Below are 461,373 nucleotides of genomic sequence, written 5' to 3' on the forward strand. Positions count from 1 at the left end.
TATTATTGATGGTGTACGTCTGCATATGGGTAAACGTTTTACGTTTAAGCATAATGACATTGAGAGTTTAGAGTTGAACTTGGAACGTGCCACTAAAATGGCAGAACAAACCGGTGGAGGAATTTTAGTTATTTCTGAAGGTGTTTTTGGAATGCGTGGTGAGCAAGGAAAATTAAAAGAAATTGTTGCTCTTAAGAAAAAGTTTACTTTCCGATTATTGGTTGATGATGCACATGGTTTCGGTACGTTAGGTAAGACTGGTGCTGGAGCAGGCGAGGAGCAAGGTGTTCAAGACGATATTGATGTATATTTTGCAACTTTTGCTAAATCAATGGCAAGTATTGGTGCTTTCTTAGCAGCAGATCAAGGTATTATTGATTATTTGAAGTATAATTTACGATCACAAATGTTCGCTAAATCATTACCAATGGTATATGTAAAAGGAGCATTAAAGCGATTAGATATGTTACGTACGCAACCAGAGCTTAAAGCGAAACTTTGGGAAAATGTAGATGCGTTACAAAACGGATTAAAGGAGAAAGGTTTTGATATTGGTTCAACTACTAGTTGTGTTACACCAGTTTACCTAAATGGTAGTATTCCTGAGGCAATGGCGTTAGTAAAAGATTTACGTGAAAATCATGGTATTTTTTGTTCTATCGTTGTTTACCCAGTTATACCTAAGGGATTAATTCTTTTACGTTTAATACCGACCGCTTCGCATACATTACAAGATGTAGAAGAGACGCTAACAGCTTTCTCTGCAATTCGTGAGCGTTTAGAAAATGGTACTTATAAAAGATTGTCTGCAGCAGTAGCTGCCGCAATGGGAGAATAATATCTCATTAATTTATATTAATAAAGCCCGAAATCATTTGATTTTGGGCTTTTTGCTTTTGTCTTTTTTTAGAGAGATTTTCTATAAGTTCTTCTACGTTTGTACACTACTGGGTCAAAATGTTTCCACATTTGCTTAATAGCCAAGTTTTCTTCAAGTTCGGGAGTTCTGTAGCACATGTCAATGCCTTTTTCATTAAATGTTTTATGGTATTCATTGAATATAACAGCGGTAACACCTTTATTTTGATATTCAGGGTCTATGCCTATCAAATAGAAAATAACATCTTTACTATTCTTTTTAGCTTTTAGTAAATGGAACAATCCAAAGGGGAATAACTTTCCTTTTGCTTTTTGCAATGCTTCTGAAAATGAAGGCATAACAATAGCAAAGGCAATTAGTTTATCATCTTTATCTTTCACAAACTTTATATATTCAGGATTTATAAAGCTGATATATTTTTTTTTGAAGTATGCTTTCTGTATTTCTGTAATTGGCACAAATGAAGAAAGCTTAGCATACGTTGCATTAAAAAGGTCGAACATTTCGTCTGCCATAGGCATCACCTCTTTGGTCTTGGTAAAATTGACTTCTTTAAGTCCGTAGCGTTTTTTTACTAAATCATTCAACCTGCTAAACAAAGCAGGATCGGCATTTTTTGCAGGAAATTTATTTTCCATGTATTCCTTCTCCTTTACAAAACCTAAATTCTCATAATGATCTTTATAGTAGGCGTGATTGTACCAGGTAATCATAGTGCCAATGTGATCAAAACCTTCTATTAAAACACCTACTTTGTCTAAATTAGAAAAGCCTACTGGGCCTTCCATATATTCTAGATTATGCTCTTTGCCAATTTGGGCTACTTTATCCAAAAGTGCTTTTGAAACTGCTGGGTCATCAACAAAATCGAACCAGCCGAAACGCATTTTTTTTACATTCTGTTGATTAATTTCTAGGTGATTGATCACTGCTGCTACACGACCAACTATTTTCTCACCGTCTTTAGCCAGAAAAAACCAAGCTTCGGCATCTTTAAAAACCGGATTTTTATCTTTATCAAAGCTTTCTAGCTCATCATTTATAATGGGTGGCACCCAATACTTGTTGTTTTTATATAGCGAAAACGGAAAGGTTACAAAGCGTTTTAAGTCTTGCTTTGTTTTAGCTTCATGTAGTGTGATCATTGAACTTCTTTAGAAGTGCCAATATTAGTGATATTAATCTACAATGTAAAGTGGTAAAGACTGAAAAATGAGATGCGTTGCAGCGAATTAGAAGTCTATCTCGCCACTATCCTTCTTTTTTTTCTTTTCGGCTTTCTTTAATTTTTTAAGTTGCTTTTTAGAAGGACCAAGGTCAATATCTTCGGCGCCGTTACCTTGCTCTTTATTCTCCTTCTTTTTCTTTTTCATTGCCTTCTTATCAATCGCTCCGCCATTTTGGTCAGCTTCTTGATCTTCAATGGGTTTAAGAGTGTCTTTATGAAAGTCCATTCTATATGAACCACCAAATCCGAAGAAAATACGGGATGGGGTGTTTTTTAAGCTAGCACCCATATTAAAGTCTAACTGTAGATTTTCTTTAAGTAAATGCGCTATACCACCACGAATCAATAAATCGGCGTAGCGATCGCTTTGTATGCCTTGGTGTTCAACGAACACACTCCATTTAGGGTTTCTAAAGGCGTGCGATAATGAAATGGTATAACTTAATTCTGGATCATCTGTAGTGATGCGGTCATATGCCGTATTAGTGATCAACACAAACCTAGGGGTAATTCTACTTTGGGTAGCAATCATACCTCGGTAAGATATTGTTGGTTCACCTATGTAAAAAGGATTATCGCAAAGTACAAAGTTAGCGCCACCGTAAAGTGATACCGCAGGTAAAAGGTTTTTTAATTGAAATTTATTATTTGCTCGCCAGCTATACAGATTAGGCTTATTTGCTTCAGGATTTTTAAAGGGATCATAAACAAGAAATTTCAATCCTAATCTATTTCTAGAGAAATCTCTTCGTTTGCCTAACAGGTCAAAATTAGAAAAGGTTATGTTTTGATCCTGAAAAGTGCCTTCGTAATTCAGTTCTAGTTTTTCGAATAGTAATCCGTATCGCAATGAAATATCTGTTCCCCAAATATCAGATTGGGTATTTAAAAGTGTATGGTCTCGTTGTTCGTAAAACAAACCCATTTCTGCTTGAACAACATTTTTACCTACGGCATAGGCACTGACGGATACGCCAGGTCTATTAGAATTTATTACATCTGTATATTGAGAGATGGCTACCAATGGTAGAAGAAAAAGTATGCTTAATACGTATTGATATGATTTAGAGTAGGCAAAAAGACTATTCATGAACACGATTTTATAATTATTTTAATAGTATGATTCTTTATATACAACGTGATAATTGTATTTTTGATATATCTTAAGTAAGAATAAATGGCTTTTTTAAAAACTATATTAATTATTCTTTTGGTGTACTACTTGCTAAAATTTTTGGCAAAGTTTTTTGCACCGAAAATATTAAACTACGCTGCCAAGAAAACAGAATCTCATTTTAGAGAAGCTTTTGATAATCAACGCCCTTCTAATCAAGAGGAAAAAGAAAGTGTAATTATCAATAAAAAACCATCTCGAAAAAAGAACGATTCTGAAAAAGTAGGTGAATACATTGATTTTGAAGAGCTAGACTAGTTATCTTTGTCAAAACACTACTTATTTAGCAAATGAAGCAAGGCTTAAAATTCTTTTTCATCCATTTTTTTGTTGTCGTATTTTTTATCATTGCTGCATTAGCATATTTCAGCCCGGTACTACAGGGTAAAGTAATGTACCAGCATGATATTGCCCAATATACGGGTATGGCAAAGGAGCAGAACGATTTTAGAAAATCTACTGACCAAGAACCATATTGGACCAATAGTGCTTTTGGTGGTATGCCAACGTATCAATTAGGAGCGAATTATCCACATAACTACATTAAAAAATTAGATAGGGTTATTCGTTTTTTACCAAGACCTGCAGATTACCTGTTCTTATATTTTATAGGTTTTTATATTCTATTATGCTGTTTGAAAGTTGACTATAGACTAGCAATTGTAGGGGCTTTGGCATTTGGTTTTTCTACATACCTTATTATTATATTGGGCGCAGGGCATAATGCAAAGGCTCATGCCGTCGCCTATTTACCTATTCTTTTAGCTGGTATTGTACTTGTTTTTAGAAAAAAATATCTTTGGGGTTTTGTTTTGACAGCCCTGGCAATGGCTCTTGAGATTACTGCGAACCATTATCAAATGACCTATTATTTTATGCTACTTATTCTCATTTTAGGGATAGTGTATTTGATATATGCCATAAGAGATAAGCAGTTAAAACACTTTTTTGCATCTGTTGGTATATTATTATTAGCTGTTACTTTAGGTATTGCTGCCAATGCCACAGGTTTAATGGCTACTAAAGAGTATGCCGATTGGAGTACACGGGGTAAAAGTGAATTGACTATAAACCCAGATGGTTCTCCAAAAGAAGATACTAATGGACTGAGCAAGGCTTATATTACCCAATGGAGTTATGGTATTACCGAATCTTTAAACTTATTTGTGCCAAGACTTTTTGGCGGTGCAAGTCAAGAGAATTTGGGCGAAAACTCAAAATCATATAATTATTTAATTGATAAGGGCTTGGCGCGTTCAAGTGCGTTAGATTTTGTTAGCGGTTTACCATTATACTGGGGCGAGCAGCCGGGTACATCAGGTCCTGCATATTTAGGTGCGGTTATATTTTTCCTATTTATTTTAGGATTGTTCTTGGTAAAAGGCAAACATAAATGGTGGCTTCTTTTTGGGTCACTTATGTCATTAGTGTTATCATGGGGTAAAAACTTTAGTGCATTAACTGATTTTATGATTGACTATTTTCCGCTATATGATAAATTTAGAGCGGTGTCATCTATTCAAATTGTACTAGAACTTTGTGTGCCTGTGTTGGCAATTTTAGCTTTAAATAAATTATTTAAGGACAAAGTTCCGCAAGCGGATAAAATGAAATCTTTAACCATTGCAACAGTAATTGTTTTGGGATTAGGCGTTGTTTTATTCATATTTAAAGGTGCTTTCCACTTTGTTGGTGTCAATGATGATAATCTTAGAATGACCGGCTTAGAAGAATTACCAGAGATGCTTCGCTTAGATCGTAAAAGTGTCTACACAAGCGATTTGTTGCGTTCTTTGGCTTTTGCACTTGGTACAGCATTATTGATTTGGTTGTATTTAAAAGAGAAATTGAAAATGAATCTTTTGATCATTGCCATTGGTGTATTAGTAGTTGTCGATTTGGTAGGGGTAGATTTAAGATATGTAAACAATGATAATTTTGTATCTAAACGTAAAATGTTAGAGCCTTTTCAAGAAACTACTGCTAACAAAATTATTGCTAAAGATGATGGAGTTTACCGTGTTTTTGATCAAACCGATGGCTTCGATTCTGCTAAAACCGCTTATTTTCATCAAAGTATAACTGGTTACCATGCAGCGAAACCCGCTGGTATGCAAGACTTATTTAATTTTCATGTGTATAATGGAAACTTGTCTGTGTTGAACATGATGAACATTAAATATGTGATCAGACAAGATCAAGATGGTAATTCTTTTCCTATAGAAAATCCGAATGCAAATGGTAATGCTTGGTTTGTTTCTCAATTACAACCCGTTGCCAATGCAGATGAAGAGATTATGGCTTTAGATAGTTTAGCTACTAAGAATGTGGCGGTTGTTAATTCTTCTAAGTTTTCTGACATTTATCCATTGACTTATCAAGTTGATTTTACAGCTTCAATCGCACTAATTGATTATGAGCCTAATCATTTAACGTATACTTCTAAAAACAGTAATGAAGGTGTAGCTGTATTTTCCGAGATGTATTATAAAAATGGGTGGAATGCATATATCGATGGAAAAGAAAGCGATTATTTTAAAGTTAATTATGTATTAAGAGCCTTAAAAATACCTTCAGGTGAGCATAAAATCGAGTTTAAATTTGAGCCGGAAGTAGTTGTAATAGGCAGTAAAATTACATTAGCGAGTACTATTCTATTAGGTCTTGTTATTGTTGGCGGATTCGGATTTTCTTTTTGGAGGTCTAAAAAAGAAGAAGAAGCATAATGAGAAAGGTGCTGGTCATTACTTATTATTGGCCACCTGCTGGCGGACCGGGAGTTCAACGTTGGTTAAAATTTGTAAAATACCTTAGAGATTTTGGTGTTGAACCGGTATTGTATATTCCTGAGAATCCTCATTACCCTTTGATAGATGAGTCTTTTGTGAACGATATTCCCAAAGATTTAATAATCTACAGACATAAAATTAAAGAGCCTTACCGAATTGCTTCATTATTTTCTAGTAAGAAAACTAAACGTATCAGTTCTGGTATTATTAAATCTAAAAATCAATCTGGGCTAGAAAAGATATTACTTTGGATTCGTGGGAATCTATTTATACCTGATGCCCGGAAATTTTGGGTGAAACCATCTGTTAGTTTTTTGAAAGGCGTTTTAGAAAAAGAGGGGATAGATACTATAATTACTACGGGCCCTCCACACAGTGTACATTTAATAGGTTATTATTTAAAACAAGCAAAATCATTAAAGTGGATTGCAGATTTTCGTGATCCATGGACAACCATAGGATACCATAAAAAGCTAAAACTAACTTCCGCTGCAGAGAAGAAACATAAAAAACTAGAGTCTGATGTCTTAAATACTGCAGATAAAATTATTGTTACCAGTACTACAACCAAGCAAGAGTTTCAGCAAATTACTAGTCAGCCAATTCAAGTAATTACAAACGGTTATGATGGTGATGTATCAACACAGGTAGAACTTGATACTAAATTTACTATATCCCATATCGGTTCATTGTTAAGTGGTAGAAACCCACTAAACCTGTGGAAGGTGTTATCTGAATTAATAACGGAAAATTCAAGTTTCAAAGAAGCGCTTAGTATACAGTTTATTGGTGTGGTAAGTGATGAAATTTTGTCCTCAATTGACGAAATGGGCTTGAAAGATTATATTGAAATTTTAGGTTATGTTTCTCATGAAAAAGCATTAACCTATCAAAAGTCATCTCAAGTTTTGTTATTGGTAGAAATAGATTCGCAAGAAACTGTCGGAATTATTCCTGGTAAGTTATTTGAGTATATGGCGGCTAAACGCCCTATAATAGGTGTAGGACCAAAAAATTGGGAAGTTGGTAAAATAGTAGAACAAACAGAAACGGGGTATATTTTTGAGCATTCTGATGACACTACTTTAAAAAACGTACTTTTAAATTGGTTTGAGCGGTTTCAAAATAACGATCTACAGATATCTTCTAATACTATTGAGAAATATAGTAGAAGAGAACTCACTCGAAAATTAGTTGAATATATTTAATGGGCATTGTACTAAAACAATCGTTGAACAATACTATTGTAACCTATGTGGGTTTTGCAATAGGTGCAATCAATACCTTGTTTTTGTACACGAATTTTATGCAACCCGATAACTACGGACTCATACAGGTAATCTTGTCAGTTTCTGCTGTTTTAATGCCTATTTTAGCATTTGGTGTACCGAACAGTTTAGTTAAATTTTACTCTGGTTTTAAAAGTGAAGAGAGCCAAAATTCGTTTTTGACCCTTATGTTGCTTCTTCCTTTAGCACTCATTATTCCTATTGCAGCGCTCAGTTATGTAACTAATGAAGCCATTGGAAATTTGCTTTCAAAACAGAACGATATCGTACGAGACTATGTGTGGCATATTTTTCTAATTGGTTTTGCAATGGCATATTTTGAAGTCTTTTATGCTTGGGCGCGTATAAAGATGAAATCTATGTTTGGCAATTTTATGAAAGAATTGTTTTGTAGAATAGGGCAAACTGCATTGTTGATTTTGCTATGGATGAAGATTATTGATATTGATTTTTTTATTAATGCATTGGTCGGGTTTTATCTAGTTCGAGCACTTATTATGAAATTTTACGCCTACAAAATTCGCAAGCCGTTATTGAATTTCACCTTACCCAAAAACTGGAAGACTATTGTAAATTATAGCGCCCTAATTATTCTTGGTGGCTCTACAGCTATTGTGCTGATGGAGGTCGATAAGGTGATGTTGAATAATTTTCTAGAACTTGAGAATGTGGCGTTTTATGCTGTTGCTGGATTTATTGCTTCAACCATTGCAGTGCCTTCGAGAGCGATGCATCAAATTACATATCCTTTAACGGCTAACTATTTAAATAATAATGATAAACCAGCATTAGCACAGTTATATAAAAAAAGTTCGTTGACGCTGTTTATTGTTTCTGGTATTTTGTTTCTATTGATTTTGCTTAATTTAAATGAGCTATATCAATTATTACCCGAAAAATATTCTGGCGGCTTCATGATTGTTTTTTGGGTTGGTCTTGCAAAAGTATATGATGCTCTTCTAGGGAATAATAATTCTATTCTGTTCAACTCTGATTACTACCGTTCTATATTGTTTTTTGGGGTTCTGTTGGCTTTTTTGGCTATTGCATTTAACCTTTGGTTAATACCAACTTACGGTATTGATGGCGCCGCTATTGCTAGTTTTAGTGCATTTTTCATCTATAATACCTTAAAAATCGGGTATGTAAAATCGAAATTTAAAATGATTCCGTTTACGAGAGAGACGCTTCAAGTGTTGTTATTATTGATAAGTATTGCAGCTATTTTTTCTATAGTTTCATTTCCCTTTCACCCAATTGTAAACATTATTTTAAAAAGTATATTGATGATTGTCTGCTATGTGGGTGCGCTATATCGTTTTAAAATATCTGAAGACGTATATGGCTTTCTAAGCAAGTTCTTAAAACGCTAATTACATTTGGCTTGCAGCTTGTCTATTTGGTTTCTGAATACCATATTGCTGTTTATATATTTTTACGATTATTAAAAATAGATTGATAATTAACGGACCAAAGATCAATCCAACAAATCCAAATAACGGTATACCAATTAAAACGCCTATTAAGGTAACCAACGGGTGAGTGCTATCTAATTTTTTAAGTACAAACAAACGAATAACGTTATCGGTCATGCCTACAACTAAGATACCGTAAAGTAGAATTCCCCAAGCTTGAAAATCATCTCCGCTCGTGAGACTCAATACAAACACCGGAAAAATGCCTATGAAAGTGCCTATAAACGGAATCATAGATCCAACGGTGACAATTACAAACCAAAATAAGGGGTTTTCTACCCCGAAAATGAAAAACCCAATTAACGCTATAATACCTTGAGCGATTGCTACCAATGGTATGGCTATGGCATTTGAACGTACAACGCTATCAATCTCTTTGCCTAAAGTAATAAGATTCTTGTTGCTTAAAGGAATGTATTCTAGAAGTGAATCTTTTAATTGTTTCGGACTTTTTAGCATGTAATAAAGCAGAAATAATAAAATACCGAGAGAAATTAATATATTGAACGTGCCGCTTGCAAAACCAGAAAGATTATCTGTTAACCAACCTGATGCTTGTTCTGGATCGATGGCAGAAGAAATATCATATTGAACATATTTCTCTAATTGAAATAATTGATGTTTAAAGGCTTTGGTAACTTGTTCAGATTTATCGGCGAAATCTCCCAATTGTGAACTAAGCATGAAACCAGCGCCGGTTAAAGGAATAAAGATACCTATGAATGCAGCTAAAATTAGAAGCATCGCCGCCCATGATTTTTTTAATCCTTTATTGATTAATTTGAGCATCCATTTTCTAAGTACAACATACAATGTCAACGCACCTAGTACACCTGAGATATAAGGCAGCATATATTTTATAATGAGTCCGCCTAGAAAAACTATCAATTCTAGTATTATAAGTTGTCTAAGAATTTTATGGTTGATTTTTTTCATAAAGGTATTTTCAAGAGAATTCTAGAATTGGACGAAAATTAGGTTTATATACTTAGGGAGATTAACTCACTTGGGTATATTAGTAGTCCAAAAATATATCATGTAGATTTCTGTGAAATAGTGATAAACCTCAATCCATTGTTGCATTTTTTGGAAAATAATTTCTGTTTCTTGTAACAATTTATTATTCATTTACACTTATAGAAAGTCTATAAACTTTATTCTATGAAAAATAGTAACCTTCTTCAAAAAATAGGAATAGTAATTATTATAGTTTCATGGTCAGTAAGACTTATTGGTAAATTTTTATATGCAGAAACCAACGAAATATTATCTGATGTTACTCTGGTAAGTTTAGTTGGAATTGGAATCTGGATTGTTGGATTTTTTAAAAAAGAAAACGATAAGAAAAAGAAAATTTTTAATGAAAATTCTTCGCTAGATTCTTAAATCCAAAAATTTGGCAATTGTACTTTTAAATTGGTTTAGGCAAATTGACAATGCACTGTAAATCAATTGTTACGTTGCACGATGTGATTAATTTGAAAAAAATATCACGATATTGAAAAAAGATGAAATTATGATTTCGGAATATTAGCATTACGCTGGTATTTGATTTTTTATATGATTAAGTATGGTTGGAGTAAATTGACTTTAGGTCAGTTTGGAGTCTACGACGCATCAATTTTAGAACAACCAATTAAAGATATTGATAGTTTTTATGTAGCATGGCATCTCTTTGGAAGAAGTGCATTTTTTAATATTTCAACTGGTGTTTTAGAAATTATAGGCGGATTATTACTGATTTTTAACAGAACTGTACTAATTGGAGCTTTATTAGTTTTATCAATTTTAACTCAAATTTTAATTATAGACATAGCCTTTACGACTGGTGTTCTAGGTTTAGCGCTTCCAATAAGAATTTGTGGAATGATTTTATCTGATTTGATAATTTTATTATATTATAAAGACAAAATTATAATTGCGTGGAAAAGTTTAACAACCGGAATTGGCACAAAATTTAAATTCAAATGGTGGGTATTTATTATTTTACCTATTATTGGTTTTTTAATGGACTTTATTTTTGCTATTCTTACTATGCCTATTAAGTTATTCCTAAATTGGATTTTGAAATAAACTAATGGAAGCAACCTTTTTAAGTATTAGGGTAAAGAGTGTTTAAACCACTGATAATAGTCTTTTTTCCAGGGCTCTAAATTTTTAAATTTCCGATTTTTTAGAAATAAAATAAATAGTAAAATTTATTAATTTGGCTTGTTTTTATCCGAATATGGTTTGCAACGGATTTCAGCCTTGCTATTTTCATATATGACCGTAATGCAATTAAAAGAAACCCACATTTCGAAGAAGAATACTACCCCTGTAAGGTTGCAAGAATATGGAGTAGGGGTATTTCAACAAATTTCTACCAAATCGGCTTTAAAAAAAGCGATAAAGAAAAATTTGCTATTAGTAGATGGTTCAATTGCTACAACGGCTACATTAATTGCAGGTGGTGAGGTGATTGAGTATCATCATCCATTAGAAAATGAAGCTAAAACGCGTTTACTATTAAAGCTAGAGGTTGTATACGAAGATGATTATATCGCAGTAATTAATAAACCAGCAGGAATTTTAGTAAGCGGTAACAACTTTAAAACTGTTGCTAATGCGCTTTACCAAAATTTAAAAATGAGTTCTGCTGAAGATGCTGTAAGTCCCCAACCTTGTCATCGATTAGATTATGCTACTACAGGTTTACTTTTGATAGGCAAAACGAGTACGTCTATAACGAAGTTAAACCGGTTATTTGAACGTAAAGAAATTGAGAAAATTTACTTTGCAGTAACTATGGGCGCTATGAAAGAGACTGACCATATTGATTTACCTATTGATGATAAACCGGCAAGTTCATCATATCAAGTATTAAAAAGTGTTATCTCTGAACGTTTTTCATTTTTGAATTTGGTTAAACTGAGTCCCCATACAGGTAGAAGACATCAACTAAGAAAACATTTATGACACTATCCCATTAACTGTGTAAGTTAAAAATAACAGGGGTTGGACTTTTATCTAAAGTCTGACCCTTTTTTCATAGATCGTCAGGAACTGATTTAGGATTATGCCCCAGTTCCTTACAGGCATCGACCACTTTTTGGTGGCCTCCCTTACCGCCAAATATACGGATTTCATCACGGCATCGTCCGTCGGGAAGGACAGCTTGTTCTTGGTGTACTTCCTGATCTTGCCGTTCAGGTTCTCGATAAGGTTGGTGGTATAGATTATTTTCCTGATCTCGATGGGGAACTCGAAGAACACGGTAAGCTCGTCCCAGTTGTCCCTCCAGCTTTTGACGGCATAGGAGTACTTCCCTTCCCATTTGTCCGCAAAGTCCTTTAGGGCGGCCTTCGCCGCAGCTTGTGTAGGTGCGTTGTAGATAAGTTTCATATCTGTTGTAAAGGCTTTTTTGTCCTTCCAGACAACGTACCTACAGGCATTCCTTATTTGATGCACCACACATATCTGGGTCTTGGATTCGGGGAACACGTTCTTGATGGTCTGGGTGAACCCGTTCAGATTATCGGTTGCGGTTATCAGGATGTCCTCGGTGCCACGGGCGCGTATATCGGTCAGTACGCTCATCCAAAAAGCGGCGGACTCGTTCTTGCCCAACCAAAGCCCAAGGACCTCTTTCTTACCGTCCCTGCGCAATCCTACCGCGATATAGACCGTTTTGTTGATGACCTTCGAGTTCTCGCGTACCTTGAACACGATCCCGTCCATCCAGACGATAAGGTATATCGGTTCCAATGGCCTGTTCTGCCAAGCGACGATGTCCCCGGAGATCTTGTCGGTTATCCTCGATATGGTGGATGTGGAGATATCGAAGTTGTAGACCTCCCGTATCTGCTCTTCGATATCGCTGTTGCTCATTCCCTTGGCATAGAGCGATACGATCACGTTCTCGATACCGTCGACCATATTACCGCGCTTGGGCACGATCATGGGGTTGAAACTGGCATCCCTGTCCCTTGGCACCGCGATCCTTGATTCCCCGAAGGAGGTACGGACTTTTTTGGTCGAATGGCCGTTACGTGTGTTCCCGTTCCTGGCCTTTCCATGTTTGTCATAATCGAGGTGGCCGTCAAGCTCGCCTTCCAGCATCTTCTCGATACCACGTTTTTGGAGTTCTTTCAGAAAACCGTTCAGCTCGTCACCGGTCTTGAACTGTTTTAAGAACTCATCGTTGAATAATTCCTCTTTCTTCATAATGGTGTGAAAATTTAAAGTTAAAAAAATAGCGGGGGCATGCCCCCGCTATTTTTTTATTTACACACTTTATGAGATAGTCCTACATTTATTATCTATTGGGAATCCTATTTTGGGGGATGCCACCTATTTTTTGGAGAAATTGCAATTAAAAGGGAAAGGTCTGTATTTACATGCGATTTCACTTCGGTTTCAACATCCTACTACAAATGAGGAAATGCATGTATTATCTCATCTGCCTAAAAAATTTAAGAAACTATTTCCTGATATCGCTTAGATATACCAATCAAAAAAGCGCCGCAGTGCATTTAATCACTACGGCGCTTTACAACTAACCAACCTAAAAACTTATTTTAATTTCTTCTACTGCTTCTTGAATCTGTACTTGTTCTAGAACTTGAACTTGAGCTTCTTGACGGAGCTTTGCTTACTGACCTAGAGCTTGAACTTCTGCTTACTGTACTTCTAGATGGACTCTGCGTCGCTTTTCTAGCAACAGTACTGCTTCGTTGAGTAGTAGTATTCGATGCAGTTCTAGTGTTCGAACTTCTATTAGCAGGTTTGTTATACGTAGTCGTACTTCTTTTTACAGTTGTACTTCTTGGTGTACTAGTTACTTCTCTTTTAGTAACTGTTCTACTTGGTGTGCTACGTACTGCCGAGTTATTACTTCTCTTTACCGTACTATTATTCGATGAACTTCTAATAGCTGTTCTATTTTGAGCAGTTCTACCACTATTGGTATTGCTACGTTTTACAGTAGTTGATCTATTTACAGTTGAGTTTCTGTTCGCTCTTGCTGTATTGTTAGACGCTAAACTTCTGTTGGTTCTTAAACCGTTATCTCTTCTTGCAACAGTTCTATTACTTCTGTAATCGTTATTTCGTGCTGCAACTCGTTTATCATTTCTGTAAATGGTAGATCTGTTATTTCTAACATTGTCATATCTATGTTGTCTACCGATATTTACATAAGCCTTTCTATAATTGTTTCTGTATGGGCTGTAGTAAGAATATCTTACCGGTGTATAATACCTTCTGTAAGGGGTAGTGTATACAAAACTAAAGCCAACTGCAGGTCTTACAAACCATTGGTGAAATGGACGGTATACATAATTTCTATTATATACATTGATATACCCTGTGTGGTAATCATAGAAACCGCGATTGTTATAAAACACATTCATATTACCTACGCTGCGCACTCTATTGTTTGAATAATTGATATTTACATCACCAATATCACTAACACGACCATAATAGTCATAATAGATAGGCACATTTTCTACTTGAATTACTGCACCATAATCATCGTATTGAGCAAACGGACTATAATCATAACCAGAGTTAAAGGTTACACCGTTTTTTCTTCCTGAAACTTGATTTTCAATGTAAAAATCAAATTCTCCATCTGGATAAACAGAAAATGTAATTCCGTTTTCTATAAAAATAAATGAGTTGTCGTATCGATAAGTATTGCTGTTGGCAACCTTATCTTCACTAATACCTGTAGCGAAAACACCTGTAGTGCTAAAAATCATCGCTGAAAAAAGGAGTATAAAGTTCTTCATAATATAAGGTTTAAATCTGCCCCTTAGGCAGTTGTTCTAAATGTAATTATTTACATTCTCTTAGTACATTACAAACAGCGTGCCAAAAAACAAAACCTTTGATTATACGATTGATAATCAAAGGTTTAAATATAAAACTGAAATTCTATTTTTGAGATTTTCTAATTTAATTTCTCTTTTAAATAGCTAGCGGTATACGATTTTTTATTTTTTGCAACCTCTTCTGGCGTGCCCTCTGCCAATAGTTGTCCGCCATTTTCACCACCACCTGGTCCGAGGTCAATGATGTAATCGGCACATTTTATAAGTTCGATATTATGCTCGATGACCACAATAGAATGTCCTTTTTTAATAAGGGCATTAAATGATTTCAATAATTTCTGAATATCGTGAAAGTGTAATCCGGTAGTTGGTTCATCAAAAATAAACAGTGCTTTGTCTTTTGTGCTTCCTTTAATTAAGAATGATGCCAATTTAATACGCTGCGCTTCACCACCAGATAGGGTAGAAGATGACTGACCTAAAGTTACGTACCCTAAACCTACATCTTGTAAAGGTTTTAATTTAGTAACAATTTTAGTCTGCTCTCCGGTTTCAAAAAACTGAATAGCATCGTCGATAGTCATATTAAGAACATCATCAATATTGGCATTATTGAAAGTAACTTCTAATATTTCTTTCTTAAATCTTTTGCCGCCGCAAGTTTCGCACTCTAAATGCACATCGGCCATAAACTGCATTTCTACCGTAATTTCACCTTCACCTTTACATTTCTCGCATCGACCACCATCGACATTAAAAGAAAAATGCTTGGCTTGGTAATTTCTGATTTTACTTAATTTTTGATTGGCATATAGATTTCTAATATCATCATATGCCTTTATATAGGTAACAGGGTTAGACCGTGACGACCTACCGATAGGGTTTTGATCAACAAACTCTACATGTTTTATATGATTGTATTTACCCTCTACCGATGTATGCTGACCAGCCTTTTCACCGTAGCCACCAGTTTCTTTTAATATAATAGGATAAAGTAATTTCTTTACCAATGTACTTTTACCACTACCGGATACTCCTGTAACCACTGTCAGCATATCTAGCGGAAATGTGACATTGATATTTTTAAGATTATGCTCACGTACTCCTTTAATAGTTATATAATTTTTAGAAGTTCTGCGTTCTTTCGGAACCTTTATCTCCATTGTACCATTTAAATACTGTGCGGTAAGAGATTTAGATTTCAGAATTTCACTTAAAGTACCTTGTGCAACAACCTCACCACCATGTGTACCAGCTTCAGGACCTATATCGATGACCATATCGGCAGCTTTCATAATGTCTTCATCATGTTCGACCACTATTACGGTATTTCCTAAATTTCGTAATGATATTAAAACTTCTATTAGGTTTTCGGTATCTCTTGGGTGTAAACCAATACTAGGTTCATCTAAAATGTACATAGAACCTACCAAGCTACTACCTAATGAGGTCGCTAGATTTATTCGCTGACTCTCGCCACCAGATAAAGTGTTCGATTTTCTATTTATGGTCAAGTAGTTTAGTCCTACTTTATTTAAAAAGCCTAATCTGGTATTTATTTCAACTAAAAGTCTCTTCGCAATTGTAGCATCATTTTCATTTAGTTGAAGTTCATTAAAGAAAACAATCAACTTTTCTATGGATAAACCTACTAATGATGAAATAGATGCTCCGCCAACTTTTACGTAATCGGTTTCTGGGCGTAGACGTTTTCCGTTACATACATTACATTTTGTTTTGCCTCTATATCTAGAGAGCATCACTCTGTTCTGTATCTTATAACTTTTCTCTTCTAACATTCCGAAGAACTTATGAAGACCTATAAAATGTGCATTACCGTCCCAAACCAATTGTCGTTGGGCCTCAGAAAGTTCAAACCAAGGCTTATGAATAGGAAAATCGAACTTGTAAGCGGAGTTTACCAATTGATCTCTGTAGAAACTCATACTTTCACCTCTCCATGCGAAAACGGCATTCTCAAATACAGATAATGCGGTATTAGGCACTACTAAATCTTCATCTATACCGATTACATCACCATAACCCTCACATTTAGGGCATGCTCCATAGGGGTTATTGAAACTAAATAGGTGAACATTAGGCTCAAGAAAGCTCATTCCGTCCAGCTCAAACTTATTGCTGAAAGGCGTTTGTTTACCGTCTGCCAATTCTTCAATAATACATTCGCCCTTACCTTCAAAGAAAGCAGTATCAACTGCATTCGCTAAACGATTATAAAAATCTTCATCCTCTTTTGTAATAATTCGATCGATAACCAAGTCAAATTTTTTACCAATATTTTCAGGTGCCTGGTCTATTCGCAGTACTTCATTTTTATACTTAATACGTGCATACCCTTGTTTAGAAAATAACTCTAAAGACTTTAAAGCATCTCGGTCATCACGAATGGTAATAGGGGCTAAGAGCAATAGTTTTGCACCTTCACCATACGTTTTTACATGATTTACGACATCGGTTACGGTATGTTTTTTTACTTCTTTACCTGAAATAGGAGAGAAGGTCTTACCGATACGGGCATATAATAATTTTATATAATCATAAATCTCGGTGGTCGTACCAACCGTAGATCTAGGGTTCGTAGAGTTTACTTTTTGCTCTATAGCAATTGCAGGCGCAATACCTTTAATATAATCGACCTTTGGTTTATCGAGTTTACCTAAGAACTGCCTTGCGTACGAAGAAAGACTTTCTACATATCGTCTTTGACCTTCTGCATATAAGGTGTCAAAAGCTAAACTAGATTTACCAGAACCAGATAAACCTGTAATTACAACAAGTTTATTTCGTGGAATTACAACATCTATATTTTTAAGGTTATGCAGTTTTGCACCTTTAATTATGATGTTTTCTTTCGGATTTACTTCGGAGAGTGTAGGCATACAAATATCTAAGGTTACAAAGATACGCTTTGACTTATTTCTGAACTAAAAAATGCCAGTTATCTAAAAATAGTAGAAGAAACTTTCACATTTTTATAAGAGTATTTATTTTTTTATATCTTTGGGATCTTATAAAAATTCAATTAGCCTATAACGCAACATTACTTTTAAAAGTTAGAATTTAACCACAAGACCCTTATTCATTAGAATTTGGGGCTGCATTTTAACCCTATAAGTAACGTTATGGTAGTACAAATTGAAGATTCACAATTAGTAAAGCAATACATTCAAGGAGATGAAAGAGCGATCGAAGCCCTAATCAATCGTCATAATTCTCGCTTAACAGGTTTTATCTACTCTAAAGTAGGTGACCGCGAACTTACCGAAGACATTTTTCAAGATACATTTATGAAAGTTATACGTACCCTTAAAAAAGGTGCCTATAATGAAGAAGGTAAATTTTTACCTTGGGTAATGCGAATTGCGCATAACTTGGTAATAGACCATTTTAGAAAGCACAATAGAATGCCAATGTATAATAGTAAAGAAAGCTATAATATATTTTCATTACTTGGTGATGATAAGCTGAATGCAGAAAAGCAATTGATCAAAGAACAAATTGATTCTGATTTGCTTCGTATGATCAAAGAGCTGCCAGAAGATCAACAAGAAGTTTTAGAGATGCGTATATATAAGGATATGAGCTTTAAAGAAATTTCTGATAATACAGGTGTGAGTATTAATACTGCTCTGGGCAGAATGCGCTACGCTTTAATTAACTTGAGAAAGCTGGTAGAGGCCAATAATATAGTTTTAACGAATTAATTGGTCGCAGGTCGAGTGGATCTACTATCTTCATACTTGTGTCGTTCTTTAGTTGAACCTAAACAACACCTAGCATGGAAAAATTATACACGAAAGACCAGAATAATACGAAATTAGTACAAGCAAAGCCAGAAACAATTCAGTTTTTGCTTTCTTATTCTAAATCTTTAAACATAACAGAAGTAGACGGATTGCAGTTTGAGAGTAATTTAAACTAAAACAATCTGTACATATATATAAACCCTTAAGCTTTGCTTAAGGGTTTTTCTGTTTTAAAAAGGCTTACTTCTGTTATTTACTATCGGTAACCACAGTTTTGCTTGTAAGGCAACCTACTTTTCTATACCATCTTATATATAGGTATAGTAATGCAGGGCTAATAAGTAAGGGCATTTATGTCATTTTAACCTTTCCTACAATTTGCCGCTGAACTTTCTGAAATACTATTTATTGTGTCGAAACATACTTTTTCGATGTTTCACATCAAAAAAGCGCAGTTTGACAACATACTTTTTCTCACAGCTCCCCTTTTCTCTAGTTTTATATCAGAAATAAGAAACAAACCAATTAACTAACAAGATTTACCCAATCTTAACCAATAAAGAAAATAACTCGTATGAAACTACAAATTGAAGACTCAGAATTAGTTAAAGATTATATCAACGGTAACGAAGGGGCCCTTGAAATTTTAATTAACAGACACAATCAACGTATTACTAGTTTTATCTATTCAAAGGTTTTAGATAGGGATATAACTGAAGATATCTTTCAAGATACTTTTATTAAGGTAATTAAAACTTTAAAAAGAGGTAAGTATAGTGAAGAAGGTAAATTTTTACCTTGGGTAATGAGAATTTCTCACAACCTTATTATCGATCACTTTAGAAGAAACAAAAGAATGCCAATGTTTGAAGGTAGCGATGACTTTAATATTTTCTCTGTAATAGGTGATGATAAGTTGAATGCTGAAAAACAATTAATAAAAAATCAAATCGATACTGATCTTAGACAATTAGTTGAAGAATTACCAGACGATCAAAAAGAAGTTCTTTTAATGCGTATCTATAAGGATATGAGTTTTAAAGAAATCTCTGAAAATACTGGGGTTAGCATTAACACTGCATTAGGTAGAATGCGTTATGCATTAATTAACCTTAGAAAAATCATAGAAAAAAACAATATTGTTCTTACCAATTAATTTGAGGTTGAATATAGAATAAACAATATTTCCAAATTTGCTGCGTTATTTTAATGTAACAACATAGGAAGTATGGAAAAAATTTACTCTAATTACCAAGAACAGACCGGATTTAACAAAGTTTGTCCGAAGACAATAAACTTCTTATTGAGCTATTCACAGGCTTTATTTGAGTTTGAATACGAAGATTTAGAATTCGAAACATTTTTGAATTAATAAAAAAGCCCGCTTTAGCGGGCTTTTTTATTTTTATAGTAGTCGTTTAGTACTGTTTTTCTACCAATAGTCTTTGTAATAATATCTTTTTCCATATCCCAGCCTCTTGCTGGTGAATATTCTCGACCATACCAGATTATTTGTAAATGAAGGTCGTTCCAAATTTCTTCAGGGAATAATCGCTTTGCATCTTTTTCAGTCTGAACCACATTTTTTCCGTTGGTAAAGCCCCATCTATATAGTAATCTATGAATATGTGTATCTACAGGAAATGCTGGTATACCAAAAGCTTGCGATACTACAACACTTGCAGTTTTATGCCCAACAGCCGGTAATTCTTCTAAATATTCTAATTCTTTTGGTACTTGCCCATTGTGTTTATCAATTAATATATGCGATAACCCATGTATACCCTTGGCTTTAATTGGCGATAGACCTACAGGTTTTATAATTTCCCGTATTTCTTCTACGCTTAATTTTATCATATCATACGGGTTGTCGGCTTTAGCGAATAGTAGGGGAGTAATTTTATTTACCCTTACATCTGTGCTTTGTGCCGACATTAATACTGCAATTAATAACGTGTACGGATCTTTGTGATCTAGCGGCACAGGAATTTCTGGGTATAGCTCTTGAAGTGTAGAAATTGTAAATGCTATTTTTTCGGCTTTCGTCATTAATTGTTTAATTTTGGTTGCAAATATTTAAACACAAATTTATAAAACTTCATGTATGAATACGTTAAAAGTTGGTGATAAAGTTCCTTCGTTTTCTGCTAAAGATCAAGATGGTAATACCATTTCTTTAAAAGACTATACAGGTAAAAAATTAATTGTTTTTTTCTACCCTAAAGCCAACACACCTGGTTGTACAGCCGAGGCTTGTAATTTAAGGGATAATTATAAAGAATTACAATCTGAAGGGTATGAACTTTTAGGTGTAAGTGCCGATTCTGAAAAAAGCCAGGCAAAATTTAAAGAGAAATATGACTTTCCATTTCCTTTATTGGCAGATGAAGATCATACCGTACTTAATGCTTTTGGTGTATGGGGATTAAAGAAATTTATGGGTCGTGAGTATGATGGCATCCATAGAAAAACTTTTGTAATAGATGGTGATGGGGTAGTGGTGAAAGTGATCGATAAGGTGAAGACCAAAGATCATGCAGCTCAATTATTAGACTAGAATTACGCTTCTTTAGAATAAAAAAACGCCCATTTAGAATGGGCGTTTTTAATATATAATAATTTGATAATCAATTATTTAAATTGGCTATTCTTCTTCTGGTTTTCTTGTAAATAATTGTTTTTTCTTAATGATTTCGGCAATACCTTCTGGTAGCATTTTTTCCCATCCTTCGTCATTGTTCATTAATTTCTTAAGAACATCTCTAGAGAAAATATGCATGACTTCTGGTTCGTAGTCTATAATGTCCATAACCTTACCGTTGTACTTAAAGAACTTGTATAGTTCTTTCATACGTGGGTGAACCTTAACATTATTACTTGTCATAATCTGACCAGTGTCTGGGTTCTTCATTGGGTATAGATACACCTGTAAATCTTTAAAGAATAATTTACCGAAAGCTTCTAGTATACCACCACTTAAGTGACGGTAATATTTTTCATCGAAAATATCTACCAGGTTATTAACACCCATGGTCAAGCCAATTCTGTTTTTGGTATAATTGTTAAAGTATTCTACCAATTTATAATATTCTTGAAACTTAGAAATCATTACTGAATGCCCTAGTGAGCATAGTAATTCTGCCCTGTCCATGAAATCTTGTTCATCAATTTCTCCTGATGCTTTTAAGTTCGAAAGTGTGATCTCGAATATTACAATAGTATTATTTTGATCAACACCTTTATCACGAATGAAAATGTCATACGACTTTTCAAACATATCTAAATTTACTTTGGTAACGGGTCTAAAACTACCACGTAACGCCAAAATATTCTTTTTGTAAAGTATAGCTGCAGGTAGTAAGTTGTTGCCATCAGGACCGAACATGACGGCATCTGTCATGTCATTTTTAATAAGTTGCAAACTCATTAAACGGTTATCGACCTCTTTGAAATTTGGTCCAGAGAAATTGATCATATCAATCTCTAAGGTGTCTTTATCTATATGGTCATATAGATATTTCAACATTTTTTTCGGTTTGTCATATTTATAGAAAGCTCCATAAATAAGGTTTACCCCAAGAATACCAAGTGTTTCTTGCTGCAATCTTGCCTCGTTCTGTTTAAAACGAATATGTAAGATTATTTCATCATATTCTTTCTGCTTTGGATCTAATTGATAACGAATACCTATCCAACCATGACCTTTGTAGCGTTTAGAGAAATCTATGGTCGCTACTGTATTCGCGTATGAAAAGAACAATCTGTCAGGGTGGTTTTCGCGACTAATACGCTCTTCCATCAATTGCATCTCATAGTCAAGCATGGTTTTTAATCGAGCTTGGGTTACATATCGCCCATCTGTCTCAATACCATAAATTGCATCACTAAAATCTTTGTCGTAAGCACTCATTGCTTTTGCAATAGTACCTGAGGCACCACCCGATCTAAAGAAATGACGTGCGGTCTCTTGTCCGGCGCCAATTTCTGCGAAGGTTCCGTATATATCCGGATTCAGATTTATACGAAGGGTTTTTGCTTTAATAGAGGGAATATTTTCAAAAACACTATCTCTTTTTAATACCGATGCCATTTTTTACCTGTTTAGCTTTGAACAAAGTTATAAAGAATGGTTGTTACAAAGGGCAATAGCCACAAAAAAATGGAATAACTTTCGGTTATTGTTTTTATTCCCTTTTAAATACAGTAATCTTATAATTTTCAATTGCCATTTTTATTAAAAAGGAATTAAATTTGTAGCACATGATTGACAATTTACGTGTTACATTTTTAGGAACTGGAACTTCTCAAGGTATTCCAATAATTGGTAGTACACACCCTGTATGTTTAAGTGATAACCCAAAGGATAAAAGACTACGGGTCTCTGTTTTACTTTCTTGGGATGATTATAACTTTGTTATTGATTGCGGACCAGATTTTCGCCAACAAATGATTACCCATAATGTTCGACATTTAGATGGAATCTTATATACCCATGAACATTCTGACCATACTGCAGGGCTTGATGATATACGTCCTTTTTTCTTTAGACAGGGTAATATTCCCATTTACGCACATAAAAGGGTGGTGGAGTCTTTAAAAACCCGTTTTGCGTATATATTTCAAGAAAAGAACAAGTACCCGGGCGCACCTACGGTCGATATCAATTTAATTAAGAATAACGAGTCATTTAAGATCGGTAATAGTGAGGTTACACCGATTAATGTCTTGCATAACGAACTTCAGGTCTTCGGCTTTAGGTTAGGAGATTTTACTTACTTGACCGATGTAAAATTTATTGAACCCAAAGAGATAGAAAAAATAAAAGGGTCTAAGGTGGTAGTGGTCAATGCACTCAGATTAGAGCCACATATTTCTCATTTCAATTTAGAAGAAGCTATAGCCTTTATTAATGAGGTAAACCCAGATAAAGCATATTTTACACATATAAGCCACTTGCTTGGTTTTCACGATGAAGTGGAAAAAAGGCTTCCGAAAAATGTACATTTGGCATACGATAATTTAACAATTACTATTTAACTATGAAGAGCAAAATATACCTTTACTTATTTCTATTTGTATCCTTAATCTGTTTATACCTAGTGGTAAGCAGTGGCAATATGACTAAAGCAAATGCCAAAACAATTACAAGACTAGAGAGTAAAGTTGAAAATTTGAAAGACTCGGTTCAGAAATCTTCTTTGAAGGTACTTGATATGCAGTATTTCTCTTTAGAGAACAATGACGATGCACTTGCTTATTTCGAACATTTAGATCTAAAAAATCCTGCAGCATACATTGCCGATAAATTATTGGAAACGAATGCCCAAAAAGGGGATAACCCATTAGTGCCTTATGAGGGAATGCAGAGCGAATTTAAGATCAATAAAATAAAAGTATTGAACCATAAATGGATACTTACCGACTTTTCTGATGGTAAATATTGGGGAGAATTATTGATCAAATATGAATTAAAAGATGACCTTGGAATAGATTTTACCTTGATAGATCACCTTTTATATACGCGTAGTAACTAGATTTTATCTGAAATCCATTTTTTCAGGGAGTAGAAGTTCTGCGGTGCAACACCATGCCCTGCAGGAAACTCTTCATATACATGTTTAATACCTAAAGATTGCAGTATTTCAGGGGATTTTCTTGCCCAATCTAACGGTATCACTTGGTCCATATCGCCATGAGAACAATAAAAATTAAGGTTCTCGAAATTATTATCTTTATAAGAATCAATCAGAATATCTTCATTAATATATCCGCTTAAAGCGATAATATTCTTCACTTTTTCAGGATATGACAATGCCACAGCATAACTAAGAATGGTGCCTTGACTGAATCCTAATAAATTTACATTGTTTTCATCCAAACCATACGTAGAACAGGCTTCATTAATGAAATTCTTGATTTTGTCACGAGATTCAATAGCTTGGTCATCATCGCTCCATTTTCCTTTGTCATCATCAAAATTAATGGCATACCAAGCATACCCATAAGGTTGCAAAATATAAGGCGCACGAACGGCGATAATACATAGTTCTTCTGGCAGTTCTGGTGCGAAAGAAAATAAATCTTCTTCATTGCTGCCGTAACCATGTAACATAAAAAGTACTGGTGGTTTTTTATCGGTTAGGCTAGAAGGTCTAATAATGTGTTCTAAAGATAGGGGGGCTGTTGTCATTATTTTATTTTATGAAAGTAAACCATTTTTGAAAGTAAGGTCCCAAAACGGGAACTTCTTGTTCTTTGTTTGCCAATAGGCCTAAAAAGGCATAAAACCAAAGTACAATATAGAATATGTATAGACCGTAAAAGCCATATTCATTACCCCATTGCGCGTTTAATATAGCAAAACCAATAAAGATAATGTGAAGTCCGAATGCCTGTCTTGTATGAAATCGGGCGAATTTGTCTTTTGGTTCAGAATTCATACTAATCGCAATTAGTGCTCCTACAATTGTAAGGTAGGCCACAATGGCGGTTGTTTTTCCGGGTATGTTAGAATTTTCTTCCATTACTTAAGCGTTTAAAACTATTTGGTTGTTCGCAATGGTACCTACTACTTTGCCTTTCATTTGTTCGTCAATTGCGATGGAGTTTTTACTGGAGCTAAAGATCTGATCTTCTGAAAATTTGTACTCATCATCTGTAGTAAAAAGCGAAAGATTTGCTGGTTGCCCAACCTTTAATTCTGGCTCGTTTATTCCAAAAAGTGACCTTCCTTTTGTAAGTAAGCCAATAGCACCTTCATGACCAAATAATTGGTTTAGCATACCGAATGTACTTTCTAGACCTATGCTTCCGAAATCTGCATTGTCAAACTCCACATGCTTCAATTCAATGTTCAAAGGTGTATGGTCAGAGGTTACAAAATCGATAGTGCCACTTTTTAATCCTTTCTGTAAAGCCTTGGTGTCGGCTGCCGTTCTCAACGGTGGCATTACTTTATATTGTGTATCAAAATCTTCAAGGGCAGTATCTGTAATAACAAGGTTGTGAGCAGCAACACTGCAGTAAACTTGTAATCCTTTCTTCTTGGCGTCAGCAATCAGTTTTACCGAGCTAGCCGTAGAAATAGTAGGTATAAACAATTTTCCGCCAGTGTATTCAAGTATAAATAAATCTCTTGCTATCTGTAATTCTTCCGCTAGGGCAGGTATTCCTTTTAAACCTAATTTGGTGCTTGAAATACCTTCATTAACGATGCCTTTACCAGATATGCTTTTGTCCATCGGAAAAGAAAATACCAATGCCTCAAAATTTTGAGCATACTGCAAGGCAATTTTTAAAAGGTTGGCATTTGACATTGGGTGCTTATAGTCATAAAACCCTAACGCACCTGCATTCTTCATATCATAAAGCTCTGCGAGTACTTCACCTTCACCTTTTACGGTTAGGTTGCCTAGAGGGTGCAAGCTCGTTAACTGATCCTTGGCGGCACTTTTTAAATAAACAATATCAGAAGATGAATCTGGTGTTGGGTGGCTACTGGTATTTAAAATGACATCTGTAAATCCGCTTTTGGCAGCCGTTAATAATCCATTTTCTATAGTCTCTCTTTCTTCATAACCAGGCTCGCCAAAACTAACGCCGCTATCGAACCATCCTAAAGAAACATGTAAATTTTTTATATCGATAACTTTTGTTTTACTGCTAGGCTCAATGTTGGTTTCAATAGCATCTATAACTCCGTTTTTAATAAGAATATCGCGCTTCTTTAAATGAAGGTTCTTTGTGTTCTCATTTACTATCGTAACTGATTTTAGAAGTATATTCATTGGGTTATAGTTGGTTCGTTACTAGTTTATTTTAAGAATCTTTGAAGTACCGTTTCAATGAAAACAAATGCCAATGCTAAAATAGCAAACCATTTCCAAAACTCGTTTATGGCATTGTTTTTTTGACTTTCTAAAAAGAAATTCGATAGTGATGTGTTGCTGTTGTTTTCGGGTAAAGGAGTGTATGTTAAAGCACTCTCTTTTCTATTGTTATTAAAGCTGATGTTTCTAATGATTTTCTCATTATGCATAATTTTATAGATGCCAGCCTCTTTCGGGTTCTCTATAAAATTAAGCTGTACTTTTTTTGGGAGTACACGCTGTTGCGGTATAAATTCATTTGTTTCGTTAGCAATTTTAATAATATCATCTTGCTGTAAGGTGGTCGGTAATTCTATTTCAACGTCAGTGCCAATAGTTGCATATAGTGGCGGTAGCTTTAAACTGTTCATACCCATATTGTAAAAGGCAGGAACTATTAAAGGTGAATTTTTGAAGTTTGAATTATCGCTACTTATTGCTGCCGTAAAGAAATACCCATTTTTATTCCCTATTAAAAAAGGCTCTTTATTCTGAAAAGAAAGCGCTGTCGGTGCTTTAGAGTTTATTTTAAAATACTTTTTTACGTTAGGAAATTGAAAATGGGAGACCTTCTTATCAAACACGTTTGTAAACAACGGATGTTCTATTTTTACTTCGGATATAGCAATTTCTTGGGGTATTCCGCTTAAAAATTTGCTATTGAAATATGCGGATGCTAATTCATTATAAGAAGCCAAATCCCCATCAACTGAAGGAATCAATACGAAACTGCCACCATTTTTACTCAAAGATTTAAGAGCGGTAACAAGTGAACTGGGTATTTTTTGAACCTCGTTCAATAGTACCAGATCTTGATTCTCTATAGTACTGTAGTTTAACCTTTCTAAAGTACTTGCGGTAAAATCGAAATCATCTTCGGTATAAATTCGAGATAAGAAATTTGCCGATGAGCTGCCAATTGCCAATACTTTAATTTTCGATTTCTGATCTATATTAAAGAAGAATTGGTTGTCATAATCCAAGCCGGTATCTGTAATGGTGACCTTGCCTAAAATAATAACATTGGCGTTAATCGTAAACCGGACTTCAGCCGTACCACTACCATTAAATTTTGCAGCCGTTTTGGCTATAAGTTTGTTGTCGTTGAATAATGAAACCGGTATAGTTTCATCATTAGCGTTGGTCGATAGTAGTGCAACCAATTCAATATTATCATTTGTACGTTCGGCAATAAAAACTGAATCAATGCTTGTATTCTTGATAGTTACTTTAGACGGTTTTATGTACTGAATATTGATGTTACTTGTTGAATCGACCTCGCTAAGGTCTCCCATTCGTTGTTGAAAATCTGAAATAACCACTAGGTTTTTTTGAGATGCGGCATTATCGTTGAAATAGGTATTTCCTTTTAAAATAATTTCGTTAATGCCCAGTTGGTCTACAGCCACGGTAAGATTCAATAATTCGTTCTGAATATCTTTGACCTCCACATCTTTAAAAACTTGCTTATTGGTGAAAAGGGTAAAACGCTGGTCGTTGGGTATATACTTTATGAAATCTTGTATCGTGTTTTTAAAGAGATTGCCGTTTTCAATTTGCCCGTTCATACTAAAAGAATCGTCTATGTAGAAAACAGTTTCTTTTTCTTGAAGTGCTGCATTATTGGCAATAAATGGCTGAGCAAATGCTATTACTAAAGCTGCTAATAATCCCATTCTAGTAAAAAGTAATAACCACTTTTTTAATGTGCTGCTTTTTCTAGATTCGGAAACTACTTGTTTTAAGAACTTTACGTTTGTAAACGGCGTTTTCTTAAATCGACGTAATTGAAAAAGGTGAATGATAATCGGAATGAGTAGTAGTAAAAGACCCCAAAGAAGTTCTGGATATTTAAATTGCATTCCTGATTTTGCTTATGCCAAAGATAATTATTTTGAAATTAGAAGCCTGTGAGATTGCAACTATTATTTTTATGAAGATTTGTTAGCAAAAGAAGAAATAATCTACAGCCGATTTTAGATTCAATTCCTCAAAAAAAGCAGTGATATTCATCTGATCATCATCATTGGCCACCGTAATCATACATTTTGGGTTTTCTATATTTTGAAGCACGCTGAAGTGTTCAAGTCGTACGCCATAAATATCTTTGCCTATTTTCTTTTCATTATCGCAAACCCAATGAAAAGGTATATTTTTTTCGATAAGAGAGTTGGCAATAGTTTTTCCTTTTTTACCAGCACCCCACAAAACTAAATTGTCAGTTAGTTTTAATTCTAATTTTATAAAGTAATACAGTTTTATATCTAAAAAGTAATTCTGTGCATAATGCTCGCTGGTTCGCGATGTTCTGTTGTCATAATCTCGCCAATAGTGTAGGGTAGTGGTGCAGGGTATACATTTTAATCCGTATGCATAGAAACGAAAAGCAAGGTCGTAATCTTCAGGATAGCGGTCTGGATTAAACGCTCCGCATTTGTCAAAGTCTTCTTTATGTACCATCCAACAGGGCGATGGTATTACACACTCTTTATATATTTCTTTAAAGTTTTCGCCAGTTGCAGTTAGTCTGTTGAGCCATTTCTCATAGCGATCATAACCATCGTTTACGCCTGCTTTAGAAAAATACTTCACCTTGCCAACGGCGAGAGTTCCTAGGCCTTCATTTACCAAAGAATCGACCATAAATTTAATACGGTCTTTAGTCATGTGGTCATCGGCATCCATACGAGAGATAAAATTACCAGAACTATTTGTGTACGCTTTTCTGAGAGCGGTTATAATGCCCGATTCATCATTAGAGAATATTTTAAATCTATCATCTTTGGCAGCAAATTGCTTTGCAATTTGCAAGCTATTGTCACTAGAATTATCATTTACGGCAATGACTTCCCAATTTTGATAGGTCTGATTTTGGATGGATTTCAGACATTCTTCAAAATAATATTCAACATTCTTAAAAGGAATTAATATGCTTACTAGCGGATTTATCATTGCGGCAAGGTAATAAATAACTGAATTTCAACCTTTTCATTTCGTTTGAAAAGTTTAGAAATAAATGAGTTGAAAAATAATTACGAAAAGGCTTTAATAGATAAGAAAACCTTTATATATTTGCACCCGCATTCAGGGAATACCTGATGAGGCACTCAGGAGAAATGGCAGAGTGGTCGAATGCGGCAGTCTTGAAAACTGTTGAGGGTCACACCTCCGGGGGTTCGAATCCCTCTTTCTCCGCGAAAAGTCCTTTAAAAGGAACCAAAAACCCTGTAAATCGTTGATTTACAGGGTTTTTATTTTTATTGATTTCATTTAATATCAAATAATATCATTCTAAAAGGGGCTAATTCGGTGGAGGTTGAGTAAATTCAAAAAGGTCCACCAGATATTCATAAATAATTGATAATAAGTTTCTTACAATTATTATGAATTGTGATATTTTGATTAAATTAAAGCAAATTTAAGCTCAAAATTATGTCACGTCCACTTTCCCTTCTATTTTTCATCAAAAAAAGTAAAGTAAATTCTGCAGGTAAGACCACGATCTTCCTGAGAATAACACTTGACAGCCGTCGGTCAGAATTTAGCGTCCACCGAAAAGTCCACCTTGACTTGTGGAACTCTCGAACCCAACTAGTGATGGGAAACTCTGCTGATGCTCAAGAAATCAATAGACATTTAAGCGATATAAAAAATAGAATTTATTCGATTCAGAGGAATTTTGAACAGGATAGAGCTTCTTATTCCGCTTCTGATATGCGCGATGTACTATTGGGCAAGGACAAAACAAAAAAAATGCTCCTAGAAATATTCCAGGAACATAATGATGAAGTTGAAAGTCTTATAGGCAAGGGTTTCTCCTCTGGTACAGCGGAACGCTATCGCACCTGTAAAAAACACGTCACGGAATATATTAGGAAGAAGTACAAGAAAAATGATATTCTGGTCCAAGATGTGGACCACAAGTTCATTACAGGCTTCGAATACTACCTTAAAACGACCCGTAAGTGTGCGCATAACTCCGCAATTAAATATATTACCAATTTTAAAAAAATAATTCGCATAGCTTATGCGAATGATTGGATCGATAAAGACCCTTTTGTAAATTGGAAGGGAAAGTTGAAAATTGTTGAGCGTGAATTTTTAACCGAAGGGGAGATTCAACGTATTATAGATTTAAAATCTAAGATAAAACGCTTAGATCAAGTACGAGACATCTTTGTCTTTTGTTGTTTCACAGGCCTAGCCTATGCAGATGTTAAGAAACTGACCAATGCCGATATCGTAATAGGTTCAGACGGCGAGAAATGGATTAAAACCAGACGGACCAAAACCGATACTGGAAGTAATATTCCTATTTTACCCATTGCCCTGGCTATCATTGAAAAATACGAAGATGATGAGCTTTTGAAAGAAAAAGATTTGGTTCTGCCCGTACTGAGCAATCAAAAAATGAATTCGTATATTAAAGAAATTGCAGATTGCTGTGGTATTGTGAAGAACTTGACTTTCCACTTAGCCAGGCACACCTTTGCAACAACGGTGACGCTTACAAACGGGGTTCCTATAGAATCCGTTAGTAAAATGCTCGGTCATACGAATTTGCGAACCACGCAACATTACGCCAAGATTTTGGATATGAAAGTAGGAAAAGACATGGCAGTTTTAAGAAATAAGTTTATGTGAATCTTTAAAGTGGGTCTTCAAAATTTCTTTCAACCCTACTCTGAAGTTTTTTTAGATAGCCAGAAATTGGCGTGGTCAATTCTTGTTTACCTTCGATACCCTTCTCTACAAACTTTTTAGCCTGCGCTTTCCAGTTTTTGATGTTTAGACCTTCTCTCAGTTTCCAATTTTTTGATTCATAGTAGGCATAGAATTTTCTACCTTCCGTTTCCTGCCAATTATTCTCTCTAAAAAAAATTAAAACAGCCTGTCCATTTTTTGGTCTTGCCATTTTATTTAAGTTTTCTTTTGTTTTATGTTTATAAGAAGGTACCAGATTTTGGCCAGGTTCCGGTACGCTGCTGGCCAAATTTTGACGTGGAAGTGTCCCAGAGGTTGTACCACTACTTGTCCCGAAAATGGGAAGCCTTACTCTTGAGCCCCTTGCCGGATGAAATGATGGAAAGTAGTTGAGATATCCCCAGTCATTTAAGTCCTTCAGGTAATTATGATAGGTCGTTTTCGATTTGAACTTTGCTCTTTCCATTATAAATGCCCTATTTATGGTCAAGGTCTCTTTAAAGTACTCCCTGTTCCATTTCTGGAAGAACGCCAGGTACAAGGTAATGTGCCCTTGTTTGACCCTATCGTCCTCGTTGAATTTTTCGAAGACGGCGTTCAGGTGGATGATGTAATTTACCTTTTCCATCAGTTCTCAGGGATTTCATTATCCCTATTCCTTTCTTGATACTGGACCTGTTTTTTTTCTTTGAAATACTTTTTCTCCACCATTAATGGTTTTTTGACCGGTTCGGTTTTTTCGAAGAGGGCATAGAGCATTGCCGCCGTAGGTTTGGTCTGGGATTTTTCGATATCCTTCAGTATCGCGATCATTCCGTTCATGCGTTTCTTTATCAGCAAAGAAATCCTGTTTTCCAAGGTCTCCATCCGCGGTCCTAAATTCTCTGTCGGTGAAATTCCGTTTTCTTCAAAAAAGTCCATCATCAGGAGCAGTGTCATGGACTGGGACTTGGATAACATTTTACTAAATTTTCTAAAATGACCGGCTACGGAACTTTTGATCTTTAGTGTTTCAAATTTTTCTTTTTCATATCCCTTATCCATAGTTTTTAGTAAAATTGATGCCTGTTCACGGCGGTTAACGATTGTTTTTACTAAAAAGCAGCGATAATCCAGAGATTTGAATAATTGAAGAAACGCTTTTAACTCCTGTAAACGTTAGGTTTATGGCAAAATCGAATGAACTTAACATCGCTTTAGCGTGTTACCCTCTTGCTATTCGATTCCTTCATTTCATTTCAGGATCTCCATACTTTTCAACTACTTTTGAAAAGCTATTTTATACGCTTGGGACATCAATATTTTTTAGTAGTAAACAGAAGTTATTCAATTTTAATTCATTGACAATTAGATATTTGCAATACTTTTCGAATTCATATTACATGTTTCGTATTGCCCTATTTTAACATTCATTTTCCGTTAAGATCAGCTACTTATTATATCTTGAGCGTTTTCCTTTTCTTTTGATATGGAATGCTATGTTCTCAGTTGGTTACCGCTATTATTTATAGCAAAATAGTACGGATTAACGCTCATTCCAGTTATGATCAGTTACTTCCCATAGCGCCATCGCCGTTACCTTTTCTGTGACCCTATCTAAAATTAGATTGGGTAAGAACTTATAAAAGTGAGCGTTCGAACGGTTATGCAGTTCGTCCCAACTCAAATTTTAAACCTTTGTGCAGAAAGTGGCAACGTGGTACTTGTTCTGGCGAAAGTAATCCTGAATTTTAGCTCGGTAAGGTAGCATCTTTTTCCAGCACAACGGAAAGAAGAAAATTGAATGACAGGCGTAATAAAAAGTTAAAATTCAGTATTGTGTTTAAGACCTTTTGTAGTGAAGCGCTTTCTCCTGCAATGGAGATTTTCGCGAAATGAAAGGGAATGTGCTGAATGGTTCTGTTTCCAATTGTCTAAATTATAATCTTAAATTTATAAAAGTTTAAATAAACCTGGGTTTAAATACACCTATTCAATTTTGTGGTAATACCTTTATTTAAACTATAGAGATTAAATGCAGTCCCGAAAAAGGTTCCTTTTACGAAACTATGGGGATCGGCGTCAAATTCCGATTAGCTTATAGACATATTTGAGAACGAGCAGTATAAAGAATATAGAGCATAAACTGCTCCATGTTATTTACTTTGTTAGTGACTGGCTTTATTCCTCCAATTTTTTAAGCGTATCAATTGCATTCTGATTTTCGGAATCTAATTCCAATGACTTCTTGTAGTTAATAATAGCATTTTCGAAATCTTGATTGTAAAAATAAGCTAGGGCTAAACTATCATATAAATTTGCTGACTTTGGGTAGATATGTAATCCCAATAAAAAAACATTAACACTTTGTTCCATCTTTGAAAGGTTAAGCGATAATCGCTGACCTTTTTTATTTAGCATCCATTCTTTAAGTTGTAGTTTTGGATGTTCCTTTATTGTTTTTTGATATAATGGGATTAAGTTTTGATAGTTCTGATTGAGTGCTATATCAAAGAAGTCCTTATAATCAAATTCTGATTCAAGTGATTTTTTCATTTTTTTTGTAAGCAGATTTTCAGGGAAGCCATTTTTATCAGGACTATTTTCAATGAATGCTTTTGCATTCTCCTCATTTTTCAAAGTGGCATTTAAAAACTGCAAGGTGTGTTGAGAAAGTAGTTTATAGGACGCCATAATTTCAGCATCACTTTTGTCTTGTCTTTTATCTCTATTGGCAAATAAAACACCAAAGGTGCTAAAATAAGAGTGTGATAGGTCATTAAATTTGTAACTATAGGCATTACTATATTTCAAAGAATCGTACAGTTGGTATTTATAATTCAATTCAGCAGGGATTTTATCACTAACAAGCACTTCTTCCGGAATCTCTTTTTGAGCAAAATGGATGTAGGGGATATTCAACCTATCCAAGTCAAAGTATGGTGATTTTTCTAATACAGGGTAATCGTATCTTTCAGCTCCATCTAAGCTCACTAATGCACTTATGTTATTGTTTTTCATAACCGTTATAGCATTTGATTGTCCGCTAAAACTAAAGCCCATAAGAGCTATTCTATTGAAGTCTATAGATTTGTATTTATGAATTTCTTTTAAAAGAAATTCTACATCTCTAGATTGTGTTTCCATTTCTTTTGTAGTTGCTCCTTCTAACCATCTTGAATCTGTTCCTCTTGAAGGACTCGATATCACTACGAAACCATTGCTTGCTAAATATTCGAATAATGCAAAATTTTCAATTGATGAGTTTTGATAGCTTGCTGCATAAACTATAACAGGAAATTTTCCATCCAAAAAATCGGTGTCAGAGAAGGCTGATACTTTTTCTGATAGATGTGCATTGTTTTTCGGTGTATTCCATAAGTAAGGAAACCAATCTAATAAAAACTCGGTTGGTAAGTTTTCCCATTCTTCCTCTTCCTTTAAAATCTCTAAATAATCCAAAACTGTTAAGTGCTTAGTAGTACTATTTTTAATTTCGGCTGGATACCAAATGCTAATAGGGATTGGTCTATTTATGTATTGATTATTAAAGTCTTGTTCAATTCGATAAAGTCTTGTGCTATCTATCATTGTATAATGTTTAAAACCTACATTATACGCTCCGTTTTTTAGGTTTATTTCTTTTAATGATGTCTGTCCTTTGACAAAACATACTTGGAAAAGAACTAAGGTTACTAAAATTATTGTTCTCATTGTTTTAGTATTGAATTTATAAACCAGTTCAAAATTTGTTGGAAACCGCATTATTCCGTTAAATAATCGTTGATTTCGATATAATCATAGTCGGGAGAATCCGTAAAAAATTGTCTTAATTGCCAAACGTGTCCTTGGCCATATATAAGGAGAACCCTTTCTTCCGATGAAAATTCCGTAAGGTCGTATGTGTTTGAAAAAATCCTTAAATTCCTTCTATACCATCTGGCAATTCCGTCTGCCCCTAAGTATAGATCACCAGCACCTTCTAAGACGCCATTAGTCAAATACTGCTGATGGGATTTTAGTGTACTATTGGGGTCATTTAAGAATCTAAAATGTTCACTTAATGTTTGGACAGTTTTTAAAGAATCCTCTACCTCCCATATTTTATCATAATCATATCTTCTTGACTTTTCATATTGACCTTTCGATTTCAAATATTCATCTTCGTCAAAACTATCCCAATCCAAATCAGCGCCAAACCAATCCGCCGATGCATCAGAGGTGTAAATTCTTTGGTGGCCTAGTTTTTTCGCCAATCTAAAACCTAGTTGATACACCTCATTGCTTTTATCCTCTATACTAAATTCACCTTTTAAATATTTTTGATATCGGTCGTTTGCGATGCTGTCCATTTTTATCCGATCCCATTCCAATAGGATTTTAGTTGGATTGTATTTTGCCAAATCGATTAATAACTTCTCTATTTCCTCCTGTTTTTCTTTAGAAAATATATCTACCTCGAACTTTTCTTTATAGCTGTCTAGGTTAGGGTTTGAAAAATGAAATACGCCTAGCACCATAGCTTTTGCTTTATGTTCACCAATAAACTCATTTGGATTCTCAATGTTTTCTGATATTTCCAAGCTTTCTTTTTCCTTTGGTTCTTTTTCGATTTGTTCTTTACAGGAACCCCAAATCAATAAAATTAGCATTAGGTATATCGGTTTTTTCATAACATTATTTGTATTGGTTACCATTTGTGTTAATCTTTTCGGGAGTTGATATTTATATTTCCGTAGTAGTTTACTAAAGTTATTTCTTTACCTCCTCCTCCTATGTTACGGCGCAGAAACTTTGATTTTTGGTTATTTTTATTGGAAGCATCTAGTTCTAGTTTGAAGTCGCCGTCATAATTACCAAAATAGTTGTCTATTAATAAAGTCGCTTTAGTATTTTTTGGAAAATACACCTCTGTATTTCCTTTATAGTTGCTGATAAAATGAATATCTGGTAATTGAATAGTATCAAAAACTACGACTATGTTTCCTTCATTGGTGCTGGCAACTACACTCTTTTTCAGTCCATTTAAGAGCAGGTTTGTAAAATATCCTTTTGCCTCAACTTCTCCGTTAATGCCTGATAATTCTATTACTGAACCAAAATATGTAGATAGATTAACAGAAAAGGATTTGGGGACTAACACTTCCAATTTTAGACCTTTAACCTGCCCAGGTGTTGATTCCCTTTTCAATATAGATACGTTATTGTTATCCTCTATTATTCGAAAATACGATTCCGCAGACCCATTTTTTCTTTTAAAACCCTTGCGATTATCTATTATTGTCAATTTAACTTCTTTACCTTCATATCCATCGACTTGAATAGCTGCATTATAGACATCGATTTTTAGTGTACCTGATCTATCCGGTTGGGTTAATTTAATTTCATAGTCTACTGTTTGTGCAGATAAAGAATTTATACCAAAGCTGAAAATCACAATTATTAAGCTTATAAGTGTTTTCATTACTTAAATAGTTAAGTTTTTAATTGAATTTCTAACCTCGGAATCAATCTTGGTGTTATTAAAGATTTTTATAATGTCCTCCTCTGTAATTTGTAATTTTAAATTTTGAATGACCCTTAATAATTCCATTTGGACCATAGGGGAATCTTGAGTTGTGAGCAGACGAATTAGTATTTCTTTGGTTTTTAAAGGCTCCTGGAAATCGTATAGAGCATTTACCGATGCAATTCTAACATTGGTATTTTCATCTTCGCTTATTGTTTTGGTTAAAACCGTGATGGTTTCATCCATATTTTCTGGATATAATTGCGCGGCTATCCGTATCCCTTTTAAACGATCGCTTGCTTTTGGCTGATTCATCAGCGTTACCATCATCATCGTCTTTAAAGAATTTATTTCAGTTCTTAACTCCGTTAATTGCATTTCATTTTCTATAGGTTGGTTTGAAAATTTTCCGACGCCAAAACCTATGAAAGCAAATAGAACAGATGCTGCTATTCCCATCCACTTTTTATTTAATAACAATCTTGATTTACGTTTCATGAAAGTATTCGAAATCTTGTTTTTCAAGGATTCATTAAGTTTGATCTCATGTAAACTATCGCTATAAAGAAATTCACATCTGTGTGGCTCTAATTCACCTAAGTCTTGATTTATTGCAAAAAATTCAGTTAGCTCCATTTCTTCCGATAAAGAAGACTTTCCAGAATAGTATCTGTCCAATAATTCTTTAATATGCTCTGATGTTTTCATTCCTCTCTTTTAAAATTTTTATGAACTTTTTGTCTTGCACGAGACAAGTTGACTTCTACGGTGTTTTTTCTTAAACCCATTATATCTGCAATTTCATCTACCTCATATCCTTCAACATTTCTTAGAAAAAAAATCGTTTGTTGTTGTTCGGGTAGTTTTTTAAGTTTCTGTTTCACATTTAGCAACTCTTCTTTAAGCTCCATCAAACGCAGCGGTGTCAATAAATCTTGGTTTAAGTTTATTTCAGGTAATAGTTGAATGGTCTTAATTCTTTTTTTTCTTGAATAGTCAATGCAAAGATTCCTAATAACTTTAAATGCAAAAGAATCAAGTCTATCATATTCGTGAATCTTTAACCTGTTTTGCCAAATTCTAATGAATGTTTCTTGAACTAAATCTTCGGCGTCTTCTTTATTGCCTATTCTCCAATAGGCAAACCTGAAAAGAGAATCAGTCAGATTTTCTGATAACTTTTTAAAAATGTTTATACTCATACTTTCAAAGTATTCATTGGTATTTTTAAAAGTGAATCTGCCTTTATTTTCATAGTGAAAATGTATCGTTACATCTTTAAACACGAAATGTACTCTTCAAACTTACAGTAGGTTCACTTTTTTTAAAGGGACTATTTAAAACAAACCTACTGTAGATATTACTAGTTAAATAATTTCCAAGTATTTGTAAGCCTTGTTGCGGTGTGTTAATATTTGCACTAAGTGGAGATTATCCCACTTTAGGATAAGGCTCTGGTTTTTAAGAATTTTGATTATTAGGGTCTGAAAGTTAAAGATTTATAAAATATTCAAATAAATGAATTACAACAAAATCAGAGTTTTTTTAATCACCGATAAAATTATCTTTACATAATGTTTAGAAAAATAAAGATAAAGGCGAGATTGAATATACGAGTTCACTAGCTGCTAGATTGAGGAAATAGCAGTCCCTTAAAACGGTCGTTTTACGGCACTATCGATATTCGCCTTAAACAAATCTTTATTCAGTTCCATTTGTCGTTCTATTTAATAGATCCGGAAATTCACGTTTTACGGAACTAAAAAAGTATAAACAAACGACCCGTTAATTGCACTAGATACCTGGGCTATATTAGTAAATTAAATCCGACACTGGAATGGCAAAGATAGAATTCTCTGGAAATCCTGAAGAGCTGGATAGGATAGGTTCCTTTCTTGTGAATCATCAGGTATAGTTCAAATTCGCCCAGGACTATTCGAAGCGCTCATTTGAGGACTCGCAAAGGTTCGAAACGATGATTACAAGATTCAAGAAACTAAAGGATATTAACGGATAATCTTGAATACCGCCTTATGATATCTATTAATATTGGTGTTAGTAGGTAAATTCAATGAACAGAATCTACAATCATGAATATACAGAAATACATCAATTGCGACTGTAAGGTTTACATCTTAGCTGTCGCCTACAATTGTTCAACTGCAAAAGATATGTCAGAAGGGAATTTTTGCAATGCGGTTGCGTTGTTCACTTTACCAAGAACTTAATAGCCCGATTATGATGATCTGCTTGTCTGTGAACTCTTCAATGCCAAGTTTAAGGTCTGATCCAAAAGAGTATACGATTCTATAGTTGAACTTAAAGAATAAATATCTCTTATTTGAATTCGATAAAGGATTGTATTCATTCTCAAATTAGGGCACAGTGTCTTCGAACAAAAAAACAAACTTCCATAATAGTGTTTGGGTCAGGAAGCCATGTCGTAATTCCTAACATTAGTAAACTACTATGCTAAAGTCGAAATAGAGGATGTTATTTCTGTAGAAATTTCTGGTTAATCAATTTCACATGCGCCTAATTTTTACAATTGTTAACAAAGATTTTGGTGATTTTAAATTTTTGTAGTTTTAGCCAGTAAGACCTATTGTCATTGCCTTTTGCCTATAATTTTCATTTTAGGTCATTTTATCTATATAAAACATACTCTCGAAACTACTGCAATAGTTGATTTCATCGATAAAAAGTAAAAAAATCTATAATCTCACCTATAAAATTGATCGTTTCTCATACAACAATCATCATTTCACAACATAAAATATATTAGCTTTTAGTCTTGATTTAAATTTGTGGTTATAACAAATGTTTTGTAGTCATTATCTGCAGAAATTGAAACGGAAACAGCATATTTGCACTAACCCATCCCCGATATGATTTCCGCCTTAAAATTTTGTTTCCTTACAAGTAAACAGATGCTTTTCTTTAAATAAAAAGCAAAGATATATCATCCAATAAAATCATTTTAAAATTTGAGCCGAGTATTTTTGTACAACAGGTTATATCAAAATTATACATATGAAGAACAAGACTTTTTCTATTAATAAACACTTTATAGCTTTTGTAATTTTATTTTTTTCAGTTGCAGGTTCTTTTGCCCAATTAAGTGATGTGCATTACCTGCCGCCATTAAAACAACATGCTAATAATTTGTCAATTATACAGCAGGCCTATTATTTATCTACACCTGAACCAGCTATAGCTGCGTTTGATGTTATGGTATATCAAGGTACAAACACTATACCCATTGCAACTTTAACGAATTTATCAAATACCAACGATATTGAGTATGCCCTTTCAGATGGGGACAATAATATTAGTTTGGTGACTAATACAAATACAGGGGTTGTACTTTCTAACAGCGGTTTGCGTTTTGAATCTGCTGGGGGAGAAGAGTTCTATGTAAATTATAGGGGCAGATCAGGAAGCCAGGCTGCTTCCCTAACCTCTAAAGGAACAAAAGCATTTGGAACCCTTTTTAAATGGGGAGGTCTGCCTTTAAGAGCAACTAGTGATGACCAGTCTGCAACCCTCGGAATAATGGCTACCGCAGACAATACTATCGTGACAATTACAGGGTTTAATCCAGCCTGCGAATTTAGGTTGCAAGATGATGTAGATGGTCTTACCTCAGATATAATAACTTTTATTTTGAATAAAGGTCAAAGCTTTGTGCTCGAGGCGGACAAAGATGAATCCCCTGCAAATATTGACGGCTGGTTGGGAGCTACCATTAGTGCTACTCAAGATATTGTAATAAGTAACGGATCTATGAATGCTGGCTTTGTAGGTGCCGGGCGAGATGCTGGACTAGATCAACCGGTCTCGGAAGAATTTTTGGGTAAAGAATACGTATTTATTAGGGGGAATGGAGTAGATGACCTTGAATTCCCAATAATAATAGGCACACAAAATAATACTGATATCTATGTTGGAGCTTCAACTACGCCAATAGCGACAATCAACAATGGTGAATTTTTTGAAATACCTGGAAGCAATTATTCAGGTACCTCAGTAGGCGCTAATATGTGGGTATCTACTTCCAAAGAAGTTTATGCTTACCAATCGCTTTCGGGCGACATTGCAGCCAATACTGGAGGCTTGAATTTTATACCGCCAATAAATTGTTTGTTGCCAAATACCTTGAACAATATACCTAATGTAAAAACTATTAACGGTAAAACAGACTATCAGGGAGGAATAACCATAATAGCTTCGAGCACAACTCCTGATGCTAATATTAGTGTAAACGATGATAATGGGGCTGTAAGCTTGCCTGCCTCCTCAACAGTAACAGGAACAACTGATTGGAAAAGCTTTTTTATTCCCAATTTAACAGGTAGTGTTTCGGTGCAGTCTTCGGGTCCAATAGCTGTAGGTTTTTTTGGATTTAGTGGAGCTGCAGGTTTCGCAGGTTATTTTTCAGGTTTTGACACGGTACCCACTGTCGATTTAGAAATTTCAGGGGCAGGTTGTTTAGGAGAAACAATAACCTCATTAGAAATTTTTGATTCCTACCAATGGTACCAAGGTGGTGTTTTACAGGTTGGGGAAACCGGCCAATCTTATACACCTACAACCATCGGAGATATTTTCCTTAAAGTATCAGATGGCGGTTGTTTCTACGACTCCAATATTATAAATATGTACTATTGCAACCCCGATGTTGTATTGAATAAAACTGCAGACAAATCTATAATAGCAGAAGGCGAAACGGTAACATTTACTATTAGTGTACAAAGCCTTGGAGTAAATCCTGTTACAAATTTAGTGATTAATGAGGTCTTGCCTTCAGGCTTATCTCTAATTAGTGCTTCACCAAGTTCAGGGAGTTGGAGTAGTCCCAATTGGACAATTGGCACTATGAATGCGGGTGACTTTAGGGAACTTATAGTAGTAGCTGTAGCAGATGATGTTGCTGCCCCTACTACTTCAATTGATGTAACAAATACCGTTACAAATTCGCAAGATCAAACAGACTTTAACCAGACGCCCGATTCCCCATTCGTCAATGTAACCATTGAAAATTTAGACGATGATGGAGATGGCGTAACGGACACACAAGAAATTATTGATGGTACTGACCCTTTAAATGAGTGTTCCTATCTAACAGCAAGTATTACTGAAACAGTAAGCTCAACAGCAGACTGTGATGGGGATGGAGTTCCTAATAACGTTGAAGCAACTGATGGTACTGATGGGCAAGACCCTTGTTCTTTTGTACTAGCTTCTGCTACTGTTGCACCAACTGCTGCATGGAACGCACTGGACTGTGATGGTGACGGTGTAACCAACGGTCAAGAAATTACAGATGGTACAGACCCAACTGATGAGTGTAGTTTAGTTGCTGCCAACCAAGATGCCACACCAAGTGCTGCATGGAACACACTGGACTGTGATGGTGACGGTGTAACCAACGGTCAAGAAATAACAGATGGTACAGACCCAACTGATGAGTGTAGTTTAGTTGCTGCCAACCAAGATGCAACACCAACTACTGCATGGAACGCACTGGACTGTGATGGTGACGGTGTAACCAATGGTCAAGAAATAACAGATGGTACTGACCCAACGGATGCGTGTAGTTTAGTTACTGCCAACCAAGATGCAACACCAACTGCTGCATGGAATGCACTGGACTGTGATGGTGACGGAGTAACGAATGGTCAAGAAATAACAGATGGTACAGACCCAAAGGATGAGTGTAGTTTAGTTGCTGTCAACCAAGATGCCACACCAACTGCTGCATGGAACATACTGGATTGTGATGGTGACGGAGTAACCAACGGTCAAGAAATAACAGATGGTACTGACCCAACGGATGCGTGTAGTTTAGTTACTGCCAACCAAGATGCCACACCAACTGCTGCATGGAACGCACTGGACTGTGATGGTGACGGTGTAACCAACGGTCAAGAAATAACAGATGGTACCGACCCAACAGATAGTTGTAGTATAATCGCTGCCAACCAAGATGCAACACCAACTGCTGCATGGAATGCACTGGACTGTGATGGTGATGGTGTAACCAACGGTCAGGAGATTACCGATGGTACAGATTTAAATGATGAGTGTAGCTTACTAGTTACAAACCAAGATACAACACCAAGTGCTGTATGGAATGCTTTAGACTGCGATGGTGATGGTAACGAGAATAGTAGAGATCCTAATCCTCTAGTGCCAGTAGCACAAAATGATGCTACAACAGCAGATGTAGGAATACCAAAAACAGGTAATGTTTTATTCAATGATGATTTTATACCAGGTGCTGGTATAATCTTAATTGATTTAGGAACTGGTACTGCCACGGGAACGATTTCAATTAACCAAGCAACTGGTGAAATAACGTATACGGCAACTGCAGCAGAAGATAACTCAACAGTTTCTATTGATTATCAGGTTTGTAATGGTACTATTTGCGCAACAGCAGCATTTGAGATTTCCATACCATCATGTGTAGATACAGATGGGGATAATATTTGTGATGCACTTGACACCTTTCCTTTAGATCCGTGTCAGCCAAGTACTGATTTAAATTGGACACCACAAGCGACTACCGATTGTGATGGCGATGGAGTCACGTACGAACAAGAAATAATAGATGGTACCGACCCAACGGATGAGTGTAGCTTAGTTGCTGCAAACCAAGATAGCACACCAACTGCTGTATGGTTAGCCTTGGATTGTGATGGCGATGGCGTAACCAATGGTCAAGAAATAATAAATGGTACCGACCCAACGGATGAGTGTAGCTTAGTTGCTGCCAACCAAGATAGCACACCAACTGCTACATGGTTAGCCTTGGATTGTGATGGCGATGGGGTAACCAACGGACAAGAAGTGATTGATGGTACGGATCCTCTTGATGATTGTTCCTATCTAACGGCAAGCATATCGGTAACAGTTACCTCTACAAGCGATTGTGACGGTGATGGAGTTCCTAATAACGTTGAAGCAACCGATGGTACGGATGGACAAGACCCTTGTTCCTTTGTACTGGTAAATGCAACAATAGCACCAGATGCTGCTTGGAACGCTGCCGACTGTGATGGCGATGGGGTAACCAACGGACAAGAAGTGACCGATGGTACGGATCCTCTTGATGATTGTTCCTATCTAACGGCAAGCATATCGGTAACAGTTACCTCTACAAGCGATTGTGACGGTGATGGAGTTCCTAATAACGTTGAAGCAACCGATGGTACGGACGGACAAGACCCTTGTTCCTTTGTACTGGCAAATGCAACAGTAGCTCCAGATGCTGCTTGGAACGCTGCTGATTGTGATGGCGATGGGGTAACCAACGGACAAGAAGTGACTGATGGCACCGACCCTTTAGATGATTGTTCCTATGTAACAGCAAACATATCGGAAATAGTTACCTCAACAAGTGATTGTGATGGTGATGGGGTACCGAATGATGTAGAAGCAACGGACGGCACGGACGGTCAAGAACCATGTTCCTTTGTACTGGCAAATGCAACAGTAGCACCAGATGCTGCTTGGAACGCTGCCGATTGTGATGGCGATGGGGTAACCAACGGACAAGAAGTGACCGATGGTACGGATCCTCTTGATGATTGTTCCTATCTAACGGCAAGCATATCGGTAACAGTTACCTCTACAAGCGATTGTGACGGTGATGGAGTTCCTAATAACGTTGAAGCAACCGATGGTACGGATGGACAAGACCCTTGTTCCTTTGTACTGGTAAATGCAACAATAGCACCAGATGCTGCTTGGAACGCTGCCGATTGTGATGGCGATGGGGTAACCAACGGACAAGAAGTGACCGATGGTACGGATCCTCTTGATGATTGTTCCTATCTAACGGCAAGCATATCGGTAACAGTTACCTCTACAAGCGATTGTGACGGTGATGGAGTTCCTAATAACGTTGAAGCAACCGATGGTACGGATGGACAAGACCCTTGTTCCTTTGTACTGGTAAATGCAACAATAGCACCAGATGCTGCTTGGAACGCTGCCGATTGTGATGGCGATGGGGTAACCAACGGACAAGAAGTGATTGATGGTACGGATCCTCTTGATGATTGTTCCTATCTAACGGCAAGCATATCGGTAACAGTTACCTCTACAAGCGATTGTGACGGTGATGGAGTTCCTAATAACGTTGAAGCAACCGATGGTACGGATGGACAAGACCCTTGTTCCTTTGTACTGGTAAATGCAACAATAGCACCAGATGCTGCTTGGAACGCTGCCGATTGTGATGGCGATGGGGTAACCAACGGACAAGAAGTGACCGATGGTACGGATCCAACGGATGAGTGTAGCTTAGTTACTGCAAACCAAGATGCCACACCAACTGCTGCATGGAACTCACTGGACTGTGATGGTGATGGAGTAACCAACGGTCAAGAAGTAACAGATGGTACTGACCCAACGGATGAGTGTAGTTTAATTGCTGCCAACCAAGATGCAACACCAACTGCTGCATGGAACGCACTGGACTGTGATGGTGATGGTGTAACCAATGGTCAGGAGATTACCGATGATACCGACCCAACAGATAGTTGTAGTATAATCGCTGCCAACCAAGATGTAATACCAACTGCCGTATGGAACGCACTGGACTGTGATGGTGATGGCGTAACCAACGGTCAAGAAATTTCTGATGGCACTGATCCATTGAACGATTGTGATTCAAGTGGAGGAGCTCCATTAGGAACTTCGGATTGTGATAACGATGGTTTGACAACCGATGAAGAAGCATCTTTAGGTACAGACCCGAATGACCCTGATTCCGATGGGGATGGTATTCTTGATGGTCAGGAAGTATTGGATGGTACAAATCCTTTAGATGATTGTGACCATGTAGATGGAACTGCTTTACCAGATAGTGATTGTGATGGAGATGGTCTGACGACATCTGAAGAGGATGCGATAGGAACAGATTCTTACAATGCGGACACCGATGGAGATACTATACCGGATGGTCAAGAGGTCGAGGACGGCACGGATCCATTAGATCCATGTCATTCCATAGGCGGAGTTCCAAGTCTAGATGCCGGTTGTAACGCAGAAGTAGTTGACTCTGGCATAGCGGTTTCCAATGAGGTCATAACACCTGACGGTGACGGTACGAACGATTTTTTCAGAATAGAAAATATCGAGTCATTCCCTAACAATACGGTACAGATCTATAACCGATGGGGAATAGTTGTTTACGAAATGTCAGGTTATGACAATGTTACAAATACCTTCCAAGGTGTATCTAACGGTAGGGCAACGATTAGTGAAGACTCAGAACTTCCTGTAGGCGTGTATTTCTATATCATCAAGTATAATAACAACGGAGATAACTTGGACAAGTCGGGTTACCTATACATCAACAGATAAAAAAATCCCTTTAAAAAAGATACGATGAACAAATATTTTCTAACCATTATAATTACCGTAGCGGGACTCTTTATGGGCCATGCGCAGCAAGACGCGCAGTACACGCAGTACATGTACAATACGATATCGGTGAACCCTGCGTATGCAGGTTCACGGGGAGTATTGAGCATAGCGGCCCTTCACCGTTCGCAGTGGGTGGGCCTTGACGGCGCACCTACGACGCAGACACTTAACTTCCATACACCGGTATCCGAACATGTAGGATTGGGACTATCGGTGGTGAACGACGAGATCGGTAACGGTACCAACCAGGATACGTATATAGATGCTGCGTTCAGTTATACGGTAAAGACCTCGGAGGAGGGGAAGCTGTCGTTCGGTCTAAAAGCCGGCGGACACCTGTTCAACGTGGACTTCACGAAACTGAGGAACTACGGGGCGGAGACGAACCTACCGAACATCGACAACAAGTTCTCGCCGAACTTCGGAGCAGGGATCTATTACCATACGGACCAGTTCTATGCGGGACTATCGGTACCTAACTTTTTACAGACCGAGCATTTCGACAGTTCGGATACGAACAGTTCCAGTTTGATCGCACAGGAGCGTATGAACTTCTATTTGATCACGGGCTACGTGTTCGATCTGAATAACAACGTAAAGTTCAAGCCTGCGGCACTTATAAAAGCTGTAAAGGGCGCACCGTTACAATTAGACCTAAGTGCGAACTTTTTGTTCAACGACAAGTTCTCTTTGGGAGCTGCGTATAGATGGGACGCGGCGATCAGCGCCCTGTTCGGTTTCCAGCTGAACGACCAGTTGATGTTGGGTCTGGCATATGATAAGGAAACGACCGATCTTGGAGCTACCAGGTTCAACGACGGGTCTTTCGAGATCATGCTTAGATATGAATTTTTGAACAAGTACAAACGAGTGATCACCCCAAGATTCTTTTAATAAAAAACGACATGAAAAAAACAGGATATATTTTTTGTGGCTTGGCGGTAATGGCTATGATGTCAAACGCACAGGACAAGAAGATACAGAAAGCGGATACAAAATTCACGGACTACGCCTATGCCTCGGCGATACAATCGTACGAAGAGTTGGTCAAGGACGGAAATACGGAGGAGGATATCTATAAGAACCTAGGGAACGCAAACTATTTGAACGCGAACTATGAAGAGGCATCTAGCTGGTACGGTAAACTGTTCGCATTGGAAGGAACGGATATCGACCCGGAGTATATGTACCGTTATGCACAGACCTTAAAATCTTTAGAAAACTATACGGAATCCGACACTTGGATGAACAAGTTCAAAGCGGCAAGATCTAACGATCAACGCGGATTACTATATAGCGATAACCAAGATTATCTGGAACAGATCGAGGAACGTTCGGGCAGGTACGAACTAAAGAACATAGGGCTGAACTCGAAGGTATCGGACTTTGCACCCTCTTTCTATGAAGAAGGACTGGTGTTTTCTACGGCAAGGGACAGCGGACTGTTAACGAAGAACATCCATAGATGGAACAACGGATCTTTCTTGAACCTGTACAAAGCGGAACAGGACGACCAAGGTAACTTTACCAATGTAGACAAGCTCAGTAAAAGATTGAACAAGAAGACCCATGAATCCTCGACTGCATTTACCAAGGACGGAAGTACGATGTACTTTACACGTAACAATTCCGATGAAGGCAAGTTCGAAAGGGACGAGGAAGGAGTCAGTAGACTAAAGATATACAGGGCTACCAAAGAAAACGGCGAATGGAAAAATATCGAAGAACTACCTTTCAACGGGGACAGCTACTCGGTGGCACACCCAACGCTGAACAGCGACGAGACGAAACTATACTTTGCCTCGGATATGCCGGGAACGAAAGGGGAATCGGATATCTACGTTGTGGATATCAACAAGGACGGTACTTTCAGTACACCACTGAACCTGGGAGAACGAATCAATACGGAGGCAAGGGAGACCTTCCCGTTCGTAACGGAATCCGATAAATTATATTTTTCATCGGACGGGCATCCGGGACTAGGGGGACTTGATGTCTTCGCGACCGACCTGAACAATGAAAAGGGAGAGATCTACAATGTAGGACGCCCCTTGAACGGCGAGGAAGACGACTTCTCATATATTATAAACGAAGAGACCAAGAAAGGCTTTTTCGCCTCGAACCGAAAAGGAGGACAGGGCAATGACGATATCTACAGTTTTGTAGAAATGACGCCGCTCGACTTCACCTGTCATACAAATATCATGGGAATCGTAAAGGATCAAAAAACCAATGCACTGTTAACGGATGCATCGGTAACGGTATACGACAAGGATAACAAGGTGGTATCGAGTTCAAGTACGAATGAAAACGGAGCATTCGAAATGGAAGGCAACTGCGCAGAAGGTAGTTATAAGGTAGTAGCCACCAAGACGGATTACGAGGAAGGCAACAAGACCTTCATGACCGTCAAAGCTGAAGACGCCATAGGCATAGAGATCGTACTGGCACAGGTAGACCCATCGGCACCGATAGGCACCGACCTTGCAAAATACCTGAACATAGAACCGATCTACTTCGATTTCGACAAGTACTTCATCAGAGAAGATGCAAGGATCAGTATCAACAAGGTACTGGCATACCTTAACGAATACCCGAACGTAAACGTACAGGTACGCTCGCATACGGATTCAAGGGCGAACGATGCGTACAACATGCGATTATCAGCTAACAGGGCAAAGGCAACTGCGGAATATTTGATAGCAGCGGGTATACCGAGCAACAGAATCTCGTACGAAGGTTACGGCGAAACGGAGCTTACCAATAACTGTAGCAACAATGTACCATGTAGCAAAGAGAACCATCAACTTAACAGACGATCGGAGTTTATTGTGGTAGAATAACCAATATAGACCAATACATATTGAAAAGGGAAGGAGCATAGCTCCTTCCCTTTTTTTTGATTGAGTAATGTATTAGCTATTTTAGAAATTCTCATTTATCTAAATGATCTAGTATATTTACTACCCTAGGAGATTATCATAATTTTGGAGTAAATTCGAATCTTCTATGGTTATATTTCATTGATCATTAAACTCTTTATTATCTAAATTCAACACGAATATTTAAAACAGATGGGGCTAGCCCAATCTGTTTTAGGCTCAATATTTATATTCGTCTTGGATGAAAAAATACAAGCAGTTTTGCCTTGTGCAAAGGTACTAAATTCAATCCCGATAAGATGTAGGATTGTCGCAGACAGCAATAGCTAATCATATCGGTGTTAACAAGAGGACTATAACTAGAGAGTTAAAACGCAACATACCCAAGCGTGGTCAGACAGCTGGGCGCTACATCAGCAAACACGAGCAGCGCAAGACTGACCATCGTCACTCTAACAAGGCAAAGTATATCCTGCTAACAGAATGTATGAAGATTCGGATTAAAGGTCTTATGGTATATGAGAAATGGAGTCCATAGCTAATCGCTAAGCGACTCTCAAAGGAATCCGAAACGTGCCGCTAGCCACGAGTCCATCTATAAATAAATCTGGATGGCAAAGCATAGCAATCACAGAGATCATTCAGACTATAAGAGTCTTTACAAATATTTGCGTCAAACAGGGCGAAGACAAAAATGTAATAATATAAAAGATCGACGTGGAGCAATCAAGGGTAGGATAGGTATAGACAAACGTCCCAAGGTTGTTGAAACACGTTCACAAATCGGTGACATAGAGGTTGATCTTATGTTGGGGAGTAATCATAAATCAGCACTTTTAGTGATGACAGATTGAATGATTCTGGTAACGATGATAGAAAAATTGAAGAGTAAGAACGCTGAAGAAGTTTGTGAAAAGATGAGTAAGAGGCTCACCAACTTCAGTTCATGCTGGATTAAAACAATCACTTTTGATAATGGTAAAGTGTTCGCTCATCATCATAAAATAGTCGAAAATTTGAAAGTAAAAACCTACTTTGCAAGTCCATACACCTCTCTGGACAAAGGAACAGTTGAAAATAGAATTGGTGTCATTAGAAGATTCTTCCCAAAGAAAACCGACTTAAAAAAAGTAACAACAAAAAGAATCAAATTACTTAATTACAATAACCAATTGAAGTCCTAAATAATAAGTGTGTTGAACTTATGGGTTGATCTCAGCTTATAATAGAAAGTATGAAAAAAATATATTAATCCGTTGCGCATTTTAAATCATGCAGATTTTAATGTTATTGATATTTCTATTGAAAATGAACCTGTTGAAATACTGAAGGATTGTTAGTGCTTTTATTTTAGACAGTATTCTGGTTTTGAACCCATTAAAAGATTTTACGTAATTACGCCTTATCATGAACTGATTTTAAAGTTGCGAGAACAGGGTCTCGATTCTCTTTCTTCTCTTCCTGAAGACATACGCTTGTTTCTTATATGCCTTCTGGTTATTTCTCATCGGGGTGTTCAGCTTGATGTTTCAGCTTTCAAATAAGTTTAGCTGTACTTTTGCCGACAGATACCCTCGGTCCCCGATCAAGGTACAGTCGTTTATCTGCATCTTGATATCTTTTAGATAGTTTATCTTGTGGACTGAAGCGGGACTTAGGTCGATAGCTTGAAAAACACCTTCCACCGAACAGACCGCATGAAGTTTATAGCCGTAATAATGAGGACTCTGTGCGGCGCAGTATCCTTTATCGGGTACGGCACATAAGTTCTCCTTACAGATTCTAGACCTCGAACTCCTGGAAAGTTTGCAAACTTCCATCGGCATACTGTCGACAACGAAATATTTCTCGAATCCATTAAAGTAAGAAGCCAGTTTCAATCTAATTCCATCTACATCGTCCGCCGACCTTCTTCTGTGCCTATTGTAAACACTTCGCTCTATTTTAGAGGATAGGATTTTGGGAAGCCTCCTGAACAGGTCGTTTTCACTATCTATACCCATAAACTCGGCCGTCAGCCTCAAGCAGACAAGTTCAAGGTAGATCAGCCTCGGTTGACAGCGCTGATAGGGTAAAAGACGCTCTTCTGATATTTCTCCTAAAACTTCCAAAATTCTTTTGAAATTTACATCTAAGTTGTTCATTATAAATGTTTTATTGCTAAAAAAATTACTGATTATCAGTAAGATGAACAATTTTTTCCCTTTAAATCAAAATGCACAACGGGTTTACTAACAAAAACCGTATAATGATATCAAAAATCAGATAATATAATTAATTATAAAATTGCTGCCACCAATGTCACATTTGTAAATATTTCACAGTTTTAAATAGCTGTCTATTATTTTTCATTATCTCGTCTATTATAAATAAAAAAATTAGTATAAAATATAACATTTGAACCAAACAAGAGATTATACGTTTGTAAGCTATAATTCTATATTATATAAAATATCCCTGAAGCTCTGAGAATCAATTAAAATTCACAACAGGGTCATTAAACTTTTTTAAACGGTGTATGCGACGCATATTTTCATTTGTACCATAATGTCTTGCGTTATGAAACTTTGCTTTGGTAAAAGCGAAGTTATTTACTTCAATCTTCTTTTATTTTTTTCTTTCTAAAAACTTTCTCTCAAAAGGTAATGGAACACTTATTATACGAGCCGACGGTAGGAGGGGAGTGTAATGTGTGTGGAATGGTATTAAACTTCAAATTTTATTCAACCACGAAATACCCTAATGAGTTACTTTTAAATTTTTTCTATGCGCTGGTAGTACGGCTAGCGCAGCAAAATCAGAAACGTGTTTAGATGTAATGTGTAATACATCCAAATATTCTAACTCTTAATCGTATTTGAAACTCAAGTTTTTCGTATGCCAAGCTAATCAAATAGTTTTACATGTAAAGTACTGTATTCAAGAGGAAATTTACCACTTTAAAACCAAGAAAAGATGCCCAAAAACAACCCTAAATTTAAAAATTTACTTTTAATTTCAGCACTTCTTCTACTTACTATTGCAGCATCACCATTATTCTATCAGCCCGGACTTACGAGTGTAGCTCCTGTAACCCCCTATTTGAATTATGCATTTCCAAGTCAGTTATCTTCAAATTTGGAATGGACAACCCATGATGTTACTGGAATAAATGGAATAATCTCTACCCGGAGAGTACCAAACACCAATAGCATGGCTTTGGTCAGAACCAACGGAAATATTAATTTTTATGATTTTGATACCAATCTACTTTCCGATAAAATTTGGAATATTGCACCTGATGGCGGGTTTACTTCCTCCAGTAGCCGTATTGGACTTAAAGGTTTAGCCTTTCATCCTGAATTTGGAAATCCTAATTCTGCGAATCGAAATTTTGTATACATCAGTTCTGTTACCAATGAGCATACCCGAAAAGTAAGCAGGTATTCGGTAAATGAAGAAACCAATCTTCTGGAAAGAGATTCTGAGCTTAAAATGATTGAACTTTTGGGTCCAGGAATTTCTTATCATTCTGTTGGTGAACTTGGTTTTGGCGGTGATGGTTTTCTTTATATACCATTTGGTGACGGTAGTGGAGGAGGTAGTGACGATGTTGTTCCAATGATTGAAAATTACGTACAGAATCTAGAAGGTAATCTGGTAGGTGGCGTTATGCGCATAGACGTAAACCAAGACCCGGTAAAAAGTCATCCACCAGTAAAAAAATTACCTCAAACCTTTGAAGGCGAAACATCAGGAAATGGCTATTACATACCCAATGACAACCCTTGGGTTTCACCAGAAGGGGTAAATATGGAAGAGTACTTTACCATTGGTCAAAGAAATCCATGGAAATTGGCAGTAGACCCATTAACAGGAGAAGTTTGGATAAGTGAGGTCGGTCCATGGAATGGGGAAGAAGTAAACCTTTTACAAAATGGTCATAATTACGGTTGGCCCTACAGAGTAGGTTCAACCGGCGAAGTAGTATGGGATCGTAGAGAACCTACAGAACCTATGCCTGATCCATTTATTGGCATCCTAACAGAACCGATATTTAGCCCAGAAAGAGATCAAGCTTCAAATTCATATTTAGGATCTGTTTATCGAGGAACCAAATGGCCTGAGTATTATGGCAAAGTTATGTTTGCTGATATTTCTAAGAAAAATGCGTGGATGGTTGGTTACAACAAAGAAACAGGCGAAACTGCTGTAGACAATTTACCAAATGTACCGGCTGCTTACACCCTTTTTGAAAGTCCGTTAGGCGATATCATGGGTATTACTACAGCAGGCAACATTTTTGTATTGGAACGTAGTGATTTAAATATTGAAGAATTTCCGCAATTACTTTCTCAAGTTGGTGCTTTTAGTTCACTTACGCCATTGACCGCTAACGAAACGCTAATTCCCTATACAGTTAATACCCCATTATGGTCAGACCGTGCAGCTAAAGAACGTTGGATTGTTTTACCAAACGATGGCGAATTCGATAGCGTTGAAGAACAAATCTCTTTTGAATCAGAAAATCCTTGGGAATTTCCTGAGGGTACCGTGTTTATAAAACATTTTAAACTTGCGTTAGATGAAAATAACCCATCCGAAACTAGACCTTTAGAAACGAGATTTATGATTGTCGGAGAAGAAGGTAGCACTTATGGTGTAACCTATAAGTGGCTACCAGATGGTAGTGATGCTGAACTTTTATTTAATGGTGACCAAGAAGACTTTCAAATTACTGCTATCAATGGCATAAATTATGTGCAAACCTGGCATTATCCAAGCTCTAGCGAATGTGTCAATTGTCATAATGCGAACGCAGGGCAAAGTTTAGGTATCAATACGCAACAGTTGAATGGAGATTATACCTACCCAAGCACGGGTATAACGGATAATCAATTGAACACCTTAAGTCATTTAAATATTTTTAGCACAGCACTTGACAATTCAGATGAGTATATAAAAAATGTACCTTTAGATGATGCTTTTGCATCAGATGAGCTAAAGGTGCGTTCTTATTTAGATGCCAATTGCGCTTACTGTCATATGCCGGGTGGCGTAGATGCTGCGTTCGATGCAAGAATTACGACACCGCTGGAAGCGCAGGGCCTTATTGATCAAATGGTCGCTAGTGCAGGTTCGCATAGCGAAAAAATTATTGTTCCAGGAGATTACCTTAAATCAGAACTATACCTCAGAGATAATAGTGTAGGGCCCGATGCGATGCCGCCTTTGGCAAAAACGATGGTAGATGAGGAATATATCAAGGTACTAATGTCGTGGGTTTATGGCTTGGCCGAAGAACCGGTTATCGGTGAAATCGGTACCGTCAACATTAATAATGAATATAGTACCGTGGTGCTTAATAAGCAGTATACGAACCCAGTTGTAATTGCAGGAGGAGCTTCTTACAATGGGGCACATCAACTAGCAGTTAGGGTAAACAATGTAACAGGTACAGGTTTTGATATTCGGTTAGATGAATGGTCTTGTTTAGATGAATGGCACGTTACGGAAACAGTACCTTATTTAGTAGTAGAAGCAGGCAGTTACCGTTTAAAAAACGGTAAAATGTTACAAGCTGGCAACATAGAATCCGATGCTGGTTATGAGGTTTTTACAGAAATAAATTTCCCATATACCTTTGATGAAACACCAGTTTCCTTTGCGCAAGTGGTAACAGAAAGAGAAAACGAAACTGTTGCCATGCGTATGAATGCAAATACGTTGGGCACTTCAACAATGCAAGTACTTGTAGACGAAAAAGATAAGGACTTGTCAGGCCATATATCAGAACGCATCAGTTGGTTAGCGATTGAACCAGGTGCTTTTTCAGAGCAACAAAAGTTTGAGGTATCAACAACGCTTCCGCAATTCAATGAGGTATGGAGAACTTTAGATTTCGAACAAGATTATTCGAACAACGAACCTATTTTTATTTCAAATATCGGATCATATTTTGGTCCCGATGCGGCTGCTGCGCGTTATAAAAATTTAAGTGGTGCTAGCGTTCAAATTTTAGTTGAAGAAGAAAAATGTGGTGATATAGAGCTTCTCCATACATATGCAGAAGCAATTAATTACATGGTATTCGAAGAAGCTGGTAATTTTTTTGGTGAAGAAATGGACTACCAGCCATTAATAGCAAATGGGTTAAACATTCTTTCAGAAAGTTTACCCTCAGAGGGGGTAACATTATTTCCAAACCCTGTAATAACTGGGGTACCAGTTATTCTTCAATTTTCTGCGGAACAAGAGGGTGCTGCAGAAATAAGAGTGGTACGTATTGATGGTCAATTAGTCCGACATGTATCCATTCTAATGAAGAAAGGAGTAAACAATTATGAACTTGAAACGAATAATTTATCTAGTGGCATATACGTTGTTGGGTTGAACCGTTTCAACCAAGCCGCACAATATAAGAGGTTGTTAGTTCAATAGATTACTTGCGTCGTTTTCAGTTACAAACATGACGAGAGGTTAACAAGGGCTAAGAAATTATCTCATGAGATTTTTAAATTGATTAAGTATCAATTTAAAAGCTGCGAGTTGATGCGGCTGCGATAATTTTTAGCTGTTGCGGCAATTTGACATAATGACAAATTATGAGTACAGACGCAAGGTTTGTTGTCAGGGTTGATGAATTTAGAAGTTTGGAATAATATTATTCTTTGTAGAAAATTTCCGGTAGCGTAAATTAGAAAGGTTGATGACCCTTTTGGTAATTCGCTTAAAAGCTACAAATGCGAGGGATATTTTACATAATAGAATTATGACTTACAGCTAAAGGATTGAACCTAAAATACTTATAGTACAATCTGTATCATAATTTGTCATTATGTCAAATAAGGGCTAAAAATTAATGATGCTAAACACTATTAAAAATATCATTAATGAGCTATTTTGGGTTGAAATCGTGTGACTATAAAGAACAAAGTAATTTATGAAATGCATAACATATGCTGTCCTTTAATCTCAAATCATTAAATTTAGAAGGAAGTTAAAAACAAGATGAATACGTTACTATCATTTATTGTCCTTTTTTTATTTTGGATAAATTACAGCTATACACAAATTAGCGTAGTCTCCATAACAAATGCCACTAGAGATGAAGGGGCTATATTAGTTCATCGGGTAACCCTTAGTGAAACTACTACGGAAGATATTGAATTATCCTTTTCGTTTAGGCATATATCCACCAATTTTGGAGGTAATAGTTCTGATATTGAATTTGCTGGTTTTCCTGATGGGGTTCATTTTCCCCAAACTACCGTAACTACCGGAACTACCATAGAACAACAAACCTTTATTATTGTGCCTGCTGGAATCAAGACTTTTACCTTTGAGGTCGGTAGCGTTCAAGATGATATAGAAGAAATTGACGAGCAGTATGAAGTTTCTTTCGACGGTATGGTCGCTACGGGGACCATTGGAGATGTTAATGACGCTAACATAACGAGTATATTATCAGTAGAAGATATAATTGAAATAGAAGGTGGCGCATTGATTCATGAGATAGTCTTAAGCAATGCTATAGCGAAGGAAATAACCTTCGAATTTTCTATATTAGATATTACAACGGATGCTACTGATTATAACGATGTTTTATTTAGCGATGGTATTACCTATAATGAATCAAATCAATTAGTCAGTATTCCCTTAATATCAGAAGGTATCGAGCGTTTTACAATAACTATCCCGTCCATCGATGATTTAATTATTGAAGAAGATGAATTCTACGAATTGATTTTAGATAATATCTCGGCAACTGGTACCATATTAGATAATGATACCACAACGATAACTTCGATAAACGACGCTACCGAAATAGAGGGATCGGATTTGGTGCACACTGTTCAATTGAGCAATACGAACCTTGAACAAAAAACATTTATGTTCGCCATTTTCGACAATACGACAAGTACTTCAGATTATGGTACTTTTCTATTTAACAATGGTGTCACTTTTAACGTTACTACTGGTCTCATTACCGTGCCACCTTCGATCAGTAGCTTCTTAGTGACTATTCCTTCTATAGATGATTTTTTTGATGAAGATGACGAAACGTATAATTTACAAATTGAAGATTTCTCTATTATAGGAACCATCATAGACAACGACACGTTTACTTTTCCAAAGTTTTTTACCCCGAATGCTGATGGGATTCATGATATGTGGCCATATGACCTTGTGGAAAACAACTATATATATGAGAATTCCGTGATATATATTTTTAGCAGATATGGTCAGCTGTTGGAACAATTAAGTCCATCCTCAAATGGGTGGGACGGGATGTTCAATAATGTTGAAATGCCGTCGGATGATTATTGGTTCAAAATTGTCTGGGAAGATGGAGAGATGCATACAGGACACTTTACCTTAAAACGATAAACATTTTGATTACCAAAACTTAGAGCATACTAAAAAAGAATAACTATTTATACTTAAAATTCAACTCCAATTTCCTCTATATTATTCAAACAGCATCATATTTTTTCAAACGATATTCTCCAAAAACAAAACGTAAATCATAGTAGTACAATTTGAATACAAAATTAATTGGTAACCCGTTGTGCATTTTAAATAATGCTTATTCATTATCACTAAGAGCCAAGATTAATTTCTAATGATGATGATGAATTAGTAGGAATATTACTTGATGGTATATTTTTATATGGAAGAAGAGACTATCCTTCTAATGATTATCCTACAGATTTAGATGCATCTGGAGGACATTTTGGACCAACAGTTCACAATGCTGATGGGGAATATCATTATCATATTATTAACGAAGAGTATTCGGCACCTTTATATGGGTATGATGAAGCTATTATTCTGTTTGCAGGTCCTTTTCAAGGATACTAAAATATTATAGAAAGTATGAAACCAATTCTTCTTTTATTGCTTATTATACTCACTATGTTAGGTTGCAAAGAAACTCAACCTAACAAAACAATTGAATTTGCTCTTGCAAGTGATACCCCTATTGTTATTGATATTATTGAAGTTTTAAAGGAAGAATTGGTTCTTAATGGGAATAAAGGCAAATGGTATCATAAAGAAAAGCCTTTTAATGGCTATTCTTTAAAGTATTACCCAAATGGAACCTTAGAAGAAAAATGGGGTTTTTATAATGGCAAACGAGAAGGTATCGCTAAACGTTGGGCCAAGAACGGAACCCTTCAAGTAGAATCGTATTATAAAAACAACCGTTTAAATGGCGTGTATAAAAGCTGGTGGCCTAATGGCGTTTTAGCTAAACAGGCCTATTATGAAAACGGTGCGCTACAAGGTGAAGAAAAACAATGGTTTTCCAGTGGACAACTCTCTAAAATAAGAAACCTTGTTGATGGAAAAGAACAAGGTATGCAAAAAGCTTGGTTGGCCAACGGAAAATTATATGTGAATTACGAAGCTAAAAACGGGCGGATCTTTGGTATGCGTCGTGCAAATTCTTGTTATACATTAGAAAATGAAGTTGTTGTTAGAAAAAATAAATTATAGAATTTTGATCCTTTTTTTAGTTTTAATTGCAACAAGTTGTAAAAGAGAAGTAAAGAAAGAACATACTAAAATTGTTGAAACTAGTAGAGTAGATTATTTACCGTATTTTAATGATGAATCGTTTACTCCTCATTGGTTAATACCAAACTCTAAAGAGGAAGAAAAGTTTCATAAAATTCCAGACTTTAACTTAACCAATCAGTTAGGAGAAAAAGTAACACATAAGACATTTGAGGATAAAATATATATCACAGATTTCTTTTTTACGTCTTGTCCGGGAATTTGTCCGAAAATGACAAAAAATATGTTAAAAATTCAAGAAGCGTTTAAAGATGATTCAGATGTATTGTTTTTGTCACATTCTGTAACACCAAGCATTGATTCTGTTTCTGTTCTTAAAAATTATGCCGAAAGTAACGGCGTAATAGATAATAAATGGCATTTGGTTACAGGGGATAAAAACGAAATTTATCATTTGGGTAGAAATCAATATTTTGTTGAAAACGATTTAGGTATTCCAAAAGACATCAATGATTTTCTGCATACAGAGAACTTTTTACTTATTGACAAAAACAAACATATTAGGGGTATTTATAATGGATTAAATAGGGCTTCTATTGCTCAATTAATAATTGATGTTAAAGCCTTAAAATTGGAGAAGACCAATTAAAGCTACTTAGGGTTTGCTGATTTTCGTTAGAAGTTCATTGTATAATTTTAGCGTTTATACATATTAGTGTTGTTAATTTTTGAAAGTGAAGTTCAAAATGAGAAATGTATTTGTTCTAAAATTACTGATGAACATGTTCTAAGCCTTTTTCTGTATTCATGTTTAAATATAATGTCATCCGCCAACAATTTCGGTTGTTATTTGTTTTTCTATTTTTCTCCAATCAAATTCGTTTAGCCAATAATCTGCTAATTCTTTTATGTATGATAGACTCGTTCCGTATTTCCAATCAGAATTTTCAATTTCATCTGGTCATCGAACTTTTTTGATTCTGTCGTTTAAATCATCAAGTTCAGATTGAGGAATGTTTACTTTGAATTTTTCTATCATATTTGTTTATCCGGTTATGTGGCTTATTATCAAATCTATATTTCAGTTTTATATATCACTACTGTATCTCCCTTTATGTGAATCAATGTTGGTAATCGTTATCAATTTTGACCTTTACATTAATTACTCCCATTCTGTTGATTTTCTCGCCCTGACTAGAAAGGACTGTCAAAGTGAACCACTAAAAACGGACTGAAGTTCAAATAAAGAATGAGAAGAACTACGGACAAATAAAAATGTTTTATCAGTGCGGCTGAGACTAAATCAATTGGGAGTTTAAAGGATTGGTTCATATTTGTGAACGAAAATTCTTATTTTAGAACAACCAAAATTTTTCAATCTCAACCTTTTAGTGGTTTTATCAATATGTTTATCAAAACATAACCCTACACTTCTTTTTTTTATAATACTTCTATTTATTCTTGTGTTTTGTGCTAATAGGGGAAAAACCATAAATAATCAGAATATATTTGGTGTCATGTCCCTTGGTTACGATTTTATGGAATTTTTGGAGGAAGTGGAGAAAAGGGACATTGCTGAAGTTTCTGACAGTATTAATATTAAATTCGGAAGTATTGGATTTGATCCCGTGAAGAATCTTCCATTAATCAAAGGGAATGATGCCCTTTCTATGCCCAAAAACACATTTATGTGGGTCAATTGAAAAAAGTAAGTATCTGTATATCTGCGCAAATTCCTGGATGAGCCGGTCAAAGTGAACCACGTGCGCCGGATGAAAGTGAGCATAGCAGATGACCCTAAGATTGGAAGAAATAAAAAACAGCATTATCGGTAATGACTGAAAGGATAATTTAGATAGCGAGGATTGAAAAAATTCAAGATTAAAAATGCAGATGAAGTATATGACAAAATGCACTGGAGATTTACCAATTTTAATAAGTCTTTGATTAAGGCAATCACATTTGATAACGTAAAAGAATTTGTTAATCATAAAATATTATGACTTAAACCTTAAAGCAAAAACTTACTTAAATAAGATCATATAAATCTCAAAACAATTATCATAAGAAACAAATCAGGTGTTTTTAGAAGGTTTTTCATACAGAAAATAGACTAAAGAACATTATAGACCAAAGAGTAAGTGAAGTTGAAAGGTAGCTAAATTACAGACCTATCAAAAAAATTATTATTATTGTAAGCAAATTGAAATAATAAATAATAAAATTGTTTTAATCAGCTTTTTTTAATTAATGTTGCTATAATCATTCTACACAGAAATAATTGTATTTTTACAACAAAGTTTTTGTAATTACTAACGGTAGTTTCGATATTTACATTTTAATTAATAATAGTTATATGAGTTTTAATTTAAAAATAGGAATAGTGTCTAAATGGATATTAATCTGCACGACACTATTTTTGTATATTGGCGTTTCCGCGCAAGCAGATTGCCCGACCATAGGTTCAGCTACTCAGGACTTCTGTGCTATAGATAATCCAACGGTTGCCGATCTCTCCCTTAGGGCAACTGATACAGGTAGTGGTATTCAGTGGTATAATGTTGTGGGGACAGCGTTATCCGATAGTTCGCCGCTTGAGGATAATACTATTTACTTTCTAGATAATGATAACAGTAGTTGTACCTCCAGAACACAAGTAACGGTTAATATCTTTGGCAACCCTCCTGGCAACGTGCCTTTTGAAGTTGGGAGATGCTCATCCTCGGAGAACACGTTGGCACAACTTACCGCTGATGGTACCAATATAGAATGGTATGACGCCGCAAATAACGGTAATTTTTTACCGCTATCTACACCTTTGGTAAACGGTACTACCTATTATGTACAGCAAACAGAGAATGGCTGTACAAGTATAAGGCTAGGTACCAGGATTAATATAACAGACCCAAACCCACCTACGGTAGATTTGGAACAATTTTTTTGTATCGACCCATCTAATACGGTAACGTATACGATTGCAGATTTAATGCCAAATGGTGCCGATATAAAATGGTATAATAGCCAAGCATCTACCGTAGCCCTACCTCCTTCGACCGTGCTCGTTGAAAACGCAACCTATTATGCTACCCAGACAACGAATACATGTGAAAGCACGAACAGGTCACCCTCTACAGTCCGTTTTGAGAACGTAGCGAATCCGGGGCAGAATGGTGTTATGGACATTTGCGACAGCGCTACAGTCACTATCAACCTTATAAATCAACTTGTGGGAGCACCCGATGCTGGAGGAATATGGTCCGGTCCTGCTAGTTTGACTATAACCGGAGGCGATCAAGGAACCTTCGATACTACGCAACTTGATTCAGGTGTCTATACGTTTACGTACACTATACCAGCTCAAAACGCTTGTCCTGCGGATAGTGCCACAGTAAGGATCAATGTGCAGGAAGAACCTGATGCAGGTGAGGACAATGTGTTGGAAATATGTACCAATGAACCTACCGTAAACCTATTTACTCTCTTGGGAGGCACCCCGGATACCGGTGGTACTTGGTCCCCTGCAATGACGAGCGGTACTGGGCTTTTTGACCCATCTGTAGACTCATCTGGAGTTTATACCTACACCGCAAATCCGACAGCTCCCTGTAGCATAGCCGATACTGCAACAATAACCGTTAGCGTAGAACAAGCACCTAATGCGGGAAATAATGCTGATTTGGACATTTGTGAACAGGGTACACCAGTAGATTTATTTACCTTGTTGGGGTCCAATGCTATGGCCGGAGGAACTTGGTCACCCGTTTTGACCAGCGGTACTGGATTTTTTGACCCAACGGTAGACAATGCAGGAAATTATACCTATTCCTTGCCCGCTTCCAGTACCTGTCTAGGTGATGACGCAATAGTTACAGTCACTATTGACCCTCAGTTAAGCGCAGGTACGGGAGGTAATATTCTATTTTGTACGAACGATAGTTCTTTGAACTTATTTACATTATTGACCAATGACCCGGATACAGGTGGAACTTGGTCCCCTTCCTTAGCAAGTGGTACCGGTGTTTTTAATCCATCGGTAGATAGTGCTGGAAGTTATACCTATACCGTTGGCAATGGTGGAACCTGCCCTTTAAACACCGCAACAATATCGGTAACGGTGGATACTGCGCCCAACGCTGGAAGCAACGCCACATTTAATTTCTGCGGGGACAGTCCTGAAACGGATTTATTTTCCCTACTGGGCCCAAACGCAGATACCGGCGGTACTTGGAACGGCCCTACCGCTCTTGGGAATGGCGATGCGGGAACGTTTGATCCTGCTACCAATGCTGCAGGACTATATGTATATACCGTTGGAGGTACAGGCGCCTGCGAGGACGTTAACACTATCGTAACGGTAACCGTAGCCGATCTCTTACCCACCATTGACATTAACGGAAATGAATTTTGTATCATGGACAATCCTACGGTATCCGATTTACTCGCTAGGATCATCCCAGAAAACAATGGCACCCTTACCGTATACGATTCCGAAATGGGAACGAATACGCTCGTAAATTCTGACGTATTGTTAGATGATACCTCTTATTTTATTAGTGAAACGGATACCACTTCAGGATGTGAAGGAACTCGACGACTAGAGATAGTCGTGAGCATCAATAATCCCGAAACCCCTACCTTATCTGATGCAGTGGGGGAGTTCTGCCTTATAAATTCTCCCATAATAAGCGATTTAAACGAATTTTTAATTGTGGGTACAAATGTGATTTGGGTAGATGCCCTAACTAATGTGGATTTTGTTGATTCGGATATTTTGATTACAGGGGATTACTATGCCGTCGAAGAAGATGTTTTTGGATGTAGAAGCATGCCGTCATCGACAATAGCTATTCAGATAAACGACAATCCTCCCCCCATCCTTATAACCGACGGTAATGAATTTTGTGGAGCGGATGACCCTACCATCGCAGATTTAGAAGTTAATCTTACAGTAGATGCTGGACTGGCAGTTGTATGGTACGATGCCCAAGAGAATGGAAATTTAATTGCTACAACGGAACTTCTTATTAACGGAGGTATATATTATGCCGCATCTTTCAACAGCGTTACCGGTTGTGAAAGCAATGTGAGAATAGAAATAATAACGGATCTTACCATTTGTGACCCGGAACTATATCCCTTATTGATACCGGATGGTTTTTCTCCAAATGGAGACGGTATTAACGACACGTTTTCCTTAATAGACGTTGAATTTATATATGAGGACTACACCATAGAAATCTATAACCGATATGGAAACTTGGTGTTTACGGGCAATAAGGATTCAGCTAATTGGGACGGTACGTCTAACCAGGCGAGTGCTATAGGTAGTAATCTGATGCCTAACGGGGTCTATTTTTATATTTTTAATTATAACAAAAACAACATAGCGCCCACACAGGGCCGGATATATCTAAATAGATAACTATCAGTTTCTATTATTCCACTAAAAAATGATTCCATGAAAAAGGTAGTTCTATTACTATGCATTCTATTCCTTAGCAGCTTTCATAGCAAGGCGCAGCAGGACCCGGAGTATACGCAATATATGTACAACATGAGTGTTATAAATCCAGCCTATGCGACCAACGATGTAGGGGTTGCAAACCTAGGGCTTCTTTACAGAACCCAGTGGGTAGGTGCAGTAGGCGCACCGAAAACGGCAACGGCTTTCATTCGAACACCGTTGAGCGAGCAGGTAGAAGCAGGTATTTCTATCATTCATGATGAGATTGGGGACGGTGCTTTGAACGAAGATAATATTTATGCGGATTTTGCTTATCTTGTACAACTAAATCGCTCTATGTTTTTATCGTTCGGTTTGAAGGCAGGAGTTACCTTGTTCGATACACGATTTAACGATTTTCAATTGAACAGTGGTGATTTCTCTTCGGATCCTGCGTTCTCGGAGAATATAAATGAAACCTTTCTCAATATAGGAACTGGTTTATTTCTATTCAATGACGATTTTTATGTGGGGCTGTCCGCACCAAATTTGTTAGGAAGTAAGCATATAGAGGAGCAAAACGGAATCAATGCCTTAGGAGCTGAAAATCTTCATATCTTTTTAACAGGGGGATATGTGTTCGAAATTAACCGTGGCCTAAAATTTAAACCGTCTTTTATGGTCAAACGCGTTAGTAATACGCCTTTATCGATGGATATTAACGCAAATTTTCTATTCAATGATACGCTAGAGGCCGGTCTATCCTATAGAGTCGACGATGCGGTAAGCGCAATGGTTAATGTTGCCATTACCCCAGATTTAAGGATTGGTTACGCATACGACTATACAACTAGCAATCTTGGTAATTTCAATTCTGGTACACATGAGTTTATGCTATTATACAATCTCCGCATTGCGGGAGCCAAAAGATTTACTTCACCCAGATTCTTCTAATTATGTTACAGAAAAAAATACTATTATATCTTTCATTTATCGTTTGCCTTTATGGACATTCACAAATAGCCAAGGCGGATAGAAAGTTCAAACAGGGAGACTTTTTACAAGCTTCCGAAAACTATGAGAAATCATTAGTAAAAGAAAAAACGAAAATTGTTTTAGAGCAATTATCCATTTGTTACTACAATACCTACAATTACGACAGAGGTATCGAGGTAATGAAAAGTTTAGTTCAAGGGGATTTTGATGAGGCGAACAAACAAATAGACGCCAAGTACAATTTTATGTACTATCAATTTTTATCCGCTACTGGAGACTATGAAAAGGCTATTGAACAACTAGTTGCATACGATAAAAAACTTGGTCAAAAACCGCGAGATGTTGACCAATCCAAGGATATGGTCGAGGCCTTCAGGTTAAAACAAGCGGATTTTAGAGTAGCCAAGGCGAATTTTAATTCCGATGCTTCCGATTATTCCGCAATAGCCTACCAGGATTCGATATATTTTTCATCTGACAGGAAAAGTAAAAATTCCAGCAAGGAATACAAATGGACACATAGGCCTTTTCTTGACCTATATGTAGTTACGAAGGATAGTACGGGTAAGAAATTTGGAGAACCTATTTTACTTTCAAAGAAAATAAATTCATCGCTTCACGAGAGTTCGTTGTGTATCACCAAGGACGGCACAACCATGTACTTTTCGAGAAGCAACCAGTTGAACGGAAAAAAGATATTCAATAAATTCGATAACAACCAGGTGCAATTGTACAGGTCTACCAAAGTAGACGGACAGTGGTCCGAGCCCAAAAAATTGCAGTTCTGTTCTGATGAATATAATTATCAACACCCTGCTTTAAGTCCGGATGGGAAATTACTGTACTACTCAACCGACGAACTAGGCTCATTAGGCAGTTTTGATATTTATAAGGTAGTGATTAACGAAGATGGAACCTTTGGTTCGCCTAAGAATTTAGGCAATAAAATAAATACGTTCAATAGAGAGCAATTTCCTTTCGTTTCGGAAAACGGAGATTTATTTTTTTCATCGAACGGACACTTGGGGTTGGGTCTTTTGGATATATATGTTTCAAAATTAGAGGATAACCAATTTTCAGAACCCTTGAACCTAGGGTCTCCTATAAATTCCAGATATGACGATTTTTCTCTTTCATACAATGCGCGAGATAGAGGATTTTTTAGTTCCAATAGGGACAATGTTACTGACGATATCTTTTCTTTTGAGCAAATAGGTGACTTGTTTGAACGGGAATACGTAAACACATTTAAGATTAAGGATTCTGTAAGTCAAAATCCGGTACCAAATGCCACTGTTACCCTAAGGGGACCTAAGGGAGACGTTCTCTATGAAAATATCTTGGATAGCATAGCGCAGTTCACGGTAAATCTATTACCTGGCGACTATGAAATCGCCGTTGAATCCCTTGGTTTTAAAACAAAGACGAGTAGTATAAAGATTGGTACTTCCAACTACGATGAGCATGTGATCTCTGTACTTAAGATATTTGATCCTTCCAGTATCGCTAAAAACGATTCGGATCAATCCAGAGCGATAATTAAAAGGCTTTTGGATGATGAGACAGAGCCAAAAATACGTAACAAAGATGGTAAATTGTATTTTGATATTCCTTATATATATTTCGACTTTGATAGGTGGCAAATTAGAAAGGACTCTAAAGAAGTCTTGAATAAATTAGTAGCGAAGCTTCAAAATTATCCCTCTTTAAAAATTAGGATTAACTCGTATACGGACAATAGGGGAACAGATAAGTACAATCAGCTCCTCTCAGAAAGACGGGCTCAATCTACAAAAGACTATTTGACCGAAATTGGTAAATTAGAGAGTAAAAGAATAAGTTTTAAAGGCAATGGAGAATCTAAGCCTTTGGTAGAATGTATTGACGACTGTACCGAAGCAATGCACCAAAAAAATAGAAGAAGTGAATTTGAACTGATCGAGTACTAGTCTTAAAATGATGTATGAAGTTTTTTAACTTTTAGAAAACCCTGATGTAAAGTCATTAGGGTTTTCTTTTTTGCCTTCACTTTGAGATTAGAATCGAGCATAATTTTTTAGAATTCAGGACATAGTATAGTAATACTTTAAATTTCTGTTTTGATCCAGAACGCGCATATAAAAATAGCGAAACTAATATAGAACGAAGATGAAGTACAATTCGCAAAGCCTGTCTAGTTGCTTTTATGTACCTGACTAAAGAATAGTGATTATTGCTTAAGTCTGATAAGCTATAGTTAATTTCGATTGTATATTAGATTTTAACGTTGAGAAACTACTGCTTATTCTGGAGGTTTGACGTTGCAATTATAACTTTATCTACTGGTATTGCGTACTTGTTCTATAAAAGGATTGAAGTGTCAAAGAAATTTGATAAAAATTTTTGCTTAAAAACACCATTTAATCTTTTAAACACTGGTAACGTTGCTCTAGTAATCTCAAAAGAAATTCCACTTTTATAAGTAAATTTTCATTTTTGAGGCAACGGGAGCTATGTTTAAAAAAAATAGTGAACTATCCAATTAAGTAAGTTCACCAGATTAATGGCTATGATAAAGAAAATAAGTATTATCTACTTATTTTCTTTATCTATAATTTGGCTTTTTCGAAATATCCCATAATGATATATTATTTTTATTGTAAACTAGTTGCTGTATTCCCTTACTGCTTTTACAACCCACAAAAACCTATTCTCGTTAAAGGTTTTAATAAAAAATAGTTACAGCCATGATTAAAAGAGTCTAGGTCGAATTTATCTTGCGTAGCGTTCATAATTGTACTGATCCGTTTATCGAAAAGACTATTAAATTTAAACCTTATTATCATTTGTATTTCCAAATCGACTATAGCAATGTGCACGACGACCTTTTTATAAAATCCCAAGGCATCACTTGTAACCGTAAAAGTTCCGAGAAATGAAAGATTTGGATTTTGGTTTATCATTTGCTCCGTAATTTTTAAATGTAACGGCGAGTTTCGATTATTACCACGTTAACTTGTATATATCATATTAACTAAAATTGTGGTTGTGAAATACAATTATCCCGAATAAAAAAGAAGGCTTAGTATAGAGTAATCGGTCTATTGGTCTCAAAATTAGTTATATTATGTACTTTATGCTTCTCGAATTAGCTTCTTAAATACCTATTTTTACTTTTATGGCAGAGCTAAGTGTTAATGGACAAATTTTATCTACTATGACTTTACATATAGTTTGGAGTATAAAATATAGGTGTACTGTTCTTGTTTATGACTTTCAAATTTTAAGTAGAACTGTTCTTATCGAAGTAGGTGTTGACTAAGGTATGCAAATTTGGAAAGGTGTGGTGAGCAAAGATTATGTGTATGTGTGTTTGGAGTACCGCCCCTCACAGGATGTAAGTACATTTGTTAAGAAATTGAAAGTCAGGAGTTCAGGAAAACTTTATCAAAATTTTCCTGAAATGAGGAAAAAATTGTGGAGGTTACTTTTGGGCAATAAGCTTTAGACGTTAAAATGCTGGAAATATACCGAATAAGATAGTAAACAAGTATTTGAAATATCATCGCAAGACAGGGAACTATACTGATAAGTTTATATTAGAGTAATCTTTGGTATTGCTAACTTTAATTGTCTATTAAAACCTGAGGAACTTTAGTCCATAGTGGTTTGGTTTTTTAACATACAATAAATTTGTAACTATTTGAAAATGTAATTTATATGGCAAGTTTTGCAGTGCCACCGGTAGTAAGTCTTTGCAAAGTTACTTAAAGTAGTAACCCCGATTTTTATTATAGGAATCCAATTGTTTTTGGAAAGTTGGATTATACTTTAAAGACTCGCGCCAGGCGGTACTTATTTTGCTTTAATTACTAAATTTAAGGTACCGGACAAATCAATTCATATTCAAGGATGAAATTACCTAAGCTATTGAGCTTAAATCTCTACAATAAGCTAAAAAGGAACAAAGACTATTTTAACCTAGTTTTGTCCCTCCAAGTCTAAAATATTTTTACTAGACACTATCTATACACCGAGAAATGCCCAATAAAGTCCCTTAAATCATTTCTGCCGTTTAATTTTATAATATACCAGTAATCTCCTGTTGGAAGATTTTCGTTATTGTAAGTACCGTCCCATTCTCCTTGACCAATAAACTCTGTCAGTTTTCTTCCGGATCTATCGAAGACCATTACGTACATTTTAGGGAATCCTCCGGTATTTTTGATGCTCCAAGTATCGTTCTGGCCATCTCCATTGGGTGTAAAGAAATTAGGGATTTCGATATCAATAAATTCCATTGGTATTATGAGCTCTGCCTCACAACCCTTGCCATCCACAACTTTTACGATATACTCACCGGATGTATTGACGAAGTATGATCCCTCTGTTTGCGGAACGTTATTAAAATAGTAGGTATAGTTGCCATCCCCACCATTCGCCTGCACGAAAATTTGATTGATTTCCCGAGTTTTGTTAATCAATACCAATTCTTCTTGTTCTTCGATAGTAAAACTCACCACTTCTAGACAACCCGATACCGAATCAAAAATGCTGATGGTATGTTCACCAGGTCTTAGATTCTTGAAATTAGGGCTCGTCTGGTAATCTGTGAAATCTGTATCATAAGGATCTACATCGTCTAAACCAAAGGCCAAATTTGTAGTATCTTGAGCCGGGTCATCTAAGACTGCCGTTGCATTGTACAATGGATAGCCATTGGTACATAAACTTTCTGAGGCAACCGTAGCGGACAGATTGGAACCAATTAGTACCTGTTGTATAAGGATGGTTTCACATCCGTTCGCATCCTTAATATTAACGATATAATCCCCGCTATCTAAGGTGTCCAAAATCAAAGTAGTACCGGTGAAAGTATCGAATCCGTCTGTAGGTTCGGTCAGGTTATACGAGTATGGGGTGGTACCACCGGTAATCAGTATTTCTATTAGCCCATTATTATCGCTGGAACACACCTCGTTTTCTACCCGTAACACTTCTGCTTTCAGAGCAGCTGTTGGACCTGTTATCTCGATATTCTCTATTCGTAATTCACATCCGTTTTTATCCTGTACAATGACAAAATAATCGTTCCCCGCCGGTAAGTTTTCAAACAGAGGGGTATCCACCGCCTTTGAGGGTTCTGAAGAAATAATATATGTAAAGGGTGCTTCCCCGTTGGTGACATTTATTTCTATGGTCCCCGTTTCTTCCCCGAAACAGTTTATACCACTAGCATTTCCTAAATCAGCTATCAACTCTGCCGGATCAACAATAGTCACAGCATCGGAATAGGTTTCACACTCCAAGCCACCAGTTGCAAAAATACGATATGTACCCGCTCCTAAGTTCTCAAAAACACCAGAGTCTTGAGGGGATCCAACTAGCGCACCATTTTTTTCCAATTGATATTGATATCCGCCCAACCCACCAGTGGCCTCAGCTACTAAAACGGCATCGGTTTCCCCAAAACAGTTAATCGTTGTATTTGTATCATCTACCATTACAACTAATGGATCTACGTTGCGTATGGTTCTGATTACTGAAATAGGAGATTCACAATGGTTTGGTACATCCCTTGTAATAAACTCATAGGTTCCAGCATCCAATTCATATACGTTTTGTACACCCCATCCTGTATCACTGCCAGCAGGCGATATGATACGATATTCAAAACTACCAGATCCACCTGTTGCATTTAGGGTTATTTCACCTTGCGACAAACATGTAGGTTCCGCGCTTATAAACCCATCAATTACTACTTTACCAGGATTTATTAGTTGAATAGTTGGGGTTACGTCGCTACACCCTAAATCATCCGATACAGTTACCGTATATTGCCCTTCTGAAAGGTTGTCAAAAGTATTGTTTACCTGTGCAGCAGTAGCTACGCCTATATCCAAATTATTTAACACATATTGGTAATGTGTACTACCTTGCCCACCTGCAGCAGTAACTGTTATACTACCGTCAGAGGTGTTAAAACAAGTAGGCTGTACTACCGTTGGGTTATTATCTATGATAATATTTGTTATGGTAGGGATTGTAATATTCTGTACCACATTATCACATCCATTACCATCTCTTAAAGTCACTTGATAGGTAACGCCAGATGCTAAACCTCCAAAAACATTATTTGCATCAAAAGCCTGTTCTACGGCACTCGTAGCCATATTTACCAATTGAAATTCATAAGTCCCCCAACCACCTATTGCCGTTGCAATTACTTCTGCATCATTGGCTGGGTTGCATTGTATATCCCTCGTTATTTCTAAGCTATCAAAAGCCAAGGTAAACGTCGGGGCTTGTATTGTAATAAAGTTAGACTTCCTTTCACAAGCTGTATCATTATCGGAAACTACAATATAATATATTCCACTTGGTAGCCCATTCACAGAAACTGCCGTTGTGCTGCTGCCTGTTTGAGAAGCAATATAAGGCGTTGTAGTATTCCCAGCTTCATAGACTTCATAGGAAAAATCTGTGGTAAAGCCACTGACCGTGAAGGTAAATTCACCATCGGAAGAAGACTCACAACTAATATCGTTCACTTTTGTTATGTTCGTAATATCTATATTATCAAATGTTAAAGCCGTATAGGATACTTGGGTGCTACACATAGTTACAGTATCATAGACTTCAAAAACATACGTATCCGGATTGCCTGCATCAATAGTAACCGTAGTACCCGAAATAGCTACTTGCGGGGATAAACCGGGTAACTGCGTTATAGTGAAAGGTCCTATCCCTGAGGTGGTGCTTACTTCAAAAATAGCATCGTCCTCACAGTTCATAGCCTGTGTTTCCGTAATTGTAGCTTCAACTTTTACAGCTGCATCCACCATAGCAGTTATAGGCAAAGTACTGATACAATTGTTGGCATCGATAATGTCAACAGTGACCGTTTGCGCAAGATTGGTAAACGGAATCTCAAATGTATTGCCATTGGTATAACTGCTGCCATTGAAACTATAGGCATATGGCGCTGTTCCTCCACTTGCCGTTGCCGTAACCGTAGCGATGCCCAAAGAATTGTCGGCGTTACATTCAAATGACGATGCCAATGCACTGCCCGAAACCACCATAGGTTCAGTAACTACTAAATCTGGAGTTATAATTTGTTCACAATTTTTAGATGACCTTACGCTAACGGTATAGGAACCTGCAATTAGATTTTCAAAAAGGTTAGAAGCGCTGTATGCACCACCGTTTAAGCTGTATTCGTAAACCACATCTGTATTTGCGGCACCAGCTGTTTGTTCAACAATAATACTACCCTCATTACCGCCGTTACAACTTACATGCTGTAGTACTCTAGCTTCAAAATTTGGTGTATCCGGAGCATCTAAAGTTGCACTGACAAATTGTACCGCACAACCTGATTGATTGTCCGTAACGGAAAAATCATAGGTAGTAGAATGTGCTAAACCTGTAAAAACCCCTGTTGTATTTATTTCGGCAGTATCCAATCTTTCAAAAGTATAATCCGTAGATCCCCCATATACCTCTATGGTGACTTCTCCGCTATTTGGCGGATCACAAAGCTCAACTTGGGTGATATTGGCCTTACTTACCATTTGAGGGTAGATAAAGATATTTTCGGTGTCTTCACAGCCATTACCATCTCTTACCGTTAAGGTATGGTTGCCTGGGCCTAAGATTGCCGTGGCACTGTTGGTCACATTACCATCCCAAATATATTGGTTGGTACCCGGTCCGTTAATAATAATAGCATTTACGGTATATAGCTCATTGCTAGAGGTACAACGGTCTGGCACATCTATACTGGTGATTTCAGGTTCACTATCTTTCGTGACTGTTACCGTTTGGCTCACAAAACATCCGCTAGCATCCCTTACATAAACCGTGTACACATTCTCAATACCATCATAAGCGGTAGGATTTAATTCAATACTATTGGCAGTACTATATCCTGCATCGGTGTTTGGATCAAAAGTAGTACCATTCTGTGGTACCACTGCATATTCATAGGTTCTCCAGGTATTATCTATATTATTACGGGCCTGAAAATAAGACTCATTATTCCATCCATTGGTTCCAACAAACGTTAATTGTGCCCCTGAAAAACAATTGGCAGGGATATTGCTTGTAATGTTTAAACCTAAAGCACTTCCAGGTCTATCTATAAATATGCGTTCAGCGGTAGTACAACCAGATCCATCGGTAATTGCAACAACATACCAGGCTCTACCTAGACCCGTTTCATCTATGGTAACGGGTGATCCTGCCCCTGAAACAGTACCACTGCGTATGATATTAGTAGGATTGCCTGCAACCGTAATTTCATAATCTATATCACTTGTTTGGTCATGATTGGTCACATTCATACGTATGGTACCTGTTGAACCAGTACTACAAGTTAAACTTTGTCGCTGTACCGTTAGGTCAAGACCAGGACTTGGTACTTCAATTTGCCCTAAAGTTCTCCAACGGTAACAACCCGTAGCTTCATCATAAATGATGACCCTATATTCTACACCAAACAACAAATCATGATGCGGTGCCCCAAAACGCATTACACGGTTACCTGTAATGGTATTATCATATTTTGGATGCTTATTGGTTGTATCGTCAAAGGGTTCGTAGGTGCCAAAATCATCAAAAACGCCATCGTCATCTGAATCTACCAGCGTACTTGGCCATATTCTATAGAGAAATGGTCCAACCAGCGCATTGGTGATTTCTAAGTCAAATATCGGAGAGCCATTGGTACAGCTTTGTACGACTGGGGTTCCATCGAGTTCAATTGCCGGTCCTGAATGGGTTACTGGCAATTCTGGTTGAGTTACCGTAAAATTTGCCGAGGTCCAGACACAACCCCGTGCATCTTCAACTTCTACATACAAAGTTCTTGCCCAAAACATGGTAATATCGTATGAAAAATTTCCACTAGCATCCTGGTTGGCAGCAGCAGCAGGATTAACATTGTTATAGGTACTAATAGTTCTGTTGTTGCTTAAATTAAGTCTAATCGAATATGGCGCTACGGCATCTACGGGATTAGTTACATATATTCTACCCCATTGCATGGCACCACCTACGGTAGCAGGGCATTCGATATCTTTGTCCGTTATGTCCAAGTTAAAACTTGGGGGGTCTCCCGCTCCAATAGTTATTGTTCCACTAATTTCACAACCTAAATTATCGCGAACTACATAATCATAATCCTGAGCATCTAAATTATTGAAAACAGGTAAATTTGCTGTAAAAGAAGTCCCACCGTCTAAGCTATATTCAAAAGGCCCCGTTCCACCTGTAACATCAAATTCTACAGCTCCAGAGCCTGGTTCGCCACAACTGGTATCGGTAATGATAGGGTTGACGGTTAAATTTGGCGCTACCGTAGTGGTCACCGGATCGGTAATTACCACACAATTTTTACTATCCGTGACTTTAAACTGATAGGTATCCGCCGTAGTAGCTGTGTAAGGCATTGTAGCAGGCCCATAAGTACCTCCACCATCCGTGCTAACTTCAAAGGTATAATCTGGGTCTGGGTATCCTTCCTGCGCCGTTACCGCTATAATGGCATCTGGTGATGCACCACATCCTAAAGGTTTTGTAATAGACGCTATAGCAAATAATTGCCCAGCAATTTTTGTATCGTCAACAAGCGTTTCGCAACCATTGCTCCCAATTACTTTAATCTGGTAGTCATCTGGTGTAAGACCGTTTAAGGTAAAGCTTGTACCTGTGACGTTTTGGGGAGATCCGTTATTTATTGTATAATAAAAGGGCGCTGTTCCGTCTGTAATATCAATTTTTAATTCCCCAGAACTAAGGGTAGAATAACAATAGTTAGACGAGGTGGCATCTACAACTGCGGTAGGACCACCATTGTCTTCTATACTAAAAGTTTGTGAATCGTCTACACAACCATTGATATCCTTTACAATTATCGTATGCACTCCAAGTTGGTCCAAACCACTGATAACACTACTGGTTTGTTCGGTTGTTTCAACAAGATCAGGTTGCCTTACCGAATAGGTATAATTTCCCCATCCGCCAGAAGCGTTTATACTTATTGATCCCGGAGAACCACAATTTATATTGGATATATTAGCTGCCATTGGCGTAGCAACTGTTAAAGCTGTTGTAGGTTCTTTTATTTCAAATATTTTCTCTACGGAACAACTTCCTGTGGCATCATTCACAATTAAGGTATAGCTACCAGCTGAAAAACCTGATACATTAATGGTATTGGTTGTAATCCCTGTTTGTCCAAGTCCTGTGGGTGTCCCTAAGTTATCATTAATTACAAAATCGTAAGCGGTATCAAAATCGTTGACCGTTACGTCTATGCTTCCATCGGGGGTTGTTGAACCAAAACAACTAACATTTTTTATAACCGTAGCATTTACCTCAAAATTAGAAGTCTCCGGTACCGTAAAATTACGTTTGATTTTACAACCATCGTCCGCGGTAACCTCAAAAGTATAGGTTCCCGAAGCAAGGTCAATAAAGGTATTATCTGGAGATGTAAGGTTTATAGGACTTACGATTTCATAGGTATAAGTTGCCGTAGTACTTGTACTGTTTACCGTGAGTAACAGATCCGATAGTCCTGCCGTGCAGTCTACATCGGTTACTGAGAATGAAATATCCGTAGGATTACTCCCGCCGTCTATGGTAGTTGTAGCGGTGGCCAAACAGTTGATAACGTCTTTAACCGTAATAATATATTCACCCGCACCAAGATTTGGAAAGTCATTATTTGACTGAAAAGTAACACCATCCAAACTATATAAAAATGGAGCAACACCGCCTGTGGTAACATTAGCCTCTAATTCTGCAAAACCTGTTGCACAGTCAATTTCCTGTGTAATGTTCGCCGCTACCGTGAAGGTAGGATTGGACGCAATAACTACATCGCCGTGAACAACATTGCAACTACTGCCAGCTTTTTCTTTTTTTATAACAACTGGATAAGTTGCAGCTGTTAGATTACTAAATACTTTTGAGGTTTGAAAAGTAGTACCCCCATCTATACTAAATGTTATTGAATACCCTTGTGAGTTGCTAATATCAATGATAATTGAGCCATCATCTACACCATTACAACTAACATCCGTGGGAGTAAGGGTATAGATAATTTCTGGTTCGTTTATGACATCTTTAGTAGTACCATCAATTTCACAACCATTGCTATCTTTAACGGTTACAGTATAGGTGCCAGCAGTTGCGATATCAATGGTAGTCTGGTCCCCAGCGTTAAAGGGTGTATAAGACACTCCTCCATCAATACTATATTCATATGGTGCATTTCCACCGTTTTCAGAAACCGTGATGATTCCTGGAGAACAATCAATATTCTTGCTTACCACTACATTGGGAAGTATTGCATTAAAATCGGATATTGTTATAGAAGAAGTCCATGAACAGCTAGAAACACTAGCCAAGGTCACTTCTATATCATAATTGCCCACATCAAGATTTTCAAAGATATAGCCGGCATCGCTTGTAGGACCGGAAGAATGAATAAGATTGCCTCCCTGATTTATGTTAAATATATAATTTGTTGAAGGATCAGCAACTGCTATAGCAATACTTCCTTTGGTTGTATTACAAGTTATCGGTGTTACCGTTGAGGTGGCATTAATGCTGTTATTGTTAACGGCGATATTTTTTACAGAAAATTCGCAACCCTCTGCATTATCTTTTCTTCTAATCAAAACATCATATACACCAGTGCTTGCAATAGAAAAAACGTTGTTATTTACCCAATTTATACCATTATTAATACTAAATTCATAGTCTGCTGGTATATTGTTTATGGTAATGCTACCTGGACCAGTACAGTCCAGATTGCTTACAACTGCGCTTGGATTAAGACCATTGGTATATACTTTGAAATAGTGGCGGTCTGAGTCACCATTGATGTATTGTATATTAACCCTATATTCCCCTTCAGTGTCAATGTTGAACTGAGTGCTACTAGATAGTTGGTCCCACTTACATCCAATCAAAGTGTTCGGACAACCGGGATCACTTTCGTCACAGCTACCCTCCTGAAGTTTGTACCATATTATTTGTTGGGCGTCAGCTATATTTAAGTTTAATGCTCTTTCGTCATTAGTGCCGCAAAGGTAGAATTCATGCAATGCAATACCATTGGTTCCACAATACCCTACCGCATCAGACAGTCCTACTAAAGGGTCATCGGCAAAGATAGATTCACTAACCATATTTGTATAGTTACTGCCTATCAATAAATTGGTTGTAGCATAGCCAAAAAGAGAGCATATTATCAGAGCAGAAAAAATTTTAAATTTTTTATTTTTACTATTTTTAACTTGCATGATATTTAGGTTTGGAAAATTTAATTCTGTTATCTTTTCAATTAAAAATTGTCATATTTAATCAGTAACTAGACAAAAGTATTGTAGGTGTTCATTAAAACCCAAATATTGTTGTGTATAGCTTGGTTTTTGTTGTAAAAAGAATAATCTAAATAATTAGTCGTAAAAACCTGCCTCTGTGCTGATTTTTGTATGAAGAAATAAGTTTACGTAAATTTTCTTCAATAGTATGTCTTGATTAAATACCATACGTAATTATTTAAATTAAAAAATTGTAAGATTGAATCGAAGATATTTATTAGTAAGTACAGCTACAATTACTGATTCCCTGGAAAAGATTTATTCCGAGGGTTACCACGTGCGTTCCTGTGTTGTATTGGGATATTTCATTAAGTATAATTTGATAGGAATATCCGAAATACAGATTTCCTTTTTTTAGGCCTAAAATAGGAGCAACATACAATGGGGCTATTAATTGATCGTTCAAAAAACGATAATTGAGCCCTATATAATAATAATCCTCAAAATCATAAAATCGGAATTTTAAGTTCAAGTCGGTTTCTGACCTACCGTCACTTTCGTAAAGTTTAAATAGAATAGAAGGTTCTATTTCTAAGGTACTCCTTGGTGTTTTTCTAAATCGATATCCGGAATACACATAATAATTTCTAAGATTACTGGGCTCAAATTCTGGATTAAAATTTGTTAAGTCCTTGGGCAGGATATTGGACACGTTAAGATTAAGATAAAAATTGCCTAACCTGTATAAAGCGCCAACTTCAAAGTTATGGTTACTTATCGAACGTTCGCCAGTAAGACCGAAATCTCCTGTTGTGTTCATATATTCGTTTACATCTAAGCGGAATTGATTAAAATTGTAAGAAACCCCTAGCGAAAGGAATTGTTCTGTTTCTTCATTCAAGGTCAAATGGTGCGCAAATGATACCCTTGCACCCTGCTGTGCGGTGTAGCCATTTTTATCGTTATATACAAATAGTCCTATACCTGAACGTTCACCTAAGCGCACATCTGCCGCCAATGATTGCGTATCCGGTGCATTTTTTACGCCCACCCATTGGGTTAGACCATTAAGCCTTATTTTTACATAATCTCCAATACCGGCGTAAGTAGGTGATAATACAAAAGGATTGTCCGACAAATACTGCGATAATTGAGGTGGATTTAGCTCTTGAGCCGCTGTTTGAAATATCAATGTACTGAATACTATCACAAATAATAAAATTCTCATTATATAATTCTTTCGTTGTTATAACCCACACCGTATTTATTTAAGCCGGTTTAGTGGGTAATTGAAGACCAAACTTATATTGCTATTTAAAATGTCACAATAAAATATTGGATTTTAAGTGTATTAAATTCAATTTATGTTTTCCCATAACGAATAAAACACATATCTAGTATAAGTCTCAATTAAAATGGAGGTATTTTGCTATACGATTGTCGCTAATGGAAAACAGTTATTTACTACAATAAGCTTAGTTTTACACCGTTTGGAAAAACTTGATTGTAATAAATTGATTAATTAAACAACTTCGATATTAGCTGCCTTGAAAAACAATGAAACTACTTAAATTTATAGTCCATTAAGGAATTAGAAACGAAGACCTCCACACTAAAAATACTTGGGAGGTAAGGACCTATTTTTTAAATGCGAGGGTATTGGCTCTTATGTTTTGGTTTGTAATCTTCTGAGTACCAAATTCCAATCAAAAGCTTGAAAAATTCCATAAATTAAAAAAGCTAGTAACTCACTTATAAGTAGAATTGTGGACATGAAATCATATTACTTTGAAAAACCCCCAATTTTAGGAACTTATTTCATTAAAAAAAGTAATCACCTGTTGGTTAGATTTCATTAGCAGAATTAACTATTTTTTTTTGAAACATAAGTGTCTAATCAACTCCTTTATAATTAATTTTAGTGGGAATGGGTGCGTCATCAAAGTAGGATATTTAACATAGTGTCAAAACATCATCCCATATCTCGAATCGATCACCATATTCTTGGACTTCCACTAATGTAGTGTGTGGTAACGGACTGAAAACTTTATCCCAAAACTTTATTTCATTAGCCCTAAAAAATATACTAGACCCTTTGATACCAAAAGTCCCTGTCCTCTCTGAAGAACTCATGATTTCATACGGGTTGTCATCATTGAGATCATAGATGTAGTCGGTATGCGATTACTTACCATCCGTTTCAAACCTAAAATTGCTTTCGTTGGTGAAGTTTCTAAAATCCAACTCATCACGACTATTAGGAATAGATTAGCTAAGTTACCAATTACCGATAAGTACGTCATTTAAATTAATGTCAAGTTCCGAATCCTTTTATTTACAAGAAAAAAACAGCATTATTAAAATTGTAATTCCAAGAAAAATTCTAAAGTTCATTCCACTCTTTGTTTTAAGATACGATGGGGCAATAAATATTGTTTCACACAATTGGATTTCACGGATAATGGTTTTAATAAATTTTTCATTTGATCAAAATATCAGAATTCCGTTAATATTTATAATATTCACCTTTATTAAACTAAATGTCAAGTCCTAATATTCCTTATTCTATAATGCTAGTTTTATGAAAATGTTTCAACTTTTTAATAGTCTAGAAATAATAGTTTTTTTAACATTGTTTTGTACTTCCAGTTTGGGTATATTTATCACGGTCTTAAGTTTAAACAAAGGATAAATATTGAAAGTGAATTAAAGAAATTGGATTATTCTATGTGCTGGAGTTTGGTTGTGCCTGTATTCAATATTCTGGTCGACTATTGCCTACGGTAATTTTGGTTTTCTAATTTCAATTATGATAATAGGGATAATTGTAACAATAATCTATAAATTCCAAAAGAAAAATATTAGCTCAAAGGATAAATAAAAGGGTGATTAATCTTCAAGAAAACACTTTGATTTTGGAAAAAGTCAAAAAAATTTAATTACGCATCTTTTACCATTTTTAGACGTCTTATAAAAAAATACAATGATCAAAAAATTCTTGTTGACGATAGTATTAGTAATAATTGTAAGTTGTTCGAACGATGATTCCAAATCTGATTGCTTTCCACAAGAAAACAGGGATGTAGTGACGACCATTACAAATGCTGAAGGCACAATAGATGGTGTTTCGTGTAATAAATTCATTATAGAACCAGATGATAAAGTTGAAAGCCGTCCTTTAGGTCTATAAGAGTGTTGTAATCCTTCTAGTTAATTTGAAATGGAGGGACTAAGAGTCATATTCTCTGGATATGTATACGAATCTTTTGTAACCGAGGATATTTGTGCTGATTTCTTTGAAATAACTGAAATAAGTATTAACCTGTAGCTAGTAGTTTAAGTGAAGGATTCTAAAAACGCATTGAATTTCACCAGGTACCATGTTACTAAAATAAAAAAGGGCCTGGATTTCTTCAGGCCCTTTCATAAGTAGATATGTTCTTGTTATATATTTTAGTTTAAAGCTTCTTGGGAAGAAACTGGAGCCTTTGTAGGAATTACGATTTAAGTATTCTGTAGGTCACTATTTTCCATATTTTAGTAACTTGAAGCAGCTACCACGATACATATAGAATATAGTATACTCTTATCCTTAAGGTTCATAATAATTTGTGTTTTGATTCTGGCTCAAATGTACTTTTGAAAGGGACGCGAAAAACCCGATTGTTGCCAAGTGAGGCTTTTGTGATGTCAAGACGAGTAAGGACACCATGTCATAATTTGAAAAGTATAATTAGAGGATGATAATGATACTAAAAAGAGCATCTATTAAGGACATTACCGAACTCAAAAAAATCTGCGTTGAAGCTTATTCTCGAAATTTTCATAATTATTGGAACGATGGTGGATTGGATTGGTATTTATAGAGAGAGAGTTCAATGAAGAAAGACTCAAGATAGATTTAGGAAATGGTTTTAGAGATTATTATTTTTACAGAAACAATGAGCAAGAGGTTGGATTTGTAAAATTGAAAAAGATTTCACTTTCTGGTTTACCTACATAAAAAGGGGTGGAAATTGAAAAAATATTTATGCTTCAAAGCTATAATGGAATGTGCATTTGCAAATTAGCGTTGAACGAAATCACAAAGAAAATAAAACACAGTGGTAATAGAATTCTCTTTTGATTTGCTAAGGCATTTTATGAGAAACAAGGTTGCAGGTCTTATAGCTAAACATCTCTTGACATTCCATACTATAAAGAAGAGCTAAAAAGAATGAATCGAATGTATATGGAATTATAGAAAACCAAAGTTCAAATAAAGGTTGAAAACAAAAGTTTGAAAGGTAAAAGACGTTTTGCAAAAGTAACTCAATATATTCTTGGCTCTAAGGAAGATGTTAAAAGCTAAAATGCCTTAGCAAATTTTTTGAAAAGAAATCCTTTCGTGTACATTGGTTAGAGCAAGATTGAAATCTTTCTTTGAAAATGGCTTTGATAAAAAACCAACACAGCCAAATTCCTTTGCGTGCCCAGCATAATTCTTTCTTGTAGATGTTGTAATTATGGGTAGTTTGGCACTAAACATCGAGAGAAAGGAAAAACCATTTATACATGGCATTTCAATATCAGTCATTAATGCTGTTGATTGATTTGTCTGTAAGTAAATCCATGCATCCAAAGAATCATCAAATGTAGTTACATTGGCCACATCAGGATGAGCTAGCGCTAATTTTTCCGCAATAGATAGCCATATTGCAGAATCATCCACAATCACAAGATTAAGTTTCATAAGGTTTTATTTAAATGTCAAACCTACTTAGTTTTTGCAAAAGGTCTAAATTTATAAGACCAACGAACAAAAATCGCCTATATGTGGTTGATTAGCTAAAATTAACTCAATAAAGAAGCATTTATTGTCTTAAAGAAATTTTAATCAAACGATGAGTTAGGACATCATGTGGTATTGTGTGGTGTCCAAGTTCAAAATAATAAAAGCTAAAAGCAAAAAAGGCTTGTCTATGGCAATATATCTTTGATTCTATAAAAAAATTACTCCGTTCAACTAAATCGACTCCAATTTAATGTTTTAGATGTACCCGTCGTAGGATTTGTTGTCAGTAACCTATAAATGGAAAGTAAGACCTGGTCGATGATGTTCATCAAAACACATTTAACATCTCAACGGGAGTTTGCGCAGCAACTCCATTTCGAATAAAAATAAATGATTTGTTTTGATTTATAGGACCCTAAGCGAAGGTTTTATAGCCGGTTCTTTTGTGGTAAACTAAATTTCCAAGAAAAGGAAAGTCGCCCAAAATGGCTGAAATGGCTCCGATGGACTTGCAACAAAAAAGTGGACAATTAGATAAGAGTCATGCGGCTATTTTTTGGTTAGACATTTCGTTTTCAAATTCTTCTATTGTTTTGTACCCCAAAGTGGAGTGTATTCTTCTTCTGTTATACCAGGTTTCGATCCATTGGAAGACCGACAGCTCCGCTTCGGTACTAAGTCCATAATCATGTTTGTAGACCCATTCAACCTTTAAGCTCTTAAAGAAGGATTCGGCCACTGCGTTGTCCCAACAATTTCCTTTTCTGCTCATACTTTGTTTTACCCATCCATTATAATTTTTCAAGATATTTGTAAAACTGTAACTAGCATATTGCGACCCCCTATCGGAATGGAATATGAGTTCTTTGGTAACGGGGTTTGATATGACCGCCATCTTCCAAGCTGGGATTATAGTATCATTAGTACTTAAAGTTCGGCTCATTGCCCATCCTACAACTTTTCGATGGAACAGATCTATAATAACCGTTAAATACATCCAGCCTTGTTTGGTTTGGATGTATGTGATATCAGAGACCCATACTTGATTTTCTCTATCGACTGTAAAGTCCTGATTTAATATATTGGGAGCTATTGGATAATTATGATTGGAATCTGTCGTAAACCTGAATTTACGTTTTCTTCTGGCAAATAGATTATTGGCCCTCATTATCCTGGCTATCCTAGGCCTTGAGACACGATATCCCTTTTTTGAGAGTTCCACTTTGATCCTGGGTGCCCCATAACTCCCGAAGCTATCTTTGAAAATATCACGGATAGCCAATGATATGGCCTCGTTCTCGTACCACATCTTCGATGGCCCCCTCACCAACCAATTATAATACCCGCTTTTACTTACATTGAACATTTTGCACATCCTCCCAACTGGAAATTTGAATTTATGGTGTTTTATGAACCTATATTTTTCCTGTCGCCCTAGGAGAAGATGGCTATTGCCTTTTTTAGGATATCGCGTTCAATCTCGGTATCCCTTAATTTTTTCTTCAACTCCGCAATCTCCTTCTGTTCATCGGTCAATTTTGGGTTTCCCTTTCCCGGAAAACTGTTTTTCCCATAAGCCTGGGATTCCCTTCGCCATCGGCTCAGTACCGAAGTGGGGATGTCCAGTTCCCTACATATCTCCACAACACTGCCACGGGCATAGCTTAGTTCCACGGCTTTTTCTTTAAACGCTACACTGTAATTCCTTTTTTCTCTTGACATGTTTTAAAGTTAATTTAAACAGCCAACACGCTCTTAACTTTGTGTCCAGTTAAATATAGTAAGTCCAACAGATGACCGGAATAGCCCGAAGGACTTAAAATAAGAATTGTCAAATAGTTTACGTGTCCATCGGTTAGACGTCTAAACGCTTTGGACATCTTACATTCTTAATTGATATGGATATCGGTGGAACGGGCAGGATGATTAAATTAATAATGGGATCGCTCTACAGATTTTCCCATTAAAAAAAAAAGCATATATTTATTCTATAAAAATAATAAAGACTACTATCTTGAACAGGACCGTACTTTCCCATTATATCTCTGAAGAGGTCGGTTTGACAAAAAATCAGGCCGACAGGGTACTGGAATCCATCATGGACAACATTACCATAGCGCTGAAAAATGGTAACAAGGTCACTTTGAAGGGTTTCGGCTCTTGGTCCGTGGTCCGCAGGGATGCCAGGGTCGGTATAAACCCTTCCACAGGTCAACGCATTTTCGTTTCCGCCACGAACGTGGTGAAGTTTGCCCCCAGCGATATCCTGAACCGGAACATGAAGGATGTCCTTTGAACGTAGACCTTCCCCGACCAGCTACCATGGTGCGTTCGTGAAAACGTACTTTTCGGACGTCCCGGGCAAGGGGAACGTACCATCATATCGTTGGCCCACATAGCGAAGCGTGCCACGGACCTGTATCCTGTTGGGGGGTTATTTCCCTGTCTCCGAATATAATTTTTTCATCATTCCATGTATACGATATGCGCAACGCACCTCGATGAGGAAAGCCGCCAACTGCACTAGCAACATCGTACTGCCGTCCGTCTCTGTAAGCCAAGTCAGCGCTACGGTTCCCGACATACAGATAAGTATGAGCAGTGCACATATCCTGGCATACCGCTCCGCTAGCAGGAGCTCCCTTGACCACTCGCCGATAATGTCATCGATATTTTTCATCGGACCGCCGTTATAAGATACCTTTTGCGGGAAAGGTAAGGCTCCCGTGCCTTCCCATCGTACCCGAAGCCCTTTTTCAGTTTTGCCGAGATAGCGTCCTTCAGGTCCCTACTGGTAACGGACTTGTGTAAAAAGGCGCTCGCGCCCGAACGCTCGGTCTCCGGTACAAAACCGGTATCGGAGGAGTTCATGACAACGTGGATATGCGACGGTACCGTTTTCATTATCTGGAAACCGTCCATGACCGATATTTCCACATCGGTGGGCAACAGGCAGACCAGGTCCTCGTTCTGGTACCGGATCGCAAGTCGGGCGTCCGTAAAACTAGAGACCAATTTTAGGTAGGGGTTCCGGGCGACCACTTTGCAATTGGCTATAAGCAGTAGTGGGGAATCATCGAGTACGACTGTTCTGATCTTCATACAAATAGGTTTTAAGGACGGGGTACTATTAAACAATGAACATTGGAATTTTCGGAAACGTATCCCTTTCGGTCGAACTGCAGAAAAAATGGGTAAAAGGGCGGTTGAAGCAAAGTTCGGGTGGTCAGGCCCTTCAATAATCGGGTCGCAATGGTATCAGGTGCCGGATAGTACCCTGAGGGAATAGTATGTTTTTTTACGGCCACTTGGTCATAGTTATTACCTTCATTTCGCGTATTGAATCAATTTTATTTTCTTGTCAACGTGTCCGACGAATAGGTCAGAGTGATAACAATGGTTCCAATCCATTCGATGCCACTGTATAAATTTCAAACATTAAAATTCAAATAAAGGATAAGTTAGGACACTAGGTCGTATTTCGTAAAAATGTATAAAAAGAATAATTTGCAAAATTGTTTTAATTATTAGGGAATGTTGACTACATCAGAAATTATTCTTAAATTAAATCACTATTAATAAAATTGGTTCATTTTGGTTAAATTAGAAAATCCATCACATTTACACAATAACAGGAGGCTTATGTTAAAAGCCTAATCGAACAAGGTTTCTATACCATCGATAGCGAATATGTGAAAGATATTATTGGAAAGAATCAGGAACTAAGAAAACGCATTGTAGATTTAAATGATGCTCTTATTGAAGGAATGGAAAGCGGCCCTTCTAATGCTACTATAGATAGTATCTGGGAAGAAGCTATAAATGAACATAATGCCGGACAATAGTTGCATACTTAGTGTTAAGGCAAAGAGCGATATTAAGTTTTTTGCCAAATTCACCATAAGGGAGTTTTGTACAACTCAATCTTCTAAATATGCGAAAGGTTTAAAGGATATTTTGGAAGAACTATCCAATAATTCAGATATGGGTAGAAGATATGTTGCCGTGAAAAACCAAATGCTTTTAAGGTATCGATACAAATGACACGTAGTTTTTTATTAATTAGATGCTAACTGCATTTTCATAGTTAGAGTGCTTGGCGGTAAGATGGACTTTCCTAAACACCTGAAGTAAAGTTCAAATAAAGGATCTAATTCAAAAAATGCCTTAACTTTTATTGTATGGAATATAATTTTCCCATTCCCATGGAGTATAGACATCTTTAATGGCAACTTCCAAAAGTTCCTTAAAAATACTTTCGGCATTATCGCTATTGGTCATAATCATAATTCCTTTTCCTGCTTGTGGAAACAGAATAGAATAGTGCTGAAAGCCATTACCGTGGCCTTCTTTTAAGACGCCTTTTCCATAAGGTGATTGCAGATAGCCCCAACCTAAACCATAGCTTAAGTTAAGGTGGTCGTACTTATCTGTCATTATATTGGAACCCTCGTTGAATTGAATAAGAGATTTCAATCTGATCTGGGGACTGAAAAGTTCCTTGTACGCAGTTTGTGAAATCAGTTGCTTTCTGAGCACGGCCTGTAAAAACTTCGTATAATCCGAGGCGGTTGTTTCCAAGGTGCTTCCACTACGTGGTTCGTTATCGATATCTTTTTTATATTTCTCGCTCTCCTTGTTATGGCCAAAGGCAAAGTCTTTATCAAAACGCGCTTTCCATTCGTATGCCGAGTTGTGCATTTTCAAAGGTTTGAATATTCGCTCATCCGCAAGCTCCTGCAAGCCCTTCCCTGTGAGTTTTTCTAAAACCACTTGCAGATATACAAAACCCTCACCGGAATAGCCGTATTGAGCACCTGGCTCCCCATGTACCTTTAATTTGTTATCCGGTTCGTCCCATCGCCAGTTGGCAAAACCCGTGGTATGTGAAAGGCACATTCTGGCCGTTATTTTGTGGTACAAGCTATCCTCTTTCAGAGTAGTAAAATCATCGTGCCAACGGGTCTTGGGTTCGTAATCGTAGATTTTCTTAGGTAGATAGGATTCTAGCGGAGTATCCAAATCGATTAGGCCCTCTTCCACCAATTTCAAAGCCACTACACTGAACAAAGCTTTGCTCAAAGAAGCACCATAAATATTGGTGGAATCGGTCAAGGGTAATTTTTTGGGATAATCCTTATAGCCAAACGTTTTTTGGTAAACTGGAGAGCTATCATTAAATACTGTTACGGCCATACCGCACATTTTGGCATCCACCATCAACTGGTTAATTTTAGAGGTAAGCGAATCATTTGAAATGGTTGTGCCGTCTAAACGTGTCACTATTTCAATACCCTGGGAGGAACAACTAAACGAAGCCATTCCCGCTAACAATAGCAAAATCGCTTTTGCCAGAGTGTTTGTTTTGGCCCTTAGAAATGGTATGAACAGAAGATAATAGCATTTGTGGGTTTTGACCGCATAGACGATATTACCCAAGACAAGCGATAGACATAGGGGAACAACAACTATGAAAAAAAGAAACCCCCATTTCTCGACCGTTAGCAAGGCCACAAAAGATAGTACATAAAGTATCAATGCTGTAATCTGAAAGTTAATGACTTTGACTCCGTGCCTGTCATAAATAGGATTGTCCTCTCTTTTGTGAATCCATAGAAATAGCGGAAAGAGTACGTTGCACAAGGGCAGGACAAAGCCAAGGATGGGCGTTGCGTGAAGCAACAGGAGCCATTTCTTTTGTAGGGACTCTTCCTTGGGGTTTTCAAGTGGCAGCAGGTCATTCATGTCAATGCCTAAGGCAGCTGCCAATAGCTTTATTGTCTGCAAATGAGGATGGACCTTACCCTTTTCAATGCGTTGGATAGTACGTACGGTTACCTCGGTTTTCTCGGATAGCTGCTGTTGTGAGTAGCCTTTTAATTTTCTTTGATAGATAAGGTGTTTTCCTATGGATTTGTTTTGCATCTATATAAGATTTTGTTGGTACAAAGCTACCGATATCCTTTTGCAATATATACGACATTTAGGTGTCACCTAAGTGTCATTCACCACGAAAAAATCGCTAACACATAAGAAACGGCTGATTTGAAACGAAACTTACCCCAGTTTTCCATACTCAGATATAATTAAAAATATGAAATGAGGGGGGTGGAAAAATAAATTTAAGGAATGAAAAAACGGTCGTTTTAAGGGACTGTTTTATCTGTATATTTATGAGGTTGAAAGTTCAAATAAAGGATAAATGAAATGACCGAAATAGACAAAATTGCATTTATTGAAATCCAAGGGCGCAAAATATTGAGAACGAAATCTAAATGCAAGTTCAAATATTACATACCAGGAGGAAAAAGAGAAAAGGGCGAGTCGGATGAACAAACTTTGGTTCGCGAAGTATCTGAAGAGCTTACAGTTAATATTATCCCTGATACTATTGAATATGTTGGAACATTTAGGGCGCAGTCTGATGGTGCCAAAGACGGCGTATTGGTTAAAATGACTTGTTATAAAGCACTGTTTAATGAAACGTTCCATCCTAATATGGAAATTGAAGAAATCAGGAGGTTGGATTCAAACGATACATATAGAATATCAGAGGTGTATAAACTGATATTTCGCCATCTAGTAAGTACTGTGGAGTTAAATTGAAGTTCAAATAAAGGATGATAGATAAAATTAAGTTACAAGGGAAATATGACAATGGTAAAACTGAAGTATTTTATAACGGATTAAAACTTTCTTTAGAAGAATCGCTTAAAATAAGTAAGCTTTCACCAACGGGGTTCAGCTAAGGTTATCTAGGATCTGGACCATCTCAATTGGCACTTGCTATATGCGTCAAACATTATGGTAAAACAAATGGTGGTGTTGTTTTAATTTATAAAAAATTTATGGCGTAAGTAATCGTAAACTGAAATCATTAGGAAGATTTTGATATTCTACTAAATTTTGATTTAATGATTTGTTGAATTACAAAAGTTAAATAAAAGGATAAGTTAGGACACCACGTAGCTAAACATAACCATCAAATTAAAGAATGGAAAACTTAAAGAAAGAACCAATTCGATTAAAAGAATAAGGCGAATCAGTTTTCGAGGATAAAACTAACTTTGAAAAGTGGTTAAAGACAAAGTCAAAAGCCTTGGGCGGGATAACCTCTGAATCACTTTTAAAGAGTTTAAAAGTCGTACATAAGGTTATGTAGGCTTTAGGAAGAATTGAACACGGTATCTTGGCGTAGAGTTTAAATAAAGATTGGGTTAGGAAAACGTGTCCTAATTTGTAAAGTTTAAATAAACGATTCTTAAAACGTATTGCATTTAACCAGGCACCAAGTTATAAAAACAAAAAAAGGGCTTGGATTTCTCCAAGCCTTTACTCAAGTAGGTAGATTCGTGTTATATGTTTTATTTCAAAGCTTCTTGGGTAGAAACTTGAGCTTGTGTATGTACTGCGATTTCGGTATTCTGTAGGTTGCTATTTTCCATATGATAGTAACTTAATGCAGCTATAACGAAACTTGTAAAATATAGTAAACTCTTAGTCTTAGGTTTCATAACAATTTGTGTTTTGATTCTGGCTCAAATGTACTTGTGAAAGGCACGCGAAAAACCCGAATGTTGTCAAGTGTGGCTTTTATGATGTCAAAATGATGAAAAGTGTTGAATAGCGTTTTTGTTCATCGGAATTATATACTTTTTATGGATAGTGTTGTTTTTGAGCTAGTTTTAAAGGGTTGTTAATTCATATTATAAATAAGAAATAATAGATTTGAAATTAGTACATTTATTAGATAATTAAGGGCTCCTTGTCATATTTTGTAAAGTTTAAATAAACGATGAAAAAACAACTCTTGATTTTCTGTACAGTATTTTTCTTAATTGCTTGTTACTCCGACGAGAAACCCTCAGTTCCTCAAACACTTTTAGGCAATTAGCAGCAAACTGCATCATTTGATGGAGGACCTCAAGAAAACGGGCTTTTGCAAATAGAAAATGTCAGAAGATATAATTTTGATTTTGATGGAATTATCACAAGTAATTTGTGCGATTGCGATTGAACATTTAGTTATGAAGATAACACTATTGAAGTTGACATCCCATGCTTTGGATTTACAAGGTATGATTATGAATTTATAGAGGGTAAATTGAAAGCTACTGAACAGGAGTTTAGCTGTAGTGAAGGATGCTATATATAATATGCAAAAATTATTTAGAAAATTTAATTTTGGCTTAATTGTTATAAATTTAATTATCAAAATTTTATCACTTTATCGAAAATCAGTTGCATTAAATACCTGAAAGTTGCATCCTCTTTTGGAACTCAAGATCAAAGTGTAAAAAACAGTAATTTGAAAAGTTCAAATAAACGATATGATATTTGTGTAGACGGACTTCGTATAAACGCAACCATTGTCGAAAGTAAACATCTTTAAAGTACATAAATAGACTAAAATCGCATGAAATATCCAATCAAAATTCTACTATTCATTACGCTATTTACGACTCCGTTAATTCTTCTAGGTCAGGATAATACCGTAAGCAAATATAGTTTGCAATTTAATTTAGGCGTATCAAGAACTTTACATTATAATCAACCACTAAGTTTAATTCAATGTATTGAAGGTTGCTTTCCAGAAGAACAAAAGCCAAGAATTTCACCAAATGTTAACTTTAGTATTTATCGTAATATAGATGATAAAAATAGTCTAAAACTTGGTTTTGGCTCCTCAAGTTATAGGTTTTGGGAAAGTGGCCAATCAAATGTTGGAGATGGTGTAACTTTCGTCCCCTTTGAATTAGTTCAAAGATGGAGCTTTTATGGTTTATCCTTAGGTTATAGATATGTTTTAAACTCAGAAAAAAAAGTTCGCCTTTTTGTAGAAAATGAATTTATCTATGAAATTCCAGTACAACATTATGAACTCCTTAAAAGTGGTATCGCCATAAAACCAAAAATCGGTGCGATGTTGAGTATTAACGATAGATGGAGTATTCTTGCCGAAGGGTTCTTTAAATCAGCACTAACAATATATAGTGATAAAAATTTCGGAGAAGACTATAGACCTTATGCTTACGGCATACAATTAGGAATTAATCTAAAAATTTAGAAACAACTTTGATTGACTAAGAATGAGTTAAAAGGTTAAGCTTTAAAGAACTTAGCTAAACCAAAGTCTAAATAAAGGATCATTTATGAAAATTAAAGAACTTATTTTGTTATTGAATCAGCTTCCGGAAGACAACGATATCTATTTTGAAAGTAATGATTCAGGGATTAAATTTAATGATATTAAAGTAAAGTAAAGAAAAGCACATTCTCCATTCTCAGTAAACGGAAAAGAAGTTAAGTTACATGTCTTAAAAGTCTAATAAAACGATGGGTTAGGACACCATCTCGTAATTCGACAGGTCAATTTATTTTTTTAGGAGTTCAGGTCTATGTGTTAAAACTTAAAAAAAGCTCCAATCTATAGAGAGGAGCCTTAAATAACAACACTATATGGAAATGAAAGAAATAGGGGTCGATCAGTATGCTTACGTGAATATAGACAACCTATGTTATCGGAGGAAAAGTATGTTGTGAAAACCGTCCCTTTTGTGGTCTATCGATGATATGTGCATTATAACGGGCAATTTTTGCCCTAAAAGTTTTAATGCCGATGTGTATATCATGCCGCCAAGGTTCGCTCCGTTGAAGCATGGAAGATTAGTTCTTGGTAAGGAAAAAAGCGGACCGATAAAGTTTACCTTCTCGGAGTATGTAATATATATAGATCAAGTTTCACTGAATATCCTTTTGGATATCGATGTATTCCATATTTTTGTAAGAGCGGTAATAGATCTTAATATGACCCATTTAGGTGTTTATCTTTCCAATATTTCCATGAGCAATGGGGAAATATCGCGCAGGACCGGTATATGGAAGTCCCGACTGAGCGATCTTCGCAATAAGGATTCCTCTAACCTGAAAGCCGAAGAACTATATTTGATATCCAAGGTACTGGATGTGGACCCCAAAGAAATCCTCGAGGAGATCTATGGACATTTGGAACTAAAATGACCGGAGCTACCTTTGACGTGGGCATTATTGTCGTCACCGGGCATATCGTAAATCCCTCGGGTAAGAAAGGGGGATATCGATATTTTACTACATATTCAGCGTGTTACACAACAATTATTGTTGGGTACGGTGCATCCGGTATACCTTTGCAATGTTGGTCGGGGTGGTTCCCGAATTTTTAAATTCATGAGATTTTTCAGGAGGTCCCGTTTTTTTTAAGGCGGGGCCTTTATCGTACGCCCCCTCTACCGACCGGGATGATTCTACCGATATCCGTCGCCCTATCGGTCCCGAGGATATGTTCGATAGAATTTATATTCGGGAAGATAGAACAACAAAACTATTACAAGGTCCGTTGTTCGTGGAACCGGTCAAACTATAAACTATATCCGATTGCTACAGTTCGTAAGAAAATATTTATAACCGATCCCATATCGAAATGGAAGGTCGAGATAAACGATCTAAGTATCGCCATCGAGGAAAGCGAGATCCTGCTGACCAAGAACGGTGACGATAAGTGGACCGCGATATTCGGGAACGTACTGGAACAACTCTATACGATCAGGGACGAACAGGAAATCGGGGACAGGGAAATTTGATATAGTGGCCGTCAGATACTGTGTGATAGCCAAAGTGTGGATAAACGGTTATTTCGATACTTGCCATTGGCGGTCCTTTAATTAAAGTTCCCTCAGTACCCCTAACTTCGGATATTAGAACTTTGTTGCGTTCGGCGGTTCGATGATCCCGCACCTATTAACGGATACGATGGCAGGGGCGCGATACTTGGAAGGATCTTCCGTATCCACTTTATACCGCACTACGACGGTACCATTATAATGGGCGACTTCATCGGGAACGTCGATGACAAGGATACCCTCCATAATTTCCGCATGTACACCATCCAACGGGAAACCGTCGAACACGACCATCGGAACCGGATCCTCAAGAAAATAAATGGGAACTTCCCGGTCTACCAGTACCGAACTGAACTCGCCTACCTCGATGGATATCCTTTGTCCATGGATAACGCCACAAAGTAGGACAAAAAAGAGCAAAGGATAGGTTCGGACAGATTCCGCGCTTCTTAAATTAAATATTAGGTGCCATTGAAATGTTGATTCCATTATTCCCTAACGTTTAGAAAAAGGGATTTATGCTGAATTTTCGACGAACGTTAACTAATATGTACTTTTTTCGACCAACCGTGTCCTGTCATATTGTTCCTTCAGGTTAAAAATGGGATTACAAAAATCTTTCCGTTAGAGAGCGGAAGTTCTTCACTAGGTAGTTATCAAAATCGACCAGCTCCGGGTAACAGCAAGTGAAGCACCGAAAAAAATCACTATTTTCCTTATTCTCAAAATATGCGGAACGAGAGGAATTATTTAAGTATTCTTATCTTTATGAAGGTTCTATCAAAAGATAAGATTTCAAATATGGAAATAGGTATTGAAACGAACAAAGGAAAATGGAAGGATATAAAATTCACGGAAAAATAATCGATGATGTCAAAACGAATTTTATTTATAGCTATTTTTGGAGTGATATCCTTGGGTAGCGAAACTGACCCGCTACCTTGTGAAGATGGATATACAGAAATATGAACATAAAATGGACCTGTTTGCATACCTGAAGGAGAGGTAAGATCTATTGTTATGTTAACACCTTAAGTCCGATCAAACGATAATAACAACTGAAAAATTACGTTACCATGCATTAATTTTTTTTAAAAAGTTTAAAAATGCAGGAAATGAAGCCAGGGATTTTGAAAGTTCTGCCTTAGCATATGTTAATATTGAGGAAGACTTTCAATACAAGGACAAAGTTAGTGGAGATACATTGGTTATGATTTTAGAAGACTTGAGTTATTTAAAATATAAACTAGGGACCAAAAGAAAACATTATATTAATCCGAAGGGTTTTAATTTTTAAAGTTCAAATAAAGGATTGATTAATGGTCTTAAGGGGGTCGGTCCATTGAACTCAATTTAATAATTAGACTTGGAGTAAACTGTTGATTCTTAAAGGACGGCTATCAATAAAAAAGAATATTACCGAAGTGACAATCATAATCGCATAAACGAAGTAGGTGTTCGTATCATACATTTTAATGATTTGGTTAGTATCCTCGATTAAGTTTTTGTTTTCAATTTGGGGAGTTTTCATAATTTCTGAGTTATGCATTTTTATATAGAACAACGTTGAAACCGATAATCCTGAAATTTCTTGTTTTTTTAATTTTTCTAAATAGTATAGTAGTTTATCGATGAATAGAATAGTTACAATTATTAGTATAATCAATGATACTGGCGATAATTACGCTTTTTTCGTGGAGAGAGAGGATTTATACTCATCGTTGAGTGGAGTCAAGGATATCGATGGTGACAACATGGAATTTGTTAAGATCAACGATAAGATTCAACTTAATGAAAATACTTTTATACTTAAAGACATCAATTTGAAATTGCAACCAGTCAAATTCAAAACGAGGCACATAGAAAAAAGAGAAGAATCAACACCATTGGACTTCAGAATAGAAATTATTGTAACAGTCGAGGATTTTCCTTTTAAGGTTTAATTAAAGGATGTAATCACCTAGACGATGCTCGCTCCACCGATTGAACAAATAAAAAAGACCTCCCGTTTCACCACATAATTCGGAACCTGTACAACAAAAATTATCCCGTATCCGGTAACAGGGATATTTTTAGATTTCATTTTCATATAATCAAATAAGCTTAGGTATATGGGGACCGGGGCTTTTTTTACGATACTCTCGATTTTTATTTTATCACTTACAGGTTTTCCTTTTCGCGACTGAACGTTCATTTACCTTTTACCGATTTTTCTTACACTTTACCAGGAAAAATGGTTTTAGCTTGACGTTAGCGCTATCTTTATTTTCCCAAAATCTAAAAACCTACAGTATGTACCCAAATGTAGTCGTCCTGGACGATTCGCCGCTCCAGGCAATGACCACCTCCAGATTTGTGGTGGCCCATTGCAATCTCAATTTACTGGCAACCTTCACCAATATAGACAAAGCGCTCGCCTTTATATCCTATAACAAGGTTGACATCCTTTTTACGGACGTTGAAATGCCTGGACTCAACGGTTTTCAGGTAATTACCAAGATTCCAGGTAACATCAAGATCATCATGAATTCCACGCGTCCAGAGTTCGCCATAGCAGCACTGGATTCCGGTGCAAATGCCTTTCTGCTAAAACCTATCGAACGTGAAGCGTTCGAAGGTGCCGCGAAGCAAGTTCTTGGTGTAACAGGGCCTGAACTTTGGATAGTCGGTAAAAGGACAAGGTCAAATGCCATAAGAAGCCAGGTTTGCTAGGGAACAATTCACCCAAAGTAAGTTTTAGGGATTTACTGGCGTATCTCGAAAAGGACATTGCACGTGCCGAACGCACCGGGAACAATATCTTGCGGGCCGCATTGGTAACTGGCGTGGTCTCCGTCGCAATATCCACAGGCGGTTCTATATATTCTTTATGTATACCGATACTCTTCATCGGTCTGTACTTCGTGAACCTTAATTACCTGAAAGGCCTATTAAAGCTTTACCGGAAGTGGGAGGAAAATGTTTGAGTTTGAGGATTGCTCGGAAAAAATTATTTTCATTAGATCGGATGCTCAGTATTTTTCCTCAAAGCGAAAAGTACGCTCATAGTTTTAAGTCTCATCGGATATTTTAATTTTTAGATAAACATGCTCAAAGACTGGAGACTTATCCGTGTGCCTCAATATGGTTTGGATCGGAAAAATGAAAAAGGACCGCACTAAGTACGTACCCTTGTTCTGGAAAAAATTCACTTTGAATAAATAACTCGAGGTAAATCAACAAATAACGCTGGATTTAAGGAAAGATTTGTTGTCAGTGGATATCAATGCGACATGTACGTAGCGGCCTATGTTGTCAAATAGGTCGGAAAATGAAAAATTTGGACTGTTTTTAATCAATAGAATTCCCCGAGGCTCTGCCTCGGGTGTCGCGTAAAGATATTCATATATTTGTGATTATGAGTGATCATGTTCACAAGAGTCATAACAAAAGCTTGCTTTTGTACCACTTTGTTTGTCCTATAAAGTATAGGAGAAAAGTTTTAAGTGATGCAGTTTCAATGACTTTCAAAGAGGTTTGTTTGCAGATAGAGGAACGTTATGAGATTCATTTTGTTGAAATAGGATTAGATGGCGATCATGTTCATTTTTTGATTCAAAGTATTCCGATGAATGCTCCAAAGAAAATAATCGGAGCGGTCAAAAGTATTACTGCAAAAGAAATTTTTCGACTTCATCCTGAGATGAAAAGGATGCTCTGGGGCGGGAAGTTTTGGACAAATGGTTACTATGTGAATACAGTAGGGCAATACGCAAATGAAGAAGTGATAAAGAAGTACCTTGAAAACCAAGGAAAGTCAAAATATACTGAGTTGCACAGAAATCAGCTCAAATTATTTTGATACCCCGACGGCTCTGCCTCGGGGTAGTTCGTTAAATACCAACCTATAACCCTACGTGTGGCAAGAATCGAGATTTTGGGTAGTCCGGATGAACAGGAGAGAATCGGGACCTTTTTCTAATATAAATATTTTGTCTTTAAAATGGTCAAATATTTTGCAAACCGCTCGTTGAAAGTACAAAAATTGTGTGAAGAGACAGATAAAAAATTTAATTAAGGGATTAGTCAGGACGCTATGTCGTAATTCGTAAAGTTTAATAAAACGATTATTAAACACAGTGCAGAGGAAGTTATATATTTTCTCGGACTGGTCAATACAATAAATACTTCTATTGGACTTCAATATGATCATTGGGGCCTTAAAAATAGTGTATATAGTGTACCTGTACCTCCAGCACCTCCTCCAAAATTAATTGCGATAGAACCATCACCCCTTAAATCACCGCCAGATGAAATGGAACGGGAAAATCTTTCCTCAGGCTCTAAACTTAGATTAAAACCGCCTTCAGTGGCATTGACCCTGGTAAATGATTTTATTGTCTTATCCGCGTTAAGGTAAAGCACATAGCCCCAACCCTCGTATTGTTGATTGGCCCCTGTGACCAAATCAGGTATTCCATCACCATCGATATCTCCAGGAGCACACATGGCATGACCAAAGTTTGCCCCAAAGGTACCATTAGGGTTGATGTCGGATACCAATTCGTCCGTAAAGCCGTTCATACCTTCCGCTATTTTTGTCTTGGAGACCACATTATGGGTAGAGCTGTCCAGAGAAAGAATCCAGATCGCCCCTTTTCCTGCGTCGGCCATAAAGGCGCCCACAGCCAATTCCTTCGTCCCATCGTTATCTATATCACCAAGCATTGTCACTTCACGACCACCGAATTGGTCGCCATCTTCTAGACCGGCCCCAAAACCGCCTTGCGTTGAGCTTATGGTGACCTTTTTGGTATTTTCAATTTGTGATGAACTGTCCAGAAATAGAATATCTATCGCGCCACGCTCCGTACCACCGTCATTTGACCCGGGTACACATGCGACCAAGTCTATTCTGCCATCGCCATCGATATCCCCGATTGCTGAAAGTCCGTTGGCAATTACGTTATCGTTCTTGACAAAATCCTTGACCGTGCCATCTACATTCAAATGAATAATGTACAACGCATTGTTCGGGGGTACAGGGGAGGATACGGCAATGTCCGGTATACCGTCAAGATCATAATCACCGATACCTGCCACACCATATCCAAAAAAGTTTCCGGCATTTAACTCACCCGTAAAACCACCTTCCAACATAGAGATCTTTTGGTTGGCTTGTACGGTACCATTGCTATTCATAAATAAAATATAGACCGCACCGGCATCCATTGCACCATCATCGTCCGAACGTGCCCCCACCACAAAATCAGTTACGCCATCTCCATTAACGTCCCCAATGTTGTCGTGGTCCCTTCCAAACCTATCTCCACCTTCTAGATCAGCGGAAAAACCACCTGAGCCCTCACTAATGGTTACAAAGCCTTCTGGTTGATATCCCAATCCCGATTGCGTTGCGGGAAGGATTTCATTTGAACCATCGTCATTACCACAACTATTAAACGTAAGTATCGCAAAAAGAACGTAAAGGCTTTTCATAATTGTTGTTGCTTTTCTTGTTAGACCCTTGTTCATTAAAATGGTTTAATCAGAAATTCTTTTTTTTTTAAAAATGATTAAGTTAGTAGGAGAAAACTAACATTTGGAATAAATCTGAAGTTCAGATAAACGATAAATAAAGGATTAATTATGAGTCAAACTTCAAACGTTGAAGTATACAATAGAGAAGATGAAACTAAAAGAAGAGTTGAGCATAATAGGGAAATTGATGCTATTGTAAAATTATCTCTGGTTGGAACGAGTTGTAACTGTGGTTCGAATAATTTAAAACAAATCAGAAAAGGCTCCTACATAGTCAGATGTATTAACTGTAATTCAAAATATAGACTAGGATTCAAAGTTTAAATTAAGGATGGTATGAAAACAGGAAAATATGTTAAAAGAATGCGTTTGCAGAAGAACCTATCACAAGAAAACTTGTGTAAATTAATTAATAAGCCTGTATCCCATATTTGCGAATGGGAGAATGACCTTTATACAATAAAGCTTAGTGTTTTTTTGGAAATAGCCACCGCTTTAAAGATTACAAATTTCAATAAGATATTAAAAAATTAAGTATAAATAAACGATAAGTTAGGACACTATGTCCGTAGTTCGAAAAGCTAATTAAAGGATAATTAAATTTATGCCTAAACGTTTGGGGCTAATTATAAAATATTTTATTATGAACAAAAATGATTTTAGTGGGTTGAAAGTTATGTATATAAATTGTACTCTTAAAAAATCTCCACAAGAAAGCCACACCAAAACCTTGATGGAAGTTTCCAAAGCTATTATGGCCAAGGAAAACGTCTATGTTGACGAAATCCGATTAGTCGACCATCAAATTGCAAGTGGTGTTTATCCCGATATGACCGAGCATGGTTGGGAAGTTGACGAATGGCCAGAACTATCAAAGAAGATTCTGGACGCGGATGTCCTTGTAGTGGGAACACCAATTTGGTTAGGCGAAAAATCGTCAGAAGCCCAAAAATTAATCGAAAGACTTTACGCTATGAGTAGTCAGACCAATGATAAAGGTCAATACGTCTATTATGGTAAAGTTGGTGGCTGCATCGTTACCGGTAATGAAGATGGTATCAAACATTGTGCGATGGGAATACTGTACTCGCTCCAACACATAGGTTATTCCATACCGCCCCAAGCAGATTGCGGATGGATCGGAAAAGTAGGCCCAGGACCAAGTTATGGGGATAAAGAATGGAAAGGAGAAAAACTGAATAATCCTGTGGGCTTTGATAGTGAATTCACGAATAGGAATACCACGTTTATGACCTATAATCTGCTTCATTTAGCATTAATGTTAAAAAACAATAGTGGTTATTCAAATTATGGCAACTCTCGAAAGGACTGGGATGATGGAGAGCGATGGGAGTTTGAAAACCCAGAATACCGCTAAAGCTACTAGCTACATCGTAGGCTCTAATCGAACTTTACAACAAATGAAAGTTTCGCGTATAAAAGTCGCCTATTTCTAAAAATTGGTCAATAGCAAAGTTCAAACAAATGATAAATCTTTAGCTTTTTTTATTCTATAGGTTATCCTTCGATTGGTAATTACAGTTCTTGATTTAACGTTGAGAATTGTCTCGTTGGAAATCACCTGTCCGCAGACATAATTATTATTGGTAACGATTGCGCGGTACAGATTACCGTTCTTAATAGAATCCGGGGAGATTACGGTCAATGCGTCCGTTGTAGTACCCGAGTATTCGGTACCATCGGTTATATCGCTAAAAGTAGAACCGTTATCCGTACTTAACTGCCATTGATACGTATCCGTATCGCTTGAGGTAAGGTCAAACATAGCATCGTCGGGTACGAACACATTTTGATCTGTTGGTTGTAATGTGATCAGAGGTGCGTTGCCCAATTCTTGAAATGTATATTCGGAAGAATTAGTGCTAATTGCCGGGGTGGTAGTATAGGCGTCCCCAGCTCCGTTAATTCTAGCGGCAGTTACCAATCCGTTGGCGTTTACTTCCATGTTCGTAATAACTCCGCCATAGGTACCATCATCATTACTGTCCGCGTAACTATCGGCATAAGCTTCGTTGGTATCGTTACAGCCGTCGTTGTCGGAGTCGATATCCAAATCATCGGTTATACCATCTTTATCGGTATCCAAACCTGCCGCCCAAATTATTGTATTGACCAAGAGATTTTCACCTGTGGAATTAAATCCTACTGTACTATTATTCAATGGAAGGACACTGCGCCTTCCCGGAGCGATACCCGCATCCATCGCATCACCAACCTCCCAAGCTATGAGTACCGCTTGCCCGTTTGGATGGTACCCTAATTTGGTACCTGAAACCACTTTGTTCACATAGAACCCTGCATCTCCAACATCTAGGTCGCCCAAGGATAGGCCTGCGGTAATTGGATGCGTATTATCCGTAATGTTGATGATGTTAGTAGTGTTATTAACCATAGCTCCCGTGGTACCCAGAATGTCGTCATAAAGCGCATTCTCACTTGTTACTATACCATTTGTCGTAGTTGCTAGATTTGCAATATTTGCCAATGCTGTACCACTATTTACATCTTCGTATATGAATGTCACCGAATAGTCATTGGCATTTCCGCCAAAATTGTCATCCACTACCGTTACCGTATACCCTAAGGCTATGAGTTTGTCTATTGTATTCTGTTCTTCGGTTTCTGGAGCGTTTTGCGTAACCCACAATACCGTCTTAGGTCGTTCTACGGTATCAAGAATACCATCATTATCATCATCTAGATCGGTTCTGTCGCCCACTCCGTCATTATCGCTATCAGTATCCTCATATAAGATGGCACTGTTCTCGATACGAACACAGAGATTGTCCGGATGGGTTACCACCAAGTTGTAAACATTCCGGTTCAAGCCTGTAATTTCTGAGATATTCAGGGTGCTTGTATTCGTGCCGCTGTAAACGCCCCCATTAGTAAGGTCAATACCGTTTACTTGCCATTGAAATTGAAGATTTATACTGTCATAGGTAGCAGGTGGTACCGAATAATTAGGCGAACCCGATATATAACTCTGTGTATATTCTGCCGTGGCGGTTGTTACCGTGAAATTGGTACCGCCCCCGTTCAATATATTTTGATCTATTAATGCGGTGGCGTCAACGGTGGCGCGAGTCGCAATTTGAAAGGTATAATCTGATGTAGTACTGCTAATCAGCGGATTCGTGTAACCGTCAGAACCACCGGTGACCGTTCCGTTTGTGGAATTATAACCCGTACCCTGAAGCTCTCCAGGTTTAGAGGAACTTTCCGTATATCCGGCTTCCGTAACGTCATTACAACCGTCTCCATCACTATCCGATTGGTTAAAATCCGGAACACCATCGCCATCGGTATCCGTAGATAGGTATGCAGTTGCCAAGGTGCCGCTGTCTGGATAGGTCTCAATATTGTCATATACACCATTAGTGCCTACTGTACCGTTAGTGGCATCTATGATACCGTCATTATTGGTATCAAGATTACCATTTCCGTTCTCTATGATATCATAAATACCGTCGTTGTCCGCATCCAAATCAAAATTGTTGAATATGCCGTCATTATCTGAATCTAAACAGGTGGGGGTTGAAACCACCCAGATTTCGACATCATCTATAAAGTTACCAGATCCTAAAGCCCCTGTAGACGTAGAGACCGCGTCAAAAATAAAATAGGTATTGGTCTGGCCAGCTGGGACTGTATAAGAACCGGTATATGAGCCCCAAGCCGTATTACCGTCACTCATCGTCTGTTGCACGGTCGCAGAGGTAAGGTCTGCACCGATACGAACGGTGGCGACATCAGTTCCCTCACGCCCCCGATGGTGTACGGACCATTGTACTTCAGACCCTGGGGTCAGGCACAATATCTGGTATAGTGCCGATGAAACCCTAGCGTTCAGTTCGGCGAACTGATTCCCTTCGAAAGAAGGCACGCCCCTAAAACCGGAGGACCATATTTCGATCAAGCCATCGGAAGCGGTCGTAGACCACCCTGGTACATTACTCTCGTTCGTTTGTATATAGCTTGCATTTGGAATCACAGGATTCTCAAAACCACCATTGGTTATAGGTTCCAAACAGATAGTTCCCGCACATTCATCTTCGTCCAGAACACCATCGTTGTCATCATCGTCATCACAGATATCACCAACGCCATCACCGTCATTATCTTCTTGCAAAGGGTTGGCCGTTGTAGGGCAGTTGTCCATACTATCCTCAATACCGTCACCATCGGCATCCGGACCTACCGTTGGACAAACGATAGAACTACAATTTCCGGTACAATCCCCTTCATTGGGCGGCGCAAATGAATTTAATGTTACCGAGGCATTCGGAGTTCCTGTATCGAAAGGAGAACTGTTTGAATTTGTAGTATCGTAAAAGTTTATTCCTCCTCCGTCATTACCAAACGAATTGTTTTGAACGGTATTACCTGTAAAATAATAGCTTCCACTACCAGTTACTGCATTATTATTAGTGAAATTAATACCAGAAACGATCCCGTCAGCACCTTGATTGAAAGCTGCGTTGTTCTGGAACAGACCAGAAGAACCACTAGAGCGCATAGATAAAAATATTACCGTTGTTATAGGTATTATTTCCATTGTTGTTGAACCCCTTATCAGCTACAAAGGTACAATAGTTGCGAACCGTAGAACCTGAATTAATGTTTATGAATTGCCTCGAGTACGCTAAACCGTAATTGTCGACTGTACCACTCGGGTTGAAATTGCCATTTATAGTTTCCAACTCATCGTTATTTGTAAACGTAGAACCGCTACCTGTTGCAAATTCTTGTGTCGCCGTTACTTTACCGTTGTTCGTGAACGTAGAATTATTGTTCAAATTAAAGTTATTGGTAAAGTTGATTTTTGCATTCAACCCATTGACCCAGGTGGTCGTACCGTTCAAATTCACCGAGGAATTGAAGTTGGCGACATTGTAATTTTCGATTCTAAAACCTGAATTTAGATTGATCCCATTGAAATTTAGAGTTCCACAGTTTATTAGAGTGCCTGATGGATTATTGAAATTTGAAGGGGAGAATGTAGCTCCGTTCGCTATATAGATTGTAGCACCTGACAAAAAATTATTAATATTACCAGAAAAAGTTCCACTGGTAATACATAAAGTTTCGCCTGAGTTTAAATTTCCTGTAAAAGTAGCTTGGGTATAGGTACAATTTATAGGGCTGCCGGGACATTGAGCTAAAATGTAATGGCTAGGCACAAAAAAAAAGGTGAGAAGACCAAATATAAAATTAAAAAAATTTTTTTTTCCATCAATGGCAGTATTCTAATATAGTTACTTGACTTACAGCAAAATAGTTGTGGAGTAACTTAAGTTAAATATATATAATCACTGGGTTAGAAAAAGAAATTGTTGTGAAAGGATTGAAAATATATGTGAGTAATATAAATTAACATATGAGGTTTCTATATGACAAATGTAAATACCATTAAAATTTAAAAAGTTCGGTCTATTTTAATTAGAGGTTGACACATAAAAATTTCAATTTTGTTGAGAAAGAAAAATTATTAAAGGGCTCAAGAAATATACCCAAACCCTTGATTACTAATTTTCTGTGACCTGTATGAAGTGGCAAGTCTAAATAAAGTGCTAAATATGACTCAATTATGAAGTAGTTAAGAAAATAATAGAGAAGTTGAATCCAATAGTAAAATTTGCTCTGGAAAATTACGCTTTTAAATATGGTTCTGTGCATATGAAGCAAATTAGAAGGGATTCATATATTGTAAAATGTAATTACCAATGCAGGTTAAGTATTTAAAGATTAAATAAAGGATGATTTATTGTCCTTGGTTACATAGTTTTCTATTAATTCTTAACTTGAACCTTATAACATATGTTATATATTTAATTTTTGGGCATAATGCTTGTAGATTAAAGAATAAAAATAAAACTGATAAAATCAGGAAATTAAACGGGTATTATGTTTAATTATAGAAAACTTGTATCTATGAATTTTAGCAGATTAATTGCGTATACTTCCAATTGGTATCATACGTTGTTATTAAGCATTATATTGGCAATAACGATTGTAGTCATTTTAATTTTTCTTCAACCATTTGATATATACGGAAACGAAATTGCGTACAAAAATATAAAGTTGATTGGTTATGGTATTTGTATAATCCTACCAATATTGCTTATTCATGTTTTAGAAGAGTTTTGGATTAAACTTACTCATGGAAAATGGTATATTTATCAAGAGATAATTATATTAAATTTAGGTTTTTTGTTAATTTCAATTACCTCATACATCTACAATGTTTTGGTAGTCAATAATAATCTAGAGTCGAGCAATATTTTTCAATGGGTAAAAAATTTTGGATTACCTTTTATTCCTGTTTTTATTCCCCTTTGGGTCTATGTCCGGTTTAGGTTTAGCAAAATTTCAATTAAACCAGTTGTTGATGAAAAGACCAAAGAAATTTTAATCACAGGGAATAACCAAAATGAAGTCATACGCTTTCTTGAGAAGGATTTTATATTGGCAAAATCACAAGCAAACTATATAGATATTTACTACGTACATTTAGATTTATTAAAAAAAGAAGTGATTCGATCGACTTTAGCAAGTCTTAAAAGTGAAATGAAATTTGCGGAGCAAGTACATAGATCTTACTTAGTTAATCCAACTCATATAGAACAGATATCAGGTAATTCTCGTAAAGGGTATATTACTGTAAATAAATTGGATGAATTGGTTCCAGTTGCACCAAAATACTTCTTAGGAATAAAAGAGTATCTTCAGAACCATCCCTGAAATTCATACTTATATCATAAGCTTCAAATTCATCCCAAAAGCTTCAATTTCATCACTTTAATTTTTTTAGACATCATCTGCTTTCGTTCTTTGCATCAATATAATCGCAATTGAATTGGAGGAATGAACAAAAAGTTAAAAATTTTATTTATGACAGCAGTCTTCATTATTGGACTTTTATTTTCTGCGTGGAAGGTCTTTAATTACTATTGGAGAACTCGAGGTACGTTAAATACGTTTTATAATTTTAGCGAACCAGATACTTTAAGCTATTCAAATCTTAGGTGGGAAGGTGACTCATTTGGATCTATTGAAACCGATATAAGTGCATTTTTTGTAAAGGTAAAATTAAATGGAATAGACGATTCTTTTTACATGCAATTTGATACAGGCACGTCTCAAAGTTTATTATATGGAAAAACCTTAAATGCTCTGAAGGTAAAATATCCCTCATTTGAATTTGTAAAGAGTCAGTCGGGTAGCTCTTGGTTAGAATCACCAAACTTAACACTGGGCGAGCTTAGTTTTGATGCGAAAAAAATACTCGTACTCGATGATTTTGGCAGTGATAAAATTGATTCTTCATTCATCAAAATTGGGACAATTGGTTTTGACGCTATTGTAGGGAGAAAGCTAATACTCGATTTTAAAAATAACCGACTGAGTATTACCAAGAAGGACATAAATAATTTAGGCTTTTTATTTGCTGAAGTTGAAGGAGCAAGCTTAGAACGTTTTCCGATATTAATCCCTGCTGAAGTTGACGGAAACAATGTGCAAATCTCCTATGATACAGGTTCTAGTATGTTTTCACTCGTTGTGGATAATAAAAAGCTACAAAATATAAAAAATGCAGAGGCGATAGATACATTATGCTGTACAACTAGCTGGGGAAAAGCCTATAATTTTTATAGAAGAAGATCAATTACGTCTATTAAGATTGGAAAGCTAGTAGAAGAAAAACCGTACATTTATTCTTCAAATTCTATGAATCAATATGCTATATTTCCAGACTGGTTAATGATGGGGCTAGCAGGGAACAAAATGTTTTTAGACCATGTAATTCTAATCGACACAGAAAATAATATTTTCGGAATAGGCGAATGATATAAACTATGCCCACTCAGTTCGTTATCATAGTTTAAATAAATGATGGTTTTATATTTTAAAGAAGATATGATATTGCTTTTTTAGAAATGTAGATTACCTATTAGAATGTCCTAAATGAGCTTATTTGCCGTTAATTTAAAGGCAGATAACCCAAAACACCCAAATTTTTGTTAAAAAGGGGCTAATTCGGTGGACCTTAAAATTAAGAGTTTGTTTATCGCCCGAAAACAGGCGATAATGTAGATTATGGATAGTTCCTCTTTCTCCGCTTAGAGCAAAGCTCAATATCTTTTTGATATTGAGCTTTTTCTTTTTACGGATGTCAAAAGCGAGCTTTTGTAAGGACGGAAAAATAAAAAAGTTCAAAATCTGCGAGAGCAGATTTGAGCTTTATTGTCAGGCTCGGAGATTGAGGGATGCACAGCGTGAATCCCTTGTTAGCAAGATTTAAAGTTAAAAGCAAGCTCTTGTATGGGCCGAAAAAGAAATAGCTCAAAATTTGCGAGAGCAGATTTGAGCTTTATTGTCAGGCTCAAAGCTTGAGGGCTGCACGGAGTGAATCCCTTGTTAATAGGATTTAAATATCCACGCTAGAGAATTATATCTGATTAAAGTGAGCGTTAGATTAATTCAACTCATGTTAAACCTATTCTTTCATTTTTAAATGGTGTTATTATACTTTTTTACAGTCACATCATACTTCATATATTTAAAAAATAGTGTCTAGTTATTTTAGAGTTTCAAGAAAAATTTGTTGGTCTTTCAAAAATAGAAATGAAGTTTAATCTTCATTTAAAACTTGGTAGAATGCTATCTTTACAACAGCTAGTTCTCCTTAAAGAAATAAACATTAAAGTACTCTTGCGCAAAAAAAAGCTGAATATTGTATGGTTAAAACGTGATTTACGTTCACAAGATCATGAACCTTTACTTCATACAGAAAGAGCAGGTATTCCATATATAATTATCTATCTATTTGAACCATCTCTAATTCACTACACAGATACCAGTTTAAGGCATTTACAATTTATTTATCAATCTATCTTAGATTTAAATATAACCTTAAAACCATATCAAAGAAGTGTTACCCTTTTTTATGGTGAAGTCGAGTCTATTCTTGATTACCTTAATGATATTTTTGAAATTAATTCACTTTTTAGTTATTGTGAAAGTGGCATAAAATTGTCATGGGATCGAGATAAAAAAGTAAAGGAAATTTGTAATACATACGGTATAAATTGGCAAGAATTTCAACGTGACGGTATTCTAAGAGGTATAAAAAATAGGGAGGATTGGAGTAAACAATGGCACTTGAAAATGCATCAGCCTATAATTAGGAATAAGTATTCGATATCTAATTTAGAGCCATTAAAACATCCCTTTTTATTGCTACAAGATTTTCAAACTAATTTAGAAAAAACCAACAGTAACTTACAACCTGATGGCGAACAGAATGCCTTACGATATTTAAAATCTTTTGCCGCCAAAAGGGGTAGTAATTATCAAAAACATATTTCAAAACCAACAGAAAGCAGAAAAGGGTGTAGTAGATTATCGCCATATTTAGCTTGGGGAAATATAAGTGTAAAACAAGTATTTCAATTTGTAGGTACCCACCCGAACGGAACAAAGAATAATCGAGCATTTTCAGCCATGTTAACCAGATTGTTTTGGCACTGCCACTTTATTCAAAAATTTGAGGTAGAATGTAGCTATGAAACAGCGTGTATCAATAAAGGGTGTGAATTATTAGTACATGAAAAAAATGATGCATTTATTAAAGCATGGAAGTTAGGGTTAACGGGTTACCCATTAGTTGATGCTTGTATGCGAGCTGTAGCGCAAACAGGATGGATTAATTTTAGAATGAGGGCAATGGTAGTTTCATTTTTAACACTCAATCTAGATCAAGATTGGAGAGATGGCACCTATCATTTGGCTAGGCAATTTTTAGACTATGAGCCTGGTATACATTATCCTCAATTTCAAATGCAGGCCGGTACAACTGGTATTAATACCGTTCGATTATATAACCCTGTAAAGAACTCTCAAGAACATGATACCGAAGGTGTTTTTATAAAAAAGTGGGTTCCGGAACTTGCTAGCGTTCCTGTAGTACACATTCATGAACCCTGGAAAATGACAGTTTTGGAACAGTCGTTCTGTGAAGTTATAATTGGTGAAGATTACCCATTACCAATTGTAGATTTACAAGAAAGTGCAAAGTTTGCAAGAGAAAAAATTTGGGAACACAAAAATCATCCTGCAGTTCAAAAAGAAAAATACCGTCTACTAAAAACTCATGTAAATAGTTCAAAGACTGGTTTAAGGTGAAAATAGTTAGTGTTGTCAGTCTTTTACCATAACTCAGTTTTAAATTTTTGATTATTTTTTTTTACGCTTATTAACTTCTAAATAAATAGGCATTCTATGAAAAGTATAACCGTCCAAAGTGTAGTTCTTGACCAATTTTTTTGAACCAGCGATAAGAGTACTTGATGGTCAAATTGATTATTGGTAATACGGTTGTGTAGTGGTACAAATTGTAACATTGTAATCACCCAAACAAAGATTATTAAAATCAATTTTAGTAACTGATAGGGTTCGGTTTCTGTAATACAATGGTATATCGATAGTGCTAATTGACTAACCATCAATGGACCAACGATATAGGCAATTAACCTAGTATATTTTTTATGCCATATGACTAGGTTCTTATGATTGTAAAACGTAAAACTCGGATAAATGATTAATTGCACTATCCAAATGAGTACTAGTAATCCGAAATCAATAAGTATCCCTAGTATATTAATTGACATTATAAATGCTTGATAATTTTTGAACTAAAAGGTTTCGTTATGGAATAAAAATAATCAATTAAGTTCCCTTCTTTGTTTATCAAATATTTTTGAAAATTCCACCTAACTGTAGAATTAGTTTTACCATTCAGTTCTTTATCAGTCAACCATTGATATAAAGGGTGCTGTTTGCTACCTTTTACATCTATTTTTTCAGTGAGTAAAAAATTCACGCCATAATTACGCTCACAAAAAGTTTTAATTTGAGAACTATCACCGGACTCTTGTCCTCCAAATTGATTACAGGGAACGCCTATAACCGTTAAGTTTTTATAAGTATCACTTAGTTTTTGTAAATCTTTATATTGATTGGTGAATCCACATTCTGAAGCCACATTCACAAATAGAATATAGTTGCCAATAAATTTAGAAAGGTCAATAGACTCACCCTCAAGTGAATTTATCTTTATGTCATAAATAGAAGTTTTGGTGCTTACAGATTTTTTGATGGGAGTCGTTTTTGCTTTTTCTATTTTTTTCATTGACTTAATTTTAAAATAAATTATCGGATACTAAGTGCCCGATTAGTTGTGCTGAGAATAGCTAGTATTTATGAATTTTAAAATAACAGTGTTTACTATTTTTGAATTACCAAACTAACATTGATAAACCTTTCTTGAACATTAACCAATCATTTAATGCAAAAATTTATCAATAAATAAGCTACTATTCTTTCTATACTTTTTAAACATTTTTTAAAAGCATATAACTTAATACCATTCTTTTAAGAATGGTATTAAGTTATAAAACTATAACCGTTCATCTGTTCAGTTTATGCTAATTGTTTAAGTAAACGCTTGTTCTCTGCACTTGCCACTATAGTTCTAAGTTCGAGTAAGCTTTTTTAATTTAAATAATTTTGTAATTCTGCAATCTTACTTGATGTATTAAATACACCACCATAAAAAGAAGTTACTGTCGCAGAGGTATCATCTTTAATTCCACGTGACGAAACGCATAAATGCTTTGCATCTATTATTACGGCTACATCTTCGGTTTCTAATATTTGTCTAAGCTCAGCAGCTATTTGATTTGTTAATCTCTCTTGTACCTGAGGTCTCTTGGCATAATATTGAACAATTCTATTAAGCTTTGAAAGTCCGATTACCTTACCAGAAGAAATATATGCGATATGGGCTTTACCTATAATCGGTACAAAGTGGTGCTCACAGTTCGAATAAAATGTTATATTTTTTTCTACCAGCATTTGATTGTACTGATATTTATTATCAAATAAGGCTACTTTAGGTTTATTAGCAGGGTTTAAACCTGAAAAGATTTCATCTATATACATTTTAGCAACACGATTAGGTGTTCCTTTCAATGAATCGTCTTCGAGATCTAGCCCCATAACATCCATTATTTGTGAGAATAAATCTGCTATTTTATCCTTTTTTTCTTCGTCAGATATTTTAAATGCATCTGATTTCATGGGAGTTTCAAGACCTGTGTAAATATGATCATCACCGATTTCTTCTTCCGAAAATCCATTTAATTTGTTTTCTTTAATAAGGGTATTCAACATAATTTCTTGGTGTTTCATATAGTTTAATCTTTAATTCTAAATTTGGTTCAATCTCAATTTTTAAAATATCGTAGATGACAATTGCAATATTTTCAACAGTCGGGTTGAGGGTTTTAAACTCTTTGGTGTCTAGATTTAGATTTTTATGGTCAAATCGTTTTAAAATTTTTTCTTCAATTAAATCAGATAAAATCTTGGTGTCTATTACGTAACCAGTATCCTCATTGCAGTAACCAATTACTTTTACCTCTAGTTCGTAGTTGTGCCCGTGAAAATTTGGATTATTACATTTTCCGAAGATTTCTTTGTTTTTCTCATCGCTCCAATTTGCATTGTGCAATCTGTGTGCTGCATTAAAATGTTCACATCTTACTATGGCTAGTTTATTCATGATTTAAAGAAAGTTTTTTAAAAATTTCGTTATTCAAAGGTATTTAATTTTGTTTAAGTAATTATGTTAAATATTAAACAAAATTCATAGATATAGAAAATACAAGGGTTGGTGAATGTTCGAAACGCATAATTTAGCACCGTCTTTGATGATTAAATTCATACTTTTTACTAATGGAATGAAAGAAAAACGCAGTAAATCCGTCTTTACATTTTGGGTGTAATTATAAGTTCTTAGGTTGAGTGATGCACGAAGTAACTTCTTCCTTTTCCGAATAAAAAGCTATAAAAAGTAAAAAGCCCTGTAAATAAACTATTTACAGGGCTTTTATTTTACAAGCTATTATTTATATCAGATAATAGTAGTATAGAATTGATTTTGAAAAAGTTTTTAAATCAAATACGGTAAAGCGAACATCTATCTATTCATAACTCTAGACAGGCTAGGGGCTAAATGTAGGATTTGTATAACAGTCTACTTTAAATATTTGTATTCCAAACCCTTTCATATCTTTTATTTAAATACAAATTATAATGCATTATCCATTATTTCCTGAACTACTTCTGGATTAAGTAAAGTACTTGTGTCACCTAAATTACTGGTGTCTTTATGAGCTATCTTGCGTAAAATACGACGCATGATTTTTCCGCTTCGTGTTTTAGGCAACCCATTTGTAAACTGAATTTTATCTAATTTTGCTATTGGTCCAATTTGCTCTGTAATTAACTGATTAATTTCTTTACGTAGATTATCATGATTTCTACTTTCACCTGTTTCTTTAAGTGTTACGTAACCATATAAAGCGTTTCCTTTAATATCATGAGGGAAACCTACAATGGCACTTTCTGCAACAGCAGGATGCTCATTAATTGCATCTTCAATTGGTGCTGTACCTAAGTTATGACCAGACACGATAATGACATCATCTACGCGACCTGTAATTCTGTAATAACCAACTTCGTCACGTAAAGCACCATCTCCTGTGAAGTACATATTTTCGTAAGCTGAAAAATAAGTGTCTTTATAGCGTTGGTGATTTCCCCAAATGGTTCTTGCGATACTTGGCCAGGGATATTTAATACACAAACGACCATCTACTTGGTTTCCTTTTATTTCTTTTCCTTGTTCATCCATTAATGCAGGCTGAATACCTATAAAAGGAAGCGTCGCATATGTTGGTTTTGTAGGGGTAGCAAATGCAATGGGCGTTATCATAATGCCTCCTGTTTCTGTTTGCCACCAAGTATCTACAATTGGTGATTTTTTCTTTCCGACATTATCATCGTACCAATGCCAGGCTTCTTCATTTATCGGCTCACCAACGGTGCCTAATACTTTTAAAGATGATAAATCATGTTTTTCTAAATGCTCTACACCTTCTTTTGCCAAGGCTCTAATAGCGGTAGGGGCTGTGTAAAATTGATTGACTTTATGTTTTTCAACAATTTCCCAAAAACGTCCAAAATCTGGATAGCTGGGGACACCTTCAAACATTACTGTTGTAGCACCATTACATAATGGACCATAGACAATATAACTATGCCCTGTAATCCAACCTATATCTGCTGTACACCAATACACATCTTGTTCTCTATACTGAAATACATTTTTAAAGGTATACGCGGTATAAACCATATAACCTGCGGTACTATGTACCATCCCTTTTGGTTTACCTGTGGATCCTGAAGTGTATAAAATGAATAATGGGTCTTCTGCATCCATGATTTCCGGTACACAGTCATGATACGCTTCGTCCAATAAAGGTTGTAGCCATTTATCACGACCATCCTTCATTTTAATTTCAGAATTGATACGTTTTGCAACCAAAACCGTATCTACACAATCACAATCTTCCAAGGCTTCATCTACAATTCCCTTTAGGTCGATAGTCTTTGCTCCTCTGTATGAACCGTCACTAGTAATAACTATTTTACAATCACTATCATTTATTCTAGTTGCCAATGCCGTTGAGGAAAATCCTGCAAATACGACAGAATGTATAGCTCCAATACGGGCACATGCTAAAACAGATATGGCCAATTCTGGAATCATTGGCAGGTAAATACACACTCTGTCTCCTTTTTTTATTCCACGTTCTTTTAAGACATTAGCAAATCTACATACTCTTTCATGCAACTCTCTGTAAGTTATATGAAGTGCTTTTTCGTCAGGATTATTAGGCTCAAAAATAATGGCAGTCTTATCTCCTCTGGTATATAAATGCCTGTCTATGCAGTTTTCGGTAATGTTTAATTTGGCTCCTTCAAACCATTTTACTTCTGGTTTTGAAAAATCCCAACTTAAAACGTTATCCCATTTTTTTCGCCACATAAAGTGTTCTTCAGCAATTTCTTCCCAAAAATTTTCAGGATTTCGGACAGATTTTCTATAGACCTGATAGTATTCTTCTAGATGTTTTATGTGATAATTACTCATGATTAGTTATTTTAATTATTTTTAAAAATCCCAATATTATGGGTTGTATAGACTAATTTTATTTCATTGATTATAGCAACATCATCAATGGTAGATGGTATATTATATTGCTGTTCGTCTGCGATGTTTCTTAATAATTTACGAAGAATTTTACCGCTTCGTGTTTTTGGTAAACGGGTAACGACTAATACATCTCTAAACGATGCTACCGCCCCAATTTCTTTTCTTACATCTTGTATGATTTCTTTTTGAATTACTTTTTCATCAGAAGCTTGATCAGATTTTAAAACGATTAATCCCAAAGGTTTTTGTCCTTTTAATTCGCAATGCACGCCAAAAACTGCGCATTCGGCTACAGCTTGGTGCGATGCCACAATTTCTTCCATCTCTGCTGTTGATAACCTGTGTCCGGCAACATTGATAATATCATCTACGCGACCGGTTATAAAAACATATCCATCTTCATCCTTGTACCCACCGTCCCCAGAAAAATAATATCCAGGAAAACGTTTTAAATAACCTGAATTAAAACGTTCTTGATTTCCCCATAGACTAGTTAATGTACCAGGTGGTAAAGGTAATTTTACAACAACATAGCCTTCGACATTTGCCGGCACTTCTTCGCCTTCTTCATTTAAGATTTGAATATCAAAACCACATACTGGAAAACTGGCAGAACCTGGTTTTACCTCTTGCAAAGCAACACCAACCATATTTGCAAGCATTGGCCAGCCGCTTTCGGTTTGCCACCAATGGTCAATGACCGGTACATTTAGTTTGCTTTCGGTCCATTTTAAAGTAGCCACATCACATCGTTCACCTGCTAAAAATTGATATTTTAAACAAGACATATCGTAACGCTTTAACATGTTACCGTTCGGGTCTTCTTTTTTTATCGCCCTAATTGCTGTTGGGGCAGTAAACATTACTTTTACGTTATGCTCGCTAATAACTCGCCAAAAAGTAGAAGCGTCGGGTGTTTTTATTGGTTTGCCTTCAAATAATATGGTTGTGTTTCGGTTTAATAAAGGACCGTATAGAATAAAGCTATGTCCTACCACCCAACCGACATCACTGGCCGCCCAAAATGTGTCTCCCTCTTCAAGGCCATAAACGTATTTCATAGAAAATTTCAAAGCCGTTGCATAACCACCTGTATCTCTAATAATTCCTTTTGGTGTTCCAGTAGTGCCAGACGTGTATAAAATATATGATGGATGGGTCGCTTTTAACGCAATTGCCTCAACTGAAGGCGATTTATCAACTAAGGTTTTATAGTCAATGTCATATGATTTCTCTTGTATTTCAACACCTAGTTTTCTGTCAAAAACAATTACGCTTTTTGGTTTGTTTTTCGCCTTTATAATTGCTTCATCTACAAAAGGTTTATAAGGAATATTACGATCTATTTCTATTCCATTAGATGCTGTTATTATAATTTTTGGTTTACAGTCGTCAATTCTAATAGCTAATTCATGAGGTGCAAAACCGCCAAAAACAACTGAATGAATTACACCAATTCTAACACAGGCTAGCATAGCATATAAGGCTTGAGGAATCATGGGCATGTATATGATACATGTATCTCCTTTTTTAAGGCCTAAACTTTGCAATCCTCCTGCTAGTTTTGAAACTTGATGATGTAATTGATTAAAGGTTACATTTTGTTTTGTATTGGTTACTGGAGAATCATAGATTATAGCATTTTGTTCTCCAAAACCATCTTTAATGTGCTTGTCAATACACAAATAACTCAAATTGAGTTCGCCGTTTTCAAACCATTGATCATAGTTGTATTTGTCTTTGGACAAAATGGTTCTTGGTGTTTTATACCACTCTAGCTCATCGGCTTGCAACTGCCAAAAACGTTCAGGATTATTAATGCTTTCATTATAAAATGCTGAATAATTCATGGCTTCGGGTTTTTAATATTGAATAGACCGAACCAATTGGGATTAAGAACCTTAAGTTTAATAAGAGACCAAGGTATAGCAATTAGGCATATACCAATTACAAGAGATTGTAATGGACTTATACCAGCTGCGCTTTCAAACTTTATTCTATAGAATAGCGTTAGTACAACATAGATAGTAATAACAATATCTGATGTACGAGGGTTAACTTGAAAATTCACGTCTTAAAATTTAATTAAACATCGTTTGTTTGCACACAAAACCAATATTTAAAAAGACTTATAAGACAACTTTTAAGCCATAAGTTCCAGAATTTCTGAAACTATTTTTTTAATAGAAAAGGGTTTTACTAAATATTTATCCGCTCCAAGTTTTAATCCCTTTTCAATATCTGAAGCTTTATTTTTAGCTGTTAGGAAAACTACTTTTGTAGCTTCTAAACTTTTTGAATCTTTAATATGTTTTAATGTTTGATAGCCGTCTACATTTGGCATCATAATATCTAATAACACAATGTCAGGAATATTATTTTTTAGAATCTCTAAAGCCTCACTTCCATCTCTCGCAATAAATACCTCAAAATCATTTTTTTTAAAGGCATATTCTAGGGACATTACGATATTTGGTTCGTCGTCCACAATTAAAATTTTCTTCATCATATAATCCTACACAATTTACTTAAACGGAAGCGTAAAAACAAATATAGCGCCTTTTTTTACTCCCTTTTTTGCCCATATTTTACCTTTATGCTTATCAACTATCTGCTTAGTAATCGCAAGGCCTAATCCACTTCCTTGCGGTTTTATAGTATTTTGGTTTTGTGATTGAAAAAATTTATCAAAAATATAATTATGGTCTTCCTCAGGAATTCCTTTTCCATTATCTGAAACAGAGAGTTCAATGGTATTATTACCTATCTTAAAATCTATAATAATCTCACCACTCTTTGGTTCACAGAATTTAATGGCATTAGAAATTAAATTGGTAAGTACTTGTAAAATAAGGTCTTCGTCAAATTTTACTTGAAATGAGTGCACATTCTTATTAATAATCTTGATTTCTTTTTTAACAGCAATCTGGGAAATACTTCCTATGGCTCTATTGATTGTTTTTTGAATGTCATGAGATTTTATATCGAGATGTAAACGACCAGTTTCAAGCTTTTCAAAATCAAGAATATTGTTTATTAAACGGCCTAAACGCTCTGAATCTTGAAGAATATTTTTTAAGAATTGCGTCTTGATATTTTTAGGCATGTCATCATCTTCGTCCATTAACAATTCTGTCGCTGCTCTAATGCCAGTAATTGGTGTTTTTAACTCGTGAGCGACCGTGTCTAAAAACTCATCTTTCTGTTTGTCTTTACTCACTAGCTCTTCATTAGCATTTTTTAACTTTGAAGATAATTGAGATAGTTCATTTGATTTTTCTAAAAGCACTTTATTACTTACAATATTCTCTTTTGATTCTTCTAAAATCTTTAATACTTCAACCAAACTAATCTCTTCTTCCTTAACAACGCCGGCTATCAATATTTTTGCTGACGCACTACCAATACTACCTGTTAACAGTTTTTCAGAAAAATTGATCAAACGCGCATCTGCCAATTGGGTATCTTTTGGTAATTTATATTTTGTAAAGAAAATATTTAACGCCCGTGTTGCTCTTTTGTCGCCTAAAAACCTAATCAATACATTTTTGATATCAGCAACATAGGCTTCACCTTTCCAGACCAATGCACTATCCTGTAGAGTTGAGAAATTTTTGCTATCTACGAACATTTCGGCATAGTTACGCTCTCTATAATTGCCTTTAGACAACAATGAGAACATTAAATAGCTTAACATATTAAAGGTCATACTCCAGAAAAAAGCATGAGCTGGCGGACTTAAAAAATCGATACCAAATAGGGCATATGGTTTTAAAGCTACATTACCTGCTAGCCCATACTGTATAAAATCATCGGTACCGGTATAAGCTTGTAATGTAAAAGGTAAGACCAAAGTATAAATAGCAATACCAAACCCAACTATAATACCTATTATAGCAGCTTTTGAAGAGCCTCTATTCCAGTATAAGCCTATAAAAAATGAAGGTGCTAATTGTGAAATTATTACAAATGAAATTAAACCTATTGAATACAACGACAATTCTTTTGAAAATGATACGTAAAAGAAATATGCCGATATAATTATGATAAAAATGGAAATTCTACGAATATTCTTTATGTATTTTGAATTTCGTTCTGGCTGATTTTTAATGAACTTATCTAGAAAACCATAAGGAATTATTAAGTTGTTACTTACCATTGTAGACAAGGCTAACGTAGAAACGATAACCATTGATATAACAGACGAAAACCCACCTAAAAAAACAAGTGTCGCTAAAAATGTATGACCTTCGGCTAAAGGAATTAATAATGTATAATATTCGGCATTTTCAGTATTTCCAAATGTTAGCCTTCCTGCCCAGGCAATGAAAATGACAAAGAAATTAAATAATAATAAGTACAATGGAAAAAGCCAAATTGCCTTTTTTAAATGTTTTTCTCTATTGTTTTCCAAGACAGACACCTGAAATTGTCTTGGCAATAAAAATATAGCCATAAAAGACAATGCAATCATAAAGAACCAATTGAATCCGTCTTCAACACCGCCAAGTGTGGTTAGTTGTTCAAAGTTCTCTGTTACCGAAATTTTATCGTAAAGATCTGTTGTGCCGTTAAATAGGAAAAAGGTTATGTACCCGCCGATCACTAGAAAGAATACTAATTTTAAAACGGACTCAAATGCTATAGAAGCGATGATACCTTTGTGTTTTTCTGAGGCATCTGTATTTTGGGTTCCAAAAAATGTTGCAAAAATAGCTAAGATCAAAGCCACATAAAAAGTAGAATCATTTAATATAATTGTTGAGCTATTACTAGTGTTATAAGACAATATTCCAAAAGTTTCAGACACAGCTTTTAACTGTAATGAAATGTATGGGATAGTACCAAAAAGGCAGACTATCGTTACTAAAGCTCCTAAAAACCGATTGTTTCCATAACGTAGTGAAATAAAATCTGCAATTGAAGAAATTTTATGTTGCTTAGAAATTCTTATAATTTTACGAAGAACGAGAATCCACAATGGCGCTGCTATAACAGGCCCTAAATAGATGGGCAAAAAGTCAATACCTGAATTTGCGGCAATGCCAATACTACCGTAATACGTCCAAGCCGAGCAATATACAGCTAAGGATAGTGTATATACATATGGGTTATTTACCCACTTGCTCTGATGTTTTTTTTCTCCTAGAAAAGCAATGTAAAACAACACTGCTAAATAAAGAATGATTATGGTAATTAAAGCGTAATTATTCATAATGTCTTTTTAAAACGATATATGAAATAATGATGGACACTAGCCAGATAGAAAATATAGAAAAGTAAAATGTTGGAACACCAAATACAGCTCCATTTAAGTTAAAGACAAGAATAAATGGGATATTAAAAATTAAAAATAAGGCTATTGATAAAACGATTAGTTTTTGTTCATGGCGTTTTTTCATTTAATTCTAGGTGTTGTTGATTACAAGATAATAAAAAAGCAACACTACCTTTAAAGTAGTGTTGCTTAAGGTGATAAAACTGTTTACTCTGAATAATATTTTTTTTTATTCATTGAAACAGACATTGCGAAAAAATATACTTTAATGCCCCGTTGCTTCACCAGCACCAGAAGGTATTCTTATATTTTCTACAATCTCTTGTACATTTTCAGGTGGGGCAGGAGTCATTCTTGAAATCACTACTGAAATCGCAAAGTTTACTATCATTGCCACAGTTCCAAATCCTTCTGGGGAAATACCAAACCACCAGCTTGAGCTTAAGCCTGATACGGCAGTTTTTCCTCCGTCAAAAATTCCAAATTTAAACTTTAACATATAAAACAACATTAATGACAATCCTACAATCATACCGGCAATAGCGCCTTCTTTGTTCATACGCTTGTCAAATATTCCCAATACAATGGCGGGAAAAAATGAAGCGGCGGCGAGACCAAAGGCGAGCGCGACGACGGCGGCGACAAATCCTGGTGGATTAATACCGAAGTAACCAGCAATTATTACTGCAACTGCAGCAGCTATTCTTGCAGCAGCAAGTTCACCTTTTTCGCTAATTTTTGGCATTAATATTTTCTTGAGTAAATCGTGAGATATTGATGAAGCAATTACTAATAATAGTCCTGCAGCAGTAGAGAGTGCAGCAGCTAAACCACCTGCTCCTACTAATGCTATAACCCAATTTGGTAATCTAGCAATTTCTGGATTTGCTAAAACCATAATATCACGGTCTATCGTTAACTCATTAGTTGCTTTGTCTGCATTATACTGTACAATGCCATCATTGTTTTTATCTTCAAATCCTAAAAGTCCCGTTTTTTCCCAGTTACCAAACCATTCAGGCATATCTGCATATTTTTGTTCACTTACCGTCTCAATAAGATTTACTCTTGCAAAAACAGCAACCGCAGGAACTGTTGTATATAAAATTGCAATAAACAATAGTGCCCAACCAGCAGACTTACGTGCATCTTTTACTTTAGGTACTGTAAAGAAACGAACAATTACATGCGGTAAACCTGCCGTACCAGCCATTAAGGCTAATGTAATAGCAAAGACATCCGTCATAGATTTACCACCGGAGGTATACTCACTAAAACCGAGTTGTGAATGCAAGCCGTCTAATTTATCTAATAAATAAACGCCGTCTTCTCCAGTTCCACCAAATCCTAGTTGTGGGATAGGGTTTCCTGTCATTTGGATTGAAATGAAAATAGCTGGCACCATAAATGCAAAAATTAATACACAATATTGCGCTACTTGAGTATATGTAATCCCTTTCATTCCACCTAAAACAGCATAGAATAGTACGATTGCCATACCAATATAAACACCATTGTCAATACTTACTTCTAGGTATCTGGAAAAAACAATTCCAACACCACGCATTTGACCAGCTACATATGTAAATGACACAATTAATGCTGCAATTACTGCAACAACACGTGCTACATTAGAATAATACCTGTCTCCAATAAAATCAGGAACAGTAAATTTTCCAAATTTCCTTAAATACGGTGCGAGTAGTAATGCCAATAGCACATATCCTCCTGTCCAACCCATTAAGTAAACAGAACCATCATATCCTCCGAAGGATACAATTCCCGCCAAGGATATAAATGATGCGGCAGACATCCAATCTGCGGCGGTTGCCATACCGTTAATAATTGGTGGTACACCACCACCGGCTACATAAAATTCTTTTGATGACCCTGCTCTAGCCCAAATCGCAATTCCTATGTAAAGTGCAAATGTTAGTCCTACTAGTATCCAGGTCCAAGTTAATATTCCCATAATATGTTTATTTTTTTAGTTAGTTTTTATTCGTCAAGACCATATTTTTTATCCAGTTTATTCATCAATCTTATATAGACGAATATTAGGACAACAAATACATAAATTGAACCTTGCTGTGCAAACCAGAACCCTAATTTGAACCCGCCTAGTTTAATAGTGTTTAATTCGTCAACGAATAAGATTCCAAAGACAAAGGATACTATAAACCAAATAGTTAATAAAATGGCTAAGTACCCAAGGTTTTCCTTCCAGTACGCCGTTGCGTTTTTTTGTTTATCAGACATAGTTTTTGTTTTTATAAGTAAATCATTGCTTGAAGTGAAATTGTATTCGAGTCTAAAGCGCCAAATTGTTGATTGTTATATTCTAAGGTTAATTTTGAATTATGCCCACTCATATAAGCATTAACACCAATACCCAATGTTGATCTGTTGTCATTGACGGCATCGTAGCTATGTGTTCCATAACTTATATATGGTTGATATCTTGTTTTAGTCAAATCGCCTTTAAAAACATAGCCTAAGTGCCCATAAAACATACTACCTGTACCATAGGCGCTAAAAAGGTAGTTTTTTCCATAGTCGCTATTTTGGTATACCGCATAAGCTGTAATAGCACTTCCGTCTTCACCTAATGGAGTGTCGTAAAATGCATCTACCGCAAAAATCGATACATCTTCACCCTCCAAATTAGGGGCTACTAAGGTTCCGGAATCTATTATAGAGCCTTTGGGGTGTAAAAAGAATCCGGCTCCAATATTAAATACCTTCTTTTCACCTAGGTAACTCCCTACTTTATAGGGTAAAAAGTTAGATTCTTGATCAAGAAAATTATAATCGAAATACCCTGCGTATGTTTTGCCTGCCTCTTTTGATCCCAAATTTGCTCTGCCATTATAAACGGCATCACCTCCAGAAACTGCTGTACGGCTATCCAAAGTAGAAACGGCAGCATCGTTTATGGCTAATCGGTATTGTAATTTATTGAACTTACCTTTTAAGAATACGCCTAAATGACGAGCAAATTGGTCTGATAAACCAATTGTAGCCCAAGATTGACGGTTGTTGTCCATCGTCATCATATTTAAGGTACTCTGGTTGTTTAATCTAGAAATACCATTAAAATAATGTAAACCGCCACCTACTACGTGGTCTTCGCCCAAATTATATTGACCCCAAACATCATGAAAAAAGAGTTGAGAGCCATCTCCTTTTCCAGTCGGACTCAAAGTGGAGCTTGTTAGACTATTTAATCCAAAGTGTGTTAAGATTAAAAAGTCTTTGTTGATTTGTGCAAACATTAAAATACGAGCACGTCTTAAATTAAAATTTAAATTGCTGTTTTCATTTCCGTTCGCATCAAACGATTCATCTGTATTGTAGTTGGCCTGAACTTGGGCCCAAGAAATAACACGAAGATATTTAGAGCCATCTTCGTTGAGTTTAAATTTAAGACCTCCTGTGTAGTCAGGAGAACCTTGTGCATACATAAATTGAAAGGAGACAAAAAAAAGTCCGATCAATATAGGAATTGGTTTTCTCATTTTTTAAAGAGTTAGTTAGTAATTAATTGGTTCTGTGTGCACTACTAATCTCCTAAAAACAATTTGTTAACAAAAAATAAATATAGTTTATTGTTAATTTGATATACTAATCTTTAAAACGCTCCCATTTTATAAGCATAAATTTATCTCCCAGTTCGGTTACAACTACTCCTGCTCCTTTAATATTGCTTGTGTCTTTAAAGTAATTAGCTAGTTCTGAAGCGTTTAATATTTTATATGTTGGGTGGTAGTTTGAGTTATATGGTCGCTTAATATTATATTTCTTGACCCAATTCATAATACTTACATGAGAAATACCTAGAATACGTTCAATCTCCCGGTAAGTCAGTCCCTCTAAATACAATTGGAGAGATTTGTTCACATAATAGTCGTCTATTTTCTTTCCTATTTTATTTACAGAGAAGAAGTAATTACATTTTTTGCATTTGTAACGCTGTCTTTCGTTAATAATTCCGCTCTTTATATAGTTGGTTGAGCCACAATTTGGACATGAATCTACATTCATATATATTTATTTAGCATAAATATACTAATTTAGCAATATAATTTAATTTCTAATCAACTAAATTCTTTTTTCGGTACTATAGTTTAAGCAGTTGTTAATCAAGGTATATACAAATGCTACTGCGTTTCTTTTAAAAAGAAGAGAAGCCTGTAATTAAAATATCAGGTAAAATTGTGCAAGGTGCAGAATATACTCTTTGACAATTAAATGACGACAAGCATTATTCTCATATTATGGTGCTGATAATGATATTGGAGTTGATCAGAAGGATGAAAGTAAGGTCTTTTGAGATTTTTCTGCGCTTACATAGTGATTAAGAATATCAAGGCACCGGAATCGGACACACCATTTTAGAACGTATTGTCACAAACCATTACGGTTAGGCTGTGACAAGTACCGTAGGCAAGGGAACTTCTAGTTTCCGCTAGATCTTTGAGCCAGAGCATTTTGTTTTGTAATTATATTGATTGTTTAATTTCCAAATCTGAAAGATTTGGCGCACTTAGCAAGTAGCCTGAAACCTTTAAATATAATACTTAGCTTATTTGCTATAGCACGTAGTAGCTACAGTTTTATATTTCGTTTTATTAAGTTGTCGATTCGTCTTTTATTTTCCTGTTGAAGTAATGAAGGGTATAAATTCATTAAAATATTTGGAATCATCATTGTCAGTCCATATGCAAAGCTTAGCGTAAAACTTTTATATATAGCGAAAATTGCTACAAAAATAAATGCGATTAAATGACTTATTTCAGAAAGAGTCATTTCATTTCGTATTTCAGTCAAATCAGCCTTTTTGTTTTCTAGCTTAATTTTCTGATTGAAAAATTTGAAAAAAGTGTTTTTTACAATCCACTTAAAGTATCCAATTCCGATAATTTTATTAGTAGCATTATTTTTAATAAAATTCAGATTTTCTAGTTTACTATAGAAATCGGTTTTCTTAAGAATTTCATTAACTATCATTCCGAATATCCAAGAGATAAATGATATTGATATTCCAAACGTAAACCCTAATATTATTTGCTTGGCTGTCATTTCTATATTATAGATAGGTGTAGGGTAAAAAGTTCTCTTGGTAATGTTGCAATTTTTGAAATTTTATTCCACTTGATAATCAAAGCGATTTAAAGTAATCTTTTACATCTTTTATATGTTTTTCTTTGGATGCGGCACTCAACCAACTTGCTTCAAAACCATTGATAGCCAGCTGCTCTATTTGTGATAAACTCAAATTTAGCGCTTTCGCAGTTTGGTAGTAGTTCTCATTCATATATCCGCCAAAATAGGCAGGGTCGTCGGAGTGTATTGTGGCCAAAATTCCCTTATCAAGCATTTTAGCAACGGGATGCTCTTCCATCTTCTGAATCACTTTTAAGGAAACATTGCTAGTAGGGCAGAGGGTAAGCGCAATTTTATCTTCTACCAATCTTTTCACTAATGCTTCGTCAGTTAAGCAACGGTTACCATGGTCTATACGCTCTACGTTTAAAATATCTAAAGCTTCCCAGATATAATCTGCCGGACCTTCTTCACCTGCATGTGCAACTAGTTTATACCCTTGTGCTGCAGATGCCTTAAATACTTTTTCAAATTTACTTGGAGGATTTCCCATTTCTGAGGAATCTAATCCAACGCCATCGATAATATCTTTAAACGGTAACGATTCTTCTAAGGTTTTAAAAGCGTCTTCTTCACTTAAATGACGCAAATAGCTCATTATAAGTTTATATGAAATATTTAATTCATTTTTTCCTTTTTCTAAAGCGCGGTGAATTCCTTTTATTACAACTTCAAAAGCTACACCTCTTTCGGTATGTGTTTGTGGGTCAAAAAACACCTCTACATGCTTTACGTTTTCGCTGTGCACCTTGGTTAGATATGCCCAAGTCAAATCAAAGAAATCTTGCTCATGTAACAGTACTTGTGCACCAGCATAATAGATGTCTAAAAACTCTTGAAGGTTATTGAATTTGTATGCTTCTTTAACCGATTCAATAGAATCGTATTGTAAAGTGATATTGTTTCTCTTTGCAATCTCGAACATTAATTCTGGTTCAAAACTCCCTTCTAAATGTAAATGAAGTTCCGTTTTTGGAATGCCTTGAATTATTTTTTTTAGTTCTGATGATTGCATATTATTGGTTTTTTAAAAAGGTAATCTTTTAATTATTGTAAATATTATAATGTCTAAATAAAGCGAATTCTAATAAGTTATATAACAGTAGGAAAAAGCAATTATCCTTACAAGACATATTTATTAAATATGTCTTCTAACTCTTTTTCTGGATCGGTACTGAGTCCGGATCGGGTAGTGGAGCTTTGTATGACTGTGCTTCTGCATGCTGTTAACCACCCAAACCTATCAGGTAAATCTAACTTTCCTATTGGTCCGCCAGCTTCTTTTCCTTCACAAATCAATTTCCAGGCTTTTAAATAATCATTCAGTATTTCATATTCTATTTCTGGAGAAAAGGCTTTTAATTTATCCTCATTAATCTGATATTTGATATCTAAAAATTTTGTCCGTTTGCAGAACAGAATCACTCCGACATTAAAGAACTCTTCTCGTTCTACTTTTGGTACAATCCTAACTATCGCAAATTTGAAGGTATGTCTATCTTGCATCTTCTGCTTCTTTTACTAAAACATCGATCATAGATAGCTTAGTGGTTATAAACTTAATGTAGGCTGCTCTTTTCTCATTCGCATTTAAAACATCAGATTCGCTCGTCAACCAATCTTCAGGAATATTATTAATAATCTCTGTTATTTTTTCTAGTGTGATGAATGTTTGAATTTCTGCAGCAGCTTCAGGTAGGGCAGTTGCTTGTTGTAAAAGCACATGATCTTTTATGAACGGAAATGTTCTGGTTAGGTGACTCTCCCAAGTCTCCCAATTATGATGAAAGTAGAAACTTGCCCCGTTATCTATCATCCATAATTCATTATGCCAGTATAATAGATTTGCATTTTTAGCGGTACGGTCTATATTGCTGATTAAACTATCTAGCACCACAATTTTTGATGCTGTCATGGCATCTGCCTTAGAAATTAAGGGGTCGAAAGTTATAGCACCAGATAAAAAGTGTAAACCGAGGTTAAGCCCTACGCTAAACTTCAATAAATCTTGAATTTCTTCGTCTGGTTCGGTCTGCCTAAATGAATCTTCTAAATTCATGAATACCAACTCGGGTACTTTTAAACCGATGGCACGCGCCAATTCGCCACCAATAAACTCAGAAATAAGCGATTTTTTACCTTGCCCAGAGCCTCTAAACTTCAATACATAGAGAAAATCATCGTCGGCTTTTACAATGGCAGGCATAGAGCCACCTTCGCGTAAGGGCTGTAAATATTGAACAACATCTACTGTTCTAATATCAAGTGTATTCATAATGCTAAGATAGTATTTGTGTTACAATCATTAGGCATACTGTATTAAATGACGTTGGCAATATTTTCTAAAAAGTAATGTGTAGAACCAACAATAATAGCAATGGCGATTATAATGATAAATCTAAACAGCGTTGCTTTGTTATTGCCTTGAAGTTTGTTTTTCAAGTAAAAAACATCGAACAAAATAAAAATAAAGGCAATGATACAACCAACTATCGCCCCGACATATAATAGTACAAAGTCATGAATTCCGTTTAAGAACTGAATTCCGCTATTGTCAGATTTTGGACCTGGACCTAAAACTATGCGCATATGTAGAAACCCTAAAAGAATGGCTACAATAGTCCAACCAAGATAATTTAGTATTCGTTTCATCATAATTACTATACTTAGAGTAATTCGTTTTTTTTATTACTCTACTTCATTTTCTAGCGGAGATATCATAATATGTGCTCTGTGCGTACCAGGATTCATAATCCATGGGTGATTTGGTGCAGACGGAGTTACTGGTAAGCCTATAGATGCTGATGATGCAAATGGAGTATATATCACATAACGAAGCCTTGCACCATCTACTTTTGATGTTTCTACATCATAAGCAGTATTGGGACCGTAGTAAATGTGTAATGTGGAACCGGGAGTAATTTTAATTTTACCTGATTTGACTTCTGCTTCTCGAATAGCAAAAATTTCATCGGCAGATTTGCCTTCGGAACGTAAAGTCCTACCTCTTGCCATAAAAGGGTCTAGGTCTTTATGGTAGCAAGCAGCGTTGAAACCCTCTTTCTTTGGGTCATCTGCAAGTACAATATATTCGCTATCACCTTCTTTTAGTGTCACGAACTCACCAGCCATATTATAGCCAATTACCTTACTTGTAGCCCTACTTTCTTCAGGCGCTGCCATTAATGCAGTAGCTATAAGGTCTTCATCTGTTTCAATGGTTTTTAATTGCTTTTCAATTTTAGCAACGGCTTCCGTAGATGTGTCTGCATCTGTGCTTTCTACAGATGTTGTTTTAGACTTGTCTGATGAATTACAAGAAACTAATAGTGCAGCGAAAAGGAATGACGCGATTAGATGTTTCATAATAGGTGGATTATTTTATATAATTCATTAGGAAGATACGAATTATAAAAGCCTTTTAGCTTATAGATTATAAGTTGTTAGAATAAGAATTCACGAAAAAAAATCTTGAATCGATTTAATATAAATCTTATTAAAAATAGCGACAAGTAGCAATTTAAAAATTATTTCAAATAGTCGAGAGTATTAACCATTTCAAATTTTGGACTCCGGCTTATAAATTCGCGAAGCATCGCGGTATGTGCAGAACCCATAATAATAAGAACCCTGTCATCAACTGTCATTTTTATGCGGTTGAGATTAGAAAATATTCTCATATTACGCTGATAGAAGAGTGCAGCTTGGTCAGCACCGACAAAATTATCATCTATACCAACATAAAAAAGCTTGTCTGCATTGGTATTTAAAGAATAGTCGAGCATAACTGGGTTATTTGTTAATTTTATTTTCTCAAGCAGCGACAGATTATCAAAGTTCTTATTTTTTGCTTCTAGTTCTGGGTGCTCTTTTAATGGAGTATTGGTGATCTCTAGATATGTTTTAGGATCTATGGCATTAGTTAGTTCTGGGCTATTTTCAATAAAATCTCCCACGCTATAATTATAGCCTATGTAATTATCAATACCATATACCTTTTCTAACGAGTTTATTCTAGCAACGTCATAACCGACCATGCTTAATTCACCATATTCAGTATCTAGCTTATCAGAATTTTCTAAGAATTTTTGATACCCTTTATTTATTTTATCATCAATGTCTGGGGTATACTCTAGGCAAATAATGGTGGGCTTAAACGCTGCAAGTAATTCAGATAGCTGTCGTACTTCTTCTTGCTCTTTTGAACTGTTCTCGTCGAAATCTACTTTATTTGCATCACTTGTTGTTCCAAAATGAAAAAAACCAACATTTAAGACTTGAATTTTTTCTGCATTTTTGAAATCTACCTCGTCATTGGTTTTAGCCAATTTTTTTGATGTTTCACTTCTACAGCTTAAGAAACATATTAAAAGGATAAAAAATAGTTTTTTCATGCGAAATTGATATGCCGGTTGGTATCTCAAAGTTATACTGTTGGCTTAAATTTATCCAATCAATTAAAAGAAGTTAGTAGTGCCGTGAAAAGGAATGTGTAGAGTAGGTGTTTTATAGTTTTTGGTATAGTTTAGATTTCGTTGGAAGTATAAGGGTTAAAAAAACCTGTTAAGAAGTGATAGCTAATTACTACTAGTATTACAAACAGTACTATTGAGATTATAGGTCTAGCGTATTTTTTCATATTGATTAATTATGGTTAGTAGTAATACTAAAAGTACTGAAATTTAAATCAACTTTCGATAGATTCTTTTAGATATACTACTTCAATTACGCTGCGTATATTTTCTTTTGGTACGTATAAATTGATATCTAAAATCATCATAGAACAAACTAGCTAATAAGATTAGTGCACCAACAATGAGAGCATTCAATTTTAAGTTGAGTTGTAGGTACAGAAATCCGCCAATTATTCCTCCGAGAAAGAAGAAGCAAATAATGTAAAGACGGAGTTTAATAGTAGATTTTAATTTTTCTCTATTAGGGTGCCTTTCCGGAAAAAATAATTGCGACAACTCAATTCCTAAATCTGTAAATAGTCCCGTTAAGTGCGTTGTTCTGACTACTGCATTTGAAATTCTTGTGACGAAAGAATTTTGGAGTCCCATAGCAAATAGAAGCGCACAGATAATTACATCTGGATAAGTGATTTTAAAAGCATCGCTATAAAGCGGGATGGCTATTAGTATTAGACATTCAATTATAGTTGGTAGTACAAAAACGTTTAGTCTTTTATTCTTTCTGAATTTTTCAATCAGATAACTAGAGAAGAACGATCCAAAAAGAAAAGAGAAAATATATAGAAAATAAACAGTGCCTTTCCAAAATTCTAAATTAGCCACGTCGTTCATAAACAGCGCAAAATGCCCTGTAACATTGGTAGTCAGCTGGTTGTATGCTAAAAACCCCGTTACATTTACAATACCTGCTACAAAAGATAAAATAGTGGCAATTTGCAGATTGTGCTTTAATTTTCTGCTTTTACCTTGATGTCTAAACATTCCGTTTATGATTAAATCGGTACTAAAAACGAGACTAATAGCAATAATTATTTTACTTCATTAAAAGCAGAGAACTTTTAAAGAGGAACTATACTAATCAGCAAGATTTCTATGAATACAAAGGTATTTAAATCGTTTAGTTTATTACTGTTGTTCTACTGTAAATCAACCAGAAGATTCCATTTTAACTAAAGTATTTTATCTCGTTTATGGCATAAAAAATATATTCTGAATGGTTACCTGAAAATGCAGCGTCATCAAATTTATTTAAACAAAAAATTGATAAAACTTAGATTTTTTAAAATTCAATTAAACCATTATCCATTTCATTTATTTGCCATAAAAATTGTGGAGGAGAGACCATTGTTTTTAGTCATTTTAGAATATCTATTTACAACCGATGATACTAAATCATTCCCAATCGGTAATTTCTAATCCGATACCTCCATTATTAAGTGTTACTATTTCGAGTTCCATTGAATTATATCTTTCAGGTAAACCGAAATCTTTAAAATCTTCGGGACTTTGTTCTTTAAATTCTTTTAACAACTCAACAGAATGATAAATGTTTATTATGCCTAAATCCTTGTCAAACGACCAGCTGTAATCTTTAAATGTTTCAGTGCCGCAAAAACCTGAAGTTATATCGTAGTTAACTCTGCATTTGCTTGACTCAAGAAAGGTGACTAGTATATTTAATTTTTCTTCTTGATTATTTGATGATTTCTCTTTTTTAAAAATGTATATATCATCTTCTAATTCATATTCATTAAGGTCAAGCGACCAAGTACCGTAGAAATCAAATTCGGTGTATGATTTATCTTGAGCATTTGCTGTTAAAGCAAGTACAAAATAGATCAAAGTTAAATACATCACTTTCTTCATACATCTTTAAATATCAAATATTGCTCCATTATTATAATATTCTACAAGAATATCACGGACGTTCGTAACCACTTTCTTGGCATTTTCTTTATTAAAACATAATGGTGGCTTTGTTTTAATTACATTATCGAACGGTCCGTCGGTGCTTACTAAAATATGTCTATTTCTTAGTTCATTTTTAATATGGCTTGCGAGTGCGGTATTTGGTGTTTTAGTGTTATCCTTTATGATGTCAAAACCTATAAATAGTCCAGAGCCACGTACGTCGCCAATGCAGCTATATTTTTTCATCAAATCTTTTAAAAGGGACAAGTAATAATCGCCGACAACTTTTGCATTTTCTTGTAGTTTTTCTTCTGCTATAACATCTAAAACAGCACTTGCAATTACGCAAGAAACTGGGTTGCCACCAAAAGAGCTGAAAAACTCTACACCTTTCTCAAAAGATGCTGCAATTTCTTGTGTGCAAACAACCGCACCCATGGGGTGACCGTTTGCTATGGGTTTCCCTAAAATGACCATATCAGGTATGACACCATGGGCTTCATATCCCCAGAAATGATCTCCTAACCTTCCAAAACCTGTTTGTACTTCATCACTAATACATACTCCGCCTTGTGCTCTAATAGCAGGGTACACCTCTTTTAAATATCCATCTGCTAGGGGAACTTGCCCTGCGCATCCTAAAATTGGTTCACTTATAAATGCAGATATAGTATGTTTACTTTGTGCTATTTGGGAAACTGCATCTTTACCGTATAGCGTTCCTGCATTTGCAATATCAGCTGCGTATTTACCTCTGTACGTATCTGGTAAGGTTGCTTTGATTATATGATTTTTTTGACCTTCCCCTTTAGGGTTATTAAACTTGTAGTCACTAATGTCTATGGCTATTTGAGTGTTGCCGTGGTAGCCAGATTCCATAACCATCATGGTATTACTTTTGGTATGATAATTTGCCATGCGTACCGCTAAATCACTCGCTGCGCTACCTGAATTCACAAAAAAAACTTTACTAAGATTGGGCGGAAAATGGTTTAATAATTTCTCTGCATAATCTGCCAATTCATCATAAATATAGCGTGTATTGGTATTTAGTTTCGCCATTTTTCGTTGGGCTGCTTCCACGACTTTTGGGTGCGAATGACCAACATGCGGAATGTTATTATAGGCATCTAAAAACTTATTTCCTTCTGCATCATACATATATTGAAATGCAGATTTAACCATATGTATAGGCTCCTTGTAGCTGGTAGATAAAATTGGACTTATGTATTCGTACCTTCTATTTAGAAGAATCGAAATTGATGCAGGTTTTTCAATAGGAAGATTAGCTGCTTTTCTAAATTCGTTTTCAGCATGTATAGGGTTTATTGCTAACCAACGATGTAACATTTTCCAGGCAGATTGCTCACTTACCGATGCGTAGCTGTTAGCTGGATTCACCTTTTTTGCATGTGCAGAATTACAGACACTGGTGCATAACCTAGCTGCTATTAGGTAATATAAAATACTTATTTCTTTAGCTTCTAACGGAAGCTTTTCATGGTAAGATTTTAGTAATACGACAGCCCACTCTAACGGATTCTCTTTACCATAACACGTATAGGTGATGGCAATTGCTAGTTCATTAATAAGAAAAGAATGAGCTATATCTCCGAAATCTATAATGCCGGTAACTTTGTTTTTTTGAACTAGAACATTCCATTCGTTAGCATCGTTATGTATGATTTGTTTTCTTAGTTCAGGAAAAAGCGGTCTTACATTTTCTTCAAATTGATTAAAAAAGTATCTGACAATATTTCTATTTGTGGCGTTTTTAATATCATCTATATACTTTCTATTTAAATCAAAATACTGAAGGTCCCATTCCCACTGTCTGCTCTGTATCGTGTAATTTTTAAACCCTTTTAGTTTCAGGTCTAATTCCGCTAGAAATGCACCTAGAGATTCAATTAATGGAATTGTGTGTGAGACATCACCTAAAAAATCACCCTCTAAAAACGATAGTATACGGCATATAGAAGGTTGCTCGTTTATAGAAAAAGTACCTAAATAAGAACCATTTATAAATGGAATCGGTTTTGGAACTTTATTTTTAAAATCCCTTTGTAGAAATAAGAGGGTATCATTCTCTGCTTCAACCATATCAAACAATACTTCTGAGTATTGATAGGTTTTATAAATATATGAGGAATCTGAAGTGGTAATGCGGTAATTTAAATTATCGTATCCGTCAAGTTGTTTACAATCAGTAACTTGAAGTCCGAATTCCTTTTCTAAAAAACTATTCACATCTGGCATATTATTAGATTGTAATTTAAAAAAAGACACTATTTGTAATATAGCTACATCATAAAAATATGTAAAAGTTTCGTGAGACATTACCTATGTCTAGGTATAAATTCTCATTTTGATAAATACATTTTATAATCTGGTTAAATTGCCGAACGCCTTCATCTTCACAACCATTTAAATCTTAAGGTAATTCTTTCTAAAACACAATAGTATTGATATAGATAAGACTATCAAACATTAAAATATGTTCACTCTGATCAACATTTGTTAAGGAATTTAATCAGTATGTTTTTTACATTCATTAGCGAGTCTTTTTGACCATTAAAACTAATCCTAATTTTTTTCCTTTTAGTAGACTTCAAAAGGGAGATAAGTAAATGTATTCTAATAATGTTGCTAAAATTAGTTTTGATGCAACATGCTAAGTTTATCTCTATTCTAAACGTTGTAAAAAGTAATTTCATTTATGAACAAATTCATACAACTATAGACTAAATACCTCCATAATAAAATCAGTGATTAAGCAAATCTTTAATGAATTATATAACCTATAAAAGGGAATTTCAGGGTGAATTATTCTGGTTTTCAAAGACCTAGAAAGACTATAGAAGATTGAATCTACACAGGGTTTGTTCTTAATACGCTGTTTTTGATTTATTTTGGCTACAATGCACCAAAACGGATTTTATTAAACTAGTATAATGAGTTCAGATTTAAAAAATATTATATTTAAAATATGAATAACAATATGAAACATCTAAAATCAATAACTGTAGGGCTGGCAGTTTTGTTAATGATAGCAGCCTGTAAAACCAATAGTGATACCGCTAAAAGCAGCACAAGCGTTAAAGAGGTGTCTTTGGGTATCTCTTCAGATTCATTGATTGCGGCTACCAAGCGATTGCATCAGCACGTAGACGAAGGTAAGCTGCCAGGTACTTTTATGCGAGTAATTAAAGATGGTACTGTAATTTATGATGATAAATACGGTCAGATCGATGTTGCCAATGGTAAACCTGTACAAGAAAATTCGCTCTATCGAATTTTTTCTATGACCAAACCCATTACCGCTGTAGCGATAATGTCACTTTATGACCAAGGAAAGCTACAGCTTGATGATAAAGTTTCGAAATACATTCCTGAATTTGCTCAAACGCAGGTGTATAAAGAGGTGGATGGAAAACATAGTACAGAGCCACAAAAAAATGAAATGACCATTCGTCATTTATTGACCCACACTTCGGGCATTCCATATGGATGGGAACGTAGTTATACAGATTCTATTTACGCTACCAAGCAATTTATGAGGCAAGATTGGACTATTGAAGATATGGCGAAAGATTTAGCCACAGTACCCTTAAAATATCAGCCAGGCACAACATATAACTATGGACTTGGCGTCGATATAGCAGGTTATATTGTTGAAGTAGTTTCGGGCCAAAAATTAGATGACTACTTTAATTCGGTAATCTTTGATCCCTTACAAATGGATAACACGGCATTTTATGTACCGAAAGAAAAAAAGGATAGAATGGTGGTAATTTACACTCACGATGAAGCTGGTAAAATAAAAACTCCCGATCAAAGTATGGCCTTTGAAGTGACCGAACCACCAAAATTATTACTAGGAGGCGCGGGCTTGTTTTCAACATTAGGGGATTATGAAAAATTTTGTAGAATGCTTTTGAACAAAGGTGAATTAAACGGTACACGTGTATTATCAGAAAAAGCGGTTCAGTTGATAATGACCAACCAATTCGGACCTGAAGTAGAAACGCAACCTGGTATGGGTCACGGACTCTCAGGTACAGTAAATTTAGAAACGGGCGAATATAGTTGGGGTGGTGCTGCAGAAACCAAATTCTGGATAGATCCTAGCAACAATCTTATTGTTATTGGCTACACTCAATTGATGGGCGGAAAAACCGATTATGCGACAGAATTTAAGGCTACTATTGATAATTCTTTGGGGAATTAAATAAAAATTTTAGCTATAGAAATCTGTGAAATATAAATTCATTTCAAACATTTGATATTGTAAAGTAGAATCTAAAAGAATGATGCTTTGATCGTTTTAAACGCTTTCAGTATCTAGACATTCTTGAAAAATTTTATAATCTATCAAGTATGTAGCGAGATTGTTTGGTTTTGCTTACCGGTAGTTATGAATGCGCAAATGTTTCGTTTAATATCTAAACCCGTATTGTATTAATTATTCTCGGTAAAATTTGCGATAAGTTGGAGTAGGTAATTTTTGTAGTCCGTCGGACGTTTGGCATGTCAAACTGACTTAAAATTTAGAGCGCTAAGTAACACTTCCGATAATCCCTATTTAATTTATATTAATTGTGTTTTTCTAATTGATTTGCTCTCATGTACAAAAAAAGAGGAAATGTAAACGCTATTGCTATTGCGAAAGTTAAGGGAACCAAAATCCACCAATATTTAATTTTAAGTTTAATGCTTTCTGATGTCATGAATACAAAAAAAGTTAATACTACGACTGATAAATCTGCACCAAAAGACTTGCCTGCAAAATTAACTTGAGCATCACTAAAGAATTTTGAGAACGTAGGGTTTTCTACAGATTGGAACCATTGAATATTATAATACCACGTATAACAAATTCCTAAAATTGATAATACGAGATAGAGGTGTTTAAGTTTCATACTTTTTGCTGTTTATTGTTTATTTTCTTTTTCGACTGGTATGTTTTAAAGCGGGTAAAAATTTATATTAGTTTTAAACAATATATTGATGCACCTAACTAGTGGTTTATAATCTAAAGATAGAGGCAATCTTTTAAGGTTGTATAATTTGATTTCTTTTTTAGCTTGGACGATGCATTTAAAAGTCTTGTTACTATAGGATTTACCTATTAAAATAACATTAACTCTATCGGCCAGTGAGTTTTATAATATTGGATTGTATACCGTAATTTAATGCTATTTATTTTTTGGAATAGTTTCCTTCGGTAAGTTCTGCCAAGACTTTGAGCTTGAAACTCTCACTATAGTGTTTTGTATCTATATTTCAGGACAGGTCAATATGTTTTATAACGATGTAGCTATGAATAGTAAGGGAGCAAACTAGCATTGTTTTCCGGAACGAATAAAGCTAAATTTTTTCGTTTTACCTGCCTGCAGTTTATTTGTGTCCAATCGAAAAACCAAAGATTTCGAGACCTAATAAAAATAAGCAAACCTTAGTGTGAAGATACCCCCAAAATTAGGACAGTAAATTAAGTTCAAAAAAAGAAACTTAAATTTACTGTAATGACACGAAGAAAATTCACATCAAAATTCAAGACTAAGGTAGTTTTAGAAGCTCTGAAAGAGCGAGATACTATTCAGGTTTTAGCTCAGAAGTTTGACATTAGCCCTCAACAGATTAATCTATGGAAACGAGAATTTGTTTCACAAGCGGAATCATTATTTGATAAGGTTAAAGCATCAAAGAAGAGCGAATTGGAACAAAAGGAAGACCACCTTTTAAAAGTTATTGGTCAACTTAAAGTGGAGAATGATTTTTTAAGCAAGGCCTTGCGATAAAACCTTTAAAAGAGCGTAGACAAATGATAAGCAAGGGTCATTCAAAACTTAGTATATCCAAACAATGCAATCTTTTATCGGTACACCGTTCAGGACTCTATTATAAACCTAAATCAGAGAGTAGTTTAAATTTAGAGCTTATGCGATTAATGGATGAGCATTACACACATTATTGTTTCAAAGGTGCCAAACGTATGCATACTTGGCTTACAATGGATAAAGGATTTAACGTTAACCATAAGCGAATAGAACGCTTGTATTACGATGTTATGGGGTTACGTGCAGTTATGCCAGGCAGGCAGACCTCAAAGAGAAACAAGGCTCATAAAACCTATCCATACCTACTCCGTAATTTGAAAGTAGAAAATCCTAATCAAGTATGGGCAACCGATATCACCTATATCCCCATGCAAAAAGGATTCATGTACTTGACGGCAATTATTGATTTGCATAGTAGGTATGTTTTAAATTGGTCTGTATCCAATACGATGGATGCACAATGGTGCGCTGATACATTACAGCAAGCAATTACACTTCATGGTAAGCCAGAAATCGTTAATACCGATCAAGGAAGTCAATATACTTCTGAAGTATTTGCAAGCACAGTGCTATCTAACGATATTAAATTGAGCATGGATGGAAAGGGAAGAGCTATTGACAATGTGTTCATAGAACGCCTGTGGAGAAGTGTTAAATACGAAAGTATTTATTTAAACCCACCCTGCTCTGGAGTCGATTTATTCAAACAATGTAAATGGTACTTTAACTACTATAATAATGAAAGAAGACATCAAGGAATAAAAAATCAAATACCTTTTAAAAGGTATTTGATTAAACAACTGAAAGCCGCGTAATTAATATAAATAGAACTTAAATTAGGCTATTTACTGTCCTAATAAGTGGGGTGTCATCAGTGTTTAAAGTCTAATCCCGAATTATTTATAAGTTGAGTTGAATTAGTGGTCTCTGTAATGATTAGTTTGTTTTGATGGCGTAATTACTGCGTTCACATTGGTTTGACTCAAAAACAGGTAAAAGTCTATAAATATCCCAGTTTAGTTAAGGTTCATTTTTTTTAATGATTAGCTAGGAGTGAAGTCTGTTTGTGTTCAAATTATAAAATAAATAGTTTAACCAATGATTTTTTTAAGGCTGTAATCTGTTTATTTTATGCCGTAGAACGTTAATATTTGCATTGTTTTATCAATTTGATTTTACCATGATTATAAATGCTGGTTTTCTTTTTCAAAAATTATTTTGGTAACGTTACTTTTTGACCTTTAGGTATGGGTGATTTATAGGCTTTTCCTTCTGTCTTCTTATCAAAATAAACTTTTGCTTCATCACGTAATTTTTTATCAGTAAGGAGGTCTATAGCCGTTAAGGCTAGAATTTTAGTTGCAGTTTGAGTACCTCTATAACCAGCTGATGATCCATGACTAGCACTACTTGCCCAGCTATGCCAAGGTACTCCAATCGGAGCGGTGGCTACGAAGAACCCTGCCGTTGGTGCAAGAAAGCTTACTTCTGCAACATCGGTTGAACCGCCACCTGGTGGCAATTTTTCCCAATCTTCGGTAATAGGCAGGACATCGGTAGCAAAACCTTTTTGATCCTTTAGAGTAGCTTCTTGCAATTTTTTTCCCCATGCTTGTTCTTCATCAGTAAAAATCGGAGCACCAACATACTCTATATTCTCTTGTAATCTATTTAAGATCGGTCCATTCACATTATAGGCATGAACTCCAGTAGTAAGTTTAACCTTGTGGGTAGTACCTGTCGCCAAGGCAGCTCCTTCGGCTATACTTAATATTCGTTGATAATGTTTTTCAACATTGCTGCGGCTTATATCTCTTACAAAATACCAAACCTTAGCATACTCGGGGACTACATTTGGTGCTTCCCCTCCATTTGGAATGACATAGTGAATTCTAGTTGTCGGGTATACATGTTCTCTCATCAGATTCACCCCATAATTCATCATTTCTACTGCATCCAAAGCACTTCTTCCATTCCATGGATCTACCGCTCCATGAGCAGATTGTCCAAAAAATTCTACTTCAAAATTGTTCATGGCCAAACTACTATAAAAGCCTGAAAAACCAGCACCTGTTTGGGTATGAGGATGCCATTCAAGAACTGCATCAAGGTTGTCAAATACCCCATCTTTAGCCATGTAAACTTTACCAGTTACTGTTTCTTCTGCAGGAGTTCCAAAAAGTTTTATAGTCCCTTTCATATTATTTTTAAGCATAACCCGTTTTGTTGCGACGGCTGCATTTACACTTGCTGAGCCAAACAAGTTATGCCCACAACCCTGACCACTGGTAAGTCCATCTTCACGAGGTGTTTTATAGGGTACAGAAGCATTTCCTATTCCTGGCAATGCATCGTATTCAGCAAGTATTCCTATTACTGGATCTCCAGTTCCGTAGGTAGCCACAAAAGCAGTAGGCATACCTGCTACACTTTTTTCTATATTAAACCCTTCTTTTTCTAATATTTTAATTAGAAAATCAACAGATTTATGCTCTTTCAAAGCGATTTCGGAGTAATCCCACAAAAACTGGCTTGTCTTGTTTATCTGATCCTCTAAACCTATTACTTCGGCCAACGCTTGCTCTTTTAATGAAGACTGTTGTTGAGCTGAAACCATTGCAGGTAAAAAAATGATGAGTATTTTAAGTATTGTTTTCATGCTTTAAATTCAATTCAACTATGATTTATATGCTTTTAATTGTCTCCCGTTAACGCAAACCTCTGGATTTCGCTTTACTTTTTATGTTTGAAAGCTAATTCTTAAAAATTTATTAGCTTAATAAATTATACTTAAAACTATTTTTAAATAACTAATCAATTATTAATTTTTGGCGTTGTATTAATTAGTGGTTTTGCGTTTTGATTGGCACGTTCAGAGTTGTTGTTCTAAATATCTTAATTAAGTTTAAATTAGAAATTAGCTTTTAAAACAATCCTTTATTTGAACTTTAGAATAAAAAAAATCATTAAAAAGAGCTACAGTAGATACCGTAACATTTCATTTTTAATGATTTTTAGATTGTTTCTTTTCAACATCTGTTCCTCCTAATTTTACCATCATCTGCATATGAATTTATCTATATTACTATAAATCTACACATGTAGAATACTTGGCTGAAACTTTGATTAAAAATAATTAGGGTAATGAAATTGAACTATCTACCATTCTTATTTAGACTTTTTCAATCTTTTTTCTTCTTTCTTTTCTTTAGCTGTTTTTGCTGGTTCTTTTTTAACATTTTTCTTAGCATCTTGACTTTTACTCATAACGTTTTTATTTAATAATTAGTAACCTATTTTTCAATTCTACTTATAACTTAGTCTTTGTGTAAACTTTATAATTTATTCTAAATCTCTTATCCAACGAATTCCATTTCGCGTTAATCTATAATCGCTAATTGATTTGGCTCTTGTTCTCATCCAAAGGGAATCTCCTTTAAATATGCCTTCATAAATATAAACTTTATTCTCTAAGGCTTTATAAGTTAATTCATATGGGGTTTGATCATCGCCATAAAAGTCGGTTAAATGTAATTTTTTAGTCAAGGTATCTGCGGTAAACTTGTAACGTTGGGTGGTATTATCTTCTTTTAAAATCATTAAGGTTTCGGGTAAATAAGATAAATCGTTTATCCTTATTTTATTCCATCGATTGCCATTTAATTTGTTCTTGGGTATTGTATCTCCATTCTTTATAAATAGTTCTATTTCATGTGAACTGGTAAAATTTTCATAGTGATTAATATGCTGTTGTTCTATTCTTTCTGTCATATCTAAGCTAAACGAGATGAAAACATATAGCAATAATGCGCCTTTAGTAATATTTCTAATTTTTTTACCTTTTCGCCCTTCAAAAAGAGGCATGTAGGTAGCTGCAGTCGTGGGGTTATTTCTTAAGAAAAAATCATATAATCGCCTTAAATCGTCCCGCATTAAAAACACGATCATAAGAAGTAAATGAATCGCAAACATCTTTACAATAACGTCGTAACCAATATCCATTAATACAACATTTGTCATTGCTATTAACAACCAAAAAGCACCTAAAGAAGTTGTTCTTCTAAATAACAGCAGCAAGCCGCCTACAACTTCTATCAGCCCTGCGGTAATACCATAGAATTTAGAATAACTCATAAATGCCCACACAAAATTCATTCCGTTATGTTCGCCGATCGGAGTTTCTAAACTGTCAATATCCATTGTGCCAAATTGGAGTAAGAACACTTTAGAAAGTCCATAAAGAATGAGTGTAAGGCCTATATGATATCTAAGTATGGTTTGTAAAAGTATGTTAAGTTTAATGTTGTACTCTTTTTTGATTTTAGAATCAATGATTACCCAAATTATGGCACCTATCATTGAAATAACTGCGATCAAAAGAAACCTGGTAAAGTCATATTTAGAGTCAAAACCGTTTAACAACATATCTGGGTTGTATTCCCAACCTAAAAACACTTCTCCAAATTTTATTGTAATTCCTTTCCAAAAAGAAAAATTATTCGGATCAATCTCTTTGATATATTCAAACCCGTAAGGATAGATATACAAGAGAAAATATAGAAATACAAATCTTAATATGAGCTTCTGTATTGTTGTCAATTGTTTTTGTTTAAAAGAACTAAATGTGTCTTATCTCTTATGCTCTATTTGAATTCTGATAGCGTTTTAAAGCTAAATGGTGCAGGGACAAACTAGCTTTTGCTTCGCGCCACACTAAAGCGGAATCTTTGTTATAGCCCGAATGTGCCTATTCAATACGTGGGGTTTTTTTTTCTGGTCGAAGATAAATCTCAAAGAATTATCTTATCTGTCGTTAAATTGTTTATCCGGCTATTCTAATCGTCGATCTTAGCTTGAGTAATATCGCTAAAAGTTGGCGGATTTTCAGTAAAGCTTCCAACCCCTTTTTTATTGACTTTAAAAAGCACATCTTTCGTGGTGGTGAATAATACTACTGTCAAAAAAGAAGTTTTAAGATGAGATTTTAAGATGATAAAAGCTTCATCTAAAGTAAGCTCTTCGGTTTGATCTTCGGTCTCTTTTGATCTGTAGCGTAATTTAAGCAAGACTTTAAAACCATCTTCAGAATAGATTGGTCTTACAAATATATTTCTCAAATTAGGCTTACCAATGGTCTTTGCCATGGTTAGTTTTGCAAAGTTACCTTCTTCTACACTTTCTGTTACTAGTTTCCAGAAAATAAGAAATACATCTTGATAGGGCATAAATTAAATATTGATGAATAAAATTTTAAATAACCAAATTAGTCAATTTTGTAGTCCTTTATAATAAGTAGAGAGGCAAATGTAAAAAAAGAGGTTGATCGAGAGAACAAAGGTTTGAATATGAGAAGGGAATTAGCGGCAAGGTTTAATGTATGAGGAAAGTTGCGTGTTTGCATTCGGGGATCTTACGGCGGAAAATCAGAGGCTAGCAAACGAGCAACGACCAAACGGTTTAACTAAAATAAGCAATGTTCTTTACACGGTGATGCCAACTGGCTTTATTTTATTATTTCAGTTAGATAAACGATTCCAAATATCCAGCCAATATAGAGTAGAGTATAAGTCAGCGAGTAAACTGCTGAAATTCCAATATCTCCTTTTGTGTCTTTTGATTTGTTGAAAACGAATTTTAATGCTCTAAAGAAAATCCAATATAGCATTGCTAAAATTATAAAAAGAGAAAACCAAAAAACCACTTCCAAAACAATGAGCAATACAACGAATAAGATTGACATTCCAATCCACAAGAGAATTGATAAAATCAGTCCACCAATTCCGTCTCCAACTTCTATGCTTGGAATATCGATATTTGGTGATGCACTACCTGTTAAATCTCCAGTTTTAAAATTCCGAAATTTAGGAAAATCGTCAATCAGTCTAATTCCTTTATACAGTCCGTAAGTCATAAATAGAAAAAGTGCAGTTGCTATAATTCCGAGAGACAAATATAGATTAGAAGTCAGATTTCGGTTAAAATTAATTTCAGTCAGGTAAACAGTCAGAATTGTAATTCCGATTACGAGTAATGAAACTATAAAAGCGGATTTTCCTTTTAAATAATTCTGTTTTATTTTCAATTCAGATGATTTTGGTCTGCTTGTTGGCAACGGTTGGGGCTCGTAGTGCGGAGGCAAGGAAACTTTTCGTTTCCGTCTGCCGACGTAGCTAAAGCTTATGGTTTTGCTTTTTCTTTTCTTGTCTAAAGCTAAATCCATAAGATTTAGCGACCTTATAAATATACACAGACCTTTCGATTTAGCCCTAAAGTCCGCATTACGTTTAGCATCGATGAAAAAGCAGCAAGTCGAGTATCTTTAAAGTTCTCTAAAACAATAAGATATGAACACTCAACAAACTGCTTGCCCGAAGTTATACATTGGTATCGATATTCACAAACGAAGTTGGAAAGTACATTGTGCAACAGATCTGTTCGCCGGTAAGTCTTTCAGTATGTCGCCCGACCCAAAGCAATTACATAGTTATGTTTCAAAACATTTCAAGAAGTATGAAGTTACCGTAGCTTATGAAGCTGGTTGTTGCGGTTACCACGCTCATCGTTGTTTTGAGGGTTACGGTTGGCGAAGTCTGGTAGTCAATCCAGCAGACATTCATAGAAAGGGCAAAGAGAAACATACCAAGACCGATAAGATAGATGCGCAGTTGATAGCGAGAGAGTTGAAGGATAACCGATTGCAGAGTATCATAGTGCCGGACAGGAAACGTGAAGAACTTCGTAGTCTGTTCAGACGCAGAAATGACCTTGTAAAGGATTTCAGAAGGGTCAAGAGCTATATAAAGATGCAATTGTTGTATTTCGGAATCAGGGAACCTGAAGAGTTCGACAATGACCATTGGAGCCATAAGTACAGAAATTGGTTGGATGATATCATTTTCGAGTACCCAACGGCGAAGGCCACATTAGAGAGTAGAATGCGTTTCTTCCGTTTTGTGGACCAAGAGCTTCGCGATGTGTCCACACAGCTAAGAAGGTACTGTAAAGTGAATTATAAGAAGGATTATCTATTACTGAGAAGTATACCTGGTATCGGAGGTATCGTGGCCTGTGGCATATTATGTGAACTGGGGGATTTAAGACGTTTCAACAACATTAAACATTTGGCAGGTTACGTAGGTCTGGCACCAAGTATGTATCAAAGCGGAAACAGTCAAAGGACAATGGGAATGACCCCACGTGCAAACCGCTTATTGAGAAGTTATTTTGTAGAGGCATCTTGGCAAGCGATACGTGCAGACCCCGTAATGCAGGCCTACTATCGTAAACATCAAGGCAAGAACGTAAAAAGTATCATTGTCAAAGTAGCTAGAAAGCTACTAAGTAGAACCTTGGCGGTAATTAAAACAGAAGTTCCATATACCATTGGGGTCATTGAATAATAAGTAGAAAAACTAACAAAATAAAAATCATAACAAAGCTCTAATATAGTAGTGAGAACCGTATCACAAAACAAAACCCGTGACCTGTACTATTTAGGATCACATTTTTAGCAAGTGACCGGTTTTATTATAATTTATAATCATACAGATGCCGGTGACGTTTCAAGTTTCGAACCGATCACACATAGGAGTACGAGCAAGTTATATTAAAAGAAAAAAAGGTGGTTTAAGGCAAAAAAGAAAATATTAATTAACTTTAAGAAACTGGACTAAGGCTTTTCATAGGAGGCTTTGTTGTAAAAGACACTATCCCATTAACTGTGTAAGTTAAAAATAACAGGGGTTGGACTTTTATCTAAAGTCTGACCCTTTTTTCATAGATCGTCAGGAACTGATTTAGGATTATGCCCCAGTTCCTTACAGGCATCGACCACTTTTTGGTGGCCTCCCTTACCGCCAAATATACGGATTTCATCACGGCATCGTCCGTCGGGAAGGACAGCTTGTTCTTGGTGTACTTCCTGATCTTGCCGTTCAGGTTCTCGATAAGGTTGGTGGTATAGATTATTTTCCTGATCTCGATGGGGAACTCGAAGAACACGGTAAGCTCGTCCCAGTTGTCCCTCCAGCTTTTGACGGCATAGGAGTACTTCCCTTCCCATTTGTCCGCAAAGTCCTTTAGGGCGGCCTTCGCCGCAGCTTGTGTAGGTGCGTTGTAGATAAGTTTCATATCTGTTGTAAAGGCTTTTTTGTCCTTCCAGACAACGTACCTACAGGCATTCCTTATTTGATGCACCACACATATCTGGGTCTTGGATTCGGGGAACACGTTCTTGATGGTCTGGGTGAACCCGTTCAGATTATCGGTTGCGGTTATCAGGATGTCCTCGGTGCCACGGGCGCGTATATCGGTCAGTACGCTCATCCAAAAAGCGGCGGACTCGTTCTTGCCCAACCAAAGCCCAAGGACCTCTTTCTTACCGTCCCTGCGCAATCCTACCGCGATATAGACCGTTTTGTTGATGACCTTCGAGTTCTCGCGTACCTTGAACACGATCCCGTCCATCCAGACGATAAGGTATATCGGTTCCAATGGCCTGTTCTGCCAAGCGACGATGTCCCCGGAGATCTTGTCGGTTATCCTCGATATGGTGGATGTGGAGATATCGAAGTTGTAGACCTCCCGTATCTGCTCTTCGATATCGCTGTTGCTCATTCCCTTGGCATAGAGCGATACGATCACGTTCTCGATACCGTCGACCATATTACCGCGCTTGGGCACGATCATGGGGTTGAAACTGGCATCCCTGTCCCTTGGCACCGCGATCCTTGATTCCCCGAAGGAGGTACGGACTTTTTTGGTCGAATGGCCGTTACGTGTGTTCCCGTTCCTGGCCTTTCCATGTTTGTCATAATCGAGGTGGCCGTCAAGCTCGCCTTCCAGCATCTTCTCGATACCACGTTTTTGGAGTTCTTTCAGAAAACCGTTCAGCTCGTCACCGGTCTTGAACTGTTTTAAGAACTCATCGTTGAATAATTCCTCTTTCTTCATAATGGTGTGAAAATTTAAAGTTAAAAAAATAGCGGGGGCATGCCCCCGCTATTTTTTTATTTACACACTTTATGAGATAGTCCTTTGTAAAACGTTTTTATTCATAAAGTTTGGGTTCCATAACCCCTCTTTTGAGCATATTTGTCATATTCATTTCAAAATGATTTGTAGTCATTTCGTTATAATATTCACGAAAAGTTGGCAAGTTAAATTCCTTTCTTAATTTTTCGACATTTAAGGAATCGATTAATCCATTTTTTGGTATTGCTTGCCCGTATGAATTATATGTTACTTGAGTTCCAAATCTTTGTTTTTCACCACTATTCACATTTACTCTGTCTTCAAGCAGAGCGTATTGCGATTTACTTGCATTATTTTTTAACATTTCTTTTTTTAATTCTCCTAGCATTTTCCTCTGAAATTGAATGTCATTGTCCGCATGTTGTATAGATATCCAAAAATCATGTGACGCCTCTTTTCCAATTTTATTATAACCTAAATAACCATATTCCTCATACAGTTTTTTTATTTTGCCTTGGTTCAGGAGTCGAACACTATCTTTTCGGATTTCGAAAATTTCCCAAGCTTTTTTGTTTCCATAATTTTCTATTAATTCTTTTGGTGGTAGCCCTGCATATTTCTGGTCAATTTCTTTTATAGAGTTTAATTCAGAAATAATTTCTTTCTTTTTAGACTCAGAAATTGAATTTGGTTTGCAATTGAATAAAATAAAACTGATTATAATAAGATAGCTTTTTTTCATAATTATTTCTATTTTTTAGTTTAAACGAAAAATCTAGATTTACGATATAAGTGAGTATTTTTTGCAACTTACTTTGTATCCAGTAGCTTTTCAATTTTTTCTGCAGTTTTTCTCAATTCATTTAGTGAATAACCTTCGCTAATGTGGTAAATTTTTCCATTTTGGTCTATGATATAACTTTTTGGAATAGATTTAACCTCAAACTTATTAGCGATTATTTTATCCTTGTCAATACCGGTATTGAATTCAATTCCCTTTTCTTTTAACCTCTCCATTTTACGTACAACCTTAGTTTCGTTTTCTCCTGAAGAAATAGGTAAAAAAATGAAATTTTTATTTTCAAAAGGCTTTAGTATTTCTATTGGGATTTTTTCAAACTCTTCTAAACAAGGCTTGCACCAAGTCGCCCAAAAATTTAATAGCACTACTTTGCCTTTTAAATCGGATAGTTTTATTATTTCTCCATTAATCATATTTACTGTAAAGTCTTTGGCTAGTTCATTTTCCGATATTTGACGGTTTTCTTGACTAAATATTATTGATGTAAATGATAAAAGCAAAATGATTAATTTTTCTTTCATTGGTTAAATTTTTCAGTTTTGTTTAATTTTTGGTAAATGTTTTACAACGTCTCTTGTATGGTGCGTTTGCTTCCCAAAGGGAGCATATGCATTATACAAACTGTTACCTGCTGGCTTTTTTCGTGATTAACTCTTGTACTTTTTCCCAATATGGGTCTATTCCACTTTCTAAATCTTCTATAGAGTATTCAATCCAATAATCGGGTATTTGATATTTTCCTTGTGATTTATTTGGTCTTTCGATATATGTTGTTGCTATTGAAATATCGGCTTTTGTTTTTGGTAATTTCATAGGTGTATATGTTGTTGCTCCAATTGGATTATTTCCTACGCTTGTTCCAATCACTTTACCAATTCCATTGTCCTGAAATAAAGTTGTCAGCATTGCTGCTGCGCTGCCCGTTCTATAGTTTGAAAGAATATAGATGTCTCCCCTGAAAATAGGATGATTTTCAGGAACAAAATAGTTTGATGTACTATCAGTAATTTCATTAAACAGGTTTAGATTTTTCTCTTTTAAAATCAGTTTGTTTTGAGGCACACCATTTGGGTGCTTTTCTTTCAAGCTCTGATATTCATCTGGGAAATAGCTTTTATATATTTCGGAAGTATATGCATATTCCGAAAATCCTTTTAGGTCTTTTTTATCGGTTAAAAAGTACATTAATTGGATTCCGAGCGTTAAATTTCCACCTGGGTTATTTCTTAAGTCAATAACTAGATTATGAATGTTATTGCTATTAAGGCTGTCTATGAGTTCCCAAACAAAATCTTTAAATACTGGATACTTTGGATTGTAGTAAGGTGCTATTCTTTTGGAAGGTTTTTCTTTTTTAAATTGTTTTTTCGCATAACTTCTTGCTATTGGTTGCAACCAAGGTTTTACATAACTTTCTATACCGTCCAAAATATCTATTTTGTCGTGACATTTGTTAAACTGTAGATACCCTAATTTTTTATCCTGATATATTTTATATAGATAAGTTTCATTTTGAAATTTGGTTATTTTATTTTCTTTAATTTTAATGGTATTGGCGACAATCTCTTTGTCTGTTGAAGTCGGTACAAGATTAACAACAGAATTATCTTCAAAAGTAATAGTTATGCTTTCTGTTTTTTGAGCGATGACGTTTATAGCCTTCAAATACTCAGGTTTATTGTAAAATTGTTTGTTTCTTATTTCATATTGTTGATTGATTTTATTTTCAGCGAAGGTAAAATCAATTAATTTTTTTTCAATTTCGTCAGTTGGTATTCCGTTGATATTTCTGATTCTTTTTCTAAGAAGCAAACTGTCTTTTTTGCGGTCGATACTTATTAAATACCAATTATCTTCAAAAATATGAATTACAAATGGGTAGACCTTTTCAAAATAGGATTTTAGATAAATTGTGGTGTGTTGATTTTTTAGATTGGACAGGTATTTTCTAGCTTGAACAATAAAATCGAGATTATCTATATCGCTTTTGGATAAGTTATCAAATGTTTGTTTCTCCTGAATGTTTCTATCCGTTTTTGGAAAAACACTATCGATTTCAGGAAAACCTTCGTTTAATATTCTGCTCAAATAAATAAAATCATATTGATATTTATTAATTCCATTTTGAGATATTTTTTCCTTTGGTGAATAGTTTTTAACTCCAGTATTTTGTAAAAAGACCCCACAGGAGTTGAATATTGTTCCAATTAATAATAAGATAATTATTTTTTTCATTTTTTTTCAGCTTGCAGGTAACAACTAAATATATAACATATGTTATATATCCTGCCAATATGAGATATATAGAACATATGTTATATATATCTTTTATATCAGCAATATACCAAATTACATTTGAAGAAAACTCTTACTAGTTTTAAACTGTATTAACAAGTCGTATTCACAAAACAAAAAAAAGCCCGTCTTTACAGACGAGCTTTTATAAACAAATTAAATTAAAAAAATAAACTACTCAAAAGACGTTTCCCCTTCGTTAGGGTTATATACATAGTTGAAGGTGTAATATGGTGTAGCATCTGTAAACGCATTTGGTGCTGCAGGGGCGTTTTCATAATAGCTAATAATCTCTACTTTGGCGTAATTGCCAGCTGTAGTTCTAAATACAAACACTTTACCTGGTATAGGTGTAATTAAATGAGTTGGGTCGCCTGCATAGTTGTACCAGCCATTATCACTACCTGTTGCTATTGCAAATGATGCGTCGGCATCTTGGTTAAAAGTGAGTCCGTCTGCTGTGGTTACACTTGCCAAAGTACCTGTTACTTCGGCTACACCAACATTACCGTTTCTTTCTGGTTCATCTTCGGTACCTGTTACGGCGCCACCGTTAATGGCAATAGTGCTACCTCTAAATGCAACATCCCACTCGGTGTCGCTTGTGGTCTCTAAACCTGTTTCAAAATCAAACTTTGTAAACGCTCCGCCAACAGGTTGTCCTTGTCCTCCTGTTTGTGGAGCATATAGATTGCTCACCGTTTCGGTTTGTATTGGTTCTGCTGGTGTACTGTCATCATCGTTGCTACAAGAAGCGAGTGTCACCGCTAAAAATACTACTGCTAAAATGTTCTTCGTCATGGTAAATGTGATTAAAACCTGCGCGTTGTCAGGTGGGTTAGAATTGATAATTAAGTTTTATGTATGCTTGAATTCCCGGCATCGTCGGGATATTGTTATCGGTATAGTCCAAAAGGTTATTGGCACCTACCTGTAGTGTAAAATCTTGATAAAATGTTTTACTTATCGCAGCGTTTACGGTGACGTACCCATCTATGAAACTGGAGTCAAAACTATCTATGAGTCCGTTTCCGTTGGTGTCAAATTGCGCATATTTACTGCGGTACAATACACGCATATTTACATTGGTGTTTGCCTTAGGTATATCATAGTAAACCTTAAAATTAGCGTTGTGGCGAGAGCGGTTGACCAACCCAAAATAGTCAGATTGTGATAATACGACCGATTGCCCGTTTGTTGCATCGCGTACGAATACTTGATTGTCTGCGACATCTCGTTTCTTCTGTTTGTCAAAGGCATAAAGTAGTTGGTATCCAGCACTTATATTTAGGTCGTTCGTTAGTTTATAGCCAGAGTTGATTTCGAAACCTGTAGTGTATATTTCATCAAAATTCATGTAACTGAACACATTTTGTCCGTTGGTTTTACGGGCAATAATGCGGGTATCTATTAAATTTTTAAAATCATTTCTAAAGAAATTTACTTCGGTGTTACCGCGACCGTGCTTTAGATTAAAACCCAAATTGTAGCCAATAGAACTTTCTGCTTCTAAGGGTTTACTAAGGTCATCTTCGGTAACAAGCACACTAAGAATTTGGTCTTGCGCTTCTAATTCTTGTAATTTATCTAGAGCCACGTTATAACCTAATACGGTATAGCCAACCGCAGAATTGGTGAAGTCAAAATAGAGCTGCCTAAAATCTGGTGCTTTAAAGCCGTAGCCTACAGATCCTTTAATAGATAGGTTGTCGGTTACTTGATAACGCAAAGCTAATTTCGGACTGAATTGATTGTTATATTCAGAGTGATTGTCAAACCTGGCACCGGCAATAACATTTAATTTTTCAATAGGGTTAAAATCGTACTGTGCATATACGTATTCAGACGTGAAATTAACTGTTTCATCAAAATAGGTTCTGTCTAATTCATCAACTTGTAGTCCCAGCCCTGCGGTTAAAGTTCCGTTTTGGAACCCAATAGTATGGTCGTTTGAAGATGAAAATGAATAGCTACCACGAACCTCTGGTCGAAATAGTTGCTGGTTAAAATCGCTATCACTAAGTACATCGGTTGAGATGGGGTCTGCCAATAATTCGGTGGTAACGTAATTGGTATAGTACAGCTCATAAGCCATAGTAAGATTTGGGGTCCATTTATGGTCTAGTCTTGCATGTGCGTTCCATTCGCGTTCTTTGGTATCGCCTTCGTATTCTATACTGTCTAGGGTGAAACCTGCATCTTGATTTTGGTCATAAAACCGCCCAGATGTGAATAGGGATAGTTTATCATTAAAATCATAATACACCCTTCCGTTTAAAGTATAGTTCGTAAACGGATTTACGGTTTGCCCTTCTGTATCTTCATTTAGGTCATATCCGTTGGATGAAAATCGGTTTGCAAAAAATCCGTAGCGAAACTTTTTAAATCCTTGTTTCAGATCAATATTGATATCCTGTTGGGTAAAACTTCCTATTCTATAGGATGCATTACCGTTCAAAGCTTCAGTGGTAGGTTTTTCCGTGATGATATTGATTACTCCGCCCAAAGCTTCAGACCCATATAAACTGCTTGCGGGACCTTTGACTACTTCGATCTGTTTGATATTACCAACGGTAAGTCGGCTTAAATCAAAATTACCGGCACTTCTACCAACTAGCGGAACACCGTCGATTAGTATAAGAATATAATCGGATGCTATGCCTTGTATTTGCACACCTTGAAATCCGCTTTCATCAGCTACGGTTATAATACCTGTTTGCTCATTTAGTATTTCGTTTAAACGAACCGTGCCCGATTTTACAATTTGCTTTCTTCCTACTAAAGTAACAGGCAGGGGTAAAGATGATAATTGGCGTTGGGTTCTAGTTGCGGTGACTATTACTTCATCTAATTGCTGCGATAAGATGGAGTCATTAGCATTTTCAGTCTGGCTTTGTGCCATTGTAAATTGACAGCAGATAAGTAGGGAACATGTGGCAAACAAAAATCGCATTATTCTTATTTAGAATTATTCTTAATACGGAGCAAATATATAGTTTATTCTTATTTAGAATAAATAAAAATAACTATTTTTGTCCTCGAACCTAAAAACAATAAATCTTTACCTTATGAAAACACCCAGTATTATTATCCTGGCACTAGTTTTTACTATAAGTGCCTTTTCTCAAAAAGATAAAAAGAAGAAAGACCGTGAGGCTATAAAAAGCATGTGTGGTTGCTATGAAGTGACGTTTAACTTCGCAGAAACCTTTAATTATAGTACAGATTCTTTATATAAGCCCTCTGAAACCAAAGTTGATAAAGGGTTAGAGTGGGCAGAGCTTATAGCAGATGAAGAAGATAAAATTTCTATTCAACATTTATTACAAGTAGGTAGCCCGGCAGAGCCATATATTGTAAAGCATTGGAGACAAGATTGGTTGTTCGAGAACACCGACCTATATTCTTATAATGCCGATAATTCATGGACATTTAAAAAGCTACCAGCTGATAATGTAAAAGGACAGTGGACACAGAAAGTGTTTCAGGTAGATGATAGTCCGCGGTACGAAGGTTCCTCTTCTTGGGTGCATGTAGATGGTAAAAGCTATTGGGAAAATTCTGCCGATGCGCCCTTACCACGACGTGAGTATACCACCAGAAGTGATTATAACTTAACAGCAAGAGGTAACCGTCACGAGATTACTAGTTACGGTTGGCTACATGATCAAGATAATACTAAGGTTATTCGCGAAGCTGGTAAACCAGATGTTATGCTTGCGAAAGAAAAAGGCTATAACACGTATGTAAAGGTTGACGATAGTAAATGTGCCGCTGCTGCTGCTTGGTGGAAAGAAAATACGGAGAAATGGACCATTGTACGTTCTAAGTGGGATGCTGTTTATGGTCGTAATAAAGACTTGTCTTTAGAAGAGAAAGTAGATAATAAAGTATTGTATAAATATCTTTTTGATGAAGAGTATGATCAAGAAGATGAAATTGAAGAAGTAATTGAATCATTCGTTAAAAAATAAGAATATGAAAATTATAAGTAAAATAGCCCTTGCCGCACTGTTGCTTATTAGCTTCTCAGGTATTGCACAGCAAAAGAATGAATTATTAGATCGTAGTTTCTGGAAAAGCAATCCAAATGTTGCGGCCGTAAAACAAAAGATAGCAGAGGGTAACGATCCAACGGCATTTGACGATAATGCTTTTGACGCTACTACATTGGCAATTACCTCTAAGGCAGATACCTCGGTAATAAAGTACTTGCTTTCTTTAGAAGGTAATGGTGTAGATAAGAAAACCCATGATAGCCGTATCTATTTACATTGGGCCAGTTATTCTGGCGATGCCGAATTGGTTCAATATTTATTAGATAATGGTGCTTCGGTAACTGCGTTAGATAGTCATCGTTTTACTCCGCTTGCTTTTGGTGCGAATGCGGGACTTACAAACCCTGCCGTTTATAATGCTTTCGAAAAGAAAGGTGTGAATTTGGCTGAAGAGAAGAATGAACATGGTGCTAACGTATTATTGTTAGCCGCAGCTTCTTTAAAGAACGAAAAAGAATTAGATTTCTTTTTAAGTAAAGGTCTTGCTTTAGATAGTAAGGATAATGACGGCAACGGAATTTTCAATTACGCTTCTAAAAAAGGAAATATCGATTTTCTAAAATTGCTGGTCGAGAAGGGCGTTGATTATAAATCGTTAAACAATAATGGTGGTAATGCTTTTATGTTCGCTTCTCAAGGCGGACGCGGATTCAGTAATGATCTACCTGTTTATACCTATTTAAAAGGTCTAGGTTTGGAACCTAATATTGTACAGAAAAATGGTAGTACGCCATTACATAATTTAGCCTCGGGAAATAAAGACGCTGCTATTTTTGAGCTTTTTCTTAAAGCTGGCGCAGATGTAAATCAGGCAGATGAAGAGGGTGATACTCCGTTTTTAAATGCTGCTGCTAGAAACGAACTTGCTATAGTTCAATTATTAGCTAAAAATGTAACGAATATCAATGCAGCCAATAATAGTGGAGAAACTGCACTTATGCTTGCGGCTCATGATAATACTGCAGATGTTGTAGCATTTCTAATAGACAAAGGCGCAGAAATCAATGCAAAAGATGCTACCGGAAATACTGCGGCTTTTTACTTGGCAGATTCATTCAGCAAAAGAAATGCTGCTGCTTTTGATGCGAAATTGGCATTGTTGAAATCTAAAGGATTAAAATTTGATACTGTTCAAGGCGAAGGGAACACTTTGTACCACGTGGCAGCTAAGAAAAATGACCTTGATTTATTGAAAAAAGTGTCTGATTTTAATATCGATATCAATGCTAAGAATGATGAAGGGGTAACGGCGTTGCATTTAGCGGCTATGAAAGCTGAGAATGATAAGTTACTTAAATTCCTGTTAACTAAAGGTGCAGACGTAAAGAGTACAACTGATTTTGAAGAAACGGTATACGATTTGGCAAGTGAGAACGAGGTGTTGCAGAAAGGGAACACATCGCTAGATTTTTTAAAGCAATAATCGAATTAACTGATAACATTACATATTTATTAGATTATAAACTTATTATAGATGAAAAGATTTTTAAAATACATTCCGGCAGTGCTATTGGTCGGGTCTTTATTAACAGCCTTCACACCGTTAGATAAAACGCCTGTAAAGTGTCTTATTCAATTAACAAATTATGCTGGCGAAGGTGCCTATTTGATCGTTTCTATCGTCGATGCCGATAATCAATATGTAGAGACTATTTATGTGCAAGGTAAAGACAGTGAATGGTACAGTGAGATTACAGAATGGTGGAAGTTCTACGGAAAAAATCGCCCGAATATAGATGCTATTTCTGGTGAGACCATCAGTGGCGGAGAACGTGCATTAAATGTTTTGCAAATTCCTACGGATAAAATAGATAAGGGGTATAGCCTTCGTTTTGAAACTTCTGTTGAGGATCAAGGGTATTATGCAGATGATATTCAATTTCCGTTGACAACAGCAAACTTAACAACTAAAGTAGAAGGTAAAGGATTCATTCGTTACGTACGTATGCTGCCTCAGTAATAATTGTAATTGAAGACGTCTTTGCGACGAAGCAATCTGTGAAATTTAGATACCGTATGAGTTCTCAGCTACCAATAAAGAGATTACTTCACTTTGTTCGTAATGACGTTTTTGATGTTAGCATGTCACATTGAGCGCAGTCGAAATGCAAGGTTTGTGAGATACTAACTTAAGAGTTCTCGACTTCTCTCGAAATGACATTTTGGTTTAATTGAAAACGTCTTTGCGAGGAGCCTTTAGCGACGAAGCAATCTGCTTAATTTAGGTGGTTTGTGGTTTTTTGGTTGCCAAGAGTGGATTACTTTGTGACGATTTATAGTTTACATGTCACATTGAGCGCAGGCGAAATGCAAGGTTATTGAGATACTAACTTAAGAGTTCTCGACTACGCTCGAAATGACATTAGGTATAATTGAAGACGTCTTTGCGAGGAGCTTTTCGCGACGAAGCAATCTGCTCAATTTAGGTGGCTTGTGGTTTTTTGGTTACCAAGAGTGGATTACATTGTGACGATTTATAGTTTACATGTCACATTGAGCGCAGTCGAAATGCAAGGTTTGTGAGATACTAACTTAAGAGTTCTCGACTTCTCTCGAAATGACATTTTGGTTTAATTGAAAACGTCTTTGCGAGGAGCCTTTCGCGACGAAGCAATCTGTTGAATAAAAGCCGCATGTTAGTTTTCGGCTAGCAACAAGCAGATTACTTCACTTTGTTCGTAATAACGTTTTATTAATTAGTGTGTTTATTTTTACAATCACAATCACTCTTCCAGAATGACTTAGTACACGCATTCTGGAAGTTTTTAAATAAATTAAGAATACAAATTTCAACAATTCAAATGACAATTTCTATTTGGCGCTATAGCCATCTTACGCTTGCCCTGGTATCCTCGCTATTCTTAATAGTGGCTTCTGTTACGGGAATCATTTTGGCGGTTGAACCCATTTCTCACCAATCAAAAGGCTATGCGGTAGAAAATTTAGAAGAGGTGTCATTGGCTATTACTATCGATGCTTTAAAGAATACCTATGACGAAGTTTTAGGCTTAGAAGTAGAATCATCAGGATTCGTAAAGGCTTCAGTACTGACGATGGATATGGAAACTTTAGATGTCTATGTGAATCCCATTACGGGTGAGCAGTTGGGTGAAGTAAAAGAGCGTCTGTACATTTATACCTTCGCGACTAATGTACACCGATCATTATTCTTAAAAAGTATAGGTCGTTTCTTTGTTGGTCTTATTTCATTACTCTTAGCAATAATTGCCATTACAGGCTTAGTTTTGTTAGCTAAGCGCCAAGGCGGATTCTTGAAATTATTCTCTAAAGTCCAGAAAGATTATTTTGAATTACGATACCACGTGGTGTTAAGTCGTTGGTTCTTTATTCCTATTGTAATTCTTGCCCTAACCGGAGTTTATTTATCTGCCGAAAAGTTTAATCTACTGCCTGATGCTATTGTAGCGCAACAACAATCTACTATTAATGATAACGCTGAGGTTTACGAAAATATAAAGGCCATTCCTTTTTTTAAGGAGACAACCTTAGCAGAAATTCGAGAGGTAGAATTCCCATTTTCAGATGATCCCGAAGAATATTACGTAATAGCCTTGCAGGATAGGGAAGTAACGGTGAATCAGCAAACCGGAGCTATAGTACGTAGTGGCAATTATCCTTTTGTGACATTGGCATCGCGGTTAAGTTTGGTATTACATACGGGTGAAGGTAATGTCATTTGGTCTATTATACTCTTACTTGCAAGTGCTTCCATTTTATTTTTTATGTATTCAGGCTTCGTAATGACTTTGAGGCGTAGAAGGAAAGGAAAACGAATAGCCCAGGTATTAGATAAAGATGAATGTGAATATATAATTTTAGTAGGGTCGGAGAGTGGTACGGCATTCGATTTTGCACAGCGATTTTATAACGGATTGACAAAAGTTGGAAAGAACGTTTACTTGACGGAACTTAATACATACACCACTTACCCTAAGGCGACGAATATCATCGTATTTACTTCTACTTACGGAGAAGGAGAACCACCAACGAATGCACGTAAATTTCCTGCTTTATTTTCTAAGATCCAGCAGCCGAATAAAATTGATTTTTCGGTCATTGGTTTCGGTTCTTTAGATTATCCCGATTATTGTCAGTTCGCGATCGAACTTGATAATCAATTATCAGAAGCTGAAAATTTTCAACAGCAGTTGCCACTTTTTAAAATTAACAAGTCCGATTTCGATTCTTTTGAACTGTGGTTAATTCAATACACTACTAAAGTCGGATTCACGATTTCTGTAGAAAGACCACTTGTTAAGAAAAAGAGATACAAGAAAATTGACTTCGACGTTGTTCAACGAACAGAATTGAATTGTGATGATACTTTTTTGTTGAGACTGAAACCACAATCTAAAATTGAGTTTACATCGGGAGATCTGTTAGCTATTTTTCCAAATGCAGATGAAACGGTTCGTCAATATTCAATTGCTAGAATTGAAGATGAAATTTTATTAAGTATTAAAAAACACGAATTGGGGAGAGGTTCTAATTTTCTCTTCGGATTAAATGTTGGTGAAACTATAAAAGCTGCCATAGACCGAAACGAACATTTCCATTTTCCGGAAAATTCAAAAAATTCAATTTTCATCTCAAATGGCACCGGCATAGCTCCGTTTTTAGGAATGATTTCAGAAAATACAACTCAGAATATATCGCTGTTCTGGGGAGGGCGTAAAAAAGCTTCTATGGAGGTCTATGCTTCTAATTTTGAAAAAACAGCCTCAAATCGTGAAAATTTAAAAATATTCACCTCTTTCTCAAGAGAGGGTGAAAAGCAATATGTTCAAGATGCCATTTTGGAGCAAAAGGATTTGGTTTTGGAAACAATCAATCAAAAAGGTACAATTATGATTTGCGGATCATTAGCCATGCAACATGATGTTCTAGACGTCATTGAAAAAGTACTAAAAGGAAACCAAACCATCACTTTTGATGCTTTCGAAAAAAGCGACCAGCTGAAGACAGATTGTTATTAGTCGTCTTTTCGAGGAGCATTTTCGCGACGAAGCAATCTGCCAAATTTCTACACCAAGTGAGTTTTAGGCTACCAACAAACAGGTTACTTCACTATGTTTTTAATGACGGTTGAATTGTAAGGGTGTCACATTGTGCGCATTCTAAATGTAAGCTTTGTGAGATACTAACTTAAGAGTTCTCGACCGCGCTCGAAGTGACATTAGGTTGCGTCTTTACGAGGAGCTTTTTCGCGACGAAGCAATTTGCCAAATTTCTACACCAAGTGAGTTTTATGCTACCAATAAACAGATTAATTCACTCCGTTCGTAATGACGGTTGAATTGTAAAGGTGTCACATTGTGCGCATTCGAAATGCAAGCTTTGTGAGATGCTAACTTAAGAGTTCTCGACCGAGCTCGAAGTGACATTGGGTTGCGTCTTTGCGAGGAGCTTTTCGCGACGAAGCAATCTGTCAAATTTCTACACCAAGTGAGTTTTAGGCTATCAATAAACAGATTACTTCACTTCGTTCGTAATGACGGTTAAATTGTAAGGGTGTCATATTGTGCGCATTCGAAATGCAAGCTTTGTGAGATGCTAACTTAAGAGTTCTCGGCTGCGCTCGAAGTGACATTAGGTTGCGTCTTTGCGAGGAGCTTTTCGCGACGAAGCAATCTGCCAAATTTCTACACCAAGTGAGTTTTAGGCTACCAATAAACAGATTACTTCACTTCGTTCGTAATGACGGTTAATTCCATTGCATTCTCTGCAATCGTACCGCATTCAAAATTGCCAATAGCGCAACACCAACATCTGCAAAAACAGCTTCCCACATTGTGGCCAATCCACCTGCTCCCATGGCTAGAACAATAAGCTTAACCCCGAATGCCAACGCAATATTTTGCCATACAATTTTACGTGTAGAATTCCCGATTTTAATGGCTGTAGCAATCTTAGAAGGCTGGTCATTTTGTATAATAACATCTGCAGTTTCGATTGCGACATCACTACCTAATCCGCCCATGGCAATACCCACATCACTAATGGCAAGAACGGGAGCATCATTAATTCCGTCGCCGACAAAGGCAATCTTGGTGTTCGGGTTCTTCTTAAGTTTCTCTACTTCTTCCAGTTTTTCTTCAGGTAGTAACCCGCCTTTTGCCCAATCAATACCTAATTGCTGTGCTACTTGTTGGGTGATGGAATCTTTATCCCCCGAAAGCATAATAATTTTATTAATTCCCGCTTTGCGCATTTCTTTGATTGCTTCTAAAGCATCTTCTTTTAATTCATCGGCAATAGTAACATAGCCTGCAAATTTTCCGTCTATCGCCATCATTACGATAGATTCTACAATGCTGTCGGTCTCTGTTGGAACTTCAATTTGGTTTGCCGTCATTAACGCTTTATTACCGACCAAGACCGATTTTTGGTTAACCGTTCCTTGTAATCCCTTACCAGCAATTTCAGTGACATCTGTTGCTTTAAACTTGATACCATCAATCTTATATTCTAAAATTGCCTTCGCAATAGGGTGTGTAGATTGTTCTTCAATAGCGATCAAGTACTTCATGAAATCTGCCTCGGTAAAGATCTGATCTTTAACAAGATCCTTAATCTTAAAAACACCTTTGGTTACAGTGCCTGTTTTGTCCATAACCACCGTATTTACTTTGGTCATGGTGTCTAAGAAAGATGCGCCTTTAAATAGTATTCCGTTTCTTGAAGCTGCTCCTAATCCGCCAAAATACCCTAACGGAATAGAAATTACCAAAGCACACGGACAAGAAATAACCAAGAATATAAATGCACGATACAGCCAATCTTGAAAAATATAATTCTCGACAAAAAAGTACGGTAGAAAGGTCAGCGCAATAGCTAGATAGGTGACAATTGGCGTGTAGACCTTTGCAAATTTTCTAATAAATAGTTCTGTCTTTGATTTACGAGCAGTGGCATTCTGTACCATATCAAGAATACGGGTAATAGAACTGTCTTTGAAAACCTTAGTGGTTTCAATTTCAACCACTCCGTCTAAATTGATGCTTCCGGCGTATATAGCATCTCCTTTTTTAAGGGTATCATGCTTGCTTTCTCCTGTTAAAGCTGCCGTGTTAAATGAGCCTCTTTCTGAGAGTAAAATACCGTCTAGCGGGACTTTCTCGCCAACCCTGACTTGTATTTTTTCTCCTACATTTACCTCTTCTGGAGATACAGAAATAAATTGATGATCACGGAATACCAAAGCTTGATCCGGTCGGAGATCAAGTAACGCTTTAATGTTGCTTTTAGCTCGTTGAACCGCAGCACTTTGAAAAAGTTCACCCACTGCGTAGAATACCATTACTGCCACACCCTCTGGATATTCGCCAATACCAAATGCTCCAATGGTAGCAACACCCATTAAAAAGAATTCGGTGAAGAAATTCCCTTTTTTGATGCTTTCCCATCCTTCTTTTAGTACAGGTAGACCAACAGGTATGTATGCCGTGATATACCAAGCTAAACGTATGTAGCCTTGAAAGAATGTAAAAATTTTAAAATAGTCCAAGGCTATACCAATGACCAACATCGTAAAGCTGATGATTGCCGGTAAGTATAATTTAAAGTTTGACGAATGTGGTGCAGCTTCGTGTGTATGTTCGTCATCGCTGCAATGAGCACAAGTGCTTTGCGTTGGCGTAAGTGATTGTAGGTCTATTTTTTTCTTTTTCATAATACTTGCAAGGTCTGAAAAGAGATCGTGCAACAGAAGTGCATTTAATGATCGCTACACGAATCGCATATTCCTTTAATGACCAAATTGGCATCTTCGGCAATATAACCTGCGGGCAAATTGATATGCGGTATTTTATGTTCGGTTAAGCAAACGGTTTTATCACATTGACTACAGTGAAAATGTAAGTGAAGATCTTGGTCAATCTCGCAATTACAACCGGGCTCGCATACTGCGAACTTTGATATATTGGTACCATCGTCTATTTGATGAACAATGCCTTTTTCTTCAAATGTTTTTAAAGTTCTATACAACGTTGTACGCTCCGCTTTTTCGAAAGCGTTCTCAATATCGGTAAGGGCAACGGCATTTTGTTTGCCTGCCATGAATTTGTAAATAAGTATACGCATAGCAGTGGGGCGCACACTTTTATTATCTAATGTTTTTTCTATTTCAGTCATGCAAAAAAGTAGTTTTTAATTACCCTTAACACTAATGTAATCAATGTTATACAAGATTTCAACTTGAGAGGATCTTTAACTTTAAATTAAGCAATTGTAGTGTTGAAAAAGTACTTGATAATTGATATAAAGTGCTGAAAATTTGATAAATAACAGGGTAAGAATTGATTTTTTAAGAATAAGTAGCCTCGATTGGAAAATTGATAAATTATTATCTTATGTAAACAGAGAAATACTAAATTTCAGTGTTTATTTAATTGACATATCAGGCTGCTTAAGTTGGTGTTAATTGTAATGTTAATGATCCTTCAGTCAGTAAGATAGCAGATTTCAATTGCAGATGATCTTTAACTTTTTAGCCCTTACTTATTGAAAATTATTAAGCATTTTAATTCTACTCAATATCGTAAGCAATATGAAAAATAGCGTCACCTTGATTCACAATTGGTGATTCGTTGATACAAATTACATATCCGGTTTCTTTGGCTTTTATTTTCTTTTCAAAATACCCGAACGGACCAGAAATGCTTCCTATTTCTTCTCCCTTTTTTACTGCTTGTCCGATTTTGATTGTTGGGTGAAACATACCCGAATGTTTTGCTCGAACCCATTTAGATGCATGAACCAATTTCGGTACCGTTTCTTTTAAAGCATACTGTGAAAGTTCTTCTTCAAAATTTCGCATGCCTAGATGATGCATCATCCGCAGTGCACCAACAATACCAGTATCGGTAATTTCGCTATCAATATGAAGCGATTTTCCACCCTCATATAGTAATACTTTTTTATCAAGTTGATGAAGGGTCTCACGAAACGATTTTTCTCTTCCGGCAGATTTTACAATGAATTCTGCCCCGAAAACTTTCGCTAACGCTAATCCGTCAACATCATCACTATCAATTCTAATCTGTGGTGCGTTGAAGCGGCTGTCACCGCCCGTATGATAGTCAATACAATAATCTATAACCGGAGCAATATCTTTTACCAAATGATAAGCGAAGCGGCTTGCTAGAGATCCGCGTAAACTACCTGGGAACACTCTGTTTAAATCTCGACCATCAGGAAATTGACGTGCCTGGTTCAAAAAACCGAATATGTTTACCACCGGAATACAAATAACCATACCGCATTCTGGTCGGTTAAATTTTTTGGAGACTATTTGCCTAACAATTTCTACACCGTTAATTTCATTACCGTGTATACCACCTGTAATGAGTAGGGTAGGACCATCTTTTTTACCGCGCTGTACAATTACCGGAACTTCAATTTTAGTTCTGGTATGTAGTTTTGCGATATCTAAATTCAATTGGGCACCTTTGCCTTTCTGAATGGTTTCGCCTAAAAGTGTATATTTTTTATTAAACATCTCGTATTACCTACATTAAGATTTCTACTATAACCGAAAAGGTTGCAGTTTGGTATATTATAATCGGTAAAATTAGTGTTTAAAATCATTAATAGTTTTCTAAAATTTTTTGGCTTAAAAATTTGTCATTATATAATCGTTCTGCGCTATATAACTTTCAGTAGTCTATTTTCTTGACTTCGGTTATTATCAGTTAATGGAGTTTAATTTGACCAATTGTCATTTGGTCAATTTCTATCATATTTAGATACACCTTTGATATAGGTTCAGCATTGATTGTATTTGCCTGGAACAATCAAGTAAATTGGAAAATTGGTTTAATACTGGCAATTGGTAATGGTAGCGGTGCGTGGTTGGCGAGCAGGGTTCCCGTAAATTTGGGTGATGGCTTCTTAAAAAAGTTCTTGATTTTTATGGTATCGATACTCGTCATAAAACTTTGGTTTTACCAATAATTTAAGCAAAATTTGTAGTACAATATAAAATAAGATAGCATGCCAGGTTTCGAGTTGTTTGGAGAGAGAGAAAAAAGTCAAGTTCAAGATGTTTTAGATTCAGGTGTATTAATGCGTTACGGCTTTGACGGAATGCGAAATAACCATTGGAAGGCATTAGAGCTTGAAGCTGCTTTATCGAAGCGAATGGAAACTAAGTATGCGCAATTGGTAAGTAGTGGTACTGCTGCTTTAACAGTTGCGCTTGCAAGTGCTGGTGTTGGAGCAGGTGACGAGGTGATTATGCCAACTTTTACATTTGTAGCAAGTTTTGAATCTATTTTGGCTATTGGTGCCATACCCATTCTTGTTGATGTTGATGATACTTTAACCTTAAGTCCTGAAGCAGTTGAAAATGCTATCACCGATAAAACTAAAGTAATCATGCCCGTTCATATGTGCGGTTCTATGGCTGACCTAGGTGCATTGAAGGGGATTTGTGATAAACATAATTTGTTGCTGTTAGAAGATGCCTGTCAGGCAATAGGAGGTAGTTATGATGGTAAACCTTTGGGTAGTTATGGTGATTTAGGCTGTTTCTCATTTGATTATGTGAAAACAATAACTTGTGGCGAGGGCGGAGCAATCATTACCAACAACGAACAATATAAAATAAATGCAGATCACTACTCCGATCATGGTCATGATCATGTGGGTAACAATCGCGGAACGGAAACGCATCCGTTTTTAGGATATAATTTTAGAATATCAGAATTAAATGCAGCCGTGGGTTGTGCGCAAATTGAGCGATTGGATGATTTCTTATCTATCCAAAAGAAAAATTATACTGTTTTAAGAAATGCCTTATCACCGCTTTCTAATATTACATTTAGAAAAGTACCAGAAGGGGGGGTGGAGAATTATTCGTTTATCTCTTTCTTTTTGCCAACTACAGAAATAGCAAAAAAAGCGCATACAGCTTTAGGTGAGGCTGGTGTAGACGCTTGTTTTTATTGGTTCGATAATAACTGGCATTACTACAAAAAATGGGAGCATTTAATCCATAAGAGATCTTTAGGTAAGTTGCCTCAAGAGGTTGTTAATCAGTTGCCTGACTATTCAAAATCGGACTTCTCAAAATCTGACGCATGGATTGGCAGAACCATCTCGTGTCTTGTAAAACTAAGCTGGACAGAAGAAGAGGTTGCTGAACGTGCAACTAAAATGAAAGACGTTTTAGAAAAGTTTATTTAGAGAATTAATACTTCACGTATTCTACAATTTCTAATCCGTATCCGACAATACCTACGCGTTTCGCTTGGGTACTGTTGGTCATTAATTTCATTTTATGAATGCCTAAGTCATGTAGAATCTGAGCTCCTATTCCGAAGTCACGATTATCCATTTCAATCTTAGGTGCTTTGTGAACGCCTTGTTTTTGCAATTCTTTCAACTCTTTTAACCTAGAAAGTATATTAAGAGATTCTGAATCTTGGTTAATAAAAACAATTGCTCCTTTACCTTCTTCATTAATTTTGTTGAACATATCCTCTAACTTTTCGTCTGGGTTATGTGTCAACGTTCCTAAAATATCATTGTTGATGAGGGTAGAGTTGATTCTGGTCAATATTTTTTCTTCAGATGACCACGAGGCTTTAGTTAAGGCAATATGAATATGGTTGTTTGTTGTCTGCTTATACGCACGAAGTCTAAATTCGCCAAAACGAGTGGTAATATCAAAATCAATTTCTTTGTCGATTAAGCTGTCATGTTCCATTCTATAGGCAACAAGATCTTCGATAGAAACAATTTTAAGATCGAATTTTTTCGCAACATCGACTAATTGGGGTAGGCGTGCCATGGTACCGTCTTCATTCATTATCTCTACGATAATTCCCGCAGGTTGTAATCCCGCCAGTCGCGCAAAATCAATAGCTGCTTCGGTATGCCCAGTTCTTCTTAAAACCCCGCCTTCTTTAGCTACTAATGGGAATATATGTCCCGGTCTAGCTAAATCATGGGGTTTTGTATCACTCTCTGTTAATGCTATAACAGTTTTAGACCTATCACCGGCAGAAATACCTGTGGTAACTCCTTTACCTCTTAAATCTACAGATACGGTAAATGCCGTTTCTAAAGGATCGGTATTGGTACTTACCATCATATGTAATCCTAAATCTTTACAACGACCTTCGGTTAAAGGTGCGCAAATTAGCCCTCTACCATGGGTAGCCATAAAATTGACCGTTTCTGGAGTAGCAAGTTCTGCAGCCGCCAAAAAATCTCCTTCATTCTCGCGATTTTCATCATCAACTACGATAATTACTTTACCGGCGCGAATATCTTCAATCGCTTCTTCTATACTGTTCAATTGTATTGTACTAAGATCTGTCATGGTTAAGAATCAACTTTATCTTTTTTCTTAAATATTTTTTTGAAGAAATCGGCTATAAATCCGAAATCCATCATTCCTTTATCTTCTGTGGCTCTTTTGGTTAAAATGAACCCTAGTGGCAGCATAATCAACGTAGAAAGCCAAGCACCTAACATTGGGTGTATATTGCCTTCTTTAGCATAATTGCCGGCAAAAACTCCTATAAAATAATAGATTAAGAAGAGTACTATGGCTATCACCATGGGTAAACCTAAGCCTCCTTTTCTGATAATTGCACCTAACGGAGCGCCTACGAAGAATAGAATAATACAAGAGAATGCTAATGCATATTTATTGTGAAGCGAAAGAATATGCATGTTGTAGATTTTATATCGCTTCTGCATTTCTTCTTTTTTGCCACTCACGGTACCCAATATACTTGTGGTGGCATTTTTAGCGCTGCTTAAAATTTGTATCTGTTGCCAATCGGGGAAAAGCATTAATATATTTTCAGTAATGGAGTCTTGTAAAACTAAATTTGCCTTTGATTTTTCCGCTTTTATATTAATGAGACTATCTTTTTTAGTAATTGTCTGGCTTTTTGTCGAATCTAGATTTTTAGCAATTAGCGGTACGAACATACCTGTTCTACTTTCCACATTTTTAGAAAATGCACGTACAACCCGATAATTATCGCCTCGTAATGAATCTATATCTTTCGATAGGCGAGAAATATTTTTCATTTTATCGGTACTAATATCTCGCTCTTCTTCTAACTCGTCATTATTTATTTCAGGTATTTCGATATTCATAGTGTAGGTATCGAAATCTGCCTGAGCAAAAGGGAATTTCATTTTACTGTCATTGCTCTTAGAAGTAATATCTTCATAGTAATGACCGTCTGTTAATACCAATTGAATAAGGTCAGACTCTTCGCTACTTATTAATTCTCCCGTTTTAGATTTAATAACGGTGGTGTTTAGGTTGTTTGCAGATTTTCTATGGATAATTACATTTTTAAGAAAACGGTCATTATCGCCATACTTCTCATCTACCTTAATGTTCATGCCCTCAAAATCACTAAAAACTCCTTCAGATACTACTGCTGCGGGTTTTACCTTGGCAATATTTCTACGAAGGTTATATATTTTTCGCTGTGATAGGGGGATGACGTTATTGGCAAAGAAAAAAGTGACTCCGCCTAAGAGGGTCACGAATACGATTAAACTCAACATAGATCGTTGCAGCGAAATACCCGATGCTTTCATGGCCGCGAATTCATAATTCTCGGCAATAGATCCAAAAGTTAGTATAGAAGATAGAAGTACGGTTAATGGTAGTACTTTTTCAGTAAGATCAGGCATTAAATAAAAGAGGAACTTACCTATAATAACAATATCTAAACCTTTACCCGCGAGGTCATCAATAAAAAGCCAGATCGTTTGAAATATGAAGATGAACATCAATATTACAAACGAACTGACAAAATTAAAAATGAACCTTGATAGGATATATCGGTCTAGTATTCTCAATAGTTCTAATTTCTTAGAATGAAATAGCCTTCACCCTTATATTTAGCTTCATCAAAAGTAAATAAGGTTTTGGACAATGTTTGATCTGTTTTAAAAGAATTAACAGTGATTGTGGTTTTTGTACCGTTTTTACCTGTCTCAATTAAATTGTAAATGTGCTTTGTACCCATATCAATACCTAATAACCTCAATTTAATTTCGGTATCAGAATCAATTGGTGTCAATTTTACGTATTGTATTTTTCTTCCTTGAATATCCTGTAGAATATCCCAAGCATAATTGTGTCCTTCTTTATAAAAAGTCAGCATCTTAGAAGGGGTCATCGCATTTTCATCATCAGACTTATCTTCGATAGTAACTTCTTCGTTTTCTGGTACGATAGTGTATACTTTATTTCCATCAAAAATTTGTTGAGAACCTAAGTAGTTGAACATGTATTTATTACCTGCAAGGGTAACATCTCCTCTTGTCTCTTGGTTAATACCTGCATCTGCATTCTTTAAATCAAATTTGAAGTCTACAAAGATGTTGTCATAGCTCTGTACTTTATTATAAACTTCATCTAATAATGCTTTTGCTTTATCTGAACCTTGTGCATTTGCAAAGGTTGCGGTAAGCATAATCGTCAAAATAAAAATAATTTTCTTCATCTTTTTAATATTATTCATTATCCAAAATTTGTTTAAGGGCAACCATGTCAGATACATAAACCTGTCGTGCCTTACTGCCTTCAAAAGGACCTACAATGCCCGCTGCTTCTAACTGATCAATAATTCTACCGGCTCTATTGTAGCCTAATTTCAATTTTCGTTGAATTAATGAGGCTGAACCTTGTTGTGCAATTACGATAACTTCAGCAGCTTCTCGAAACATTGCATCCCTTTCAGAGACGTTATTATCAAGACTCGTGCCAGAATCTTCACCAACGTACTCAGGTAATTCATGCGCATCTGGGTAGGCACGTTGGCTGCCGATGAAATCGACTATTTTGGCTACTTCAGGCGTGTCAACAAATGCACATTGAATACGGGTAACATCGTTACCTTGCGTAAATAACATATCTCCTCTACCGATTAATTGATCGGCACCTGCGGTATCTAATATAGTTCTTGAATCTATTTTAGACGTTACCCTAAAAGCTAACCTCGCGGGGAAGTTGGCTTTGATGATACCTGTAATAACGTTTACAGAAGGTCTTTGCGTCGCAATGATCAAATGTATACCAATTGCTCTCGCTAATTGCGCTAGCCTTGCTACGGGTGTTTCTACCTCTTTACCGGCGGTCATGATCAAATCGGCAAACTCATCAATAACTAAAACTATATAGGGTAAGAATTTGTGTCCGTCATTCGGATTCAGTTTTCTCGCCTTAAACTTGGTATTGTATTCTTTTAGGTTACGTACCATGGCTAATTTCAACAATTCGTACCTATTATCCATTTCAATACAAAGTGAATTCAGTGTGTGAATTACTTTTGTATTATCTGTTATAATCGCTTCTTCAGAATCTGGAAGTTTAGCTAAAAAATGACGCTCAATTTTATTGTAAAGGGTAAGTTCAACTTTCTTAGGATCGACCAAAATGAATTTCACCTCTGCCGGATGCTTTTTATATAGTAACGATGTAAGTACCGCATTTAAACCAACCGATTTACCTTGACCGGTAGCACCTGCCATTAGTAAGTGTGGCATTTTAGCTAAATCGACAACAAAGGTTTCATTACTAATCGTTTTACCGAAGGCGATAGGCAATTCCATTTCTGCTTTTTGAAATTTGCTAGATGCAATTACCGAACGCATAGATACAATAGACGCGTTTTTGTTAGGTACTTCAATACCTATTGTTCCTTTACCAGGTATTGGGGCAATAATACGAATACCTAATGCCGCTAGTGATAGTGCAATATCATCTTCTAGGTTTTTGATTTTCGATATTCTAACACCCGCTTCTGGTACTATTTCGTATAATGTTACAGTCGGACCAATGGTTGCCTTAATTTGGGCAATTCCTATTTTATAATTTTTTAGGGTCTCAACAATTTTGTTCTTGTTTTCTTCTAATTCTTCTTGATTAATGGTAATGCCACCAGTAGCTCCATGAGGATCTAAAAGATCAAGCGTAGGGAATTTGTAGTTGCCCAATTCTAGGGTAGGGTCGAACTCTCCAAAATCATCTACAAGTTTATTGGCAAGAATATCAATTTCTTCTGGTTCTTCAATAACATGTTCAACCTCCATTGCCAATGTCTCTTCAGGTTCTGGAGCGGTAATTTCAAAGTCTGACACTTCTTTTTCTAAATGCGGAATTTCAGTTTTATGAGTATAGGTATCTATAATTACAGGAGCTTCTTCTTCTAACGAACGTATTAGTAAATCTTCTTCCTCTTGTTCTTCTTGCTCTTTCTTTCTGTTAGCCTTTCGTTCTTGGGTTGCTTTGAACTCTGTTGATATAGCTTCTTTTCTTGATTTAAAGAATGATGAAATTCCTTCAGGAGTTACTTCAAAGAGTCTAACAAGAATAAATATGAGTCCGAATACCAATAATAATAGCACCCCAATTTTACCAGCATAGTCCTGTAAGAAATCATTCATTTCAAAACCAACCAATCCGCCAAGTAACGGACTTGAAGTAGCAAAGAAACCTAAGGCAATTGAAATCCATATAACAAATAGCAACCCCCAAATCCATTTTTTGAATAAGGCTTTTAAAGGAAGACCTAAGAAGAGGTAGATACCTGTAATACAAATAAGAAAAGGTAGAATTAACGAAGCTAACCCAAAGCCCTTGTACATAAAAAAGTGGCTAATGCTGGCGCCAAATTTGTTCAATAAGTTTTTAGCAAGTTCATTACGGTCTTTAAATTCAGACAACAAGCTTTGATCATCTTGCCAGTTAAAGTAAAATGATATAAACGAGAAGAACAATGCGATACTAAAAAGCATCAACAAACTACCCAAAATGATTTTATTCTGTTTGGATAATTTAAACGGTGATCCTTTTTTAGTAGGTTTTGGCTTTGATTTAGTTGCCTTTTTTGCCATTAAAACTTTATTCTGATGCTAAATTACAAATTTACGATGAGCTATGTTAGACTATATGAAGGCTTACATAATCTTAGGCAAGTAAATGATAAGGCCAATAATAGTTGAAGCAATAGAAACTAACATGACAGCCCCTGCCGAAATATCCTTAATAAATCCGATTTTAACGTCAAATTCTGGCTGAATATAATCTGCAATTTTCTCTACGGCAGTATTCATGCCCTCTATGCCTAAAACCATGGCTATGGCAAAGATTTGAAGTATCCACTCTGTGTGGGATATATCAAAATAAAAGCCTAGAGCGGTCATTACAATGGCAATGAAAACTTGAATTTTTATACTTGCTTCAGTACGTATTAAAAGCATGGCGCCCTTAAAGGCAAAGCCAACACTTTTAATACGATTGACCAAAAAGGATTCTTTTGGCATGAGTGTCGTTTATTTTTAGTTCATCAACGCCTCTAACGCTGCTTTGTAATTTGGCTCTTCGGTAGTTTCTGCTACTTGCTCAGTGTATAATACATTTCCTTTTTCATCAACTACAACAACTGCTCTTGAAAGCAATGGAGCTAATGGTCCGTCAGAAAATGCTACGCTGTAACCTTTACCGAAATTACCATCTTTAAAATCTGAAAGCATTTCAACATTTTCGATTCCTTCTGCACCACAAAATCTTGCTTGTGCGAACGGTAAATCTTTTGAAATACATAAAACGATTGTATTGTCAAGTTCTGCAGCTTCTTTATTGAACTGACGAACAGATTGTGCGCAAGTGCCAGTATCAACGCTTGGGAATATATTTAAAACTACTCTTGAACCTTCATAATCTGAAAGTTTTACTGTAGACAGATCATTTTTAGTCAATTGAAAATCTGGAGCTTTTACACCTGTTGCAGGTAAAGTTCCTAAAGTGTGTATTTCATTTCCTTTTAGTGTAACCGAAGCCATAATTTTTATCTTTTTAAGATTGAAAGTGTGAAATTATAAAATATAAAGTTGAAACGATAGGGAATAGGGTAAAAAAAAGTCCTTTCGAATTAGAAAGGACTTTATGCTTTTTTGAAAGCTATTATTTATCTATGGAACCTAAAACGCGTTGCATAAATTGATTCATAGCATCTTTTTTAGGTACCCCTTGTTGTATGCTGTTCGCAACTTCTATGGCGCCATACATATTTGAAATAAGTTCACCGATTACGTCTAGCTCTTCATCTTTTAAAGAAGGTAACTCTGTTAACGCTTCTAAAGTTTCGATGGTCTCTAGAATGTAATCGCTATCTTTTTCTTCAATAAACTCTGTCAGTAATTTAATTAGGGGTAATCTCACTGATCAAATCTTTTAATAGGTCGTACTTATTTGTTTGAACCTGATTTTTAATTTTTCCTTTTTCGAAAGAAGCGAAAGTAGGTAAGTTGCTTACATCTGCCAGTTTTCTAGATTCAGGAAATTTCTCTGCATCTGCCAACACAAAAGTGATGTTCTCATTTTGCGAAGCTTCTTTTTTAAATTTTGGCTTCATTATTCTACAGTTGCCACACCAAGTTGCTGAGTACTGTACTACAACATTAGGATTGTTATCTATGATTTCCTGTAAATTATCTTGTTCTAATTCTAATAACATAATATGAAGTTATTTAAGGATTAATAAAACGAACATGGAGCAAAGTGCTTCACGTTCGTTTAAAATTTTTATTAGTTTGCGTGTGCAGAAAGGTAGCTAGCAACACCGTCTCTATTTGCAGACATGGCATCTTTACCTTCTTCCCAGTTTGCTGGGCAAACTTCACCTTTCTCTTGTACATGCGTTAAAGCATCTACCAAACGTAAATACTCACCAACGTTTCTACCTAATGGCATATTGTTGATGCTTTCGTGTTGTACAACACCTTCTTCATCAATAATATAAGTAGCTCGGTAAGTGACATTGTCACCTTCTACTTGAACCGTACCTGTTTCTTCATCGTACACTTCATTTTGAATATCTAAAATGCCTAAAATACTAGATAAGTTACGGTTGCTATCTGCTATTATTGGATATGTAACACCTTCAATACCACCATTGTCTTTTTCAGTACTTAACCATGCGAAGTGTACTTCTGGAGTATCACAAGAAGCACCGATTACTAGGGTGTTTCTTTTTTCGAACTCACCTATAGCAGCTTGAAATGCGTGAAGTTCAGTAGGGCATACAAAAGTGAAATCTTTTGGATACCAGAATAAAACAACCTTTTTGTTATTCTTTTGAGCTTCTTCTAAGACATTAAGCTTAAAAGTATCGCCCATGTCGTTCATTGCATTAACACTAATATTTGGGAATTTTTTTCCTACAAATGCCATAATAAGTTTTCGTTTTATAATTAATTATAAAGCAAAATTAAGACTTGATGGCGCGTTAAAAGACTTTCTAAATTAGAAATTTCAATGGTAGAATAACTATTTTGAATAGCTCAAAAAATAGCCCTAATTTAATGCGAAAGGGTTAAATTCTGGGGGTTATTTTTAGCAGATTGCAAGGTTTATGATGCAAAAGCCCATAAAAAGAAACTTTAGTTAAGATTCTTTTTTTACTAGTTGTCTAATTTTAATATTAAAGCCAGCAAATATCAATGTCATGATAGGACTTAACCAGTTAAATATGGCAAATACAAAATATTCTGACACACTAACACCTAGCACTCCAGATTGGTAGGCCCCACAAGTATTCCAAGGTATTAATACTGAGGTTACTGTACCGGAATCTTCTAAGGTTCTACTTAAATTTTCAGGAGCAAGACCTCTATCTTGATATGCTTTTTTAAACATTTTACCGGGTATTACCAAAGCCAAATATTGATCACTTGCAATAACATTTAATCCTATACAACTAAGAACAGTACTTGAAAAAAGACCAAAGACACTTTTCGCAACAGAAAGTAAAGATTGTGTAATTCTCGATAATGCTCCGATACCATCCATAATTCCGCCAAATACCATAGCGCAACAAATAAGATAAATCGTCCAGAGCATACCGTTCATTCCGCCAGAGCTAAATAGCTCATTAAGCTTCTCGTTATCGGTTACTATAGCGGTGTCTGTTAATATGGAGTTTATGATAGCACTTACGTTTGAATCTGAAATGGTTGCTAAAATTTCAGGTTGAAAGATTATTGCGAATATGGCAGCTAGTGCCACTCCTGCTCCTAATGCAATTAAGGGCTTGGTCTTAAGTAAGATCAGCGCAATTACCGCTACCGGAACTATAAATAAATACGGTGTAATATTAAAGGTTTGGGCAATAGTGTCTAATAATCCGGTTACATCTGCATTACCGGTAGTATCTATATTTAAACTAATAATTGAAAATGCTATAATCGTTATTAAAATTGTCGGACCCGTGGTGTAGAACATATATTTAATATGCGTAAACAAATCTGTACCTGCCATTGCCGGGGCTAAGTTAGTAGTATCGCTTAAAGGTGACATTTTATCACCAAAATAAGCTCCTGAAATAACGGCACCTGCTATCATGCCTGTCGGTATGCCTAAAGCAGTACCTATACCTACTAGTGCAATACCTACTGTTGCAGAGGTTGTCCAAGAACTACCTGTGGCAATAGATATAATAGCTGCGATAACTATCGATGCAGGTAAAAATATTGACGGACTCAATACTTTTAATCCGTAATATACCATTGCGGGTATTATGCCACTTACTAACCATGTACCAGCTAAAGCACCAACAAGAAACAAAATCATAATAGGAACAAAAACACTTTTAAGGTTCTCGTAAATTTCTGTGATCATAGTTGCAAATGTTGTTTTGTTTAAAAAGCCAACAATTGCCGCAAATACCCCGCCAACTAACAAAATTATTTGATTAGAGTATTCACCGAACCACTCGCCATCTGCAAAGAATATATTATAGGCCAACATCGCCATTAAAAGTACCACGGGAATAAGCGCTTCTAATAGGTTAAGTTCCTTGTTAGCTACAATATGCTCGTTTTCTCTGTGTTCGTTGGTGCTATGGTCTGACATAAAAAGTGAGTTTGGTTTTTACGTAATATTACGATTTCTGTAACGGTTGTGCAAACTCATTTTATTATTGAAAATTTAGGCTTTCATGCTTTTGACATCCAGTATATTAAGGTCTGTCAGGCATTTTTTCATTAATGTATAGGTTCTTTGAATGTCATCATCCAAACCAATTGAAAATCGAATTAATCCATTTCCAAGTCCCATTTCTTCTTGTTCCTCTAGCGGAATTTCTGATGAAGTAGAGCTTCCGGGTGCGCTGAACAATGTTTTGTAAAACCCAAGGCTAACAGCTAAATAACCCAATTTTCTCTCCTGCATTAGTTCCATCAATGCATTGGCATTCTCAAGGGTACCTACATCCATGGTTATTAATCCGCCATATCCGTATTCCGGATTCATTTGATCTTCCATAATTAAATGTCCTGGGTGAGAAGGGAGTCCTGGGTAGACAACTCTTAATCCGTCTTTCTCGAAATTCTCGGCTAAATACTGCGCATTTTCACTGTGTTTTTTCATACGAATATGAAGTGTGCGCATGTTCTTTAGAATTGAAGCTGCACGCATGCTGTCAAGAGTGCTGCCTAAAAGCATACCTGCACCATTATTTACATCTTTAAGACTAAGACAGAATTCTGTTGTGCCACAAACAACACCCGCAACACAGTCGCTGGTTCCGTTTATGAATTTGGTAAGGCTATGAATAACAATATCGGCACCTAATTTAGCAGGTGATACGGTTAATGGAGAAAATGTATTGTCAATGATCAACGGTAATTCATTCTTCTTTGCGATGCGTGAAAGTGCTGAAATATCTGCAACCTCTAAAAGCGGATTACTAACACTTTCGCAATAAATCATTTTTGTCTTTGGTGTAATCGCTTTCGCTACAGCATCAAGATCGGTAATGTCTAAAAAGGTAGTTTTGATTCCGAATTTGATCAAAAAATTCTTCATGAATGCATACGTACCACCATAAATAGTTCTACTGCTAATAATATGGTCGCCCGCATTACATAATTGTAAAATAACAGCTGTAATAGCACCCATGCCGCTAGCAGTTACATTTGCACTTTCTGTACCTTCTAGCGCGGCTAATGCCTCGCCTAAATATAAATTTGATGGCGAAGAATGTCTGCTGTACAAATAACATCCTTCGGTATTACCTTCAAACGTATCGAACATTGTTTTTGCGGATATAAAGGTATAGGTAGATGAATCGGATATAGAAGGATTTACTCCGCCGTATTCTCCGAAATATTGTAAATCTTGTAAGTCGTTGCTGTTCTTTTGGCTCATGAGATATTATTTTAAGTAAAAATAGGGTTTGGTAGTAAATTTGTCAAGATGAACTTCTATTATTAGATTTTAAAACTAATATTTAAAATTATTTAGAATTTGAACCTGTATTTTCTTAAATTAGTTGGATTAATAAGAATTACAATCACTATGAAGCTAGATCAAACCGACAATAGTCTTTTAGAACTTTTGCAAGCAGATAGTAAGAAAACTACCAAAGAATATGCTTTGAAATTAGGCCTTTCAACAACCGCGATTTACGAGCGTATAAAAAGGTTGGAGAGAATAGGGGCTATAAGAAGTTATGTGGCCTTGGTAGATAAGGCAGTAGTTGATAGAAATTTTACTGTTTTTTGCCATGTTAAATTGGTACAGCATGTGAAGGATAATATTGCACAATTTGAAGCTCAGGTTATGCGTTTACAAGAAGTGGTAGAATGTCATCATTTAAGTGGCGATTACGATTACCTTTTAAAAATACACGTTCAAGATATGGAGGCGTATCGAAATTTTATGGTCAATAAATTAACGGCTATGAATCATATCGGTAGTACTCAAAGCTCTTTTACCATAAAAGAGGTAAAGCATTCTACGGCTATACCCCTTTAAAACTAAAAATAGTATTAATTTTGTAAGACATTAGAAAACAAATATTTTATGGATCAATATGATGTAGCCATTATAGGCTCAGGACCTGGAGGATACGTAGCAGCGATACGTTGTGCACAACTAGGTATGAAAACCGCAATAATTGAAAAATATTCCACTTTGGGTGGTACGTGTTTAAATGTTGGTTGTATTCCTTCTAAGGCGATGTTAGATTCTTCTCATCATTATGAAGATGCTACCAAGCATTTTGAAGAACATGGTATTGAAATTCCTGGTGAGATTAAAGTGAATTTAGAGAAAATGATCGCACGCAAACAAGGCGTTGTAGATCAGACCACCAAGGGAATTGAATTCTTGATGGATAAAAATAAAATTACCGTTTATGAAGGTATCGGTAGCTTTAAAGATGCTACGCATATCAATATCAAAAAGAACGACGGTAAAACAGAAGAAATTGAAGCAAAAAATATCATTATCGCTACAGGTTCTAAACCATCTACTTTACCTTTTATAAAATTAGATAAAGAAAGAGTAATTACTTCTACAGAAGCTTTAAAGCTTAAAGAAATACCAAAACACATGATAGTTATTGGTGGTGGTGTAATTGGTCTTGAATTAGGTCAGGTTTACAAAAGACTTGGTGCAGAAGTTACTGTAGTTGAATACATGGATCGCATTATACCTGGTATGGATGCTGCGCTTTCGAAAGAGTTGACGAAGGTGATGAAAAAGCAAAAAGTAAAATTTGCATTATCGCACAAAGTGAAGTCGGTTGAAAGAAAAGGTGATCAGGTAATTGTTAAGGCTGACGATAAAAAAGGTCAAGAGGTTGTTTTTGAAGGTGACTATTGCTTGGTTGCCGTAGGTAGAAAACCATATACCGACGGATTGAATGCTGATGCTGCAGGTGTAAAACTTGACGATAGAGGTAAAGTAATTGTTGATGAGCATTTGAAAACAAGTGCCGATAATATTTACGCTATTGGCGATGTTATTAAAGGTGCCATGTTAGCTCACAAAGCTGAAGAAGAAGGTACTTTGGTTGCTGAGATATTAGCGGGTCAAAAACCACATATCGATTATAACTTAATACCTGGTGTAGTTTACACATGGCCAGAGGTTGCTGCTGTTGGTAAAACAGAAGAAGAATTGAAAGAAGCAGGAGTGGAGTATAAAGTAGGTCAATTTCCGATGCGTGCGTTAGGTCGTGCTAGAGCTAGTATGGATATCGATGGGTTTGTAAAGATTCTTGCCGATAAAAAGACCGATGAAGTATTAGGTGTGCATATGATCGGTGCACGTTGTGCCGATTTAATTGCTGAAGCAGTAACTGCGATGGAGTTTAGAGCGTCTGCTGAAGATATCTCTAGAATGAGCCATGCTCACCCAACATATGCAGAAGCGGTTAAAGAAGCGGCGTTAGCGGCGACAGATGATCGTGCATTGCATGTTTAAATAGTCTGGAATAGTTTAGAAATAAAAAAGGCAGCCAATTGGCTGCCTTTTTGTTTTTTGATACTTTTTGAATCTAGTTTTTAATTAAACCTAAAACACGTAGTACTTTCTCTGTTACCGTTCTTAAAACTTCAAAAGCGATAATTGCAAATTGCTCTAAGTATATTCTTGTAGACGATAAAATTGAACGTACGTTTACTTTTAATTCCGCCTTATGGTCTTCATATTTTAATGCTAAATAGGTACTGGCGATCATAAATAGAATCGCACCTGGTACAATAAAATACGGATTTAATGAATGATGAAAAAAACGATATAGACCTACACCGGTAAAACTGCCATATAAAATGATAAAATGAATAATATAGATAGATAAGGTGCTTTGACCTATTCTTAACCACGTTGCATTCATTAAAACTTTTCTTAGTAGAATGAATATGGAGAAGACAAGTAAAACATCACCCAAGCGAATAAACAGATAGTTATTGTCATTTATAGCCTGAAATAATTGTATACCCGTAACATCGTACACCGAAAGGAAGAAATCTGAAGAAAGAAACATAAGAATCAATCCGGTTGCAATGTACGTCGGTACTATGAAATTGTATAAATTTTTGCTTTCCTGATATTTGGAAAATAAAACGGACATAAAACTACCAATTGTAGCGTAGCCCAACCATGGTATAATGGTAAATACCGAACCATTTGCTTTCGTTAAATAATTTGCAAACACTTGCGGTAAAAATTCAAAACTTGAAGCTTTATACATAGGTTCGAAAATGAACAGCAATAAGGTAGTAGAAACTAGTATGGTTGGAAAAATCCATTTTTGTTTTGCAAAAGTCAGAATGTAAAATCCGATAATGAATAATAGTGATAACCCTATACAATGCAGAACATCTACTAGGTAAAACGAGTCATACACTTCACCTTTGAATAAGCCAAAAAGGTTCATTCGTAAAAGGTAGGCGATGACCAATAATTCAAATCCGCGTTTAATTCCTTTTTTAACACGAGGGTTCGCCCAGCCTGTTTGCTTTGATCTAATTAATAAGAAAGTAAAGATGAATCCCGAGACGGTAAAAAATACCGGAGCGGTAATTCCTCTAAAATATTTCCAGATATTGAACACCATATTAGAGTCGTCTCTGAAAGCATTATCTAGCAGACCATCAATAAAATGACCTTGTAACATCATTAAGATAGCCCACGCCCTAATGGCGTCTAAAAAAAACAATCTTGAATTAGAGTTGCTCATTATCACAATTATATCCTATATACTTATAAAACAGTATGTTTGGATGTTTGAAGGGGCAAAATTAGATAAAATATTCTAACGTTCATCGGATTTGAATTAAATTCGCAATCATACAATAAAATACGTCTATGAGTTATGTTTTAGCATTTGCAGGTAGCAATTCTTCAGTTTCCATTAATTTTGAGTTGGTTAAGTATACCGCTAGCTTACTAAAAGTGCAAGAAGTTAGGTTGAGAGATCTTTCTAAATATCCATTTCCGATGTATAGTGAGGATACAGAAAAGGAAAGCGGATTCTCCAATTCTTTGGTGGAATTTAAGGAGGAAATAGCTAATTCTAAAGGATTAATTATCTCTGTAAATGAACATAATAGCTACCCGTCTGCATATTTTAAGAATACGATGGATTGGTTGTCTCGACTAGACGCCAAGTTTTTTGCGGATAAGAAAATTTTATTAATGGCTACGTCAAACGGTGGTCGCGGAGCTATGGGAGCTTTAGATGTTGCAGAAAAAATGGTTGCGAGATTTCAAGGCACCGTAGTTGAATCTTTTTCTTTACCGCGATATAGCGAGAATTTTGATGAAGTAAAAGGGATTACAAATGTCGAGCTGGCTAAAGTTCATGCAGAGAAAGTAGCTTCTTTTGTAAAGTCTATTTCTTAATACTATAAAATACGGCATAAGTTAAATAAACCTTAGGCTTCCCCCTATAAAACAGGGGGACTTCCTTACCTTTATTGCGTGTTAGAGGCATTCAAAAAACATATTGAAGATTCTTTTCCAGAATTATTAGATAGTCACTTCATCATCGCATGTAGTGGTGGTCTAGATAGTACTGTGCTTGTGGAGCTTTGCCATCAAGCAAATTTAAATTTTTCAGTAGCACATTGTAATTTTACATTGCGTGGCACAGCTAGTGATGGCGACGAGGCTTTTGTACGTGATTATGCCAAAAAGATAGAGAAAGAGTTCTTTATAACTCATTTCGATACGCTTGGTTATGTGAATCAGCATAAAGTTTCTGTACAAATGGCGGCTCGTGAACTTCGTTATGCTTGGTTCGATCAATTACTAAAAGAAAATGACGGTGCTTATCTACTAACTGCTCATCATGCCAACGATAATGTAGAAACCTTTATAATCAATTTATCGCGAGGGACAGGAATCGATGGCTTAACGGGTATACCTGCAAAAATAAATGATATACGAAGACCACTGTTGCCGTTTACAAGACAAGAATTGGAATCTTTTGCTCTCAAGCTAAACATGCAATGGCGTGAAGATGCAAGTAATGCCGATGCAAAATATTTACGTAATAAAATACGATTAGAGATTATTCCGAAGTTGAATGAATTACATCCTACATTTTCAGATAATTTCAAGAATACACTAAACTATTTACAGCAAACCGAATCTATCGCTTCGGCATACCTGAAGAAATTTAAGGAAGAACTCTTTGTTGATAAAGATGGTAGGTTTGAAATTGAAATCGCAAAACTGAAAGAATTACATCCGCTTTCTACTTATTTACATGGATTGTTTAAGGAGTACGGATTCAAAGAAATGGATAATCTTGAAGTATTGCTAGACGGACTTTCGGGTAAGCAATTGACTTCGAGTTCACATGTTTTGGTTAAGAATCGAGATGTATTAATTTTAACTTCGAACAAGGAAAGTAAATCGGAAGCTCAGGAATACCGGATTACGGAAGAAGAAGTACCTTTGAACCTTCCGTTAAGCTTGAAATTTTCGGTGGTACCCGAACGTTATGATAATACAGATACTGCAATATTCGTTCAAAAGAATACATTAAAGTATCCGCTGATAGTAAGAAAATGGAAAACCGGCGACTATTTTTATCCGATAGGTTTAAACCGGAAAAAGAAATTGTCAAAGTTTTTTAAAGACGAAAAAGTTGATGTTTTGTCTAAAGAAGAAACTTGGTTGTTATGCTCAGAAGGGCAAATTATTTGGGTTATTGGTATGCGCGCAGATCACCGCTTTAGGGTTGCTGATAGCACTCAAGAGATTTTAAAAATAGAATTTACATGATTAGATTTTTTGCTTTACTACTTTTTATTGTCGTTTTACCGCTTGGTACATTCGCACAAACTGATGATGAACCTGTAGTTTGGGAACATCATATAAATAAGATTTCTGATTCGGAATATGAATTGGTGATGGAAGCTAAGATTTTTGAAGGCTGGCATATGTATTCTCAATTTACTTCCGAGTTTGGTGGTCTGCCAATAGAATTTAGATATAAACAGGCTACTGAAAAATATGATTTAGTTGATGGTACAATTGAAAGTAAAACATTTACGGAGTATAGTGATATTTTTGGTGTAGATGAGACCTTTTTTAAGGACAACGCTAGTTTTACACAGCGAATAAAGGTGTTAGATTCAACCCACAACCAAATTAAGGTGGAATTATTTTATCAGGTTTGTAAAGATGTATGTATACCAATGGATTATACACTACTTTTTACTTTAGACGGTTCTGAGGCTAAAGAAACAGTTATTAAAGTTGATGATAGAAGTTTGGCTTTAGGACAAGAATTACGATTAGATTTAAAGAATAGAGAATTACTAACACAGGGTCAAGATAATATTGCAGAGACTACTAATATTTGGGTGATTTTCGGTTTAGGTTTTCTTGGCGGATTAATCGCTTTGTTGACTCCCTGTGTGTTTCCAATGATTCCGCTAACGGTATCATTCTTTACCAAGCACTCTCAGAATAAATCGAAAGGGATTGTAAATGCATTGCTTTATGGTTTCTTTATTATTCTAATCTACTTTTTATTGAGTTTACCATTTCATTTGTTCGACTCTGTAGATTCTCAAATTTTAAATTCCATCGCTACAAATGTCTGGTTGAATTTATTATTCTTCGTAATCTTCATATTCTTCGCCTTTTCGTTTTTCGGTTATTATGAACTGACCTTACCAAACTCATGGGCAAATAAAATGGATGATGCATCGTCGAAGGTTGGCGGCGTGTTAGGTATCTTTTTTATGGCCGTTACATTGGCAATTGTATCTTTCTCATGTACGGGTCCTATTTTAGGCGGATTACTTGGTGGTACTACCTTGGCAGAAGGTGAAGTAGCTACGAATCTTACTGCGGGTATGACTGGTTTCGGTGTTGCATTGGCATTGCCTTTTGCATTATTTGCTTTATTTCCGGCATGGTTAAATTCACTTCCAAAATCTGGCGGATGGATGACTACCGTTAAAGTAGTGTTAGGCTTTTTAGAAATTGGTTTAGCGTTAAAATTCTTATCGAATGCCGATTTAGTTGGGCATTGGGGTATTCTAAAAAGAGAAATATTCTTAGGTATTTGGATTGTTTTAGGAATAGCAATGACGTTGTATTTATTCGGGTTATATAAATTTCCGCATGATGGTCAAGTGAAAAAATTATCTATGGCTAGAAAAGTTACTGCCTTTATAAGTGCTGCTTTTACTATTTATATGATATTGGGTGTGACTAATATTACGAACCTAAAATTGTTAAGTGGCTTTCCGCCACCAGAGTTTTATAGCATGTTTGAGCAGGAAAGCGATTGCCCACTAGGTATTGATTGCTTTAAAGATTTTAATGAAGGTCTTGCGTATGCGAAAGAGGTGAATAAACCTATTCTATTAGATTTTACGGGTTGGGCTTGTGTCAACTGTAGAAAAATGGAAGAGAATGTTTGGAGTGATGCCGAAGTCTTCCCGATTATAAAGGATAATTATGTGCTTATTTCATTGTACACCGATGACAGAGAAGAACTGCCCGCAGCTGAACAATTTAATTTTCAGTATGATAGCGGTCGAGTAAAAGAAATTTCGAACATTGCCCAAAAATGGGGAACCTTTCAAGATGTAAACTTCAGCTCTATCTCTCAACCATTTTACGTATTGCTTTCTCCAGATTTGAAAGTGTTGAATACTTCTATTCAAAATTCAGATGTGCCAACCTATAAAAACTGGTTGCTAGAAGGTTTGAAAAATAATAATTGATAGGTCGATTTTGTAAGGTGTTAACTACTTGTCAATAAAAAGCAGAGCTGCGAGGTGTTTAATGTAAAAAATAGTTTTAACTTGGGACCGATTCCCCCAAACTGAACTATGAAAGCATTAAAAAAGATAGGAGCAATCCTGTTGGTTATTGTTACCCTTCTGATTATTTTTATTGGAGTATTTGCATACACTTTAAAACCAGATTATTCTGGTGATAAAGAACTAGTAGACCTTCAAAAAGAGGTCACCGTCTACTACGATGAATACGGTATTCCCCACATTTACGGTGAAAATGAAAAAGATGCCTTTAGAACTTTAGGCTATGTGCATGCGCAAGATCGTTTGTGGCAAATGGAACTTTTGCGAAGAATTGCCAGTGGTGGTTTATCAGAAGTTTTTGGTGCTGATTTAATTGGTACAGATAAATTCTTTTTATCACTTGGTATTGCAGATGCATCTAAAGTTTCTGCCAATAATGTGGATGAGAGTGATGCCGGAGTAATACTGTCAAAAGCATATTTAGACGGTATTAATCAATTTATAAACGAAGGACCAACACCTGTTGAGTTTTATCTTACTGGTATTGAAAAGAAAGAATTTGTTTTAGAAGATGTCTATAATACTATCGGCTATATGGCTTTTAGTTTTGCTATGGCGCACAAGACTGATCCTCTCTTAACTACCATAAACACCAAACTAGGCACTGAATACTTGAATGATTTACATGTTGGCTCAAGTGCAGAAACGGAGTGGATAAAGAATTATAATCCGTCGCAGTCAGACTCTATTCAGAATAACCTGACAGCAGCGGTCAATAAAGCATTAGGTGCATTAGATATACCGTTATTTGAAGGCAGTAATAGCTGGGTAATTGCACCAGAAAAAACAAAGAACGGCAAGGTTATTCTAGCTAACGACCCTCATATTGGCTTTGCTCAGCCATCTGTTTGGTATGAAGCTCATATAGAAACACCGACATATTCAAAGTATGGGTATCATATTGCAGGTATACCGTTTCCGCTTTTAGGGCATAATAGAAAAGTAGCTTATGGTATAACCATGTTCGAAAATGATGATGTTGATTTCTATTATGAGCAAAACAATCCTGAAAACGAGAATCAATACTTATCTGAAAATGGGTATGTAGATTATGAGATTATTACAAAGAGTTTCAAAGTAAAAGATGCGTCTGAAGTTGAATTTTCATTTAAAAAATCGAACCACGGACCAATTTTAAACGGAATTGCAGATCAGGTGCAAGGTGAAAGACCAATTGCCATGACATGGTTATATACTCAAATAGATAATAAAGTTATAGACGCTTTATTCGGTTTAAGCCATTCTAATAATCTTACGGAATTTAAGACCGCTCTACCAAAAATTCATGCACCTGGTTTAAATATAATGTATGGTGATAACCAGGGTAATGTTGCATGGTTTGCCACAGCCCAGCTTTATAAAATTCCCGATTCGATAAATACAAAATTGATTTTTGAAGTAGGTGAGGGACTTCCGGTAGAAAAAGAATTTATTAGTTTTAATGAGAATCCGCAGGCAATAAATCCACCGAATAATTATGTATACTCAGCCAACAATCAACCAGATTCTATTGCAGGTATGTTATACCCAGGTTACTATCTGCCTGAAAATAGAGGAAAGCGAATTGTACAGTTGTTAGAACCCAAGAATGATTGGGATTTAAATGCTGCAAGTGAAATGATTACAGATGTTATTTCAGCCGTAGATCCCGAAATAGTTACCAATTTATCTAAATATCTAGATGTTTCATTATTAAGTGAAAACGGATTAAAAGCTATCGACAGTTTAAAAATGTGGACAGGTGATTATGAGTTATCATCGATAGAGGCTACTATTTATAACAGATGGGTGTATTACTTTCTAGAGAATATGTTTGAAGATGAATTGGATAAAGAGCTTTTTAATCAGTTTTTAGAGACCCATTTTACCAAAAGATTAATAGCACCATTATCTAAGGACGAGGAGTCTGTCTGGTTAGATAATATAAACACTTCCGATGTTCAAGAAACCATGGCAGATATCGTAAATACATCTTTCATGGAAGCAGTAGAGTCATTAGAAAAAGACTTTGGTGATAATATGGAATATTGGCGATGGGAGAGAGTGCATAGTATTGAGCATCCTCATCCTATTGGTCAAATAGCATCCTTACGTTCTTTCTTTAATGTAGGTCCTTTTCCGGTGAATGGTACGAGGGAAGTTATTAATAATATGGCGTTTTCCTATGATGCTACTGGTTTTTATAAAACCACCTCGGGTCCTTCTACTAGAAGACTTATAGATTTCTCTGATGTGGAGAATAGTATTAGCATTCTGCCTACTGGGCAGTCTGGTAATCCGTTTAGTAAGCACTATAGAGATCAAGCAGAAATGTATATCAACGGGGAGTTTCGTAAAATGATGATGAATGAGGTTGAGATTAAAATGAGTAAAGAAATCCTTACATTTAAGCCAAAGGATTAAAAATGCTTACAAAAGTTTATGGGAGTGCAGTATTTGGCGTGGAGGCCACAACAATAATTGTTGAGGTAAATATTGATAAGGGAATCGGTTATCATTTAGTTGGGCTACCCGATAATGCTATTAAAGAAAGTAATTATAGAATAGCAGCTGCATTACAGAACAACGGTTATAAAATTCCCGGTAAAAAAATCACTATAAATATGGCGCCTGCAGATCTTCGAAAAGAAGGCTCTGCTTATGACCTTACCTTGGCTATCGGAATTTTAGCTGCGTCTAGTCAAATTAAATCTGAAGATATTGAGAGGTATATCATTATGGGCGAACTATCTTTAGATGGTAGTTTACAACCTATAACTGGCGCACTACCAATTGCTATAAAAGCGCAACAAGAAGGATTTACCGGATTCATTTTGCCAACGGCAAATGCGAAAGAAGCTGCTATTGTTGGAGATTTGAAAGTTTACGGCATTGATAATATCAAACAAGTTTTAGATTTCTTTGATCAAGGCACACCGCTTGAGCAGACTATAATTGATACAAGAGAAGAATTTTATAAGAATTTAGATTTCCCAGAATTTGATTTTTCTGATGTTAAAGGACAAGAAAGTATTAAACGCTGTATGGAGATTGCTGCCGCTGGCGGACATAATATAATCTTAATTGGACCACCAGGAGCAGGTAAGACTATGTTAGCAAAACGTTTACCTTCTATTTTACCACCAATGACTTTGCATGAGGCTTTGGAAACTACTAAAATACATAGTGTAGTTGGTAAAATTAAGAACATGGGGTTAATGAGTCAACGACCCTTTAGAAGTCCCCACCACACAATTTCAGATGTAGCACTTGTCGGCGGAGGTTCATACCCACAACCGGGAGAAATTTCCCTTTCTCACAACGGCGTGTTATTCTTAGATGAGTTGCCAGAATTTAAACGCGGTGTGTTAGAAGTTATGCGCCAACCGTTAGAAGATAGAGAGGTGACGATTTCTCGAGCTCGTTTTACGGTTACTTACCCAAGTAGTTTTATGTTGGTGGCTAGTATGAACCCTAGTCCGGGTGGGTATTTCAATGACCCAGATGCTCCCGTAACTTCATCACCTGCAGAAATGCAACGGTATTTAAGTAAAATATCTGGTCCGCTTTTAGATCGTATTGATATTCATATTGAGGTTACTCCGGTTCCGTTCGAAAAATTATCCGAAGAAAGAAAAGGAGAGGGGAGTGTGGAAATAAGAAAGCGGGTTACTGCAGCAAGAGAATTGCAAACTGCTAGATTTGAAGCAATGGCAAATGTGCACTATAATGCTCAAATGAATACGAAACAGATTCGCCAATATTGTAAGTTGGACGATAAGTCTAAAGCATTATTAAAAAATGCAATGGAGCGTTTAAATCTATCGGCTCGTGCGTATGATAGAATTCTAAAGGTGGCAAGAACTATTGCTGATTTAGCCGATGAGACGGAATTGAACGGTGATCATATTTCAGAGGCCATTCAATACCGTTCACTCGACAGAGAGGGTTGGTTGGGGTAAAATCTACTATTGTAATGAGATATTCATTTAAGAATATAACTCCTCATTATTAATATCGTCTTCGTTATTTTTTGGCGCCGTAAAAATATCTTTAAGTATGTAACTAGTTACAATGGTAAGACCAAGTGTAAGTGTCGGTATTGCATAATCCCATGTTAATAGCTTCATGAGACCACCACAGATTAAGGTAATTACACCGATTACCATTACAAAATTCCAAATAATTTCGGTGGTACTATTTTTAACACCATCTTCTTTAGACATAAAGTAAGATGTGCCTTCCATCGCAAACCATGCAATGAAAGTAAATGCGGTACCGATTTGAAAAAATAGGGTATGGGTAAAATCTAAAATGGTTAATAGTCCGTTGGTCGTCCAAAAAAGTACCAATGCCATTTTAATTAAATCGACGGTCTTTTTTTCTTCCTTTTTCAAAAAGCGCAATCCGTAAAGAATAAGAATTGCTGCAAAGGAGATGAAAATTATTCCTTTAGAAAACGGCCAGTCAAGTATTCGCATAACCATACCTATTAAAAGGCTGGCTATTGCTGCTCTAATCGGATTTCTAAATGCTTTTTTAGAATTTTCCATATCTGGTTTTTTAATTAATAACTTTAATGTTGGCTTTTAGACCTTGCATTATTCCGATGATATTGTTTACGGTTTCATTTAGGTAATACCGTACTACGATATGCGGAATTCTAATGGTTGTAAAGCCATTTTTAAAGGAGTGCATCGCTTCTTCTAAATTGTTGATAGCCTCATGTTCGGTCAGCTTATCATATTCAGAGTCAATTTCAATATTAAGTTTTACACGAGAAATGGCGATATCAATAGATTTTTTACCATCCCACCATTCTAACATGGGGTTTACACCAGCTTCTTTCAGCGCATAGTAAAGCTGAATAGCTTCTAAAGGTGTATTGTGTTTATTGATCAATAACTTAATACGTTCATGGTGCTTCATGCAAAGCTCTACGCCAGCACTCTCCATTGCATTTTTGTGATCTAAATAACCGAGTTCTTTATTACATTCTAAGCAAATCATTAATAGGTTAAGTTTAAGGTTTGGGGATAGCTATAACCCAGTTATTTTTGGATTAGTATGTAATCTCGATGAACGACATTCAAGTTTTAGACGAACTGCATTTTTTTAGATAAACGGCATTTTGAAATGTTAAAATTGTGGTGAAATTGATTCTGGGTATGGTGAGAAAATTCATATTATCCAATTATATTTACCAGAATGATAATTTTACAAGATGTTTAAGAAATTAGGTCCGGGTGTACTGGTAGCTGCTGCGTTTATTGGTCCAGGGACTGTAACGGCATGTATCTTGGCAGGAGTTAATTTTGGCTTTAGTTTACTGTGGGCCATGTTGTTATCTATTATAGCGACCTATGTTCTTCAAGAAATGTCTGCCCGTTTAGGTATTGTAACACAGAAGGGTTTAGCCGATGTTATCAAACAAGAGCTGCATAACCCCTGGATTCGTAATAGTGTCATAGCGCTTATCTTTTCTGCCATTATAATAGGTAATGCCTCTTATGAAGCAGGTAATATAGGTGGTGCCACCTTGGGTATGGAAGCTTTATTTGGTATGACCTATAGTAATCTGTATCCTTTTATTTTGGGTGGTTTGGCTTTCATATTATTATACTTGGGTAGTTATAAGTCTTTGGAGAAGGTGTTTATAGTGCTTGTACTAATTATGAGTTTATCGTTTGTAATGACGGCTATTTTGACCAAACCAGATATATGGGAACTTATTAAGGGATTGTTCATACCTACAATTCCTGAAAAAGGCATTCTTACTATAATCGCTTTAGTTGGTACCACCGTTGTACCATATAATCTTTTTCTACATGCTGCATTGGTAAGTGAGAAATGGAAATCTAAAGACGATTTAAAATTAGCTAAACGAGATACACTAGTTTCAATTATTTTAGGCGGACTCGTTTCTGTCAGTATAATTATATCTGCTGCTGCCATCAATTCTGAGGAGGTTAATAATGTTATGGATATGGCAAAGGCTTTAGAACCTTTATATGGTACTGCGGCTTTGTATTTTTTAGGAATAGGGATGTTTGCTGCTGGGATCACCTCTGCGATAACGGCACCTTTAGCTGCTGCCTATGTGGCAAATAGTTGTTTTGGGTGGAATGCAGGCTTTAAAGATGCCAAGTTTAGAATGATATGGATAATGATTCTAATCTTAGGGGTATTCTTTTTATCCTTCGGAATTAAACCTATTGAGATAATAAAATTTGCACAGATTACTAATGGCTTGTTGCTACCTATAATAGCGGTTTTTTTACTATGGGTTGTAAATAGAGCGGGAGTTATGGGAGAATATAAGAATAACATGATGCAGAATATATTCGGAGGATTAATTATTCTGCTTTCAGTTTTATTGGGTGCTAAAAGTATACTAACAGTATTAGGTGTTTTGTAAATGGCGAAAAGAACTATAGATATTAATTGTGATGTAGGGGAAGGTGTAAGGAATGAAGAAGCGTTATTTCCGCTTATTAGTTCTTGTAATATTGCTTGTGGTGGTCACGCGGGTTCTAGAGAGAGTATACTATTCTGTTTAGAGTTAGCAAAGAAGTATAGTGTAAAGGTAGGTGCGCATCCATCATATCCTGATAGGGAAAATTTTGGTCGTGTTTCTATGAATATATCCAGCTCAGCATTAATCCAAAGTATAAATGAACAATTGCAATTATTTACTTCTTTATGTGATCAGATGCATGTAGTGTTGCATCATATTAAACCGCACGGGGCACTTTATAATGATATCGCTAAAGACGAACATCTAGCGAAAACGTTTTTAACTGGTATAGAAGAATTTAAAAAAGGGGTAGTGCTTTATGTTCCCTATGGTAGTGTTATTCAAAAATTAGCATTAGAAAACGGATTTAAAGTCTTGGTTGAAGCGTTTGCTGATAGAAATTACAATACTGATTTAAGTTTAGTGTCTAGAAAAGAAAGTAATGCCTTAATTACTGAAGGTAAAGAGGTTTTAGCTCATATTTTAAGAATGTATAACGAAAAGGAGGTTAAAACGGTGAGTGGAGATAAACTTCCTATTATTGCAAATACCTATTGTATTCATGGCGATACACCATCGGCATTGCAAATTTTGGCGTATATTACAAAGCATCTTTCTGAACATAATCTACAAGTAAAATCGTGAATTCCCCTAAAATACATATCAAACCATTTGGAGTACATTCCGTCTTAATTGAATGGCCAAATGAGGTAAGTGAACTCATCTTAGAAAAAATATTACATTTCGAACGCTTTTTAAGTAGAGAGGTGTTTACGAATAAGGAGTGGGAGTTAGTGCCCGCCTATAATTCTCTTTTGTTAATTAATAGGACGAAACAGATCGATTTTAAGAAAATTTCAAATGATATCAATAAGTGGTATTCGCAATTGCAAGAGTCACCGAAGCCTGATCGATACTTATGGCGTTTGCCCGTTTCTTATGATGCGGAGTATGCGTTAGACCTAGATGAAGTTGCGAGTATTTTACATAAAACAAAAGAAGAAATTATTGCCTTGCATACAGCAGTAACATATACGGTATATGGTATTGGCTTTCTACCTGGCTTTATGTATTTAGGCGGAATACATAAAGATTTAGAATTACCAAGAAAAGCAACACCTAGACCTAAAGTGGTAAAGGGTGCTGTGGGTATTGCAGGTAAGCAGGCAGGTATTTATCCACAAGAATCGCCCGGTGGGTGGAATATTATCGGCAACTGCTCAGTGCCTATTTTTGATGCTACGAAAGAGAATCCATGTTTTGTAAGTGTTGGCGATAAAATTGAATTTTATCAAATATCAAAAGCAGAGCATAACCTGCATAAAATTGAGGCAGAAGTCGGAATTTATAAACCTGAAAAAATTAAAATAGATGCTTAAAGTTCTAAAAGCAGGTTTTTATACCACAGTACAAGATTCGGGCAGATTTCATTATAGAAACAAAGGAGTACCCGTTTCTGGGGTAATGGACGAAATGTCTGTATTTAAAATAAACTCATTGTTAGAAAACAAAGAGTCTGCTGCCGTGTTAGAAATTACCATGACAGGTCCAACGCTTATTTTTGAAGAAGAAACATATATGGCGCTTGGTGGTGCAAAAATGTCTGCAACTCTTAATAATTTACCTATTCAAAATTATAAGGTTTATGAGATAAATGTGGGCGATATTTTATCTTTTGGTAGATTAGAAAAGGGCTTTCGGGCTTATCTAGGGGTAAAAGACGGTTTTACTACAAAAGAGGTCTTAGGTAGTAAATCATTTTATAAGCCAATCACAAAGGCAAATAGACTTGCAGATAATGATATGGTTCCTTTTGAAGTGCAAAAGCTTTTTAAACCAAAAATTTCAGAAATAAAGGTTTCCTCATTTTTAGATGATTCAGTTTTAGAAGTAGGTAAGGGTCCGGAGTTCGATTTGTTAAATGATAAGCAACTAGAAGGTATTTTTTCTAAAACGTTTACCGTAGCACACGAAAATAATAGAATGGCGTATCAGCTTACCGAGACGATAGAAACGCATTCAATTTCAATGCTGACATCTGCTACGATACCAGGTACCGTACAATTGACACCTGCAGGTAAATTAATGGTGCTCATGAAAGATGGGCAAACTACTGGTGGTTACCCTAGGGTAATTCAATTGACCGATAAATCAATCTGTATTTTGGCTCAAAAAAAAGGAGGAGATTCTATAAGTTTCAAATTGTTGTAGTTTGATGCTTTTTTGAGCGATTTTGTGAATGTATTTTTTGTGATCTATATTTTCACTACTATTGTATCATGAAATTACCGAATTTATTTATTGATGTAGTCATGGTCATTCCTAATCAGGGATGATATAGCTTTTCATTATGTAGAAAAACCTGTATCAGATATATTTGATGCAGGTTTTTTTATGTTTTACGCATAATTAAAGACTGTTTTTGAAGTATTGAATATGGGATAAAACATTGTTTTAAGTGTCTTTAAATCAGTTATTTATGTAGTTTTTCTATAAAGTGAATTTGTATTGTCAATTATTGTTAAAATTAGAAATTTTTATAAACTTTTATCTTTGGTTAAGTAGTACACAATAAATCAAGATAAGCATACGAGAATTATATTATGGAATTGAATAAACATAGTAAGAATGTAACCCAAGATCCAACACAGCCAGCAGCACAGGCAATGCTATATGCTATTGGTTTAACTGAAGAAGATTTAAAGAAACCATTAATAGGTATTGGTAGTACAGGTTATGAGGGAAATCCTTGTAATATGCACTTAAATGATTTAGCCCAAGAGGTAAAAGTTGGTGTAAATAGCAGTGGCTTAATTGGTCTTGTCTTTAATACTATCGGTGTTAGCGATGGTATATCAATGGGTACATATGGTATGCGTTATTCATTACCTTCTCGAGATATTATCGCAGATTCTATGGAAACTGTGGTGCAGGCAATGAATTATGATGGTTTGGTTACTGTTGTTGGTTGCGATAAGAATATGCCGGGTGCACTTATGGCAATGATTCGTTTAAATAGACCTTCTGTCTTAGTTTATGGTGGTACCATAGCTTCAGGTTGTTTTAAAGATAAAACCTTAGATATTGTTTCTGCTTTCGAAGCATGGGGTGAAAAGGTTGCAGGGACTATGAATGAGGAGGATTACAAAGGTGTAATTCAAAACGCTTGCCCTGGTGCAGGTGCTTGTGGTGGTATGTATACAGCTAATACAATGGCATCGGCTATTGAAGCTTTGGGTATGGCAATGCCTTATAACTCTTCTAACCCAGCTATAGGAAAAGATAAGCAGTACGATGCTATAAACTCTGGTAAGGCTTTACGAAACCTTTTAGAGAAAGATATTAAGCCAAGCGATATTATTACGCGTAAATCAATGGAGAATGCTATTCGTTTGCTTACACTTTTAGGGGGTTCAACGAATGCCGTACTACATTTCTTGGCAATTGCTAAAGCTGCAGATGTAGAATTCACCTTAGATGATTTTCAGAAAATCAGTGATACCACGCCATTCTTGGCAGATTTAAAGCCAAGCGGTAAATTTTTAATGGAAGATGTTCACCGTGTTGGTGGTGTGCCTGCCGTTATGAAGTTTATGCTTGAAAACGGAATGTTACATGGCGATTGTCTTACCGTTACTGGTAAAACAATAGCTGAAAATTTAGCTGAGCTTCCAGGTTTATTAGAACATCAGCAAGTTATTAAGCCATTGAGCAATCCTATTAAGGCAACAGGTCACTTACGTATTCTTTATGGCAACCTAGCCACTGAAGGTGCTGTGGCTAAAATTACTGGTAAAGAAGGATTGTATTTCTCTGGTCCGGCTAAAGTCTATAATGACGAGTTTCTTGCTAATGCCGGTATCGGTAGAGGTGAGGTGAAAAAAGGTGATGTTGTGGTTATTCGTTATGAAGGTCCAAAAGGAGGTCCGGGTATGCCAGAAATGTTGAAACCTACTGCTGCCATAATGGGTGCAGGTCTTGGTAAAGATGTGGCATTGATTACAGATGGTCGTTTCTCAGGTGGTACACATGGTTTCGTAGTTGGTCACGTTTCTCCTGAAGCACAAGAAGGTGGCGCTATAGCACTTCTTGAAAACGGAGACATCATTACCATAGATGCCGAAAAAAATGAAATATCGGTCAACCTAACGGATGAGCAATTATCTGAAAGAAAAAAGAATTGGAAGCAGCCAGAATTAAAGGTGAAAAGAGGTAGTTTGTATAAATATGCTCGTACAGTTTCTTCTGCCTCTAAAGGTTGTGTAACCGATGAGTTTTAAATAACAGCGCTAGATCTTATTTAGATTCTATGCGAAATATAATATCAGGTATTTGTAACTCTTGAATGCAAGACTTGAATTTGATCATTAATTATGGAAACAGTAAAAGAGAAGAAAAAAGGTACAGATTCCAAGAAAGCTATAAAGATTTCTGGAGCAGAGGCAATAATTCATTGTTTGTTGGCCGAAGGGGTCGAAACAATGTATGGCTACCCAGGTGGTGCTATTATGCCTGTCTATGACGAGCTATATAAATTTCAAGATAAACTAACGCACATACTAACCAGACATGAACAGGGTGCTACACATGCTGCTCAAGGTTATGCTCGTGTTTCTGGTAGAGTCGGGGTTGCTATAGCAACTTCTGGACCTGGAGCGACCAATTTAGTCACTGGTCTTGCCGATGCACAAATAGATTCAACACCTATGGTTTGTATTACTGGGCAAGTTACAAGACATTTATTGGGTACCGATGCTTTTCAAGAAACCGATATTATTGGTATTTCTACCCCGGTAACGAAATGGAACTACCAAATAACCGAAGCTTCTGAAATTCCAGAAGTAATGGCAAAGGCTTTTTATATAGCCAAGTCTGGTAGACCAGGTCCGGTTTTAATTGATATAACGAAGAATGCTCAAATAGACAAGTTCGATTTCTCTTATAAGAAATGTACTGGTGTTCGCAGTTATAAGCCGGTTCCAAAACCAGAAATGAGTGCCATACAAGCAGCTGCCGATTTAATCAACAGTGCTAAAAAACCATTTATCGTTTGGGGTCAAGGTGTAATTCTAGGTCAGGCAGAGAAAGAATTAAAAGAATTGGTTGAAAAAGCAAATATACCAGCAGCTTGGACAATTATGGGGGCTTCTGCCTTAGATACAGCTCACCCTTTAAATGTGGGTATGGTAGGTATGCACGGTAATTACGGACCTAACCTAATGACGAACGAATGCGACGTGTTGCTTGCCATAGGTATGCGTTTTGACGATCGTGTAACAGGCAGGTTAGAAGATTATGCGAAACAGGCCAAAGTAATACACTTCGAAATTGACCCTGCTGAGATTAATAAAAATGTGCATGCAGATGTCGCTGTTTTGGGTAATTCAAAAGATACCTTAGGTTTGATTTTGCCATTGGTAAATGAAAATAAGCACGAAGCTTGGCATAACACATTCAAAGAGAAATATAAAATTGAGTACGATACGATTATAAAAAATGATATTCACCCAACTAAAGATGGGTTGACTATGGGTGAGGTGATCGAAGAAATCAATTTGGCTTCAAATAATAAGGCGGTTATTGTGTCTGATGTTGGTCAACATCAAATGATTGCTTGTAGGTATGCCAAATTCTCTCAATCTAAAAGTAATATAACTTCTGGTGGATTAGGGACAATGGGCTTTGCCCTTCCAGCAGCTATTGGTGCCAAAATGGGTGCCATGGATAGGGAAGTGGTTGCAATTATTGGCGATGGTGGTTTTCAAATGACCATTCAAGAATTAGGAGTAATTTTTCAGCATAAGGTTCCTGTTAAAATCGTTGTGTTGAACAATGAGCACTTAGGTATGGTTCGCCAATGGCAAGAATTATTCTTTGAAAAAAGATATGCATCGACGGTTATGGTGAATCCTGATTTTGTGAAAATTGCAGAAGGTTATAGTATTGAGGCAAAAAGAATTTCTGAGCGTAAAGATTTAAAATCTACTATTCAAGAAATGATGGAGTCTAAAGAACCCTATTTCTTAGAAGTTAAGGTAGAACAAGAAGATAACGTTTTTCCAATGATACCTTCTGGAGCTTCGGTTTCTGAAGTTAGATTGAAGTAAATAAGGAAAAAGAACCATCTCATGAACGATACTAACATACAAGACATTCCAAAAATTCATACGGAAATTACTCGTAAATCTCAAGAGATCGGGTTCACGATGCCGTCAGACTTGTACGTTGGTAGCTTTCTCAAAACCTTAATAGCATCTAAGCCAAAAGGTAGATTTTTAGAAATTGGTACCGGTATAGGTTTAAGCCTTTCTTGGATGATAGAAGGTATGGATGCTGATTCTAAATTAATATCCGTAGATAATGATGCAGCCTTAATTGCTATTGCTACTAGTTATTTTGGTAGTGATAATAGGGTTGAGGTTATTTGTAAAGATGGTGCCAATTGGATAAATGAATATGCAGGTGCAAAATTCGATTTGATTTTTGCCGATGCTTGGCCTGGTAAGTATAGCGAAATCGATGAGGTTTTAAATTTACTTCATGTTGGCGGATTTTACATCATCGACGATATGACAAAACAACCAAATTGGCCTTATGGTCATGAGGATAATGTGATGAAATTGACAGCGTATTTAGAACAACGAGATGATTTACAACTGACTAAAATGAATTGGTCAACAGGCTTAATTATGGCCGTAAAGAAATAATAGAGATTAATTATAATGACACCATAAAATCCTTTTGAATAAAAGGAATAGGTAATTGAAGCTTATGGAAAATAAATGGTTTACAATATCGGTATATTCAGAAAATAATGTTGGATTACTGAATAGAATATCAGGTATATTTTTAAAGAGACATATTAATATTGAGAGTCTAAATGTCTCTAAATCAGAGATTGATGATGTTTCTAAATTTACGATTGTAGCACATACGACCGAAAAGTGGGTGCATAATATTGTGGGTCAGATCGAGAAGCAAATAGAAGTCATAAAAGCATTTTATCATACTGATGATGAAACCATTTATCAAGAATCTGCTTTGTTCAAAATAGCATCAGGCCTTTTATTCGATGAACGTCAAATTCAGAATATTATAAAAGATAACAATGCACAGATCGTCACAGTATCTAGAGACTTTTTTGTAATCGCCAAAAGCGGTAGAAGAAATGAAATCGATGAAATGCACGATCAATTAAAGCCGTACGGCATCATGCAGTTTGTACGCTCTGGCCGTATTTCGGTTACAAAAGATGAAATGAAAATTTCAGCGATACTAAAAGAATTTTAATAAAGAATCATAACAATAATCAAATAAAGTAAATACAAAATGGCCAATTATTTTAATACGCTATCATTAAGGGATAAATTAACGCAACTTGGAAAATGTCGTTTCATGGATTCGTCTGAGTTTGCAGATGGCGTAAATGCTTTAAAAGGCAAAAAAATTGTTATCGTAGGTTGTGGGGCACAAGGGTTGAACCAAGGGTTGAACATGAGAGATTCTGGTTTAGATATTTCTTACACACTACGTGAGGCTGCCATAAAAGAGAAAAGACAATCTTTTATCAATGCTTCAGAAAACGGATTTACAGTGGGTACTTATCAAGAATTGATCCCTACTGCCGATGTCGTTATTAACCTTACTCCAGACAAGCAACATACTGCTGTGGTAGGTTCGGTAATGCCTCTAATGAAAAAAGATGCTACACTTTCGTACTCTCACGGTTTTAATATCGTTGAAGAAGGTATGAAAATACGTGAAGATATCACGGTAATTATGGTTGCGCCAAAATGTCCGGGATCAGAAGTACGTGAAGAATATAAAAGAGGTTTCGGTGTACCAACTTTAATAGCGGTTCACCCAGATAATGACCATCAGGGTAAAGGCTTAGAGCAAGCAAAAGCATATGCAGTGGGTACTGGTGGTGATAGAGCTGGTGTATTAATGTCTTCTTTTGTTGCCGAAGTAAAATCAGATTTAATGGGCGAGCAAACTATTCTTTGTGGTTTGTTACAAACAGGTTCTATTCTTTGTTTTGATAAAATGATAGAGAAAGGAATTGACGCTGGTTATGCTTCTAAACTTATCCAATACGGATGGGAAACTATTACTGAAGGAATGAAGTACGGTGGTATTACACATATGATGGACCGTCTTACTAATCCTGCAAAAGTAAAAGCTTTTGAATTATCCGAAGAACTAAAAGAAATTATGCGTCCGTTGTTTCAAAAGCATATGGATGATATTATGACTGGTCACTTCTCAAAAACCATGATGGAAGATTGGGCTAATGATGATAAGAATTTATTGACTTGGAGAGCTGCAACAGGTGAAACTGCTTTCGAGAAAACACCTGCTGGTAATCAAGAAATTACAGAGCAAGAATTCTATGATAATGGTGTATTAATGGTTGCTATGGTAAGAGCTGGTGTTGAATTGGCTTTTGAGGCAATGACAGAATCTGGTATCATAGCAGAATCAGCATACTACGAGTCTTTACACGAAACGCCTTTAATTGCAAACACAATTGCTCGTAAGAAATTGTTTGAAATGAACCGTGTTATTTCTGATACAGCTGAATATGGTTGTTACCTTTTTGATCACGCATGTAAGCCTTTATTAACTGACTTTATGAAAGGTATAGATACTGATGTTATAGGTAAAAACTTCTCAGAAGGTATTGATAACGATGTAGATAATGCTCAGTTAATTGCTATAAATAAGGCATTACGTACGCATCCGGTAGAAATCGTTGGTACTCGTTTACGTGAGTCAATGACGGCAATGAAGCCTATCGTATAGAGTTATAATCTTTTATAGATACTGATTGTCCGGTTGAGCGCATTCTAAAAATTACGATTCCAATGTGTATCGTTATTACATAGACTGTCCTTAGGCGGACAATTTGGGTTTCATACAAGTTTATAAAATTTTAAATATTAGAATGCAAATCATATGAAAGGGACGAAGCCGGCTTATTTTCCAAAATTAGATGATGTCTTACAGGCTGCACAGACCATTTCTGAAATTTCAGAGGTAACTCCGTTAACCGAAAGTATTAGGCTTTCTAAACAATATAACTGTCAAGTTCGTTTAAAGCGTGAAGATCTGCAACGAGTTCGATCGTATAAAATTAGAGGTGCTTTTAATAAAATAAGCTCTTTAACCGAAGAAGAACGAGCGAAGGGTGTCATTTGTGCCAGTGCAGGTAATCATGCGCAGGGTGTGGCTTTTGCTTGCTTTCATTTAAAAATTAAAGGAACTATTTATATGCCTTCGGTTACACCAAAGCAAAAAGTTGAACAGACGAAATTATTCGGTGGCGAATGGGTAGAAGTTGTATTAGAGGGTGATACTTTTGATGACGCTTCTTTAGCTGCCAGAATTTATGGGGATAAAACTGGGATGATATTTGTACACCCGTTCGATGACCCTAAAATTATAGAAGGGCAAGCGACTGTTGGTCTTGAGTTGATTTCGCAATCAAAAACACCTATCGATTATCTTTTTGTATGTATTGGTGGTGGCGGTCTAGCATCGGGACTCATTAGTGTTTTTAGTGAGCTTTCGCCTAGTACGAAAATTATTGGTGTTGAACCTAAAGGTGCTCCATCAATGAAAACATCGATTGAGGCAGGTGAAGTAGTTGCTCTGGATCATATAGACAAGTTTATTGATGGTGCTGCGGTTAAAAAAGTGGGTAACTTAACTTATGCTATCTGTAATTATTATTTGGATAATATGATTACGGTCGACGAAGGCAAGGCATGCCAAACTATTCTGGACCTCTATAATAGAGATGCTATAGTTGTTGAGCCTGCAGGTGCTTTGTCGATTGCAGCTTTAGACGATTATAAGAAAGAAATTGTAGGAAAAAATATTGTGTGTATTATTGGTGGTAGTAATAATGACATTACTAGAACTGCCGAAATTAAAGAGCGTGCGCTACTTTATGGGAAACTCAAACATTACTTTATTATTCGTTTTCCTCAGCGACCAGGTGCCTTAAAAGAGTTTGTGGTTGATATTTTAGGACCCAACGATGATATTACCCATTTCGAGTATTCGAAGAAATCGAGTAGAGAGAATGCGCCAGCAGTTGTGGGCATAGAATTAAAGAACCCAGAGGATTTGAAACCTTTGATAGAACGCATGAAATCTAACAATTTCTACGGAGATTATATAAATGATAAGCCAGACTTGTTTGAGTATTTGGTTTAAACTACTTTTAATATTTAAGATACGATTTCTAATTATTTTAGAAATAGATTCATTTACATTTATCAATCATAGTGCAAATAAAAATAAGAAATGAGCGATATTAAAATTCCTGAAGAATTTAAAATAACATCAACTATAGACCAAAAACATTATTTGGTCAACGGAGAATTAAAGGAGTGGAAAGGTGATACTACAGAAGTGTATTCTACGATTTCATCCACCAAAGAATATAAGCCAACACTGTTGGGTAGCATTCCAGATTTACAAGAAGCAGAGGCTTTAGATGCTTTAAACGGTGCATTAAAGGCATATGATAAAGGTAAGGGTGTTTGGCCTACCATGCACGTGAAAGAACGTATTGAGTGTATGGAGGTTTTCGTTAAAAAAATGAAAACCAAAAGAGAAGAAGTGGTCAAGTTGCTCATGTGGGAAATTGGTAAGTCTTTACCAGATTCTCAAAAAGAATTTGATCGTACGGTTGAGTATATTGAAGATACTATTGAAGATTACAAGCAATTAGATCGTAATGCTGCAAAATTCACGAAGAACGACGGGGTATATGCTCATATTAAAAGAGGGCCTTTAGGTGTTGTTTTATGTTTAGGACCTTACAATTACCCATTGAACGAAACTTTTGCATTGTTGATTCCTGCAATTATAATGGGGAACACAACCATATTTAAACCTGCAAAACATGGTGTTTTATTAATTACTCCGCTTTTAGAGGCTTTTCAAACAAGTTTTCCAAAAGGTGTGGTTAATGTAATTTTCGGTAGAGGCAGAACTGTTGCTGCACCAATTATGCAAACAGGTAAAGTAGACGTACTTGCTTTAATTGGTAACAGTAAATCTGCAAATGCCTTACAAGATCAACATCCAAAAAGTAACAGATTGCGTTTGGTATTAGGTTTAGAAGCTAAAAACCCTGCAATTATTTTACCAGATGCTGATTTAGATTTGACGATAAACGAATGTTTGGCTGGTACGCTTTCTTTTAACGGACAACGTTGTACGGCACTAAAAGTAGTTTACGTTCATGAAGAAATTAGGTCTAAATTCAATGAAAGCTTTGCTAAGAAAGTAGATGAATTAAAATTTGGGAATCCGTGGGAAGATGGGGTGAAATTAACTCCATTACCTGAACCTGGCAAGCCTGACTATATTCAAGAATTAATTGATGATGCCCTTTCAAAAGGAGCAAAAATTTTAAATAAAAAGGGAGGAAAGCGTTACGATAACTATATATGGCCTGCAGTTCTATATCCGGTAACGAAAGATATGCGCGTATATCAAGAAGAACAATTTGGACCTATTATTCCCATTGTACAATTCTCTGATATTGAAGAGCCTTTAGATGATATGGCTGAAAGTAACTATGGCCAACAAGTAAGCTTGTTCGGTAAAGATGTTTATGCACTTTCTCCGTTAATAGATACGTTGGTGAACTTAGTATGTCGTGTGAATTTAAATAGTTCTTGCCAGAGAGGACCAGATGTATACCCATTTACCGGAAGAAAAGATTCTGCACAGGCAACTTTAAGTGTTCATGATGCATTACGTTCGTTCTCTATTAGAACTTTTGTAGCATTTAAAGACAATGAGTTGAATACTGAAATTATTCAGAATTTATTAGAAGCTAAGCTTTCTAATTTTGTGAGTACAGATTATATATTATAAAAGTCTTTAACTAAGACTATCATAAAAACCTCTCCTATTCATTAGGGGAGGTTTCTTTTTTACAATTGGCACTTATCTCTTTCGCTCTTTCTAAACCGGAGTAAGGGTAATATGGTACTGTTTGTTCTTCTGCATTAAATAATACAATAGCACGGTCTACATCTTCGCAATAGGGAGTGATAGATTTACCGAAGAATTTGGCTGTTCCCATGTCCCATTCTGTTTTTCCTAAAAGTACTCTTGGGTTATTTGGCGCTAAAGCTTGTGCTTTTTGATAGATGGCTATATTCTCACCAGACAATGTCATTCCGTACTTTGCGCCGTCAAAAGCAATGTATGCTGTATTTAAAAGGGCATAAGAAATCATTATTTCTGGGTTGTCTTTTGATATTGCCGATGCATTATCTAAAAAATCTTTTGCTCTGGTTAGTTTGGTAGTTAATAGTGCTTCATCTTTTAACCCAAAACTACTAACTATTTCAATTAGACCTGCATAATAAGGCGGTAACCAATTATCAGTTTCTGCATCTGCTATTCGTTCAAATAATTGAACAGCTTCTGTATTCTTTTGATTTTTCCATAATTCGAAGGCAGTGTTCATTCCTTTTTCATAAGGTGTTTGTGCTGTTAGGCTAAGCGTGAAAATAAAAGTGGCTGCTAAAATTAATGATTTCATGATGTATAGTTTTTTAATGTTAATTATTGTTGTTCAAATATCTTTCTATTCAATTGTTTTTGGTAAAATAGATGACCCAGTTGTTGGTTCTTGGTAGTGAATTGTCATTCTTAAAGATTATCAAGTTGATTGTCATCTTTGTTGTCGCTTATCGTCCAAAAGAAGCCGATGAAAAAGAAGCGGTCTGCAGCTGGTGTAATTGTTCGTCTATTAAATAAACCATCGGTATTTGTTTGATTGGCATATTGGTATCCGTTTACGTTTTGGGTGCCCATTACATTACTTACAGATGCATATAGTATCTTCTGCGGACTTATTAAATAAGCCAAATTCAAATTCAGTGAATTAAAGCTTTTGGCTTGCTCGGTTAAGAATCCTCCTTTATTTGGGTCGGTATAACTGCGACCCGAGGCATAATTATAACTCAAACCAACTTGAGTTTTCCAATCTTCGATCCAACGCTTTACAACTAAAGATGCATTGTGTTTTGATGCAAAATTAGGAGTAGCATTTGTTGGGTAGTTTTGGTAATCCCTTTCTGTATCTAAGTAGGAGTACGACATCCAATACTCCGTATTTTTTACTGATTTATTATCTCTCCAGAATATATCCAATCCCTTAGCATATCCACTACCATTACTGGTATAGGTAGAAGTTGGCAGCGCGAACGGAGTATCATACTTTACTAAGTCTCCGTAATTTTTGTAATATGCTTCAGCTCTAAAAATCTGTTTGTTTTTTACATATTGATAATTGGCAATATAATGAGCTGTGTTTTCGGCAGTAAAATCAGAATTGTATTTCAAGTAATCGTTCTTCGGATTTTGAAAAAACTCCCCGTATGCCAATGAGAATTGAGAGTTTGAGCCAGCTTTGTAGGCTAATGATAGTCTTGGTGAAATATTAAACTCTTGTAGTAATTCAGAGTATTCTCCTCTAAGCCCAATTTTAGTCGCTAGTTTTTTAGAGAAGAAAATATCAGTCTCAACAAAACTGCTGAAAAGATTATTATTAAACTTATAGTCGTTTTCAAAGCTAGAATCTTGATAATTTTCTGTAAAGTTCGTGATGAAATATTCTGCACCGAAGTTTAATTTGTAGCGACTAGAAAAGAACTTTTTAAACGCGATTTTTAGATGTGCTGAGTTTTCAACATCTGTAATTTCAGAATCATTATATTTTATTTCAGAGCGGTCATTGGCAAAACTAACACCTGTAGCTATGCTCCAATCTTTTTCTAAGAAATCTTGATAAGATGAATTGATATAAAGATTTTTATTCTTTAAACCGAAGCGAATACCATCAGCCACATTGATATCTTCTTGTGTTAAATCGAAATTTACGGCACTGTAAGCACCATAAACTTTTAGCAAACCATCGTTATTGAATTTATATCTATACACAGCTTCTCCACCTACAGATTCTATAGGTTTATGCCATTCATTATTATCAGGATACAGTTTTTGATATGGTGCTAGATTAATGTAAGATGTATTTAAACTAAGCGAGCTTTTTTTCCATTTTTGAGTATTACCTAACCCAAGCCCAACGGTCATTATAGAAATTTCCGTTTTTTCTTCTTGTGGTTCGCTTATACTATTTAAAAGTAGAACACTCGATAATGCTTGCCCATATTCGGCTGAGTAGCCACCTGTAGAGAATGTAATGCCTTTAAATAAAAATGGAGATAGTCTGCCTCGAGTGGGTATATTATTGGCAGAAGGAGAGTATGGCGTAAATACGCGCATACCATCAACAAAAATCTGCGTTTCTTCGGCATCGCCACCTCTAACGAATAAGCGACCATCTTCTGCAACATTAGATGTGCCTGGTAAGGTTTGCAATGCGCCTACAAAATCACCAAGTGCTCCTGCAGTGGTCACAATATCTAGGGGTTTCAATGAAGTTACCTTGGCGTTATCGCCAGCATTGAATGTTCCAGCATTTACAGTTACGGCATCTAGGGTATTCACATCATCTTTTAGCTTGATATTAATGTTTAAAAAATCAGTTATATCAGCTGCTTTCGAATACGTTTCGAAAGAAATGGAAGAGGTTACTAGCGTTTGCATACCAATTGCATCTGTTTCAAAAGAGAATACTCCTTTTTCATCTGTTGCGGTGCCGTCGTAAGTTCCTTTCAGATAAACATTTGCACCCATAATGGGCAGCCCTTGTAGGTCTGTTATTTTTCCAGAAATAGTTGATTGCGAGAATAAATTGAAAGAGAAAAGTGTAAGTGATAAGATTAAGAGCGTTTTCATAATTGATTATATTTTTGATTGATAAAACAAATATGAACCGTAAATGAAGGTTTGAATAAAATGATTTTCCCAGTTGTAGATTTTTTAAACTGAATTGTAATTAGTAACTAAAATTATATAGTGGATTAGGGTAATTATTAACATAAATATGGTAATAGATGATCGATTTGAGCCGCATATTGGCTTTAACTTTGCCTTTTTTAATTTGACTGTGTAGCAGTCATAGAGTATAAATAAATTTAAAAGTATAAGTTATGGATACTATTAAATCAAATAAAAAAGCATTGTTTGCTCTGGCTATTGGGGGTTTCGGTATTGGACTTACCGAGTTTGTTATTATGGGAATTTTGACCGAAGTGTCGGGTTCTTTAGGTATTACTATTCCGCAAGCGGGTCACTTTATTGCGGCTTATGCACTGGGTGTAGTGGTGGGTGCACCATTGTTAACAGGTTTAGGATCGAAACTTACACCTAAAAAAATGCTGTTCTTATTAATGATATGGTTCACGGTGTTTAATACCTTATCTGGTCTTGCAACTGGGTATAACAGTTTGTTGTTTTTGAGATTTTTATCAGGTATACCTCATGGTGCTTTTTTTGGTATTGGAGCAGTAATTGCTACAAAGTTGGCTAAAAAAGGCAAAGGTGCGCAAGCTATTTCAATTATGTTTTCTGGTCTTACAGTAGCGAATGTTATTGGTGTGCCTATTGGCACCTATTTTGGACAACAGTTTAGCTGGAGTGTTTCTTTTTATCTAGTGGGCTTTGTGGGTTTATTAGCTTTAGGAAGCATTTATTTGTGGATGCCTAAAATTGAAGTTGAAGAATCGGAAGAAAAAGTAAGTGTTTCTCAAGGATTGAAAAATACTGAGCTTTGGGCTTTAATTGCACTCACCACCATTGGTACAGGCGGATTCTTTGCTTGGTATAGTTATGTAGCTCCGTTAATTACTGATGTTGCTGGGTTACCAAACCATTTTGTTGGCTATGCTATGATGTTGGCTGGTTTAGGTATGGTAGTCGGTAATTTTTTAGGCGCAAAGATGGCAGAGTTATTTTCTCCTTTGAAAGCGGTAATCATAAGTTTATCTGTAATGTGCGGTATTCTTGTTTTAAACATGTTTATAGCAACTAACCCATATTTGTTAATGGTATTGACTTTTGTTATTGGAGCAATTTCATTTACAGTAGCAACCCCTATTCAAATGGCGATAATCAATACTTCTAAAGGTTCTGAAATGTTGGGTTCTTCTATGAATCAAAGTGCTTTTAACATGGGTAATGCATCTGGTGCGTATTTAGCAGGCTTACCAATTGCTTTTGGGTATGGTATTATTTATTCTAGTTTAGTAGGTGCTATTTTGGCTTTTTCTGGTGTATTGATCGCAGTGGCTATTTTACTCGTTAGAAAACGAAAAGAAGCAAAATACAGAAAAATGGCAATGAGCTGTTAGTCTTGAATAGGTTATAAAATTTCAAAGAGGGATATCAAAGTGATGTTCCTTTTTTTTGTGTTTAAGTTTTAAGTTGTATTTCAATTGTAGATTATCTTCAAGTCTTAAAATCAAGTTGTTCGGATGTTAAATTTTTCATTTTACGTAGTTCATCGATAATTTAATCCACTTTATCACGTTGTTAGAGAACCAAAACTTACAATGCTGTGTCACGTACCAAACTATTTCTTGGGGCCATAATAATGGTTCTCTTATTATTTGTTCTTACGGCTTCTTCTTTTAAGCCAGAACATTCTAAAGCAATCATCGCTGATCCTAACCCTGTTAAAACTCTTGCGGAGAAAAGGGAAATCAAACTTTATAATATACGTCAAAAAGCATTAAACGATGCTTTGACCGATTATTTCAATAAGGCTATTGCCTCTGGCGATATTGTAGGGGCGGGAGTAAGTATTGTTAGTGGGGATTCTGTTATTCTTTCTGATGGATATGGTAAAAGAAGCTTCAACGGTAAAGAAACTGTTGACGGTGAAACTTTATTCAGATTAGGATCTATCTCTAAAGGATTTACGGGAATCTTAGCTGCCAGCTTAGAGAGCGAAGGTAAGTTACACTTAGATGATAAAGTGGCTGATTATTTACCAAACTTCCATTTTGGAAATCAACAGAATACACGAAAAATTGAAGTTGCACATTTACTTTCACATACAACCGGTACTCCGTATCACAGTTATACAGATTTGGTCGAGGCGGGTCTACCTATGTCTTCTATAAGTGAGAGATTCAATAAAATAAACCCAATTGCCGAACCTGGTTCTCAATATAGCTATCAAAATGCTATGTTTTCTGTAGCACAAGAAGTGATGTTAAAAGCCACAGGTAAAGATATTCAAACACTATTAACAGATAAATTCTTTGCTCCGCTAGGTATGAATTCCGTTTCTATGGATCATCAAACCTTAATGAATACTGAGAATATTGCTTTGCCTCATATTAGAAGAGGACATAGTTTTAGAACTATTTCACCTAGAGATAATTATTACAATGCAATTGCCGCTGGTGGTATTAATGCTAATTCTACTGATATGGCAAAGTGGATGCGCTTTTTATTAGGTCATAATCCTGATGTGATGTCTAAAGATGATATGGCACAAGTTTTTAAGCCTTTTATAGAATTGAAGGGACATAGTAAGTATTATCAAAAATGGCCAGGACATGTAAAATCTGGTTACGGATTCGGATGGAGAATACATACTATAAAAGAGAATGAAAAAGCAGCCGAAGAAACCATCTGGCATCATGGGGGTAGTGTAAATAACTACAGAAATGAAATTGCTCTTTTTCCAGATTCTGATTTAGGAATTTGTGTATTGATCAACGGACCATCGAAATTGGTGAAAACTGTAATTCCGGATTTACGAGCAATTGTAAAAAGCATTTATGAACAAGAAATTGCAATAGCTACAAGTATTTAAGTATACTGTAACTATTAGATATAAAAATCCCTTTAATCATAGATTAAAGGGATTTTTCATTTTTAAGTATATTTCTTAAATGTTGCTAGCTAACCAATCGCCAACTTCACTTGTTTTATAACTTTTACCACCATCGGCAAGATCTTCGGTAACATAACCTTCAGCTAAAGATTTGTTTACTACGCGTCTAATTTCTTCAGCTTCTTCTGTCATATTCATGTCTTCAAAAAGCATAGCAGCAGAAAGTACTGTAGCTAACGGGTTCGCGATGTCTTTACCAGCTGCTTGTGGGTAAGAACCGTGTATTGGCTCATATAAAGAAACTTTACTACCTACTGAAGAAGAAGGCATAAGTCCCATAGAACCTGCAATTACAGAAGCCTCATCGGTTAAAATATCTCCGAATAGGTTTGCTGTAATAATTACATCATACCCTTTTGGCCATTGAATTAAACGCATGGCAACGGCATCGATAAACTCATAAGAAACTTCCACTTCAGGATAATCTTTTTCCATTGCCTGTACCGTTTCTCTCCAAAGTCTTGAAGATTCTAAAACATTGGCTTTATCAACACAACATAATTTTTTAGAACGCTTCATAGCGAATTCAAAGCCTTTTTTAGCTAATCTTTCGATTTCAAAACGTTGGTAGGTCATGGTGTCAAATGCAGTATTACCGTCATCTTTTCTACCACGCTCACCGAAATAGATTCCACCGGTCAACTCTCTTAAAATAATTAAATCGGTACCTTCAATACGTTCTCTTTTTAAAGGAGATTTATCGATAAGTGATGGGAATGTAAAGGTTGGTCTTACGTTGGCAAACAAACCAAGTTTTTGTCTCATTTTTAATAATCCCTGCTCTGGACGCACTTTTGCAGAAGGATCATTGTCGAAACGTGGGTGACCTATAGCTCCGAAAAGTACAGCATCTGCATTTGCACAAATCTCATGTGTCTCATCTGGGTAAGGTTCTCCGACAGCATCAATTGCAGCGGCACCAGTTAAAGCTGGTTTCCAAGTAATATGATGTTCATATTTTTTAGCAATTGCATCACATACTTTTACTGCTTGATCAATTACTTCTGGACCGATACCATCACCGGCTAATAAGGCAATATTTAATTTCATTTTATGCTTGTTGTTCGTTACTCTTTTTATTTTCTACTAACTACTAACTACTAACTACTAACTACTATATTATATTCAACATCTTCTCGGTTGCCTTAATAGCACTAACGGTTTGATCTGAATCTAATCCTCTTGATGTAAATTCCTTTCCATCTAATTCCCAAGTAATAACGGTTTCGCATAATGCATCAGAGGTGCTACCTGGTGGTATACGCACTGCGTAATCTGTTAGTTTAGGTAATGGTTTTTTCTTTGCTAAATACACTTTTTTCAAAGCGTTCATAAAGGCATCATACTGTCCGTCTCCTTGTGCATGTGCTTCATAAGTTTGACCATCTACTTCTACAGATAGGGTAGTAGAGGGCATTAAACCTTTTGCATGGGTTAATACGTAAGACTTTACAAAAACTCTTTGCTTATAATCTGCAGTATCTAATACATCGGAAATAATAAAAGGAAGGTCATCTTTGGTAACACGTTCTTTTTTATCTCCTAATTCAATAATACGTGCAGTAACTTTTTTCAGCTCTTCATTGTTCAATGTTAAGCCAAGCTCTTGCAGGTTTTTTTGAATATTTGCCTTGCCAGACATTTTACCCAATGCATACTTACGTTTTCTTCCAAAACGTTCAGGCATTAGGTCACTAAAGTATAAGTTATTTTTACTATCGCCATCGGCATGTATACCGGCAGTTTGTGTAAATACATTATCTCCAACAATTGGCTTGTTTGCTGGTATAGTAAATCCTGTAAAGGCTGAAACTAATTTACTTACTTTATATAAAGAGGTTTCGTTTACATTAATCTCCACTTCTGGTAGAAAATCATTGATTACCGCTACGGCGCTTGCCATTGGCGCGTTACCAGCTCTTTCGCCCATTCCGTTTACGGTAAGGTGCAAACCATGACAGCCTGCTTTTACAGCTTCCATAATGTTGGCTACGCCTAAGTCGTAATCATTATGTCCGTGAAAATCGAAATGTAAAGTTGGATATTTTTGTACAATTTCAGACAAATATGCAAATGTTTCGGTATGCGTTAAAATGCCTAATGTGTCCGGTAATAATATTCTTTTTACATTCTGAGTTGATAGAAAATCTAAAAACTCAAAAACATATTCTTTTGAATTCCGCATTCCGTTACTCCAATCCTCTAAATAGATATTATTGATAATACCTTTTTCAGTGGCTTGTTTAAAAATTTCGGCGATTTCAGAAAAATGTTGTTCGGGAGTTTTCTTTAACTGGTATTTCAAATGGTTCATTGAACCTTTGGTCAGCAAGTTTTGAGAAATCGCTCCAGATTTCTGCATCCAATCTAATGAAACACCGCCATCAACAAAAGTTAGTACTTCTACACGTTCTAAATACCCTTTTTCGGCTGCCCATTCGGTGATTTTCTGAACGGCTTCTAACTCACCATCAGAAACACGTGCCGAAGCAACTTCAATACGGTCTACCTTTAACTCATCTAGTAAGAGTTTTGCCAAGGTCAATTTTTCCGATGCAGAAAAGGATACGCCTGAGGTTTGTTCACCATCCCTTAGGGTGGTATCCATTATTTCTAACTTTCTTTTTTTCATGTGTTCAGTATGTCGTTTCTTAAATAAATGAACGACAGATGGTTAGTTAAGGTAAATACGAATATGGTTTTCTATATCAGGATTTATAACGGAGTACTCTCTGCGAATTTTTCGATATCTTTTCTTATATTCAATAAGTAATCGATATCATCAAAGCCGTTTAACATGTTGTTTTTCTTGTAATCGTTGATGTCAAAAGATTCACTTTCTCTTGTTGATAGTAAAGTGATTTTTTGTTCAGGAAGACTAATTTCTAATTCTGTAGAAGGGTCAGCTTCGGTCGCATCAAAAATTTTCTGTAAAAATTCGGCACTTACCTGTACAGGTAATACACCAATATTTAAACAGTTACCTCTAAATATATCTGCGAAGAAACTAGAGACAACACATCTAAATCCGTAATCATAAACTGCCCAGGCAGCGTGTTCACGAGATGATCCCGAACCAAAGTTCTTACCACCAACTAAAATTTTTCCGCTGAATTTATCTTGGTTTAAAACAAAATCTTCTTTTAAAGTATTGTCTTGGTTGTAACGCCAATCTCTAAAAAGATTGTCACCAAAACCAACACGCTCTGTTGCCTTTAAAAATCGTGCAGGTATAATTTGATCTGTATCTACATTCTCTATTGGTAAGGGAACTGCAGTTGAAGTTAATATGTCGAATTTATCGTATGCCATATTTTATAGCTTTTTGCTCATGGGTGTTAGCCATTAGCTTGAATTATTATAATTGTTGTTTTGCTAAAAGTCAAATGCTAATAGCGAAAGGCAAACTTATTACACAAGTTCTACCATTAGTTCTCTTGGATCGGTTACTTTACCGGTAACGGCAGCTGCAGCAGCAACTAACGGACTAGCTAATAACGTTCTTGATCCAGGACCCTGTCTACCTTCAAAGTTTCTGTTCGAAGTACTTACCGCTAATTTACCAGCAGGCACTTTATCATCGTTCATAGCTAAACAAGCAGAACAACCAGGTTCACGAAGTTCAAAACCAGATTCGATTAAAATATCAAGTATACCTTCTTCTTTTATTGCCGTTTCAACTTTGTGCGATCCAGGAACCAACCATGCCGTAACATTGTCAGCTTTCTTTCTGCCTTTTACTATAGAGGCAAAAGCTCTAAAATCTTCTATACGACCATTGGTACAGCTACCAAGAAAAACAAAATCAATTGGCTTGCCCATCATACTATCGCCTTCATTGAAATCCATATACTTCAATGATTTTTGGTAGGTAGTGGCACCGCCTTGAACGTCGGATGCCATTGGAATATCATTAGAAATTCCCATTCCCATACCTGGGTTGGTACCATATGTAATCATAGGTTCAATAAGTGAACCATCAAAAGTTAATTCTTTATCGAAAATGGCATCTTCATCAGTATATAATGTTTCCCAATATGCCATTGCTTTGTCCCAATCTGCACCTTTAGGCGTGAATTCACGATCTTTTACATATTCAAATGTCTTTTCATCAGGAGCAATCATACCACCACGGGCACCCATTTCTATACTTAGATTACAAACGGTCATACGACCTTCCATACTCATATCTCTGAAAATCTCACCGGCATATTCTACAAAATATCCAGTTGCACCAGAAGTAGTCAATTGAGAAATGATAAATAAAGCAACATCTTTTGGTGTAACCCCTCTGCTCATTTTACCATTGATATTAATACGCATTCTCTTTGGCTTTGGCTGCATAATACATTGTGTAGCCAATACCATTTCAACTTCAGATGTACCAATACCGAAAGCAATTGCACCAAAAGCACCGTGTGTAGAAGTATGTGAATCTCCACATACAATGGTAGCACCTGGTTGGGTAATACCATATTCAGGACCTACAACGTGTACAATACCATTTTTTGCATGACCAAGCCCCCAATAAGAAATACCATATTCATTGGCATTTTCTTCTAACATTCTTAACTGGTTTGCAGAAAGTGGATCTGCAACCGGTAAATGTTGGTTAATAGTCGGAGTGTTATGGTCAGCTGTTGCAAATGTTTTCTCAGGATGCATTACAGGAATATTTCTATTCTTAATACCTAGAAAAGCAACAGGACTTGTTACTTCATGAACCATGTGTCTGTCAATAAACAGTACATCTGGACCATCTTGTATTTTATGTACTACGTGGGAATCCCACACTTTGTCAAATAATGTTTTTGTTGCGCTCATATTCTTTCTAATGTAAGTACAACAAATCTATTAAAAACAAGGGTCTCGTGGAAATTAACACTCTTGAAAATTACGATGTTCAACGTGAAAGTTGTTAGAAATAAAACTAACTAATATACGTCCAGATATTCTTATGCTTCACCAACTGGGCGTACATATGTCTAATAATTAGATTCTCTGGTTTACTAATTGATGGATCTTCTTTTAGTAATTGTAATGCGTAATATCTAGCAGATTTTAGAATGTCATTATCCTTAACAATATCGGCTATTTTTAGATTTAATAGTCCGCTTTGTTGGGTACCCATAATATCTCCTGGTCCGCGAAGTTTTAAATCTACTTCTGCAATTTCGAATCCGTCATTGGTAGCTACCATGGTTTCTAGTCTAGTCTTAGCCTCTGCAGATAACTTATGGCTCGTCATTAGAATACAAAAACTTTGGTCAGCACCACGACCAACACGACCACGTAATTGGTGCAGTTGCGAAAGACCAAATCGTTCGGCACTTTCAATGATCATTACTGAAGCATTTGGTACGTTGACACCAACTTCAATAACGGTGGTGGCAACCATTATTTGTGTTTCGCCTCGTACAAATCTGTTCATTTCAAACTCTTTATCTGCCGGTTTCATTTGACCGTGAACAATAGAAATCTGATATTTTGGCTGTGGAAAGTCACGCGCAATACTTTCATATCCATCCATAAGATCTTTATAATCCATTGCCTCAGATTCTTGAATTAATGGGTACACCACATAGATCTGTCTGCCTTTTTCAATCTCATCTCGTATAAAGCGAAAAACCTTTAATCTATTGGCATCATAACGGTGTACGGTTTTTATAGGTTTGCGCCCAGGTGGTAATTCATCTATGACAGAGATATCTAAATCACCATACAAACTCATTGCCAATGTTCTAGGTATTGGTGTTGCCGTCATTACCAATATGTGTGGCGGAAACTCATTTTTATGCCAAAGCTTAGAGCGCTGGGCTACACCAAATCTATGCTGCTCATCAATAATGGCGATACCTAAATTCTTGTATTTTACTTTATCCTCTAAAAGGGCGTGAGTGCCTATTAGAATATTCAACTCTCCGTTTTCTAGTTGTTCATGAATAGGTTTACGAGCCGATTTTTTGACGGAACCTGTTAATAGCGCGCAAGTAATCTCCGTTCCTTCCAGCAATTCAGAAATACCTTGATAATGCTGATTGGCAAGAATTTCTGTGGGTGCCATAAGGCAAGCTTGAAATCTGTTATCAATTGCCAAAAGCATTGTCATTACGGCGACTATTGTTTTCCCTGAACCTACATCGCCCTGTAATAACCTGTTCATTTGGGCATTGCTACCAAGGTCTGCGCGAATTTCTTTAATTACGCGTTTCTGAGCACCAGTAAGTTCGAAAGGTAATTTATTGGAGTAAAAATCTTTAAAATAGTCACCTACTTCATTGAAAGGGAAGCCCTTAATTTTTTTCTTTCGAGATACATTTTTGCCAATAAGTTGTAGTTGAATATAGAATAGCTCTTCAAACTTTAAGCGAAATTGTGCCTTCGCTAATAACTCTTGATTTTTAGGGAAATGTATATTGAATAATGCTTCCGGTTTTGGTAATAGCTTTAATTCGTACAGTAATTTATCCGATAGGCTTTCAGAAAATTTACCATTCACTTCCATAAAAAGCTGTTGTAACATCTTACTGATCACCTTATTTGTTACGCCTTTATTGCTTAGTTTTTCGGTGGATGGGTAAACAGGTTGCATATACACTGTTGTGCCTTGTTCATGTGCAGACAAGGATTCCATTTCTGGGTGTGGCATTGAAAATGTGCCATTGTACCAATTGCATTTTCCGAAGATTACATAGGGTACGTTCAGTTTAAGGTTTTCTCGTAACCATTTTTGTCCCCTAAACCAAACCAATTCTATTTCGCCGGTATCATCTTTAAAACGGGCTACTAAACGCGAACCCTTCTTTTGTTCAACTGTTTTTAAGTGAACTACCTTACCTATTATTTGAACGTCGGCACTGCTACGTTGTAGCTGACTTATTTTATAATATTGGGTTTTATCGATATATCGATTAGGGAAAAGATTCAGCAAATCTTGATAGGTTTCAACCCCTAATTCGGACTTTAAGGTTTCAGCCCGATTTGGACCAACACCTTTAAGGTATACAACAGGAGTTTGCAAGAAATTTGCGTTCATGGCACTAAAATAGGCTATAGGTAGATTTGCGACAAACTAAAGTATTAAATTTGATTTTCTACTAGCTTATTAATTTGCATGAAAAAAATAGTTCTAGCCTTTATTCTTTGTTTTTATTTCAGTTCTTTTGGTCAACATCAAGATAAAGTAGATTTTATAAAAGCGAAGATTTACTTAGGTCCATTACCTAAAGAGAAAAAGATTCAAGGCGGAGTGATCTATCGTTTTAATGTGTTACAAAATGTTGATTCCGTATTTTTTGATGCAAAGAATATGGATTTTTCAAAAGTAGAACTTGATGGAAAAAAGATAGATTTTACAGCCACAGAAAAGACAATTTCTATTAAATATAAATTTAAAGAGGGCGAATCTTATAAACTGATTATAGAATATATAGCCAAGCCTATACAAACGGTCTATTTTATTGGTTGGGATGATGATGTAGAAGGCAATGAACAAATATGGACGCAAGGTCAAGGAAAATATTCAAGTCATTGGGTTCCAAGTTTTGATGACATGGAAGAAAAGGTAGAATTTGATCTTACAATTGAAGCTGATAAAAAATATCAAGTAATTGCGAATGGTAATCTACTTCTAAAAACTGATAATGATGAGGAAGATGCTATTTGGTTATTCGATATGAAAAAACCAATGAGTAGTTATTTGTTGGCGTTCGCCATCGGCAATTACAATAAGCAAGTTTTGAAATCTAACAGTGGTGTTGATATTGAAAACTATTATTATCCTGATGATAGTTTAAGAGTGGAACCTACCTATAGGTATACTAAAAAGATATTTGATTTTTTAGAAAATGAAATTGGCGTGGGGTATCCTTGGCAGGATTATAAGCAAGTGCCAGTTCATGATTTTTTATATGCTGGTATGGAAAATACAAGCGCTACTTTTTTCTCTGATGCTTATGTTATTGATTCTACTTCTTTTATTGATAGAAATTATGTAAACATTAATGCCCATGAATTAGCGCATCAATGGTTTGGTAATTTGGTTACAGAAAAGAGTAGCGAGCACCATTGGTTACATGAGGGTTTCGCCACTTACTATGCCTACCTGGCTGAGAAAGAAATTTTTGGTGATGATCATTTTTATTGGAAGTTATTTGATACAGCAAAAGTGTTAAATGATATTTCTGAAAAGGGAGATGGGGAGAGCTTGTTGAACCCTAAAGCTAGTAGTCTTACTTTCTATGAAAAAGGAGCTTGGGCTTTAGCTGTCTTAAAAGATAAAATAGGAGAAGAGAATTTTAAAATCGGAATTCAGAATTACTTGAATAAGTATCAGTTCCAAAATGTGATTGTTGCAGAATTCATTACTGAAATGGAGGAATCTGCTAATTTTGATTTAAGTGATTTTAAAACTATTTGGTTAGAAGGAGACGTATTCCCAATGGATGATGCGAAGGATTATTTAATGAAAAATAGTTCATCATTAAGAATGTATTATGTTTTGAAACATGATGATGAGAATAGTTTTGATTCCCCTGAAATTTTAAAGGATTCAGAATTAGCTACGGAATTGAAGTTAGAATTGCTTCAACAAAAAGGTGATTTTCCTGAATTACAAATTTGGCCTTTAATTGCTAGTGATGATATCAGAATAAGGCAATTTGCAGCACAGAAAATGGGTGAAATTTCTGAGATTTTAAAAGAGTTTGCTGAGCCGTTGTTATTGGATGATAGTTATATTACCAATGAATTAATGCTCTATAATTTGTGGAGTAGTTTTGATTATGATAGAAGTACTTATTTAGAAAAAACTAAAGACATAATTGGTTTGCCAAATAAGAATGTGCGTTTGCTTTGGCTGACATTGGCATTATTTACTCCTGATTATAATCCAAGTCAACAAATGTATTATCACAATGAACTTGTCGGTTATACTGATTCTAGTTACAATGCTGAAGTGCGACAAACTGCGTTTCAATATTTATTTGAAATAAGTGCTTTAAATGATGAAGCCTATATTAATTTGATAAAGGCGACCAATCATCATTCTTGGCAGTTTAGAAACTATGCAAGACAGTTATTTGATACCTTGTGGATTGATGAAGAACAGAAAAAAGAAATTGAAAAGGTAGCAAAGCAACTAAATTCATCAGATTTGCGTTATCTTAAAACGAAATTAAAGTAATAATGAAAGCATTAGTTATTTCTGGTGGTGGTAGTAAAGGTGCCTTTGCAGGTGGCGTTGCCCAATACCTTATTCAAGAAGAAGGTAGAAAGTATGATATTTTTGTGGGTACTTCTACCGGAAGTTTGCTTATCTCTCATTTAGCGTTAGGTAAACTAGATAAAATCAAAGAAATATATTCTAATGTAAATCAGAAGAGCATTTTCAATAACTGTCCGTTTTTGGTCAAGAATATACGTGGAAATGAGGAAATCTCTATAGATCACTGGAGGGTTTTGAAAAACTTTCTTCGCGGTAAAAAAACCTTTGGAGAAAGTGAAAACCTTAGAAAACTTATTGAAAATAGCTTAACTATCGAAGAATTTGAAACGTTAAAGAACGGTGATTCTGATGTTATTATTACGGTTTCTAATTTATCATTAAATCAAGTCGAATATAAATCTATTAAAGATTGCACCTACGAAGATTATTGCGATTGGATTTGGATATCAGCTAATTACGTTCCGTTCATGAGTTTGGTACGTAAAAATTATTGCGAGTATGCCGATGGTGGGTTGGGTAGTATTGTACCTATTGAAGAAGCTATAAAAAGAGGAGCAACAGAAGTAGATGTTGTTGTTTTACATACCGAGGTAAATTATATGAATAGGGTAGCATCTCGTAATCCTTTTGAGCTTATTACTACAATGCTGAGCTTTATTTTAGATAGAATTGAAAATCAAAACATTAGAATAGGAAAATTGGTTGCCAACCAAAAAAATGCAATAATCAACCTGTTTTATACCCCCACAATATTAACGACCAACTCTTTAATATTCGATAAGGCAAAAATGACGCTTTGGTGGAAAAGAGGTTATTTATATGCAAAAAATAAGAATGAGGAAACAAACCCAATTGAACCAAATGAACATGAATAATGTTCATTAAAAAATGGGCTTTTTGATATATGAACAAATAAAAAAATGCTTTTCAATTTGGAAAGCATTTTTTTATTCTTGTACTGAATATTTAATTTTCTACCACAAATCGCCAATCTCTTTTTTAACGAAAGATAGGGCAGTAGCCGATGGTGATGTTTTATCCATCGTTTCATTCAAAATATCTTCTCTTAATTTATCGGCAGAATCGGTCTGACTCATTGCAGCTTTTCTAATCATTTGAATAGTTGCGCTTTTAGCCGCTTTAATAATATTCCAACATTCGTCGGTCAAATAAATTTGCTGTGTAAGATTATGATCGAATTCAGTTTCTATACTTTTTATAAGCAAACTCTCATATGCTCCCTTTTCTTTCGATTGTGGTGCTACACGAACAACTAAACTTGGTATCGAAATGCGTTCTAAAAATAGCGCCATTCTTTCGTAAGCTTGTAAACGAATAGGTAAAGTATCTTTTTGAGAGTCTTTATGCAATAGAAAACGTCTTCTACCTTCTTCGTTGTTGGTATGCATTCTAAAAAAATAGAAGGCAATTGCACCAGTAACTACGGAAGGAATCAAATAAGCGAAAAGTTGAAAAATTTGGTCAGAGTTCATTTTTTAATTAGTTATGATATATGAAATAAGAACGTCCAAATTTTTCAATTAGTATAGCACTTCATCGATGAAATGCAAGTTATTTAATTTTTAACGTCTCCTTTCGCCATATCATAAAATGCTTTATAATCCGGTTGAAACTTTACTTGTAGCGATTCATGTAAGCCGCCATCTTTACCAACAGCTACAATTCGTTCTCCGTCAACACCAAAATCTTTGATTAAAATACTAGCAATTGCGGTTGCTTGCTGTATGGCGATGTTCATTTCACCTGTAATATTTAAACTCGCAATAGTAATTACACTTTTAGGGTTCGCATTTGCAACTTTCGCTACATTCTCGATCCACGCTCTAGATTCGCTAGAAGGCGTTATACCAACTCCGTCAGTAAAGAAATAATCTAATTTTTCAGAAATAACCACAGAACCATCTGCTACACCAACTTTTGCATTTTCACCCAATACTTGTTTAGTATTGGTTAGTATAACAACTGCAGTTGAATCATTGCTAGCAACGGCATCTGTTACCCCTTTAAGTTGCTTTTCTTTGCGCTCTAAGGCTGCCATGGTCTTATTAATATTCTCTGAATTCTGACTAGACAAGGCCGCAAAACTATTTAAATTTTTCATTAAAGTGGCATTAGCATCTTGCAACTCTGCTACCTGAGATTGATACTCAGTTGAGCGTTGATCGGCTAACTTCTCATTTCGTTGAGATGTACTTACCATTCTAGAAATGGAATCTAACTTGTATTTTAAGTTTTGATTTTGTTCTATTAACTCACTTTTTTTCTGAGCTTGAATAGAAGTTAAACCAATTAAAAAAATAGCTGAACATAAAATAAATCGTGTCATATAAATTGAATAGGTTAATCTAAATTTTGCCGCCAAGGTACGAACAGTCTTTTAATTGTTGAACTCCTGCGAACGGTACTTTTGCTTTATTATAACCGTAGGTCGATGCTAAACTTTTATTTAGGTCGTGGTCATCTACGTTTACTTGCACATCGTCCATAGTAAATTGACTAGGGTGCTCATAACCGGCAGCATGCGTAATTTCTAAAAATTCTTTTCTAAACGTATTAAAATATTGTGCCAATCGATCAGATTTTAAAGGTACGTTAATTCCTTTTTGAAGCCATTTACTTTGTGTAGCAATACCTGTAGGGCAGGTATTGGTATGGCAAACTTGAGCTTGAATACACCCAATACTCATCATTGCTTCTCTAGCTACATTAATACAGTCAACACCCATGGCAAATGCCATGGCTGCTTTTGCAGGGAAGCCGAGCTTACCAGAGCCGATAAATACGATACGATCGGTAAGGTTTCTATTTAAGAAAACTCTATATAAACTTGAAAATCCATAAACCCAAGGCAGGGATACGTGATCTGCAAATGATGGGGGAGCGGCACCTGTACCACCTTCACCACCATCTACGGTAATGAAATCTGGACCTTTACCGGTCTCTAACATAATATCTGCTAATTCTTCCCACTGATCTAATTTTCCGATAGCACCTTTAATACCTACCGGTAAACCTGTTTCGTCAGCAATATCCTCTATAAGTGCCATTAACTCCCTAACATTAGAAAACGCTTTGTGGGTTGCAGGTGATAATACATCTTTACCTACTTCAACACCTCTAATTTCAGCCAGTTCGGGTGTAATTTTAGCTCCTGGTAATACGCCACCTTTTCCTGGTTTTGCACCTTGAGATAATTTAATTTCAATTGCTCTTATACACGGATTGTCCTCAACCAATTTTTTCATTTTCTCCATAGAGAAATTCCCATCCTCTGATCGTACACCAAAATACCCGGTACCAAAATGAAAAACAATATCACCACCATGTTTGTGGTAAGGTGATAGACCGCCCTCACCGGTATTATGATAAGCATGGGCTTTTTTGACCCCAATGTTCATAGCTTCAACGGCAGCTGCAGATAATGAACCAAAGCTCATGGCCGATACATTTACAACACTGGCTGGTCGGTAAGGTTTTCTTCGGTTATTTTGTTGTCCCATAACTTTTGCACAAGGAATAAACGTAGGTTCTGCAGCATTTGGGTGTCCAAGAGGTACTTCATAGCCCATCATTCTGTTTTTTATGAATATATGCTGGTGCGCATATAAATCTCTATCAGAACCAAAACCTTCGTAGTTGTTTTCTTTCTTTGCAGATGCATAGATCCAACCTCTTTCAATTCTATTAAAAGGCAATTCTTCTCGGTTGTTAGCAACAAAATATTGACGCATTTCTGGACCGATACTTTCTAGCCAATAACGCAAATGCCCTACCACGGGGAAGTTGTGTTTAATGGTATGCCTTTTCTGAATAAAAATATCCCAGATAGCAACTATGAGAAGAAACAAAAAAATCCAAGTCCACCACGGTGGACTTGGAATACTATTAAAGAAATCGTTCATCAAAATTATCCTTTTATTTTAATATCTAAAAGTGGTGTTTGGTCACTGTTTAAATAATCCAGGCTCATTTCTGTTAGCGTACGAACGCCTAAAAGTAAACCGCTATCGTCAATTAAAAAGTCTGGTGTATGGTGCGGAAATGATTCTGTTGTACCAGGAGTCATTCCTCCTAAGAAAAAGAAGAATCCCGGAGCTTCTCTTTGAAAATATGAGAAATCTTCAGCACCAGTAACCGCTTTTTGAAATTGAACATTAGCATCACCAGCCACTCTTTTCATGGTAGGTAACATTTGCTCTACCAATTCTGGGTTGTTGTATGTAATATCTGTAGCATCTGTTATTGTACACGTAGCTTCACCTCCGTATGCTTTGGCAATATCGCTTACCATTTCGACCATACGCTTATTAAGCTTGTCTTTCATGTCATAATCTAATGTTCTAATAGTACCGATCATTTCTGCAGATTCTGGTATAATATTAAAACGAACGCCACTTTTAATTTTGCCAACGGTAATTACTGCAGCTTCATTGGTTAAATCTGTTTCTCTACTAATGATAGTTTGTAAACCGTCAATAATTTTAGCACTGATTAATATTGGGTCAACTCCTGACCACGGTTGAGAACCGTGCGATTGCTTACCTTTTACATTGATAACGAATTGCTGAGCGGCTGCCATGGTACCACCAGATTTATACTTAATAACCCCTACAGGTGTTTGAGAGTTAATATGCAATCCGAAAATGGCATCAACTTTAGGATTACTCATAACACCTTCTTTTACCATTAAAAGTGCTCCACCTTCTTCTCCTGGTGGTGGTCCTTCTTCTGCTGGTTGAAAGATAAACTTTACGGTTCCTTTTATTTTATCCTTATTTTTAGACATCACTTCTGCAACGCCCATTAAAATTGCAGTATGCGTATCATGCCCACAAGCATGCATAACCCCGACTTTTTCACCCATAAATTCTGAAGTAACGTTAGATTTATACGGTAAGTCATTACGCTCTGTAACTGGTAAAGCATCAATATCTGCTCTTAGTGCAACTACTTTACCCGGTAAACCTCCTTTTAAAATACCAACTACGCCAGTATGAGCAACGCCAGTCTGAACTTCAATACCCAAAGATTTTAGGTGCTTTGCAATTTTTTCTGCTGTTTTGTATTCACGATTCCCTAATTCCGGATTCTGATGAATTTCCCTTCTCCAATCAACTACCTTGCTTTCTATTGCCTTATAGTCTTTTTCAAGATTTGGACCTTGTGCCTGAACGGTAAAACCGAAAAGAACAAGGGCTAACACTCCTAGTTTTCTCATAATCAGTATTTAATGTTAATTGGTTCTCTATATTTCGGTTGATCATTTAGCCTAAATGTATCAACCCGTAAGCACTTTATGCGGAATTAAAGTTTAAATATATTCAAAATGAAAAGAAATACCATCCATTGTTCACAAATCTAAAACACTTCACTTTTTCTATCACTCAATAATGGCTAAATTTACGTCATTAAAAAAAGAAAATTTGAGCTCATTTATAGATGAATTGAACGATGCCCAAAAGGCTCCTGTTTTGCATAAAGACGGACCTTTAATGGTTATTGCTGGTGCGGGATCGGGCAAAACCCGAGTACTTACCTATAGAATTGCACACCTAATGGCACAGGGTGTAGATTCTTTTAATATTTTATCATTAACATTTACCAATAAGGCAGCACGTGAAATGAAAGCACGTATTTCTAATATTGTAGGTGCTAGCGAAGCAAAAAATCTTTGGATGGGAACATTCCACTCCGTTTTTGCAAAACTATTACGTATAGATGGTGATAAACTGGGCTACCCGGCAAATTTCACTATTTATGATACCCAAGATTCTCAGCGGTTATTGGCTTCGATTATCAAGGAAATGGGACTCGATAAGGATATTTATAAATACAAGCAGATTCAAAATAGAATTTCGTCTTTTAAGAATAGCTTAATTACCGTAAAAGCTTATCGAAATGATCCAGATTTGGTAGAGCAAGATGCCATGGCAAAAAAACCTAGAACTGGTGATATCTACGAAAATTATGTAGATCGTTGTTTTAAGGCAGGTGCGATGGATTTTGATGATTTACTGTTGCGAACAAATGAACTGTTAACACGTTTTCCTGATGTGTTGATGAAGTATCAGGATCGATTTAGATATATTTTGGTTGATGAGTATCAAGATACCAACCATTCGCAATATTTGATTGTAAAGGCTTTGGCCGATCGTTTTCAAAATATATGTGTGGTAGGTGATGATGCACAAAGTATTTACTCTTTTAGAGGGGCAAATATTAGTAACATTTTGAACTTTCAAAAAGATTATGATAATGTAGGCATGTATCGTTTAGAACAGAATTACCGCTCGACCCGTAATATTGTTAATGCCGCAAACTCGGTTATAGGAAAAAACCAAAACCAAATTGAAAAAGTAGTCTGGACAGCGAATGATGATGGTGCAGCTATTAAAATTCATAGAAGTACGACAGATGCTGAAGAAGGTAGGTTTGTAGCCAATTCTATTTGGGATCATCGCATGCAACAGCAAATGGGCAATGGTCAGTTTGCCGTACTTTATAGAACCAACTCACAGTCGAGGGCTATTGAAGATGCTTTGCGTAAAAGAGATATTCCTTATCGTATTTATGGTGGCTTGTCTTTTTACCAACGTAAAGAAATTAAAGATGTGCTTTCTTACCTACGTTTGGTAATTAACCCAAAAGATGAAGAGGCTTTAAAAAGGGTGATAAATTTTCCTGCAAGGGGAATTGGTGGTACTACTTTAGATAGGTTGGTAGTAGCGGCTAACCATTACAACCGCTCCATTTTTGAGGTGATGGAAAATATTGACAGAATAGATTTGAAAATCAATTCTGGTACAAAACGAAAGCTTCAAGATTTCGTAACCATGATCAAGAGTTTTCAGGTTATGAACGAAACTACTGATGCTTTTGCCTTGTCTGAACATGTCGCCAAAAAAACGGGTATTCTTTTAGAGTTTAAGAAGGATGGAACCCCTGAAGGAATAGGTAAAATGGAGAACATCGAAGAGCTTTTAAACGGTATTAAAGATTTCGTTGAAGGTCAAAGAGAAATAGCTGATGCTACAGGTAATATTAGTGAGTTTCTAGAAGATGTCGCCCTAGCTACCGATTTAGATAATGATACCGGTGATGATGATAGGGTAGCCTTAATGACCATTCACTTGGCAAAGGGACTCGAATTTCCGTACGTATATATTGTTGGTATGGAAGAAGACCTTTTTCCATCAGGTATGAGTATGAGTACCCGTAGCGAGTTAGAAGAGGAGCGAAGGTTATTTTATGTTGCTTTGACCAGAGCTGAGAAACAAGCATATTTAACATATACTCAGAATAGATATCGTTGGGGTAAATTAATAGATGCAGAACCTAGTCGTTTCTTAGAAGAAATCGATGAAAAATATGTTGAGAATTTGACTCCTGTAGATGGTGGCTATCGCTACAAGCCTCTTATAAATGCTGATATTTTTGGTGAAGTTGATAAAAGTAGATTACGTCAAGATAAGCCAGTTAGAGGAACACCACCTATTATTGGTCAACCTAATTCTGGTCAACTAAAAAAGTTACGTAAGTTGAAGCCGCAATTGGGTGAACCTGTGGGTAACACAAATACCATAGATCCAAATCTTATGGAAGGTTCATTAATAAATCATACCCGTTTTGGTCTTGGTCAGGTTGTGAAAATTGAAGGTTCTGGTAATGATAGAAAGGCAGAAATAATGTTTGATAAAGGAGATATTAAAAAACTGTTGCTTCGCTTTGCTAAATTAGAAGTGTTGGGATAGTTATGTATATTTAATAACGAAATGGTTTTTAAATCCTAAATGGAATGGCAGAATTCATTAAAATATACGAAGAGAACCCGAACCCTAAAGAAATTAAAAGGGTAGTGGAGGTATTGCGTAAAGGTGGCTTGGTTATTTACCCTACCGATACGGTTTACGGCTTAGGTTGTGACATTACAAACTCAAAGGCGCTTGAGAAAATTGCACGTATCAAAGGTATTAAACTAGCAAAAGCCAATTGGTCTTTTATTTGTACCGATTTAAGTAACCTATCTGATTATGTACGCCAAATTGATACCGCTACGTTCAAGATTTTGAAAAGAGCTTTACCTGGTCCGTATACTTTTATTTTACCAGGAAATAACAACCTGCCTAAGGAATTTAAAAAGAAAAAAACCGTTGGTATTCGTGTGCCAGATAACAGTATTATTAAAGCATTAGTTGAGCAGTTAGGCAACCCAATAGTATCGACTTCTATTCATGATGAAGATGATGTATTAGAGTATACTACCGACCCAGAGTTGATTTTTGAAAAATGGGATAACCTTGTCGATGTTGTTATTGATGGTGGTTATGGAGGTAATATTGGTTCTACAATTATAGATGTATCAAATGGTGCACCTGAGGTTATTCGTGAAGGAAAAGGAAGTTTAGATATTCTCTAAACACTTTATCATTTAAATTTATGGCATAAAAAAAGCGGCTCGATTGAGCCGCTTTTATTTTATATGACAATCAAATATTATTTGTTGATTGCAGGATCTTTCATTCCTTCTTCGATCATGCTATAGAACTGATCGATTTTTGGAAGAACAACAATACGAGTTCTTCTGTTTTTAGATTTTTCAGTTGAAGAAACAGGAATAAACTCTGATCTACCAGCTGCAGTCATACGCTTAGGGTCAACATTGAAATCGTTTTGTAATATACGTACAACAGCAGTAGCACGTTTAACACTTAAATCCCAGTTATCCAATAAAGAACCGTTACCTCTGTAAGGTACGTTGTCTGTATGACCTTCTACCATGAATTCGAAATCTGGCTTGTTATTTACAACCTTAGCAACTTTACCAAGAACTTCTTTAGCTCTACTAGTAACATTATAGCTACCGCTGCTGAATAATAATTTATCAGAAATAGATACGAATACAACACCTTTTTCAACGCTGATTTCGATATCGTCATCATCCATATTTCCTAAAACACCTTTTAAGCTCTGTACCAAAGAAAGGTTAACAGAATCTCTACGTGTAATAGCATCGTTTAACTTACGAATAGTTAAATCTTTTTCTTGTAAGCTTTCTAAAGATTTTTCTAAGTTCTCAGCACCTTTGGTAGTCAAAGTTGTTAAGTTACCCATATTGTTAATCAAATCTTGATTGTTAGCTTTTAAAAATGCATTTTGATCTTCTAGAGTTTGTAGTCTAGATGAAGCTGTTGCTTTTTCTTCTAAACAATCGTTTAATTTAACTGTAGCTGAATTTAATAAATCTTGTGCACTTTTGTGCTTAGCTTCAAGATCTGCATACTTCTTTGAAGATACACAAGATGAAAGTAAAAGCGTTACTGCAAGACATCCTAATAATACTTTTTTCATAATTTAATTCTATTATATTTATTTAGTGGTTTACTCTAATTTCGCATCTAAGCGACTCCAAAATTATATAATTACAAAGCCACTTATTTAACAGGTTAGTTAATCTTTTACTAAAATGTTAAAATTACTTATTCTATGTACGAAATAAGACCATACTATGGACTTCGTAGCATAGTAATTCCTGAGAAATTGAGTTTTTTCTCTTTTACGGTACATTTTTCTAAATTGCCTGTAAAAGCTTAAATGTGCCCTAAAAATAGCGAAAAAGTGCTTAAATCTTAACTGAAAAAGAAATCGTATTGCCGCAATACCATCTAAGAGCAATCGCAAGAAAATAATTATGAACGCTTTTCTTCTTGGTAAGTTTTTAGTGATAGAGAACAATGTATTCCTAAAATTCAAATATGTTTTTTTAGGATTCATGTTACTCAGCGTCGAGCCACCTAAATGATATACGCTCGATGAACCTACATATAATATTTTGTACCCATGGTTTTTTGCACGCCAACACAAATCTACTTCTTCTTGATGAGCGAAGTAATCTGCATCAAAACCCTTAAGTTCATGAAATACTTCTTTTCTGATGAACATACACGCGCCTGTGGCCCAAAAAATTTCTCTGGTATCATTATATTGACCATTGTCACGTTCTAGGGTCTGAAAAACCCTACCTCGGCAAAACGGATACCCTAACTGATCAATAAAACCACCGGCAGCACCTGCATATTCGAAGTGGTCTTTTTTAAGTAAATCTAAAATTTTAGGTTGAATTATAGCCGCATCGGGTATAGTGGTAAAGGCATCTTTAATTGGGGTCAGCCAATTAGGCGTTACTTCTACGTCTGAATTCAATAAGCAATAAATATCAGCATCGACATCAACCATGGCGTCGTTATAGCCCTTGGCAAATCCGCCGTTTTCTGTATTCTGAATAATTTTTACCGTAGGATAGTTGGTTTTGACAAAAGCAACCGAGTCATCTGTAGACGCATTATCGGCAACATAAATATCTGCATCATTAGAATATTTGATAACAGAGGGCAAGTACCTTTCTAAAAGCACTTCACCATTCCAGTTTAATATGACTACGGCTATCTTCAAAACGATCGCAAATTAACGGCTAAAATCAGGAATCTCTTGCATAAATTCATATTTTTCCGCAACAAAGTCTGTTTGACAGTAAAAATGAGTGAGTCCGTTAGTGACCATTAAGTAGGTCGCATTCAACTTAAAATTGTATTGTGCAATCTGGTCGAATGTCATTTGAGAAATGGTAATTTCTGGTGCTTTACACTCTACTAATACGTTTAATTCACCGTTGGGCTTAAATACAACGATATCATATCTTTTCTTTAAACCGTTAAGGGTAATCTGCTTTTCTACGTTAATGTGACTGATAGGATAGTTCTTTTCCTGAATAAGAAATTGAACTACATGTTGCCTTACCCATTCTTCTGGAGTAAGAACCACAAATTTTTTACGTATTTCGTCAAAAATCAAGGTTCTATTTTCGCTATTTTTGACCCTGAAAGTGTAGCTAGGGAAATTTAGTCGCTGCATTATACAAAGTTGATGAATTTTTCTGAATGGATGAAGCAATACAAATAGTCAATGCAATTAAGAAAGGACAGATTAGTCCTATTTATTTCCTTTACGGGGAAGAAGCTTATTTTATTGATAAAATCTCAGATTATATAGCGGCAAAGGTATTGACCGAAGAAGAAAAAGGCTTTAATCAGATGGTGCTTTATGGTAGAGATGTATCTATAGAAGATATCGTAGGTAATGCCAAACGATACCCAATGATGGCAGAGCGACAGGTAGTCATAGTAAAAGAAGCCCAACACCTTTCAAGAACTATAGAAAATTTTTGCTCTTACGCAGACAATCCTCAAATGTCTACTGTGCTTGTTATTTGTTATAAATACAAAAAGCTTGATAAACGTAAGAAGCTACATAAGATCGTAAAGAAGAACGGAGTAATTTTTGAAAGTAAAAAGCTTTACGAAAATCAGGTTAGCGATTGGCTTAGAAAACATTTGTTAAGTAGTGGTTATACCATTTCGCATAAAGCTGCTCTTCTTTTGGTGGAGTATTTAGGTACAGATTTGAGTAAGATCAGTAAAGAACTTGAAAAGCTAAAACTAGCTTTGCCTAAAGAAACTGAAATTAATCCTCAGCATATTGAAGAGCATATTGGTATAAGTAAAGACTATAATAATTTTGAACTGAAAAGAGCTATTGGCGATAGAGATATCGTAAAAGCGACAAAAATCATCAATTACTTTGCGCAGAACCCAAAAGATAATCCTTTTATATTGACGATAACCTTATTGCATTCCTTTTTTACACAGTTATTGCAGTACCACGGTCTTAGTGATCACAGCCCTAAGAATGTGGCGAGTGCATTGCGCATAAACCCATATTTTGTAAGTGAAATACAAACTGCTGCTAGAAATTACCCGATGAAAAAAGTTAGCGGAATTATTTCAAGTTTACGTGAGATGGATTTAAAAGGAAAAGGGGTAGGGGCGGCACCAATGAAAGATGCGGATCTACTTAAAGAATTGCTTTTTAAAATAGTGTAAAGTTTACTTTTTGTCGATACCGAATTTACCAGGACCTAATAATGCAATGGTAATAAAGGAAACTAAGTAAAATAATGCTTTCTCTTGCGTACCAAAATCATCTGCACCGTGCGCAATAAATGCTGCAACTGCCATAGTAATGGCTACTGGTATCGCTGCTAAACGAGTTTTAAAACCAATGATGATTAATATTGGGCAAATAAACTCCCCTATTACAGCTAAAAATAAGGAAGGAGTTTCACCAATACCAATAGGGTCTGCAAATTGAAAATTACCCGAAATTAGCTTTTGAAATTTTGGAAGACCGTGGGTCAACATCATCGATGAAATTGCAATTCTAAAAAAAGCTAAGCCAATATCTTTTAATATGGTATTTTTCATTAATACAGAATATTTACTCTAAAAGTATCATTTTTTTTTGGTTTTTCTAAAATATGAAAGCGCTCGTAATGTATTAATTATAAAAATTTTATAGCTGAACACAGGGTGGCTTAGTTATCAGTATGTTAAGATTTTATAGGCAGCTATTAAAATAATTATATTTTTTTACGCGAGAAATTGGCGCATAAAAAAATCCCAAAATGGATGGGATTTTTCTTACTTATTTTTGAAAATTATCTCAATTTCGGATAGTCATCAGGATTTACTTCATGCATTATCGCATAAACCTTTTCAAAAATATCTTCTCTGTTCGGTTTTGAGAAATAATCGCCATCAGTACCGTAAGCAGGTCTATGTGCTTTTGCACTTAAAGTTTGTGGTGTACTATCTAAATATTTAAATGCACCTTGTTTTTCTACAATTTCATTTAAAAGATAAGCAGAGCATCCGCCAGGTACATCTTCATCTATTACCAGTAAACGGTTTGTTTTCTTGACACTTTCTAAAACCTCCATTTTAATATCAAAGGGTAGTAAGGTTTGCGCATCTATTATTTCTGCGCTAATACCTACTTCAATTAATTCTTTGGCTGCTTTTTGTACAATACGTAGTGTAGATCCATAAGAGACCAAGGTAATATCGCTTCCTTCTTTTATAGTTTCAACTTTACCGATCGGTGTACAGAATTCACCAAGATTTTTGGGTTTCTTTTCTTTTAATCGATATCCGTTCAGACTTTCTATTACCAATGCAGGTTCGTCACTCTTTAAAAGTGTGTTGTAGAAACCGGCAGCTTGTGTCATGTTTCTAGGTGCAAGAATATACATTCCTCTAAGTAAATGTATTAGTCCGCCCATTTCAGACCCGGAATGCCAGATACCTTCTAGTCTGTGGCCTCTTGTTCTAATGATTAACGGTGCTTTTTGTTTACCAGCTGTTCTATATAATAGCGTGGCTAAATCATCTGTTAGAGTAGATAGTGCGTAAAAAATATAATCTAAATACTGAATTTCGGCAATAGGTCTTAGTCCTCTTAAGGCCATTCCTATTCCTTGACCAATTATTGTAGTTTCGCGAATACCGGTATCTGCAACACGTATTTTGCCATATTTTTCTTGCATACCCTCAAGACCTTGGTTTACATCACCAATGGCGCCTGTATCTTCTCCGAAAATTAGGGTGTTTGGGTATTTCTCAAATAGCTTGTCAAAGTTATCTCTTAGAATAACTCTACCATCTACCTGTTCTTCATCGTCATTGTATTCAGGAGAGATGGCGGTAACGTTTGTGGCTTTATTATCATTTTCGCTATATAAATGCGAGCTATATTTATGTTGCGATTCTTTTAGAAATTTAGCAGTCCATTGAATTAGATTTTGCTTTTCTTGCGAATTTTCTCCTAGTAAATAGCGTAAAGATTTTCTTGCTGAAATTGCCAAATCTTTTCGAAGTGGCTCTTCAACTGCAATTAGATCATTTTTTAGTTTATTTAGGAAATTCTTGTTGGCACTTTTAGTAGCAGCTTTTTCTATGATGTTGATCAATACAGACTTCTCAGTAAGGTTATCCTTTAGATACTCGTCCCAAGCTTGTTTTTTTGCTTCTCTTACGGTACGCTTTATTCTTTTTTCAATAGACTCAAGCTCTTCGGTAGTTGCAATGCCCGATTCTATAATCCATTCTTTAAAGCGTTTATTACAATCATGGTCACGTTCCCATTCTAAGCGAGCATTATCTTTATAACGTTCATGTGACCCAGATGTAGAGTGACCTTGTGGTTGTGTTAATTCGCTTACATGAATTAATACTGGTACATGTTCTTGTCTTGCAATATCTGCCGCATTTTCATAGGCATGCATTAAAGCAGTATAGTCCCAACCTTTTACTCTTAAGATTTCATATCCTTTTTCGTTTTCGGTTCGTTGAAAACCAGATAGAATTTCTGAAATATTTTCTTTTGTAGTATGGAATTTTGCAGGTACCGAAATTCCATATTCATCGTCCCAAACACTAATGACCATAGGTACTTGTAATACACCCGCAGCATTTATAGTTTCAAAAAACATGCCTTCACTAGTACTGGCGTTACCAATGGTTCCCCATGCAATTTCATTACCGTTTACGGAAAACTTGGCGCTATCTAGTCCTTGCTGATTTCTATATACTTTAGATGCTTGTGCAAGACCTAAAAGTCTAGGCATTTGCCCTGCAGTACATGAAATATCTCCACTACTATTTTTTTGTTTTGTTAGATCTTTCCAACTGCCATCAGCGTTTAAACTATGCGTTAAAAAGTGACCACCCATTTGCCTACCCGCACTCATAGGTTCTTTTTCAATATCTGTGGTAGCGTAAAGGGCGTGAAAAAATTCTTTTGGCTGTAGTAGACCTAGAGCCATCATAAATGTTTGGTCTCTGTAATAGCCACTTCTAAAATCACCATTTTTAAATGACTTCGCCATGGCTAATTGCGGTAATTCTTTACCGTCACCGAAAATACCGAACTTGGCTTTACCGGTTAGTACTTCTTTTCTTCCCAATAAGCTACAGGTTCTACTTAGAAAAGCAATTTCGTAGTCATTGATAATTTGTTCTTTGAAATCTTCAAAAGAAATATCATTACTGGTTTTAGAAGAAACATCCATGTATTATATGTGTTTATACAAAATTACCGAATCAAGTACTTTTTAGCAACGCTGTACAGAGTTAATTTATTCCATATTTTTCAACAAATTTGGTATAATATTGTAAATATGTGAATTTTAACTAAAAATAGTAGGATCTGTATTCAGATTTAATAGTTTAAAACCATTTTCTTGTGAATAGTCCTGTTAAGGTTTTCGGACTGACAGTGATGATAAATCTTATTTTTTCACCATAGTTGGGTTGCGATACTTCCCAGCCATTATTTGAGTAAACCGGCAAATACAATTCAAAATAATCTGTTACCAGATTTAAACGTACCCCAGAATCATAAACGAACTTGCCATCAAGCCCCTTATTCTTCACTAAACCTGCATCACCATATAATTCTATCCATTTCCATAGGTTGAAACTACCGTTTACCGTCGCCATCCAATCATTAGAGAATCTATATTGTTGATCAAGAAAAGATTTGAATCCGCCTTCGGCAATAATAATCTGTTGACTATATATACCAGAATCTTCTGATCTACCTAAATACCCATAATCAAAGAGGTAATCGGTAGGGCGGTCAAGGGCAAAACTAAAGAAATCTGTCTGTGTATTATTGCTTAAAAACTTACCTGCGAAAAATCGAAGATTCAATTGTCTATTGTTATCAAATAATTTTCGATATTCATATTCAAACGATAGCTTGCTAAAACTACCTGCTAATTGAAAATCTGCAAACCAGAAATTATAATCTAATATGCCATTATTTCTACTGGTATAACGCGCGTTAAATACACTGTAATCAGGATTTCCCGGGTCGTTAGCCAAAGATAAAAGGGCAGGATCAAAATCTCTAAAAATATTTACATACCTGAACGAAAGAAAATCTCTTTTATTCGATAATAAATCTGCGGGTCTAAAGCCAAAACTTAAAGATGGTGTTATAGACGAATATCTAGAGTTTTCATTAAAGTGAGAGGTGCCGGCACCGATATTATATTGAGCAACATACAACCCGCTTTTACTTAAGTATTTTCTATAACTGAATTTTCCAGAGCCTACAAAAGCTTTTTCTCTAAAGGAGTAAGAGGGAGAGAAATCATACACAAATGGTCTTTCTAGTAAGGTTTTGTTATATAAACGCATACCTGGGGTCCAACCATCATAAACATTAAAACTCAATACAGGAACATAAAAAACTTGATTGTAATATGGATTTTCAGCATCTTTAAAGAAGGTGAACTTTAATTTTTTATTACTCGATAAAAATCCCTTTAAAGATTTCCAGTTGTCTCGTTGGTTAAATTCTGGTATTTTTTTGTCATAATTTAGAACTAGCCTATCTTCTTGGTTATTAGGTATAGCAAAGGTTTCTTCAAATTCAATATCACTAAACCAATATTCAGAAACCACAGAATCTTTTTTGAGTCCGAATACCGAAATAGGTACATTGGTACCCTCCTTATTTTTTATGGTAACTAGTAATGAATCGGTGTCTTTCTGTACTTTTTTTATTTTGAAATCGATTTTACGATCTGTAGATACATAATCTTTAAAAAACCAATTGATATCTTGTTCGGTAGAGCGTTTTAAAATCGATTCAAAATCATGAACTTTGACAGTATTTAATTTATAATATTCAAAAAAGGTCTTTATACTTTCATCTACGTGTTCTTTACCAATATAATCTGCTAAGTAAGCTAAGCCTAAACCTGCTTTATACTTATTTGCGATTTTCTGGTTGAATTTTATAAGCGAATCGTTCGAGGTCTGTAGGGCTTGATCTAAATTTTTACGTGCCGTAAGGTTGTATAAAAAAGCATACTGGTCATTGAAATCCATCTTTGCCAATTCAAAACTTCTAAAGCCCCAAATATTTGATAGTTTACCCATCATCTTTTGATCAGGGTAATATTTATCTATATAGGCTATCATTAAATAGTTGGCGATTGCACTGTTCAACCATTGTTCTTTACGCGGATTCAAGAACATGGTTTCTCTTAAAATACTGTTGATTGCCGTTTTTAAGAATTTCATTTCGAATTGAAATTGTTCTTCGTACGGGCGTATAAAAGAGGGGAGTTGGTTTAGACCATAAAGTGGGTCTTTGTTATAATCTAACTCACTTACTAATATTTTCTCATGAGGATAATCTCCTAAGTTTTGGTGAATAAAATTGGCGACTTTATTGATTGATAATCCTTGACCAATAATACTATATCTTGGTGCTCTGATATCGGTTAAAAAGGTCATGTATGGTGTGCGGTGTGTAAAAAAGTCTTCTTGCGGACTAAGTATTATTTCGCCACCACGTTGCAGGTTTCCCTTTAATTGCGCGAACTGCCCACTCGGAAATTTTGATTCGGCGTCAATATCAAAATTAGAGGCAATGTTTAAGCTGTCGGGATATTTAAAATTAATGACCGTATTGGTCTCGTTCATATAAAGATCCTCTAGATTTTTATTTGAATACAGATGCCATTTACCATCATATACCGCAGGTGTTAAGTACCAGTCTTTTAGGTAGTAGTCGCCTCTGTTGCCATAACCATAGGGAGTATATTTATTCGGTGGTAGTTTTACCTTATAGGTAATGAAAATTTTCGTAGAAGTGTTGGGTAACAATATATTGTCAAGAGTTACCTTTAAAATGTCTTTACCTTCGGTACGGCTCCATTCAAGTCCGTTATAAGAATCGTCTACTACACTTATAATGGTAGTTTTACCTCGCTCATCGGCTTTGGCCAAATGCAGCGATTTTTTGAATTCTTGTGCAAATCTTTTCGCTAGTCCTGTATTTTTATCTGAGTAGGCATTCGCCCAATCATTAAAATATATTACCCCTAAGTTGTAATTAGAGTTGTTGTAATACGTGAATTCTTGACGAATATCGAGCTCTTTAGTGTACTCGTTTAAAGTAACACTAAGGTCGGTTTCGTACTGAGCAAAACAACTAGTCGAATTAACAACTAATAATAAAATACAGGAATAGAGAAATGAATGAAAATTTCGTATCAAGGCTAAGATTAAAAATTAGGACTCATGCTATGCCCTTTATAAAAGGTATCTATGATCTCAACAACTTCTTCTTCTGTATCTACAATCTGAATAAGATTCAAATCTTCGGGACTAATAGTTCCCATTTTAAGCATGGTGCCTTTTACCCAGTCCATAAGTCCGGTCCAGAAATCGCTACCCACTAAAATAATAGGGAATTTTCCAATTTTATGCGTCTGTATCAACGTGATAGCTTCAAATAGCTCATCTAATGTTCCGAATCCGCCAGGCATTACCACAAAACCTTGAGAGTATTTTACGAACATCACCTTTCTTACAAAGAAGTAATCGAAATCTAAACTCTTGTCATTATCGATATACGGATTGTCGTGTTGCTCAAAAGGCAAGTCAATATTTAAACCTACCGATGTACCACCTGCAAGGTTCGCACCTCTATTACCAGCTTCCATTATACCAGGGCCACCACCAGTAATTACGCCATAACCTGCTTCTGCAATAGATTTTGCAATTGATACTGCTAGTTTGTAATATGGGTCTTCTTCTTTTGTTCTGGCAGATCCAAAAATAGATACACATGGTCCAATTTTACTCATGCGCTCAAAACCATTTACAAACTCTCCCATTATTTTAAAAATGGCCCAAGAGTCATTGGTTTTTATTTCGTTCCAGCCTTTATGATGTTTTTCTGATCTCATTCTTTATTTTATATGCTATTTAGATAGATTTTTATCTAATTATTATTTTAATTCTCTCTTTAAAAACTCTGCAGTATAACTTTTCTTGTCTTTTGCAACCTCTTCTGGCGTGCCTTTCGCTACTAACTGCCCACCTGAGCGTCCGCCTTCGTAACCGATATCAATAATGTAATCTACCATTTTAATTACGTCCATATTATGCTCAATAACTAACACGGTATTTCCTTTATCAGCTAAAGTATTCAAAACATCCATTAAAACCCTAATATCTTCAAAATGAAGTCCGGTTGTAGGTTCATCTAAAATATAGAAGGTATTGCCCGTATCTCTCTTCGAAAGTTCTGTTGCCAATTTTATACGTTGCGCCTCACCACCTGATAGCGTTGTCGATTGCTGCCCTAAAGATATATAACCTAAGCCAACATCTTGTATGGTCTTTAACTTACGATGTATTTTCGGAATAAGTTCAAAAAATGACACTGCTTCGTTTATGGTCATTTCTAAAACATCTGAAATGGACTTGCCTTTGTAACGTATTTCTAGCGTTTCTCTATTGAATCTTTTACCGTTACATGTTTCGCATTCTACATAAACATCTGGCAAGAAATTCATTTCAATAACTCGTAGTCCGCCTCCTTGACACGTTTCGCAACGCCCGCCTTTTACATTAAAACTGAATCTACCAGGTTTGTAACCCCTAATAGATGCTTCAGTAGTTTTTGCGAATAGCGAACGTATTTCGCCAAATAAACCAGTATATGTCGCCGGGTTTGATCTTGGTGTTCTACCAATTGGCGATTGGTTGATATCAATAACTTTATCGATGTGCTCTAGCCCCTTAATTTTCTTATACGGCATCGGTTTTTTAACGCCATTGAAATAATGGGCGTTCATAATTGGATAAAGCGTTTCGTTGATTAAAGTTGATTTACCACTACCAGATACTCCCGTAACGCCAATCATTTTTCCTAAAGGAAATTTGACGGTTAAGTTCTTTAGGTTATTACCAGTACAACCAGATAATACAATTTCATGACCATTACCCGGTCTTCTCTTTTTTGGGACTTCAATCTTCCTTACACCGGTCATATAATCGGCAGTAAGCGTATGAACATTTTTTAATTCTTCAGGCGTACCTTGAGATATAATTTCTCCGCCGTTTTTACCTGCTCTCGGACCGATATCAATTACATGATCAGCTCTTTCTATCATATCGCGGTCATGTTCGACCACAATTACAGAGTTACCTATATCGCGTAAAGACTCCAGCGATTTGATCAATCGTTCATTATCTCTTTGGTGTAAACCGATACTTGGCTCATCTAATATATAAAGTACACCGACCAATTGGGATCCAATTTGGGTAGCTAATCGAATACGTTGTGCTTCACCACCAGATAACGATTTAGAGCTTCTATTCAATGATAAATAATCGAGGCCAACATCTAGTAAAAATTGTATTCTAGTGCTTATCTCTTTTATAATCTCTTCGGCTATCTTCAACTGATTGCCGGTAAGTTTTTTATCTAAACCATTAAAGAATGCTGCTAGTTCTACAATGTCTAAATTGGCTAACTCGGCAATATTCTTATCTTCTATTTTAAAGTAAAGTGATTCTTTTTTAAGACGGAAACCTGTGCATGACGGACACGTAATTCGGTCCATATATTCTTTTGCCCATCGTTTAATTGATGTTGAGGCAGCTTCTTCGAACTGATTTTTTATGAAATTAGAAATTCCTTCATAATCAATTTTATAAGTTCGTTTTACGCCTAATGTTTTAGAGTCTACTTCAAAACTTTCTTTACCGCCATTTAAAAGAATCTCAATGGCTTCAGCAGGAATATTTTCAATAGGATCTGTTATTTGAAAATTATAACGTTCTGCTATGGTTTCGATCTGTTTAAATGCCCAAGATTTTTTATAGTCTCCTAATGGGGCTATTCCGCCACCTTTAATAGATAGTTTTTTATTAGGGAATATCTTCTTTTCATTTACTTCATACACATGACCTAAGCCACTGCAATAAGGGCACATCCCTTTTGGTGAGTTGAATGAAAAAGTATTAGGTTCTGGGGTAGGATAGGAGATACCTGTTGAAGGGCACATTAAATCTCTACTGAAATATCTTGGTAGATCGGTGCCCTCTTCTAAAACCATTAATACATTGTCGCCACTATACATAGCTGTATTTATAGTTTCAGATAAACGTTTATGAAAATCTTCGCTTTCAACTACTTTTAAACGATCAATGACAATCTCTATATCGTGCACCTTGTAACGATCCACCTTCATGCCTTTAACGATATCTTTTACTTCACCATCAACGCGAACCTTTACGAAACCCTGCTTGGCAATTTGTTCAAATAGTTCACGGTAATGACCTTTTCTTGATTTAATTACCGGCGCAAGAATGTTGATTTTCTTCTCGTTATACGATTCAATGATCAAACTTTTAATTTGTTCATCGCTATAACTTACCATTTTTTCGCCTGTGTTGTAACTATGTGCATCTGCTGCACGGGCAAAAAGTAGTCTTAAGAAATCATATATTTCGGTAATAGTACCAACCGTAGATCTTGGCGACTTAGAAGTCGTCTTTTGTTCTATGGCAATAACAGGAGATAAACCATCTATTTTATCAACATCTGGTCTTTCTAAACCTCCTAAAAATTGTCTGGCATATGCAGAAAAGGTTTCAATATAACGCCTTTGACCTTCAGCATAAATAGTATCAAAAGCCAACGAAGATTTTCCACTACCAGATAAGCCGGTTATAACAACCAGTTTATCTCGGGGAATGGTAACATCTATATTCTTTAGGTTATGAACGCGCGCGCCCTTAACTTCTATATTTTCTTCAAAATTAATCATGTATTCATAGCAAAGGTGCAAAAGTACGATTTTGAGTGCTAATTACATACGTTCTTATGTTCTTTGAAAAGGCTGATTATCTTAAATTTTTGATGCAATCGCTAAAAAGTGATGGTGTTCATCTAATTGTAAAAAGAACAAAACTAAATCATGATCATAAGTATAAATTACTCATGCATGACCAATAGAGGAACAGAGGTTTGGTGGCTTAGTTCTTCAACAGAGTTGTTAAAGAATACTTGTTGAAATAGGTTTAGATTTTTTGCGACCATTGTCAGCATTTCAATTTTATTTTCTTCGATATAATTTAAAATTGAATCTCTAACGTTTTTACCTAGAATATGATTAAAGCTATGATTTTCGGTAAATAGTTCTTTTAAATAATCATGTAGATAGGCTTGGTTGATTACTTGAGTATTTGAAAAATTAGGTTTTGATTGCGTTACGTGAATTACTTCTAGCTTCGCATTCGAAATTTCAAGTATCTCTGTAAGGGAGTTTAAAATAGGGTAGGTGTAGAACAGATTAAAGTCTGTAGGAAATCCAATTTTTATCGGATTTTTAATAATCGTATTTTCGGGTATAACCAACACATTACAGGCTATTCTTGTTATTACATTTCCCGTATTACTACCAATGATAGATGCCTTTATGCCCGATGCACCTTTTGTGCCCATTGCTATTAAATCAATCTTTTTGTCATCTACTGTTTTTCTAACCAAATCAATTAAATTACCATATTCCTCTAAGGCAATAAATTGATGTAACGCATTGCTCGTTAAATTTGAAATTTGTTTTAAAAGAAGTTGTAGATTTTCTTTTGCAGATTTTCTTATGGGGCTATTCATTACCATTAAAGAATTGCTTTGAATGTCAGAATTACTTAGCTCATCGACATGTAAGATGTAAAATAGACACCGTTCATTTGTGAACATGTTTACGGCGTATTCTAGGGCATTCCATGAATTACTAGAGAAATCTGTGGGAATTAAAATATGTTTCATTCAATTGACTTACCAAACAAAAGTAAATCGTTATTGAAACGTGATAAATGATATATATCAGCTATCGTTTAATTTACATATTGTAATGCTTTAATTTCCATGATTTGAATGTTGCGACCTTCAATAGCAATAAGGCCTTCTTTTTTAAAACCAGATAACGTGCGTATTAGACTTTCGGTCGCTATACCTGCTACACTAGCAAGATCGTTACGTGAAATTCTAATGGGCTCATTTGGTTTAGTATTCATCACATCGGCAAATTGTAATAAGGTTTGTGCTGTTTTTCTGCGAACAGAACTATAGGCCATTTGTAATAATTGAGCCTTTATATTAGAAATATTTGCAGATAAAAGCTCCATAAGTTCCATAGAAATGGTCTTGTTTTCGTTCAGTATTTCTGTTAAGCTTTCTTTAGAAATACCTGCTAGCTCAACATCGCTCATTGCCGTAGCCGATTCTTGATAGGGTACATTGTTCAAAAAAGAGGTGAAGCCTAAAAAATCATCTGCTTTAGCTAATGATGTTATTAATTCTTTGCCATCAGGATCCATATTGTAGCATTTTACCAGTCCTTTTAAAACGAGATAAATTTTGTTAGAGCGGCTATCTTCATCGTAAATTTTTTCTCCTTGCTTAAAATTTACGACCTCACCATTATCATCAAAGAAGTTTTTAAGTTCATGAATGGTGCGCATTTCATTTTCAGAAACTCCGTGTTCTTTTGAAGTTTCATCTTGCATACGTAACAAAAGTTCAGCTTTCGCCAACCTGCTTTCTACGGCACTCATTAAATCTTCTTCTTCAAAGGGTTTGGTTAGGTAGTCATCTGCCCCAAGGTCCATTCCCTTTCGTATTTCTTTATGCTCGGTTTTCGCAGATAGAAAAATGAATGGTATTTGCTTTGTTTTTTCATTACTAGAAAGATTTTCAAGCACACCATAACCGTCGACCTCAGGCATCATTATATCGCAAATGATAATATCTGGTAAATTCTCAATGGTGGCTGTAATACCTATTTTTCCATTAGGTGCTGTTATGACACTATAGCCAGCTAATTCTAAAAGTTCTTCTGTATTTTCTCGTAAGGCCTTATCGTCCTCGATCAATAAAATTCTTTTCATCTTCTAGTTGGTTTTTAATTTGGGTATGCTCAGTGTAAAAGTTGACCCTATGCTTTCTGTGCTTGAAAACTCAAGACTGCCACCTAAGTTTTCTATATGTTGTTTTGCGATATTTAAACCAATGCCGGTACCTTGTGTCAATAATGCGTTCTCTGCTCTAAAATAACGATTAAATATGTGTTTTTGCTCTTCTTCTGGTATACCAATGCCTTCATCAATTACGCTAATAGCGTAACCAGAATCTTTTATGTCCACCTTTATATCAATAGTGGAATCTTCTGGGGAGTATTTAATAGCATTATGTACTAAATTGGATAGCGCCAATTCTAAGGTCTTTTCATCGAAATTTATATTTAATTCATCAATGTTTTCTGGGTAGCGAATCTGTTGCCCAGACTTAAGTAGCATGTTAGCATTATATACTACTTCATTTACAGTTTTACTAAGTGGAAATCCTTCGATTTTATAATTCACCTTGCCAGATTCTAACCGCTCTACAGATAGAAAATCATTAAGAATGGTATCTAAGTATTTAACTTTATTTTTTATAGTTGTAACATGCTTATCTCGCTTTGGTTGCTGTTCTGTTTCGGTATATTTACCTAATAAGGTTATAGATGTTAATATACTGCTTAAAGGCGTTTTAAATTCGTGCGAGACCAATGATAAGAAACGTGTTTTAAGCTCGTTCAATTCCTTTTCTACTGCAAGAGCTTCTGTTAGTTGTTGGGTACGTTCCTCCACTATTTTTTCTAAGTTTTCTGTGTAGTTTTTTCTCTCTGTGATATCTAGAATAAAAGCAACAAAAACTTTTTGATCAAGTAAATTTGATAATTGTAGATGTACTTCAACGGGGTACGAAGTTCCGTCCTTTCTTCCATGTCTGGTTTCGAACTTTACTTTTGAGGTTTCAGCATTGACTAATGGAGAGACCAATGTATTGAATTTAGATAAATCCATATCGGGCTTAATATCAACCGGCGTCATAGTGTATAACTCTTCAAATGAATACCCTATATTTCTTTGAGCTTCTTTATTTACATTCAAAAACTTAAACGTATTGGCATTAAAAATAAAAATTTCATTCAACGATTCGTCAAAAATTCGTGCCCAGTGGCTTAGTTCTTCCTCTCTATTTTTACGTTCTGTAATATCGATGACCAATGCCATTACATAGGTTGCGCCATAAAATTCGAACGGATTCAAACCTGCCTCAACAGGAAACTCTTTTCCGTCTTTACATATGCCGTACAGATTTCTGCCGTGCCCCATTTGGCGTTTATCGCTCTTTGCGATAAAATTATCTACATGGGCATCATGACCCGCATGGTATCTTTTGGGAATAAGAATATCTAAAGGCTTGCCAATTAGTTCGCCTTTTTCGTACCCAAACATTTGTAGTGACGAGGTGTTTGTGGCTACAATAATTTGATCGGCATTTACAACGATAATACCTTCTGAAACACCTTCTGATAGTAAGTTGAAAATGTCACTGTTTTCTTGAAAATCCTGCATGTATCAAATATATCGATTACTACTGATTTTTGTCATATTAAAATTACATCCTACTTCATATTTTTACTAGGTATTCAGCTAAAACAAGATAAAATGGAAAATACTGCAAAAACAATGAACGGACTTTATGAAAATTTGGGTAAGCTCTTTTATGCCGTGGCTATATCTGACGGTACTGTACACAATAATGAATGGGATAAAGTCAAGGAATATGTAAAAGAAGATTGGTTGTATATAGATGATTTTACCGACCGTTATGGTACCGATGCAGCTAACCAAATTGAGATTGTGTTTGATGTTTTAATGGAGTCTGAAAAAGATAGCAAAGAGTGTTTTGATGAGTTCAAAGAATTTTATAAGATTCACCCACATGCATTTTCAGATAAAATAAAAACCTTGACCAAAAAGACGGCCAAGGCTATTGCAAGTTCATTCTCAGGCAACAATAAGTCTGAATTAATGTTATTAGCTAAAATAGAACTACTATTAAATTAAGCTTGTTTCATTAGTTTCTTAATGTCAGCATCTTTGTATATTTCCTGAACCATTTTGCTGTATAGTTTGGTGAATTTTTCTTCATTTATTAAGTTTCCAAATAATGATTCTAGTCTAATAAAGGCTAAAGGATCAGTTTCTGTTTTGCTTGCTGCCGCATGCAGTTGATCCTGCATGGCATCAATAATCTCAATCGAGTTTCTATTTTTATCAATTCCCTTATCGCTGTAATAGCACCATGCGGCAATTACTAAAGTTGCATATTTAATACTACCGCCATTCGCTAGATTATCTTGAATGGTCGCAATTAAGAATTTCGGCAATTTTGCAGAACTCTCTGAGCAAATTCTGCTCACGCTATCTTTTATATTAGGGTTTGCAAAACGTTCTTGTAAACTATCTTTATAAGCAGTTAAATCGATGCCTTCTAGTTGGTCTAAAACCGGAGTAGCTTCTTCGTCCATAAACGCTCTTAAATAGGTAACGAACAAATCATCTTCTATGCAAGCATTAATAGTTGGGTGACCATGAATAGCTCCTAGAATTCCCAATACAGAATGCCCTGCATTCAATAAACGAAGCTTCATTTTTTCATATGGCTTAACATCGGGTACGAATTGCACGCCAACTTTTTCAAATTCTGGTCTGCCGTTCGAGAAATTATCTTCAATGACCCATTGTATGAAAGGTTCACAAGTTACCGGCCATTCGTCTTTGAAGTTATAGGTTTGTTCTAAATATTCAATGTCCGAAGGTGTGGTGACAGGTGTAATACGATCTACCATGCTATTTGGAAAACAGACTTCCTTTTCGATATATGCAGCCAGTTCTTTATCTTGTTTGTTTGCGAAAGCAAGTAGCATCTTTCTGGTAACATCACCATTGTGTTCAATGTTGTCACAAGACATTACGGTAAAAGGAGATAAGCCTGACGCTTTTCTTTTCTTAATGGCAGCAGTTAAAAATCCGTAAATGGTTCTAGGGCTGTTCGGATGTTGTAATTCGTGCTGTACATCTGTATTTTCAAAATCAAATTCACCCGTTGACGAATTAAAATTATAGCCGCCCTCTGTAATGGTCAAGGAAACTATTTTTGTATCTGCATGCGCCATTTGGTCGATAACTACATCGGGAGTGTCATGACCAAGTTTAAAGTCGATAATAGAACCTATTACTTGTGAATCTATTTTACCATCAGGATGCTTTATAATGAGTGTATAAAGTCCGTCTTGTTTTTGAAGAACATCATGAATTTTTTGATCTCCTTTTCTTAGACCAATTCCACAAATTCCCCAATCAGATGCACCTTCTTTTTCTTGTAAGAGGTGGGTATAATATGCTTCGTGTGCTCTATGAAAACCACCAACACCCACATGTACGATTCCAGATTTTAATGATTCTCTATTATATGTAGGAATTGGAATTTGCTTGCTTAACGTTGCTAAATTCTCTTTGTTCAACATGATTTCTTTATTCATTTTTAGCTTTGTTTATTGATTTTACACGTAATAATGCCCAGTATGCAGTAACGAAATAAGTAATCGTACAAATAAATGCATACGTATAAAATAGTTCTCTATTGTTGATATAGCTAGTCTCATTTGCGCTGTCGAATAAAACAATACCTGCCAATATCAATGTAATTATAAGGGTAACGAGAGATACCAACTTTAAAATCTTTGAGAATACAGTAGTATCTTTTTTTGGTGTCGTTTCTAGCTGTGCTTGCTTTTCTTGAAAAGCCACAATTTTCTCATTGCGTATTGTTTCTTGTTCTTCCGCCTCAGGATATTTCTCTTTTGCTCCGTAGCGACCGGCTAACAAAGTATAAACTCCGATAGTGAAAATCCAAGTTGGAATAAACAAATAAAAGAAAGACATTACATTAAAAGCATTTAAGCCAAAGCCGAAAACCAATCCTAATCCCCATGAAACAATAGCGGGTGTGCTAAACGTTAAATTGCGGTATTGAGACCAATAACGCGTGTATCCGATCCTTGGGAATATCTGATGCTCTGCAAATACAATTGCACCTACGGGTACTACCAATAAACCTGCATAGGTTAATAGTGGTAAAATCTGTGAAAATACAAATGGGAAACAGGCTATTGCAATAGTGATTAAACCAACAACAATAGTTGTCTTTTTACGTGAATGATTATAAAAAATAGCTTGTGCTGCAAGGCCCGCTCTATATAAATTAGTAATTGCTGTTGTCCAACCTGCTACGATTACGATTACGAAACCAGACCAACCTAATGCGTAAAATGCAACATCTCCCGGATCTAATTCGACAATTGATTTACCAATGATTACAGCAGCACCAGCTCCCATAATTCCAGCAGCAATCCATGCAACATAATGCCCGAACATCATACCTGTACTAGTCGCTAGTGCGTAAGATTTTTTTTTGGCAAAACGTAATAACGCCATATCGATTAAACCAAAATGTGTTATTGAATTTGCCGCCCATGCAAAACCTATGACTTCTATAAGACCAATACCGGGTTCACCGGCACTATCAACTCCTGTCCAAATAGATTGATCTCCGAGCGATATTAAATCGTTCCATCCGTTAGGTAATGTTGTTCCTAAAACATCTAAAGAAAGTGCAGGTAGTAAAACCATTGCGCCACTGGTAAACATCACGAATAACCACGGGGCACATATACCTGAAAATTCTGACACAGCATTAAATCCGTATAGCGCGATTGATACGACAACTACACCAACTAAAAATACAATAAGTACAAACCACAGATTTGTGGGGTACCAGTTTAATTGTGCGGGTATATCGAAAGCAAATCGAACGGCAGTTGAAGAAACGGTAATCATGGCTGCCGATATTACAGAGAAAATAATGACGTTAGCCCAATTATAAAGCTTGGTCATAGAATCTCCTGCAATTTTATTAAGGTAGGTGTATAAGCTTAATCTTGTCTCTACAGCAATGGGTGAGGTAATAAACGTCCAGCTAAGAACTGCCAGAATATTACCGATCAATAGACCCAAAATAATATCCATTGTTTTAGCCCCTAATGCTACAAACGTAGCTCCGATCACAAACTCTGTAGCTGCTACATGTTCTGCAGCATATAATCCTGCAAAATGTGTCCAATCATGTAGCTTATGTTTTGCAACGGGTAATTGCTCTTCATTCAGGTTTTCAAATGTGCTATGGTCGTTGGTTGATGACATAAGTTAAGTTGGTAGTTAGGTGGTTATTAAAATTAAAGTTGAGTACGGATTGTAGCCTGTTTAAACTTCGTTGAAGACTAAACAGTCTTGCAATGTATTTATTTTTGTTAAAAAACTTCATTAAAAATTGTTAATCTTCAATATCCCTGAAATCAGAATCTTGCTAGTAATTTTATTACAGCCATTTTAAATCAAATTTATTTTCAATGTCCTGTTTAAAAAAGACAATCTACCTTTCGGTAGATTGTCTGCTATTGTAAGTTTAAAATGAGTATGCTGATTCTATGATTACCAGCCAATTATTTTTCGAATTCACTTCTTTCTAGATCATTATTGAATGTAATGTTCGACCAATCAACAGTTATCCAAGGATCATCGCTAACTGCGGCTTTCCAAGTAGATTTCTTGTATTTTCGCTTAGTTGGGAAAAGCATTCCGTCAACATCTTCATACTCTAAGGTCATTAAATTCGGTGTGTCCATAGCACCGAAGTCTGCCACTGTGAATAAAAATTGATCAACTAGCGTTGTCTTTTTATTAATGTACAGCTGATAAATATCTGTAGGCTTCGAGTCTCCAAAATTGAAAGATACTTTCACAACTTCATAGGGAGTTTGGTTTAAGATTTCTTCGCCTAAATATTCATACGAAACACCTTTGTCCATTAACTTTTGAAACATGGTAAACCAGTAAAAATTAGTAGGTCTGTTGAAAGCAACTCTTTTTAAGGCAATACTATCGTTTACGATGTTGCCGTTTTGTTTGAGCCAGAATTCTTTACCATCGAAACTTTGTTCGATTGTTCCTTCTAATTCACTTAAAGTTCGTTCGTGCTTTTCGTATTTACCATACGATAACTCGGCATCGAAAATATATTTTTCTGTCGAAATATCTGTCTTACCATCGGGAGTTTGGTAGGTATAAGTATACACGACATCTTTCTTACTTCGAAGCGCTTTGTAATTGCCAACTTTTTCAAGCATTTTAGAAACCAATTCGTGTCCTTTATTCGTGAATTCAGGGGTTTGAATAATTTCTTTTTTGACAGTTGGTTCCTCTTTGCAAGAAGTAATTAAAATACTTAATACCAGTAGGGTAGCTATTTTAAATTTCATGTATAGTTCTTTAAATATGAGATTAAATTAATGCACCATTTGCAGCGATTACCTGACCTGAAATCCATTTAGATTCATCACTAGCTAAAAATAGCGCTACTCTTGCGATATCAATAGGTTGTGCCAATCTATCGAAAGCATTCATGGACTTTAATTTATCAATGAATTCTTCTGATTTTCCATTTAAGAATAATTCTGTTTCTGTTGGTCCGGGTGCAAGGGCGTTTACAGATATTCCCCTCCCTATTTCTTTAGAAAACACTCTAGTCATTTGTTCTACCGCGGCTTTTGAGGCGGAGTATAAAGCGTAAGTAGGGAACATCAATTTTACCGTAGTAGACGATATATTTATAATATTGCCGTTATCTGATAACCTACTGTCAGCCTCTTGCAACATATTGAAAACTCCTTTTACGTTGACATCGAACTGTTTATTGAAGTCTTCTTCAGTAGCATCTTTCAATTTCTTGTTTATCATTACTCCCGCATTGTTAACCAATACATCTACTTTATCAAAAGCTTCTATAGTTTGGTCAAATAGCTGAGTTACCTGATTTCTATTGCTCACATCGGCTTTTATGGCAATAGCGTTTCCGCCTTCACTTTTAATTTTAGCTATAGTAGCGTCTGCATCTTTTGTGCTATTTGAATGATTGACTACTATTTTAGCACCATTCTCTGCTAATAGAAATGCAATTTCTTGTCCGATACCTCGTGAGGCTCCTGTTACGATGACTACCTTATTTTCTAATTTCATTATGTTTCGTTTAATTAGGTAATTTATGTTAATGAATTATAACCCTTTCCACCAATCACCATAGTTGTTCACCGAATCTTTTACAATAATCTCTTGCCCAATTTGAGGCGAGATTACCTGTAAGTTCAATTCAGTTGCTTTTGCTTCAACTCTTTTAATAGGATCTGTCCATTCGTGAAGAGCAAGTTTAAAACCTGCCCAATGTATTGGCATAATCTTTTTTGCTTTTACATCGATACCAGCTTGTGCGGTTTCTTCTGGCATCATGTGAATATCTGACCACATTTGGTTGTATTGACCGCATTCCATCAGCGCAAGGTCAAAAGGACCGTATTTTTCTCCTATTTCTTTAAAATGTGATGCGTAGCCGCTATCACCACTAAAATATATGTTCTCATTTTCTGAAGTAATTACCCAAGAACTCCACAAGGTACTTTGCGCATTATTCAAACCTCTACCAGAGAAATGTTGTGCCGGTGTACAGACGAATTTTAGATTGCCGAATTGAGTCTCTTGCCACCAATCCATCTCTGTGATTTTACTATCAGAAACTCCCCAAGCAGTCAAATGATTACCAACACCTAGCGGAGTGTAGAAATGATTTGTTTTATCCTTGATTTTTAAAACAGATTCGTAATCTAAATGGTCATAGTGGTCATGAGAGAAAATAACCGCATCAATCTGTGGTAATTGTTCAATTGCTATGGGGAATTCTTTATTAAATCGCTTTTCGCCTAAAAGTGGGTGAGGGGCGGCCACTGCACCAAACATTGGGTCAATTAGAATATTTTTTCCATCAATCTGTAATAAAAAAGAAGAATGACCGAACCAAATCATTCTTGCTTCTCCGCTATAATTGGCAATACTAATAGAATCTATTTTTTGCGGAATTAAATCTGCTTTAGGGCGACCATTGGGCACCTTGGTAGTGAAAAAGGTGTACGCTAAACTAAGCTTATCAGAAAAAGCTAAATCTTCAGGTACCGGTTTTACATTTCGAAATTTACCTTCTTTAAATTGTTGAGTCTGCTCGTAGGCTAATTTCTGACTTTTGGTACTATCGCCACCAAAGCTTGGGTAAAAACTGGTGAATGCTAAAATAACTACTGCCAGTACGGCAATTATTAATAAGGTTGTTATCATTATTTTTTTAATAATTCTTATAATCATATAATGTTATTTGACCGCGGCTCAGATTGTACCTGAACTTGATGTCGTACTTCTAAATATATTTATGCAAAGATAGTTCATCGCTGTAATTGTATTTTTTAGAGAAACGAGTTTTAATAGTGACTATGAAAGTTAGATAATGTCATTAATGTTATGAGTAGTAATTGTATCCACAATGCAGATAATAATCAAAAAAAAAGTCAGGTATTAAAACCTGACCTTTACTAAATACGCTATGTTATTTTTACAAATTATGCTGTTTTAGGCTTCGGATTATCAAAATATTTTTTCTTTAACCAAAAGGATACCCGAACTAAAAATATAAGTGCCGGAACCTCAACTAGCGGACCGATTACTCCTGCAAATGCCTGACCAGAATTGAGTCCGAATACTGCAATGGCAACAGCAATTGCTAATTCAAAATTGTTTCCGGCGGCTGTAAATGCTACTGATGCTGTTTTATCATATGCTGCGCCAGTTGCTTTGGTAAAGAAAAATCCGATAATGAACATTAAGGAGAAATAGATAAGTAACGGGACTGCGATGATGAGCACATCCATCGGTATTTCAACTATTAACTCTCCTTTTAAAGAGAACATAATCACAATGGTGAATAACAGTGCAATCAATGTCATTGGTGAAATTGCAGGTATGAATTTGTTCGTATACCAATCTTCGCCTTTGAGTTTTACTAAAATCAATCTACTTAATATTCCCATTACAAACGGTAGTCCTAAATAGATGGCAACACTTTCTGCTATAGTACCAATAGAGATATCTACTATGGCACCTTCAAAACCGAAATAGGGAGGAAGCACAGTAATAAATAACCAAGCATAGAAACTATATGCAAATACTTGAAAGATGCTATTAAGAGCAACTAAACCTGCTCCATATTCGCTACTGCCTTCTGCAAGGTCGTTCCATACCAATACCATGGCAATACAACGTGCCAGACCAATAAGAATTAGACCTACCATGTATTCTGGATAGTCTGATAAAAAAGTAATGGCGAGTATGAACATTAATACCGGACCAATAATCCAGTTTAAGATAACACTGATAGATAAGATTTTTGTGTTTCTAAAAACCTTTGGTAATAACGCATAGTTCACTTTCGCCAATGGCGGATACATCATTAAGATTAAACCAATAGCTATAGGAATGTTTGTAGTACCACTATTAAATGTATTGATGATTTCAGGAAAGGATGGTACAAAATAACCGATACCGACCCCAAGAGCCATTGCGGCGAAAATCCACCAGGTTAAATTCTGATCTAGAAAGCTTAGTTTTTTAGATGCCATATTTATTTGATTTGTGAGAATACGTAAAATAGCTCTGTTGCAATCTGTCGACTTCTTTCCGCATATTTTTCTGCTTGCTGCGGCGTGTTGTCAAATGCTTTTGGATCTTCAAAAGTGATAGGTATTCTTTTTTCGGCACCTGCAATAAATGGACAATCACTATCTGCTTGAGAGCATGTCATAACTGCTGCAAATTGCGATGCAGGATTAAAGCTATTTTCATACGATTTAGAAAACCCAATTACAGGATGCTCATTCTCAGAAAACTTAATAGCATAAACAGGATTACCGCTGTCAGATAATTTTTGAATCTGAAATCCTTGATTTTTTAATGTCTCTGCCACCATCGGGAACAAAGCCGTAGCCTCTGTACCACCAGAGTAGCAATAGACATTTTTAATACCAAAGTTAGTAGCCATTGTTTGCGCCCAAACTTGAGATAAATGACTTCTTCTAGAGTTATGGGTACAGATGAAATTTATTCTAATTTCTTGGTTGTTGGCTGCTTTGTCTTGTATATAATCAATGAGTGGTTGCAAAATAATTTTGCGTTCTGCTGTGATAGCGTTTGGTTGTAACCCCTTTATTAGGTTGGCTATTTCTGGTAACATATCAATTTTGGTAGTAGTCATTATATTTAGTATATATAGGTTTGTTAACAGCAGTTTCCGTCAGGTGCGCAACAAGGTTCGTTATTAACTTCTGATAGTTTTACTTTTGTTTTTTCTGCAGGTATACCACAATTATCTTTTGCCAAGCAATCTGTTTGTTTCGATGTTAGTATGAAATTTGTATCGTTAAAATCCAATCCGAATTTTTCTATCGTTTGTCCTTGGTATTCTACCTCTATTTCTAAATCATCGATCTTTAAAATCTTTTCAGAAAGTTCAATGATATTGATCAATTTTTCTGGATGTAATCTATGGTCATAGTCGTTGGCATTCCACAATTGAAAATTTACAACTTCCTCATTTCTGACCGTACCTCCACAATCGATAAAATTCTTAGTTATTTTACCAACTTCTGTTACGTGAAAGTGATTAGGTACTAAATCTCCGTTCGGTAATTGAAATGCTATACTCTTTTGTTCAGCTAAAAGCTCTTTTATTTTTGATAGTTTCATACTAATGTTTTTAATTAATATTATATGCTTGTTTTTGTTTATTAATCGTTATAAAGCGATAGAAGTGTTCAAATTTTTTTAGCAACAATCGTTGTTAGATACATCTTGGTCTAAAAACTGCACCATTACTTTTTTCATATGTGACCAGTTGGTTTTATCTATACAATAACAAACACTGGTGCCTTCTACATTACCTTTTATAAGACCTAATTGTTTTAGTTCTTTCAAGTGTTGAGAGATGGTAGGTTGGGCAAGGCCTATTTCATTTACCAAGTCTCCACAAATACAATTATCTAATTTAAATAGGTATTGTAAAATAGCTACGCGTGCAGGGTGACCGAATACCTTCGCGAATAACGAAATTTCATTTTGTTCATCGGTAAATATTTCTGTTTTAGCTAATCCCATAATCTGCTTAATTGTTTCATTGCAATATTACGATATAATTATATGATCAAGCAAGTAATATGATATATTTTTAGTTCTTCAACAACAGTACTACTATCTAAATTCAAATTAAAATGTATTCTTAACAGAGACTTCATACTATGTTTATATCTGTTTAAATTAAAAGTTACGCTATTAGGTAGAATTTTAATTTATTTATAAAATTGACTAATTACTTCGTGCAAACTTTTGAAAATGAGTAATTTCTATGTAACTTTTATCTAGAATTAAAACACTACAGAAAATGGCATTAACAAAAGAGACAAAAGGAAAGGGTACGCATACTACCGTTACGTTTACTGTTGGGGAGAATGAAGCCCCTAGCGCAGCAAATGTTATATTATTGGGAGACTTCAATAATTGGCAAACGAACGATAGTTCTTACCGAATGGAAAAAAAGAACGGATCTTATGTAAAGAGCATAAAACTTGAAACTGGTAAACGGTACGAGTTTAGATACTTGAGCGAAGATAAAGGCTGGTTCAATGATCACGCGGCAGATGCCTATGTGCGCTCACCGTATTCAGGTATTGATAATAGCGTTGTAGATTTAACTGATTTGCCGGCAAAAAAGAAACCGGTCAAAAAAGCGGTAGCTAAGAAACCAGCAGTTAAGAAGCCGGTAGCAAAAAAACCTGCTGCAAAGGCTAAGAAAGATGATCTAAAAAAGATTGAAGGTATCGGACCTAAAATTGCATCGATATTAACGGATAAAGGTATCGGGACTTTCGAGAAATTAGCTGGGGCGTCTTTAAAGACTCTTGAAGAAATACTAAAAGAAGCCGGACCACGATATACCATGCATAAACCTGGTTCATGGCCTAAGCAAGCTAAATTAGCTGCTTCTGGTGATTGGGATAAATTGAAGGTATTACAAGATAAATTAGATGGCGGTAAATAATTGCTAAAACTATACATAACAAAAAGCCCTAAGATATTTCTTAAGGCTTTTTGTTTACTATACATTCGTTTGATTAGAAGCTACTATTTCATTGCAGTTTGATAATCTATAATGAACTTCTTCATCATTGCTTGTAGTTCCATTTTGTCTTTCTTGCTCATTTTAATAATATTAAGCCAAGCTGTACCAATGTTTTTAGGAGCAAAAGTTGAAAAGTTTTTAATCACCATCAAGCCCTCTTCTTTTGGATAAAATGTGAGTCCCTTTTTGGTTATTTTAATATTATCAGCGTCCATTTTTAATACAGGGAATGTAAGCTGCATTGCATGTTGAATTTCGTTATAGAAATAAACTTTTTCTTGTGTAGCATTAATTTTGGCGTAATAATTTCTATTACTTTCACTATGTTCTTCTATAAAAGTATTGATTGCTTCTACTTGAGTTTGTAATTCTTGAGCGTTACTTGTTTTTACAAATGCGACTATCAAAACAATAGCTAAAAGTACTTTTTTATACATGATAATTTATGGTTTAAGTTGAATTCAATAAACGTTTATGAAGTTGTTTTGTTGTTCAAAATATAGTTGAGGTGCAATTACTATATTTCTAGACATAAAAGTTTATTATTTAGTTATCGCCCAATCTTGACCATCATATTCTGCCCAAGAACCATTTTCGGGTTCTTTTAAAATCCTTTTGACCATTTCAATAAGTTTCGGGTCTTCGTCTTTAAAAATTGGTTCTCCATCCATAATTAATGCTCTGCTTAACTCATCATGCATTTTGTCTTTGTTCTGCACCAAATAGTTTAATTGCCCTAGCCTTAAATGTAAAAACGGATTGCCTACAGTGTCTTTAAATTGCATTGCAAAATTGAAGTTATCAAAAGCATCTTCAATCCATCTTTCAGAAAAACATACTTCTGCGATATGTATTATTACATACCTTCCTCCTCTAGTTCTTTTTTGGTCATCAGTTAGCGATTCATAAATTTTCATGAGCTCGTTAACCCTAGACTCTACGTCTAAATCTTTATTAATAGTGATATTGTCGATGTCGGCTACTTTATCTGCTATTGAATCTGCTATTGAATCTGGTATGTTAATGTATTGCTTGATTTTTGCAATGTTCGCTTCTTTTTTAGATTGTAATTGAACAGTTTCTTGTTTCTTGTCGCTCTTTTTTAAAAAATCAAATAGCCCCATATTTTGCTTACTAAAATTTAATATTTCTATTAGCCTAAATTATTCTTTTTCTTTCAACATCAACAACACCTCTTTCCCATGTTCATTATCAGGGTTTAACGCTATAGATTTTTCATACATTTCAATGGCTTCTGTTTTTTTATCTGCCAGCAACAACGCTTCACCATAACTATCATAAGCATTGGCACTTTCTGGAAATAATAGGGTAGTTGTTTTAAAAACGTCTAGCGCTTTGTCTAATTCTTGGGTTTGTAAAAATGAATATCCCAAGGTATTTAAATCATATTCTGATCGATTATGAACCTTTGTTTCAATGGATAACTCAATAGCATTATCTATTGCTTTCAGTAAAACCGCATTTTGTTGGTTTTCATGTAATGTTTCTGAATAGGCCTTAATAATGGCGTTAATAACTAAAGCGGGGTTGTCACTAAATATAGCATGACTGCTGCTTTCAGCTATAATGTTAGTTACATTATTGTTTTGTGTGCCAAGATCGACATGTACTTTTTTCCATCTATTAGCATATTCTTCAGGATATACGGGTGCAGATTTATCCGGAAAAATATTTGTTACAGGAATGTTATCAGGAAACTGTGTTTTTCTTAATGAACGCATAATTTCATTGTAATTGAAATTTAAGTAATAATCGCCAGTACCCTTTGGTATGGTGTTTATGTCAACAAACATGTCTCTCATTGCTAACAAATCTTCATTCCAGAAATCACTTAGAGTTGCATCTATTAAAACAATCGATTTAACTTTCTTCGGATGTTTATTCGCGTATAGCAGATTATAAAGTCCGCCATAGGAATGTGATACCAAAATAATTTCATTTTTGTATCCTAATTTTGCAAGTGCGGTTTCCAATTCTTTTATTCCGTTTTCAATACCGAAATCAGAATCGTTCTTCAATGCCGGATTCAATTCACTTTGTCCGAACCCTGATCGGTCATACGTAATTTGAGTTGTACCGGTAACTTTGTGTATTCGTTCTAAAATAGAAGTCCAAACAGAACTATCATCTCCGCCACCGGCTTCAAAAAGAATCGGAGTGCCTTCTCCTTTAATGATATTAAAATGCATATTGAAGCCGCCCACATTTACTAGCGTATCTATCGTTTGAGAATGGGCGGGGAGCGTTAAAGAGAAAACTGCCAAGAAGGTAAAATATGACTGTTTCATTTTTGGTTAGTGTTTAGTCTGGTAATTTACATTATTTCAGCGGTTTAGTAGAGTAGCGGTATGTAAAGATTACATGAAGTTTTAAAGATGCTGTAATGAGGTATTGTTTATGGTGAATAGACTATCGGCGCATATTGTTATGATTTGAGAATTAAATATTTTACGGCTTTTGCGAAAAAGGACTTAGAGATAATTATGTTTTTAAATTGAGAATGTAATTTTTAGTTCAAATATAACTTTTGATTTTTTGTCAATTTATTACATAGATTATCTACATAAACAGAAAATATAAGAACAAGAAAAGCTCAAAGAATCTGATTTAAGTATCTATGAGCTTAGAATGGTATTGTCTCAGAGTAAGGAAAATTTTGTTTGTATATTCCTTATTTCTTTGTTGCTAAAAGCATTTATTCGATATCCTCTTCATTTATTACAAATTCATATTTGAAAAATCTTTTTGATGGTTCACTGGCAATCCAATAGCTCTCTATGTTATAAATATTTCTATTGGCGCCATTCGGTTTGTAGACTTTTAGGACCTCTTTCAACTGATTTTTAATAACTACAGAGTCGTATTCCACAAGTGAAGGTTCAAGAAATGTACTTCCAATATCAAAACTTTCTTGAAAGAGTTGAATTTCATTGGGAGCAATTTTTAATACTTTACTTGAACTTACATCAAAAGATATAAATTCTATCGTCAGGTTTTCAGAAGTCAAATTTTCAATAGTAGCTTCCATATCAGATACAGGATCGCAGCTGAATAGCAAAATCATCGTCAAAGTCAATACTAATAGTTTTTTCATAGGATCATGTTTTTTTTATATAACATCTAAGAATGAAAAAACCCTATTTAAAATCCTTTGATTTTTTCTTATTGCTCTTTCTGAATTTTAAAGAAAAAACTTGTTTTTTAATTGTGCTGCTATGGCAAGTAGGGCAGGCAAGGAAACTTTTCGTTTCCATCTGCGCTCGTAGGCAAAGCTTTTCGTTTTGTTTTAATTTTCTCTTTAATACCAAATCAAAAGATTTGGCGACTTTGCAAATAAACACAGACCTTTGGATTAAACGCTAATCGCCCAATTTGCTATATATAGTGTGCCTGTTGCACAAGTTATAAAAAAACTGGGTTATGATCATTGCAGATTGAGAGATGGATCGTAACTTTAGGTATGCAGGGAAAAAAGGAATATCAGGAGAAGCTTTTCAATAATTTTCAATTAAGTAATCGGGTACCGGAGACGAATTTCTATCGTCGTTTAAAAGGCATTTTGGATTTGCGTTTCCTTTACATGCTTACCCGTCCGTATTATGGGGAAAGCGGGCAGAAGAGCATCGACCCTTTGGTATTCTTTAAGTTGTGTTTGGTAGGCTACTTGGAGAATATCATCAGTGACCGTAAGCTTATCGAGCACTGTTCGATGCGCTTGGATATACTATATTTCATTGGCTATGATATCGACGAGGAGCTACCGTGGCATTCCACGATAAGCCGTACGCGGCAATTGTACCCGGAGTCCGTTTTTGAGGAAGTCTTTACGAAGGTCCTTGCCATGTGCGTTGACAAGGGGATGGTCAGCGGCCATTCCCAGGCCATAGATTCTGCCCCTGTAAAGGCAAACGCGAGTATGGACACTTTGGAACTCAAGGTGCCTGAAGATGAACTTGACGAACACCTAAGAAAGGTACGTGCCCTTAGTTCCATGGACAGGGAAGAACCACACAGAAAGTCCAAGAACGACAAATCAGACAAGGAAGGTCGTAGCATCACGGCAAGCAACAAGGAGCTCTCCTCGATAAAGGAACGTAACAAGAAGTGGGCGAAGGACCAGGACCAACGGCCCGGTGCGGGGAACAAGGGGGCCAAGTATACCAGTAACAAGACCCATTACAGCCCAACCGACCCCGATGCCAGAATTAGCGTAAAGCCCGGCAAGGCACGCAAGCTGAACTACCTTAGCCAATTGAGCGTGGATACCGCGCACCATGTGATAACGGACATCAGGGCCTACCATGCGGACGGTAAAGACAACCAGCAATTACGGGATATTGTACAACGTTTACAAAGAAGATTATGGCAACAGGGCCTGGTATTCGAAAACTGCGTTGCGGACACCGGCTACAGTTCGGGCGAGAACTATGCCTTTTTGGAGCAAAGGGGACTTAAAAGTTTCATACCGCCCCATGGCACCTACAAGGGCGGACCCGATGGGTTCACTTATATAGAACAGGCCGACCATTACCTATGCCCACAGGACAAGGTAATACCGTTCAAAAAAGTGTTCCTAGATCATCGTACCAAGACGAAAAAGAAGGCCTACCGCGCATCGAGTAAAATCTGCAAAGGCTGCCCGCTACGCGATACATGCTTGGGCAAAGTAAATGAGAAACAGTTCTCGGTGACCTACTATCGGGAGGAATATCAACGTAATATTACCAGGGTGGAAAGCCCACAGGGAAGGTACATGAAGGGCAAACGGCAGAGTACCGTAGAACCGGTTTTCGGGACCCTCACCCAGTTCATGGGCATGCGCAAGATAAATACCATCGGGATAAAGCAGGCGAACAAGGTAATGCACCTATCGGCCATCGCCTACAACCTTAAGAAGTACCTGAAATTCGAACAAAAACTGGTGCAAAGTGGGATGGGAACACTTGCTTTTGCAACATGGGTCAAAAGTATCCTTGATTTATCGTTAGGTGCTTCTCCAAGGTATCAAAAATTAGCTTTCCATTTCTAACGCGACAAGAAAAAAGCCCCGTAGAGCGCCTTATATGAATCTGTTTTTCTCAGGATTAATGACTTGTGCAACGGTTACCATTGTTGTGCATCGTTTTTATTCCGAGGGTTTTTGTCAATTTATTCAGTCCAGTTTTTGAAATAAAGCGAAAACTTAATTCTATAAAAACAAACCTTATAAAAAGTAAAAATATTATAAGAATTGGCAGAAATTTTATTGCTTTTTCAAATCCTTGATTACAGGCAATTAAACCAAATCCAATAAGCGGATATGATAAAAGTATAGAAAACATTACTTTAAAAGCATTATGAATTCTTATTTCCAATTCCCCTAGAGAATCTTGAAGTTCTCCAGTAAAAATACAAACCGCTCCACGTCCAATTTCAGATGATATTATTTTAAATCCGCTGTCATTTACTTTTCCAATAAATTTTTTGTCAGTATAACTAGAAATCAGATTATCAGTCAGTTTTGTGTTGCGCTTTAATTCCTTCAACGTAGCCACTCTATCTTCTTTTAATTCTATCGTAAAGTATTTACTTGGGAATAATTTCATTCAGTCTTTGATGAATTTTTCAAATGAAGCACAACGGCTACGTGTCGAGTAGACAAGGGGAATTTCACCCCGAGCCTCTCACAGAACCGTACGTGATAGTCTCCCATCATACGGCTCTTCTAACTTAACTTTCAAAGATAGCTCATCCTCTTTCAAGTTGGCAAATTGTACGTTAAATTAGCTAATCCCTTCGCTCCAGTTTCATTACAAAACTTTCATTACTACTACGGATTAGTCCGCCCCTATACCAAGCATTGCTATTCTGCCTCTAGTTTGCGCTATTGTGCATTTCACTTTGCATCTTAGTACAGGTTCCCGAGTTCCGTAAATAAGCCCGAATAAAGGTCATGCCTCCTAAATGACGCCTGCCGCTTAGCCAGTAAACAGGTAACCGCTAAACTTATAATGTTTGTCATACTTCAAACACTTTTGACATGATGTTGCACTTTCTCGACACTTCATCAGAGGTTCATTTGCATTCATCTCCTTTATCCATACCTGACCACGCTCTTGACGCAGCCTTTTCCATAACGCTCAATACCTTGGCTCTTTACCAAAGCACCTTATGGTGGTTTGATGCTCTCCCCTGCAGGACAACATCGGTGGGTCGGTTCCACCATCTTATAAACAGTTCGCAATGAAATATATCAGCCGTTCATTGCTTTCTCGGCACACATAAGAATAGTGCGGTTTTGTATGCGAGGATTTTCCGAAGGAAAATCAGACGTGACAAAATACACGAACCTTTGATTAAGCACCTAATTTAGCATTATTTTTATACATTGTGTGTGCCCAGCATGGGCATCTTTTGATTTACTGAAAGGTAAATAATTAATCTAGAGGGTGCAAGTCCCTTATGGGCAGGGGTAACGCCCTGAACCATTAGTAAGCTGAAAGGTTGCTAGTTGTGAGACTAGGACTGAAGGAAGCAGGACTACAAAACTCGGTACTGACGAACAGAAACCGTATATGAGGCATAATTAATTGGGTAAGCAACCACATCATTGTTACGCCCTAAAGAGTACAAAAATGGTAGTTATGTAGATACGGCAGGGATCGAGAGAAAGAAGATGTTCTTACCTGGGGAGGTCTCTACAACCACGAGTTTGGTTATGTAGAGAAGTCAGCAGAAGTCATAGTACTCACGAGAAACGAGTTGCAGCATATCTGCATAGGTCTCACAAGTGAGGAAGGACTGAAAGTAATCCTTTCTGAAATGCCAGATGGAGCATTAATTTTCGTTATTGGGTGACCGATTCCCTAGAAAATTTGTAGCCATTTGATAAAGTAAGAAATAGTTTTAATTGGTGTAAAGAGCAATTGGAAAGATGGGTTACTAACCGCCGTATACGAGACCCGTATGTACGGTGGTGTGAGAGGCGCACTCCGTTCCTAATTAGGGGCGGAGCCGTCTACTCGATGTGTGCTGTGTAAGCTAAAATAAAGATGGAGGTAGGTCCTCCGATGAGGGTTTTTAGGAAAACTCATCAAACCACTTTTATGATGCATCTGAGGCAACAAATATGTATGAAGCGATAGAAGAAAAGGCTATATAAAAAATAGTCAGGTAAGAATAGAAGAGATGAGCGAAAGCGAACCTTTCGAAGAAGTGGCGAAAAGACCAGTCGTTGTCAAAACTTGGTTTATATCGAGGAATCAGGGATAAGTATAGCGGCAACCTAATTACTGGCTATACGGCAACCGTCATAAAGGAGGCATGACTTCTATTCAGGCTTTATTGTGGAACCACAGGAAGCTTATATACTATGCTAAAAGGAAAACACAAGCAGGAAATGCCTGTAAGTTGATTACTGATGAGTATATAGGTGGCGGATGAAGTTGTAGTAGTGTTGAAACTTCTGTAATGGAGGTGGAGCGAAGGACTTTAGTTATACCGTTATTATTTAAGAACAACTTAAAAATTAAGGATGATTTTTAAAGAACAAACAAAGTCGGTGCCCATTACCAAAGAGATGGTGTGGGAATCTTACAAGAAGGTAAAAAGTAATGGAGGGAGTGCAGGTATAGACCAGCAAAGTCTATCAGATTTCGATAGGGTACGTTCGAAAGAACTGTACAAGTTATGGAACAGACTGGCCTCAGGAAGTTATTTTGCACCAGCAGTAAAACGGGTTACTATACCCAAAGGGAGGAAGACCCGCCCTTTGGGTATTCCAACGGTGAGCGATAGGATAGCTCAACAAGTGATAAAGGCATATCTCGAGCCAAGGCTGGAATCCATATTTTCAGAAAACTCTTATGGATACCGCCCTAACAGAAGTGCACATACAGCGATTGAAATTGTACGTCTAAACGTACTACGATACAGCTGGGTGATAGATTTAGATATACAAGAATTCTTTGAGAATGTAGACCATAGCCTTCTTATGAAAGCTTTAGAGCGACATGTTTCAGAGAAATGGGTGTTGCTTTACATCAGACGGTGGCTGGAAGCACCAGTAAAACTTGAAGATGGAACGCTTAAAATGTCCAAGGGAAAAGGAACCCCTCAAGGAGGGGTAATCAGTCCATTGCTATCTAATCTCTATATGCATTACTGTGTAGATAAATGGTTAGAGAAAAACTACCCATTGTTAAAGATGGTGCGTTATGCTGATGACTTGATAGTTCATTGCAGAAGCCATGAGGAAGCTGTTCATACCCTAGCAGCACTAAAATCACGTCTGAGGGAATGCGGTTTGACTGCACATCCTGAAAAGACCAAAATAGTGTACTGCAAGAAAGATGGTAGAAATCTCAAAGGGTATCCTGTACAGTTTGATTTTCTGGGATTCAGTTTTCAGCCTATCAGGTTCAGATTGAAAAAGGGCGGAAGCTTTCTACAGTTTGACTGTAAAATGAGCCGAAAGTCCAAGATTCGAATCACGGGAGAACTCCGTAAGCTTGCTTTTCATAATAAAACACAACGCGCAATACAGGATTTAGCAAATCTGCTAAACCCAAAGATTCGAGGTTGGATTTGGTATTATGGAAAGATAAGTCGGAGGAGCTTGCAGCCCGTATTCTATTACCTGCACAATCGTATGATCAGATGGATATTGAACAAGTACAAAAGGTTCAAAGGAAGCAAGATCAAAGCCGTAAGATGGCTTAGGTTTATTACAAAGTCATATCCAAACATGTTCTATCATTGGGAACTGGGGTACAAACTAGTCTAAACTATTTAGGCTTTACCGACTGTATAACAAGAGCCGTATGAATCGAGAGGTTCACGTACGGTTCTGTGAGAGGTTTAGGGGTGAAATTCCCCTTTACCTACTCGACTGTGCGTAGTTTTTTAATATTTATATGCTATTCTAATAATTTGCTTTAATATTTCTGAATATTCATTCTCTGAAATGGTAATATTCCAATTAACGTTTTCAGAGTTTTTATTAATGCTCTCTATCTTCAACTTTATTTTTTGTTTTTTATAATCATAATCAAAATCTAACCAAAAATCTTCGTCAAGTTCATCCTCAATTTGCATATCAGAAGGAAAGTCATTTATTATTTTGTCTGTACTTGAAATAAATAATGAAACTATATCAACAAAATCCTCAACTTGTTCATTAGTTGGTCTAAAAAAATGATGCTCCATTAAATTCCGAGTTTTGTTAATTTTCAATAATACTCTCGGTGCAATAATTCCTAATTCCTTAATAATTTCAATTTTTTTTGGAAATGACCACATTTTCTTTTTTGCAATTGGGTAAAAACCAAATGCTATTAAAAGTATATCAACTTGACAATCCAATGCTCTTTTAGCATTAGATAAAGAATTAATTAATTTATGTGAATATTCATTAGATAAATCTTTTTCAGCGTATTCAAGAAAATCTTGAGGCTTAATCTCAAAATCATTTTCAATTTGAGTATGTCCTCGAGAATTCCATTTACAATTTTTTTTCTCTAAAAATTCTATGATTTCGTTTAATGTCATTCAGTTTTTTTAAAATTACTTACAACGGTTCGGCTCGTATGTTTGGTTCTAAGTTTGAAGATAATATATTCTGAATGATAAATTAGTTTAAAGGAAGGGTGATTTCGTGGTTGGGCTAGATACTAAATAGAGATATCGTCGCTTAGGTTTACGCTCTTCCTGAACTGATTTATTAAAGCATTATTTTAGATAATCAATAATAAGCTTAAGTAGAAGGGATAATGGCTTTTGGGCTAGATACACTTAATGTGATATCGTTTTTTAGAGAGACCTCCCTTCTATAATTTTCTTGGAATCTGAACAGTACCTAGATCCTATATTACAGAGATCGAATCAAATGCGAGCAAAGATGATAAAGAGGGTTATAGCTTAAAACATAATATTATGGAAAAGCGATTAAAACAAAGTTTAGGAATAGATGTCTCCAAGTCAAGCTTATCATTGTCCCTTGGTTTTCTGGACGATAAACTGGAAAAGGAATTCATGTCACATCCAGATGTACCTAATGATGAACCAGGTTACAGAACACTTTTAAAATGGCTAAAGAAATCAGTTGATAATAGTGTTGAACTATTGGTAGTTATGGAAGCTACCGGGGTCTATCACCAAGGAATCGCCCATTACCTGTACGGCAAAGGATATTGCGTCAGTGTCATGCAATCGGGTCGTGTAAAGCGTTATGCACAGAGTCTGGACCAACGTTCGAAAACCGATGCCTTAGATAGTAAAATGCTAAGTATGCTTGGGTTAGAGCGATCTATTCGCCTTTGGCAACCACCTAACGAAGAATTACAACATTTGAAAGGTTTGAGCAGAGAGCGCAGTTCTTTGTTGAAAGATAAGGGGAGCGAGAACAATCGCCAAGGAGCCATTTCATCCAGTGTCTACAGTAATGCAAAAGCCTTGAAAAGGCACAAGAACAGACTGAAACTTCTCAATGAACAGATAGCGATTATCGAAGAGGAGATGAAAGAACTCATTTCAAAAAATGACGAACTTCAAAGGAAAGTTGATTTACTAACGAGTATACCCGGTATCTCTTTCATATCGGCAGCAACCGTGATAGGGGAAACCTTAGGTTTTGAATCTATAGCGAACGGAAAACAGTTGGCCAGCTATGCGGGTTATGACATAGTGTTAAGGGAGTCTGGTAATTTTAAAGGAAAAACAAGGATCAGCAAAAGAGGGAATAGCCATATTAGGGCAGCTTTACATATGCCATCGATGACCTGTGTACGGTGTAACCCTACATTGAAACAATTCTATAATAGGTTAAAGCCGAAGAAAGCAAAGCCGTTGGTGGCCTTGATAGCCGTTCAGAGAAAATTGTTGATACTTATGTTCACGTTATGGAAGAACGAAGAAGTCTATGATGCTAAATTTGAAATAAAAAAGCAGCAAAAGCATGACGCTCTTGCTGCGCGGGATAACAGTTTGATAAATCAACCTGTTTCCTAAATTATTAAAGAAAAAACTTGTTTTTTAACACAGTACCTAAGCGTAGTGCTGTAGTAAGGAAACTTTTCGTTTCCGTCTGCGCACGAAGCTGAAGCTTTTGGTTTTGATTTATTTTTTCTTGTCTAAAGCTAAATCCCAAAGATTTAGCGACATCATAAATATACACAGACCTTTCGGTTTTGCCCTAAAGTCCGCATTACGTTTAGGCATTGTTGTCATCAGTTTTTATCCGGTTGAATTGATCAATCCATTCAGAAAATGTTTCGGCAACTTTAGTAACCGTATCTAAGTCATGGTCAAAAAAATAAATGGGAACACTTTCCTTTTTTTCTTTTAGGTCCATAGTTGAGAATCCGAAAATACTACCCATACAGTCTGAGCTAAATGGAATTAAATCGGTTGAAATTTGTGAAGTCCATCCATTTTTCTTGTCTTCTATTATACTTTCAATTGTCCAAAAATTTTGCACATCAATTAAGTCCAGTTCATCATCAACAATAATATCAAGAATGTCAGGAGTCCAGGGAGTTCCAAAGTCCATCAAGAATATTTTGAATTCATTTGGAACGTAAATATTGAATTCAGATTCAAGATTTTCAATGTCCGTTAGAGGTACTTTTTGAACTTCAGCTTTGTTATCATAATTGCTCGAAAATTCCTGAAATATGCTCATTTTTTAAATTGATGACAACAATTAAATATATAACATATGTTATATATCCTGCTAATATGAGATACATAAAACATATGTTACATATATCTTTTATATATCACCAATTTAGCTATTTATAAAAAAGTAAAGAAGAATTACTTCATCAAATTGATTTCGGAAATACTCTTAATTCTATTACGCTCTAAGAAAGCATCAATAGTTTCAAAGTGTTCAATAACGCGTTGTTCTTTGAATTCAAATACCTTTTGCGATAAGCCTTGTAAGAAATCGCGATCGTGAGAAACTAATATAAGGGTGCCATCATACGTTGATAAGGCTTCTTTAAGTACATCTTTAGACTTAAGATCTAAGTGATTGGTAGGTTCATCTAGTATTAAAAGGTTTACTGGTTCTAGCAATAACTTTACCATTGCCAAGCGGGTTTTTTCTCCACCAGAAAGCATGCTTACTTTTTTATCGATATCATCGCCGCTAAACATAAAGCGACCTAATATATTTTTAATCTGGTTTCGAATATCGCCAAAGGCTACTTCATCTACTGTTTGGAAGATAGTAAGCTCTGGATCTAAGAGTGAGGCTTGATTCTGGGCAAAGTATCCTACTTTAACATTATGCCCTAGTTGGCAAGTACCTTCCACGGGAATTTCCTCAAGAATAGCTTTAATCATGGTCGATTTTCCTTCTCCGTTACGTCCTACAAAAGAGACTTTTTCTCCTCTTGCAATAGACATGTTAGCATCTTTAAAAACCACATGATTGTCATAAGATTTAGAAACGTCTTTTACAGTTACAGGGTAGTCACCTGAACGTGGTGCTGGCGGAAAGCGTAATTTTAATGAAGAGGTATCTATTTCATCTATCTCTATAATTTCAAGCTTTTCTAACATACGCTCTCGCGATGTTACTTGATTAGTTTTAGAGTAGGTGCCTTTAAATCGCTCTATAAAAGCCATGTTGTCTGCAATGAACTTTTGTTGCTCTTGGTAGGCTTTTACTTGATGTGATCTGCGGTCTTCTCGTAATTGTAAGTAGTGGCTGTAGTTTGCTTTATAATCATAAATACGCCCCATAGTTACTTCTATGGTGCGATTGGTAATATTGTCAATAAAAGCTCTATCGTGAGAAATCACCATTACGGCATTTGCTTTATTCAACAAGAAATCTTCTAACCAATTAACCGACTCTATATCTATATGGTTCGTAGGCTCATCTAACAGGATTAAATCTGGTTTTTGTAATAGAATTTTTGCCAATTCTATACGCATACGCCAACCACCACTAAACTCATTGGTCTGTCTGGTAAAATCTTCTTGTCTAAAACCTAACCCTTTTAATGCTTTCTCTACTTCTGCATCATAATTGACTTCATCTAGGGCATAATATTTTTCGCCAAGATCAGATACTTTTTCGATGATGCTCATATAGGCATCACTCTCATAGTCTGTTCTGGTCTCTAGCTCTTTGTTTAGTTTGTCCATTTCATCGCGCATGCTAAAAACATGCTTAAATGCCTTGGCAGCTTCTTCAAAAACAGTACAATTATCTTCGGTTAACAAGTGTTGTGGTAGATATGCTATAACTGCATCTTTAGGTACACGAACATTACCTCGTGTGCCTTTTTGCTCGCCAGCGATAATTTTCATCATGGTAGATTTACCCGCTCCGTTTTTACCCATAAGGGCTATTTTATCAGTTGGGTTTATGACAAAAGATACGTCACTAAATAGGGTAGTGCCACTGAATTCTACGGCTAGGTTATCTACTGAAATCATGCTATATATTTAAAAATGCAAAACTAGTAATAAGTTGTGGTGCTTGTTACTAACTACATTAAAAAGTTATAACCGTTCTATCCAAAAAGCTATTTTATTAGGTACTGGTCTTGTTGCTTAACCAATTGTAAATTAAAAGTACTACTGCCAGTAAAAGAAGTAGGTGAACTAGTGCTCCCATAACTTTAAATACAACGAAACCTAATACCCAACTTATAACCAATGCGGCGACTAAAAAGTATACTATATTTTTCATGTTTATTTATTTAAGGTCCAGTTCATTATTTCATCGTGAATCTCTTTTTCAGATTTTTGTCTTCTTTTTGCAATAGCGCTTATTAGGGCTTCAACACCGTCGAGCTCTCCGTTATCATCTATATCTTGTGTTTCAGGAAAATTCGCCAAATATTCATCTCGTACCGCCAACCACTGCTTTTCTATATGCAAATCGAAGGTAGACGTTGCTACTCCGCCGTTATTTACAGGCTCACCTATCGTTTCATTTAAGTCTTCGTTTTGAGATATTCCTTTATTTTGAGGAACATCGTTTTGCAGACCTCCTGTGGTCTTCGATTTATCTATACTTTTATCTTCTGTAATCATCTTATATATTTTTAATATTCTTAATGATGACAAGATAGCAAGATGAGCAGTGCAAGATTTGCTCAAATATTAGTTAAATTAACCGTATAAAATCTGTATTTGAGTAGGTAAGTGAAATTGCTGCAATTAGAGTGATTTGCGAAGTGCCTTCTTTTTTATTTTAAGCATTTTTGCGGCAGAAGTGTATCCACCTTCCGTACCATCAACAAAATGGGAGTGGCTGGTTTTTCTATCCAACACGTAACAAGACATGACAGAGGCATGTGTAACATGAATACCGTAGACTATTTTATGTTCGCTTTCTAGTTGGTCTAAATAGTCTATAAACACATTTATTTTATCTTGTTCTGCCGTAAAAATGGTATTGATCATACCATCTAACATAAACGAATGCGATAACTGACCAACTTGTTTTAAATATTGTTTTCCACTTTTAGAGAGGTTAAAGTATACACGGCCTATATTGGTTAGAATCCAGTTTTTAATAAAGTAGAACCAATTTTTATCTGCAAGGCTTACGCGCATTTCTTCCCATATTTTATAAAGGCTGGCATCTAATTTTAGGCGTTCACTTTTTATGGGTTGCCTTTCGGTAAAGGTTCCGAAAATATCATCCATCTTCATTAAAATGGCTCTATAGCTGTCTCTTTGAAATTCTTCTTCGGTGGCCTCTAATAATAAACAGATTACCTTAGCTTGATTTTGTTCCGGATTCACTTCTTCCCATCTGCACTCCATACCTTCTAAGTTCAAAAGGTTCTTATTAAAGTTCGAGATAGTGGGTGCTATAAAATTCGATTTTATAATCTTTTCAGCTTTATGTAAACCGTTGCCCAATATTATGGGTATGGTCAGCCTTTCTGTAAGTTGGTGTTTTGCTATTTTAAGATGACAATTATTCGATACAAGATGGTCAACAGACACATGACCTACCCTTAATACCAAATTGGTTTTTCTCTTAATATGTACGCTATAATTGTTTAGTACCTCTATTACATTGTTAAGTAGGGCGGTTGGTAATAAAAAAGTTGCACCATCACCACCAAAGAAATAGGGAATCTCTATATAGTGTTTAAATTTGCGAACAGTGTTCAATACAGATATAATACTGCCGGTAGCCGTTAAATTTACCTGGTGATGCTTACCATCTTGTACTGCTTGGGTAGAGTTTTGTATATCAACAACGACCACATGCCATGAAAGTGGCACATCTGTAAAGGCAGCCTCTTTTTCTAGTAAATCTACCAGTGGTTTTTTAAACTTCTTTAGCTCAGTATAGAATTTGGTATTTTTCATTCGCTAATTGGCAAGTCGCATTTTCTCAGTGAAATTACAAGTTTATTCTCGTATTTAATGAAAATTGAAAATGTGTGTGCGGTTTAGAAGTTTTTAATTGCTAATTATCAAAGTTCAGATCTTAGAGTGGTCGTAACCAGGTTTATAACAAATTTTATACCTATACTAATGGGTGTAAGTGCCGGTTTTGATTATGTTAGCATGTGGTTAGAAATTGACAGTGATACCAAATGACATAACGACTATGGCGGATCGGTATGGATATCTGTTTTTAGTGAACTAACAGGTAATTTAGGGCTATATCATGGTGATGACGGTAATCGATTTGTATTTAGCTTAGGGTATAATTTTTAATTCACCTGTATTATTTACCTGTATTATTTATATGTGTTTAATGGATGGGGTATGAATAAATCAAATCTCATTAGTTTATAAAATATAACTGATATTTCTTAAAGCTTTTCTTAGAACCTATTTAGCAATAGTTTTGCAAATTATATTTTGAAGGATTTACTAAAGCTTATTAAGTATCATTTTTTATGAAACTACCGTTGAATTTTATCAAATCTATCTGTTGTATTTCGATATTTGTAATTGGTTTTACCGTAAAGGCCCAATTGGTGAATATAGAATCTAAACGTATGCATACCGACTCTTTGCGGTTTGTTTTAAGTAGTGATTTACTTTTCAATTATACCGATAACAATGGTGAATATATACTTCAAGTAAGTTCAAACGTTGCAACACAGTTTAAGTCTAAAAATCTGAATAGTATTTACTTCTTAATAGGGAATGTCAATCTCATACGTTCTAAAGATGAAGATTTTCAGAATTCATATTTTTTACATGCCAGGTTCAATCACAAATTAACTGAACTAGTACGTTTAGAAGCCTTTATTCAGAATCAGAATAATCAAAAGCTAACCATATCCGAAAGAAATTTATTAGGTGTTGGTTTACGTCTAAAAATGTTTTCTAAAAATGGATCTCTTGCCTATTTCGGTAACTCTTACATTTATGAAATTGAATCTGTTATAGATTCTGAGCAAAAATTTTATAACCATAGAAATAGTAGTTATATCTCTTTAAATCAGAATTTCAAAAAATACAATTTAGATATTACCGGTACTTTTTATTTTCAGCCACTGTACAAGAATATAAGTAACCATAGAATTCTAAGTCAATTTAAAGCAGAAATGCCTTTAACAAAACGAATTAGCTTTTCTGCACTTTACAATTACTCCGTAATCAACTTTAATTCTGTTTTAGAAGATAACCGTTCATCTAATGTAAGCTTTGGGCTAACATTGAATTTATAGAAAGAATTAGAGTGCTTTACTATTCTTATTCTATTATAAATCAATCAATTTATAATATATATTATTAATAATACTTGTAGCTTTTTGGATAGAATTTATTTAAATTGAAGATACCCCCAAAATTAGGACAGTAAATTAAGTTCAAAAAAAGAAACTTAAATTTACTGTAATGACACGAAGAAAATTCACATCAAAATTCAAGACTAAGGTAGTTTTAGAAGCTCTGAAAGAGCGAGATACTATTCAGGTTTTAGCTCAGAAGTTTGACATTAGCCCTCAACAGATTAATCTATGGAAACGAGAATTTGTTTCACAAGCGGAATCATTATTTGATAAGGTTAAAGCATCAAAGAAGAGCGAATTGGAACAAAAGGAAGACCACCTTTTAAAAGTTATTGGTCAACTTAAAGTGGAGAATGATTTTTTAAGCAAGGCCTTGCGATAAAACCTTTAAAAGAGCGTAGACAAATGATAAGCAAGGGTCATTCAAAACTTAGTATATCCAAACAATGCAATCTTTTATCGGTACACCGTTCAGGACTCTATTATAAACCTAAATCAGAGAGTAGTTTAAATTTAGAGCTTATGCGATTAATGGATGAGCATTACACACATTATTGTTTCAAAGGTGCCAAACGTATGCATACTTGGCTTACAATGGATAAAGGATTTAACGTTAACCATAAGCGAATAGAACGCTTGTATTACGATGTTATGGGGTTACGTGCAGTTATGCCAGGCAGGCAGACCTCAAAGAGAAACAAGGCTCATAAAACCTATCCATACCTACTCCGTAATTTGAAAGTAGAAAATCCTAATCAAGTATGGGCAACCGATATCACCTATATCCCCATGCAAAAAGGATTCATGTACTTGACGGCAATTATTGATTTGCATAGTAGGTATGTTTTAAATTGGTCTGTATCCAATACGATGGATGCACAATGGTGCGCTGATACATTACAGCAAGCAATTACACTTCATGGTAAGCCAGAAATCGTTAATACCGATCAAGGAAGTCAATATACTTCTGAAGTATTTGCAAGCACAGTGCTATCTAACGATATTAAATTGAGCATGGATGGAAAGGGAAGAGCTATTGACAATGTGTTCATAGAACGCCTGTGGAGAAGTGTTAAATACGAAAGTATTTATTTAAACCCACCCTGCTCTGGAGTCGATTTATTCAAACAATGTAAATGGTACTTTAACTACTATAATAATGAAAGAAGACATCAAGGAATAAAAAATCAAATACCTTTTAAAAGGTATTTGATTAAACAACTGAAAGCCGCGTAATTAATATAAATAGAACTTAAATTAGGCTATTTACTGTCCTAATAAGTGGGGTGTCATCAAATCATACCCACGATGAAACCAAATAAACTTACCAAGAAAGCGAATACATAAATTATCTCTTTTTCAATTCTGAATTCATTTTACCCAAAAACTAGATAATTGTATTTCTATCTATTTATTGGCAAGTTCGAATGACCAATTTTTTTTAAACCTAGACAAGAAAAAATAAAACGATGCATAAACTAAATAGGTGTAATCTGCATTATTCTTAAATGCGACTATAAATTTTTCAAATAATTCTTTAATTAAAATGGATTTTGGGGTTCATCTTGAATTGGATTTACTCGTAAATAATTCTAGTAGCTACTTTTTTCGTTTAAAATTTCAGAAAATCAACCGGTGTTGCACAGATTTTAGAAGTTGATTAAGGTTCTTTTCAAGACAGATTATGTTCTAAATCGTGTTCACTTTCGTGTTCAATTGTATTGGTATGTAAAACTTGAGCATAAAAAAACGGTCTAACTTTCGCTAAACCGTTTATACTGTGCCTTTTATTATGTAGCGAGAGGGGGGCACGATCCCCCGACCTCCGGGTTATGAACTTTAACCGCTATTTTTTTATTTTTCAACCTACTGAAAAACAAGTAGTTATAAAATTAGTTTTTTATGTTTTACGATAGACCGTATACGGTAGCGTATGCGGTTTACTTTATAAAAATATTGAACTTCTATAAATTCTCCTAATAATATTTGTAATGTGCACAATATTAAAGAAGATTGGTTAGAGGTTCTAACTCTGCCACCCCGACTTATTAGTAAATCAAATAGTAATAAAAACTTGGTAATCGTATGATTATCAAGTTTTTGTCGTTTTAGGGCAGTCGTTAAATTTGAATTAATTTGATTAAAAAAGTGAATCAAATGATTTGACTTTTGCTTTAAAGTTTTCAAAGGGGTATTTATTCTCCTAATAAAAGTAAACTCAGGGAAAACCCTAAGTTTTAAAATCACATAGTTTACCTGATGGAATACGGAAGCATTATACGCAACTTGCACCTATTAATTTCAAAATCTAAAAACTATGAAACTATTAAATTTTATAAGTTGCTTATTACTATTGATAGGTATGGTCTCTTGCTCAAATGAGGCTCCAAATACAACGGCTATTGACCCCATTGTTGGTACATGGAAACCTATTAGAGAGGCAGTTTTTATAGTTGATGGTATGCAAGAGGTTTTTGAAAAAACTCCTTGCGAACAAACCAGCAGATTTATTTTTGAAACAAATGGCAATTTTAATTATACCGAATTTACAGACGAAGCTGGAGACTGCTTGCCTGATGAAAGTTATATAGAAGATGGTTCGTGGGACAAACTAGCTCAAGAGAAATATAAATTTAATTTCATCTACTACAACTCAAATACACAATTAAGTGAAAGCGATTCGCAAATACCTGATAAAGTGCAATTCTTTGATGAAAATAACACAATGCGAATTATTGAACTCGTTGAACAAGGTGAAAAATACATTGAATTAGTTCGAATAAACTAAAAAACAAACAAACAAATATAAAATATACCATCATGAAAAAGTCATACATATATATAGTATTCAGCATAATTATATTTATTATAGCATCTTGCAGTAAAGATGACTCTGAAATAGTTCAAGAACCAGTAAAAAGCAATGCTAAACAAATTTTAAGCTTTGTTTTTAGAGCTGAAGATAATGCTGCTTTAAATGAAGATATTGAAGCTATTATTAATGAAGATTCAAAGCTCATAAATACTACAGTACCTTACGGCACTAATATCACTGAATTAATACCCTCAATAACCATATCTGAATCAGCTAGTATAACACCAACTGGCATACAAAATTTCACATCAGTAATTAAATATGAGGTAAGTGCCCAAGATGCATCAGTTGTAACCTATGATGCAAAAGTAAATGTAACACCTAATAACGAAAAACAAATTTTAAGCTTTGTTTTCAGGGCTGAAGATAATGAATTGTATGGTGATGAGACCATAACGGCAACCATTGATGATGCAAAAAAAACCATTACGGCTACTGTTTCATATAGTTCGAATGCTACTTTGTTGACACCTAGTATTGAAGTTTCTCCAAATGCTACTATAAGCCCCGCTGGTGCTCAAGATTTTAAAGGCCCTGTGATTTACACCCTAACCGCTGAAGATGGTTCTACGACTACCTATCAAATTGTTTTAGAAACCACCTTTACGGATCGGGATGCCCTAATTGCAATTTACAATGCTAACCCTAACAATACCTTAAATTGGGATTTACAGGAAAAGGATATAAGCACTTGGCAAAGGGTGGTTGTGGATGCAGACAATAATATTATACGACTGTACCTAAATGATAAATCTTTAGATAAATTACCTCCAGAAATTGGTCGGCTTACTAATTTATTGGAGCTAGAACTAAGTGGAAATATACTATCCTCTATTCCTTCAGAATTCGGTGCTTTAAAAAGTTTGGTTACTTTGTCAATAGAAAATAATCAGATAACCGAACTTTCTTCTGCTATCGGCGAGCTTTCAAGTTTGCAGTCGCTAAATTTAAGAAATAATCAGTTATCCCAAATTCCTTCAGAAATTGGAAAACTTACCAATTTGCAGTATTTAGAAATAGATGATAATCAATTGATAGCCATTCCTGCAAGTATTGGAGAACTTTCAAATTTGGCACATATGGAGTTGGGCTATAATAAATTAACTGTTATTCCCCCCCAAATAGGGCAGCTTAAAAAGTTAGAAAGTTTAGCCATATTACATAATCAACTTACTTCAATACCTAAAGAAATACGCAACCTAACCAGTCTAACAAGTTTATCTCTCAACAGTAATGAACTTGAAAGTATTCCTGCCGAATTGGGTAATCTCTTCAGTTTAACAGGTCTATATCTTAGTGATAATCAACTTACTCTTATACCAAAAGAGATAGGTAAGCTTAAAAACCTTAGACGTTTGTATTTAAACGAAAATTCATTGACTACTATTCCACAAGCAGTTTGCAATTTAGCAAATACAGGTACAGATGTTCAATTTGATGCAGAGGTTATTTGTCAATAAAAATTAAACATTATGAAATCACAAACTAATGTTATAAAAACATCCCCTCTATTTTTTTGCTTGCTGTTTTTAAGTACGCTTAATGCTCAACTTACAGGTAAAATAGACTATCCTAACTTAGGAATTTCTTTTCATGTGCCCGAAGGTTGGAGTGGAACCGAAGTAACATCTGGTTTTGCTATTAATTCTCCAGAAAATAAAGGTGTTATAATAATTATAACACATAACGTGCATAGCATTTTAGAAATGGAGCAAGAAGCTAAAAATGGATTTCAAATAAGTGAGAATACACTTCTAACACTTGAAAATGGCGTAGAAAAAATTATGGATAATGCCATTGCAGGATTATACACAGGAACTATAGATACAAAACCTGCAAAAGCATTAATAGTGGGTATGATAAACCCTTACGGGTACGGACTAACCATTATTAGCACAGCCAAATCTAGCCAATTTACAGATAATTTAAAGAGAGCAGGACTTTCGGTATCAAAGTCAGTAGTGTTTTATAATCCTAAAATACAAGGTAATACTATAGAATCAAAAGAGAAATCTACCGAATTAACTCAATTATTCAAAAACTGCAGATTGACTTATTTAGAATCTTACGGTACATCTGGTGGTGGTTATAACAATCGTACCACCATAGATCTTTGTGGTGAGGGTTATTTTAAACATTCTTCTTTAAGCAGCGTTTCTATGGATACCGGTGGGAGTTCTGGTTATGGAGGTAACAATAGGCAAGGGGCAGGTACCTGGGTTATGCTAAAGAAACAAAGTCAATCGGTTTTGCAATTAAGTTTTTACAATGGGGAGATTTATGAGTATATTGTAACTATAGATGAAGCGGATAAAACATATCTAAATGGTAATCGCTATTTTAGAGTATATGATGGGGACTATGGGCCTGATTGTAATTAATTCGTCTGGCGAAAATCGAATTCTCACATTTAAATTTCAAACAAATGCTGCATTCTCGAGCAGTTCTTCTATTATTTTTATTTTTTGAGCTAACTTATGGATTAGCTCAAAATAGGGAATTGGATAGTCTTTATAGGGTAATTAAGACATCGGATACTATAGCTAATATAGCTGCTGCACATGCCAGAGTCGCATGGTTAACTGCCTACAGCGATCTAATTTCTGCCAAAAAACATTTGGACTCTTCTTTTGTTATTTATAACCATTTAAAAGATGAAGATGCTATTGCGAAAGTACATTACAAATATGCAGCCTTTAATAGAGTCTCTGGAGATTATAAAGAAGCATTAAATCATTTAGAACTTTATATTAAATATGCAGAAACCCAAAAGTTCCCTGGAGGTCTCGCTGATGCTGCGTATCAAAAAGGAGTCATACATAGTTTGCAAGGTGATTATCAACAAAGTTTAAAAGAATATTATAACGCGCTTACTTTCTATGAGTCTGATAAGCAAAACATAAATATTGCAAATACACTGAATAGTATTGGAATTGTTTACCGAAACTTAAAAAAGTATTCCGAAGCTGAAATTAGTTATAAAAAAGCAATTGCTATTCAAGAAAGTAATAAGGATTGGAATAATTTATCAAATTCATATGGTAATTTGGGAAACCTTTTTGATGAACAAGGAATGCATACTGAAGCCTTAGGCTTTTTCAATAAGTCACTTGAAATAGACGTAAAAACGAATAATAATTGGGGTGTTGCAATGAATTATCAGAGTTTGGGAGCGACTCTTAACAAAAAAGGTGACTACAATAAAGCCATTTCATATTTGAATATGGCCTACGAAATTCAATTAAAAAATGAGTACAAAAATGAGCTTGGTGGAACACTCTCTAATCTAGGGTATTCTTATCTCCATACAGAAGACCTTGAAAAAAGCGAGAATCTTTTAATCGATGCCTTGCGCTATTCTAAAAATTCAAAAACCTTAAATCGAGAAATACATGCCAACTTACTTGAGTTATATAAAAAAACAAATAACTTCAAAAAAGCATTATTCCATTACGATCAAACTATTGCCTATAAGGACAGTATTTTTAATGAAGCTAACTTAAAAGACATAAACGCATTACAGATTCAATACGAAACCCAAAAAAAAGATAACAAAATTGCTTTACAAAAATTGCAAATACAAGAGCAAGAGAATGCTATTTTGAAAAAGAAAAATCAATACAACATCGCCTTAGGAACTGGCATCTTTTTTTTACTGGGCAGTATTGGTATTTGGCTATTCTATATGCAACGTCAAAAATTAAAAAACAATGAAATACGGGCATTACAAACCCAACAAGAGGTGTTAAAGTTAGAAGCCTTAATTGATGGAGAGGAAAAAGAACGCAATAGATTAGCGCAAGATTTACATGACGGAATCAATGGGGATCTAGCTGTAATAAAATATAAAATTAGCTCTATCGAACCCAATAAATTTTCAAAAAAGGAAAAGATTTTTTACGATGATGCTCTAGGAATGCTCGATAATGCTGTAGAACAAGTGCGCAGAATATCCCATAACTTAGCACCTCCATCACTTCATAATTTTGATTTGGTAGAGGCAATTCAACAATTTTGCTCCAAACAGAATGCTTCAAATTCAGTACATATTAGTTTCCAATATTTTGGGAATAGACTTGTATTAAAAAAAGAAAATGAAATAGCTATTTATCGGATCACACAAGAGTTGCTGAATAATATCATTAAACATGCGAATGCCTCGGAAGCTTTGGTGCAGCTAAATAATCATGAGGATAAACTCATGATTACAGTTGAAGATAACGGACAAGGATTTGATCCTAATAGTTCAGGTAAGGGCATAGGTTTACAAAATATAAAATCTCGGGTCAATTTTTTAAAAGCTACTTTAGATATTAATTCGAGTAAAAAAGGCACTACTTTTAGTATTGAAATAGATCTTGATAAATTGGATAAAAAATGATAAAAGTGGCTATTTTAGACGATCATAGTATGGTGCTTAGGGGCATAGAAACTATGCTCGAAGATTCTGATATTATTACCATTAGTGCTACCTATAATTTAGGAAAACAACTATTAGGAGAGCTCGAAAATAACGTACCAAATGTGCTGTTGTTGGATATTAATTTACCAGATAGTAACGGTATAGATTTATGTAAAGAACTCACAAAAAAATACCCTGATCTGGCAATTATAGGCCTATCTAATTATTGCGAAATAGGATTTATTAAAAATATGCTTAGAAATGGTGCAAAAGGGTATTTATTAAAAAATACAGGGAAACAAGAGTTGATAACTGCAATTACTACGGTTCATAAAGGGGCTAATTACTTGCCTAGAAATATTCAAGATATTTTGTTAAATGATAGTATTGGAAGTCCTTCTCAGATATCCTTTATTCCTAAACTAACACGAAGAGAAAAGGAAGTTCTTATTCTTATTGCCAAGGAACATATCAATCAAGAAATTGCAGACCTGCTTTTTATTAGTTCAAAAACGGTAGAAAGCCATCGAAATAATCTCATACAAAAATTGGGAGTACGTAATACGGCTGGCTTGATACGAGTTGCTATTGAAAAAGGATTGTTATCCTAATTTAATATGCATAACGTTCTAATGATTTCATGTGACAATTTACCACGCTAAAAAATCTAGGGTTTTCCCTGAATTACAAAACCACATAGTTTACCTGATGTTTACGGTATTTAATAGTTGCAATTTGCGGGTATTAATTCCTAAATAAATATCTGATGAAAACAATTTCTAAACTAGTTTTAATCCCACTAATGGTAACTTTTTTATTCTTTGCTTGTAGCAAAGATGATGACCCCACTCAACCCGTTCCAATCCCTATTCCAACAATGAGTAGTATTAGTCCCGACAGCGGAAAAAAATTGACTGTAGCGACCATTAGCGGCACTAACTTCGGAACTGATGTTAGCAAGGTCAAGGTTTTTTTTAACACTACTGAAGCGAGTGTACAATCTGTAACCAATACTCAAATTAAAACAATAGTCCCAGAAAATGGTAGTAGCGGGCCAGTTAAAGTAATAATAAATGGGACTTCTGTTACTGGCCCGGAGTTTACTTATTTAACTCCTACTTTAGTAGGTTTTTCTCCTCTAAGCGGACCGGTTGGTACGGAGGTAACAATTACTGGGAGTGCATTTGGCACCGATGCTGCAAAAGTACAGGTGTTTTTAGATGAAGAACTTGAGCTAGAAATAAAATCAATAAGTGATACCGCGATAAAAGTAGATATTCCCACTGAATCTATCTCAGGAAAAATATCACTAATTGTCGATGGTACGGAGCTAATAGGTGAAGAATTTGAACTACTAGCAGCTATTTATAGTATTGAGCCAGAAAGTGGTATTAAAGGAACAGAAGTTACTATAAATGGGAGTTCATTTAGGACTATTGCGGGCATGAACCCCATTACTGTTTTAATTAATAATAAAGAAGCTCAAATAGTTAGTATACTAGATGATCAAATAAAAGTTATAGTCCCTACTAAAGCATTTTCAGGAACCGTAAATGTGGTTATTAATAACTATGAATATATTGGTCCAGTTTTCAATTATATTGTTTCTGAAATTGAAGTTTCTAACTATGCTGGAAGTGGTATTATAGGGTTTGACGATGGCCTTGGTACAGCGGCACAATTTAGATCTCCAAGTGGTATTACCATCGATGGCGATGACAATTTATATGTTGCTGATACTGATAACTACATTATCCGAAAAATAAGTCCAGATCGCACGGTGACCACATTAGCTGGAACTCCAAGAGTATTAGGGTTTAAAGACGGCATAAAAAACGAAGCACTTTTTTCAGGGGTCTATGATATACATATTGGAGCCTCTGGGGATCTGTTTGTGGCAGATCATGGAAATCATCGTATACGAAAAGTAACGCCAGATGGGACCGTAACAAATTTTGCTGGAAGTGGGCTTAATGGATCTGCAAATGGCATGCGCCTAAACGCTTCTTTTGGATTCATGCAAAGTTTGGTTGTTGATAGTAAGGAAAATGTATTTGTGGTTGAGCAAAACTACCATCGTATCCGAAAAATAGCCAGTTCAGGTGAAGTAAGTTTTTTTGCTGGTAGTAGCCAAGCAGGTCTTAAAGATGGTAACGGGACTAATGCAAGTTTTACATTTCCTTTAGGGATTGCGGTGGACAGGAATGATAATTTGTATGTAACGGATAGTCAAAATAATTTGATTCGTAAAATAACACCCAATGGCGATGTGACGACCCTTGCTGGAAGTACACAAGGTTTTGCAGATGGACAAGGAACGGAAGCACAATTTAATTATCCTACTGGAATAGCCGTAGATGAACAAGGTACACTATATGTTGTGGATTCCGATAATAAGCGCATTCGTAAAATTAGCCCAGAAGGCGAGGTCACTACATTAGCCGGTGATGGATCTAGCACCGTCTTTTGGTTTCCCCAAGGAATTGTGGTAGATACTAAGCATGATTTATATGTAACTGATAGGCTTACACATAAGATCCTCAAGGTAACACAAGAATAATTAAAAATATAGTTGTTTTTAAAGTGATTTTTAGGCGACGTTTTTGAATGATAAATGAATTGGAATGGTACTTTATACTAGTTTTTAGTTGTCAACGCATTGATTTATAATGGCATAAAATGGTTCGAGGACTTTCTACTCCCTCCGACCAAAAGAAATCCAATCATGCAAATGATTGGATTTTATGTTTTAAGGATGACTGGGTGCAGGTTTCCCGAAGTTTTAAACATGCTTCCAGACCTAAATAAACCTATTTAAAAATAGGTTTAGCTAAAGATTCAATATGATTGAAATTTAGTTAGGCTTCAAGAACTCTTAATTCAGCGTACTATGCTTCAACATATTTAAAATCGTGGAACCAATACGAAGATGATATTATTTCGAAAACTAGTTTGTCTCCTTCAGTGGCTGTTTTTTTATATTGCCAAATATTGTCTTTCGCATCTGGAAAATCTTCACCATTTAATTGATAATCAAAAAGCCTTTTGATAAGCGTGTTTTCTGGCATTCCTGATGTTATTAATCGTATTAAATTGGCTTTAATATCACTTTCGAAAACAGCTATACTTTTTGAATTTTGAGCGGTAAATTCAATATGCATTACTACAGCTTCAGGATGTGGAAATTTACCAATATACGCATCATATAGAATTTGTGTTGCATTAAAAAATTCTTCGTGCATGCAAATATTAGCGTATTCTTCCCAAATTTTTTCATCTTCCATTTCATTAGAAATATTGTCAATCTGACCAGAATTTAAGCGATCTTGAAAAATATATTCCAAGATCAGTTTTGCCGCTTCTTAAGGTTCATTGTCTGAAATAGATAATAAACACATTTCTTTTAATTCATTAGGGTTTAATCCGGAAGTATCTCCGTAATCCATAATTTCTAAAAGCTTTTGATAATCTGTGCTAGACCATGCATTTGGTAATTCATTTATTACTTTAAAGCTGGTAGGATGAATTGAAAATACGTGTTTCTTGTATATTATTTTCAATGACATTAAATTATTGAATACTATTTTTTAGTCCTAATTTATGTCCAGAAACCGCATAGTGTAAAATGATAATATAGCAAGGTATTAAAATCCAATATCCTTTTGTTGATGCCGTTGCAATTGCCATAGCTTCATCAACAAGCTGCAAGACGAGGCCATTGACAATCTCCCAGCTTTAAAGATTGCTTAATTAATACACCTATTGAGCGTGGGCAAAATAAGGGCATGGAGCGTTTTTTCACGCTCCATGCGATTATGCGCGGTGCCGAGGATGTTGGAAAACCGTAGGTTTTTTAACTTCCGCAGGCACATGGGCTTGTATGGGATAAAAGCTCTTTTTTATTTCAGTTGTAGAATGTCAAGTTTTTTGCGCAAAAAACTTGACTTTTTGCCGTTGAGACTTCGTATCAGAAGGTAAATAATTGAATTAAGAATGATTGAGATTAATTAGGACAGCACTATGGTTATTGTTCCTTGCGGGAGACTTTGCTTCCCGCAAGGAACAATAACCAATCAAACAACACAACAAAAGTTATCATCACTTATTAAAATATGTCCAGTTTTTTAATAAATAAACTGGACATTTTAAATACCTTTGTGTAAATAGTTTCCAATGAAAACCTCTGAATACATTGAAGATAAGATTAATAAGTTGCCCAAAGGATATGTGTTTACCTATATGGATTTTATGAACGAGGTGACTAGAAGGGAAGCCATTATTAAGCATTTAAATAGAATGGCTGCTTCCGGTAAGATAAACAAACTATCCAAAGGTAAATACTTCAAGCCGCAAGAAACGGTATTTGGTACTTTGTTGCCAGACCAACACCAAATTGTAAAAGACTTGTTGGAGGAAAATGGAAAACTTGTAGGTTATATTACAGGGTATAGCGTTTACAATTCTCTAGGACTGACTACACAAGTGAGTAGTACGATACAGATAGGCAAACGCGAGATACGACCTTCGTTTAAAAGAGGTCGTTTTAGAATTTCTTTCATCAAACAAAAGAATACGATAAATAAAGAAAACATTCCGCTATTGCGATTGTTGGGGTTCTGTCGCATTAATTATTAAGGGCCGTGTTTTTTAAATAGAATCTGATTTCAACAAGCTAGATCACAAAAAGTTTTAAAAGTAGAAGATTTAGGTTTCAAGATTTGATCTTTTCTGATCATATTTATTATTTCCATTCCTGCTATTGTTCTTTGTGCTGACTCGAATTCTTTAAACCCTGTTGAAATTGCTATTCTTCTTTTAATGCTCCGATGGTCTTGCTCTACAATATTATTCAAGTATTTGACTCGTCTAATCTTTATCTTTTTTCTGGAGAAGCTTCTTTTGTTCCAGGTCTTTATTCCAGCAGTATTAGCACCACTTTTATCAATGTTTATGATTCTAGGTCTACCATTATTTACAATTGCCTTATTCAAGAACTTCTGGGCAGAACCTTTCATTCTTCTTTTGGTTAGAAGGAAATCTATGGTATTTCCATGTTTGTCGACAGCTCTATATAAGAACCTGTCTTTACCGGAGACTTTAATATAAGTTTCATCTAACCTCCAACTGCTATTTACTTGCTTTTTGCGCTTATTCATATTGTACTCAATCTTTTTGGAAAACTTAAAGACCCATCGTTGAATGGTAGAATGATCAACTTTGACCCCTCGAATTGCTAAAAGCTCTTCAACATCACGATAGCTCAGAGTGAACCTTAGTCTGAAATAGACGGCTTGTTTGATTATAACAGAAGGGTAGCGGTGGTGTTTATACATTGGGTAGACTTTTTAATTCAAAAGTAAAAAATTACAAGTAAAAGGAATTAATGCGACAGAACCCTTTATAGGTACCTATGAGAAAGGTTAACATCAAGGCATAAAAAACCTTGGCTTATACGTCGGTTTTTTTAAAAAGGGCTTCTCAGCTCTTTTATGGAAGTTTAAAAGAAAGTCCTAGACCTATAGAAAATTGACCTATATCATCTGTTGGAGCGCTATTCCCCCTTAGTTTGATTCGCTGACTTATGATACCGATACTGGGCTCGATAGCCACAAAGTGCCATAATTGTATAGAATAGCCAAGTGTAAGGCCATATTTTGTTATTGACCCGGGAGCCGATGTTGGTAAGAAGTTCTGGCGAGCAAGCCCAAACAGACCTAGATAACCTTCAACAAATAGTTGGTCATAAATGTAATATCTGGTAAATAAACCCAATGAAAATTCGGTTCTAGTGATGTAATCATTGTCTTCAATCTCGTCCCTGCCGGCCTCAATGTCGAAAAGGTTTACTTCTCTTAGGTTTAGTGCCATACCTGCAACCATTCGTTCTCTATAAAATATCCGGCCAATTTTCAATTGATAATCGATGTTGGTTGGATCACTTTCAAAATACGGCATAGCATCGGGTGTACTATTATCGGTAATCTTTTGTCCTGCCATATTGATGCTAAAAAAGCCTTTCTTTTTAACGCTGTTTTGCCCAATAATGGCGGTATGGGCGAGTAGGAGGAGTAGTATTAGAATGCTTGTTTTCATGGTTTTGAATCAATTTTCAAGTTGGGCTTTCTCCATGGCTTCCTTCAACTTTTTGTTGAACATCAGCTTAAATTCCTCTTTTTTCTTGGGATCTAGGCTGAGGTCGTACAATTGGTACTGTTCCCGTAAATATTGTTTATCCCCTTCTGGCCCCTCCATTTTTTCGATCAACTCCAAATAGTTGGTCGCGCCTTCAAAAGGGTTTTCGCCCCCCGATTCGAGATTCCCAAAAACAGAGCCCAAGATCTTGGCCTGCTCGTCGAGTAGGTTCATTTGTTTCGTAGTGTCTGTTTTTTCTTTTTGTTGGCTGTTAAGCGTTACAGTGTTTTCTTTTTTTACTTGTCCTGAACACGCGGTAAATGATCCAAAAATGCAAATGATCAAGAGGGATGGGATGCTTTTCATGATTTTAATTTTTAGTATTTATCATCTTAATGGATATGCGATTTGAAGGTTAACATTTGGATGGAAAAATTTTCTAAATAGTGGTGGTGAGTATTTTTTAAGCTTCGTTCCTAAAACAAAAAGACCCAATCTTAATCTTATGGATTGGGTCTTACTAGAGATTTTAAAATATTGGCCTACTGGGGAAACTCCACTTTTGTGAGTTTATAGCCATCTTCTCCCCAAGCTTGTGCGCTTAACCAGAAATGAACACCGTCATATGCAATACCGTAAACATTGTTATCAGAAATTTCATAAGTTTCAATAGCCTTGAAATCGGGGGAAGTTTGACATTTGTGAATTCTATTTCGCTCGGTTACGTATAGAAAACCATCTTGATAGTCGAGACCCTCAGGTTGAAAGTCCAAGGGTATTGTTTCAAGAACTTCTCCAGGGGTCAAAGCGCCATTCGACTTATAATAGTATAGTGAGCGATTGTTCGAACTTGCGGCCCAAAGATAACCCGGTTGTACCGAAGCTATACCTCCTATCCATGCTCCTAATTCAATGGATGTATAGTATAGGTTATTAGAGGAGTAGATATATGATTTGAATTTATTATTACCGTTATCACTTTGAAACAGTTGTCTTTGTGGAGTATCCGATTTTTCAATTTCTACGGCATAGGCCGAGTTTATTGTGGGTATCGTTTCTGCCACGGAAAAATCAACCGGGTTTATTTTAAGGATATTTCGATCAGCTTCTTCATATCCTAAAATATAAGTTCCATCAAAAGCAATATCGATATCCCTGCGCCAAGTTACCTCACCCTCATTGATTATAGCAATACTTTTGATCCAATTGCTGGCTTCGTTGTCGTTTGCTTTTCTTTCCAATCGTATAGGCGTGGTTCCATTTGGCGGTATTATGGTTAATCTGTCATCTTCAATACTATAATTGTTTATAGAAGAACCCACCTCTCCACCACTAACCGTAATCTGGTTTTCGCTAACTGAAATGTTGGTGGTGACATACCTTTTGAAACCTAAATCATCCTCAGCTAGAATATCAATGGTATTGTCTTCGTTTATATAGACAAATTTCGAGTTGTCAATTGCGAATTGTCCACTGGTAACCTCCCATTTTCCGTAGACCGTTATTTCTGGTATAGCTTGGTTCTCAACCCCATCGTCTTTATTGCAACCCATTAGGGTTATTACCGCCATTAGGCCAAGAAGGCGCTGCCGGTTGTTTTTTGAAAATACTTTGTTCTTTAAGGTTATTGTTTTCATAATACTCGTTTTTAAGTTCATCTTTTATGGAATTTGGCCGTTTAGGTTAACAACTGCCAACGCTATTCTTCACGAATACTTCGTATTTCCCCGGTCATTGGTGCGGTACCACTGGCATCTGGCTGTAGTCCACCGAAGAGCCATAGTTCATCGGCATAGGACAGCGCCGCATGATGGATCAAGCCTTCGGTGGCCGGTAGTGTGCCGTCATAGGCGGTCCAATCTAACATGTTATCTGTATACCACAAATCGATATGGGTCTCGGATAGCGGACCGGTGATACCGCCCACGACCCACAACTTACCATGGTGTACCGTTGCCGTATTGGCATATCTCGGACTAAAGATGGCGTCGGCTGGGGTAATAAGGGTCCATTCAATACCGTCGGTACTTTTCCATATATCATTAAAGGAGGTGCCCAAATGCTTGCCTCCAATGACATAAATGGTATCCTCAAATACGACCGCTTTAAATTCTTCGCGGTTTGAAAAGGCGTGATCTGTTTCTCGATTCCAAGTAGCACCGTCAGCGGAAGACCAGACTTCGACATGTGCGTCCGAACCGTCTTTGATGACATAAAGCATATTGTTGAAGACCACCGTGGCATGATAGGCAGTGGATAAATATTCAGGGGTATCGGTAGCTAAGGTCCAATCTGTCCCATCGGTGGAATACCAAACATCGTTTAAAAAACGCCCGGAATTGTTCACGCCACCGATCAGCCACATTTTGTTGTCGAAAACCGTAAGGGTGTGCCCTTTGCGCTCATCGAACAAGTTGCTCGTTACCGAAATCCAATTGATGCCGTTTTCACTGCTCCAGACATCACTTGATAAATTCGGGGTGGAATAGGCATTGATCCCTCCTACGGACCATACTTTACCGTTGAATTCGACCATGGCATTTTTTGCGAACGGGCCCATTTGATCTTCCGTTGTTTGTACCGTAAAGGTGAGTGCGAGGGGTTCTTCGGGTATTTCTCCGCCTTTGGGGATGGCTTCGCCCTCAGGAATTTTGTTGGGTACTTCATTAAAAGTGTCCTTGTCGCAAGAAGCGAGCAACAACATCGTAAAAGTCAAGTATACAAGTTTAACCGTATTCATAATTTTAGATTTATTATTTGACTTTTTATGGAGGGTGATGAAAAAGGTTAACAAGAAGTCGCTAATATTTTGAAATACTACATATCTCGGCACGGAATAAAAGGCCCATTAACTTTATAGAGGGTTTTATAGAGGGTTAAATTTGTAGTCCAATTAGCACAACTCTTTGTTTTCAGGGGATTGGACTATTGACATGGAGCCTGATACTCAAAAAAATGTTAAATTAGCAATGTTGGATGTTAACCTCTTTTAATCCTGAACATCAAGGTGGTAGAAAAACAAGTAGCAATAACACTGGAAGATTTAAGGCAGGGTTCCGATGCCGTTTTAAAACGGGTATATGAGGAGAACCGCGCCAAGTTTTTGAACTTTGCTCGACGTTACAGCTTATCGGAGGAAGAAAACATAGACGTGTACCAAGATGCCTATATCATTTTTTACGATAATGTCATGAACGGTAAGATCGAAAATTTTACCAGTAGTATTTCCACTTACCTTTTCAGTATTGGTAAATATTTGATATTTGACAGGATGAAGAAAAATAAAAAAACGGTGTCTTCCAATTACGATCTTTCCATCGTTAGGGATGACGCTCAATTGGTCGATACCATCGAGATTTCGGAGCCTGGGCTTAGTACAGAACAAGAATTATTGCAAAAGCATTTCGGTACCCTTGGCAAACAGTGTCAAGAATTGTTGACCTTGTTTTATTATAGGGGCTTCACCATCGAGGAAATTATGGAACATGAAGGTTACAACAGCGAAAATGTGGTAAAGGCGACCAAATCTCGCTGTATGAAAACACTTAAGGAACGGATAAGGGCAAATACCGACTGATCATGGACAAGGAACAACTACTGCAACAATATTTTGCAAACCAGCTCACTAAAGAGCAGGAAGGCCTGTTCAATGAGCTGTTGCTTTCGGATGCCGAATTCAAGGCACAGTTCGATTTCGAAAACGATCTGAAAAGGGTGATCAAGGAGCATGAACACCAGCAATTGAAGGCTAAGTTGGTCGGTTTTGAAAAGGGCTTTGCAAAGGAAGTGGAAACCCGAATGCCCAAAGGCGGATTCAAGAATTGGTCTATCGCGGCGTCAATCGCACTGCTTATGGGACTAGGTTGGTTTGGATATAATTCGTTGACCGGAACGGATTATCAAGATCTTTACAATAACAATTTCGAAGCGTACCCGAATACCGTATATAACTTAACCCGGGGCGACACGAATGAAACGCTCGAAAGGGAAGCTTTTGCAGCGTACGAGTCGGGTAATTTTCAAAAGGCATTGGACAATTTTGACAAAATAGCCGTCATAGACCAAAAACCGTATTTTGATTTTTATAAAGCCCAATCCTATTTAAAGTTGGGCGATACCAGTAGCGCTGTAACGCTATTGAAAAAGATAGTAGGTTCAGGTGCTGAATTTGAAGCCGAAGCACAATGGTATTTGGCATTAAGTTATCTCAAAGCCAAGGAGGAGGAAAATGCAAAGTCTGCGTTACAAAAGCTTATCGCGAATTATAGTTATAACAAGGAAAAGGCCATCGAACTTTTGAAGGAACTCGATTAAACCCTTCGGAATTTTCGATAAAGCATTAACCCTATTGTAGGTATAACCAAGCCACCAATACATATCCAAGCCCAGGGGTATGGATCAGTGACCGGATTCATATTTCCAGAAACCATAAATGCGGACCAATAGTAAGGATGGGATAGACCGTTCTGACGATTTGTATTCAAAAAAATGATCTGTGCATTTTGCAATGCCAAGTCTTTTGTATTTCCGTCGGCAAGGTTTTTGTAAAAATCGCCCATTAGGGTCGTGGTGCTGGCATCGTTTATTTTCCATAAAGTGCTGGCAATACTTGAAGCGCCGCTATAAAAGAAACCTCTTGCCAAGCTCATAAAGCCTTCGCCGCGTTTTAGATCTCCTATCCCGCTTTCACAAGCGCTTAAGGTGACTAGGTCGGCATTTATTTTCAAGTTATAGAGATCTGCTACATAGAGTAGGTTCTCGTTAGTATTCGTATTTTGTGAAAAGGCTAAATAGGAATATTCTGGGGCCATATCATCAAAAACGGCATGTGTGGCCAAATGCACCATCCCGAAAGCGGAAATTTGTGATTTGAAGTTTTTGAGCGATGCATCTTTATCCACAAATGAACGGCCATTGAAGGAAGTCAATAGTTGTTCCACTTCCCTTTTGTTGTTGGGCAATGGCAGTAATTTTCCACGGTCGGTATTGGTTATGGTAACAGTGCCGTCAAAGCTGGGTGCAAAGGCCAACAGGGTATGTTCTCTAGGTTGCCTTTGCTGCAGCTCCGAAAGCAATGTTGCAGAATTAACATAACTAACGGCATGGCTTTCGGCCAAGTATGTAATGCCTTCTTTATTCGTATTCAAAGCTGTAAAGGGAAGGTAATTTAATAGGCCATCGGGAATGATAATTAGTTTCTTTTGAACGCCGGAATTTAAGATCGGTTTTAGGAGAAGTTCATATATTTCATTTGTAGTACTGCCCAATTCCGTTACATCGGATTTGGGATCGGAAAGCATTTGGTAGACTTTCTTAATGTTGGCCTCCAAGTCCGCATCGATAGGGACCCGAAACATTTTCTTTTCACTTCCATTCAAAGCAATGGCATAAATAGCGGTATTGCCATAGAAATAAGAAATTATAAGTTCGTTTTTGGACAGGGCTGCCTGCGTCTCTTCCAGCGAAACGGTAGCGATACTGTATTTTAAATTGTAGTAGTTTTTATAGTCTGTTTCCAATTTCCTTACGAGTTGGCGGTATTCTTCCTTAAAGCTAAAAAGAGCATCCTTTTGATCGATCAGGTCGCCTTCGGAATTTTTGATTTGTTTCTCCAAATAGGTGATTTCAGATTTTAACTCACTCTCTCGCTCCAAAACATCTTTGGGAATATCCGCAAATTCAGTGGCCTTGGATTCCAACAGGGCCTCTAGCAATAAGACCGATTTACTTTTCTCGGCATACCGGAAAGCTAGATCCAAATAGGAATCGTCATTGGAGGCGGCATAAAGTTGGTAGGCAGCTTCCAGGCCGGATTCAAATAGGGGAAAGGCATCTTCAATAAGGAACAATTGATCGGCCTTACTTCTAAAAGTAGGCTTAAGGGTATCCAAGGTTTTTATGCCGAGATTTACAATTTCCAAGGTTGTCTTGTAATTATCAATATGGCCAATGCTGTTCAGGGAAACGGATTTATTTCTTAAGAGTTTTAAGGCTGTGGTTCCCTCTTGGCCAAAATCCTCAATTTGACCCAATCCCAAATTATAATTGGATACCGCACTCGCATGTTGTCCGAATGCTGCCTGCAACACTGCAATTTCATTATAAATTAGAGCTACACTTTCATTTATGGAATTATTCCATTTATCCTTTTCCAATGTAAGCGCCAAATTCAATTCCTTGAGGGCGGCATCGAAATGATCCGATTTCTGTTCCAATTTTGCCTTTACCCTATGGTGATAGGAAGAAAAATGATGGGTATCGAACAAATGGCCCTCGGCCAATTTTAGATAGAATTGTGCACTATCCGTTTTAGAAAGTTTAAGGTAGTTTTCTGATAGGTTATGGGCCGTTGCAATAATGCCGTTAGTACCCGATGGGTCTTTTAGGTAGAACCCAAGGGCCCTTTTAAAATAGCCATTTGAAATTTCAATTCGCCCTTTTTTGCCGTAGAGCTCGGCCATCAGGCTATAGTTCGCGTTCAATGAAGCTAGGTCATTTGGTTTTGTTTGAAGGATATACCTTATATTTTTATCATAAAATTGTTCGGCAAGGTCATATTTTCCTTCTTCGGTGTACATCTTGGCGATAAAGCTATAAGAAACCGACAATAGATCGATAAGATCTTCATCCATATCCGAATCGGGCAATGGTTCCAAGGAATCAATAATTTGCCCAAAAATTTGTCGGGAAGACCTGTAATCGTTAAGCTGAAAATAGTAATTGCCCTTATCGTAAAGAACGGAGTTAATAAAGAGCTGTTTTTCCGGTAGGGAATCCAGATATTCTTTGTGTTCATTGAACAAGGAATCTAAACGATTTAGATTGTCGCTTATTTTGTTAAGGTCATAAAAAGAGCCTGCATGTCTATTGGAAGTAATCAGGGTTTCAAAAACGATTGCCCAGTCCTCGTTTTCAACGGCTAAATCTTCTATCTTCTTGAAATATTGATAGGCGGAATCCTTGTTTACATAAAGGTGTTCGTAGGCTTTGACAAATAGGTCATCGATTTGTTTTTCATAGGATGTCTCTTGGGCAAATGCCATAAATGAAAAAAGTACGAAAAGTAGGGAAGCATACCAGTTCATAAAAAAAAGCCCTAGGATTACCTAGGGCTAATATATACAATGCTTTTTTAATAGTCTTACTGGAATTCCACTTTATAACTTCGCTTAAATCCATTTGTGCTAAATACTTGTACCGATATGGTAATAGGGTCTTTATAAGAATCCACCATTAATTTACTGAACTGGATCTTGCCTCCTGTACCGGACAAGGGTCTTAAATCATCTATAGAGCCCCCACCGATAGTTTTACCATCCTCATTTGAAATCAGGATTTCCAGTTTCTCCACCGTAGTTGCTGCCAACACATATTCCAAGGCCGTAAAATCACAGTTTCTTGGTTTTGGGCAAGGCGGTCTTGGCCTGGGAATTGTCCTTTCCACTTGTTGTAAGTCTATGGTTGTAGAAATCTCAGAAACAAAATTTTCCTTAGCCTCTTCCGCCGCCTTAAGATCGTCAATTGTGGTTTGATCGGCCTGATTATTGGCTATGATATCATTTAAGGCTTCAATAGTGACGTCCAGTTTAGCGATCTCCTGATCAAGGTAAACGTTGTAAAGATCACCCTCGTATACATAGTTGTCTTGTGTAAGGACTATTTTATCACTTCCATGACCTACATAATCCTTTATGCAGGAGGTCATTAGAAGCGTCGCAAATGCAATGATAATAATCGGTTTTGTTTTCATAATTTTAATTTTAATGGTTAATAGTATTATTAAGATTTATTGTGAATTGATTTAATTTCGAGCTATTCATTCTTATAATTTTTACAGTTGACCAATATCCTATTTTGCATTGATATGGTCTTTATCGTACCTTAAATTAAGATGTTTGAATAGGAAGGTACGTATTTTTAAATGACTGTTTGGTATTCATTTTTTGATGACGGGTTTTTCTTTTTCAACTTTAATGGTTGTGTAATATTTCTTTTTCTTACCATAATCTGTTTTTTCTTTATAGGATATTCTTTCCAAATATATTTTGTAGTCTAAATAAGTAGCTATATCGGTTTTGGGTTCTTGGTTTCTGCGTAATAAGTCGCCATTGCTCAGTATAAATGATTGGGATTCATCCACTTTTAGTTCAATGGTGGCATATCCTGCCCAAATACAAGCTGCTCCAGGGGGACATCTCGATTCTTTGATCAAATCGGTGAATTGAAACACCAAGGTTTCCCCCTCGTCTTTAAGGGTAGCCAGGCCTTCGAAGGGAATACTGACTTCTTCACCGAGCTCAAAACTTTGGTTCTCTTTTTGGTATATAGGTACTGAAATTGTAATAATAACCATGTTTAAAAGAATGTAATTGATCATCATGATTTTCATTATTTAACCTGCATCCAACTTTACTATTAGCAATACATAGATCAATAAGGCGTCACCAAAATCTCTACCCGCCTGTTTTTGGCCCTATTTTCATCAGTATCGTTCTGTACAATGGGATTCGTTTCCCCATAACCTATTTCCTTCCATTTAAAAGCGGCTTTGTTGATCACTTTTTTAGTTCGGCAAAACCAAAACCTCTACCCTGCGGTTCTTCGCCCTGTTTTCATCGGAATCGTTCTCCGTCAAGGGTTTTTCTTCTCCATGGCCCTGCTCCTTCCACTTGAAATTCTGACTTGGCAGTAATTTTTTCAGTTCCGAGGAAACGCTTTTGGCCCTTGCCAGGGAGAGCTGTTTGTTGGAGGTAGCACTGCCCACATCATCGGTATGGCCTTCAATGATGACATTGCCCCTTTCCAAAATCTTTAAACTTTTCACCAATTCCTTGAGTGCCTCTTTACCAGCAGGTTTCAATTCCGATTTGCCTGTATCAAAAAGCACTTGGCTGTCCAAATTTAAACGTACGGCCGAACCTATGGCCGCAATGGCATCCACATCGGCCCCCGGGATTCCACTACTGGTTTCCAAATCGGTCAGGCGTACATAATAAAATAGCTCATCGCTACCCACGAAATCATGGATATCGACTTCAGCCACCCCACCAGAGATTTTGCCGACCGAGACCCATGTTTTACCATCCTTAGAAATATCAAGATTGGTGGGTTCAATTTGGCCCAATTCAAAAATATAAAGGTCGGGGCCGTTCACATCTACCAAGGCATTGTCTTCGAACTTTACCACAAGCTGCCCTTTTAGCCCCATGCTGTGCACGTTCATCACCGAATTCATCCCCGTGGTGTAGGCATCGGGCTCGCCCAAACTATAGGTTGCAGTTTGTTTATTCTCAGGATGATCAACCGTAACCACCTTATCGGCAAAAGAAAGTTTGCCTAGGGGTAGGTACACGGCCTTGCCCCTGTTGCCGAAATAGGTAAAACCGGCCTCCTCCCCAAAATAAAGAAGCGCTGCGCTATTTTAAGGAACTGAGAAGCAAAAGCGCCCCTGGCTATGTCGATTTTTATTTAGCACAAACCTTCCTTGCAAATGGGGATACACAGTTGGCTTTAGCCACATTTCTTGGGATACTGACAACGAAGACCGATTTTAGAACGGAAGCCTTGTGGTATGCCTCGCTGTGCTACTTAAAATTAGAAAAGCCAGAAAAGGCGATCCCCCTGCTTAAAGAATTGATACGGCAAGGAACCTTTCAAAAGGAAGCGGCCCTAACCTTATTGGGCCAACTTGAATAGCTTTTTACGAAAGATCCAAAGAAGCAGTATCAAAAGGGCCGGTCCAAACCAATAGAAGAGTGTATAGGTCTTTTTAATGAGTGGCAGGGTATTGCCCTGAATGATAAAGCCACTCCAATAGTAGGGATGTACCAAAGCTGTTTCCCTGTTTTCTTTTAAAAAGGCCAGTTTTGCGTCTCGCAGTGCCATGTCTTTAGATAATCCTTTGGTCAATTTCTCATAGAAAGCACTCATGATATAGGTAGCGGAAGCATCATTGATGTTCCAAAGCGTATACACCAGGCTTTTGGCACCACTATAAAAAAATGCCCGTGCCAAACTAATAGCGCCTTCGCCTTTTTTTAACGTTCCAACACCTGTTTCACAGGCGCTTAGGGTTACCAGATCTGCTGCAAGATCTAGGGCATAAATATCATTTACATACAGAAGATAGTCGTCTGTTTCATTAGGGGTAAAGGCCAGGAATGAATATTCAGGAGTATCATCGTTGGCTACGGCATGTGTTGCCAGGTGAATGATACTATGGTCCTTGCTCAATTTTTTAAAGGTATGCATGCTGGCATTTTCATTATAAAAGAAGTCGCCTTGAAAGAAGGCCCCTATGCGCTCTACCTCCTGCACATTGTTTGGGAGTGGTAAAAAATCATTGAGCCCATCACCATCGGTCACTTCAAAATTGGGCGCAAAGGCCAATACTTTTTGCCCGTTACCGGGTTCGGTTTGTAACTGCTGCCAAAGGGTTGCCGAATTTGCATAACTGCAGGCAGTAGTTTCGATAAGGTAGCTGGCTTGGTCTTGGGAAGTGTTAAGGGCTTCAAAAGGAATCATTCTAAGCAATCCGTCCGGAATAATCAACACTTTATCAACGGCAATATTCTGCATAAATGGGGCAAGTAATTTCTGATAGAGTTTATTGGACATGATATTCAATTGCGTCAGATCACTCCTGGGGTTTCCCAAAAGGTCCTGATAGGACAACAGGTTTTGCACGTCTGGTTGCGTAAACGCGATTTTTCTGAATTCCCTGGTCTTTTCGGTAATGGCCAGGACATAAATGTCCGTAGTGCCGTAAAAATAAGAAAGGACCATGCTGCCCGAAGGGATACGTTGCCGGAACTGTTTTAGTGTTACTGTATTGGTTTTATATTTTAAATTGTAGTAAGAAGGATAGGCGGTTTCCAATTGGGAAATGAATTTTTCATACGCTCTTTTTTGTATGAAAAGAGCACTGTTTTCATGAACTTCCCCAAGCTGAATATCTTTTTCCAATGCGGCAATGGTCACTTTCAGGATCCGTTCCTGTTGTAGCAGGCTGTCTGGAATACCGGAGAATTGGTTGGCATTGTTTCTTGAAATGGCATCTAAGAGGATAGGGCTTTTGCTTTGCTCAAAGAAGGTAAAAGCAGTTTCCAGGTAGCTATTGTTTTTGGTCTTTTCAGCAAGTTGAAAACAGGCTTCTATACTGTTTTCCAGTATAGGCAGTACATTATTGACCAATACCTGCTTATCATTATCAGTGTACACTGTTTTTCTTAGTTGGTCCAGGTAGTCAATGGATGCAAGGCCATTGCTGAGCGCCTTTGTATAAGCTTCACTCTTGTTAGTTCGCACCAGGAGTTGATTATAGGCATTCAGAATGGGGAAGATGGTGATCAGGTTTTTAGCCCCTGGCCTGCTTTCAGCCGAGATATTTTTTTTAGCTGGCCTGAATAATTCCAGTGCAGCTGCGTAATGGTTCGCTGCCTTTTGCAGGTCATTTTGCCGGGCAAACAGATCGCCCAGTTCCTTCAGGATCCCGGCCTGTTCATCCCCATTCCTGTTTTCTGATTGCAGCGTATGTAAAGCATCCGAATACATAGTGAAGGCCATGGCATCTTTTCCCCTTAGAATGGCCAGTTTTGCCTGTAGGTATAAATAATCTGAGGTGAACCGCTTTCGGTTTGCTGCGTATGGCAGTGCCTGGTCCAGATAAATCTGGGCACTGTCTGGTTGTTTCATTTTAAGGTAATTATTGATCAGCAGGGCAGCAGTGCTCAGGAAGCTGGTATCATGGTAATCCGGGTCTGTTTTCAAATAGTATGCAATGGATTCCCTGGCTAGTTTGTTGGAGGTGGTAAAATCGCCCCGGGCAGATTTTAAGGAGGCGATAAGGTTTTTGGTATCATAGAGGTCTTCTGCCTCATGCCCGTACTTTTGATGCAGCCGCAAATTTTCCTCATAGAATTCTTCCGCTACTTCATATTTCATCTGGTTGCGGAACATGGTAGCCAGATAGCTGTTGGAGGCCGTTAAAAAATAGGCGTATTCTTCTTCTACGGAGGGTTCAGGATTATTTTCAATGTCATTTAAAATGCTATAGAAGAAGGGAATCGCCTTTTCATAGTCACTTAGGATATAATGGTAGCGGCCCATATCGAACCAATAGTAGATCTTGTAGTAAAGTCCTTCCGAAAGGGTATTGATATCGGTTCCTAAAGTGCTGAGAAGGGCCGTTTGTTTCTCAATGGTTTTTTGAAGCACAGGCAGGTTCCCATGCTGAATGCTGGTGGCATTGTAATAAGTATACACCTCCAATAGTGCAATAGGGTTCTTTGTCAAAATTTCTTCCTCCTCTGCTAAGGACAAAAAGAAATACGCGGAATCCTGCTGAGTGTATAAAAAGGTTTCCGCTTTTTCTAGATAAGTATCTTGCCCCAGTGCCTCGCAACTGAGTAAGAAAAGCAACAGGATCGACAGGCCTCTCATAAAAATTGGTAGCTTATACATGTATAAGCTACCAATTTTTTGGATACCTTCAAACTAATTCACAAAAGCCTCATAGGAATAGCTGGTTTTTATACCCTGGCCGTCTACTTTTGTCACTTTAATAGTGGCGGGCCCTGAAAAAGCAGGTTCTTTCATTTTGATGATATAGGCCTTAAACCCATTTTCCTTCATCATGGGTTTGGTATCCATAGTACCAATGGTCTTTCCACTACCATTAGTGATACGCACCAAAATACTTCTGATATCATCCGCCACCAGAAGGTTCTTTATCCGATCAATAGCGCACTTCCCATCTGTCTTTGGGGGGCAGGGGGGAAGAGGTTTAATCTTAAAAGCACGCATTGCCAATTGGGTTTTTTCTTGTCCGGCTTCAATATTTTCTTTGAGTTTATTTTCCTTCATCTTTAGTTGCTGCAATTGCTGTTCTGCTTTTTTATCGCTTTTTTTCACTTTGCTGAATAGTGTTTTTTTGGAATCCTCTATGGTTAGTAATTCTACTTTCTTACTGTGTGTATACAGCTCACTTTCTACTAGGGTGCCGTTTCCAATGCTAAGTGAACTGCCTTTTTGGGCAGTACCTGCAAAAGACAGCAGGAAGAGGGTTAAGAATAAAACGGTATTTAATTTTGAATACGTTTTCATAAAATGCTTGTTTTTAGGTTTAATTATAAGATAAATTATTGAAGGTTTTATATTTTGTCGATTGTTATTTTTTGAATAATAGCTGTAGCTAATTCAATATTTGGCTCAACCCCTTTTAGGAATAAAGAAATGGTTATTTTACCATTATAAGAACGGTTGGCAGTAAAGACTGCGTTCACTTCATTATTATCTCGATCTAAAGGAAAATAGCCACTAAAATAACCTGTGTCTACCATGATATGTAACAGACCTCTCCAGGATGGGTTATTCAATAATTTAATTTTTATGCGATATTCCGAACCGGCAGATTGTCTAAAATCTAATAACAATGCAGATAAGTCATGGCCTATAAGCCTGCCTAGATCTATTCTTGGTTTAGGTTCTAATATCCATGCATCTAAAGTATACGCACCATGAACCATTTCTGACAAGACAAGAAAATTGTCTTTTGGTCTTAATGGGGTTATTTCCCAAGAGGTAATTGGTTTTGCATTTTTTTGTGCTTCGCTAATTGAGATTCTTGGAATTTTTAATTTCTGGAGCACCTCAGGAGTTAATCCATCTATTTCAGGAAGTTTAATATTTTGTGAGGTACTCTTTAATGGCTTTTTGCTGAGCTGTTGGTTTATTTGGCAACAAATCGAGGGAACGATCAAAAAACCAAATGCTATTGATAAGAGTAATTTTTTCATGATTTTTATTCTCTAGCTTGTCTATAAATTCCGATTTCAGAAATGGTAATTGGTTTCCAGGATTTTTCCTGTGATCTATTACTTTTTCTACCAAAAGGACTACTGAAACGGAGTGTTATTTCTTCCGATTTTTCAGGAGTAAATACATAATAAAAATCCCCACTATCAGATTTGTTGATTCTGGAAATAAATAAGTCGTTTTTCACGATAAAAATATCATCTCCCCCTGAACTTGAAACTTTTAATTTTTAGTCTATATTCTACGCCTGCAGTAGCTCTGAAATCTATACTCATAGGGAATCCTGAGCTACCAACCAAATCTACGTTTCCCGTCTGTACATTTGCTAGAACCCTTTTTATATCCCCATCCTCATCATAATGATTATAACTCTTTAGAGTCCAATAATTTTTATCCCAAGCACCATTAAATCTATATAATTGTAAATCTGCATATTTATATTTCGTTGGTGCTATACTCCAAGTCGAAATAGGTTTTGCATTTAGTTTTTCTTTAGTAATCTGTGCTACGGGAATATTTAATTTTTTAAAATCCTGTAGCGTATTTAGTTTCACCGAACTTTTCAGTAGCAAACCATTATTGGGTTGTTGTGTTTGTACTTTGCTTGCGTCTACCTTTACAGTTGGTTTTTTTATCTGAGCATTTGTACCCGCCACCATTATAATGGCCAGGGCGAATGTTGTGATTACTTTTTTCATGATTTCTGATTTTTATGCCTTGGTTTTAGCAAAGCGATTCATACGTTAATTGTACCTCACAAGAGGGTTGTTAGTTAGTTAATAGTCCCCATATCCTGCAGGGCAATCGAATAATAGGTGGCATTGCTGCCATTTAAAACATAGCCCGTAAGGAAGGTTACCTTGTTAATCTTTTTAAGTACTACATTGGTCAATACCGCTTTGGTGTTGCCCCAGGTAACAAAGGTTACTTCAACATTTACTTTGTTACCGTTTTCGGTAATGACAATTTTCTCTACTGTTTTGGCGCCGGAAAAAAGCGCACGGTCACTAAAAGAGGTAGACAGGTTTTTTAACTCCAGCGTACGGTCATTTAATTTGTTGACATCTTGGGTAAACCCGAAGGAACTGTAAACGTCTACTTCTTTACCTCTGGTTTTCTCGTTCAGGGTGCTAACTGTAGCATTAAAAAAATGCCCCATTTTTATTTTACTGATGATATCCGAAAAATAGGGTTCCACCAGAGAGGCAGGGCTCAATTTTTCATTGGCCAAACAGATGGTGTCAACATTCGCTGCTTGCATATTACTGGTAAGAAAAAGGAGCAGGGCAAAAAGTAGCACCGAACTTTGTACAATAAATTTTGAGGTAAGATTTGCAATTGCGATAGATATTTTTGAATTTTTCATGGTTTTAAGTTTTTACTGATTAGCAATGAGTTATACATTTGTTGGGTAAATATTAAATTAAACAAGCAACAGGAGACAGGGAGAGATTAACGCCAATAAGAATGCCGTTTACTTCATAATTTCCTATGAGAACAATACCATATGGCTTGTATTGAACTGAAACATTTTTAAGCTGAAACCTGCCCAGTCTTTCCCCGGATAATCCCCAGCTAATAAAAATATTTTCTTTGTCGATCTTCTTTTTGTCGCTGCGGTCTGGTGTTATATAAATGGTATAGGAATCTCCTCTTGCATAACCATAGGTGCTATTAAGGAGTGTTCCTTCAACAACTAATTGCCCATTGCCTTCTCTGATCTTATTGGTAATTAAATAGCCAATGACCGGCACTAACCGAACTCCACCCGTTTTTGGAGGTATTATTGCGGTAGTTCCCACCTGGGCGTCATAGCAATAATCTCCGGATTTTAAATGCCCTTTTATTTTATCCAGATTCAGGTTTGGATCTATCGATAAATTGGTATCCGATGGTAGCTTGAGTTTGCTATTTTTTATTTGAGCATTCGTGATATTGATTGCGAATACCAACATTACAAGGGTTATAAATGAATTTTTCATGATTTTATAGTTTTATGTTTTTAAAGAAGGCAAGATTTTGGAGTAAGTGTCATAGTCACTGCAATGAGTAGGCCGTCATAGTCATAATCGCCTATAATCAAAATACCGTAGGGTTTATACTCAACAGTTACGTTCTTAACTTGAAAAGTTCGCAAGCTCTCGCCAGGAAGTTGCCAGGTAATATAGACGCCCAGCGGACTTATTTTTTTGGAATCCCTGCTGTCTGGCCCCAAAAAGACGGTATATCCATCACCCCCACGATAACTGTTGGTGTTTTTTAACAGGTTGCCGGAAATGGCCAGTTGATTAGAACGCGCTACAATGCGGCTTGTAGAAAAATAACCAACAATTGGCACTAATCTTACCCCACCGGTTTTGGGTGGTACTATGGCCGTAGAGGCCAGGTTGAGGTCATAACAATAATCACCTGTTTTTAGATGTGTTTTAATTTTGTCCAGGTTTAAATTGGGGTCTATGCTAGCAATAGGAGTCCTGGCAGGTAGCTTGGATTTGGTCTTATCTATCTGTGCATTTGTAGCTGCCACCATTATAACAGCCAGGGCTAGTGTTGTGATTACTTTTTTCATGATTTCTATTATTAAGTTTATAATTCAATGTTTATGCGAGCATATCTACGCCTACGGCACTCACTTCAAATAATTGATCAGCAGTCACGTTTGCGCCTGTTATTTTCAGGGAAATACATAAGCCGTACCGTACTGTATTATTATTGCCTTCAAATGGAAGGCTATGCATCTTGTCAGGCCCCCAAAGTTTTAGATTTCCTTTATTGAAAAGACGCAGGTTGGCATCCCACAATTCTACATCAGAGATATAAAAACTGGAATCCGTTGATGCACATTTTATTAAAATTTTGGAAACCTTAGAACGCACACTATTGGCAATAGCCGGAGTCGGTATAGTGTAATGCACCCAAAACTCTCCATTTTTGGCATTATTTTTAGTACCACTGTCCCAAATTCTGAATAATGCACCTCCTGAAGTAGGGGCCATAGTTACTGCAGCCGCACCTCCAAGAGAAATTGTATTTCCTGGAAATCTGGTATTTTTTCCAAATCTTAAATAGCCAGCGGTTAAGGCTCCCCTTACCTTATTAAATAATTTATCACCAAAAGAAACGGCATCCTTACCATCATGAAATACTCCTTCCATCTTGCCTTCACTACCATGGGTCCACATGGCATAGACATTGGCTATGTTATTTTCCGGAGCACCAACCTTCATTTTGTTGGACAATAACAAACTGGCTGCCGTTCCCAGGGCGGCCCCTTTAAAAAGGGTATTCATAAAGCTCCTGCGGGTGTTTTGTTTTGTTGGTTTCATGATTTCTTATTTTAAGGAATTATCTCTTTTTGACTATCTTTTTTTATGAACTAGGATCTTGGCATTTCTTGCATTCGAAAAACTACCTACCAAAGCGATATCATCAGTTCTGTCTAAAAGCCAACTGCCAAATAACTTGCCATTTGGTTTTATGTCTAAGGAGGTCAAGGAACTGCCTGAGACAGATAAAATACCTAAACCCCAGGGACTTGTAATAATGATATCATCTTTTCTATCTCCATTAAAATCACCAATTCCACGAATCACATTATCCTTAGACTGATAATTCCATCCTCCGAATCTTGTACCATTCGGTTTTACTACTATTGAATTTAAGGAGTCTCCATTTAGCTCAAGAATACCTAACCCCCAGGTGTTTGTAATCAAAATATCATCTTTGTTATCCCCATTGAAATCTCCAATTCCTTTTATTGAATGATCGGCCGATTGGAAATTCCAGCCTCCGAAACGGGTTTCATTAGGTTTGATCATTATGGTAGTCAAAGAAGGGCCTTCGATGGTTAGTAATGAAATACCCCAATTGCTTGAAATAATAATATCATCCTTATTGTCACCATTAAAATCACCGATGCCACCTATTTTATTATCCTTTGTTTGAAAATTCCAGCCACCAAATCTTGTACCACTGGGTTTAACTAATAAGGCAGATAGACTACTTCCATTTAAAGTTAGAATTCCGATACCCCAATCACTGGTAATAAGAATATCATCTTTTCGATCATTGTTAAAATCCCCAATACCGTGTATCTTATTATCCCTTGATTGAAAATTCCAGCCATCGAATCTGGTGCCATTGGGTTTTGCCACTAATGCTGTAAGAGTATCTCCTCTTAAAGACAGTATCCCAATACCCCACGGACTTGTTATTACTATATCATCTTTCCCGTCGCCATTGAAATCACCAACATCAACTATTTTATTATCCCTGGATTGAAAGTTCCAACCGCCAAATCTGGTACCATTGGGTTTTACTACTAAAGGCCTCCAAGTTTCACCATCATGGGTAAGTATGCCGATACCCCATCTACTGGTTACGATAAAATCTTCAGTATTGTCACCATTAAAATCTCCCTTTGCAACAACTGTATTGTCCGTGCCAAGATGCCACCCTCCAATCCAATCTCCATCAGGTTTTATGGCTTTATCAGTTAGTTGGTTATTTTCTAAGGCTAGTATTCCTAATCCCTTTTTTCCAGGATCGTTGATACACTCCAGTGATCTTCCATTATATTGGCTAACAATCTTTAATTGGTTAGATCCGGGGCAACTATCAATATCCCCCAAGCGGGCAGATTGCATTAATACTTCACTTATACAATTTTGGATTATATAAGGCATAGTATTTACTGCAAAATGCCAGGAATCGCCTTCCTCATAACCACAAGCAGTTATCGCATTTTCTTGATCACTGGCGCCATGAGTATATCCTTGTTGATGCATGGCCTCATGCCAGATAATACCAGCTCCTTGAGTGTAAGGCCATGGATAATCATCATATCTGCAATTATTTTCTTCTGGTTTTTCTCCCGAATTGCATTTTCTTTTACCAAGTTGTGCGTAGACATCACTAAACCATCCGCCCCAGCTAAAGGCTTCATCTGATATTTTTCCATAATCTTCAATGGAAGCACTTGCATTGCCTGCTCCTCCTGTGCATTTAATGTGAACATTATTGATACTTCTTGCTACGGCAATTACTTTCTGGATTTGAATGTCAATAGAAGCATCGTAGAAGGGATCATTATTACATTTTTTATAAAGAGCCCTTACCTTTTCATTAACACATTGTTCAAATGCTTTTGAAGCAACTGCAATTCTTCCAAACATCATCATTTTCTCATTAAAAGCCTGGTATTCAGGGCTGCAGTCATCTGCATAAGAAGTATTCCCTAATAAAGCTGATGTGGTACTGCCTACCTGAGAATGGCCTGCAAATGAAATTGTAAAAAAAGCCACGGCAGTTAAGAATAGTGCAAATGAAAAGCCATTTTTAGTTCGCTTTTTTAAGGTCGATTTTTCAATTCCTTGTGTTTTCATAATTTCTGGTTTTAAATGAATGATCGTTTGTTATTTATGTCTGGTTTTAAAAAAGGTTAACAGGTCATTTACTGTTTAATTTTTAAGCTAATGTTGACCTAACAAAATTTCATTTAGCGTTGTAACAAATTCTGGATTTTGAAATGCGGGTAAGAATCCTTTTTTAAGGGCTTCTTCCAGATTCGGTCTAAAGTTTTTTGCTATTTCAAATGTATCCGCACGTTTTAAAATGCCTTGGATAGCTACATGCTCCACTTCCAAAAAAATCTGATTCATTTCTTTTACTATCTTTAAATCAATACATATTGTTTTTTCCCCAGACCATATCACCTGATGCAGTTGTACGTCAATAGTTCTGTGGACAGAACTGTAGGCATTTTTCTTTGCATTAATGAGAACAGAATCGGGAGTTTTAAACTGAATTTCCAACAGTACGCTACTCGTAGTATCTTGCTTAAAGGTTACTGATGATGTTCCAATCTTTTCAAAGTCATAAATCCAATAAATAGGACCGCGATATGGGCCGGGTTTTTTTGAAAGTGATTCAAAGAAAGACCCTTTTTTCGGTGATCTGTTCAGAGGCATACGCTGCTTTAACTTCAATAACTGTACAGCACCAGTATCTTTTTCAATAGTCAATTGGAAGGCAGGGGCAACTTTTTCATTAAGTTCAGCAACGAGTTGGTCTTTTAACATTGTCATACAGCTCTGAGCATTTCCCTGGAAATTCCAAAGTAATGCTATGGTTGCTACGACTAGTCTACTATTTCTCATGCTGTAATGATTTGCTTTTATAAATAAGCAGCCATCAGTTACTCTTTAAAAAGGCATCACCAGGATCTCTACCCTTCGGTTTATAGCTCTGTTTTCATCAGAATTGTTTTCTGCCAATGGTTTTGATTCCCCATAGCCCATTTCCTTCCATTTAAAAGCGGGTTTGTTGATCGCCTTTTTTAGTTCGGCTGCTACGCTGGCCGCCCTCTTTTGTGAGAGTGTTTGGTTGGTGGCTTCGTTGCCCACATCATCCGTATGGCCTTCTACGGTAATGGTGCCCTTTTGCAGGTTTTTCATCTGAACCGCTAATTCTTTTATGGCCAATATGCCCTCCTCTTTGAGTTCGTGTTTTCCGGTTTCAAAGAGCACGGCACTGTCCAAATTCATGCGCAGGGCGCCTCCTATGGCTGCCACCGCATCAATGTCGGCCCCTGGCATACCGCTATAGGTATCAAGATCCGTCAGGCGGATATAATTAAAGGTGTCGCCAGCTTGTACAAAGTCGTGTATATCCAGGCCGGCTGTACCGCCTTCAATTTTCCCAACATCGATCCAGTCAACCCCGTTCTTGGAAATTTCAATATTCGTAGGCTCAATTTGTCCTATTTCAAAAACATAGATGTCCGGGCCATTGACGTCTGTTATGGCATTGTCTTCGAAGTACAGGGTAAGGATGCCTTTAATTCCAAGGGTGGCACAGTCCTGTAAGGTGAGTAGCCTTCCCTGGGCCGGCCCCAGTGATCCTTTGGGGGCCCTTCCCTTTGGTTTTCCAGGCACAAAGGCCACGACCGAATCGGCAAAAGAGGCGTCTCCCAGGGGTAAATAGACCATATTTTCTCGATAATCTATATAGGTGTCCTCAGTGCTTTCATCGAGTGCAAACCAGGAGGGATTCTCTTTATAAAATTCTTCTTTTCCCTTGAGGGCCTGTTTTTTAAAGCGACTGGTGCGTTCCTTGGCAGTGGTCCTGCTTTCCGCAATAAGTTCCAGGAAATTCCCGGAGGCCTTGCCGCTCTTTTCATAAGCGGCTACTTCGGGGTTGTACAAGTCCTTTTCTATTTGTTCCGCATGCTTTACACTCACAATATCATTATCGGGCATTAGCGTGAGGGAGAGGTCTACCTCTTCCTCAGTGACTTCTGCGATCTCCGCAAAAACCTTACGCATGGGTTTGCCTTCCTCACTTTTTAAAAATTCTACATTAAGTTGCCCTTCCGGGGTAAACAGGCCCTGCCCGGTAGAATCGGTGGCCACATTGCCTGTCATGAGTCCGCCCATGACGTTCATGAGTCCGCCCAGGTCTATTTCAGGAGTTTCTTCCCCATCACTTGCTGCCTCTTCTGCCTGGGTTTCCATTTCCAAAGAAGAATCTGAAGGGTTCGGGGAACGGCTTTCGGTCCTGCAACCCACAACCAAGGCAAGCAACATCAGGTATAGGAATGTATATGAAGATTTCATGGTCATTTGTTTAGAGTAGTTGCGATTACTTGTTTAGATGGCATTAGTTGTCGTTGGCTTGTACCCGAGTCATTTTGATAAATAAAGCTTTTCGAATGGTCATTGTCATTGGTTGTTGCATTAGCTAGAACGTTTATAGTACATGGCATTGAATTCATAGAGCAGGTGGCCAAATCTATCGTACCAATCCTGGAGTCCATGTTCATTCTCGCAGTCATTAAGGTCCATTAACAGCTGTTGCTGGCTTTGCATCAACTCCTGGTATTTATTATCATAGGCCACCTTCAATTTATTGATGGATTTCTCCAGTTTGATGCGCTCAAATCCCCAGGCCATGCCGCCGCCTCCGGGGAGGGAGGAAAAACTGTTGCCGAAGGCTATGGCCACATCCGTATAATTTTTTGTGCATTCATAGATGGTCTTGAGCTTTTCCAATGCATATCTGTTATTATTCAACGCCCTCCGGGCATCAACAAAACACTGTTCGCATTCATTCGATTCGCAAAAACTTGGGATGCTGGGCATTCCGGGCGGGGGTGTACTTCTCATACAGGAGCCTAAGTTTTTGTGGGCCTCATAAAGTGACTTAGCCACACTGTAAAGCCCTACAGCCTGATCAACTTTTTGGCCTAAACTACCAAGAAACTTGTCTGCTCGCCTAAATCCATCCCTGACATCTCCGGCCCTTCTCCAGGGACCGCCGGCGTTGGCAGATTGCGTTTCTAGCCATTCCCTATAACGATCCGGATTATGCCAGGTGGTGCCACCCCCTCTCTGTGCGCTTAACATGGTAAATGATCCCAGTAGCATGATCACTATGGTTGCAGATTTCCGACGACCTAAAAGAATCCCCAGCAAAAGGGCTATCACCAAAGCTGCAATTCCAATAATGATGTAAAGGAGCCTATTGGAAGAATCATCAGAAGGTGGTCCGGAAAGGACTTGATTATCACTTTCTGCTTCTTCCCCCAATTCTGCCTTTGTGGCCTTTCTGAAAGGCGAGTCTAAATAGGTCATTGAAGGTTCGGTTGCAGTAACGGCAATGGTAATATTCGTTTCCTGGTCTGCCGGATAGATGTGGAGACCGAAGGCATCATAGGCCCTTAACTTAAAATTTATAATGCCGTCTTCGGCTTCTGAAGTAGTTTCTGTGAACTGTATATCGTTCCAGTTGTTGTGAGCCAATTCTACCTTAAAATTGGGATTTCCTATGTTGCTGAATATGGAGACGTCCACGAATTCGAACATGTCATGTCCTTTTACATGATAGTAGAGTTCCTCAGTGTTCAGGTAGGCATTGGCGATCACCAATTTTCCTTTGCCATTTTCATTTTGTTTGAGTTCCAGGAGCAATGGCTTAAGATCCTTGTCCAGGGTATACGGTTGTGCGGATAGTATCTGGGAGTACAAACCGAAAAGAACAATTGCCCATATAAGGTTATAATTTTTCATTTGTAGTGTTTTATAATTCTTAGGATTGATTTGAAGAGCAGGTCATTTCCTGTGTTTCTTCAATAAATAATTGGCCAGTGCAATGGTTTTCTCTGTCAATGCTGCGTGTTGTTCTTCGGTACGCTTATAAATTCCTCTTTGTGAATACTCAAAATAGAAGGCACCGTCATAATTTTCATTTAAAATATTCACCCTGCCAACGTGTGGCGTGATGGTGATATAGCAATCGCCTGTCTCACTGAGCTCTATGTCCATCCCAAAGATGTTTTCGTCGTTCTCCTTATCTTTTAAGCGACTTTGAATTTCTTTTTTGCTATTTGCTTTGCTAAATGGCGCCATGCCCCACCTCATTGCCGTCCCTCCCAGAGCATTTTTACCAAATCCCTGGATTTCAAAATCGCATCTGCCCGGCAGGTTTGTTTCTATAGGCTTAATATCGGCTTCCGGGATATTAAAGATCTTTGCTACTTCGGCAGCAGTCATATCACATTCATAATTCAGTAGAAGAGAGCTGTAATCTGCACTAACTGCCGCTTTCGCGGGTTCTGAGGATTGAGGTTTAACGTTGCTGTCAGTATTTTGGTCATTCTTCTTTTCCGGGGCTTCCCCACAGGAGATCAGCAAGGAACCAATAACTAGTAATGCTGCTATATTTTTCATGGTTTTTATGTTTAGAAGGTTTTGGTATATTCATTGGTATCAATGACGTACTCAACAGCATCCAGGGCTATGCAGGTCATGGTAATGGTTGTTGGTTTCTTCCGGGAAGTATCCGTAATGGTCGTTTCCATGGTGAGTCCGTCTATAGTAGCCATCCAGGATTGATCGGTGTTTTTCAGCGCTTTGAACTTTTTATTCTTCATTTGGTAAAAAGAGCTGCCAAAGGAGACATCGGCCTCATCAGTCACCCATACACTGCCGTGGAAGTTGTTCCCTTCTACCTGGTATTCATAGCAGTTGTAACCCAGTATGATCTTGGTGTTTTCTGTGGCGGTTATGGTGACTTCTGTGCTTTCTGCCGTATTTTCGGTGACTTGCTCAAAATTCAACCCAAAGGACATGGTCGATTTTTGCTCGCCCATATTCATGAACATATGAGCCGTTTCACCGGGGAGGTCTATGACTGTAATGATTTCTTCATTTTCTTCCAGGTCCATCCCACTGCCTATATAGGAACCTTCTTCTGTTAAGAAATAGTTGATATTGGTAGGGTTTTTACCATCGTCTATTTTCATGACATATTTATAAGAAAATGTATAGAATTCGGCAGGTTTGGCTACTTCCTTCTTAAAAAGTTTCCCCTGATTGTTAAAGGTAGAATCAAAGACTTTTTCTGTTTCTTTGGCTGCTTTTTCTTCCACTTTCCGCTCTATGGTGCTTTCAGCGGCCTCTGCAGCTGTTTTTTTTATTTTTTTCAGGAACTGGGCATGAGTTGTGGCACTGAAGCAAATAGCCAGGACCAAGGTAAAAGTTTGAAGTGTTTTCATGATTATTGTATTTGTAGTGTAATTTTTATATTATCTATCTGAGTTGGCACTATTTCTGGTTAGATGCCGATTTAGCTATTGCTTCAGTCAATTTTTGGTTGAACATTATTTTTAGGGAATCCTTTTTTTGGGGATCAAGACTTAATTCATAAAGCTTATATTGATTTAAAAGGTTTTTTTTGTTATCAGGAGGGAAGTTTGCCTGTTCCACAAGATCCAGGTAATTGTTCACCTTACTGAATGCCCTTCCTTCTTCGGTATCCACGTTTCCGAACACCTTGCTCAGCAATTTAGCTTGTTCGTCCAGGATGTTCATTTGTTTCGTGGTGTCTTTCTTAACAGATGATTTTTCTTCCTGGGTAACAATTCCTTCTTTGGGAACGAGTGCCTCATTGGTTTTTTTCTCATTGTTATCTCCACAAGCCGTAAGGAAAATGGTGATAGATATTACTGTGATGGCTGATTTTAACGTGTTCATGCTCTCTGGTTTTAGTGCTTTTTTTTATTAATGCTGATCTTTTAAAAAGGTTAACATCATGCTGGTTTTTGAAAAGTGATTTCTTTGATTATTTTGTTTTATACATTATTTTCAACAGATAACTGCTATCTTTCAAATGATTGGTGTTCAGGCAAATATGGTTTTCAGGGATATCCAGTATGGAAATAGGGCCCACGCGGGCGACTAAAGGAAATGTTTATAGTGTTTTCATTTTTCTTGTTTTATACAAAAGGGTCATAGTGTACGTTACCAAAAAATGGAATCAATACAAATAGGGTGTGAATAATCACGGCTTTAAAAAAAAGGGGAACAGGTAAGCTTGTACTTGAAAGATAGGTGGTTATAGAGTTTACAGGGGGTAAAAAGCCGTCCTAAATAAAATGCATTTGTGATGTTGGTTTTGGAACCTTAGCTGGAAGTTGTTACGCTTTAAAATAATTTCGATTGGGATTGCACCGTCTGGTTTAAAAAAATAGGGTTTTTAACAAATGCTTGGTTGATAAACTTGAACCTTTCTAGATGGAATTTTTTGGGTGCTGCGCCACAATATTTTTTAAAGTCTTTTCTAAAATGGGAGAGGTCATAGTAGTTGAAAAGCGAGCTCAATTTGGCATTGTTGTCCAAATCGTGTGCATCATATTCCGAAAATAGATGATTAAATCTGACAATTCTATTGTATACAGAAGGTGCAACACCTACGATTTGCTTGAACTTTTTTTGAAAGTAGCGTTCACTAACATTTAATTTTTTAATAATGGAGGAAATGGATTTGCACCCTAATGATTCGTCCATCAAATCAATGGAAATATCAATAAATGTTTTTTTAAATGTTTTGGTTCCTAACTCGGCCACTAGTAATTCCTCAACGAGGGCTATTCTATTTTCTGTTTGCTGTTGCTTATCAAATACCGTTTCAAAAGATTTGATGTTTTCGGTAAAAAGCTGAAATGAATCTGTTGGGGTATTGGTTAGTTTGGAGATGTCTAAACCGAAAAAATGGTTCAAACCTGTTGGCTTAAAAGCTACCCCAACCAAGCCCATGGTGTCGAAGTCCGAAAAAATAGCATAATTGGAAGTCTGCTGCCCTATGGTATAAAATTTTGGGACATCAATTTCTTGGTTGAAAATGATGCCCCTGAACCTTCCCTCATACTGAAAGACCATGAAGGCTTTTCCACTGGGCAAAACAACTTCATGGATTCCGTTATTGTAGTCTTTACGTTCCCATTTCATTTCGTAATAGAAAGAAATATAGGGCTGTAGTTTTTCACAAACAGGATGTAATTCGAACATTGCCATAACTCTTGTTGAGGTTTATTGGCTATTAAATTCCTTAATTACAAAAATATAACCAGGTAATTTTTATTTACTATACTTTGTCAATTCCATTCTACTCATAAGCTTGCCGATAAAAATAAATATCCATATGCTATTCCTCTTGGATAATTTATTTTTTTTGATAAGTTTATTGCTTTATTATTGTAAAATCTGGCGTTCTCTATATTTCCACTTCCATATAATCTACCAATATTGTTCAGTATATCAATTTTATCTATTTCGTTTTCTGTTTTGTCATGAATTAGTAATAAAGAATCTATATGTTTTTGATTTTGTCCAAAAGAAAAACACCAAACAAAAAAGAAAAGTAAGACAAGTAAATGTTTCAAAGAATTGCTTGTTTAGCAGATAAATATACATACTTTATTTCAAAACTAAATCTGATATGAGGTTTATAGTTTAGTCTCTCATGAAAATTTCAAATATATATTTTCTGATAATCATCACGGTGAAATTCTAAATCATAGACAAAATAATTTATTCAGAATAAATTGAATACATAAGCAATGTGATTTTTTGAATTTAGAGGCTATATTTATACTTCTACCTCTATGACTAAAAAAATTACATTTTATTTATGCTATTTTAATAGTAATTGTATATTTGCCAACCTTTAAAAAGGTAAAATAAAACAAAAGTTCATTTCAAATAAATTACCTATTCGGTTACCAAGTAAATCTAATAAAATGTAACTTTTTGATTATTAAAAATATAGTGTGGTTTGATAACTTCCTGCCACCCCGACCAAGAAAATCCAATCACTAAAGTGGTTGGATTTTTTTTTTGAGATCATTGCCTTTTTGTGTTTAAGGAATTCATTTGATATCACTAATATCACATAAAGCGTTTACGTTTGGGTGACTATTTGGTACTACAAAATCGCTTGACCTCCACCCATTTTACATAATAGTTAATCATGGCAAATTTATATTTAACTTAAATAGTATAAACCCGACGGCTTTCGAAATGTAACTTTCAGATTAACAGTATTTTATATGTTTTATTTAGTAACCGCATACGCTACCGTATACGGTGAGTTTCCAAAAAAAATCCGTTGATACTGAATGTAAATCATTCAATTTCAACGGATTAATTGTAGCGAGAGGGGGGCACGATCCCCCGACCTCCGGGTTATGAACTTTAACCGCTATTTTTTAATTTTACAACCTACTGAAAAACAAATAGTTAGTAAATTTATTTTTACTGTTTTAGTATAAATCGTTTACGGTAGCGTATACGGTATATTTCGAAAATTACTAAAAATTTTGCTTTCTGACAAGCTATATTTCCTGCGCCGGGGACTAAGAATTGAACTGTTCAGTACTAGTTCCCCAAATACTTCCGCAGGATTGCCTCTTGCTTAGCTCAATTTAACGGCCTTTTGTTTGAATTGAGCGATATACTGCATTAATCGGTCAAAGTGAACCACTGAAAACGGAATTTTTTGAACGACGTAAAAATCATTTCAGGCTATGCTATATAAGGGTTTACAATAATTATTGCTATCTCACTTTAATCCGGCGCGTATGGTATACTCTGACCGTGCTATTCGCAAAACGGAAATAAAACTATCTATACAAGTATTTTTTGTATTTTAGGATTTACTTAGTACTAAATAGAACAGAAGTTTCCATTCCAATGGCATGGGCATGGTGTTTCAAGGTTTTGGTTTGAACACATTAAAATAGTATCTTAAAATGGCCCACCCTGTTCGCAATTTCAATGTTCCCCCGAAATATGTTATTGCTGCTATCCAGAAATGGGCCTGTTTTACGGGAACAAAGAAAGGGTACGGCACCAAACCAAAAAATACCTACTCATGGGGATATTTCCACTTGGGTGTAAAAACCAATTTTGACCAAACCAAAAAACTAAAATTATGAGTGACCAACAAGAATTCATCCATATTACATGTAATATTGACAAAAACGACCCTAATTCAAATCAACTGATCTATTGTAGTCAACTTTATGGTACTTTTTTCGCGGTTTCCGGAAGGCTCAATATTGAGGATGGAATGTTAAATAGTATTACATTATACCTGTTGAACTACAAGGGATTATATAACATTGGAATGCTTAAAGAGACTAAGACGTCATTTAAACCGGAAGGAAATGGAGTAACCTTGACCCTTCATTTAAAGGCAAACTCAGGTAGACATGGAAAAGATAGACCGCTTAAGGTCAAATGTAACAACATCTCAATTGAGGGGTTGAAGGGCCTAACCGTGAACAGGGAATTACATAGGATGTCCAGAGTTAATAATAATGAACATTTACAGGAAGGATTATTTGATTCAGAATTTTACCAAAGAGATGGTTCTAAAATAAAAGATATGGACAGATTAGATGATGAAAAAGATTTAACTCGTCAAGATAGATGTCAAACAACCTATTCAAAATTTGTATAGAGTAGTTGTAATATTAATATGCATTTTTCAAGCTAGATCTGTTTATGCTCTACAGACTCAATTTGAGGAAACTCTTGAGTCAATAAGAAATTTAAACCTTGATACTGCAAGGAAGAATGCTGAAAAAATAGAAGATTCCATAATTAGAAGAAATACTATCGACCTAGTTGAGATAATGATTTTTGAACAGACTCAATTAGAGCCTAAAGAAATTTTAGAAGACGAAATTAAAACAGTTCAAATCATTAAAAATCTTATTAATGGATACCTATATCAACATAATAAAACACCTCAAACTTTAAGGGCATATAAAAGTTTTTCTGAGGCAATCTCAATTTCAGATGAAATTGATAATGTTCAACTTACAAAGTTAGGGTTAACATGTGTTTTGAACTTAATAAAGTCTGAAATTTATATCGGCAGCAAACAATATGCTCCATATCTTGAGCACCTCAAACAACTCCGCACAGATATAGTAGACGATTTTCAACTAACACATTATAATTTAATTTTTTATTCTAAGGCAGATAACGATCTTGAGATCAACCAAAAATATTATTATGAAATAGGAAAACTGGATTCTTTGGTGAAACTTTTATCATTAGACCATCCCTATCGTAACTATTACAATTTTGAAAAGGGTATACAAAACAAACTTTTGGGAAACTACTTTGTTTCAGAAGTATATTTTAAAAAGGTTGATTCTGCTACTACAAACAAGCCATATTGGAAAAACTTGAACAATATTACACTATGGCAATTAGCCAGTTTGAAACTTGACATGAAGGAGTATGCTGAGTCAAAAACCTATTTAAAAAATTATAAACTCAAACTTAATAAAAGGAAAGATTCCTTTTTTCATGATAGATTAAATGCTTGGCTATTTGAAGAGGAGTCAAAATACGATTCAGCCTATTATTATCTTAATCGATCAATTAACCACGAGTATAAAATTGGAGCTAAAAACAATACACTTGAAACAGCCCTATTATCCGTTGAAAATGAAACGGAAAAATTAAAATTGGACAATGTTATTAGCGAAAACCGTAGAAAGTCCAACCGCAACTGGCTTATAGCGGCCACCATTGCCCTTTTGTTGGGGTCTGGTATCGCCATCCTCCTTCAAAAAAACACCACCAAAAAACGCAAACTCGCGGAACAGGAAGCCCTCTTAAAACAGGAAAGGGTGGACAACCTGCTTAAGGAACAGGAACTGGTCAGTATCGATGCCATGATCGAGGGGCAGGAAAAGGAACGTAGGCGGGTGGCTAACGAGCTGCATGACGATCTGGGAAGCTTGATGGCCACCATCAAATTGCATTTTGACAATGCCCAGATCAGTAAAAAGGACCCTGGACTGCAAAGTGCCCAAAAACTATTGGAAGAAGCCTACCAAAAGGTACGCGGGATGGCCCACAGTAAAAATTCAGGGGTGATGAGTGACCAAGGGCTGCTGCCCGCTATCAAAAAAATGGCCGAGGTCATTTCCTGCACCAATGCTCTACAGGTTACCGTGGAGGATTTCGGTATGGGAGACCGACTGGAAAATTCACAAGAATTAACCATTTTCCGAATCGTACAGGAATTGGTGGCCAACGCCATTAAACATTCCGGGGCGAGCAAGATTGGGATTCAACTCACCCAGCATGAGGAGTTGTTGAACATCATTGTAGAGGACAACGGTAGCGGATTTGACCGTGCTGCCTTGCCCAAGACAAAAACGGGCATGGGGCTTACCACCATAGAAAAACGGGTGGAACATTTGGAAGGAAATTTCACCATAGACAGTGTGCCAGGCAAGGGCACTTCCATCATTATAGATGTACCCGTATGATTACCGTAGCCATTGCAGAAGACCATCAAGCCCTTATAGACGGGTTGGCCTCCTATGTAAAGTATGAGGATGATATTACCATTATTGGACAGGCACATAACGGCGAGGAGCTGTTGAAACTGGTTCGTACCCGAAGACCCAATGTGGTACTCTGTGACATTCGTATGCCCATTATGGACGGTATTGAGGCCACCAAGTTCATTTTAACGGAAGCCCCACAGACCAAGGTGGTGGCCTTTACCATGTTCGACCAGGATGAGGCCGTAAAGCAAATGTTGGATGCCGGAGCCCATGGATACATCTTAAAAAACAGTAGTCTGGATGTCGTTCTCGAGGCCATTAGAACCGTAGCGGAAGGCAAGACCTATTTCGATAAGAAAATTCATCTGCCGGACACGGAAAAAAACAGCTCCAAAAGTGTACTCTCTTCTAGGGAACGGGAGATACTGCAGCTCATTGCCAAGGGGCATACCAGCCACCAGATTGCGGACGAACTCTTTATTGGCAAGAGTACGGTAGACACCCACCGAAAAAACATGATCCGAAAACTGGGCCTAAGCGGTGCGGGTGAACTGCTGCGCTATGCGGTGGAAAAGAAATACGAGTTTTAATTAAAAATATAAGCCCATGAACGTGCAAGAATTAAAGGCTACAGCCGAAAAAGTGGTCAAGAATGTAGACCACTTCGCCAAAGCGGAACGTTTTATTGCCGCCGTCCTTACCTTGACACCTTTGGTGTTGTTTTTGACCGACACCTGCCCATCTACCCAAGGCCACTTTAGGACCAGTATCAGCAACTATGTCTTTATGCCCCATAGCTACTGGTTTGGCAGTTTGTTGGCCTTGGCGGGTGCTCTTTTTATATTTAATGGGGCACAGCACATGTCAGCACAGCAGGAAAAAATAAAGGAGATTAAAGAAGCCAAAAGCCGTTTTGGGAAGGGCTATAATATCATTTTTGGTGTGGCCCTTTTTGGGGTTATCTATTTTGATCATATACACTATAATTGGCTACACTATATTTTTGCCGGCACCTTCTTTGTGGGTTGTGCCTTGGCCATGATTTTGACCGAGGACAAAAATCTAAACAACCTTGGTACTATTTTAGGCAGTCTTACGCTATTGGCCCTGACCGTTTACTTTATTATCACATGCATATACGGTGAAGACAACCATTGGTATACCCTTCTTTGGGCAGAATGGATCGGATTGTTCTTTATAGCCATCTATTTTATCGTGGAATCCCACCAGCGTGACCGTAAAGAAGAAGCGGCAAACCTATATTAAGCTCAACGCATTTTTCAATGACGCATGGAGCCTTGGCTCCATTTTATTTTTATAACCCCTTTGTTTTCAAATAACTAGAATAAAATACCTTTTTGTGGGGATGGTTTTTCAACCATTAGAGACATATGTTTATAACCTAATAACTAAAACTATAAATAATGGAAAAATTTTTAATCTTAACAATGTTTGCCTTGGGAATTTTAACTTTTGGTCAAGAGAGTTCAACAGAAATTATGAATCATAACAATAAGAATTTAGAATTCCTAGAAGTTTATCAGCCTAAAGAGATTACGAAAAGTACTGAAACAACTAATTATTCTGGGTCTGAAACCTTCACAACCGATGAAAATCAAGATACAATGTATTGTCTTCTTAGAGATAGAAATGAGTTTTGAAGTTATAATGGAAAAAGAGCACAATTTAGTGTATGGAAACCAAAAAGTGGTGCCTCATGTTGCGTTATAGTAAATATTTCAAGAGGAGATAAAATTATAGCAAGACAAAGAGTTACCGTTACCAATGCGAAGATGTTAAGAGTGTTAATTGGTGAGGTTGATGGTGTAACACAAGGTGTTAGCCCCTGCAATTAAAAATTAAAAGCGGTTAAACCTAACCGCTTTTAGTCTTGATATTTAAAAAAAATTAATCAATCTCTTTATTTTACCTTCATTTCCAAATTTTAGGGTATTAAAGAAATTAGTACAATTGTCCAAGGTTTTAAACATTTTCCTTAAAGTTTGCTTGAGACCAATAAATAGGTTTTCATAAGAAAAATTTGCATTTAAATGTTTAGATACTGTTGTTTACATTATTTGAAAGGGTCTAGTAGCTAATGTATAAGTGGTATAAAAGCACTACAAACCCTCTAATTGATTGCAGACAGAAAGGACAGGATTTTTTTGTTCTAAGCTGTTAATTTTAAACCGAAATCCAACCAACGTAAAAGCTAGAAAAATGCCGTGCACCTTTTTTAGCATCACATACTTCTGCATATCTACCATGGAGCCTAGGCTCCATTTATTTTTTCAACCTATTTGGACCTAGAGAATTCGCCTAAAAATACCTATTTGTAGGGATGATTTTAAACAATTAAGAAAACTAGATTTGTCATAAGACTAAAATTAAAAAAGATGAAAAACCAGAAAACCAAAGTAACAGTAAGGGGCAAAGAATTTGAACTTTTTCCTGCATCCGAAGAAGAGTTAAAAAAAGAGGGATTAACAAATGAGTGCAATTGTGGTGATGATTTTTGCTCTGATACGGGATATTTATGGGTATGCAGCCTTGCAAACGATAACGAATGCAGGTGGTTTGCTAGCCCTGTGAGATGTAACGATTAATAATATGTATAAAGTAACAGCATTTGAAAAAAAGCTAGTTGTTGAAGCAACGAGGCCATATGGAGCCATAAAAATTTATTTTGAAAATCCAAGAGCTTCGAAGGCTTTTACAAATTTGACTATTACCAAATTTATGGCCCTTTCTCATCTTTTAGAAAATGACAATGTAGGCTATGATTCTGAAAGAAAAGTTTTTATGACCAACGTAGAACCTGCCAGATTTACTATGGCACCAGATGCTGAACTATGAAAAAGTATTTTTTATTCACATTAGTTGGACTATTATTATCATGTTCAACTACAAAATCATTGGATATTATCAAACTAAACAGGGGTAACCTTTTGTATAGCGTAGAGAATGTTGATGAAAATGGTGATATGATTAATGAAAGTACAGTAAGGGCCTATAAATCCAAGCGAGGGGCACGTGCCAAACTCAATTTGGAAAATAAAAAATTAACATTAGAACCTTATAATCTGACCGCTGATTTTGATGATAATAGTTATTCTTTAAAAAAAGATATTGGAGATACTGGCGGCAATCTGAAACTATTAGATAAATTTTCAAAGAGTAAGAATGTTGTCACCGGTAATATAGAACAAGAAATCAACAGTGTCAAAGCCAATACTTATTCTTTCGAATCGACGGATTTTGAGGATACCAATTTGAAGCAATCAGGAACATTGAGGTATAGTGAAAACAAGTTAGTTTTTCAAACCTTGAGTATTCCACTTAAGATAAGAGGAAAAGAAGGTGATTTCCCCAGTACTGTTTCAACTAATTTCAATGCTGGCATTGCTTATGGCCACCAATGGAATTTATCTAGAGTTAATCCAATATATAACGAAGGTGAAATGGTTGGGTATGAAAAGGAAAGCATATCTTTTTCTTTAGCGCCATTTTTTGGACTAACTTCAGTGGCTTTAACAGCTGAAAACACCAATCCAGATATTTCAATTAGCCAAACTGTTATGGGTTATAGTTTCGGTGCGGCAGGAGTTTTTTCGTTCAATAGACTAAATCTCGGTTTAGCCCTAGGTATTGATCATGGTTTTGGAAATGCCGAAAACTGGATTTATCAAGATAAGTTATGGACTGGGATTGTAATCGGTCTTGATTTAATAAAATAAAATAGACACTATCCCACCAAGTGTGTAAGTTAAAAATAACGAGGGTTGGACTTTTATCTAAAGTCTGACCCTTTTTTCATAGATCGTAAGGAACTGATTTAAAATTATGCCCCAGTTCCTGATGGGTATGGACCACTTCTTGGTGGCCTACCTTGTTGTCAAATATACGGATTTCATCACCGCATCGTCTGTCGGGAAGGAGAGTTTGTTCTTGGTGTACTTTCTGATCTTCCCGTTCAGTTCGTCGGGGAACAAGGATTAGACCCAAATGAATAGAACCTCTATAGCTAAAGCGTCGGTTTAATTTTTATTCACTCACTACGATATTTATACATCTAAAAATGTATCATAAAAGGACAAACTAAGAATCTACTAAAAGAGTCCGGCAATTAACATCTTTGAAAATCAATTCTAAACTATTGGCAAAGTGTCCTATCAAATAGCCGTGCTACGCGCTATAATTTGAAAAGAAAATACTATTGTAGTTAGAAGAAATACTAATGGTTATATTTTTACTATTATTTAGTATTACTATTTGGAATATTAAATCCATTCAATATAAAGGGGTTTTTGCATCCATGGCAGCTTGATCAACGATAAGTTCCACGGAATTGAAGCCACAAGAATATCAACTGTGTTTTTTGTAATCACTAGTTTATAATGTTCTTTATCTATACTCAAAATACCTTCTCTTTGAATGAATGTCTCTTGAATTCCAATCGAAGTAGAATTTTGCATTTTAGGCCAATTCTGTATCAATCCATTCATAAGGCTGGTAATCATATTCTTTTCTTCTAGGCTAAGATTATCTATAGGTTCAAGATGTTCTGATATAGGCATGCCCACCAAAATTTTATTTAAAACCAATTCAAATTCTGGAACCTTGGTGTTGTTATTAACTAAGTATTGGAGAAGATAAATAGCCCTATTTTGTGCTGAGGGTGAAATGAACAATCCGTTTTCCATTAGGTTTAATTGTTCAAATAAGCGAGTTAAAAATGGCCAAAATATGATTAGACCTGCATTTGATACCTTTATTTCATTTTCAGAATCATTTGTGAATTTTGGTTCTGATTGGTCCCTTTTGTTACCATTGATTAAATCTTTTTCATTTACAGGTTTTTTGATCAATTTGAATAATTCTTGCGGAAAGTTTCTAATATTTGAGATGGGTGAAGTTTGAGTTTTTTCATAAACCGCCATGAGAATCGCATTCCAAGAAATGTTATGGTTTTCCTTTCTTAAAAAGGTGAAAAGCGAATTATGAAAGTTGGTGTTTTGATTAGATTGAGAACCATTACTATTAATCAAAACAAAGGAATATAGAATTTGTCTCCATTTTTGTGGGGTAATGTTTTGAAAATAAAAATAAGGCGCTAGATTTAAATAGATTTTGAGTTGATTTTTTAGAAAGGGGTCGTTAAAATGCTTTGTGTTGAGAACGTCTTTGTCTTTTAAAAAGTAAATACTCCTTTTCAAAAGTTTAAAATCTTGCTCTTCCAAATTTAAAACGGTGTCTGAAGATGTAGGTTCTTTTTCTTGGTTTAAGGTTTGGTTTTGATTAAATTTTGAGACACTATCAACCCATTTGGCTGCCAGATGTTGGTATGGTGCTATAATTTCATATAAGGTTCTTTTAAGTTCCGGGGGTAAAACAAAAGCCAGTTTACCTAAAAAGGGCGCCATATTTTCTGTTTGCATAAATATTTCTTCAAAAAGGCTTTTAGAATATGTACTTTTAATTTCAAGAGATTTTAAAACATGGTTTAAAGATTTTTCATCTGACCACCAAGGCATGTAGCTATGTTCCGCATAGAACTTTAGAATTGAAAGTTCAAAAGGTATTTGATTTTTTAAATCCAATTCATTAGAAGATTTGTTGTTTAAGGAAAGGTCTTCTGTAGGATTAAGTTCTTCAACTAAAATTCTTTCGTCATTGTCTTGTTCAATTTCTTGCAGGGTTAATAAATCATTGAGATTTTTATCATTTTGATGTTTTGATGAACCTATATGTTTTTCTGACAATAACCCTTGAGATTTTAGGATGTTTAGAAATTCGGGTGAGTCTGTGATTTTTTTTGGTAGGTATTCTTTAATATTCAGATGTATTTGATTTATAACAGTACTAGGAGCCTTTTTACCTTTTAAATGTGCTAAACTTTTCAACAAAACTTCAGAGCTAAAAATCTTAAAATCAAGTTTTATGTAATTAGCTAAATTTAATTTGATTTGAAGTTCATTGATTGATTTTTCTAAAATTTCATATACTTCTTCAAAATAATGATGTAGGTATAACCGAACGGTTTTAAGATTTTTGGTATCCATTAGTCTTTGCAACCTTCCAAAATTCAGATTGGGATTGATGTGCTTGTCATTAAAGCAATCTTCTAAAAAAGGGAATTTTTTAGCTATTAAATCGTTATAAACAGTTTTAATATCGTTTAGGTTTAACTCTTTGAACCCTTCGGGTAAATTCCCATTTAGTAAATAAAATTTAATAACCTTTTCTCTATTTTTATCAATGTCCTCATAATATTTCGTTATTATTAAATTTCCTTCTGGTAATATTGAGTTTTCATTATTCTTCTTTCTTATTTTAATTATTGGTTCTTTATTCTCTTTATTTACAAGTAGTGCTATTTCTTTTATAATGGAATCATCGTGTTGGGCAAAAAAATCGGAAAGGCGTTTCAATGCTATTTTATCATCTATATAATTTTCAATCAAACTCAGTATAATTGTGTTGGACGTATCAAAGATATTTTCATCGAGTTGGTTCAATGATTTTTTAGCATCAAACCAAATAGGAAAATACCCATTAACCATATAGAATTCAAGGGCAACTTCTAGATAATAAAAAGGGGTGTCCGCAGCTTTTAAGTTGTTGTGGATTATGGAATTCTGTAAAATACTCAATTTTGCCTCTAAGGCAGTTTCAAATGCATTTTTGATACGCTGCGCAAGTTCATGATTAAATTCATGTGCTTTAATGGTGCCAATGTCTATTTCAATGGAATCTAAATCGACGGCAACTTCTTTCGGAATTTTATGATTAATTACTTCTTCGAGTTTTGGCACTATCTGGGCGTTGAAAATAGTCTCAATGATATCGTTGCATTGAGCAGCCATTTTTTTGTTTTCATATTCGAAAACAACAATTGAGGTATTTACACTATTATCACTTTGGCTCATTAACGCCTTGATTTAGCCTCCAATTTTGATAATACCGTTTCTATACAGTCTTTTTTAATTGATGTTTTCATTTCATCTAAATATTGATATAACTCCTCCTTATTTATTGACTCTCCCTCTTGATGTTTATCCGAGTCTGTTGTAACAACTCCTCGAATTATTAATTCTTTGATAATTAATGTCATAAATTATATTTTTAATTTGAATTTTGTAGTCTAAAATCACCCACCAATCATTACCGTAGGGCAACCTAGCACAATACTACCTCCATGGGCCGTAGTATCACCCATACGAGCAGCGGGTTTACCACCAATCATTACGGTCGCAGATCCCTTAACAATACTATCTGGTGGACCTACACAGACCAGGTTATCACCCATAACCGCTGCGGGCATTTTGCCGATTAACACCGTAGGCGCACCTGGTCCGATAATTGGACCTCCCACGTGAGGAATTGGAGGTGATCCTTGAGTAACCATGGGACAAGTATGCATGTCTGTTAATCTAGCTGCAAGTGGCATATTTCTTAGTTTTTTAGTTAATCATTACCATTGCTCCTTTTACAGTGGTTTGGCCTGAAGCTGACAATTCAGCAGAGGCATTACCTTTAGCGGTAAAGGAAGTCTTTGCATTATGGGTTATACTCAATCCAACTAATGTCGCATCTGCCGTTGCGGACATAGCTAAATTAGAAGTTGCCTTTATGTTAATACTTCCATCAGCACTTAAGTTTAGATCTTTTGGTGTCTTCATCGTTATTCCTGATTCATCCATAACAATGGAATTATCGTTCATATCCTTGATGCTAATACTCTTTTCTTTATCATCAAGTACTATCGCGTTCTTATCAGGCGTTTCAATGGACAAGATTTTATCTTCATCATCAAACCTTATATTAATACCCGATTTAGAATAAATAGATTTGAATTGATTCTTTTCATCAGGAATCTCTTTAGATTTATTTTTAGCGCTGTAAAGTGACCCAATAATTATAGGGAAACGTGGGTCATCATTCGTAAATGTGAGCAGGACTTCATCACCTACTTCAGGAAAGAAGAAAAAGCCAGCATCCGCAGAAGCAAAAGGAAAAGCAATTCTGGCCCAAATACCATCTTCTTGACCAGTGCCAGAAAATGAAGGTAGCGTTACTAAAACACGAAAATTATTATCTGGATCCTCAAATGTTTTTTTTACCGTAGCAATCTGTGTACCTCGCATGGCAGATAGCAGACCAGAGGCACTGAATTCTTCAATATTTGGTAAAGAAGCGTGCGAACTTAAATCTTTTCCAACATGAAGAATAGTTAACCATTCCCCATCTTGCAAACTATGTTCTACTTTTGAGATATACGCTTTGCCATTAAAGCGAGAACTGAACTCTGATAGTTTAATAATATCACCTGCAATTATCTTTGTATTCCCAGGAATTGTAATTTTTCCCTTTACCTTATTCAATACTCCATTATTTGCCAATGACTCTAGATGTATATCCATTTCAGTTTTTGAAATGGGTGTGGAAGAATAGCTATCATAACTTTTGTTCAAAGTGGAGGATATTTTTTTTGCGGTGATATTTCCTTGATTTAAAGAGTCCTGTATTTTTATGCTGCTAGAAAGTACTTCTTGAGAATTGGCGTCCCAAGATGACATTTTATATGTGCCTGATATATTTTTACTTTCCAAGGTCAAGTCAATATCAATAACAAATTGAGACGCTTTAATTTCGTATTTTGGATTACCCGTAAAATCTATTTTTTTTATGCTTATTTTGTTTTGATAGTTATGAACTATCATATTGTTGGCTTCGGCCCGCATAACAATATAGTCCCAATCAGTACAATTATATTGTACTAAAGTCGGATGCTCGTAGTTGGTAGTATCCATATCCAAGTCAAGATTATACTTAGAAACGATACTTTTAATGGCATCTGAATCTTTCATATTCTGAAAGATGGCATTGTACCTCCCCTGGGTTAGATGAATAGCTTTGTCTTGGCAGGTAATAATTAACTGCGATTTATCTCCTTTTACCAAAAGACGTTGGGAAAGAATAATACCTTTGAAAACCTTTTTTATTTCATCGCTATAGCCCAAGGCTATTTCAATGTCATTACCAGTAATAAAATCATTACTCTCACTATTTGTAAATGATTCGCTTACCCCGATGGCTCCACCATCTTGAATAACAATTGAAGCCGATGCAATACGGTTTACCTCCATTTCAATTATTAATTCTTGAACTTCAACAGTATCCTTTATTTTACTTCCATTAATGAAAATATGAAAATCAATAATACCATCTTGTTGTTGTAAAAATTCTGCCATAGTACTTTTAGTTATAAGTGAAATATAATTCGATGCCTGTGCTTGTTAATTTCATATGCGATTTGGAATGATCAATGGATAATAGTCCTCAATTTTATGGACAATCTTAAATCATAATCATACCTAGTCTTTTTTGAAATTTCGATATTTTAAAGTCAAGGTTTCAATGGCCAAATCATTACTAGTACTGTTCAATGTTGATAATTCCCATGATATCGGATAGGCCTTAATAATACTCCAAGATGCCAAACTACCCCCATTGGCACCAAGTAGTTGCAATTTGATATCCTTAGGGTCGAATTTGAAGTCTTCGAGCGCATTTTTACACCAATTGGTAAGCTTTGAATTATGCAATAGACAACGTTTTAATACCAAGTCACTATATGTAGGGGGTTTAGGAAGGTGATGCACAAAATCATTTTCTCCTCCTTCCTTTCGTTCCTCCGTTCCTAGGGTTACCTGCAAACCCGATACCTCTTGAAAACTACAGTCCATATCAGGAAAACCTGCGAATTTTACTGCAAAATAAAATGCCGTTGGCGGCGCATAGTCAGAGCTAAAAAAATTATCCTTTGCCATATAGTTTATCCATTTGCAATAGTTAATCCCTCATGCGCTATTTCAATGGTTTCAATGGCAACCTCGCTACCATCCGATTTAAGGTCGGTAGAGGTTATCTTTGAAGGCCAAGCATTTAAAAGGGTCCAGGTCATGGTGGGGTTACCACCTTCGTCCAATAACTTGATGACCACATTTTGCCGCTCAATGGTGTTCATTTTTATTTTAACGAACCAATCCCAAAAAGCATTGTCTTTGGCAAATACCCCTTTTTTCATGGTTACCTTATTACTCTTTATCATACCGGGCATACTTATTTTTGAAAATACAGGACTATTGCCATGTCTATATTCTATAGGTTCTGATTCTATATCCAGACCACTGATTTCTTGAAATGGAATATTGGTCGTAGACCCCCAGTCAACCATAAAGTAAAACTTTGGTAAGGGCCAATTGGTGTCTTGTGCTTCTCCTGCCATAATATTTTAGTTTTTTAGATTTAAATTTATTTTTGAGATTTTTGCATTTGTTGTTGGAATGTTACTACGATAAATTCTGCCGGTCTAACGATTGCTAATTTGATTGATACCAGCATTTTTCCTTCCAAAATGTCTACAGCAGTCATTGTATTACCAAGTCCAATTTGTACATCAAAAGCATCTTCTGGTGAAGAACCTGCCAACGCTCCTTGTTTCCATTTTTCTGTTAGGAAATTAACAATCATACTTTTTACGGTTACCCAAGTATTCGCATCATTGGGTTCAAATACATAAGCTCGTAGGGCTAGTTTTATGGACTGCTCTAACATAATCATCGTTCTTCTAACGTTAATGTAGCGCCAATCAAGGCTATTACCGTCTAAAGTCCTGCCACCCCACACCAGGGTTCCTAAACCAGGGAACGTACGAATGGCATTAATCGATTTTCCTCCGATAGCATCTACATTTAGTTGTTCTTGGTCATCGTGCGATATGGTAGTAGATGGTTTTATTACTCCATTCAGGCTAATATTGGCCGGAGATTTCCAGACCCCCCTGTTATTGTCTACCTTCGTGTAAACGCCGGCCATAGCGGATGATGGAGGAAGCAAGTTTAATATCTCTCTTAATTTGGCCAGAATATTTTTATAGGTAGGGCTAGCTTCCCAAAGTCCTAGGTGTAGATTATTCTGTTGGCTCTTCTCAAACTTCTTTAGTGCCTCTTTTTTATCTGCCTCGTCCACAGATTTCTCTTTGTCGAATTTGGCTTCAATTGCAGTATCGTCTTTCGGATAGTCTTCAATAATTGCAATTGCGGCCTTTTCCTCTTCGGGCACCAATTCTTTCAAATTACTTAAGGCCTCTTCTACACTCTTACCAAAATTCATAAAGGTTATATCCCTATCGCTAACGATGTTGGTATGTAGCCAAGGGTGATAAGCTGCTGCATAATCTAAAAATGAACTGCCTATTTTTTCACGAAACACTTTCACTTTAGGGTCTAAACCATCCGAAAATTTAGACCAGTCCCCATCATAAATATCTACAATAGCTACCCTGCTCTGCATGTCGGAACAGTGTTCTAGAACTTTTTTGTACACATCATAACTTTTTTCACCTAGCTTAACGGCTTCCGGTACTATAATCATGGTCGGCTCCTGCTCCTTTTTAAGAGGTTCCAGACCAGATAAGAGTTCATCATAATCTATTTTAACACCATCGTTCTCATCAAACAATCCTACGGAAACTATATAACAGGCGCTTCCTCCATTTAGATAAAACAGCCTTAAACTATTATAAAAAATTAGGTCATGGTTATTTGTTTCAAAATCGATGGTCAAATTTTGCTTCTGATCGATTTTCATGTGATGCGGTGGAGCATCATCAGATAATTTGTCCGTTGTCTTGGCCAACTTGAATTTTGGATTGAATGCTTTGCCGAAACGTTCATGAAATTCTTGCATTGAAGTAATTCGCACTGGTTTATTCAAAAGTGATTTACCGTTGTCCGATGCTTTTTCAGTATAACCGATAAATGCAGGGATTGCAGTTTCTACCTCAACAACAGACCCAGGAAAAGCATCCTTTTCTTCGATGTATACCCCAGGTGTCTTATACGTACTAGCCATAATTTTGTTCGATTACTAGTTTATAAATAAATGTGTGAATACATGGTTTTTTTGTCTTTTCCAAAGACAAGATGTTCCGGTGCCGCTCTTGGCAATGCCTTGATGATGGGAGAGGAATTCTCATCATTCATAAGTGAATAGAAATCTTCCGAATACTCTAATAGGTCTAATTTTTCTATAGATTGAAAAACAGGATATTGAGATCCCTCGCTCGGGTTATCTGTAAGACGGGCAAAAACTTCGTTTTCTTGGCCTTTTATAACAATCGTAAGATTTTGAAAATTTTTATATATTGGATCAGCAAGAATATACCTCCAATGCGTTTTAATTGAATTAAAACTTACGATGTATTTTAGTTTCTTATCAGGTTCGAAATTTTCAAACATCTTTGATAAAAATAGTTCTACAACGGCCATTGGTTTTTTCCAGACCGGGTTAGGATTGGCATACACCTTATCAATTTCAATTTCATTTTCATATACGTGAAAACTACCTTCGTAACGGTTAGAAATTAAGTACCCATTGTCCTCAATCCATTTTATATGAATACTATCAGAAATGTCATTTTCATCTTCATCTTTAAAATGATATGTATTTATCTTTTTTAAGGTAGCCAGCATTAATGTCCCTGAGCTAAGTTTGTAAACGTCCTTTTTGCCAACGTTTATTTCAGAATGTAGATTAAGGGTTGAATTTTCAGAATTTGCTTTAGAGTTTAAATTATTGAAATACAGAACAGTGTCTGATGGATTGAAGTAAGGTAAATCTGAATAATTGATAAAATAGGGGTCGTTACAATCTATAAATATTCGCAAGGATGTGTTTTCAGAGGCGGTATCAAGAAGTTCAGGATCAACACATAATAAATGAAAACCTCCTGGGTACGGTTTTAAAATCAACCCGAAGTTTCTAAGCAAATGTTGTGATTCGGTATCAAAAGATAGCTGTATTGGTTTAAAAAGACCATCTTTAAAATAATTGTGCCTAAATTCTAAGGACAAAAGGTATTGGTAAGCTTGTTCCATAGTTGGAATTACTATTGGTTAATTTGATTTTAAAGTTTAGCGTTTTAAGCTTTACTTATGTTGTTTATTACAGCCGATATCTGGCTTATATTCTATTTTGGACACTCTCAATTGCAGGAATCTTACCAGGAATAGACTTATCTTCAAACACTAAAATATTTACTTTATAAATCAATGAAGGCGTTAATTTGCTACCAATGGCAGACCAAACCTGACTTATCTCACCGTAATCAAGAGTACAAAGTTCGAAGGTTAATTTACCTATTGAATTTTCCTTGTCTTTTATGGGCGAACAATCTAGTTTAGGGTGTACATGAAAAAAATGGATAATTGATGAAAGATAGTTTAACCCATCCAGATAATTGCCTTCGCTAAAATTGGCACAGAACATAATTTGAAAATTCAAATGTAAGGGTGCTTGTTTTTTAGCCAAGAAATTTTGACCAGCTGACACACTGCGGTTCAAGTTGTTTTTCAATGTGGTCTCCTCTGTGACATTAATAAGAAAAAATACAATACTGTTTGCAGTTTTGTCGACTACCAAACCATTGGCATTATCAAGGTTAGAAAGCACCACCTTTACATTTGTACCAGAAAATTCATTCCTGAAATGTTTTTTGAGCCTATCTCGAACATACTCTAAAACTGTATGAATCATAATTACACATTTTAGCTAATAGCATAAGCAATTGCATTCGAGGGATTGAAAATGCTTAATATATAATGGGAAAGTGCTCCTCTAAAGATAGGATTTTTTTCCTACAAAAAAATCCGTTTTGCGTATAGATATTCACAGTTTTTAAAACAAAAACCTTTAACAAACCTACTGGTTTTCAACAAAAGGATCACATGAAACTACTGTTAACGAATCAAAACTATATGCTCAAATACCAAGACAATAGGTTCTAAAGAAAACCAAATATGCCAAGAAACCCTTTAAAAAATACTTTTACCTTCCTTAATTCTTTCAATTTTCAACCCTGCTTCAATATCCTTCAATTTTATTAGGGTGTCTTTTCTACTGAGGCATTTAAGTATGCTGTAGTGTAGAATATTGATTATTGAGGCAGCAGTTAGTTCATATTCTTCTGCCAGTATATCAAGATCAATGGCATCTTCATATTCAAATTCTTGTGTCTTTGATTTTTGCCATAGAACATACCGTTGGTTCACGTTGGGTATTTCAAAATCAAGAACTAATTGAAACCTTCTAAAAAAGGCCTCATCAATGTTCTTTTTGAAATTGGAACAGATAATAACAAGGCCATCGAAATCTTCCATGCGCTGTAACAAGAAAGATACTTCTTGGTTAGCGTACCGATCATCTGAATCTGAAGTATTATTTCGCTTACCAAATAATGCATCTGCCTCATCAAAAAAAAGGATCCAGTTTTTGTTTTCGGCTAGGTCAAAAACGCGGGAGAGATTCTTTTCCGTTTCGCGAATGTATTTGGAAACGACCATGGAGAGGTCTATGCGGTACACGTCCATTTTGCAGGCCTTACCGAGTAGGGTAGCGGTAAGGGTTTTACCAGTACCTGGTGGGCCTGTAAATAGTACCTTAAAACCTGGTTTTATTTTCTTTCCAAATTGATGGTCATTTTTCAGTTGCTTTCCATATAGGGTATAGGCCTTAATTTCTTCAAGACCGTTTAATAAATGGTCTGCTACTATGAGATCCTCCCAGTCTTGTGAGGTAGTAATGCGCATGGCAGGAAAATGCGGGCTAAAATCGGGTTTGAAAACCTTACCGGTCGTTAGCAACGAAAGGTGTTCTGGTGATATGCGCAATAGGCCATAGAGTAGGGGTTCATTTGATGAGGTAGCTTCTAATGACAAGATACCTTCTTGATAAAAGAAATGGTCTTTTTCAAAAATTGGTAATAGCGCAAATCGTTTTTCCAAATCAGCACCTGCGAGTAGAAAAGCAGCCGTCTCGCCTGTGGGCAGATAGCCTTTGTGTTTGTCATAGCGAACCCCGCCGAACTCTGTAAAGGGAATATCATAGAGTTGGTTTTTCATGTACAGCATATCGAGCAACGACGGTTTTATGTGGGGGATCAAGGCCAAAATCAACACCAGTCGTTCGGCCATGCCCATTTGGTGTTTTTTAATCATTTGGGCATAGGAAGAATTTTGATTTTCAATTAAGGGTGGCGCCAGCCCATGTAATGCTGTTTCCGATTCTGACTGCTCAAAAGTGATTTTGCCACGGAGCAACAAGAGCTGTTGGAACCAATCTAATTCCTGAGTGATGGTTGGGGCATTAGTTGAATTTTCATTTTCATTCATGTTACTTACGGATATATTATTTAAGACGTCCTTTTGTTTCTGATTCAAATTATGGGCTTTAGCTCCCATAGTATTGGCCTCCTTCTCCAACCCAGCATCACCGTTTACCTGCACATTGCCCTTCAATTTCATAGTAGGCTTTACGCGCCCTTGCTTTTGTTGTACCACGTGCCAAGCTTCATGTGGCAAATGTTTTTCCTGCTCTGGAGCTAAATGGATATCAGTGCCTTGCGCAAAGGCATGGGCGTTTAGTTGGGCGGGTTGATTGGAATTGTAATGCACTTTAACATCGTCCATGGAATAGCCGGAGAGATTTTCGATACCAGACTTTAGGTTATCTGGTAGGCCGGTATTGTTCTCCTTTTTCTGTGGCGGTAATGGCTCTTTTGCAAAACTGTTGGCCATTTTTACCAGTTTTCGGTGCAACACAGTTTCAAATCTGTTGTCGTTAAATTGAGGAAGGGTTTGCCAACTATTTTTGGCCGTGGATGTATCCTGTGATTGGATATGGTTTTTCTTCCCTGAAGAATCGAATGCCTTGGTCATATTTAATGGAAATGTGGTTTGGCGATGAGACCATTATGGGAGATGGAATGGTCTACATTTCAACTAAAGATACTAAAAGAGCATATCCCTTATTATTTTTCGTTCAATTTAGAGCTAATTTTAATTTACACTTTCAGTATAATTCTGACTCTATTAATAAATTTTACCTTTATAAGATTACAGTTTGCCAAGCTGCGTTCGTGCTTTTAAAAACCAACCTATATGAAACCAATGAAAAAATCATCCCTTTGGTTAATAGCCGCTAGTGTATCATTAATTGCTATTCTGGTTATAGCCAATAAATGGGCCATTTCATTTAATGCAAATGATATTCATCACGAAAGTGATAAGTCAATTAATGTTGTTCATGACGCTAGTGAAATGGAAGCCTATTTTAAAACCTGGGAGGGTAGGGGCCAAAACAAACCGAATACTGCCATTAGGATACCTACTGGATTCTTTATACAATCTATTTCGTTTCAATCTCCTAACGAAGTAAATTTTACAGGAATCATCTGGCAAAAAATTCCGTTGGATGTAAATGATTCCATTATAGGCGGCTTTGATTTCCCTAAAGAGAAGCAAATAAAAATTTCGGCATTAAATGATGAAATCAAAACCATACAACGTAGAAGGGCGATAGGTTAGTCTTTAAGGCTAGTTTTCCGCTTGAACCTTGTTCAAACCTCAAACGGAATTGGATACCAATGTTTTCCTTTCCCTGTCCATAAAATACCCCTTACAAAGCTCTGAGCAACATTCTTCCTATATTATTAAAACTTGCGCCTGGGGGCGCTTATGGCTAGGGAAAAGAAGACAAATGTGGATTTAATAAGATGCAAGGCAGATTTTGTAATGAGCAAGGTTTATTTTGAAGGGTATTTAAACCTAAAATCATGTTGACCTTTGAGCTCTTATTACAAAAATTTTCGTTATTCGGTTTTATCTGTTTTCTATTTGTATTACTTATGGGGCTTTATCGGCTAAAACGAATGTCCAGATTGCCTTTGATTGTGTTTCTTATTGTACTCTTGGCCGTACCAGGCATAGCTGGACTTCTTTGGTTATTTGCTGCCTTTGAGGTGGCAGTTTGGGGGTGGTGGGTTAGCAAAAAGTTCAATTAAAGGGTCCTAGTTTTTGGAACTTAAACGACCGTTTTTTTGAACTTTTTATTTAAATCGAATTTCAAATAAACAGCGGTTCATTTTATCGGTATAATTTATTAGTTTATTTTTAGACCTATAAATATACTAGATATGCTTTTTGGTTATGTAAGGGTCAGCACCAAAACCCAAAATCCCAGTTTACAGATCGATGCACTTTTAAAAGAAGGTGTCACCGAGAAAAATATCTACAGGGATGTTTCCTCCGGTGCCAAGTCAGAACGGCATGACTTAGATCTGATGATTTATAAACTTAGGGAAGGAGATACGGTAATCGTCTGGAAACTGGACCGAATTGCCAGGAGTATTTCCCACCTGTTAAAATTGGTCGATCAGTTCGAGAAACTTGGTGTTAAATTCAAGAGTATTAATGACCCGTTCATTGATACGACTTCTGCGCACGGCAAATTTATAATTACACTGTTCGGTGCCGTAGCCCAACTGGAACGTGATATAATTATAGAGCGGACCACTGCCGGTCTTAAGAGTGCAAGAAGAAGGGGTATACAACTGGGTCGTAAAAAGGGGCTTGGTAAAGAAGCTAAACAAAAGGCGATGCTGGCTGCAACATATTACCAAGAGAATAAATTGCCTATTGTCGACATCATGAAATTGGTAGGTATTAAATCAAAACCTACCCTATATAAATATTTGGCTATTCAGGGCAGAAGAAATTGTAAGGAATGTGGAGTTGTATTCTGGGATCAAGCGCAAGATTTAGAAGATGCATATTGCAAACGACATTTGTAGATTCAGTGTTGATTCCGAAAACGCATAAAGAAAATCAGCAAAAAAGCAAACTTTTTTACGATCAGCCCTATAGCCCTACCGCCATATAGTCCTGCCAAATGACCAAGACATACTTTTCTTTTCCGTTATCCTTCTTGCTCAAAAATCCGTATTCGTACACAAATAGATAAACCTCTCCTTTTTGACTTTTCCAATAGTGGGTAAAAAATTTAGGATTAAATCCTAATTCCAATAACACATTAGAACGTATCGTTACCTTTCCTCCCTTGTTGTATTCCTTTAGAATCTTCCTATTGAGTTTTAGTTGATTGTCCACTTTGTTATAAAACCGTTCCGGGTTCTGTTTTTCCTTTTGGTATTGATAGGCGCTCTTACAGTGTAAGTTGCAATACTTTTTATCCGTTCTACCTGTAAGTTGCTTTTTGCAATATATACATTCATGCTGTAATCTCATCCCTGTTAAATTTAAGTGGTTGTATATGCGAACATTATTCGCTTAAGGTACGATTAAATCAATTCTATCCTATAAATTGCCCTTTTATCCATTAATTCAATAGTATGGCTTCTTCTTATACACCGCATATAAAATCCATAACCTTATATCATCTGATGATCAAGGGGCAACAGATGATAGGCATCAAATTTTCTCCGGATAGGTTGATACAAAATTTAATCAAAGGGCTACCTGACCCCAGGTGGAGTAAACGGTACAATATGGCCTATATTGAGAATACCAAAGCTAACCTTGGCATTATCTTTAACACATTTAAAGGTGAAGTTTGGATAAACTATAATCGATTCTTGACCAACAAACCATTAAAGACGACCAATGAGTCAATAGATGTGGAATGGTACCGCAAGAGAAAACCCATACCCCAATTTAGATGTTGTCCCGAAGAGTACCTTCTCAAACTTGAACTAAAAAAATATGCCAATAGCACCGTGCGCACCTATGTTTCGTTCTTTGAAATGTTTATAAATCATTATAAGCATAAGGAACTGAACGCTATTGACGAAAGGGATATTAGAGCGTTTCTTCAAAAGCTTATACATCGTAACGTATCCAATTCTTATCTAAACCAGGCAATTAATTCAATTAAATTCTATTATGAGGTAGTATTGGGCATGCCGAACAGATTTTATGAAATAGAACGTCCAAGAAAGGAGTCGAAGCTACCCAAGGTAATATCAAAGGAGGAGATCATTTCAATTATCGAGAACACCAATAATATCAAGCATAGGTGCATTGTAAAGCTTTTGTACAGTTCAGGTCTAAGAAGGAGTGAACTTTTGAACTTGAAAATTTCAGATATTGATAGTAAGCGAATGCTTTTAAGGGTAAAGGACGGTAAGGGCAATAAGGACAGGTACACCTTATTATCAAAATCCGCTTTGGATGATCTCCGTCTTTATTACAGAGAGTGGAAGCCGCAAGATTACTTATTCGAGGGAAGAAAGGCATCAAAATATACCGCAGAAAGTGTATTGAACATCGTCAAAAAATCAGCAGCAAAAGCAGGTATAAGAGATACCGTTACCCCACATGTATTACGGCACAGTTTTGCAACACATCTTTTGGAATCAGGTACAGACCTTAGACAGATTCAAGTACTTTTAGGTCATGGCTCCAGCAAGACGACCGAAATATACACCCATGTAGCGACCAATACTTTTAAGAAAATTAAAAATCCATTAGATTAGTGTTTCTAAAATAGAAATATAGTAACTTGTTACTATATACAATTGTTACCACCAATTATGAAAAAAGTATATTTCATATTAATCTTTCTAGTTCTTTTCCATAATCATAGCTTTTCTCAGAACGATTCTATTTCTACTTTAGTTCAAAAAGCTAATTCGCTCAACGTCACCATGTATGAGCTAGTTGATTACGCTAAAGAGAATATTGAAACAGAAATTGACCAAGCTCGCTTTTTTTATCAATGGATTGGGACAAATATTAAATATGACTATAAAATGTTATATGATGTAAATAATGGAGCGATAACTAATGACAGTTTTTTTAACAGTCAAAAATACTTTTGGGTTTATGAAACGAGAAAAGGAGTTTGCGCTGGATATGCAAATCTTTTTAAGTGGTTTATGGACAACTTGGATATCGAGTGCTCTATAATTGTTGGTTACATTAGAGATGAAAGAAACAAATATGTTAGTCTTGCCTTAGATTTTGAATTTAGCCATGGTTGGAACGCGGTTAGAATAAATGATAAATGGATTTTAGTAGATTCAACTTGGGGCACATCAGGAGACCCATCTGTATCAGAGTTTTATTTCAACATGAAACCTGATTTAGCAATAATAACTCATTATCCAGAAGATTCTAAGTGGCAATTATTGGAAAAACCATTGACATTAGAAAAATTCAATAAATCAAAATTCGTGAAACCAATATGGTTTTTTGTAGGTTTTTCGGACATTCCACAATTGAAAACCGACAAGGATTTTTATTATTTTGTTTATAAATCCAACGAAAATATGGATTGGGGAATAAACCTAATGATTAGCGAAGACAATTTGACTTTCCACTCAATTGAAGATGTATTGGTAATTAAGCAAGACGGTTTCACATATGTTCGATTTGACAAAACAAAAATACCAGAAAAAGCATTCTATAAAGTTAATCTGCTTCAATTCGATTATCCAGTTCATTTAGATGTAATAAACTTCAAAACGTAAATAACTGGTGGTAACAATGCCTATAATTAATGTGGGGTTTAGGTTTTTACACCAAGGTCTGTGTATATTTATGAGGTCGCAAAATCTTTGGGATTTTGCTTTGGACAAGAAAAATTAAAACAAAAAGATTTGGCTACGAGCTGTGGCGCAATGGGAATTGTAAATCACCGCCCCACACTAATCATAGCCTGAACGTTGTGCAACATTCCCCACATCAGAATCCGATTAATTCCTCGAGCTAACGAATCGCAAAATCCTATCTTTTTTTTATTTTTATATAGGCTCACTACAAGGTCGATTTTTCAACTGGTGTTACCTTTTGGGTAAACTCGGTCAACATTCTGATTGAAGTACTATCATTCTTGCCTTTAGGTTGAGTTTGATGTGATAATTCCAGTGGTACTGCATCTTATGCAAGTCCGATCGAGATATTTTAGAATTTATACAGTACTTCTTTTGAGCCATTTTTATAAACCTAAATAATTTTGGTATGAACAAAAAAATGGAACTGGACATCATCAATCTTCACTGTGCTGGAATTGATGTGGGAAGTAGAAGTCACTTTGTCGCCATTGGACAAGACCTCAGTGATGTAAAAGAATTTGGAGTGTATGCAGAAGACCTTCAGGACATCTGTAATTGGCTTTTAGGGAATGGCATCAACTCTGTTGCTATGGAATCTACTGGAAGTTACTGGCAGAACTTATATGCTGAACTCGCTAAAAATGGATTTGACATTATTCTTGCCAATGGAAAATTTACTAAAAATGCCAAAGGCAAAAAAACTGACGTAAAAGATGCACGATGGATACAAAAACTACACGCTCTTGGACTATTGAGTAGTAGCTTTTTACCAGATGAAACTACGGAAATCCTAAGAACCTATTGCAGACAAAGAACAAACTGGTTACAATTAGCTGCCGAAGCTTCCAACAAAATGCAGAAGTACCTAAAACTACTTAATATGCGTTTAGACGTAGTAGTAAAGGATGTATGTGGGCTTACCGGGCTGAAAATTATTGAAGACATCTGCAAAGGAAATTTAGACCCAAATTCTTTAGCGAAACACAGGCACTATAATTGTCGAAAATCAGAAGAAGAAATTGCCAAGGCTCTAAAAGGCAATAACAGACAGGACTTTCTTTTTGGACTCAAACAAGAATTTGAAAGCTACCAATTTTATCAAAAGAAAATAGCAGATTGTGATAAACAAATTGACAGGTTCCTTAAAAAACAAATCAATCTTGACCCGATTAAAAAAAAACTAAAAACCAAAGCAAAACCTTATAAGCGCATAAATAAAAATGCCCCAAAAATTGAGTTAAACCAATTGGCTTTTCAATATTTTGGAGGCATAGACCTAATGCAAATAGAAGGTCTAAGCCACGCAACAGTACTCACTATAATTAGCGAAATTGGTTCTGAAGGATTTAATAAATTCCCTACTGCAAAACATTTCACCTCTTGGATGCGACTTGCACCGAATAATAAAATATCTGGAGGAAAAGTATTAAGTCATCGCACACCAAAAGGAAGTAATCGAATAAAAACAGCACTCAGGCAAGCTGCAAATGCAATCGGAAATCTAAAAGACACTCATTTATCCAATTTCTTTAGAAAAATCGCTTTCAAAAAAGGAAGACAAGTAGCCGTGAGTGCAACCGCTAGAAAACTGGCTGTTATCATTTGGAATATGGTCACAAAAAAACAAGCCTATCAACCACCTACTGACTATTTATTCCTAGATCAAAAAAGAAAAATGGGACTCGTCAAAAGAATTAAAAAACAAATCAATAAATTTGACATAAAACCAGAAGATCTCGATTTTTCAACATCCTGATTTTCAATAACTAAATTTGACGTTAGTCGAGATATCCAAAAAACACGCTGAAATAATATGAAAGTACTGAATGTCCATAAGCGAATAATAAACCAGTCTAAAAGTGAGGTTTCGGAAATATTAAAAACCCTAGCGACCGAAAATGACAAAGTTTGGCCAAAAGAGAAATGGCCAGAAATGAAATTTAAAGGCGGAATTAAAGTTGGAGCAAAAGGTGGACACGGACCAATAAGATATTCTGTAGAAAAATATAATCCGAATGAAATAATTCAATTTAAATTTTCTAAACCTATTGGATTTAACGGAATTCATAAATTCGAAATAGAGGAATTAGATAAAAATAAAACGGAAATAAAACATACGATTGATATGAATGCTAAAGGGAAAGGAATATTTATCTGGACTTTTGCAATACATTCTTTACATAATGCTCTTATCGAAGATGGATTTGATAAAATTGAGAATAACTTATCTGACAGCAAAAAAAAAACTGAATGGAATTTTTGGACTAAATTTCTTAGAAAACAGATTTCAAAACGGAAAAAATAAAACGTAGAAATACGTTGCACAACAATGGCTATAATTAATACGGGTTTTGGTACTTAACCCAAAATTTAGGCATATTTACCAAGTCCGCCAAATCTTTTGATTTGGCTTTAAAGAAAAAAAGATAAAACAAAATAAAAAGTTTTGGCTAAGTGCTTAATCGGAAATTTAGTAATTTTAATTCCCGTACTAACCATAGTGTGCCAAGAAGCAGTCATGGTAATAAACTGTGCTGCATGCTGTAATTAAGATGATGGTAGATCCATCAGAGTCGTTGTATAGGCGATGGCTCTAAACCACCTAAAGGTGCTTTGGTTAACAGCCTTGGTACTGAGCGTTTAGGAGAATCCAACCCACGAGGTTGGCAGGTATGAATAAAGGAGTTGAACGAAAGTGAACCACTGAAGAGGTGTCGAGAAGTAGGTACATCCAGTCAAAAGCTACGAAGTATGATACGGAGTTAAAACTAGTGTTTGAAAGAACATTAATCACAGGGGTAACCTATTTATTTTCTGTGGGGCTGGCGTCATTCAGGTGGCAAGAACTTTATTCGGGCTTAGTTATGGAACTTGGGAAGCTGCATATACGTGCTAAGGGAAATACACAATAGGCACAACCTAGAGGTAGAATACCAAAAGTATATGTAGTGGCGGACTCATTCGTAGTAGTGATGAAGTTTCTGTAATGGAAATGGAGCAAAGGGATGAGCTGGTTTAATACACAACCTGCCAACTTGAAAGAGGATGAGCTATCTTTGTGTATCAAGTCAGAAGAGCCGTATGATGGGAGACTATCACGTACGGTTCTGTGAGAGGCTTGGGGTGAAATTCCCCTTGTCTACTCGACGCCGAGCCGTTGTGCGTCATGCTGGTACACATTGCAAACGTAAACAGACCAATAACTTAAAAACAATGATATATAAAATTGCAATATTAGGAGACTTTAATCCTGCTTATTCAACGCATCATGCACTGAATGATAGTATTAGACAAATTAAAAAAATATTTGAAGAAGAAATTCAATTTGATTGGATTTCTTCTGACACGCTGAATTTTAAAACTGCATTCAATAATATGTATTGTGGACTTTGGATTGCTCCAGGTTCACCATACAAAGACATGGAAAATGTTCTAAGCACAATTACTTATACCAGACATAATAATATTCCAACCTTTGGAAATTGTGGTGGTTTCCAACACATGATAATTGAGTTTGCAAGAAAATTATGTGGAATTACTAATGCAGACCATGAGGAAACTAACCCAAACTCAACAGACTTATTGATTTCAAAACTTTCTTGTTCGTTAGTTGAGCAAGAAGAAGAATTGACAATAACAGACACAAATTCAATTCTATTTGACACAATAAAAAAAGAGAGATTATTAGGAAAATATTTTTGTAGTTATGGCATTAACAGCAAGTATATAGATACTTTAAAATCTAACGGACTTAAATTAACAGCAATATCAGCAGATGGTCAAGTAAGAGCATTTGAGATAGAATCTCATCCATTTTTTGTAGGGACATTATTTCAGCCAGCATTGACTTCTACCTTTGATATGCCAAATCCATTGATTGTAGAATTTGTCAAACAATCTATACACCGAAAATAAAGCACGAACGCACAACAATGTATATACAAAATAGGCGAGATGGTAGTAAATTCAACTGTTGTAGCCCGCTTCAAAATTGTAACGGTTTGATAAGTTTGAAGCCCGCAACCGCCTACTTTGCATATACTCAACGTTGTAAAACATTCCCCACATCAGAATCCGATTAATTCCTTGAGCTAACGACAAATTTTAAGGTTTTTTTCAGAAAAGCAGAGGGGGAAAATAGGCGAATAGACTATAAATAAAGGGATAAGAACAAAAAATAACTAAATTTGACGTTAGTCGAGATTACGAAGAAACCATTCTTCACTCGATTACTGAATAAAAAACATATAAATATGGGTTACGCAGTTGAAACAATATTTACGAACGGAAGAAAAGTGAGTGAAGTATTTGGTTCTAAGAATTATGACCTAATAGATATAATACCTGATTATAGTGAATATGACTTTATGCTTGAAGATTATTTTGATTTGTCAAAAGGAAAATTATCCAGTAAAAGAATAATGCAAAATATTATTGAAGGTGAAACAGAAAATCTTTACACCGATTTAATATTGGATAAACAATTAGAAAAATTCGCTATAAGTACATTAGGTGCCGTTTATGGCTATTTACAACGAGATGTTTGTCTTCATTATGGTAAAATCGTTAATCGAAACAACGATAATTGGCCTATGTTCACACAGTATTTATCGGATTTCGAAAACCGTTCAAGATCGTATTGGAAAACACCTCGAAGTAGAGATTTTCCGCATCTTTTTTTCATTTTAATTCGAGAATTAGAAGATTATAAAAAACTTTACTTTGATACTTTGGCAAAAAAGTATCCAAATAATATTGAATTGAAAAAAGATATGCATTACGTATTTGACAAGGCTAAAGAACTTAATCTAAATATATTTTTCTTTAATAGCTAAGGAGGACAGTAACCATAAAATCACGTTTTACAACAATGCCTAAACGTAATGCGGGCTTTAGGGCAAAAACGAAAGGTCTGTGTATATTTATAATGTCGCTAAATCTTATGGATTTAGCTTTGGACAAAAAAAGAAAAAGCAAAACAATAAGCTTTAGCTTCGTGCGTAGACGGAATCAAAAAGTTTCCTTGCCTCCGCACTACGCTTAGGTACTGTGTTAAAAAACAAGTTTTTTCTTTAATAATTTAGGAAACAGGTTGATTTATCAAACTGTTATCCCGCGCAGCAAGAGCGTCATGCTTTTGCTGCTTTTTTATTTCAAATTTAGCATCATAGACTTCTTCGTTCTTCCATAACGTGAACATAAGTATCAACAATTTTCTCTGAACGGCTATCAAGGCCACCAACGGCTTTGCTTTCTTCGGCTTTAACCTATTATAGAATTGTTTCAATGTAGGGTTACACCGTACACAGGTCATCGATGGCATATGTAAAGCTGCCCTAATATGGCTATTCCCTCTTTTGCTGATCCTTGTTTTTCCTTTAAAATTACCAGACTCCCTTAACACTATGTCATAACCCGCATAGCTGGCCAACTGTTTTCCGTTCGCTATAGATTCAAAACCTAAGGTTTCCCCTATCACGGTTGCTGCCGATATGAAAGAGATACCGGGTATACTCGTTAGTAAATCAACTTTCCTTTGAAGTTCGTCATTTTTTGAAATGAGTTCTTTCATCTCCTCTTCGATAATCGCTATCTGTTCATTGAGAAGTTTCAGTCTGTTCTTGTGCCTTTTCAAGGCTTTTGCATTACTGTAGACACTGGATGAAATGGCTCCTTGGCGATTGTTCTCGCTCCCCTTATCTTTCAACAAAGAACTGCGCTCTCTGCTCAAACCTTTCAAATGTTGTAATTCTTCGTTAGGTGGTTGCCAAAGGCGAATAGATCGCTCTAACCCAAGCATACTTAGCATTTTACTATCTAAGGCATCGGTTTTCGAACGTTGGTCCAGACTCTGTGCATAACGCTTTACACGACCCGATTGCATGACACTGACGCAATATCCTTTGCCGTACAGGTAATGGGCGATTCCTTGGTGATAGACCCCGGTAGCTTCCATAACTACCAATAGTTCAACACTATTATCAACTGATTTCTTTAGCCATTTTAAAAGTGTTCTGTAACCTGGTTCATCATTAGGTACATCTGGATGTGACATGAATTCCTTTTCCAGTTTATCGTCCAGAAAACCAAGGGACAATGATAAGCTTGACTTGGAGACATCTATTCCTAAACTTTGTTTTAATCGCTTTTCCATAATATTATGTTTTAAGCTATAACCCTCTTTATCATCTTTGCTCGCATTTGATTCGATCTCTGTAATATAGGATCTAGGTACTGTTCAGATTCCAAGAAAATTATAGAAGGGAGGTCTCTCTAAAAAACGATATCACATTAAGTGTATCTAGCCCAAAAGCCATTATCCCTTCTACTTAAGCTTATTATTGATTATCTAAAATAATGCTTTAATAAATCAGTTCAGGAAGAGCGTAAACCTAAGCGACGATATCTCTATTTAGTATCTAGCCCAACCACGAAATCACCCTTCCTTTAAACTAATTTATCATTCAGAATATATTATCTTCAAACTTAGAACCAAACATACGAGCCCAACCGTCAGACTGCGCAAAAACCTACCCTTTCTTAATAACTTTGTTGATTTCCTTTAGCACGGCCAATACCATATCGTATTGATATTGATTATCTTAATGGTATGGATTTTATAACAGGTTTTGACAGGGACCAACTCGTAATGATGGATTTCGAATCCTGCCTGGGTCCCGATTCGTGGGCAAGGATCGTCGATATGTTCGTGGATATCCTCCCAATGGGCGACCTGGGGTTCAGGGACGTGCTGAACAACGAGGGCAGGCCACCATATCGTTCCTCGGACATGCTCAAACTCTATCTCTACGGCTACAAGAACAAACTGCGCTCCTCCCGCCAATTGGAACATGCCTGCAAGGTAAACCTCGAGGTCATATGGCTCCTGAAGGGACTAAGGCCGTCCGCAAGGAAAATAGCCTATTTCAGAAAGCGTAACCCAAAAGCCTTCAAAGGGGCATTCAGGTATTTTGTGGTGCTGCTCAAGGATTGGGAACTAATCGAAGGCGAGACCATTGCCATCGACTCCTTCAAGATAAGGGCCCAGAACGCCCTGAAGAACAACTTCAACCAGAACAAGATCGACCGCCATATCGAGTACATAGACAACAAGATACTGGAATACCAACAACAACTTGATGCCGAGGACGGAGATTCGGATACCGAAAAAATACAGGACAAAATTGCCTACCAGGAATCGAAGAAGGAAAGATACCGCAACATCGGGGAAGAGCTGCGCACCAGTGGGGAACGACAGATCAGCCTTACCGATCCCGATGCCAGATCGGTAGTACTGCACCGCAACATAATCAATGTGGGCTATAACGTGCAGGCAGGGTGTGATGCAAAATACAAACTCTTCGTCAACAACGACACGGGCACCGTAAACGATACACACGCACTTTCGCCCATGGCACTCGATGCAAAGCAACTTTTGGGCGTGGAAAAAATGAGGACACTTACCGATAAAGGGTACACCACGGGCAAACACCTGGACATCTGCACCAAGAACGGGATAACAACTTACTCATCCCCAAAGGAGCATTCTTCCCAACACAACGGCCTTTATCCCATGGTCGATTTTAAATACGACAGGGAAATGGATACCTATACCTGTCCCGACGGACAGATATTGGTGACCAATGGAACCGTTTACAATAAGGCGGGCCACAAGGTCAAGCATTACAAGAACCGACAGGCCTGCAAGGTCTGCCCCGTAAGGCACCTTTGTACCACGAACAAGAACGGACGCTTCATAGAGCGCTCCATTTATCAGGAGGCCTTGGAGGAAAACCAGAAAAGAGTGGAGGAAAATCCGGAATATTATAGGCTCAGGCAACAGATCACCGAGCACCAGTTCGGGACCATCAAAAGACAATGGGGCTTCACCCATACATTGATGAAAGGAAAACAGAACGTGCTCTCCGAGGTAAACCTGATCATGATATGCTACAACCTTAGCAGACTTGTGTCCATTCTTGACCCAAAAGTGTTGAAGGACAGGCTCAAAAGGCTTGTCGACATATTTTTTGCCCTATTCGGAGCCATTTCAGCCATTTTGGGCGACTTTCCTTTTCTTGGAAATTTAGTTTACCACAAAAGAACCGGCTATAAAACCTTCGCTTAGGGTCCTATAAATCAAAACAAATCATTTATTTTTATTCGAAATGGAGTTGCTGCGCAAACTCCCGTTGGCAAACATTCCCCACATCAGAATCCGATTAATTCCTCGAGCTAACGAATCGCAAAATCCTATCTTTTTTTTATTTTTATATAGGCTCACTACAAGGTCGATTTTTCAACTGGTGTTACCTTTTGGGTAAACTCGGTCAACATTCTGATTGAAGTACTATCATTCTTGCCTTTAGGTTGAGTTTGATGTGATAATTCCAGTGGTACTGCATCTTATGCAAGTCCGATCGAGATATTTTAGAATTTATACAGTACTTCTTTTGAGCCATTTTTATAAACCTAAATAATTTTGGTATGAACAAAAAAATGGAACTGGACATCATCAATCTTCACTGTGCTGGAATTGATGTGGGAAGTAGAAGTCACTTTGTCGCCATTGGACAAGACCTCAGTGATGTAAAAGAATTTGGAGTGTATGCAGAAGACCTTCAGGACATCTGTAATTGGCTTTTAGGGAATGGCATCAACTCTGTTGCTATGGAATCTACTGGAAGTTACTGGCAGAACTTATATGCTGAACTCGCTAAAAATGGATTTGACATTATTCTTGCCAATGGAAAATTTACTAAAAATGCCAAAGGCAAAAAAACTGACGTAAAAGATGCACGATGGATACAAAAACTACACGCTCTTGGACTATTGAGTAGCAGCTTTTTACCAGATGAAACTACGGAAATCCTAAGAACCTATTGCAGACAAAGAACAAACTGGTTACAATTAGCTGCCGAAGCTTCCAACAAAATGCAGAAGTACCTAAAACTACTTAATATGCGTTTAGACGTAGTAGTAAAGGATGTATGTGGGCTTACCGGGCTGAAAATTATTGAAGACATCTGCAAAGGAAATTTAGACCCAAATTCTTTAGCGAAACACAGGCACTATAATTGTCGAAAATCAGAAGAAGAAATTGCCAAGGCTCTAAAAGGCAATAACAGACAGGACTTTCTTTTTGGACTCAAACAAGAATTTGAAAGCTACCAATTTTATCAAAAGAAAATAGCAGATTGTGATAAACAAATTGACAGGTTCCTTAAAAAACAAATCAATCTTGACCCGATTAAAAAAAAACTAAAAACCAAAGCAAAACCTTATAAGCGCATAAATAAAAATGCCCCAAAAATTGAGTTAAACCAATTGGCTTTTCAATATTTTGGAGGCATAGACCTAATGCAAATAGAAGGTCTAAGCCACGCAACAGTACTCACTATAATTAGCGAAATTGGTTCTGAAGGATTTAATAAATTCCCTACTGCAAAACATTTCACCTCTTGGATGCGACTTGCACCGAATAATAAAATATCTGGAGGAAAAGTATTAAGTCATCGCACACCAAAAGGAAGTAATCGAATAAAAACAGCACTCAGGCAAGCTGCAAATGCAATCGGAAATCTAAAAGACACTCATTTATCCAATTTCTTTAGAAAAATCGCTTTCAAAAAAGGAAGACAAGTAGCCGTGAGTGCAACCGCTAGAAAACTGGCTGTTATCATTTGGAATATGGTCACAAAAAAACAAGCCTATCAACCACCTACTGACTATTTATTCCTAGATCAAAAAAGAAAAATGGGACTCGTCAAAAGAATTAAAAAACAAATCAATAAATTTGACATAAAACCAGAAGATCTCGATTTTTCAACATCCTGATTTTCAATAACTAAATTTGACGTTAGTCGAGATTAAAACAGAGAATAATGAAAAAATTTATGGTTGTTGAAAAATTCAAACCTAATTGCCTTGAGAAAAACAATGAATTATGGAATAAGAAAGGAAGAATGCTTCCTGAGGGTCTTTACTATTTAAATTCTTGGGTTAATAAAGAACAGAGTATTTGTTTCCAACTTATGGAAACAAATAAACCTGAATTATTTGAAGAATGGACTAATAATTGGAAAGAATATACAGATTTTGAAATCTTTCCAATAGATTAAGTGTCTTTACAAAATGATTGAAATTAACAAAGCTAATAACACGTCTGAATTTAAAATCATTGAAAAATTAGCAAAAGAGATTTTGCACGAAGTTTATGACCCAATAATTCCTGCTGAACATACCGATTATTTTTTGACGGAATTCCAATCGGAAAATTCAATTGGAAAACAAATTAAAAATGAGAATTTTAGTTATTTTCTCTTAAGTTTTGATACTAAAAATGTTGGATATTTAGGAATTCAAAAACTGAATAAAAAACTAATTTTGAGCAAACTATATATTTTAAAATCGTTTCGTGGGTTGAAAATCGGAAAAACAGCGTTGGAATATGTTAACGGATTTGCGACGAATAACGGAATTGAAAAAATTGAGCTAATTGTTAACCAACATAACCAGAATACGATTGACATTTATCTAAAAAATGGATTTAAAATAGTGGAATCGCTTATTAACTCGTTCCCGAATGGACATTCTGTTGAGGATTATAAAATGGAAAAAATATTGATTGCGGAATAAAAACGATTTGCCAACAATGGCTATAATTAATACGGGTTTTGGTGCTTAATCCAAAGTTTAGAGCTTTTAACCAAGTCCGCCAAATCTTTTGATTTGGCTTTAAAATAAAAGATAAAACAAAATAAAAAGTTTTGGCTAAGTGCTTAATCGGAAATTCAGTAATTTTAATTCCCGTACTAACCATAGCCGAGACGTTGTGCTTATTGCCAAACAGAACATAAATATTTAATGAAAAAATTAGAAAAGACAAAAGAATACGCTATTCGAAAACATAAAGAAGCAAATCATAAATACGACGAATATGATTATGATTTTCATTTAAATATGGTATTTGAAATAGCAAAAAAATTCATTCATTTAGTTGAGCCAACTGAACAAGAAAATGTATTTGCCGGATGTTGGGTTCACGATATAATAGAAGATGCAAGGGAGACTTACAATGATGTCAAAAAAGAAACAAATGAAACTATAGCTGAACTTGCTTACGCTTTAACAAATGAAAAAGGCCGAAATAGAGCCGAAAGAGCAAATGAAAAATATTATAAAGGAATTAGAGAGACTAAAAATGCATCATTTATTAAATTTTGCGATAGAATTGCAAATGTGACACATTCGAAAAATAATCGTTCTCGAATGTTTGATAAATATAAGGATGAAAACGAGAATTTTATTGCGAATATATATATTCCTGAATGTCAAGAAATTTCGGAACATTTAAAGGAATTATTCAAGGAAAAACACTAAGTTCAACACCGTGTATAATTAATTGCTTGGTCACTGCCGACTTACGAACATTCCTGCGGAATATTCTATCTGTGATTTATTTGCTAAATTAGTTGCTTAACCACGCAACTAACCATACGTGTGCCGAGAAAGCAATGAACGGCTGATATATTTCATTGCGAACTGTTTATAAGATGGTGGAACCGACCCACTGATGTTGTCTTGCAGGAGAGAGCATCAAACCCCCATAAGGTGCTTTGGTAAAGAGCCAAGGTATTGAGCGTTATGGAAAAGGCTGCGTCAAGAGCGTGGTCAGGTATGGATAAAGGAGATGAATGCAAATGAACCTCTGATGAAGTGTCGAGAAAGTGCAACATCATGTCAAAAGTGTTTGAAGTATGACAAACATTATAAGTTTAGCGGTTACCTGTTTACTGGCTAAGCGGCAGGCGTCATTTAGGAGGCATGACCTTTATTCGGGCTTATTTACGGAACTCGGGAACCTGTACTAAGATGCAAAGTGAAATGCACAATAGCGCAAACTAGAGGCAGAATAGCAATGCTTGGTATAGGGGCGGACTAATCCGTAGTAGTAATGAAAGTTTTGTAATGAAACTGGAGCGAAGGGATTAGCTAATTTAACGTACAATTTGCCAACTTGAAAGAGGATGAGCTATCTTTGAAAGTTAAGTTAGAAGAGCCGTATGATGGGAGACTATCACGTACGGTTCTGTGAGAGGCTCGGGGTGAAATTCCCCTTGTCTACTCGACACATCAACGTTACCTGCAATTGCGGAAACTCACTCAAACTCAAAAAATCTCAATTAAAAACTGCTGATTTTTTGCCAAACAAAACGCTGAAAACTTACTCAATATCTGAAAATCACTCTAACGGAATTTTAGCCTGTTGGAAATAAATAATCAAATGCGGAATATCACTTTTGCGGAATTTAATGCTGGCTGAATGAATTAATTACGGAATTCCAACTATTGCGCTGAAAATAACTCAAACGGAATTTAATTGTGTTTGAAAAAAATGCAACCGAAATATAACTGCAGGTAACAACGTATAAAAATAATTGCTTATTTTAGTCTAAACAAAAGGTAGTTGCATTTTTGGCTACTGCTGATTTTCCTGCGGAAAATCTGCCTCGCTCAAAAACGCAACTATTCTTATACAACAACGTTGTACGTAAGCTAGAAAACATGGAACTAACAACAGAAATCAAAGAAAATATAAACAAAAGTGTTCTCTGTTGGCTTGCGACAGTATCGTCTGAAAACATACCAAATGTTTCCCCAAAAGAAATTTTCAATTATTACGGAACGGACAAAATAATCGTTGCTAATATCGCTTCACCTCAAACCGTTAAAAATATCAAACAGAATCCTAATGTTTGTATAAGTTTTATAGACATTTTGGTACAGAAAGGATTCCAAATAAAAGGAAAAGCTAAAATCATACAAAAAGCTGATTCTGAATTCTTGGAAATGGAAAAAATATTGACTGAAATGACTGGTGGAAATTTTCCTTTTTTGACAATAACAGAAATTAAAGTAGAACAAATTAAGCCAATAATTGCACCTAAATATATTCTATATCCTGAAACAACGGAATCGGAACAAATTGAAAGTGCGAAAAAAACGTATGGAGTTTAATAATTATGATTTTAGAAGTAGCAATATTGAAAGTAAAAAAAGGAAAAGAAAAGCAATTTGAAATAGATTTTGAAAAAGCTGGACAATTCATCAGCTCTATAAAAGGTTATTTAAACCATTCACTTAAAAAATGTATCGAACAAGACAATCAATATATTTTACTAGTCAATTGGGAAAAACTAGAAAACCACACTATTGATTTTCGGCTATCATCTCAATATTTAGAATGGAAAAAATTATTACATAATTATTATGACCCTTTTCCGATAGTTGAACATTATGTTACAATTATTGAACACGATAAAAATTAATTAATAAAAGCCTACGTACAACAAAGATGTATATAAAAAATAGGCGAAACAGTAGTAAAATAAAGGCTTTTGGCTCGTATCAAACTTTGTGCTTAACCGAAAGTTTAATGCTTCGAAATCGCCTACTTTTCATATACTAACCGTCAGACTGCGCAAAAACCTACCCTTTCTTAATAACTTTGTTGATTTCCTTTAGCACGGCCAATACCATAACGTATTGATATTGATTATCTTAATGGTATGGATTTTATAACAGGTTTTGACAGGGACCAACTCGTAATGATGGATTTCGAATCCTGCCTGGGTCCCGATTCGTGGGCAAGGATCGTCGATATGTTCGTGGATATCCTCCCAATGGGCGACCTGGGGTTCAGGGACGTGCTGAACAACGAGGGCAGGCCACCATATCGTTCCTCGGACATGCTCAAACTCTATCTCTACGGCTACAAGAACAAACTGCGCTCCTCCCGCCAATTGGAACATGCCTGCAAGGTAAACCTCGAGGTCATATGGCTCCTGAAGGGACTAAGGCCGTCCGCAAGGAAAATAGCCTATTTCAGAAAGCGTAACCCAAAAGCCTTCAAAGGGGCATTCAGGTATTTTGTGGTGCTGCTCAAGGATTGGGAACTAATCGAAGGCGAGACCATTGCCATCGACTCCTTCAAGATAAGGGCCCAGAACGCCCTGAAGAACAACTTCAACCAGAACAAGATCGACCGCCATATCGAGTACATAGACAACAAGATACTGGAATACCAACAACAACTTGATGCCGAGGACGGAGATTCGGATACCGAAAAAATACAGGACAAAATTGCCTACCAGGAATCGAAGAAGGAAAGATACCGCAACATCGGGGAAGAGCTGCGCACCAGTGGGGAACGACAGATCAGCCTTACCGATCCCGATGCCAGATCGGTAGTACTGCACCGCAACATAATCAATGTGGGCTATAACGTGCAGGCAGGGTGTGATGCAAAATACAAACTCTTCGTCAACAACGACACGGGCACCGTAAACGATACACACGCACTTTCGCCCATGGCACTCGATGCAAAGCAACTTTTGGGCGTGGAAAAAATGAGGACACTTACCGATAAAGGGTACACCACGGGCAAACACCTGGACATCTGCACCAAGAACGGGATAACAACTTACTCATCCCCAAAGGAGCATTCTTCCCAACACAACGGCCTTTATCCCATGGTCGATTTTAAATACGACAGGGAAATGGATACCTATACCTGTCCCGACGGACAGATATTGGTGACCAATGGAACCGTTTACAATAAGGCGGGCCACAAGGTCAAGCATTACAAGAACCGACAGGCCTGCAAGGTCTGCCCCGTAAGGCACCTTTGTACCACGAACAAGAACGGACGCTTCATAGAGCGCTCCATTTATCAGGAGGCCTTGGAGGAAAACCAGAAAAGAGTGGAGGAAAATCCGGAATATTATAGGCTCAGGCAACAGATCACCGAGCACCAGTTCGGGACCATCAAAAGACAATGGGGCTTCACCCATACATTGATGAAAGGAAAACAGAACGTGCTCTCCGAGGTAAACCTGATCATGATATGCTACAACCTTAGCAGACTTGTGTCCATTCTTGACCCAAAAGTGTTGAAGGACAGGCTCAAAAGGCTTGTCGACATATTTTTTGCCCTATTCGGAGCCATTTCAGCCATTTTGGGCGACTTTGCTTTTCTTGGAAATTTAGTTTACCACAAAAGAACCGGCTATAAAACCTTCGCTTAGGGTCCTATAAATCAAAACAAATCATTTATTTTTATTCGAAATGGAGTTGCTGCGCAAACTCCCGTTACCAAACATTTAAAACCAATAATACCAATGAAAAATAGCAACTCCTTATGTTTAATACTTATACTAGTAATAGTTTTAAATGCTTGCAATACTAAAAAACAGAACCAAAAAAATACAGATTCATCAAACTATGATAATCAATCAATTATAGAGAACCCATATCTTGGACAAAAGCCTCCTAGCTTAACCCCTGAAATTTTCGCACCTGGAATTATATCAACAGACAATTGGGAATTTGGTGGCGCTTTTACACCTGACCTTAAAGAGTTTTATTTTCTTAGAGAAATTGGGGAGACCGAAAAAGAAAAAAAAATGAAGTATATGGTCTTTCAGTATAAAGATAATAAATGGCAAGATTCAATATTATCCAAAAGAGTTGGTCTGCCTTTTATATCAACCGATGGAAGAACAATGCATTTAGGTACAAAATATAAGGAGCGAATGGAAAATGGAGATTGGTCAGAAATAAAAAAGCTTGACTCAGCCATTAGTAATATTAATATAATGAGACTTACCGCCTCATCTAAAGGGACATATGTTTTTGATGCAATGGGAGAAGGTCTTTTACGTTTTTCTAGAATAATTGAAGGAACACGTGAAAAACCCCAACTATTTGGAAAAGAAATAAATACTGGAACAGCAAATGCTCATCCTTTTATAGCTCCCGATGAATCCTACATTCTTTGGGATGGCAGAAGAGAAAATGGTTATGGAAAATCTGATATTTATGTGAGTTATCGAAAAAAAGATGGAACATGGGGTGAAGCAATTAATTTGGGGGATAAAATTAATACAGCTGCTTCAGAAAATGGTGCTAGTATAACTCCTGATGGCAAATATCTTTTTTTTAATAGGAGTGTCGGAAAAGTAAAGCCAACTGACAAATACGAAGATGTAAATATGTTTTGGGTAGATGCTAAACTTATTGAAACACTAAGACCAAAATAACTTACTTTAAAATGATTTAAAATAGTGCTCTGTCAAAAGTTAAATAGGTCAATTAAAAATACAAACGTTTGGTAACACTGTATAAAAAACATAGGGCGTTTGTGCTAACCGAAAGGTCTGTGTTTATTAACAAAGTCCGCTAAATATAAAATTTGGCGTTTATAGTAAAAAAGATAAAAGCAAAATATTTATATTTAGCTAAGTAATAAACCGAAACGAAAGTGATTATCAACTGCCCTACGTTTCTTATACTTAACGTTAGCGGTCATTAGGTACGTTAAAGGGACATCCTTTACAAAGTTAAAGTCACATAGTTTACACTTTTAAGGTTATAATTTGAGATTAAAATCAAATTATTATGCCTTGGAAAGAAACAACGACTATGGAACAAAAGATTGAATTTATCTGTGAATGGCGTACAGGAAAATACACCATAACCGAATTATGCAAAAGCTTTAAAATCTCCAGGCCAACGGCTTATAAGTTGATAAGCAGGTTCGAGGAAAAAGGTTTTGAGGCATTAAAAGAGCAGTCCAGAGCTCCTGGGAAACACCCTAATGCAACGGGTCAGAATATCATTGAGGGTATTCTAAAACTTAAGAAAAGACACAATCATTGGGGCGCTAAAAAATTAAGGGAACTGTTGTTTAAAGATTTTACGGCCCAACAAGTCCCCTCTGTGGTCACGGTTCATAAAATCTTAAAGAACCATGGTTTGGTGTGTCCACAAAAGCGGATGCGAAGAGTAAAACCGGTATACCCGATTTTCGACCCTGAACACTGTAATGAAGTGTGGAGCGCAGATTATAAGGGAAAGTTTTTAATGGGCAATAAAATATACTGTCATCCACTCACCATTGCAGACTCTAAAAGCCGGTTCCTGTTCACTGCCAAAGGTCATTACCATGAAAACCTAAAGTCTGCAAAGGCCGAGTTCACAAGGGTATTCAGAACATTCGGGATACCTAAGCAAATACATACGGACAATGGCAGTCCCTTTGGTTCCGTGCGTACCATCCAACGTTTTACCCAGCTCTCCTATTGGTTTATCGAACTGGGTATATCACCTGTCTTTTCCGATCCTGCACATCCAGAACAAAACGGTAGACATGAACGCATGCACCGAGATCTAAAAGCCGCTTGTGCCAAACCTTCCGCGTATGACCTAAAAGCACAACAAAGACGTTTAAACCACTTTGTAAAGGAATATAACAACATAAGACCTCATGAAGCCTTGAACATGAAGACACCTGCCGATATGCACGACTTTTCTACAAGACCGTTCCTTGAAAGAATACCTGACTTTCACTATGATGCCAAATACAAAGTGCTTAAAGTAACACAGAATGGATCTATTAGATGGAAATCATATTACTGGGTATATGTGACAGCTTCGTTAATGGGCAAATATGTAGGTATTCAAGAAATGGGAAACGGTATTTGGAGGGTATTTTATAGAAACGTATTTTTAGGTTTCTTTGATGAAAACAATTTAAGAAATAAAGAACAAGCAACAAGATTAGAAATTAATTTAGTGTAAACCCTAATCTTTAACTTGTGTAAACTATGTGCCTTAACGAACATTAAAACTAAACCTCCATTAGTATTAATGAATATCATTAAACAAATAAAATGTCAAATAAATTAAAAAATATATGAAGTCAATAACTCTGTTTTCATTACTACTACTATTAATTTCAAGTTGTAGTAAAGATGATACTGTGGTTCAACCAACACCATCTGAATCTATGTATTTCCCTTCCAATACCAATTCTATTTGGGAAACTAAGTCAATATCGAGTTTGAATTGGAATCAAAGTGCCATTCAACCTTTAAAAGATTACCTAATTCAAAAAAACACAAAATCATTTGTAATACTTGTGAATGGAAGAATAGGTATGGAAGAATATTTTAATGGGCATACATCTTCTTTAGAATGGGAGTGGAATAGTGCAGGCAAAACATTAGTTGGCACAACAATAGGAATCGCCCAACAAGAAAATTTATTGAGTATCAATAATAAAGCATCAGATTATTTAGGCACAGAATGGACAAGTATGCCTTTAGAAAAAGAAAATTTGATAACAGTAAAACATTTATTGACGATGACATCAGGCAATGATGACACGAAACAATACGTTATTAAGCCAAATTTGACCTATGTTGCAGACGCTGGAACAAGATGGGCCTATAGTAACATTTTTCAAAAATTAACAGATGTGCTTGCAAGTGCAAGTAACAAACCTTTTGAAATCTATTTCAACGAAAAAATAAAGACCAAAATAGGTATGGATGGTTTTTGGAATAATGGACTAATCTTTAAAATATATCATAGCAATACAAGAAGTATGGCAAGATTCGGATTATTAGCATTGAACAAAGGAAAATGGAACAATGAACAAGTAATAAATGAATCTTTTTTTAATGAAAGCATAGCTACTTCACAAAACATCAATCCTTCTTATGGTTACTTTTGGTGGCTAAACGGAAAACCGAGTTATATGATACCCGGACAGCAAACTGTTTATCAAGGCAATTTAGTACCTAATGCTCCTGTCGATATGTATGCCGCAATGGGAGCAAATGACCAGCGAATATATGTAGTTCCAAGTAAAAAAATGGTTGTGATAAGAATGGGAGATGCTTCTGACCCTGCAAATCCAAATTTTGCAGTATCAGGTTTCGACAACGAACTATGGGAAAAAATAAATGCTGTTATTAATTAAAGGAAATAAAGCTAAGAAACAACGAACCGCTAACAAAGAACTGAGGTAAAAAACAAACAAATTCTTCTTTAATCTGAGACAATATTATTCTAGGCTCATAGATTCAATAAACAGATTCTTGAGCTTTTTTTATTCAATTAATCTGCTATTTATCTAGGCAATATAGAAACGTAGGTTTCATCATATGGTCTGCCAGATTTTGCGATAGCAAAAGACTGTTTTAATAGTTTGTTGGCAACGGCTATCAGTGCCAATTTCTTGCTCTTACCCTTGTTCACGATTCGCTCATATACCTCTTTGCACGCCTTGTTGTGTTTACAGGCATTGAAAGAACATAGAAACAGTAGATTACGAAGCTTTCTATTGCCGACCTTACTTATTCGCGCACGACCTCTTACACTGCTCCCAGACTCTCGTATCGTCGGGGTTATACCGACATAACTACAAAGCTGTGCTGCGGTTTCGAACTTACTGAAACCATCGGTGACCACTATTAGGAACAATGCAGTCTTTTGACCTATACCAGGTATCGATGTCAACAAGGTCAATTGCTCCTGTTGGTCCTCTTTCACCAATGATAGAATCTTTGATTGGATAGCGGCTACCTCTTTATTGAGCTGTTTCTTGTTACGTATCAAGGAACGATAAACAAACTTTGAGGGTATACCTAAAACTGCTTCCCCATGTATCTTGTTCTTGGTTGCCGTTCGTTGCTTTAAATAGGTATCCAATAACCGGAACAACTGTAAACATTCGCTCTGGGTGTCCGTCAAGGCATTATAAATAGGAACCTCGTTGATAAGGGCATACTCACATATAGCCTTGGCATCGCTCTTGTCCGTTTTTACCTTGGCAAGTTTCATTTGAATGAACCGCTTTATAGATAATGGGTTTACTACTGAAACTATTACTCCATTTTTGTAAAGAAACTGTGCAAGTCTGTAATGATAATAACCGGTAGCTTCCATAACGACCAATGAACCTTTGGGTAATTCCTTAAGGTATTTCTTGAACCCCGTTTCATCGTTCTTATACTGGTCGTGACCTTTGTTACTACCATGTACATCAAAGACATCTTTACTAATGTCAACTCCAAAAGTTTCTTTATATTTATTCATAAGAAATGTTTTATGAAAGAACCGGCTACTTCTGCTCACAACAACTTGAAAACGAGATCTAAAGTCTCACAGAACTGAACGTGATTTAAGAAGAACTGAGCTAAACCAAAGTTCAAATAAACGATTATTTAAAGTCGGTTAAGGCGTCTTTTTACTACTAATTCTTAACTTGGAAACAATTAGGAGATTAACAATTGTTATATCCTATAGCTGTAGCCAACTTTAAAAATAGGATTGTAATGAATGAAATAACCCTTAAAGAAAGAAATTATACAAAAGCTATATGGAGTTTATCCATAGGAATTAACTTATTAATAGGTCTTGCTTATTTTGTGCCAACAATGACATTTTCTGACACTTATGATTTTTCATACATTCCGAAATTAAACGCAACACTAAATGGACTGACATTCTTAAGTTTATTAGGTGCATTAATCTCGATAAAAAATAAGAAAATAATCTTTCATAGAAATTTTATTTTTGCCTCACTATCATTTACTGGAATTTTCTTAGGCTCATATTTATTATATCACTTTACGACACCATCAACAAGTTTTGGAGGAACTGGACTAATAAAGACTACCTACTTAATAATCCTGATAACACAAATTCTACTAGCTGCATTAATAGTTCCTTTAGCTTTAATTTCTATAGCAAGGGGATTAAATATGAAAATAGAAAAGCATAGAAAGATAGCCAGGTGGGTGATGCCAATTTGGTTATACGTGAGTTTGACTGGAGTAATAATTTATCTAATGATTTCACCTTATTATTGATGTAAATCTATTTAATAGCGAATAATAACTACCTACAAAAACGTATCCTATGAAAAGCCATGGTCCAATTCTTTAAAGTTCAATTAAACGATAAGTTATAGAAAGAAATTATGACAGAAAATGAATGCTATATTTTAATTGGAAAATTATCATCTAAATTCTCAAATCTAGAATTTGGTCTAAGTTCAATTTTAGAGCATCTTATAAATAACACAAATCCTGGTATTGCTGCTATTATTACTAAAAATATGCAGATATCAAAAGTGATTGAGTTACTCACTAAAATTTTAAATTTCAATTACGAAGATGATGTCGAGCACGTTGTGGAAATGAAAAAGCTTTTGAACGAGATTCAGGGTTTAAGACAAAAGAGAAATATGTTTATTCATGGTAATTGGTGGTTTCAAGAAGAAGAGCTTGAGAAAGACATTGTGACATGTATTGACACAAGGTTAAAGTCGAGCAAAAATGGGAAAGAATTATCGAGGATGGAAGAAATTAAATATTCGAAACATGAGATGGAAGCGGATGAGAGTAAATTATCTAAATTGGTATATGAAGTTTATAGTACTGGAAAGAAGTTTGGACTAACTAATTTAAGAACAGATTAATTAACGAAGTGCAAATAAACGATACCTAATGAATTTACCAAGTTTTTTTAAAGACAATTCAAAATCTGACAAATGTGAAGAGGCCATAGATTTCTTTATGTCTTGGACTATTCGCTGCGCAGACGTTAAATACGAAAAATCGTTTGAACGTTTGAATACCTATTCGAAAAGGATATTGGCCAAACTCATTGGTGATTGTGATGGTGGTGAGAAACAGTTCGGGGAAATTAAGGTCTGGAAACAAAGTGGTAATATAGATCTTTGGGTCGAGTTTGAAATTTTACAAACAGGTGAACAGATTGCTTTAATAATCGAGAACAAAATGTATTCGGAAATTAGACCTGGGCAACTTGAAAAATATAGGGATCAGGCTTTAGAGTACTACGAGGAACTAGATAGTCGAAGAATAATTTACATATTACTAAGACCTGACTATGAAATCAATAATAAGAATGGAGAAAAAAAAGAATGTCAAGCTTTGGGCTATAGATATTTAAATCTCGAAGAATTAAAGGACACGTTGGATGAAGTTAAGACCGGCAATGATTTATTCGATGAATTCTGGTTTAATTGGCACGAAGCGTAAAGTTGAAAAAGGATGAATAATAACACAATACAGACTATTGATTTTAATATGCTAGGAAAAAATAATAATTCCACTGCCATAAATGATGTTCTCAGTAATCTGTTCGTTTATCTTATTCATCAGGACAATCTTGAAGTAGGTCAGAAGGGTACCTTCCTAAAGGTATTAGCAGAAAAAAACTTACCCATGTTGGATATGGCCAAGCAGTTTGCTATTCATTTGATAAATAATTTTTCGGATGAAGTAGTACAAGAACTTTCTGCCATTCAAACAAAAGGTTTAGGGTTTGAAAACATGCTGAATAATGAAGAGCTCGTTGATTTTGTGGAAATGGAACTAGTAGACCCCACAGCAACATACCGAAAGTGGGAATTCGGAAAATTTGCTATTGAACACTTTATCAATGATATCAATAATACAGAATTAGAGAAAATAAAAGGTGACAAAGAAATTGGAACTAAAGAGTTTCTAGATTTATTTACCTCAAACTTAGATACCACAGCCACTAAGCTAGACGACCACGAGAAGCTGCTCTTAATTGTGGCAGTAAGGCATAAGTTGTCTGAAAACAAACTGAACATAGCTACATACGATGTAGTGGGGAGTTCCGTGCAGCGCAACCTTTTAGGAATGTCCCTACGTATGGATGTCTTGAAGAATTCTTTAAGGGAATCCCTCTCCCTAACCATAAAAAACCAAAATAGAAAAGGCCCCAAGCGATAATGAACGCCCAAAAGTTGCTTACATACCTGGACCAACTCGAAAGGGAGCCTAACCTAAAGGTCAATGGGAACACTTACACCCTGGAACAAGTTAAACTGGCCAAAAAGATTACTGCCGATATAGAGATGGAACTTGGAGTAAAACCGTCAAAGCCAAAATTATCAAGAAGACGAGCATTTATAGTCATTTTGGAGGAGTTGTATTATGATGTTCTTGAATATCCTAAGGAATTATCTTTGGATGTAATTAACAGGAGAGCACTACAACGCTTTGAGTTTGCCCAGCGCACCTTAAATGGACTGGCGACCCCTCATGAAATCCATCCTAAAGATGCTTGTCGGTTTTTTGAGGACAACGGTAGTAAAAAAATGAACTACAGAAGAGCGCTATTCCATCTAGTAAATTATCGTTTCTTGTTTTTTCAGATTGCCCCAGCAGCAGAATCCCTTATAGAGAAATACAAGGACGTATTACTTTGTTCCTAAAAAGTGGTGTACACTACTTTGTGTACAGCACTTAAGAACCGTTTCTTCACTTGCCCTTAGGTTTGCCTTAAGTTAATCGGAGGTCACGTAGCAAGCTATGTTTTTGCTAGCAAAAACTGCTCACTTTGTTCGCAAGCTTGTCGGGGACCCTCCCCAAACCCCTAGAATTATGGCACGTCCAAAAAAGAATTTGGAATCGTTAAGGGCAATGCAGATCAACATAAGATATAGTGTAAACGAATATCTCGTGGTTTCCGATAATGCAAATTGTCTTGGAATTTCAATAGCGGATTACGTAAGGAGAAGAACTACGGGAGTGGTACTACCAAGAAAAAAAGTATCATCGGAGGATAGAAGGCTATTTGTAGAACTGAGTCGAGTAGGAAACAATATCAACCAACTCACCAAAAAAGTCCATTCCGGCAACCACTATCCTAGACAATTACAAGACGAACTGATAGAACTTAGAAAGTTATTGAACGCCCTGACCTTAAAAATCATCGACCATGATAGCTAAGATCATCAAGGGAAAAGATTTCTATGGGGTTTTGGCCTATAACGACCAAAAGGTAGGGCAGGGTAGCGCACACATCATCGATGCCAATATTGGCCTAGGTTCAACAATACAAAATACCAATACTTTTAATACGGTCCGGGCATTACGGCCAAATTTGGGAAAAGCGGTGCTCCATGTTTCCCTGAACCTGCCCTATCAGGACAAGCTTTCGGATAAGGAATTCGCCAAACTGGGCCATGATTACCTGAAAGAAATGGGCTTCGACGACAACCAATATATCATCTATAGGCACCATGATCAAAAACACCAGCACATCCATATCATTGCCAATCGGGTCGGTTACTCAGGTAAGGTGGTAAGCGATGCCAAGGACCTGTTCCGTAGCAAAAAAATATTACGAAAATTGGAAGTTGATTATAAACTCACCCAATTGGACGGAACCATTGTCAAAAAAGAATCACCCATTAGCCAACAGGAAATTGAAAAGGCATTACGTACCGGAAATGCCCCGATACGGTACATCCTGTTAGAGAAAGTGAAACATGCTGTCCATAAATCAGTGGATACAGAAAGTTTTATTGAGATACTACATGCCCAAAACGTCTGTCCAAGGTTCAATATAAGCAAGACGACTGGCAGGGTCAGCGGAATTTCATTTGAATATGATGGGGTCATTTACAAGGGCAGTACCCTGGGCAGGGGCTATTCATGGAACGCCATTATCAAATACATCACTTATGAACAAGACAGAGACCGTGCAATTGTTCTCCAAACTAATTCAGCAGAACAAAGAGATTTTAGAGGAATTATCGCTGATAAAGAAAGGACAGGAGAAAATCCGGAACAACCAAAAGGTACTATCGGAGGGGCAGGGGAAGTTATTGGTCAACCAAAGGACGATTTGGGACTTTCTGAAAAAGATATCCTAGTACCGGAACCCTTCAATAGTTATAGAGACGAACTGGATGGTCCCCTATGGAGAAAGCGAAGGAAAAAAGGGAGAAAAAGGTAGTGAAAACAAATGGGTTTAGGCGCGGATAATATATTGAACCTTTTGGTCGACAGCCTCTCAGTTGAAGAACTGGAGGCCGCACTCCGGCGCAAAAAAGGTATTTCAAATAACCGTCCAAAACCCATGACCGAAAAGGAACGCCTGTTCGATGAATACCGAAAGAGAATGTTAGCACTGGGCATTCTTCACCCCCCCAGAACCGTTTGAATTCATTTGCTAATTTAAATAACCGCTATAATCTTCGGGCAATTCGGCATCGATATCCCTTAAATAAGCCGTCAATGCCTCCAAGGTGGAGTGTCCGGTGATCAACATCAGTCTGTCATAGGTCTCGGTAGTGGCATAACTTTTTCTAAGTTCACGGTAGAGCTTGGTAATAAAGGTATGTCGAAAGGAATAGACCGTATGGTCTTTGCCCAACTGAAAAGAATTTCCTTCCTGCTTTAAAAATAGATTATATTGGATTTTGGCCTTTTTGAAGCGCTTTGAAAAATAGTTGCGTCTATTGGTCTCCGTCGTGTCCCATGGACCGACACCCTCTGGGGATACCAGAAAATGGTCGGCATTCGAAAGATCAAGTTTTTTCAGCTCATCTAGGATCTGGTCGGGGATGATTTTCGTCTTTACCAATTTGTTCTTGGCCCTGACCTGAAGTTCTTTCTGACCAATATTTATGTCACCTACCTTTAATCGGCACACCTCTATAGGTCTCAGGAAATTATAAGAGACCATTTTTATGAAGAAAAGGAGTTGGGGGTCATTATCCTTTAAAAAGTCATAAAGGCCGTCAACGATATTGAGTGCATAGGTCTTGTTCCGTTTAGGATTGGTCTTTAACTTCTTGATGTTATGTATAAAATTCCTTGGGATAATTTCATTGTCTTCCAGAACTGAAAAAAGAGCACCTAATACTACCTTGGTATTGTTACGGTTACGGGCACTGGATGTTTTTTGTATCTCGTTAAGATGCCCATTGACCACTTTTTTGTCAATGTCAAGAATATTCCGCCCAAGAAGCCCTTGTTCTTTTAAATACCTTTTAAATCTCCCTAAACGACTCCTATAATCCCTTATCGAGGTCTCGCTTAAAACACTTTTTTTTAGGTCAAAAGCAAAATCAAGTGCGGATTCGGCTGTATAGGCCATAATTTTTCCGTCAACTTTTTCTATATAGGGTGAGTATCCATCCTTCAACATTTGGTGCAGGGCATCACGTATCAACTGTAAATGGAACAGACGCTCCTTTTTGGCCTTATATCGCTGGTTGACTTTTAAGGTTATGGATGTTTGGCGTTTTAAAACGGGATTTCCCTTGTCATCTTTTTTTGTGGGATGTTCGAAGGAATAATAAACATACCAACGTTTGGAAAGGTCAAAATCCTCCCCACCATGGTATATTTTTGGCTCTGTAAATTTTTTTTTCAAACCGTGACTGTATGCGGTAGCGTATGCGGTTTGTAAGGTATTAAAAAAATAACCCATTGACAAGAGGTTTAAGAACCTGTTATTCAATGGGTTGTAAAAGTAGCGAGAGGGGGGCACGATCCCCCGACCTCCGGGTTATGAATCCGACGCTCTAACCAACTGAGCTACCTCGCCATATTATTTTTAAACGGCTGCAAATATAGTGGTAATTTATTTGTTCTTCAACAAAACTTGATGAAAAAAATAATACCCTACATTTATTTTTTTATCATTTAGAAATATATATATTGCCCGCAATAAAGTAGCATGAACATGAGCGATAAAATAAAATTTGAAATAGAGTTTGTAATACAGTCTTCACCACAGATGTTATATCAATACCTGGCAACCCCATCTGGACTGTCAGAATGGTTTGCAGATAATGTAAATTCTAGAGGTGAAAAATTTACATTTATATGGGACGGAGCTGAAGAAGAAGCTCAGTTGTTAAAAAGAAAAACTGATGAATTCGTACGTTTTTCTTGGGAAGAGGCAGATGATGATAGCTTTTTTGAGATGAAGATAATTGTTGATGAAATCACTAAAGATGTTTCATTGTTTATAACCGACTTTGCCGAAGATGACGAAGTTGAAGAGTCTAAAATGCTTTGGACGAACCAAGTATCTGATTTGAAACAGGTTTTGGGTTCCTCATAGAAATACCCTTATTTACAGTATCTTTGAGCCTTAATTTTTTAAGGCTTTTTTTATGTTCAATTTTAATGGAGAACTTCTTGAGGAGAATACTTCTTTTTTAAACGAAAAGAATAGGGGAGTGCAGCTTGGTGATGCCGTTTTTGAAGAATTACGTGTTGTTAATGGAGATATTATTTTTCTAGAAGACCATTATTTACGTCTAATGTCTTCAATGCGTATTCTTAGAATGGAAATACCAATGAAATTTACCATGGAATTTATGGAGGAAGAAATTCTTAAATTATTTTCTGAAATTGAATTAAAAGAAGCGAGACAAATAAAATTTACCGTTTTTAGAAATAATGGAAATGATTTTTCTAATTCTGATAACAGTATTTCTTATTTTATAACGAGTAGTTTATTGGCTAGTCCGTTTTATATTCTAAACGAAGAACATTATGAAGTAGAGCTTTTTAAAGATTTCTATAAGAATTCTAGCATGCTCTCTAATTTAGATACCAATAATAAGATTATTAATGTAGTAGGCGCTATCTACGCTCAAGAAAATGACTATCAAGATTGTTTGTTGCTCAACGAGAGAAAGCAGGTCATAGAGGCTCTAAATGGTAATTTGTTCGTTGTAAAAGGTAATCAGATAAAAACAGCCCCTGTAACAGATGGTTGTATCAATAGTATTTTAAGAAAGAAACTTATTGATATGGTTTCAAAACTCAATGATTTTGAATTTCTAGAGGAAAGTATATCACCTTTTGAGCTTCAAAAAGCAGATGAGTTATTCTTAGCAAATAATATTGAAGGTATTGTTTCTATTACAAAATATCGAAAGAAAGATTTTGTAAATTCTACGGCTAAACAATTAATAGGTAAATTAAATGCAGCTGCTAGAATGTCTTTAAGTGCTAATGCCTAGTTTAGACTAGGATTTTCTGGAGCATTAGACCAAAGTAGGTAGTTACCACCTAACTGAATCATATTCTCTTTCCAAATTGCTTTTGCAGCTTTTTGAATAATTCTACTTTCATGCTCGTTTTCTACAACGATCCACGATTTTGAGGTCAGTTCTTCATCTAATTGTAAAGAAGACCAACCAGAATAGCCAAGAAAGAATCGAATATCATCTTCAGAAATTATCTCTTTATTGATAAGTTCTACGGTAGTTTCAAAATCACCGCCCCAGTAAATACCATCAGAGATTTCAACACTATTATCTATTAAGTGCGGCACTTTATGTATGAAGTATAAATTGTCTTGCTCAACGGGACCACCATTATAAACCTGAAATGGTAATTCGATTTCTGTTACCAATTCATTTATTTGGTATTCTAGTGGTTTGTTTAAAATAAAACCAACAGAGCCATCATTGCTATGTTCGGCTAACAATACGACAGACCTATTGAAAGAAACATCGCCTGTTAGCGAAGGTTCGGCAATTAATAATTTTCCTTTAGTTGGCTTTAATGCGATCATAAATATCGTATGATTATATACCTAAAGTAAGACAAATCCTCTTAAATGCAAAAACATATAAATAAAAAAAGCGCCTATTAAGGCGCTTTTAATAAATTTATCTGTGTAAAATTAGTTTACAGCTTTACCTAAATCAGCACCAGCTTTAAACTTTACTACATTTTTAGCAGCAATTTGGATAGTTTTTCCAGTTGATGGATTTCTACCTTCTCTTGCATTTCTTTTAGATACGGACCAAGAACCGAAACCTACTAAAGAAATTCTATCTCCTTTTTTAAGAGAATTCTCAACATTCCCCAAGAAAGATTCCAATGACTTTTTAGCCGCAGCTTTTGTGATGCCAGCGTCAGCTGCCATTGCATCGATCAATTCTGTTTTGTTCATAATGTGATAATTAATTGTGATTAAATAATTTATACCTACTAACAAATTTATATGGATTTCTGAGCAACACAAGTAAAACAAGGGGAAATCCCTTATTTTGTTGATAACTCAGCGTGTTTGTTGATAAAGTAGGTTTTTTTTTACGTTTCTCGCAGCCCAATAACGACGGGGGTTTACCCCATTTTAGCGTTTTTCTCCAAATTAAGGCCGTTCAACAGATCCCTAACAAGCATCCGTTTCTTGCCTTGAAGTTGTATTTCCACTAGATTTAAGTAGCCATTTTTCACCGCAACTTTTATCTCTTTTTTAGTAAAAAACAGCGTTCCGGTAGAAAATTCATGTTCTTCATCTTCTATAGTTGCTGCATAAATTTTTGTAATAATGGTCTGGTCACCGTTTGTCAAAGTTGTCCATGCTGCTGGGTACGGACTCAAACCTCTTATAAAGTTGTAGATAGCTTCTTTAGACTTGCTCCAATCTATTTCACAGGTTTCTTTAAATAGTTTATGGGCTTCTTTCAAGTCTTCTGAATTTGGTTGTTTGGTAGTTTCAAAATTTCCTTCTTGAATTCTTGCTACAGTTTTTACGACAGTTTCAGCTCCTAAGTGCATTAATTTATCATGCAAGTCTTCTGCATTATAGGTAATTTCGATTACCGCTTCATCTTGCATTATTATGGCGCCAGTATCTATCTTCTCATCAATAAAGAATGTGGTAACTCCGGTTTTTGTCTCACCATTAATAATAGCCCAATTAATAGGCGCTGCACCACGGTATTGAGGTAGAAGCGATGCATGTAAATTGAAGGTTCCGTATTCTGGCATATTCCAAACAAGCTTTGGTAACATTCTAAAAGCTACTACTATTTGTAAATTGGCATTCAGCGATTTTAGGTTACTTAAAAAATCAGTGTCTTTTAAATTTGTTGGTTGTAATACATTTAGCCCATTTTCTACTGCATATTTTTTAACGGCAGATTCGTTCAGCTTTCTACCTCTACCTGCAGGTCGGTCTGGAGCTGTAATAACACCTACTATAGTATATTCCTTTTTTACAAGCATGTCTAAAATGCCTACAGCAAAATCGGGGGTGCCCATAAATACAATTCTCAATGCTTCCATATTATAATAGTTGGTATTCGTTTATACTGTTTAATGTTATGTAATTGTCCTCTAATAATTCTTGTATTGCAGCAATAACTATAGTTTGGGCAATATTTAATTTTGTTTGAATTTCTCGAGAACTTGCGTCGGTCTCTTTTAGATACTGAATAATCTTTATTTTGGCGTGTACAACATCTGTATTGCCCAACTTTTGGCTGATACATACATCGCAAATTCCACATTCTTTTTCTTGAACTTCTCCGAAATAACCCAATAACTGTATGCTTCTGCACACGGTGTCATTTTCAATAAAGTTCAACATCTTCGTCACCTTGTCAATTTTAAGTTGATTTTGTTCCTCAATATTTTTTGCGAACATATTAATGGTGCGGTCATCATCTCGTGGTACCAAAAACAAGATTTCTAAATCGCTAGAAACACTGGTGTATTCAATGATTTCATCTTTTGCAAGTTGCTCAAAATTTTGATGTATTACAGATTCTGATAAAGATATTTTTTTAGATAGTAAATAGGTGTTTATTTGGGTGTCGAATTCAAAGAGTCCGCCGTAGGTGCGTAATACCACCTTAATGAAATCAGCAAGTTTAGAGTTTTTATCTATATATCTGTATAGGGTATCCTTATCTGTAATGAACTTGATGGTTATTTTCTTTGAGAAATTTTCAGAGAGAGAAATAACCGAGTTGCGATCTAAGAGCTGTAAAGCATTATAGGTTAAAAATGTATTTAACTTATAGATACTACAGAATTCATTAAAGTTAAGATGGAATTTGGCTTCGGTAAACTCTCCATATCCTATTTGAAAAAATGTATTCAACTTTCGATAAATCATTTTTACATATGAAACATCTGGTAAAATTTCAACGAATTGCTTTTTTACCAAAACCTTATCCGTAGTATTCGTTAAGAGGATGGCTTTTGCAAAATCACCATTTCTACCAGCTCTACCTGCTTCTTGAAAGTAATTCTCTACACTATCTGGTATTTGATAATGAACTACTAATTCTACATCTGGTTTGTCTATGCCCATACCAAATGCATTGGTGGCAACCATAATAGCTACTTTATCATCTAACCAAAGATTTAACCGTTCGGTTTTTGTTTTTTGATCAACACCACCATGATAAAAAGTTGCTTTTAGATTATTCTTTAGTAAATATTTAGAAAGTTCTTCTGCTTTTCTTCTGCTTCTGACGTATACAATAGCACTATGTTGAATTTGTTGGCAATAGTGTTTTAGATGGCCATTTTTATCTTCGGTCTGTATCACCTCAAAACCTATATTTTTTCTAAAAAAAGAATCCTTTACTACAAATGGATAATTTAAATCTAACGAAGAAATGATGTCTTCGCTTACTCTTTTTGTTGCCGTTGCCGTTAAAGCAACCATTGGTGGGGTAGGGTGTAGTTCTCTTAAGATGGAGCAGCTTAAATAGGCCGGTCTAAAATCGTGACCCCATTGAGAAATACAATGTGCCTCGTCTATAACGAACATAGAAACGTTCATGGCTTTTATGCGCTCTTGAACCAGTTCTTGTTGTAAGCGTTCTGGTGATAAATAGAGAAATTTATAATTGCCATAAATACAATTATCCAATAATTTATCTACTTCGGTAAATTTGAGTCCACCTTTTAGACCTATGGCTTTAATACCTAGTTTTTGAAGGTTGTCTACCTGATTTTCTATTAAAGCAACTAAAGGAGATATGACGATACAAATACCGTCTTTCATTAATGCCGGTACTTGAAAGCATAACGATTTACCACCTCCTGTGGGTAATAAACCTAAAACATCTTGACCGTTAGATATGGCGTTGATGACTTCTTCTTGAGAGCCTCTAAAGCTGTCAAAACCCCAATATTTTGATAAAATTTCTTTTGGTGTATTATTCACCCGCTTTTTTTATAAAATCTACTACAAATTGTAAACGATTTTCTATAGTACCAAAAGGCACTTCAATTGGTCGGTATCCTAATTCAATATACGTATTTTCAAGCTGTTCATGAATACCACATGCTTGTTCAAAGTTCTCCATACGCTCATTGTCTTGAACGTAGATTTCTTTCCAGGGAGGTAGAATCAACACTTCGTCATATCTATTTTCCATACATAGATCAGCATATTTTTTTTCTGTAGGCTGATTAAAATAGTTCATATATGCGATAACATCGGGTAGCCCGCGATCGTAAAACAAATTTTCCTTACCTACTTGCTGACCATTAATAAAGTGTTGTAAACGGGCATTGATCAATTCATCATTAAAGCTTTTTGCATCTTTAACGAAATCAATAGGGTTTACTAATTTATCATCTAAAGATACATCACCCAATGCATCTAAAGTCATGGTTCTTATCACTTCATGAAAACAGTGATAGCCATTTTCTTCAAGTGATGATATCAATACCGTTTTTCCGGTTCCCGGACCGCCGGTAACTACTATTCTCTTGCTTTTCAAACTCATCATTTATGAAAGCAAAAGTACATAAACCAACAGTATTAAAAAACTGGTACATTACACTTATCTTTGCATAAAACACTAGTTATGGACGAAAATAACCCTGTTGAATTTTATAAGAAATTAAAGGACCAATTAACTGAAACATCAAAATGGCCATCTGACTATCTGTATAAATTTATTGTAGAGACGCACACAGATAAAATTGATAAAATCAATGACATATTTGACAACACAGGTGCGGTAATCAATTTAAAAAAATCGAAAAACGGTAAATATACCAGTATTTCTATAACGGTAAACTTGGCGAGTCCGGATCAGGTTATAGAAAAATATAAAAAAGTAGGCGAAATAGAAGGTGTTATCTCCTTGTAAAATAGCATTTCATCTATAATTTTATTAATTTGGCATCGTTATAAGAATACTTCTCAAATACATTAAGCTAAAATTTTCAATTTGCAATTAGTAGAAAACCTAGAATATAATACAGAGCGTGAACATTTGATTATACCCGAATATGGTCGTCATTTTCAAAAAATGGTCAACCATGCGATATCAATTGAAGACCGTGAAGAAAGAAATAAAGTTGCGCAAGCAATCATTAGTGTAATGGGAAATATACAGCCCCATTTACGCGATGTGCCTGATTTTCAACATAAACTTTGGGATCAGTTATTTATTATGGCTGATTTTAATTTAGATGTAGATTCACCATTTCCAATTACTTCTAAAGAGGTATTAAGACAGAGACCTGATGCTTTAGAGTATCCTCAAAACTTTCCTAAATATCGTTTTTATGGTAATAACATTAAGCGTATGATTGATGTCGCCGTAGAGTGGGAGAAAGGTGATAAGCGTTCTGGTTTGGAATATGCGATTGCCAATCACATGAAGAAATGCTATTTGAATTGGAATAAAGATGTAGTTGATGATAGCGCTATTTTTAAGCATTTATTTGAATTAAGCGATGGTCGTATAGATTTAGCTGCCGAAGATGAGAGTTTGACCGATAGCGGACAGTTTCTTAAAAATCGAGTTGCTAAAACGCCACGTTCGAGTAATACAGGAAAGAAAAATCAAAGAAATAATAATAATAACCGCAGTAAAAAGCGGTATTAAATTTCCACTTCTCTAGATGGGGACATTCAAAATTGAAGGAGGGCATCAGTTATCTGGTGAAATAACACCTCAAGGAGCAAAGAACGAAGCACTTCAAATACTTTGCGCAGTACTACTTACAGACGAAAAAGTAACGATCAACAATATACCAGATATTGTTGATGTCAATAAATTGATATCGCTTTTAGAAGATTTAGGTGTAAAAATTCAGAAGAAAGGCAAAGGCTCTTATACTTTTAAGGCAGACGATGTTAATCTAGATTATTTACAATCAGATCAATTTAAAGAAGATGGTAGAGGCTTAAGAGGCTCTATTATGTTGGTAGGGCCTTTATTAGCACGTTTTGGTAAAGGATATATACCTAAACCCGGTGGTGATAAGATTGGTCGTAGACGTTTAGATACACATTTCGAAGGTTTTATAAAACTAGGCGCCAAATTTCGTTACAATCGCGAAGAATATTTTTACGGGGTTGAAGCTGAAAAGCTGAAGGGTACCTATATGTTGTTAGATGAGGCTTCTGTAACAGGAACAGCGAACATTGTAATGGCAGCGGTATTAGCTGAAGGACAAACTACTATTTACAATGCGGCGTGTGAACCCTATTTACAGCAACTTTGTAAAATGTTAATTAGAATGGGCGCCAAAATTACTGGTGTTGGTTCTAATCTTTTGGTTATTGAAGGTGTAGATAGATTAGGTGGTACGGATCACCGTATGCTCCCTGATATGATCGAGATTGGTAGCTGGATCGGTTTGGCTGCAATGACCAAAAGTGAGCTGACTATTAAAGATGTTAGTTGGGACGATTTAGGTCAAATACCAACTGTATTCGGTAAACTCGGTATTACGCTAGAAAGAAAAGGAGATGATATTTACATTCCTGCTCATAAAGACGGATACGAAATTCAAAACTATATCGATGGTTCTATTTTAACCATCGCAGATGCACCTTGGCCAGGTATGACACCTGATTTATTGAGTATCATTTTAGTGGTTGCTACGCAATCTAGAGGAGAAGTGTTGATACATCAAAAGATGTTCGAAAGCCGTTTATTCTTCGTTGATAAATTGTTAGATATGGGTGCAAAAGTTATTCTTTGCGATCCACATAGAGCAACAGTAATAGGTCATGATTTTAAATCTACTCTTAAAGCGACTACAATGACATCGCCAGATATTAGAGCTGGCGTTTCATTATTAATTGCTGCATTATCTGCAAAAGGGACTTCTACTATTCATAATATTGAACAGATAGATCGTGGTTACGAGAATATTGATGAAAGATTACGTGCAATAGGTGCTAAAATCGTTAGGGTTTAAGTAGTTATTGATCAGATATAAAAAACTCCATAATTAGGTTTTACCTTGTTATGGAGTTTTTACTTTTGTACTATTTAAAATTATTTTTCTATTACTGTACCATCAGGATATTTGGCAAAACGACCTCGCTGTATGTCATGCACATGGTCAGGATGCCTCCACGGCCAGCCACCAAACTGCGTGGTTCTAAACTCATTCATGGCATTCTGTAATTCTTCATCGGTATTCATTACAAACGGCCCATATTTAGCCACAGGCTCATCAATAGGTTTACCTTGTAGTACGAGAATACTAGCTTCTTTTTCAATAGCTTTTAATATAATTTCTTCAGATGCCACTACTTCAATACCATGGTTGGGAGTAATTGATTTACCAAAAATTTCTAAAGTATGCCCATCATAAAAATATATGGTTCGGGTTGAACCTTCATTCGCTTTAGGCAATGTTATAGTGCCATTAGCTTCAATTTTTATATTCCAGATGGCGACATCATTTTCTGTTTCTGAAGCCCATGAGTCTGGTGCAGGTGCTAATGCTTTTTCAGAACCAAAACTGCCAGCAATAATCTTTACAGTGGACTACTCTAATTTTAATACCGGAATATCTTCATGCCAAAGCATTTTAAAATGTGGATCTACAAATTTGCTTTTGGCGGGTAGATTCAGCCATATTTGAAAAAGCTCTAAAGTGTTTTCTTTATCGGTGTGAATAAGCGGAAACATTTCTGAATGTTGTACTCCGCTACCAGCAGTCATCCATTGTACATCTCCTTCTCCAAATCGTCCTGCGGCGCCTAATGAATCTGAATGATCACAGAATCCTTTGTTCACAACTGTTATCGTTTCGAATCCGCGATGTGGATGTGCGGGAAATCCGGGTATCGTAGTGCCATGGTACATTCTATACCCATCTTTAATTTGAAAATCGTTTCCTAAATTTCTTCCTTCTAAAGAATCATTAGGTCCTAATTCGCCATTGCCTTTAGGGTAATGGTCTAAATGATACACGCAGAAAAGAAATGGATCTTGCGTTTGCCACGGGAAACCTAATTGGAATATTTGCTTAATTGCGCTATGCATAAGTACGTGTCATTTATTCTTATTTTAATGTACCGCGTCGTTAATCTCTACCCAATTATTTTCTGGGTCTTTTAAATAAATCTGTCGTACTCCGTCTGCTCTTATGGTTACGGTATTTTCTTTTCCTGGCCAGTCCCAATACGCAACCTTCTTTTCTTCAAGAGAAGCTATTAATTCATCTAATTTCTGTGTGGCCAGGCAAAGGTGTACACTTTTACTATGTTCCATAGCCACGCTATCTTTACCTATTAAATGTAATTGTGAGTTTCCTTGAATTACAAACCACTTGAAACCCGATGGGGCAGATGGGTGAGGAATCTCTTTTAGGTTCAGAATATCTTTATAAAATGCACCCACTTTATCCAAATCTTTTACAATTACCGAGTAATGGTCGTACTGAAAATCGAAAGATTGTGCAGAGGACAGAGTGCCAGTGATTAAAAATAATAATGCGATAATTTTTTTCATTGCTGTTGTTTAATTTTGATGGTTCAAGTTACTTAAAAATGAAAGAAGCTATCTGTTACGATAGCTTCTTTTATTAATGTTTTATTCTCCCTCTAATGGTGGTGGACCATCGATCATAGGCTCATAAACTTCATCCCCTTTTCGGGTTTTGAATTCTTCTTTAACCTTGGTAACTAATTTTGGATTTTGAAATAAGTCCAGCATTGTCATACCCATCGCTTTAGAAGCGTGAATCATTCCTTTATGTCCAATAGACATTCCGCCACAAGCAACTACTGCCCATGAATGCCAAGGTGTACCTGTAGGTGCCACAGAAACGCCTAAATTTATGTTAGGTACATTCCAACTTACATCGCCTACATCTGTAGAACCTCCGCCGGGGTTTTCTAATGTTTCTCTTAGCGGGTGAACGGTACCATCAAAACCAACTTCTGGTTTACCGGTTGCTTTTTGAATTGCTTTACCAAAAACAGTTTCTTCTTCAGTATAGGTAATCGGACCTAATAACTCTAAATTATTTTGCATGATTTCTCCGCCAGAGCGGTTAACCAATGTTTCGTAAATACCTGATACCAACGAAATTTTATACTCTACATTCGCCATAATAGCAGCACCTTCTGCCATAGCTTTTACACGTTCGTATGTTGGTAACATATTTGATCTTTTAGGATCTCTAACACGTACCCAGAGTTTAGCGTAATCTGGCACCACGTTTACAACCTGACCACCGTCTTGTATGTGGTAATGAATTCTAGAAGAGGGTAAAATATGTTCTCTGTAATAGTTGATGCCTGTTGTGTATAATTCTAATGCATCAGATGCGCTACGACCGTTCCAAGGATCCATTGAGGCATGTGCTGCTTGACCGTAAAACTCAACTACAAAATCAATAAGTGATAAGCCGCTTTGTACATCTGCTTCAATACCTGCAGATGGGTGCCAGCTAACATTGACATCTACATCATCCCATAATCCAGCTTTTACCATCCATACTTTTGCAAAGTATTTTTCTTCCGCTGGTGTGCCCAAAAATTTTACGGTTCCTTTTATTTTACCGGCATCGATTAGTTCTTTAATCGCAATTGCAGATCCAAGACTTGCAGTACCGAACATATTATGACCGCAACCATGTCCTGCAGCACCTTCTTTAAAAGGTTCTTTTACCGGAGATGTTTTTTGAGAAATTCCCGGTAAGGCATCAAACTCACCCAAAATACTTATTACAGGGCTACCAGAACCATACGTTGCGGTAAAGGCTGTTGGTATATCGGCTACGCCCCTTGTAACGGTCAGTCCATTCTTTTCGGCATAATCTGCTAAAATTCTTGAAGATTCAGTTTCATCAAAAGCAGTTTCGGCTAGTGCCCAAATAGAGTCGCTGATTTTAATAAGTTCTTCTTTGTGTTTATCAATAGAAGTAACTAGTTGAATTTTGTCTTTGCTCATTTTTTGAGAAAAAACCGAAGCACTCATACATATGCAAAGTGCCAATAATACTGTTTTTTTCATTTTAGTCGTTTTGGTTGTTAGTCTTCTAATCATTAGTAGTGTTAAACCTTAGATTAAAGTCCTAGTAAATATACCAAAATAAAACTCCTTATGTAACTCGGTAAATGATAGCTCTGGTTGAGTATATCGCACAACACATAAATTATGACCGTATTGTTCGAATTCTAAATTTAAGACGACACTTACTTGTAAAATATATAATTTAAGGCTTCATTTTTCGTTATTACTCAAATCGCAATGTTTTAAAAATTTCGAATTATGAAAAGCCTAGCCTATAAAGTACTTTTGACCTCTGCATTTTTTTCAATTATGGCGTGTAGTTCTACCAATAGAATGACCATGGGTATTACCCAACCAGCCGAAGTGCCGATACCAAATGACGTACTTAACATAGGTATAGTAAATAGAAGTAGTGCATCTGAAAAGAACAAGGTTGTAGATAATATTGATAAGATTTTATCTTTAGAAGGACTTAATTTGGATAAGGAAGGCGCTCAAAATGCTGTAACGGGACTCAAATATGAATTAGAACGTAGTAATCGATTTGATGCTGTTAAAGTTATTGAGAATCAAAAAGATATAGAAAAGGGGTTAAGCATTTTTCCTTCAGAAATTTCCTGGGAAATTGTTGATAGAATTTGTAAGGAGAATGATGTGGACGTACTATTCTCACTAGAATTTTATGATACCGATACTGCTGTTGACTATGAATTGATTACAGTTAAAATACCTAATAATTTGGGTATCGATGCAAATGTACCGGGACATAGAATTAAACTTAATACAGCAATAAAAAACGGGTGGAGAATCTATGACCCGTCAAATAGAACTATTATCGATGAGTTCGTTTCTAATGACAGAATATTTTCTTCAGGTGAGGGAATAAATCCTGCAAAGGCATTAGAAGCTGTTATTGGTAGAAAAGAGGCTGTTCTAAGTGTAAGCTCTAAATTAGGTGCGAATTATGCACTTTTTACAAGACCTGAAAAAATTCGTATTGCTAGAGATTATTTTATAAAAGGAAGTAACAATTTAGAAGTTGCCGATAGACGCGCAAAAGCTGGTGATTGGGACGGTGCTGCAGATTTATGGAATACCGATTTAAACAATGCAAAAAGTAAAGTTGCCGGTAGAGCTTATTACAATATGGCAATTAGTAATGAAATTAACGGTAACCTGAATAAGGCAATAGAATATGCTTCTAAAGCCTATACTGACTACGAAAATAAAGATGCATTACGTTATGTAAATATGCTAAAAAGAAGAGTTGTTAATCAGCAAGAACTAAATCGTCAATTGGCGAAATAGTTTAGCTAACGGCTTCTTTGTAAGTTGATAAACAGCGCTCTCTAGCCATTTTGTGGTCCACCATTTTTTCTGGGTATTTGTCAGTGCCAAATTCTTTAATCCAGGTTTTTATGTACTCTTTGTTTTTGTCGAACTTATCGACTTGGGTCATAGGGTTAAAAATTCTAAAATAGGGAGCAGCATCAACGCCGCTACCTGCTGCCCATTGCCAATTGCCAACATTAGAGCTCATTTCATAATCTAACAACTTTTCAGCAAAATAGGTTTCTCCCCATCGCCAATCTATTAAAAGGTGTTTGCATAAAAAACTAGCTACCAGCATACGAACACGATTATGCATATAACCAGTCTCATTTAGTTCACGCATACCGGCATCTACCAAAAGATATCCTGTGGTACCAGTTTTCCACTTCTCGAACTCATCTTCATTATTACGCCATTCTATACGGTCATATTTTGATCTAAAGGCATTATCTACCGTATGTGGAAAGTGATATAAAATTGTCATGAAAAATTCTCGCCATATTAATTCACTCCAAAAGACCTTGTTATTTTCAGCAATGGCTTTTTTCATCATTTTACGAACCGATACAGTGCCAAAACGTAAATGCGGACCTAGGTGAGATGTGCCATTCTCTTTTGCAGGAAAATTACGGGTATCTTCATAATTATCGATTAGAGTAGGGGTAACATCATATTCAGGCACGCCTATTTTAGATTTCTCAAAACCAATATCACCTAATGATAAATTGGGTAAACGAGAGTTTTTAATCAAATTAGATAGGTACTCATTCGTGTAATGAATTTCTAAATCTTTATCGGCATTAAATTGTTCTTGCCATTTATTCTTATAAGGAGTATATACTACATATGGCTCTCCATCACCTTTAACAATCTCTGATTTCTCAAAAATAACTTGGTCTTTGAATGTTTTAAATTCTATAGATTTTTCCTGTAAGAAACTTGCAATTTCTTCGTCTCTTTCTTTTGCATACGGTTCATAATCTCTATTCGTAAATACAGACTTAATCTCGTATTCTTGGGTCAGATTTTTTAAAATATCTATCGGTTTACCAAAATACATAGCTAAAGAGCTATCATTTTCTTCTTGTAATTGATTTCGCATGTTTTGCAAAGTCTCATGTATAAACGTAAGTCTTGCATCATCTTTCGGTAATTTTGAAAGAATTTCTTGATCAAATATAAAAATAGGCAGTACTGGGTGGTCACCTTTTAAAGCTTCAAGAAAACCGACATTGTCGTCTAATCTTAAATCTCTTCTAAACCAAAATATAGATACTTTTTTAGACATTTAATTGACGTTTAAAGTTGAGAGTCCGCCATCTACGCCAATAATCTGTCCGGTCATCCAGGTACTCTTATCACTTAAAAGAAAGACTGCTGCATTTGCGATATCTTCGGGGTTTCCGACTCTTTTTAAAGGGTGACGGTCGCTCATCATTTCACGTTTTTTATCATTGTTTAAAAGTCTCTTCGCTAATGGTGTATCTACCAAAGATGGTGCTATAACATTAACTCGAATTTTTGGTGCGTATTCTGCCGCCATCGATTTTGCAAAACCCTCTATGGCTCCTTTAGCAGCCGCTACACTAGTGTGAAACGGCATACCTGTACCTACTGCAATGGTACTAAAAAAGACCATGCTCGATCCATCATTCATCAATGAAATTATTCCTTTCACTATTTTAACCATAGCGAAAAAATTGAGTTCCATATCTTCTTTTATGGTGTCTAATGACATCATTTTAAATGGCTTTAGATTTATGCTGCCGGGGCAATATACAAAGCCATCAAGTTTTTCGGGTAGTTGAGAAATATCAAGTTCGTCGGTCGTAACGTCGAATTTAATATGAGTTATGTTTTTATGCTGCAAGGCTTCTTCGGTACGAGAAGCAACAAATAGATGATTTGTTTCTTGCAATTCTTTTACCATGGATAAACCAATACCATGAGATCCGCCAATTAATAGTATATTTTTCATTTAAAATGATTTAAGTTGAAGTTGATTTGGAATGTTAGGTATAGTTCCGAAAAGATCCTTTAATTTTTGCTCACGAAATTTAAAAATTTCCATCAGCTGTTTTTTTACAATGATAGGATGTGCTATTTGACCTAAAATTCCCAAAGGAATTTTATAATCTATAATGTCTTCCATAATTACGCCCTCACCAATTTCCTTTATAAAGTGTTTGTGATGCCATAATGCATATGGTCCAAATCGTTGCTCGTCAACAAAATAATTGCCTTCATCTACATGCGTTATTTCGGTGACCCATTTTGTAGTGTATCCTGGAAAAGGAGATACTTTATATTGTATTATTTGCCCAGGAAACATTGCCCTATCTGCACCAGATAGAATATGAAACCCCATACGTTCTGGTGTAATAACCTTTAAATTTGCTGGGTCAGACAAAAACTCCCAAGCTTCTTGCTTAGAAATTGGTAAGGCTTGTTGTGAATGTAGTTGATATAATTTCATAGAAATTTATGGTCAATGCTGTAATTTGTAAATGTCTAACAGAATTCAAAAATAGTTAAACAATTTTAAAATTGTTTAACTATTAACTTAAAAATTAACTTTATCGATTAAATTGAATTTAGGTCACTTAAATACAAGTGGTTAACTTTATTCTAGTTTATTTTGCACTATGAAATTATTCTTTCAACAGTTAATGTTTGGTATACTACTTATTTCTACTGTTCAGGTAACTGGTCAGGAGAATGTGCAAACTGTAGGTAATTTGCCAAATGAAATATTTGAAACCTCAGGATTACTTTATTTTAATGATTATCTTATAACTCATAACGATTCTGGTAATGAAGCCATTTTATTTGAGTTAGATACCTTATCACTTACAATTCAAAGAAGGGTTACCATTAGCAATATTTCTAATATCGATTGGGAGGCACTTTCTCAAGATGAAGATTTTATTTACATCGGTGATTTCGGTAATAATGTTGGTGGCAGAACCGATTTAGCAGTACACAGAATTTCTAAAGAGGATTACCTAAGTTCAGATACCGTTACCGCGACCACGATTAACTTTTCATATGAAGACCAGCAGAATTTTGAAAACAATGGCAATAGCGATTGGGATGCGGAAGCCTTTGTAGTTATTGATGAAAATATTTTTGTGTTTACAAAACAATGGCAAAGTCTTGGATCTGTTGCATATCAATTTCCGAAAACGCCTGGTACACATGTAGCCAGTAGAGTGGCAGCTATAGAAAATGTTGGTCTGGTTACCGATGCAAGTTATGATGCTGAATCTAACAGACTGTTACTTATCGGTTATTCTTCGATATTGAGTCCGTTTGTTGGTGTCGTTGAAGATTTAAATTTGAATGGAGTTTTTGAAGGATACACTCAACAATCTCTGGGTCTTAATTTTGTTCAGGCAGAAGGATTGACACAAACGAGTTCGGGAAGTTATTTCTTTTCGTCGGAATATTATTCTAGACAAACACCAACAATAGAGTCACCATCCCGATTGTTTACATTTCAGATTCCTGTTTTTGTGCCTGAGGAACCCGAAAATCCCGAAGAGCCAGAGACGCCAGAGGAGCCAGAGACTCCAGAAGAACCTGAGACTCCAGAGAATCCTGAAAACCCAGTTGAACCTGAATTACCCGATAATGCTTCGGCCGATGAACGACTGGTAATTTACAGAGACGGACTTTCCCAATTATATTATTATTCTATAGCCACCGATAAATCTGTATTCGGACAGGTAATTTATGACATAACCGGTAAGCAGGTTTGGCAGAATTCTGGCGAAATAAAAAAGAAGGGGGTTATCTCTCATCACCTTGAATCTTCAATTTATTACTTGGCACTATACTTAGAAGACCGAGTAATTTCAACCTCATTTGCAGTATATTAAATTCAGCGGCAAGTATTTAAGATTTTGTTAACATTTCTACCACTCCTTTATAAGTAGTTTTGCGATGAATAACTAATCAGCAAAATAATTATGAACAAAGTAGTACTATTTTTATTGGCAATTGTAGCTTCTATAACGGTTGAAGCACAAATAAATACACCTGCACCAAGTCCGTCAGCAAAATTAATGCAGACTGTAGGTTTGACAGAGGTGAATATTGACTATTCTAGACCTTCTATGAGAGGTAGAAAAGTATTTGGTAATCTTGTACCTTTTGATCAATTATGGAGAACTGGAGCTAACGGTTACACTTTAGTAACTTTTGATTCTGACGTAACAATCGGTGGAAAAGAAGTAAAAGCGGGTACATATTCTATCTTCACTAAACCAGGAGCTTCTGCATGGGAAGTATTCTTTTACACTGATGTTGTGGGTGGTGGTACTCCAAGTAATTGGGAAGAGAGTAAAATAGTGGCTCAATTGTCTGCGCCTGTATATCCTATAGAAATGCCTATTGAAACTTTTACAATTTCTATTGATGATGTCACCGGTAACGGAGCCAATATTGGTATCATGTGGGAGAACACGTATATAGGTATCCCTTTTACTGTACCAACAGACGCTACTGTAATGAGTAGTATTGATAAAGCTTTAAATGGTCCATCTTCTGAAGATTACTATGCAGCTGCTGTGTACTATTCTAGTGAAGGAAAAGATATTAACAAAGCTAAAGAATGGATGAATAAGGCAATGTCTATGACTGAAAAGCCTGCATTTTGGCAACTAAGACAGCAGTCTTTAATATTAGCGAAAGCTGGTGATAAAAAAGGAGCGATCGAAGCTGCTAAAAAGTCATTAACTGGTGCAACTGCTGCTGGTAACAATGATTATATTAAAATGAATAATGATTCATTAAAGGAATGGGGTTCTAAATAAATAGCCTCTTTATAAAACTTAAAAAGTCCGTGTTGCGAAACACGGACTTTTTTTATGGAAAATTTTGGAGTAGTTATTCAAATATTTTAACTCCGTCATCAATCGCCAGATGGTAATATTCGGCATCGATACCAGTTTGCTCTTTATACTGTTTTAGCATTGAATGTATACTTACATCTAGTTTTTCTGTTAACATTAGGTTTATGGTACAGCCGCCAAAGCCGCCACCCATCATTCTTGAACCTAATACACCATCTAAATTTTCGCCAATTTTAACCAAAGCATCTAACTCGCTGGTGGTTATTTCGTATTGGGTAGACATTGCCCAATGACCCTGCCTAAGTACATTACCGACTTCTTCTGCATTACCGTTGGTCAATGCCTTAATCATTTTGCGAACACGGTCATTTTCTTCGATAATATATTTTGCACGTTTACAGTCTGTTGCATCGGCTACAGTAGAGACTTTTTTTACATCTTCAAGTGTAACATCGCGTAACGAGGTAATTTCAGGTCTATATTTCTGTACTTCTTTAACGATATTCTCACAAGAAATACGGCGTTTGTTGTATTCAGAATCAACTGCTAAATTGTGTTTTATATTAGAATTCACTAACACCCAGCTATAACCCTCTAAATTAATAGGAATGTAATTGTGACTTAAATCTTTACAGTCTAAGAAAAATGCATTTCCTTTTTTTCCGAAGAGAACTGCATATTGATCCATTAATCCGCAATTGAGTCCGATCATATGTTCGGCTTCTTGTGCAATCAAAGCAATTTCTTCTCGTAAAATATCTTGACCAGATACTTTGGTAACTGCATAGATAAATCCGCAACAAAGAGCTGCAGAAGAAGAGAGACCAGATCCAATAGGAATATCGCCACCAAAAACACAATCAATCCCTATTAATGGATAATTCTTGGCTACTAAAATTTCAATAATCGCCTTAAAGTAGTTTCCCCAAAAAGATTCAAATTTTTGATGTTCACCATTTAATTTGAATTCTATTTTTTCTGGTTGAGTTAAAAAGGTCTCTACTCGAATGGTATCATCATTGTTTTCGGATACGGCAAAGTAAATACCCTTTTCAATAGAAGCCGGCAATACTAAACCTTCATTGTAATCTGTATGTTCACCTATTAAATTTATTCTACCGGGGGCTTTTATGAGAATAGGGTCATTACCATAATTCTCTATAAAATAAGACGCAATTGTTTTATCTATCATTAAAAATCTTCTGAAATACTTTAATTTTTAGCTTGTGGTCAAAGGTTTTTTAAGCATTCGATCAAAGGCTTCAAAAATAAACGATATTAATATGACTATAGCGGCACCAAAAAAGTTAAGCCATAGATATCCTAATTTTTCTTGTCCTGATGGGTAAATATGTATCAAGTAGTAGTAAATAATACATATAATTACCTGTGTTACCACTGCTGCAAAGAATACTGCATTCCCTTTTATGAATTTAAAGAAGAATGCAATTAAGAAAATACCTAGTACATTGCCATAGAATATACTACCAATGATGTTGACCAATTGAATTAAATTATCAAATAGATTCGCGACGCAGGCAATTAATATGGCGACAACACCCCAAATTAAGGTGAAGAATTTAGACGCTTTTACATAATGTTCTTCAGAAAGATTTTCGGTCGCTCTGTTACGTTTGTATAAATCTAAGGCGGTAATAGTACCTAATGCATTAAGTTCTGATGCAGTGGATGACATTGCTGCCGATAAAATTACAGCAAGTAAGAGTCCGACAAGTCCCGTTGGTAAGTTGTTTAAAATAAAATGGATAAAAACATAATCTTTATCATTCGTCTCTACAGCTTCATTCGCTTGACTTATTAATGATTTGGCAGCTACTCGATTAGTACTATCTTTTTGGTTGATACGTATAATCTGCATTTTTGCCTCTTCTACAGCAGTAAATTCTTTTATTTCTAATGCAGCAGAGAATCTGTTCTGCGCAATTCTTTTTTCGGCTTCAAGTGCAATTTGACCTTCTTGTAAGAGTTTGTAATCTTCTGCATAACTAGATTCCATAACTGCTTGTGTTGCAGACGGATTAAAGTTTAGCGGGGATGGATTATATTGATAAAAAACAAATACCATAACACCTACAAGAAGAATAAAGAATTGCATTGGTATTTTTAAAACAGCATTGAAAATAAGGCCTAATTGGCTTTCTCGGATCGATTTACCCGATAAATATCGTTGCACCTGACTTTGGTCAGTACCGAAATAGGCAAGAAAAAGGAAGAGTCCGCCTGTTATACCGCTCCAAAAAGTATATCTACTTGAGGTGTCTAAATCAAAATTTAGTATTTCTAATTTATTACTGGCACCGGCAATTTTCATAGCCTTGCCAAAAGTAATATCAGACGGTAAGTATCCTAATATAAAAAAGAAGGTGATGAACATGCCTGTCATTATAATGAACATCTGCTGTTTTTGAGTAACACTAACAGCTTTTGTTCCACCAGACACGGTATATATAATTACTAGAGTACCTATAATAATATTTAATGTACGTAGGTCCCAGCCTAATACAGCAGATAAAATTATAGATGGTGCAAATATTGTTATACCAGCAGCTAAACCTCTTTGAATTAAAAATAATATTGCTGCTAAAGAACGTGTTTTAAGATCAAAACGGCCTTCTAAAAATTCATAGGCAGTGTATACCTTCATCTTATGGTAAAGTGGAATAAATACCATACATATTATAATCATGGCGAAAGGAAGTCCAAAATAAAATTGAACAAAGCCCATACCGTCATGAAATGCTTGACCTGGAGTAGATAAAAAAGTAATTGCACTGGCTTGAGTCGCCATTACAGATAAACCTATGGTCCACCATTTAGAATCACTACCACCGAGAACGTAATCATCTACGTTTTTACTTCCTTTGGTTTTCCAGACTCCATAAACGACAATAAAGAGAAGTGTGCCGGTAAGAATAATCCAATCTAATCCTCCCATATTAATTAAATGACGTCATTACGTAATAGAAAATAAGAACATATATAAAATTGAGCACTAATACAATGCTGTACTCTTTTTTCCATGTTTTATTTTCGTCGCGTTCTTTGTTCATCCTTTGATTTTCGCTTTTGTTTCCACCTTTTCCTTGCCTACAGATAACATGTTCGAGAATAACTTATATGCCCCTGGTACACCGACTGGTAATTCTCTAAAAAAACTTAGTCCGGTATAAATATAGTTTCCCTTTCCATATTTAGCAATTAACAAACTACCTTTTAAAGAATCTTCTCCTTTATCGTGCATTTCTAAAATAGGCGTAAACTCTTCGCTCCAATTATTTGGGAAGTAGAGACCACGTTCTTGAACCCAACCTGAAAAGTCATTTTCATCGATTTTATTAGGGAAATTTACTAACGAATTATCTTTTGCAATTATTTCTACTTCAGAGTTCTCATTGGTAACTCGATCGCGAGAAATTTCCAACTCAAACGGCGCTATGTTTTCAAACTGTGATCCCCATCTACTTGCCGTATTATATTGCACAATTACTGTACCACCATTTTTGACGTAATCAAGTATAAATCGTTGTTTGAATTTTAATTCGTCTATCACGTTATAGGCTCTAATACCCAAAACTACCGCATCATACTTTTTCAATGATTCTTTAGTAATTGTAGTAGGGTCAATCAGTTGAACATTGTAACCAATTTGTTCTAAACTAGTAGGTACTTCATCGCCAGCACCCATAATATAACCAATATTTTCTCCTGCTTTTTGAATATTTAATCGAACTACTTTTGTCTCTGAAGGTAGCAGAATAGTTTGCGTGGGTACATGGTCATAAGCGATAGTTACCATTTCTTTGGTAATTTCTTTACCGTTCAGTTTTATAATAGGGGATATGGAGCTTTCATTTTCGGTAGTGGGCGGACTCAATATAAAGAAAACTGTTTGTTCATCGCCTTTTTTATTGATTGAAAAAGGTTGCGATTTTTTATCGACTTGCCAACCTGCACCGTGTTTTAATTCTATAGTACCACTAATATTGTCTTTATGGGCTTTAATAGTAATAGGAATTCTTTTTTGATTGGCATCAGCAAAAATTAAAACCTTATCGGCAAAGCTCGCCGTAGCTTCTGGCACCACTTCAAAAGGTTGATAGATTTCTCCTTTATCTGGCTTTGCGTATTTGTAAATAATTGGTTTAGAAATAGGAATCGCTACTCCGTTAATTTCTAGATTAAAGGTGGTATTGAAAGCTCTTGGAGTTTCTGGTTTTCCTATTAAATCGGCATCGTTTACAGTATAGGTGCCCAATGTGCCTTTTTCCATTAACCAATACGGACTAGTGAATTTTGTTGTGTTAGGTATTTCTAAAACAACTTTTTTATCAAACGATTCATTATTATTTAAAGCAGTTTCATCTATCGCTACATCTTGATTATTAAAGAATATCGATTTCAATTTAATATTCAAATCACTTCTATTTAATGCTTGTATTTGTACATCTACTTTTTCTCCTGGGTTGGTGTAAGATGCTGAAGTACTTGCTTCGACATGTAAACCCGAAATTGCAGAGATAATAGTTGTTAATTCATCGGTTTTAAGTTTTTTCCAGTGGTCGTCGGTTGATTTTTGAAGTAGTTGATATGCTTCTAACAAAGCTGGTAAATGACTCGTAGGATTCTTAAAATTAAAATTCTCTTGTACCTTATATAAAATGTCACCTATCGCTTTGCCACCATCGATTCTAGACCAGCTCGTGTCGATACCATCAAAAATGTTTGTTTTGTCATATGGTAAATCGCCTTTTAATAATTCAACATATTCATCTTCTGAACCTCTGGTAGTTAATCTACCAAAACCTTGACATAAATGTTGACTGCTTGCTAGAGAAGCTATTTCATTGTTAGAAATGCCTATCATAGGGTAGTAGGTGCCTACATCCATATTCAACATTTTAGATTTGTCTGCCTCTTTAAATTTTTCTTCACTACCGTAAAACCACCAAGAAGTATTGAAAAATAATCGTTTTGGTTGCCAGGTATTTGTTGTAGCTAATTGTTCAGGATATGCGTTTGAGTCATTTGCTAGATCAAAGGCTTCAAAACTTAGCATCGCAGAAGATGTATGGTGCCCGTGAGTACTACCAGGTGATCTGTGGTCGAACCTGTTAATAATGATGTCGGGTTTAAATTTTCTAATGGTTCGAACGACATCACCTAAGATGGCTTCTTTGTTCCAAATTTCAAGTGTTTCATCTGGGTGTTTAGAATAACCGAAGTCATTAGCGCGACTAAAAAATTGTTCGCCACCGTCAACACGTCTAGCAGCAAGTAACTCTTGGGTTCTTAAAACGCCTAAAAGTTCACGTAATTCGGGTCCGATTAAATTTTGCCCTCCATCACCTCTAGTTAATGATAAGTAGCCTGTTCTTGCTTTTGTATTGTTAGCGAGGTAAGAAATCAATCGGGTATTCTCATCATCGGGGTGTGCAGCAATATATAGTGCTGTACCAAGAAAATTTAATTTTTCAATGGATTGGTAAATGTCAGCGGTAGAAGTATTCTTTGGTGTTTGTGCTGTAAGGGTGCCAAATACAAAAAAACTACAGGCTAGTAACCCTAATAAATATCGCATTTCAAGTTGGTTTTGGTAGTAATTCCAAATATAATAAGATTAGTACCTACGCTTGCTTTTTTTAACGACTTCTTTAACAGAATCAAATAATTTGCTCTTCCTCTTCTTCTATATTTAAAAATTCGCCTTGTTGGTAGGTCGAAATCAGTATAACTCCTTTTTGTAGCAAAAGGTTATTTGGATAGGTTAAAATCTCGCCATTATTTCTTCTTAAGTGTAAATGAAAAGCTCTAATATCTTCTATTACAAACTGATCTAGATCGGAATTGTTCGGGTCTAGTAATTCTTTATCAAGAATACGAATTGTATTTCCTATTTTAAAAGGGAACGAAAAAAAGATGATGACCCCTGCGGTGATATTACTTAAAATAGACCATTGCGCAAATAAGGCAACACCTATAACTGCAAATACAGAAGACAGCATTACGCCTAAATCTCTATAGTTAACACTCCATACCAGTGTTAATGCAACCATAGCGATGACAGTCAATGCTATGTTGATGAATTTCAATATTAGATTGGTTCTAACCGGATTGTAATCGCTGATTTTACTCACCTTTCTTACCGCTGTGGTGAAAAGGAATTTTAAAACAAGGATAACAATTAATACAATGAGACTGTATATTAACTCATTATGATGATTATCAAGAAATTCTTTCATATGCTATAACCCTAAACTATCGCGCAAAGATAAATCCTTATTCGAATTTTGTTGCCAATAGGGTGTTGTAATCCTGTTAATTCTTGTTGCTTTAGAAGTTAACACTTTTGCGTTTTCTCCGTAACCGTCTTTATAGGTATCTGTCCAACTTTCTATCATGTATGGAAACTTGTTTTCAAAGTTGATTTTTAAGGAGCGCTGAAGTTCAGGATACTTTATTTCATAAGTATTTATACCATCTTCTTCGGTTAAGGAAGTTATTGCCTTATAAACTTTTAGCTCTTTATGGGTTAGTCTAATAAATTCTAAAGATGGAATTATATTAATTTCACCTATTGGTAAATCTGAAGGATTAATCCTGATTTTGTTCCAGATCTCGTTTTCAAGATTTGTTTTTTCCACATGATAATCTTGATCACCTTCCGATTCAAAATACGAGTGACTCATTATTTCAAAATCATCTTTGTTGTTCAATTGTGCGTACACCTGACCACACCATTCTTGAGATGAAAAAGATAATTTAAGTGCATGCTGGTTGTCATGTACAGGATAAAAACTACTCGTCATAATCGAGTAGGGGTAAATACCTGTTAGATAATTTTTAGTGGAATTTAGTTTTAAAACCGGAATATTATTTTTATTGCTATTATCTGCCTTTACTTGAGCATCGGGTAAAAATGGTTCGGTAACATATATCATTACCGCATTACCTTCTCTTAATTCACCATATCTAGCTTGTTCTAAATTATATGATGTAATTTCTGCATTACCATTATACCAGTACTTTTTAAATTCTTCTGACAGCTGTTTTTTAGGCAGCTCAGTATCGACCTCAGCCGTAGTCATAGCTAAAGTTTTGCTGGTATCTTGTGGTTTTTCTTTACAACTGGTAAATAAAATTAGTAAAGCGAAAACGCTATATAATGCTGTGTTCAATTTTAAGTTTTTCATATCTACCATTTTTTAGAGTTGTTTTACTTTTTATTGTGCCAATTCTGACAAGGAGTTATAAACCGATTGGGTGGGCAGCCCAACTACATTAGTGTACGAGCCTTTTATTTCTTCAATACCGATTAGCCCTATCCATTCTTGAATACCATAAGCGCCAGCTTTATCAAAAGGTTGATATTCTTTAATATAATGGCGTATTTCTTCTTTTGATAAATTTTTGAACTTAACCTTGGTAATAGAATGTTGAACTATCTGTCGTTCAACTGTGGTGAAACAAACAGAAGAAATTACTTGATGCCAAGCTCCCGATAATTTCTCAAGCATTAATTCGGCTTCATCACTATCTTCTGCCTTGGCTAGAGATTCATTATTAAACCAAACAACAGTATCTGATGTTATTAAAATATCTTTCGGTCGTAATTCTGCTTTAAAAACTTCAGCTTTTAATTTGGCTAAGTAATCTGATATTTCAGCACCTTTTAATTCTAACGGATATACTTCGTCAACAGATTTTATACGTACTTCAAAATCAAGCTCCATATCCTTGAAAAACTGATGTCTTCTTGGTGAGCCAGATGCTAGAATTACATGATAATCTTTCAATTTATTCTTCAACATAAACTAATCGTTTGCTGCACTGAAATGGTTCGACCAATCTCCGCGTACTTTTAAAACCTGTTCGATAACATCACGTACACAGCCATGACCACCGTTTATGTGCGATATATATTGACTCACACTTTTTACTTCAGCAACTGCATTTTGCGGACAAGCAGCTATAGCAACCGCCTTCATTGGTGGAATATCTGGAATGTCATCACCCATATATAAAATGTTTTCGGCGTCAATATGGTAGATATCCATATATTCATCTAAAGCATCCATCTTATAATGAGCTCCCATATAAATATCTGTAACACCTAGAGCGCGTAATCTAGTACGTACACCTTCATTTGTTCCGCCTGTAATTATACACACATTATACCCTTTATTCAAAGCTACTTTTAAGGCATACCCGTCTTTAACACTCATTTTACGTAATAATTCTCCCTCACTAGTAATTAAAAGACTACCGTCAGTAAATACCCCATCAACGTCAAATACAAATGTGGTAATATCTTTTAAATACTCTTTATAACTCTTTTCCATGCTTTTCTTTTATTGCGTTGCTTAATAGGGTGTATAGTTCCCGTTGGTGTTTGTCTTTTATAATTTGTAAATGATTGTGTAACGTTTGTTGGTCTCCGCGTTTTGCAGGTCCCGTTTGGGCTTGCATAGGTGTTAACGTATCTAATTTTGCAGCAGTTTCTTTAATTAAGGGCTGTAATAGTTTAAAGTCAATTTTATGTTCTTCGCATATCTCGGCACCAATTGTATACATGTAATTGGTAAAATTATTTACAAATACCGCTGCTACATGCACTATTTTTCGCTGTTCTGAATCTATTTCAACTACTGTTTTGCTTAATGCTTCACCAAGCTGTTTTAATAGTTTAAGGTCTTCTTCATTTGTTGCTTCTATGCAAATAGGAATAGCATCAAATTCAATAATCTTACCTTTTGTAAAAGTCTGTAGTGGGTAAAAAATACCTGCTCGTTTCGCAGAGTTTAGGGCTTCAAGTGAAGTTGCACCTGATGTATGCACTAAAAGTCCATCAATATCTTTAAAACTATCGGCAACTACTTTTATAGCATCATCTGATACTGCAAGTATATACACATCTGCAGCTTCAATTCTATTAAAATTTGTGCTTGACAGAACAGTACTGTTGACAAAAGCCAAGTGTTCTCGGTTTCTACCAATTACTTGCTTTATGATTACATCACTTGATTTTTCAAAAGCTTGATAAAGATTTTGAGCTACATTTCCTGTACCAATTATTACGACGGATATCATGCCACAAAAATACAAAGTTTATAATAGTCTTGTTATATTAAAATTAACAGTTTTGTTGAAGTTTAAAAGCGGCAAAAGGCATCTGTAAATGATGAAAAGGGCTTATTTTTGCATCTTGAAAATCAACTCCTATCTTCCATGACGGAAATGTTCAAAAAAATATTCTTCTCTACACGTTTAATGTCCATCTTATTTATCGTTTTTGCCACTGCAATGGCATTCGGTACTTTTATTGAAAGTTGGTATAGTACAGAAACTGCACGAATCTGGATCTATAATGCCTGGTGGTTCGAAGTTATTATGGTCTTTTTTGTAATCAACTTTTTTGGTAATATTTCGAGATATCGTTTGTTGCGTTTAGAAAAATGGCCTGTATTAACTCTGCATTTATCTTGGGTACTGATTATTATTGGTGCATTCGTAACGCGTTATATTAGTTATGAGGGTATGATGCCTATACGTGAAGGTAAAACAGAAAAGGTTTTTTATTCGGATAAAACGTATTTAACCGTTTTTGTTGATGGTGAGATTGAAGGCGAGGCGCGAAGGAAAGTATTAGAAGATAAGATAATTGTTACACCAGAAGCTATAAAATCTAACCTACCATGGAAAGCGGATTTCAATGGCGAAGATTTTGAAGTTTCTTATGTTGAATTTATTAAAGGTGCTAAACAAGGTTTATTACCAGATGCTAACGGAACCAAATTTCTTAAAATAGTAGAGGCTGGTGATGGTGAACGTCATGATCATTATTTAGAAGATGGTAAGGTTGCTAGTATACACAATGTTCTTTTTTCTTTAAATAATAAAACTGACGGTGCCATTAATATAATGACCAACGATTCTGTCTATCAAATTCATGCGCCTTTCGAAGGTAATTTTATGCGTATGGCAGACCAGTTTCAAGGGTTATTGGTAAAAGACAGTTTACAACCTTTACAACTTCGTTCCCTATACAACACAGCTGGTATGCAATTTGTAATTCCAGATTCTGTAACACAAGGTTCATATGGTATTGTTGAAATACCTGAAGCTGAGAAAACAAAAATAGATCAAGATGCCATTGTTTTTGATGTTACTGCTAATGGAGAGACGAAACAAATTAAGTTATTAGGTAGTAAAGGTCCTTCAGATTTCAGTGAGAAAGTAAATGTTGGCGGACTCAATTTTTCTATTCGATATGGCTCTAAAGTGTATGACTTGCCTTTTGGTATTAAGTTAAATGATTTTATAGCAGAAAAATATCCTGGTACCGAGAAAGGGTATTCTTCATATATGAGTAGAGTAACCATTGAAGATGAGCGTCCTTTTGACTATGATATTTTTATGAACCATGTATTGGATCATCAAGGGTATCGATTTTTTCAATCGGGTTTTGATCCCGATGAAAAAGGAACAACCTTATCTGTAAACCATGATTTTTGGGGAACTTGGATTACCTACATTGGTTATTTTCTTTTATATATAGGATTAATGGGAATTATGTTTTTTGGTAAAACTCGCTTCAAAGATTTAGCTAATTCTTTAGATGAATTAAAAATCAAAAAGAAAAAAATGTTCGGTGTTATCGCTGTATTAATGGCGTTTTCATTCTCCTCTTTTGCTCAAGAACAACATTCGCCAGAAGAAGGACATCAACAGGCGCCTAGTAAAATACAAATAGATTCTTTGCTTGAAGCTAGTATGGTCAGTAAAGAGCATGCCGATAAATTTGGTAAGCTGGTCATACAGGATGAAGGTGGGCGAATGAAGCCCATCAATACCTTTTCATCAGAACTACTTCGTAAGTTAAGTTTAAAAGACACTTACTTAGCATATAATTCTGATCAGATTCTACTTTCTATGATGATGAACCCTGCGGTTTGGTATAATACGGAGTTTATTGCCTTAGATAAGAAATCGCAGAACGATAGTATTAGAAATGTAATAGGGATTCCCTCTGGTCAAGAATATGTGAAGGCTACAGATTTCTTTGATGAAAAAGGTCAATATAAATTAGAACCTTTTTTAAGAGAGGCAACAGCCACAGCTAATCCGAATAAATTTCAACAAGATTTTAAAGATGCCAATATTAGATTGAGCCTATTAAATCAAGCTTTAGGGCAAGATATCGTTAAGATATTTCCATTATTAGATGATGAGAATAACAAATGGATTTCAGCAGTAGAATATAGAGGCGGACAATACGAAATTAGAGATTCACTGTATTCTAACTTCGTAAAGAATGCCATGCCATATTACCTAATGACTTTAGGCAAAGCACAGCAAAGTGGCGATTACACTTCGGCTGATAAATTACTGGCAGCCTTTCAACAAAATCAGCTAAATCACGGTAGTGAGGTTTTACCTTCTCAACAGAAAGTCAATACAGAGATTATTTATAACAAATTGAATATTTTTAATAGACTATATAAGTATTATGCACTTGTAGGGTTATTAATGTTTTTTACACTTGTTTTCCAGATTTTTAAAGACCGTTCTATTTGGCGCATAGCCGTTTACTTCTTTAAGGGAACTATAATGTTGCTTTTCATTTGGCATACTGCCGGATTAGCTTTGCGCTGGTATATTTCTGGTCATGCCCCTTGGAGTAACGCTTACGAAAGTATATTGTATGTGGCTTGGGCAACTATGGGCATGGGTTGGGCTTTAGGGCGTAAAAGTGATATGACGTTTGCAGCATCTGCTTTTGTTACAGCTATGCTTTTATGGATAGCACACCAAAGTTGGATTGATCCTTCTATTGCCAATCTACAGCCCGTTTTAGACAGTTATTGGTTAATGATACACGTTGCAGTTATTGTTGGTAGTTACGGACCTTTAACCGTAGGTATGATCTTAGGTTTGGTTTCTCTAATCTTAATGATCCTGACTACTAAGAAGAATAAAGAACGTATGACGATCAATATTAAAGAATTGACCATAATCAACGAATTGGCTTTGACCACGGGACTTGTGATGCTTACCATTGGTAACTTTTTAGGAGGACAATGGGCAAATGAAAGTTGGGGTCGATACTGGGGCTGGGATCCAAAAGAGACCTGGGCATTGGTTTCAATTATGATTTATGCCTTTGTAATTCACACACGATTAGTACCAGGATTAAGAGGTAAATGGACATTTAATTTTATGAGTGTCGTTGCCTTCGGTAGTATTATGATGACCTATTTTGGTGTTAATTTTTACTTAGTTGGTCTGCATAGTTATGCTAGTGGTGCACAAGTAATTACACCAACGTTTATTTACTATTTAGTTGCCGGAGTATTAGCGCTAGGTGGAATCAGTTATTGGAGATATAAAGTTAATTATAGTAAATAAGATAATATTCACAATATCGAAAAGCCTCATGGTATATCCATGAGGCTTTTTCTATTTTTAATTATTTGTACTTTTTTATTATTGACTATCAAGTAAATCCATTAGTTCTTCTGCGGCTACTTGACCTTTTTGCTTCAAGAAATCTCTAGGCGTATTATCACCCAATTCAAAAACAATGGCAGGCATACCGTGATTAACATAGAAATAATTACGTGAAACCATAGTCGGTTTAATATCCTTTGACGGATTTATATTCGTATGCTTTTGCGGTAATCTGTTGGTGATATTCTTTATCCAGTCAAAAACTATTTTACCTTTCTCACCAGTAATCGTAGTATCGATAGGGTAGTAGATATCGTCCCAGGTGGAATGGAAATCCGCTCCGAAAACAAATTCATATCCTTCAGATTCCTTCTTAATTAAAAAGTCTCTTACACTTCTTGTTTCTGGTTGATTGAAATCTTGCCAATCTCTATTCAAATCTATTCCTCCCATATTGTGACGCCAGTTGCCGTTATCAACCCCATCAGGATTCATTAATGGTACAACAAATAAATCATAGTTGTCTCTAAACTTTTGAGCCTTTGGCGAGTCTCCGCTCAATGTTTCAATAAAAGACTTCATGGCAAGAAAACCGGTAACTTCTGGTGGGTGTTGTCTAGAAATAACCATAACTGCTTTTTTGTTCTCACCAGTACTAACTTCCATTAAATTCATTGCCCTATTCTCTTTACTTTTTCCTATTTCATAAGTAGCTATGAAATCTTTGGTGGTTAAAGAATCTATCCAGCTTTTAACTCTTGAAGATCCGTAAAGTTCTTGGGCAGTGATATAAGTAGGCACTTCGCTAATTGCTACTTTTAGTTCTACCATCTCTGGTACTGCTTTAATTCCGAAATCACCCGTTCCTTTGTTTATTCCTATGAAATTGGCGCTATCTAACGGAGTAAAATTTTCGCCATCGCTACTTATTTTTGGGTAATACCTACTTCTAGAATCTTGATAGGTCATTTTAATGGTGATGGTCTTAGGTGTTTTTGACCAAACTTTAAATGCATACCACGGACTCACGTTTACAGGAGTGTTTTCAGCTGTAATTAGTGCTGTATAGTGATTGTTTCCGTCAGAAGTTATTCCGTTTAACCTTCCGCTTTCAAAATCATTACTAAAGAAGGTTGTGTCTTCATCAAACGTCCATATACCTTTCCATTGTTTTTGAACAGGTTTAGACAAGGTAGAAACCACGGTACTTTTTCCCTGACCTTGATATCCTTGAGTTGTAGGTTTTTGGTTTTTGCATGCTACAAATGCTACAGTTAGCAAGGTGAAATAAGCGAGTTTGTTTTTCATGCGTTTGAATTTAAATAGGTTGAAAAGTATCGAAGTTTAAATCTAAATACAAAAAAGTAATGTAGACATATTTATAAAGATTTAGAATGAAATATTCCATATTTCTTAATAGTTAGCCCTTTTTAATAAAGTTTTGATAGGAGAATAAAGATGATTTAAAAACTAGGACATGAATTTTAAAAATTTTGAAAGTTCAATGCCAGTTTTGAGACCTAAGTTCAACTGTTTTAATGCTAACATACAGATGTAGGATAGTGTGCTTGTTTACATTCTATTTTCTTACCTTTATTTTCTATAATTATTAGCATATGAATTCGAATAAAAAAGGCTTGAACACTATTTGTACCCACGTCGGTGAATTAGAAGATACACAACATAAGGGAGCCATTTCTCCTTTATACATGAGTACATCTTATGCTTATGAAGATGTTGATGTAAAACGGTATCCTAGATATTTTAATACGCCTAACCAAGAAGGGCTTTGTAAAAAGGTTGCGGCATTAGAGCATGCAGAATCTGCCCTAATATTTGGTAGCGGTATGGCTGCAGTAAGTACAGCTTTATTGGCTTTTTTAAGAGCAGGTGACCATGTGATTTTGCAACAGACCTTATACGGCGGAACATATAATTTGGTGAACGAGGAGTTTTCTAAATACGGAATCGAATATTCTTTTACCGAAGGGTGGAGTGCCGAAGCGTTTGAAGCTCAAATTAAAGAGAACACAAAGGTTATTTATATAGAAACACCTTCGAATCCGCTATTGACAATTACCGATTTAGAGGCTGTTGCTACCATTGCAAAGAAACACGGAATCACAACTTTAATTGATAATACATTCGCAAGTCCGGTGAACCAAAACCCAATTGATTTTGGTATTGATGTTGTCATACACAGTGCCACCAAATATATGGGTGGTCATTCAGATATTTGTGCAGGCGCAGTAGCTTCTACAAAAGAAAATATGGAGCGTATTTTTCATTTGGCAAAGAATTTTGGCGGTAGTCTTAGTGATTATACGGTTTGGCTACTGGAAAGAAGTCTGAAAACGATGGGTATTCGTGTACGGGCACAAAATGAGAACGCATTGGCAATGGCTCATTTTTTAGACGGATTATCTGAAATCGAAAAAGTATATTACCCAGGTTTGCCATCGCACCCTGATCATGATATTGCTAAAAAGCAAATGAAAGGATTCGGCGGAATGTTATCGTTCGAATTAAATTCTAGCTTTGATGCATCTAAATTTCAGAAAGCATTACAATTAATAAAATCGTCTATGAGTTTAGCAGGGGTAGAGAGTACGGTTTTATCACCAACACAAACTTCTCATGCGCTGATGAGTGCAGAAGTTAGAGCAGAACAAGGTATAGCAGACGGATTAATTCGTTTTTCGGTAGGTATTGAAGAAGTAGACGACTTAAAGCACGATATTTTACAAGCTTTAGAAAGTTTAAAATAATTACATCAATTAGAATTAGCATAGCATGAAGTTGGATATTTTAGTATTTGGAGCGCATCCTGATGATGCAGAATTAGGGGCAGGCGGTACCATTGCCAAAGAAATTGCACTAGGTAAAAAAGTAGGCATTGTAGATTTAACCCGTGGTGAATTGGGTACAAGAGGTTCTGCTGAAATTCGTGATCAAGAATCAGCGAATGCAGGAAAGATTTTAGGTGTAGCAGTTCGTGAAAATTTAAGATTCAGAGATGGCTTTTTCGTAAACGATGAAACCCACCAACTCGAGATTATAAAAATGATTCGTAAATACAGGCCGCAAATTGTTTTGTGCAATGCTATTGATGATCGACATATTGATCATGGTAAAGGTAGTAAGCTTGTTAGTGACGCTTGTTTTTTAAGCGGATTAAGGCGTATAGAAACAAAAATAGGGGAGGAAAGCCAACAAGAATGGCGCCCTAAGTTAGTATATCACTTCATACAGTGGAAGAATATTACTCCCGATTTTGTGGTAGATATCAGTGATTATATTGAAGCTAAGACCGATGCGATTTTAGCATATACATCTCAGTTTCATGATCCAAAAAGCAACGAGCCAGAAACACCTATAAGTAGCAAAACCTTTATCGAAAGCGTACATTATAGAGCTAAAGATTTAGGTAGATTGGTGGGTGTTGACTATGCCGAAGGATTTACGGTCGAAAGAATGTTAGCGGTAAATTCGCTTGACCATTTAATTTAAGCAGATTCTTTATATTGTTTCTGTAATCTTGGTATGGTGAAATAAAAACTAGAGCCTTTACCTAGGGCACTATGTACCCATATTTTACCATTATTTTTCTCGACCATTTCTTTACATAACGAAAGTCCTAATCCGGTACCTTTTTCATCATTGGTGCCGTAGGTGGTATGGTTAGAGTCTTTTTCAAATAATTTGTCAATAATATCTTCAGTCATGCCTAAACCGTTATCCTTAACATATATTTCGCATGTTTTAATCTTTTGAATAGCACCAATAATAATTTGACCATTGTTAGGCGTAAACTTTAGGGCGTTGCTCAATAAATTTCTTATAATAATATCTATTTGGTTCGGGTCTGACCAAATTTGGCAATTTGGCTCAATTCTGTTTACTAAAGTGATTGACTTAGCTTCTGCAATCTCAGATAGTAATGCAATATTCTCCTCGACTATACAATCTAAGTTTGTTACAGAATGTCTTGTAATTGACCCATTCATTTGTGTCTGACCCCATGATAGTAAGTTGTTAAGGGTAAATGAAATAGTATCGATATCTACTTTTAGTTTCGGTACAAAATTCAAGAATTCTTCCTTACTCATTTCTCCTTCTTTAAATAATTTTAAGAGCCCTTGAAATGCACCTATTGGTCCTCTTAAATCATGACCGATGATTGAGAATAGTTTATTTTTCGTTTGATTAAGTTCGTTCAAATAAGCTTGCTTTTCTTCTAAATCTGCTTTTTTGTGTCTAAGCTCTAAGTTTAATTTTTTCTGTTCTTTTTCATTTCTATGAATTAGAAAGGTGATAATGGCGAAGATTATAAGTATTACAATAAAAATGTAAATGTATATATTTCGTTTCGCTAAAGCTTTTTCATTTTCAATAATTAATTGCTGCCTTTGTTGGTCATATTCTACCCTAGTTTTAAGCATGTTCAATGCTTTTTCATTATTAGTTGCTGATAGAGACTCATAAGTAGCTTGATAAATTTCATGATACCAAAGCGATTTCTCGAAGTCTTTTTTATCCTTAAATATTTTAGCTAATTTGTGTGTACTATTTTTGATTCCGCTTCTTAGGCCGATTTTTTTAGAAAGGTCAAATGCGTTTAATGCATATACTTCAGCTACACTATCTTTCTTAAGATTTAAAAAGGCCTCCGTCATACCATTTAGCAAATCTATTTTTCCGCGATCATCTTCTATTTCTTTATGTAAAAGTTCACTTTGCTTATACCAGTAAAGAGCCCAAGTGTTTTTATTCTTTTTTAAATATATTTTTCCTTTAATTTCATAACAGTATGCTAACCATTCTAAAATTCGTTCTTTTTCAAAAGTGGCTATACTCACATTAACATTATACATGGCATAATCTAACTCATTCATTTCTGCATAAGTAGACGCGATATTGCTTAATGTTTCAGCTAGAAATATAGGATTACCTATGTCTTCGTGAATGTCTTTGGATCTCTGTAAAAACACCATTGCTTGTTCGTAATCTTTTTGTTCAAGATATAAATGCGCAATATTGTCGTTTACAATAGATATAATATTTTTATAATCATTTTCTTCTGCGATTTCAATGGTAGCCAAGTACCATTTTAAAGCTTTTGAATATTCACCTTTATAACCATATTCTTTGGCTAAGTCGTTTAAGATGCCAGCTTTTAGTAAATCATTATTATGCTGATTAGCGAGGTTATATGCCTTTGTAAAATTTGAAATAGCCTGATCAATCTTTCCTTTGTCAGAATAATAACCTCCCAAAGAATGGTAAGAACTAATCTCTCCATTTATATAACCTGCCTTCTTACTTAGGTCTAGACTTTTTTTACTAAGTGTAAGTAATGTATCTAAATTATGATAGCGATATTCTGCAGCAAGATCAATTAGATTTTTAATATAAAGTGTATCCTTGGCGCTAAAGGAAGTAGAGTTTTTTAAGTCCTCTAGTTCTTGTATCAATGTATCTCTTTTAGAACTTTGTGCAGAAATACTGTTTGTAGAAAAGCTTAAAAAAAAGAATACCACGATGCAACCTTTTAGGAGGCTGTCTTGCAAAAATGGTTTTAGTATTCTACGATTCATAAAGCTCGCTCAATAATGCGATTCTAAAATTAGTTTAGAACTTTATGGAAAAGCAATAAATGTTGTGAAACGCGATTTATTGCGTGTTTTATCGTTTTAAAGATGTAATTGGTCGATGAATTGGACTTTGAGGAGGTAAATATTATTTTGATTGCATACTGATTATAAAACGAACTCCCAACTGTTTAAAAGTGGCATGAGGAATGAGGAGTATAAAATTTCAAAATAAATTAAACCATATCTACAGGTAATTCAACTATAAATTGACTACCCTTGTTAGGTTTACTTTTCACTATTATTTCTCCATTGTTTTTTATAACCATTGCTTTTACTAAGCGCAGTCCCAAACCGGTTCCTTTTTCAAAATTTGTACCATATTTAGAGAAGTTTTCGGCATTGCTGAAAAGCTTTTGAACATCGGTTTCCGTCATACCCACACCAGTATCTGAAACTTGTATTACTAGATTTTTATTTTTTATTTCTGTTGAAATAGTAATCATACCATTATTCGGAGTGAATTTAATGGCATTATTGATTAGGTTTCTAAAAATAATATTGAACTGCTGTTGATCAGCAAATACTTTATGTTTTGCAGCAACTTGGTTTTTGATTATAATAGACTTTTTGTTTATCTCATTTCTGTACAATTGTAATATGATATCTAGTTCATACTTTACAGAAATGCTTCTTACGTTAATAGTACTGCCTTGCATTTGTGTTTTTCCCCAATGCAATAAGTTGTCCATGGTAAATTGAACTTGCTCTAGGTCTTCCTTAAGTTGTGGGGCAAATTTTTCGAAATATACTTTACCTTCAGAATCTTCTAAATAAAGCGTCAGAATTTCATTTAGTGAATTAATGGGACCTCTTAAGTCATGACCGACAATTGAAAACAGATGATCTTGATTGGCGTTAATTTCAGTAAGACTCTCTTGATTTTTGTTTAAAATTTCTGCTTGGCTAGCTAATTTTCTATTTAGAACTTTTTCTCGCTTATTGGCTTTTAAGACTATGAATACAATGATCATTAAAGCAAATAGTCCTGCAAGTGACCATTTTACGTATTTACGTTGCTGGTTTAACGCTAATTCATTCTGAGCTTTTAGATTTTCGGTTTCTTTCTCTAGATTTAATTTAGCATTAAACATCGTTAAATCATGTCTGTTCTTTTTCTTGAAATTGTCGTTAGAAAGTTTTTCGGTTAATTCAAGATATTTTAAAGATTCGGCTAGGTTATCTTGACTTTTGTTAATTTGATATAACGTTCTATATGCTTTTTCAAGACCTTTTTCATAATCAGAAGATACAAAAAGCGGTACACTTTCATTTATATTCGTCTTAGCTTTTACTAAATTATTAAGTCCTAAATATGATTTTCCAAGACCATATTTTACTTCAGCCTTTGCTTTAATATCATTGAACCCATCATGCATATCTAAAGATATCTGATAATTCACTAAGGCATTTTCAAAATCATTTAATTTTAAATAATATAACCCTAATGTAGAGTAGGTCCAAGCCAACCATGTTAGCTGCTTATTTTTTTCTAACAACGCAAATGTTTCGTCTAATTCAATCTTTGCTTGTTCTAAATTTCCTAACTCAATATTTAAGAATGCCATATTACTTAGCAGCATAGCTTCTTTAGTAGGGTCTTTTAAATTTTTAACGAGTTTAAAGGCAACAGCATAATATTTTAAAGCCTCCTCAGGATTCTCTAAGCGATTAAAAATAGTGCCCAAATTCATATTCATTCGAAACAAGTGAAATTGATCATTATTCTTTTCTGCTATAGCTAGTGTATGTAAGAATTGAATGTAAGTGGAAGGGTAGTCATTTTTGAAATAATATCCTTGTCCAAGAATATTATAAATTTTCATTTCTGTTTTTGGGTAATTCTTTAAATCAGGATTTTTTATGGTCTCTAAACTGAAATCAATTGACTTATCTGTTTGAGCTGTGTATAAGTATATAGTTGCAAGATTTGACAAGGCTTCAAGCTCACCTTGTATATATTTATTTTTCTTACTCAGAGCAAGTGCTCGTTCTGCATTTATTAGCGACGAGTCTTGTTCTATAAGTCTTTGGTAATAAGAGAGCTGGTTTAGGTTGTCAATGTAATTAGGTGAGTTTGCTGAAAAATTAGGGGAATTGGTTAATTTCGAAATTTTTTCATGAAAATAATTAATACTGTCTTTTTGAGCGAGACCAGTAAAAAAGCTGGTACATATAAATGCAAATAGAAAAAAATTATGCTTATAATTTGATATAGAATGCATTATGAATGTGGTATAATCTTAATAGGTTGTGTTAAATAAAACTTCAAGTTAGAAAAATTATTATAAATGATTCTTAAAATTAAATATTTATTGAATTTTCAAATTATTATTTGTTAGAACTGTTTAAAAAAATTATCTTTGCACTCGCTTACAAATGGTGGTTGTAGCTCAGCTGGTTAGAGCATCGGTTTGTGGTACCGAGGGTCGCCGGTTCGAACCCGGTCTTCCACCCTAAAAGGCAGATAAAAAGTCTTAGATTCATTTCTAAGACTTTTTTGTTTTAGACCATTTACATACTTTAAGTATAAAGCATAAAAAAGCCTTGTAAATCATAAAGATTACAAGGCTTTTCAAAATTTTAAAAAGTTGATTGTTAGTCTAATTTCAACTTATTGGCTCTATTCACAATTTCCCATGCCGTATAAAAAACTAATCTAGATCTGTTTTCTAAAAGGTCGTAGTTTATTTTATCTGGTGTATCACTTGGTCTGTGGTAATCGGCGTGAGTACCGTTAAAATAAAATATAATTGGAATATTGTTTTTAGCGAAGTTATAATGGTCACTTCTGTAATAAAAACGATTTGGATCATTCTCATCATTATAAGTATAATCCAATTCAATATTCGTGAATTTTTTATTTACCTCTTCAGAAAGGTTATGAAGTTCTAAACTTAATTTATCTGAACCTATTAAATAGATATAGTTGCGGTCTCCTTCACGTTCAGGGTCTATTCTACCGATCATATCAATATTTAAATTAGCGACAGTGTTCGCAAGCGGCACAATTGGATCTACATCTGTGTAATATTGAGAACCTAACAATCCTTTTTCTTCACCCGTAACATGTAAGAAAACAATGGATCTTTTTGGTCCGTTACCTGCATCTGCTGCTTTCTTAAAAGCCTCGGCAATTTCTAATAGTGCTACAGTACCAGAACCATCATCATCGGCACCATTGTTTATTTCACCATCACCAGTGATACCTATATGATCTAAGTGCGAAGAAATCACTAAATATTCATTTGGTTTTTCAGTACCTTTTAATATGGCGGCAACGTTTTCTGATGAAATGTTATCATTAGAACTTTCAAAATCTAATTGCAATTTTTTGCTCAAAATTTGAGGCTTGTCATCAGTATCAATAGTTGATAAAAAGCTTTTAGCTAGTGTTTGATCAATGAACAAGTTGTAGAATTCAGGAGCGTTATTATCTACTACTTCCATTCTGCCGCTATTATTTATTTTCATTGATTCGAACCTGCGTTTAAATCGACTAAAATTATCTGCATCATAATACAGCACACCAATAGCGCCTTTATCCATAGCAATCTGTACTCTTTTTGTCAATGATTCTGACATATTGCTCCAGTGAGAAGCTTCGGTTGTACCAGAAATTACAAAGGTTCCATCAGCGTTTTTTGGCTCACCAGACTTCATTAAGACTATTTTACCTTCAATATTAAGATCATTATAGTTAGAATAGTTATCATCATCTATTCCATAAGCAGCATATATAATATCATCTGTTGAAGTGTTTGCTGCTGAAAAAGTTAGTACATGTTCGCCAACAGCAAAATCGGTACCATCAACAGTTAATTTACCAGTAGGAAGTTTACTTATTTCTAATGGTACTTCTTGAAAATAGTTGCCATCTTTTTTCGCTGCGGGTATGCCTAGTTTTTCATACTCGGCTTTTAGATACGCTATTGCTTTCTTTTGACCTGGTTGACCGGTCTCTCTGCCTTCGAATTCATCTGAAGCATAGATATATAAATGCTCTTTTAATTCTGCTTCTGTAATCGTTTCGGCAAATGAAATTTCAGATGCAACTGATGATGCTTCTTCTGTTGCGGCATCTATAACGGTTTTTTGAGAAGAATTGCATGACATGGCCGTAGCGACCAATAGAAATAGTGTTTTTTTCATTTTTATAGTAATCTTATTTTTCCAAAAATAATCAAATCTTATCTAGTTTTAAAAGTTAGATTTTAGAATCAATATTTTGGTTGAATTTTAATTATTTAAAGCTTCTGCAATGGCTGCTTCTACCAATGGTTCCATCACTTTATAACCTTCAACGGTTGGGTGTACTTCGTCTAGAGCGTATTTCTTTGGTAAGCCATTACGTTCATCTACCATGGCAGAGAAATAATCTAAATAGATATGACCTTTAGAATCGGCATATTCTTTTATCATTTTATTTAATTCGATGATTTTACCTGATGGTTCTAAGCCTGGTTTCCATGGGTAATCATAAGCAGGTAGGGTAGAAGATAAAATGACCTTAATACCATTTGCCTGGGCAAGTTCTGCCATACCTTTTATATTATCCATAATCATTGCTAAGGTTGACACACCTGTATTGCCTGCTATATCATTAGTACCAGCTAATATTGTCACTACTTTCGGATGTAGATTAATTACATCTTGTCTAAAACGTATGAGCATCTGTGGCGTAGTCTGCCCACTTATACCTCTATTAATATATGATTTGCCTTCAAAAAACTCAGGATGCTTGTTTAACCAACCTATTGTAATTGAGTTGCCCATAAATACTACCCGGTCTTCATCATCTGCTGCTGGTACTTCGGCATTAGCTTCTTCAAAATGTTTTAAATCTGCCCAGTCTTGTGCATTAATTGTTGTTAAACCTAGAAATGATAACATAAAGGTTAAAATTAAAGTGTTTACTTTTTTCATTTTGTTGGTTGTTTATGCTTTTTGAATTAGACCCTGTTCTTCTGTGGTCAATGGAACATTTTTAATGATGTGATCTTTATTTGGTCTCTGTACGGCTAAATAAGCCAACAAACAAATTGATATTACCAGTGGTAATGCGTTACCTGTATTATAATAGGCAAAGAGCCCAATAAAAGCAGGCATTTCAATAAGTGCATATTTTATATGCAAGGCAGATTGATATTTTTTTAATTTGTCTTCTAATCGCGTGTTTAACTGAATTTTAGAAGTCATTTTTTTAAAAATCCATTGACTGCCAAAATAACCAATCATAGCAAATACCGGTACGGCATATAAAAACACGCTCTCACCATTGTTGTCTGTATTAAAGGTGTTGATTTGAAAAATCACCCAGATTGTAAAAATACTTAGTCCAATAAGTAAGAACAAATGCATGATAGATAGACTCTTGATAAAATTCTTTAGTTCCATATAGTTTAAAATAATGTAAGATAATATAAAATACAGCTACAGAGAATTTAACTAACTAATAGTAACGATTTTTATACGAGATGCATGATATAGAATTTTTATCTTTGCGCAATATGAAAAATATTTTCGCTTCTTTACTATTCTTGCTGTCACTCAACAGCGTACAAGGTCAAATAGAACAAGATAAAGTACTTCACTTTTTAGGAGGTAATCTTTATGGTTTGGTAGGAGCCGGAGTAGCTAATGAAATTTCTGACGGTGACAGAACTTGGACGTTCGTTGGTGCTGTTGGTGGTAGTTTGCTGATTGGTTTGGCAAAAGAAAGTATTGATCAAAAACAATATGGCGGTTGGAGCAATGAAGATCTTTTGGCTACCGTTCTAGGTGGTGCTACCGTCGGCTTTACAATTGATATTTTTAAGAAAAAAAAACAACGTAAAAGAGAACAACTTTATAGAGATGCTATTAAAACAGCAGATTTTAGGTTAAAAAAGAAATTCCCAACAGAAACAACAGAAATAAATTCATTGCTTGTATTGGGAATGTCTTCTACTGTTTTAGAAGAGTAAATTTCTAATATCTTTTAATATTTAGCACTTCTATCTGTTGCTACTGTTCGTGTTATAAAATCACGAATGTCATCATTTGCAGTTTTTAAGTCTTCTCTTCTTAAATACATCATGTGCCCAGATCGGTAGCCTTTAAAGCTGAATCTATCTTTCATACGACCGCTGGGGTCTACTTGCCACATGGTATATTTTGCATTAAAATAGGTAGTAGCACCATCGTAATATCCAGATTGTACCATTACGTTCAAGTACGGGTTCTGTGCCATTGCCAGTCTTAAATCTTCTCTAGTATTATCGTCATCATTGTTCCAAGGGTGTACAGGCCCGAACATATTATACTTCACATCTGTTTTAAAATTCAGTTCTTCTTGCAAATAATAATTGATTGCCGGGGTAAAACTATGTAGCCAAGATGTTAATTCAGAGTTATAGTCTGGCTTCATACCTGCCAATTGTTTGTCAATACCTAAATATCTAGAATCTAGACGACCTACTGTATATCCACTTTTATCTTTTAAAAGGTTTTTCCAAAAAAACGAGGTAGGCACTACTAGGTTTTGATCAAGAATGTCTTTTTTATTTAATCCGGAGTAATAAGCCATTTTATCTGCTATAGCATTTTTCTCCGACGCATCGATAAATCCGCCTTTCGCCAATGCTGGCATTAATTTATCTATAGTATACGCCTCTGATTCTGGCAAAATTTCAAGTAAATCTTTACTCTGTAATGCTGCAGGTAACATTTTATGATGCCAAGCTGCCGCTGTATAATATGGTAAGTTTATAGCTTCAGCAACCGGTCCGGAGTTTTGTATCACTTTATAATCGGCAGGTGAAACCATAATTACACCATTCAGGTACATCCATTGTTGTTCTTGCAGTGCTAAAGAAAGTCCCATAACACGGGTGCCTCCATAACTTTCACCAATGATATATTTTGGTGAGCGCCATTTATTGTTTCTAGTAACAAAGGTGTTCAACCATTCTGCCAAATACTTTATATCGGCATTAATTCCGAAGAATTTATCCCTATCAACTTCTTTTCCGCTTGCAGGTATAGTTCTGCTGTATCCGGTATTAACAGGGTTAACGTATACAATATCTGCTACGTCTAAAACCGAATGCGGATTTGCACTTACACCATATGGCTGTACCGGGTATCCTTCGTCATCGATCTTTAATATTTTTGGACCTGTATACGCCAAATGCATCCAAACAGATCCAGAACCTGGTCCGCCATTAAACGATATTAATAATGGTCTTGCAGCGCGATCTTTGATATTATTTCGTGTATAATAAGTGTAATGCAAGGTTGCAATAGGTTTTGCATTTTCATCCCACACGGGTTGTGTACCTGTTTGCGCGGTATAAGCAAAAGTAACACCGTTAATGGTTGCATTGTGGGTTGTGGTGATAACGGTGTCGACAGGTATTTCTCTAGACTGGGCTACGATTATCGAAGCAGCCATACAAATGGTTAATTGTAGAAGTTTTTTCATGGTTTGATAAGGTTCTGTTGTAAAACGAAAATAAGAATAAAAGCTCAATATTTGCTTCCGTCATTATTGTTTAAACTTTTAATATCAATTCTTAATTTTTGAATACATTAATATGGAATTAGACACTTTATAGTACTGTATATTCTTAATATTAAATTCATAATAGATTTGATGAATTTCAATGATTTTTATTTAATTTTCTAAAGCATTAAAATAGACTCATGAAGAAATTATCAAGACGCTCATTTAGTGGTATAGCTGCCAAAGGAATATTAGGAACCACATTGTTATCTAACATGCCTCTGGCAAAAGCATTTACTACGAAATCTATGAATAAAAAATTAGGTATTGCTTTAGTAGGCTTAGGAAGTTATAGTGAACATCAACTTGCACCATCATTATTAGAAACTGAACATTGTTATTTGGCTGGTATTGTTACAGGAACCAAAGAGAAAGAAGGCATTTGGAAAGAGAAATATAACCTGTCAAAAAAGAATATTTATAATTACGATAATTTTGATATTATAGCAAAGAACGATGATATCGATATCGTTTATGTGGCATTACCGAATAGTATGCATGTAGATTTTTGTATTCGTGCTGCAAAAGCTGGTAAACATGTCATTTGCGAAAAACCAATGGCTGTTAGTGTTGAAGAATGCGATGCTATAATAAATGCTTGTAAAGAGAATAATGTAAAATTGGGTGTTGGTTACAGAATGCAGAGCGACCCTTATACCAATGAGGTAAAGAAATATGTAAAAGAGAAAACGTTCGGAGATGTGCTTTTTGTTTCTTCAGATGCAGGATATGTTTCTAATGGTAACCCTTATCAATGGCGATTAAATAAGTCGCTTTCTGGTGGTGGTGCGTTAATGAATATGGGCGTATATGCGATACAAACTAGTATTTATGGTACAGGTCAAAATCCTATTTCTGTTTCTGCACAAGAGTTTAGTACCCGACCCGACTATTTTAAGGATACCGATGAAACCATTACCGCACAATTTAAATTTGCAAATGGTGCGGTTGCACATATGATGACTTCACACAACGCAAATGGTAATCGATTAAAATGTCATTGTAGCAATGGTTGGTTTGAGTTGGATCCTGCTCATAGTTACGGACCAATTAGCGGAAGAACATCTAACGGTGATACTATAGAGTTTCCATTTAAAAGACAACAGGCTTTGCAGATGGACGATTTTGCTAAGCATGTACTATTAGATACAAAAAACATCGCTCCGGGCGAAATGGGAAAAAGAGATATGATTATCGTTGAAGCTATTTATAAATCAATCGCAGAAGGTGGTAAAGAACAAGCCTTGTCTTTAGGTGATTTAGGTATAGTGTCGTAACATATTGTAAATCATAGGTTTTACATTTAAATTAACTTGAATTTCAAGTTTAGATCACTTCAAATTCAAGTTAATTTTACATCTTAACATAAGCATAAACTTCTCTTCATCAATTGCTAATTTTCAGTGAACCTTTCTAAAAGGTTGTCTATATAGTTTTGGCATTCATAACCTAAAAACTATATTGATGATGAAAAAATCAAAAAATTTACTATTCAAAGCAATGATTCTTTCTTGCCTCGGATTGGCAGTAATGAGCTGTGAGGGCGAAGATGGTGCTGATGGTACAAATGGAACAAACGGCATTGATGGTGTCGATGGCGCTGATGGAATTAACGGAGAAGATGGTGTTGACGGTCAAGATTTAACTTTGGCAGAATCAATACCATTAACTAGTTCTGTAACTCCGAATGAATTATTTGAACTTAAAGGTGCATTTGCAGGATCCGCCGAACTTAATATGATTATGTCTTCTGCCGATATACTAGAGTCCGATTCTACTTTTGTTTACGGTTCTTATATGGATGGTGCTGCACTTTTTCCTACTGAAGATGGAAATTACGCGTTGATTAATAATTTAGAGGCAGATTATTCTATTGCGAGAATAATGTTAAACTCAGAACTTCAACCATTACAAGGCGATTATATCGTTAATTCAACAGCTACAGCATTTACGGCTATGTGTTCTGGTTCTGCTATAACAGTTGAAGAGCATGGTTTCGGACCTTTATACCTTGCTGGTGGCGAATGGGGCGGTAACGCAAAGGGTGTTTATAAAGTGAATCCTTTTCGGTCAAAAGAAGATAGGGTAGAAGTAGAAAGATTACCTGCATTAGGGGAATGGTCTACTGAAAATGCCGTTGCCATCGGTAAAGATGCATATGCTTCTCAAACTGTTATTTTTATGGGAGATGATCATAGCGATAATGTATACCCACAGGCTCATTTTGGAATGTATGTTGCTGCTAGAGGTGATCTTTACGGTGGAAAGTTATATGTTTTAAGAGGAAAAAATCCTGTAGAGTCTTTACCTGGTGAAGGCGGACAGCTATTTGAAATGGGAATGTCTGAAGATGTTGCTTATGACGTAGAATGGGTAGAAGTTACTGAAAGAACTATAGACGAGTTAAATCAAGAAGCTATCGATGCTTCTGCAATTGGTTTTCAAAGAATTGAAGATATTGACTGGCGAAGAGGTTCTGCCGATGCGCAAAGAGAAGTATATTTCAATGCAACAGGAAGAATTCGTGGCGATAACCCAGATTTGAACTTAAGAGGTACCGGTTTTGGTCGTGTATATAAGTTAGAATTAAATGATACTGACCCAACTGCCGATGCAGTTCTTACGGTAGTTGTAGATGGCGATATTGAAGGTGGTAAAGGTGATGGTCTTCATTCTCCTGATAATATAATGGTTACTGAAAACTATGCTTACGTTCAAGAAGATCCAAATGGTTATAGTGATTTGAACGCTGATATTACCGGATTCGCAAAATTATGGCAGTTAGATTTAAACACAGGTAGTTTTGTTGAAGTGATGGAGTGTAATCAAACTTTTGCATCTAGCGTTGGTATAGGAAATACTGATAGTATGTGGGAAATTACCGGGTTATTTGATGTTACTGATATCATAGGTGCATCTGAACCAACCTTTATTGGTGGTGCTCAAGTACATGGATGGAATTACAGTACTACACCCGAAACTGCGGTTAGGGCTGACGGACTTAAGTTTGTTGATCCAACAGCTATTAGTGAGGGTAGTGCTTCTTTAGAAGGTTCTGTTCTTTTTAAATTGACAGGTTTGCCTAGATAATATACTTCATAAATTCTTTTAAAAAGGTTCCCTTCATTGGGAACCTTTTCTATTCATTACAATTTCAATAAATAACATGAGAGCAGTTCATAATAAATTGATTTTCATAGCGATGTTGGGTATTTTTCTATCCTGTAAACATGAGGAATCAAATCCAAAATTAATGATTACAAATAGCGAGCAATCGATGTTCAATGATGCTATACGTGATTATTATTTTATTACTCTAGACAGTACTTCCCATTACATGCAACAGATAGATACCTTGAATTCCGTATCAAAAAATAAAGAGCTTTTTCTTAAAAGTAGAGCATGGTATAAAAGGGTAGAGCCAATGCTCATAGGGTATGATTATGAGAATTATGTATCTATGAATGCACCTAACTTGTTAAAAGTAGAAATAGATGACCATCAAGATATTAAGATTCAAGACCCAAAGAGTTTTCAAGTTTTAGAAGAGCTTTTATATGCTGAAGAAGGCTTTTCTAATAAAGAATTGAACTCCGTCTTAACCTACTTAAAGGTTAGAATACCTTTTGTAAAAAAGAATCATATTTTAATTGCGCAGCGAGATAGACATCATCTAAAAATGATTCGCGATGCTATTGTAAATATCGCAACAAAAGGGATTACAGGTTTTGATTCGCCTATGCTTTCGAACTCCTTAAATGAAGCGGTTTATAATTATGAATCTATACAAAAGGTTTTAGATATTTATAAAGATGCTTTTACCAATAGGGAATTATATGTTGACTGGAGTACTGAAATAGCAGCTACCATTGCCACTTTAAAAAAAGGCAACTTCGATGAATTTGATCGTTATACTTTTATAAAAGAGCATACCAATCAACAGTTAGAATTAGCTTTAAAAACTGCTCAAGATTGGGATGTTGAATTAAGTGATTCTCGATCATTGAACCCGAATGCTACAAGTTTATTTGAAAAGAACTTTTTTAATATGAAAATGTTCTCGATGCAAAGAGCTCCAGAAATTACGGAAGAAAGAAGAGAATTAGGTCGCCAACTATTCAACGACAAAACATTGTCTAGTATTGGTACAATTAGTTGCGCTACCTGCCATATTAAAGAAAAAGCTTTTACAGATGGTCATGTAAAAGCAATCGGTGTAAATGGAAAAGAACTACAACGTAATTCACCCACATTAACTTATGCGGTTTATCAGCGTTCATTATTTTATGATGGTAGGGCAGACGGGTTAGAAGATCAGATTGTAGGTGTTACCAATAACGAAAATGAGTTTCATATCGATTTAGAACAACTGGAAGAAAAAATACAACAACAGCCAGTTTACAGAGTTCAATTTGATTCACTCTACGATGGTAAAATAACCAATATGAATGCTAGAAATGCGATTGCTACTTATATAAGAAGTCTTTCTAGTTTCGATTCTAAATTTGACCGAAATATAAACGGATTAGAAGAATCAATGACCAACGAAGAAGTTGATGGTTTTAATCTTTTTATGGGGAAAGCAGCATGTGCAACTTGCCATTTTCCTCCTGCTTTTAATGGTACGGTGCCTCCAAAATATATGGAGAGCGAATTTGAGAATCTTGGTGTGCCTAAGAACGCAAGTTTCGAAAATCCGGTTTTAGATGATGATTGGGGTCAATATTACCCATATGAAGTGGAGGAGAAGAAACATTTCTTTAAAACTTCAACTGTGCGTAATGTAGATTTAACGGGACCTTATATGCATAATGGGGTATATACAACTTTAGAGGAAGTGGTAGAGTTTTATAATGTTGGTGGAGGTCAAGGAATGGGTCTAGATGTACCTTATCAAACCTTACCTCCAGATTCTTTGAACTTAACTGCAGTAGAATCGAAAGCAATTATCGCTTTTATGAAAACATTGACCGACCAACAATTTGAAAAGGTCAATTAGAATTTTTCAAAAACTCCTAATCCGAATAAAGCAAAATCATATTTAACTGGATCCAATGGGTCCAGTTTTCTTAAGTTTTTATCCAATTCGGCAAGCGCTTTAGCATCATTTTGCTTCCGTTTTAATAAACCTAGTTTTCTCGCTACATTACCAGAATGTACATCTAAAGGGCAAGATAACTTTGAGGGATTAATATCTTTCCAGATTTCGAAGTCTACTTTGGTAGAAGCGTCTCTGACCATCCACCGTAAAAACATATTTATTCTTTTCGCGGCAGAACCTTTTACTGGATCAGAAACATGCTTTGTTGTACGTTGCTCATATGGTAATTCAAAAAATATTTTCTTGAATTCTGAAATTGTAGGCTGTAAGCTGTCCTTGCCTTGATGTTTTGTAAAAACTCCTTCTAATCCATTATGATTGGTGTAGATGTTTTTTAAACTCTGAATAAAATAAGTAAGATCACTATCATTGAAAGTTCTATGAACGAATCCGGCTAAATTTTCGAGATTTTCATCGGTATGGTTTAGAACAAAGTCATACGGACTTTGCCCAATTCTTTCCATAAGTTTATGCGAATTATTGATGATGCTCTTTCTGTTGCCCCAAGCTATGGTAGCAGTTAAAAAAGCACTTATTTCAATGTCTTCTTTTGATGTAAAGAGATGCGGAATCTGTATTGGGTCTGTTTCTAAAAACTCAGGATTATTATATTGAATAACCTTCTCGTCTAAAAATACTTTTAATTCGCTTTTTGTCATTCAATCGGTATATCTAAAATTTGCATAATCAGTACAGGTACAACTAATACCATGTTGTAACAAGCATGCAGTGCCATTGACCAAATTAGTCCGAATTTAACGCGTATAAACCCTAAAAGAAAACCAACACCAATTTGTGGTGCGACCAATAGTGGGGAAAACAGTAATACTTGAGTACTCATTTCAAAATTACTAATGTGCATGAACCCGAAAGCTATAGTAAATGCATAAAAGACTATTTTGAAATAATTGGCATCTTTAAAAAATAAAAGAGGGCCCCTAAATAATAGTTCTTCAAAAAATGGTGCAATCACTACAGCTAAAAAGAAAATAAGAGCAACTGAATAGTTATCGAACAAATCGTCCATCGCATGTTTACCCATCTCTAACTGAAGAAGATTTTCAACTAAACTTGCGACTATTAGTAGCACAATACTTGTACATAATGCTACAAGCAATAATTTAAAAAATGTTCTTAATTTGTTTGAAAATGAAGTTGTACTATCCTGTTCATAAACAGGATTCTTAGCAAATAACAAAAGTTCTTCTAGCATATGTTTTCGCTTATGCTAAAATGATTTCTTTGTCTACAATTTTACCATCTACCATAGTTAATTTTCTGTCTGCCATTTCTGCCAGTTCGCTGTTGTGGGTTACGATAACAAATGTTTGTCCGAATTTTTCCCGTAATTCAAAAAACAACTTATGAAGATTATCGGCACTTTCAGAATCTAAATTACCACTAGGTTCATCAGCAAAGATTATTGATGGGTTGTTGATTAAGGCTCTGGCAACGGCTACTCGTTGTTGTTCTCCACCAGATAGTTCTGATGGTTTATGATTATAGCGATGCGATAAGCCTAAGAAATCTAAAAGCTCTTTTGCTCTAACTTCTGCTTCTGCTTTCGGAGTTTTTTTTATGAATGCAGGTAAGCATACATTTTCAATGGCCGTAAATTCAGGAAGCAATTGATGAAACTGAAAAATGAAGCCAATATGTTCATTTCTGAATTTCGCTAAATCTTTGTCATTCAAATTAGTAGTTTCAATGTTATTGATAAGTAATGTACTATCCTTACGATTCGACTGAACATCTAAAGTGCCTAAAATTTGCAATAACGTGGTTTTTCCAGCTCCGGAAGCACCAACAATAGAAACGATTTCTCCTTTTTTTATATGAAGATCAACACCTTTAAGAACTTCTAATTCTCCGTAATATTTATGAATGTTAGAAGCTTTTATCATGAGCAATTAGTTTTTGAGGTATTGTTATGCTTAAATTCAAAATTAATGAAAAAGGAGCAGGGTAAAAATAGTATTTCTCTTTAAGTTGTTACCGTTCTTATTATACGATGTCATTTGTGCTCGGCTAAATATATTTATGACTTATTTGCGTTGGATGATAAAAGAAAATATTAAATTTGTTCAACTTAAACTAAATTAGGTTAAACACAAATAGCGATTTTATGTCCCCATATAGAAATTTAGAAGAATACAATCTTGAAATTACCGACGAAGTTAAAAGCAGATATTCATCTATTATCGATGAAATAGGCGAAGATGTAGAGAGGGAAGGTTTGGTTAAAACGCCAGAACGTGCCGCTAAAGCCATGTTGTTTTTAACTCAAGGGTATAAGCAAGACCCAGTAGAGATTTTAAAAGGGGCAATGTTTAAAGAAGCATATGATGACATGGTTATCATAAAGGATATTGAATTATATTCTTTGTGCGAGCACCACATGTTACCATTTTTTGGTAAAGCACATATTGCATATATACCTAATGGTCAAATAGTTGGTTTAAGTAAAATACCCCGTGTAGTTGATGTTTTCGCTAGAAGATTACAAGTACAAGAGAGACTTACGCACGATATTCTAGAATGTATTAATGATACCTTAAAACCAAAAGGTGTAGCTGTTGTTATTGAAGCTTCTCATATGTGTATGATGATGCGTGGTGTTCAGAAACAAAACTCGGTTACTACAACATCAGGATTTAGAGGCCAGTTCGAAAAAATCGAGACAAGAAACGAGTTCTTGAAACTCATAAGCGCTAAACTTTCTTAATAGTACTTAAAATCTGTTGTTCATTTATTTTTAAAATTTGGCATCTTTGTTGTATTCTTAAGTTAGAATACCTAATTTTTCAATATGTCAATTTTAAAAGATAAAAAATACAAGCAGCTTTTTATGGGGTTGCTTTTTGACGGCATCGGTATGTTGTCTTTCGTAATACCTTTTGTAGGTGAATTTTCAGATATAGTTTGGGCGCCCCTAGCTGGTTGGCTCATGACCAGAATGTATAAAGGCAAGGTAGGGCAAGCAGCGGGTGCATTTACTTTCTTAGAAGAGATTATACCAGGGTTCGATATAATTCCTTCATTTACGTTAATGTGGTTGTATACTTATGTTTTTAAGGGTGCTAAAAAAGGGAAAACAATAGAAGTTTAAATCTTATTTTTAGTTTATTAAATATCTTAACTTTAACTCAAATAACTTGAGTTTTGAAGAGAAGAAATTTTGTTGCAAAATCTAGTTTAGGCGGTCTGGCTGCCTTATTAGGTGTAGATATAGTTTATAAAAATGTAATGCCAGCTGGTTACACTCCTTTAGCCCTACAAGATTCAGATCCATTTAAATTATTCAATAAAGACAAAGGTATGGTCGTTTTAAACGATAAACCTTGGAATATTGAGGCTCAAGCTCATCTGCTAGATGATAGGGTAACACCTAATAAATCAATTTTTATTCGAAATAACGGACTCCTTCCTGAAGAAATCGATGTTGATAAGTGGACGCTTACTATAGACGGTGAATCTGTTCAACAAGAAAAAACTTACTCACTTGCCGAACTAAAATCAAAATTTAAACAGTATACCTATCAATTAACTTTAGAATGTGGTGGTAACGGTAGAAGTGAATTTGATCCACCTGCTGAAGGTAATCAATGGACAATTGGTGCCGTTTATTGCGCAAGTTGGACAGGTGTTAGATTGCGCGATGTTTTAGAAGATGTAGGTATAAAAGACGATGCCGTATATTTTGGATATCATGCAGCCGATATACATCTTAGTAGAGATCCAACAAAAGAACCGATATCTAGAGGTGCGCCCATGTCTAAGGCTTTGCAAGATGAAACGATATTAGCTTTTAAAATGAACGGCGAGGATATACCCTTAGCACATGGGTATCCATTGCGAAATATTGCTGGTGGTTGGCCTGCTTCAGTTTCTGGAAAATGGTTGCAACGCATCAGTATTAGAAATATAGTTCATGATGGCGCTAAAATGACCGGTACTGCTTATAGAGTGCCTTGTAAACCGGTTGCACCTGGGGAGAAAGTGGCTGATGAAGATATGTGCATTATTGAATCTATGCCAGTTAAGTCTTTAATAACATACCCTAGGTCTGGGGCAACATTAACTAAAGGGAAGAAACTGAATATAAGAGGGCATGCTTGGGCAGGTGAATTAGAAGTGGCAAAAATGGAATATTCTATAGACTTTGGTGCCACGTGGAATACCTGTACTATTGAAAAACCTGCGAACCGTTTAGCTTGGCAACATTTCTCTGCGCAAATTTCTTTTCCACAAGAAGGGTATTATGAGGTTTGGGCAAAAGCTACCGACGCCAATGGTGTTAGTCAGCCAATGTTATTACCAGGTTGGAACCCGAAAGGATACTTAAATAATGCTTGTCATAGAATAGCTGTAAAAATTGCATAGATGATAGAGCAAAATAATGGCGAACTAAAACCAAGTTTTAAACACCGAAATCGAAAAATAATTTTAGTCAGTGCTCTGGCAATAATTGGAGGTATCGCTTTGATATATTTTATGGTAAACCCAAGTCTATCAGCTTTTAGGGGTGACGAGCCAGATACAGAAATTGTTGATATACCTGTTGAAGATGATTTTGATAAAATTGAAAATGGCATTCACTTACGAACTGGTTTTATTGAAGCGCCTGGCATGACAGAAACCATTCAGAACTGTACCAATTGTCATTCTTCAAAACTCGTTATTCAGAATAGAATGAATGCAGAACGATGGAAATCTACCATCAAATGGATGCAAGAAACCCAGAATCTGTGGGATTTAGGAGAGAATGAAGCTGTTATTATCAATTATCTAGTAACCAATTATCCTCCAAAAAAGAAGGGTAGAAGAGAGGTGTTGGCAGATATTGAATGGTATCAATTAGAAGAGTAAGCTTAAAATAGAAAGCCTTTAGCGAAATACTAAAGGCTTTTAAATTATATCTGGTTTCGAGTTATTCTACTATAACAGAAAATGTCTGTGCAATGTCAGTTTCTCCGCCAGCATCAGCTGTAGTACCGTCGTTTGGTTTTTTTGGCTCATGACGCAATGTAATAGTAATAGTTCCCGTACCTGCTTCGCCAGTAGTTAGTTGAAATTCAATACCTATTGGGTTACCGTTTCCATCAGTATCTGCATAAGTTACTTCTGCTAAAGAACCGGTAAGACCAAAGAAAAACTGGTGCTCATCAGATTCTTCAGCTACTTCTTCTGTAATATCTTCTGCAGGGGTTTCAGTTTCGTTCAATAATTCAATACTAGCAGTATATGTTGTATTTGCTGCTAAATTATCTGCCGTTATAACAGGTGCATTTGGTCCGTCTCCATCTAAATCTTGTGATTGAAAAGTTGCGTTTCCATTTGCACTAGTTAAAGTAATGTTCATAGTAGTGATTATTTCTTCTTCATTTACTACTTCTGGTGTATCATCATCGCTAGAACATGATGTTATTACTGTAGCCATTAGACTTAATGCTAAAACTGTTTTTAGGGTTTTGTTTCTTTTCATAGTTGTTCTTGTTTTCATTTGTTAGTAATTATTATTAATAGTTAAAAATTAGGCGCAGACTTATATTTCTACCCATGTCGTCTACAAAGTATCTTTGGCGATTTAAGTAATCGCGATAATTGGTGTTTAATAAGTTGGTGGCACTTAAGCCAACAGTTAAATCGTTCTTATTTTGTAAGGTAAAAGAGGCTTCTGTATTCAAAGCTATAAGGTGATAAGCATCTGGCGGAGTATTTATGTCTAATAATACATCTTGCTGTTGTTGTGGAGAAAATACTTCTATGTTTGGCGGGAAATTAGTTTGTTCGAATACATATTGACTTTCTAAACTCACCAATAAATTATTCCATTTTGCATTCGTATAAGTGATGTTATTCGTAAAGTTTGCAGCAGGTATATTGATTAATGGTGTATCTGTTTCTGTATCGTTACCTCTTACCCACGCAAACTTGTGGTCGGTTCTTATGCTTGATGTCCAGTTATTATAGACTGATGCGTCAATACCCAATAAAACTGCATTAGTCTGGCGATAAGACCAAACCGGGAATGCACCTCTTATAGTAAATTCTACACCTGTGGGTTCTAGTAAGATAAAGTCGTTTATGCTATTAAGATATGGCGCCACCGTATAACCCCATTTGTTAGAGTTTCGTTCTAAAGAAGCAGAAAGTTTAGATGAAGTTTCACTCTTAATTCTTAAATCACCCAATTCTATTCGTGCTGCAGAATGATGTAAACCATCACTAAATAATTCTGAAGGGTTCGGTGCTCTTTGTGAAAACGCATAGTTAAAACGCAAATGGTCTTTGTCATTTATTTGATAATGGAAACCTGCAGTTCCTGAAAAATTATGGTAATCAAAAACAGGATTGGTTAATAACTGTGTTCCTAAATCTCCTAAAACGATGTCTGCAAAATCAACATCATACCCACGTTCTTCCCATCTAGATACTCTATAGAATTTTTTTGCATCAATTCTACTAAAATCATAACGGGCACCCGCATCTATGGTCCAATTACTATTTAATTCATAACTACCGATAGTAAATAGACCAAAATCATATTTATCATAATCAGGTATCAATCTTCTGACACCGGTATCGGGGTTGGCAAAGTTGGTTTGATATCGACCCATCACACCAACCTTAATATTTAACCCTTGTTTTGCATCAAACTGTATATTGGTCAAAAGAGAATGGGTTGTTAATTGTAGATCCAATGAAGCTTTATCAACATCATCGCCTACACGAATATCATATTCATACCTTCTATTTTTTTGAAAATCATATTGAGCTGTCCATTTACCAAATCCTTCAAATCTTCTGTAGTAATTTAGTTTTCCTAAATGGTGCGTAACTTCTTGGTTTGGGTGGTTGATATCGTATGTAAAATCATTTATAATGGTAGGTTCTTGGCTATTTATAGACAATATCAAGTCATCTATATTGCCAATATGTGAAGCTCTTAAAATTCCGATTTCTGAGTTGAAATAAGAATAATATCCTTCCCATCCTTGTAAAAAGTCTCTTTTACCTACATTAAACGAAAGTCCGTTCTCTTTTATTCCAGTGTTGGAAAGAAGGTAATCAGGTGCTTCTAAATCCCCTAATCTTTTATAAGAGCCTTGAGCTTTTATATACAATCCAGATTTGTATGATTTAGTTAAAGATGATGTAACATTACCGCCACGACCGTTTGAAAAGAGATTCAGCTGTGTTTTTCCGAATAAAGAGTCAGTTCTTATAACTGGTAAAGGGTCTAGTACAATAACGCCGCCAATGGCATCACCACCATATTCAATTGCAGCAGCCCCTTTTATAACGCTTATGCTCTGGTTTGCATTAACATCGACATTAGGGGCATGTTCTTCTCCCCATTCCATGTCTTGCATACGTACGTTATTATTTAGAATTAAAATTCTACTTCCGTTTAAACCTTGAATTACAGGTTTTACAATATTTCCTCCGGTATTTAAGGTAGATACACCTGGAATCTTTTTTAAGGCATCACCTAGGCTGTTTCCGCTGTTTCGTTCTATATCTTTTATAGAGAGAATGTCTTCTTGACCAGAATTGGTATTCTTCGGTACGTCACCAATTACTTTTACTTCTGTTAGCTCTTCTAAATGATGCTCTAGTCTAATCTCAGAAAAGGTATCACCATTAATGGTTACTGTAATAAACTTGGTTGTACATTCTGGGTGCGATATCTCTAATTCTAAAACTCCGTCGCACAAATTTTTAAAAGTGAATTTCCCATTTTCCTTGGAAATTGTCGATTTGTTTAGTCCTGTGAGAATAATAGTTGCACCACTTAACGTACTGTTGTCATGGAAATCTACTATTTCACCTATTAATATTGAATTGCAATCTTGAGCATAGATAATTGAGCTACAAAAGATTACGAAAACATATAAATAATTTTTCATTATATAAGTTTTTCGAAAGTATGTACCGATTCTAAAAGCAAATCGATTTAATTATGGATAGTGTACTAGTCTTGGAAAGGGGGAGGTCTGCCGAAGGTTGCATACCTAAAATAAAAGGAAGATGCCTCTAAAACTAAAGGCGTAATTTTTTTATCAGTAAAAAAGATAAATGGTAAAAGAATTAATACTAAAATGGCGACAAAAGTAAATTCAGAATTTTGACTCTGAATCGCCATATCACAAATGCTACAATTCTCTATGGTATCGACAGAATTGTCATCATGGGAGTATAAATGAAATGAAGTCACCTTAATTAACATAAGGCAAAACAAGATAAATACAGATAAATATGTAAATACTGACTTCTTCACATCGCTAAAGTACTAAAAGAAGTAGAATTGAATGTTAAAGAAAACCTAACAAATGTTTTTAGAATAAGAATCCGAGTCCTAATCTTTTAAGCATCTTTTTTTCAAAAGCCCAAAAGAATTTGAATTGCCCAAATAACCAGCCATATATTACCAATAGTATCTGATAAAAAGGGAAAATTAAGAGAATTCGTAAAATCCAATACATTGCTGTTCCCCACCATGCATCTGGAAAATTAGCTTGTTGTAAGCCAATTAAATTTAAAAAAGGTTTAGCCACGAAGACAGATGACGATCCGGTAATAGAAAAAACAATAAAAATAATAGTTAATTGAAAATTGCTGGTAACTCCCCAACGCTCTTTTAATTTTTGCATGACATTTATTGAATGCCGCAAATATACTTTTTAAATACGGGGTACAAAAGGACCTAAACGTTGATTATATTTTCTTTGAAAATAGATGAAGTAATTATAAAGTTTGTAATTAACCTCATACCCATAATCTATTTGATTTGAGTAATCTATGCGTAATTCATATAAATTGGGGTCAAATCGAGATGGCTGCATTACTCTGTTATTCCATTCTAAAACCATGATATAGTTTCTGGTTTCAAGAAAATTTTGAGAATAATAACCCTCAGGCTTAGCAATTGAACTTAACCAAGTATTAAAGCCAGGTTCAATAATTAGTATCTCGTATTCAGTTTCATCACTAGAAATGGTGATAGTGTCGCCTTCTACTTGTTTAAAGGTTTGCTCTTCATCATTCGAAATCGCTAATGATTCTTTTGATGCTCCACAATTTAGAAGAAATAATGATACAGTACTTATAATCAGTACGTTAATAGTTGTGGTATATTTCGTTTTCATACAATATAAGATACAAAAAAAGCCGCTTGCAGTTGCAAGCGGCTTCTAAAATTATATTTTAAAAATCTTATTTACCGAAAAGACCTCCTAAAAGACCTCCAAGACCACCTTTGCCTTTGTTGCTTCCCATTACCATACCGGCAACGTCGTCTAGAATGCTACCATCACCGTCAGCATCCAATAAAGAAGTTATTAAGCTTTGATTTTCTTGTGGTTGTCCACCTAACATGCTACCTAAAAGTGCATTCATGCCAGAGCTATCGCTAACATTACTTTGTGCTGTTTGCTTACCTAAAAAGCCCATTACTATTGGGGCCGCTATTTTTAATATTTGAGCTACTGAACCTGCATCTAAACCAGATTTTTGACTTAATGCACTTTCTACTTGTGGTTGTTTGTTCCCGAATACATGACCTAAGATACCAGCGCCATCAGCCATTACGCTATCATCAACACCGCCGCCAAAAAGACCACTTAAGTTGTCTAAAATACCGCCATTATGATTGCTAGATGATAATGCGCTCATTAAACCTTGAGCACCTTCAGGGGTAGAAACGTTTTTCTTCATTGCACCTAAAATCAATGGCATTGCCATGCTAAGTACATTTGCGGTCTTATCTTCAGACTGATTTGTTTGTCCTGCAACTCCGCTAATTAATTGTTTACCCATTGGGCTATTCAATAAATCTAATAATCCTGTCATCGTAATAGTTAATTAAATGTTTATGTTGTAAAATACGAAAAAGGAGTCAACAAAATGCGCTATTGAGCACCTATTTTAACAGAAATATGATTTGTTCTGCCAATTCTAAGCCTATTCTTTCTTGTGCCTCAAGTGTTGCAGCGCCAATATGCGGAGTTAGCGATATACTTGAATGCATTAATATTTTAATTTCTGGTTTAGGTTCTGATTCATAAACATCTAAACCAGCAAAGGCAACAGATCCATTTTCTAAGGCGTCTATCAAAGCTACTTCATCTAAAACACCACCTCTAGCAGCATTAACAATACCTACACCTTTTTTCATTTGTGCAAATTCTGCTTTCCCTAAAACATAGTTATTTTGCCCTGGTATATGTAAAGAAATATAGTCAGCTTCTTTTAGTAGGTCAGTTTTACTACTGTTATTTAATTTAAAAGCTACTTTTTGACCATCGAAAAATGAAAGTTCAATTTCAGCCTGTTCAACTTCAGGATCACTATACAAAACTTTCATACCTGCACCTATGGCTAATTTGGCCGTTGCTTGACCAATATTACCAAAACCGAAAATACCTATGGTTTTTCCTCTTAGTTCGGTACCTTTCGAATATGATTTTTTTAAACCTTTAAAATTGCTATCACCTTCTAAAGGCATGTTTCTGTTAGCATCATATAAAAAACGGGCACCACCGAAAAGATGTGCAAATACTAATTCGGCTACCGATTCTGACGATGCCGCTGGGGTATTAATGACATGAATATTTTTGCTTTTAGCATAATCGACATCAATATTGTCCATGCCAACACCACCACGACCTATTAATTTTAGGGTAGGGCAGGCGTCAATTAAATCTTTTCTAACCTTGGTAGCACTTCGTACCAATAAGGCATCGATTTTATGTTCGTTTATATAGTTAGCCAACTGTTCTTGTGCAACAGTTGTTGTTAAAACTTCAAATCCAGATTTCTCTAGTTCGGCAATACCGTTTTGAGAAATACCATCATTAGCTAATATCTTCATATGTTTTAATTGATAATAGAAATTTTAATATTTCAAGGCTTTTTTGCTCGTATGTTCGAACATGCCTCGAAATTTTAAGTTGATTTTTTTAGAAATGCCTCGAGGGAATCCCGGAGGCATTTTTGAAATTTAATTGCGGAAAGGAGTGTTGTCGAATATATTAAATCGTTTATCCTTTACGTTCCATTTCGCTCATTACATCTACCAATACACCTACACTTTCTAAAGAAAGTGCATTGTACATGCTAGCTCTGTAACCACCTACAGAACGGTGACCGTTCAGACCATTAATACCTGCTTCTTTTAACATATTGTCAAAAGTTGATTTTAAAACTTCATCGGTTAAATTAAATGTTGCATTCATTAAAGAACGGTCTTCAATATTTGCATACCCTTCGAAAACAGGATTCAAATCTATTTCAGAATATAATAATCTTGCTTTTTTCTCATTTATTTCTTCAATGGCAGCAATACCTCCAAGATTTTTAAGCCATTCTAGAGTTAACATAGAAGTATAGACCGCAAATACTGGTGGAGTATTAAACATACTATCTTTTGATATATGCGTTTGATAATCAAGCATTGAAGGAATTTTTCTGGAAACCTTACCCAATAAATCTTCTTTGACAACGACTAATGTTGTTCCAGCAGGACCCATATTTTTCTGTGCTCCGGCATAAATTAAGTCGAATTGAGAGAAATCTAAAGTTCTAGAGAATATGTCTGAACTCATATCACAAATTAACGGACAATCGGTCTTCGGAAACTTCTTGAATTGAGTTCCGTATATCGTGTTATTCGATGTAATGTGTAAATAATCTAAGCCTGTTGGTACAGAATATCCTTTTGGTATGTATTTAAAGTTTTCATCTTTAGAAGAGCCTACCTCAACCACCTCGCCAAATAATTTAGCTTCTTTAATTGCCTTATCGCTCCAAGTACCAGTATTTAAATACCCTGCCTTTTTCTCTAATAAGTTATATGCAACCATTAAAAACTCTAAGCTTGCACCGCCTTGTAAAAAGAGTGCTTGATAGCCTTTGTCTTTAAGGTCAAGTAGTTCTAATGCTAATGATCTTGCGTTTTCCATTACGGCAACAAAATCTTTACTTCTGTGGGAAATTTCTATAAGTGAAAGTCCTGAGCCATTGAAGTCCATAACCGCTTCAGAAGCTTTTAACAATACTTCTTTTGGTAATATACAAGGACCAGCGCTAAAATTATGTTTTTTCATTTTGTTTGTAATTTAAGGATGCAAATGTCAGGAATTTTTAAGAATTTTAAGTAAAGAACCGTATTTAATTCAATGATGTACTTAACAAGAAATCAACCGTGTCTATACCATCTGCATAGTCATTTAAAGAAGGTTTCTGGGTTTGCCCAAACGATATCTCATTTTCTATAAATCCGGATGATACGATACATTGAATTTTGTCTTCTTCAGATTTTAACATGGTTTTTAATGTAGGTAAATCTTCGTAATATTCATAAAACAAAGAGGCGATAGGGGAGCCGAAGCTTTTTTCTTCCTTCAAAATCAAGAATCCATTGTCTAAAATTTTGAACTCGCTCATCAAATAAACTGCTTTATTATAATCATAATTGTTCGCGTATTTATTATGATTTATAATATCACTATGCGAAAACATAGCTTTGAAAAATGTATCAATGTCATATCCTCTCGGAATATATATTTTAGAGACACTTCTGCACCCTAATCCAAAATACCTAAAAATATCTTCACCAAGAGCAGTTAGTTGTTCGATAGTCTCATTGCCTGTAATAACGGCTAACGAATTTCTGTTCTTGCGAATGATATTCGGTTTTTTACCAAAATAATACTCAAAATAACGTGCGGTGTTATTACTGCCTGTGGCAATAACAGCATCAAAATGCTCAAGTTTTTCTTTTGTAAATATGACCCTATCTTTAAAATGAGGTTCTATTTCTATTACATAATCAATAAGTAAAGGAATCAACTTTTGATCGTTGCTAGACAACTTTACCAAGGCTTTATTGCCCGTGACCAATACGCATAGTAGATCGTGAAAACCAACTAGGGGAATATTGCCCGCCATTATTAGTGCTACGGTCTTTTCATCGTTAGCATCAATATCATAACTATTCAACCAATTTTCTAAATTATTTTGGGTTAATACATTTGACCATTCTTGAAACGCATGAATACAGTTTTCTTCTGAAAACCAACCATTATAATGTTGTGCTCTTTCGGCTTCAGTTTTAAAACGTTCGATCCATTTGTCATTTAAATGATCAGAAACCGTGTTTGTTTCAATTAATTCACAAAATCTTCTTAGAAAATTTCCAAGTTTAACAAAAGCTTCTATACTAAGGTTGCTATGGGTCATTATATTTGTATACTAATTCACTAGGAATTACCTTTGTGCAAAAATAAGCATGCCCGTTCTTTTTTGGGCATATTAATGAAGAAGAAATTATGGCAATTATTATAACTGACGAATGTATAAATTGTGGGGCTTGTGAACCTGAATGTCCGAATACGGCAATTTATGAAGGTGCTGATGAATGGCGTTACAGTGATGGTACCTCTTTAAAGGGTGGTGTTATATTGCCTAATGGTAAAGAAGTTGACGCCGATGAAGTTCAAGAACCGATAAGTGATGAAGTGTATTATATCTCTCCAGATAAATGTACCGAATGTATGGGTTTCCATGAAGAGCCACAATGTGCTGCCGTTTGCCCTGTTGATTGTTGTGTGCCAGATGATGACCATGTAGAAACTGAAGAAGTGCTTTTAGCTAAGCAACGTTTTATGCACCCTGAATAGCTTCTAGGTTATTTTTCTACAGACATATACTTTAGTGTTGAAAGCATATGTTTTTCTTTCTATGGTATGCAATAGTTCGAAATTCGATAGTAATAAATTTGTTTGAATTTCTTGATGTGTGAAGGTTCTAAATATAGCAGAATCTTCACCTATTAGAATTTTATTACTGTTGTTAGTTTCGTAATATTTTGATTTCCAAGAGACTAAATGACTTTTGGTCGATTCTTGTCTTTCCCAAATAGATGCTCTTTCAAAAGTTTTATTGTTGACGTTAGAATAATGAATTATGTTTTTATTCTTTGATATGTATGGCATAAAATGCGCTGCATCGATACAGTCAAAAATGAAAATTCCATTAAGTTTTAAAGATTTGTGAACGGAATTAAAAGTGTTTTGTATATCTATATCTTCAATTAAATAACTTGTTGATCGTCCTGTAATAAGAATGGTACTGAACAGAGAGGTGAAATTTAACTTTCTCATATCACCTTGTAAAAAGTTTCCTTTTTTAAATTTTGTCTTGGCAATTTCTAACATTGCCTCACTGTAATCTAAACCTGTGTAATTTAAAAAATCGTTCGTAAATGATTCAGATAAGTTACCTGAGCCACATGCGATCTCTAAAATTGAGGTGGCATCATGAGTTTTGCATAATGTTTTATAAAAATCATACTCAGCTTTATAATCTATAAAACCTTGATAAATTTCATCGTATACCCAAGCGAGATTCTTTCCGTATAAATTATTCATAATGCAAAAAAAAAGCTACCTAAAAATAGGTAGCTTTTTGCAAATAAAACTAAATCAAACTAAAATTTATAATTCAATGATAAGTTGAACATTGTACCCAATTGGCTAAAATGATACCCATCATACGTCATTTGAGAGTAACGTTGGTTGAAAGTAATCAAGTTAGATTGGTTCTGTACCTGCGCTGGGTCAGCTAAAATAGCATTACCGGCAGCATTTTTAGACTGGAAACTCCACTCTGGTAGTACATTGAAAATGTTGTTTACGTTTAATGATAAAGTCAATTTATCACTAGCACTGTAGTTAATTCCTAAATCAGTAACTGTCTTTGGTGTAAACTCAGTGAATAAATTCTCATCTAAACCTTGTTGTTGAAACTTCGTTTTACCAAAATAAGTGTTATTCAAAGAAAAACCGAACTTGTCGATATCGTAGTTGATTCCGAAAATCCACTTTGTTATTGGACGAGAAGTGAATAATAAGGCAGCTTGCGTATCGTTAAATACAGATTGTCCAGAATTAGCTACCAACGGAATATCATTTACTTCACCGTCAAGCTCATTTTGAAGGGTATAGTTACCCGATAAGTTCAAATCTAAAGTACCATTACCTAACTCAAGACCTCTATAGCCAAGAACAACATCAATACCAGAAGTTTTAGTATCTATAGCGTTAGAAAAGAAACTTACATCAGAAAGGTTGTTTTGAGCTAAAAGAATATCTAAAGGATTAGCAGCATCGCCACTAGCACCGATCTCTGTACCAAGAACAATACGGTCTTTTACTGCAATACTGTAGTAATCGAAAGTATAGCTGAATTTATCTACTTTACCACCAAAACCTACTGTGAAGTTTTGAGAAGTTTCAGCGTCTAATGGATCAATACCTAATAATTTAGCTTGAGTAGAGGTGTTATTGATTAAACCACCCACTTGAATACCTTGACCAGGAATAAAGCTATACTGTGCTTTTTGAGTGTGAATTTGGTGAAGCGTAGGAGCTCTAAATCCTGAAGAGATAGAACCTCTTAATGTGAAAGCGTCGCTAAACTTGTAACGTGAGCTAAATTTGTAAACAAAAGCGTTACCAAAATCAGAATAGTTTTCTGATCTAATAGTACCACTTAATAAGAAAGCATCAGTTACATCATAATCTAAACTAAAGTATCCACCGATATTGTAACGGTTAAATTTACCAGAGTTTTGAGGTGCAGCACCAGCAAATGAATCGGCACCACCACCATCGTAAGATGCAAGTTCGCCTTCGATTACTTCAAAAGTCTCTGTTCTAAATTCAGCACCAACCCCAATACTAACTTTGTCAGAAAGTATTCTTGAGATATCGATGTTACCTACGTTGTGAGTGAACTTAGTTCCTCCTGGATCGAAAGACTGCTGACTATTCTCTCTGTATAATTCTGACCCTTCAGAAATCTCACCATCATCAACAGAACCGTTACCATTAGCATCGATAAATACAGATGGAGAGTAAACAATATTTCTGTTGTGTGATTGATTCACTTTATAGGTTTGTGAGTTTCCACCGGTAGTAAAACTGGCATCTATATTCCAATCATTGATAATTGATTTAAAACCAAGTGTTGCATTATAATCACTTAATAAACCTTCAAAAGTAGGAACATAGCCATCGTAACCACCAGCTGTATTTGGGTTGTCACCAGGGAAGAAATCTGCTAAATAAGGGAAATCATCAACAGTTCTCCAATAAGGGGTTCTGTAGTTTGCAAAACTATTTACAGATTTATATACATAAGCAGCATTACCATACAAACTAGTGTTCTCACTTAAATCGTAACCCATGTTCACAGAGAACTTTGCAGCTGCTGTTTCAGGAGATCCATTAATGTTATTTGCATCTGGGTTTCTGCTTAGAAACTCTTGTACGTCTGCAATATCTGCTCCAAAATCACCAGCCTCACCCGCAGCGTCAACAGTACCTGGTCTGTTGGCTAGGTTTACTTTAGAAAGATCTACTGTGTAGTTTATAAAGCCTTTATCTTCTCCAATTGAAGAACCATTGTTTATAGCAACACCGAACATTTCACCGTCACCTTCAGATGTAATACCAGTTCTAATAGTTGCAGAACCGTCGTTTGGCGTATCTTTTAATATAATGTTCATTACCCCTGCAATTGCATCAGAACCGTATTGAGCAGAAGCACCATCTCTTAGAATTTCAACTCTTTTGATAGCATCTGTTGGTATAGCAGAAATATCTGCACCAGTTTCACCACGACCTGGAGAGGTTTGCGTGTAAAGAAGTGCACTTAGGTTCTTTCTTTTACCATTAATCAATATTAATGTTCTAGATGGTCCCATGTTTCTAATTTCATAAGGATCTAATAAAGAAGTCGCATCGTTTACCGGTGTTTGTACTGTGTTAAAAGATGGAATTCTGTATTGTAACGCTTTGTCAAAAGTAACTTGACCAGTAGAAGTTAATTCTTTAACACCTACCACATCAACTGGTAGCGGAGTGTCTGCATTACTTCTAGGTGCAGTACGTGATCCAACAACAATAAATTCATCTAGTTGCATACCTTCAGAAAGTTGTACGTTAATGGTAGTTTTACCAGCTGTAGAAACTTCTTGAGTTGCAAAACCAATATAGCTAAATACTAATTTTGTATCATCGGTTACATTAATAGTGTAGTTACCATCAAAATCTGAAGTAGTACCGTTCGTAGTACCTTTTTCAATAATGTTTACTCCTGCTAATGGCATTCCAGAACTATCTGTAACGTTACCAGAAATTGAATTCTGAATAACTTTATTAAGTGTTGAGGCGGTTATACCATTATTGTATATCGTGTTAACCTTAAGAACTTTTGCTCTTTCTGGTTTTTTATGATAAACAACATAATATTTGTTACCTAGATATTCAAAATCGAAACTTGTTTTACGCTCCAATTTATTGATTATCTCATCTAATACCGGGAATTTATATTCCTCAGGATTTAAACTGGTAGTTGATACCAGCGTAGGGTTGTAAGTGAAAAACACTTCATGTTTTGCACTGATTTCATTAAGAAACTCGCTCAGGGTAACGTTTTCTTTCATTTCATTAGAAGCCTTCATGCTTATACTACTCGAAAAAAGTAGTACTGCAATCAGCATTCTCACTAGTTTGTTTGTTCTCATAAATAAATAATTTAGTTAATAAATAGGGTTTTCTTGTACGCGTAAAATATTTCCTTTGTTAATAATTCTCGTTCCTGTAGCCTTTTCTATAGCGGCGATACATATTTTTAAATTCTGATTAGGAATACCACCTGAAATGGGTATTTCTTTTAATTCGTTCGATGAATATTGAACTTCTAACCCGTAAGTAAGCTCAAGATTTGACATAACATCTTTAAGAGGTATTTCATTAAAAGCATATGTGCCACCTCGCCAAAGGGCATATGGGGTTTCTATATCGACTCTTTTATGAATTATCTTTTTGCTTTCTTTTGAAAATGATACCATTTCACCAGGTATCATTTTAGTGACCTCTCCATTAATGAACTCCAAATGAATAGATCCTTCATCTAATACTACATTTGTTTTTTGCTTTCTTGTGTTTACATGAAACTGTGTACCTAATACTTCAACCTTTAAATCATTTGTTATTACCCAAAATTTTGCATTTGTACTAGGTATTGGTTTTACCTTAAAATAAGCTTCTCCTTTTAAGTGTAATAATCTCGGATTTTCTTTATCATAAGATATTTCAGAATTACCATTAAGCACTACAGATGTGCCGTCGGGTAATTTTAAGTCAATGATTTCTCCGTAATTTGTTTTATGAACAGTTTGAGAATCATTGGTGTAGTATGAGTAGCTCGTCCAGCTAATCAATATTAGTAATACTGCAGCAGCGGCAGTTAGTAATGTGCTGTGTGATTTCTTTTTGTTGGTTGGTTTATTATTTGAAACGGAGTCTAACCCTATTTTTGGTAAGATGCTTAAAAGTGCTTCGTTTACTTTCTCTTTACTAGGATAGTCTTGGTTGAAGTTGATTCCGTTAATTATAGACTTCGCATTTTCTACTGTCTCCAGATAATCCGGATTATTTTGAATCCAATTATTCCAGTACGTTATATCATTTTTATTTATGCCTTGTGCCCAATTCTCGAATGATGCATCCGTCAAGAAATAATTTAAATCGAATTTGTTTTTGTTATCCATTTGGTAAGGTGTTCCATATATAAGAGATGTAATTCTCAAAAATATACCCTACTACAGTTAACTTTTTTTCAAAATATTTTTAATCTGTTGATTTTCAGATGATTTACGAAGTTTAATTAATGCCTTTTGTAGTACATTTAAAACGCTTTGGTAGTTCATATCCATTACTTCTGCAATGTCAGCGCTGCTCATTCCGCTATAATATTTTAAATATAACACCTCTTTCTGTCTTGGAGATAGATTATTAATAAGCTGAGCTAGGGTAGAAGTACATAGAAATTGTATCTCTTGGTGAATAGAAATTTCTTCTGCTGAAAATGTAAAATTGTTTTTAAAGAGTTGTGCTTCTGATATTGGCAGGTTATTCTGATTTTTTTGTAATTGCTTGATCAGTCTTCTTTTGAAGGATACAAATAGATATGCCTTTAAGTTCTTAATGCTGGTTTCTTTTTCTCTTTCCTCAAAAAGTTGAATAAAAAAGTTTTGAAGGCAATCTTCGGTAATCTCTTGATTGTTGCTAAGCTTTAAGCCGTACACATGTAATTGCGGATAATACTTTTTGAAAAGGAGACTAAAAGCATTAGTCTCGCCTTTTTTAAAGAAGTACCATATTGTTTCATCTGAATGAAGTTCCATATATTCTCATGAATTCTACTGCCAAAGTAAGAAATAATTCTTAAAATATGTTAAAAAACATCATTTTAACTATCATCCGTCTAAAATATTTGAATTTTAAATAAATATATAGTATTAAACTATGTTCTATTAATCATTGAAAATTCAATAGAGAATGTTGAAGTAAAAACTATATTTTTGCACCCTCGAAATATTAGTAATTATGAAAGCAGGTATCGTAGGATTGCCAAACGTAGGTAAATCAACACTTTTTAATTGTTTGTCTAATGCAAAGGCGCAGAGTGCAAATTTTCCGTTTTGTACAATTGAACCTAATATAGGTGTAGTAAATGTGCCAGATGCACGTTTAGAAAAATTAGAGGAATTAGTGAACCCTGAAAGAGTTTTGCCTGCTACGGTTGAAATCGTTGATATTGCCGGACTAGTAAAAGGTGCTAGTAAAGGGGAAGGATTAGGGAATCAATTCTTAGGGAATATTCGTGAGACCGATGCTATTTTGCATGTATTACGTTGTTTTGATAATGATAATATTGTGCACGTCGATGGTAGTGTTGATCCTATTAGAGATAAAGAAACTATAGATATGGAGCTTCAACTGAAAGATTTGGAGACCGTTGATAAGAAATTAGAAAAGGTTAAAAGAGCTGCTAGAACAGGTAATAAAGAAGCTCAAAAAGAGGAAGCTGTATTGCTAGCTGTAAAAACAGGTCTCGAAACAGGTACTTCTGTTAGGGCTATTAAAATCGATGATGAATCGAGACTCGAATTTGTAAAGCCGCTACAGTTTATTACAGATAAACCGGTAATGTATGTGTGCAATGTTGATGAAGATGCTGCAGTTTGTGGTAATACTTATGTTGATAAAGTAAAAGAAATGGTAGCTTCTGAAAATGCAGAAGTTATTTTCTTAGCCGTTGGTACCGAAGCTGATATTACCGAGTTGGAGACATACGAAGAGCGCCAAATGTTTTTAGAAGATTTGGGCTTAGAAGAGCCTGGTTCTGCTAAACTTATTCGTGGAGCATATAAATTGTTAAACCTAGAAACTTACTTTACTGCAGGTGTCAAAGAAGTTCGTGCTTGGACAATACCTGTTGGCGCAACTGCACCCCAGGCAGCAGGTGTTATACACACCGATTTTGAAAAAGGCTTTATTAGGGCAGAAGTTATTGCCTATAACGACTATGTAACTTTTGGTAGTGAAGCAAAAGTTAAAGAGGCTGGTAAAATGAAAGTGGAGGGTAAAGAGTACATCGTTAAAGATGGCGATGTAATGCACTTCCGTTTTAACGTTTAATATTCATAAATAGTCAACCGATTTCTCAACAGTCTTACTTCTTGTTCTAATCGGTTGACTTTTTCTAACATATGGTTTAAGGTGTATATACCTTCCATATTAATACCCAGATCTTTTCGCAGTCTATATATGCGCTCTATTTCTGAGATAAAGTGCGATTGAACATATATCTTATTTTCAATTTGTTGTACCTCGATCATTTCAAACTCTAAAAGGTCATCTATAAATTCTAATGGCGTTTGTGTTTGTTCGCAATACAATTCTATTTGTATATAATTTTCTGAATCCATATTATCGTAATTCTGAAAGTTGTTTGAATAATTCTTTTTCCTTAACTGTAAGTTCGGTTGGCATGGTCACTTTATAAGTAATATATAGATCACCATGTGCCCCCTTCTTTTTATAAACAGGCATACCTTTTCCTTTCAACTTGACTTTCGTGTCGTTTTGGGTTTCTGGTTTAACATTAAGTTTCACTTTACCTGTCAACGTTTCTACTTCTATTGAGCTACCTAATAAGGCGTCATATAAAGAGATAGATTCATTTTTGTATAAATCGTTCTTTACTCTTTGGAAGTTGGTGTTATTGTTAATTTCAAAGGTTAGGTAGAGGTCTCCTTTCGGACCGCCATTTACCCCTTCGCCTCCGTAGCCAGAAATTTTTATAGTTTGTCCGTCTTCGACACCGGCAGGTATGGTTATTCTGATCTTTTTAGCACCTAAGTCAAGTGTTTGTTTTTGATCTTCAAGAACATCAAGCAAATTCAATTTTAGTGTCGCATTTAAATCTTGACCCTTAAACTGTGTGGATCTCTGTCTGCCGCCTCCACTAAAACCTCCGCCAGCTCCGCCGAACATAGATTCAAAGAAGTCTGAAAAATCTTCATTTCCTCCTCCAGAACCAGAATAGCTTCTTCTGCCACCAGATGATGAACTGCGTTGATTTCTCTTGGCTTCTTCAAAAGCATCGGCATGTTCCCAATCTTTACCATATTGGTCGTACTTTTTTCTTTTTTCAGGATCGCTTAAAACTTCGTTCGCTTCATTTATGCGTTGAAATTTTTCATGAGCCGTTTTGTCATTCGGATTTAAGTCTGGATGAAGTTTGCGAGCCAATTTTCGATAAGCCTTTTTAATATCGGCTTGCGAAGCTTTCTTGTCAATTTCAAGAATTTTGTAATAATCAATAAAATCCATAGCTGTTCAAAATCTATTTTAAAGATATGAAAAGGATAAAATTAATCCTATGATACATGTCATCATTTAAGTGATCATTTTTAGTAATTATTGTTATTTGAGTGTAGATCTATATCTAGTGTTTACTTGTAGCTATCAACAAACACGTATCTTTTATTGTTAATTACTTTAACAGTAAGGTGTTTTATCTTTTGCCGAGTGGTGCTATCTTTAGCGCAACTTTCATAAACTTTCTTAAATGTCTCAAGACAATACCCAATATACAGAAGATAATATACGCTCGCTCGATTGGAAAGAACATATCCGATTACGACCTGGTATGTATATCGGTAAATTGGGCGATGGTTCATCTGCAGATGATGGTATCTATATTCTTCTAAAAGAGGTTATAGATAACTGTATCGATGAATTTGTTATGGGTGCAGGTAAGACCATAGAAATATCTATTAAAGATAAAGTGGTAAAGGTTCGAGATTATGGTCGTGGTATACCGCTTGGTAAAGTCGTAGATGTAGTTTCTAAAATGAATACCGGTGGTAAGTATGATAGCCGGGCATTTAAAAAATCGGTTGGTTTAAATGGTGTTGGTACCAAGGCGGTAAACGCGTTGTCTAGTTTTTTTGAAGTACAGTCTTCTAGAGATAATCAATTAAAAACCGCACAGTTTAGTTCTGGTAATCTTGAAAATGAAGTAGGACCAGAAGAAACGAGCAAAAGAAAAGGTACTAAGGTTACTTTTATACCTGATGAGACCATTTTTAAAAATTACAAATATAGAAATGAGTATGTAGAACGCATGCTTAAAAACTATGTGTACCTAAATCCGGGGTTGACGATTGTTTTTAACGGAGAGAAGTTTTATTCTGAAAACGGATTAAAAGATCTTTTAGAAGATAATAATAATGTAGACGATATGCTTTACCCTGTTATTCATTTAAAAGGGGAGGATATTGAAGTTGCCATTACACATAGTAAAACACAATATAGCGAAGAGTATCATTCTTTTGTGAATGGGCAACATACAACGCATGGTGGTACCCACCAAGCAGCATTTAGAGAGGCGATTGTGAAAACCATACGTGATTTTTATGGTAAGGCTTACGACGCTTCTGATATTAGAAAATCCATTATTTCGGCAATTGCTATAAAAGTAATGGAGCCGATTTTTGAAAGTCAAACCAAAACAAAACTAGGTTCTACTGAAATGGGAGGTACTCTCCCAAGTGTACGTAGCTATATCAATGATTTTATTGGTAAATATTTAGATAACTATCTTCATAAGAATACCGATACCGCAGATATGCTTCAGCGAAAAATTATGATGGCCGAGAAGGAGCGTAAAGAACTTTCTGGTATTCGTAAATTAGCGCGCGACAGGGCTAAAAAAGCTAGTCTCCATAATAAAAAGCTTAGAGATTGTAGGGTTCATTTAGGTGATATTAAACATGATCGTCGTTTAGAAAGTTCATTGTTTATTACCGAGGGGGATTCCGCTTCTGGATCTATAACCAAATCTAGGGATGTAAATACACAGGCAGTATTTAGTTTGAAAGGTAAACCCCTGAATTCGTATGGCATGTCTAAAAAGATTGTGTACGAAAATGAAGAGTTTAATCTGTTACAGGCTGCTTTGAATATCGAAGAGTCTATAGAAGATTTGCGCTATAATAATATTATAATCGCTACCGATGCCGATGTCGATGGTATGCATATTCGCCTATTATTGATTACCTTCTTTTTACAATTCTTCCCTGAGTTGATCAAAGAAAATCATCTTTATATCTTACAGACTCCTCTATTTAGGGTTCGAAATAAAAAGGAAACGATTTATTGCTATAGCGATGAAGAGCGCCAACATGCCATTAATAAATTAACGGGCAAACCAGAAATAACTCGATTTAAGGGTCTAGGAGAGATTTCGCCAGATGAGTTTAGACACTTCATTGGTGACGATATAAGGTTAGAACCTATTATGCTTGATAAAGCAATGTCTATTGAAGAATTGTTGAGTTTTTACATGGGAAAAAACACTCCCGATAGACAAAAATTCATTATCGATAACCTTAAAGTAGAGGTTGATTTAATTAAAGAGAGAGTAGTATAAACTAGATTAATACGATTGCTTCTGAATGGAGGAAAATGAAGATTTGAACGAAGAAATAAACGAAAACCTTTCCGAAGAGAATACCGATAATACAGATACTTCTGATGCATTGACGAGAGTATCTGGCATGTATAAAGATTGGTTCTTAGATTACGCTTCTTATGTAATATTAGAACGGGCCGTACCTGCTATAGAAGACGGATTCAAACCTGTGCAACGACGTATCATGCATTCTTTGAAGGAGCTCGATGATGGTAGATATAATAAAGTTGCCAATGTTGTAGGGCATACCATGCAGTATCACCCACATGGTGATGCCAGTATTGCAGATGCCATGGTGCAGATTGGTCAGAAAGACCTTTTAATAGATACGCAGGGTAACTGGGGTAACATTCTTACGGGTGATAGGGCTGCTGCTTCTAGGTATATTGAGGCTAGACTTTCTAAATTCGCTTTAGAAGTTGTATTTAGCCCTAAAATTACCGAGTGGCAAATGTCATATGATGGTAGAAAAAAAGAGCCTGTAAATTTACCGGTAAAGTTTCCATTATTATTGGCGCAAGGTGCAGAGGGTATCGCAGTTGGTCTATCCACTAAAGTACTGTCTCATAATTTTATTGAGCTTATCGATGCTTCTATAAAACATTTAAAAGGACAACGATTTAAGATTTATCCAGATTTTCCGACCGCCGGTATTATAGATGTAACAAATTATAATGACGGACTCAGAGGTGGTAAAATAAGGGTTCGTGCAAAGATATCTCAGTTAGACAAGAACACTTTAGTAATCAATGAAATACCTTACGGCACTAATACTGGTACTTTAATAGATTCTATTCTTAAGGCTAACGATAAGGGTAAGATAAAAATTAAGAAAATTGAGGATAATACCGCGGCTGATGTTGAAATTTTGGTTCATCTTCCTTCAGGTATTTCACCAGATAGAACTATCGATGCATTGTATGCATTTACCGCGTGTGAATCTTCTATTTCTCCGCTTGGCTGTATTATTGAAGATAATAAACCCTTGTTTATAGGGGTTACGGAAATGCTTAGAAGGTCTACTGACTCTACAGTAGAATTATTAAAGCAAGAGCTTGAAATTCAGCTTAGGGAGTTGGAAGAGCAATGGCACTTTGCTTCACTTGAAAGAATTTTTATTGAAAACCGTATTTATCGAGATATAGAAGAAGAGGAAACTTGGGAAGGTGTAATAACCGCTATTGATAAAGGTTTAGCGCCATTTACTAAGCATTTAAAGCGAGCGGTTACCGAAGAAGATATTACCAGACTTACCGAAATACGTATAAAGAGAATTTCAAAATTCGATTTAGATAAGGCGCAGCAGTATTTAGAAAGTTTGCAAGAGCGTATTGCAGAGGTGAAGCATCATCTTGCCAATCTTATTGAATTTGCGATCAACTACTTTAAAAATCTTAAGGAAACTTACGGTAAAGATCGTGGTAGATTAACCGAAATACGAGTTTTCGATGATATCGAGGCGACTAAAGTTGCTATTAGAAATACCAAGCTCTATGTTAATAGAGATGAAGGTTTTGTCGGTACTTCTTTGAAGAAAGATGAATATGTTACCGATTGTAGCGATATAGATGATATAATTGTTATTACCAGCGAAGGTCAAATGATGGTGTCAAAGGTTGACTCCAAAATTTTTGTAGGTAAGGGCATTATTCATGTTGCTGTTTTTAAGAAAAAAGATAAGCGTACTATATATAATTTGGTTTATAAGGACGGTAAAGGGGGTCCTACTTACATAAAGCGCTTTAACGTTACCAGTATAACCAGAGATAGGGTTTATGATTTAACGACTGGTAAGGCTGGTTCTCAAGTATTATATTTTACAGCTAACCCTAATGGTGAGGCTGAAGTGATAACTGTTTTGCTTCGTCAGGTTGGTAGCATTAAGAAGTTGAAATGGGATATTGATTTTTCTGATGTACTCATTAAAGGAAGAGCTTCTAAAGGAAATATTGTTACCAAGTATTCTGTTAAGCGAATAGAATTGAAAGAGAAAGGGGTTTCTACCCTTAAGCCTCGAAAAATTTGGTTCGATGATGTTGTTCGTAGATTGAATGTCGACGGAAGAGGAGAATTGCTTGGGGAATTTAGGGGAGATGATTTAATACTAGTAATCAATCAGAAAGGAATTGCTAAAACATTTCTTCCTGTATTAACCTCCCATTTTGATGATGACATGATTGTGTTAGAAAAATGGATTCCAGAAAAACCTATTTCTGCTATTTATTGGGAAGGTGAAAAGGAGCGTTTTTACATAAAGAGATTCTTAATAGAAAACGAAAATAAAGAGGAATTGTTTATTTCTGAACATCCGAAATCGTATTTAGAGCTTGTTTCTACGGACTGGAAACCAATGGTAGAAATTGAATTTCCGAAACCACGAGGTAAAGAAGCAAAAGATAATGAATCTGTTGACATTGAAGATTTTATATCGATTAAGGGTATTAAAGCTTTAGGTAATCAATTTGTTACTGAAAAGGTTAAAAACATAAATCTTCTAAATCCGTTGCCTTATGAGCCAGAGGTGCCTGAAGAAATTGAAGATATTGAAGTGGTAGATGAAGAAGATGTTGCATCTAACGATAATAGTGAGAGTTCAAAAGGGGGTGAAGGCAATTCTAATGACGAACCTACATTGTTTGATTAATTTTATATTATGAAGAATTTTTTCAAGGAGTTTAAAAACTTTGCCGTTAAAGGTAATATGATAGATTTGGCTGTTGGTATCATTATAGGTACTGCATTTAACAAAGTTGTAAGTACCATTGTTTCTGCGATAATTATGCCGCCACTTTCTTTATTGACCGATGATGTAAATTTATCTAATAAGAAATGGGTTCTAAGAGAAGCAACTGGCTCTATAGAAGAAGTTGCAATAGGATATGGTGCACTTATAGAATCTCTAATAGATTTTGGAATCATTGCCTTTACCATTTTCGTAATGGTAAAATTTATAAATAGGTTTAAAGAGAAGTCTGAAGATCCTGCGAATAAAGAAGTAGAAACTCCAAAAAATATAGCCTTGCTTTCTAGTATGGAGAAGCTTTTACAAGAGCAAAATGCCATACTTAAAAGTAAAAAGTAATCAAACTGTTTAATAATTGAGTAGTCTTATTCTATAATAGAAAGTTAAGATTAGACAATTTTAAAGAATAATTGCTTTTATAACTACCTTTACAAAAATTTTGAATTAATGGATTTTACCAACCCGCTGGTATACGGTGCACCAGCATTTATAGCCTTTATTTTATTAGAATTAACCTACAGCAAAACTCATGGAGACGATGATCTTTATGATTGGAAAGATTTTGCAGCTAGTAGTGTAATGGGTATTGGCTCTGCCATTATAGGTCCGTTATTGAAAGTTGTTTTATTGGTTGTTCTTTTTGAATATGCTTACGAGTTCTTTAACCCAATGGTCGATGGTGTACGAACAAACATAATGGGGTATAAGTCTTTTGGCTATGCTTGGTATGTTTGGTTGCTTTGTCAATTAGCAGATGATTTCACATACTATTGGTTTCATAGGGCGAATCATGAAATACGGATTTTATGGGCTGCGCACATCGTGCACCACTCCTCAGATAACTTTAACTTAGGTACTGCTATTCGTAATGGCTGGTTTACTTTGTTGTATAAGCCATTTTTCTATGTTTGGATGCCAATTATTGGTTTCCCTGTAGAAATGGTGGTAGTATGTTTAGCGATTGAGTCGTTCTGGCAATTTCAGTTGCATTCTCAATATGTTCCGAAAATGGGCTTCATCGAGAAAATATTCAATACCCACACAATGCACCAAGTACACCACGCACAGAATGTCGAGTATCTGGATAAGAATCATGGCGGATTCCTTAACTTTTTTGATAAAATATTTGGTACTTGGAAAGAGTATGATGAAGAAATTGATGTGAAATTTGGTGTAATACATGCTCCTAATTCTAATAACCCTATCGTTATTTTAACTCATGAGTTTAAAGATATTTGGGCAGATACCAAGAAGTCTAAAAAAATAAGTGATAAGCTGATGTATATTTTCGGACCTCCAGGATGGAGTCATGATGGTAGTACAATGACAGTAAAGCAGCAACAGCGATTATTCGAAGCACAGAAACAGGCTAATCCTGGTATTACCTTTGATAGACCGAATTAGTGCTTTAAATAGGCTTAAATTAGCAGCCTAATTAGTACTCAAACAATAATTTAAAAGCGAAATAGTCCGCATGAAGCAATTGCTTCATGCGGACTATTTCGCTTTTCGCTAATAGCTGAATCTTATTCCCTAAATATTATAGCCTAACTTTTAATCTTCTATTTCCTCAGTCGTATTCTTGTTCTTTTTCATTCTTAGATCAAAGAACTCGACCATTAATGAAAATGCAATTGAGAAGTACAGGTAGCCTTTAGGTATGGTGCCTACCTCATTGCCGAAGACTATTAAATGGCATAAATGTGCAGACTCCGCAATGAGCATAAAACCTATTAATATTAAAAACGACAGTCCTAATATTTGAATAGATGGGTGCCTGTTTACAAACTCTCCGACGGGGTTTGCAAAAACCATCATAATAACGACAGAGATAACCACTGCAACTATCATAAGAACAAGTGCGTCGTTTGGGTTAGGTGAAATGCCGTTAGTCATTCCTATGGCAGTTAAAATAGAATCAAACGAGAAAACTATATTTATAACTGTTATTTGAAGTATAGCATTAGTTAATGAGGTTGATCTGGCTTTCTTTACTTCTCGCTCGTCGTGACCTTTGTCTTCTACTTTTTCGTGAATTTCTTTTGTGCTTTTATATAACAAGAACAGACCGCCAAGAAATAGAATAACACCTTGCCCGCTTATACCGCCAGTAATCCAGTCGCTATCGAATACCCAAAAAGGTTTTTTCATAGATGTTAGCAGTGAAATACCAAAAAGTAATACAATACGCATGACCATGGCTAGGACCAAGCCTAAATTGGTCGCCTTTTTTCTTTGCGATGGTTCGAGTTTACCTGCAGCGATAGATATGAAAATAATATTATCAATACCTAAAACGATTTCTAAAAACGTTAAGGTTAATAGGGCAATCCAAGCATCTGGACTAGAGAAAATTTCAAACATGGTTGGTTTGTGGGTTAGTTGGTTAGTTAGTTAGTTAGTTAGTTAGTTAGTTAGTTAGTTAGTTAGTTAGTTAGTTAGTTAGTTAGTTAGTTAGTTAGTTTTATGGCAGTTCCGGTTTTAACTATCAATTGTTTATTCGGGTCTTTTACGGCGCTTTTATATTGAAAAGTATATGAAGAATCTGTTGTACTAATTATTTTGTATTGGATAGCGTTTTTACTGCGTATGTCTTGTAAAACAAATTCGCAGTCATTAAACCATCGAACGGTCGCGCTATCGATTTTATTTTCATAATAATCCACACTGTAATCTTCAGTTCTTATGAATTTGCCTTCTTTTAGAGTGTCACCAATCTCATAGGTGAACTTAAAAGATCCTGTTTTATATTTTTCGCAATCACGTTCAGGTTGGTAGCAAGAGCAAAGAATAACGCATAGAATAACGGTAAAAGATATTTTTTTCATCATGTTGCAAAATAATGAAAATAGGAGTGAAGTGGCATTAAAATGGTAAAGAATAATTCGAAGTATAGCGTTACTTAAAACTCTGTGTAGGTTTTAAATGTACCATCGGTATAGAACATAACTATTCGATCTAGTTTTTTTATAGTGTCCATATTTTTATCTTCTTTCTTAATAACTTTTACAGGGTGAAGGTTCGTGTTTTCTGTTCTAGGGAAGGTTCCTTTTTCGTATAAAAGCCATTGAAGATCTACTTCAGTAAATGCTTCGTCGATCTTCATAATAAACTCTAAACTCGGTTTATTTCTGCTACTTAATATATGTGAAATGCTAGATCTTTGCACAGCAATTAAATCTGCAAATGCTGCAGCTGATAATTCGTTGTGCGCTAAAATTTTTTTTAATCTTGAAATAAAAGATGTGGTATCTAACATGTTTACAAAGTTAATACATTCTTTAAATTTTTATTTATAATAGTGTTTAATATGGTTACTGTAATAGGCAATTTTCTAGATTATGTCTTTATATGAAATATATTAAAATACTGATAAACAATAAATTAAGATATATTTTAAAAAATAAGTTAAAATTGTAAATTTTTAAAAGCGAAATATTGTATTTGATAGGTTGTAAAGTTTACAATTGTAAACAAAGGCTGTAGTATTTTTACATTATATTAAAGTTTAGTGACAATGAAAGATTTGGATTATAATAAGATTAGAGTAGCTACAATTTCTGGGCGGTATATTACCTATGACCATGTCAACGAATTTTTGTCTTCGTTACCTGATATATTTGTGATTAAAATAGAAGGAGAATCTGTAAGAAAAGAATCGATAAAAAGCATCACATTTGGTGACGGACCAAAGAAGATTTTAATGTGGTCTCAAATGCATGGTAATGAATCTACGACCACTAAAGCTGTAGTTGATTTGCTAAGTTATTTTAATCAAGATAGTACTGATGTTTTAAAACTTGTTGAAGAATGTACTGTAAAGATTATCCCAATTTTGAATCCGGATGGGGCTCGAGATTATACAAGAGTAAATGCCAATAAAATTGATCTCAATAGAGATGCTCAAAATTTATCTCAACCAGAAAGTCGCATCTTAAAAAAAGTGTATGAAAATTTTCAGCCACACTTTTGTTTCAACTTACATGATCAGCGAACCATATTTAATGTAGGTGAAACGAATAAACCAGCAACTGTTTCATTTTTGGCACCTGCTTTTGATCAAGAACGCAATAACTCGCCATCTCGAAAAATGAGTATGAAGTTGATTGCCGCAATGAACAGTAAGCTTCAAAAAGAGATTCCTGGACAAATAGGAAGGTATGATGATGGGTTTAATGAGAATTGTGTTGGTGATGCCTTTCAAATGAAGAATACCCCAACCGTATTATTTGAAGCTGGTCATTATGAAAATGATTACGAGAGAGATATAACAAGAAAATTTATTTATAAGGCGATTTTAAAAGGCATTAAAACTATAGTTGATGATAGTTTAGATGAATTTACGATTGATCAGTACGTATCTATACCTGAAAATGGAAAACAATTTGTAGATATTGTAGTAGAAAATACCGATTATAAAAGTAATTATTTAACCAAAAGTAAAATTTCACCTATACAATTTAAAGAGGTCTTGATTTATGGTAAGGTGGAGTTTAAACCAGAACTACATATATTCGAAAAAGAACCTTCGGAGTTTTTCGGACATAAAACATTGAATTGCAATGATGCAAATGATATGTTATGGCTAAAAGAAAATGATTTACTGAAGCTGTTATCGTGATATTTTTTGTCTTATTTCTTTAAAAATGTAATATTGTTTACGTTTTCATTAAATAAAATCAAGTTTCAATGAATTTAATGCGATAATTTTTTATTTTTGGCAAAAATTTTACAACTATGGGCAAAGTCAAATTAGACGAAATAGACCACCAAATTCTGGATATGTTGATTGACAACACCAGAACTCCTTTTACTGATATTGCGAAAAAACTTCTTATCTCAGCTGGTACAGTACATGTAAGAGTTAAGAAAATGGAAGAAGCGGGAATCATTAAAGGTTCATCACTGACATTAGATTACGTAAAGCTTGGTTATGCTTTCATCGCTTATGTTGGTATTTTTCTTGAAAAAACACACCAAACTAAATTCGTGCTTGAGCGTTTAAATCAAATTCCGAACGTTACTATTGCACATATAACTACAGGTAAATTTAATATTTTCTGTAAAATAAGAGCAAAGGATACTACACATGCTAAAAATATTATCTTTAAAATAGATGATATTGATGGTATTAGTAGAACCGAAACGATGATTTCATTAGAAGAAAGTTTTAATGATAAGAAGCGTTTAATGCATACTATTTTTAATGAGTTATAAATAAGAGTTATTCAACTAACTTCAAAATTGCCCAGTTATCTAATTTAATTGGGCTTTTTTAATTTTCAATACTTAAATTTTTCAAATGAGAGTTAAAGACTTACAAAAAGACGAATTGCAATTTTTTTATGGTACTTATTTGAAAACTCTTGATGAGCAAGACGATGTGATGTCTGCGCTTTTAAAAGGTAGAAGAAGTTTTGAAGACTTGGTTCATGGTTTAACTGACGAACAATTTTTATATAGTTACGGTGATGGTAAATGGACAGTAGCTGAAGTTTTGGTTCACTTAGTTGATACTGAACGCGTATTTCAATATCGTGCCTTTAGAATTTCTAGAAATGACAAAACGCCATTGCCAGGTTTTGATCACAATCAATTTGTTCCAGAAAGTAATGCCAATAAGCGTACAAAAGACGATATATTAAAAGAATATCTTTCTGTACGTGAAGCATCTATTAGTTTGTTCGAAACTATGCAAAATGACCATTTAAAAAGAATTGGTACCGCTAGCGGTATTCCTTGGTCTGTCGCTGCATTAGGTTTGGTGATAAGTGGTCACCAAAAACATCATGAAAATATATTACAAGAACGCTATTTTAATTAATCTAGCTCGTCTTGATTTTCTGTTTCGAAGTTTAAGTAAAGTGCTTTCGTCATATCTTCAGATTGCATAACTTCTTCTGGTGTTTTAGATTCTAGTTCTTTTTCTATGTTCTCTTCAAAGTTAGCAATGAAGTTAGAAAGGCTTTTGCTTATTTTAACTAAATATAAAGTATCGTTGGTTCTAATTTCTACAGCTTCGACGTAATCGCCGTTAATATTTTTGAAACAAATGATGTCTTCATCACCATAACCATAAGGGTAGGTTTCTATTAAAAGTGCTGCTAATTGGTGATCTAATTTACGGTAATCAATAAGTCGTCTTGTCATAACTAATTTATTTATAGTAGGTTGTGTTTTAACTATAACTAAACTAGTAATTATACTCACATATCTCTTTATAGAGTTGTGAAAATACTATTTTGCGTATGTGAAGTTTTTAAACTTTGTAGTAAGCGAATGCTTCAGCAAATAATTCTATAGGAATTTCAATATCGAATACAGGTTCACCAATAGATTTCAATAGAACAAAATTTACTTTTCCGTGAGAATTTTTCTTGTCATATTTCATTAGCTTCAAAATATTCTCAAAATCATCGTCAGAAAATAGTACTTTCTCATATCTACTTAAAAAAGTAGTTTTAATATCTTCTAAATCCTCATTTGATAAACCAAGAAGTTTGTTAGATAGATAACCTTCTAGAACCATACCAATGGCAATTGCCTCTCCATGTAATAACATTTCTTTCGTTTCATTCTCAAGAAAATAAGATTCTATGGCATGACCAAGTGTGTGTCCGTAATTTAAAATCTTACGTATGTTTTGTTCTGTAGGGTCTTGAAGTACTACTTTGTTCTTTATTTGGATAGAAGTAAGTATATGACTTTTCATATCTTCTAAACTAGTGGCATTCTTCAGTGCTTTCCAGTAAGAGGTATCTTGAATAAGACCGTGTTTCAGCATTTCTGAAAAACCGCTTCTAATTTGTCGTTCTTCTAAGGTGTCTAGAAAATCGGGAACAACAAGTACCATAACTGGTTGATTGATAACCCCAATTTGATTTTTTAAAGCACCTAAATCAATACCTGTTTTACCACCAACCGAGGCATCTACCATAGATAATAGGGTAGTGGGTACATTTATAAAATCTATACCTCTTTTAAAGGTAGAGGCTATAAAGCCGCCCATGTCAGTTAATACACCGCCTCCTAAATTTATCAAAATACTTTTTCGGTCGGCACCTAATTCAGATAGGGCTTCCCAAACGCCAACACACGTTTCTATGTTTTTGTTGATTTCACCCGATTCGATCTCAATAATTTCAAACTGATAATCACCGTTAATTTCTGCCATAAAATTAGGCATGCATAACTCATGTGTATTCTCATCTACTAATATGAAAATTATAGAATACTTTTTTTTTGCGAGGTGTTTATTCAATGCCTGAAAAGCATTTTCGTTGAAATGTACTGCGTAAGAATCTGAAATTATAGAATCCATTAAAAATATAGCTTTGTATTGATGACTATTTAAACGCAAAATAAAGGTTATTTTAAGTCTTAGGATTATAAATTCTGTGATTATATTTGATCATTATAGAAATAATAGAAAATGGAACCAATTTTTGAAAATACCGCAACGGCATTTGCTTTAAAATCTGATTCAGAATTAGAAAGAGCTTATTTTCTTTTTAAGATGATTTCAAATGAACCTTTGGTAAAAATGGGTTCAGTCATTACCAATTTTGCATTTAAGGCTCATTTGCCTGTGGAAGGATTAATTAGAGCCACGGTCTTTGATCATTTTTGTGGTGGTATAAATGAACGCGATTGTTTGCCCGTGGTTGATCGTATGTGGGAAAAGGGAGTATGTTCTGTTTTAGATTATTCTGTGGAAGGTAAAGAAGAAGAGGATCCTTTTGATTCGGCAACAGAAATAATTCTAACAATTTTAGATTTCGTAAAAGAAAAGGAAGCTATACCATTTGCTGTTTTTAAGCCAACAGGTTTTGGAAGATTTGCATTGTACCAAAAAATTGGAGAAAAGAAGCAACTTACTAAAGATGAAGAAGCAGAATGGCAACGTGTTGTCAATAGATTCGATAAAGTTTGTAAAAAAGCACATGACCTTGAAGTTTCCTTGCTTATTGATGGTGAAGAAAGTTGGATGCAAGATGCAGCCGATAATCTAGCTGAAGACATGATGCGTAAATACAATAAGAAAAAAAGAATTGTGTTTAATACGCTGCAAACCTATAGATGGGATCGATTACCATACCTAAAATCATTACAAGAACGTGCGGCTAGAGACGGATTTTTAGTTGGTATGAAAGTGGTTCGTGGTGCTTATATGGAAAAGGAAAATGACCGCGCCAAAGAAAAAGGATATATTTCGCCAATTTGCAAAACTAAGGAGGAGACCGATGAAAATTTCAATGCTACCATTGAATATATGATAGATAATCTTGATACACTATCCATTTTTTCTGGAACACATAACGAAGACAGTTGTTACCGTTTAATGGAAATGATGGAGAAAAAAGGTATCGATAAAAATAATGAGCACGTTTGGTTCGGACAGTTATATGGTATGAGTGATCACATATCGTATAATTTAGCTGCCAATGGGTATAATGTTGCTAAATACTTGCCATTCGGGCCAGTACGTGATGTGATGCCTTATTTAATAAGAAGGGCTGATGAAAATACATCGGTAGCCGGACAAACAAGTAGAGAGCTTTCGTTATTAAAAGCAGAAAGAAAACGCAGAAAAATTTAGAATCTTATTGTAGCTCTACTTTTTCAATAGAAGCCTTTTCTCTGCAGTTTTTAACGGTAAATCTATAATCTCGTTCCTTGTACTCAGATTCGACAACATATGTTCTACAAGGAACAGATTTAGTATCACTTTTACTAAAATCAACATCGCCCTCGGTTAAGATATAACGAACACCAATAGAATCTAATTCAAATTCTTGAAGCTTTTGTTTTGCCTCATCACTATAATACATCGATTTAGATCTAATGTCTTTTAATGTTCTACAGTCAGGTAAGTAGCAAAAATATACTCCGGTTTCTTGAGATTTCTTTTTCATAAAAAAAGTAAGAAATACAATACCGATAGACAAGCCTACCAAGAAAAACCCTAACCTTTTAAGAAAATCTATATTCATAATTCTAAGTGATCAATAAGACCGCGAAATTATGCCTTTTAAAATGGATAGGAAAACGATTGGCTTGAGTATTCTAAAAAATCAGGAAATTAATATCACTGTATTGCAAATCGAACCATTCGCCAACAGATTTGTTGGTTAAAATACCGTGGTACATGTAAAGTCCGTTTCGTAAGCCTTTGTCAAATCGAAGTGAATTTTCCAATCCGCCGTCCTCACCAATTTTTAATAAATAGGGCGTAAAAATATTGCTAATACTTACAGATGCTGTTTTTGGATATCTTGACGGAATGTTAGGTACACCGTAATGAATAACACCATACTTTTCTTTAGTAGGTTTATTGTGAGTTGTTATTTCGCTGGTTTCAAAACAACCACCAGTATCAATACTTACGTCTATAATAACCGCGCCTTTCTTCATATGTTCAACCATCGTGCTAGATACGACAACGGGAGATCTATCTTTTCCTCTAGTAGCCCCAATAGCCACATCGCATCTTTTTAGGGCTTTTAAAAGATTTTTTGGTTGAATAGTAGACGTGTAGACCGTCTGCTTTAAATTGGTCTGTATATTTCTAAGTTTTGTAATTGAGTTGTCAAAAACTTTGACATTTGCACCGATGCCTATAGCAGATCGTGCTGCAAACTCACCAACGGTACCTGCGCCAATTATAACCACTTCTACAGGTGGTACACCGCTTATATTGCCAAACATTAAACCATTCCCGTTATTATTTGCTGCCATTAATTCTGCAGCAATTAAAACTGAAGAAATACCGGCAATTTCGCTTAATGAACGTACTGCTGGATATTTACCTTCTTCATCGCGAATATATTCAAAAGCAATGGCTGTAATTCTTTTTCTAGCCAATTCTTCAAAATACTCTTTGTACTGGGTTTTTATTTGAAGTGCTGAAATAACTGTAGTCTGCGGATTAATAAATTCTATTTCTGTTAGGGTAGGTGGCTCAACTTTTAGAATTAACGGACAAGCAAAAACTTTTTTTGTGTCTCGAGTTATTTCTCCACCGGCAGTAACATAATCAGCATCAGTATAATGGGCACCTTCACCTGCACCAGACTCTATTAATACACGATGTCCGTTAGCGGTAATTGCATTTACGGCATCGGGAGTAAGGCATATTCTCTTTTCTTGGTATTGGTTTTCTTTAGGTATACCAATGTGTAATTCTCCTTTTTGACGCAAAACCTCTAGGGTTTCCTCTTGTGGAATTAATTGGTACTTACTAAAAGGGGAAGTGGGTTGGCTCATAACTTAATTGCTCTTTATTCAAATCATTGACTTGAAACTCAAATGTACAATTTTTCGAGAAATGAATTTTTGAACAAAATTTTATTATGAAGAGACTTAGGTTTTAATATGTAGCCAATTTTGTAAACGGTCTTGAAAACTTTTGAAAACACTCTCTAAATTACCAGTAGATAGTTTAGAATTGATGTCTTCTGATATGGTTGGGATTTCATCTTTTAAAGGCTCGTTACTTTTTTTCTCATTATCAATATCATCGTTACTATCAAAGCCTTTTGCTTTTAACGCTTCAAGCTCTGCATCTATTGCTTCTAAATCGATGCCATGTACATGTTTGTCATATAATTTAATACGGATAAAATAGACGAATGGAATGGTTATCATACAAATAGGAATTAACCACCATATGTTATCTGTGTCTATTTGAAGGTCAGAGTCAAAGATTACTTCAAATAATTGAAAGGCGTACATAGCAATTGGAATAATTATAATGTGGTACCACCAATCTCTTGAAGTTAAAAACCAAAAAAGGAGTAAATAAAGTGGAACTATTTTTGTGGTGAGAAACCAAATATAGAAAGAAGCGTCTTCAAAACCATTTGGACCTATAGAAAACCATAGTATTGAAATACTACCATTATTATCGATAGGTAAGTATTCGTAGACTTTATATAAGAAAGGGGAAATTGCAATAAAAAAAACTACAAGAGATTCTAAAAATATCTTCTTTTTAGCTTTCTTTTTTTTATATTTTGTACTCATCATTCTTTGCGTTACTAATTGCTAACGCAAAAACTTAAAACTTAGTATAAAAAAAGAGCGACGTTAGTCGCTCTTAAAATTTTTAAAATTAAATCTTTTTATGGATTTTACTTTTATCTATACCAAGTTGTTGATTATCAATATCAATAATCGGCGCAGCCATTGCTAATAAAAATACGCCTAATGCGATTGAAGCTAATAATGTTTTTTTGTTTTTCATTTTCAAGGGGTTTTTGGTTATACTAAATATTTAGTTCTCCTACAAACTTAAGAAAAAATATACAACTAAAACACCATTTATCGTTAAAATTATGCCTTTTACCCGAAAAATTAAACATTTCATCGAATTACTGGTTTTTCATCGAAAAAATGCAATAAAAAAACGGTTTGAACGATTCATGATTTTTATTTGAAAAATTCAAAAAGTAACCTTGATAGCATTTTCCTTAATTACGAAAGCGTTAATTTTCTTGTTCGTTCATCAATAATTTCAATTTTAATATTCTGAACATCATTAGGTATAAGGTTTGGAATTTTTTCAGGCCATTCCATAAATATCCATCCTTTTGAAGCAAAGTAATCATCTAAACCCATATCCATGGCTTCTTCTTCATCATTCAACCGATAAAAATCAAAATGATACCCTAGTAACTCTCCAGATTCTAGTGCATATTCATTGACCAAACCAAACGTAGGGCTACTAACATTATCATTACTGCCTAAAGCTTTAATAAGTGCTTTTATCAATGTTGTTTTTCCTGCTCCCATAGGGGCATAAAATGCCAAGGTCTTGCTGCTTGATGATTTAATAATCTGCTCCGCAATATTATTTAATTCACTTTCAGTATAAATGAATTCCATATTATAATTCTATTTAGGTTCCAAAACTACAAAAGGTATGATCATTTCTTCTAATGAAACTCCGCCATGTTGGTAGGTATTTCTATAGTAGCTTACGTAGTGGTTATAATTATTTGGGTAGGCAAAGAAAAAGTCATTTTTCGCAAAAATATAAGAACTACTCATATTTATACTTGGTAGGTAAATAGATTTTGGATTTTTTGCAGCTAGTACTTCATTTTTTTCATACGTAAGACTTCTACCTGTTTTGTAACGTAGATTAGAACTTGTATCTCTATCGCCAACGACTTTTGATGGTGATTTTACGTTTATAGTGCCATGGTCAGTTGTAATAATCAATTTCATGCCCAAGGTCTGTGCCTGCTGAATAATCTCTAACATAGGTGAGTTCTTAAACCAACTCGTGGTTAAAGATCTATAAGATTTATCGTTAGAAGCTAATTCTTTTATTACCTCCATTTCTGTTTTAGAATGTGAAAGCATATCTACGAAATTGTAGACGATTACCGTTAAGTCGTTATCTTTTTGCGATTTAAAATTCTGACTTAAATGTTTACCTTGTTTAAGGCTACTTATTTTATGGTATTCCCATTTTAAATCTAAGCCTAGCCTTTTTAACTGTGCATCTAAGAACTTATCTTCAAACAAATTTTTACCACCTTCATCGGTATCATTTTTCCACCATTCTGGATATTTTTTCTCCATGTCAAGGGGAGTAAGACCAGAGAATATCGCATTACGTGCATATTGTGTAGCTGTTGGCAGTATGCTGTAGTATGAGTCTTCTTTTTTCTTTTTATAAAATGAGTTAACCGTTTCTTCAAAAGCATACCATTGATCGTAGCGTAAGTTATCTACTACTATCAATAAAGTTTTTGAATCTTTGATTTCGGGTGCAATCCATTCTTTAAATATGGTGTGAGACATTACTGGCGCATCTGAATCTGTAAACCAATCTTCATAATTACGTTCTACAAACTTTCCAAATTGTTGATTTGCTTCCGTTTTTTGAGATTCTAAAATTTCAAACATTCCGCTGTCCTCAATTTCCTCTAACTGCAATTCCCAATAAATTAGCTTTTTATATAAATATGCCCATTCTTGATACGAGTTGACCATTGAAAGATCCATTGCTATTTTTCTGAATTCTTGCTGGTAGTTGCTAGTAGTTTTTTCTGAAACTAATCTTGAGTGGTCTAAATTCTTTTTTAGGGAAAGCAGAATCTGATTCGGATTCACAGGTTTTATAAGATAATCGGCGATTTTAGAACCGATAGCCTCTTCCATAATAAATTCTTCTTCGCTCTTAGTAATCATTACAACAGGTAAGGAGCTGTCAATAACCTTAATTTCAGATAAGGTTTCTAAACCAGAAATACCAGGCATATTTTCGTCTAAAAAAACGATGTCTACCCTAGTTTTTGCTAATTCTTCTAAAGCCTCTTGCCCACTTAAGCTGGTAATTACCTCATAATTTTTTGATTCTAAAAAGATGATATGTGGCTTGAGTAGATCAATTTCATCATCTACCCATAATATTTTTATTTTGTTCATTGAATTATTATTTGACGATAATCAAATTCTATGCTAATGCTTTTGTATAACTTTGAAATGTTAATTTCAGAAAAGACTACGTTATCTTGAAGACATCAAACAAATTGAAAATCTTTAATGATCCAATTTACGGATTTATTAGAATTCCCAATACGCTCATTTTTGACCTCATTGCAGATCCCTACTTTCAAAGGCTTCGCAGAATATCTCAAATGGGGCTCTCGTATTTAGTGTATCCTGGGGCGCACCACACCAGATTCCATCATGCATTAGGTTGTATGTATTTAATGCAAAAGGCTATACAAGTACTTCGTTTTAAAGGGGTTGAGATAACTGCCGAAGAGCAAGACGGACTTCTTATTGCTATACTTTTACACGATATTGGTCACGGTCCTTTTTCGCACGCTATGGAGCATAGCATCGTAGAAGGTGTCAGTCATGAGTTTATTTCGCTGCAATTCATGCAAGATTTGAATAAGCGATTTAACGGAAGTTTAACGGAAGCTATTTCTATTTTTACTGGTAATCATTCAAAAAAGTTTTTAAATCAATTGGTTTCTAGTCAATTAGATATGGATAGGCTAGATTATTTAAAGCGGGATAGTTTTTATACAGGTGTCGCTGAAGGTAATACCAATGCTGAACGATTAATTACTATGTTGAATGTCGTTGATGGCAATTTGGTTGTTGAAGAAAAAGGGATTTATTCGGTAGAAAAGTTTTTAATGGCGCGCCGTTTTATGTATTGGCAGGTATATCTACACAAAACAGCAGTTGTTGCCGAGCGTTTACTTATTAATATTTTAAAGAGAGCTAGATTTTTAATTGAAAAAGGCGAGACCTTAAACTGTAGTAGTGCCTTGCAGTTTTTTTTAACTCATCATATCGATATCAACAATTTTAATACAGACACTTTGGCGAAGTTTGCCAAATTAGATGATGTTGATATACTCTCTGCCTTAAAAGAATGGCAATTTTCAGATGACTTTGTGTTAGCATCTCTTTGCGAGATGATTATCAATAGAAAATTGTTACATATTAAGGTTAAAAAAGACCCTATAACTGACAGTAAATTTTTATTGCAATTAAATAAAGTAAAAATACAGTATAATCTTACAGATGAAGATGCGTCATATTTTGTGTTCAAAGGCGAACTTATGAATAAGGCGTATGACAGGCAGTATCAGACAATAAACATTTTAAGAAAAAACGGAAAGATCACCGATGTTGCCAAATTATCTGATCACTTAAATTTAAACGCGCTTTCTAAAACGGTGACCAAATATTATATCTGTTATCCAAAAGAAGGTGTTTAACAATTTTTCTTACTTTTACGCTCATGAAATTTACAGCAGGTCAGATTGCAGGTATCTTAGATGGAGAAGTGCATGGAAATCCAGAAATAGCCGTACATAAACTTGCGAAAATCGAGGAAGGCGAAGAAGGCTCCCTTACTTTTTTAGCTAATCCGAAATATACTTCATTCATTTATAAGACAAAGGCATCGGTAACGATAGTCAATAAAAGTTTTGTTCCAGAACAACATCTACATACCACTTTGATAAAGGTAGAAGATGCATACAAGTCTTTTTCTAAATTATTAGAATATTATAACCAGGTAAAGAATAATAAAGTAGGTATTGAAGAACCGATTTTTAAATCGGAAACTGCAACCTATGGTGCCGATGTCTATATTGGGGCATTCGCTTATTTAGGAAATAATGTGACCATGGGCGATAACGTAAAAGTGTACCCTAACGTCTATATAGGTGATAATGTAAAAATTGGCAATAACGTAACGCTATTTGCTGGCGCCAAGGTGTATTCAGAAACTATCATTGGTAATAACTGTGTAGTAAATAGTGGAGTGGTGATTGGTGCTGACGGATTTGGTTTTGCGCCAAATGAAGATGGAGAGTTTGTTAAAGTACCACAGACCGGTAATGTTATTTTAGAAGACAATGTTGATGTAGGCGCTGGTACTACTATAGATCGAGCTACTTTAGGTTCTACCATATTAAGAAAAGGTGTCAAGCTAGACAACCAGATACAGATTGCACATAACGTTGAAATAGGTGAGCATACGGTTATTGCTGCCCAAACGGGTATTGCCGGATCGACCAAAATTGGCAAGCATTGTATGATTGGTGGACAAGTAGGTATCGTTGGCCATATAGTAATTGGCGACAATGTAAAAATACAGGCACAATCGGGTATTGGTAGAAATGTGAAAGATAATGAAGTACTGCAAGGTTCACCCGCATTAAATTATGGTGATTACAACAAATCATATGTTCATTTTAAGAATTTACCAAGAATAATAAGTAGAATCGACACCTTAGAAAAGAAAGATTGACGATGAGCACAATAAACAACAAACAAAGAACAATTAGTAAAGAGGTAAGCCTAACGGGAGTTGGTTTACATACAGGCAGTAATGTTACTATTAAATTTTTACCTGCAGATGAAAACCACGGTTATGCATTCAAAAGGGTAGATTTAGAAGGAGAACCAATTATTCCTGCTGATGCTAATCTTGTTATAAATACACAAAGAGGCACCAATTTAGAGAAAAATGGTGTGAAAATTCAGACTTCAGAGCACGTTTTGGCGGCTTTGGTGGGTCTTGAAATAGATAATGTTCTTATAGAGCTGAACGCTGCAGAACCACCAATTATGGACGGTTCTTCTAAATTCTTTGTTGAAGTTTTAGAGAATGCCGGTATTGTAGAGCAAGATGCAGTGCGTGAAGAGTACATTGTTAAAGATGTTATCTCTTTTAAAGATGAGACTACTGGTAGTGAAATAACCATAATTCCATCAGATGAATATCAAGTGATGACAATGGTAGATTTTGGAACCAAAGTTTTAGGTACTCAAAACGCTACGTTAGATAAGATTTCTGATTTTAAATCTGAAATTTCAAATGCCCGTACATTTAGTTTCCTTCATGAGTTAGAAATGCTTTTGGAGAACGGGTTGATAAAAGGCGGCGATTTAAACAATGCTATCGTTTATGTGGATAAGGAAATTTCTCAAGCCACAATGACAAAATTAGAGAAAGCCTTCGATAAGAAGAAACTTTCTGTAAAAGCGAATGGTATATTAGATAACCTGACATTACATCAACCGAACGAAGCGGCAAGACACAAATTATTAGATGTTATTGGTGATTTGGCTTTAATTGGTACCCGTATTAGAGGTAAGGTAATAGCCAACAAACCTGGTCATTTTGTAAACAACCAGTTTGCCAAGAAGCTTTCGCAAATTATTAAATTAGAGAAACGTAATAAGGTCCCTAAGTACGATTTAAGCTTGCCTCCGTTAATGGATATCCATAAGATTATGGATATGCTGCCTCACAGACCTCCTTTTTTATTAATAGATCGTATCATAGAGCTATCAGAAGATCACGTTGTGGGTATGAAGAACGTAACGATGAACGAACCTTTCTTTGTTGGTCATTTTCCAGGAGCTCCGGTAATGCCAGGGGTACTTCAAGTAGAAGCTATGGCACAAACAGGCGGTATTTTAGTTTTAAGTACTGTGCCTGACCCAGAGAATTATTTGACCTTATTTATGAAAATAGATAAAGTAAAATTCAAAAGACAAGTATTGCCAGGCGATACACTAATATTTCACTGTAGTTTAATTACACCAATTAGAAGAGGTATTTGCCATATGCAGGCATATGCATACGCAAATGATAAATTGGTAAGTGAAGCAGAATTAATGGCTCAAATAGTTAAAAGAACATAGAATGAATCAACCTTTAGCCTATATACATCCAGGAGCTAAAATTGCTAAAAATGTAGTAGTTGAACCTTTTACAACTATTCATAATAATGTTATCATTGGCGATGGTACTTGGATCGGGTCTAATGTGACCATAATGGAAGGTGCTCGCATTGGTAAAAATTGTAATATTTTTCCCGGTGCCGTAATATCTGCTTCTCCTCAAGATTTAAAATACGATGGGGAAGAAACTACTGTTGTCATCGGCGATAATACTACTATTAGAGAATGTGCTACTATACATAAAGGTACCTCTGACCGTATGAAAACCGTTATTGGCAAAAATTGCCTTATTATGGCATATTGTCACATTGCACATGATTGTTTGGTAGGTGACAATTGTATTTTTTCAAACAATTCTACTTTAGCTGGTCATGTTACTATTGGCGATAATGTAATTCTTGCAGGGTTGGTAGCCGTGCATCAATTTGTATCTGTTGGTCAACATGCTTTTGTTACCGGTGGTTCTTTGGTTAGAAAAGATGTACCGCCTTATGTAAAAGCTGCAAGAGAGCCTTTATCTTATGTAGGTATTAATTCTGTCGGATTAAGAAGAAGAGGATTTGTATCTGATAAAATTAGAGAAATTCAGAATATCTACAGAATCCTATATCAAAAGAACTATAATAATACGCAAGCAGTTCAAATTATTGAAGCGGAAATGGAAGCAACACCAGAACGTGACGAGATTTTGCAATTTATTCGTGATTCGCAACGCGGAATTATGAAAGGGTATTTCAGTAATAACTAAATTTGAAGTATTAAATAATTAGATTTTAATATTGATTATTTAGAAAAAAGAAACAATCAGCAACTAGTAAGGAATAACGAATAACGAAAATAAAATAATGGCTTCTACATCAGATATACGAAAAGGACTATGCATAAGATATAATAACGATATCTATAAGATTATTGAATTTTTACATGTAAAACCGGGTAAAGGTCCTGCTTTTGTACGTACTAAATTAAGAAGTGTTACAAATGGTAAAGTGTTGGATAACACGTTTTCAGCTGGTCATAAAATTGAAGATGTACGTGTAGAAACACGTTCTTATCAATACTTATATCCAGAAGGTGAAACCTATCACTTTATGAATACTGATGATTATAACCAAATAACGCTTCAAGAGAGTTCTTTAGATGCTCCTGGCTTATTAAAAGAGGGTGAGATTGTTACCATTTTATTCAATACCGAAGATAGCATGCCATTATCTGTAGATATGCCTGCAAGTGTAGTTTTAGAGATAACCTATACTGAACCTGGTGTTAAAGGTAATACTGCTACGAATGCAACTAAGCCTGCAACAGTAGAAACAGGGGCAGAGGTAAATGTACCATTGTTTATTAACGAAGGTGATAAAATAAAAGTTGATACTGCCACTGGTTCATATATGGAGCGCGTTAAAGATTAGTAATCAATTTTATAAATAATTAGAATCATATCATTAATTGAAATTTCCAACTACTTTTTCATTAAAACAGATCGCTGATATATTATCGTGCGAATATGTTGGTCAAGATGATTATCCTGTTCTGGGCATGAACGAAATTCATGTTGTTGTAAACGGGGATATTGTTTTTGTTGATCATCCTAAATATTATGATAAGGCCTTGCAGTCAAAGGCTAGTGTTATCTTAATAAATAAAAATGTAGAATGCCCAGAAGGTAAGGCATTGTTGATTTCAGCTGATCCGTTTAGAGATTTTAATAAATTAACAACATTCTTTCAACCTTTTGTGCCAAGTAGTCAAACAATATCTGCTACTGCTAAAATTGGTAAAGACACTATTATTCAACCCAATACTTTTGTAGGTAATAATGTAGAAATAGGGGAAAACTGCCTAATTCATTCCAATGTATCCATTTACGACAATTGTGTTATTGGTAATAATGTCACCATACACGCAGGTAGTGTTTTGGGGGCAGATGCCTTTTATTATAAAAAGCGCCCTGAAGGATTTGATAAACTAAAATCTGGCGGAAGAGTCGTTTTAAAAGATAATGTTGATATCGGTGCACTTTGTACTATTGATAGAGGAGTTACCGGTGACACTACCATAGGTTTTGGCACCAAATTAGATAACCAAGTTCATGTGGGTCATGATACCGTAATTGGTGAGAAGTGTTTAATTGCTTCGCAAACCGGTATTGCTGGTTGTGTTATTATAGAAGATGAAGTTACCCTTTGGGGACAAGTAGGAACCAATAGCGGAATTACCATTGGTGCAAAAGCTGTAATTATGGGCCAAACTGGAGTTACAAAATCAGTGAAAGGTGGTAAGAGTTATTTCGGTACTCCTATCGAAGAATCACGTGAAAAACTGAAACAATTAGCATATATCAAGAAGATTCCAGAAATAATTAAAAAAATGGATAAGAAATAAGGGTGTAAATGCTATAAAAGTCATTAACAACTTATATTTTTGTTCTATCATAAAATAAAAACTACAGTAGTATGAGCGTATTAGTAAATAAGGATTCCAAAATAATCGTACAAGGTTTCACTGGTAGTGAAGGTACTTTCCATGCCGGACAGATGATTGAGTACGGTACTAATATCGTAGGTGGTGTTACTCCCGGTAAAGGAGGACAAGAGCATTTAGGAAAACCTGTTTTCAACACGGTTGCTGAAGCCGTAGCCAAAGTAGGTGCAGATACTACCATTATATTTGTTCCACCAGCTTTTGCTGCAGATGCTATTATGGAAGCTGCAGAAGCAGGTATTAAAGTTATAATTACAATTACAGAAGGTATTCCTGTTGCCGATATGGTAACGGTTGCCAACTATATTAAAAATAGAGATTGTCGTTTAATCGGTCCTAACTGTCCTGGTGTTATTACTCCGGGTGAGGCTAAAGTTGGTATTATGCCAGGTTTTGTTTTCAAGAAAGGTAATGTTGGTATCGTATCTAAATCAGGTACATTAACTTATGAGGCTGCTGATCAAGTAGTTCGTCAAGGTTTAGGTATTACAACTGCAATCGGTATTGGTGGTGATCCAATTATTGGAACTACTACAAAAGAAGCTGTTGAATTATTGATTAACGATCCAGAAACTAAATGTGTGGTTATGATCGGTGAAATTGGTGGTCAATTAGAAGCAGATGCTGCTCAGTGGTATAAAGCTAGTGGAAGTAAAAAACCAGTTGTTGGTTTTATCGCTGGTGAAACTGCCCCTGCAGGTAGAACAATGGGTCATGCTGGTGCTATTGTTGGTGGTAGTGATGATACTGCACAAGCTAAAAAACGAATCATGAGAGAATGTGGAATTCACGTTGTTGATTCTCCTGCTGAAATCGGCTTGAAAGTAAAAGAAGTAATGGGTTAAAAACTCATATTTTTCATATAAAATCCCGTTTATAGCGGGATTTTTTTTAGCCTATAAATTAAACAAAAGGTATATTTGGTAAACTTCGGTTTTAAATAACGGACTTATGAAATTATTACAAGATAAAAACGTCATCATTACAGGAGCAAGTAGAGGAATTGGTATGGGTATTGCCAAAGTTTTTGCCGATCACGGTGCAAATGTGGCATTTACTTATAGCTCTAGTGAAGCTCCGGCTTTAGAATTAGAGAAAGAATTAAAGGCTAAAGGCGTTAATGCAAAAGCTTATAAAAGTAATGCGGCTAGTTTTCAAGAAGCTGAAGAATTAGTAACGAAGGTTTTAGAAGATTTTGGTGGTAGAATTGATGTATTGATCAATAATGCTGGTATCACGAAAGATAACCTGTTAATGCGCATGTCAGAAGCTGATTTTGATACGGTTATAGATATTAATTTGAAGTCTGTTTTTAATATGACGAAAGCAGTACAAAGAACCTTATTGAAACAACGTAGTGGCTCTATCATTAACATGAGTAGTGTTGTTGGAGTAAAAGGTAACGCTGGTCAAACTAACTATGCGGCCTCTAAAGCAGGTATGATCGGATTTACTAAATCTGTTGCACTTGAATTAGGTTCTAGAAACATTAGATGTAATGCTATCGCACCTGGTTTCATTGAAACTGAAATGACTGATAAATTAGACGAAAAAACCGTTCAAGGTTGGAGAGACGGTATTCCTCTAAAACGTGGAGGTTCTACTGAAGATATAGCAAATGCTTGTCTTTTCTTTGCATCAGATTTGTCTGGTTACGTTACTGGTCAAGTATTGAATGTTGATGGTGGTATGTTAACCTAAGTCAAAAAAAAATCGGGAGGAACGCTATTTTTTAATTCCTTTTTAAGAACAACTTTAGTTTATACATGGAAAGCATAACGGTACTGTATATTATTCTTGCTGCAATTGTAGCATTGGGTATCGTTGTTTTTCAATACATATATAAGCAGAAGGCTAAAAGCAAAATTCATTGGCTTTTAGCCTTTTTGCGTTTTATAGGTATTTTTGGGTTGTTGCTTTTACTATTCAATCCCCAATTCTCTCAAAAATCATACACTTTAGAGAAGCCTAATCTGGTGGTATTGGCAGATAATTCTACATCTATTGAAGAAAGTGCAGCGCAACTGAATGAAATACTATCTGAAATTAAATCGTCAGAAGATATTGCAGATAGATTTAGAGTTGCCGAGTATAGTTTTGGGGCTGACCTACATATTTTTGACAGCCTTTCTTTTCAAGAAAAAAATACAAATATCTATAAATCGCTATCGGCATTGAAAGATGTATATGCCCGCGAACAGACGGTTACAATTTTATTATCTGATGGAAATCAGACTATTGGGCAAGATTATAGCTATTTTAAATCTGATCAAAATAATAGTATCTACACGGTAGTTTTGGGAGACACTACTAAGTACAAAGACATTTCGGTCGGTTCAATTCAAACTAACAAATACGCTTTTTTAAAAAATAAATTTCCATTAGAAACCTATGTTTCATATCAAGGTAATAGTGCTATATCGGCAACTGTTTCTATAAAAATGAATTCAAAAGTTGTTCATAAAGAGAATGTAAAATTAACTTCTCAGAATAATTATAAACCAATTTCTGTTGAGGTAGAAGCGAATACAGTGGGAATAAAAAATTTGGTCGTTGAAGTTGCTCAGTTGCCGGAAGAACGAAATATTAAAAACAATCGCAGAAGTACAAGTATCGAGGTAATCGATGAAAAAACTAATATCGCTATAATTTCAGACATATTGCACCCAGACTTAGGGGCGCTTAAAAAGGCTATTGAGAGTAATGAGCAGCGCGAAGTTTCAATTTTAAAATCTAATGTCTCAAATAGTATTTTAGAGGAAATTGACTTATTTATATTTTATCAGCCTACAGCTAGATTTCAAAGCTCTTTTGAATATGCCAAAAGTAAAAATGCAAACACCTTTATCATCACCGGCACACAAACAGATTATTCATTTTTAAACAAAGCCGATGTTCCTTTTGAAATAGAGAATGGTTATCCGCAGCAAGAAGTGTTTGGTTTATTGAATAATGCTTTTACCAAGTACGATATTTCTAAATTTGATTTAACAGATTTTCCGCCATTAGTTAGTGATGCTGGTCCTTTTCTAATAGCTACGCCTTTTGAAACCTTATTAGGGACTCAAATAAAAGGTTTGAATATTCAGCAACCTTTGTTATCGGTAATGGAGAAGAATGCTCAGAAAAGTGCGCTGTTAATGGGAGAGAATCTTTGGAAATGGAGAATGCAGACCTATAGGAATACAAACGAATTTGTCAATTTCGATGAGTTTATTGGTAATCTCATTCGTTATTTAACTAGTTCAAAAAACAAGTCGAGATTGAATGTTGACTATGAAAAGGTGTACGAGGGTAGTAGTAATACCGTTGTAACGGCGACGTATTTCGATGAAGCATTTATATTTGATCCAAACGCAAAGGTGAAAATTAAAGTAACCAATACGGCTACGCAAAAGAATCAAACAAATCCATTGGTTTTAAAGAATGGGTATTTTGAAGCAGACCTCTCAAATTTAGTTGCTGGGGAATATGAATTTATTGTTTCTGTAGAAAATGAGTCAAAAACTGAGACTGGAAAATTTGTAATTTCTGAGTTTGATATGGAGAATCAGTTTGTTTCAAGCGATAATGAAAAGTTAGAAAAGTTAGCTGTTAACTCGGGCGGGAAATTTTTTTACCCTTCTCAAATAGAAGAACTACTAGCAGATTTGAAAGAAAATGATGCTTACGTGCCTACCGAGAAAAGCACTGAAAATATCGTATCTTTGATTGATTTCAGAATGCTTTTGGCAATTATAGTTTTTGCCTTTGCAGCAGAATGGTTTATCAGAAAATATAACGGATTAATTTAAATAGACATTAATGGATAAGTTACCTAAGATTGCGTTACCCGCAATATTTATTTTTATTGTAGTAATTATTGCAATTTCAAAATCAACAGTTACAATAGACTCTGGTCAAGCAGGTGTTTTGTACAAAACTTTTGGTGGAGGTGTAGTTACCGATGAGCCACCAATGGGTGAAGGTTTTCATTTAGTAGCACCTTGGAATAGGGTTACTATTTATGAAGTACGTCAACAAGAAGTACTTGAAAAAATGAATGTACTTTCTAGTAATGGTCTTGATATAAAATTAGAAGCATCTGCTTGGTTCGAGCCAATTAGAAATGATTTAGGAAAATTACATCAAGAAAAAGGTGAAGATTATATTTCTAGAGTTCTTTTACCAACCATTCGTTCTGCCGCACGTTCAGTAGTTGGTCGTTATACGCCAGAGCAATTATATTCAAGTAAAAGAGATGCCATTCAGCAAGAAATATTTGATGAGACTCAAAAAATAGTTTCAGGTCAGTATATTCAATTGAATGAAATCTTGGTTAGAGATGTTACCTTACCACCTACTATTAAAGATGCTATCGAGAGAAAGTTAAAGCAAGAACAGGAGTCCTTAGAATATGAATTTAGACTGGTTACTGCTAAGAAAGAAGCTGAAAAAGTAACTATCGAAGCACAAGGTAAGGCAGATGCGAACAGAATTTTAAGTGCTTCATTAACAGATAAAATTCTTCAAGATAAAGGTATCGATGCCACATTGAAATTGTCTGAATCGCCTAACTCTAAAGTAATTGTAGTTGGCGGCGGAGACTCTGGGTTACCTTTAATTTTAGGTAATAACTAAAACACGTAGATGATTATTTTTGTTTCATTTTAAACTTTTGTTTTGTGAAATGAAAAATACCTTTTACTTTTACAGTATTATGAAAAACAAAACTACACATCATCATTTCCATATTCACGCTCAGGCGAGGTAGGAATGTATTGTAGTAGTACAACATATTTAAAAACCCGTTTGAGCAATCAAACGGGTTTTGTATTTAAATCTCTTTTGGTTGCCAAGCATTAAAAAAAGAAAATGACTAAAATTAGAATTGCTATTCAGAAATCGGGAAGACTTAATGAGGAATCCCTACAAATTTTAAAAGACTGCGGAATTTCCATTGATAATGGCAAAGACCAGTTAAAGGCTTCTTCAAGAAATTTTCCTATTGAAGTGTTTTATTTAAGAAACGGAGATATCCCTCAATATCTAAGAGACGGAGTGGTTGATATTGCCATTATCGGCGAAAATGTATTAGTAGAGAAAGGTGAAGATATTATCATTGCAGAGAAACTAGGCTTTTCAAAATGTAAAGTCTCTTTAGCGGTGCCTAAGTCGGTGAAGTATAATTCGGTTAAGGATTTTGAGGGTAAGCGTATTGCAACTTCATACCCGAATACTGTATTGAATTACTTGAAAGAAAAAGGCGTGAAAGCCGATTTACACATTATTAGTGGTTCTGTGGAAATTGCACCGAATATTGGGTTGGCAGATGCTATTTGCGATATTGTTTCGAGTGGTAGTACGTTGTTTAAGAACAACTTAAAAGAGGTTGAAGTAATGTTGACAAGTGAGGCTGTCTTAGCAGTTTCTCCTAAAATATCTTCAGAGAGAAAAGAACTTCTTGAAAAGTTGCAATTTAGAATTCAGGCTGTTTTAAGAGCTAGAGGTTCTAAGTATGTTTTATTGAATGCGCCTAATTATAAATTAGACGGAATTCTAAAACTTTTACCAGGTATGCGAAGTCCGACAGTTTTGCCTTTGGCAGATGAAGGTTGGAGCTCTGTACACACCGTTATAAATAAAGATAAATTCTGGGAGGTAATCGACGAATTGAAGAAAGCCGGTGCGGAAGGTATTCTTGTTTGCCCAATTGAAAAAATGGTATTGTAATTAGGCTTTTAGCTTGTAGCCTTTTGCTATTAGCTATTCTAATTTTTAATGTTTTGCCAGAAGCCAAAAGCTTAGGGCTAATAGCTAGTTAAAGAAATGAATAAAATATATAATCCTAAAAGACAAGATTGGAAAGACGTTCTTATGCGCCCGACCCAAACTGTTGCTGATATTGAAGGGTTGGTCAACACTATTTTTGAGGAAGTTAAGCTTGGCGGTGATCGTATCTTAAAAAAGTATACCGAGCAATTTGATAAGGTGAAATTATATGATTTTTTGGTTTCACAAGATGAAATTAAGGAAGCTAAATCATTGGTTTCAGAAAATCTTAAAGCTGCTATTCAATTAGCGAAATCAAATATAGAAGTATTTCATAGGGCACAGAAAACGGGTCGTGTTGAAGTGGAAACTACAGCGGGAGTTTCTTGTTGGCAAGAGAAAAGACCGATTCAGAAAGTGGGATTGTATATTCCTGGCGGAACTGCACCTTTATTTTCTACCATTTTAATGTTAGCGGTACCTGCAACTATTGCCGGTTGTAATGAAATTGTACTTTGTTCTCCTCCTGATAAAGAAGGAAAACTGAATCCTGCTATTTTGTATACTGCAGATTTATGCGGAGTTACCAAAATTATAAAAGTAGGCGGAATTCAAGCAATCGCAGGAATGACTTTTGGTACGGAAACCATACCGCAGGTGTATAAAGTGTTCGGACCAGGAAATCAATATGTAACTGTAGCGAAGCAAATTGCAACAAAACATGGTGTTGCGATAGATATGCCTGCGGGTCCGTCAGAATTATTGGTTGTTGCCGATGATACTGCAAATGCGGCTTTTGTGGCTTCCGATTTATTGAGTCAGGCAGAACACGGTATTGACAGTCAGGTGATTTTAGTTTCTACTTCTAAAGCAATGATAGATGCGGTAGAGAAGGAAGTAGCCCTTCAATTAGAAGATTTACCGCGTAAAGAAATCGCTAGACAAGCAATTGAAAATAGTAAATTGATATATGTTGATAATGATCAAGATGCTATAGATTTAATAAATGAATACGGACCGGAGCACTACATTGTTTGTGTAGAAAATGAAGATTTTTATATTAATAATACTCAAAATGCAGGTTCTGTTTTTATTGGTAACTATACTCCAGAAAGTGCCGGTGATTATGCTTCTGGCACGAATCATACTTTACCAACAAATGGATATGCTAAGCAATACAGTGGTGTAAACCTAGATAGTTTCATGAAGAGTATGACTTTTCAGAAAATTACAAAAGAAGGTATACAAACAATTGGTAATGCAATAGAACTGATGGCTGAAGCTGAAGGTTTAGAAGCTCATAAAAATGCAGTTACTTTAAGATTAAATAGCCTTAAATAAAAGAGTATTGTCTGGTCGAGCGCAGTCGAGACCTTAATAAATTAAAGATGAGTTTCAATTTAGATAATATAACAAGAGAAAACGTAAAGGGTTTGAGTCCGTATTCTTCGGCACGAGATGAATATGTATCCGATGGTTCTGCGATGGTTTTCTTAGATGCAAATGAGAATCCGTTTGAAAACGGAGTAAATAGATACCCGGATCCTCAACAACGAGGTTTGAAAGCTATATTGGCTGAACATAAGGGCATAAAGGAAGAAAATATTCTTTTAGGTAATGGTAGCGATGAAGTTTTAGATCTGTTGTTCAGAGCTTTCTGTGAGCCTAAACAAGATAATATTATTACGCTTCCACCAACATACGGAATGTATAAGGTGCTTTCAGGTATCAATCTAGTAGAAAATAGAGAAGTCTTATTGACCAATGATTTTCAGCCTAATGTTGAAGAAATTAAAAAGGCTATCGATGAGCATACGAAACTATTGTTTATTTGCTCTCCCAACAATCCTACAGGCAATAGCTTTTCAACCAATAGTATTGAGGAACTTTTAAATTCTTTCAACGGACTAGTAGTTATCGATGAGGCCTATATTGATTTTTCATCCGAAGAAAGCTGGACATCGAAATTGAATGAATATCCGAATTTAATTATTACTCAAACCTTATCAAAGGCGTATGGTATGGCGGGTATACGATTAGGAATTTGTATAGCATCTGCAGGAATAATTGCTGTAGTGAATAAAATTAAACCTCCTTACAACGTTAATCAATTAACACAAGAGAAAGCAACTACTCGTGTGTTAGATAAACAGGCTGTTAAGAACGAGGTTAATGAGCTTTTAACTGAACGAGCAATATTAGAAGAGGCTTTGAAAACAGTTTCTTTTGTTGAAAATATTTACCCTACCGATGCAAATTTTATTTTGGCAAAAGTAGATGATGCTACCCTTCGCTATAATCAATTATTGAAAAAGGGAATTGTGGTTCGAAATCGCACCACACAACCATTATGCGCTAATATGTTGAGATTTACCGTAGGTACATCCAAAGAGAACAATAGTGTAATTACTGCTTTAAAAGAATTATCCAACTAATATGGAACATAAAAAAAGAGTACTATTTATAGACCGTGATGGAACTATAATTAAAGAAACGGTAGATGAGCAGATAGATGCTT

395 protein-coding genes, 3 tRNA genes and 3 pseudogenes (2 of these 401 running past the window's edge) are annotated in these 461,373 nt (G+C 35.8%); 176 read left to right on the forward strand and 225 right to left on the reverse strand.

The window, feature by feature from the left end; genetic code table 11:
• A protein-coding gene (locus tag ACPF9A_RS17785; protein WP_423999014.1) for an aminotransferase class I/II-fold pyridoxal phosphate-dependent enzyme crosses the window boundary here: on the forward strand, positions 1-838 show its 3' portion. It extends 422 nt beyond the left edge of the window; the window shows 838 of its 1,260 coding nt (coding positions 423-1,260); its start codon lies beyond the left edge, outside the window; it ends in the stop codon at positions 836-838.
• Between the two features lie 68 nt (positions 839-906).
• On the opposite strand, the gene ACPF9A_RS17790 is transcribed toward ACPF9A_RS17785, so the two are convergent.
• Together ACPF9A_RS17790 and ACPF9A_RS17795 are read right to left on the reverse strand one after the other, a co-directional pair.
• Entirely contained in the window at positions 907-2,025 is a 1,119-nt protein-coding gene (locus ACPF9A_RS17790) for a GTP cyclohydrolase (RefSeq protein WP_423999016.1), read from the reverse strand.
• A gap of 87 nt (positions 2,026-2,112) precedes the next feature.
• The gene (locus tag ACPF9A_RS17795) at positions 2,113-3,198 is read right to left on the reverse strand and encodes a transporter (protein WP_423999018.1); all 1,086 of its coding nucleotides are present in this window, start codon (positions 3,196-3,198) and stop codon (positions 2,113-2,115) included.
• An 87-nt stretch (positions 3,199-3,285) separates the two neighbouring features.
• On the opposite strand from ACPF9A_RS17795, the gene ACPF9A_RS17800 reads away from it, so the two are divergent.
• Genes ACPF9A_RS17800 through ACPF9A_RS17815 form a run of 4 tightly spaced genes read left to right on the forward strand, consistent with a single transcriptional unit; the run spans position 3,286 to position 8,733 of the window.
• Positions 3,286-3,540, forward strand: coding sequence for a DUF4834 domain-containing protein (locus ACPF9A_RS17800; RefSeq protein WP_423999020.1), 255 nt, complete (start codon positions 3,286-3,288; stop codon positions 3,538-3,540).
• Between the two features lie 32 nt (positions 3,541-3,572).
• On the forward strand, positions 3,573-6,008 hold the full coding sequence (locus ACPF9A_RS17805; protein WP_423999022.1) for a YfhO family protein: 2,436 nt from the start codon (positions 3,573-3,575) through the stop codon (positions 6,006-6,008).
• On the forward strand, positions 6,008-7,279 hold the full coding sequence (locus ACPF9A_RS17810; RefSeq protein ID WP_423999024.1) for a glycosyltransferase family 4 protein: 1,272 nt from the start codon (positions 6,008-6,010) through the stop codon (positions 7,277-7,279). Before ACPF9A_RS17805 ends, ACPF9A_RS17810 begins: the two co-directional genes overlap by 1 nt.
• Positions 7,279-8,733, forward strand: a complete 1,455-nt coding sequence (locus ACPF9A_RS17815) for a polysaccharide biosynthesis C-terminal domain-containing protein (protein WP_423999026.1) — start codon at positions 7,279-7,281, stop codon at positions 8,731-8,733. Before ACPF9A_RS17810 ends, ACPF9A_RS17815 begins: the two co-directional genes overlap by 1 nt.
• Here ACPF9A_RS17815 and ACPF9A_RS17820 read toward each other — a convergent pair whose 3' ends face one another.
• The gene (locus ACPF9A_RS17820) at positions 8,734-9,771 is read right to left on the reverse strand and encodes an AI-2E family transporter (RefSeq protein WP_423999028.1); all 1,038 of its coding nucleotides are present in this window, start codon (positions 9,769-9,771) and stop codon (positions 8,734-8,736) included.
• A 225-nt stretch (positions 9,772-9,996) separates the two neighbouring features.
• Between ACPF9A_RS17820 and ACPF9A_RS17825 the strand changes: the two genes are divergently transcribed.
• The 3 genes from ACPF9A_RS17825 (at position 9,997) to ACPF9A_RS17835 (ending at position 11,793) form a co-directional block, all read left to right on the forward strand.
• The gene (locus ACPF9A_RS17825; RefSeq protein WP_423999030.1) at positions 9,997-10,221 is read left to right on the forward strand and encodes a hypothetical protein; all 225 of its coding nucleotides are present in this window, start codon (positions 9,997-9,999) and stop codon (positions 10,219-10,221) included.
• 141 nt (positions 10,222-10,362) lie between these two features.
• Positions 10,363-10,908, forward strand: coding sequence for a DoxX family membrane protein (locus tag ACPF9A_RS17830; RefSeq protein ID WP_424004517.1), 546 nt, complete (start codon positions 10,363-10,365; stop codon positions 10,906-10,908).
• A gap of 201 nt (positions 10,909-11,109) precedes the next feature.
• The gene (locus ACPF9A_RS17835) at positions 11,110-11,793 is read left to right on the forward strand and encodes an RluA family pseudouridine synthase (protein WP_423999032.1); all 684 of its coding nucleotides are present in this window, start codon (positions 11,110-11,112) and stop codon (positions 11,791-11,793) included.
• Positions 11,794-11,844: 51 nt separating this feature from the next.
• Here ACPF9A_RS17835 and ACPF9A_RS17840 read toward each other — a convergent pair whose 3' ends face one another.
• From ACPF9A_RS17840 to uvrA (ACPF9A_RS17850), 3 genes are all read right to left on the reverse strand, one after another.
• Complete coding sequence (locus ACPF9A_RS17840) at positions 11,845-13,041, reverse strand: IS256 family transposase (RefSeq protein ID WP_423997793.1); 1,197 nt, start codon at positions 13,039-13,041, stop codon at positions 11,845-11,847.
• 353 nt (positions 13,042-13,394) lie between these two features.
• Positions 13,395-14,612: a hypothetical protein gene (locus ACPF9A_RS17845; protein ID WP_423999034.1), complete on the reverse strand. Its 1,218-nt coding sequence runs from the start codon at positions 14,610-14,612 to the stop codon at positions 13,395-13,397.
• Between the two features lie 161 nt (positions 14,613-14,773).
• Positions 14,774-17,554: an excinuclease ABC subunit UvrA gene (gene uvrA, locus ACPF9A_RS17850; RefSeq protein ID WP_423999036.1), complete on the reverse strand. Its 2,781-nt coding sequence runs from the start codon at positions 17,552-17,554 to the stop codon at positions 14,774-14,776.
• 243 nt (positions 17,555-17,797) lie between these two features.
• Here uvrA (ACPF9A_RS17850) and ACPF9A_RS17855 point away from each other — a divergent pair, with 243 nt between their 5' ends.
• The 4 genes from ACPF9A_RS17855 (at position 17,798) to ACPF9A_RS17870 (ending at position 19,793) form a co-directional block, all read left to right on the forward strand.
• Positions 17,798-18,379 (forward strand): RNA polymerase sigma factor, encoded by a 582-nt coding sequence (locus ACPF9A_RS17855; protein WP_133687273.1) that lies wholly within the window; start codon positions 17,798-17,800, stop codon positions 18,377-18,379.
• Positions 18,380-18,453: 74 nt separating this feature from the next.
• A complete protein-coding gene (locus ACPF9A_RS17860) occupies positions 18,454-18,597 on the forward strand; it encodes a hypothetical protein (RefSeq protein ID WP_423999038.1) in 144 nt (47 codons plus the stop codon).
• 398 nt (positions 18,598-18,995) lie between these two features.
• A complete protein-coding gene (locus ACPF9A_RS17865; RefSeq protein ID WP_058103181.1) occupies positions 18,996-19,577 on the forward strand; it encodes an RNA polymerase sigma factor in 582 nt (193 codons plus the stop codon).
• 72 nt (positions 19,578-19,649) lie between these two features.
• Positions 19,650-19,793: a hypothetical protein gene (locus ACPF9A_RS17870; protein WP_166637476.1), complete on the forward strand. Its 144-nt coding sequence runs from the start codon at positions 19,650-19,652 to the stop codon at positions 19,791-19,793.
• A 14-nt stretch (positions 19,794-19,807) separates the two neighbouring features.
• Here the strand turns inward: ACPF9A_RS17870 and ACPF9A_RS17875 are convergent, their stop codons facing one another.
• Positions 19,808-20,470 (reverse strand): endonuclease III domain-containing protein, encoded by a 663-nt coding sequence (locus ACPF9A_RS17875; protein ID WP_423999040.1) that lies wholly within the window; start codon positions 20,468-20,470, stop codon positions 19,808-19,810.
• A gap of 55 nt (positions 20,471-20,525) precedes the next feature.
• Here ACPF9A_RS17875 and bcp point away from each other — a divergent pair, with 55 nt between their 5' ends.
• Complete coding sequence (bcp, locus tag ACPF9A_RS17880) at positions 20,526-20,978, forward strand: thioredoxin-dependent thiol peroxidase (protein WP_423999042.1); 453 nt, start codon at positions 20,526-20,528, stop codon at positions 20,976-20,978.
• An 87-nt stretch (positions 20,979-21,065) separates the two neighbouring features.
• Here the strand turns inward: bcp and ACPF9A_RS17885 are convergent, their stop codons facing one another.
• The gene (locus ACPF9A_RS17885; protein WP_423999044.1) at positions 21,066-22,511 is read right to left on the reverse strand and encodes a TonB-dependent receptor; all 1,446 of its coding nucleotides are present in this window, start codon (positions 22,509-22,511) and stop codon (positions 21,066-21,068) included.
• A gap of 170 nt (positions 22,512-22,681) precedes the next feature.
• Here ACPF9A_RS17885 and ACPF9A_RS17890 point away from each other — a divergent pair, with 170 nt between their 5' ends.
• Positions 22,682-23,458: an MBL fold metallo-hydrolase gene (locus ACPF9A_RS17890; RefSeq protein WP_423999046.1), complete on the forward strand. Its 777-nt coding sequence runs from the start codon at positions 22,682-22,684 to the stop codon at positions 23,456-23,458.
• 2 nt (positions 23,459-23,460) lie between these two features.
• The gene (locus ACPF9A_RS17895; protein WP_423999048.1) at positions 23,461-23,955 is read left to right on the forward strand and encodes a hydrolase; all 495 of its coding nucleotides are present in this window, start codon (positions 23,461-23,463) and stop codon (positions 23,953-23,955) included.
• On the opposite strand, the gene ACPF9A_RS17900 is transcribed toward ACPF9A_RS17895, so the two are convergent.
• The 5 genes from ACPF9A_RS17900 to ACPF9A_RS17920 form a co-directional block, all read right to left on the reverse strand.
• Positions 23,952-24,611, reverse strand: a complete 660-nt coding sequence (locus ACPF9A_RS17900) for an alpha/beta hydrolase (RefSeq protein WP_423999050.1) — start codon at positions 24,609-24,611, stop codon at positions 23,952-23,954. The two genes, ACPF9A_RS17895 and ACPF9A_RS17900, sit on opposite strands and share 4 nt — an antisense overlap.
• Positions 24,612-24,615: 4 nt before the next feature.
• Positions 24,616-24,945 carry a hypothetical protein gene (locus ACPF9A_RS17905; protein WP_423999052.1) on the reverse strand — a complete coding sequence of 110 codons (330 nt, stop codon included), beginning with the start codon at positions 24,943-24,945 and terminating at the stop codon, positions 24,616-24,618.
• 3 nt (positions 24,946-24,948) lie between these two features.
• Positions 24,949-26,208, reverse strand: coding sequence for a dihydroorotase (locus ACPF9A_RS17910; protein ID WP_423999054.1), 1,260 nt, complete (start codon positions 26,206-26,208; stop codon positions 24,949-24,951).
• A 26-nt stretch (positions 26,209-26,234) separates the two neighbouring features.
• Positions 26,235-28,151, reverse strand: a complete 1,917-nt coding sequence (locus ACPF9A_RS17915; protein ID WP_423999056.1) for a BatA domain-containing protein — start codon at positions 28,149-28,151, stop codon at positions 26,235-26,237.
• An 82-nt stretch (positions 28,152-28,233) separates the two neighbouring features.
• Positions 28,234-29,241: a glycosyltransferase family 2 protein gene (locus tag ACPF9A_RS17920; protein WP_423999058.1), complete on the reverse strand. Its 1,008-nt coding sequence runs from the start codon at positions 29,239-29,241 to the stop codon at positions 28,234-28,236.
• A gap of 158 nt (positions 29,242-29,399) precedes the next feature.
• Between ACPF9A_RS17920 and ACPF9A_RS17925 the strand changes: the two genes are divergently transcribed.
• Both ACPF9A_RS17925 and ACPF9A_RS17930 read left to right on the forward strand, forming a co-directional pair.
• Positions 29,400-29,484 (forward strand) — tRNA-Ser (locus tag ACPF9A_RS17925).
• Positions 29,485-29,721: 237 nt separating this feature from the next.
• On the forward strand, positions 29,722-30,933 hold the full coding sequence (locus ACPF9A_RS17930) for a site-specific integrase (RefSeq protein WP_423999060.1): 1,212 nt from the start codon (positions 29,722-29,724) through the stop codon (positions 30,931-30,933).
• A gap of 4 nt (positions 30,934-30,937) precedes the next feature.
• Here ACPF9A_RS17930 and ACPF9A_RS17935 read toward each other — a convergent pair whose 3' ends face one another.
• The 7 genes from ACPF9A_RS17935 to ACPF9A_RS17965 form a co-directional block, all read right to left on the reverse strand.
• Positions 30,938-31,621, reverse strand: a complete 684-nt coding sequence (locus ACPF9A_RS17935; protein ID WP_423999062.1) for a hypothetical protein — start codon at positions 31,619-31,621, stop codon at positions 30,938-30,940.
• Positions 31,621-32,037, reverse strand: a complete 417-nt coding sequence (locus ACPF9A_RS17940; RefSeq protein WP_423999064.1) for a BfmA/BtgA family mobilization protein — start codon at positions 32,035-32,037, stop codon at positions 31,621-31,623. The genes ACPF9A_RS17935 and ACPF9A_RS17940 overlap by 1 nt, the downstream gene beginning before the upstream one ends.
• Before the next feature lie 1,116 nt (positions 32,038-33,153).
• Positions 33,154-34,686: an alpha/beta hydrolase gene (locus ACPF9A_RS17945; RefSeq protein ID WP_423999066.1), complete on the reverse strand. Its 1,533-nt coding sequence runs from the start codon at positions 34,684-34,686 to the stop codon at positions 33,154-33,156.
• Between the two features lie 50 nt (positions 34,687-34,736).
• Entirely contained in the window at positions 34,737-35,645 is a 909-nt protein-coding gene (locus ACPF9A_RS17950; protein WP_423999068.1) for a DUF5694 domain-containing protein, read from the reverse strand.
• Positions 35,646-35,674: 29 nt separating this feature from the next.
• On the reverse strand, positions 35,675-36,436 hold the full coding sequence (locus tag ACPF9A_RS17955; protein ID WP_423999070.1) for a hypothetical protein: 762 nt from the start codon (positions 36,434-36,436) through the stop codon (positions 35,675-35,677).
• Between the two features lie 3 nt (positions 36,437-36,439).
• The gene (locus tag ACPF9A_RS17960) at positions 36,440-37,189 is read right to left on the reverse strand and encodes a HEAT repeat domain-containing protein (protein ID WP_423999072.1); all 750 of its coding nucleotides are present in this window, start codon (positions 37,187-37,189) and stop codon (positions 36,440-36,442) included.
• On the reverse strand, positions 37,186-37,767 hold the full coding sequence (locus ACPF9A_RS17965) for an RNA polymerase sigma factor (protein ID WP_423999074.1): 582 nt from the start codon (positions 37,765-37,767) through the stop codon (positions 37,186-37,188). The genes ACPF9A_RS17960 and ACPF9A_RS17965 overlap by 4 nt, the downstream gene beginning before the upstream one ends.
• A 1,747-nt stretch (positions 37,768-39,514) precedes the next feature.
• Between ACPF9A_RS17965 and ACPF9A_RS17970 the strand changes: the two genes are divergently transcribed.
• The 4 genes and pseudogenes from ACPF9A_RS17970 to ACPF9A_RS17985 all read left to right on the forward strand — a co-directional run bounded on the left by ACPF9A_RS17970 (position 39,515) and on the right by ACPF9A_RS17985 (position 50,017).
• The gene (locus ACPF9A_RS17970; RefSeq protein ID WP_423999076.1) at positions 39,515-45,859 is read left to right on the forward strand and encodes a gliding motility-associated C-terminal domain-containing protein; all 6,345 of its coding nucleotides are present in this window, start codon (positions 39,515-39,517) and stop codon (positions 45,857-45,859) included.
• A gap of 24 nt (positions 45,860-45,883) precedes the next feature.
• Positions 45,884-46,816 (forward strand): PorP/SprF family type IX secretion system membrane protein, encoded by a 933-nt coding sequence (locus ACPF9A_RS17975; protein ID WP_423999078.1) that lies wholly within the window; start codon positions 45,884-45,886, stop codon positions 46,814-46,816.
• A gap of 209 nt (positions 46,817-47,025) precedes the next feature.
• Entirely contained in the window at positions 47,026-48,765 is a 1,740-nt protein-coding gene (locus ACPF9A_RS17980) for an OmpA family protein (protein WP_423999080.1), read from the forward strand.
• Positions 48,766-49,087: 322 nt separating this feature from the next.
• Positions 49,088-50,017 (forward strand): annotated as a pseudogene (locus ACPF9A_RS17985) (IS30 family transposase).
• A 52-nt stretch (positions 50,018-50,069) separates the two neighbouring features.
• On the opposite strand, the pseudogene ACPF9A_RS17990 reads toward ACPF9A_RS17985, so the two are convergent.
• Positions 50,070-50,948 (reverse strand): annotated as a pseudogene (locus ACPF9A_RS17990) (IS982 family transposase).
• Positions 50,949-51,759: 811 nt separating this feature from the next.
• Between ACPF9A_RS17990 and ACPF9A_RS17995 the strand changes: the two are divergent.
• From ACPF9A_RS17995 to ACPF9A_RS18010, 4 genes are all read left to right on the forward strand, one after another.
• Positions 51,760-55,224 (forward strand): PQQ-dependent sugar dehydrogenase, encoded by a 3,465-nt coding sequence (locus ACPF9A_RS17995; RefSeq protein WP_423999082.1) that lies wholly within the window; start codon positions 51,760-51,762, stop codon positions 55,222-55,224.
• A 570-nt stretch (positions 55,225-55,794) separates the two neighbouring features.
• Positions 55,795-57,174: a T9SS type B sorting domain-containing protein gene (locus tag ACPF9A_RS18000; protein ID WP_423999084.1), complete on the forward strand. Its 1,380-nt coding sequence runs from the start codon at positions 55,795-55,797 to the stop codon at positions 57,172-57,174.
• A gap of 489 nt (positions 57,175-57,663) precedes the next feature.
• Positions 57,664-58,287, forward strand: a complete 624-nt coding sequence (locus ACPF9A_RS18005; RefSeq protein ID WP_423999086.1) for a toxin-antitoxin system YwqK family antitoxin — start codon at positions 57,664-57,666, stop codon at positions 58,285-58,287.
• Positions 58,256-58,957 carry an SCO family protein gene (locus tag ACPF9A_RS18010; protein ID WP_423999088.1) on the forward strand — a complete coding sequence of 234 codons (702 nt, stop codon included), beginning with the start codon at positions 58,256-58,258 and terminating at the stop codon, positions 58,955-58,957. Before ACPF9A_RS18005 ends, ACPF9A_RS18010 begins: the two co-directional genes overlap by 32 nt.
• A 174-nt stretch (positions 58,958-59,131) precedes the next feature.
• On the opposite strand, the gene ACPF9A_RS18015 is transcribed toward ACPF9A_RS18010, so the two are convergent.
• Positions 59,132-59,260 (reverse strand): epoxide hydrolase N-terminal domain-containing protein, encoded by a 129-nt coding sequence (locus tag ACPF9A_RS18015; RefSeq protein WP_424004519.1) that lies wholly within the window; start codon positions 59,258-59,260, stop codon positions 59,132-59,134.
• Between the two features lie 565 nt (positions 59,261-59,825).
• Between ACPF9A_RS18015 and ACPF9A_RS18020 the strand changes: the two genes are divergently transcribed.
• The 5 genes from ACPF9A_RS18020 to ACPF9A_RS18040 all read left to right on the forward strand — a co-directional run bounded on the left by ACPF9A_RS18020 (position 59,826) and on the right by ACPF9A_RS18040 (position 68,234).
• Entirely contained in the window at positions 59,826-60,011 is a 186-nt protein-coding gene (locus ACPF9A_RS18020) for a hypothetical protein (RefSeq protein WP_423999090.1), read from the forward strand.
• A 653-nt stretch (positions 60,012-60,664) separates the two neighbouring features.
• Positions 60,665-63,730 (forward strand): gliding motility-associated C-terminal domain-containing protein, encoded by a 3,066-nt coding sequence (locus tag ACPF9A_RS18025; RefSeq protein ID WP_423999092.1) that lies wholly within the window; start codon positions 60,665-60,667, stop codon positions 63,728-63,730.
• A 36-nt stretch (positions 63,731-63,766) separates the two neighbouring features.
• Entirely contained in the window at positions 63,767-64,705 is a 939-nt protein-coding gene (locus ACPF9A_RS18030) for a PorP/SprF family type IX secretion system membrane protein (protein WP_423999094.1), read from the forward strand.
• A 2-nt stretch (positions 64,706-64,707) separates the two neighbouring features.
• Positions 64,708-66,696, forward strand: coding sequence for an OmpA family protein (locus ACPF9A_RS18035; protein ID WP_423999096.1), 1,989 nt, complete (start codon positions 64,708-64,710; stop codon positions 66,694-66,696).
• A 1,355-nt stretch (positions 66,697-68,051) separates the two neighbouring features.
• Positions 68,052-68,234 (forward strand): transposase, encoded by a 183-nt coding sequence (locus ACPF9A_RS18040; RefSeq protein ID WP_423999098.1) that lies wholly within the window; start codon positions 68,052-68,054, stop codon positions 68,232-68,234.
• A gap of 514 nt (positions 68,235-68,748) precedes the next feature.
• Here the strand turns inward: ACPF9A_RS18040 and ACPF9A_RS18045 are convergent.
• The 3 genes from ACPF9A_RS18045 to ACPF9A_RS18055 form a co-directional block, all read right to left on the reverse strand.
• Positions 68,749-77,046: a T9SS type B sorting domain-containing protein gene (locus ACPF9A_RS18045; RefSeq protein WP_423999100.1), complete on the reverse strand. Its 8,298-nt coding sequence runs from the start codon at positions 77,044-77,046 to the stop codon at positions 68,749-68,751.
• Between the two features lie 298 nt (positions 77,047-77,344).
• Positions 77,345-78,295, reverse strand: a complete 951-nt coding sequence (locus ACPF9A_RS18050; RefSeq protein ID WP_423999102.1) for a PorP/SprF family type IX secretion system membrane protein — start codon at positions 78,293-78,295, stop codon at positions 77,345-77,347.
• A gap of 725 nt (positions 78,296-79,020) precedes the next feature.
• Positions 79,021-79,200 carry a hypothetical protein gene (locus tag ACPF9A_RS18055; protein ID WP_423999104.1) on the reverse strand — a complete coding sequence of 60 codons (180 nt, stop codon included), beginning with the start codon at positions 79,198-79,200 and terminating at the stop codon, positions 79,021-79,023.
• An 850-nt stretch (positions 79,201-80,050) separates the two neighbouring features.
• Here ACPF9A_RS18055 and ACPF9A_RS18060 point away from each other — a divergent pair.
• Entirely contained in the window at positions 80,051-80,257 is a 207-nt protein-coding gene (locus ACPF9A_RS18060) for a hypothetical protein (protein ID WP_423999106.1), read from the forward strand.
• Positions 80,258-81,424: 1,167 nt separating this feature from the next.
• Here ACPF9A_RS18060 and ACPF9A_RS18065 read toward each other — a convergent pair.
• Both ACPF9A_RS18065 and ACPF9A_RS18070 read right to left on the reverse strand, forming a co-directional pair.
• Positions 81,425-81,799, reverse strand: a complete 375-nt coding sequence (locus ACPF9A_RS18065) for a LytR/AlgR family response regulator transcription factor (protein ID WP_423999108.1) — start codon at positions 81,797-81,799, stop codon at positions 81,425-81,427.
• 583 nt (positions 81,800-82,382) lie between these two features.
• Positions 82,383-83,563 (reverse strand): IS3 family transposase gene (locus tag ACPF9A_RS18070; protein ID WP_423999110.1). Its coding sequence is split into 2 segments (ribosomal slippage): positions 82,383-83,305 and positions 83,305-83,563, totalling 1,182 coding nucleotides; the frame shifts between segments, so codons are not numbered across the junction.
• A 277-nt stretch (positions 83,564-83,840) separates the two neighbouring features.
• Between ACPF9A_RS18070 and ACPF9A_RS18075 the strand changes: the two genes are divergently transcribed.
• Positions 83,841-84,137 (forward strand): HU family DNA-binding protein, encoded by a 297-nt coding sequence (locus ACPF9A_RS18075; protein WP_424004521.1) that lies wholly within the window; start codon positions 83,841-83,843, stop codon positions 84,135-84,137.
• A 380-nt stretch (positions 84,138-84,517) separates the two neighbouring features.
• On the opposite strand, the gene ACPF9A_RS18080 is transcribed toward ACPF9A_RS18075, so the two are convergent.
• Positions 84,518-84,943, reverse strand: a complete 426-nt coding sequence (locus tag ACPF9A_RS18080; RefSeq protein WP_423999112.1) for a hypothetical protein — start codon at positions 84,941-84,943, stop codon at positions 84,518-84,520.
• Between the two features lie 590 nt (positions 84,944-85,533).
• Here ACPF9A_RS18080 and ACPF9A_RS18085 point away from each other — a divergent pair.
• Together ACPF9A_RS18085 and ACPF9A_RS18090 are read left to right on the forward strand one after the other, a co-directional pair.
• On the forward strand, positions 85,534-85,686 hold the full coding sequence (locus tag ACPF9A_RS18085) for a hypothetical protein (protein WP_423999114.1): 153 nt from the start codon (positions 85,534-85,536) through the stop codon (positions 85,684-85,686).
• Complete coding sequence (locus ACPF9A_RS18090) at positions 85,673-85,885, forward strand: type II toxin-antitoxin system RelE/ParE family toxin (protein WP_423999116.1); 213 nt, start codon at positions 85,673-85,675, stop codon at positions 85,883-85,885. Before ACPF9A_RS18085 ends, ACPF9A_RS18090 begins: the two co-directional genes overlap by 14 nt.
• A 123-nt stretch (positions 85,886-86,008) precedes the next feature.
• Here ACPF9A_RS18090 and ACPF9A_RS18095 read toward each other — a convergent pair whose 3' ends face one another.
• The gene (locus ACPF9A_RS18095) at positions 86,009-87,766 is read right to left on the reverse strand and encodes a serine hydrolase (protein WP_423999118.1); all 1,758 of its coding nucleotides are present in this window, start codon (positions 87,764-87,766) and stop codon (positions 86,009-86,011) included.
• Positions 87,767-88,099: 333 nt separating this feature from the next.
• On the opposite strand from ACPF9A_RS18095, the gene ACPF9A_RS18100 reads away from it, so the two are divergent.
• Together ACPF9A_RS18100 and ACPF9A_RS18105 are read left to right on the forward strand one after the other, a co-directional pair.
• Positions 88,100-88,447 (forward strand): NUDIX hydrolase, encoded by a 348-nt coding sequence (locus ACPF9A_RS18100; RefSeq protein WP_423999120.1) that lies wholly within the window; start codon positions 88,100-88,102, stop codon positions 88,445-88,447.
• 14 nt (positions 88,448-88,461) lie between these two features.
• A complete protein-coding gene (locus ACPF9A_RS18105; protein ID WP_423999122.1) occupies positions 88,462-88,590 on the forward strand; it encodes a hypothetical protein in 129 nt (42 codons plus the stop codon).
• 615 nt (positions 88,591-89,205) lie between these two features.
• Here ACPF9A_RS18105 and ACPF9A_RS18110 read toward each other — a convergent pair.
• Positions 89,206-89,355, reverse strand: a complete 150-nt coding sequence (locus ACPF9A_RS18110) for a hypothetical protein (protein WP_423999124.1) — start codon at positions 89,353-89,355, stop codon at positions 89,206-89,208.
• 902 nt (positions 89,356-90,257) lie between these two features.
• On the opposite strand from ACPF9A_RS18110, the gene ACPF9A_RS18115 reads away from it, so the two are divergent.
• Positions 90,258-90,908, forward strand: coding sequence for a hypothetical protein (locus ACPF9A_RS18115; RefSeq protein ID WP_423999126.1), 651 nt, complete (start codon positions 90,258-90,260; stop codon positions 90,906-90,908).
• Positions 90,909-91,648: 740 nt separating this feature from the next.
• A complete protein-coding gene (locus ACPF9A_RS18120; RefSeq protein ID WP_424004523.1) occupies positions 91,649-91,861 on the forward strand; it encodes a helix-turn-helix domain-containing protein in 213 nt (70 codons plus the stop codon).
• Positions 91,862-92,574: 713 nt separating this feature from the next.
• Here ACPF9A_RS18120 and ACPF9A_RS18125 read toward each other — a convergent pair.
• On the reverse strand, positions 92,575-92,988 hold the full coding sequence (locus ACPF9A_RS18125) for a hypothetical protein (protein WP_423999128.1): 414 nt from the start codon (positions 92,986-92,988) through the stop codon (positions 92,575-92,577).
• 1,142 nt (positions 92,989-94,130) lie between these two features.
• Between ACPF9A_RS18125 and ACPF9A_RS18130 the strand changes: the two genes are divergently transcribed.
• From ACPF9A_RS18130 to tnpA, 3 genes are all read left to right on the forward strand, one after another.
• Entirely contained in the window at positions 94,131-94,442 is a 312-nt protein-coding gene (locus tag ACPF9A_RS18130) for a hypothetical protein (protein ID WP_423999130.1), read from the forward strand.
• 349 nt (positions 94,443-94,791) lie between these two features.
• On the forward strand, positions 94,792-95,211 hold the full coding sequence (locus tag ACPF9A_RS18135) for a LytR/AlgR family response regulator transcription factor (protein ID WP_423999132.1): 420 nt from the start codon (positions 94,792-94,794) through the stop codon (positions 95,209-95,211).
• Between the two features lie 685 nt (positions 95,212-95,896).
• Positions 95,897-96,340 (forward strand): IS200/IS605 family transposase, encoded by a 444-nt coding sequence (gene tnpA, locus ACPF9A_RS18140; protein ID WP_423999134.1) that lies wholly within the window; start codon positions 95,897-95,899, stop codon positions 96,338-96,340.
• A gap of 347 nt (positions 96,341-96,687) precedes the next feature.
• On the opposite strand, the gene ACPF9A_RS18145 is transcribed toward tnpA, so the two are convergent.
• Entirely contained in the window at positions 96,688-98,013 is a 1,326-nt protein-coding gene (locus tag ACPF9A_RS18145; protein WP_423999136.1) for a hypothetical protein, read from the reverse strand.
• Between the two features lie 369 nt (positions 98,014-98,382).
• Here ACPF9A_RS18145 and ACPF9A_RS18150 point away from each other — a divergent pair, with 369 nt between their 5' ends.
• On the forward strand, positions 98,383-98,553 hold the full coding sequence (locus tag ACPF9A_RS18150) for a helix-turn-helix domain-containing protein (RefSeq protein WP_424004525.1): 171 nt from the start codon (positions 98,383-98,385) through the stop codon (positions 98,551-98,553).
• A gap of 109 nt (positions 98,554-98,662) precedes the next feature.
• Positions 98,663-99,397 carry a flavodoxin family protein gene (locus ACPF9A_RS18155; protein ID WP_423999138.1) on the forward strand — a complete coding sequence of 245 codons (735 nt, stop codon included), beginning with the start codon at positions 98,663-98,665 and terminating at the stop codon, positions 99,395-99,397.
• A 99-nt stretch (positions 99,398-99,496) separates the two neighbouring features.
• Here the strand turns inward: ACPF9A_RS18155 and ACPF9A_RS18160 are convergent, their stop codons facing one another.
• Both ACPF9A_RS18160 and ACPF9A_RS18165 read right to left on the reverse strand, forming a co-directional pair.
• Positions 99,497-102,598, reverse strand: a complete 3,102-nt coding sequence (locus tag ACPF9A_RS18160) for a thrombospondin type 3 repeat-containing protein (protein ID WP_423999140.1) — start codon at positions 102,596-102,598, stop codon at positions 99,497-99,499.
• Complete coding sequence (locus ACPF9A_RS18165; protein WP_423999142.1) at positions 102,549-103,223, reverse strand: hypothetical protein; 675 nt, start codon at positions 103,221-103,223, stop codon at positions 102,549-102,551. Before ACPF9A_RS18165 ends, ACPF9A_RS18160 begins: the two co-directional genes overlap by 50 nt.
• 724 nt (positions 103,224-103,947) lie before the next feature.
• Here ACPF9A_RS18165 and ACPF9A_RS18170 point away from each other — a divergent pair.
• The 3 genes from ACPF9A_RS18170 (at position 103,948) to ACPF9A_RS18180 (ending at position 108,228) form a co-directional block, all read left to right on the forward strand.
• Positions 103,948-104,784, forward strand: a complete 837-nt coding sequence (locus ACPF9A_RS18170; RefSeq protein ID WP_423999143.1) for a LytTR family DNA-binding domain-containing protein — start codon at positions 103,948-103,950, stop codon at positions 104,782-104,784.
• A gap of 150 nt (positions 104,785-104,934) precedes the next feature.
• Positions 104,935-105,891, forward strand: a complete 957-nt coding sequence (locus tag ACPF9A_RS18175) for a hypothetical protein (RefSeq protein WP_423999145.1) — start codon at positions 104,935-104,937, stop codon at positions 105,889-105,891.
• Between the two features lie 777 nt (positions 105,892-106,668).
• Entirely contained in the window at positions 106,669-108,228 is a 1,560-nt protein-coding gene (locus ACPF9A_RS18180) for a deoxyribodipyrimidine photo-lyase/cryptochrome family protein (RefSeq protein WP_423999147.1), read from the forward strand.
• A 484-nt stretch (positions 108,229-108,712) separates the two neighbouring features.
• Here the strand turns inward: ACPF9A_RS18180 and ACPF9A_RS18185 are convergent, their stop codons facing one another.
• The 21 genes from ACPF9A_RS18185 to ACPF9A_RS18285 form a co-directional block, all read right to left on the reverse strand.
• Positions 108,713-109,234: a glutathione peroxidase gene (locus ACPF9A_RS18185; protein ID WP_423999149.1), complete on the reverse strand. Its 522-nt coding sequence runs from the start codon at positions 109,232-109,234 to the stop codon at positions 108,713-108,715.
• A 362-nt stretch (positions 109,235-109,596) separates the two neighbouring features.
• Entirely contained in the window at positions 109,597-110,295 is a 699-nt protein-coding gene (gene folE / locus ACPF9A_RS18190; protein ID WP_423999151.1) for a GTP cyclohydrolase I FolE, read from the reverse strand.
• Positions 110,258-110,668: a 6-pyruvoyl trahydropterin synthase family protein gene (locus ACPF9A_RS18195; RefSeq protein ID WP_423999153.1), complete on the reverse strand. Its 411-nt coding sequence runs from the start codon at positions 110,666-110,668 to the stop codon at positions 110,258-110,260. Before ACPF9A_RS18195 ends, folE (ACPF9A_RS18190) begins: the two co-directional genes overlap by 38 nt.
• Positions 110,669-111,196: 528 nt before the next feature.
• A complete protein-coding gene (gene acs / locus ACPF9A_RS18200) occupies positions 111,197-113,104 on the reverse strand; it encodes an acetate--CoA ligase (protein ID WP_423999155.1) in 1,908 nt (635 codons plus the stop codon).
• Between the two features lie 11 nt (positions 113,105-113,115).
• Positions 113,116-115,017, reverse strand: a complete 1,902-nt coding sequence (locus ACPF9A_RS18205; protein WP_423999157.1) for an acetate--CoA ligase — start codon at positions 115,015-115,017, stop codon at positions 113,116-113,118.
• Positions 115,018-115,310: 293 nt separating this feature from the next.
• Entirely contained in the window at positions 115,311-115,673 is a 363-nt protein-coding gene (locus ACPF9A_RS18210) for a response regulator transcription factor (RefSeq protein WP_424004527.1), read from the reverse strand.
• A gap of 18 nt (positions 115,674-115,691) precedes the next feature.
• Entirely contained in the window at positions 115,692-118,382 is a 2,691-nt protein-coding gene (locus ACPF9A_RS18215; RefSeq protein WP_423999159.1) for a sodium:solute symporter family transporter, read from the reverse strand.
• Between the two features lie 328 nt (positions 118,383-118,710).
• On the reverse strand, positions 118,711-120,417 hold the full coding sequence (locus ACPF9A_RS18220; protein ID WP_423999161.1) for a sodium:solute symporter family protein: 1,707 nt from the start codon (positions 120,415-120,417) through the stop codon (positions 118,711-118,713).
• Positions 120,418-120,443: 26 nt separating this feature from the next.
• Positions 120,444-120,704, reverse strand: a complete 261-nt coding sequence (locus ACPF9A_RS18225; protein ID WP_423999163.1) for a DUF4212 domain-containing protein — start codon at positions 120,702-120,704, stop codon at positions 120,444-120,446.
• A gap of 11 nt (positions 120,705-120,715) precedes the next feature.
• Positions 120,716-121,963: a hypothetical protein gene (locus tag ACPF9A_RS18230; RefSeq protein ID WP_423999165.1), complete on the reverse strand. Its 1,248-nt coding sequence runs from the start codon at positions 121,961-121,963 to the stop codon at positions 120,716-120,718.
• A 106-nt stretch (positions 121,964-122,069) separates the two neighbouring features.
• Positions 122,070-122,489, reverse strand: coding sequence for a transposase (locus ACPF9A_RS18235; RefSeq protein ID WP_423999167.1), 420 nt, complete (start codon positions 122,487-122,489; stop codon positions 122,070-122,072).
• Positions 122,490-123,053: 564 nt separating this feature from the next.
• Positions 123,054-123,527: a hypothetical protein gene (locus ACPF9A_RS18240; RefSeq protein WP_423999169.1), complete on the reverse strand. Its 474-nt coding sequence runs from the start codon at positions 123,525-123,527 to the stop codon at positions 123,054-123,056.
• A 79-nt stretch (positions 123,528-123,606) separates the two neighbouring features.
• On the reverse strand, positions 123,607-124,626 hold the full coding sequence (locus ACPF9A_RS18245) for an adenosine deaminase (protein WP_423999171.1): 1,020 nt from the start codon (positions 124,624-124,626) through the stop codon (positions 123,607-123,609).
• A gap of 107 nt (positions 124,627-124,733) precedes the next feature.
• The gene (locus tag ACPF9A_RS18250) at positions 124,734-125,117 is read right to left on the reverse strand and encodes a DUF3037 domain-containing protein (protein ID WP_423999173.1); all 384 of its coding nucleotides are present in this window, start codon (positions 125,115-125,117) and stop codon (positions 124,734-124,736) included.
• Complete coding sequence (locus ACPF9A_RS18255; RefSeq protein WP_423999175.1) at positions 125,107-125,886, reverse strand: HipA family kinase; 780 nt, start codon at positions 125,884-125,886, stop codon at positions 125,107-125,109. Before ACPF9A_RS18255 ends, ACPF9A_RS18250 begins: the two co-directional genes overlap by 11 nt.
• Before the next feature lie 44 nt (positions 125,887-125,930).
• Positions 125,931-126,266 carry a hypothetical protein gene (locus tag ACPF9A_RS18260; protein ID WP_423999177.1) on the reverse strand — a complete coding sequence of 112 codons (336 nt, stop codon included), beginning with the start codon at positions 126,264-126,266 and terminating at the stop codon, positions 125,931-125,933.
• Positions 126,267-126,299: 33 nt separating this feature from the next.
• A complete protein-coding gene (locus tag ACPF9A_RS18265; protein WP_423999179.1) occupies positions 126,300-126,977 on the reverse strand; it encodes a hypothetical protein in 678 nt (225 codons plus the stop codon).
• A gap of 161 nt (positions 126,978-127,138) precedes the next feature.
• Entirely contained in the window at positions 127,139-128,005 is an 867-nt protein-coding gene (locus ACPF9A_RS18270) for a DUF5694 domain-containing protein (RefSeq protein ID WP_423999181.1), read from the reverse strand.
• A 327-nt stretch (positions 128,006-128,332) separates the two neighbouring features.
• Positions 128,333-129,067, reverse strand: a complete 735-nt coding sequence (locus ACPF9A_RS18275) for a YoaK family protein (protein WP_423999183.1) — start codon at positions 129,065-129,067, stop codon at positions 128,333-128,335.
• Between the two features lie 411 nt (positions 129,068-129,478).
• Positions 129,479-129,952, reverse strand: a complete 474-nt coding sequence (locus ACPF9A_RS18280; RefSeq protein WP_423999185.1) for a hypothetical protein — start codon at positions 129,950-129,952, stop codon at positions 129,479-129,481.
• 6 nt (positions 129,953-129,958) lie between these two features.
• Positions 129,959-132,337 carry an aminotransferase class III-fold pyridoxal phosphate-dependent enzyme gene (locus ACPF9A_RS18285; protein ID WP_423999187.1) on the reverse strand — a complete coding sequence of 793 codons (2,379 nt, stop codon included), beginning with the start codon at positions 132,335-132,337 and terminating at the stop codon, positions 129,959-129,961.
• Between the two features lie 661 nt (positions 132,338-132,998).
• Here ACPF9A_RS18285 and ACPF9A_RS18290 point away from each other — a divergent pair.
• Positions 132,999-134,228, forward strand: a complete 1,230-nt coding sequence (locus ACPF9A_RS18290) for a serine hydrolase domain-containing protein (protein ID WP_423999189.1) — start codon at positions 132,999-133,001, stop codon at positions 134,226-134,228.
• A 364-nt stretch (positions 134,229-134,592) separates the two neighbouring features.
• Here the strand turns inward: ACPF9A_RS18290 and ACPF9A_RS18295 are convergent, their stop codons facing one another.
• Positions 134,593-134,919 (reverse strand): DUF2834 domain-containing protein, encoded by a 327-nt coding sequence (locus tag ACPF9A_RS18295; protein ID WP_423999191.1) that lies wholly within the window; start codon positions 134,917-134,919, stop codon positions 134,593-134,595.
• Between the two features lie 606 nt (positions 134,920-135,525).
• Here ACPF9A_RS18295 and ACPF9A_RS18300 point away from each other — a divergent pair.
• On the forward strand, positions 135,526-135,801 hold the full coding sequence (locus tag ACPF9A_RS18300) for a transposase (protein WP_423998469.1): 276 nt from the start codon (positions 135,526-135,528) through the stop codon (positions 135,799-135,801).
• Positions 135,798-136,655 carry an IS3 family transposase gene (locus ACPF9A_RS18305; RefSeq protein ID WP_424004390.1) on the forward strand — a complete coding sequence of 286 codons (858 nt, stop codon included), beginning with the start codon at positions 135,798-135,800 and terminating at the stop codon, positions 136,653-136,655. Before ACPF9A_RS18300 ends, ACPF9A_RS18305 begins: the two co-directional genes overlap by 4 nt.
• Positions 136,656-137,053: 398 nt before the next feature.
• On the opposite strand, the gene ACPF9A_RS18310 is transcribed toward ACPF9A_RS18305, so the two are convergent.
• From ACPF9A_RS18310 to ACPF9A_RS18325, 4 genes are all read right to left on the reverse strand, one after another.
• Entirely contained in the window at positions 137,054-138,499 is a 1,446-nt protein-coding gene (locus tag ACPF9A_RS18310; protein WP_423999193.1) for an amidohydrolase, read from the reverse strand.
• Between the two features lie 683 nt (positions 138,500-139,182).
• Entirely contained in the window at positions 139,183-140,439 is a 1,257-nt protein-coding gene (locus ACPF9A_RS18315) for a DoxX family membrane protein (RefSeq protein WP_423999195.1), read from the reverse strand.
• 236 nt (positions 140,440-140,675) lie between these two features.
• Positions 140,676-141,065, reverse strand: coding sequence for a hypothetical protein (locus ACPF9A_RS18320; RefSeq protein ID WP_423999197.1), 390 nt, complete (start codon positions 141,063-141,065; stop codon positions 140,676-140,678).
• Between the two features lie 278 nt (positions 141,066-141,343).
• Positions 141,344-142,060 carry a hypothetical protein gene (locus tag ACPF9A_RS18325; protein ID WP_423999198.1) on the reverse strand — a complete coding sequence of 239 codons (717 nt, stop codon included), beginning with the start codon at positions 142,058-142,060 and terminating at the stop codon, positions 141,344-141,346.
• 124 nt (positions 142,061-142,184) lie between these two features.
• On the opposite strand from ACPF9A_RS18325, the gene ACPF9A_RS18330 reads away from it, so the two are divergent.
• Positions 142,185-143,240, forward strand: coding sequence for an IS110 family transposase (locus tag ACPF9A_RS18330; RefSeq protein ID WP_423999200.1), 1,056 nt, complete (start codon positions 142,185-142,187; stop codon positions 143,238-143,240).
• A gap of 355 nt (positions 143,241-143,595) precedes the next feature.
• Here the strand turns inward: ACPF9A_RS18330 and ACPF9A_RS18335 are convergent, their stop codons facing one another.
• From ACPF9A_RS18335 to ACPF9A_RS18360, 6 genes are all read right to left on the reverse strand, one after another.
• The gene (locus ACPF9A_RS18335) at positions 143,596-144,792 is read right to left on the reverse strand and encodes an IS256 family transposase (protein ID WP_423997793.1); all 1,197 of its coding nucleotides are present in this window, start codon (positions 144,790-144,792) and stop codon (positions 143,596-143,598) included.
• 97 nt (positions 144,793-144,889) lie between these two features.
• Positions 144,890-145,555, reverse strand: coding sequence for a DUF6624 domain-containing protein (locus ACPF9A_RS18340; RefSeq protein ID WP_423999202.1), 666 nt, complete (start codon positions 145,553-145,555; stop codon positions 144,890-144,892).
• Between the two features lie 68 nt (positions 145,556-145,623).
• On the reverse strand, positions 145,624-146,136 hold the full coding sequence (locus ACPF9A_RS18345; RefSeq protein ID WP_423999204.1) for a peroxiredoxin family protein: 513 nt from the start codon (positions 146,134-146,136) through the stop codon (positions 145,624-145,626).
• Between the two features lie 103 nt (positions 146,137-146,239).
• A complete protein-coding gene (locus tag ACPF9A_RS18350) occupies positions 146,240-147,850 on the reverse strand; it encodes a S41 family peptidase (protein ID WP_423999206.1) in 1,611 nt (536 codons plus the stop codon).
• Between the two features lie 234 nt (positions 147,851-148,084).
• Complete coding sequence (locus ACPF9A_RS18355) at positions 148,085-148,711, reverse strand: HmuY family protein (protein ID WP_423999208.1); 627 nt, start codon at positions 148,709-148,711, stop codon at positions 148,085-148,087.
• Positions 148,712-148,748: 37 nt separating this feature from the next.
• Positions 148,749-150,812 (reverse strand): TonB-dependent receptor plug domain-containing protein, encoded by a 2,064-nt coding sequence (locus ACPF9A_RS18360; RefSeq protein ID WP_423999210.1) that lies wholly within the window; start codon positions 150,810-150,812, stop codon positions 148,749-148,751.
• Positions 150,813-150,978: 166 nt separating this feature from the next.
• On the opposite strand from ACPF9A_RS18360, the gene ACPF9A_RS18365 reads away from it, so the two are divergent.
• The 4 genes from ACPF9A_RS18365 (at position 150,979) to ACPF9A_RS18380 (ending at position 156,965) form a co-directional block, all read left to right on the forward strand.
• Positions 150,979-151,884, forward strand: a complete 906-nt coding sequence (locus ACPF9A_RS18365) for a DUF6607 family protein (protein WP_423999212.1) — start codon at positions 150,979-150,981, stop codon at positions 151,882-151,884.
• A gap of 4 nt (positions 151,885-151,888) precedes the next feature.
• Positions 151,889-153,391, forward strand: a complete 1,503-nt coding sequence (locus tag ACPF9A_RS18370; protein ID WP_423999214.1) for an ankyrin repeat domain-containing protein — start codon at positions 151,889-151,891, stop codon at positions 153,389-153,391.
• Between the two features lie 51 nt (positions 153,392-153,442).
• Positions 153,443-153,928: a DUF2271 domain-containing protein gene (locus ACPF9A_RS18375; RefSeq protein ID WP_423999216.1), complete on the forward strand. Its 486-nt coding sequence runs from the start codon at positions 153,443-153,445 to the stop codon at positions 153,926-153,928.
• Between the two features lie 841 nt (positions 153,929-154,769).
• The gene (locus tag ACPF9A_RS18380) at positions 154,770-156,965 is read left to right on the forward strand and encodes a PepSY domain-containing protein (RefSeq protein WP_423999218.1); all 2,196 of its coding nucleotides are present in this window, start codon (positions 154,770-154,772) and stop codon (positions 156,963-156,965) included.
• A gap of 728 nt (positions 156,966-157,693) precedes the next feature.
• Here the strand turns inward: ACPF9A_RS18380 and ACPF9A_RS18385 are convergent.
• The 3 genes from ACPF9A_RS18385 to ACPF9A_RS18395 form a co-directional block, all read right to left on the reverse strand.
• On the reverse strand, positions 157,694-159,661 hold the full coding sequence (locus ACPF9A_RS18385) for a heavy metal translocating P-type ATPase (protein WP_423999220.1): 1,968 nt from the start codon (positions 159,659-159,661) through the stop codon (positions 157,694-157,696).
• Between the two features lie 44 nt (positions 159,662-159,705).
• On the reverse strand, positions 159,706-160,122 hold the full coding sequence (locus ACPF9A_RS18390; RefSeq protein ID WP_423999221.1) for a Fur family transcriptional regulator: 417 nt from the start codon (positions 160,120-160,122) through the stop codon (positions 159,706-159,708).
• 394 nt (positions 160,123-160,516) lie between these two features.
• Positions 160,517-161,488, reverse strand: a complete 972-nt coding sequence (locus ACPF9A_RS18395) for a succinylglutamate desuccinylase/aspartoacylase family protein (protein WP_423999223.1) — start codon at positions 161,486-161,488, stop codon at positions 160,517-160,519.
• A gap of 494 nt (positions 161,489-161,982) precedes the next feature.
• Here ACPF9A_RS18395 and ACPF9A_RS18400 point away from each other — a divergent pair, with 494 nt between their 5' ends.
• The gene (locus tag ACPF9A_RS18400) at positions 161,983-163,176 is read left to right on the forward strand and encodes a DegT/DnrJ/EryC1/StrS family aminotransferase (RefSeq protein ID WP_423999225.1); all 1,194 of its coding nucleotides are present in this window, start codon (positions 161,983-161,985) and stop codon (positions 163,174-163,176) included.
• 4 nt (positions 163,177-163,180) lie between these two features.
• Here the strand turns inward: ACPF9A_RS18400 and ribB are convergent, their stop codons facing one another.
• The 11 genes from ribB to ACPF9A_RS18455 form a co-directional block, all read right to left on the reverse strand.
• Positions 163,181-164,317, reverse strand: a complete 1,137-nt coding sequence (ribB, locus tag ACPF9A_RS18405; RefSeq protein WP_423999227.1) for a 3,4-dihydroxy-2-butanone-4-phosphate synthase — start codon at positions 164,315-164,317, stop codon at positions 163,181-163,183.
• A 2-nt stretch (positions 164,318-164,319) separates the two neighbouring features.
• Positions 164,320-165,807, reverse strand: a complete 1,488-nt coding sequence (locus ACPF9A_RS18410) for an LptF/LptG family permease (protein WP_424004529.1) — start codon at positions 165,805-165,807, stop codon at positions 164,320-164,322.
• Between the two features lie 26 nt (positions 165,808-165,833).
• A complete protein-coding gene (locus ACPF9A_RS18415) occupies positions 165,834-166,478 on the reverse strand; it encodes a LolA family protein (protein ID WP_423999229.1) in 645 nt (214 codons plus the stop codon).
• Positions 166,479-166,488: 10 nt separating this feature from the next.
• A complete protein-coding gene (locus ACPF9A_RS18420; RefSeq protein WP_423999231.1) occupies positions 166,489-168,870 on the reverse strand; it encodes a DNA translocase FtsK 4TM domain-containing protein in 2,382 nt (793 codons plus the stop codon).
• 63 nt (positions 168,871-168,933) lie between these two features.
• A complete protein-coding gene (locus ACPF9A_RS18425) occupies positions 168,934-169,299 on the reverse strand; it encodes a diacylglycerol kinase family protein (RefSeq protein ID WP_133687312.1) in 366 nt (121 codons plus the stop codon).
• A 15-nt stretch (positions 169,300-169,314) separates the two neighbouring features.
• Entirely contained in the window at positions 169,315-169,818 is a 504-nt protein-coding gene (tpx, locus tag ACPF9A_RS18430) for a thiol peroxidase (RefSeq protein ID WP_423999233.1), read from the reverse strand.
• A 121-nt stretch (positions 169,819-169,939) separates the two neighbouring features.
• Entirely contained in the window at positions 169,940-170,197 is a 258-nt protein-coding gene (locus ACPF9A_RS18435; protein WP_423999235.1) for a DUF6952 family protein, read from the reverse strand.
• A complete protein-coding gene (locus ACPF9A_RS18440) occupies positions 170,178-170,492 on the reverse strand; it encodes a thioredoxin family protein (protein ID WP_423999237.1) in 315 nt (104 codons plus the stop codon). Before ACPF9A_RS18440 ends, ACPF9A_RS18435 begins: the two co-directional genes overlap by 20 nt.
• 71 nt (positions 170,493-170,563) lie before the next feature.
• Positions 170,564-171,208, reverse strand: a complete 645-nt coding sequence (locus ACPF9A_RS18445) for a peroxiredoxin (RefSeq protein ID WP_423999239.1) — start codon at positions 171,206-171,208, stop codon at positions 170,564-170,566.
• A 213-nt stretch (positions 171,209-171,421) separates the two neighbouring features.
• Complete coding sequence (nhaC, locus tag ACPF9A_RS18450; protein ID WP_423999241.1) at positions 171,422-172,888, reverse strand: Na+/H+ antiporter NhaC; 1,467 nt, start codon at positions 172,886-172,888, stop codon at positions 171,422-171,424.
• Between the two features lie 75 nt (positions 172,889-172,963).
• Positions 172,964-174,184 (reverse strand): aminotransferase class I/II-fold pyridoxal phosphate-dependent enzyme, encoded by a 1,221-nt coding sequence (locus ACPF9A_RS18455; protein ID WP_423999243.1) that lies wholly within the window; start codon positions 174,182-174,184, stop codon positions 172,964-172,966.
• 150 nt (positions 174,185-174,334) lie between these two features.
• On the opposite strand from ACPF9A_RS18455, the gene ACPF9A_RS18460 reads away from it, so the two are divergent.
• Together ACPF9A_RS18460 and lpdA are read left to right on the forward strand one after the other, a co-directional pair.
• Complete coding sequence (locus ACPF9A_RS18460) at positions 174,335-174,793, forward strand: Lrp/AsnC family transcriptional regulator (protein ID WP_133687318.1); 459 nt, start codon at positions 174,335-174,337, stop codon at positions 174,791-174,793.
• A 48-nt stretch (positions 174,794-174,841) separates the two neighbouring features.
• The gene (lpdA, locus tag ACPF9A_RS18465; protein ID WP_423999245.1) at positions 174,842-176,248 is read left to right on the forward strand and encodes a dihydrolipoyl dehydrogenase; all 1,407 of its coding nucleotides are present in this window, start codon (positions 174,842-174,844) and stop codon (positions 176,246-176,248) included.
• A gap of 73 nt (positions 176,249-176,321) precedes the next feature.
• Here the strand turns inward: lpdA and ACPF9A_RS18470 are convergent, their stop codons facing one another.
• Entirely contained in the window at positions 176,322-177,506 is a 1,185-nt protein-coding gene (locus ACPF9A_RS18470) for a heparan-alpha-glucosaminide N-acetyltransferase domain-containing protein (protein WP_423999247.1), read from the reverse strand.
• A gap of 128 nt (positions 177,507-177,634) precedes the next feature.
• Between ACPF9A_RS18470 and ACPF9A_RS18475 the strand changes: the two genes are divergently transcribed.
• The 5 genes from ACPF9A_RS18475 (at position 177,635) to ACPF9A_RS18495 (ending at position 185,561) form a co-directional block, all read left to right on the forward strand.
• Positions 177,635-178,171, forward strand: coding sequence for an NADPH-dependent FMN reductase (locus tag ACPF9A_RS18475; protein ID WP_423999249.1), 537 nt, complete (start codon positions 177,635-177,637; stop codon positions 178,169-178,171).
• A gap of 78 nt (positions 178,172-178,249) precedes the next feature.
• A complete protein-coding gene (gene tilS / locus ACPF9A_RS18480) occupies positions 178,250-179,560 on the forward strand; it encodes a tRNA lysidine(34) synthetase TilS (RefSeq protein WP_423999251.1) in 1,311 nt (436 codons plus the stop codon).
• Positions 179,557-181,521, forward strand: coding sequence for a cytochrome c biogenesis protein CcdA (locus ACPF9A_RS18485; protein WP_423999253.1), 1,965 nt, complete (start codon positions 179,557-179,559; stop codon positions 181,519-181,521). Before tilS ends, ACPF9A_RS18485 begins: the two co-directional genes overlap by 4 nt.
• 108 nt (positions 181,522-181,629) lie before the next feature.
• Positions 181,630-184,023 (forward strand): penicillin acylase family protein, encoded by a 2,394-nt coding sequence (locus tag ACPF9A_RS18490; protein ID WP_423999255.1) that lies wholly within the window; start codon positions 181,630-181,632, stop codon positions 184,021-184,023.
• Positions 184,024-184,025: 2 nt separating this feature from the next.
• On the forward strand, positions 184,026-185,561 hold the full coding sequence (locus ACPF9A_RS18495; protein WP_423999257.1) for a YifB family Mg chelatase-like AAA ATPase: 1,536 nt from the start codon (positions 184,026-184,028) through the stop codon (positions 185,559-185,561).
• Between the two features lie 27 nt (positions 185,562-185,588).
• Here the strand turns inward: ACPF9A_RS18495 and ACPF9A_RS18500 are convergent, their stop codons facing one another.
• Both ACPF9A_RS18500 and ACPF9A_RS18505 read right to left on the reverse strand, forming a co-directional pair.
• Positions 185,589-186,152, reverse strand: coding sequence for a hypothetical protein (locus ACPF9A_RS18500; RefSeq protein WP_423999259.1), 564 nt, complete (start codon positions 186,150-186,152; stop codon positions 185,589-185,591).
• A gap of 10 nt (positions 186,153-186,162) precedes the next feature.
• Positions 186,163-186,609 (reverse strand): hypothetical protein, encoded by a 447-nt coding sequence (locus ACPF9A_RS18505; RefSeq protein WP_133687347.1) that lies wholly within the window; start codon positions 186,607-186,609, stop codon positions 186,163-186,165.
• A 214-nt stretch (positions 186,610-186,823) separates the two neighbouring features.
• On the opposite strand from ACPF9A_RS18505, the gene ACPF9A_RS18510 reads away from it, so the two are divergent.
• From ACPF9A_RS18510 to ACPF9A_RS18560, 11 genes are all read left to right on the forward strand, one after another.
• Positions 186,824-188,017, forward strand: coding sequence for an Nramp family divalent metal transporter (locus ACPF9A_RS18510; protein ID WP_423999261.1), 1,194 nt, complete (start codon positions 186,824-186,826; stop codon positions 188,015-188,017).
• The gene (pxpA, locus tag ACPF9A_RS18515; protein ID WP_423999263.1) at positions 188,018-188,761 is read left to right on the forward strand and encodes a 5-oxoprolinase subunit PxpA; all 744 of its coding nucleotides are present in this window, start codon (positions 188,018-188,020) and stop codon (positions 188,759-188,761) included.
• Complete coding sequence (gene pxpB / locus ACPF9A_RS18520) at positions 188,758-189,495, forward strand: 5-oxoprolinase subunit PxpB (protein ID WP_423999265.1); 738 nt, start codon at positions 188,758-188,760, stop codon at positions 189,493-189,495. Before pxpA ends, pxpB begins: the two co-directional genes overlap by 4 nt.
• A complete protein-coding gene (locus tag ACPF9A_RS18525) occupies positions 189,488-190,327 on the forward strand; it encodes a biotin-dependent carboxyltransferase family protein (RefSeq protein WP_423999267.1) in 840 nt (279 codons plus the stop codon). Before pxpB ends, ACPF9A_RS18525 begins: the two co-directional genes overlap by 8 nt.
• 392 nt (positions 190,328-190,719) lie before the next feature.
• Entirely contained in the window at positions 190,720-192,396 is a 1,677-nt protein-coding gene (gene ilvD / locus ACPF9A_RS18530; protein WP_423999269.1) for a dihydroxy-acid dehydratase, read from the forward strand.
• Positions 192,397-192,489: 93 nt separating this feature from the next.
• Positions 192,490-194,223, forward strand: coding sequence for a biosynthetic-type acetolactate synthase large subunit (ilvB, locus tag ACPF9A_RS18535; RefSeq protein ID WP_423999271.1), 1,734 nt, complete (start codon positions 192,490-192,492; stop codon positions 194,221-194,223).
• Positions 194,224-194,244: 21 nt separating this feature from the next.
• Positions 194,245-194,823, forward strand: a complete 579-nt coding sequence (locus tag ACPF9A_RS18540) for an O-methyltransferase (protein WP_423999273.1) — start codon at positions 194,245-194,247, stop codon at positions 194,821-194,823.
• Positions 194,824-194,887: 64 nt separating this feature from the next.
• Positions 194,888-195,406, forward strand: a complete 519-nt coding sequence (ilvN, locus tag ACPF9A_RS18545) for an acetolactate synthase small subunit (protein WP_423999275.1) — start codon at positions 194,888-194,890, stop codon at positions 195,404-195,406.
• A 39-nt stretch (positions 195,407-195,445) separates the two neighbouring features.
• Entirely contained in the window at positions 195,446-196,921 is a 1,476-nt protein-coding gene (ilvC, locus tag ACPF9A_RS18550) for a ketol-acid reductoisomerase (protein WP_423999277.1), read from the forward strand.
• A 153-nt stretch (positions 196,922-197,074) separates the two neighbouring features.
• Positions 197,075-198,340, forward strand: a complete 1,266-nt coding sequence (gene ilvA / locus ACPF9A_RS18555) for a threonine ammonia-lyase IlvA (RefSeq protein ID WP_423999279.1) — start codon at positions 197,075-197,077, stop codon at positions 198,338-198,340.
• Positions 198,341-198,430: 90 nt separating this feature from the next.
• Positions 198,431-200,017: an NADP-dependent glyceraldehyde-3-phosphate dehydrogenase gene (locus ACPF9A_RS18560; protein ID WP_423999281.1), complete on the forward strand. Its 1,587-nt coding sequence runs from the start codon at positions 198,431-198,433 to the stop codon at positions 200,015-200,017.
• A gap of 34 nt (positions 200,018-200,051) precedes the next feature.
• On the opposite strand, the gene ACPF9A_RS18565 is transcribed toward ACPF9A_RS18560, so the two are convergent.
• Positions 200,052-200,693, reverse strand: coding sequence for a tetratricopeptide repeat protein (locus ACPF9A_RS18565; RefSeq protein WP_423999283.1), 642 nt, complete (start codon positions 200,691-200,693; stop codon positions 200,052-200,054).
• A gap of 110 nt (positions 200,694-200,803) precedes the next feature.
• The gene (locus tag ACPF9A_RS18570) at positions 200,804-202,957 is read right to left on the reverse strand and encodes a TonB-dependent receptor (protein WP_423999285.1); all 2,154 of its coding nucleotides are present in this window, start codon (positions 202,955-202,957) and stop codon (positions 200,804-200,806) included.
• Between the two features lie 254 nt (positions 202,958-203,211).
• Here ACPF9A_RS18570 and ACPF9A_RS18575 point away from each other — a divergent pair, with 254 nt between their 5' ends.
• Positions 203,212-204,411, forward strand: coding sequence for an MFS transporter (locus ACPF9A_RS18575; protein ID WP_423999287.1), 1,200 nt, complete (start codon positions 203,212-203,214; stop codon positions 204,409-204,411).
• A gap of 206 nt (positions 204,412-204,617) precedes the next feature.
• Positions 204,618-205,886, forward strand: a complete 1,269-nt coding sequence (locus ACPF9A_RS18580; RefSeq protein WP_423999289.1) for a serine hydrolase domain-containing protein — start codon at positions 204,618-204,620, stop codon at positions 205,884-205,886.
• A gap of 75 nt (positions 205,887-205,961) precedes the next feature.
• On the opposite strand, the gene leuB is transcribed toward ACPF9A_RS18580, so the two are convergent.
• The 5 genes from leuB to recG form a co-directional block, all read right to left on the reverse strand.
• The gene (leuB, locus tag ACPF9A_RS18585) at positions 205,962-207,017 is read right to left on the reverse strand and encodes a 3-isopropylmalate dehydrogenase (RefSeq protein WP_423999291.1); all 1,056 of its coding nucleotides are present in this window, start codon (positions 207,015-207,017) and stop codon (positions 205,962-205,964) included.
• Positions 207,018-207,081: 64 nt separating this feature from the next.
• Positions 207,082-208,599 carry an alpha-isopropylmalate synthase regulatory domain-containing protein gene (locus tag ACPF9A_RS18590; RefSeq protein ID WP_423999293.1) on the reverse strand — a complete coding sequence of 506 codons (1,518 nt, stop codon included), beginning with the start codon at positions 208,597-208,599 and terminating at the stop codon, positions 207,082-207,084.
• Positions 208,600-208,682: 83 nt separating this feature from the next.
• Entirely contained in the window at positions 208,683-209,279 is a 597-nt protein-coding gene (leuD, locus tag ACPF9A_RS18595) for a 3-isopropylmalate dehydratase small subunit (RefSeq protein WP_423999295.1), read from the reverse strand.
• A 99-nt stretch (positions 209,280-209,378) separates the two neighbouring features.
• A complete protein-coding gene (gene leuC / locus ACPF9A_RS18600) occupies positions 209,379-210,791 on the reverse strand; it encodes a 3-isopropylmalate dehydratase large subunit (RefSeq protein WP_423999297.1) in 1,413 nt (470 codons plus the stop codon).
• A 106-nt stretch (positions 210,792-210,897) separates the two neighbouring features.
• Positions 210,898-213,003, reverse strand: a complete 2,106-nt coding sequence (gene recG / locus ACPF9A_RS18605; RefSeq protein WP_423999299.1) for an ATP-dependent DNA helicase RecG — start codon at positions 213,001-213,003, stop codon at positions 210,898-210,900.
• Positions 213,004-213,081: 78 nt separating this feature from the next.
• Here recG and ACPF9A_RS18610 point away from each other — a divergent pair, with 78 nt between their 5' ends.
• The gene (locus ACPF9A_RS18610) at positions 213,082-215,151 is read left to right on the forward strand and encodes a M1 family metallopeptidase (protein ID WP_423999301.1); all 2,070 of its coding nucleotides are present in this window, start codon (positions 213,082-213,084) and stop codon (positions 215,149-215,151) included.
• A gap of 2 nt (positions 215,152-215,153) precedes the next feature.
• On the forward strand, positions 215,154-216,068 hold the full coding sequence (locus tag ACPF9A_RS18615) for a patatin-like phospholipase family protein (RefSeq protein ID WP_423999303.1): 915 nt from the start codon (positions 215,154-215,156) through the stop codon (positions 216,066-216,068).
• Positions 216,069-216,167: 99 nt separating this feature from the next.
• Here the strand turns inward: ACPF9A_RS18615 and ACPF9A_RS18620 are convergent, their stop codons facing one another.
• From ACPF9A_RS18620 to ACPF9A_RS18635, 4 genes are all read right to left on the reverse strand, one after another.
• On the reverse strand, positions 216,168-216,686 hold the full coding sequence (locus tag ACPF9A_RS18620) for a hypothetical protein (RefSeq protein WP_423999305.1): 519 nt from the start codon (positions 216,684-216,686) through the stop codon (positions 216,168-216,170).
• A gap of 83 nt (positions 216,687-216,769) precedes the next feature.
• The gene (locus tag ACPF9A_RS18625) at positions 216,770-217,540 is read right to left on the reverse strand and encodes a hypothetical protein (RefSeq protein ID WP_423999307.1); all 771 of its coding nucleotides are present in this window, start codon (positions 217,538-217,540) and stop codon (positions 216,770-216,772) included.
• 19 nt (positions 217,541-217,559) lie between these two features.
• Entirely contained in the window at positions 217,560-219,116 is a 1,557-nt protein-coding gene (locus ACPF9A_RS18630) for an FMN-binding glutamate synthase family protein (protein ID WP_423999309.1), read from the reverse strand.
• A 5-nt stretch (positions 219,117-219,121) separates the two neighbouring features.
• Positions 219,122-220,432, reverse strand: coding sequence for an amidohydrolase (locus ACPF9A_RS18635; RefSeq protein WP_423999311.1), 1,311 nt, complete (start codon positions 220,430-220,432; stop codon positions 219,122-219,124).
• 172 nt (positions 220,433-220,604) lie between these two features.
• On the opposite strand from ACPF9A_RS18635, the gene ACPF9A_RS18640 reads away from it, so the two are divergent.
• Positions 220,605-222,965 (forward strand): ATP-dependent helicase, encoded by a 2,361-nt coding sequence (locus ACPF9A_RS18640; protein WP_423999313.1) that lies wholly within the window; start codon positions 220,605-220,607, stop codon positions 222,963-222,965.
• Between the two features lie 44 nt (positions 222,966-223,009).
• Positions 223,010-223,630, forward strand: a complete 621-nt coding sequence (locus ACPF9A_RS18645; protein ID WP_423999315.1) for an L-threonylcarbamoyladenylate synthase — start codon at positions 223,010-223,012, stop codon at positions 223,628-223,630.
• A gap of 77 nt (positions 223,631-223,707) precedes the next feature.
• Here the strand turns inward: ACPF9A_RS18645 and ACPF9A_RS18650 are convergent, their stop codons facing one another.
• From ACPF9A_RS18650 to ACPF9A_RS18660, 3 genes are all read right to left on the reverse strand, one after another.
• Positions 223,708-224,562: an OmpA family protein gene (locus ACPF9A_RS18650; RefSeq protein ID WP_423999317.1), complete on the reverse strand. Its 855-nt coding sequence runs from the start codon at positions 224,560-224,562 to the stop codon at positions 223,708-223,710.
• A 99-nt stretch (positions 224,563-224,661) separates the two neighbouring features.
• A complete protein-coding gene (locus ACPF9A_RS18655; RefSeq protein ID WP_423999319.1) occupies positions 224,662-225,663 on the reverse strand; it encodes a glycosyltransferase family 2 protein in 1,002 nt (333 codons plus the stop codon).
• Positions 225,664-225,675: 12 nt separating this feature from the next.
• Positions 225,676-226,122, reverse strand: coding sequence for a type I restriction enzyme HsdR N-terminal domain-containing protein (locus ACPF9A_RS18660; protein WP_423999321.1), 447 nt, complete (start codon positions 226,120-226,122; stop codon positions 225,676-225,678).
• Positions 226,123-226,148: 26 nt separating this feature from the next.
• On the opposite strand from ACPF9A_RS18660, the gene holA reads away from it, so the two are divergent.
• Positions 226,149-227,150, forward strand: coding sequence for a DNA polymerase III subunit delta (gene holA / locus ACPF9A_RS18665; protein WP_423999323.1), 1,002 nt, complete (start codon positions 226,149-226,151; stop codon positions 227,148-227,150).
• 3 nt (positions 227,151-227,153) lie between these two features.
• Here holA and ACPF9A_RS18670 read toward each other — a convergent pair whose 3' ends face one another.
• The 8 genes from ACPF9A_RS18670 to ACPF9A_RS18705 all read right to left on the reverse strand — a co-directional run bounded on the left by ACPF9A_RS18670 (position 227,154) and on the right by ACPF9A_RS18705 (position 240,392).
• Positions 227,154-227,531 (reverse strand): DoxX family protein, encoded by a 378-nt coding sequence (locus ACPF9A_RS18670; protein ID WP_423999325.1) that lies wholly within the window; start codon positions 227,529-227,531, stop codon positions 227,154-227,156.
• A gap of 233 nt (positions 227,532-227,764) precedes the next feature.
• A complete protein-coding gene (locus ACPF9A_RS18675; protein WP_423999327.1) occupies positions 227,765-230,176 on the reverse strand; it encodes an alpha-ketoacid dehydrogenase subunit alpha/beta in 2,412 nt (803 codons plus the stop codon).
• A gap of 157 nt (positions 230,177-230,333) precedes the next feature.
• Complete coding sequence (locus ACPF9A_RS18680) at positions 230,334-233,183, reverse strand: metalloprotease (RefSeq protein WP_423999329.1); 2,850 nt, start codon at positions 233,181-233,183, stop codon at positions 230,334-230,336.
• An 8-nt stretch (positions 233,184-233,191) separates the two neighbouring features.
• The gene (locus ACPF9A_RS18685; protein WP_133687382.1) at positions 233,192-233,878 is read right to left on the reverse strand and encodes a TIGR00730 family Rossman fold protein; all 687 of its coding nucleotides are present in this window, start codon (positions 233,876-233,878) and stop codon (positions 233,192-233,194) included.
• Positions 233,879-233,920: 42 nt separating this feature from the next.
• A complete protein-coding gene (uvrA, locus tag ACPF9A_RS18690; protein WP_423999331.1) occupies positions 233,921-236,752 on the reverse strand; it encodes an excinuclease ABC subunit UvrA in 2,832 nt (943 codons plus the stop codon).
• A 167-nt stretch (positions 236,753-236,919) separates the two neighbouring features.
• Positions 236,920-237,756: a universal stress protein gene (locus tag ACPF9A_RS18695; protein ID WP_423999333.1), complete on the reverse strand. Its 837-nt coding sequence runs from the start codon at positions 237,754-237,756 to the stop codon at positions 236,920-236,922.
• Between the two features lie 68 nt (positions 237,757-237,824).
• Positions 237,825-238,877 carry a response regulator gene (locus ACPF9A_RS18700; protein ID WP_423999335.1) on the reverse strand — a complete coding sequence of 351 codons (1,053 nt, stop codon included), beginning with the start codon at positions 238,875-238,877 and terminating at the stop codon, positions 237,825-237,827.
• Between the two features lie 3 nt (positions 238,878-238,880).
• Entirely contained in the window at positions 238,881-240,392 is a 1,512-nt protein-coding gene (locus tag ACPF9A_RS18705; protein WP_423999337.1) for a PAS domain-containing sensor histidine kinase, read from the reverse strand.
• Between the two features lie 93 nt (positions 240,393-240,485).
• Here ACPF9A_RS18705 and ACPF9A_RS18710 point away from each other — a divergent pair, with 93 nt between their 5' ends.
• The gene (locus tag ACPF9A_RS18710) at positions 240,486-240,887 is read left to right on the forward strand and encodes a hypothetical protein (protein WP_423999339.1); all 402 of its coding nucleotides are present in this window, start codon (positions 240,486-240,488) and stop codon (positions 240,885-240,887) included.
• Here ACPF9A_RS18710 and ACPF9A_RS18715 read toward each other — a convergent pair.
• From ACPF9A_RS18715 to ACPF9A_RS18755, 9 genes are all read right to left on the reverse strand, one after another.
• Positions 240,884-242,365, reverse strand: coding sequence for a mannitol dehydrogenase family protein (locus tag ACPF9A_RS18715; RefSeq protein ID WP_423999341.1), 1,482 nt, complete (start codon positions 242,363-242,365; stop codon positions 240,884-240,886). The genes ACPF9A_RS18710 and ACPF9A_RS18715 overlap by 4 nt on opposite strands.
• Complete coding sequence (locus ACPF9A_RS18720; RefSeq protein ID WP_423999343.1) at positions 242,358-244,085, reverse strand: purine-cytosine permease family protein; 1,728 nt, start codon at positions 244,083-244,085, stop codon at positions 242,358-242,360. Before ACPF9A_RS18720 ends, ACPF9A_RS18715 begins: the two co-directional genes overlap by 8 nt.
• A 299-nt stretch (positions 244,086-244,384) precedes the next feature.
• Complete coding sequence (locus ACPF9A_RS18725) at positions 244,385-245,200, reverse strand: hypothetical protein (protein WP_423999345.1); 816 nt, start codon at positions 245,198-245,200, stop codon at positions 244,385-244,387.
• Between the two features lie 22 nt (positions 245,201-245,222).
• Complete coding sequence (locus ACPF9A_RS18730) at positions 245,223-245,957, reverse strand: SDR family oxidoreductase (protein WP_423999347.1); 735 nt, start codon at positions 245,955-245,957, stop codon at positions 245,223-245,225.
• Between the two features lie 36 nt (positions 245,958-245,993).
• Positions 245,994-247,127, reverse strand: coding sequence for an MBL fold metallo-hydrolase (locus ACPF9A_RS18735; RefSeq protein ID WP_423999349.1), 1,134 nt, complete (start codon positions 247,125-247,127; stop codon positions 245,994-245,996).
• 251 nt (positions 247,128-247,378) lie between these two features.
• Complete coding sequence (gene arsB, locus ACPF9A_RS18740) at positions 247,379-248,434, reverse strand: ACR3 family arsenite efflux transporter (RefSeq protein WP_423999351.1); 1,056 nt, start codon at positions 248,432-248,434, stop codon at positions 247,379-247,381.
• Between the two features lie 2 nt (positions 248,435-248,436).
• Positions 248,437-249,066: a low molecular weight phosphatase family protein gene (locus ACPF9A_RS18745; RefSeq protein WP_423999353.1), complete on the reverse strand. Its 630-nt coding sequence runs from the start codon at positions 249,064-249,066 to the stop codon at positions 248,437-248,439.
• A gap of 23 nt (positions 249,067-249,089) precedes the next feature.
• A complete protein-coding gene (locus ACPF9A_RS18750; RefSeq protein ID WP_423999355.1) occupies positions 249,090-249,557 on the reverse strand; it encodes a DUF6428 family protein in 468 nt (155 codons plus the stop codon).
• Positions 249,558-249,635: 78 nt separating this feature from the next.
• Positions 249,636-249,965, reverse strand: a complete 330-nt coding sequence (locus tag ACPF9A_RS18755; protein WP_423999357.1) for an ArsR/SmtB family transcription factor — start codon at positions 249,963-249,965, stop codon at positions 249,636-249,638.
• Positions 249,966-250,248: 283 nt separating this feature from the next.
• Between ACPF9A_RS18755 and ACPF9A_RS18760 the strand changes: the two genes are divergently transcribed.
• On the forward strand, positions 250,249-250,905 hold the full coding sequence (locus tag ACPF9A_RS18760; RefSeq protein WP_423999359.1) for a helix-hairpin-helix domain-containing protein: 657 nt from the start codon (positions 250,249-250,251) through the stop codon (positions 250,903-250,905).
• An 83-nt stretch (positions 250,906-250,988) separates the two neighbouring features.
• Here ACPF9A_RS18760 and ACPF9A_RS18765 read toward each other — a convergent pair whose 3' ends face one another.
• From ACPF9A_RS18765 to ACPF9A_RS18780, 4 genes are all read right to left on the reverse strand, one after another.
• On the reverse strand, positions 250,989-251,423 hold the full coding sequence (locus ACPF9A_RS18765; RefSeq protein WP_423999361.1) for a hypothetical protein: 435 nt from the start codon (positions 251,421-251,423) through the stop codon (positions 250,989-250,991).
• 105 nt (positions 251,424-251,528) lie between these two features.
• Entirely contained in the window at positions 251,529-252,110 is a 582-nt protein-coding gene (locus tag ACPF9A_RS18770; protein ID WP_423999363.1) for a hypothetical protein, read from the reverse strand.
• A gap of 39 nt (positions 252,111-252,149) precedes the next feature.
• A complete protein-coding gene (locus ACPF9A_RS18775) occupies positions 252,150-253,295 on the reverse strand; it encodes an alpha/beta fold hydrolase (RefSeq protein ID WP_423999365.1) in 1,146 nt (381 codons plus the stop codon).
• A 407-nt stretch (positions 253,296-253,702) separates the two neighbouring features.
• Positions 253,703-254,101: a hypothetical protein gene (locus tag ACPF9A_RS18780; protein ID WP_423999367.1), complete on the reverse strand. Its 399-nt coding sequence runs from the start codon at positions 254,099-254,101 to the stop codon at positions 253,703-253,705.
• Positions 254,102-254,467: 366 nt separating this feature from the next.
• On the opposite strand from ACPF9A_RS18780, the gene ACPF9A_RS18785 reads away from it, so the two are divergent.
• A complete protein-coding gene (locus ACPF9A_RS18785) occupies positions 254,468-256,036 on the forward strand; it encodes an IS1182 family transposase (RefSeq protein WP_423999369.1) in 1,569 nt (522 codons plus the stop codon).
• 55 nt (positions 256,037-256,091) lie between these two features.
• Here ACPF9A_RS18785 and ACPF9A_RS18790 read toward each other — a convergent pair whose 3' ends face one another.
• Positions 256,092-256,592: a hypothetical protein gene (locus ACPF9A_RS18790; RefSeq protein WP_423999371.1), complete on the reverse strand. Its 501-nt coding sequence runs from the start codon at positions 256,590-256,592 to the stop codon at positions 256,092-256,094.
• Between the two features lie 1,928 nt (positions 256,593-258,520).
• Between ACPF9A_RS18790 and ltrA the strand changes: the two genes are divergently transcribed.
• Positions 258,521-259,771, forward strand: a complete 1,251-nt coding sequence (gene ltrA / locus ACPF9A_RS18795; RefSeq protein WP_423997575.1) for a group II intron reverse transcriptase/maturase — start codon at positions 258,521-258,523, stop codon at positions 259,769-259,771.
• A 119-nt stretch (positions 259,772-259,890) separates the two neighbouring features.
• On the opposite strand, the gene ACPF9A_RS18800 is transcribed toward ltrA, so the two are convergent.
• Positions 259,891-260,535, reverse strand: a complete 645-nt coding sequence (locus ACPF9A_RS18800) for a hypothetical protein (protein ID WP_423999373.1) — start codon at positions 260,533-260,535, stop codon at positions 259,891-259,893.
• A gap of 384 nt (positions 260,536-260,919) precedes the next feature.
• Here ACPF9A_RS18800 and ACPF9A_RS18805 point away from each other — a divergent pair, with 384 nt between their 5' ends.
• Entirely contained in the window at positions 260,920-261,993 is a 1,074-nt protein-coding gene (locus tag ACPF9A_RS18805) for an IS110 family transposase (protein ID WP_423999375.1), read from the forward strand.
• 202 nt (positions 261,994-262,195) lie between these two features.
• Here the strand turns inward: ACPF9A_RS18805 and ACPF9A_RS18810 are convergent, their stop codons facing one another.
• The 5 genes from ACPF9A_RS18810 to ACPF9A_RS18830 all read right to left on the reverse strand — a co-directional run bounded on the left by ACPF9A_RS18810 (position 262,196) and on the right by ACPF9A_RS18830 (position 266,337).
• On the reverse strand, positions 262,196-262,666 hold the full coding sequence (locus ACPF9A_RS18810; RefSeq protein ID WP_423999377.1) for an SMI1/KNR4 family protein: 471 nt from the start codon (positions 262,664-262,666) through the stop codon (positions 262,196-262,198).
• A gap of 134 nt (positions 262,667-262,800) precedes the next feature.
• Positions 262,801-264,438: an ABC-F family ATP-binding cassette domain-containing protein gene (locus ACPF9A_RS18815; RefSeq protein WP_423999379.1), complete on the reverse strand. Its 1,638-nt coding sequence runs from the start codon at positions 264,436-264,438 to the stop codon at positions 262,801-262,803.
• A gap of 97 nt (positions 264,439-264,535) precedes the next feature.
• Entirely contained in the window at positions 264,536-264,694 is a 159-nt protein-coding gene (locus tag ACPF9A_RS18820) for a lmo0937 family membrane protein (RefSeq protein ID WP_423999381.1), read from the reverse strand.
• A 2-nt stretch (positions 264,695-264,696) separates the two neighbouring features.
• Entirely contained in the window at positions 264,697-265,041 is a 345-nt protein-coding gene (locus ACPF9A_RS18825) for a hypothetical protein (protein ID WP_423999383.1), read from the reverse strand.
• A 126-nt stretch (positions 265,042-265,167) separates the two neighbouring features.
• A complete protein-coding gene (locus ACPF9A_RS18830) occupies positions 265,168-266,337 on the reverse strand; it encodes a DUF3095 family protein (RefSeq protein ID WP_423999385.1) in 1,170 nt (389 codons plus the stop codon).
• Between the two features lie 539 nt (positions 266,338-266,876).
• Here ACPF9A_RS18830 and ACPF9A_RS18835 point away from each other — a divergent pair.
• The 9 genes from ACPF9A_RS18835 (at position 266,877) to ACPF9A_RS18875 (ending at position 277,556) form a co-directional block, all read left to right on the forward strand.
• The gene (locus tag ACPF9A_RS18835) at positions 266,877-267,656 is read left to right on the forward strand and encodes a DUF481 domain-containing protein (protein ID WP_423999387.1); all 780 of its coding nucleotides are present in this window, start codon (positions 266,877-266,879) and stop codon (positions 267,654-267,656) included.
• Positions 267,657-267,825: 169 nt separating this feature from the next.
• Positions 267,826-268,101, forward strand: a complete 276-nt coding sequence (locus ACPF9A_RS18840) for a transposase (protein WP_423998469.1) — start codon at positions 267,826-267,828, stop codon at positions 268,099-268,101.
• A complete protein-coding gene (locus ACPF9A_RS18845; protein WP_424004390.1) occupies positions 268,098-268,955 on the forward strand; it encodes an IS3 family transposase in 858 nt (285 codons plus the stop codon). Before ACPF9A_RS18840 ends, ACPF9A_RS18845 begins: the two co-directional genes overlap by 4 nt.
• A gap of 1,081 nt (positions 268,956-270,036) precedes the next feature.
• Positions 270,037-270,507, forward strand: a complete 471-nt coding sequence (locus ACPF9A_RS18850) for a hypothetical protein (protein ID WP_423999389.1) — start codon at positions 270,037-270,039, stop codon at positions 270,505-270,507.
• A gap of 32 nt (positions 270,508-270,539) precedes the next feature.
• Positions 270,540-272,054: a leucine-rich repeat domain-containing protein gene (locus ACPF9A_RS18855; protein WP_423999391.1), complete on the forward strand. Its 1,515-nt coding sequence runs from the start codon at positions 270,540-270,542 to the stop codon at positions 272,052-272,054.
• 12 nt (positions 272,055-272,066) lie between these two features.
• Positions 272,067-272,975 (forward strand): hypothetical protein, encoded by a 909-nt coding sequence (locus ACPF9A_RS18860; protein ID WP_423999393.1) that lies wholly within the window; start codon positions 272,067-272,069, stop codon positions 272,973-272,975.
• Between the two features lie 44 nt (positions 272,976-273,019).
• Positions 273,020-274,975 (forward strand): tetratricopeptide repeat protein, encoded by a 1,956-nt coding sequence (locus tag ACPF9A_RS18865; protein WP_423999395.1) that lies wholly within the window; start codon positions 273,020-273,022, stop codon positions 274,973-274,975.
• 5 nt (positions 274,976-274,980) lie between these two features.
• Positions 274,981-275,607: a response regulator gene (locus ACPF9A_RS18870; protein WP_423999397.1), complete on the forward strand. Its 627-nt coding sequence runs from the start codon at positions 274,981-274,983 to the stop codon at positions 275,605-275,607.
• Between the two features lie 266 nt (positions 275,608-275,873).
• On the forward strand, positions 275,874-277,556 hold the full coding sequence (locus ACPF9A_RS18875; protein ID WP_423999399.1) for an IPT/TIG domain-containing protein: 1,683 nt from the start codon (positions 275,874-275,876) through the stop codon (positions 277,554-277,556).
• A gap of 328 nt (positions 277,557-277,884) precedes the next feature.
• Here ACPF9A_RS18875 and ACPF9A_RS18880 read toward each other — a convergent pair whose 3' ends face one another.
• Together ACPF9A_RS18880 and ACPF9A_RS18885 are read right to left on the reverse strand one after the other, a co-directional pair.
• Positions 277,885-278,340 (reverse strand): hypothetical protein, encoded by a 456-nt coding sequence (locus ACPF9A_RS18880; protein WP_423999401.1) that lies wholly within the window; start codon positions 278,338-278,340, stop codon positions 277,885-277,887.
• Positions 278,341-278,358: 18 nt separating this feature from the next.
• Complete coding sequence (locus ACPF9A_RS18885; RefSeq protein ID WP_423999403.1) at positions 278,359-278,556, reverse strand: hypothetical protein; 198 nt, start codon at positions 278,554-278,556, stop codon at positions 278,359-278,361.
• Positions 278,557-279,169: 613 nt separating this feature from the next.
• Here ACPF9A_RS18885 and ACPF9A_RS18890 point away from each other — a divergent pair.
• The gene (locus ACPF9A_RS18890) at positions 279,170-279,631 is read left to right on the forward strand and encodes a DUF6088 family protein (RefSeq protein ID WP_423999405.1); all 462 of its coding nucleotides are present in this window, start codon (positions 279,170-279,172) and stop codon (positions 279,629-279,631) included.
• Between the two features lie 29 nt (positions 279,632-279,660).
• Here ACPF9A_RS18890 and ACPF9A_RS18895 read toward each other — a convergent pair whose 3' ends face one another.
• The 5 genes from ACPF9A_RS18895 to ACPF9A_RS18915 form a co-directional block, all read right to left on the reverse strand.
• Positions 279,661-280,329: an IS6 family transposase gene (locus ACPF9A_RS18895; RefSeq protein WP_423999407.1), complete on the reverse strand. Its 669-nt coding sequence runs from the start codon at positions 280,327-280,329 to the stop codon at positions 279,661-279,663.
• A gap of 154 nt (positions 280,330-280,483) precedes the next feature.
• A complete protein-coding gene (locus ACPF9A_RS18900; protein ID WP_423999409.1) occupies positions 280,484-281,089 on the reverse strand; it encodes a hypothetical protein in 606 nt (201 codons plus the stop codon).
• Positions 281,090-281,098: 9 nt separating this feature from the next.
• Positions 281,099-281,494 carry a hypothetical protein gene (locus ACPF9A_RS18905; protein WP_423999411.1) on the reverse strand — a complete coding sequence of 132 codons (396 nt, stop codon included), beginning with the start codon at positions 281,492-281,494 and terminating at the stop codon, positions 281,099-281,101.
• A gap of 176 nt (positions 281,495-281,670) precedes the next feature.
• On the reverse strand, positions 281,671-282,765 hold the full coding sequence (locus ACPF9A_RS18910) for a YncE family protein (RefSeq protein ID WP_423999413.1): 1,095 nt from the start codon (positions 282,763-282,765) through the stop codon (positions 281,671-281,673).
• Positions 282,766-282,827: 62 nt separating this feature from the next.
• Positions 282,828-283,868: a kelch repeat-containing protein gene (locus ACPF9A_RS18915; RefSeq protein WP_423999415.1), complete on the reverse strand. Its 1,041-nt coding sequence runs from the start codon at positions 283,866-283,868 to the stop codon at positions 282,828-282,830.
• A gap of 267 nt (positions 283,869-284,135) precedes the next feature.
• Here ACPF9A_RS18915 and ACPF9A_RS18920 point away from each other — a divergent pair, with 267 nt between their 5' ends.
• Positions 284,136-284,705 carry an RNA polymerase sigma factor gene (locus tag ACPF9A_RS18920; RefSeq protein ID WP_423999417.1) on the forward strand — a complete coding sequence of 190 codons (570 nt, stop codon included), beginning with the start codon at positions 284,136-284,138 and terminating at the stop codon, positions 284,703-284,705.
• A 2-nt stretch (positions 284,706-284,707) separates the two neighbouring features.
• Positions 284,708-285,442 carry a tetratricopeptide repeat protein gene (locus ACPF9A_RS18925; RefSeq protein ID WP_423999419.1) on the forward strand — a complete coding sequence of 245 codons (735 nt, stop codon included), beginning with the start codon at positions 284,708-284,710 and terminating at the stop codon, positions 285,440-285,442.
• Here ACPF9A_RS18925 and ACPF9A_RS18930 read toward each other — a convergent pair.
• The 4 genes from ACPF9A_RS18930 to ACPF9A_RS18945 form a co-directional block, all read right to left on the reverse strand.
• A complete protein-coding gene (locus ACPF9A_RS18930; RefSeq protein ID WP_423999421.1) occupies positions 285,439-288,213 on the reverse strand; it encodes a CHAT domain-containing protein in 2,775 nt (924 codons plus the stop codon). The two genes, ACPF9A_RS18925 and ACPF9A_RS18930, sit on opposite strands and share 4 nt — an antisense overlap.
• A gap of 56 nt (positions 288,214-288,269) precedes the next feature.
• The gene (locus ACPF9A_RS18935) at positions 288,270-288,878 is read right to left on the reverse strand and encodes a hypothetical protein (RefSeq protein ID WP_423999423.1); all 609 of its coding nucleotides are present in this window, start codon (positions 288,876-288,878) and stop codon (positions 288,270-288,272) included.
• 186 nt (positions 288,879-289,064) lie between these two features.
• Entirely contained in the window at positions 289,065-289,508 is a 444-nt protein-coding gene (locus tag ACPF9A_RS18940; RefSeq protein WP_423999425.1) for a hypothetical protein, read from the reverse strand.
• A 183-nt stretch (positions 289,509-289,691) separates the two neighbouring features.
• On the reverse strand, positions 289,692-290,480 hold the full coding sequence (locus ACPF9A_RS18945) for an OmpA family protein (RefSeq protein ID WP_423999427.1): 789 nt from the start codon (positions 290,478-290,480) through the stop codon (positions 289,692-289,694).
• 212 nt (positions 290,481-290,692) lie between these two features.
• Between ACPF9A_RS18945 and ACPF9A_RS18950 the strand changes: the two genes are divergently transcribed.
• Positions 290,693-290,824 carry a hypothetical protein gene (locus ACPF9A_RS18950; RefSeq protein ID WP_424004531.1) on the forward strand — a complete coding sequence of 44 codons (132 nt, stop codon included), beginning with the start codon at positions 290,693-290,695 and terminating at the stop codon, positions 290,822-290,824.
• On the opposite strand, the gene ACPF9A_RS18955 is transcribed toward ACPF9A_RS18950, so the two are convergent.
• The 17 genes from ACPF9A_RS18955 to ACPF9A_RS19035 all read right to left on the reverse strand — a co-directional run bounded on the left by ACPF9A_RS18955 (position 290,804) and on the right by ACPF9A_RS19035 (position 307,664).
• Positions 290,804-293,590 carry a CHAT domain-containing protein gene (locus ACPF9A_RS18955; RefSeq protein WP_423999429.1) on the reverse strand — a complete coding sequence of 929 codons (2,787 nt, stop codon included), beginning with the start codon at positions 293,588-293,590 and terminating at the stop codon, positions 290,804-290,806. The two genes, ACPF9A_RS18950 and ACPF9A_RS18955, sit on opposite strands and share 21 nt — an antisense overlap.
• Positions 293,591-293,623: 33 nt before the next feature.
• The gene (locus ACPF9A_RS18960) at positions 293,624-294,232 is read right to left on the reverse strand and encodes a hypothetical protein (RefSeq protein ID WP_423999431.1); all 609 of its coding nucleotides are present in this window, start codon (positions 294,230-294,232) and stop codon (positions 293,624-293,626) included.
• Between the two features lie 47 nt (positions 294,233-294,279).
• On the reverse strand, positions 294,280-294,924 hold the full coding sequence (locus ACPF9A_RS18965) for a hypothetical protein (protein ID WP_423999433.1): 645 nt from the start codon (positions 294,922-294,924) through the stop codon (positions 294,280-294,282).
• A 216-nt stretch (positions 294,925-295,140) separates the two neighbouring features.
• Positions 295,141-295,641 carry a hypothetical protein gene (locus tag ACPF9A_RS18970; RefSeq protein WP_423999435.1) on the reverse strand — a complete coding sequence of 167 codons (501 nt, stop codon included), beginning with the start codon at positions 295,639-295,641 and terminating at the stop codon, positions 295,141-295,143.
• A gap of 74 nt (positions 295,642-295,715) precedes the next feature.
• A complete protein-coding gene (locus ACPF9A_RS18975) occupies positions 295,716-296,309 on the reverse strand; it encodes a hypothetical protein (protein ID WP_423999437.1) in 594 nt (197 codons plus the stop codon).
• A 52-nt stretch (positions 296,310-296,361) separates the two neighbouring features.
• Entirely contained in the window at positions 296,362-296,925 is a 564-nt protein-coding gene (locus tag ACPF9A_RS18980) for a hypothetical protein (protein ID WP_423999439.1), read from the reverse strand.
• A gap of 20 nt (positions 296,926-296,945) precedes the next feature.
• Entirely contained in the window at positions 296,946-297,512 is a 567-nt protein-coding gene (locus ACPF9A_RS18985) for a hypothetical protein (RefSeq protein WP_423999441.1), read from the reverse strand.
• A gap of 31 nt (positions 297,513-297,543) precedes the next feature.
• Positions 297,544-298,233 (reverse strand): hypothetical protein, encoded by a 690-nt coding sequence (locus ACPF9A_RS18990; protein WP_423999443.1) that lies wholly within the window; start codon positions 298,231-298,233, stop codon positions 297,544-297,546.
• Positions 298,234-298,302: 69 nt separating this feature from the next.
• Entirely contained in the window at positions 298,303-300,327 is a 2,025-nt protein-coding gene (locus ACPF9A_RS18995) for an FG-GAP repeat domain-containing protein (protein WP_423999445.1), read from the reverse strand.
• Positions 300,328-300,414: 87 nt separating this feature from the next.
• On the reverse strand, positions 300,415-301,101 hold the full coding sequence (locus ACPF9A_RS19000; RefSeq protein ID WP_423999447.1) for a hypothetical protein: 687 nt from the start codon (positions 301,099-301,101) through the stop codon (positions 300,415-300,417).
• 45 nt (positions 301,102-301,146) lie between these two features.
• A complete protein-coding gene (locus ACPF9A_RS19005; protein WP_423999449.1) occupies positions 301,147-302,559 on the reverse strand; it encodes an OmpA family protein in 1,413 nt (470 codons plus the stop codon).
• A gap of 120 nt (positions 302,560-302,679) precedes the next feature.
• Entirely contained in the window at positions 302,680-304,011 is a 1,332-nt protein-coding gene (locus tag ACPF9A_RS19010) for a hypothetical protein (RefSeq protein ID WP_423999451.1), read from the reverse strand.
• Positions 304,012-304,053: 42 nt separating this feature from the next.
• Positions 304,054-304,671 carry a hypothetical protein gene (locus tag ACPF9A_RS19015; protein WP_423999453.1) on the reverse strand — a complete coding sequence of 206 codons (618 nt, stop codon included), beginning with the start codon at positions 304,669-304,671 and terminating at the stop codon, positions 304,054-304,056.
• An 11-nt stretch (positions 304,672-304,682) separates the two neighbouring features.
• The gene (locus ACPF9A_RS19020) at positions 304,683-305,498 is read right to left on the reverse strand and encodes a DUF4412 domain-containing protein (RefSeq protein WP_423999455.1); all 816 of its coding nucleotides are present in this window, start codon (positions 305,496-305,498) and stop codon (positions 304,683-304,685) included.
• Between the two features lie 49 nt (positions 305,499-305,547).
• Positions 305,548-305,976 carry a hypothetical protein gene (locus ACPF9A_RS19025; RefSeq protein ID WP_423999457.1) on the reverse strand — a complete coding sequence of 143 codons (429 nt, stop codon included), beginning with the start codon at positions 305,974-305,976 and terminating at the stop codon, positions 305,548-305,550.
• A 450-nt stretch (positions 305,977-306,426) separates the two neighbouring features.
• Positions 306,427-307,296 carry a DUF6597 domain-containing transcriptional factor gene (locus ACPF9A_RS19030; RefSeq protein WP_423999459.1) on the reverse strand — a complete coding sequence of 290 codons (870 nt, stop codon included), beginning with the start codon at positions 307,294-307,296 and terminating at the stop codon, positions 306,427-306,429.
• Between the two features lie 95 nt (positions 307,297-307,391).
• Complete coding sequence (locus ACPF9A_RS19035) at positions 307,392-307,664, reverse strand: hypothetical protein (RefSeq protein ID WP_423999461.1); 273 nt, start codon at positions 307,662-307,664, stop codon at positions 307,392-307,394.
• A gap of 1,550 nt (positions 307,665-309,214) precedes the next feature.
• On the opposite strand from ACPF9A_RS19035, the gene ACPF9A_RS19040 reads away from it, so the two are divergent.
• The 8 genes from ACPF9A_RS19040 (at position 309,215) to ACPF9A_RS19075 (ending at position 315,337) form a co-directional block, all read left to right on the forward strand.
• Positions 309,215-309,745 carry a hypothetical protein gene (locus ACPF9A_RS19040; RefSeq protein WP_423999463.1) on the forward strand — a complete coding sequence of 177 codons (531 nt, stop codon included), beginning with the start codon at positions 309,215-309,217 and terminating at the stop codon, positions 309,743-309,745.
• Positions 309,738-311,579 carry a sensor histidine kinase gene (locus ACPF9A_RS19045; RefSeq protein ID WP_423999465.1) on the forward strand — a complete coding sequence of 614 codons (1,842 nt, stop codon included), beginning with the start codon at positions 309,738-309,740 and terminating at the stop codon, positions 311,577-311,579. The genes ACPF9A_RS19040 and ACPF9A_RS19045 overlap by 8 nt, the downstream gene beginning before the upstream one ends.
• Positions 311,576-312,190 carry a response regulator gene (locus ACPF9A_RS19050; protein ID WP_423999467.1) on the forward strand — a complete coding sequence of 205 codons (615 nt, stop codon included), beginning with the start codon at positions 311,576-311,578 and terminating at the stop codon, positions 312,188-312,190. Before ACPF9A_RS19045 ends, ACPF9A_RS19050 begins: the two co-directional genes overlap by 4 nt.
• 16 nt (positions 312,191-312,206) lie before the next feature.
• Positions 312,207-312,866: a DUF7103 family protein gene (locus ACPF9A_RS19055; RefSeq protein WP_423999469.1), complete on the forward strand. Its 660-nt coding sequence runs from the start codon at positions 312,207-312,209 to the stop codon at positions 312,864-312,866.
• Positions 312,867-313,024: 158 nt separating this feature from the next.
• Positions 313,025-313,261 (forward strand): hypothetical protein, encoded by a 237-nt coding sequence (locus ACPF9A_RS19060; protein WP_423999471.1) that lies wholly within the window; start codon positions 313,025-313,027, stop codon positions 313,259-313,261.
• 735 nt (positions 313,262-313,996) lie between these two features.
• Positions 313,997-314,206: a hypothetical protein gene (locus tag ACPF9A_RS19065; RefSeq protein WP_423999473.1), complete on the forward strand. Its 210-nt coding sequence runs from the start codon at positions 313,997-313,999 to the stop codon at positions 314,204-314,206.
• A gap of 4 nt (positions 314,207-314,210) precedes the next feature.
• On the forward strand, positions 314,211-314,456 hold the full coding sequence (locus ACPF9A_RS19070) for a hypothetical protein (RefSeq protein WP_423999475.1): 246 nt from the start codon (positions 314,211-314,213) through the stop codon (positions 314,454-314,456).
• The gene (locus ACPF9A_RS19075; protein WP_423999477.1) at positions 314,453-315,337 is read left to right on the forward strand and encodes a hypothetical protein; all 885 of its coding nucleotides are present in this window, start codon (positions 314,453-314,455) and stop codon (positions 315,335-315,337) included. Before ACPF9A_RS19070 ends, ACPF9A_RS19075 begins: the two co-directional genes overlap by 4 nt.
• A 57-nt stretch (positions 315,338-315,394) precedes the next feature.
• On the opposite strand, the pseudogene ACPF9A_RS19080 reads toward ACPF9A_RS19075, so the two are convergent.
• The 11 genes and pseudogenes from ACPF9A_RS19080 to ACPF9A_RS19130 all read right to left on the reverse strand — a co-directional run.
• A pseudogene (locus ACPF9A_RS19080) lies at positions 315,395-315,583 on the reverse strand (IS256 family transposase); the annotation flags it as partial.
• A 297-nt stretch (positions 315,584-315,880) separates the two neighbouring features.
• Positions 315,881-318,529 (reverse strand): contractile injection system tape measure protein, encoded by a 2,649-nt coding sequence (locus ACPF9A_RS19085; protein ID WP_423999479.1) that lies wholly within the window; start codon positions 318,527-318,529, stop codon positions 315,881-315,883.
• Positions 318,529-318,714 carry a DUF5908 family protein gene (locus ACPF9A_RS19090; protein WP_423999481.1) on the reverse strand — a complete coding sequence of 62 codons (186 nt, stop codon included), beginning with the start codon at positions 318,712-318,714 and terminating at the stop codon, positions 318,529-318,531. Before ACPF9A_RS19090 ends, ACPF9A_RS19085 begins: the two co-directional genes overlap by 1 nt.
• 36 nt (positions 318,715-318,750) lie before the next feature.
• Positions 318,751-319,050, reverse strand: a complete 300-nt coding sequence (locus ACPF9A_RS19095; RefSeq protein ID WP_423999483.1) for a PAAR domain-containing protein — start codon at positions 319,048-319,050, stop codon at positions 318,751-318,753.
• A gap of 13 nt (positions 319,051-319,063) precedes the next feature.
• The gene (vgrG, locus tag ACPF9A_RS19100) at positions 319,064-320,854 is read right to left on the reverse strand and encodes a type VI secretion system tip protein VgrG (protein ID WP_423999485.1); all 1,791 of its coding nucleotides are present in this window, start codon (positions 320,852-320,854) and stop codon (positions 319,064-319,066) included.
• A gap of 123 nt (positions 320,855-320,977) precedes the next feature.
• A complete protein-coding gene (locus tag ACPF9A_RS19105) occupies positions 320,978-321,433 on the reverse strand; it encodes a phage tail protein (protein ID WP_423999487.1) in 456 nt (151 codons plus the stop codon).
• A 5-nt stretch (positions 321,434-321,438) separates the two neighbouring features.
• Entirely contained in the window at positions 321,439-321,891 is a 453-nt protein-coding gene (locus ACPF9A_RS19110; protein WP_423999489.1) for a phage tail protein, read from the reverse strand.
• 26 nt (positions 321,892-321,917) lie between these two features.
• Positions 321,918-323,519 carry a phage tail sheath family protein gene (locus ACPF9A_RS19115; RefSeq protein WP_423999491.1) on the reverse strand — a complete coding sequence of 534 codons (1,602 nt, stop codon included), beginning with the start codon at positions 323,517-323,519 and terminating at the stop codon, positions 321,918-321,920.
• A 20-nt stretch (positions 323,520-323,539) separates the two neighbouring features.
• The gene (locus tag ACPF9A_RS19120) at positions 323,540-324,544 is read right to left on the reverse strand and encodes a hypothetical protein (RefSeq protein WP_423999493.1); all 1,005 of its coding nucleotides are present in this window, start codon (positions 324,542-324,544) and stop codon (positions 323,540-323,542) included.
• A gap of 85 nt (positions 324,545-324,629) precedes the next feature.
• The gene (locus tag ACPF9A_RS19125; RefSeq protein WP_423999495.1) at positions 324,630-325,202 is read right to left on the reverse strand and encodes a DUF4255 domain-containing protein; all 573 of its coding nucleotides are present in this window, start codon (positions 325,200-325,202) and stop codon (positions 324,630-324,632) included.
• Positions 325,203-325,480: 278 nt separating this feature from the next.
• Positions 325,481-327,382: an AAA family ATPase gene (locus ACPF9A_RS19130; protein ID WP_423999497.1), complete on the reverse strand. Its 1,902-nt coding sequence runs from the start codon at positions 327,380-327,382 to the stop codon at positions 325,481-325,483.
• A gap of 222 nt (positions 327,383-327,604) precedes the next feature.
• On the opposite strand from ACPF9A_RS19130, the gene ACPF9A_RS19135 reads away from it, so the two are divergent.
• Together ACPF9A_RS19135 and ACPF9A_RS19140 are read left to right on the forward strand one after the other, a co-directional pair.
• On the forward strand, positions 327,605-328,030 hold the full coding sequence (locus tag ACPF9A_RS19135; protein ID WP_423999499.1) for a hypothetical protein: 426 nt from the start codon (positions 327,605-327,607) through the stop codon (positions 328,028-328,030).
• Between the two features lie 608 nt (positions 328,031-328,638).
• Positions 328,639-329,295, forward strand: coding sequence for a recombinase family protein (locus ACPF9A_RS19140; RefSeq protein ID WP_423999501.1), 657 nt, complete (start codon positions 328,639-328,641; stop codon positions 329,293-329,295).
• 67 nt (positions 329,296-329,362) lie between these two features.
• On the opposite strand, the gene ACPF9A_RS19145 is transcribed toward ACPF9A_RS19140, so the two are convergent.
• Entirely contained in the window at positions 329,363-329,749 is a 387-nt protein-coding gene (locus tag ACPF9A_RS19145; protein ID WP_423999503.1) for a hypothetical protein, read from the reverse strand.
• Positions 329,750-329,904: 155 nt separating this feature from the next.
• On the opposite strand from ACPF9A_RS19145, the gene xerA reads away from it, so the two are divergent.
• The 6 genes from xerA to ACPF9A_RS19175 all read left to right on the forward strand — a co-directional run bounded on the left by xerA (position 329,905) and on the right by ACPF9A_RS19175 (position 336,911).
• Positions 329,905-330,996: a site-specific tyrosine recombinase/integron integrase gene (xerA, locus tag ACPF9A_RS19150; protein ID WP_424004533.1), complete on the forward strand. Its 1,092-nt coding sequence runs from the start codon at positions 329,905-329,907 to the stop codon at positions 330,994-330,996.
• A gap of 57 nt (positions 330,997-331,053) precedes the next feature.
• Positions 331,054-331,992: a transglutaminase domain-containing protein gene (locus ACPF9A_RS19155; RefSeq protein ID WP_423999505.1), complete on the forward strand. Its 939-nt coding sequence runs from the start codon at positions 331,054-331,056 to the stop codon at positions 331,990-331,992.
• A 490-nt stretch (positions 331,993-332,482) separates the two neighbouring features.
• Positions 332,483-333,832 carry an IS110 family transposase gene (locus tag ACPF9A_RS19160; RefSeq protein ID WP_423997572.1) on the forward strand — a complete coding sequence of 450 codons (1,350 nt, stop codon included), beginning with the start codon at positions 332,483-332,485 and terminating at the stop codon, positions 333,830-333,832.
• Between the two features lie 57 nt (positions 333,833-333,889).
• Entirely contained in the window at positions 333,890-334,381 is a 492-nt protein-coding gene (locus ACPF9A_RS19165) for a hypothetical protein (RefSeq protein WP_423999507.1), read from the forward strand.
• 908 nt (positions 334,382-335,289) lie between these two features.
• The gene (locus tag ACPF9A_RS19170) at positions 335,290-335,991 is read left to right on the forward strand and encodes a glutamine amidotransferase-related protein (RefSeq protein ID WP_423999509.1); all 702 of its coding nucleotides are present in this window, start codon (positions 335,290-335,292) and stop codon (positions 335,989-335,991) included.
• 338 nt (positions 335,992-336,329) lie between these two features.
• Entirely contained in the window at positions 336,330-336,911 is a 582-nt protein-coding gene (locus ACPF9A_RS19175) for a hypothetical protein (RefSeq protein WP_423999511.1), read from the forward strand.
• 245 nt (positions 336,912-337,156) lie between these two features.
• Here ACPF9A_RS19175 and ACPF9A_RS19180 read toward each other — a convergent pair whose 3' ends face one another.
• Positions 337,157-338,230, reverse strand: coding sequence for an IS110 family transposase (locus ACPF9A_RS19180; protein WP_423999375.1), 1,074 nt, complete (start codon positions 338,228-338,230; stop codon positions 337,157-337,159).
• 456 nt (positions 338,231-338,686) lie between these two features.
• Between ACPF9A_RS19180 and ACPF9A_RS19185 the strand changes: the two genes are divergently transcribed.
• From ACPF9A_RS19185 to ACPF9A_RS19235, 11 genes are all read left to right on the forward strand, one after another.
• On the forward strand, positions 338,687-340,204 hold the full coding sequence (locus tag ACPF9A_RS19185) for an IS1182 family transposase (protein ID WP_423997090.1): 1,518 nt from the start codon (positions 338,687-338,689) through the stop codon (positions 340,202-340,204).
• A 359-nt stretch (positions 340,205-340,563) separates the two neighbouring features.
• Entirely contained in the window at positions 340,564-341,913 is a 1,350-nt protein-coding gene (locus ACPF9A_RS19190; protein ID WP_423997572.1) for an IS110 family transposase, read from the forward strand.
• 47 nt (positions 341,914-341,960) lie between these two features.
• Complete coding sequence (locus tag ACPF9A_RS19195; protein ID WP_116772387.1) at positions 341,961-342,197, forward strand: DUF3303 domain-containing protein; 237 nt, start codon at positions 341,961-341,963, stop codon at positions 342,195-342,197.
• Positions 342,198-342,210: 13 nt separating this feature from the next.
• Positions 342,211-342,714, forward strand: coding sequence for a GNAT family N-acetyltransferase (locus ACPF9A_RS19200; protein ID WP_423999513.1), 504 nt, complete (start codon positions 342,211-342,213; stop codon positions 342,712-342,714).
• A gap of 228 nt (positions 342,715-342,942) precedes the next feature.
• Positions 342,943-343,458, forward strand: coding sequence for a phosphohydrolase (locus ACPF9A_RS19205; RefSeq protein WP_299326107.1), 516 nt, complete (start codon positions 342,943-342,945; stop codon positions 343,456-343,458).
• Between the two features lie 1,095 nt (positions 343,459-344,553).
• Positions 344,554-345,096, forward strand: coding sequence for a pyridoxamine 5'-phosphate oxidase family protein (locus ACPF9A_RS19210; RefSeq protein WP_423999515.1), 543 nt, complete (start codon positions 344,554-344,556; stop codon positions 345,094-345,096).
• 5 nt (positions 345,097-345,101) lie between these two features.
• Positions 345,102-345,407 carry an antibiotic biosynthesis monooxygenase family protein gene (locus tag ACPF9A_RS19215; protein WP_423999517.1) on the forward strand — a complete coding sequence of 102 codons (306 nt, stop codon included), beginning with the start codon at positions 345,102-345,104 and terminating at the stop codon, positions 345,405-345,407.
• Positions 345,408-345,647: 240 nt separating this feature from the next.
• A complete protein-coding gene (locus ACPF9A_RS19220; protein WP_423997098.1) occupies positions 345,648-347,165 on the forward strand; it encodes an IS1182 family transposase in 1,518 nt (505 codons plus the stop codon).
• Between the two features lie 93 nt (positions 347,166-347,258).
• A complete protein-coding gene (locus ACPF9A_RS19225; RefSeq protein ID WP_423999519.1) occupies positions 347,259-348,179 on the forward strand; it encodes a hypothetical protein in 921 nt (306 codons plus the stop codon).
• Positions 348,180-348,537: 358 nt separating this feature from the next.
• Positions 348,538-349,719, forward strand: a complete 1,182-nt coding sequence (locus ACPF9A_RS19230; protein WP_423999521.1) for an integrase core domain-containing protein — start codon at positions 348,538-348,540, stop codon at positions 349,717-349,719.
• A gap of 115 nt (positions 349,720-349,834) precedes the next feature.
• Positions 349,835-350,905 (forward strand): serine hydrolase domain-containing protein, encoded by a 1,071-nt coding sequence (locus ACPF9A_RS19235; RefSeq protein WP_423999523.1) that lies wholly within the window; start codon positions 349,835-349,837, stop codon positions 350,903-350,905.
• A 149-nt stretch (positions 350,906-351,054) separates the two neighbouring features.
• Here the strand turns inward: ACPF9A_RS19235 and ACPF9A_RS19240 are convergent, their stop codons facing one another.
• Positions 351,055-352,023, reverse strand: coding sequence for an IS110 family transposase (locus ACPF9A_RS19240; protein WP_423997529.1), 969 nt, complete (start codon positions 352,021-352,023; stop codon positions 351,055-351,057).
• A 239-nt stretch (positions 352,024-352,262) separates the two neighbouring features.
• On the opposite strand from ACPF9A_RS19240, the gene ACPF9A_RS19245 reads away from it, so the two are divergent.
• The 7 genes from ACPF9A_RS19245 (at position 352,263) to ACPF9A_RS19275 (ending at position 356,733) form a co-directional block, all read left to right on the forward strand.
• Entirely contained in the window at positions 352,263-352,799 is a 537-nt protein-coding gene (locus tag ACPF9A_RS19245; RefSeq protein ID WP_423999525.1) for a DUF420 domain-containing protein, read from the forward strand.
• 110 nt (positions 352,800-352,909) lie between these two features.
• The gene (locus ACPF9A_RS19250) at positions 352,910-353,410 is read left to right on the forward strand and encodes a hypothetical protein (protein ID WP_423999527.1); all 501 of its coding nucleotides are present in this window, start codon (positions 352,910-352,912) and stop codon (positions 353,408-353,410) included.
• A 28-nt stretch (positions 353,411-353,438) separates the two neighbouring features.
• Complete coding sequence (locus ACPF9A_RS19255; RefSeq protein WP_423999529.1) at positions 353,439-353,996, forward strand: PD-(D/E)XK nuclease family protein; 558 nt, start codon at positions 353,439-353,441, stop codon at positions 353,994-353,996.
• 12 nt (positions 353,997-354,008) lie between these two features.
• Positions 354,009-354,719, forward strand: coding sequence for a hypothetical protein (locus ACPF9A_RS19260; protein WP_423999531.1), 711 nt, complete (start codon positions 354,009-354,011; stop codon positions 354,717-354,719).
• On the forward strand, positions 354,719-355,204 hold the full coding sequence (locus ACPF9A_RS19265; protein WP_423999533.1) for a hypothetical protein: 486 nt from the start codon (positions 354,719-354,721) through the stop codon (positions 355,202-355,204). The genes ACPF9A_RS19260 and ACPF9A_RS19265 overlap by 1 nt, the downstream gene beginning before the upstream one ends.
• Before the next feature lie 169 nt (positions 355,205-355,373).
• A complete protein-coding gene (locus tag ACPF9A_RS19270) occupies positions 355,374-355,721 on the forward strand; it encodes a plasmid mobilization protein (RefSeq protein WP_423999535.1) in 348 nt (115 codons plus the stop codon).
• Positions 355,711-356,733: a relaxase/mobilization nuclease domain-containing protein gene (locus ACPF9A_RS19275; protein WP_423999537.1), complete on the forward strand. Its 1,023-nt coding sequence runs from the start codon at positions 355,711-355,713 to the stop codon at positions 356,731-356,733. The genes ACPF9A_RS19270 and ACPF9A_RS19275 overlap by 11 nt, the downstream gene beginning before the upstream one ends.
• 216 nt (positions 356,734-356,949) lie before the next feature.
• Here ACPF9A_RS19275 and ACPF9A_RS19280 read toward each other — a convergent pair whose 3' ends face one another.
• Together ACPF9A_RS19280 and ACPF9A_RS19285 are read right to left on the reverse strand one after the other, a co-directional pair.
• On the reverse strand, positions 356,950-358,215 hold the full coding sequence (locus tag ACPF9A_RS19280; protein ID WP_423999539.1) for a tyrosine-type recombinase/integrase: 1,266 nt from the start codon (positions 358,213-358,215) through the stop codon (positions 356,950-356,952).
• Between the two features lie 43 nt (positions 358,216-358,258).
• Positions 358,259-358,332: transfer RNA gene (locus tag ACPF9A_RS19285), tRNA-Met, on the reverse strand.
• Between the two features lie 138 nt (positions 358,333-358,470).
• On the opposite strand from ACPF9A_RS19285, the gene ACPF9A_RS19290 reads away from it, so the two are divergent.
• Positions 358,471-358,854, forward strand: coding sequence for an START-like domain-containing protein (locus tag ACPF9A_RS19290; protein WP_423999541.1), 384 nt, complete (start codon positions 358,471-358,473; stop codon positions 358,852-358,854).
• Between the two features lie 52 nt (positions 358,855-358,906).
• Positions 358,907-359,764, forward strand: coding sequence for an aminotransferase class IV (locus tag ACPF9A_RS19295; RefSeq protein WP_423999543.1), 858 nt, complete (start codon positions 358,907-358,909; stop codon positions 359,762-359,764).
• Here the strand turns inward: ACPF9A_RS19295 and ACPF9A_RS19300 are convergent.
• From ACPF9A_RS19300 to ACPF9A_RS19320, 5 genes are all read right to left on the reverse strand, one after another.
• Positions 359,761-360,321, reverse strand: coding sequence for a YqgE/AlgH family protein (locus tag ACPF9A_RS19300; RefSeq protein ID WP_423999545.1), 561 nt, complete (start codon positions 360,319-360,321; stop codon positions 359,761-359,763). The genes ACPF9A_RS19295 and ACPF9A_RS19300 overlap by 4 nt on opposite strands.
• A 111-nt stretch (positions 360,322-360,432) precedes the next feature.
• Positions 360,433-360,705, reverse strand: coding sequence for an HU family DNA-binding protein (locus tag ACPF9A_RS19305; RefSeq protein ID WP_027066835.1), 273 nt, complete (start codon positions 360,703-360,705; stop codon positions 360,433-360,435).
• A 173-nt stretch (positions 360,706-360,878) separates the two neighbouring features.
• Complete coding sequence (gene fmt / locus ACPF9A_RS19310) at positions 360,879-361,826, reverse strand: methionyl-tRNA formyltransferase (RefSeq protein ID WP_423999547.1); 948 nt, start codon at positions 361,824-361,826, stop codon at positions 360,879-360,881.
• 1 nt (position 361,827) lies between these two features.
• On the reverse strand, positions 361,828-363,723 hold the full coding sequence (locus tag ACPF9A_RS19315; protein WP_423999548.1) for a RecQ family ATP-dependent DNA helicase: 1,896 nt from the start codon (positions 363,721-363,723) through the stop codon (positions 361,828-361,830).
• On the reverse strand, positions 363,716-364,285 hold the full coding sequence (locus ACPF9A_RS19320; protein ID WP_423999550.1) for an AAA family ATPase: 570 nt from the start codon (positions 364,283-364,285) through the stop codon (positions 363,716-363,718). The genes ACPF9A_RS19315 and ACPF9A_RS19320 overlap by 8 nt, the downstream gene beginning before the upstream one ends.
• Before the next feature lie 87 nt (positions 364,286-364,372).
• Between ACPF9A_RS19320 and ACPF9A_RS19325 the strand changes: the two genes are divergently transcribed.
• The 3 genes from ACPF9A_RS19325 to murA all read left to right on the forward strand — a co-directional run bounded on the left by ACPF9A_RS19325 (position 364,373) and on the right by murA (position 366,728).
• Positions 364,373-364,660, forward strand: a complete 288-nt coding sequence (locus tag ACPF9A_RS19325) for a DUF493 family protein (protein WP_423999552.1) — start codon at positions 364,373-364,375, stop codon at positions 364,658-364,660.
• A gap of 81 nt (positions 364,661-364,741) precedes the next feature.
• On the forward strand, positions 364,742-365,404 hold the full coding sequence (locus tag ACPF9A_RS19330) for a DUF4290 domain-containing protein (RefSeq protein ID WP_423999554.1): 663 nt from the start codon (positions 364,742-364,744) through the stop codon (positions 365,402-365,404).
• A gap of 16 nt (positions 365,405-365,420) precedes the next feature.
• The gene (murA, locus tag ACPF9A_RS19335) at positions 365,421-366,728 is read left to right on the forward strand and encodes a UDP-N-acetylglucosamine 1-carboxyvinyltransferase (RefSeq protein WP_423999556.1); all 1,308 of its coding nucleotides are present in this window, start codon (positions 365,421-365,423) and stop codon (positions 366,726-366,728) included.
• A gap of 80 nt (positions 366,729-366,808) precedes the next feature.
• Here murA and ACPF9A_RS19340 read toward each other — a convergent pair whose 3' ends face one another.
• From ACPF9A_RS19340 to ACPF9A_RS19355, 4 genes are all read right to left on the reverse strand, one after another.
• Positions 366,809-367,294, reverse strand: a complete 486-nt coding sequence (locus ACPF9A_RS19340) for a pirin-like C-terminal cupin domain-containing protein (RefSeq protein WP_424004535.1) — start codon at positions 367,292-367,294, stop codon at positions 366,809-366,811.
• 12 nt (positions 367,295-367,306) lie between these two features.
• Positions 367,307-367,807: a pirin family protein gene (locus tag ACPF9A_RS19345; RefSeq protein ID WP_423999558.1), complete on the reverse strand. Its 501-nt coding sequence runs from the start codon at positions 367,805-367,807 to the stop codon at positions 367,307-367,309.
• 24 nt (positions 367,808-367,831) lie between these two features.
• Positions 367,832-368,275, reverse strand: coding sequence for a VOC family protein (locus ACPF9A_RS19350; RefSeq protein ID WP_423999560.1), 444 nt, complete (start codon positions 368,273-368,275; stop codon positions 367,832-367,834).
• An 81-nt stretch (positions 368,276-368,356) separates the two neighbouring features.
• Positions 368,357-369,784: an amidohydrolase gene (locus ACPF9A_RS19355; RefSeq protein ID WP_423999562.1), complete on the reverse strand. Its 1,428-nt coding sequence runs from the start codon at positions 369,782-369,784 to the stop codon at positions 368,357-368,359.
• Between the two features lie 258 nt (positions 369,785-370,042).
• On the opposite strand from ACPF9A_RS19355, the gene ACPF9A_RS19360 reads away from it, so the two are divergent.
• Complete coding sequence (locus tag ACPF9A_RS19360) at positions 370,043-371,092, forward strand: DUF6340 family protein (RefSeq protein ID WP_423999564.1); 1,050 nt, start codon at positions 370,043-370,045, stop codon at positions 371,090-371,092.
• Position 371,093: 1 nt separating this feature from the next.
• On the opposite strand, the gene ACPF9A_RS19365 is transcribed toward ACPF9A_RS19360, so the two are convergent.
• Genes ACPF9A_RS19365 through ACPF9A_RS19375 form a run of 3 tightly spaced genes read right to left on the reverse strand, consistent with a single transcriptional unit; the run spans position 371,094 to position 373,592 of the window.
• Positions 371,094-372,404, reverse strand: a complete 1,311-nt coding sequence (locus tag ACPF9A_RS19365) for a cryptochrome/photolyase family protein (RefSeq protein ID WP_423999566.1) — start codon at positions 372,402-372,404, stop codon at positions 371,094-371,096.
• Positions 372,405-373,094, reverse strand: coding sequence for an SDR family NAD(P)-dependent oxidoreductase (locus ACPF9A_RS19370; protein ID WP_423999568.1), 690 nt, complete (start codon positions 373,092-373,094; stop codon positions 372,405-372,407). It abuts the gene before it with no gap.
• Positions 373,095-373,592 carry an SRPBCC family protein gene (locus ACPF9A_RS19375; protein ID WP_423999570.1) on the reverse strand — a complete coding sequence of 166 codons (498 nt, stop codon included), beginning with the start codon at positions 373,590-373,592 and terminating at the stop codon, positions 373,095-373,097.
• A 169-nt stretch (positions 373,593-373,761) separates the two neighbouring features.
• On the opposite strand from ACPF9A_RS19375, the gene ACPF9A_RS19380 reads away from it, so the two are divergent.
• The gene (locus ACPF9A_RS19380) at positions 373,762-374,997 is read left to right on the forward strand and encodes a hypothetical protein (protein ID WP_423999572.1); all 1,236 of its coding nucleotides are present in this window, start codon (positions 373,762-373,764) and stop codon (positions 374,995-374,997) included.
• A gap of 90 nt (positions 374,998-375,087) precedes the next feature.
• The gene (locus ACPF9A_RS19385) at positions 375,088-375,933 is read left to right on the forward strand and encodes a DUF2911 domain-containing protein (RefSeq protein WP_423999574.1); all 846 of its coding nucleotides are present in this window, start codon (positions 375,088-375,090) and stop codon (positions 375,931-375,933) included.
• 73 nt (positions 375,934-376,006) lie between these two features.
• Here the strand turns inward: ACPF9A_RS19385 and galK are convergent, their stop codons facing one another.
• The 8 genes from galK to ACPF9A_RS19425 all read right to left on the reverse strand — a co-directional run bounded on the left by galK (position 376,007) and on the right by ACPF9A_RS19425 (position 385,080).
• Positions 376,007-377,164 carry a galactokinase gene (gene galK / locus ACPF9A_RS19390; protein WP_423999576.1) on the reverse strand — a complete coding sequence of 386 codons (1,158 nt, stop codon included), beginning with the start codon at positions 377,162-377,164 and terminating at the stop codon, positions 376,007-376,009.
• A 27-nt stretch (positions 377,165-377,191) separates the two neighbouring features.
• On the reverse strand, positions 377,192-378,928 hold the full coding sequence (locus tag ACPF9A_RS19395) for a sodium:solute symporter (RefSeq protein WP_423999578.1): 1,737 nt from the start codon (positions 378,926-378,928) through the stop codon (positions 377,192-377,194).
• Positions 378,929-379,039: 111 nt separating this feature from the next.
• The gene (locus ACPF9A_RS19400) at positions 379,040-381,571 is read right to left on the reverse strand and encodes a PIG-L family deacetylase (RefSeq protein WP_423999580.1); all 2,532 of its coding nucleotides are present in this window, start codon (positions 381,569-381,571) and stop codon (positions 379,040-379,042) included.
• 82 nt (positions 381,572-381,653) lie between these two features.
• Entirely contained in the window at positions 381,654-382,232 is a 579-nt protein-coding gene (locus ACPF9A_RS19405; protein WP_423999581.1) for a mechanosensitive ion channel domain-containing protein, read from the reverse strand.
• Between the two features lie 3 nt (positions 382,233-382,235).
• A complete protein-coding gene (locus tag ACPF9A_RS19410) occupies positions 382,236-383,183 on the reverse strand; it encodes a septum formation inhibitor Maf (RefSeq protein WP_423999582.1) in 948 nt (315 codons plus the stop codon).
• Positions 383,184-383,213: 30 nt separating this feature from the next.
• Positions 383,214-383,801, reverse strand: a complete 588-nt coding sequence (locus ACPF9A_RS19415) for a Maf family nucleotide pyrophosphatase (protein WP_423999584.1) — start codon at positions 383,799-383,801, stop codon at positions 383,214-383,216.
• 3 nt (positions 383,802-383,804) lie between these two features.
• Positions 383,805-384,332, reverse strand: coding sequence for a KdsC family phosphatase (locus tag ACPF9A_RS19420; protein ID WP_423999586.1), 528 nt, complete (start codon positions 384,330-384,332; stop codon positions 383,805-383,807).
• Positions 384,316-385,080 carry a Rossmann-like and DUF2520 domain-containing protein gene (locus ACPF9A_RS19425; RefSeq protein WP_423999588.1) on the reverse strand — a complete coding sequence of 255 codons (765 nt, stop codon included), beginning with the start codon at positions 385,078-385,080 and terminating at the stop codon, positions 384,316-384,318. The genes ACPF9A_RS19420 and ACPF9A_RS19425 overlap by 17 nt, the downstream gene beginning before the upstream one ends.
• A gap of 138 nt (positions 385,081-385,218) precedes the next feature.
• On the opposite strand from ACPF9A_RS19425, the gene ccsA reads away from it, so the two are divergent.
• Positions 385,219-388,398, forward strand: a complete 3,180-nt coding sequence (gene ccsA, locus ACPF9A_RS19430) for a cytochrome c biogenesis protein CcsA (protein ID WP_423999590.1) — start codon at positions 385,219-385,221, stop codon at positions 388,396-388,398.
• A gap of 78 nt (positions 388,399-388,476) precedes the next feature.
• On the opposite strand, the gene ACPF9A_RS19435 is transcribed toward ccsA, so the two are convergent.
• Positions 388,477-389,748, reverse strand: coding sequence for a M14 family metallopeptidase (locus ACPF9A_RS19435; RefSeq protein WP_423999592.1), 1,272 nt, complete (start codon positions 389,746-389,748; stop codon positions 388,477-388,479).
• Between the two features lie 308 nt (positions 389,749-390,056).
• Here ACPF9A_RS19435 and ACPF9A_RS19440 point away from each other — a divergent pair, with 308 nt between their 5' ends.
• Positions 390,057-391,208: a trans-sulfuration enzyme family protein gene (locus ACPF9A_RS19440; protein WP_423999594.1), complete on the forward strand. Its 1,152-nt coding sequence runs from the start codon at positions 390,057-390,059 to the stop codon at positions 391,206-391,208.
• A gap of 25 nt (positions 391,209-391,233) precedes the next feature.
• The gene (gene bshB1 / locus ACPF9A_RS19445; protein WP_423999596.1) at positions 391,234-391,950 is read left to right on the forward strand and encodes a bacillithiol biosynthesis deacetylase BshB1; all 717 of its coding nucleotides are present in this window, start codon (positions 391,234-391,236) and stop codon (positions 391,948-391,950) included.
• Here bshB1 and ACPF9A_RS19450 read toward each other — a convergent pair.
• Positions 391,947-394,037, reverse strand: coding sequence for a tetratricopeptide repeat-containing sensor histidine kinase (locus ACPF9A_RS19450; RefSeq protein ID WP_423999598.1), 2,091 nt, complete (start codon positions 394,035-394,037; stop codon positions 391,947-391,949). The genes bshB1 and ACPF9A_RS19450 overlap by 4 nt on opposite strands.
• Before the next feature lie 230 nt (positions 394,038-394,267).
• Positions 394,268-396,316: a tetratricopeptide repeat-containing sensor histidine kinase gene (locus tag ACPF9A_RS19455; RefSeq protein ID WP_423999600.1), complete on the reverse strand. Its 2,049-nt coding sequence runs from the start codon at positions 396,314-396,316 to the stop codon at positions 394,268-394,270.
• Between the two features lie 156 nt (positions 396,317-396,472).
• On the opposite strand from ACPF9A_RS19455, the gene ACPF9A_RS19460 reads away from it, so the two are divergent.
• A tRNA-His gene (locus tag ACPF9A_RS19460) sits at positions 396,473-396,548 on the forward strand.
• Positions 396,549-396,689: 141 nt separating this feature from the next.
• Here ACPF9A_RS19460 and ACPF9A_RS19465 read toward each other — a convergent pair.
• The 3 genes from ACPF9A_RS19465 to ACPF9A_RS19475 all read right to left on the reverse strand — a co-directional run bounded on the left by ACPF9A_RS19465 (position 396,690) and on the right by ACPF9A_RS19475 (position 399,488).
• Positions 396,690-398,243 carry a M28 family peptidase gene (locus tag ACPF9A_RS19465; RefSeq protein WP_423999602.1) on the reverse strand — a complete coding sequence of 518 codons (1,554 nt, stop codon included), beginning with the start codon at positions 398,241-398,243 and terminating at the stop codon, positions 396,690-396,692.
• An 87-nt stretch (positions 398,244-398,330) separates the two neighbouring features.
• Positions 398,331-399,017 carry an SGNH/GDSL hydrolase family protein gene (locus ACPF9A_RS19470; RefSeq protein WP_423999604.1) on the reverse strand — a complete coding sequence of 229 codons (687 nt, stop codon included), beginning with the start codon at positions 399,015-399,017 and terminating at the stop codon, positions 398,331-398,333.
• A gap of 12 nt (positions 399,018-399,029) precedes the next feature.
• Positions 399,030-399,488: a hypothetical protein gene (locus ACPF9A_RS19475; protein ID WP_423999606.1), complete on the reverse strand. Its 459-nt coding sequence runs from the start codon at positions 399,486-399,488 to the stop codon at positions 399,030-399,032.
• 113 nt (positions 399,489-399,601) lie between these two features.
• Between ACPF9A_RS19475 and ACPF9A_RS19480 the strand changes: the two genes are divergently transcribed.
• Positions 399,602-400,057, forward strand: a complete 456-nt coding sequence (locus ACPF9A_RS19480; RefSeq protein ID WP_423999608.1) for a hypothetical protein — start codon at positions 399,602-399,604, stop codon at positions 400,055-400,057.
• A 14-nt stretch (positions 400,058-400,071) separates the two neighbouring features.
• Here ACPF9A_RS19480 and ACPF9A_RS19485 read toward each other — a convergent pair whose 3' ends face one another.
• Entirely contained in the window at positions 400,072-401,556 is a 1,485-nt protein-coding gene (locus ACPF9A_RS19485) for a S10 family peptidase (protein ID WP_423999610.1), read from the reverse strand.
• Between the two features lie 221 nt (positions 401,557-401,777).
• Here ACPF9A_RS19485 and ACPF9A_RS19490 point away from each other — a divergent pair, with 221 nt between their 5' ends.
• The 3 genes from ACPF9A_RS19490 to ACPF9A_RS19500 all read left to right on the forward strand — a co-directional run bounded on the left by ACPF9A_RS19490 (position 401,778) and on the right by ACPF9A_RS19500 (position 406,636).
• Entirely contained in the window at positions 401,778-402,914 is a 1,137-nt protein-coding gene (locus ACPF9A_RS19490) for a Gfo/Idh/MocA family protein (protein WP_423999612.1), read from the forward strand.
• 187 nt (positions 402,915-403,101) lie between these two features.
• Positions 403,102-404,727 (forward strand): phosphatase, encoded by a 1,626-nt coding sequence (locus ACPF9A_RS19495; RefSeq protein ID WP_423999614.1) that lies wholly within the window; start codon positions 403,102-403,104, stop codon positions 404,725-404,727.
• Positions 404,728-404,890: 163 nt separating this feature from the next.
• A complete protein-coding gene (locus ACPF9A_RS19500; RefSeq protein WP_423999616.1) occupies positions 404,891-406,636 on the forward strand; it encodes a cytochrome-c peroxidase in 1,746 nt (581 codons plus the stop codon).
• Here the strand turns inward: ACPF9A_RS19500 and ACPF9A_RS19505 are convergent.
• From ACPF9A_RS19505 to ACPF9A_RS19515, 3 genes are read right to left on the reverse strand one after another with little or no spacing between them, the layout of a single operon-like run.
• On the reverse strand, positions 406,633-407,397 hold the full coding sequence (locus ACPF9A_RS19505; protein ID WP_423999618.1) for a TIGR02757 family protein: 765 nt from the start codon (positions 407,395-407,397) through the stop codon (positions 406,633-406,635). The two genes, ACPF9A_RS19500 and ACPF9A_RS19505, sit on opposite strands and share 4 nt — an antisense overlap.
• The gene (locus tag ACPF9A_RS19510; RefSeq protein ID WP_423999620.1) at positions 407,394-407,951 is read right to left on the reverse strand and encodes a CPBP family intramembrane glutamic endopeptidase; all 558 of its coding nucleotides are present in this window, start codon (positions 407,949-407,951) and stop codon (positions 407,394-407,396) included. Before ACPF9A_RS19510 ends, ACPF9A_RS19505 begins: the two co-directional genes overlap by 4 nt.
• 10 nt (positions 407,952-407,961) lie before the next feature.
• The gene (locus tag ACPF9A_RS19515) at positions 407,962-408,642 is read right to left on the reverse strand and encodes an ABC transporter ATP-binding protein (RefSeq protein ID WP_423999622.1); all 681 of its coding nucleotides are present in this window, start codon (positions 408,640-408,642) and stop codon (positions 407,962-407,964) included.
• Between the two features lie 221 nt (positions 408,643-408,863).
• On the opposite strand from ACPF9A_RS19515, the gene folE (ACPF9A_RS19520) reads away from it, so the two are divergent.
• The 4 genes from folE (ACPF9A_RS19520) to ACPF9A_RS19535 all read left to right on the forward strand — a co-directional run bounded on the left by folE (ACPF9A_RS19520) (position 408,864) and on the right by ACPF9A_RS19535 (position 411,607).
• Positions 408,864-409,463 (forward strand): GTP cyclohydrolase I FolE, encoded by a 600-nt coding sequence (gene folE, locus ACPF9A_RS19520; protein WP_423999624.1) that lies wholly within the window; start codon positions 408,864-408,866, stop codon positions 409,461-409,463.
• A gap of 84 nt (positions 409,464-409,547) precedes the next feature.
• On the forward strand, positions 409,548-409,847 hold the full coding sequence (locus ACPF9A_RS19525; RefSeq protein ID WP_423999626.1) for a hypothetical protein: 300 nt from the start codon (positions 409,548-409,550) through the stop codon (positions 409,845-409,847).
• A 53-nt stretch (positions 409,848-409,900) separates the two neighbouring features.
• On the forward strand, positions 409,901-411,121 hold the full coding sequence (locus ACPF9A_RS19530) for a sulfite oxidase (protein ID WP_423999628.1): 1,221 nt from the start codon (positions 409,901-409,903) through the stop codon (positions 411,119-411,121).
• Positions 411,122-411,607: a monoheme cytochrome C gene (locus ACPF9A_RS19535; RefSeq protein ID WP_423999630.1), complete on the forward strand. Its 486-nt coding sequence runs from the start codon at positions 411,122-411,124 to the stop codon at positions 411,605-411,607. It abuts the gene before it with no gap.
• Between the two features lie 61 nt (positions 411,608-411,668).
• Here ACPF9A_RS19535 and ACPF9A_RS19540 read toward each other — a convergent pair whose 3' ends face one another.
• The 9 genes from ACPF9A_RS19540 to ACPF9A_RS19580 form a co-directional block, all read right to left on the reverse strand.
• Entirely contained in the window at positions 411,669-412,223 is a 555-nt protein-coding gene (locus ACPF9A_RS19540; RefSeq protein ID WP_423999632.1) for a type 1 periplasmic binding fold superfamily protein, read from the reverse strand.
• Between the two features lie 34 nt (positions 412,224-412,257).
• Positions 412,258-414,651: a TonB-dependent receptor gene (locus ACPF9A_RS19545; RefSeq protein WP_423999634.1), complete on the reverse strand. Its 2,394-nt coding sequence runs from the start codon at positions 414,649-414,651 to the stop codon at positions 412,258-412,260.
• A gap of 65 nt (positions 414,652-414,716) precedes the next feature.
• Entirely contained in the window at positions 414,717-415,022 is a 306-nt protein-coding gene (locus ACPF9A_RS19550; protein ID WP_423999635.1) for a DUF2645 family protein, read from the reverse strand.
• Between the two features lie 58 nt (positions 415,023-415,080).
• The gene (locus tag ACPF9A_RS19555) at positions 415,081-415,395 is read right to left on the reverse strand and encodes a DUF6787 family protein (protein WP_423999637.1); all 315 of its coding nucleotides are present in this window, start codon (positions 415,393-415,395) and stop codon (positions 415,081-415,083) included.
• A gap of 30 nt (positions 415,396-415,425) precedes the next feature.
• Positions 415,426-415,890 carry a DUF6146 family protein gene (locus ACPF9A_RS19560; protein WP_423999639.1) on the reverse strand — a complete coding sequence of 155 codons (465 nt, stop codon included), beginning with the start codon at positions 415,888-415,890 and terminating at the stop codon, positions 415,426-415,428.
• Positions 415,891-415,957: 67 nt separating this feature from the next.
• Positions 415,958-416,593: a DUF937 domain-containing protein gene (locus ACPF9A_RS19565; protein WP_423999641.1), complete on the reverse strand. Its 636-nt coding sequence runs from the start codon at positions 416,591-416,593 to the stop codon at positions 415,958-415,960.
• Positions 416,594-416,663: 70 nt separating this feature from the next.
• Complete coding sequence (locus ACPF9A_RS19570) at positions 416,664-417,614, reverse strand: D-2-hydroxyacid dehydrogenase (RefSeq protein ID WP_423999643.1); 951 nt, start codon at positions 417,612-417,614, stop codon at positions 416,664-416,666.
• A gap of 169 nt (positions 417,615-417,783) precedes the next feature.
• Positions 417,784-418,848, reverse strand: coding sequence for a 3-phosphoserine/phosphohydroxythreonine transaminase (gene serC / locus ACPF9A_RS19575; RefSeq protein WP_423999645.1), 1,065 nt, complete (start codon positions 418,846-418,848; stop codon positions 417,784-417,786).
• A 64-nt stretch (positions 418,849-418,912) separates the two neighbouring features.
• The gene (locus ACPF9A_RS19580) at positions 418,913-419,983 is read right to left on the reverse strand and encodes an acyl-CoA reductase (protein WP_423999647.1); all 1,071 of its coding nucleotides are present in this window, start codon (positions 419,981-419,983) and stop codon (positions 418,913-418,915) included.
• A gap of 89 nt (positions 419,984-420,072) precedes the next feature.
• On the opposite strand from ACPF9A_RS19580, the gene ACPF9A_RS19585 reads away from it, so the two are divergent.
• Positions 420,073-420,423, forward strand: coding sequence for a 4Fe-4S dicluster domain-containing protein (locus tag ACPF9A_RS19585; protein ID WP_423999649.1), 351 nt, complete (start codon positions 420,073-420,075; stop codon positions 420,421-420,423).
• Positions 420,424-420,426: 3 nt separating this feature from the next.
• Here ACPF9A_RS19585 and ACPF9A_RS19590 read toward each other — a convergent pair whose 3' ends face one another.
• From ACPF9A_RS19590 to ACPF9A_RS19605, 4 genes are read right to left on the reverse strand one after another with little or no spacing between them, the layout of a single operon-like run.
• Positions 420,427-421,173, reverse strand: coding sequence for a class I SAM-dependent DNA methyltransferase (locus ACPF9A_RS19590; RefSeq protein ID WP_423999651.1), 747 nt, complete (start codon positions 421,171-421,173; stop codon positions 420,427-420,429).
• Positions 421,174-421,232: 59 nt separating this feature from the next.
• Complete coding sequence (locus ACPF9A_RS19595; RefSeq protein WP_423999653.1) at positions 421,233-424,334, reverse strand: TonB-dependent receptor; 3,102 nt, start codon at positions 424,332-424,334, stop codon at positions 421,233-421,235.
• Between the two features lie 15 nt (positions 424,335-424,349).
• Positions 424,350-425,363: a FecR family protein gene (locus ACPF9A_RS19600; RefSeq protein WP_423999655.1), complete on the reverse strand. Its 1,014-nt coding sequence runs from the start codon at positions 425,361-425,363 to the stop codon at positions 424,350-424,352.
• Positions 425,364-425,420: 57 nt separating this feature from the next.
• On the reverse strand, positions 425,421-425,999 hold the full coding sequence (locus tag ACPF9A_RS19605) for an RNA polymerase sigma factor (RefSeq protein WP_423999657.1): 579 nt from the start codon (positions 425,997-425,999) through the stop codon (positions 425,421-425,423).
• Between the two features lie 202 nt (positions 426,000-426,201).
• Here ACPF9A_RS19605 and ychF point away from each other — a divergent pair, with 202 nt between their 5' ends.
• Positions 426,202-427,296, forward strand: a complete 1,095-nt coding sequence (ychF, locus tag ACPF9A_RS19610) for a redox-regulated ATPase YchF (protein ID WP_423999659.1) — start codon at positions 426,202-426,204, stop codon at positions 427,294-427,296.
• Here ychF and ACPF9A_RS19615 read toward each other — a convergent pair.
• Both ACPF9A_RS19615 and ACPF9A_RS19620 read right to left on the reverse strand, forming a co-directional pair.
• Entirely contained in the window at positions 427,293-427,586 is a 294-nt protein-coding gene (locus tag ACPF9A_RS19615; RefSeq protein WP_423999661.1) for a chaperone modulator CbpM, read from the reverse strand. The two genes, ychF and ACPF9A_RS19615, sit on opposite strands and share 4 nt — an antisense overlap.
• Position 427,587: 1 nt before the next feature.
• On the reverse strand, positions 427,588-428,493 hold the full coding sequence (locus ACPF9A_RS19620) for a DnaJ C-terminal domain-containing protein (RefSeq protein WP_423999663.1): 906 nt from the start codon (positions 428,491-428,493) through the stop codon (positions 427,588-427,590).
• 238 nt (positions 428,494-428,731) lie between these two features.
• Between ACPF9A_RS19620 and ACPF9A_RS19625 the strand changes: the two genes are divergently transcribed.
• The 4 genes from ACPF9A_RS19625 to ACPF9A_RS19640 all read left to right on the forward strand — a co-directional run bounded on the left by ACPF9A_RS19625 (position 428,732) and on the right by ACPF9A_RS19640 (position 434,786).
• Positions 428,732-430,597, forward strand: a complete 1,866-nt coding sequence (locus ACPF9A_RS19625; RefSeq protein WP_423999665.1) for a DNA topoisomerase IV subunit B — start codon at positions 428,732-428,734, stop codon at positions 430,595-430,597.
• Between the two features lie 25 nt (positions 430,598-430,622).
• On the forward strand, positions 430,623-433,283 hold the full coding sequence (locus ACPF9A_RS19630; protein ID WP_423999667.1) for a DNA gyrase/topoisomerase IV subunit A: 2,661 nt from the start codon (positions 430,623-430,625) through the stop codon (positions 433,281-433,283).
• Between the two features lie 9 nt (positions 433,284-433,292).
• Positions 433,293-433,721, forward strand: a complete 429-nt coding sequence (gene mscL, locus ACPF9A_RS19635; protein WP_423999669.1) for a large-conductance mechanosensitive channel protein MscL — start codon at positions 433,293-433,295, stop codon at positions 433,719-433,721.
• Positions 433,722-433,829: 108 nt separating this feature from the next.
• Entirely contained in the window at positions 433,830-434,786 is a 957-nt protein-coding gene (locus tag ACPF9A_RS19640; RefSeq protein ID WP_423999671.1) for a sterol desaturase family protein, read from the forward strand.
• Between the two features lie 150 nt (positions 434,787-434,936).
• Here ACPF9A_RS19640 and ACPF9A_RS19645 read toward each other — a convergent pair whose 3' ends face one another.
• The 3 genes from ACPF9A_RS19645 to ACPF9A_RS19655 all read right to left on the reverse strand — a co-directional run bounded on the left by ACPF9A_RS19645 (position 434,937) and on the right by ACPF9A_RS19655 (position 436,641).
• Complete coding sequence (locus ACPF9A_RS19645) at positions 434,937-435,746, reverse strand: TerC family protein (protein ID WP_423999673.1); 810 nt, start codon at positions 435,744-435,746, stop codon at positions 434,937-434,939.
• Positions 435,747-435,832: 86 nt separating this feature from the next.
• A complete protein-coding gene (locus ACPF9A_RS19650; RefSeq protein ID WP_423999675.1) occupies positions 435,833-436,213 on the reverse strand; it encodes a hypothetical protein in 381 nt (126 codons plus the stop codon).
• 71 nt (positions 436,214-436,284) lie between these two features.
• Positions 436,285-436,641, reverse strand: coding sequence for a helix-turn-helix transcriptional regulator (locus tag ACPF9A_RS19655; RefSeq protein WP_423999677.1), 357 nt, complete (start codon positions 436,639-436,641; stop codon positions 436,285-436,287).
• A 258-nt stretch (positions 436,642-436,899) separates the two neighbouring features.
• Here ACPF9A_RS19655 and ACPF9A_RS19660 point away from each other — a divergent pair, with 258 nt between their 5' ends.
• The 3 genes from ACPF9A_RS19660 (at position 436,900) to ACPF9A_RS19670 (ending at position 439,206) form a co-directional block, all read left to right on the forward strand.
• Entirely contained in the window at positions 436,900-438,003 is a 1,104-nt protein-coding gene (locus ACPF9A_RS19660) for a M14 family metallopeptidase (protein ID WP_423999679.1), read from the forward strand.
• Positions 438,004-438,119: 116 nt separating this feature from the next.
• Positions 438,120-438,599 (forward strand): Lrp/AsnC family transcriptional regulator, encoded by a 480-nt coding sequence (locus tag ACPF9A_RS19665; RefSeq protein WP_027066901.1) that lies wholly within the window; start codon positions 438,120-438,122, stop codon positions 438,597-438,599.
• Positions 438,600-438,684: 85 nt separating this feature from the next.
• Complete coding sequence (locus ACPF9A_RS19670) at positions 438,685-439,206, forward strand: DinB family protein (protein ID WP_423999682.1); 522 nt, start codon at positions 438,685-438,687, stop codon at positions 439,204-439,206.
• Here the strand turns inward: ACPF9A_RS19670 and ACPF9A_RS19675 are convergent.
• Entirely contained in the window at positions 439,203-439,532 is a 330-nt protein-coding gene (locus ACPF9A_RS19675; protein WP_423999684.1) for a hypothetical protein, read from the reverse strand. The genes ACPF9A_RS19670 and ACPF9A_RS19675 overlap by 4 nt on opposite strands.
• 109 nt (positions 439,533-439,641) lie before the next feature.
• Positions 439,642-440,703, reverse strand: a complete 1,062-nt coding sequence (gene aroB / locus ACPF9A_RS19680; protein ID WP_423999686.1) for a 3-dehydroquinate synthase — start codon at positions 440,701-440,703, stop codon at positions 439,642-439,644.
• 111 nt (positions 440,704-440,814) lie between these two features.
• Between aroB and ACPF9A_RS19685 the strand changes: the two genes are divergently transcribed.
• On the forward strand, positions 440,815-441,981 hold the full coding sequence (locus tag ACPF9A_RS19685; protein ID WP_423999688.1) for a proline dehydrogenase family protein: 1,167 nt from the start codon (positions 440,815-440,817) through the stop codon (positions 441,979-441,981).
• 4 nt (positions 441,982-441,985) lie between these two features.
• On the opposite strand, the gene ACPF9A_RS19690 is transcribed toward ACPF9A_RS19685, so the two are convergent.
• From ACPF9A_RS19690 to ACPF9A_RS19715, 6 genes are all read right to left on the reverse strand, one after another.
• Positions 441,986-442,375 carry a DUF4258 domain-containing protein gene (locus tag ACPF9A_RS19690; RefSeq protein ID WP_423999690.1) on the reverse strand — a complete coding sequence of 130 codons (390 nt, stop codon included), beginning with the start codon at positions 442,373-442,375 and terminating at the stop codon, positions 441,986-441,988.
• A 73-nt stretch (positions 442,376-442,448) separates the two neighbouring features.
• Positions 442,449-443,648 carry an alanine dehydrogenase gene (locus ACPF9A_RS19695; RefSeq protein ID WP_423999692.1) on the reverse strand — a complete coding sequence of 400 codons (1,200 nt, stop codon included), beginning with the start codon at positions 443,646-443,648 and terminating at the stop codon, positions 442,449-442,451.
• Between the two features lie 96 nt (positions 443,649-443,744).
• The gene (locus ACPF9A_RS19700) at positions 443,745-444,410 is read right to left on the reverse strand and encodes a hypothetical protein (RefSeq protein WP_423999694.1); all 666 of its coding nucleotides are present in this window, start codon (positions 444,408-444,410) and stop codon (positions 443,745-443,747) included.
• An 85-nt stretch (positions 444,411-444,495) separates the two neighbouring features.
• Positions 444,496-444,627, reverse strand: a complete 132-nt coding sequence (locus tag ACPF9A_RS19705) for a hypothetical protein (RefSeq protein WP_423999696.1) — start codon at positions 444,625-444,627, stop codon at positions 444,496-444,498.
• Between the two features lie 230 nt (positions 444,628-444,857).
• Positions 444,858-445,268 carry a tRNA (adenosine(37)-N6)-threonylcarbamoyltransferase complex ATPase subunit type 1 TsaE gene (tsaE, locus tag ACPF9A_RS19710; protein ID WP_423999698.1) on the reverse strand — a complete coding sequence of 137 codons (411 nt, stop codon included), beginning with the start codon at positions 445,266-445,268 and terminating at the stop codon, positions 444,858-444,860.
• A gap of 9 nt (positions 445,269-445,277) precedes the next feature.
• Entirely contained in the window at positions 445,278-446,822 is a 1,545-nt protein-coding gene (locus ACPF9A_RS19715) for a PglZ domain-containing protein (RefSeq protein ID WP_423999700.1), read from the reverse strand.
• Positions 446,823-446,908: 86 nt separating this feature from the next.
• Here ACPF9A_RS19715 and ACPF9A_RS19720 point away from each other — a divergent pair, with 86 nt between their 5' ends.
• The 14 genes from ACPF9A_RS19720 to hisB form a co-directional block, all read left to right on the forward strand.
• The gene (locus ACPF9A_RS19720) at positions 446,909-448,138 is read left to right on the forward strand and encodes an HD domain-containing protein (RefSeq protein WP_423999702.1); all 1,230 of its coding nucleotides are present in this window, start codon (positions 446,909-446,911) and stop codon (positions 448,136-448,138) included.
• A 23-nt stretch (positions 448,139-448,161) separates the two neighbouring features.
• Positions 448,162-449,178, forward strand: a complete 1,017-nt coding sequence (lpxD, locus tag ACPF9A_RS19725; protein ID WP_423999704.1) for a UDP-3-O-(3-hydroxymyristoyl)glucosamine N-acyltransferase — start codon at positions 448,162-448,164, stop codon at positions 449,176-449,178.
• Between the two features lie 2 nt (positions 449,179-449,180).
• Positions 449,181-450,581 carry a bifunctional UDP-3-O-[3-hydroxymyristoyl] N-acetylglucosamine deacetylase/3-hydroxyacyl-ACP dehydratase gene (locus tag ACPF9A_RS19730; protein WP_423999706.1) on the forward strand — a complete coding sequence of 467 codons (1,401 nt, stop codon included), beginning with the start codon at positions 449,181-449,183 and terminating at the stop codon, positions 450,579-450,581.
• Between the two features lies 1 nt (position 450,582).
• Positions 450,583-451,368, forward strand: a complete 786-nt coding sequence (gene lpxA / locus ACPF9A_RS19735) for an acyl-ACP--UDP-N-acetylglucosamine O-acyltransferase (RefSeq protein ID WP_423999708.1) — start codon at positions 450,583-450,585, stop codon at positions 451,366-451,368.
• Between the two features lie 97 nt (positions 451,369-451,465).
• Positions 451,466-452,032 (forward strand): elongation factor P, encoded by a 567-nt coding sequence (gene efp / locus ACPF9A_RS19740; protein WP_423999710.1) that lies wholly within the window; start codon positions 451,466-451,468, stop codon positions 452,030-452,032.
• Positions 452,033-452,069: 37 nt separating this feature from the next.
• Positions 452,070-453,005 (forward strand): UDP-3-O-(3-hydroxymyristoyl)glucosamine N-acyltransferase, encoded by a 936-nt coding sequence (locus ACPF9A_RS19745; protein ID WP_423999712.1) that lies wholly within the window; start codon positions 452,070-452,072, stop codon positions 453,003-453,005.
• A gap of 71 nt (positions 453,006-453,076) precedes the next feature.
• Entirely contained in the window at positions 453,077-453,949 is an 873-nt protein-coding gene (gene sucD, locus ACPF9A_RS19750) for a succinate--CoA ligase subunit alpha (RefSeq protein WP_423999714.1), read from the forward strand.
• A 106-nt stretch (positions 453,950-454,055) separates the two neighbouring features.
• Positions 454,056-454,805 (forward strand): 3-oxoacyl-[acyl-carrier-protein] reductase, encoded by a 750-nt coding sequence (fabG, locus tag ACPF9A_RS19755; protein ID WP_423999716.1) that lies wholly within the window; start codon positions 454,056-454,058, stop codon positions 454,803-454,805.
• 65 nt (positions 454,806-454,870) lie between these two features.
• Complete coding sequence (locus ACPF9A_RS19760; RefSeq protein WP_423999718.1) at positions 454,871-456,898, forward strand: VWA domain-containing protein; 2,028 nt, start codon at positions 454,871-454,873, stop codon at positions 456,896-456,898.
• Between the two features lie 10 nt (positions 456,899-456,908).
• Complete coding sequence (locus ACPF9A_RS19765; protein ID WP_423999720.1) at positions 456,909-457,724, forward strand: prohibitin family protein; 816 nt, start codon at positions 456,909-456,911, stop codon at positions 457,722-457,724.
• 234 nt (positions 457,725-457,958) lie between these two features.
• Positions 457,959-458,816, forward strand: coding sequence for an ATP phosphoribosyltransferase (gene hisG, locus ACPF9A_RS19770; protein WP_423999722.1), 858 nt, complete (start codon positions 457,959-457,961; stop codon positions 458,814-458,816).
• A 96-nt stretch (positions 458,817-458,912) separates the two neighbouring features.
• Positions 458,913-460,196, forward strand: a complete 1,284-nt coding sequence (hisD, locus tag ACPF9A_RS19775) for a histidinol dehydrogenase (RefSeq protein ID WP_423999723.1) — start codon at positions 458,913-458,915, stop codon at positions 460,194-460,196.
• Between the two features lie 47 nt (positions 460,197-460,243).
• Positions 460,244-461,290: a histidinol-phosphate transaminase gene (gene hisC / locus ACPF9A_RS19780; protein WP_423999725.1), complete on the forward strand. Its 1,047-nt coding sequence runs from the start codon at positions 460,244-460,246 to the stop codon at positions 461,288-461,290.
• A 1-nt stretch (position 461,291) separates the two neighbouring features.
• Positions 461,292-461,373: the beginning of a bifunctional histidinol-phosphatase/imidazoleglycerol-phosphate dehydratase HisB gene (gene hisB, locus ACPF9A_RS19785; protein WP_423999727.1), read on the forward strand. The gene runs 1,061 nt beyond the window's last position; 82 of the gene's 1,143 nt are visible here — the first part of the coding sequence; it begins with the start codon at positions 461,292-461,294; its stop codon lies off the right edge, out of view.

The organism is Maribacter sp. IgM3_T14_3 (genome assembly GCF_049603095.1).
Classification (GTDB): Bacteria; Bacteroidota; Bacteroidia; order Flavobacteriales; family Flavobacteriaceae; genus Maribacter.

What these genes read in the sequence shown, in the direction of transcription:
- ACPF9A_RS17790 (WP_423999016.1), bottom strand. Translation starts at nt 2,025, where the DNA reads ATGATCACACTACATGAAGCTAAAACAAAGCAAGACTTAAAACGCTTT.
- ACPF9A_RS17795 (WP_423999018.1), bottom strand. Translation starts at nt 3,198, where the DNA reads ATGAATAGTCTTTTTGCCTACTCTAAATCATATCAATACGTATTAAGC.
- ACPF9A_RS17800 (WP_423999020.1), top strand. Translation starts at nt 3,286, where the DNA reads ATGGCTTTTTTAAAAACTATATTAATTATTCTTTTGGTGTACTACTTG.
- ACPF9A_RS17805 (WP_423999022.1), top strand. Translation starts at nt 3,573, where the DNA reads ATGAAGCAAGGCTTAAAATTCTTTTTCATCCATTTTTTTGTTGTCGTA.
- ACPF9A_RS17810 (WP_423999024.1), top strand. Translation starts at nt 6,008, where the DNA reads ATGAGAAAGGTGCTGGTCATTACTTATTATTGGCCACCTGCTGGCGGA.
- ACPF9A_RS17815 (WP_423999026.1), top strand. Translation starts at nt 7,279, where the DNA reads ATGGGCATTGTACTAAAACAATCGTTGAACAATACTATTGTAACCTAT.
- ACPF9A_RS17820 (WP_423999028.1), bottom strand. Translation starts at nt 9,771, where the DNA reads ATGAAAAAAATCAACCATAAAATTCTTAGACAACTTATAATACTAGAA.
- ACPF9A_RS17825 (WP_423999030.1), top strand. Translation starts at nt 9,997, where the DNA reads ATGAAAAATAGTAACCTTCTTCAAAAAATAGGAATAGTAATTATTATA.
- ACPF9A_RS17835 (WP_423999032.1), top strand. Translation starts at nt 11,110, where the DNA reads ATGCAATTAAAAGAAACCCACATTTCGAAGAAGAATACTACCCCTGTA.
- ACPF9A_RS17840 (WP_423997793.1), bottom strand. Translation starts at nt 13,041, where the DNA reads ATGAAGAAAGAGGAATTATTCAACGATGAGTTCTTAAAACAGTTCAAG.
- ACPF9A_RS17845 (WP_423999034.1), bottom strand. Translation starts at nt 14,612, where the DNA reads ATGAAGAACTTTATACTCCTTTTTTCAGCGATGATTTTTAGCACTACA.
- uvrA (WP_423999036.1), bottom strand. Translation starts at nt 17,554, where the DNA reads ATGCCTACACTCTCCGAAGTAAATCCGAAAGAAAACATCATAATTAAA.
- ACPF9A_RS17855 (WP_133687273.1), top strand. Translation starts at nt 17,798, where the DNA reads ATGGTAGTACAAATTGAAGATTCACAATTAGTAAAGCAATACATTCAA.
- ACPF9A_RS17860 (WP_423999038.1), top strand. Translation starts at nt 18,454, where the DNA reads ATGGAAAAATTATACACGAAAGACCAGAATAATACGAAATTAGTACAA.
- ACPF9A_RS17865 (WP_058103181.1), top strand. Translation starts at nt 18,996, where the DNA reads ATGAAACTACAAATTGAAGACTCAGAATTAGTTAAAGATTATATCAAC.
- ACPF9A_RS17870 (WP_166637476.1), top strand. Translation starts at nt 19,650, where the DNA reads ATGGAAAAAATTTACTCTAATTACCAAGAACAGACCGGATTTAACAAA.
- ACPF9A_RS17875 (WP_423999040.1), bottom strand. Translation starts at nt 20,470, where the DNA reads ATGACGAAAGCCGAAAAAATAGCATTTACAATTTCTACACTTCAAGAG.
- bcp (WP_423999042.1), top strand. Translation starts at nt 20,526, where the DNA reads ATGAATACGTTAAAAGTTGGTGATAAAGTTCCTTCGTTTTCTGCTAAA.
- ACPF9A_RS17885 (WP_423999044.1), bottom strand. Translation starts at nt 22,511, where the DNA reads ATGGCATCGGTATTAAAAAGAGATAGTGTTTTTGAAAATATTCCCTCT.
- ACPF9A_RS17890 (WP_423999046.1), top strand. Translation starts at nt 22,682, where the DNA reads ATGATTGACAATTTACGTGTTACATTTTTAGGAACTGGAACTTCTCAA.
- ACPF9A_RS17895 (WP_423999048.1), top strand. Translation starts at nt 23,461, where the DNA reads ATGAAGAGCAAAATATACCTTTACTTATTTCTATTTGTATCCTTAATC.
- ACPF9A_RS17900 (WP_423999050.1), bottom strand. Translation starts at nt 24,611, where the DNA reads ATGACAACAGCCCCCCTATCTTTAGAACACATTATTAGACCTTCTAGC.
- ACPF9A_RS17905 (WP_423999052.1), bottom strand. Translation starts at nt 24,945, where the DNA reads ATGGAAGAAAATTCTAACATACCCGGAAAAACAACCGCCATTGTGGCC.
- ACPF9A_RS17910 (WP_423999054.1), bottom strand. Translation starts at nt 26,208, where the DNA reads ATGAATATACTTCTAAAATCAGTTACGATAGTAAATGAGAACACAAAG.
- ACPF9A_RS17915 (WP_423999056.1), bottom strand. Translation starts at nt 28,151, where the DNA reads ATGCAATTTAAATATCCAGAACTTCTTTGGGGTCTTTTACTACTACTC.
- ACPF9A_RS17920 (WP_423999058.1), bottom strand. Translation starts at nt 29,241, where the DNA reads ATGATAAATCCGCTAGTAAGCATATTAATTCCTTTTAAGAATGTTGAA.
- ACPF9A_RS17930 (WP_423999060.1), top strand. Translation starts at nt 29,722, where the DNA reads ATGTCACGTCCACTTTCCCTTCTATTTTTCATCAAAAAAAGTAAAGTA.
- ACPF9A_RS17935 (WP_423999062.1), bottom strand. Translation starts at nt 31,621, where the DNA reads ATGGAAAAGGTAAATTACATCATCCACCTGAACGCCGTCTTCGAAAAA.
- ACPF9A_RS17940 (WP_423999064.1), bottom strand. Translation starts at nt 32,037, where the DNA reads ATGGATAAGGGATATGAAAAAGAAAAATTTGAAACACTAAAGATCAAA.
- ACPF9A_RS17945 (WP_423999066.1), bottom strand. Translation starts at nt 34,686, where the DNA reads ATGAGAACAATAATTTTAGTAACCTTAGTTCTTTTCCAAGTATGTTTT.
- ACPF9A_RS17950 (WP_423999068.1), bottom strand. Translation starts at nt 35,645, where the DNA reads ATGAAAAAACCGATATACCTAATGCTAATTTTATTGATTTGGGGTTCC.
- ACPF9A_RS17955 (WP_423999070.1), bottom strand. Translation starts at nt 36,436, where the DNA reads ATGAAAACACTTATAAGCTTAATAATTGTGATTTTCAGCTTTGGTATA.
- ACPF9A_RS17960 (WP_423999072.1), bottom strand. Translation starts at nt 37,189, where the DNA reads ATGAAAACATCAGAGCATATTAAAGAATTATTGGACAGATACTATTCT.
- ACPF9A_RS17970 (WP_423999076.1), top strand. Translation starts at nt 39,515, where the DNA reads ATGAAGAACAAGACTTTTTCTATTAATAAACACTTTATAGCTTTTGTA.
- ACPF9A_RS17975 (WP_423999078.1), top strand. Translation starts at nt 45,884, where the DNA reads ATGAACAAATATTTTCTAACCATTATAATTACCGTAGCGGGACTCTTT.
- ACPF9A_RS17995 (WP_423999082.1), top strand. Translation starts at nt 51,760, where the DNA reads ATGCCCAAAAACAACCCTAAATTTAAAAATTTACTTTTAATTTCAGCA.
- ACPF9A_RS18000 (WP_423999084.1), top strand. Translation starts at nt 55,795, where the DNA reads ATGAATACGTTACTATCATTTATTGTCCTTTTTTTATTTTGGATAAAT.
- ACPF9A_RS18005 (WP_423999086.1), top strand. Translation starts at nt 57,664, where the DNA reads ATGAAACCAATTCTTCTTTTATTGCTTATTATACTCACTATGTTAGGT.
- ACPF9A_RS18010 (WP_423999088.1), top strand. Translation starts at nt 58,256, where the DNA reads ATGAAGTTGTTGTTAGAAAAAATAAATTATAGAATTTTGATCCTTTTT.
- ACPF9A_RS18020 (WP_423999090.1), top strand. Translation starts at nt 59,826, where the DNA reads ATGTCCCTTGGTTACGATTTTATGGAATTTTTGGAGGAAGTGGAGAAA.
- ACPF9A_RS18025 (WP_423999092.1), top strand. Translation starts at nt 60,665, where the DNA reads ATGAGTTTTAATTTAAAAATAGGAATAGTGTCTAAATGGATATTAATC.
- ACPF9A_RS18030 (WP_423999094.1), top strand. Translation starts at nt 63,767, where the DNA reads ATGAAAAAGGTAGTTCTATTACTATGCATTCTATTCCTTAGCAGCTTT.
- ACPF9A_RS18035 (WP_423999096.1), top strand. Translation starts at nt 64,708, where the DNA reads ATGTTACAGAAAAAAATACTATTATATCTTTCATTTATCGTTTGCCTT.
- ACPF9A_RS18040 (WP_423999098.1), top strand. Translation starts at nt 68,052, where the DNA reads ATGCAAATTTGGAAAGGTGTGGTGAGCAAAGATTATGTGTATGTGTGT.
- ACPF9A_RS18045 (WP_423999100.1), bottom strand. Translation starts at nt 77,046, where the DNA reads ATGCAAGTTAAAAATAGTAAAAATAAAAAATTTAAAATTTTTTCTGCT.
- ACPF9A_RS18050 (WP_423999102.1), bottom strand. Translation starts at nt 78,295, where the DNA reads ATGAGAATTTTATTATTTGTGATAGTATTCAGTACATTGATATTTCAA.
- ACPF9A_RS18055 (WP_423999104.1), bottom strand. Translation starts at nt 79,200, where the DNA reads ATGAGTTCTTCAGAGAGGACAGGGACTTTTGGTATCAAAGGGTCTAGT.
- ACPF9A_RS18060 (WP_423999106.1), top strand. Translation starts at nt 80,051, where the DNA reads ATGATCAAAAAATTCTTGTTGACGATAGTATTAGTAATAATTGTAAGT.
- ACPF9A_RS18065 (WP_423999108.1), bottom strand. Translation starts at nt 81,799, where the DNA reads ATGAAACTTAATCTTGTGATTGTGGATGATTCTGCAATATGGCTATCT.
- ACPF9A_RS18080 (WP_423999112.1), bottom strand. Translation starts at nt 84,943, where the DNA reads ATGAAGATCAGAACAGTCGTACTCGATGATTCCCCACTACTGCTTATA.
- ACPF9A_RS18090 (WP_423999116.1), top strand. Translation starts at nt 85,673, where the DNA reads ATGCCGGACAATAGTTGCATACTTAGTGTTAAGGCAAAGAGCGATATT.
- ACPF9A_RS18095 (WP_423999118.1), bottom strand. Translation starts at nt 87,766, where the DNA reads ATGCAAAACAAATCCATAGGAAAACACCTTATCTATCAAAGAAAATTA.
- ACPF9A_RS18105 (WP_423999122.1), top strand. Translation starts at nt 88,462, where the DNA reads ATGATAGATAAAATTAAGTTACAAGGGAAATATGACAATGGTAAAACT.
- ACPF9A_RS18110 (WP_423999124.1), bottom strand. Translation starts at nt 89,355, where the DNA reads ATGAAACCTAAGACTAAGAGTTTACTATATTTTACAAGTTTCGTTATA.
- ACPF9A_RS18115 (WP_423999126.1), top strand. Translation starts at nt 90,258, where the DNA reads ATGAAATATCCAATCAAAATTCTACTATTCATTACGCTATTTACGACT.
- ACPF9A_RS18120 (WP_424004523.1), top strand. Translation starts at nt 91,649, where the DNA reads ATGACCCATTTAGGTGTTTATCTTTCCAATATTTCCATGAGCAATGGG.
- ACPF9A_RS18125 (WP_423999128.1), bottom strand. Translation starts at nt 92,988, where the DNA reads ATGGAATCAACATTTCAATGGCACCTAATATTTAATTTAAGAAGCGCG.
- ACPF9A_RS18130 (WP_423999130.1), top strand. Translation starts at nt 94,131, where the DNA reads ATGAATAGAATAGTTACAATTATTAGTATAATCAATGATACTGGCGAT.
- ACPF9A_RS18135 (WP_423999132.1), top strand. Translation starts at nt 94,792, where the DNA reads ATGTACCCAAATGTAGTCGTCCTGGACGATTCGCCGCTCCAGGCAATG.
- tnpA (WP_423999134.1), top strand. Translation starts at nt 95,897, where the DNA reads ATGAGTGATCATGTTCACAAGAGTCATAACAAAAGCTTGCTTTTGTAC.
- ACPF9A_RS18145 (WP_423999136.1), bottom strand. Translation starts at nt 98,013, where the DNA reads ATGAACAAGGGTCTAACAAGAAAAGCAACAACAATTATGAAAAGCCTT.
- ACPF9A_RS18150 (WP_424004525.1), top strand. Translation starts at nt 98,383, where the DNA reads ATGCGTTTGCAGAAGAACCTATCACAAGAAAACTTGTGTAAATTAATT.
- ACPF9A_RS18155 (WP_423999138.1), top strand. Translation starts at nt 98,663, where the DNA reads ATGAACAAAAATGATTTTAGTGGGTTGAAAGTTATGTATATAAATTGT.
- ACPF9A_RS18160 (WP_423999140.1), bottom strand. Translation starts at nt 102,598, where the DNA reads ATGGAAATAATACCTATAACAACGGTAATATTTTTATCTATGCGCTCT.
- ACPF9A_RS18170 (WP_423999143.1), top strand. Translation starts at nt 103,948, where the DNA reads ATGTTTAATTATAGAAAACTTGTATCTATGAATTTTAGCAGATTAATT.
- ACPF9A_RS18175 (WP_423999145.1), top strand. Translation starts at nt 104,935, where the DNA reads ATGACAGCAGTCTTCATTATTGGACTTTTATTTTCTGCGTGGAAGGTC.
- ACPF9A_RS18180 (WP_423999147.1), top strand. Translation starts at nt 106,669, where the DNA reads ATGAAGTTTAATCTTCATTTAAAACTTGGTAGAATGCTATCTTTACAA.
- ACPF9A_RS18185 (WP_423999149.1), bottom strand. Translation starts at nt 109,234, where the DNA reads ATGAAAAAAATAGAAAAAGCAAAAACGACTCCCATCAAAAAATCTGTA.
- folE (WP_423999151.1), bottom strand. Translation starts at nt 110,295, where the DNA reads ATGAAACACCAAGAAATTATGTTGAATACCCTTATTAAAGAAAACAAA.
- ACPF9A_RS18195 (WP_423999153.1), bottom strand. Translation starts at nt 110,668, where the DNA reads ATGAATAAACTAGCCATAGTAAGATGTGAACATTTTAATGCAGCACAC.
- acs (WP_423999155.1), bottom strand. Translation starts at nt 113,104, where the DNA reads ATGAGTAATTATCACATAAAACATCTAGAAGAATACTATCAGGTCTAT.
- ACPF9A_RS18205 (WP_423999157.1), bottom strand. Translation starts at nt 115,017, where the DNA reads ATGAATTATTCAGCATTTTATAATGAAAGCATTAATAATCCTGAACGT.
- ACPF9A_RS18210 (WP_424004527.1), bottom strand. Translation starts at nt 115,673, where the DNA reads ATGAAGAAAATTTTAATTGTGGACGACGAACCAAATATCGTAATGTCC.
- ACPF9A_RS18215 (WP_423999159.1), bottom strand. Translation starts at nt 118,382, where the DNA reads ATGAATAATTACGCTTTAATTACCATAATCATTCTTTATTTAGCAGTG.
- ACPF9A_RS18220 (WP_423999161.1), bottom strand. Translation starts at nt 120,417, where the DNA reads ATGGGAATATTAACTTGGACCTGGATACTAGTAGGACTAACATTTGCA.
- ACPF9A_RS18225 (WP_423999163.1), bottom strand. Translation starts at nt 120,704, where the DNA reads ATGTCTGATAAACAAAAAAACGCAACGGCGTACTGGAAGGAAAACCTT.
- ACPF9A_RS18230 (WP_423999165.1), bottom strand. Translation starts at nt 121,963, where the DNA reads ATGAGAAAACCAATTCCTATATTGATCGGACTTTTTTTTGTCTCCTTT.
- ACPF9A_RS18235 (WP_423999167.1), bottom strand. Translation starts at nt 122,489, where the DNA reads ATGAATGTAGATTCATGTCCAAATTGTGGCTCAACCAACTATATAAAG.
- ACPF9A_RS18240 (WP_423999169.1), bottom strand. Translation starts at nt 123,527, where the DNA reads ATGACAGCCAAGCAAATAATATTAGGGTTTACGTTTGGAATATCAATA.
- ACPF9A_RS18245 (WP_423999171.1), bottom strand. Translation starts at nt 124,626, where the DNA reads ATGCAATCATCAGAACTAAAAAAAATAATTCAAGGCATTCCAAAAACG.
- ACPF9A_RS18250 (WP_423999173.1), bottom strand. Translation starts at nt 125,117, where the DNA reads ATGCAAGATAGACATACCTTCAAATTTGCGATAGTTAGGATTGTACCA.
- ACPF9A_RS18255 (WP_423999175.1), bottom strand. Translation starts at nt 125,886, where the DNA reads ATGAATACACTTGATATTAGAACAGTAGATGTTGTTCAATATTTACAG.
- ACPF9A_RS18260 (WP_423999177.1), bottom strand. Translation starts at nt 126,266, where the DNA reads ATGATGAAACGAATACTAAATTATCTTGGTTGGACTATTGTAGCCATT.
- ACPF9A_RS18265 (WP_423999179.1), bottom strand. Translation starts at nt 126,977, where the DNA reads ATGAAACATCTAATCGCGTCATTCCTTTTCGCTGCACTATTAGTTTCT.
- ACPF9A_RS18270 (WP_423999181.1), bottom strand. Translation starts at nt 128,005, where the DNA reads ATGAAAAAACTATTTTTTATCCTTTTAATATGTTTCTTAAGCTGTAGA.
- ACPF9A_RS18275 (WP_423999183.1), bottom strand. Translation starts at nt 129,067, where the DNA reads ATGTTTAGACATCAAGGTAAAAGCAGAAAATTAAAGCACAATCTGCAA.
- ACPF9A_RS18280 (WP_423999185.1), bottom strand. Translation starts at nt 129,952, where the DNA reads ATGAAGAAAGTGATGTATTTAACTTTGATCTATTTTGTACTTGCTTTA.
- ACPF9A_RS18285 (WP_423999187.1), bottom strand. Translation starts at nt 132,337, where the DNA reads ATGTCTCACGAAACTTTTACATATTTTTATGATGTAGCTATATTACAA.
- ACPF9A_RS18290 (WP_423999189.1), top strand. Translation starts at nt 132,999, where the DNA reads ATGAAACATCTAAAATCAATAACTGTAGGGCTGGCAGTTTTGTTAATG.
- ACPF9A_RS18295 (WP_423999191.1), bottom strand. Translation starts at nt 134,919, where the DNA reads ATGAAACTTAAACACCTCTATCTCGTATTATCAATTTTAGGAATTTGT.
- ACPF9A_RS18300 (WP_423998469.1), top strand. Translation starts at nt 135,526, where the DNA reads ATGACACGAAGAAAATTCACATCAAAATTCAAGACTAAGGTAGTTTTA.
- ACPF9A_RS18310 (WP_423999193.1), bottom strand. Translation starts at nt 138,499, where the DNA reads ATGAAAACAATACTTAAAATACTCATCATTTTTTTACCTGCAATGGTT.
- ACPF9A_RS18320 (WP_423999197.1), bottom strand. Translation starts at nt 141,065, where the DNA reads ATGCCCTATCAAGATGTATTTCTTATTTTCTGGAAACTAGTAACAGAA.
- ACPF9A_RS18325 (WP_423999198.1), bottom strand. Translation starts at nt 142,060, where the DNA reads ATGGATTTAGCTTTAGACAAGAAAAGAAAAAGCAAAACCATAAGCTTT.
- ACPF9A_RS18330 (WP_423999200.1), top strand. Translation starts at nt 142,185, where the DNA reads ATGAACACTCAACAAACTGCTTGCCCGAAGTTATACATTGGTATCGAT.
- ACPF9A_RS18335 (WP_423997793.1), bottom strand. Translation starts at nt 144,792, where the DNA reads ATGAAGAAAGAGGAATTATTCAACGATGAGTTCTTAAAACAGTTCAAG.
- ACPF9A_RS18340 (WP_423999202.1), bottom strand. Translation starts at nt 145,555, where the DNA reads ATGAAAAAAAGCTATCTTATTATAATCAGTTTTATTTTATTCAATTGC.
- ACPF9A_RS18345 (WP_423999204.1), bottom strand. Translation starts at nt 146,136, where the DNA reads ATGAAAGAAAAATTAATCATTTTGCTTTTATCATTTACATCAATAATA.
- ACPF9A_RS18350 (WP_423999206.1), bottom strand. Translation starts at nt 147,850, where the DNA reads ATGAAAAAAATAATTATCTTATTATTAATTGGAACAATATTCAACTCC.
- ACPF9A_RS18355 (WP_423999208.1), bottom strand. Translation starts at nt 148,711, where the DNA reads ATGACGAAGAACATTTTAGCAGTAGTATTTTTAGCGGTGACACTCGCT.
- ACPF9A_RS18360 (WP_423999210.1), bottom strand. Translation starts at nt 150,812, where the DNA reads ATGGCACAAAGCCAGACTGAAAATGCTAATGACTCCATCTTATCGCAG.
- ACPF9A_RS18365 (WP_423999212.1), top strand. Translation starts at nt 150,979, where the DNA reads ATGAAAACACCCAGTATTATTATCCTGGCACTAGTTTTTACTATAAGT.
- ACPF9A_RS18370 (WP_423999214.1), top strand. Translation starts at nt 151,889, where the DNA reads ATGAAAATTATAAGTAAAATAGCCCTTGCCGCACTGTTGCTTATTAGC.
- ACPF9A_RS18375 (WP_423999216.1), top strand. Translation starts at nt 153,443, where the DNA reads ATGAAAAGATTTTTAAAATACATTCCGGCAGTGCTATTGGTCGGGTCT.
- ACPF9A_RS18380 (WP_423999218.1), top strand. Translation starts at nt 154,770, where the DNA reads ATGACAATTTCTATTTGGCGCTATAGCCATCTTACGCTTGCCCTGGTA.
- ACPF9A_RS18385 (WP_423999220.1), bottom strand. Translation starts at nt 159,661, where the DNA reads ATGAAAAAGAAAAAAATAGACCTACAATCACTTACGCCAACGCAAAGC.
- ACPF9A_RS18390 (WP_423999221.1), bottom strand. Translation starts at nt 160,122, where the DNA reads ATGACTGAAATAGAAAAAACATTAGATAATAAAAGTGTGCGCCCCACT.
- ACPF9A_RS18395 (WP_423999223.1), bottom strand. Translation starts at nt 161,488, where the DNA reads ATGTTTAATAAAAAATATACACTTTTAGGCGAAACCATTCAGAAAGGC.
- ACPF9A_RS18400 (WP_423999225.1), top strand. Translation starts at nt 161,983, where the DNA reads ATGCCAGGTTTCGAGTTGTTTGGAGAGAGAGAAAAAAGTCAAGTTCAA.
- ribB (WP_423999227.1), bottom strand. Translation starts at nt 164,317, where the DNA reads ATGACAGATCTTAGTACAATACAATTGAACAGTATAGAAGAAGCGATT.
- ACPF9A_RS18415 (WP_423999229.1), bottom strand. Translation starts at nt 166,478, where the DNA reads ATGAAGAAAATTATTTTTATTTTGACGATTATGCTTACCGCAACCTTT.
- ACPF9A_RS18420 (WP_423999231.1), bottom strand. Translation starts at nt 168,870, where the DNA reads ATGGCAAAAAAGGCAACTAAATCAAAGCCAAAACCTACTAAAAAAGGA.
- ACPF9A_RS18425 (WP_133687312.1), bottom strand. Translation starts at nt 169,299, where the DNA reads ATGCCAAAAGAATCCTTTTTGGTCAATCGTATTAAAAGTGTTGGCTTT.
- tpx (WP_423999233.1), bottom strand. Translation starts at nt 169,818, where the DNA reads ATGGCTTCGGTTACACTAAAAGGAAATGAAATACACACTTTAGGAACT.
- ACPF9A_RS18440 (WP_423999237.1), bottom strand. Translation starts at nt 170,492, where the DNA reads ATGTTATTAGAATTAGAACAAGATAATTTACAGGAAATCATAGATAAC.
- ACPF9A_RS18445 (WP_423999239.1), bottom strand. Translation starts at nt 171,208, where the DNA reads ATGGCATTTGTAGGAAAAAAATTCCCAAATATTAGTGTTAATGCAATG.
- nhaC (WP_423999241.1), bottom strand. Translation starts at nt 172,888, where the DNA reads ATGTCAGACCATAGCACCAACGAACACAGAGAAAACGAGCATATTGTA.
- ACPF9A_RS18455 (WP_423999243.1), bottom strand. Translation starts at nt 174,184, where the DNA reads ATGAGCCAAAAGAACAGCAACGACTTACAAGATTTACAATATTTCGGA.
- ACPF9A_RS18460 (WP_133687318.1), top strand. Translation starts at nt 174,335, where the DNA reads ATGAAGCTAGATCAAACCGACAATAGTCTTTTAGAACTTTTGCAAGCA.
- lpdA (WP_423999245.1), top strand. Translation starts at nt 174,842, where the DNA reads ATGGATCAATATGATGTAGCCATTATAGGCTCAGGACCTGGAGGATAC.
- ACPF9A_RS18470 (WP_423999247.1), bottom strand. Translation starts at nt 177,506, where the DNA reads ATGAGCAACTCTAATTCAAGATTGTTTTTTTTAGACGCCATTAGGGCG.
- ACPF9A_RS18475 (WP_423999249.1), top strand. Translation starts at nt 177,635, where the DNA reads ATGAGTTATGTTTTAGCATTTGCAGGTAGCAATTCTTCAGTTTCCATT.
- ACPF9A_RS18485 (WP_423999253.1), top strand. Translation starts at nt 179,557, where the DNA reads ATGATTAGATTTTTTGCTTTACTACTTTTTATTGTCGTTTTACCGCTT.
- ACPF9A_RS18490 (WP_423999255.1), top strand. Translation starts at nt 181,630, where the DNA reads ATGAAAGCATTAAAAAAGATAGGAGCAATCCTGTTGGTTATTGTTACC.
- ACPF9A_RS18495 (WP_423999257.1), top strand. Translation starts at nt 184,026, where the DNA reads ATGCTTACAAAAGTTTATGGGAGTGCAGTATTTGGCGTGGAGGCCACA.
- ACPF9A_RS18500 (WP_423999259.1), bottom strand. Translation starts at nt 186,152, where the DNA reads ATGGAAAATTCTAAAAAAGCATTTAGAAATCCGATTAGAGCAGCAATA.
- ACPF9A_RS18505 (WP_133687347.1), bottom strand. Translation starts at nt 186,609, where the DNA reads ATGATTTGCTTAGAATGTAATAAAGAACTCGGTTATTTAGATCACAAA.
- ACPF9A_RS18510 (WP_423999261.1), top strand. Translation starts at nt 186,824, where the DNA reads ATGTTTAAGAAATTAGGTCCGGGTGTACTGGTAGCTGCTGCGTTTATT.
- pxpA (WP_423999263.1), top strand. Translation starts at nt 188,018, where the DNA reads ATGGCGAAAAGAACTATAGATATTAATTGTGATGTAGGGGAAGGTGTA.
- ACPF9A_RS18525 (WP_423999267.1), top strand. Translation starts at nt 189,488, where the DNA reads ATGCTTAAAGTTCTAAAAGCAGGTTTTTATACCACAGTACAAGATTCG.
- ilvD (WP_423999269.1), top strand. Translation starts at nt 190,720, where the DNA reads ATGGAATTGAATAAACATAGTAAGAATGTAACCCAAGATCCAACACAG.
- ilvB (WP_423999271.1), top strand. Translation starts at nt 192,490, where the DNA reads ATGGAAACAGTAAAAGAGAAGAAAAAAGGTACAGATTCCAAGAAAGCT.
- ACPF9A_RS18540 (WP_423999273.1), top strand. Translation starts at nt 194,245, where the DNA reads ATGAACGATACTAACATACAAGACATTCCAAAAATTCATACGGAAATT.
- ilvN (WP_423999275.1), top strand. Translation starts at nt 194,888, where the DNA reads ATGGAAAATAAATGGTTTACAATATCGGTATATTCAGAAAATAATGTT.
- ilvC (WP_423999277.1), top strand. Translation starts at nt 195,446, where the DNA reads ATGGCCAATTATTTTAATACGCTATCATTAAGGGATAAATTAACGCAA.
- ilvA (WP_423999279.1), top strand. Translation starts at nt 197,075, where the DNA reads ATGAAAGGGACGAAGCCGGCTTATTTTCCAAAATTAGATGATGTCTTA.
- ACPF9A_RS18560 (WP_423999281.1), top strand. Translation starts at nt 198,431, where the DNA reads ATGAGCGATATTAAAATTCCTGAAGAATTTAAAATAACATCAACTATA.
- ACPF9A_RS18565 (WP_423999283.1), bottom strand. Translation starts at nt 200,693, where the DNA reads ATGAAATCATTAATTTTAGCAGCCACTTTTATTTTCACGCTTAGCCTA.
- ACPF9A_RS18570 (WP_423999285.1), bottom strand. Translation starts at nt 202,957, where the DNA reads ATGAAAACGCTCTTAATCTTATCACTTACACTTTTCTCTTTCAATTTA.
- ACPF9A_RS18575 (WP_423999287.1), top strand. Translation starts at nt 203,212, where the DNA reads ATGGATACTATTAAATCAAATAAAAAAGCATTGTTTGCTCTGGCTATT.
- leuB (WP_423999291.1), bottom strand. Translation starts at nt 207,017, where the DNA reads ATGAAATTAAATATTGCCTTATTAGCCGGTGATGGTATCGGTCCAGAA.
- ACPF9A_RS18590 (WP_423999293.1), bottom strand. Translation starts at nt 208,599, where the DNA reads ATGAAAAAAAGAAAGTTAGAAATAATGGATACCACCCTAAGGGATGGT.
- leuD (WP_423999295.1), bottom strand. Translation starts at nt 209,279, where the DNA reads ATGGCATACGATAAATTCGACATATTAACTTCAACTGCAGTTCCCTTA.
- leuC (WP_423999297.1), bottom strand. Translation starts at nt 210,791, where the DNA reads ATGAGCGCAACAAAAACATTATTTGACAAAGTGTGGGATTCCCACGTA.
- recG (WP_423999299.1), bottom strand. Translation starts at nt 213,003, where the DNA reads ATGAACGCAAATTTCTTGCAAACTCCTGTTGTATACCTTAAAGGTGTT.
- ACPF9A_RS18610 (WP_423999301.1), top strand. Translation starts at nt 213,082, where the DNA reads ATGAAAAAAATAGTTCTAGCCTTTATTCTTTGTTTTTATTTCAGTTCT.
- ACPF9A_RS18615 (WP_423999303.1), top strand. Translation starts at nt 215,154, where the DNA reads ATGAAAGCATTAGTTATTTCTGGTGGTGGTAGTAAAGGTGCCTTTGCA.
- ACPF9A_RS18620 (WP_423999305.1), bottom strand. Translation starts at nt 216,686, where the DNA reads ATGAACTCTGACCAAATTTTTCAACTTTTCGCTTATTTGATTCCTTCC.
- ACPF9A_RS18625 (WP_423999307.1), bottom strand. Translation starts at nt 217,540, where the DNA reads ATGACACGATTTATTTTATGTTCAGCTATTTTTTTAATTGGTTTAACT.
- ACPF9A_RS18630 (WP_423999309.1), bottom strand. Translation starts at nt 219,116, where the DNA reads ATGAACGATTTCTTTAATAGTATTCCAAGTCCACCGTGGTGGACTTGG.
- ACPF9A_RS18635 (WP_423999311.1), bottom strand. Translation starts at nt 220,432, where the DNA reads ATGAGAAAACTAGGAGTGTTAGCCCTTGTTCTTTTCGGTTTTACCGTT.
- ACPF9A_RS18640 (WP_423999313.1), top strand. Translation starts at nt 220,605, where the DNA reads ATGGCTAAATTTACGTCATTAAAAAAAGAAAATTTGAGCTCATTTATA.
- ACPF9A_RS18645 (WP_423999315.1), top strand. Translation starts at nt 223,010, where the DNA reads ATGGCAGAATTCATTAAAATATACGAAGAGAACCCGAACCCTAAAGAA.
- ACPF9A_RS18650 (WP_423999317.1), bottom strand. Translation starts at nt 224,562, where the DNA reads ATGAAAAAAGTATTATTAGGATGTCTTGCAGTAACGCTTTTACTTTCA.
- ACPF9A_RS18660 (WP_423999321.1), bottom strand. Translation starts at nt 226,122, where the DNA reads ATGCAGCGACTAAATTTCCCTAGCTACACTTTCAGGGTCAAAAATAGC.
- holA (WP_423999323.1), top strand. Translation starts at nt 226,149, where the DNA reads ATGGATGAAGCAATACAAATAGTCAATGCAATTAAGAAAGGACAGATT.
- ACPF9A_RS18670 (WP_423999325.1), bottom strand. Translation starts at nt 227,531, where the DNA reads ATGAAAAATACCATATTAAAAGATATTGGCTTAGCTTTTTTTAGAATT.
- ACPF9A_RS18675 (WP_423999327.1), bottom strand. Translation starts at nt 230,176, where the DNA reads ATGGATGTTTCTTCTAAAACCAGTAATGATATTTCTTTTGAAGATTTC.
- ACPF9A_RS18685 (WP_133687382.1), bottom strand. Translation starts at nt 233,878, where the DNA reads ATGAGATCAGAAAAACATCATAAAGGCTGGAACGAAATAAAAACCAAT.
- uvrA (WP_423999331.1), bottom strand. Translation starts at nt 236,752, where the DNA reads ATGATTAATTTTGAAGAAAATATAGAAGTTAAGGGCGCGCGCGTTCAT.
- ACPF9A_RS18695 (WP_423999333.1), bottom strand. Translation starts at nt 237,756, where the DNA reads ATGAAACATATTTTAATTCCCACAGATTTCTCTAGTAATTCATGGAAT.
- ACPF9A_RS18700 (WP_423999335.1), bottom strand. Translation starts at nt 238,877, where the DNA reads ATGAAAAGAATTTTATTGATCGAGGACGATAAGGCCTTACGAGAAAAT.
- ACPF9A_RS18705 (WP_423999337.1), bottom strand. Translation starts at nt 240,392, where the DNA reads ATGCAGGATTTTCAAGAAAACAGTGACATTTTCAACTTACTATCAGAA.
- ACPF9A_RS18710 (WP_423999339.1), top strand. Translation starts at nt 240,486, where the DNA reads ATGGAAAATACTGCAAAAACAATGAACGGACTTTATGAAAATTTGGGT.
- ACPF9A_RS18715 (WP_423999341.1), bottom strand. Translation starts at nt 242,365, where the DNA reads ATGAATAAAGAAATCATGTTGAACAAAGAGAATTTAGCAACGTTAAGC.
- ACPF9A_RS18720 (WP_423999343.1), bottom strand. Translation starts at nt 244,085, where the DNA reads ATGTCATCAACCAACGACCATAGCACATTTGAAAACCTGAATGAAGAG.
- ACPF9A_RS18725 (WP_423999345.1), bottom strand. Translation starts at nt 245,200, where the DNA reads ATGAAATTTAAAATAGCTACCCTACTGGTATTAAGTATTTTAATTACT.
- ACPF9A_RS18730 (WP_423999347.1), bottom strand. Translation starts at nt 245,957, where the DNA reads ATGAAATTAGAAAATAAGGTAGTCATCGTAACAGGAGCCTCACGAGGT.
- ACPF9A_RS18735 (WP_423999349.1), bottom strand. Translation starts at nt 247,127, where the DNA reads ATGATTATAAGAATTATTAAAAAAATAATGATAACAACCTTATTAATA.
- arsB (WP_423999351.1), bottom strand. Translation starts at nt 248,434, where the DNA reads ATGGCATCTAAAAAACTAAGCTTTCTAGATCAGAATTTAACCTGGTGG.
- ACPF9A_RS18745 (WP_423999353.1), bottom strand. Translation starts at nt 249,066, where the DNA reads ATGACTACTACCAAAATTGATATGTTACCAGAAATAGCCAACCTAATA.
- ACPF9A_RS18750 (WP_423999355.1), bottom strand. Translation starts at nt 249,557, where the DNA reads ATGAAACTATCAAAAATAAAAGAGCTTTTAGCTGAACAAAAGAGTATA.
- ACPF9A_RS18755 (WP_423999357.1), bottom strand. Translation starts at nt 249,965, where the DNA reads ATGGGATTAGCTAAAACAGAAATATTTACCGATGAACAAAATGAAATT.
- ACPF9A_RS18760 (WP_423999359.1), top strand. Translation starts at nt 250,249, where the DNA reads ATGGCATTAACAAAAGAGACAAAAGGAAAGGGTACGCATACTACCGTT.
- ACPF9A_RS18765 (WP_423999361.1), bottom strand. Translation starts at nt 251,423, where the DNA reads ATGTATAAAAAAGTACTTTTAGCTATTGTTTTGATAGTCGCATTTGTA.
- ACPF9A_RS18770 (WP_423999363.1), bottom strand. Translation starts at nt 252,110, where the DNA reads ATGGGGCTATTTGATTTTTTAAAAAAGAGCGACAAGAAACAAGAAACT.
- ACPF9A_RS18775 (WP_423999365.1), bottom strand. Translation starts at nt 253,295, where the DNA reads ATGAAACAGTCATATTTTACCTTCTTGGCAGTTTTCTCTTTAACGCTC.
- ACPF9A_RS18780 (WP_423999367.1), bottom strand. Translation starts at nt 254,101, where the DNA reads ATGAAAAAACTATTAGTATTGACTTTGACGATGATTTTGCTATTCAGC.
- ACPF9A_RS18785 (WP_423999369.1), top strand. Translation starts at nt 254,468, where the DNA reads ATGCAGGGAAAAAAGGAATATCAGGAGAAGCTTTTCAATAATTTTCAA.
- ACPF9A_RS18790 (WP_423999371.1), bottom strand. Translation starts at nt 256,592, where the DNA reads ATGAAATTATTCCCAAGTAAATACTTTACGATAGAATTAAAAGAAGAT.
- ltrA (WP_423997575.1), top strand. Translation starts at nt 258,521, where the DNA reads ATGATTTTTAAAGAACAAACAAAGTCGGTGCCCATTACCAAAGAGATG.
- ACPF9A_RS18800 (WP_423999373.1), bottom strand. Translation starts at nt 260,535, where the DNA reads ATGACATTAAACGAAATCATAGAATTTTTAGAGAAAAAAAATTGTAAA.
- ACPF9A_RS18805 (WP_423999375.1), top strand. Translation starts at nt 260,920, where the DNA reads ATGGAAAAGCGATTAAAACAAAGTTTAGGAATAGATGTCTCCAAGTCA.
- ACPF9A_RS18810 (WP_423999377.1), bottom strand. Translation starts at nt 262,666, where the DNA reads ATGAGCATATTTCAGGAATTTTCGAGCAATTATGATAACAAAGCTGAA.
- ACPF9A_RS18815 (WP_423999379.1), bottom strand. Translation starts at nt 264,438, where the DNA reads ATGATTTCAGTAGATAACCTAGCCGTAGAATTCAGTGGCACTACCCTA.
- ACPF9A_RS18820 (WP_423999381.1), bottom strand. Translation starts at nt 264,694, where the DNA reads ATGAAAAATATAGTATACTTTTTAGTCGCCGCATTGGTTATAAGTTGG.
- ACPF9A_RS18825 (WP_423999383.1), bottom strand. Translation starts at nt 265,041, where the DNA reads ATGATTACAGAAGATAAAAGTATAGATAAATCGAAGACCACAGGAGGT.
- ACPF9A_RS18830 (WP_423999385.1), bottom strand. Translation starts at nt 266,337, where the DNA reads ATGAAAAATACCAAATTCTATACTGAGCTAAAGAAGTTTAAAAAACCA.
- ACPF9A_RS18835 (WP_423999387.1), top strand. Translation starts at nt 266,877, where the DNA reads ATGAAACTACCGTTGAATTTTATCAAATCTATCTGTTGTATTTCGATA.
- ACPF9A_RS18840 (WP_423998469.1), top strand. Translation starts at nt 267,826, where the DNA reads ATGACACGAAGAAAATTCACATCAAAATTCAAGACTAAGGTAGTTTTA.
- ACPF9A_RS18850 (WP_423999389.1), top strand. Translation starts at nt 270,037, where the DNA reads ATGAAACTATTAAATTTTATAAGTTGCTTATTACTATTGATAGGTATG.
- ACPF9A_RS18855 (WP_423999391.1), top strand. Translation starts at nt 270,540, where the DNA reads ATGAAAAAGTCATACATATATATAGTATTCAGCATAATTATATTTATT.
- ACPF9A_RS18860 (WP_423999393.1), top strand. Translation starts at nt 272,067, where the DNA reads ATGAAATCACAAACTAATGTTATAAAAACATCCCCTCTATTTTTTTGC.
- ACPF9A_RS18865 (WP_423999395.1), top strand. Translation starts at nt 273,020, where the DNA reads ATGCTGCATTCTCGAGCAGTTCTTCTATTATTTTTATTTTTTGAGCTA.
- ACPF9A_RS18875 (WP_423999399.1), top strand. Translation starts at nt 275,874, where the DNA reads ATGAGTAGTATTAGTCCCGACAGCGGAAAAAAATTGACTGTAGCGACC.
- ACPF9A_RS18890 (WP_423999405.1), top strand. Translation starts at nt 279,170, where the DNA reads ATGAAAACCTCTGAATACATTGAAGATAAGATTAATAAGTTGCCCAAA.
- ACPF9A_RS18895 (WP_423999407.1), bottom strand. Translation starts at nt 280,329, where the DNA reads ATGTATAAACACCACCGCTACCCTTCTGTTATAATCAAACAAGCCGTC.
- ACPF9A_RS18900 (WP_423999409.1), bottom strand. Translation starts at nt 281,089, where the DNA reads ATGAAAACAAGCATTCTAATACTACTCCTCCTACTCGCCCATACCGCC.
- ACPF9A_RS18905 (WP_423999411.1), bottom strand. Translation starts at nt 281,494, where the DNA reads ATGAAAAGCATCCCATCCCTCTTGATCATTTGCATTTTTGGATCATTT.
- ACPF9A_RS18910 (WP_423999413.1), bottom strand. Translation starts at nt 282,765, where the DNA reads ATGAAAACAATAACCTTAAAGAACAAAGTATTTTCAAAAAACAACCGG.
- ACPF9A_RS18915 (WP_423999415.1), bottom strand. Translation starts at nt 283,868, where the DNA reads ATGAATACGGTTAAACTTGTATACTTGACTTTTACGATGTTGTTGCTC.
- ACPF9A_RS18925 (WP_423999419.1), top strand. Translation starts at nt 284,708, where the DNA reads ATGGACAAGGAACAACTACTGCAACAATATTTTGCAAACCAGCTCACT.
- ACPF9A_RS18930 (WP_423999421.1), bottom strand. Translation starts at nt 288,213, where the DNA reads ATGAACTGGTATGCTTCCCTACTTTTCGTACTTTTTTCATTTATGGCA.
- ACPF9A_RS18935 (WP_423999423.1), bottom strand. Translation starts at nt 288,878, where the DNA reads ATGAAAACAAAACCGATTATTATCATTGCATTTGCGACGCTTCTAATG.
- ACPF9A_RS18940 (WP_423999425.1), bottom strand. Translation starts at nt 289,508, where the DNA reads ATGATGATCAATTACATTCTTTTAAACATGGTTATTATTACAATTTCA.
- ACPF9A_RS18955 (WP_423999429.1), bottom strand. Translation starts at nt 293,590, where the DNA reads ATGTATAAGCTACCAATTTTTATGAGAGGCCTGTCGATCCTGTTGCTT.
- ACPF9A_RS18960 (WP_423999431.1), bottom strand. Translation starts at nt 294,232, where the DNA reads ATGAAAACGTATTCAAAATTAAATACCGTTTTATTCTTAACCCTCTTC.
- ACPF9A_RS18965 (WP_423999433.1), bottom strand. Translation starts at nt 294,924, where the DNA reads ATGAAAAAATTACTCTTATCAATAGCATTTGGTTTTTTGATCGTTCCC.
- ACPF9A_RS18970 (WP_423999435.1), bottom strand. Translation starts at nt 295,641, where the DNA reads ATGAAAAAAGTAATCACAACATTCGCCCTGGCCATTATAATGGTGGCG.
- ACPF9A_RS18975 (WP_423999437.1), bottom strand. Translation starts at nt 296,309, where the DNA reads ATGAAAAATTCAAAAATATCTATCGCAATTGCAAATCTTACCTCAAAA.
- ACPF9A_RS18980 (WP_423999439.1), bottom strand. Translation starts at nt 296,925, where the DNA reads ATGAAAAATTCATTTATAACCCTTGTAATGTTGGTATTCGCAATCAAT.
- ACPF9A_RS18985 (WP_423999441.1), bottom strand. Translation starts at nt 297,512, where the DNA reads ATGAAAAAAGTAATCACAACACTAGCCCTGGCTGTTATAATGGTGGCA.
- ACPF9A_RS18990 (WP_423999443.1), bottom strand. Translation starts at nt 298,233, where the DNA reads ATGAATACCCTTTTTAAAGGGGCCGCCCTGGGAACGGCAGCCAGTTTG.
- ACPF9A_RS18995 (WP_423999445.1), bottom strand. Translation starts at nt 300,327, where the DNA reads ATGAAAACACAAGGAATTGAAAAATCGACCTTAAAAAAGCGAACTAAA.
- ACPF9A_RS19000 (WP_423999447.1), bottom strand. Translation starts at nt 301,101, where the DNA reads ATGAGAAATAGTAGACTAGTCGTAGCAACCATAGCATTACTTTGGAAT.
- ACPF9A_RS19005 (WP_423999449.1), bottom strand. Translation starts at nt 302,559, where the DNA reads ATGAAATCTTCATATACATTCCTATACCTGATGTTGCTTGCCTTGGTT.
- ACPF9A_RS19010 (WP_423999451.1), bottom strand. Translation starts at nt 304,011, where the DNA reads ATGAAAAATTATAACCTTATATGGGCAATTGTTCTTTTCGGTTTGTAC.
- ACPF9A_RS19015 (WP_423999453.1), bottom strand. Translation starts at nt 304,671, where the DNA reads ATGAAAAATATAGCAGCATTACTAGTTATTGGTTCCTTGCTGATCTCC.
- ACPF9A_RS19020 (WP_423999455.1), bottom strand. Translation starts at nt 305,498, where the DNA reads ATGAAAACACTTCAAACTTTTACCTTGGTCCTGGCTATTTGCTTCAGT.
- ACPF9A_RS19025 (WP_423999457.1), bottom strand. Translation starts at nt 305,976, where the DNA reads ATGAACACGTTAAAATCAGCCATCACAGTAATATCTATCACCATTTTC.
- ACPF9A_RS19030 (WP_423999459.1), bottom strand. Translation starts at nt 307,296, where the DNA reads ATGGCAATGTTCGAATTACATCCTGTTTGTGAAAAACTACAGCCCTAT.
- ACPF9A_RS19040 (WP_423999463.1), top strand. Translation starts at nt 309,215, where the DNA reads ATGAGTGACCAACAAGAATTCATCCATATTACATGTAATATTGACAAA.
- ACPF9A_RS19050 (WP_423999467.1), top strand. Translation starts at nt 311,576, where the DNA reads ATGATTACCGTAGCCATTGCAGAAGACCATCAAGCCCTTATAGACGGG.
- ACPF9A_RS19055 (WP_423999469.1), top strand. Translation starts at nt 312,207, where the DNA reads ATGAACGTGCAAGAATTAAAGGCTACAGCCGAAAAAGTGGTCAAGAAT.
- ACPF9A_RS19060 (WP_423999471.1), top strand. Translation starts at nt 313,025, where the DNA reads ATGGAAAAATTTTTAATCTTAACAATGTTTGCCTTGGGAATTTTAACT.
- ACPF9A_RS19065 (WP_423999473.1), top strand. Translation starts at nt 313,997, where the DNA reads ATGAAAAACCAGAAAACCAAAGTAACAGTAAGGGGCAAAGAATTTGAA.
- ACPF9A_RS19070 (WP_423999475.1), top strand. Translation starts at nt 314,211, where the DNA reads ATGTATAAAGTAACAGCATTTGAAAAAAAGCTAGTTGTTGAAGCAACG.
- ACPF9A_RS19075 (WP_423999477.1), top strand. Translation starts at nt 314,453, where the DNA reads ATGAAAAAGTATTTTTTATTCACATTAGTTGGACTATTATTATCATGT.
- ACPF9A_RS19085 (WP_423999479.1), bottom strand. Translation starts at nt 318,529, where the DNA reads ATGAGCCAAAGTGATAATAGTGTAAATACCTCAATTGTTGTTTTCGAA.
- ACPF9A_RS19090 (WP_423999481.1), bottom strand. Translation starts at nt 318,714, where the DNA reads ATGACATTAATTATCAAAGAATTAATAATTCGAGGAGTTGTTACAACA.
- ACPF9A_RS19095 (WP_423999483.1), bottom strand. Translation starts at nt 319,050, where the DNA reads ATGCCACTTGCAGCTAGATTAACAGACATGCATACTTGTCCCATGGTT.
- vgrG (WP_423999485.1), bottom strand. Translation starts at nt 320,854, where the DNA reads ATGGCAGAATTTTTACAACAACAAGATGGTATTATTGATTTTCATATT.
- ACPF9A_RS19105 (WP_423999487.1), bottom strand. Translation starts at nt 321,433, where the DNA reads ATGGCAAAGGATAATTTTTTTAGCTCTGACTATGCGCCGCCAACGGCA.
- ACPF9A_RS19110 (WP_423999489.1), bottom strand. Translation starts at nt 321,891, where the DNA reads ATGGCAGGAGAAGCACAAGACACCAATTGGCCCTTACCAAAGTTTTAC.
- ACPF9A_RS19115 (WP_423999491.1), bottom strand. Translation starts at nt 323,519, where the DNA reads ATGGCTAGTACGTATAAGACACCTGGGGTATACATCGAAGAAAAGGAT.
- ACPF9A_RS19120 (WP_423999493.1), bottom strand. Translation starts at nt 324,544, where the DNA reads ATGGAACAAGCTTACCAATACCTTTTGTCCTTAGAATTTAGGCACAAT.
- ACPF9A_RS19125 (WP_423999495.1), bottom strand. Translation starts at nt 325,202, where the DNA reads ATGATTCATACAGTTTTAGAGTATGTTCGAGATAGGCTCAAAAAACAT.
- ACPF9A_RS19130 (WP_423999497.1), bottom strand. Translation starts at nt 327,382, where the DNA reads ATGACCAAGGCATTCGATTCTTCAGGGAAGAAAAACCATATCCAATCA.
- ACPF9A_RS19135 (WP_423999499.1), top strand. Translation starts at nt 327,605, where the DNA reads ATGAAACCAATGAAAAAATCATCCCTTTGGTTAATAGCCGCTAGTGTA.
- ACPF9A_RS19140 (WP_423999501.1), top strand. Translation starts at nt 328,639, where the DNA reads ATGCTTTTTGGTTATGTAAGGGTCAGCACCAAAACCCAAAATCCCAGT.
- ACPF9A_RS19145 (WP_423999503.1), bottom strand. Translation starts at nt 329,749, where the DNA reads ATGAGATTACAGCATGAATGTATATATTGCAAAAAGCAACTTACAGGT.
- xerA (WP_424004533.1), top strand. Translation starts at nt 329,905, where the DNA reads ATGATCAAGGGGCAACAGATGATAGGCATCAAATTTTCTCCGGATAGG.
- ACPF9A_RS19155 (WP_423999505.1), top strand. Translation starts at nt 331,054, where the DNA reads ATGAAAAAAGTATATTTCATATTAATCTTTCTAGTTCTTTTCCATAAT.
- ACPF9A_RS19160 (WP_423997572.1), top strand. Translation starts at nt 332,483, where the DNA reads ATGAACAAAAAAATGGAACTGGACATCATCAATCTTCACTGTGCTGGA.
- ACPF9A_RS19165 (WP_423999507.1), top strand. Translation starts at nt 333,890, where the DNA reads ATGAAAGTACTGAATGTCCATAAGCGAATAATAAACCAGTCTAAAAGT.
- ACPF9A_RS19170 (WP_423999509.1), top strand. Translation starts at nt 335,290, where the DNA reads ATGATATATAAAATTGCAATATTAGGAGACTTTAATCCTGCTTATTCA.
- ACPF9A_RS19175 (WP_423999511.1), top strand. Translation starts at nt 336,330, where the DNA reads ATGGGTTACGCAGTTGAAACAATATTTACGAACGGAAGAAAAGTGAGT.
- ACPF9A_RS19180 (WP_423999375.1), bottom strand. Translation starts at nt 338,230, where the DNA reads ATGGAAAAGCGATTAAAACAAAGTTTAGGAATAGATGTCTCCAAGTCA.
- ACPF9A_RS19185 (WP_423997090.1), top strand. Translation starts at nt 338,687, where the DNA reads ATGGATTTTATAACAGGTTTTGACAGGGACCAACTCGTAATGATGGAT.
- ACPF9A_RS19190 (WP_423997572.1), top strand. Translation starts at nt 340,564, where the DNA reads ATGAACAAAAAAATGGAACTGGACATCATCAATCTTCACTGTGCTGGA.
- ACPF9A_RS19195 (WP_116772387.1), top strand. Translation starts at nt 341,961, where the DNA reads ATGAAAAAATTTATGGTTGTTGAAAAATTCAAACCTAATTGCCTTGAG.
- ACPF9A_RS19200 (WP_423999513.1), top strand. Translation starts at nt 342,211, where the DNA reads ATGATTGAAATTAACAAAGCTAATAACACGTCTGAATTTAAAATCATT.
- ACPF9A_RS19205 (WP_299326107.1), top strand. Translation starts at nt 342,943, where the DNA reads ATGAAAAAATTAGAAAAGACAAAAGAATACGCTATTCGAAAACATAAA.
- ACPF9A_RS19215 (WP_423999517.1), top strand. Translation starts at nt 345,102, where the DNA reads ATGATTTTAGAAGTAGCAATATTGAAAGTAAAAAAAGGAAAAGAAAAG.
- ACPF9A_RS19220 (WP_423997098.1), top strand. Translation starts at nt 345,648, where the DNA reads ATGGATTTTATAACAGGTTTTGACAGGGACCAACTCGTAATGATGGAT.
- ACPF9A_RS19225 (WP_423999519.1), top strand. Translation starts at nt 347,259, where the DNA reads ATGAAAAATAGCAACTCCTTATGTTTAATACTTATACTAGTAATAGTT.
- ACPF9A_RS19230 (WP_423999521.1), top strand. Translation starts at nt 348,538, where the DNA reads ATGCCTTGGAAAGAAACAACGACTATGGAACAAAAGATTGAATTTATC.
- ACPF9A_RS19235 (WP_423999523.1), top strand. Translation starts at nt 349,835, where the DNA reads ATGAAGTCAATAACTCTGTTTTCATTACTACTACTATTAATTTCAAGT.
- ACPF9A_RS19240 (WP_423997529.1), bottom strand. Translation starts at nt 352,023, where the DNA reads ATGAATAAATATAAAGAAACTTTTGGAGTTGACATTAGTAAAGATGTC.
- ACPF9A_RS19245 (WP_423999525.1), top strand. Translation starts at nt 352,263, where the DNA reads ATGAATGAAATAACCCTTAAAGAAAGAAATTATACAAAAGCTATATGG.
- ACPF9A_RS19250 (WP_423999527.1), top strand. Translation starts at nt 352,910, where the DNA reads ATGACAGAAAATGAATGCTATATTTTAATTGGAAAATTATCATCTAAA.
- ACPF9A_RS19255 (WP_423999529.1), top strand. Translation starts at nt 353,439, where the DNA reads ATGAATTTACCAAGTTTTTTTAAAGACAATTCAAAATCTGACAAATGT.
- ACPF9A_RS19260 (WP_423999531.1), top strand. Translation starts at nt 354,009, where the DNA reads ATGAATAATAACACAATACAGACTATTGATTTTAATATGCTAGGAAAA.
- ACPF9A_RS19265 (WP_423999533.1), top strand. Translation starts at nt 354,719, where the DNA reads ATGAACGCCCAAAAGTTGCTTACATACCTGGACCAACTCGAAAGGGAG.
- ACPF9A_RS19270 (WP_423999535.1), top strand. Translation starts at nt 355,374, where the DNA reads ATGGCACGTCCAAAAAAGAATTTGGAATCGTTAAGGGCAATGCAGATC.
- ACPF9A_RS19275 (WP_423999537.1), top strand. Translation starts at nt 355,711, where the DNA reads ATGATAGCTAAGATCATCAAGGGAAAAGATTTCTATGGGGTTTTGGCC.
- ACPF9A_RS19280 (WP_423999539.1), bottom strand. Translation starts at nt 358,215, where the DNA reads ATGGGTTATTTTTTTAATACCTTACAAACCGCATACGCTACCGCATAC.
- ACPF9A_RS19290 (WP_423999541.1), top strand. Translation starts at nt 358,471, where the DNA reads ATGAGCGATAAAATAAAATTTGAAATAGAGTTTGTAATACAGTCTTCA.
- ACPF9A_RS19295 (WP_423999543.1), top strand. Translation starts at nt 358,907, where the DNA reads ATGTTCAATTTTAATGGAGAACTTCTTGAGGAGAATACTTCTTTTTTA.
- ACPF9A_RS19300 (WP_423999545.1), bottom strand. Translation starts at nt 360,321, where the DNA reads ATGATCGCATTAAAGCCAACTAAAGGAAAATTATTAATTGCCGAACCT.
- ACPF9A_RS19305 (WP_027066835.1), bottom strand. Translation starts at nt 360,705, where the DNA reads ATGAACAAAACAGAATTGATCGATGCAATGGCAGCTGACGCTGGCATC.
- fmt (WP_423999547.1), bottom strand. Translation starts at nt 361,826, where the DNA reads ATGGAAGCATTGAGAATTGTATTTATGGGCACCCCCGATTTTGCTGTA.
- ACPF9A_RS19325 (WP_423999552.1), top strand. Translation starts at nt 364,373, where the DNA reads ATGGACGAAAATAACCCTGTTGAATTTTATAAGAAATTAAAGGACCAA.
- murA (WP_423999556.1), top strand. Translation starts at nt 365,421, where the DNA reads ATGGGGACATTCAAAATTGAAGGAGGGCATCAGTTATCTGGTGAAATA.
- ACPF9A_RS19345 (WP_423999558.1), bottom strand. Translation starts at nt 367,807, where the DNA reads ATGCATAGCGCAATTAAGCAAATATTCCAATTAGGTTTCCCGTGGCAA.
- ACPF9A_RS19350 (WP_423999560.1), bottom strand. Translation starts at nt 368,275, where the DNA reads ATGAAAAAAATTATCGCATTATTATTTTTAATCACTGGCACTCTGTCC.
- ACPF9A_RS19355 (WP_423999562.1), bottom strand. Translation starts at nt 369,784, where the DNA reads ATGAAAAAAACAGTATTATTGGCACTTTGCATATGTATGAGTGCTTCG.
- ACPF9A_RS19360 (WP_423999564.1), top strand. Translation starts at nt 370,043, where the DNA reads ATGAAAAGCCTAGCCTATAAAGTACTTTTGACCTCTGCATTTTTTTCA.
- ACPF9A_RS19365 (WP_423999566.1), bottom strand. Translation starts at nt 372,404, where the DNA reads ATGTCTAAAAAAGTATCTATATTTTGGTTTAGAAGAGATTTAAGATTA.
- ACPF9A_RS19370 (WP_423999568.1), bottom strand. Translation starts at nt 373,094, where the DNA reads ATGAAAAATATACTATTAATTGGCGGATCTCATGGTATTGGTTTATCC.
- ACPF9A_RS19375 (WP_423999570.1), bottom strand. Translation starts at nt 373,592, where the DNA reads ATGAAATTATATCAACTACATTCACAACAAGCCTTACCAATTTCTAAG.
- ACPF9A_RS19380 (WP_423999572.1), top strand. Translation starts at nt 373,762, where the DNA reads ATGAAATTATTCTTTCAACAGTTAATGTTTGGTATACTACTTATTTCT.
- ACPF9A_RS19385 (WP_423999574.1), top strand. Translation starts at nt 375,088, where the DNA reads ATGAACAAAGTAGTACTATTTTTATTGGCAATTGTAGCTTCTATAACG.
- galK (WP_423999576.1), bottom strand. Translation starts at nt 377,164, where the DNA reads ATGATAGATAAAACAATTGCGTCTTATTTTATAGAGAATTATGGTAAT.
- ACPF9A_RS19395 (WP_423999578.1), bottom strand. Translation starts at nt 378,928, where the DNA reads ATGGGAGGATTAGATTGGATTATTCTTACCGGCACACTTCTCTTTATT.
- ACPF9A_RS19400 (WP_423999580.1), bottom strand. Translation starts at nt 381,571, where the DNA reads ATGCGATATTTATTAGGGTTACTAGCCTGTAGTTTTTTTGTATTTGGC.
- ACPF9A_RS19405 (WP_423999581.1), bottom strand. Translation starts at nt 382,232, where the DNA reads ATGAAAGAATTTCTTGATAATCATCATAATGAGTTAATATACAGTCTC.
- ACPF9A_RS19410 (WP_423999582.1), bottom strand. Translation starts at nt 383,183, where the DNA reads ATGAAAAACTTAAAATTGAACACAGCATTATATAGCGTTTTCGCTTTA.
- ACPF9A_RS19415 (WP_423999584.1), bottom strand. Translation starts at nt 383,801, where the DNA reads ATGTTGAAGAATAAATTGAAAGATTATCATGTAATTCTAGCATCTGGC.
- ACPF9A_RS19420 (WP_423999586.1), bottom strand. Translation starts at nt 384,332, where the DNA reads ATGGAAAAGAGTTATAAAGAGTATTTAAAAGATATTACCACATTTGTA.
- ACPF9A_RS19425 (WP_423999588.1), bottom strand. Translation starts at nt 385,080, where the DNA reads ATGATATCCGTCGTAATAATTGGTACAGGAAATGTAGCTCAAAATCTT.
- ccsA (WP_423999590.1), top strand. Translation starts at nt 385,219, where the DNA reads ATGACGGAAATGTTCAAAAAAATATTCTTCTCTACACGTTTAATGTCC.
- ACPF9A_RS19435 (WP_423999592.1), bottom strand. Translation starts at nt 389,748, where the DNA reads ATGAAAAACAAACTCGCTTATTTCACCTTGCTAACTGTAGCATTTGTA.
- ACPF9A_RS19440 (WP_423999594.1), top strand. Translation starts at nt 390,057, where the DNA reads ATGAATTCGAATAAAAAAGGCTTGAACACTATTTGTACCCACGTCGGT.
- bshB1 (WP_423999596.1), top strand. Translation starts at nt 391,234, where the DNA reads ATGAAGTTGGATATTTTAGTATTTGGAGCGCATCCTGATGATGCAGAA.
- ACPF9A_RS19450 (WP_423999598.1), bottom strand. Translation starts at nt 394,037, where the DNA reads ATGAATCGTAGAATACTAAAACCATTTTTGCAAGACAGCCTCCTAAAA.
- ACPF9A_RS19455 (WP_423999600.1), bottom strand. Translation starts at nt 396,316, where the DNA reads ATGCATTCTATATCAAATTATAAGCATAATTTTTTTCTATTTGCATTT.
- ACPF9A_RS19465 (WP_423999602.1), bottom strand. Translation starts at nt 398,243, where the DNA reads ATGAAAAAAACACTATTTCTATTGGTCGCTACGGCCATGTCATGCAAT.
- ACPF9A_RS19470 (WP_423999604.1), bottom strand. Translation starts at nt 399,017, where the DNA reads ATGAAAAAAGTAAACACTTTAATTTTAACCTTTATGTTATCATTTCTA.
- ACPF9A_RS19475 (WP_423999606.1), bottom strand. Translation starts at nt 399,488, where the DNA reads ATGGAACTAAAGAATTTTATCAAGAGTCTATCTATCATGCATTTGTTC.
- ACPF9A_RS19480 (WP_423999608.1), top strand. Translation starts at nt 399,602, where the DNA reads ATGAAAAATATTTTCGCTTCTTTACTATTCTTGCTGTCACTCAACAGC.
- ACPF9A_RS19485 (WP_423999610.1), bottom strand. Translation starts at nt 401,556, where the DNA reads ATGAAAAAACTTCTACAATTAACCATTTGTATGGCTGCTTCGATAATC.
- ACPF9A_RS19490 (WP_423999612.1), top strand. Translation starts at nt 401,778, where the DNA reads ATGAAGAAATTATCAAGACGCTCATTTAGTGGTATAGCTGCCAAAGGA.
- ACPF9A_RS19495 (WP_423999614.1), top strand. Translation starts at nt 403,102, where the DNA reads ATGATGAAAAAATCAAAAAATTTACTATTCAAAGCAATGATTCTTTCT.
- ACPF9A_RS19500 (WP_423999616.1), top strand. Translation starts at nt 404,891, where the DNA reads ATGATTACAAATAGCGAGCAATCGATGTTCAATGATGCTATACGTGAT.
- ACPF9A_RS19505 (WP_423999618.1), bottom strand. Translation starts at nt 407,397, where the DNA reads ATGACAAAAAGCGAATTAAAAGTATTTTTAGACGAGAAGGTTATTCAA.
- ACPF9A_RS19510 (WP_423999620.1), bottom strand. Translation starts at nt 407,951, where the DNA reads ATGCTAGAAGAACTTTTGTTATTTGCTAAGAATCCTGTTTATGAACAG.
- ACPF9A_RS19515 (WP_423999622.1), bottom strand. Translation starts at nt 408,642, where the DNA reads ATGATAAAAGCTTCTAACATTCATAAATATTACGGAGAATTAGAAGTT.
- folE (WP_423999624.1), top strand. Translation starts at nt 408,864, where the DNA reads ATGTCCCCATATAGAAATTTAGAAGAATACAATCTTGAAATTACCGAC.
- ACPF9A_RS19525 (WP_423999626.1), top strand. Translation starts at nt 409,548, where the DNA reads ATGTCAATTTTAAAAGATAAAAAATACAAGCAGCTTTTTATGGGGTTG.
- ACPF9A_RS19535 (WP_423999630.1), top strand. Translation starts at nt 411,122, where the DNA reads ATGATAGAGCAAAATAATGGCGAACTAAAACCAAGTTTTAAACACCGA.
- ACPF9A_RS19540 (WP_423999632.1), bottom strand. Translation starts at nt 412,223, where the DNA reads ATGAAAAGAAACAAAACCCTAAAAACAGTTTTAGCATTAAGTCTAATG.
- ACPF9A_RS19545 (WP_423999634.1), bottom strand. Translation starts at nt 414,651, where the DNA reads ATGAAAAATTATTTATATGTTTTCGTAATCTTTTGTAGCTCAATTATC.
- ACPF9A_RS19555 (WP_423999637.1), bottom strand. Translation starts at nt 415,395, where the DNA reads ATGCAAAAATTAAAAGAGCGTTGGGGAGTTACCAGCAATTTTCAATTA.
- ACPF9A_RS19560 (WP_423999639.1), bottom strand. Translation starts at nt 415,890, where the DNA reads ATGAAAACGAAATATACCACAACTATTAACGTACTGATTATAAGTACT.
- ACPF9A_RS19565 (WP_423999641.1), bottom strand. Translation starts at nt 416,593, where the DNA reads ATGACAGGATTATTAGATTTATTGAATAGCCCAATGGGTAAACAATTA.
- ACPF9A_RS19570 (WP_423999643.1), bottom strand. Translation starts at nt 417,614, where the DNA reads ATGAAGATATTAGCTAATGATGGTATTTCTCAAAACGGTATTGCCGAA.
- serC (WP_423999645.1), bottom strand. Translation starts at nt 418,848, where the DNA reads ATGAAAAAACATAATTTTAGCGCTGGTCCTTGTATATTACCAAAAGAA.
- ACPF9A_RS19580 (WP_423999647.1), bottom strand. Translation starts at nt 419,983, where the DNA reads ATGACCCATAGCAACCTTAGTATAGAAGCTTTTGTTAAACTTGGAAAT.
- ACPF9A_RS19585 (WP_423999649.1), top strand. Translation starts at nt 420,073, where the DNA reads ATGGCAATTATTATAACTGACGAATGTATAAATTGTGGGGCTTGTGAA.
- ACPF9A_RS19590 (WP_423999651.1), bottom strand. Translation starts at nt 421,173, where the DNA reads ATGAATAATTTATACGGAAAGAATCTCGCTTGGGTATACGATGAAATT.
- ACPF9A_RS19595 (WP_423999653.1), bottom strand. Translation starts at nt 424,334, where the DNA reads ATGAGAACAAACAAACTAGTGAGAATGCTGATTGCAGTACTACTTTTT.
- ACPF9A_RS19600 (WP_423999655.1), bottom strand. Translation starts at nt 425,363, where the DNA reads ATGGATAACAAAAACAAATTCGATTTAAATTATTTCTTGACGGATGCA.
- ACPF9A_RS19605 (WP_423999657.1), bottom strand. Translation starts at nt 425,999, where the DNA reads ATGGAACTTCATTCAGATGAAACAATATGGTACTTCTTTAAAAAAGGC.
- ychF (WP_423999659.1), top strand. Translation starts at nt 426,202, where the DNA reads ATGAAAGCAGGTATCGTAGGATTGCCAAACGTAGGTAAATCAACACTT.
- ACPF9A_RS19615 (WP_423999661.1), bottom strand. Translation starts at nt 427,586, where the DNA reads ATGGATTCAGAAAATTATATACAAATAGAATTGTATTGCGAACAAACA.
- ACPF9A_RS19620 (WP_423999663.1), bottom strand. Translation starts at nt 428,493, where the DNA reads ATGGATTTTATTGATTATTACAAAATTCTTGAAATTGACAAGAAAGCT.
- ACPF9A_RS19625 (WP_423999665.1), top strand. Translation starts at nt 428,732, where the DNA reads ATGTCTCAAGACAATACCCAATATACAGAAGATAATATACGCTCGCTC.
- ACPF9A_RS19630 (WP_423999667.1), top strand. Translation starts at nt 430,623, where the DNA reads ATGGAGGAAAATGAAGATTTGAACGAAGAAATAAACGAAAACCTTTCC.
- mscL (WP_423999669.1), top strand. Translation starts at nt 433,293, where the DNA reads ATGAAGAATTTTTTCAAGGAGTTTAAAAACTTTGCCGTTAAAGGTAAT.
- ACPF9A_RS19640 (WP_423999671.1), top strand. Translation starts at nt 433,830, where the DNA reads ATGGATTTTACCAACCCGCTGGTATACGGTGCACCAGCATTTATAGCC.
- ACPF9A_RS19645 (WP_423999673.1), bottom strand. Translation starts at nt 435,746, where the DNA reads ATGTTTGAAATTTTCTCTAGTCCAGATGCTTGGATTGCCCTATTAACC.
- ACPF9A_RS19650 (WP_423999675.1), bottom strand. Translation starts at nt 436,213, where the DNA reads ATGATGAAAAAAATATCTTTTACCGTTATTCTATGCGTTATTCTTTGC.
- ACPF9A_RS19655 (WP_423999677.1), bottom strand. Translation starts at nt 436,641, where the DNA reads ATGTTAGATACCACATCTTTTATTTCAAGATTAAAAAAAATTTTAGCG.
- ACPF9A_RS19660 (WP_423999679.1), top strand. Translation starts at nt 436,900, where the DNA reads ATGAAAGATTTGGATTATAATAAGATTAGAGTAGCTACAATTTCTGGG.
- ACPF9A_RS19665 (WP_027066901.1), top strand. Translation starts at nt 438,120, where the DNA reads ATGGGCAAAGTCAAATTAGACGAAATAGACCACCAAATTCTGGATATG.
- ACPF9A_RS19670 (WP_423999682.1), top strand. Translation starts at nt 438,685, where the DNA reads ATGAGAGTTAAAGACTTACAAAAAGACGAATTGCAATTTTTTTATGGT.
- ACPF9A_RS19675 (WP_423999684.1), bottom strand. Translation starts at nt 439,532, where the DNA reads ATGACAAGACGACTTATTGATTACCGTAAATTAGATCACCAATTAGCA.
- aroB (WP_423999686.1), bottom strand. Translation starts at nt 440,703, where the DNA reads ATGGATTCTATAATTTCAGATTCTTACGCAGTACATTTCAACGAAAAT.
- ACPF9A_RS19685 (WP_423999688.1), top strand. Translation starts at nt 440,815, where the DNA reads ATGGAACCAATTTTTGAAAATACCGCAACGGCATTTGCTTTAAAATCT.
- ACPF9A_RS19690 (WP_423999690.1), bottom strand. Translation starts at nt 442,375, where the DNA reads ATGAATATAGATTTTCTTAAAAGGTTAGGGTTTTTCTTGGTAGGCTTG.
- ACPF9A_RS19695 (WP_423999692.1), bottom strand. Translation starts at nt 443,648, where the DNA reads ATGAGCCAACCCACTTCCCCTTTTAGTAAGTACCAATTAATTCCACAA.
- ACPF9A_RS19700 (WP_423999694.1), bottom strand. Translation starts at nt 444,410, where the DNA reads ATGATGAGTACAAAATATAAAAAAAAGAAAGCTAAAAAGAAGATATTT.
- ACPF9A_RS19705 (WP_423999696.1), bottom strand. Translation starts at nt 444,627, where the DNA reads ATGAAAAACAAAAAAACATTATTAGCTTCAATCGCATTAGGCGTATTT.
- tsaE (WP_423999698.1), bottom strand. Translation starts at nt 445,268, where the DNA reads ATGGAATTCATTTATACTGAAAGTGAATTAAATAATATTGCGGAGCAG.
- ACPF9A_RS19715 (WP_423999700.1), bottom strand. Translation starts at nt 446,822, where the DNA reads ATGAACAAAATAAAAATATTATGGGTAGATGATGAAATTGATCTACTC.
- lpxD (WP_423999704.1), top strand. Translation starts at nt 448,162, where the DNA reads ATGAAATTTACAGCAGGTCAGATTGCAGGTATCTTAGATGGAGAAGTG.
- ACPF9A_RS19730 (WP_423999706.1), top strand. Translation starts at nt 449,181, where the DNA reads ATGAGCACAATAAACAACAAACAAAGAACAATTAGTAAAGAGGTAAGC.
- lpxA (WP_423999708.1), top strand. Translation starts at nt 450,583, where the DNA reads ATGAATCAACCTTTAGCCTATATACATCCAGGAGCTAAAATTGCTAAA.
- efp (WP_423999710.1), top strand. Translation starts at nt 451,466, where the DNA reads ATGGCTTCTACATCAGATATACGAAAAGGACTATGCATAAGATATAAT.
- sucD (WP_423999714.1), top strand. Translation starts at nt 453,077, where the DNA reads ATGAGCGTATTAGTAAATAAGGATTCCAAAATAATCGTACAAGGTTTC.
- fabG (WP_423999716.1), top strand. Translation starts at nt 454,056, where the DNA reads ATGAAATTATTACAAGATAAAAACGTCATCATTACAGGAGCAAGTAGA.
- ACPF9A_RS19760 (WP_423999718.1), top strand. Translation starts at nt 454,871, where the DNA reads ATGGAAAGCATAACGGTACTGTATATTATTCTTGCTGCAATTGTAGCA.
- ACPF9A_RS19765 (WP_423999720.1), top strand. Translation starts at nt 456,909, where the DNA reads ATGGATAAGTTACCTAAGATTGCGTTACCCGCAATATTTATTTTTATT.
- hisG (WP_423999722.1), top strand. Translation starts at nt 457,959, where the DNA reads ATGACTAAAATTAGAATTGCTATTCAGAAATCGGGAAGACTTAATGAG.
- hisD (WP_423999723.1), top strand. Translation starts at nt 458,913, where the DNA reads ATGAATAAAATATATAATCCTAAAAGACAAGATTGGAAAGACGTTCTT.
- hisC (WP_423999725.1), top strand. Translation starts at nt 460,244, where the DNA reads ATGAGTTTCAATTTAGATAATATAACAAGAGAAAACGTAAAGGGTTTG.